This window comes from Pseudomonas sp. D1-36, from assembly GCF_051132205.1.
In the GTDB taxonomy this organism is placed as follows: domain Bacteria; phylum Pseudomonadota; class Gammaproteobacteria; order Pseudomonadales; family Pseudomonadaceae; genus Aquipseudomonas.
Window position 1 is genome coordinate 1,767,796 of record NZ_CP071674.1, and the last position, 461,373, is coordinate 2,229,168.

The 461,373-nt window shown below is 61.3% G+C and carries 385 protein-coding genes, 13 tRNA genes, 3 rRNA genes and 8 pseudogenes (2 of these 409 cut by a window edge); 217 read left to right on the forward strand and 192 right to left on the reverse strand.

Annotated features, from left to right (window positions below):
• From J3P76_RS08075 to J3P76_RS08085, 3 genes and pseudogenes are all read left to right on the forward strand, one after another.
• On the forward strand, positions 1-264 hold the 3' portion of the coding sequence (locus J3P76_RS08075; protein WP_434607054.1) for a hypothetical protein. It extends 318 nt beyond the left edge of the window; only the last 264 of its 582 coding nucleotides appear in the window; its start codon lies off the left edge, out of view; it ends in the stop codon at positions 262-264.
• Between the two features lie 44 nt (positions 265-308).
• A pseudogene (locus J3P76_RS08080) lies at positions 309-883 on the forward strand (GNAT family N-acetyltransferase).
• Between the two features lie 254 nt (positions 884-1,137).
• On the forward strand, positions 1,138-2,310 hold the full coding sequence (locus J3P76_RS08085; RefSeq protein ID WP_434559954.1) for a zinc-dependent alcohol dehydrogenase: 1,173 nt from the start codon (positions 1,138-1,140) through the stop codon (positions 2,308-2,310).
• A 143-nt stretch (positions 2,311-2,453) separates the two neighbouring features.
• Here the strand turns inward: J3P76_RS08085 and J3P76_RS08090 are convergent, their stop codons facing one another.
• The 6 genes from J3P76_RS08090 to J3P76_RS08115 are packed head-to-tail and all read right to left on the reverse strand — an operon-like array spanning position 2,454 to position 16,566.
• Positions 2,454-4,628, reverse strand: a complete 2,175-nt coding sequence (locus J3P76_RS08090) for an HlyD family efflux transporter periplasmic adaptor subunit (protein WP_434701721.1) — start codon at positions 4,626-4,628, stop codon at positions 2,454-2,456.
• Complete coding sequence (locus J3P76_RS08095) at positions 4,625-6,004, reverse strand: efflux RND transporter periplasmic adaptor subunit (protein WP_434648504.1); 1,380 nt, start codon at positions 6,002-6,004, stop codon at positions 4,625-4,627. Before J3P76_RS08095 ends, J3P76_RS08090 begins: the two co-directional genes overlap by 4 nt.
• Positions 6,001-6,762 (reverse strand): efflux RND transporter periplasmic adaptor subunit, encoded by a 762-nt coding sequence (locus tag J3P76_RS08100; RefSeq protein ID WP_434607044.1) that lies wholly within the window; start codon positions 6,760-6,762, stop codon positions 6,001-6,003. The genes J3P76_RS08095 and J3P76_RS08100 overlap by 4 nt, the downstream gene beginning before the upstream one ends.
• A complete protein-coding gene (locus J3P76_RS08105) occupies positions 6,759-8,657 on the reverse strand; it encodes a TolC family protein (protein WP_434607042.1) in 1,899 nt (632 codons plus the stop codon). The genes J3P76_RS08100 and J3P76_RS08105 overlap by 4 nt, the downstream gene beginning before the upstream one ends.
• Before the next feature lie 39 nt (positions 8,658-8,696).
• A complete protein-coding gene (locus tag J3P76_RS08110; protein WP_434701722.1) occupies positions 8,697-16,295 on the reverse strand; it encodes an Ig-like domain-containing protein in 7,599 nt (2,532 codons plus the stop codon).
• A 46-nt stretch (positions 16,296-16,341) separates the two neighbouring features.
• Entirely contained in the window at positions 16,342-16,566 is a 225-nt protein-coding gene (locus J3P76_RS08115; RefSeq protein ID WP_434559942.1) for a hypothetical protein, read from the reverse strand.
• Positions 16,567-16,806: 240 nt separating this feature from the next.
• On the opposite strand from J3P76_RS08115, the gene J3P76_RS08120 reads away from it, so the two are divergent.
• The 6 genes from J3P76_RS08120 to J3P76_RS08145 all read left to right on the forward strand — a co-directional run bounded on the left by J3P76_RS08120 (position 16,807) and on the right by J3P76_RS08145 (position 21,965).
• Positions 16,807-18,996, forward strand: a complete 2,190-nt coding sequence (locus J3P76_RS08120) for a response regulator (protein ID WP_434701723.1) — start codon at positions 16,807-16,809, stop codon at positions 18,994-18,996.
• 655 nt (positions 18,997-19,651) lie between these two features.
• Positions 19,652-20,074, forward strand: coding sequence for a glycine zipper domain-containing protein (locus tag J3P76_RS08125; protein ID WP_434701724.1), 423 nt, complete (start codon positions 19,652-19,654; stop codon positions 20,072-20,074).
• A 119-nt stretch (positions 20,075-20,193) separates the two neighbouring features.
• Positions 20,194-20,367, forward strand: coding sequence for a hypothetical protein (locus tag J3P76_RS08130; protein ID WP_434559938.1), 174 nt, complete (start codon positions 20,194-20,196; stop codon positions 20,365-20,367).
• A 42-nt stretch (positions 20,368-20,409) separates the two neighbouring features.
• Positions 20,410-20,613 carry a hypothetical protein gene (locus J3P76_RS08135; RefSeq protein WP_420767238.1) on the forward strand — a complete coding sequence of 68 codons (204 nt, stop codon included), beginning with the start codon at positions 20,410-20,412 and terminating at the stop codon, positions 20,611-20,613.
• Positions 20,614-20,698: 85 nt separating this feature from the next.
• The gene (locus tag J3P76_RS08140) at positions 20,699-21,070 is read left to right on the forward strand and encodes a hypothetical protein (protein ID WP_434559936.1); all 372 of its coding nucleotides are present in this window, start codon (positions 20,699-20,701) and stop codon (positions 21,068-21,070) included.
• Between the two features lie 199 nt (positions 21,071-21,269).
• A complete protein-coding gene (locus tag J3P76_RS08145) occupies positions 21,270-21,965 on the forward strand; it encodes an HAD-IA family hydrolase (RefSeq protein WP_420767240.1) in 696 nt (231 codons plus the stop codon).
• A 40-nt stretch (positions 21,966-22,005) separates the two neighbouring features.
• On the opposite strand, the gene J3P76_RS08150 is transcribed toward J3P76_RS08145, so the two are convergent.
• Complete coding sequence (locus J3P76_RS08150; protein WP_420767241.1) at positions 22,006-22,752, reverse strand: 3-oxoacyl-ACP reductase family protein; 747 nt, start codon at positions 22,750-22,752, stop codon at positions 22,006-22,008.
• A 125-nt stretch (positions 22,753-22,877) separates the two neighbouring features.
• On the opposite strand from J3P76_RS08150, the gene J3P76_RS08155 reads away from it, so the two are divergent.
• Positions 22,878-23,801, forward strand: coding sequence for a LysR family transcriptional regulator (locus tag J3P76_RS08155; RefSeq protein WP_434559934.1), 924 nt, complete (start codon positions 22,878-22,880; stop codon positions 23,799-23,801).
• A 125-nt stretch (positions 23,802-23,926) separates the two neighbouring features.
• Here the strand turns inward: J3P76_RS08155 and J3P76_RS08160 are convergent, their stop codons facing one another.
• From J3P76_RS08160 to J3P76_RS08170, 3 genes are all read right to left on the reverse strand, one after another.
• Positions 23,927-24,655, reverse strand: a complete 729-nt coding sequence (locus tag J3P76_RS08160; RefSeq protein ID WP_420767243.1) for an aspartate/glutamate racemase family protein — start codon at positions 24,653-24,655, stop codon at positions 23,927-23,929.
• Between the two features lie 58 nt (positions 24,656-24,713).
• Positions 24,714-26,243 carry an NCS1 family nucleobase:cation symporter-1 gene (locus J3P76_RS08165; protein WP_434701726.1) on the reverse strand — a complete coding sequence of 510 codons (1,530 nt, stop codon included), beginning with the start codon at positions 26,241-26,243 and terminating at the stop codon, positions 24,714-24,716.
• Between the two features lie 452 nt (positions 26,244-26,695).
• Positions 26,696-27,439 carry a phosphoadenylyl-sulfate reductase gene (locus tag J3P76_RS08170; RefSeq protein ID WP_420767244.1) on the reverse strand — a complete coding sequence of 248 codons (744 nt, stop codon included), beginning with the start codon at positions 27,437-27,439 and terminating at the stop codon, positions 26,696-26,698.
• 172 nt (positions 27,440-27,611) lie between these two features.
• Between J3P76_RS08170 and thrH the strand changes: the two genes are divergently transcribed.
• Positions 27,612-28,229 carry a bifunctional phosphoserine phosphatase/homoserine phosphotransferase ThrH gene (gene thrH / locus J3P76_RS08175; protein ID WP_434559930.1) on the forward strand — a complete coding sequence of 206 codons (618 nt, stop codon included), beginning with the start codon at positions 27,612-27,614 and terminating at the stop codon, positions 28,227-28,229.
• A 103-nt stretch (positions 28,230-28,332) separates the two neighbouring features.
• Here thrH and pabB read toward each other — a convergent pair whose 3' ends face one another.
• The 4 genes from pabB to J3P76_RS08195 all read right to left on the reverse strand — a co-directional run bounded on the left by pabB (position 28,333) and on the right by J3P76_RS08195 (position 33,014).
• Entirely contained in the window at positions 28,333-29,676 is a 1,344-nt protein-coding gene (pabB, locus tag J3P76_RS08180; protein WP_434701727.1) for an aminodeoxychorismate synthase component I, read from the reverse strand.
• A gap of 277 nt (positions 29,677-29,953) precedes the next feature.
• Positions 29,954-30,940 (reverse strand): alpha-L-glutamate ligase-like protein, encoded by a 987-nt coding sequence (locus tag J3P76_RS08185; RefSeq protein ID WP_039593716.1) that lies wholly within the window; start codon positions 30,938-30,940, stop codon positions 29,954-29,956.
• Positions 30,940-32,472: an inactive transglutaminase family protein gene (locus J3P76_RS08190; protein ID WP_420767247.1), complete on the reverse strand. Its 1,533-nt coding sequence runs from the start codon at positions 32,470-32,472 to the stop codon at positions 30,940-30,942. Before J3P76_RS08190 ends, J3P76_RS08185 begins: the two co-directional genes overlap by 1 nt.
• 5 nt (positions 32,473-32,477) lie before the next feature.
• Entirely contained in the window at positions 32,478-33,014 is a 537-nt protein-coding gene (locus J3P76_RS08195) for an ATP-dependent zinc protease family protein (RefSeq protein ID WP_434701728.1), read from the reverse strand.
• A 277-nt stretch (positions 33,015-33,291) separates the two neighbouring features.
• Here J3P76_RS08195 and J3P76_RS08200 point away from each other — a divergent pair, with 277 nt between their 5' ends.
• The 5 genes from J3P76_RS08200 (at position 33,292) to prpF (ending at position 40,094) form a co-directional block, all read left to right on the forward strand.
• On the forward strand, positions 33,292-34,005 hold the full coding sequence (locus J3P76_RS08200) for a GntR family transcriptional regulator (protein WP_420767249.1): 714 nt from the start codon (positions 33,292-33,294) through the stop codon (positions 34,003-34,005).
• Positions 34,002-34,886 carry a methylisocitrate lyase gene (gene prpB / locus J3P76_RS08205; RefSeq protein WP_030137801.1) on the forward strand — a complete coding sequence of 295 codons (885 nt, stop codon included), beginning with the start codon at positions 34,002-34,004 and terminating at the stop codon, positions 34,884-34,886. Before J3P76_RS08200 ends, prpB begins: the two co-directional genes overlap by 4 nt.
• 40 nt (positions 34,887-34,926) lie before the next feature.
• Entirely contained in the window at positions 34,927-36,054 is a 1,128-nt protein-coding gene (gene prpC, locus J3P76_RS08210) for a bifunctional 2-methylcitrate synthase/citrate synthase (RefSeq protein ID WP_434676067.1), read from the forward strand.
• Positions 36,055-36,258: 204 nt separating this feature from the next.
• Positions 36,259-38,850, forward strand: coding sequence for a Fe/S-dependent 2-methylisocitrate dehydratase AcnD (gene acnD, locus J3P76_RS08215; protein ID WP_434559922.1), 2,592 nt, complete (start codon positions 36,259-36,261; stop codon positions 38,848-38,850).
• A gap of 53 nt (positions 38,851-38,903) precedes the next feature.
• The gene (prpF, locus tag J3P76_RS08220; RefSeq protein ID WP_434559920.1) at positions 38,904-40,094 is read left to right on the forward strand and encodes a 2-methylaconitate cis-trans isomerase PrpF; all 1,191 of its coding nucleotides are present in this window, start codon (positions 38,904-38,906) and stop codon (positions 40,092-40,094) included.
• Between the two features lie 129 nt (positions 40,095-40,223).
• Here the strand turns inward: prpF and J3P76_RS08225 are convergent, their stop codons facing one another.
• The 9 genes and pseudogenes from J3P76_RS08225 to soxR form a co-directional block, all read right to left on the reverse strand.
• The gene (locus J3P76_RS08225; protein ID WP_434676069.1) at positions 40,224-41,117 is read right to left on the reverse strand and encodes a metal ABC transporter substrate-binding protein; all 894 of its coding nucleotides are present in this window, start codon (positions 41,115-41,117) and stop codon (positions 40,224-40,226) included.
• Positions 41,118-42,017, reverse strand: coding sequence for a metal ABC transporter permease (locus J3P76_RS08230; RefSeq protein WP_434607003.1), 900 nt, complete (start codon positions 42,015-42,017; stop codon positions 41,118-41,120).
• Positions 42,017-42,769 (reverse strand): metal ABC transporter ATP-binding protein, encoded by a 753-nt coding sequence (locus J3P76_RS08235; RefSeq protein ID WP_434701729.1) that lies wholly within the window; start codon positions 42,767-42,769, stop codon positions 42,017-42,019. The genes J3P76_RS08230 and J3P76_RS08235 overlap by 1 nt, the downstream gene beginning before the upstream one ends.
• A complete protein-coding gene (locus J3P76_RS08240; RefSeq protein WP_434606998.1) occupies positions 42,766-43,695 on the reverse strand; it encodes a metal ABC transporter substrate-binding protein in 930 nt (309 codons plus the stop codon). The genes J3P76_RS08235 and J3P76_RS08240 overlap by 4 nt, the downstream gene beginning before the upstream one ends.
• A 35-nt stretch (positions 43,696-43,730) precedes the next feature.
• Positions 43,731-44,306, reverse strand: a complete 576-nt coding sequence (locus J3P76_RS08245; RefSeq protein WP_434701730.1) for a DUF6162 family protein — start codon at positions 44,304-44,306, stop codon at positions 43,731-43,733.
• Positions 44,303-44,629 (reverse strand): hypothetical protein, encoded by a 327-nt coding sequence (locus J3P76_RS08250; protein ID WP_420767257.1) that lies wholly within the window; start codon positions 44,627-44,629, stop codon positions 44,303-44,305. The genes J3P76_RS08245 and J3P76_RS08250 overlap by 4 nt, the downstream gene beginning before the upstream one ends.
• Positions 44,626-45,168, reverse strand: a complete 543-nt coding sequence (locus J3P76_RS08255) for a thiamine pyrophosphate-binding protein (protein WP_434701732.1) — start codon at positions 45,166-45,168, stop codon at positions 44,626-44,628. Before J3P76_RS08255 ends, J3P76_RS08250 begins: the two co-directional genes overlap by 4 nt.
• Positions 45,165-46,379, reverse strand: a complete 1,215-nt coding sequence (locus J3P76_RS08260; RefSeq protein WP_434701733.1) for a PepSY-associated TM helix domain-containing protein — start codon at positions 46,377-46,379, stop codon at positions 45,165-45,167. Before J3P76_RS08260 ends, J3P76_RS08255 begins: the two co-directional genes overlap by 4 nt.
• A 222-nt stretch (positions 46,380-46,601) precedes the next feature.
• Positions 46,602-46,969: pseudogene (soxR, locus tag J3P76_RS08265) on the reverse strand (redox-sensitive transcriptional activator SoxR); the annotation flags it as partial.
• A 252-nt stretch (positions 46,970-47,221) separates the two neighbouring features.
• Here soxR and J3P76_RS08270 point away from each other — a divergent pair.
• The 4 genes from J3P76_RS08270 (at position 47,222) to J3P76_RS08285 (ending at position 51,388) form a co-directional block, all read left to right on the forward strand.
• Complete coding sequence (locus J3P76_RS08270; RefSeq protein ID WP_420767260.1) at positions 47,222-47,488, forward strand: hypothetical protein; 267 nt, start codon at positions 47,222-47,224, stop codon at positions 47,486-47,488.
• Positions 47,489-47,586: 98 nt separating this feature from the next.
• Positions 47,587-48,207 carry a LysE family translocator gene (locus tag J3P76_RS08275; protein WP_434606991.1) on the forward strand — a complete coding sequence of 207 codons (621 nt, stop codon included), beginning with the start codon at positions 47,587-47,589 and terminating at the stop codon, positions 48,205-48,207.
• Between the two features lie 155 nt (positions 48,208-48,362).
• A complete protein-coding gene (locus tag J3P76_RS08280) occupies positions 48,363-49,529 on the forward strand; it encodes a cysteine desulfurase family protein (RefSeq protein WP_420767262.1) in 1,167 nt (388 codons plus the stop codon).
• A 50-nt stretch (positions 49,530-49,579) separates the two neighbouring features.
• On the forward strand, positions 49,580-51,388 hold the full coding sequence (locus tag J3P76_RS08285; RefSeq protein ID WP_434627748.1) for an aminopeptidase P family protein: 1,809 nt from the start codon (positions 49,580-49,582) through the stop codon (positions 51,386-51,388).
• A gap of 10 nt (positions 51,389-51,398) precedes the next feature.
• Here J3P76_RS08285 and J3P76_RS08290 read toward each other — a convergent pair whose 3' ends face one another.
• Positions 51,399-51,989, reverse strand: a complete 591-nt coding sequence (locus J3P76_RS08290; protein WP_420767264.1) for a 2-hydroxychromene-2-carboxylate isomerase — start codon at positions 51,987-51,989, stop codon at positions 51,399-51,401.
• 31 nt (positions 51,990-52,020) lie between these two features.
• Complete coding sequence (locus J3P76_RS08295) at positions 52,021-52,749, reverse strand: SDR family oxidoreductase (RefSeq protein ID WP_420767265.1); 729 nt, start codon at positions 52,747-52,749, stop codon at positions 52,021-52,023.
• A gap of 89 nt (positions 52,750-52,838) precedes the next feature.
• Between J3P76_RS08295 and J3P76_RS08300 the strand changes: the two genes are divergently transcribed.
• Positions 52,839-53,408 (forward strand): TetR/AcrR family transcriptional regulator, encoded by a 570-nt coding sequence (locus J3P76_RS08300; RefSeq protein WP_434606987.1) that lies wholly within the window; start codon positions 52,839-52,841, stop codon positions 53,406-53,408.
• Positions 53,409-53,416: 8 nt separating this feature from the next.
• On the opposite strand, the gene J3P76_RS08305 is transcribed toward J3P76_RS08300, so the two are convergent.
• Positions 53,417-53,698, reverse strand: a complete 282-nt coding sequence (locus J3P76_RS08305) for a hypothetical protein (RefSeq protein ID WP_420767267.1) — start codon at positions 53,696-53,698, stop codon at positions 53,417-53,419.
• 165 nt (positions 53,699-53,863) lie between these two features.
• Positions 53,864-54,751, reverse strand: a complete 888-nt coding sequence (gene rhtA, locus J3P76_RS08310) for a threonine/homoserine exporter RhtA (protein WP_420767268.1) — start codon at positions 54,749-54,751, stop codon at positions 53,864-53,866.
• A 682-nt stretch (positions 54,752-55,433) separates the two neighbouring features.
• Between rhtA and J3P76_RS08315 the strand changes: the two genes are divergently transcribed.
• From J3P76_RS08315 to rrf, 5 genes are all read left to right on the forward strand, one after another.
• Positions 55,434-56,972: ribosomal RNA gene (locus J3P76_RS08315) — 16S ribosomal RNA — on the forward strand.
• 65 nt (positions 56,973-57,037) lie between these two features.
• Positions 57,038-57,114, forward strand: a tRNA-Ile gene (locus J3P76_RS08320).
• A 27-nt stretch (positions 57,115-57,141) separates the two neighbouring features.
• Positions 57,142-57,217: transfer RNA gene (locus J3P76_RS08325), tRNA-Ala, on the forward strand.
• A gap of 250 nt (positions 57,218-57,467) precedes the next feature.
• Positions 57,468-60,359: ribosomal RNA gene (locus J3P76_RS08330) — 23S ribosomal RNA — on the forward strand.
• Positions 60,360-60,513: 154 nt separating this feature from the next.
• A 5S ribosomal RNA gene (rrf, locus tag J3P76_RS08335) occupies positions 60,514-60,629 on the forward strand.
• Together the 16S, 23S and 5S rRNA genes with 2 tRNA genes alongside form the textbook arrangement of a ribosomal RNA operon.
• Before the next feature lie 98 nt (positions 60,630-60,727).
• On the opposite strand, the gene J3P76_RS08340 is transcribed toward rrf, so the two are convergent.
• Complete coding sequence (locus J3P76_RS08340) at positions 60,728-61,129, reverse strand: lysozyme inhibitor LprI family protein (protein ID WP_434606983.1); 402 nt, start codon at positions 61,127-61,129, stop codon at positions 60,728-60,730.
• 120 nt (positions 61,130-61,249) lie between these two features.
• On the opposite strand from J3P76_RS08340, the gene J3P76_RS08345 reads away from it, so the two are divergent.
• Positions 61,250-61,708 (forward strand): SRPBCC family protein, encoded by a 459-nt coding sequence (locus J3P76_RS08345; RefSeq protein ID WP_434559904.1) that lies wholly within the window; start codon positions 61,250-61,252, stop codon positions 61,706-61,708.
• A gap of 302 nt (positions 61,709-62,010) precedes the next feature.
• On the opposite strand, the gene J3P76_RS08350 is transcribed toward J3P76_RS08345, so the two are convergent.
• Positions 62,011-62,958: an AraC family transcriptional regulator N-terminal domain-containing protein gene (locus J3P76_RS08350; protein ID WP_434606980.1), complete on the reverse strand. Its 948-nt coding sequence runs from the start codon at positions 62,956-62,958 to the stop codon at positions 62,011-62,013.
• A gap of 198 nt (positions 62,959-63,156) precedes the next feature.
• Between J3P76_RS08350 and J3P76_RS08355 the strand changes: the two genes are divergently transcribed.
• Positions 63,157-63,894, forward strand: coding sequence for an SDR family oxidoreductase (locus tag J3P76_RS08355; protein ID WP_434606977.1), 738 nt, complete (start codon positions 63,157-63,159; stop codon positions 63,892-63,894).
• Between the two features lie 62 nt (positions 63,895-63,956).
• Here the strand turns inward: J3P76_RS08355 and inhA are convergent, their stop codons facing one another.
• Positions 63,957-64,643, reverse strand: a complete 687-nt coding sequence (gene inhA / locus J3P76_RS08360) for an isonitrile hydratase (RefSeq protein ID WP_434606975.1) — start codon at positions 64,641-64,643, stop codon at positions 63,957-63,959.
• A 99-nt stretch (positions 64,644-64,742) separates the two neighbouring features.
• Between inhA and J3P76_RS08365 the strand changes: the two genes are divergently transcribed.
• The gene (locus J3P76_RS08365; protein WP_420767862.1) at positions 64,743-65,729 is read left to right on the forward strand and encodes a GlxA family transcriptional regulator; all 987 of its coding nucleotides are present in this window, start codon (positions 64,743-64,745) and stop codon (positions 65,727-65,729) included.
• Here the strand turns inward: J3P76_RS08365 and J3P76_RS08370 are convergent.
• The 4 genes from J3P76_RS08370 to J3P76_RS08385 form a co-directional block, all read right to left on the reverse strand.
• A complete protein-coding gene (locus J3P76_RS08370; protein ID WP_434606971.1) occupies positions 65,698-66,600 on the reverse strand; it encodes an alpha/beta fold hydrolase in 903 nt (300 codons plus the stop codon). The genes J3P76_RS08365 and J3P76_RS08370 overlap by 32 nt on opposite strands.
• 28 nt (positions 66,601-66,628) lie before the next feature.
• Positions 66,629-67,006 carry a hypothetical protein gene (locus tag J3P76_RS08375; RefSeq protein ID WP_434559896.1) on the reverse strand — a complete coding sequence of 126 codons (378 nt, stop codon included), beginning with the start codon at positions 67,004-67,006 and terminating at the stop codon, positions 66,629-66,631.
• A 275-nt stretch (positions 67,007-67,281) separates the two neighbouring features.
• Positions 67,282-69,105, reverse strand: a complete 1,824-nt coding sequence (locus tag J3P76_RS08380; protein WP_434559894.1) for a glycoside hydrolase family 15 protein — start codon at positions 69,103-69,105, stop codon at positions 67,282-67,284.
• Positions 69,098-69,898: an SDR family oxidoreductase gene (locus J3P76_RS08385; protein ID WP_434606968.1), complete on the reverse strand. Its 801-nt coding sequence runs from the start codon at positions 69,896-69,898 to the stop codon at positions 69,098-69,100. Before J3P76_RS08385 ends, J3P76_RS08380 begins: the two co-directional genes overlap by 8 nt.
• 157 nt (positions 69,899-70,055) lie before the next feature.
• Between J3P76_RS08385 and J3P76_RS08390 the strand changes: the two genes are divergently transcribed.
• On the forward strand, positions 70,056-71,228 hold the full coding sequence (locus J3P76_RS08390; RefSeq protein ID WP_434606966.1) for an MFS transporter: 1,173 nt from the start codon (positions 70,056-70,058) through the stop codon (positions 71,226-71,228).
• A gap of 50 nt (positions 71,229-71,278) precedes the next feature.
• On the opposite strand, the gene J3P76_RS08395 is transcribed toward J3P76_RS08390, so the two are convergent.
• The gene (locus J3P76_RS08395) at positions 71,279-72,412 is read right to left on the reverse strand and encodes a cupin-like domain-containing protein (RefSeq protein ID WP_434627742.1); all 1,134 of its coding nucleotides are present in this window, start codon (positions 72,410-72,412) and stop codon (positions 71,279-71,281) included.
• 82 nt (positions 72,413-72,494) lie between these two features.
• Positions 72,495-73,265: a trans-aconitate 2-methyltransferase gene (gene tam / locus J3P76_RS08400; protein ID WP_434606962.1), complete on the reverse strand. Its 771-nt coding sequence runs from the start codon at positions 73,263-73,265 to the stop codon at positions 72,495-72,497.
• 131 nt (positions 73,266-73,396) lie between these two features.
• On the opposite strand from tam, the gene J3P76_RS08405 reads away from it, so the two are divergent.
• The 6 genes from J3P76_RS08405 to J3P76_RS08430 all read left to right on the forward strand — a co-directional run bounded on the left by J3P76_RS08405 (position 73,397) and on the right by J3P76_RS08430 (position 107,648).
• Positions 73,397-74,131, forward strand: coding sequence for a thioesterase II family protein (locus J3P76_RS08405; protein WP_434701734.1), 735 nt, complete (start codon positions 73,397-73,399; stop codon positions 74,129-74,131).
• Positions 74,132-74,395: 264 nt separating this feature from the next.
• Positions 74,396-87,169: a non-ribosomal peptide synthase/polyketide synthase gene (locus J3P76_RS08410; RefSeq protein WP_434701735.1), complete on the forward strand. Its 12,774-nt coding sequence runs from the start codon at positions 74,396-74,398 to the stop codon at positions 87,167-87,169.
• Entirely contained in the window at positions 87,169-100,731 is a 13,563-nt protein-coding gene (locus tag J3P76_RS08415) for a non-ribosomal peptide synthase/polyketide synthase (RefSeq protein ID WP_434701736.1), read from the forward strand. Before J3P76_RS08410 ends, J3P76_RS08415 begins: the two co-directional genes overlap by 1 nt.
• Entirely contained in the window at positions 100,728-103,940 is a 3,213-nt protein-coding gene (locus tag J3P76_RS08420; RefSeq protein WP_434701737.1) for a non-ribosomal peptide synthetase, read from the forward strand. Before J3P76_RS08415 ends, J3P76_RS08420 begins: the two co-directional genes overlap by 4 nt.
• Before the next feature lie 355 nt (positions 103,941-104,295).
• Positions 104,296-106,767: a TonB-dependent siderophore receptor gene (locus tag J3P76_RS08425; RefSeq protein WP_434701738.1), complete on the forward strand. Its 2,472-nt coding sequence runs from the start codon at positions 104,296-104,298 to the stop codon at positions 106,765-106,767.
• 509 nt (positions 106,768-107,276) lie between these two features.
• On the forward strand, positions 107,277-107,648 hold the full coding sequence (locus J3P76_RS08430; protein ID WP_434606950.1) for a DUF6124 family protein: 372 nt from the start codon (positions 107,277-107,279) through the stop codon (positions 107,646-107,648).
• A gap of 141 nt (positions 107,649-107,789) precedes the next feature.
• Here the strand turns inward: J3P76_RS08430 and J3P76_RS08435 are convergent, their stop codons facing one another.
• The 5 genes from J3P76_RS08435 to pvdM all read right to left on the reverse strand — a co-directional run bounded on the left by J3P76_RS08435 (position 107,790) and on the right by pvdM (position 117,437).
• Positions 107,790-111,920 (reverse strand): amino acid adenylation domain-containing protein, encoded by a 4,131-nt coding sequence (locus J3P76_RS08435; protein ID WP_434701740.1) that lies wholly within the window; start codon positions 111,918-111,920, stop codon positions 107,790-107,792.
• Positions 111,921-111,959: 39 nt separating this feature from the next.
• Complete coding sequence (locus J3P76_RS08440) at positions 111,960-113,618, reverse strand: cyclic peptide export ABC transporter (protein WP_434701741.1); 1,659 nt, start codon at positions 113,616-113,618, stop codon at positions 111,960-111,962.
• 275 nt (positions 113,619-113,893) lie between these two features.
• Positions 113,894-114,769: a formylglycine-generating enzyme family protein gene (locus J3P76_RS08445; protein WP_434701742.1), complete on the reverse strand. Its 876-nt coding sequence runs from the start codon at positions 114,767-114,769 to the stop codon at positions 113,894-113,896.
• Positions 114,770-114,789: 20 nt separating this feature from the next.
• On the reverse strand, positions 114,790-116,070 hold the full coding sequence (gene pvdN / locus J3P76_RS08450) for a pyoverdine-tailoring periplasmic protein PvdN (protein WP_434701744.1): 1,281 nt from the start codon (positions 116,068-116,070) through the stop codon (positions 114,790-114,792).
• Positions 116,067-117,437, reverse strand: a complete 1,371-nt coding sequence (pvdM, locus tag J3P76_RS08455) for a pyoverdine-tailoring dipeptidase-like protein PvdM (protein WP_434701745.1) — start codon at positions 117,435-117,437, stop codon at positions 116,067-116,069. The genes pvdN and pvdM overlap by 4 nt, the downstream gene beginning before the upstream one ends.
• A gap of 258 nt (positions 117,438-117,695) precedes the next feature.
• Between pvdM and pvdP the strand changes: the two genes are divergently transcribed.
• Positions 117,696-119,312, forward strand: a complete 1,617-nt coding sequence (pvdP, locus tag J3P76_RS08460) for a pyoverdine maturation tyrosinase PvdP (RefSeq protein ID WP_434701746.1) — start codon at positions 117,696-117,698, stop codon at positions 119,310-119,312.
• A gap of 92 nt (positions 119,313-119,404) precedes the next feature.
• Here pvdP and J3P76_RS08465 read toward each other — a convergent pair whose 3' ends face one another.
• The 3 genes from J3P76_RS08465 to J3P76_RS08475 are packed head-to-tail and all read right to left on the reverse strand — an operon-like array spanning position 119,405 to position 123,926.
• Complete coding sequence (locus J3P76_RS08465) at positions 119,405-120,805, reverse strand: efflux transporter outer membrane subunit (protein ID WP_434701747.1); 1,401 nt, start codon at positions 120,803-120,805, stop codon at positions 119,405-119,407.
• A 10-nt stretch (positions 120,806-120,815) separates the two neighbouring features.
• The gene (locus J3P76_RS08470; RefSeq protein ID WP_434648422.1) at positions 120,816-122,777 is read right to left on the reverse strand and encodes a MacB family efflux pump subunit; all 1,962 of its coding nucleotides are present in this window, start codon (positions 122,775-122,777) and stop codon (positions 120,816-120,818) included.
• Positions 122,778-123,926: an efflux RND transporter periplasmic adaptor subunit gene (locus J3P76_RS08475; RefSeq protein WP_434676093.1), complete on the reverse strand. Its 1,149-nt coding sequence runs from the start codon at positions 123,924-123,926 to the stop codon at positions 122,778-122,780. It lies immediately after the preceding gene.
• 435 nt (positions 123,927-124,361) lie between these two features.
• On the opposite strand from J3P76_RS08475, the gene J3P76_RS08480 reads away from it, so the two are divergent.
• The 10 genes from J3P76_RS08480 (at position 124,362) to J3P76_RS08525 (ending at position 135,951) form a co-directional block, all read left to right on the forward strand.
• Positions 124,362-124,844, forward strand: coding sequence for a sigma-70 family RNA polymerase sigma factor (locus tag J3P76_RS08480; RefSeq protein WP_420767837.1), 483 nt, complete (start codon positions 124,362-124,364; stop codon positions 124,842-124,844).
• A 145-nt stretch (positions 124,845-124,989) separates the two neighbouring features.
• A complete protein-coding gene (locus J3P76_RS08485; RefSeq protein WP_434676095.1) occupies positions 124,990-126,324 on the forward strand; it encodes a lysine N(6)-hydroxylase/L-ornithine N(5)-oxygenase family protein in 1,335 nt (444 codons plus the stop codon).
• Positions 126,325-126,511: 187 nt separating this feature from the next.
• Entirely contained in the window at positions 126,512-129,784 is a 3,273-nt protein-coding gene (locus J3P76_RS08490) for a transporter substrate-binding domain-containing protein (RefSeq protein ID WP_434701749.1), read from the forward strand.
• 154 nt (positions 129,785-129,938) lie between these two features.
• Positions 129,939-130,361, forward strand: a complete 423-nt coding sequence (locus J3P76_RS08495; protein ID WP_434559854.1) for a response regulator — start codon at positions 129,939-129,941, stop codon at positions 130,359-130,361.
• A 113-nt stretch (positions 130,362-130,474) separates the two neighbouring features.
• Positions 130,475-131,089 carry a response regulator gene (locus tag J3P76_RS08500; RefSeq protein WP_420767833.1) on the forward strand — a complete coding sequence of 205 codons (615 nt, stop codon included), beginning with the start codon at positions 130,475-130,477 and terminating at the stop codon, positions 131,087-131,089.
• 144 nt (positions 131,090-131,233) lie between these two features.
• Positions 131,234-132,100 (forward strand): pirin family protein, encoded by an 867-nt coding sequence (locus J3P76_RS08505; protein ID WP_434676097.1) that lies wholly within the window; start codon positions 131,234-131,236, stop codon positions 132,098-132,100.
• A gap of 93 nt (positions 132,101-132,193) precedes the next feature.
• Positions 132,194-133,636 (forward strand): mechanosensitive ion channel domain-containing protein, encoded by a 1,443-nt coding sequence (locus J3P76_RS08510; protein WP_420767831.1) that lies wholly within the window; start codon positions 132,194-132,196, stop codon positions 133,634-133,636.
• A 123-nt stretch (positions 133,637-133,759) separates the two neighbouring features.
• A complete protein-coding gene (locus J3P76_RS08515; protein WP_434648405.1) occupies positions 133,760-134,200 on the forward strand; it encodes a carboxymuconolactone decarboxylase family protein in 441 nt (146 codons plus the stop codon).
• A 141-nt stretch (positions 134,201-134,341) separates the two neighbouring features.
• On the forward strand, positions 134,342-134,764 hold the full coding sequence (locus J3P76_RS08520; RefSeq protein WP_420767829.1) for an HPF/RaiA family ribosome-associated protein: 423 nt from the start codon (positions 134,342-134,344) through the stop codon (positions 134,762-134,764).
• An 11-nt stretch (positions 134,765-134,775) separates the two neighbouring features.
• Positions 134,776-135,951 (forward strand): hypothetical protein, encoded by a 1,176-nt coding sequence (locus tag J3P76_RS08525; protein ID WP_434701750.1) that lies wholly within the window; start codon positions 134,776-134,778, stop codon positions 135,949-135,951.
• Positions 135,952-136,154: 203 nt separating this feature from the next.
• Here the strand turns inward: J3P76_RS08525 and J3P76_RS08530 are convergent, their stop codons facing one another.
• Positions 136,155-137,306: an MFS transporter gene (locus tag J3P76_RS08530; RefSeq protein WP_420767827.1), complete on the reverse strand. Its 1,152-nt coding sequence runs from the start codon at positions 137,304-137,306 to the stop codon at positions 136,155-136,157.
• Positions 137,307-137,435: 129 nt separating this feature from the next.
• The gene (locus tag J3P76_RS08535) at positions 137,436-138,092 is read right to left on the reverse strand and encodes a carboxymuconolactone decarboxylase family protein (protein ID WP_434559843.1); all 657 of its coding nucleotides are present in this window, start codon (positions 138,090-138,092) and stop codon (positions 137,436-137,438) included.
• Positions 138,093-138,347: 255 nt separating this feature from the next.
• Between J3P76_RS08535 and J3P76_RS08540 the strand changes: the two genes are divergently transcribed.
• Positions 138,348-139,367 (forward strand): diaminopimelate epimerase, encoded by a 1,020-nt coding sequence (locus tag J3P76_RS08540; RefSeq protein WP_434701752.1) that lies wholly within the window; start codon positions 138,348-138,350, stop codon positions 139,365-139,367.
• Positions 139,368-139,912: 545 nt separating this feature from the next.
• On the opposite strand, the gene codA is transcribed toward J3P76_RS08540, so the two are convergent.
• The 5 genes from codA to J3P76_RS08565 all read right to left on the reverse strand — a co-directional run bounded on the left by codA (position 139,913) and on the right by J3P76_RS08565 (position 145,068).
• On the reverse strand, positions 139,913-141,160 hold the full coding sequence (gene codA, locus J3P76_RS08545; protein WP_434701753.1) for a cytosine deaminase: 1,248 nt from the start codon (positions 141,158-141,160) through the stop codon (positions 139,913-139,915).
• 12 nt (positions 141,161-141,172) lie between these two features.
• The gene (gene codB / locus J3P76_RS08550) at positions 141,173-142,444 is read right to left on the reverse strand and encodes a cytosine permease (RefSeq protein ID WP_434606909.1); all 1,272 of its coding nucleotides are present in this window, start codon (positions 142,442-142,444) and stop codon (positions 141,173-141,175) included.
• Between the two features lie 196 nt (positions 142,445-142,640).
• Entirely contained in the window at positions 142,641-143,471 is an 831-nt protein-coding gene (locus J3P76_RS08555) for an alpha/beta fold hydrolase (protein WP_434701754.1), read from the reverse strand.
• Positions 143,472-143,548: 77 nt separating this feature from the next.
• Positions 143,549-143,905: a 6-carboxytetrahydropterin synthase QueD gene (queD, locus tag J3P76_RS08560; RefSeq protein WP_025212792.1), complete on the reverse strand. Its 357-nt coding sequence runs from the start codon at positions 143,903-143,905 to the stop codon at positions 143,549-143,551.
• 83 nt (positions 143,906-143,988) lie between these two features.
• On the reverse strand, positions 143,989-145,068 hold the full coding sequence (locus tag J3P76_RS08565) for a patatin-like phospholipase family protein (protein ID WP_420765667.1): 1,080 nt from the start codon (positions 145,066-145,068) through the stop codon (positions 143,989-143,991).
• Positions 145,069-145,293: 225 nt separating this feature from the next.
• On the opposite strand from J3P76_RS08565, the gene J3P76_RS08570 reads away from it, so the two are divergent.
• The 7 genes from J3P76_RS08570 to J3P76_RS08600 all read left to right on the forward strand — a co-directional run bounded on the left by J3P76_RS08570 (position 145,294) and on the right by J3P76_RS08600 (position 152,763).
• The gene (locus J3P76_RS08570) at positions 145,294-145,602 is read left to right on the forward strand and encodes a PepSY domain-containing protein (RefSeq protein WP_434559833.1); all 309 of its coding nucleotides are present in this window, start codon (positions 145,294-145,296) and stop codon (positions 145,600-145,602) included.
• The gene (locus J3P76_RS08575) at positions 145,602-145,913 is read left to right on the forward strand and encodes a PepSY domain-containing protein (RefSeq protein WP_420765669.1); all 312 of its coding nucleotides are present in this window, start codon (positions 145,602-145,604) and stop codon (positions 145,911-145,913) included. The genes J3P76_RS08570 and J3P76_RS08575 overlap by 1 nt, the downstream gene beginning before the upstream one ends.
• Positions 145,913-146,581: a response regulator transcription factor gene (locus J3P76_RS08580; RefSeq protein ID WP_420765670.1), complete on the forward strand. Its 669-nt coding sequence runs from the start codon at positions 145,913-145,915 to the stop codon at positions 146,579-146,581. The genes J3P76_RS08575 and J3P76_RS08580 overlap by 1 nt, the downstream gene beginning before the upstream one ends.
• Positions 146,578-147,891: an ATP-binding protein gene (locus tag J3P76_RS08585; RefSeq protein ID WP_420765671.1), complete on the forward strand. Its 1,314-nt coding sequence runs from the start codon at positions 146,578-146,580 to the stop codon at positions 147,889-147,891. The genes J3P76_RS08580 and J3P76_RS08585 overlap by 4 nt, the downstream gene beginning before the upstream one ends.
• A 234-nt stretch (positions 147,892-148,125) precedes the next feature.
• Positions 148,126-149,442, forward strand: a complete 1,317-nt coding sequence (locus tag J3P76_RS08590) for a Na+/H+ antiporter family protein (protein WP_434611638.1) — start codon at positions 148,126-148,128, stop codon at positions 149,440-149,442.
• A gap of 199 nt (positions 149,443-149,641) precedes the next feature.
• On the forward strand, positions 149,642-151,321 hold the full coding sequence (locus J3P76_RS08595) for a methyl-accepting chemotaxis protein (RefSeq protein WP_434701755.1): 1,680 nt from the start codon (positions 149,642-149,644) through the stop codon (positions 151,319-151,321).
• A gap of 380 nt (positions 151,322-151,701) precedes the next feature.
• Positions 151,702-152,763 carry an AI-2E family transporter gene (locus tag J3P76_RS08600; RefSeq protein WP_420765672.1) on the forward strand — a complete coding sequence of 354 codons (1,062 nt, stop codon included), beginning with the start codon at positions 151,702-151,704 and terminating at the stop codon, positions 152,761-152,763.
• Here J3P76_RS08600 and J3P76_RS08605 read toward each other — a convergent pair.
• The 4 genes from J3P76_RS08605 to J3P76_RS08620 form a co-directional block, all read right to left on the reverse strand.
• Positions 152,760-152,942: a hypothetical protein gene (locus tag J3P76_RS08605; protein WP_434606899.1), complete on the reverse strand. Its 183-nt coding sequence runs from the start codon at positions 152,940-152,942 to the stop codon at positions 152,760-152,762. The genes J3P76_RS08600 and J3P76_RS08605 overlap by 4 nt on opposite strands.
• A gap of 89 nt (positions 152,943-153,031) precedes the next feature.
• Entirely contained in the window at positions 153,032-153,226 is a 195-nt protein-coding gene (locus J3P76_RS08610) for a hypothetical protein (RefSeq protein WP_420765674.1), read from the reverse strand.
• A 257-nt stretch (positions 153,227-153,483) separates the two neighbouring features.
• Positions 153,484-153,559: transfer RNA gene (locus J3P76_RS08615), tRNA-Asn, on the reverse strand.
• A gap of 221 nt (positions 153,560-153,780) precedes the next feature.
• On the reverse strand, positions 153,781-154,977 hold the full coding sequence (locus tag J3P76_RS08620; RefSeq protein WP_434606897.1) for an amino acid aminotransferase: 1,197 nt from the start codon (positions 154,975-154,977) through the stop codon (positions 153,781-153,783).
• 332 nt (positions 154,978-155,309) lie between these two features.
• Between J3P76_RS08620 and uvrB the strand changes: the two genes are divergently transcribed.
• From uvrB to J3P76_RS08675, 11 genes are all read left to right on the forward strand, one after another.
• Complete coding sequence (uvrB, locus tag J3P76_RS08625) at positions 155,310-157,325, forward strand: excinuclease ABC subunit UvrB (RefSeq protein ID WP_434606894.1); 2,016 nt, start codon at positions 155,310-155,312, stop codon at positions 157,323-157,325.
• Positions 157,326-157,568: 243 nt separating this feature from the next.
• The gene (gene gltX / locus J3P76_RS08630) at positions 157,569-159,050 is read left to right on the forward strand and encodes a glutamate--tRNA ligase (protein WP_039593947.1); all 1,482 of its coding nucleotides are present in this window, start codon (positions 157,569-157,571) and stop codon (positions 159,048-159,050) included.
• A 146-nt stretch (positions 159,051-159,196) separates the two neighbouring features.
• Positions 159,197-159,272: transfer RNA gene (locus J3P76_RS08635), tRNA-Ala, on the forward strand.
• A gap of 79 nt (positions 159,273-159,351) precedes the next feature.
• Positions 159,352-159,427 (forward strand) — tRNA-Glu (locus tag J3P76_RS08640).
• A gap of 53 nt (positions 159,428-159,480) precedes the next feature.
• Positions 159,481-159,556 (forward strand) — tRNA-Ala (locus J3P76_RS08645).
• A 75-nt stretch (positions 159,557-159,631) separates the two neighbouring features.
• Positions 159,632-159,707, forward strand: a tRNA-Glu gene (locus J3P76_RS08650).
• A gap of 179 nt (positions 159,708-159,886) precedes the next feature.
• Positions 159,887-160,426 carry a TetR/AcrR family transcriptional regulator gene (locus J3P76_RS08655; RefSeq protein ID WP_039593946.1) on the forward strand — a complete coding sequence of 180 codons (540 nt, stop codon included), beginning with the start codon at positions 159,887-159,889 and terminating at the stop codon, positions 160,424-160,426.
• Positions 160,427-160,453: 27 nt separating this feature from the next.
• A complete protein-coding gene (locus J3P76_RS08660) occupies positions 160,454-161,287 on the forward strand; it encodes an alpha/beta fold hydrolase (protein WP_434606891.1) in 834 nt (277 codons plus the stop codon).
• 45 nt (positions 161,288-161,332) lie between these two features.
• A complete protein-coding gene (locus J3P76_RS08665) occupies positions 161,333-161,782 on the forward strand; it encodes an acyl-CoA thioesterase (RefSeq protein WP_434701756.1) in 450 nt (149 codons plus the stop codon).
• A 244-nt stretch (positions 161,783-162,026) separates the two neighbouring features.
• Positions 162,027-162,986, forward strand: coding sequence for a tRNA dihydrouridine synthase (locus J3P76_RS08670; protein WP_420765680.1), 960 nt, complete (start codon positions 162,027-162,029; stop codon positions 162,984-162,986).
• A gap of 119 nt (positions 162,987-163,105) precedes the next feature.
• Complete coding sequence (locus J3P76_RS08675) at positions 163,106-163,558, forward strand: Hsp20 family protein (RefSeq protein ID WP_420765681.1); 453 nt, start codon at positions 163,106-163,108, stop codon at positions 163,556-163,558.
• A 234-nt stretch (positions 163,559-163,792) separates the two neighbouring features.
• Here J3P76_RS08675 and J3P76_RS08680 read toward each other — a convergent pair whose 3' ends face one another.
• Together J3P76_RS08680 and J3P76_RS08685 are read right to left on the reverse strand one after the other, a co-directional pair.
• Positions 163,793-167,071 (reverse strand): PAS domain S-box protein, encoded by a 3,279-nt coding sequence (locus J3P76_RS08680; protein WP_434701757.1) that lies wholly within the window; start codon positions 167,069-167,071, stop codon positions 163,793-163,795.
• A 67-nt stretch (positions 167,072-167,138) separates the two neighbouring features.
• Positions 167,139-168,029, reverse strand: coding sequence for a LysR family transcriptional regulator (locus J3P76_RS08685; protein ID WP_420765683.1), 891 nt, complete (start codon positions 168,027-168,029; stop codon positions 167,139-167,141).
• A 157-nt stretch (positions 168,030-168,186) separates the two neighbouring features.
• Between J3P76_RS08685 and leuC the strand changes: the two genes are divergently transcribed.
• From leuC to J3P76_RS08780, 19 genes are all read left to right on the forward strand, one after another.
• The gene (gene leuC / locus J3P76_RS08690) at positions 168,187-169,605 is read left to right on the forward strand and encodes a 3-isopropylmalate dehydratase large subunit (RefSeq protein ID WP_420765684.1); all 1,419 of its coding nucleotides are present in this window, start codon (positions 168,187-168,189) and stop codon (positions 169,603-169,605) included.
• Between the two features lie 11 nt (positions 169,606-169,616).
• On the forward strand, positions 169,617-170,261 hold the full coding sequence (gene leuD, locus J3P76_RS08695) for a 3-isopropylmalate dehydratase small subunit (protein ID WP_030142033.1): 645 nt from the start codon (positions 169,617-169,619) through the stop codon (positions 170,259-170,261).
• Positions 170,262-170,415: 154 nt separating this feature from the next.
• Positions 170,416-171,180 carry a class I SAM-dependent methyltransferase gene (locus J3P76_RS08700; RefSeq protein ID WP_434559821.1) on the forward strand — a complete coding sequence of 255 codons (765 nt, stop codon included), beginning with the start codon at positions 170,416-170,418 and terminating at the stop codon, positions 171,178-171,180.
• Positions 171,181-171,236: 56 nt separating this feature from the next.
• Positions 171,237-172,319, forward strand: a complete 1,083-nt coding sequence (gene leuB, locus J3P76_RS08705; protein ID WP_063320312.1) for a 3-isopropylmalate dehydrogenase — start codon at positions 171,237-171,239, stop codon at positions 172,317-172,319.
• Between the two features lie 54 nt (positions 172,320-172,373).
• On the forward strand, positions 172,374-173,486 hold the full coding sequence (asd, locus tag J3P76_RS08710) for an aspartate-semialdehyde dehydrogenase (RefSeq protein ID WP_420765686.1): 1,113 nt from the start codon (positions 172,374-172,376) through the stop codon (positions 173,484-173,486).
• Positions 173,487-173,739: 253 nt separating this feature from the next.
• Positions 173,740-174,750, forward strand: coding sequence for an aspartate-semialdehyde dehydrogenase (locus tag J3P76_RS08715; protein WP_434701758.1), 1,011 nt, complete (start codon positions 173,740-173,742; stop codon positions 174,748-174,750).
• 208 nt (positions 174,751-174,958) lie between these two features.
• Complete coding sequence (locus J3P76_RS08720; protein ID WP_434701759.1) at positions 174,959-177,520, forward strand: FimV/HubP family polar landmark protein; 2,562 nt, start codon at positions 174,959-174,961, stop codon at positions 177,518-177,520.
• 280 nt (positions 177,521-177,800) lie between these two features.
• Complete coding sequence (gene truA, locus J3P76_RS08725) at positions 177,801-178,625, forward strand: tRNA pseudouridine(38-40) synthase TruA (protein WP_434611635.1); 825 nt, start codon at positions 177,801-177,803, stop codon at positions 178,623-178,625.
• A 63-nt stretch (positions 178,626-178,688) separates the two neighbouring features.
• Positions 178,689-179,321, forward strand: a complete 633-nt coding sequence (locus J3P76_RS08730) for a phosphoribosylanthranilate isomerase (protein ID WP_420765689.1) — start codon at positions 178,689-178,691, stop codon at positions 179,319-179,321.
• A 256-nt stretch (positions 179,322-179,577) separates the two neighbouring features.
• Positions 179,578-180,498: an acetyl-CoA carboxylase, carboxyltransferase subunit beta gene (accD, locus tag J3P76_RS08735; protein ID WP_420765690.1), complete on the forward strand. Its 921-nt coding sequence runs from the start codon at positions 179,578-179,580 to the stop codon at positions 180,496-180,498.
• Positions 180,495-181,802: a bifunctional tetrahydrofolate synthase/dihydrofolate synthase gene (folC, locus tag J3P76_RS08740; RefSeq protein WP_434606876.1), complete on the forward strand. Its 1,308-nt coding sequence runs from the start codon at positions 180,495-180,497 to the stop codon at positions 181,800-181,802. The genes accD and folC overlap by 4 nt, the downstream gene beginning before the upstream one ends.
• A complete protein-coding gene (locus J3P76_RS08745) occupies positions 181,786-182,475 on the forward strand; it encodes an SPOR domain-containing protein (protein ID WP_434559811.1) in 690 nt (229 codons plus the stop codon). The genes folC and J3P76_RS08745 overlap by 17 nt, the downstream gene beginning before the upstream one ends.
• An 89-nt stretch (positions 182,476-182,564) precedes the next feature.
• Positions 182,565-183,125: a CvpA family protein gene (locus J3P76_RS08750; RefSeq protein WP_039593931.1), complete on the forward strand. Its 561-nt coding sequence runs from the start codon at positions 182,565-182,567 to the stop codon at positions 183,123-183,125.
• Between the two features lie 41 nt (positions 183,126-183,166).
• On the forward strand, positions 183,167-184,672 hold the full coding sequence (gene purF / locus J3P76_RS08755) for an amidophosphoribosyltransferase (RefSeq protein WP_305495814.1): 1,506 nt from the start codon (positions 183,167-183,169) through the stop codon (positions 184,670-184,672).
• 57 nt (positions 184,673-184,729) lie between these two features.
• Entirely contained in the window at positions 184,730-185,941 is a 1,212-nt protein-coding gene (locus J3P76_RS08760) for an O-succinylhomoserine sulfhydrylase (protein ID WP_039593929.1), read from the forward strand.
• A complete protein-coding gene (locus J3P76_RS08765; RefSeq protein ID WP_434648356.1) occupies positions 185,938-186,711 on the forward strand; it encodes an SDR family oxidoreductase in 774 nt (257 codons plus the stop codon). Before J3P76_RS08760 ends, J3P76_RS08765 begins: the two co-directional genes overlap by 4 nt.
• A 170-nt stretch (positions 186,712-186,881) precedes the next feature.
• Positions 186,882-186,957: transfer RNA gene (locus tag J3P76_RS08770), tRNA-Val, on the forward strand.
• A 58-nt stretch (positions 186,958-187,015) separates the two neighbouring features.
• Positions 187,016-187,092: transfer RNA gene (locus J3P76_RS08775), tRNA-Asp, on the forward strand.
• 89 nt (positions 187,093-187,181) lie between these two features.
• Positions 187,182-187,258 (forward strand) — tRNA-Asp (locus tag J3P76_RS08780).
• 189 nt (positions 187,259-187,447) lie between these two features.
• On the opposite strand, the gene J3P76_RS08785 is transcribed toward J3P76_RS08780, so the two are convergent.
• Positions 187,448-188,731, reverse strand: a complete 1,284-nt coding sequence (locus J3P76_RS08785) for an NAD(P)/FAD-dependent oxidoreductase (protein WP_434606868.1) — start codon at positions 188,729-188,731, stop codon at positions 187,448-187,450.
• Between the two features lie 183 nt (positions 188,732-188,914).
• Here J3P76_RS08785 and J3P76_RS08790 point away from each other — a divergent pair.
• Positions 188,915-188,991 (forward strand) — tRNA-Val (locus tag J3P76_RS08790).
• A gap of 129 nt (positions 188,992-189,120) precedes the next feature.
• Positions 189,121-189,765, forward strand: a complete 645-nt coding sequence (locus J3P76_RS08795; RefSeq protein ID WP_434701760.1) for a hypothetical protein — start codon at positions 189,121-189,123, stop codon at positions 189,763-189,765.
• A gap of 183 nt (positions 189,766-189,948) precedes the next feature.
• Here J3P76_RS08795 and J3P76_RS08800 read toward each other — a convergent pair whose 3' ends face one another.
• From J3P76_RS08800 to J3P76_RS08810, 3 genes are all read right to left on the reverse strand, one after another.
• On the reverse strand, positions 189,949-190,506 hold the full coding sequence (locus J3P76_RS08800) for a nuclear transport factor 2 family protein (RefSeq protein WP_434701761.1): 558 nt from the start codon (positions 190,504-190,506) through the stop codon (positions 189,949-189,951).
• Positions 190,507-190,647: 141 nt separating this feature from the next.
• On the reverse strand, positions 190,648-191,289 hold the full coding sequence (locus J3P76_RS08805) for a hydrolase (RefSeq protein ID WP_434559751.1): 642 nt from the start codon (positions 191,287-191,289) through the stop codon (positions 190,648-190,650).
• Between the two features lie 180 nt (positions 191,290-191,469).
• Entirely contained in the window at positions 191,470-191,880 is a 411-nt protein-coding gene (locus J3P76_RS08810; protein WP_434559749.1) for a hypothetical protein, read from the reverse strand.
• 255 nt (positions 191,881-192,135) lie between these two features.
• Between J3P76_RS08810 and J3P76_RS08815 the strand changes: the two genes are divergently transcribed.
• Both J3P76_RS08815 and J3P76_RS08820 read left to right on the forward strand, forming a co-directional pair.
• Positions 192,136-193,047 carry a LysR family transcriptional regulator gene (locus J3P76_RS08815; protein WP_434701763.1) on the forward strand — a complete coding sequence of 304 codons (912 nt, stop codon included), beginning with the start codon at positions 192,136-192,138 and terminating at the stop codon, positions 193,045-193,047.
• Between the two features lie 501 nt (positions 193,048-193,548).
• A complete protein-coding gene (locus J3P76_RS08820) occupies positions 193,549-193,773 on the forward strand; it encodes a hypothetical protein (RefSeq protein WP_434606740.1) in 225 nt (74 codons plus the stop codon).
• A gap of 7 nt (positions 193,774-193,780) precedes the next feature.
• On the opposite strand, the gene J3P76_RS08825 is transcribed toward J3P76_RS08820, so the two are convergent.
• Positions 193,781-194,755, reverse strand: coding sequence for a LysR family transcriptional regulator (locus J3P76_RS08825; RefSeq protein ID WP_434559745.1), 975 nt, complete (start codon positions 194,753-194,755; stop codon positions 193,781-193,783).
• Between the two features lie 239 nt (positions 194,756-194,994).
• Here J3P76_RS08825 and J3P76_RS08830 point away from each other — a divergent pair, with 239 nt between their 5' ends.
• The 5 genes from J3P76_RS08830 to J3P76_RS08850 all read left to right on the forward strand — a co-directional run bounded on the left by J3P76_RS08830 (position 194,995) and on the right by J3P76_RS08850 (position 199,860).
• Positions 194,995-195,657 (forward strand): 3-keto-5-aminohexanoate cleavage protein, encoded by a 663-nt coding sequence (locus J3P76_RS08830; RefSeq protein ID WP_434701765.1) that lies wholly within the window; start codon positions 194,995-194,997, stop codon positions 195,655-195,657.
• Positions 195,650-196,900 carry an MFS transporter gene (locus J3P76_RS08835; protein WP_434701766.1) on the forward strand — a complete coding sequence of 417 codons (1,251 nt, stop codon included), beginning with the start codon at positions 195,650-195,652 and terminating at the stop codon, positions 196,898-196,900. Before J3P76_RS08830 ends, J3P76_RS08835 begins: the two co-directional genes overlap by 8 nt.
• 1,024 nt (positions 196,901-197,924) lie before the next feature.
• Positions 197,925-198,530: a hypothetical protein gene (locus J3P76_RS08840; protein WP_434559737.1), complete on the forward strand. Its 606-nt coding sequence runs from the start codon at positions 197,925-197,927 to the stop codon at positions 198,528-198,530.
• Between the two features lie 796 nt (positions 198,531-199,326).
• Positions 199,327-199,557: a hypothetical protein gene (locus J3P76_RS08845; protein ID WP_420765760.1), complete on the forward strand. Its 231-nt coding sequence runs from the start codon at positions 199,327-199,329 to the stop codon at positions 199,555-199,557.
• A gap of 99 nt (positions 199,558-199,656) precedes the next feature.
• Entirely contained in the window at positions 199,657-199,860 is a 204-nt protein-coding gene (locus J3P76_RS08850) for a hypothetical protein (protein WP_434676554.1), read from the forward strand.
• Between the two features lie 124 nt (positions 199,861-199,984).
• On the opposite strand, the gene J3P76_RS08855 is transcribed toward J3P76_RS08850, so the two are convergent.
• Positions 199,985-200,869 carry a LysR substrate-binding domain-containing protein gene (locus J3P76_RS08855; RefSeq protein ID WP_434701767.1) on the reverse strand — a complete coding sequence of 295 codons (885 nt, stop codon included), beginning with the start codon at positions 200,867-200,869 and terminating at the stop codon, positions 199,985-199,987.
• Positions 200,870-200,976: 107 nt separating this feature from the next.
• Here J3P76_RS08855 and J3P76_RS08860 point away from each other — a divergent pair.
• Positions 200,977-201,393, forward strand: a pseudogene (locus tag J3P76_RS08860) (PACE efflux transporter); the annotation flags it as partial.
• 1,013 nt (positions 201,394-202,406) lie between these two features.
• On the opposite strand, the gene J3P76_RS08865 reads toward J3P76_RS08860, so the two are convergent.
• Both J3P76_RS08865 and J3P76_RS08870 read right to left on the reverse strand, forming a co-directional pair.
• The gene (locus J3P76_RS08865; RefSeq protein ID WP_434648288.1) at positions 202,407-202,931 is read right to left on the reverse strand and encodes a DUF2867 domain-containing protein; all 525 of its coding nucleotides are present in this window, start codon (positions 202,929-202,931) and stop codon (positions 202,407-202,409) included.
• Positions 202,932-202,955: 24 nt separating this feature from the next.
• Complete coding sequence (locus J3P76_RS08870) at positions 202,956-203,600, reverse strand: DJ-1/PfpI family protein (protein ID WP_434676152.1); 645 nt, start codon at positions 203,598-203,600, stop codon at positions 202,956-202,958.
• Positions 203,601-203,726: 126 nt separating this feature from the next.
• Here J3P76_RS08870 and J3P76_RS08875 point away from each other — a divergent pair, with 126 nt between their 5' ends.
• The 3 genes and pseudogenes from J3P76_RS08875 to J3P76_RS08885 form a co-directional block, all read left to right on the forward strand.
• Complete coding sequence (locus tag J3P76_RS08875) at positions 203,727-204,287, forward strand: TetR/AcrR family transcriptional regulator (protein ID WP_434559731.1); 561 nt, start codon at positions 203,727-203,729, stop codon at positions 204,285-204,287.
• Positions 204,288-204,678: 391 nt separating this feature from the next.
• On the forward strand, positions 204,679-205,290 hold the full coding sequence (locus J3P76_RS08880; RefSeq protein WP_434559729.1) for a hypothetical protein: 612 nt from the start codon (positions 204,679-204,681) through the stop codon (positions 205,288-205,290).
• A 43-nt stretch (positions 205,291-205,333) separates the two neighbouring features.
• Positions 205,334-205,462, forward strand: a pseudogene (locus J3P76_RS08885) (chlorhexidine efflux transporter); the annotation flags it as partial.
• Positions 205,463-205,537: 75 nt separating this feature from the next.
• Here the strand turns inward: J3P76_RS08885 and J3P76_RS08890 are convergent.
• Complete coding sequence (locus tag J3P76_RS08890) at positions 205,538-205,714, reverse strand: DUF3606 domain-containing protein (RefSeq protein ID WP_434559727.1); 177 nt, start codon at positions 205,712-205,714, stop codon at positions 205,538-205,540.
• Between the two features lie 161 nt (positions 205,715-205,875).
• The gene (locus tag J3P76_RS08895; protein WP_420765766.1) at positions 205,876-206,304 is read right to left on the reverse strand and encodes a DUF2628 domain-containing protein; all 429 of its coding nucleotides are present in this window, start codon (positions 206,302-206,304) and stop codon (positions 205,876-205,878) included.
• 305 nt (positions 206,305-206,609) lie between these two features.
• On the opposite strand from J3P76_RS08895, the gene J3P76_RS08900 reads away from it, so the two are divergent.
• A complete protein-coding gene (locus tag J3P76_RS08900) occupies positions 206,610-207,320 on the forward strand; it encodes an AzlC family ABC transporter permease (protein ID WP_420765767.1) in 711 nt (236 codons plus the stop codon).
• Complete coding sequence (locus J3P76_RS08905; protein WP_186707518.1) at positions 207,317-207,625, forward strand: AzlD family protein; 309 nt, start codon at positions 207,317-207,319, stop codon at positions 207,623-207,625. The genes J3P76_RS08900 and J3P76_RS08905 overlap by 4 nt, the downstream gene beginning before the upstream one ends.
• Before the next feature lie 48 nt (positions 207,626-207,673).
• Here the strand turns inward: J3P76_RS08905 and J3P76_RS08910 are convergent, their stop codons facing one another.
• Together J3P76_RS08910 and J3P76_RS08915 are read right to left on the reverse strand one after the other, a co-directional pair.
• Positions 207,674-207,880 (reverse strand): hypothetical protein, encoded by a 207-nt coding sequence (locus tag J3P76_RS08910; RefSeq protein WP_420765768.1) that lies wholly within the window; start codon positions 207,878-207,880, stop codon positions 207,674-207,676.
• Positions 207,881-208,130: 250 nt separating this feature from the next.
• Positions 208,131-209,324, reverse strand: coding sequence for an MFS transporter (locus tag J3P76_RS08915; RefSeq protein ID WP_434606719.1), 1,194 nt, complete (start codon positions 209,322-209,324; stop codon positions 208,131-208,133).
• Between the two features lie 129 nt (positions 209,325-209,453).
• On the opposite strand from J3P76_RS08915, the gene J3P76_RS08920 reads away from it, so the two are divergent.
• Positions 209,454-209,942: an anti-virulence regulator CigR family protein gene (locus J3P76_RS08920; protein WP_434606717.1), complete on the forward strand. Its 489-nt coding sequence runs from the start codon at positions 209,454-209,456 to the stop codon at positions 209,940-209,942.
• A 16-nt stretch (positions 209,943-209,958) separates the two neighbouring features.
• On the opposite strand, the pseudogene J3P76_RS08925 reads toward J3P76_RS08920, so the two are convergent.
• Both J3P76_RS08925 and J3P76_RS08930 read right to left on the reverse strand, forming a co-directional pair.
• A pseudogene (locus J3P76_RS08925) lies at positions 209,959-210,090 on the reverse strand (metal ABC transporter ATP-binding protein); the annotation flags it as partial.
• Positions 210,091-210,130: 40 nt separating this feature from the next.
• A complete protein-coding gene (locus J3P76_RS08930; protein WP_434648274.1) occupies positions 210,131-211,981 on the reverse strand; it encodes a sigma-54-dependent Fis family transcriptional regulator in 1,851 nt (616 codons plus the stop codon).
• Between the two features lie 360 nt (positions 211,982-212,341).
• Here J3P76_RS08930 and J3P76_RS08935 point away from each other — a divergent pair, with 360 nt between their 5' ends.
• Genes J3P76_RS08935 through J3P76_RS08960 form a run of 6 tightly spaced genes read left to right on the forward strand, consistent with a single transcriptional unit; the run spans position 212,342 to position 218,287 of the window.
• Positions 212,342-213,436 (forward strand): ABC transporter ATP-binding protein, encoded by a 1,095-nt coding sequence (locus J3P76_RS08935; RefSeq protein WP_420765772.1) that lies wholly within the window; start codon positions 212,342-212,344, stop codon positions 213,434-213,436.
• On the forward strand, positions 213,436-214,545 hold the full coding sequence (locus J3P76_RS08940; RefSeq protein ID WP_420765773.1) for an ABC transporter ATP-binding protein: 1,110 nt from the start codon (positions 213,436-213,438) through the stop codon (positions 214,543-214,545). Before J3P76_RS08935 ends, J3P76_RS08940 begins: the two co-directional genes overlap by 1 nt.
• A complete protein-coding gene (locus tag J3P76_RS08945; protein WP_420765774.1) occupies positions 214,542-215,408 on the forward strand; it encodes a carbohydrate ABC transporter permease in 867 nt (288 codons plus the stop codon). The genes J3P76_RS08940 and J3P76_RS08945 overlap by 4 nt, the downstream gene beginning before the upstream one ends.
• Positions 215,409-215,418: 10 nt before the next feature.
• Positions 215,419-216,219: a carbohydrate ABC transporter permease gene (locus J3P76_RS08950; RefSeq protein WP_420765775.1), complete on the forward strand. Its 801-nt coding sequence runs from the start codon at positions 215,419-215,421 to the stop codon at positions 216,217-216,219.
• A gap of 10 nt (positions 216,220-216,229) precedes the next feature.
• Positions 216,230-216,502: a DUF2160 domain-containing protein gene (locus tag J3P76_RS08955; RefSeq protein WP_030142071.1), complete on the forward strand. Its 273-nt coding sequence runs from the start codon at positions 216,230-216,232 to the stop codon at positions 216,500-216,502.
• Between the two features lie 42 nt (positions 216,503-216,544).
• Positions 216,545-218,287 (forward strand): ABC transporter substrate-binding protein, encoded by a 1,743-nt coding sequence (locus J3P76_RS08960; protein ID WP_420765776.1) that lies wholly within the window; start codon positions 216,545-216,547, stop codon positions 218,285-218,287.
• Between the two features lie 90 nt (positions 218,288-218,377).
• On the opposite strand, the gene J3P76_RS08965 is transcribed toward J3P76_RS08960, so the two are convergent.
• Positions 218,378-219,316 carry an alpha/beta hydrolase gene (locus tag J3P76_RS08965; protein ID WP_434559717.1) on the reverse strand — a complete coding sequence of 313 codons (939 nt, stop codon included), beginning with the start codon at positions 219,314-219,316 and terminating at the stop codon, positions 218,378-218,380.
• 186 nt (positions 219,317-219,502) lie between these two features.
• Here J3P76_RS08965 and J3P76_RS08970 point away from each other — a divergent pair, with 186 nt between their 5' ends.
• The gene (locus J3P76_RS08970) at positions 219,503-219,730 is read left to right on the forward strand and encodes a hypothetical protein (RefSeq protein WP_420765782.1); all 228 of its coding nucleotides are present in this window, start codon (positions 219,503-219,505) and stop codon (positions 219,728-219,730) included.
• Positions 219,731-219,824: 94 nt separating this feature from the next.
• Complete coding sequence (locus J3P76_RS08975) at positions 219,825-220,367, forward strand: hypothetical protein (RefSeq protein WP_434606710.1); 543 nt, start codon at positions 219,825-219,827, stop codon at positions 220,365-220,367.
• A 49-nt stretch (positions 220,368-220,416) separates the two neighbouring features.
• On the opposite strand, the gene J3P76_RS08980 is transcribed toward J3P76_RS08975, so the two are convergent.
• From J3P76_RS08980 to J3P76_RS09055, 16 genes and pseudogenes are all read right to left on the reverse strand, one after another.
• Positions 220,417-221,211 (reverse strand): ChbG/HpnK family deacetylase, encoded by a 795-nt coding sequence (locus J3P76_RS08980; RefSeq protein ID WP_434606708.1) that lies wholly within the window; start codon positions 221,209-221,211, stop codon positions 220,417-220,419.
• Positions 221,183-222,358 (reverse strand): GNAT family N-acetyltransferase, encoded by a 1,176-nt coding sequence (locus J3P76_RS08985; RefSeq protein ID WP_434701768.1) that lies wholly within the window; start codon positions 222,356-222,358, stop codon positions 221,183-221,185. Before J3P76_RS08985 ends, J3P76_RS08980 begins: the two co-directional genes overlap by 29 nt.
• A gap of 5 nt (positions 222,359-222,363) precedes the next feature.
• A complete protein-coding gene (locus tag J3P76_RS08990; RefSeq protein ID WP_420765786.1) occupies positions 222,364-223,053 on the reverse strand; it encodes an N-acetyltransferase in 690 nt (229 codons plus the stop codon).
• Entirely contained in the window at positions 223,050-224,945 is a 1,896-nt protein-coding gene (locus tag J3P76_RS08995) for a hypothetical protein (protein ID WP_434606702.1), read from the reverse strand. Before J3P76_RS08995 ends, J3P76_RS08990 begins: the two co-directional genes overlap by 4 nt.
• Before the next feature lie 227 nt (positions 224,946-225,172).
• Positions 225,173-226,477 carry a lipopolysaccharide biosynthesis protein gene (locus J3P76_RS09000; RefSeq protein WP_434606699.1) on the reverse strand — a complete coding sequence of 435 codons (1,305 nt, stop codon included), beginning with the start codon at positions 226,475-226,477 and terminating at the stop codon, positions 225,173-225,175.
• Positions 226,474-227,478, reverse strand: a complete 1,005-nt coding sequence (locus J3P76_RS09005) for a polysaccharide deacetylase family protein (RefSeq protein WP_420765788.1) — start codon at positions 227,476-227,478, stop codon at positions 226,474-226,476. Before J3P76_RS09005 ends, J3P76_RS09000 begins: the two co-directional genes overlap by 4 nt.
• A gap of 12 nt (positions 227,479-227,490) precedes the next feature.
• A pseudogene (locus J3P76_RS09010) lies at positions 227,491-228,625 on the reverse strand (glycosyltransferase family 2 protein).
• Positions 228,618-229,577 carry a glycosyltransferase gene (locus J3P76_RS09015; RefSeq protein ID WP_420765790.1) on the reverse strand — a complete coding sequence of 320 codons (960 nt, stop codon included), beginning with the start codon at positions 229,575-229,577 and terminating at the stop codon, positions 228,618-228,620. The pseudogene J3P76_RS09010 and the gene J3P76_RS09015 overlap by 8 nt, the downstream one beginning before the upstream one ends.
• The gene (locus J3P76_RS09020) at positions 229,574-230,944 is read right to left on the reverse strand and encodes an O-antigen ligase family protein (RefSeq protein WP_434606692.1); all 1,371 of its coding nucleotides are present in this window, start codon (positions 230,942-230,944) and stop codon (positions 229,574-229,576) included. The genes J3P76_RS09015 and J3P76_RS09020 overlap by 4 nt, the downstream gene beginning before the upstream one ends.
• Positions 230,941-232,044, reverse strand: coding sequence for a glycosyltransferase family 4 protein (locus J3P76_RS09025; protein WP_420765792.1), 1,104 nt, complete (start codon positions 232,042-232,044; stop codon positions 230,941-230,943). Before J3P76_RS09025 ends, J3P76_RS09020 begins: the two co-directional genes overlap by 4 nt.
• Positions 232,041-233,633, reverse strand: coding sequence for a GumC family protein (locus J3P76_RS09030; protein ID WP_434606689.1), 1,593 nt, complete (start codon positions 233,631-233,633; stop codon positions 232,041-232,043). The genes J3P76_RS09025 and J3P76_RS09030 overlap by 4 nt, the downstream gene beginning before the upstream one ends.
• Positions 233,634-233,649: 16 nt before the next feature.
• Positions 233,650-234,672 (reverse strand): polysaccharide biosynthesis/export family protein, encoded by a 1,023-nt coding sequence (locus J3P76_RS09035; protein ID WP_420765794.1) that lies wholly within the window; start codon positions 234,670-234,672, stop codon positions 233,650-233,652.
• Between the two features lie 20 nt (positions 234,673-234,692).
• Positions 234,693-235,337, reverse strand: a complete 645-nt coding sequence (locus tag J3P76_RS09040; protein WP_420765795.1) for a CpsD/CapB family tyrosine-protein kinase — start codon at positions 235,335-235,337, stop codon at positions 234,693-234,695.
• Positions 235,338-236,084, reverse strand: a complete 747-nt coding sequence (locus tag J3P76_RS09045; protein WP_434559703.1) for a sugar transferase — start codon at positions 236,082-236,084, stop codon at positions 235,338-235,340.
• A complete protein-coding gene (locus tag J3P76_RS09050; protein ID WP_434606682.1) occupies positions 236,081-237,139 on the reverse strand; it encodes an NAD-dependent epimerase in 1,059 nt (352 codons plus the stop codon). The genes J3P76_RS09045 and J3P76_RS09050 overlap by 4 nt, the downstream gene beginning before the upstream one ends.
• The gene (locus J3P76_RS09055; RefSeq protein WP_434559699.1) at positions 237,136-238,494 is read right to left on the reverse strand and encodes a UDP-glucose dehydrogenase family protein; all 1,359 of its coding nucleotides are present in this window, start codon (positions 238,492-238,494) and stop codon (positions 237,136-237,138) included. The genes J3P76_RS09050 and J3P76_RS09055 overlap by 4 nt, the downstream gene beginning before the upstream one ends.
• A 376-nt stretch (positions 238,495-238,870) precedes the next feature.
• Between J3P76_RS09055 and J3P76_RS09060 the strand changes: the two genes are divergently transcribed.
• Entirely contained in the window at positions 238,871-240,568 is a 1,698-nt protein-coding gene (locus tag J3P76_RS09060; protein WP_434606679.1) for a sulfatase-like hydrolase/transferase, read from the forward strand.
• A gap of 8 nt (positions 240,569-240,576) precedes the next feature.
• Here J3P76_RS09060 and J3P76_RS09065 read toward each other — a convergent pair whose 3' ends face one another.
• Positions 240,577-242,496 (reverse strand): acyltransferase family protein, encoded by a 1,920-nt coding sequence (locus J3P76_RS09065; RefSeq protein WP_434627663.1) that lies wholly within the window; start codon positions 242,494-242,496, stop codon positions 240,577-240,579.
• Positions 242,497-242,744: 248 nt separating this feature from the next.
• On the opposite strand from J3P76_RS09065, the gene J3P76_RS09070 reads away from it, so the two are divergent.
• The 5 genes from J3P76_RS09070 (at position 242,745) to J3P76_RS09090 (ending at position 247,450) form a co-directional block, all read left to right on the forward strand.
• Positions 242,745-243,413 carry an ABC transporter ATP-binding protein gene (locus J3P76_RS09070; RefSeq protein ID WP_420765801.1) on the forward strand — a complete coding sequence of 223 codons (669 nt, stop codon included), beginning with the start codon at positions 242,745-242,747 and terminating at the stop codon, positions 243,411-243,413.
• A complete protein-coding gene (locus tag J3P76_RS09075) occupies positions 243,413-245,881 on the forward strand; it encodes an FtsX-like permease family protein (protein WP_434702024.1) in 2,469 nt (822 codons plus the stop codon). Before J3P76_RS09070 ends, J3P76_RS09075 begins: the two co-directional genes overlap by 1 nt.
• On the forward strand, positions 245,871-246,941 hold the full coding sequence (locus tag J3P76_RS09080) for a lipocalin-like domain-containing protein (protein ID WP_434606673.1): 1,071 nt from the start codon (positions 245,871-245,873) through the stop codon (positions 246,939-246,941). The genes J3P76_RS09075 and J3P76_RS09080 overlap by 11 nt, the downstream gene beginning before the upstream one ends.
• Positions 246,942-247,003: 62 nt before the next feature.
• Positions 247,004-247,246, forward strand: a complete 243-nt coding sequence (locus J3P76_RS09085) for a hypothetical protein (protein WP_420765803.1) — start codon at positions 247,004-247,006, stop codon at positions 247,244-247,246.
• A gap of 30 nt (positions 247,247-247,276) precedes the next feature.
• On the forward strand, positions 247,277-247,450 hold the full coding sequence (locus J3P76_RS09090) for a hypothetical protein (protein WP_420765804.1): 174 nt from the start codon (positions 247,277-247,279) through the stop codon (positions 247,448-247,450).
• 168 nt (positions 247,451-247,618) lie between these two features.
• On the opposite strand, the gene J3P76_RS09095 is transcribed toward J3P76_RS09090, so the two are convergent.
• The 6 genes from J3P76_RS09095 to xthA form a co-directional block, all read right to left on the reverse strand.
• Positions 247,619-248,137 (reverse strand): Hcp family type VI secretion system effector, encoded by a 519-nt coding sequence (locus J3P76_RS09095; RefSeq protein WP_420765805.1) that lies wholly within the window; start codon positions 248,135-248,137, stop codon positions 247,619-247,621.
• A gap of 95 nt (positions 248,138-248,232) precedes the next feature.
• Entirely contained in the window at positions 248,233-248,403 is a 171-nt protein-coding gene (locus tag J3P76_RS09100; protein ID WP_434606668.1) for a hypothetical protein, read from the reverse strand.
• Positions 248,404-248,413: 10 nt separating this feature from the next.
• Positions 248,414-249,808, reverse strand: a complete 1,395-nt coding sequence (gene hglS, locus J3P76_RS09105) for a 2-oxoadipate dioxygenase/decarboxylase HglS (protein ID WP_434701769.1) — start codon at positions 249,806-249,808, stop codon at positions 248,414-248,416.
• Positions 249,809-249,945: 137 nt separating this feature from the next.
• Positions 249,946-250,875 carry an alpha/beta fold hydrolase gene (locus J3P76_RS09110; RefSeq protein ID WP_420765808.1) on the reverse strand — a complete coding sequence of 310 codons (930 nt, stop codon included), beginning with the start codon at positions 250,873-250,875 and terminating at the stop codon, positions 249,946-249,948.
• 380 nt (positions 250,876-251,255) lie between these two features.
• Positions 251,256-252,590, reverse strand: coding sequence for a substrate-binding domain-containing protein (locus J3P76_RS09115; RefSeq protein ID WP_420765809.1), 1,335 nt, complete (start codon positions 252,588-252,590; stop codon positions 251,256-251,258).
• A gap of 224 nt (positions 252,591-252,814) precedes the next feature.
• Complete coding sequence (xthA, locus tag J3P76_RS09120; protein WP_434559689.1) at positions 252,815-253,627, reverse strand: exodeoxyribonuclease III; 813 nt, start codon at positions 253,625-253,627, stop codon at positions 252,815-252,817.
• A 175-nt stretch (positions 253,628-253,802) separates the two neighbouring features.
• On the opposite strand from xthA, the gene J3P76_RS09125 reads away from it, so the two are divergent.
• The 7 genes from J3P76_RS09125 (at position 253,803) to J3P76_RS09155 (ending at position 265,081) form a co-directional block, all read left to right on the forward strand.
• Positions 253,803-254,447 (forward strand): GNAT family N-acetyltransferase, encoded by a 645-nt coding sequence (locus tag J3P76_RS09125; RefSeq protein ID WP_420765811.1) that lies wholly within the window; start codon positions 253,803-253,805, stop codon positions 254,445-254,447.
• Between the two features lie 65 nt (positions 254,448-254,512).
• Positions 254,513-256,240, forward strand: coding sequence for an autotransporter assembly complex protein TamA (locus J3P76_RS09130; protein ID WP_434701770.1), 1,728 nt, complete (start codon positions 254,513-254,515; stop codon positions 256,238-256,240).
• Positions 256,237-259,923 (forward strand): translocation/assembly module TamB domain-containing protein, encoded by a 3,687-nt coding sequence (locus tag J3P76_RS09135; RefSeq protein WP_434701771.1) that lies wholly within the window; start codon positions 256,237-256,239, stop codon positions 259,921-259,923. Before J3P76_RS09130 ends, J3P76_RS09135 begins: the two co-directional genes overlap by 4 nt.
• Before the next feature lie 232 nt (positions 259,924-260,155).
• The gene (locus J3P76_RS09140) at positions 260,156-260,629 is read left to right on the forward strand and encodes a MarR family winged helix-turn-helix transcriptional regulator (RefSeq protein ID WP_434648223.1); all 474 of its coding nucleotides are present in this window, start codon (positions 260,156-260,158) and stop codon (positions 260,627-260,629) included.
• Positions 260,626-262,095, forward strand: a complete 1,470-nt coding sequence (locus J3P76_RS09145) for an efflux transporter outer membrane subunit (RefSeq protein ID WP_434701772.1) — start codon at positions 260,626-260,628, stop codon at positions 262,093-262,095. The genes J3P76_RS09140 and J3P76_RS09145 overlap by 4 nt, the downstream gene beginning before the upstream one ends.
• A gap of 15 nt (positions 262,096-262,110) precedes the next feature.
• On the forward strand, positions 262,111-263,307 hold the full coding sequence (locus tag J3P76_RS09150; protein ID WP_434606653.1) for an efflux RND transporter periplasmic adaptor subunit: 1,197 nt from the start codon (positions 262,111-262,113) through the stop codon (positions 263,305-263,307).
• 244 nt (positions 263,308-263,551) lie between these two features.
• Positions 263,552-265,081: a DHA2 family efflux MFS transporter permease subunit gene (locus J3P76_RS09155; RefSeq protein WP_434676171.1), complete on the forward strand. Its 1,530-nt coding sequence runs from the start codon at positions 263,552-263,554 to the stop codon at positions 265,079-265,081.
• A 116-nt stretch (positions 265,082-265,197) separates the two neighbouring features.
• Here J3P76_RS09155 and J3P76_RS09160 read toward each other — a convergent pair whose 3' ends face one another.
• Together J3P76_RS09160 and J3P76_RS09165 are read right to left on the reverse strand one after the other, a co-directional pair.
• On the reverse strand, positions 265,198-265,965 hold the full coding sequence (locus tag J3P76_RS09160; RefSeq protein ID WP_434606648.1) for a UDP-2,3-diacylglucosamine diphosphatase: 768 nt from the start codon (positions 265,963-265,965) through the stop codon (positions 265,198-265,200).
• On the reverse strand, positions 265,962-266,465 hold the full coding sequence (locus tag J3P76_RS09165; RefSeq protein WP_420765819.1) for a peptidylprolyl isomerase: 504 nt from the start codon (positions 266,463-266,465) through the stop codon (positions 265,962-265,964). The genes J3P76_RS09160 and J3P76_RS09165 overlap by 4 nt, the downstream gene beginning before the upstream one ends.
• Before the next feature lie 248 nt (positions 266,466-266,713).
• Here J3P76_RS09165 and J3P76_RS09170 point away from each other — a divergent pair, with 248 nt between their 5' ends.
• From J3P76_RS09170 to J3P76_RS09180, 3 genes and pseudogenes are all read left to right on the forward strand, one after another.
• A complete protein-coding gene (locus tag J3P76_RS09170) occupies positions 266,714-268,411 on the forward strand; it encodes a glutamine--tRNA ligase/YqeY domain fusion protein (protein WP_434606646.1) in 1,698 nt (565 codons plus the stop codon).
• Positions 268,412-268,432: 21 nt separating this feature from the next.
• The gene (cysS, locus tag J3P76_RS09175) at positions 268,433-269,815 is read left to right on the forward strand and encodes a cysteine--tRNA ligase (RefSeq protein WP_434701773.1); all 1,383 of its coding nucleotides are present in this window, start codon (positions 268,433-268,435) and stop codon (positions 269,813-269,815) included.
• Between the two features lie 216 nt (positions 269,816-270,031).
• Positions 270,032-270,118 (forward strand): annotated as a pseudogene (locus J3P76_RS09180) (DUF2214 family protein); the annotation flags it as partial.
• A 194-nt stretch (positions 270,119-270,312) separates the two neighbouring features.
• Here J3P76_RS09180 and csrA read toward each other — a convergent pair.
• Positions 270,313-270,507 (reverse strand): carbon storage regulator CsrA, encoded by a 195-nt coding sequence (gene csrA, locus J3P76_RS09185; RefSeq protein ID WP_003179932.1) that lies wholly within the window; start codon positions 270,505-270,507, stop codon positions 270,313-270,315.
• 247 nt (positions 270,508-270,754) lie between these two features.
• On the opposite strand from csrA, the gene J3P76_RS09190 reads away from it, so the two are divergent.
• Positions 270,755-271,117, forward strand: a complete 363-nt coding sequence (locus J3P76_RS09190) for an SPOR domain-containing protein (RefSeq protein ID WP_420765822.1) — start codon at positions 270,755-270,757, stop codon at positions 271,115-271,117.
• Between the two features lie 132 nt (positions 271,118-271,249).
• On the opposite strand, the gene J3P76_RS09195 is transcribed toward J3P76_RS09190, so the two are convergent.
• From J3P76_RS09195 to J3P76_RS09205, 3 genes are all read right to left on the reverse strand, one after another.
• Entirely contained in the window at positions 271,250-271,939 is a 690-nt protein-coding gene (locus tag J3P76_RS09195; protein ID WP_434606640.1) for an endonuclease, read from the reverse strand.
• A 5-nt stretch (positions 271,940-271,944) separates the two neighbouring features.
• Complete coding sequence (locus tag J3P76_RS09200; protein ID WP_434606637.1) at positions 271,945-272,244, reverse strand: DUF1654 domain-containing protein; 300 nt, start codon at positions 272,242-272,244, stop codon at positions 271,945-271,947.
• 155 nt (positions 272,245-272,399) lie between these two features.
• On the reverse strand, positions 272,400-273,488 hold the full coding sequence (locus J3P76_RS09205) for an asparaginase (protein ID WP_420765825.1): 1,089 nt from the start codon (positions 273,486-273,488) through the stop codon (positions 272,400-272,402).
• Positions 273,489-273,802: 314 nt separating this feature from the next.
• Between J3P76_RS09205 and J3P76_RS09210 the strand changes: the two genes are divergently transcribed.
• The 8 genes from J3P76_RS09210 to J3P76_RS09245 all read left to right on the forward strand — a co-directional run bounded on the left by J3P76_RS09210 (position 273,803) and on the right by J3P76_RS09245 (position 281,346).
• The gene (locus J3P76_RS09210; RefSeq protein WP_420765826.1) at positions 273,803-274,249 is read left to right on the forward strand and encodes a hypothetical protein; all 447 of its coding nucleotides are present in this window, start codon (positions 273,803-273,805) and stop codon (positions 274,247-274,249) included.
• A 134-nt stretch (positions 274,250-274,383) separates the two neighbouring features.
• Entirely contained in the window at positions 274,384-275,343 is a 960-nt protein-coding gene (locus J3P76_RS09215) for a sugar ABC transporter substrate-binding protein (protein WP_420765827.1), read from the forward strand.
• 55 nt (positions 275,344-275,398) lie between these two features.
• Positions 275,399-276,952, forward strand: coding sequence for a sugar ABC transporter ATP-binding protein (locus J3P76_RS09220; protein ID WP_434559673.1), 1,554 nt, complete (start codon positions 275,399-275,401; stop codon positions 276,950-276,952).
• Positions 276,949-277,926, forward strand: coding sequence for an ABC transporter permease (locus J3P76_RS09225; RefSeq protein WP_434701774.1), 978 nt, complete (start codon positions 276,949-276,951; stop codon positions 277,924-277,926). The genes J3P76_RS09220 and J3P76_RS09225 overlap by 4 nt, the downstream gene beginning before the upstream one ends.
• A gap of 3 nt (positions 277,927-277,929) precedes the next feature.
• Positions 277,930-278,949: a LacI family DNA-binding transcriptional regulator gene (locus tag J3P76_RS09230; protein ID WP_420765829.1), complete on the forward strand. Its 1,020-nt coding sequence runs from the start codon at positions 277,930-277,932 to the stop codon at positions 278,947-278,949.
• Between the two features lie 23 nt (positions 278,950-278,972).
• The gene (gene rbsK, locus J3P76_RS09235) at positions 278,973-279,887 is read left to right on the forward strand and encodes a ribokinase (protein WP_434606631.1); all 915 of its coding nucleotides are present in this window, start codon (positions 278,973-278,975) and stop codon (positions 279,885-279,887) included.
• Positions 279,884-280,288 carry a D-ribose pyranase gene (rbsD, locus tag J3P76_RS09240; protein WP_434606628.1) on the forward strand — a complete coding sequence of 135 codons (405 nt, stop codon included), beginning with the start codon at positions 279,884-279,886 and terminating at the stop codon, positions 280,286-280,288. Before rbsK ends, rbsD begins: the two co-directional genes overlap by 4 nt.
• Positions 280,289-280,317: 29 nt before the next feature.
• The gene (locus J3P76_RS09245) at positions 280,318-281,346 is read left to right on the forward strand and encodes a nucleoside hydrolase (protein ID WP_434606625.1); all 1,029 of its coding nucleotides are present in this window, start codon (positions 280,318-280,320) and stop codon (positions 281,344-281,346) included.
• A gap of 42 nt (positions 281,347-281,388) precedes the next feature.
• On the opposite strand, the gene J3P76_RS09250 is transcribed toward J3P76_RS09245, so the two are convergent.
• On the reverse strand, positions 281,389-281,586 hold the full coding sequence (locus J3P76_RS09250; protein WP_434559665.1) for a hypothetical protein: 198 nt from the start codon (positions 281,584-281,586) through the stop codon (positions 281,389-281,391).
• A 131-nt stretch (positions 281,587-281,717) separates the two neighbouring features.
• On the opposite strand from J3P76_RS09250, the gene J3P76_RS09255 reads away from it, so the two are divergent.
• Together J3P76_RS09255 and J3P76_RS09260 are read left to right on the forward strand one after the other, a co-directional pair.
• Complete coding sequence (locus J3P76_RS09255) at positions 281,718-282,023, forward strand: hypothetical protein (protein WP_420765834.1); 306 nt, start codon at positions 281,718-281,720, stop codon at positions 282,021-282,023.
• A 163-nt stretch (positions 282,024-282,186) separates the two neighbouring features.
• Positions 282,187-282,501, forward strand: coding sequence for an I78 family peptidase inhibitor (locus J3P76_RS09260; protein WP_434606621.1), 315 nt, complete (start codon positions 282,187-282,189; stop codon positions 282,499-282,501).
• Between the two features lie 65 nt (positions 282,502-282,566).
• On the opposite strand, the gene J3P76_RS09265 is transcribed toward J3P76_RS09260, so the two are convergent.
• Positions 282,567-282,779, reverse strand: a complete 213-nt coding sequence (locus tag J3P76_RS09265) for a cold-shock protein (RefSeq protein WP_003179963.1) — start codon at positions 282,777-282,779, stop codon at positions 282,567-282,569.
• Positions 282,780-283,068: 289 nt separating this feature from the next.
• Positions 283,069-283,371 (reverse strand): hypothetical protein, encoded by a 303-nt coding sequence (locus tag J3P76_RS09270; RefSeq protein ID WP_420765836.1) that lies wholly within the window; start codon positions 283,369-283,371, stop codon positions 283,069-283,071.
• A 373-nt stretch (positions 283,372-283,744) separates the two neighbouring features.
• On the opposite strand from J3P76_RS09270, the gene thrS reads away from it, so the two are divergent.
• The 9 genes from thrS to J3P76_RS09315 all read left to right on the forward strand — a co-directional run bounded on the left by thrS (position 283,745) and on the right by J3P76_RS09315 (position 291,201).
• Complete coding sequence (thrS, locus tag J3P76_RS09275; protein ID WP_420765837.1) at positions 283,745-285,667, forward strand: threonine--tRNA ligase; 1,923 nt, start codon at positions 283,745-283,747, stop codon at positions 285,665-285,667.
• The gene (gene infC / locus J3P76_RS09280; RefSeq protein ID WP_169432615.1) at positions 285,667-286,218 is read left to right on the forward strand and encodes a translation initiation factor IF-3; all 552 of its coding nucleotides are present in this window, start codon (positions 285,667-285,669) and stop codon (positions 286,216-286,218) included. Before thrS ends, infC begins: the two co-directional genes overlap by 1 nt.
• A 60-nt stretch (positions 286,219-286,278) precedes the next feature.
• A complete protein-coding gene (rpmI, locus tag J3P76_RS09285) occupies positions 286,279-286,473 on the forward strand; it encodes a 50S ribosomal protein L35 (RefSeq protein ID WP_002553160.1) in 195 nt (64 codons plus the stop codon).
• Positions 286,474-286,503: 30 nt separating this feature from the next.
• On the forward strand, positions 286,504-286,860 hold the full coding sequence (gene rplT, locus J3P76_RS09290) for a 50S ribosomal protein L20 (RefSeq protein WP_039592831.1): 357 nt from the start codon (positions 286,504-286,506) through the stop codon (positions 286,858-286,860).
• 109 nt (positions 286,861-286,969) lie between these two features.
• The gene (pheS, locus tag J3P76_RS09295) at positions 286,970-287,986 is read left to right on the forward strand and encodes a phenylalanine--tRNA ligase subunit alpha (protein WP_434676172.1); all 1,017 of its coding nucleotides are present in this window, start codon (positions 286,970-286,972) and stop codon (positions 287,984-287,986) included.
• Positions 287,987-288,012: 26 nt separating this feature from the next.
• Positions 288,013-290,391: a phenylalanine--tRNA ligase subunit beta gene (gene pheT / locus J3P76_RS09300; protein ID WP_434701775.1), complete on the forward strand. Its 2,379-nt coding sequence runs from the start codon at positions 288,013-288,015 to the stop codon at positions 290,389-290,391.
• Between the two features lie 3 nt (positions 290,392-290,394).
• Positions 290,395-290,697, forward strand: a complete 303-nt coding sequence (gene ihfA, locus J3P76_RS09305) for an integration host factor subunit alpha (protein ID WP_002553164.1) — start codon at positions 290,395-290,397, stop codon at positions 290,695-290,697.
• Positions 290,678-291,034: a MerR family transcriptional regulator gene (locus J3P76_RS09310; RefSeq protein WP_003179985.1), complete on the forward strand. Its 357-nt coding sequence runs from the start codon at positions 290,678-290,680 to the stop codon at positions 291,032-291,034. The genes ihfA and J3P76_RS09310 overlap by 20 nt, the downstream gene beginning before the upstream one ends.
• A gap of 90 nt (positions 291,035-291,124) precedes the next feature.
• Positions 291,125-291,201, forward strand: a tRNA-Pro gene (locus J3P76_RS09315).
• A gap of 109 nt (positions 291,202-291,310) precedes the next feature.
• Here J3P76_RS09315 and J3P76_RS09320 read toward each other — a convergent pair.
• On the reverse strand, positions 291,311-292,186 hold the full coding sequence (locus J3P76_RS09320) for a LysR family transcriptional regulator (protein WP_420765839.1): 876 nt from the start codon (positions 292,184-292,186) through the stop codon (positions 291,311-291,313).
• A gap of 99 nt (positions 292,187-292,285) precedes the next feature.
• Here J3P76_RS09320 and J3P76_RS09325 point away from each other — a divergent pair, with 99 nt between their 5' ends.
• Together J3P76_RS09325 and dctA are read left to right on the forward strand one after the other, a co-directional pair.
• Positions 292,286-293,455, forward strand: a complete 1,170-nt coding sequence (locus J3P76_RS09325) for a mandelate racemase/muconate lactonizing enzyme family protein (protein WP_434606611.1) — start codon at positions 292,286-292,288, stop codon at positions 293,453-293,455.
• A gap of 100 nt (positions 293,456-293,555) precedes the next feature.
• Complete coding sequence (gene dctA, locus J3P76_RS09330; protein WP_434559639.1) at positions 293,556-294,863, forward strand: C4-dicarboxylate transporter DctA; 1,308 nt, start codon at positions 293,556-293,558, stop codon at positions 294,861-294,863.
• Between the two features lie 81 nt (positions 294,864-294,944).
• Here the strand turns inward: dctA and J3P76_RS09335 are convergent, their stop codons facing one another.
• The 5 genes from J3P76_RS09335 to J3P76_RS09355 form a co-directional block, all read right to left on the reverse strand.
• Positions 294,945-295,706 (reverse strand): SDR family oxidoreductase, encoded by a 762-nt coding sequence (locus J3P76_RS09335; protein ID WP_434606608.1) that lies wholly within the window; start codon positions 295,704-295,706, stop codon positions 294,945-294,947.
• Positions 295,707-295,735: 29 nt separating this feature from the next.
• Positions 295,736-296,563, reverse strand: a complete 828-nt coding sequence (locus J3P76_RS09340; protein WP_434606606.1) for an EamA family transporter — start codon at positions 296,561-296,563, stop codon at positions 295,736-295,738.
• Positions 296,564-296,639: 76 nt separating this feature from the next.
• Positions 296,640-297,545, reverse strand: a complete 906-nt coding sequence (gene gcvA, locus J3P76_RS09345; RefSeq protein ID WP_420765844.1) for a transcriptional regulator GcvA — start codon at positions 297,543-297,545, stop codon at positions 296,640-296,642.
• A 130-nt stretch (positions 297,546-297,675) separates the two neighbouring features.
• On the reverse strand, positions 297,676-298,284 hold the full coding sequence (locus J3P76_RS09350) for a LysE family translocator (RefSeq protein WP_420765845.1): 609 nt from the start codon (positions 298,282-298,284) through the stop codon (positions 297,676-297,678).
• Positions 298,285-298,420: 136 nt separating this feature from the next.
• On the reverse strand, positions 298,421-299,203 hold the full coding sequence (locus J3P76_RS09355) for an SDR family NAD(P)-dependent oxidoreductase (RefSeq protein ID WP_434606603.1): 783 nt from the start codon (positions 299,201-299,203) through the stop codon (positions 298,421-298,423).
• Positions 299,204-299,404: 201 nt separating this feature from the next.
• On the opposite strand from J3P76_RS09355, the gene J3P76_RS09360 reads away from it, so the two are divergent.
• Positions 299,405-299,974, forward strand: coding sequence for a TetR family transcriptional regulator (locus J3P76_RS09360; protein WP_434606601.1), 570 nt, complete (start codon positions 299,405-299,407; stop codon positions 299,972-299,974).
• A 225-nt stretch (positions 299,975-300,199) separates the two neighbouring features.
• Here J3P76_RS09360 and J3P76_RS09365 read toward each other — a convergent pair whose 3' ends face one another.
• Entirely contained in the window at positions 300,200-300,463 is a 264-nt protein-coding gene (locus tag J3P76_RS09365; RefSeq protein WP_420765848.1) for a hypothetical protein, read from the reverse strand.
• A 458-nt stretch (positions 300,464-300,921) separates the two neighbouring features.
• Here J3P76_RS09365 and J3P76_RS09370 point away from each other — a divergent pair, with 458 nt between their 5' ends.
• Positions 300,922-301,623, forward strand: coding sequence for a TetR/AcrR family transcriptional regulator (locus tag J3P76_RS09370; RefSeq protein WP_434606598.1), 702 nt, complete (start codon positions 300,922-300,924; stop codon positions 301,621-301,623).
• Positions 301,620-302,405 carry a pyrroline-5-carboxylate reductase family protein gene (locus J3P76_RS09375; RefSeq protein ID WP_434606595.1) on the forward strand — a complete coding sequence of 262 codons (786 nt, stop codon included), beginning with the start codon at positions 301,620-301,622 and terminating at the stop codon, positions 302,403-302,405. Before J3P76_RS09370 ends, J3P76_RS09375 begins: the two co-directional genes overlap by 4 nt.
• A gap of 93 nt (positions 302,406-302,498) precedes the next feature.
• Here the strand turns inward: J3P76_RS09375 and J3P76_RS09380 are convergent, their stop codons facing one another.
• The gene (locus J3P76_RS09380; RefSeq protein ID WP_434606592.1) at positions 302,499-304,535 is read right to left on the reverse strand and encodes an FAD-dependent oxidoreductase; all 2,037 of its coding nucleotides are present in this window, start codon (positions 304,533-304,535) and stop codon (positions 302,499-302,501) included.
• Between the two features lie 481 nt (positions 304,536-305,016).
• Between J3P76_RS09380 and J3P76_RS09385 the strand changes: the two genes are divergently transcribed.
• Together J3P76_RS09385 and J3P76_RS09390 are read left to right on the forward strand one after the other, a co-directional pair.
• Positions 305,017-305,916 (forward strand): glycine betaine ABC transporter substrate-binding protein, encoded by a 900-nt coding sequence (locus tag J3P76_RS09385; protein WP_434701776.1) that lies wholly within the window; start codon positions 305,017-305,019, stop codon positions 305,914-305,916.
• A gap of 239 nt (positions 305,917-306,155) precedes the next feature.
• Positions 306,156-306,962: a DMT family transporter gene (locus J3P76_RS09390; RefSeq protein WP_434606587.1), complete on the forward strand. Its 807-nt coding sequence runs from the start codon at positions 306,156-306,158 to the stop codon at positions 306,960-306,962.
• Between the two features lie 138 nt (positions 306,963-307,100).
• Here J3P76_RS09390 and J3P76_RS09395 read toward each other — a convergent pair whose 3' ends face one another.
• Together J3P76_RS09395 and J3P76_RS09400 are read right to left on the reverse strand one after the other, a co-directional pair.
• A complete protein-coding gene (locus J3P76_RS09395; protein WP_420765927.1) occupies positions 307,101-307,955 on the reverse strand; it encodes a methyl-accepting chemotaxis protein in 855 nt (284 codons plus the stop codon).
• 54 nt (positions 307,956-308,009) lie between these two features.
• A pseudogene (locus J3P76_RS09400) lies at positions 308,010-309,044 on the reverse strand (cache domain-containing protein); the annotation flags it as partial.
• Positions 309,045-309,311: 267 nt separating this feature from the next.
• Between J3P76_RS09400 and J3P76_RS09405 the strand changes: the two are divergent.
• Positions 309,312-310,355, forward strand: a complete 1,044-nt coding sequence (locus J3P76_RS09405; protein WP_434606585.1) for a GlxA family transcriptional regulator — start codon at positions 309,312-309,314, stop codon at positions 310,353-310,355.
• A gap of 6 nt (positions 310,356-310,361) precedes the next feature.
• Here the strand turns inward: J3P76_RS09405 and J3P76_RS09410 are convergent, their stop codons facing one another.
• The 3 genes from J3P76_RS09410 to J3P76_RS09420 form a co-directional block, all read right to left on the reverse strand.
• On the reverse strand, positions 310,362-310,568 hold the full coding sequence (locus tag J3P76_RS09410; RefSeq protein WP_434606582.1) for a hypothetical protein: 207 nt from the start codon (positions 310,566-310,568) through the stop codon (positions 310,362-310,364).
• Positions 310,569-310,745: 177 nt separating this feature from the next.
• Complete coding sequence (locus J3P76_RS09415; RefSeq protein ID WP_434606580.1) at positions 310,746-311,147, reverse strand: hypothetical protein; 402 nt, start codon at positions 311,145-311,147, stop codon at positions 310,746-310,748.
• A gap of 138 nt (positions 311,148-311,285) precedes the next feature.
• Positions 311,286-312,491, reverse strand: coding sequence for a YbfB/YjiJ family MFS transporter (locus tag J3P76_RS09420; RefSeq protein WP_434606577.1), 1,206 nt, complete (start codon positions 312,489-312,491; stop codon positions 311,286-311,288).
• Between the two features lie 111 nt (positions 312,492-312,602).
• On the opposite strand from J3P76_RS09420, the gene J3P76_RS09425 reads away from it, so the two are divergent.
• Positions 312,603-313,478, forward strand: coding sequence for a LysR family transcriptional regulator (locus J3P76_RS09425; RefSeq protein WP_434606575.1), 876 nt, complete (start codon positions 312,603-312,605; stop codon positions 313,476-313,478).
• Between the two features lie 65 nt (positions 313,479-313,543).
• Here J3P76_RS09425 and J3P76_RS09430 read toward each other — a convergent pair whose 3' ends face one another.
• Positions 313,544-314,266: a pirin family protein gene (locus J3P76_RS09430; protein ID WP_434559615.1), complete on the reverse strand. Its 723-nt coding sequence runs from the start codon at positions 314,264-314,266 to the stop codon at positions 313,544-313,546.
• A gap of 235 nt (positions 314,267-314,501) precedes the next feature.
• Between J3P76_RS09430 and J3P76_RS09435 the strand changes: the two genes are divergently transcribed.
• Both J3P76_RS09435 and J3P76_RS09440 read left to right on the forward strand, forming a co-directional pair.
• Entirely contained in the window at positions 314,502-315,452 is a 951-nt protein-coding gene (locus tag J3P76_RS09435) for a GlxA family transcriptional regulator (protein ID WP_434606571.1), read from the forward strand.
• Positions 315,453-315,635: 183 nt separating this feature from the next.
• On the forward strand, positions 315,636-317,120 hold the full coding sequence (locus J3P76_RS09440) for an ATP-binding protein (RefSeq protein WP_434701777.1): 1,485 nt from the start codon (positions 315,636-315,638) through the stop codon (positions 317,118-317,120).
• Here the strand turns inward: J3P76_RS09440 and J3P76_RS09445 are convergent.
• Positions 317,067-319,877 (reverse strand): ATP-binding protein, encoded by a 2,811-nt coding sequence (locus J3P76_RS09445; protein WP_434701778.1) that lies wholly within the window; start codon positions 319,875-319,877, stop codon positions 317,067-317,069. The two genes, J3P76_RS09440 and J3P76_RS09445, sit on opposite strands and share 54 nt — an antisense overlap.
• A gap of 245 nt (positions 319,878-320,122) precedes the next feature.
• Here J3P76_RS09445 and J3P76_RS09450 point away from each other — a divergent pair, with 245 nt between their 5' ends.
• The 7 genes from J3P76_RS09450 (at position 320,123) to J3P76_RS09480 (ending at position 326,914) form a co-directional block, all read left to right on the forward strand.
• Positions 320,123-320,944: an alpha/beta fold hydrolase gene (locus J3P76_RS09450; RefSeq protein ID WP_434701779.1), complete on the forward strand. Its 822-nt coding sequence runs from the start codon at positions 320,123-320,125 to the stop codon at positions 320,942-320,944.
• A 129-nt stretch (positions 320,945-321,073) separates the two neighbouring features.
• Entirely contained in the window at positions 321,074-322,021 is a 948-nt protein-coding gene (locus tag J3P76_RS09455) for a LysR family transcriptional regulator (protein ID WP_434559605.1), read from the forward strand.
• Positions 322,018-322,431, forward strand: coding sequence for a DoxX family protein (locus J3P76_RS09460; protein WP_434648160.1), 414 nt, complete (start codon positions 322,018-322,020; stop codon positions 322,429-322,431). Before J3P76_RS09455 ends, J3P76_RS09460 begins: the two co-directional genes overlap by 4 nt.
• Positions 322,424-323,062, forward strand: coding sequence for an antibiotic biosynthesis monooxygenase (locus J3P76_RS09465; RefSeq protein ID WP_434606563.1), 639 nt, complete (start codon positions 322,424-322,426; stop codon positions 323,060-323,062). The genes J3P76_RS09460 and J3P76_RS09465 overlap by 8 nt, the downstream gene beginning before the upstream one ends.
• Before the next feature lie 118 nt (positions 323,063-323,180).
• Positions 323,181-325,019, forward strand: coding sequence for an amidohydrolase (locus tag J3P76_RS09470; protein ID WP_434564125.1), 1,839 nt, complete (start codon positions 323,181-323,183; stop codon positions 325,017-325,019).
• 148 nt (positions 325,020-325,167) lie between these two features.
• Positions 325,168-325,797, forward strand: a complete 630-nt coding sequence (ycaC, locus tag J3P76_RS09475) for an isochorismate family cysteine hydrolase YcaC (RefSeq protein WP_014337664.1) — start codon at positions 325,168-325,170, stop codon at positions 325,795-325,797.
• 238 nt (positions 325,798-326,035) lie between these two features.
• On the forward strand, positions 326,036-326,914 hold the full coding sequence (locus tag J3P76_RS09480; RefSeq protein ID WP_434701780.1) for a LysR family transcriptional regulator: 879 nt from the start codon (positions 326,036-326,038) through the stop codon (positions 326,912-326,914).
• A gap of 51 nt (positions 326,915-326,965) precedes the next feature.
• Here J3P76_RS09480 and J3P76_RS09485 read toward each other — a convergent pair whose 3' ends face one another.
• The 24 genes from J3P76_RS09485 to J3P76_RS09600 all read right to left on the reverse strand — a co-directional run bounded on the left by J3P76_RS09485 (position 326,966) and on the right by J3P76_RS09600 (position 355,291).
• Positions 326,966-327,442: a hemerythrin domain-containing protein gene (locus J3P76_RS09485; protein ID WP_420765859.1), complete on the reverse strand. Its 477-nt coding sequence runs from the start codon at positions 327,440-327,442 to the stop codon at positions 326,966-326,968.
• A gap of 202 nt (positions 327,443-327,644) precedes the next feature.
• A complete protein-coding gene (locus J3P76_RS09490) occupies positions 327,645-328,754 on the reverse strand; it encodes an NAD(P)/FAD-dependent oxidoreductase (protein WP_434701781.1) in 1,110 nt (369 codons plus the stop codon).
• 254 nt (positions 328,755-329,008) lie between these two features.
• Positions 329,009-330,472: an NADH-quinone oxidoreductase subunit NuoN gene (gene nuoN, locus J3P76_RS09495; RefSeq protein ID WP_186609337.1), complete on the reverse strand. Its 1,464-nt coding sequence runs from the start codon at positions 330,470-330,472 to the stop codon at positions 329,009-329,011.
• A 7-nt stretch (positions 330,473-330,479) separates the two neighbouring features.
• Positions 330,480-332,012 (reverse strand): NADH-quinone oxidoreductase subunit M, encoded by a 1,533-nt coding sequence (gene nuoM / locus J3P76_RS09500; RefSeq protein ID WP_434559597.1) that lies wholly within the window; start codon positions 332,010-332,012, stop codon positions 330,480-330,482.
• Between the two features lie 39 nt (positions 332,013-332,051).
• Positions 332,052-333,905, reverse strand: coding sequence for an NADH-quinone oxidoreductase subunit L (gene nuoL, locus J3P76_RS09505; protein ID WP_434701782.1), 1,854 nt, complete (start codon positions 333,903-333,905; stop codon positions 332,052-332,054).
• Positions 333,902-334,210 carry an NADH-quinone oxidoreductase subunit NuoK gene (gene nuoK, locus J3P76_RS09510; protein WP_003180046.1) on the reverse strand — a complete coding sequence of 103 codons (309 nt, stop codon included), beginning with the start codon at positions 334,208-334,210 and terminating at the stop codon, positions 333,902-333,904. The genes nuoL and nuoK overlap by 4 nt, the downstream gene beginning before the upstream one ends.
• Before the next feature lie 4 nt (positions 334,211-334,214).
• The gene (gene nuoJ / locus J3P76_RS09515) at positions 334,215-334,715 is read right to left on the reverse strand and encodes an NADH-quinone oxidoreductase subunit J (RefSeq protein ID WP_186609331.1); all 501 of its coding nucleotides are present in this window, start codon (positions 334,713-334,715) and stop codon (positions 334,215-334,217) included.
• A gap of 9 nt (positions 334,716-334,724) precedes the next feature.
• On the reverse strand, positions 334,725-335,273 hold the full coding sequence (nuoI, locus tag J3P76_RS09520; RefSeq protein ID WP_215005602.1) for an NADH-quinone oxidoreductase subunit NuoI: 549 nt from the start codon (positions 335,271-335,273) through the stop codon (positions 334,725-334,727).
• Positions 335,274-335,284: 11 nt separating this feature from the next.
• The gene (gene nuoH / locus J3P76_RS09525) at positions 335,285-336,292 is read right to left on the reverse strand and encodes an NADH-quinone oxidoreductase subunit NuoH (protein WP_434701783.1); all 1,008 of its coding nucleotides are present in this window, start codon (positions 336,290-336,292) and stop codon (positions 335,285-335,287) included.
• Positions 336,289-339,003, reverse strand: coding sequence for an NADH-quinone oxidoreductase subunit NuoG (gene nuoG / locus J3P76_RS09530; protein ID WP_434676256.1), 2,715 nt, complete (start codon positions 339,001-339,003; stop codon positions 336,289-336,291). The genes nuoH and nuoG overlap by 4 nt, the downstream gene beginning before the upstream one ends.
• A 142-nt stretch (positions 339,004-339,145) precedes the next feature.
• Positions 339,146-340,504 carry an NADH-quinone oxidoreductase subunit NuoF gene (gene nuoF, locus J3P76_RS09535; RefSeq protein WP_420765866.1) on the reverse strand — a complete coding sequence of 453 codons (1,359 nt, stop codon included), beginning with the start codon at positions 340,502-340,504 and terminating at the stop codon, positions 339,146-339,148.
• Positions 340,501-340,998: an NADH-quinone oxidoreductase subunit NuoE gene (gene nuoE / locus J3P76_RS09540; protein WP_092196990.1), complete on the reverse strand. Its 498-nt coding sequence runs from the start codon at positions 340,996-340,998 to the stop codon at positions 340,501-340,503. The genes nuoF and nuoE overlap by 4 nt, the downstream gene beginning before the upstream one ends.
• A gap of 2 nt (positions 340,999-341,000) precedes the next feature.
• Positions 341,001-342,782 carry an NADH-quinone oxidoreductase subunit C/D gene (nuoC, locus tag J3P76_RS09545; protein WP_434559593.1) on the reverse strand — a complete coding sequence of 594 codons (1,782 nt, stop codon included), beginning with the start codon at positions 342,780-342,782 and terminating at the stop codon, positions 341,001-341,003.
• 72 nt (positions 342,783-342,854) lie between these two features.
• Complete coding sequence (locus J3P76_RS09550; RefSeq protein WP_039592874.1) at positions 342,855-343,529, reverse strand: NuoB/complex I 20 kDa subunit family protein; 675 nt, start codon at positions 343,527-343,529, stop codon at positions 342,855-342,857.
• 10 nt (positions 343,530-343,539) lie between these two features.
• Positions 343,540-343,953 (reverse strand): NADH-quinone oxidoreductase subunit A, encoded by a 414-nt coding sequence (locus J3P76_RS09555; RefSeq protein ID WP_030141323.1) that lies wholly within the window; start codon positions 343,951-343,953, stop codon positions 343,540-343,542.
• Between the two features lie 662 nt (positions 343,954-344,615).
• Positions 344,616-345,941 carry an isocitrate lyase gene (gene aceA / locus J3P76_RS09560; RefSeq protein ID WP_018925513.1) on the reverse strand — a complete coding sequence of 442 codons (1,326 nt, stop codon included), beginning with the start codon at positions 345,939-345,941 and terminating at the stop codon, positions 344,616-344,618.
• 456 nt (positions 345,942-346,397) lie between these two features.
• Positions 346,398-347,159 (reverse strand): secretin N-terminal domain-containing protein, encoded by a 762-nt coding sequence (locus J3P76_RS09565; protein ID WP_434559591.1) that lies wholly within the window; start codon positions 347,157-347,159, stop codon positions 346,398-346,400.
• Between the two features lie 293 nt (positions 347,160-347,452).
• The gene (locus tag J3P76_RS09570) at positions 347,453-347,878 is read right to left on the reverse strand and encodes a GNAT family N-acetyltransferase (protein ID WP_420765869.1); all 426 of its coding nucleotides are present in this window, start codon (positions 347,876-347,878) and stop codon (positions 347,453-347,455) included.
• Entirely contained in the window at positions 347,871-349,037 is a 1,167-nt protein-coding gene (locus J3P76_RS09575) for a JmjC domain-containing protein (RefSeq protein ID WP_434701784.1), read from the reverse strand. Before J3P76_RS09575 ends, J3P76_RS09570 begins: the two co-directional genes overlap by 8 nt.
• A gap of 84 nt (positions 349,038-349,121) precedes the next feature.
• Complete coding sequence (gene purB, locus J3P76_RS09580; RefSeq protein ID WP_434606550.1) at positions 349,122-350,492, reverse strand: adenylosuccinate lyase; 1,371 nt, start codon at positions 350,490-350,492, stop codon at positions 349,122-349,124.
• A 124-nt stretch (positions 350,493-350,616) separates the two neighbouring features.
• On the reverse strand, positions 350,617-351,240 hold the full coding sequence (gene hflD / locus J3P76_RS09585; protein WP_039592880.1) for a high frequency lysogenization protein HflD: 624 nt from the start codon (positions 351,238-351,240) through the stop codon (positions 350,617-350,619).
• Positions 351,237-352,361 (reverse strand): tRNA 2-thiouridine(34) synthase MnmA, encoded by a 1,125-nt coding sequence (gene mnmA, locus J3P76_RS09590; protein ID WP_434606547.1) that lies wholly within the window; start codon positions 352,359-352,361, stop codon positions 351,237-351,239. Before mnmA ends, hflD begins: the two co-directional genes overlap by 4 nt.
• A gap of 59 nt (positions 352,362-352,420) precedes the next feature.
• Positions 352,421-352,867: an NUDIX hydrolase gene (locus J3P76_RS09595; protein ID WP_434606544.1), complete on the reverse strand. Its 447-nt coding sequence runs from the start codon at positions 352,865-352,867 to the stop codon at positions 352,421-352,423.
• Positions 352,868-353,065: 198 nt separating this feature from the next.
• Positions 353,066-355,291: an NADP-dependent isocitrate dehydrogenase gene (locus tag J3P76_RS09600; protein ID WP_434648122.1), complete on the reverse strand. Its 2,226-nt coding sequence runs from the start codon at positions 355,289-355,291 to the stop codon at positions 353,066-353,068.
• Between the two features lie 480 nt (positions 355,292-355,771).
• Between J3P76_RS09600 and icd the strand changes: the two genes are divergently transcribed.
• Positions 355,772-357,028: an NADP-dependent isocitrate dehydrogenase gene (gene icd / locus J3P76_RS09605; RefSeq protein WP_030141334.1), complete on the forward strand. Its 1,257-nt coding sequence runs from the start codon at positions 355,772-355,774 to the stop codon at positions 357,026-357,028.
• 73 nt (positions 357,029-357,101) lie between these two features.
• Here icd and cspD read toward each other — a convergent pair whose 3' ends face one another.
• The gene (cspD, locus tag J3P76_RS09610) at positions 357,102-357,416 is read right to left on the reverse strand and encodes a cold shock domain-containing protein CspD (protein ID WP_434676257.1); all 315 of its coding nucleotides are present in this window, start codon (positions 357,414-357,416) and stop codon (positions 357,102-357,104) included.
• Positions 357,417-357,643: 227 nt separating this feature from the next.
• Here cspD and clpS point away from each other — a divergent pair, with 227 nt between their 5' ends.
• Both clpS and clpA read left to right on the forward strand, forming a co-directional pair.
• Positions 357,644-358,006, forward strand: coding sequence for an ATP-dependent Clp protease adapter ClpS (clpS, locus tag J3P76_RS09615; RefSeq protein WP_030141336.1), 363 nt, complete (start codon positions 357,644-357,646; stop codon positions 358,004-358,006).
• Between the two features lie 29 nt (positions 358,007-358,035).
• Positions 358,036-360,306 carry an ATP-dependent Clp protease ATP-binding subunit ClpA gene (clpA, locus tag J3P76_RS09620; protein ID WP_305495539.1) on the forward strand — a complete coding sequence of 757 codons (2,271 nt, stop codon included), beginning with the start codon at positions 358,036-358,038 and terminating at the stop codon, positions 360,304-360,306.
• 237 nt (positions 360,307-360,543) lie between these two features.
• On the opposite strand, the gene infA is transcribed toward clpA, so the two are convergent.
• From infA to trxB, 4 genes are all read right to left on the reverse strand, one after another.
• On the reverse strand, positions 360,544-360,762 hold the full coding sequence (gene infA, locus J3P76_RS09625; RefSeq protein ID WP_002553999.1) for a translation initiation factor IF-1: 219 nt from the start codon (positions 360,760-360,762) through the stop codon (positions 360,544-360,546).
• A gap of 157 nt (positions 360,763-360,919) precedes the next feature.
• Positions 360,920-361,627 (reverse strand): arginyltransferase, encoded by a 708-nt coding sequence (locus J3P76_RS09630; protein ID WP_420765876.1) that lies wholly within the window; start codon positions 361,625-361,627, stop codon positions 360,920-360,922.
• Between the two features lie 56 nt (positions 361,628-361,683).
• Positions 361,684-362,364, reverse strand: a complete 681-nt coding sequence (gene aat / locus J3P76_RS09635; protein ID WP_434701785.1) for a leucyl/phenylalanyl-tRNA--protein transferase — start codon at positions 362,362-362,364, stop codon at positions 361,684-361,686.
• A 69-nt stretch (positions 362,365-362,433) separates the two neighbouring features.
• On the reverse strand, positions 362,434-363,393 hold the full coding sequence (gene trxB, locus J3P76_RS09640; protein WP_434559583.1) for a thioredoxin-disulfide reductase: 960 nt from the start codon (positions 363,391-363,393) through the stop codon (positions 362,434-362,436).
• Positions 363,394-363,712: 319 nt separating this feature from the next.
• Between trxB and J3P76_RS09645 the strand changes: the two genes are divergently transcribed.
• The 6 genes from J3P76_RS09645 (at position 363,713) to cysG (ending at position 371,358) form a co-directional block, all read left to right on the forward strand.
• A complete protein-coding gene (locus J3P76_RS09645) occupies positions 363,713-366,121 on the forward strand; it encodes a DNA translocase FtsK (protein WP_420765879.1) in 2,409 nt (802 codons plus the stop codon).
• Positions 366,122-366,179: 58 nt separating this feature from the next.
• Entirely contained in the window at positions 366,180-366,803 is a 624-nt protein-coding gene (lolA, locus tag J3P76_RS09650; protein ID WP_420765880.1) for an outer membrane lipoprotein chaperone LolA, read from the forward strand.
• Between the two features lie 167 nt (positions 366,804-366,970).
• Positions 366,971-368,296, forward strand: coding sequence for a replication-associated recombination protein A (locus tag J3P76_RS09655; protein WP_434606534.1), 1,326 nt, complete (start codon positions 366,971-366,973; stop codon positions 368,294-368,296).
• Positions 368,293-368,667, forward strand: coding sequence for a fluoride efflux transporter CrcB (gene crcB, locus J3P76_RS09660; protein WP_207961507.1), 375 nt, complete (start codon positions 368,293-368,295; stop codon positions 368,665-368,667). The genes J3P76_RS09655 and crcB overlap by 4 nt, the downstream gene beginning before the upstream one ends.
• A gap of 15 nt (positions 368,668-368,682) precedes the next feature.
• Positions 368,683-369,963, forward strand: coding sequence for a serine--tRNA ligase (gene serS, locus J3P76_RS09665; protein ID WP_434606532.1), 1,281 nt, complete (start codon positions 368,683-368,685; stop codon positions 369,961-369,963).
• Complete coding sequence (cysG, locus tag J3P76_RS09670; RefSeq protein WP_434559577.1) at positions 369,964-371,358, forward strand: siroheme synthase CysG; 1,395 nt, start codon at positions 369,964-369,966, stop codon at positions 371,356-371,358.
• A 138-nt stretch (positions 371,359-371,496) separates the two neighbouring features.
• Here the strand turns inward: cysG and J3P76_RS09675 are convergent, their stop codons facing one another.
• From J3P76_RS09675 to J3P76_RS09705, 7 genes are all read right to left on the reverse strand, one after another.
• The gene (locus tag J3P76_RS09675; RefSeq protein WP_434701786.1) at positions 371,497-372,483 is read right to left on the reverse strand and encodes a glutathione S-transferase family protein; all 987 of its coding nucleotides are present in this window, start codon (positions 372,481-372,483) and stop codon (positions 371,497-371,499) included.
• Positions 372,484-372,571: 88 nt separating this feature from the next.
• The gene (locus J3P76_RS09680; protein ID WP_434648112.1) at positions 372,572-373,573 is read right to left on the reverse strand and encodes a glycosyl transferase family protein; all 1,002 of its coding nucleotides are present in this window, start codon (positions 373,571-373,573) and stop codon (positions 372,572-372,574) included.
• Entirely contained in the window at positions 373,570-373,905 is a 336-nt protein-coding gene (locus J3P76_RS09685) for a TusE/DsrC/DsvC family sulfur relay protein (protein WP_434559571.1), read from the reverse strand. Before J3P76_RS09685 ends, J3P76_RS09680 begins: the two co-directional genes overlap by 4 nt.
• Positions 373,902-374,195 (reverse strand): sulfurtransferase complex subunit TusB, encoded by a 294-nt coding sequence (gene tusB / locus J3P76_RS09690; RefSeq protein WP_434559569.1) that lies wholly within the window; start codon positions 374,193-374,195, stop codon positions 373,902-373,904. Before tusB ends, J3P76_RS09685 begins: the two co-directional genes overlap by 4 nt.
• Positions 374,195-374,557, reverse strand: coding sequence for a sulfurtransferase complex subunit TusC (gene tusC, locus J3P76_RS09695; protein WP_434611624.1), 363 nt, complete (start codon positions 374,555-374,557; stop codon positions 374,195-374,197). The genes tusB and tusC overlap by 1 nt, the downstream gene beginning before the upstream one ends.
• Positions 374,557-374,949, reverse strand: a complete 393-nt coding sequence (gene tusD / locus J3P76_RS09700; protein ID WP_420765889.1) for a sulfurtransferase complex subunit TusD — start codon at positions 374,947-374,949, stop codon at positions 374,557-374,559. The genes tusC and tusD overlap by 1 nt, the downstream gene beginning before the upstream one ends.
• A gap of 98 nt (positions 374,950-375,047) precedes the next feature.
• Positions 375,048-375,377: a DUF6388 family protein gene (locus tag J3P76_RS09705; protein ID WP_434606523.1), complete on the reverse strand. Its 330-nt coding sequence runs from the start codon at positions 375,375-375,377 to the stop codon at positions 375,048-375,050.
• A 130-nt stretch (positions 375,378-375,507) separates the two neighbouring features.
• On the opposite strand from J3P76_RS09705, the gene J3P76_RS09710 reads away from it, so the two are divergent.
• Positions 375,508-375,858, forward strand: a complete 351-nt coding sequence (locus J3P76_RS09710; protein WP_420765891.1) for a hypothetical protein — start codon at positions 375,508-375,510, stop codon at positions 375,856-375,858.
• 55 nt (positions 375,859-375,913) lie between these two features.
• Here J3P76_RS09710 and J3P76_RS09715 read toward each other — a convergent pair whose 3' ends face one another.
• Positions 375,914-376,345: a GNAT family N-acetyltransferase gene (locus J3P76_RS09715; RefSeq protein WP_434559565.1), complete on the reverse strand. Its 432-nt coding sequence runs from the start codon at positions 376,343-376,345 to the stop codon at positions 375,914-375,916.
• A 129-nt stretch (positions 376,346-376,474) separates the two neighbouring features.
• On the opposite strand from J3P76_RS09715, the gene ggt reads away from it, so the two are divergent.
• The 3 genes from ggt to J3P76_RS09730 all read left to right on the forward strand — a co-directional run bounded on the left by ggt (position 376,475) and on the right by J3P76_RS09730 (position 380,165).
• Complete coding sequence (gene ggt, locus J3P76_RS09720) at positions 376,475-378,202, forward strand: gamma-glutamyltransferase (protein ID WP_434701787.1); 1,728 nt, start codon at positions 376,475-376,477, stop codon at positions 378,200-378,202.
• 69 nt (positions 378,203-378,271) lie between these two features.
• Complete coding sequence (locus J3P76_RS09725) at positions 378,272-379,492, forward strand: helix-turn-helix domain-containing protein (RefSeq protein ID WP_434606519.1); 1,221 nt, start codon at positions 378,272-378,274, stop codon at positions 379,490-379,492.
• Positions 379,493-379,526: 34 nt separating this feature from the next.
• A complete protein-coding gene (locus J3P76_RS09730) occupies positions 379,527-380,165 on the forward strand; it encodes a Vgb family protein (RefSeq protein WP_434606517.1) in 639 nt (212 codons plus the stop codon).
• 100 nt (positions 380,166-380,265) lie between these two features.
• Here the strand turns inward: J3P76_RS09730 and J3P76_RS09735 are convergent, their stop codons facing one another.
• Positions 380,266-381,228 (reverse strand): EamA family transporter, encoded by a 963-nt coding sequence (locus J3P76_RS09735; RefSeq protein ID WP_420765896.1) that lies wholly within the window; start codon positions 381,226-381,228, stop codon positions 380,266-380,268.
• Positions 381,229-381,514: 286 nt separating this feature from the next.
• On the opposite strand from J3P76_RS09735, the gene J3P76_RS09740 reads away from it, so the two are divergent.
• Positions 381,515-382,603, forward strand: coding sequence for an SMP-30/gluconolactonase/LRE family protein (locus tag J3P76_RS09740; protein WP_420765897.1), 1,089 nt, complete (start codon positions 381,515-381,517; stop codon positions 382,601-382,603).
• A gap of 134 nt (positions 382,604-382,737) precedes the next feature.
• Here the strand turns inward: J3P76_RS09740 and J3P76_RS09745 are convergent, their stop codons facing one another.
• Entirely contained in the window at positions 382,738-383,178 is a 441-nt protein-coding gene (locus J3P76_RS09745; protein WP_434701788.1) for a hotdog fold domain-containing protein, read from the reverse strand.
• Between the two features lie 162 nt (positions 383,179-383,340).
• Here J3P76_RS09745 and J3P76_RS09750 point away from each other — a divergent pair, with 162 nt between their 5' ends.
• Positions 383,341-383,958: a TetR/AcrR family transcriptional regulator gene (locus tag J3P76_RS09750; RefSeq protein ID WP_434701789.1), complete on the forward strand. Its 618-nt coding sequence runs from the start codon at positions 383,341-383,343 to the stop codon at positions 383,956-383,958.
• Between the two features lie 4 nt (positions 383,959-383,962).
• On the opposite strand, the gene J3P76_RS09755 is transcribed toward J3P76_RS09750, so the two are convergent.
• From J3P76_RS09755 to J3P76_RS09770, 4 genes are all read right to left on the reverse strand, one after another.
• Positions 383,963-384,346 carry a DUF1850 domain-containing protein gene (locus J3P76_RS09755; RefSeq protein WP_434606512.1) on the reverse strand — a complete coding sequence of 128 codons (384 nt, stop codon included), beginning with the start codon at positions 384,344-384,346 and terminating at the stop codon, positions 383,963-383,965.
• Positions 384,343-386,370, reverse strand: coding sequence for a TRAP transporter permease (locus J3P76_RS09760; protein WP_434606510.1), 2,028 nt, complete (start codon positions 386,368-386,370; stop codon positions 384,343-384,345). Before J3P76_RS09760 ends, J3P76_RS09755 begins: the two co-directional genes overlap by 4 nt.
• Before the next feature lie 78 nt (positions 386,371-386,448).
• Positions 386,449-387,402, reverse strand: a complete 954-nt coding sequence (locus J3P76_RS09765) for a TAXI family TRAP transporter solute-binding subunit (protein WP_434606508.1) — start codon at positions 387,400-387,402, stop codon at positions 386,449-386,451.
• 95 nt (positions 387,403-387,497) lie between these two features.
• Positions 387,498-388,508: a LacI family DNA-binding transcriptional regulator gene (locus J3P76_RS09770; RefSeq protein ID WP_434606506.1), complete on the reverse strand. Its 1,011-nt coding sequence runs from the start codon at positions 388,506-388,508 to the stop codon at positions 387,498-387,500.
• 174 nt (positions 388,509-388,682) lie between these two features.
• Here J3P76_RS09770 and J3P76_RS09775 point away from each other — a divergent pair, with 174 nt between their 5' ends.
• The 3 genes from J3P76_RS09775 (at position 388,683) to J3P76_RS09785 (ending at position 392,417) form a co-directional block, all read left to right on the forward strand.
• Positions 388,683-389,858 carry a Gfo/Idh/MocA family protein gene (locus J3P76_RS09775; protein ID WP_434606504.1) on the forward strand — a complete coding sequence of 392 codons (1,176 nt, stop codon included), beginning with the start codon at positions 388,683-388,685 and terminating at the stop codon, positions 389,856-389,858.
• A complete protein-coding gene (locus J3P76_RS09780; RefSeq protein WP_434606501.1) occupies positions 389,855-390,934 on the forward strand; it encodes a sugar phosphate isomerase/epimerase family protein in 1,080 nt (359 codons plus the stop codon). The genes J3P76_RS09775 and J3P76_RS09780 overlap by 4 nt, the downstream gene beginning before the upstream one ends.
• A 250-nt stretch (positions 390,935-391,184) precedes the next feature.
• Positions 391,185-392,417, forward strand: a complete 1,233-nt coding sequence (locus J3P76_RS09785) for a nucleoside permease (protein ID WP_434606498.1) — start codon at positions 391,185-391,187, stop codon at positions 392,415-392,417.
• An 18-nt stretch (positions 392,418-392,435) separates the two neighbouring features.
• Here J3P76_RS09785 and J3P76_RS09790 read toward each other — a convergent pair whose 3' ends face one another.
• Positions 392,436-393,092, reverse strand: a complete 657-nt coding sequence (locus tag J3P76_RS09790) for a polysaccharide lyase family 7 protein (protein WP_420765906.1) — start codon at positions 393,090-393,092, stop codon at positions 392,436-392,438.
• 248 nt (positions 393,093-393,340) lie between these two features.
• Between J3P76_RS09790 and J3P76_RS09795 the strand changes: the two genes are divergently transcribed.
• Entirely contained in the window at positions 393,341-393,676 is a 336-nt protein-coding gene (locus tag J3P76_RS09795; RefSeq protein WP_420765907.1) for a hypothetical protein, read from the forward strand.
• An 85-nt stretch (positions 393,677-393,761) separates the two neighbouring features.
• Here J3P76_RS09795 and J3P76_RS09800 read toward each other — a convergent pair whose 3' ends face one another.
• The 4 genes from J3P76_RS09800 to J3P76_RS09815 all read right to left on the reverse strand — a co-directional run bounded on the left by J3P76_RS09800 (position 393,762) and on the right by J3P76_RS09815 (position 397,677).
• Complete coding sequence (locus tag J3P76_RS09800; RefSeq protein ID WP_434559547.1) at positions 393,762-395,525, reverse strand: L-lactate permease; 1,764 nt, start codon at positions 395,523-395,525, stop codon at positions 393,762-393,764.
• 219 nt (positions 395,526-395,744) lie between these two features.
• Positions 395,745-396,080 carry a DUF6124 family protein gene (locus tag J3P76_RS09805; protein ID WP_434559545.1) on the reverse strand — a complete coding sequence of 112 codons (336 nt, stop codon included), beginning with the start codon at positions 396,078-396,080 and terminating at the stop codon, positions 395,745-395,747.
• 418 nt (positions 396,081-396,498) lie between these two features.
• On the reverse strand, positions 396,499-396,879 hold the full coding sequence (locus J3P76_RS09810; protein WP_420765910.1) for a RidA family protein: 381 nt from the start codon (positions 396,877-396,879) through the stop codon (positions 396,499-396,501).
• Between the two features lie 114 nt (positions 396,880-396,993).
• Entirely contained in the window at positions 396,994-397,677 is a 684-nt protein-coding gene (locus J3P76_RS09815; protein ID WP_434701790.1) for an SOS response-associated peptidase family protein, read from the reverse strand.
• A gap of 295 nt (positions 397,678-397,972) precedes the next feature.
• Here J3P76_RS09815 and J3P76_RS09820 point away from each other — a divergent pair, with 295 nt between their 5' ends.
• The 3 genes from J3P76_RS09820 to J3P76_RS09830 all read left to right on the forward strand — a co-directional run bounded on the left by J3P76_RS09820 (position 397,973) and on the right by J3P76_RS09830 (position 400,212).
• Complete coding sequence (locus J3P76_RS09820; protein WP_434676266.1) at positions 397,973-399,148, forward strand: hypothetical protein; 1,176 nt, start codon at positions 397,973-397,975, stop codon at positions 399,146-399,148.
• Positions 399,145-399,870, forward strand: coding sequence for a ferritin-like domain-containing protein (locus J3P76_RS09825; RefSeq protein WP_420765913.1), 726 nt, complete (start codon positions 399,145-399,147; stop codon positions 399,868-399,870). Before J3P76_RS09820 ends, J3P76_RS09825 begins: the two co-directional genes overlap by 4 nt.
• Before the next feature lie 75 nt (positions 399,871-399,945).
• The gene (locus J3P76_RS09830; RefSeq protein ID WP_420765914.1) at positions 399,946-400,212 is read left to right on the forward strand and encodes a hypothetical protein; all 267 of its coding nucleotides are present in this window, start codon (positions 399,946-399,948) and stop codon (positions 400,210-400,212) included.
• A 204-nt stretch (positions 400,213-400,416) separates the two neighbouring features.
• On the opposite strand, the gene galE is transcribed toward J3P76_RS09830, so the two are convergent.
• The gene (gene galE, locus J3P76_RS09835) at positions 400,417-401,463 is read right to left on the reverse strand and encodes a UDP-glucose 4-epimerase GalE (protein WP_420765915.1); all 1,047 of its coding nucleotides are present in this window, start codon (positions 401,461-401,463) and stop codon (positions 400,417-400,419) included.
• A 330-nt stretch (positions 401,464-401,793) separates the two neighbouring features.
• Between galE and J3P76_RS09840 the strand changes: the two genes are divergently transcribed.
• From J3P76_RS09840 to J3P76_RS09855, 4 genes are all read left to right on the forward strand, one after another.
• On the forward strand, positions 401,794-402,948 hold the full coding sequence (locus J3P76_RS09840) for a glycosyltransferase family 1 protein (protein WP_434559537.1): 1,155 nt from the start codon (positions 401,794-401,796) through the stop codon (positions 402,946-402,948).
• The gene (gene glf / locus J3P76_RS09845) at positions 402,936-404,117 is read left to right on the forward strand and encodes a UDP-galactopyranose mutase (protein ID WP_434676269.1); all 1,182 of its coding nucleotides are present in this window, start codon (positions 402,936-402,938) and stop codon (positions 404,115-404,117) included. Before J3P76_RS09840 ends, glf begins: the two co-directional genes overlap by 13 nt.
• A 63-nt stretch (positions 404,118-404,180) precedes the next feature.
• Positions 404,181-405,290: a beta-glucosidase gene (locus tag J3P76_RS09850; RefSeq protein WP_434702025.1), complete on the forward strand. Its 1,110-nt coding sequence runs from the start codon at positions 404,181-404,183 to the stop codon at positions 405,288-405,290.
• Entirely contained in the window at positions 405,287-407,053 is a 1,767-nt protein-coding gene (locus J3P76_RS09855) for an ABC transporter ATP-binding protein (protein ID WP_434559533.1), read from the forward strand. The genes J3P76_RS09850 and J3P76_RS09855 overlap by 4 nt, the downstream gene beginning before the upstream one ends.
• A 589-nt stretch (positions 407,054-407,642) precedes the next feature.
• On the opposite strand, the gene J3P76_RS09860 is transcribed toward J3P76_RS09855, so the two are convergent.
• The 3 genes from J3P76_RS09860 to J3P76_RS09870 form a co-directional block, all read right to left on the reverse strand.
• Positions 407,643-408,479 (reverse strand): IS3 family transposase, encoded by an 837-nt coding sequence (locus J3P76_RS09860; protein ID WP_434611567.1) that lies wholly within the window; start codon positions 408,477-408,479, stop codon positions 407,643-407,645.
• The gene (locus J3P76_RS09865) at positions 408,476-408,778 is read right to left on the reverse strand and encodes a transposase (RefSeq protein ID WP_014717988.1); all 303 of its coding nucleotides are present in this window, start codon (positions 408,776-408,778) and stop codon (positions 408,476-408,478) included. Before J3P76_RS09865 ends, J3P76_RS09860 begins: the two co-directional genes overlap by 4 nt.
• Before the next feature lie 500 nt (positions 408,779-409,278).
• A complete protein-coding gene (locus J3P76_RS09870; RefSeq protein ID WP_434606485.1) occupies positions 409,279-410,181 on the reverse strand; it encodes a LysR family transcriptional regulator in 903 nt (300 codons plus the stop codon).
• Positions 410,182-410,281: 100 nt separating this feature from the next.
• Between J3P76_RS09870 and J3P76_RS09875 the strand changes: the two genes are divergently transcribed.
• Both J3P76_RS09875 and J3P76_RS09880 read left to right on the forward strand, forming a co-directional pair.
• Positions 410,282-411,145, forward strand: a complete 864-nt coding sequence (locus J3P76_RS09875; protein WP_434606483.1) for an aldo/keto reductase family oxidoreductase — start codon at positions 410,282-410,284, stop codon at positions 411,143-411,145.
• Positions 411,146-411,245: 100 nt separating this feature from the next.
• A complete protein-coding gene (locus tag J3P76_RS09880; protein WP_434701791.1) occupies positions 411,246-412,511 on the forward strand; it encodes a cytochrome P450 in 1,266 nt (421 codons plus the stop codon).
• On the opposite strand, the gene J3P76_RS09885 is transcribed toward J3P76_RS09880, so the two are convergent.
• Positions 412,481-413,266 carry an MBL fold metallo-hydrolase gene (locus J3P76_RS09885; RefSeq protein WP_434701792.1) on the reverse strand — a complete coding sequence of 262 codons (786 nt, stop codon included), beginning with the start codon at positions 413,264-413,266 and terminating at the stop codon, positions 412,481-412,483. The two genes, J3P76_RS09880 and J3P76_RS09885, sit on opposite strands and share 31 nt — an antisense overlap.
• Before the next feature lie 92 nt (positions 413,267-413,358).
• On the opposite strand from J3P76_RS09885, the gene J3P76_RS09890 reads away from it, so the two are divergent.
• On the forward strand, positions 413,359-414,327 hold the full coding sequence (locus J3P76_RS09890; protein WP_434606477.1) for a GlxA family transcriptional regulator: 969 nt from the start codon (positions 413,359-413,361) through the stop codon (positions 414,325-414,327).
• A gap of 12 nt (positions 414,328-414,339) precedes the next feature.
• On the opposite strand, the gene kefC is transcribed toward J3P76_RS09890, so the two are convergent.
• The 4 genes from kefC to J3P76_RS09910 all read right to left on the reverse strand — a co-directional run bounded on the left by kefC (position 414,340) and on the right by J3P76_RS09910 (position 418,845).
• A complete protein-coding gene (kefC, locus tag J3P76_RS09895; RefSeq protein ID WP_434559519.1) occupies positions 414,340-416,166 on the reverse strand; it encodes a glutathione-regulated potassium-efflux system protein KefC in 1,827 nt (608 codons plus the stop codon).
• 1 nt (position 416,167) lies between these two features.
• A complete protein-coding gene (gene kefF, locus J3P76_RS09900) occupies positions 416,168-416,689 on the reverse strand; it encodes a glutathione-regulated potassium-efflux system oxidoreductase KefF (protein WP_434559517.1) in 522 nt (173 codons plus the stop codon).
• 102 nt (positions 416,690-416,791) lie between these two features.
• Positions 416,792-418,138 carry a sensor histidine kinase gene (locus J3P76_RS09905; protein ID WP_434701793.1) on the reverse strand — a complete coding sequence of 449 codons (1,347 nt, stop codon included), beginning with the start codon at positions 418,136-418,138 and terminating at the stop codon, positions 416,792-416,794.
• Positions 418,135-418,845, reverse strand: coding sequence for a response regulator (locus J3P76_RS09910; RefSeq protein WP_434701794.1), 711 nt, complete (start codon positions 418,843-418,845; stop codon positions 418,135-418,137). Before J3P76_RS09910 ends, J3P76_RS09905 begins: the two co-directional genes overlap by 4 nt.
• 340 nt (positions 418,846-419,185) lie before the next feature.
• On the opposite strand from J3P76_RS09910, the gene J3P76_RS09915 reads away from it, so the two are divergent.
• The 4 genes from J3P76_RS09915 (at position 419,186) to J3P76_RS09930 (ending at position 422,198) form a co-directional block, all read left to right on the forward strand.
• Positions 419,186-419,971, forward strand: coding sequence for an MlaA family lipoprotein (locus J3P76_RS09915; protein WP_434648063.1), 786 nt, complete (start codon positions 419,186-419,188; stop codon positions 419,969-419,971).
• The gene (locus J3P76_RS09920; RefSeq protein WP_434559513.1) at positions 419,964-420,203 is read left to right on the forward strand and encodes a hypothetical protein; all 240 of its coding nucleotides are present in this window, start codon (positions 419,964-419,966) and stop codon (positions 420,201-420,203) included. Before J3P76_RS09915 ends, J3P76_RS09920 begins: the two co-directional genes overlap by 8 nt.
• Before the next feature lie 146 nt (positions 420,204-420,349).
• Positions 420,350-421,651: an Nramp family divalent metal transporter gene (locus J3P76_RS09925; RefSeq protein ID WP_420763534.1), complete on the forward strand. Its 1,302-nt coding sequence runs from the start codon at positions 420,350-420,352 to the stop codon at positions 421,649-421,651.
• 67 nt (positions 421,652-421,718) lie between these two features.
• Positions 421,719-422,198 (forward strand): VOC family protein, encoded by a 480-nt coding sequence (locus tag J3P76_RS09930; protein ID WP_420763535.1) that lies wholly within the window; start codon positions 421,719-421,721, stop codon positions 422,196-422,198.
• On the opposite strand, the gene J3P76_RS09935 is transcribed toward J3P76_RS09930, so the two are convergent.
• A complete protein-coding gene (locus J3P76_RS09935; protein WP_434606465.1) occupies positions 422,199-422,600 on the reverse strand; it encodes a RidA family protein in 402 nt (133 codons plus the stop codon). It abuts the gene before it with no gap.
• Between the two features lie 133 nt (positions 422,601-422,733).
• On the opposite strand from J3P76_RS09935, the gene J3P76_RS09940 reads away from it, so the two are divergent.
• The gene (locus J3P76_RS09940) at positions 422,734-423,660 is read left to right on the forward strand and encodes a LysR substrate-binding domain-containing protein (RefSeq protein ID WP_434606463.1); all 927 of its coding nucleotides are present in this window, start codon (positions 422,734-422,736) and stop codon (positions 423,658-423,660) included.
• A gap of 30 nt (positions 423,661-423,690) precedes the next feature.
• A complete protein-coding gene (locus J3P76_RS09945; RefSeq protein WP_434648052.1) occupies positions 423,691-424,083 on the forward strand; it encodes a GFA family protein in 393 nt (130 codons plus the stop codon).
• A gap of 4 nt (positions 424,084-424,087) precedes the next feature.
• Here the strand turns inward: J3P76_RS09945 and J3P76_RS09950 are convergent, their stop codons facing one another.
• Both J3P76_RS09950 and J3P76_RS09955 read right to left on the reverse strand, forming a co-directional pair.
• Positions 424,088-425,533: an aldehyde dehydrogenase family protein gene (locus J3P76_RS09950; protein ID WP_434606458.1), complete on the reverse strand. Its 1,446-nt coding sequence runs from the start codon at positions 425,531-425,533 to the stop codon at positions 424,088-424,090.
• A 180-nt stretch (positions 425,534-425,713) separates the two neighbouring features.
• Entirely contained in the window at positions 425,714-426,160 is a 447-nt protein-coding gene (locus J3P76_RS09955) for a thioredoxin family protein (RefSeq protein ID WP_434701795.1), read from the reverse strand.
• A gap of 350 nt (positions 426,161-426,510) precedes the next feature.
• On the opposite strand from J3P76_RS09955, the gene J3P76_RS09960 reads away from it, so the two are divergent.
• The 8 genes from J3P76_RS09960 (at position 426,511) to J3P76_RS09995 (ending at position 433,193) form a co-directional block, all read left to right on the forward strand.
• Positions 426,511-427,359 (forward strand): transporter substrate-binding domain-containing protein, encoded by an 849-nt coding sequence (locus J3P76_RS09960; protein ID WP_420763542.1) that lies wholly within the window; start codon positions 426,511-426,513, stop codon positions 427,357-427,359.
• A gap of 54 nt (positions 427,360-427,413) precedes the next feature.
• Complete coding sequence (locus tag J3P76_RS09965) at positions 427,414-428,076, forward strand: amino acid ABC transporter permease (protein WP_030141394.1); 663 nt, start codon at positions 427,414-427,416, stop codon at positions 428,074-428,076.
• A gap of 9 nt (positions 428,077-428,085) precedes the next feature.
• On the forward strand, positions 428,086-428,748 hold the full coding sequence (locus J3P76_RS09970; protein ID WP_434701796.1) for an amino acid ABC transporter permease: 663 nt from the start codon (positions 428,086-428,088) through the stop codon (positions 428,746-428,748).
• Complete coding sequence (locus J3P76_RS09975; protein ID WP_434559499.1) at positions 428,745-429,533, forward strand: amino acid ABC transporter ATP-binding protein; 789 nt, start codon at positions 428,745-428,747, stop codon at positions 429,531-429,533. Before J3P76_RS09970 ends, J3P76_RS09975 begins: the two co-directional genes overlap by 4 nt.
• Positions 429,534-429,559: 26 nt before the next feature.
• Positions 429,560-429,949, forward strand: a complete 390-nt coding sequence (locus J3P76_RS09980) for a RidA family protein (protein WP_264427496.1) — start codon at positions 429,560-429,562, stop codon at positions 429,947-429,949.
• 164 nt (positions 429,950-430,113) lie between these two features.
• Entirely contained in the window at positions 430,114-430,878 is a 765-nt protein-coding gene (locus tag J3P76_RS09985) for an IclR family transcriptional regulator (protein ID WP_434701797.1), read from the forward strand.
• Between the two features lie 29 nt (positions 430,879-430,907).
• Positions 430,908-432,125, forward strand: coding sequence for an amino acid deaminase (locus tag J3P76_RS09990; protein WP_434701798.1), 1,218 nt, complete (start codon positions 430,908-430,910; stop codon positions 432,123-432,125).
• A gap of 153 nt (positions 432,126-432,278) precedes the next feature.
• Entirely contained in the window at positions 432,279-433,193 is a 915-nt protein-coding gene (locus J3P76_RS09995) for a sugar kinase (RefSeq protein WP_434701799.1), read from the forward strand.
• A 122-nt stretch (positions 433,194-433,315) separates the two neighbouring features.
• On the opposite strand, the gene J3P76_RS10000 is transcribed toward J3P76_RS09995, so the two are convergent.
• Positions 433,316-433,591 carry a peptidylprolyl isomerase gene (locus J3P76_RS10000; protein WP_019690952.1) on the reverse strand — a complete coding sequence of 92 codons (276 nt, stop codon included), beginning with the start codon at positions 433,589-433,591 and terminating at the stop codon, positions 433,316-433,318.
• Positions 433,592-433,639: 48 nt separating this feature from the next.
• The gene (locus tag J3P76_RS10005; protein ID WP_434559493.1) at positions 433,640-436,177 is read right to left on the reverse strand and encodes a PAS domain S-box protein; all 2,538 of its coding nucleotides are present in this window, start codon (positions 436,175-436,177) and stop codon (positions 433,640-433,642) included.
• A 133-nt stretch (positions 436,178-436,310) separates the two neighbouring features.
• On the opposite strand from J3P76_RS10005, the gene J3P76_RS10010 reads away from it, so the two are divergent.
• Positions 436,311-437,429: a PilT/PilU family type 4a pilus ATPase gene (locus J3P76_RS10010; protein ID WP_420763549.1), complete on the forward strand. Its 1,119-nt coding sequence runs from the start codon at positions 436,311-436,313 to the stop codon at positions 437,427-437,429.
• A 131-nt stretch (positions 437,430-437,560) separates the two neighbouring features.
• On the opposite strand, the gene J3P76_RS10015 is transcribed toward J3P76_RS10010, so the two are convergent.
• The 10 genes from J3P76_RS10015 to J3P76_RS10060 form a co-directional block, all read right to left on the reverse strand.
• On the reverse strand, positions 437,561-439,516 hold the full coding sequence (locus tag J3P76_RS10015; RefSeq protein WP_434701800.1) for an acetoacetate--CoA ligase: 1,956 nt from the start codon (positions 439,514-439,516) through the stop codon (positions 437,561-437,563).
• A 161-nt stretch (positions 439,517-439,677) separates the two neighbouring features.
• Positions 439,678-440,454, reverse strand: a complete 777-nt coding sequence (gene hbdH / locus J3P76_RS10020; protein WP_420763551.1) for a 3-hydroxybutyrate dehydrogenase — start codon at positions 440,452-440,454, stop codon at positions 439,678-439,680.
• A 7-nt stretch (positions 440,455-440,461) separates the two neighbouring features.
• On the reverse strand, positions 440,462-441,853 hold the full coding sequence (locus J3P76_RS10025) for a GntP family permease (RefSeq protein ID WP_420763552.1): 1,392 nt from the start codon (positions 441,851-441,853) through the stop codon (positions 440,462-440,464).
• A gap of 302 nt (positions 441,854-442,155) precedes the next feature.
• A complete protein-coding gene (locus J3P76_RS10030) occupies positions 442,156-443,571 on the reverse strand; it encodes a sigma-54 interaction domain-containing protein (protein WP_434701801.1) in 1,416 nt (471 codons plus the stop codon).
• Positions 443,572-443,715: 144 nt separating this feature from the next.
• Positions 443,716-445,296, reverse strand: coding sequence for an ABC transporter ATP-binding protein (locus tag J3P76_RS10035; RefSeq protein ID WP_434559489.1), 1,581 nt, complete (start codon positions 445,294-445,296; stop codon positions 443,716-443,718).
• A gap of 13 nt (positions 445,297-445,309) precedes the next feature.
• Positions 445,310-446,332, reverse strand: a complete 1,023-nt coding sequence (locus J3P76_RS10040) for an ABC transporter permease (RefSeq protein ID WP_434559487.1) — start codon at positions 446,330-446,332, stop codon at positions 445,310-445,312.
• Positions 446,332-447,390, reverse strand: a complete 1,059-nt coding sequence (locus J3P76_RS10045) for a microcin C ABC transporter permease YejB (RefSeq protein WP_434701802.1) — start codon at positions 447,388-447,390, stop codon at positions 446,332-446,334. Before J3P76_RS10045 ends, J3P76_RS10040 begins: the two co-directional genes overlap by 1 nt.
• Entirely contained in the window at positions 447,390-449,258 is a 1,869-nt protein-coding gene (locus J3P76_RS10050; protein WP_434701803.1) for an extracellular solute-binding protein, read from the reverse strand. Before J3P76_RS10050 ends, J3P76_RS10045 begins: the two co-directional genes overlap by 1 nt.
• Before the next feature lie 129 nt (positions 449,259-449,387).
• Positions 449,388-449,669: a peptidylprolyl isomerase gene (locus J3P76_RS10055; RefSeq protein WP_042610373.1), complete on the reverse strand. Its 282-nt coding sequence runs from the start codon at positions 449,667-449,669 to the stop codon at positions 449,388-449,390.
• A 73-nt stretch (positions 449,670-449,742) separates the two neighbouring features.
• Positions 449,743-450,627: an esterase/lipase family protein gene (locus tag J3P76_RS10060; protein WP_434559481.1), complete on the reverse strand. Its 885-nt coding sequence runs from the start codon at positions 450,625-450,627 to the stop codon at positions 449,743-449,745.
• 324 nt (positions 450,628-450,951) lie between these two features.
• On the opposite strand from J3P76_RS10060, the gene J3P76_RS10065 reads away from it, so the two are divergent.
• Positions 450,952-452,004: a hypothetical protein gene (locus J3P76_RS10065; protein ID WP_434701804.1), complete on the forward strand. Its 1,053-nt coding sequence runs from the start codon at positions 450,952-450,954 to the stop codon at positions 452,002-452,004.
• A 73-nt stretch (positions 452,005-452,077) separates the two neighbouring features.
• On the opposite strand, the gene J3P76_RS10070 is transcribed toward J3P76_RS10065, so the two are convergent.
• On the reverse strand, positions 452,078-453,148 hold the full coding sequence (locus tag J3P76_RS10070) for a 3-deoxy-7-phosphoheptulonate synthase (RefSeq protein ID WP_434701805.1): 1,071 nt from the start codon (positions 453,146-453,148) through the stop codon (positions 452,078-452,080).
• Between the two features lie 570 nt (positions 453,149-453,718).
• Here J3P76_RS10070 and J3P76_RS10075 point away from each other — a divergent pair.
• The 9 genes from J3P76_RS10075 to J3P76_RS10115 all read left to right on the forward strand — a co-directional run.
• The gene (locus J3P76_RS10075) at positions 453,719-453,871 is read left to right on the forward strand and encodes a hypothetical protein (RefSeq protein ID WP_434606423.1); all 153 of its coding nucleotides are present in this window, start codon (positions 453,719-453,721) and stop codon (positions 453,869-453,871) included.
• 10 nt (positions 453,872-453,881) lie between these two features.
• Entirely contained in the window at positions 453,882-454,310 is a 429-nt protein-coding gene (locus J3P76_RS10080) for a GNAT family N-acetyltransferase (protein WP_434559475.1), read from the forward strand.
• Between the two features lie 129 nt (positions 454,311-454,439).
• The gene (gene gacA, locus J3P76_RS10085; RefSeq protein WP_003200277.1) at positions 454,440-455,081 is read left to right on the forward strand and encodes a response regulator transcription factor GacA; all 642 of its coding nucleotides are present in this window, start codon (positions 454,440-454,442) and stop codon (positions 455,079-455,081) included.
• Between the two features lie 2 nt (positions 455,082-455,083).
• The gene (gene uvrC, locus J3P76_RS10090) at positions 455,084-456,907 is read left to right on the forward strand and encodes an excinuclease ABC subunit UvrC (protein ID WP_420763562.1); all 1,824 of its coding nucleotides are present in this window, start codon (positions 455,084-455,086) and stop codon (positions 456,905-456,907) included.
• A 32-nt stretch (positions 456,908-456,939) separates the two neighbouring features.
• Positions 456,940-457,500, forward strand: coding sequence for a CDP-diacylglycerol--glycerol-3-phosphate 3-phosphatidyltransferase (pgsA, locus tag J3P76_RS10095; protein ID WP_030141409.1), 561 nt, complete (start codon positions 456,940-456,942; stop codon positions 457,498-457,500).
• A gap of 62 nt (positions 457,501-457,562) precedes the next feature.
• Positions 457,563-457,638: transfer RNA gene (locus tag J3P76_RS10100), tRNA-Gly, on the forward strand.
• A gap of 222 nt (positions 457,639-457,860) precedes the next feature.
• Entirely contained in the window at positions 457,861-459,702 is a 1,842-nt protein-coding gene (locus tag J3P76_RS10105; RefSeq protein ID WP_434701806.1) for a tyrosine-type recombinase/integrase, read from the forward strand.
• Between the two features lie 541 nt (positions 459,703-460,243).
• Positions 460,244-461,287: a hypothetical protein gene (locus J3P76_RS10110; protein WP_434701807.1), complete on the forward strand. Its 1,044-nt coding sequence runs from the start codon at positions 460,244-460,246 to the stop codon at positions 461,285-461,287.
• Between the two features lie 7 nt (positions 461,288-461,294).
• On the forward strand, positions 461,295-461,373 hold the 5' portion of the coding sequence (locus J3P76_RS10115; protein WP_434701808.1) for a hypothetical protein. Its footprint extends 1,094 nt past the window's final position; 79 of the gene's 1,173 nt are visible here — the first part of the coding sequence; it begins with the start codon at positions 461,295-461,297; its stop codon lies off the right edge, out of view.

A 461,373-nucleotide genomic window follows, 5' to 3' on the forward strand; every position in this document is an offset into this window, starting at 1 on the left:
CCAGACGACGACAAGCATTCATCTTCCACGGTCATGACTGAGCTGTTGATACCGGCCGGGCAGCCCATCGCTTTTCATTACATCGGCGATCGATGCTACAACATGTTCAGCTTTGTCCCTAAGGCAGGGGAGGATTACCAACTGGACGCCGCGGGCCGTTTTGAATGTGAAGTGAGGCTCAAGCAACTGCCCGCGGCGACGACGCAACTGCCCCCTTCATTCTTGAAGGACAGCAAATTGTGCAGGGTTACGGATAACCTGTAGCGGGGGGCGGGCACGCCATAACATCTGAAAAAGGAGTTTTCATCATGAGCCCCATTCCCACGCTCCAAACCCGCCGTCTTATCCTTACCCCCTGGCGCTGTCGGACGCACCGGCAATTCAACGGCTATTTCCGCATTGGGAAGTGGTCCGCTACCTCGACAGTCGTGTGCCCTGGCCCTACCCGGATGACGGCGCGCTGACCTACGTGCGCGATCAGGCGCTCCCCGCTGTTGCCGCCGGACGCGAGTGGCACTGGATGATTCGCTTGGCCGAAGATCCCACTCAGCGTATCGGCAGCATCAGCCTGTACGACCAGCCCGGCAACAACCGCAGTTTCTGGTTGGCGCCGCAATGGCAGGGAAAAGGCTACATGCGCGAGGCTTGCGCGGCGATCAACATCTATTGGTTCGAAACGCTGGAGCGTCCGGTCATGCAAGTGCCGAAGGCGGTGGGTAACCTGGCTTCTCGCAGGATTTCGGAGCGTGAAGGCATGCGGATGGTCGGGACGCAGCAGGGCGACTTTGTCTTTGGGGCGTCGCTCAAGGAGGTTTGGGAGATGACGCGTGAGGAGTGGTTTGGGGAAAAGCTGTGTCAAGGATACCCAGTCGTACCTGAATGAACCCGGATTTTTGGGCGCGGTCTTTCTTATCGGGCCGGTGGAGGCAAGTTTTTCGGGGGCAATGAGTCTGGGGTGAGCGGAGGGAAGAGCCGCTTGATAACCCGAGCGACGGCGCAACCGTCTATCGCGTTTTACCGATGTGTGCAGACATGCTTTGAACTTGTCGCGTTTTCCTCCGACCGAAAACATCAGTAGGTGCGCATAACGAGAATGTTCATGGCTGGCGCACCGACCTGTTCAGGAGGTGTACCAAGATGAAAGCGTTACGCTGGCATGGAAAAAAAGATATCCGCTGTGATGATCATCTGCCCGACCCCACCATAGAAGACCCACGTGACGCCATTATCAAGGTCACCTCGTGCGCCATCTGCGGCTCGGACCTGCACTTGTACGATGGCTTCATGCCCGGCATGAAGCATGGCGACATCATGGGCCATGAGTTCATGGGTGAAGTAGTGGAAGTGGGTTCGGCCAACAAGAAACTGAAAATTGGCGATCGCGTGGTGGTGCCCTTTACGATTTGCTGTGGTGAATGCGATCAATGCCGTCGGGGTAACTTCTCGGTCTGCGAGCGCAGCAACCGCAACAAGGACCTGGCCGACAAGGCCTTCGGCCACACCACTGCCGGGCTGTTCGGTTATACCCATCTGACTGGCGGCTATCCTGGCGGCCAGGCCGAGTACGTGCGGGTGCCTTATGCGGACTTTACCCCGGTGGTGATTCCGGACGGCCTGACCGATGAGCAAGTGCTGTTTCTAGGGGATATATTCCCCACCGGTTGGCAGGCGGCCGTGCAATGCGATATCCAGCCCACCGACACCGTGGCCATCTGGGGCGCCGGTCCGGTAGGACAGTTCACGGTGCGCAGCGCGGTGATCCTGGGAGCCAAGCAGGTGGTGTGCATCGACAACGTGCCCGAGCGCCTGGCCATGGCCAAGGCCGGGGGCGCCATCACCATCAACTTCGATGACGAAAGTGTGCTGGACCGCTTGGCCGAGCTGACGGGCGGCAAGGGCCCAGAGAAATGCATCGACGCGGTAGGCATGGAATCCCACGCGACCCGTTCGTTCGATTCCATCTACGATCGGGTCAAGCAAGCGGTGATGCTGGAGTCAGACCGCCCCCACGTGCTGCGGGAGATGATGTATGTGTGCCGCCCCGCCGGCACGTTGTCCATCCCCGGTGTGTATGGCGGCTTGATCGACAAGATCCCGTTCGGCGCGGCCATGAACAAGGGCCTGACTTTCAAGATGGGGCAGACCCACGTGAACCGCTGGACCGACGACCTGCTCCGGCGCATCCAGGAGGGGCAGATCGATCCAAGCTTCGTCATCACTCATACCGTGAGCCTTCAAGACGGCCCGCAAATGTACAACACCTTCCGGGACAAAAAAGACGGCTGCGTGAAGGTGGTGCTCAAGCCTTGAGCCGACGATGCACCCGTGGCGAGGGAGCTCGCTCCCGCTTGAGTGCGAAGCGCTCACAGAAAAGGGGCCGCTGCTCCCAAGGCGTCGGAGCGGCCCAGCGGGAGCAAGCTCCCTCGCCACGGGGGAGCAGGTGAAAGCCCCCATCAGAACCCGCTTTCCCTGATCAGAATCGACAACGCATCGGTGAACAGCTCTGCAACCGGGCTGATGCGGGCCCCCTCGATGGACACGTTGCCCAGGCGCATCATCATCTGGGCGGGAGGGGCGTCCAAACGTATTCTCACCCGGTAAAGGGCATCACGGATCTGCAGGTTCCGGTCCTGTTTTGCGGAGACGGCGATGGGACCGCCGTAGGTCGTGCTCAGCATGAGATGCGGGACGTTCTGGGTGCGTGAATCGTCAATGCCGATCACTTCTCCCTCAAGCGTCGTGCCGCTGCCTCCCTGTGCATAAAAGCGCGCGCGAGCGCCAACGGCCACGCGCGAGAGGTCTTGCTGGCGAACGAATGCTTCCACCGTCCAGCTATCGGGGCTGACCAAGACGCCCAGCGGCTGATTGGGCTTGACCCAGACGCCGGGCTGCACGGCGGGGTCGATGTCGATGAGCACTCCGGCCATCGGGGCGCGCAATGTCAGGCGTTGCAACTCGGCCGCTTGGGCGGCGGACTCGGCTTGCTGACGGTTGAGCTGGCTGGCAATCGAGGCATATTTTTCGGCCCCATCGGCAGTTCCGGGGAGTCCGGCGAGTTGCGCGCGCAAGGCGAGGGTCGCTTTGTGAGACCGTTCGGCCTTGTCGCGTATGACCGGGGAATCCAGAACGACCAAGGTTGAACCGGCTTCGATCGGTTGCCCGGCGAGAGGCATTTCCACCAGCCGGGACGGCAAGGGACTATAGAGCGTGTATTGAACCTCTGCATGCAGCCAGGCGGGCGCCTGCACCTGGGTGCTCCACGGCAAGGCGGCCAATAGCATCAGCGCGCCTGGCCCGAGCAAAAGCAGACGACCTCGCCGCGTGGGGATCTCCTTGCGACGATCCCACCAGACCTTGAGTTCACGCTGGATAGGCATGACGACGAACCATGCAATTTCGACTAGGAACAACAAGATACCCAGCGCCTTGAAAAACAGGTAATACACGGCGACGGCGATGCCGAGAAACACTACCAGGCGATAGATACGGGTGACGATGGCAAAGGCAATGAGAAAACCACGCAGGCGCGGCGCTACGACTTCCGGATCGGGTTCGTCCCAGGACAACAGGCGACGGCGCATCCAGGCTTGCGCCAAGGCACCCGAGCGCTCGTGGAGGTTGGGCAGGTCGAGCCAGTCCGACAGCAAAAAATACCCATCAAAGCGCATGAAGGGGCTGGCATTGAGGGCCAATGAAATCATCCAACTGGTGGTCGCCAGGAAGAACAGCCCGCTCTTGAGCATTGGGTTTTCGCACAAGGCCCAACCTAGCGTCGAAACTCCGGCAACCAGCAGCTCCACGAGAATGCCGGCACCGGCGATGTGAAAGCGTTGACGGCGGTCGGCGAGCTTCCAGGATTCGCTGGTATCGGTGTAGAGCACCGGCCATAGCACCAGGAACGCCACGCCCATGTGCGCGACGCGCACGCCGTAGCGCGTAGCCGTATAGGCATGGCCGAGCTCGTGAAGGCACTTGGTAATCGCCAGGGCTACCAGATAACCGACCAGGCCTTGCGGTGACAGGCTTTGCTGGAAGCTGGCAACGAACACATCCCATTGCTGTTCGACGAAGAACAGGCCCAGCACGATGGCGAGGGCGATGCACACCAGAAAGGTCCGGCTGAACAGTGGCGCGACCCAGGGCAGGGTTTTTTCTAACAGGCGCTGCGGACGCCAGAGCGGCACGCGCATGAACAGGTAATTGTGAAGCAACCATTGCCAACCGGTGTGCTTGCCTTGCCGGGCCATCTCTTCCAGGCGTCGGGTACCGGTGACGTCACTGACATGCAATAACTGATGGCGGCTCAGAAACGCCAACAAGGCCGCCAGTTCCGCTCGGCTGACGTTCAGGGGCGTTTCGGCCGCGAGCGCCTCGAGCAAGCGGGTCGGGCTACCCAGGGACCAACGTGACAGGATCTCGAACTCCAGCCAGCCGATGTTGAAGAACCGGTTACCGACCGGGTCCTGGATCATCCAGGCTGGCGAGCCATCACGTTGCGAGGCCGCGGGAATCAGGCGCAAGTCTTCGCGCACCGCGGGCAGGTGTTCGGGAAGATGTACGTCTGGGTCTTGCAATGTCGATCCGGCCGATGAGCCCGACAGTAGAGTCGCCAGGTCCAGTTCGCTCACAGCCCGCTCCATTCACGCAGGGCGGCCAACGGACGGCGCATGACGTAATAGATCAGCGGTACCGATTCGCCATACAGCTTGGCGGTGCCCTTGAGGCCGATCCGCGCCAACTGGCTGGCATCACCCTGGAACTGCCCCCGAATGCGATACGAGGGAATGTTGTCTGGCGAAAGCGTGGCCTGGTAGCTGGTCTGGATCAGGCTGGCGGTCAAGGGCGATAGCGGCGCAACGTGCAGGAACAGACGAATTTCAGAACCGGTATCGAGGTTGATGGCATTGGCCACCGGGAGCCAGACCAGCACCCCCGCATCTTGCGGGTCGGCCAGCTGGATGATGCGCTCGCCAGTGACCACCGGCTTGCCGATCCAATCATTGGTGTCGCCAAATATCGCGATGCCGTCGCGTGGCGCTCGGACCACATTGCGCTCAAGCATTTCGTCGAGCCAAGCGACCTCGGCCTGTTTCTCCTGGACTTGCCCATTGAGCGCGGCCAGCTCGCCCTTGCTCTGTGCGCTTTCAAAGGCTTTTTGCGCGGCGAGCAGCGCTTCGGACCGGGCGACTTCCAGCGCTTGCCGGGCAACGGCGCGGCGATTGCGCAGGGTCGTGTCGTCGAGGCTGAACAGCGGTTGATCCTTTTGCACCATCTGGTTGGGCTGCACCAGGAACTCGTGCACCACGCCATCTTGCGGGGAGGCGATGGCCATCGCGTTATGGGCTTCGATCTCGGCCGGTGCCAGGGCGCTCAGTCGGACCGGCACCAGGCACGCCAGGGCCATGGCCGTCCCCAACGCCAATAAACGCCACGGGCGCTGTCGCCAGACTTGCCAGCGGGCGCCGAGCGTGGGGCGTTTGTTGGTCAGCGCCGCGAGGCAGTAGGCATAGGTTTGCCCCAGTCTGGCGAGCAGGGCCTGGGTATGTTCGTCCGGCTCGGTATCGCAGGCAAGCAGCAACATGCCACGACGTGAATGATCGCGAGGCGGTAGCGGTACGCACAGCAGATGCATCGGCATCCATTCGGTCCAGCCCTCGGCGAAGCTTTCGGGAAGGTCCCGGGCTCGCAACAGATGCAAGACGGTGGCTGGTGTCGATTCGGCCGATAACGCGGGCTGCGTCCAGAGATGCTGGGCCAGCCTCTTGAGCCAGACGGTAAACGGTGTCTCTTCAGGCAGCACCGCCAAGCTGGAAACGTTGCTCAGCGAGGGCTTGCCCAGCACATCGCTGACAAATACATAGCCTTGGCGATAACGCAAAAGTTGCCACGTTTCGTTGACCATCACAAAACCCAGCTCGGCGGTACTGCGCGCTTCTTGTGCGCGCTGCTCAAGATGCAGCAGCACCGCGACCGGGTTGGGCGCTGTATTGGCTTGGGCGTTCATTGCGGCGCTTCGAACAGCGCAGTGCCACTCATGCCGGCGAGCAGATCGACGGGCCGGCCTTCGATCACCCCTTCAAGCTCGATGGTCTGGCTGACGGCGTCGACCTGGCCGTTGATGGCGCTGACTTTGGCGGGATAACGTTTGCCGGTCTCACCCAAATCAACCTGGAAGGGCAGGTCGGGCTTGAGCCAGACCAACCATTTGGAAGGTACATTCACACGTACCTTCAATGGCCCTTTGCTGATGATGTCGAGCAGTGGTTGGCCCAGGTTGACGCCCTGAAAGGCTTTGACCTGGACCTTGACCACGCGCCCGTCGAACGGTGCGAGCACATTGCATTGTTGTTGCTGGGCCCGGTACTGGGCCACCTGGGCAGCGGCTTTCTCTGCGGCACTGGCGGCCAGCGAAACTTCCACCTCGCCGGCGGACTGCAACCCTTGCAAGCGCAACTTGGCGTCATGGGTTTCACGGGCGGAGCTCAGGTCGGCCTGGGCCATCTTCAGGCGAGCGACCTGTTCGTCGCAGTCGAAACTGACGAGCACGTCACCCTTGCTGAACGTCGATCCCAGCGACGCGTTGACCGCGCGTACCCGCCCCACCAGCTGGCTCGCCAGGGTGGTTTCCTGGTCGGCCACCAGCAGCACGCGTACGCCGGCATCGGTTTCGCTTTGTGCCCATGCCGGTTGCGCTGACACGACCAGGCCGAGCAACGAACCGCCGATCACAGAAAGAGAAACACAACGTGATCGGATCTTCATTTCGAGGCCACCTGCGTTGGGCCCGATTTCAACCACGCGCGCAAATTCGGCACTTCAGCGACCGTGGCGGCTTCGCAGAATGCGTTCAAGGAATCTCTGTCTGGCTGGGCGCGCAATGTGCTCTGGTAGTGACTGGTGCCTGCCACGCTTCCGTCGGCACGGCGCAGGCTGACGCTCCATTCACCGCGACGGATACCGTCCTGAACGTTGGCGATACGCAGTTGCATGATCAGCGTAGGCCCGGGCTGGTTGTTTTCGGCAAGCACGAACTGGTTGCGTTTCAATGCTTGGCGAGCCACTTCGAGCATGTCATTGGCTGCCCGAGCATCGCCTGAGTATTCCAGGCGTACCGCCAGCGGTTGCTGCGAAGGCAACTCTCCGATCGCCGTCGTGAACGCCTGGCGTTCTGAACGGCTCAGGCTTTCCTGCAGTTGTTGCGAGAGTTGCTGCAAGTCGCTGGCGTCGCGCACGTCTTCGGGTAGCACGTCCAGGCCCAGGGAGTTGTAGATGCGCCCGAAAGCGGTCTGCGCCGTGGCGTAGGCCGAGTATCGCTGGAACTGTGCGAGCAGGGCGCGGGTTTCGGTGCGAATGACTTCAAGCTCGGAATCGGTGCGGGACGACACCGAAGCGCGGGCGAACTTGGCCATGCGTTGATCGACCTGGCTCGACTGGTCGGCCAGGTCGTAATCGACCAAGGCGAGCTTGTAGCGCTCCACCGAGATGCGCACTTGTGTCAGCACGGCCATCGAGAGCGCAAGGCGGCGCGCGTTGTCGGTTTTTTCCTGGGAGGCGCTGGCTTTTTGCGTGGCCGGGATGGCCGCCAGCTTGAACAGGTTGGCGCTGACCTGTACGCCGCTGTCGACCCAGTTGCTGTTATAGAGATATTTGTTGGAGTCGTACTGATCGTTGATGTTGATTCCAAGGCTGGGCAGCAGTGCCAGCAATTGGCGTCGCGCTTCGTCCGCCGAAATGCGCTTGCGATAGTCTTCCTCACGCAGCTCAGGACGCGCCTGTAAGGCGATTTCCTCAAGTTTGGCCATGTCGACCGGGACGCCAGGCAGCGAGGGCTCGCTTTCTTCAGCCAGCGTGAATTGGGTGCCCGGTGGAATGCTCATCAGCGCGGCCAATTCGCGTTTGGCGAATTCCAGATCCTGGCGGCGAGCGTTGAGCAAAGTGGTCGCGTCCAGCAGGGCGCTTTGGTAAGCCAACGCCTGTGCCGGCGGTAGCAGACCCTGTACCTCGGCCTCCCGTGATTTGCCCAGCGCCAGGCGTACACGGTTCAGCAGCTCGTCGGCCTGGCTTTCAAGACGCTGGGCGCCCAGGGCGCGCCAGTAGGAGGTGCGCAAGTCCTGCAGAACCGTTTGCATCACGCGTCGGCGTCGCTCCTCGGCGATCAGGTATTGGTCGGCACTCTGCTTGGCGCGGTAGTAGCTGACGCCAAAGTCCAGCAGGTTCCAGGAAAACTCAGCGTTGGCCAGTGTCCGGTTACGCTCGACGGAGGAGGAGGGGATCAACGAAACCGTGTTGGTTTCAATGCCGACGCTCGTACCACCCGACTCGTTGTTGCGCGACGTGTAGCCAGCCGAGACCAGCATCTTGGGAAGCATGTCGTAACGTGAAACGTCATGCAGGCCCGCCGCCAGAGCCGATTCCATCAACTTCAGGCGATAGTCGAGGTTGTATTTGAGCGAGCGTGCCAGCGCGTCGGCGAAGGTCAATGGCCCCTTGATCGGTTCCTGGTCGGCGTAAAGCTGGAGCTGGTCACCGGCCACTCGTTGGTGAATTTCATCTTGTTGCAACGGTTTCGGCGCAACGGAGCAGCCCGCCAGGCCGATAACCATGGCCGCGACCCAGCCTGCGCCCAGTACTGAACGATTTTTTTCCATCAAAGACATGTGATTACCGTTTTTATAAGGAAAGTAGAGGACGTTGGGTCAACCTTTGCGCTGGGGCGCCGGTAGCCGTTCGACTTGAGTGGACGAATGAGGCTGGCGCTGTTTGGCGGCCTGGCTGATTTGGTCACTGAAGGAAACGGCCGCCTTGGGCTGATCAGACGGCGGGCTGGGCTTGACTTCTCTTGCTGAAGGCTCTTCAGCCACAGGCTGCAAGGCATCGAAATCGCCGAACAAGCTATGGCCACCGGTGAAATACAGGCTGTCCTTGAATTTGAGCGAACCTTCCTGGTAATCGACGGTTTTTTGCGAATCCTGTACCGCCAGCGTGACGTGCAGGTTAGGAACGAAACCGAGGCCGATCCCGATCGACTCCGAACGTATTTCGCCGCTGTAGGCTTCGGCATAGCCGGAGCGCAGCGGGTCGAGTCGTTCATCGGCCTGGATTTGCGAATCCATCACCGGAAGCGTGACGAACAAGCCCGGCACCATGTCGCGCCGTACGCTCAACGAATCAAGCTGCCAATCCGGGTATTCATGACGCAGAACGTCGCCGGTGGGCGCGTTCCGATCCGTCGAGACATCGGACGTGGGCGGCAGCGGCAATGTCGAGGAGTCCATGCGCAGCCTCAATTGCGCCGTTGCGAAGCCGCCATGGTCGTCGGTGATCCGATAATCGATGGTCGGCACCGCGCCGAGATAATTGGCGTTCGGTGTAAATACGAAGCGGCCATCGAGGTCGAGCCTAATCGTGCCGACGCCTGGGATTGCCACGCTGTCGCCGGCCGCGAAGGTGCCGGTCACGCCATCCACGGTGAAGTCGACCACATGAATCGCATCGTTCTCGGGGTCGCTGTCGTTGCCGAGCACGCTGCCCCTGATCGGGTCTCCTTGGGGCGCGCTATGAACGCCGTCGTTGACGGCCACGGGCGGCTCATTGATATGGATGCGCACTTGGGCGGTGTCGCTGCCACCCACGCCATCGCTGATCACGTAGGTGATCGTGACATCGCCCGTGACGCCGGGTGCCGGGGTGAAATCCAGGGTTCCGTCTGGGTTGATCGTAACGCTGCCGTCAGCGCTCTGGGCGTGGGTGACGGTGAGCGGATGGCCGCTCGGATCGGTGTCGTTGGCCAACACCGGTATGGATTGGATGGGCGTGTCGCGGTCTGTGAGCAACACCCCGTCATCGTTGGCGACAGGCGTGGAATTGACCCGGATGGTCAGGTCGGCATTGTCGGTACCGCCCGCGCCGTCGGTGATGCTGTAGGTCACCACCGGCACATCGCCGTGGAAGGTCGCAACCGGCGTGAAGAGGTAACTGCCGTCGGCGTTGAGCGTCAGGGTGCCGACACCGGTAATGGTTGCGGTATCGCCAGGATTGAAAGTGCCCGCAACCCCCGCGACGGTAAACCCGGCGACGCTCAGCGGATGACCTTCCGGATCACTGTCGTTGGGCAGGACGTTGCCGCTGGCCGACGTGCCCTGCTGGACGGTTTGCAGCCCATCGTCTACCGCCACTGGCGGCGCGTTGACCCGAATCGTCAGGTCGGCGCTGTCGGTACCGCCCACGCCGTCGGTGATGCTGTAGGTCACCACCGGTACATCGCCGTGGTAGGTGGGGATCGGCGTGAAGAGGTAGCTGCCGTCGGCGTTGAGCGTCAGGGTGCCGACACCGGCAATGGTTGCGGTATCGCCAGGATTGAAACTGCCGACTACCCCCGCCACGGTGAACCCGCCGACACTCAGGGGGTTGCCGTCCGGGTCGCTGTCATTGGGCAGGACATTGCCGCTGGCCGGATCGCCTTGCTGGACGGTTTGCAGACCATCGTCCACCGCAACCGGTGGCGCGTTGACCCGGATGGTGAGGTCGGCGGTGTCGGCGCCGCCCGTGCCATCGGTGATGCTGTAGGTCACCACCGGCACATCGCCGTGGAAGGATGGCGCTGGTGTAAACAAGTAGCTGCCGTTGGCATTGAGGGTCAGGGTGCCGACGCCGGCAATGGTGGCGGTATCGCCAGGATTGAACGTGCCGACGACCCCCGCGACGGTGAACCCGGTGACACTCAAAGGGTTGCCGTCCGGGTCGCTGTCATTGGGCAGGACATTGCCGCTGGCCGGATCGCCTTGCTGGACGGTTTGCAGGCCATCGTCCACGGCCACCGGCGCGGTGTTGAGGTGGATGGTGATGGTTTGCGTCGCGATTTTCCGCCCTTCGGCGCCTTGGTCCTGGCCGCTGCCGGCAGTGCCGCTGTCGGTGGTGTTCGGGTTCTGGTCGTTGAGCACGAAGTCGACGGCTACGTCGGCGCTGGCCGATGTCGAGGCGTTGGTGTTGCTGTAGGTGACGGCGCCCATCACTTTGCCGACCACTGAGCCGTCGGCATCGGCGTTGAAGGTGACTTGCAGCGTGCCCGAGGCATTGCTGATGCTACCCACGACAACCCCGTCGACGAGCAGGTCGCTGCCGTTGACCTGAACACCGACCGCATCGTCCCCCGCATCGCTGTCGAAAAGACCAAAGACATCATCGGCATTGCCGCCGCCCTGACGGTTGATGGTCAGCGTCGCGCCCTGCCATTTGTCAGCACTCACATCCAGTTCGAGGTCGCTGACGGCCACATTGCCATCGCCATCCAGACGAACGGGGTTGCCGCCCTTGGTTACGGTTTGCGAGCTGTCGAGGCCCGAGGCCAAAGGCGCATCGTTGACCGGTAGCACGGTTACATTGATCGTGCGGGTGGTGATCAGCGCGGCGGTGGTGCCGTCGGCGTAGTCGAAATCGCCCGGGTTCTGGTTGGCATCGTCGGTGTCGCCGGTCAACGCTCCAGGACGCTGCCCGGTGCTGCCGCCATCGTTGACGGAAACCGTCACCGTGAAGTTGCCCGTGTAGTCGCTGCCTGCCGGCGCGCCCGTGGCCGTCGGGTAAGTAATCGTCAGGGCCTGAAGGCGAGCGTTGACTTCGGCTTGGGTGGCCCCGCTGATCGTCACCGTATCGCTGCCCACACCGCTGATCGAACCACCACTGCCGCCCACGCCGGAAATCACCCCCTGGCTGACGTGTACGGTGGCCGAGAACGTATTGGCACCGTTGGCGTCCGGGTCACTGATGGTGAACCCACCCACGCTGCCGGTCAGGTTGAGGGTCGCCGAGCCTTCCCTGACGGTGACGTCGCTGGCGGTAACCTGGGTCGGGTCGTTGAGGCTGGAAACAAACAACGTCCGCGTGTTGCTGCCCATATTGAGCGTGAGCGAGCCAGGCAACGCCGCGTAGGGATCGATAACGGTGGCGGGGACCACGGCGGTCGAAGCACCGGACGGATTCAAGCCGCCGTTGGCCAGACCACTGGCATCCAGCACGCCGGTGGCAACGTCGCGAATGCGGTCGTCGGCAATCACCTGCACCCTGTAGCTGGTGTCGGTGTTGGCAAGGGTGCCGCTGAGGGTAACCTGCAAACCCGCGAGGTAAGCATTGACGTTGGCCAGGCTGCCGCGGATGACCAGTGCACTGTCGGTGCCGGAATGGGTGTCATCGATTTCGAAGCTGGTGTGATCTTCCGTGGGCGAGCTGGTGGAGCCGAGAATGATGTCGGTGTAGCTCGCTTGGCTCAGCGGCACGCCATTGGCATCGGTCAGGCGCACGGTCACCTGAGTGAAGTCCTGTTCCGGCGAAGCGCTCTCGCCTGGCGGTGCGCTGATGCCCCCACCGTCGTTGTAGTCTCGATCCGAGACCGAGAACCCCGGCACGGCCACCGCTGCGCCGCTTTGGCCTATCGCCAGGCTACCGCTGCCTGCGGTTACGGTAGGGGCGTCGTTGGTCGCTTGCAGGGTGATTGCCAGTTCGCTGGTCTGGGCGGGCGACGCAACGCTGCCACTGCCCACGTCACCACCGATGGCGGCGGTGCCTTCGTTCAATTGCACGCTGAGCGTAACGTCGCCAGCAGCGGCACCGTTGTAGTCGTGGTTGGCGTGGGGTGCGCTGGTGTAGGTCAAGCCAGTGCCGGCGGCGTTGAGCAGCGACTGGATATCGTCGGCACGCCCGATCAGGGTCACGCTGTTGCTGTTGTCGCCACTGATGTTCACCGTCCGTCCTGACGGTAGGGTGATGGTGGTCTGCGTACCCGCGCCGCCAATCCCCAATATGCCTTGGCCCGATGGCACGCTGACCGTCACGGAGACCGGAACGTCGAGGGCCGTGGACTCGGTATCGACCACCGAGATGCCGGTGACGGCGGTCGAGCGATCTTCGTTGATCAGTTGGGACGCCGGGATGCCCACGCTGGGCAGGCTGTTGATTGTCGACACGCGGACCAACACGCTGGCCTGTGCCAGGTTGAGGTCGGTGCCGGTGACGCTGTCGGTGTATCCATCGAATTCGACGGCGGAGATCGGCTGCCCGTTGCCGCCGGGGGTGGCCGCCTGGTTTTCGCTGCCGCCATTGGCCCCCGTCGTCAGGTTGCCGCCGGCGTCACGCAGCCGATCATCGACCACGACCTGGATACGGTATTGATGGTCCTCGTTGCTGGGGTCGTTGACGCTGGCGGTCAGGGTCGCCAGCGCCGCGTTGACTTCGGCCCGGGTGCCGCGAAGGACCAGGTAATCGCCATTGCCGTCTTTATCGGCGTCTCGGGTAGCGCCGCCGCCCAGGCCGACGGAGAGGGTGACGCCCGCATACTCGCCCGCCGTGAAAGCGGTGCCGTCGGTCTGGGTCAGCCGCACGATGACTTGCACCGAATCCTGCGTGCCGACGCCGCTCAAGTCATCGAGATCGCCCACCGTGAAGCCGCCCACCGGATTGTTGCCAGCGACGGTGCTGTCGATATTGACCGGGTTGTTGGGGGCAGACACCGTTGGCTTGTCGTTGGTCGGCAGAATTTCGATGTTGTAGGTCGATGCCGTGGCGGTGACGCCCTGGGCGAATGAGCCACTGTCGTTGGCGCTGAAATCACCGTCACTGACGATGTAGGAAAATGAGTCGTTGCTGGTTTCACTGCCGTCATGTTGATAAGTGACGCGATTGGCGTCCAGGTCGGCTTGGGTGAAGACCGAGCCGAGCCCGAGGACGCCGCCGTTGAGCATCAACCTGCCATGCTCCGGAATAGCGGTGAGCCGGTATTGGCGCTGTAGGCTGGAGTTATCGTCATCGCCGTACACAAGGTGCGCGCCGCCCACCGAGCCATTTATCGTCCCGGATCCATCGGCATTGGCATAACCCGATGCACCGCCGATCACTGCCGATTCCCCTTCGTGGATGGCGCCCGCTTCACCGGCGACCAGTTGGGATTTGGAATTGAACGCGGGCGCATCGTTGACCGGTGATATGGTGATCGGCACCACCAAAGCCGAGCCGGTGCTGGATTGGTTGGTACCCGCTCCGACGGCCACGCCCTGGTCGTCAACGGGCACGACGGAAAAACTGTCAGTAAAGTTTTCGCTGCCGTCATGGACATACTTCAGGTCGCCCGCGGCCAATTGTGCCGAGGTCACGGTCTGATTCAACGTCACGGTCACGCCGCCAAGCGTCAGGTGACCGAATTGTGGCAGCGCACTGATCTGCAAGATGACGTCGTTGCTCGTGGCGTACTGGGTGCCGCCGCTGGCATCGGCTTGTCTGTCGGTATCGGCGACCACGATGTTGCCGTTGGTAATGGTGACGGTGCCGCCTTCGGCCGTGAATACCCGATCGTCATTGGTGGCGGTCGGTGTGTCGTTTTTCGGCACGATACTGAGGCTGAAATTTTCGGTCGCGGTGGTCAGCGTCCCGTCGGAAACCGAGAATTGGAAGTTGTCGACAAAGTGTTCGTCGCCGCTGTGCTGGAACGTAACGCGTCCAGCGTCCACGTCGGCCTGGGTGAAGGTGCCGAACGCACCGATCGCCACACCGTCGAGCAGCAATGTGCCGCTGCCCGGCGTGACCAGCACCCGGTACGTCAAACCGTCGGCGGGGGTGAAGTCATCCGTGGCGTTGAGGTCGGCGGTCGTCAGCGTGTAGCTGGCGGCTTCGTCGATCGTCGCGGTTTTGTCGCCGCCGCTGACGGGCGCCTGGTTAGGCGCGGGGTCGGCCGGCAGTGCCCCCGGCAACGTCGATGGCTCGGCCGGCACGTGGACGTTGAACGTCTTGACCGTCAACGAGCTGTTGGCCGCGTCGGTGTCGTAGATACCGCCATCGCGCGCGCTTGGATACAGGCGTACGCCGCCGTCCTTGACGGTAAAGCTCATGCTGTCGGTTCGCGCCGTGCCGGTATAGGCCCGAACGTGATAGACCACGTTGCCTGCGTTGATGTCGGCCTGGGTAAAGCTCGATCCCACCACCAGCAACCCACCGTTGAGCGTGAAATAACCGACGTTTCTGTCGGGCACGGCGGTGAGCGTATACCTGAGGCTGGAATCGAAGGAGTCGTTGTCGGTGACCTGCAGCATGGCGTTGGTGACGACGCGAATCGTTTCCCCAGGATTCAGGTTCTGGTCGATGCTGTGATCCAGGACCGGATCGTCGTTGTTGGGCAGGATGGTGAGATCGACGGTCAACGTCGACGTCTTGGGCACACCGGTGCCGCCGCCATCATCGGTGACATTGAGCAAGAAGCTATCGGTGGCGCCGGCCCCGCTGGCTTCGCTGCCGTCGTGGCTGTAGGTGAGCTTGGAGAGGTCCAGGATGACGAAGCTGCTGTCGGTGATCACCACGCCGTCATAGCGCAACGTACCGTGGGTCGGCAGGGAGTTGAGCGTATAGATGAAGTCGACACCCGGGGATTGATCGGGATCGCCGATCTGGATCGTGCCACGGGGCGTGCCGATCGGGCTGACCAGATTGCCGTTGTCGGTCAGGTTGACGCTTTGCTCGCCCTCGATGATCGTGATGGTGCCGCTCGATGTCGGCGCCTGGTTCACCGGATTGACGTGAACCTGCACGTTGTGGTCGTGAACGACGCCGCCGGCGCCGTCATCGATGGTAATGGTGAAACTGTCGGTGAGGCCCGCGGGATTGATGACCTGGTCGCCATTGTGGCGATAGCTGAGGTTGGCGATCTGGTCGATGGAAAAACTCGACCCTACCCCTAGCTCCTTACCGTTGAGCAACAAGGTGCCATTGCTCGCCAGGGAGGTGAGCTTGATGATGACCTGTTGCTGCACGTTATCGACGTCGGTCATGCCCAGGTTGCTTTGGGTGAAGCCCTTGCCGTCGGGGGAGCTGGTGGCCGGCGAGAAATTCGCCGTCCCGCCTTCGTCCACCTGCAACGCCGGGCCACTGCCGGAAATCGTCGGTGCGTCATTGACCGGGGTCAGGTTGATGTCGATGGTTTTGCTGGTGGTATTGCTGCCGTCGTTGCTGGTCAACGTAAACGAGGCAGCACCATTGAAGTTGCTGTCGCCCCGGAACGACATGCCGTTCAAGGCGGCGTTGATGTCTGCCAGCGAGCCGCTGAAACTGATGCTGGCGCCGCCATTGCCGGTCAAGCCGGTGAGGCCATTGGTACTGGCCAGGTTCAGCGTGCCATGGCTGGCATTCAAGGTGACGTGTTGTGTTGCGCTATCGGTGTCGCTGACGCTGATGCCGCTAATCGCGACGGAAGCATCTTCGGCGCCGCTACGTGCCACGACCGCAGTATCGGCGATGACCGCCGCCGCGCCGTCGAATAGCATTCGTTGTTCAAGGGCGAAAAACCTGTTGCGTGATACTGGAGATACATCACTTCTGGGTTTGGTGTTCTTCACCGTTTCGCCCCTGATTTTTTTTCTTATCTATATGTCCTTCGCCTGTTTCGTCGGACACCTGCGTTATCGCAGTCTCGTCCGCTTGCGCCTTCGTCTCCATATCTCGGGCGGGTATGGCAAATACCAAGTGCGCCTGTTTTATCGGCGCCTGCAAGCCGATCTTTAGCCCCATGATCCACATCTTTTCGAGTCGCTGCATCGCCTTGATCCGACGATGCGTACTGGTCGCCAGAGGAGGCGAAAGCCCGCCACTTTCGTTGGTTTGTAGGACGTTGCTGTAGCCTTTCGGTCGAGAATCGTCATTTGTTGGGTAATTGCAGCCCGACACATCCCACAATCCAATCGCACTTTCCTACCCCGCGCGGGATAATACGGCCCTGCCTGGGGTCACAAGCTTTTCCCCTCGCTGGGTATTGGCGTGCCAGAAGGATCGAACGCAATGACAGATTGGCTCCAGAGCTATGGAGAAATGGCTGAAAGGGTGCGCCGTCACGATTGGAACGACACCTCCCTCGGACCCTTCGAAAAATGGCCAGATGTGCTCAAGACCACCGTGGCGCTGAGCTTTGCGTCCCATTTTCCCCAAGCAATCGTTTGGGGCCCCGAGCTGGTCATGCTGTACAACGATGCGTTCTTGCCCATCCTCGGTAGCAAACCCGAAGCATTGGGCCGTCCGTTCGATCAGGTTTGGCAGGAAGCCTGGAGCGATATCGGGCCGATCGTGGGCGCGGCCTTCGAGGGACAAGCGACCTATATCGAGAATTTTCCGTTGGTCATCGAACGTGGCGGTGGCCCCGAGAAAGCTTTTTTCACGTTCTGCTACAGCCCCATCCGGGATCAGTTCGGCAAGGTCGTGGGTATGCTGGACACGGTCACCGAGACGACTTCCACGGTGCTCATGACCCAACGCCTGGCGGTGCTCGATGCCATTGGCAGTGCCGTGGCCAATGCCACGGATCCGCAGGCGATCATGGCGACCACCGCGCGCATTCTCGCGGCGCACCTCAACCTGTCCAACTGCGCCTATGCCGATATGGATGAGGACGAGGATGGCTTCACGATTCGTGGCGATTGGGCGAAGGCTGGTTCGCCCAGCATTATCGGGCATTACCGTCTGCTGGATTTCGGCCGGTTGGCGGTCACCAATCTGCGGGCCGGCAAGCCATTGGTGATCAACGACAACCTGACGGAGCTGGCGCCTGAGGAAGCGGCTGCGTTCCAGTCGATAGGCATCGCGGCCACCATTTGCGTCCCGCTGATCAAGGATGGTCGCTTGACTGCGCTGATGGCGATCCATGACAAAACACCGAGAACCTGGACGTCGAACGACCTGACGTTGCTGATGGAGGTCACCGAGCGCTGCTGGGCCCACATCGAACGCGCCCGTGCGGACGCTGCGGTGCGTGAAGGCCTGGCGGCACTGGCCGAACTGAACGCGACCCTGGAACAACGGGTCGAGGAGCGCACGACGCGGCTGCAACAGACCGAAGCGGCGCTTCGCCAGTCGCAAAAGCTCGAAGCCATCGGCCAGCTCACCGGTGGTGTGGCCCATGACTTCAACAACCTGCTGACCATCATCCGGTCCTCGGTCGACTTCCTGCGCATGCCCAACCTGTCCGACGAGCGCCGGCAGCGCTACATGGTCGCGGTTTCCGAAACGGTGGAGCGGGCTTCGAAGCTGACCAGCCAGTTACTCGCGTTTGCACGGCGACAGCCGTTGAAGCCGGAAATCATCGACGTGGGCAAGCAAGTCCAAAGCCTGGGGGACATGCTGGAAACGGTCACGGGGGCGCGCATCCACGTCAAGGTCCAATTGTGTGAACAGCCTTGCTACATTCGCGCGGATCTGAGCCAGTTCGAGACGGCGCTGATCAACATGGCCTTGAACGCCCGGGATGCCATGAACGGCCAGGGGACGTTGTGGTTGAGGCTCGATTGTGGGCACAGCATGCCGCCGATCCGAGGCCATGCCGGGGCAGGGCAGGCCTTCGCCGCCATCGCCCTGGAGGACACCGGGACGGGAATCGACCCGCAAATACTCGAGCATATTTTCGAACCGTTCTTCACCACCAAGGAAGTGGGCAAGGGCACGGGGCTGGGGTTGTCCCAGGTATTTGGTTTCGCCAAGCAGTCGGGAGGCAACGTCGATGTTTCCACCGTCGTCGGTAAGGGCACCGTCTTTACGCTGTATCTCCCGGAAGTCGAACCAGAAGGAGTCCAGGCGCCCAAACGCGAGGAAACCACGCCTATGGTGCTGGAGAAGGGCCGGCGTCGGGTATTGATCGTGGAAGACAACTTGGAAGTGGGGCGTTTCGCCAACCAGATCCTGCAAGACCTGGGATACGAAACGGCCTGGGCGACCAATGCCGAGCAGGCGTTGGAGATGATTGGCCAGGATGCGACGAGGTTCGACGCCGTATTCTCCGATGTCGTCATGCCCGGCATCAGCGGAATCGCCCTGGCGAGGGAATTGCACAAGCGTCGCCCGGAGCTGCCGGTGGTGTTGACGTCTGGTTACAGCGAGGAGCTGGCTCGAAGCGGGCATGAAGGTTTCGAGTTTCTGTCCAAGCCTTATTCGGCTGATCAGGTTTCCAGGGTTCTGAGCCGCACCATACTGGGCGCGGAGTGAGTGTTTCCTTTTTGAAACAGTGGGTTCCGTTCGTCGGTCAGGGCGGGTTGCGGACAGGCAGTCTGTTGATGACCCGCTAGTCTCACTGACGTGAAGGTCGATATTTATAGGCAATCGTTGTTGCCGGTATCGGCTTCGTCGAAAGGGGAAATGCGATGGGAGCACAGTACAGCGAGGAAAATGGCGCCGCGTATCCGGTCAACGAAGGTCTACAGTGTGGTCAGTCGGCCTATCGATCGGATTTCGGCGACGAGCCGATCAAGTCCATCAAGACGAGAGTATCCAAGGTACAGCGAGGGGAAAAAGCCAAATTCCTGCCCCGAATCCCCGTCAGGAAATAATCGTCAGCGCAGCCCCGTCATCGAATGGGGCTTTTTTCACCCGTTCGTTTCGTAAAAACGGGACGTTTCCTGAAATTTTTCATTTTTTTCCTACAGAGATTTGCTTTCACGTTTCTTTCACAGTCGGTCGCGTAGTCTCAGCTCATCCGTTAGAAAGCAGTACCTGCCCGTTTCCCCAGCGGGCTTTTTTTTGCCTGTCATAAAACTACCCCCTTGCTTGTGGTCCAACCGCCATGGCTGTCGCGGTTTGGCGTACACTCGCGCCCGCGCGCGCCGGCCTTTTCCCCCGATGCGGCATTCTTGAGGTTTTTATCATGCGTTTGACTTTGTCCACCTTGGCGCTTGGGCTTGTGCTCGCTCAGGGCGCGATGGCCGCTGGCGACGGTACTGCTGCGGTCGGCGGTGGTCTGGGCGGTGTGTTGGGTAATGTGGTTGGCCAACAGATGGGCGGCAGCACTGGCGCCGCGATTGGCGCGGGTGTCGGCGGTGCGGCCGGTAGTGCGGTGGGCGCGCGCAAGGGCAGCCGTACGGAAGCAGCCATCGGTGGTGGCCTGGGTTCGGCGGGTGGCTCGATCGTTGGCAACCGCTTGGGCGGATCGACCGGATCCACCATCGGCGCGGGCATTGGTGGGGCGGCAGGCGGTGCGCTGGGCAGTAACCTGTCCAACGATAATGATGGACACTTGGGCGGCAAGAAGCACAAGCACAAGCACAAGCACAAGAAAAAGCATCGCTGAGCGATCCACGCATTGAAAATACCGGCCCAGCGCCGGTTTTTTCTTATGGGCATTTACCCGGAACGATTAGCTTTCTATCGCCTCGAATTCATACATTCACGTGTGATTGGAGGTGTGCCATGACGCCGGAAACTGAAGGCAAGGAAGAAAAGGGCCCGTCGGGTGTTCCCTTCATCAACGATCCGGGCGTCAACGATCCGGGTAACGAAGACCCTGGTTCCCTGATGGATGATGCTCAGGTTCCCTTGATCGACGATGAAGATGCCGAGGTTGAGGATGAGTCCTACAAATAAGTCCGTCTTGCTTGCGCTTACTGAAAATACCAGGAGGTTGCCATGACTGCTGATACGCCCGTACCGGACGACGAGACGCCGGAATATCCGCTGCGTTCACCCACCGACCCGCTAAGCCGCGACCAGCGACCCCCTGATGACGACGACACTGGAGTCGAGCAGGTGCCAAGCGATGATCAGGATGTCGAGGCGACGCCGGACGATCCGGACATTGCCGGTGACGACGCTTCGGGCACGCCCAGCTGATCGTCATCCGCCCGTCGATTTCGCGGCACCATCGGCGCGCCAGGGTTGCCTGACATGAAGTAATCATCTGAAAAGGAGATTGACCATGATGAAGTCAAACCTGACGGCTCTGGCATTCGCCGGAGTCCTCTGCGCCAGTTCACTGGCGGCTTTCGCCCAATCGTCGGACAACGCGCCCGTGGACAAGGGAGGCATGCCGCCTTCGACGCAGATGGATGCGGGATCCACCACCGACACCACCGGCAACGCCCTGCCACCCGGCTCCGTGGGTGGAGGCAACGGTGGTGATGCCAGCGGCAGCAGCACCAGCCCGGGAACCGGTAGCGGTTCCACCAGCGGCGGCAGCACGATGGGCGGCGGTTCCGGCTCAAGCAGTGGGACCGGCAGCAGCAGCGGTAGCGGCGGTAGCTCAAGCGGCGGCGGGTCGGGCTCCGGCTCAGGTGGTTCCGGCAGCTGACGCACGTTCCCGTCGATCATCCCAACTGTTCGTGACGGGGGGTTGCAGTTGCCAATCCCCCGTCACCGTCCTACTAAAATTTCCCATTGCCTGTATCGAGCGCGCCTCGTTATTCTGCTGAATCCTTTAAGGCGAATACGTTGCGCCGGGCGCACCTGAGCCATCCCTGAAATGCTGAGTTGATAACGGATCAGATGCGATGAATGCACCGCTGAAAAAGTTTGGCCCGATCAAGGCCGTGATTTTCGACATGGATGGCTTGCTGCTGGACACCGAAGGCATCTATACCGAAGTCACGTCCATCATTGCCGAGCGCTACGGGCGCACGTTCGACTGGAGCGTCAAGCAGAACATCATCGGGCGTGGCGCCACGGACCTGGCCAACTACGTTGTCCAGGCGCTGGAGTTGCCAATCACCCCCCAAGAATTCCTGACCATTCGCGAACCCTTGATGCGCGAGCGTTTTCCTCATGCCATGGGGATGCCTGGCGCTGAGGAGCTGGTGCGGCATTTGAAGGCTCACCACATCCCGATTGCGGTAGGGACGAGCTCGGCTCGCCCATCGTTCGAGCTGAAAACCACCCTGCATCGGGACTGGTTCGCGTTGTTCGACTGCATCGTGACCGCAGATGATCCGGAAGTGGGTGCGGCCAAGCCCGCTCCGGATATCTTCCTCACCGCGGCCCGACGCCTGGGCGTCGATCCTCGCGATTGCCTGGTCTTCGAGGATTCCCCGTTCGGCGTCACGGCGGCGAAAGCGGCGGGCATGACCGCCATCGCTATTCCGGATTCGGCCATGGCCGACGAAAAGTACGCCCACGCCGATGCGATCATCCGATCACTCAAACTGTTCCAGCCAAGCCTGTGCGGTTTGCCGGAACTGGAATGGGCTTGATGCGAAAGGGCTGCTGTGCAGCCCTGCGGGTTGCCTCGGATCAGGCGCCGAAACCGCCGTCGATGGTCAGGCTGGCCCCGGTGATATAGGCAGCTTCCGGGCCCGCGAGGTAGGCAACGAAGCTGGCGATTTCTTCCGACGTGCCGTAACGGCCAACCGCCATGAGGTCTATCAGGCTGGAGGCGAAGTCGCTGTCGGCCGGGTTCATGTCAGTGTCCACCGGGCCGGGCTGCACGTTGTTGACGGTGATGCCCCGTGGGCCTAGGTCACGGGCCAGGCCTTTGGTCAGGCCTACCAGCGCGGATTTACTCATGGCGTACGTGGCGCCTCCAGCGAAGGGCATGCGATCGGCGTTGGTGCTGCCGATGTTGATGACCCGGCCACCTTCGCCCATGTGCCGCGCGGCGGCCTGGGTGGCGACGAACACACTGCGCACGTTGACGGCCAGGGTCTGGTCGAAATCTTCCAGCTTGAACTCATCCAGCGGCGCCATTGCCAGCACGCCGGCATTGTTGACGAGGATATCCAGGCGGCCAAAAGCCTCGACGGTGGCGGCGACGGCGTTGCGCACGGCGTCGGCGTCGGCGCTGTCAGCCTTGATGGCCAGGGCCTTGCCGCCCGCTGCGGTGATGCTGTTCTGCAGTTCTTCGGATTTTGCGCCAGAGCTGACGTAGGTAAAGGCGACTGCCGCGCCTTCCGCAGCCAGGCGCTTGACGATGGCGGCGCCGATGCCACGGGAACCGCCCTGGACCAATGCGACTTTGCCGTTCAGTGCTTGGGTATTCATGATGTTCTCCATAAGGTGCCGGGGCGAGGTGCCGCGGTGATGGGGCGAGTATCAAGACTAGGCTATCGGCTGGGTAGACCTTCGTTGATATAGTCTGTGTAAACCCAAAGTTGGTAGTGGGCGCCATGGAGAGTTTCAGCAGTATCGAATGTTTTGTTCGCAGCGCCGAAGTCGGCAGCTTTGCCGAGGCGGCACGACGTTTGGGCGTGACCCCGGCAGCGGTGGGTAAAAGCGTCGCCAAGTTGGAGGCGCGGATGGGGGTGCGCCTGTTCCAGCGCAGCACCCGCAGCTTGAGGCTGACCGAAGCCGGCCAGTTGTTTCTAGGAGAAGTTGGCAGCAGTTTCAACACCATCCAGAATGCCGTCGCCAACCTGGCCAGCGCCGGCGGACAACCGGCGGGAACGCTGAAAGTGAGCATGGGCACGGCGTTCGGGCGGTTGTATGTCGTGCCGTTGTTGGGGGAATTGCTGCGCAGGTACCCGGCGATCAGTCCGGATTGGCATTTCGATAACCGGCAGGTGGACTTGATCGGCCAGGGCTTCGACGCGGCTATCGGCGGCGGTTTTGAGTTGCCTCAGGGCGTCGTTGCTCGAAAATTGGCCGTGGCCCACCGGGTGCTGGTTGCGTCAGGCGATTATTTGCAGAAATATCCAGAGATCATCGAGCCCGGGGATCTGGCGCACCATCGAGGCATTCTTATTCGCTCGCCCCAAACCGGGCGTGTCCGTTCATGGCAATTGACCAGCCGCGACCAACAACATAGCCCGCTCATGCTTAAACCCGGCATGACAATGAGTGATTCAGAGGCCGATTGCGCCGCCGCGGCTCAGGGGTTGGGCATCGGTCTGGTCAGCATGCCAGTAGCTCTTCCCTTCCTCGACAGCGGCGCCGTGCAACGGGTCCTGCCGGACTGGTACGTCGATGATGGCAACATTTCCATCTATTACGCTGAGCATAAACTGTTGCCAGGCAAGACTCGGGCGTTCGTGGACTTCATCATTGAGCAGTTTGGCGAACAGGGGTTGGCTCGGCGGTTTAGCGCGGTCTGATTTGGACGTTGACCGAAGTTGGCTCTAATCGCGAGCAAGTTCGCTCCCACAGGATTTCGCAATAACACAGTTTGTGTGGCCGCTGGAATCCATGTGGGAGCGCGCCACGGGCTAGTGCCGCACACTCACCGCCCAAACCGCCCCGGCCAGCCGATGATGTTCTTCGGCCGAGGTGTCGCGTAGGTGCGCACCTTAGAGGTGGACAACCCCAGCCGCACCAGCGATTCGGCAATCGTCACGGCCGCGGTCACCCCGTCGACCACCGGCACGCCGGTGCGCTGGCGGATCTGCTCATCGAGCCCGGCCATGCCGCCGCAGCCCAGGCAGATCACTTCCGCCTTGTCCTGCCTGACCGCCAGTTCGGCCTGCTGCACGATCGCTTCCACCGCCCGTTGCGGGTCCTCTTCAAGCTCCAATACCGCAAGGCCGCTGGCCCGCACCGAGGCGCAGCGATCGAACAGGCCGGAGAGTTTGAGACGATCTTCGATCAGCGGCACTGTGCGGTCGAGCGTCGTGACGACCGAGTAAGCGTGGCCCAGGAACATGGCGGTGCTGGCGCCAGCGTCGGTGATGTCCACCACCGGCACGTCGAGCAACTCCTGCAAGCCCTCGCGACCATGCTCGCCGTAGCCGGCCTGGATTACCGCATCGAAGGGTTGGTCATAGGACATCACCCGGTCCATGACGGCGATGGCCGCCAGGTAGCTCTCGAAGTTGCCTTCGATGGAATCGGCACCGAAATGCGGCGTGAGCCCGATGATCTCGGTACCCGGCGCGGCGACGGCCTGGGCTTGTCGGGCAATGGCCTGGGTGATGGAATCGGTGGTGTTGACGTTGACCACTAGAATTCGCATGAGCTATTCCTTTTGAACGAAAACAGGAGGCCCGTACCTGACGAGCCATTTCCATGGATTAATGGCTGACGTTATCCACAGCGATGGATTCGCCGCTTACGTCCTCGTAGTGCGGCTCGCGCTTGGCGATGATCAGGTACAACAACCCTGCAATCGAAGCGCCAATCAGCCAGGAAAATGGTGAAATGCTGTCAAAGCCGGGCACCAGCGCCAGGACAATCGCGATCAGTGCCGCTGCAATGAACGCCGCCACCGCCCGCAGGTTGACCCCGTTGCTGTAGAAATACGCACCATTTGGGTCCTCGCTGTACAGTTGCGGCACGTTGATGCGGCCTTTTCGCAGCAGCCAGTAGTCGACCATGATCACGCCATACAGCGGCCCGAGCAGGGCGCCGAGGCCGGACAGGAAATACACGATCACCAGCGGGCTGTTATAGAGATTCCACGGCAGGATCAGCACGGCAATGGCGGCGCTGATCAACCCCGCGCGGCGGAAGGTCAGGTACTTGGGCGCCAGGTTGCTGAGCACGAACGCCGGGGCGACGAAGTTGGCCATGATGTTCACCGCCACGGTGACGATCAAAAAGGCCAGGCAGCCAAGCACCAGGAAGAACGTATTGGGAATCGAGGCGATGACCTGGGTCGGGCTTTCGATGATCTGGCCGTTGATCTGGAACTGCGCACCGCACAACAGGATGGTAATGGCGGCAAACACCAGAATGTTCACCGGCAAGCCCCAGAAGTTTCCTACGACGATGGTTCGGCGGCACGGCGACGAGCGGGCGAAATCGCAGAAATTCAAAATGAGCGTGCCATAGATCGCCAGCCACAGCGCTCCGCCCGCCAATATGTTGCGCCACATCTCGCCTCCGGTCAGGGGCTCGCGGATCGACCAGGCAATGGTTGCGTCGGCCTGCAGATACATCCAACCGGCAAGTGCCGCGACCGTCACCAGAATTACCGGCCCGGCGAAGCCTTCGTAGCGCCGGACCATCTCCATGCCGTAGGCCAGGATCACCAGTTGCACGAACCAGATGGCCACGAAGCACACCCAACCCAGGCTCGACAGCCCGAGGATGGAGTTCTGGTCGTACTCGGCGAAGCCAGGGTGGACCGCGGTCAACAACACGCGAAATACCACTGAAGCCAGGTACGTCTGAATACCAAACCAGGCGATGGCGATAACGGCCCTGATCAGCGCAGGAATCTGCGCGCCGTGGATACCGAAACTGATCCGGCTGATGACGGGAAAAGGTACTCCAGTTTTCTGCCCCATGTAGCCGGACAGGTTCATGAAGCCATACACCAGTGCCGCGCCGATCCCCAGGGACAGCAGGATCTGCCAGCCGCCCAGGCCCAGGGCATAAAGGCCGATGGCGAATGAATAGTTGGCGATGTTGTGTACGTCGTTGGTCCACAGGGCAAAGATGCTGTAGCGACCCCAGCGCCGGCCTTCGACCTTGGTTGGTGCTAAATCCTTGTTATGCAATCTGGGGCTCAAGGCGAGAGGAGCTGCTGCTCGTTCTTCGAGCGCAGTGGTTGGGGAGGGCAGATCCAGCGCGATGTTATTAGAAAGACTTGTACGCATTCCGGCAGGCTCCAGAGTCTCGGGCCACGGTGACTGTGCATGAGCGCGAGGCTCGGCAGATCTTCGTCGCGGCGGCGAGCATCATTGGTTACGGGGCATCTGCAGCCTGTACGGGATAGGGCGCTTCAGGCTTGCGGATCGAAAAGTGTGTGTATTTTGTTTTGTATTTGTATACAAAACACTGGTCGTCTTAAGCCAGATATATGCCACTTTAGGATCTAACGAATAGGTCGTTGATTTCGGTTTGTTATGGATTGCAAGTAACCGCCTGAAATGTCGAAGGTAAAATTTGACCGTTCGAACAGGTATTTATTTTCAACGCTAGCGTCAAGCGGGGGGAGGCAGCAGGTAGGGTTTTAGAGTCGGTGTAACTTTTAGGGGCATTCAAGCGGGGCATGCACACAAAAATGGCACCTGAAGTGACATTTTTGTGTACAGAAAATGAGGAAGGGCTAAACAGTCTTGGATTTGGCGATGATATTGCCGGCGTGCAGCCCGCATTCTTTCTGCGTGGCTTCCTCCCACCACCAGCGGCCCTCGCGCTCATGTTGGTTCGGCAGGACGGGGCGGGTGCATGGCTCGCAGCCGATGCTGATAAAACCGCGTTCGTGCAGGCTGTTATAAGGCAGCTCGAGCATGCGGATATAACCCCAGACTTCCTCGCTGGTCATCTGCGACAGCGGGTTGAACTTATACAGCGTGCGCTCGGGCGTAGAGAATGCCGTGTCGATTTCCAGCACCGCCACCTGGCTGCGGGTGCCAGGGCTCTGATCGCGGCGCTGGCCGGTGGCCCAGGCGCGCACGTCGGTCAGTTTACGCCGCAACGGCTCGATCTTGCGGATGCCGCAGCATTCGCCATGGCCGTCCTTATAGAAACTGAACAGGCCTTTTTGCTTAACGAAAGGGTCCAGTTTCGTATGGTCGGGCGAGATCAATTCGATGTCGATCTTGTAGTGGTCGCGGACCTGGTCGATGAAACGATAGGTTTCCGGGTGCAGGCGGCCGGTGTCGAGGCTGAACACCTTGACGTTCTTGTTCAGTTTCCAGGCCATGTCCACCAGCACCACGTCTTCGGCGCCGCTGAAGGATATCCACAGGTCATCGCCGAATTCGGCGAAGGCCAGCTTGAGGATGTCTTGGGGGGACTTATTGGCATAGGTCGTGGCGAGTTCCACGACGTCAAACGATGGGCTCATCAGGGCGGTTTCCTACAGGTCGGTGGCGCTGGGCGCTCTATATGGGGCTGATGGTAACAAAAGCAACGGGGGCTGGCGCGCTCCTGTGCGTTGCGCGGGCTTCGTCGAATGGCTAGAGTCGGCAAGCCTTTTGTTCGCTCAACCGATAAACATCAAAAAATGGGAGTGTCTTGTGGAAATTGCCTGTCTCGACCTGGAAGGTGTGCTGGTCCCGGAGATCTGGATCGCCTTCGCTGAAAAAACCGGGATTGAATCCCTCAGGGCAACCACTCGGGACATTCCCGACTACGACGTGCTGATGAAGCAACGGTTGCGCATCCTTGACGAGCATGGTCTCAAGCTCTCCGATATCCAGGAAGTCATCGCCACCCTCCAGCCGCTGGACGGCGCCATCGAATTCGTCGATTGGCTGCGGGAGCGGTTCCAGGTGGTGATTCTTTCCGACACCTTTTACGAGTTCTCCCAACCGCTGATGCGTCAGCTGGGTTTCCCGACGCTGCTCTGCCATCGTTTGATCACCGACGACGGCGGGCGAGTGACTGGCTATCAGCTGCGTCAGAAAGATCCCAAGCGTCAGTCGGTCCTTGCCTTCAAGAGCCTTTACTATCGGGTGATCGCGGCGGGAGATTCCTACAATGACACCACTATGCTGGGCGAAGCCGACGCTGGGATTCTGTTCCATGCGCCTGAAAACGTCATCCGCGAGTTTCCGCAATTCCCGGCGGTGCATACGTTTGCCGAGTTGAAGCAGGAATTCATCAAGGCTTCGAACCGCCCCCTCGGCCTGTAACACTTCTCAATGTGGGAGCGAGCCTGCTCGCGAAGCGGTTTGTCAGTCAACATCAATGCTGGCTGAACCACCGCCTTCGCGAGCAGGCTCGCTCCCACAGGGTTCACAGGTTCTGCAAGGTTTCCAGCAGGACCTTCACCTTGGTCATCGACTCCTGATATTCCGCCTGCCAATCTGAATCCGCGACAATCCCACCACCGCCCCAGCAACACACCTGTCCATCCTTGACCAACAAACTGCGGATGGCGATCGAGCTGTCCATTTCCCCGCGCACATCCAGATACAGCAGCGAGCCGCAATACAACCCGCGTCGGGTCGGTTCGAGTTCGTCGATGATCTGCATGGCGCGGATTTTCGGCGCGCCGGTGATCGAGCCGCCGGGAAAGCTACCAGCGATCAGGTCCAAGGCGTCCTTGTCATCCGCCAGTTCGCCGGTCACGCTGCTGACCAGGTGATGCACGTTCGGATAACTTTCCAGGCTGAACAGCTCCGGCACTCGCACCGAGCCGATGCGGCACGTGCGGCCCAGGTCATTGCGCAGCAGGTCGACAATCATCAGGTTTTCCGCTCGGTCCTTGGGGCTGGCCAGCAGTTCGGCGGCGTGGGCCGTGTCTTCCTCGGGCGTTGTGCCGCGGGGTCGGGTGCCCTTGATCGGGCGGGTTTCGACGTGGCCTTCGCTGACCTTGACGAAACGCTCCGGCGACAGGCTCAGTACCGCGCCGCCCTCCGGCAGGCTCTGGAAACCGGAAAAAGGCGTCGGGCAGGCCGCCCGCAGCGCCTGGTAAGCGGGCCACGCATCGCCCTGGCACCGGGCGCGAAAGCGCTGGGCAAAGTTGACCTGATAACAATCGCCGGCCTGGATATACGCCTGGATACGTTCGAATGCCTGCTTATAGGCTTCAGCGCTGAGGTCGGGCGCCATCGGGCCCTCAAGACTGAACGCCTTGGCAGGCGCCGCGAGCGGCTGGCTGAACAGTTCAATCAAACGTCGGCGTTCACTTTCGCCGCAATGGGGATGGAAAACCAGTTGGCTGGTAGCGGCCTGGTGATCGGTAATCAATGCCCAGTCGTACAGGCCGAAACGTGCGTCGGGCAGTTGCAGGTCATCGTGTGCATGGGACGGCAGTGCTTCGAGGTGTCGGCCGAAGTCGTAGCTCAAGTAGCCAATCAGGCCGCCAGCGAAGGGCAATTGCACCGTGCCAGGTAGCTCTGCGTGGCCCAGCTGCGTTAGATGCATCCGAAGACGCTGTAGGAAATGGCCACCGCTTTCATCCGGCACCACCGCCAGTTGTTCCAGCGGCCAGGCACTGAGCAGGTCATAACGCCCCCGCTCGGCGCTCGGCCGGCCGCTGTCGAGCAGCACGCTTCCCGGGGCATGGCGGATCGCCGCGAAATAATCGGCGGGGTTGGCGCGGTAGGGCAGCGGGTGTACGAAGCAGGTTGGCATGGGCGGGGTGGGTCGGCCGTTCAGGCGGGGTGGCGATTGTAATCCCCTGTAGGAATTGCTCCTAGAGGGATGTCGGTATTGAACAGGTCTGAAGCTTCAATGAGACCCGTGGCGAGGGAGCTTGCTCCCGCTGGGCTGCGAAGCGGCCCCCTGGGCAGTTGAGCGCGATCATTCTGATACACCGAGGTGCTGGGCTTTGGGGTTGCTGCGCAACCCAGCGGGAGCAAGCTCCCTCGCCACAGGGTTCAACCTTCAGCTTCGGTTTTCATCCTCAGCTTCACCCCTCTACCGGCGGAATGTGCCCAAACAATTCCTGGGCAAACGCCACGCGCTCTTCCACGGTTTCGATCACGCCTCGGGCCTTGAGCTCTTCCAGGCGTGCTTCCACGGCATGGGTGCGCAGGGTCAGCCCGCAGTCGTTGGCAATCTGGATGTTCAGCCCGGGGCGGGCGTTCAGTTCGAGGATCAACGGCCCTTTTTCCTGGTCCAGCACCATGTCTACGCCGATGTAGCCCAGCCCGCACAGTTCATAGCAACCGGCGGCCAGTTTCATGAAGCCGTCCCAGTAGGGCAACTGCACGCCATCCACCGCGTTGGTGGTGTCGGGGTGCTTGGTGATGATGTTGTTCAGCCAGGTGCCGCGCAGGGTGAGGCCGGTGGCGAGGTCGACGCCGACGCCGATGGCGCCCTGGTGCAGGTTGGCCTTGCCGCCGGACTGACGGGTCGGCAAGCGCAGCATGGCCATCACCGGGTAGCCCATCAACACGATGATGCGGATGTCCGGCACGCCTTCGTAGCTGATGCTCTTGAAGATCTGGTCCGGCGTCACGCGGTACTCGATCAGCGCCCGGTCACGGTGCCCACCCAAGGAATACAGGCCGGTGAGGATGCTCGAGACGTGGTGCTCGATTTCCTCGTGGCTGATGATCTTGCCGGACACGGTGCGGTAGCGGCCTTCGAAGCGATCGGCGATGACGATGATGCCATCGCCGCCGGCGCCCTGGGCCGGCTTGATCACGAAGTCGGTGCGCCCGCCGATGATCTCGTCGAGCTTGTCGATTTCCTTCTCGGTGGAGATCACCCCGTACAGCTCCGGCACATGAATGCCGGCGGCGATAGCCCGTTCCTTGGTGATGATCTTGTCATCGACGATGGGGTACAGGCTGCGCTTGTTGTACTTGAGCACGTAGTCGGCGTTACGCCGGTTGATGCCCATGATGCCCCGGGCTTCCAGGGCTTTCCAGGTCTTCCAGAGGCCGAACATCAGGAGTCAGCCTTGACGAAGGCCTTGAACCGAACCAGCTCGGTCAGGCGATAGCCGCGATAGCGACCCATGGCCAGCATGAAGCCCACCAGGATCAGCAGGATCGCCGGGAAGGTGAACACGAAGTACACCAGCTCAGGAACACTCATGATCAGGTGCGCCAGCGACGCGGCGAACAAGGTGCCGATGGCGACTTTCATCGCGTGGCCGGCGCCGCGTTCTTCCCAAGTGATGGACAGGCGTTCGATGGTCATGGTCAGGATCACCATCGGGAACAGCGCCACTGACAAGCCGCGTTCCAGGCCCAACTTATGGCTGAACAGGCTGATGGCGGCGATCAGCACCACCACGAACGTCAGCACCACGGAGAGCCTCGGCAGCATTTGCAGCTTGAGGTGCTCCAGGTACGAACGCAGCGACAGGCCCAGCGTGGTGATCACCGTGAACAGTATGATGCCGAAACCCAGTTGGGTTTCGCGGAAGGCGAGGGCGATCAGCACCGGGGTGAAGGTCCCCAGGGTTTGCAGGCCGATCAGGTTGCGCAGCACCAGGATCACCAGCACGCCAATCGGGATCATCACCATGATCATGAAGGTTTGCTGGGTCTGCAGCGGCAGGCCGTACAGGGAATATTCGAGGAAGTTGGCGTCGGTGTTCTCATCCGTCAGCTTGGCCAGGCGAATGGCGTTCATTTCGCTGTTGTTCATGCTGAAGGTGACGGTCGCTTTCTTGCCGCCATCGACGGTGATCAGGTTCTCATCGCCGGTCCACCACAGCAAACGGTCGGTGGGCAGGCCTTGCTCGCCGGTATCCGGGTTGAAATACAGCCAATCGGTGCCGTTGAAACTGCGCAGCCACAGCTCGGGTGTCTGCGGTTGGTCAGCCACCAGCCGGATGGTGTGGACCTTTTCCACCGGCACGTGGGCAATGGACAGCACCAATTCAACGATGCGTGCCTTGTTGGCCGACGAAGGATCACCGGCCAGCAACAGCTTGACGTTGTCGTCATTGAGGTTGTTGACCCGCTTGATCGCTTCGCTGATGAAGGTCTCGACGTCGGCCGAATGCTGGCGGATCGGCGCGAGCAGTGCTTCGGCGGCGAGTTTTTCCGGCCCTTCGACGGCAATGCTGTCGCGGAAGGTCGGGCCCTTGACCTTGGTTTTCTCGGCGCTGTAGCGCTTGGTCAGCACCAAGCGGTAATAGAGGGTCTGGTTGCCCTTGGCGCGACGGGCCGACCACGTCACCTTGCGGTTGCCGTCGACCCGGTTCACCGCCACGCCGTAATTATTGGAAATGAAGCTCTCGTTGAGGCTCACATAGTCGCGGCTCAAGGGGGGCACGAACATCTGGATCTTCACCGGATCCTTGGCGTTGGGCACGAACTCGACCTTGGCATCGATATTCCAGAGGTCATCGGTGGCGTCTTCGGTCACCGGGATGCCGAGCACGAAAATCTGATAGGCCGTTACCGACAGGCCCAGCACCACTAGGATGGCGATCAGCATTTTCAAATGGAGGGTAAGGGAGCGCATTGGAATTACTCTGCGGTGTGAGCGGCATTGGCGCAGGCGGGTTTGCCGGCTGCGTATTTGAGACTGGGGTCGACCAGCGCGTCGAAGCGTTTAAGCGCCTCGGAGCCGATCAGCAACGGGTATTGAAAGGCGCTGCGGTCGGTCAGGTTCACTTCGATGCTGCGCAGGACCGAGCCCATGCAGATGTCCAGTTCGATGACCGGCCGGGCCGTGTACTTCTTGCCTTCTTCGGGGTCGTAGTCACCGGCGCGGCGCTTGATCTTGCTGACCCGGGCCAGCGGGCGTTCGATGGGGTGCGAATGGGCGGCGTCGATCGCCAGGTAAAAGCGCACCCAGGATTCGCCGTTGCGCTTGAAGCGCTTGATGTCGCGGGCACTGAGCGAGGCCGTCTTGGCACCGGTGTCCAGCTTGGCGGCAACCTCCAGGTCAATGCCCTGCAGCGCCGCATATTCGTTGAGGCCGTACACGGTTTTTTCCCCCGCCGCGGCGAGCCCCGGCAGGCACATGAAGCAAAAGGCAGCGGATAAGGGCTTGAGTGTCATAAATCCTGGTGCGCAGCGTTCCGTTTTCGGTTCAGGCCCTGGCATTACTGCACAAGCTCCCTAGGTGCCTTCTCTATATAGAAGAGTGGCAAATGCGGCGGCATTCTAGCACGGTGGTTTTCTGACGCCACCGCTGGCCGGGGGCTACGATACTTCGAAGCGGCAAGTTATGTCAGCACGCGTTATTAGACGATTGTCGACAATATGGTTTTTTGCTTTGACGTTTGAGGGTTATACGTTTAGTTTTTGCCGTATTGATTTTAAAGGTGTCGACAATATGCTCGATCAGCTCGAAACGCCGGTCCTCGTCCAAGACGATGTCGAGACCTTGTCCGAGAACGTTTTTCGACGCATCCAGGCTGCCATCGTCAAGGGCGAGATCGCCCCGGGCAGCAAGATCTCCGAGCCCGAACTGGCCCGTACCTACGGCATCAGCCGTGGGCCGCTGCGCGAGGCGATCCATCGCCTCGAAGGCCAGCGCCTGCTGGTGCGCATCCCCCATGTCGGGGCACGAGTGGTCTCGCTGAGCCATGCCGAGCTGCTGGAGCTCTATGAAATTCGCGAGTCCCTGGAGGGCATGGCCTGTCGCCTCGCGGCGCAGCGCATGACCCTGGAGGAAATCGACGAACTGCGCCGGGTCCTGGAAACCCACGAGCGCGATGCGGCGTTCCAGGCCGGTGTCGGCTATTACCAGCAGGAAGGCGACTTCGACTTCCACTATCGGATTATCCAGGGCAGCGGCAATCGCACCCTGACGCAGATGCTCTGCGGCGAGTTGTACCAACTGGTGCGCATGTACCGCATCCAGTTCTCCACCACGCCCAACCGTCCGCGCCAGGCTTTTGCCGAGCACCATCGGATTCTCGATGCCATCGCCGACCGTGACGGCGAACTGGCTGAATTATTGATGCGCCGGCACATCGGCGCGTCCAAACGCAACATTGCGCGTCATTTCCAGGACAGCGCCGCCACTGAACGAGGTGAGTCATGAGCAACAGCACTCCAGGCCAGCGATTCCGCGATGCGGTCGCCAGCGAGCATCCGCTGCAAGTGGTCGGCACGATCAACGCCAACCACGCGCTGCTGGCCAAGCGCGCCGGTTTCAAGGCGATCTACCTATCGGGTGGCGGCGTGGCAGCCGGCTCTCTCGGCGTGCCGGACCTGGGCATCACCGGTCTGGATGACGTGCTGACCGACGTGCGCCGCATCACCGATGTTTGCGACTTGCCGTTGCTGGTGGACGTGGACACCGGTTTCGGTTCCTCGGCGTTCAACGTGGCGCGCACGGTCAAGTCGATGATCAAGTTTGGCGCGGCGGCGATTCATATCGAGGACCAGGTCGGCGCCAAGCGCTGCGGCCATCGCCCGAACAAGGAAATCGTCTCGCAGCAGGAAATGGTCGACCGCATCAAGGCCGCCGTCGATGCCCGCACCGATGACAGCTTCGTGATCATGGCCCGTACCGACGCTCTGGCGGTGGAAGGCTTGGAATCGGCCCTGGACCGCGCCGCCGCATGCATCGAGGCCGGCGCCGACATGATTTTCCCCGAAGCCATCACCGAACTTGAAATGTACAAGCTGTTCGCCAGCCGCGTGAAAGCGCCGATCCTGGCCAACATCACCGAATTCGGCGCGACCCCGCTCTACACCACCGAACAACTCGCCGGGGCCGACGTGTCCCTGGTGCTCTACCCGCTGTCGGCCTTCCGGGCCATGAACAAGGCGGCCGAAAACGTCTACACCGCCATCCGTCGCGACGGCACGCAACAGAATGTCATCGACACCATGCAGACCCGCATGGAGCTTTACGATCGCATCGACTACCACACCTTCGAGCAGAAGCTCGATGCGCTGTTCGCGGCGAAGAAGTAAGGCGCGACTCCCTACAAATTCAAGAAAATGGAGACAGAACATGGCCGAAGCAAAAGTACTCAGTGGCGCCGGGCTCCGTGGCCAGGTAGCTGGGCAAACTGCCCTATCCACCGTAGGCCAGTCGGGCGCCGGGCTGACCTATCGCGGCTACGACGTCCGCGACCTGGCGGCGGATGCGCAATTTGAAGAAGTGGCCTACCTGCTGCTGTACGGCGAGCTGCCGACCCAGGCACAGCTGGACGCCTACACCGGTAAATTGCGCCAATTGCGCGACTTGCCCCAAGCCTTGAAAGAAGTGCTGGAGCGCATTCCCGCCGACGCCCACCCGATGGACGTGATGCGCACCGGTTGCTCGTTTCTCGGCAACCTTGAGCCCGAGCACGATTTCTCCCAACAGCACGACAAGACCGACCGCCTGCTCGCGGCGTTCCCGGCGATCATGTGCTACTGGTATCGCTTCAGCCACGAAGGTCAGCGCATCGAATGCGTAACTGACGAAGTGTCCATTGGCGGCCACTTCCTGCATCTATTGCACGGTAAGAAGCCGAGCGAGCTGCACGTCAAGGTGATGAACGTGTCGCTGATTCTCTACGCCGAGCACGAATTCAACGCCTCGACCTTCACCGCCCGCGTCTGCGCCTCCACGCTGTCGGACCTGTTCTCTTGCATCACGGCCGCCATCGGCTCGTTGCGCGGCCCGTTGCATGGCGGCGCCAACGAGGCGGCGATGGAAATGATCGAGCGCTTCAGCTCACCCCAGGATGCCATCGAAGGCACCCTCGGCATGCTGGCGCGCAAGGACAAGATCATGGGCTTCGGCCACGCGATCTATAAGGACAACGACCCGCGCAACGAGGTCATCAAGGGTTGGTCGAAAAAACTTGCCGATGAAGTGGGCGACACGGTGCTGTTCCCGGTTTCCGAAGCCATCGACAAGACCATGTGGGAGCAGAAGAAACTGTTTCCCAACGCCGATTTCTACCATGCCTCGGCGTACCACTTCATGGGCATCCCGACCAAGCTGTTCACGCCGATCTTCGTCTGCTCGCGCCTGACCGGCTGGGCCGCCCACGTGTTCGAACAACGCGCCAACAACCGCATCATCCGACCGAGCGCCGAATACACCGGCGTCGAACAGCGCAAGTTCGTGCCAATCGAACAACGCTGAGCTGGAGGGCTAGCCGCAGGAACTGGGGAACTGGATAAACCCACAACCCTGTGGGAGCGAGCCTGCTCGCGATGGCGTCGGGTCAGCAGCATCAATGTTGGCTGACACACCGCAATCGCGAGCAGGCTCGCCCCCACAAGGGAACATGTTCACTTCAGTAGCTGCGCCAACCCTTCTGAAACCACCGTGACCCGAGTCCTGACGATGAACACAGAATTTCGCAAACCGCTGCCTGGCACTTCGCTGGATTATTTCGATGTTCGCGCGGCCGTGGAGGCCATCCGCCCCGGCGCCTACGATGGCTTGCCGTACACCTCTCGCGTATTGGCGGAGAATCTCGTGCGCCGCTGCGACCCGGCCACGCTGCGTGAATCGCTGCTGCAACTGATCGAGCGCAAGCGCGACCTGGACTTCCCATGGTTTCCGGCGCGGGTGGTGTGCCATGACATTCTCGGCCAGACCGCCCTGGTGGACTTGGCCGGTTTGCGCGACGCCATTGCCCAGCAGGGCGGCGACCCGGCGCAAGTCAACCCGGTGGTGCCGACCCAGCTGATTGTTGACCACTCCCTGGCGGTCGAGAGCGCCGGTTTCGATCCCCAGGCCTTCGCCAAGAACCGCGCCATCGAAGACCGCCGCAACGAAGACCGCTTTCACTTCATCAACTGGACCAAGAAAGCTTTCAAGAACGTCGATGTGATTCCGCCGGGCAACGGGATCATGCACCAGATCAACCTGGAGAAAATGTCGCCGGTGATCCAGCAGCGGGACGGCGTGGCCTTCCCGGACACGTGCGTCGGCACCGACAGCCACACGCCCCACGTCGATGCACTGGGCGTGATTGCCATCGGCGTTGGTGGCTTGGAAGCAGAAAGCGTCATGCTTGGCCGCGCCTCGTGGATGCGCTTGCCGGAAATTGTCGGCGTCGAGCTGACCGGCAAGCTGCAACCGGGCATCACCGCCACCGACATGGTGCTGGCGCTGACTGAATTCCTGCGTAAACAAAAAGTCGTGGGCGCATGGCTGGAGTTTTACGGCGAAGGCGCCAGCGCGCTGACCTTGGGCGACCGGGCGACCATCTCCAACATGGCCCCTGAGTACGGCGCCACGGCGGCAATGTTCCATATCGATCAGCAGACGATCGACTACCTGAAGCTCACTGGGCGCGAAGACCAGCAAGTGCAGCTGGTCGAACACTACGCCAAGACCATTGGCCTGTGGGCAGACAGCCTCAAGGGCGCGCAATACGAGCGTGGCCTGACGTTCGATCTTTCTTCGGTCGTGCGCAACATGGCCGGCCCGAGCAACCCCCACGCCCGTGTCGCGGTGTCGGATCTGGCCGCCAAAGGCATCTCCGGCCAGTGGGACGACGTGCCTGGGCAAATGCCCGACGGCGCGGTGATCATCGCCGCGATCACCAGTTGCACCAACACCAGCAACCCGCGCAACGTGATCGCCGCAGGCCTGCTGGCGCGCAACGCCAACCGCCTGGGCCTGGCCCGCAAGCCGTGGGTCAAGTCATCCCTGGCACCGGGCTCTAAAACCGTGGCGCTGTACCTGGATGAAGCCGGCCTTACGCCCGAGCTCGAGAAGCTGGGCTTCGGCGTGGTGGCGTTTGCCTGCACCACCTGCAACGGCATGTCCGGCGCGTTGGACCCGGTGATCCAACAGGAAATCATCGACCGCGACCTGTACGCCACCGCCGTGCTGTCGGGCAACCGCAACTTCGACGGGCGTATCCACCCGTACGCCAAGCAGGCGTTTTTGGCCTCGCCGCCGCTGGTGGTTGCTTATGCCATCGCCGGGACCATTCGCTTCGACATCGAGAAGGATGTGCTGGGCGTGGTGGACGGTCGCGAAATCCGCCTCAAGGACATCTGGCCAAGCGACGAAGAAATCGAAGCCGTGGTCAAGGCGGCGGTGAAGCCGGAGCAGTTCCGCCAGGTCTACATCCCGATGTTCGCCATCCAGGAAGACACCGGCCCGAAAGTCACGCCGCTGTACGACTGGCGCCCGCAAAGCACCTACATCCGTCGCCCGCCTTATTGGGAAGGTGCATTGGCCGGTGCGCGGCCGCTGCAGGGCATGCGCCCGCTGGCGGTGCTGCCGGACAACATCACCACCGATCACCTGTCGCCATCCAACGCCATCATGTTGGACAGCGCCGCCGGTGAGTACCTGGCAAAAATGGGCCTGCCGGAAGAGGACTTCAACTCTTACGCGACCCACCGCGGCGACCACCTGACCGCGCAGCGCGCGACCTTCGCCAACCCGAAACTGTTCAACGAAATGGTCGTTGAAAACGGCAAGGTCAAGCAGGGCTCCCTGGCCCGGGTCGAGCCGGAAGGCAAGGTCATGCGCATGTGGGAAGCCATCGAGACCTACATGGAACGCAAGCAGCCGTTGATCATCGTCGCTGGCGCCGACTACGGCCAGGGATCGTCGCGGGACTGGGCGGCCAAGGGGGTGCGTCTGGCCGGTGTCGAGGCGATCGTTGCCGAAGGCTTCGAGCGCATCCATCGCACCAATCTGGTGGGCATGGGCGTGTTGCCGCTGGAGTTCAAGCCCGGTACAGATCGCAAGACCCTGGGCATCGACGGCAGCGAAATATACGACGTGATCGGCGAGCGCACCCCGCGCGCGACGTTGACGTTGGTCATCACCCGCAAGAACGGCGAGCGCGTCGAAGTGCCGGTGACCTGCCGCCTCGATACCGCCGAGGAAGTGTCGATCTACGAAGCCGGGGGCGTGTTGCAGCGCTTTGCCCAGGACTTCCTCGAGTCGGCGGTGGCCGTTTAAATCGCCTGGGTGGCCGGTTTTTCCGGCCGCCCGTTTTTAAGGAGTTGGAGCACATGGCTCACTCGCCTCAAATCAAGATCCCCGCGACCTACATGCGTGGCGGCACCAGCAAAGGCGTGTTCTTCAGCCTGCCAGACCTGCCCGAAGCCGCCCGAGTCCCTGGCCCGGTCCGGGATGCCCTGTTGCTGCGGGTGATCGGCAGCCCCGACCCGTACGAAAAACAGATCGATGGCATGGGCGGCGCGACGTCCAGCACCAGCAAGACGGTAATCCTGTCCAAGAGCACCCGGGCCGACCACGATGTCGACTATCTGTTCGGCCAGGTGTCCATCGACAAGCCTTTCGTGGACTGGAGCGGCAACTGCGGCAACCTGTCGGCGGCGGTGGGGTCGTTTGCCATCAGCAGTGGCTTGGTGGAGCCGGCCCGGATTCCGCAAAACGGTGTGGCCGTGGTGCGGATCTGGCAGGCCAACATCGGCAAGACCATCATCGCCCATGTGCCGATCACCGACGGCGCGGTGCAGGAAACCGGCGACTTCGAACTCGACGGCGTGACCTTTCCGGCGGCTGAAGTACAGCTGGAGTTCATGGACCCGGCTGCCGAGGAGGAGGGCGGTGGCGGCTCGATGTTCCCGACCGGGAACTTGGTGGACGACTTGGAAGTGCCCGGTGTTGGTACCTTGAAGGCGACGCTGATCAACGCAGGCATCCCGACGATTTTCATCAATGCCCGGGATATCGGGTACACCGGTACTGAATTGCAGGGCGCCATCAACGGCGATCCGAAGGCGCTGGCGATGTTCGAAACCATCCGCGCCCACGGTGCCTTGCGCATGGGGTTGATCAAGCATCTGGACGAAGCGGCTCAGCGCCAGCACACCCCCAAAGTCGCGTTTGTCGCGCCGCCAGCGGATTACCTTTCGTCCAGCGGGAAAGCCGTGGCGGCGGGCGACGTCGATTTGCTAGTGCGGGCGTTGTCCATGGGCAAGCTGCACCACGCCATGATGGGCACCGCCGCCGTCGCCATCGGCACCGCCGCCGCGATTTCCGGCACCCTGGTGAATCTGGCCGCCGGCGGTATCGAGCGCAACGCCGTGCGTTTCGGCCACCCGTCCGGCACCTTGCGTGTCGGCGCCGAGGCCAGCCAGGTCGACGGCGAATGGACTGTGAAAAAAGCCATCATGAGCCGCAGCGCGCGGGTATTGATGGAAGGGTTCGTGCGGGTGCCCGGGGATGTTTTTTAACGGGTTCCTTCAGACATAACCCAAGACCTGTGGGAGCGAGCCTGCTCGCGATGAGGCCGGCACATCCAGCATCTATGTTGGTTGACACACCGCTTCTCGCGAGCAGGCTCGCTCCCATCGTGGCTGTGGTTAGCCTCCCATCAATGCCGTGACGACCACCCCCACATTAGTTTCCAACTCCGCCACCGGGTCGGCGCCATCGGTGCTCAGTACCAGCAACTGACTGCCGCCCTCGGTAATGGCCGCTTTCACAGCTTCCGACGGCTGGCGATGATGCAGCACCAGCGCCACGTCATTGTCTTTCAACGTTGTGATCAATTGCTTCAAGGCCTCGGGCGTCCACTCGGCGTCGGGCCGGGCGTCAGTACTGATGCCATCCAGATTCAACCCGCTGATCAAGTAACCAAAATGCTCACTCAGGCTGACTACGCTCAGGTTATCGGCACTGGCGAGACGTTTTTCGCTGTCGGCGCTGAGCTTGAGCAGGCGTTGCTTGAGGGCCGCCAGGTTGGCGTCGATTTTCGCTTTGTCGTTTGGGGCCAGGCGCACCAGGTCGGCGGCGATCACGTCGGCCATCCGCCCCAGGTTGGGGCTGGCCATCCATGGCTGGCTCGCCAAACCGTCAGCCATCCCCGGTTGCACGGCGATACCGGGCAGGGCGCCGTCCACCGGGCGGGCCGCGTCGACTTCGACGATGCGGATGTTGCTGCGTCGGGCCATGGGGTACAGCGGATCGTCCGGCCATAACGAGCGCAGGCCGATCACGGCATCGGCATCACTGGCCAGTTTGCCCAGGGCCGGCGCGCCACGGCCGCTGAAATAGGCATTCTGGCGGGTGCCAGGCAGATTGGCGGGCGCGGCCCGCTCCAGGCTGACCTCGGTGCCCTTGAGCAAGGCCTCGCCCAACCCGTAGGTGACCGGCAACGACGCCAGCAGACGGACCTTTTCGGCGGCGAATGATGAAGTGACGGCCACGCCGCACAACGCGACGGCCAGGGTCAGTTGTCGCAATGAAAAAACCATTTATCCAAGATTCCCTTTGAGGCTGGGGACGATGCCACGGGCGATGGCGCTCAGGGCGAAGGCGATGCCGGCCACCAGAATGATCGCGGCACCGGACGGGATCGGCAGGTCGAAGACGATCGGCGCGAGAATCCCGCACAACGTGCTGACGGTGGCGATCAGTACCGAACACCAGAAGAAGCCTTTCAACGATTGGCTGAGCAGGCGCGCGGCAGCCGCCGGGATCACCAGCAGCGCCCCCACCAGAATGGCGCCAATGACTTTCACCGCCGCCACGGTAATCAATGTCACCAAGATCACGAACAGGTAGTCCAGGGCCTTGACCGCCACCCCGCGCACCGCCGCCAGTTGCGGATTGAAGCTGGCGAGCATGATGCGGTTGTACAGTGGCAACGCCAGCGCCATCACCAGTGAACCGACCACCGCCAGCACCAGCAAGTCGTTGCCGTTGACCGTCAGCACGGAACCGAACAGCACGTTCTCCAAGATGTGTACGTTGATCTTGCCCGCCAGGATCAACAGCAGGCTTGCACCCAGGGCCAGGGACACCGAAAGGAAGACGCCAATCAGGGTGTCCGGCGACAGGCCGGTTCGGTTGCGCAGGTAATTGAGCAGGATGCCGAACAGCAGGCAATAGCCGAACAGGCTTCCGTATGGCCCGGTGTAGGGTTCGCCGAGCAGGATGCCGACGGCCACGCCAGTCAGCGCCGCATGGCCCACGGCTTCGGAAAAAAACGCGAAGCGCTTGACCACCACCAGCGTACCGAGGCCGCCAAGCACCGGGCCGATCAACAACCCGGCCAACAATGCGTTGACCACAAACCCATAGGCCAGCGCTTCGGGCAGATAGCCGGACGAGGCCCAGCCCTGGACCATCAAGCGAAAGGCTTCGTAACTCATCAGGCCGCGCTCCCGTTGGTGCGTGGATGGGTGGAAAACAGCGTGAGCAGTCGCTCCGGGGTCAGGGTCTGGCGTGGCGGGCCGTCGAACAGTACCCGGCGATTGAGGCCCGTGACCCGGTCGGCCAGCCGCCCGACGGCGTCCAGGTCATGCTCGATCCACAGCACGGTGATCCCGGCCTGGCGCCAGTCCTGCAGCAACCGCTCGAACACCTGGATGCCGGCCTCGTCGAGGGCTGACATCGGTTCGTCCAGGACCAGCAGTTGCGGTGAAGGGATCAAGCCCTGGGCGAGCAATACCCGCTGGCGCTCACCGCCGGACAGCGCGCCCATCCGGCGCTTGCGCTTATCCTGCATGCCGACCCGCTCCAGGGCCTGGCCGATGGCACCGGTGTAATGCTTGCTCAAGCCGAGAAAGGCCGGGCGCCGTTGACACATCGCGGCCATGAAATCGTCCACCGTCATGGGCAGGCCACGATCGAACTCAAGGGCCTGGGGCACATAGCCGATGACGCCGGGCTCACCTGGCCACTGCAAGCTCAGGCGCCCCTTGTGCGGCATTTGTCCGAGCAGGGTCTTGATCAGGGAACTCTTACCGCCGCCGTTGGGGCCGACCAGGGCATGGACGCTGCCAGGTTGTATCAGCAAGCCCACGTTGTCGAGAATCGTGGTGCGCCCCAGCTCGAGGCTGATGTCGATGAACTCGATCAGCGGGCCGGCCTTTGGCTGGATAAGGGTTTGCTGCACGGTCATGCGCCGGACTCCTGGATCGCCCGGACCACGGTGTCGAGGTTGCCGGTCATCTCCTTTTCGTATTTCTCGGCGCTGTATTCACCGTAGGAAATGTGCGAAAGCGGGTACAGCTTTACGCCTGATTCACGTTGAATGGTGTCGACGTAGGTGGAGGGAAAATCCATCTCCGAAAAGATCACTTTCACATCCAGTTCGCGCAACTGATCGATGGTCTTTTTCAACTGGCTGGGGCTCGGCTCGATACCGTGGGCCGGCTCGACCACGGCGGTCACTTCCAGGCCGAATTCGCGCAGCAGGTAATCGTAGGCGGCATGTACAGTCGCGACCCGCAACTCGGCGTTCGGCGCCTGGGTCAGCTTGGCCAGGGCGTCCGCACGCATCTGCCGCAGGCGCTTGCCGTAGGCGCGAGCGTTTTGCGTGTAGGTCTTGGCGTTATCGGGGTCGAGCTTGCCCAGCTCCCGGGCGATGTTGTTGACCTGGGCAATGGACGCGCTGATGGACAGGAACGTATGCGGGTTGACGACTTTGCCCGCGCCCCTGGCGGCAGTGCCGGTGGCGGCCAGCAAGGGCACGTTTTCGTTGGCTTCGATGACCTTCACGTCTGGTGTTTCGCTGGCGGCGATCATGCGGTCGGCAAAATCGTCATGGCCGACGCCGTTGAGCACGATCACATCCAGACCGCTGATGCGCTTGATGTCTTCGGCCCTGGGTTCATAGGCGTGGGGATTGAATCCGGCCGGGATCAACGGCACCACTTCGGCCTTGTCACCGACGATGTTCGCCACGTAACTGTAGTAAGGGTGCAAGGTGATGCCGATGCGCAGGCGCTTGGACGTTTCGGCGCTGGCCATCGGGGCGAGCAGGCAGGCCAGCAGGCCAAGCAACAGCAGGCACAGGAACGGGCGGCGTGGAGAGGCGATAGACATGGGCAAGCGGTCTTCTCTTGGATGAGGGCGAGGGGTCAATGCCGGTGCTGGCGGGTCACGCCGGCATCGAATTGCGCGACGATCTGTTGCCAGCCGGATGCGGACAAAGCAGCGTCGTCCAACACGGCAGGGGCGGTCGCAGGATTGCTGCGGTTGAGCCAGATGTCCGGGGGCGCGTCGGATGTTTCGCTGATGCGCATCAGAAAGGAGCCTGCGATTGACGGGGTAGCACTCGCGCCAAAGTAGGCTTTTTCACCCAGGAGTTGCCAGGCGTGGCCGCCGCGGGTGACAGAACTGGCATCTTGGGCGAACGGGGCAAAACCTTCGTCCGCCAACGCTTGCGGGCCGGGAAGGGCTAGCTCGCTTTCGCGCAGAATGCGGATCTCGTCCAGCGTGACCCGCAGGTCGGCATAGATGCCTTGCTCGGCGGCGCTGAGGTCGCGACGGGCATCCAACTGGTTGCTTTGCACGTGAGTGACGTCCTGGGTTTCGCCATGCCAGGCCACCACCGACCCGGCTCCCAATACGATGATCAGGCACAGCAGCAAGACATAAAGGGTTTCGTGGCCCGCGCCAGCGGGGCGAACGACGTGGTGGGTAGGTGTGCTCATGGGGCCTCGATGTCGGCTTGGTCGATTTCCACGACGTGCCCGGGGCCGGCGTCGAAGAGTACGTAGAACTCGGCGTCCGGTTTCTTGAAGGTCAGCGTTGAGTCGGCGCCGAGCTTGCCGGGAACGAGGATGGTTTCGTCATAGCCAATCACGTCCAGCGTCACTCCGGGTGCACCGCTGCCGTCGGAAAAACCGCCGGTGCATTGGATCTGCTCGGCGTCGATGGCCTTGCACTCGCACATCGGGTTATGGGCCAGTGCGCTGGTGCTCAAGCTTGCGCAAAGGAGCAATGCCATGCTGTTGAGGAAGGCGCGGAGGGTCATGGTCGGGCTCCTTGGGTTTTCAGCCAGGCAACGGTGGCCGGGGAGGCCTGGTTCAGTGGAATCGAGGCCTGGTGCATCGAACCGTCCCAACCCTCGAGGGTTATCCACAGTTCGGCATCGGGCTGGGTCTTCGGCGGGACTGGCAACAACGCGCCCATGCGATAGGGCGAGCCAAAGAAAATCACCCCGGCGGCCCGCAGGCTGCGGGGCTTGCCAATGCGCAGATAGGTGGCTTTCACCTGGCTGATGCAGCGTTGGCACAGCGCGGCATTGAAGTGCTTCATGGGGCCGGCGGGACCCTGGGTACGAGGGGCTTCGTTGCGAAATTCCGCCAGGCGCAAGCTCCACGGCCCGATCTGGATCTCACCGACTTCCCGCTCGCCGAGCCCGCCGTCGCCACGGAACAACGCAGCTTCCGAGAAATACTTGGGCATGAAGCCCAGGGGAATCAGCAGCAACAGCACATTGAGATGGAAACGCCATTTATGCCAGAACCGGCCCAGGCGAGAGGGTGGCAGGGTTGTGGTGGACGGATTCACAGGCTGCCCTCCGGCGAGTCACGGTGGAGGGAGGGTTGCAATGGGGGGGCGATCCGGGCGGGCCGGGCAGGTTTCTGGCTGCGCTTGACGGCGTTGGCAGTGGCCAGGGCGGTGCGTTTGGTCCAGATCAGCAACCCACTGAGGACCATCATGCTCAGGATCAGCCCGAAGAAAAACCAGATGAGCTTGATCCAGAGGCCGCCGAAGTCCCCAGTGTGCAATGGCCGCATGGATTCGGTGACGAACTCCAGGGGCGTGCGGTCCGCCAACAATCGCGTGGCGTCCACCTCGCCGCTGTAGGGATTGATGGTCGCGGTCTGGAACATCAATGGATACCAGCCGCGCCCGCCGATTTCGACGTGGCTGTAGGCATTGCCGGGTAGGCTGACAAAACTCGCGTCCAACCCCGGGATTTGCTGCCGGGCGATCTCGATGGCTCGGTCCAGGTTCAATCGTGGTGGAGCAATACCATCGGCTGACAGTGGAACGCTTTCACGAGCCACGACCGGGACGACCGGCGCGCTGGAGATCGAGATGCCGTTGTCGGCCAGTGTGGCTTCGATCAGGAACCAGGTGCCGGTCACGGAAATGACCGCGATGAACCAGATCGACCAGATACCGCTGAGCCGATGGAAATCGCCCCAGAAAATCCGCGCGCCGTGACGGATACGCAAGGTCGGGCGCAGGAAACCTTTCCAGAAGCGTTTGTAGACGACAAGCCCGGTAACCAGTGATGCCAGCATCGGCAGGCCGAGGAGAGACACCAGGTACCAGCCCCAGCTGTAGCCGTTGGTGAACGGCACCAGCCACCATCCATGCATGGCGCGGGTAAAAGCCCTGAAATTGAACGCCGGGGCCGATCCCTGGATGACGCCGCTGTAGGGATTGACGTAGACGGTGTCCGGGCGGCCGTCGGGGTAGGTGACTTTGGCTTCAAGGGCAAAATGCGACTCATCCGGACGCACGATACTTTGCACTTGTGTCAGCGGCTGGGCTTGCTTGATGGCGGCCATGACCTGGTCATAGCTGAGCAACGGGGCGTCATCGCTGGGCTTGCTGGCGCGCATCTCAGGATTGACCAGCCAGACGATCTCCTGGCTGACCACCGCCAGAGTGCCGGTGACGCAGACGATCAGGACAAAAAACCAGATGGGCAACGCCAACCAGCTATGAACGAGAAACCAGAGTTTGGAGCGGGACTTCTTCGACATGATTGAACGTCTTGATTCGATGGAAGGTTCCGTGTCGCGGGCTTCGCAACGGCCTGAACCCTGGAAAAGCAGGCCGTGGCTTTTGCCGACGCGGCCTGCTGCATCTAATTAAGACGAACGAGACACTCAAATCCTGAAGAGTAAGTTGAAAGAAAATGTTTCGCGTTAGCGATAAGCGTGGTTTGGTGTTTGGGTGGCGAGCCATCAAGCTCCCGAACGATCACACACACAACCGATGCAGCCGTCAGTCGGTCGCGCAGAGCGATCAGTTGATTGATGCGCTCATCCAGATTCCGGCTCCACTGCGCCGACAAGGTCTGCCAGTCGGCTGCTGTCGGGGCGCGATCCGCCGGCAGATTCTTCAGCGCCTCGCCAATCTCCGCCAAGGGAATGGCCGGGCGTTGGGCGACTTTGATCAGCGCCACCCGCCTTAGCACTTCCCGAGGGTAGCGACGTTGATTGCCCTGGTTGCGGGTGCTTTTGATCAGCCCCTTGGACTCATAGAAGTGCAGCGCCGTGACCGCTACGCCGCTGCGAGCGGCGACGTGGCCAACGGTGGGCTCCTTGTGGAGGTTTATAGGAATCGTCATTTCAGATGGCGAGGGGAATTTCTGGTGGCTGGTTCACAAGCATCGGGCCAAAGCGGTGACGTTCGGCTCATTTCAGGTACTGCGCATTATCGAGCGCAGCCTGGACGGCGCTCTGCATTGCCCCTGGGTCAGCCAAGCGCAACGAGAGATACGAGAGGGCGATACCCACTATCGAAACCGTTGATTTTTGCCGTTCCATGCTGGCGGGTAGCCTTTGTTCATCGCCCCACTACAGAACATTGGACGCCCGCCATGAACCGTATCCTTGCTGTCTTGCTACTGTTGGCCGTCACCGTATTGAGCGGTTGCGCCTCGTCGTCTCCGGAGCTGCGTCCTTACACAGCTGAGGAAACTCGTGAGCTGGCGCTCGAAGCGCTGAATCGCCGAGGCCTTTCTTTTGAGGAATATCACGCGAAGAAAGCCGAATTGCTGGGACCGTCGCAGAAAAATACCGGTTTCGACGAGCGTGGCGAAATGAATGCCGAACGGACCGTTCAACTGCCTGGCCGACCAAGCTGAAGGACTGTACCGCTCGAAGTTTTGCCTAACTGTCCATGGGCGCGTGCCGGGACGTGGGGTAGGGTCATCATTTGACTGCCCCAACGGATTGACCTGCCATGACGCTCTCGCTTGACCTGCTGCTGGGCTTCGCCCTGTTTGCCCTGGTGACCTCGATCACACCAGGCCCCAACAACACCATGTTGCTGGCCTCGGGTGTCAATTTCGGTTTCAGCCGTACGATCCCTCACATGCTGGGCATCACCTGCGGCTTTTTTTCCCTGGTGCTGGCGGTGGGCCTTGGCCTGGGCGCGGTGTTCCAGACTTATCCATTGCTGTACACCGTGCTGCGCTACATAGGCGCGGCGTATCTCATGTACCTGGCATGGAAAATCGCCCATTCCAGCCCGGTCTCGGACAGCTCAACGGGCAACAACAAGCCGATCGGTTACTGGGGCGCGGCGGCGTTCCAATGGGTCAACCCCAAGGCCTGGATCATGGCCATCGGTGCAATCAGCACCTATACACCGCTGCAAGGCTACTTTTTCAATGTGGTAGTGATCGCGGCGGTGTTTGCCTTGATCAATCTGCCAAGCGTCAGCCTTTGGGTCGTTTGTGGCAGCCTGTTGCGAAACCTGTTGCGTGATCGTCGATGGTTGCGCCTGTTCAACTGGGGCATGGCGCTGCTGTTGGTCGCGTCGCTGTATCCGTTGTTGCTCGAAAGCATGAGTGAGGGCTGAGCTTCGGCGCGATGCCTGCTAAGCTCGCTGTTCCAGGAGCGTTCCTACGCACTTATAAATGAAGTCCGACTTCTTTAAAGGTCTTGATCAGGTAATGCTTGTCTCGAATCCAACGAGGGCACCCTGGTCTTGGAACCGGCTCTGCGAGTTTCCTTATGAATAAGCGTCCTTTGTATTTCGATTACGCCGCCACCACGCCGGTGGATGAGCGGGTTATCCAGGTCATGATCCAATGCCTGGGCTTCGACGGTAACTTTGGCAACCCAGCCTCCAGCTCCCATGCGTTCGGCCAGGAGGCACGACAAACCGTGGAGCAGGCACGCCAGCAGGTGGCCCGGTTGGTTGGCGCTCGAGCCGATCAAATCATCTGGACCTCCGGTGCCACCGAATCCAATAACCTGGCCTTGAAGGGCGTGGCGCAGGCGCGCGGTGCCGGTGGTGGGCATGTCATTACCAGCCTGATCGAACACAAGGCGGTTCTCGATACGGTCAGGCAACTAGAGGAAAGTGGCGTCGAGGTGACTTGGCTGGCGCCAGACGCTGATGGCCTGATCACTGCACGCGCGGTTCGCGAGGCCCTGCGCGAAGACACGTTCCTCGTGTCGCTGATGCTGGTGAACAATGAGTTGGGGACCGTCAACGACGCCGTTGCCATCGGTGAGATCGTTCGCGAGCACGGCGCGCTGTTCCACATGGACGCCGCCCAAGGGGCGGGAAAGGTGGGCATCGACCTGGCCCGGTGGCCGGTGGACCTGATGTCCTTTTCCGCGCATAAGATCTACGGACCCAAGGGTATCGGCGCGCTATACGTTGGCGACCGTGCGCGGCCTCGGGTATCGGCACAGATTCATGGCGGAGGCCACGAAGGTGGTTTGCGCTCCGGCACCCTGGCGACCCATCAGATTGCAGCCATGGGCGCTGCGTTCGAGCTGGCGGCGCAGTCGTTCGACCAGGAGCTTGCCCAGATCGCCCGGTTGCGCAATCGTTTGCTCGAGCCGCTATTGGCATTACCCGGTGTATGTATCAATGGCAGTGCGAGCTGCCGTATTCCCCACACGTTGAGCCTGACGTTCAATGAAGGTGAATTCAACTCGGCGACATTGGGTGCGTCGATTGCATTTTCGGCTACTTCGGCCTGCAATTCAGCGCAGAACAGCCCATCCCATGTCCTGCTGGCCCTGGGGCATGATGCACGTGCGGCCGGGCGGACTATCCGCTTGAGCCTGGGGCGTTTCACTAGCGAACAGGATATTGATGAGGCGGTGCGGGTTATCAAGGAAGCCTGCGCTGCTGCGCCGGCGTTTTGGGCGACGACCCCTTGAACCGACCGACCTTTTGCAACGAACAATAAAATCGATTAGCAGGAGTAATAATGAGTACCGAGCCTTTGACCCCAGGAGAGGTGCCCCAGCGCCTGGCCCGAATTCGCCAGTTGATGAGCGAGGAGGGCGTTCATGCGCTGCTGGTCCCGTCGGCCGATCCGCATCTGTCCGAATACCTGCCAGGCTATTGGCAAGGGCGTCAGTGGTTGTCCGGCTTCCATGGATCGGTCGGCACCTTGATCGTGACGGGGGAATTCGCCGGGGTCTGGGCCGACAGTCGATACTGGGAACAGGCCACGAAGGAACTGGAGGGCAGTGGGATCGAGTTGGTCAAGCTCATGCCAGGTCAGCCCGGCCCATTGGACTGGCTGGGTGAACAAACACCCGAGGGTGGTGTTGTGGCGGTCGACGGTGCAGTCATGGCCGTTGCGTCGGCCCGCACGCTGAGCAGTAAGCTTGAATCGCGCGGCGCGCGGTTGCGTACCGACGTCGACCTGCTGCATAAGATCTGGACCGATCGTCCAGCCCTTCCGGATCAGCCCGTCTACGCCCACCTGCCACCCCAAGCCACGGTGAGTCGTGTAGAGAAGCTTGCCAAACTGCGCGAATCCCTCAAGGAACGCGGTGCCGATTGGCATTTCATTGCGACCCTGGATGACATTGCCTGGCTGTTCAATTTGCGTGGCGCGGATGTGTCGTTCAACCCGGTGTTTGTCTCCTTCGCGTTGATTGGCCAACAACAGGCGACGTTGTTCGTAGCCTTGGACAAAGTCGGTGCGCCATTGCGTGCCACTCTTGAACAGGATGGCGTGACGCTGCGCGATTACAGCGAAGCCGCGGCCGCGCTGCGTGAAGTGCCAAGCGGTGCGAGCCTGCAGATCGATCCGGCGCGGGTCACGGTCGGCTTGCTGGATAACCTGGACAGTGGCGTCAAGCTGGTCGAAGGTCTCAACCCCACGACCCTGGCCAAATCCCGCAAAACCTCGGCGGATGCCGAGCATATCCGCCAGGCAATGGAACAGGACGGTGCGGCGCTCTGCGAATTCTTCGCCTGGCTGGAAAGCGCCTGGGGCCGCGAGCGCATCACCGAGCTGACTATCGATGAACATCTGACCGCGGCACGCAAACGCCGGCCGGATTTCGTCTCCCTGAGCTTCAATACCATCGCTGCCTTTAATGCCAATGGCGCAATGCCCCACTACCACGCCACGGAAGAAGCGCACGCCGTTATCGAAGGCGATGGCCTGTTGTTGATCGATTCGGGTGGCCAGTATCTCGGCGGTACCACGGACATCACACGCATGGTACCGGTCGGAACGCCAACGCCGGAGCAGAAGCGTGATTGCACCCGAGTCCTCAAAGGTGTGATCGCGTTATCGCGGGCCAAATTTCCCCAGGGTATCCTATCGCCTTTGCTCGATGCCATCGCCCGCGCGCCAATCTGGGCCGAGCAGGTGGATTACGGTCATGGGACTGGCCATGGCGTCGGTTATTTCCTGAACGTGCACGAGGGGCCACAAGTCATTGCCTATCAAGCCGCTGCCGCGCCACAAACCGCGATGCAGCCGGGTATGATCACGTCCATCGAACCGGGCACTTATCGCCCGGGTCGCTGGGGTGTGCGCATCGAGAACCTGGTCCTCAACCGCGAGGCAGGCAGTAGCGAGTTCGGTGAGTTCCTGTCCTTCGAAACCCTGACGCTGTGCCCGATCGATACCCGTTGCCTTGAGCCAGCGTTGCTGACCCAGGATGAAAGGGACTGGTTCAACGCCTACCACGCCGAGGTTCAGCGTCGGTTGAGCCCATTGCTGCAAGGCGATGCGCTGCAATGGTTGAACACCCGGACAGCGGCGATCTGATGCAAAAAGGTCAGGCTAGGGCTTCACGGACGAAGTCCAGCCGATCCTGGCCGAAGAACAGCTCGTTGCCTACAAACATGCTCGGCGCGCCAAACACGCCTCTGCGGATCGCTTCTTCGGTGGAGTTTTTGAGCTGGTCCTTGACCTGTTGATCAGAGGTCAAGGCCAGTACATACCCAGGATCAAAACCGCCGTCTTCCAGAACCGCCGCAACTGTCGCTGGATCGTTGAGATTTCGGGCGTCAATCCAAAGCGCGCGGAACAGGCAATCGATAAAGGTCTCGAATCGGTCTGGGTGGCGCAATTGCATCCCGGTTACGGCGCGCATCAACAGCAACGTGTTGATTGGGAAATAGGGGTTGAGCTTGAACTCAACGCCATAACGGGTAGCAAAGCGATTCAGATCCTTGAACAGATAAGGCCCTTTGGCCGGTACGGTAACAGGCGATGCGTTGCCGGTTGCCTTGAAGACACCCCCCAGCAACATCGGGCGGTAGATCAGCTCACTATCCGCTTGTGCGCAAAGCGCAGGTAACTGCGTGTAGGCCAAGTAGGTGGTGGGGCTGCCAAGATCGAAGAAAAACTCTACGGATTTGCTCATGGGCTGCTCTTTTTTGTTATGAGGTGGAGGCTTACCAGCGTTCGCTCCAGGGACGCAGATCCAGCTCGAATGTCCAGGCATCGCGGGGCTGGGTATGCAAGTACCAGTAATTTTCAGCAATGTGTTCCGGATCGAGAATGCCGTCTTCGTCCTTGGTGGCATATTTTTCCGGGAAGTTGTCGCGAATGAAGGCCGTGTCGATGGCGCCGTCCACTATTACGTGAGCGACATGGACGTTCATCGGGCCCAGTTCGCGCGCCATGCTTTGCGCCAACGCTCGCACGCCATGCTTGGCCCCGGCAAACGCGGCGAACCCTGACGCTCCGCGCAATCCGGCCGTGGCTCCGGTAAACAGGATTGTCCCGCGCTGGCGCTTGACCATGCGCTTGGCCACTTCCCGAGCATTGAGAAAGCCGGAGAAGCAAGCCATTTCCCAGATCTTGAAATACTTGCGCGCCGTCTCCTCCAGAATGCTGCAGGGCACATTAGCGCCAATGTTGAATATGAAAGCTTCGATCGGTCCGATCTGTACTTCAATTTGCTCGATCAGCCCGATGACTTCATCTTCGTTGCGCGCATCGCAGGCGAAACCGTGAGCATCACCTCCCTCGTCCCGAATGCTGTTAACTAACGGCTCAAGCTTGTCGGCACTTCGACGCGTGACGCAGGCAACGAAACCCTCCCGGGCGAAACGCCTGGCTATTGCCCCGCCGGTGGCATCGCCAGCACCCACAACCAGTACGACCTTCTTGTTATTCATAGTCCGTCCCATTGCTAAACGATCGTTAACTAAACGGACGTTATGTTAAGATCCGGCCAACGTCAAGGTGTGCATTCAGAGGCAGGACGATGCGTTATTCAGCCAACCACAAGATGGAAACTCGCGAAAAACTGCTCGCCAGCAGCGCTATCTCCGCTAAGAAATCCGGATTTGCAACGGTGGGCGTTGATGGCCTGATGAAGGCGATCGGGTTGAGCGGCGGCGCGTTCTATAGCCATTTCTCATCCAAGGATGAGCTTTTCAGGGCGATTGTCGAACGAGAGCTGGCCCACAGCCTGGACCGCTTGAGTGGCGATGGGATCATGGACTCAACGAAACTGGAGCGTTGCCTCAAGCAGTACTTGAGCATGAGCCATGTGGAGCAACCGGAGGTGGGGTGTGCCTTGCCCGTGTTGGGGGCAGAGATCGCGCGCTCGGATATTCAGGTACGGGAGGCGGCACAGACTTGGATCTGCCGGTTGCATGAAGGCTGGGCGCGGATAATGGGAAGTGACAGCCTGGCATGGGCGGTCCTGTCACAATGTGTCGGGGCATTGTTGGTGGCACGCATGTTGGCATCGCCTGAGATTCAGCGCGATGTCCTCAAATCCAGCCGTGAGGAAATCAGTCGTCGAATCGCCGAGCGACCCTTTGACTGATCCGCTGATTATTTGCAGATGACGATCATGCTGCGGCTGGTATACCCGGCGGGGTTGAGCCCGAAGGGATAGTCACCCGGTTCCTCGACGGCATCACCGGATTTGGCGATCACCTTGTAGTTCTTGGGGGCGCATGAATTGGCCGCCGTGGCGGCGCATTGGTCCCAGGATGAAGTCAGACCGGAGCAATTGATGTGAAGGCCCTTTTTACCGCGTTTCATTTCGGTTTTCGATGTCGCCGCGCAGCCCGCAACTGCCAGCACGGCGATTAAGATCAAGATTCGTTTCATTCCCGTCCTTATGCCGTCGTGGATCTTGTGTCTACGTACGGCTGTGTTCGCTTTCGCTTGAAGCGTTCATGACGTCCTGTATAAAAAAATCCATGCCTGGCATTAGGTTACGGGGCTAAACATGGCCTAAATGTGCGGTAAATACCAGAGCTATATAAAAACTGCTCAATCTGCTGCGATGGCGGGCTTTGCGGTATCGCCCATCGTCAGTGTCGCGCCGACTGATGCAAGGACGATGCAGGTGATGGCGGCCCACTGCGCCAGCGACAGGTATTCCTGAAGGAAGATAAATCCCGACAAGGCGCCGATCGCGGGCTCGACGCTCATTAGCGTGCCGAACGTGCGGGCTGGAATCCGGGTCAGGGAAATCATCTCCAGGGTATAAGGCAGGGCTGTGGACAGGATGGCGACCCCGATGGCGACCGGAATCAGACTCGGCGTCAGCAGCGCGGCACCGGCGTGCACAATACCAATAGGGGCGACAAACAGAGCCGCTATCATGACTCCCAATGCTGCGGTCTGAACGCCATTGTCCGCGCCGGCCTTCTGGCCAAACAGAATGTATAGCGCCCAACACACGCCTGCGCCCAGGGCGTAACCGGCACCTACCAAGTCGATGCCGGTGTCAGCTGCCCCGGTAGGTATCAATAGCAGCAATCCGATCACTGCCAAGGCGATCCAAAGGAAATCGATCGCCCGACGCGAGGCGTAGATTGCAACCGCCAGCGGGCCGGTGAATTCCAGTGCCACGGCAATGCCCAGCGGAACGCTACGAAGAGACATATAGAAGAGGAAGTTCATGCCGCCGAGCGCCATCCCGTAGACCATCACCGTGCGCAGGGATTGAGCGGTGAGCTTGGCGCGCCAAGGGCGTAGCAATAACAACATGATGATGCTGGCGAAGATAAGGCGCAGGGTCGTGGTTCCTTGCGCGCCCACTACCGGGAACATGCTTTTGGCAAGAGCCGCGCCAGACTGGATCGAGGCCATCGCGATTATTAGCAAGGCAACCGGGAATAAAGAAGAAACCAGGTTGCGATTGGCTGGAGTCATTACGGGGTGTCATCCAATAAAAGGGCAAGAGAAACGGGTTTGAGCAATATAGTGCGCATTTCAAGCGGCGCAGTCTATATATCAGGCGGGTTTGGACCCGTTCAGCCGGAAAGATAAAGAAAGGAAAAAATAACGGTTGACGGCAAATTCTGGATGTCTATAATTCGCCCCACTTCCGGCGCAGTCGAAACGGAAAACTCCTTGAGTTTCAATGAGTTAGCCAGGTTTCGGTAAGTGCTTCGCTTCAGTTCATCGAAGCACGGAAGGAGTGGGTAGGCCGGTTTGTTGGGCGCTATCGACGGTTCGATCTTCTCGGTCGAAAGCGGTAAAAAAGAGGTGTTGACAGCAGCGAGTAACGCTGTAGAATTCGCCTCCCGCTAACGAGAGATCGAAAGCGCAAGTGGTTGAAGTTGTTAAGGATTTCCAAGCGAAACTTTGAAAACTTCTTAAAATAACCGCTTGACAGATACACGGGGCGCTGTAGAATGCGCGCCTCGGTTGAGACGAAAGGCTCAACCCACCGCTCTTTAACAACTGAATCAAGCAATTCGTGTGGGTGCTTGTGGAGTCAGACTGCTAGTCAACAGATTATCAGCATCACAAGTTACTCCGCGAGAAATCAAAGATGTAACCAACGATTGCTGAGCCAAGTTTAGGGTTTTCTCAAAACCCAAAGATGTTTGAACTGAAGAGTTTGATCATGGCTCAGATTGAACGCTGGCGGCAGGCCTAACACATGCAAGTCGAGCGGCAGCACGGGTACTTGTACCTGGTGGCGAGCGGCGGACGGGTGAGTAATGCCTAGGAATCTGCCTGGTAGTGGGGGATAACGCTCGGAAACGGACGCTAATACCGCATACGTCCTACGGGAGAAAGCAGGGGACCTTCGGGCCTTGCGCTATCAGATGAGCCTAGGTCGGATTAGCTAGTTGGTGAGGTAATGGCTCACCAAGGCGACGATCCGTAACTGGTCTGAGAGGATGATCAGTCACACTGGAACTGAGACACGGTCCAGACTCCTACGGGAGGCAGCAGTGGGGAATATTGGACAATGGGCGAAAGCCTGATCCAGCCATGCCGCGTGTGTGAAGAAGGTCTTCGGATTGTAAAGCACTTTAAGTTGGGAGGAAGGGCATTAACCTAATACGTTAGTGTTTTGACGTTACCGACAGAATAAGCACCGGCTAACTCTGTGCCAGCAGCCGCGGTAATACAGAGGGTGCAAGCGTTAATCGGAATTACTGGGCGTAAAGCGCGCGTAGGTGGTTCGTTAAGTTGGATGTGAAATCCCCGGGCTCAACCTGGGAACTGCATTCAAAACTGTCGAGCTAGAGTATGGTAGAGGGTGGTGGAATTTCCTGTGTAGCGGTGAAATGCGTAGATATAGGAAGGAACACCAGTGGCGAAGGCGACCACCTGGACTGATACTGACACTGAGGTGCGAAAGCGTGGGGAGCAAACAGGATTAGATACCCTGGTAGTCCACGCCGTAAACGATGTCAACTAGCCGTTGGGAGCCTTGAGCTCTTAGTGGCGCAGCTAACGCATTAAGTTGACCGCCTGGGGAGTACGGCCGCAAGGTTAAAACTCAAATGAATTGACGGGGGCCCGCACAAGCGGTGGAGCATGTGGTTTAATTCGAAGCAACGCGAAGAACCTTACCAGGCCTTGACATCCAATGAACTTTCCAGAGATGGATTGGTGCCTTCGGGAGCATTGAGACAGGTGCTGCATGGCTGTCGTCAGCTCGTGTCGTGAGATGTTGGGTTAAGTCCCGTAACGAGCGCAACCCTTGTCCTTAGTTACCAGCACGTTATGGTGGGCACTCTAAGGAGACTGCCGGTGACAAACCGGAGGAAGGTGGGGATGACGTCAAGTCATCATGGCCCTTACGGCCTGGGCTACACACGTGCTACAATGGTCGGTACAGAGGGTTGCCAAGCCGCGAGGTGGAGCTAATCCCACAAAACCGATCGTAGTCCGGATCGCAGTCTGCAACTCGACTGCGTGAAGTCGGAATCGCTAGTAATCGCGAATCAGAATGTCGCGGTGAATACGTTCCCGGGCCTTGTACACACCGCCCGTCACACCATGGGAGTGGGTTGCACCAGAAGTAGCTAGTCTAACCTTCGGGAGGACGGTTACCACGGTGTGATTCATGACTGGGGTGAAGTCGTAACAAGGTAGCCGTAGGGGAACCTGCGGCTGGATCACCTCCTTAATCGACGACAGCAGCGGCTCCATGAGCTCCCACACGAATTGCTTGATTCATTGAAGAAGACGATTGGGTCTGTAGCTCAGTTGGTTAGAGCGCACCCCTGATAAGGGTGAGGTCGGCAGTTCGAATCTGCCCAGACCCACCAATTTCATGGTGTACCCTGTAGCGATACGGGGCCATAGCTCAGCTGGGAGAGCGCCTGCCTTGCACGCAGGAGGTCAGCGGTTCGATCCCGCTTGGCTCCACCATTACAGATTGGTTCCAACGTTTAAAGCTTAGAAATGAGCATTCCATCCGCGGGATGATGAATGTTGATTTCTAGTCTTTTGATTAGATCGTTCTTTAAAAATTTGGGTATGTGATAGAAAGATAGACTGAACGTTACTTTCACTGGTAACGGATCAGGCTAAGGTAAAATTTGTGATTGGCTCTTAGAGCCAGATCGAATTTTCGGCGAATGTCGTCTTCACAGTATAACCAGATTGCTTGGGGTTATATGGTCAAGTGAAGAAGCGCATACGGTGGATGCCTTGGCAGTCAGAGGCGATGAAAGACGTGGTAGCCTGCGAAAAGCTTCGGGGAGTCGGCAAACAGACTGTGATCCGGAGATGTCTGAATGGGGGAACCCAGCCATCATAAGATGGTTATCTTGTACTGAATACATAGGTGCAAGAAGCGAACCAGGGGAACTGAAACATCTAAGTACCCTGAGGAAAAGAAATCAACCGAGATTCCCTTAGTAGTGGCGAGCGAACGGGGACTAGCCCTTAAGCTTCTTTGATTTTAGCGGAACGCTCTGGAAAGTGCGGCCATAGTGGGTGATAGCCCTGTACGCGAAAGGATCTTAGAAGTGAAATCGAGTAGGACGGAGCACGAGAAACTTTGTCTGAATATGGGGGGACCATCCTCCAAGGCTAAATACTACTGACTGACCGATAGTGAACTAGTACCGTGAGGGAAAGGCGAAAAGAACCCCGGAGAGGGGAGTGAAATAGATCCTGAAACCGTATGCGTACAAGCAGTGGGAGCCCACTTTGTTGGGTGACTGCGTACCTTTTGTATAATGGGTCAGCGACTTATTTTCAGTGGCGAGCTTAACCGAATAGGGGAGGCGTAGCGAAAGCGAGTCTTAATAGGGCGTCTAGTCGCTGGGAATAGACCCGAAACCGGGCGATCTATCCATGGGCAGGTTGAAGGTTAGGTAACACTGACTGGAGGACCGAACCGACTACCGTTGAAAAGTTAGCGGATGACCTGTGGATCGGAGTGAAAGGCTAATCAAGCTCGGAGATAGCTGGTTCTCCTCGAAAGCTATTTAGGTAGCGCCTCATGTATCACTGTAGGGGGTAGAGCACTGTTTCGGCTAGGGGGTCATCCCGACTTACCAAACCGATGCAAACTCCGAATACCTACAAGTGCCGAGCATGGGAGACACACGGCGGGTGCTAACGTCCGTCGTGAAAAGGGAAACAACCCAGACCGTCAGCTAAGGTCCCAAAGTTATGGTTAAGTGGGAAACGATGTGGGAAGGCTTAGACAGCTAGGAGGTTGGCTTAGAAGCAGCCACCCTTTAAAGAAAGCGTAATAGCTCACTAGTCGAGTCGGCCTGCGCGGAAGATGTAACGGGGCTCAAACCATACACCGAAGCTACGGGTATCACGTAAGTGATGCGGTAGAGGAGCGTTCTGTAAGCCTGTGAAGGTGAGTTGAGAAGCTTGCTGGAGGTATCAGAAGTGCGAATGCTGACATGAGTAACGACAATGGGTGTGAAAAACACCCACGCCGAAAGACCAAGGTTTCCTGCGCAACGTTAATCGACGCAGGGTTAGTCGGTCCCTAAGGCGAGGCTGAAAAGCGTAGTCGATGGAAAACAGGTTAATATTCCTGTACTTCTGGTTATTGCGATGGAGGGACGGAGAAGGCTAGGCCAGCTTGGCGTTGGTTGTCCAAGTTTAAGGTGGTAGGCTGAGATCTTAGGTAAATCCGGGATCTCAAGGCCGAGAGCTGATGACGAGTTACCCTTTGGGTGACGAAGTGGTTGATGCCATGCTTCCAAGAAAAGCTTCTAAGCTTCAGGTAACCAGGAACCGTACCCCAAACCGACACAGGTGGTTGGGTAGAGAATACCAAGGCGCTTGAGAGAACTCGGGTGAAGGAACTAGGCAAAATGGCACCGTAACTTCGGGAGAAGGTGCGCCGGTGAGGGTGAAGCACTTGCTGCGTAAGCCCACGCCGGTCGAAGATACCAGGCCGCTGCGACTGTTTATTAAAAACACAGCACTCTGCAAACACGAAAGTGGACGTATAGGGTGTGACGCCTGCCCGGTGCCGGAAGGTTAATTGATGGGGTTAGCTAACGCGAAGCTCTTGATCGAAGCCCCGGTAAACGGCGGCCGTAACTATAACGGTCCTAAGGTAGCGAAATTCCTTGTCGGGTAAGTTCCGACCTGCACGAATGGCGTAACGATGGCGGCGCTGTCTCCACCCGAGACTCAGTGAAATTGAAATCGCTGTGAAGATGCAGTGTATCCGCGGCTAGACGGAAAGACCCCGTGAACCTTTACTATAGCTTTGCACTGGACTTTGAATTTGCTTGTGTAGGATAGGTGGGAGGCTTTGAAGCGTGGACGCCAGTCTGCGTGGAGCCATCCTTGAAATACCACCCTGGCAACTTTGAGGTTCTAACTCAGGTCCGTTATCCGGATCGAGGACAGTGTATGGTGGGTAGTTTGACTGGGGCGGTCTCCTCCTAAAGAGTAACGGAGGAGTACGAAGGTGCGCTCAGACCGGTCGGAAATCGGTCGTAGAGTATAAAGGCAAAAGCGCGCTTGACTGCGAGACAGACACGTCGAGCAGGTACGAAAGTAGGTCTTAGTGATCCGGTGGTTCTGTATGGAAGGGCCATCGCTCAACGGATAAAAGGTACTCCGGGGATAACAGGCTGATACCGCCCAAGAGTTCATATCGACGGCGGTGTTTGGCACCTCGATGTCGGCTCATCACATCCTGGGGCTGAAGCCGGTCCCAAGGGTATGGCTGTTCGCCATTTAAAGTGGTACGCGAGCTGGGTTTAGAACGTCGTGAGACAGTTCGGTCCCTATCTGCCGTGGACGTTTGAGATTTGAGAGGGGCTGCTCCTAGTACGAGAGGACCGGAGTGGACGAACCTCTGGTGTTCCGGTTGTCACGCCAGTGGCATTGCCGGGTAGCTATGTTCGGAAAAGATAACCGCTGAAAGCATCTAAGCGGGAAACTTGCCTCAAGATGAGATCTCACTGGAGCCTTGAGCTCCCTGAAGGGCCGTCGAAGACTACGACGTTGATAGGCAGGGTGTGTAAGCGCTGTGAGGCGTTGAGCTAACCTGTACTAATTGCCCGTGAGGCTTGACCATATAACACCCAAGCAATTTGTAGACTCGAAAGAGGCCAGATTGCGGTGTTGTGAAGACGAAACGAACCGAAAGTTCGAGATACTCACAAGCAACACGCTATCACATACCCATTTGCTGGAACGTGACCGTAAGGCACGCGCTGGCTACCGAATTTCTTGACGACCATAGAGCATTGGAACCACCTGATCCCATCCCGAACTCAGAAGTGAAACGATGCATCGCCGATGGTAGTGTGGGGTTTCCCCATGTGAGAGTAGGTCATCGTCAAGATTAAATTCCGAAACCCCTATCTGCTGATGCAGGTAGGGGTTTTGTTTTTGCGCTTGGATTAAAACCGGATGGCTTGTCATCCCTCTCATTGTCCTCAATCAAGCTTCAGGCACCGGACAGCTCAGGTCCCCTTCTTTGCAGCTGAGATAGGTGTTGAACGCGTCAATCCGCGCCTTGGTCAGCGTCGTGATGCACTCATTGTGGATCATGGGATGGACGCTTCCGCCTTCGACACCGGACGCCGAAAAGCTACATTCAGCGTCACGGAAGTCAATCCAGGCGCGCTGTGCCTTGACCAACAATTGTTTGGCCGCAGCGTTATCCTTCAGGCGCGCTGTGATTTTTTGGTACAAGCGGTTCAACTCTTTATCGGCGGCCCTGTTTTCCTGGGTTGCGCACTGGTTCAACTCGCCCTGGGTCGTGGCGTTTGCGCAATCATCAGCTTGGACGGGGCTGACGAACAGCAGCGGAATAAGGGGCAGCAGCAAGCGTTTGGACATTATCAATCTCTCCTTGACGGGTAAAACTGCCGGAGGGAGTGTACCCAAACAATGCGCTGACACAACTTTCCGGTTGGCCTCGTGGTCTTACAAGCCTAGTGTTGAACAAGGAGGTGACCCATGCATTTACCTGACCGTATCGAAAGAAAGATCTTATTGAAGGCGCCCCGTTCGCAGGTTTGGCGCGCACTGGCCGATGCTGAGACCTTCGGCCAATGGTTTGGTGTGAATCTCGACGGGAAACGGTTTGTCGCCGGAGAGCGCACCCAAGGGCAGATTACTTATCCGGGCTACGAACACCTCGTTTGGGATGTGATGGTGGAGCGTGTCGAGCCCGAGCGGGTGTTTTCGTTTCGCTGGCATCCCTACGCTATCGAGCCACAGACGGATTACTCCCAAGAGTCCGAGACTCAGGTGGAGTTCGAACTCGAAGACTTTAAGGGGGGGACGTTGTTGAAAGTGGTGGAGTCGGGATTCAACGGTATTCCTGAAGCGCGTCGACTCAAGGCCTTTCGAATGGATAGTCGGGGTTGGGATGAGCAAATGGCCAACATCGAGGAATTCCTGAGCAAGGCATGATATGGCTTCGGAGCCTTTATCGATCCGATGCCCGATTGACTAAGGGTTTTCGGAAGGGAGGGTATAGCGAATGTCTTACACGGCTTGGTAGTTATATCCTCTATTTCACTTTGGATCCGACGCGTAATCTTTGCTCATCCACTGAAGCACAGGGAGTGCTCAGGATCAGGGATGATCGACCTTGCAAGGATAGCTATCGACAGGGAGTCGTAATGGTCTTGGAAAAACCCGCTTAGGCGGGTTTTTTTTCGTCTGCGAGAAAGATATTCCATAAGGCCTGGCGTCGGGTTTTGCATGCCGGATCAGGCGCTGCTGGCCTGTAATGCCATCGCCCGCAGACGAGCGATGTCCTTGCTCGGCGAGGCGCCGAATAGGCGGCTGTATTCCCGACTGAATTGAGAAGGGCTTTCATAGCCCATCTTGTAGCCAATTGACGAAACGTCGCAGTTCTCGGCCAACAACAATCGTCGGGCTTCCTGCAGGCGCAGCTGTTTCTGATATTGCAGCGGGCTCATGGCGGTCACGGCTTTGAAGCGGTGATGCAGCGCCGAAGGGCTGAGATTGATCATTTGCGCCAGACTCTCAATGCTCAATGGCTCGGCGTAATGGCTATTGAGCCACTCGATGGCCCGGCTGATGCGGTGGGTCTGGGTGTCAGGAATTGCGATTTCATGCAGGCGCCGGCCTTGGGCACCGCGCAACAGTCGATAGAAAATCTCCTGCTGGGCCAAGGGCGCAAGTGTCGCGATGTCGTCCGGACTGTCGAGCAGCCGCAGCAAACGCAGCATAGCGTCGAGCAGGGGTTCGTCAATTCGGTCCAGGAATAATCCGCGGTCAGTTCTTTCAGCCGGCAAACCGATGGGGTTGGCATCGGCAATCAGCCGACAGATCTGGGCCGGCTCAATGTCCAGGCGAATGCACAGGTACGGTTGCTCTGGACTGGCCACGATCACTTGGCCGGCCAGCGGCAGCGTCACCGAGACCACCAGGTAATTGAGAGGGTCGTAGACATAGCGCTCGTGGGCCAGCGTGACTTCTTTGCGACCCTGCACAATCACACAGAGCCCCGGCTTGTGCACGACGTGCAGGGCTTCTGTGGGTTGGTCGCAGCGGATCAGGTGCAACGCTTCAATAGCCGTGGCGTGGACACCAAATTCCGGTGCGAAGCGCTTCATCAGGTTCGCCAGTTCGGCGCGACGCACGTCTATGCGGTTATCAGGCGTGATGGTGATGGACGTGGATACCGACATGCCGATCAATCTCCCTGGCCAATTGAATGGATCGCGCTAGTAAAGCCGATTGAAACTGCGACGACCAGAGGCGCTATCGTTACAGGATCGTGCAAATGCGCAGGAGAATCCGGCTAACCGAAGCGCAGAACGAATCCCTAATCTGGACCTGTCAAAACGCTCCACCGGGAGCCAACACATCCAGACGAGGGATTCATCATGTCCGATATTCAAAACAAAGTCGTGGTCATTACTGGCGCCAGCAGCGGGATTGGTGAGGCGGCGGCACGCTTGCTGGCTGCCCGGGGGGCTTGCGTCGTATTGGGCGCCCGGCGCGAGGAACGTTTGCAGGCAGTCGTGCAGGAGCTTGAGGCCGCCGGCCAACGGGCTGCTTGCAAAGCCGTGGATGTGAGCCGTCGCGATGACGTGCAGAGCCTGATCGATTTCGCCGTCGAAAAATTCGGCCGACTCGATGTGATCGTCAATAACGCCGGGGTCATGCCCCTCTCCAAACTCGAGGCATTGAAAGTCGATGAGTGGGATCGCATGATCGACGTCAACATCCGCGGGGTGCTCCACGGTATCGCTGCCGGCCTGCCACTGATGCAGCGTCAGCGCAGCGGCCAATTCATCAACATTGCTTCCATCGGTGCCTACGCAGTCAGCCCGACTGCCGCGGTGTACTGCGCCACGAAGTATGCCGTGCGGGCGATTTCCGAAGGCTTGCGTCAAGAAGTCGGTGGGGATGTTCGCGTGACCGTGATTTCCCCCGGTGTCACCGAGTCGGAGTTGGCCGAAAGCATTTCCGATGAAGGCGGACGCGCCGAGATGCGTGAGTTCCGTCGGATCGCCATACCCGCCGAGGCCATCGCCCGGGCGATTTCCTACGCCATCGAACAACCGGCGGACGTCGATGTCAGCGAACTGGTGGTGCGGCCGACGGCAAGCCCTTACTGAGGCGAATCGATCCAGCATCGGCTCCAGCCAGGTAACGCTCGCTTACCTGGCTCAACCTCCCGCTACACCTTTTCCAACCGCGCCGCAGCCCGGTGAGTGATCTGCGAACGTACCCGCAAAGACTCTGCCGAACGCCGGTTGGCTTCTTCCAATACTTTCGTCGGCGCCGTGTCCGGACACCCTGAGGCGAACGGCGGTGCGGGAGCGTATTCGAGTTGCAGCTGGACCAGTTCCGCGGTGTCTCGATCGAACAGCTCCGCCGCCAAGGTCAGGGCAAAATCGATGCCTGCCGTGATGCCGCCCCCGGTGAGCAGGTTACCGTCTCGTACTACGCGGTCCTTGACCGGCGTCGCGCCCAGGGGCTGCAACAAACTGTGGAAGGCCCAGTGGGTGGTGGCGCGCTTGCCACGCAACAATCCCGCCGCACCAAGCACCAGCGAACCTGTGCACACCGAGGTGACATATTTGGCATGGGCCGCCTGACGTTTGATGAAGGACAGGGTCTGCTCGTCTTCCATCAGTGGACCGACGCCACTGCCGCCGGGGACGCAGATCACGTCGAGCCTCGGGCAGTCCTCAAATGTGGTGGTCGGCAGCAAGACCAGCCCGGTGCTGGAATTGACGGGCGCCAGGTCTTTCCAGATCAGGTGCACTTTTACATCCGGCAACGAGGCCAGTACATCGTAAGGGCCGGTGAGGTCCAGTTGCTGGACCTGAGGGAACAACAGAAAACCGATCTGCAACGTCATGTGGCTTGCTCCTTTGGATGATGGCCGAGGGGTAGACGGTTTTACTGTAGGCTCGTAGGATCTGGCGTATTCGCCAATAAGCCCACGAATCACGCCAATATGCCAAATACACCGAAATCCATTCATGTGCTGGCCTTCGCCAATGTGCAGGTGCTCGATGTCACCGGCCCCCTGCAAGTATTTGCATCGGCCAACGATCTTGTTCGTGGGCAGGGTCTGCCGGCGCCGTACGCGCCGACCGTGGTCGCTGCCGGTGGCGGGGCAGTGATGTCGTCGGCGGGGTTGGCGCTGATGGCCGAGCCGCTCCCCAACGACGTCAGCGACACCTTGTTGATCGCGGGCGGTTGGGGCGTGTACGAAGCCGCCGAGGATCCAGCCCTGGTGGCCTGGGTCAAACATCAAGGGATGCGCTCGCGACGGGTCGCGTCAGTGTGTACCGGAGCGTTCCTGTTGGCGGCCAGTGGCTGGCTGGACGGACGACGGGTGGCGACTCACTGGACCCGCTGTGAACAGTTGGCCCAGCAACATCCGCAACTGCGGGTCGAACCCAATCCGATTTTCATCAAGGATGGTCCTGTCTGGACGTCGGCCGGGGTCACGGCCGGAATTGACCTGGCATTGGCGTTGGTCGAAGAGGACTTGGGCCGGGCGATGGCCTTGGAGGTGGCTCGGCATCTGGTGGTTTTCCTCAAGCGCCCCGGCGGGCAATCGCAGTTCAGCGCCACCCTGGCGCTACAAAAGCAGGGCGGTCGCTTCGACAAATTGCACGCCTGGATCGCCGAGAACCTGACGCGGGACCTGGGCCTGTCGAGCCTGGCTGCCGAGGCGGGCATGAGTGAGCGAAGTTTTGTCCGCCATTACCGCGCCGAGACCGGCCAGACCCCGGCCCGCGCCGTGGAACTGATCCGCGTGGAGACCGCTCGCCGTCTGCTTGCCGACAGTGCGGTGCCGGTCAAGCGCGTCGCCCTGCAATGTGGCTTCGGCAGCGAAGAAACCCTGCGCCGCAGCTTTTTGCGAGCCGTGGGCGTGACACCCCAGGCTTATCGGGAGCGGTTCAGTGCCCAAGCAGATCAAGCAACGCCTTGACCGTGGCCTCGGGTGCTTCCTGAGGAATGTTGTGGCCGACGCCGGGCAGTACGCGGCGTTCATAGAACCCGCTGAAGTGGCCTGTATCTTCATCGTCCTCCGTCGCAGGCCCCACACCGTCATCGCCGCCGCACAGGGAAATACTTGGCACGCTGATGACAGGTTGCTCTGTCAGTTTTTCCTCCATCCACTCGAGCGTCGGATCCCCCGACGCGTACATGAAACGATGGCGATAGGAGTGGATCGTCACTTCGACGAAGTCCGGATTGTCGAATGACGGTGCGCTAAGAGCGTACAGCTCGGCGCCGCGTTTCCAGGTTGGCGACCAGAGGCGCCAGAGCAATCGGCACAATTCACGCCGATTCTGCGTCAGGCCTTCGACGCCCCGGGCGGTGTGGAAGTAATACTGGTACCACAGACGGTATTCATCTTCGGGGCTCAGCGGCTGGGTTGAATGGGGAATGTCCTGCAGATTGTAGCCATCGCCCGTTACCAGGCAACGGGCGCGCTCGGGCCACAAGGCAGCGACGATGCACGCGGCGCGGCCACCCCAGTCATAGCCGCACAGCGCGGCTCGGGGAATGTCGAGCGCGTCCATCAGGTCCAGCAGGTCCTGGGCCAGTGCCGCCTGTTGGCCGGAGCGGGCGATGGCGGGATTGTTGAACCGGGTCGGGCCATAGCCGCGCAGGTAGGGCACGATGACCCGATAGCCGCGTTGGGCCAGGACCGGGGCCACCTCGTCGAAGGCGCGCGGGTCGTAGGGGAAACCGTGGAGCAGGATGATTGGCTCGCCGCTGGCGGGTCCATGTTCTTCATAGGCGATGCGCAGCAGTGGCGTCACCGCGAAATTGACCTTGGGCGCAGTTGTCATATCTGCCTCCGGCATCGCTCGATTGTTGTCAGGCGGGCTCCTGGTTCACGTATTTGGCCCGCTCCGGTGTGAACGTCACGATCATGTTCGTGCTGGAGCAGGTCAGGGTTCGTTCCTGGGCCAGGTCGATGTCCAGGTCCTCCCCGCGCAGGCCCTGCCATTGGGCCAGGTACTTGAGACAACCGAATTTGGCGGTTTTCTTCAGACTGCGGCTGACCCCGCCTTTCCAGCCCAGCACCGGCAGTTCACCGTCCCGGCAGCGTTGAGCCAGTTCCGGAAACCTCGCCGCCCGGTCGCGGCCGATTTCCCAGCATTTGATCAAGCCTTTGTCGTGGTCGTCCCAGAGTTCTCCCCGGGTCAGCCCTGTTCGGGGCTCGGTGGTAATGGAGCGTTTGATGTGCGTCATGTCAGGTCCTTGAATCGGGTTTTATCGGGCAGCTCCGCTGCACCCGTGAGTGCATCGATCTTAGGAGAGGGTTGGAGGACTGGCAACCTGCAGCCAGCGAAATGCGTTCAGCTTTGTTGGAATCCAACGTGGCGAGGGAGCTTGCTCCCGCTGGGACGGTCCGACGCTTCGGGCGAAGCGACCCCAAATTTCCGAACTGAAAAGCGGCGTGTGCTACGCAGCCGAGCGGGAGCAAGCTCCCTCGCCACGGAATCGTCATTGGTCATAACCGCAGCTCACGGCTGCCAATGATTTTTCTCCCCGCTCAACTTGCGATCCAAAAAGCTCGCCGCGCTGATCAGCGCCAAATGGCTCAAGGCCTGGGGCAGGTTGCCGAGATGATAACCGTGGCTGTCGAACTCCTCGGCATACAGGCCCAGCGGATTGGCGTAGCGCAGCAGCTGTTCGAATTCCAGTTGGGCTTTTTCCACCCGGCCGGCGCGGGCCAGGCATTCGACGTACCAGAATGAGCAGGCCACGAACGAACCTTCGGTGCCGCTGAGGCCATCGATGGGGTTGTCGTCGGTGCGGTAGCGATAGACCATGCCGTCTCGCACCAGGTCTTTTTCGATGGCGTCCAGCGTCGACAACCAGCGCGGGTCGCGGGCGCTGACGAAGCGCACCAGCGGCATCAGCAGCATCGAGCCGTCCAGGGCGGTGCTGCCCAGGCACTGGACGAAGTGCTGATGTTCGTCGCTCCAGAAGTTCGTCCAGATGTCTTCGTAGATGGCCTGGCGGGTCTCATCCCAACGGGCGAACGGGGCGGGCAGGGAGCGTTTACTCGCCAGGCGGATGGCGCGGTCCACGGCCACCCAACACATCAAGCGCGAGTGCAGGAAATGTTGCTTGTCACCGCGCATTTCCCAGATGCCGACATCCGCGTCCCGCCAGATCGTGCATACCTGATCCACCACATCGACGGTGTGTTTCCAGCCCTGGTGGGAGATGGCTTCGCCGTATTTGTTGACCAGGTACACCGCGTCCATCAGCTCGCCGAAGATGTCCAGCTGCACCTGCTGGTAGGCCAGGTTGCCGATACGCACCGGCTGCGCGTTGCCGTAGCCGCTCAGGTGCGTCAGTTCGGTTTCGGGCAATTCAAGCCGACCGTCCAGGCCATAGAGGATGTTGAGTTTGGTCGGTTGGTCGCGACAATCGCTGACTCGGCCACGCAGCCAGCGCATGTAAGCGTTGGCTTCGTCGACAAAGCCCAGGCGCATGAAGGCGTAGACGGTGAACGAGGCGTCGCGGATCCAGGTGTAGCGATAATCCCAGTTGCGCTCGCCGCCACGTGATTCCGGCAGGCCGAAGGTGGCGGCGGCGAGGATGGCGCCCTGTTTGCGCGATGTCAGGAGTTTCAGCGCCAGGGCGGAACGGTTGACCATTTCCCGCCAGCGGCCGCGGTAGTTCGATTGGCTGATCCAGCCGCGCCAGAACGCCAGGGTTCGTTCCAGGCAAAGGGCACTGGTATCGTCCACCAGCCGAGGGTCGTCGATGCTGCCCAGCAGGAACTCAGCGGTCTGGCCTTGCTCCAGGGTGAACTCCGTCACTGCCGCCTGGCCGTCCAGCGTCAGGGGCTGGTCGGCGCACAGGCGCAGGCTCGGTTGTTGCGGTGCCTCGAAAATGACGTGATCGCCCTCCTGGCGCGCCGTTGTCGCGGCGCGGGAATAATCATGGCGCACCGCGCAACGCATGCGAAACGTCGCGCTGCCGACGGTCATGCGCACCCGACGCATCAGCACCGGCAGGTCATCCTCGCTGTCGCCGATGGGCAGCAAATCGGTGATTTCCACCACCACGCCGTCGCTCAGCCAGCGGGTCTGCAGGACGTTGGTGTCGGGCAGGTAGATCTGCTGGCGACGGGCGTCCGGCAAGATCGGCGCGAGTTGAAAGATGCCGGCCTCGGGAGTGTCCAACAGCGAGCAGAAGATCGACGGGCTGTCGAATTCCGGCCAGCAGAAAAAATCCACGCTGCCTCGATCGTTGACCAGCGCGGCGGTGCGCATGTCGCCAATGATGCCGTGGTTCTCGATGGGGCTTTGCGGCTCGTCATGATCAACCATTGCCGCGGAACCCCGGATAGAGGCTCATTCCACCGTCGATGAACAGCGTGGTGCCCACGACATAATCGGACAAGTCCGATGCCAGCCAGACCACCGCATTGGCGACATCCTCCACATCGCCGACCCGACCGTAGGGGATGAGCTCGAGGATTTTGTCCTCATTGTCGCCTGCCATGGCCTCCCGATTGATGGCCGTGCGGATGGCGCCAGGGGCGATGCTGTTGATGCGGATGCGCTGGTGGCTGGTTTCCTGGGCCAGGGTCTGCATGAGCTGGTCGATGCCGCCCTTGGATGCCGCATAGTTGACATGACCGGCCCAGGGGATGCGCTGGTGCACCGAGCTCATGTGGATAATCTTGCCGGCGGCCCGGGACACGCCCTGGCGAATGCCCTGGCGGTTGAAGATTCGCAGGGCGGCGCGGGCGCAGAGGAATTGGCCGGTGAGATTGACGTTGATGACGGTGTTCCAGTCGTCCAGGGTCAGGTCCACGGCGGCGGCGTCCTTTTGCAGGCCGGAGTTGGCGACCAGGATGTCCAGCGTGCCGAAGGCGTCGAGGGTCTGGGCGAACAAGCGTTCGACATCCTGCTCCTTCGATACATCGGCGCCGAGGGCGATGGCGCGGCCGCCGCTGTCGTTGATCTCGCGGGCCAGGTCTTCGGCCGGGCCTGCACTGGAATGGTAGTTGAGCACCACGGCGGCACCGGCCGCCGCCAATGCCCGGGCGGAGCCGGCGCCGATGCCAGAGCTGGCGCCAGTGACCAGGGCAACTTGTCGGGCGAGGGAAATCTGCATGGGTAGCACCTTGAACTGAGGGCCTTACTTGCTGACTGGCGCCAGGTGCCGAGAGTTCATTTGCAGGAAACAGTCTTCACATTTCACCCACAGTTTTACGCTTTGCCCGTCCCGGTCGTTTATGGCAAGTTGCAGGCCCTTGTTGAGACCGTGTCCCATGGCAAACCCCTATCGTGAATTATTCACTGCCCCTGGCAGCCGCGGCTTCGTGCTGGCGGGGATGATCGCGCGCATGCCGATATCCATGACCGGCATCGGCGTGATCACCATGCTTTCGCAGCTCAAGGGCGGCTATGGTCTGGCCGGCGCGGTGGCGGCGACGTTTGCCTTGGCGACCGCGTTCTGCGCGCCTCAGGTGTCGCGGCTGGTGGACCGTTTCGGCCAGGGACGGGTCTTGCCGGCGGCGGCGTTGCTGGGGGGCGGGGCGCTGTTGATGCTACTGCTGTGTACGCGATTGCAGGCGCCCCATTGGACGCTGTTCCTGTTCGCTGCCCTGGCCGGTTGCATGCCCAGTATGTCGGCGATGGTCCGAGCGCGCTGGACCGAGGTGTATCGCGGCCAGCCGCAACTGCGCACCGCTTATGCGCTGGAGTCGGTGCTCGACGAGGTCTGTTTTATTGTTGGGCCGCCGCTGTCGGTGGGGTTGTGCGTGGTGGCGTTCCCGGAAGCGGGGCCCCTGGCCTCGGTGCTGCTGCTGGCGATCGGCGTGACCGCGTTTGTGCTGCAACGTGGGACCGAGCCGCCGGTGCATCCGCACCAGGCCCATCATCAGGGCTCGATCATTGGTTCAGGGGATGTGCTTTTGCTGCTGTTGTTGATGGTCGCCATGGGCGTCATTGTCGGGGTGGTGGACGTGGTCAGTGTCGCGTTCGCCCAGCAGCAGGGGCAACCGGCGGCGGCGAGCATCGTGCTGTCGGTCTACGCCATTGGCTCGTGCCTGGCCGGGCTGGCGTTCGGCGCGCTGCGCTCCAAGCTGCCTCTGCCGCGGTTGTTCCTGTATGGCGGCGTGGCGACCGCGGTCACCACGCTGCCGCTGTTGTTGGCGAGCAATATCCTCGGATTGTCCCTGGCGGTGTTCGTTGCCGGTTTATTTTTCGCGCCGACGCTGATCGTCGCCATGGCCTTGGTGGAGCGCATCGTGCCGCCAGCCCGGCTGACCGAAGGCCTGACCTGGCTGGTGACTGGCCTGAGCATCGGCGTGGCGATCGGCGCGGCCGGTTCGGGGTGGCTGGTGGATACGTTCGGCGCGCGCAGTGGGTTCTGGCTGGCGATAGCGGCCGGGGCGGTGGTGCTGGGGGCGGCGGTGCAAAGTTATCGCCAGCAGAGGTAAGCGACAGGTTTGCCGTACACATTCCCTCGCCACGAGTGCAACCTCGACCGCTACCAACCCCGTCCCGAATTCACCCAGAAATTGACTGACAGCGATGTGGACACCGATTCCACTTGATGAAACCAGCCTTCCGGCAAGAACAGCAGGTCACCGGCCTCCAGTGTGGCCCGCAGGAACGTCACGTCCCGGGCGCTGGGGAAACGTGCATAGTCCGGCGCGTCGGGATTGAAGTCGCAGCCGTCCAGCCCGCCTTGGGGCGCGGTCGACCAGGTGCCCAGGGCTTCGCGGTGGTGGGGCGCGGCGAGGGTGAAGGTTTTCTGGCCCCAGACCTGGGCGAACAGGTTATCGGTGTCGTCGCGGTGCAGTGGGGTGAGGGTGCCCTTGGGACCGATCCAGATACGTGGCGGGATGAACAGCGAAGCGTCGAAGTAAGGCGGGTATTTGATCAACTCCATCAACTGCGCCGGCAGAATGTTGTTGCCCATGTACGCCGGCGGCTCGCCGTTGGCGGCCGTGGTCACCGGGTTGTCGAGGGAGGCGATGAAATCGGCCATGGAGGTGGAGCGAAAATCCCGCTCCGTTGAGAAGGTTTTCTTGATGTAGTCGCCGTGGCGGGTGATGCCTTGCAGCTCGGCAAAATGCACCAGGGTTTCTTCCCGGCTGAGCTTGAACAAGGGCCAGTCCTGCAGCGCATCGCTGATGACCACCGGGATGCCATGGGGCAGATAGCGCGCCTTGAATTCCTGGACTGACAACCCGCTGCACGGCCGACGTTCCACGCTGTGTTGGGTTGGCAGGCTGGCGGTGAGCTTTTCGCTGAAGCGCGAAGGAGTGGGATAGCGCTTGTTCATGTCGACCTTTTCCACCGGGCGGCTGCCATGGCGCGCCTGGTCGATGATCTGTGGCAGCAACGTCGCCAGGCCCATGTTGCCGCCGATCTTCAAACGACCGCTGGCGAACAGTTCCTCGACATTGGCCAGGCCGGCCATGATCCCGAGGAAGTCCTTTTCCGCCACTTCGATGGTGACGTCGGGGCTGGCGTGGCGCCCGGCCTGGGTGCGGCTGGTGGCCTTGACCTCGGACCAGTACGCCTGGTGCGGGCCGAACACGAACTGGAAGACGCCTTCGATACCAACGGCGCCGGCATTGGCGAACAGCTTGCCCAGGATGGTTTGCAGGTCCACGGCGGTCACTCTTGCGGGTTTTCGGTCTAGCAGGTAACGAGGGCCGTGACCGAAAATTTAGCCTGTGCCCCCAATCGCCGCCCTAGCGTGTCGCGACGATGAAGACCCGTGGAAACGGTAGCAGGACCGAACCATCGTCCAGGGTCGGGTAGGCCTGTTCGACAGCCTTGAGGTATTGCGTCAGGTATTGCTCGCGTTGCGCCTCGTCCAACGGTTCGAGAAACGGGCGCAAGCCGCTGCCCTTGAACCATTCCACGATGCCCGAAGCGCCACCGGCCAGTGGATGATGATAGGTGGTGCGCCACACATCGACCCGGCTGCAATGGGGCTTGAGGATCGAATAATAGGTGCTGGCGTCCTCCACCTCGGTCCGAGAATCAGCGGCCCCGGCCAGTTGGCTGGCCCAGGGGCCGTTGGCCGCAATCTCCCGCATCAAGCGGTGGGACGGCTGATGCAGGGTGTCGGGCATCTGGATCGCCAGGCTGCCACCTGGTGCGAGTTTGTCCACCAGTGACGGCAGTAGGGTGGCGTGGTCCGGCAGCCATTGCAGCACAGCGTTGGCGAAGATCACCTCGAAGGGGCCGCTTTCATTCCAGAGGCCGATGTCTGCCGTATCGAATGTCACGTCGGGCAAGCGCTTGCGGGCGGCTTCGACCATGTCGGCGGAACTGTCCAGGCCACGCACCGTCGCGCCGGGGAAGTGGTCCGCCAACAGTTCGGTGGAGTTTCCGGGGCCGCAGCCCAGATCGATCACCTGGCGCGCCTGTACCGGCGGGATCGCCGCCAGCAGATCGCGGGACGGGCGGGTGCGTTCCTGTTCGAAAGCGACATATTGTTGGGCGGACCAGCTCATTGTGTTCTCCTTGGGCAGACCAGAACCATGGGGTTTGCAGTATAAGACGCATCCAGGGGAGAGGCCGGCGACTAATTTTTTACGGCCCGGCCTCGTTATCCTTTTGACTCGAACGATCGGAGAAAACCGCAGTGACCCAACTGACCCTGCTGTGCCTGCCTTATTCCGGCGCCAGCGCAATGGTGTACAGCCGGTGGCGGCGCAAATTGCCGCAATGGCTGCACGTGCAACCAGTGGAGTTGCCGGGACGCGGGGCGCGCTTCGACGAGCCGCTGCACACCGAGATGGGCCCGTTGGCGATGCAACTGGCGCGGGAGCTTTACCCGACGCTCCAGGCGCCGTACGCCTTGTTCGGTCACAGCCTGGGTGCGCTGTTGGCCTGTGAAATCGCCCATGCCCTGCGTGAACTCGGCTGCCCGGAACCGGTGGCGCTGTTTGCATCCGGCACCGCCGCGCCGACGATGCGGGCCGACTACGATCGCGATTTTGCCACGGCAAAGACCGACGCTGAGTTGATCGAGCAACTGCGCACCCTCAACGGCACGAGCGAGGAGATCCTGGCCAATGAAGAACTGATGGCCCTGACCCTGCCGATCCTGCGGGCCGATTTTTTGCTGTGCGGACGTTTTCAGCCGCGGCAGCGACCGTTGCTCAAATGCCCGGTGCACGTGCTCGGCGGCACCGCCGACAAGGCCACCACGGCGCAACTGATGGGCTGGCGTCAGGAAACCACGGGCAGCTTTTCGGTGGACATGCTGGCCGGCGGGCATTTCTTCATCCACGAGCACGAGGCCAAGGTGCTGCGGCTGATCAAGGATCAGTTGAGCGTGCATCATCGGCGGCATGGGTTGGCGATCAGCGCATAACCCGTTAAAGACCCGCTTTCGTGACCTAGGGAGCTTGCTCCCGCTGGGCGGCCGGGCCGCCTCAAAAAGAATGGCGCATTAACCCAGGCAGACCGCATCAGCCGGTTTACGACTGCTGCGCAGCCGAGCGGGAGCAAGCTCCCTCGCCACGGTTTTCTTCCTTCCTGACACTTGTTCCCAATCGCTAATTTTTCCGGTTTGCATTCGTTTCATAGGGACGACATGCCTCTGTGCCTTGTGCCCACTGATTCCGGATACCCAGAAATGAATGCTGAAAACGCCTTGAAACTTGCTCGCCGGTTTATCGGGTTGCCTTTGGACAAGCGCCAGATGTTCCTGGCGGCGCTGGACAAGGAGGGCGTGGATTTCAGCAGCTTTCCCATTCCCCAGGGCGTCGAAGCCGAGGATCGCCAGGCCCTGTCCTATGCCCAGCAGCGCATGTGGTTTCTCTGGCAGTTGGATCCCGACAGCGGCGCCTACAACCTGCCCGGGGCGGTGCGGCTCAAGGGCGCGTTGAGTCTGTCGTCGCTGGAGCAGGCTTTTGCCAGTTTGGTGGCGCGTCATGAAACCCTGCGCACGGTGTTCCGGCGCCAGGCCGACGACAGCCTCTTGCAAGTGGCGACCGATGCGCCGCTGCTGATCGAGCATCAGGACCTCAGCGGCTTGCCGGCAGGCAATCGCGAGCAAGCGGTGCGCCAGGCTGCGCAAGCACAATCGATGCGGCCCTTCGACCTGTCCAGCGGCCCCTTGCTGCGGGTCGAGTTGCTCAAGATCGATGCGCAGGAGCACGTACTGCTGTTGACCCTGCACCACATCGTCTCCGATGGCTGGTCGATGAACGTGCTGATCGAAGAGTTCATCCGCTGCTACGACGCCCACGAAGCCGGCGTGCCGCCGCAACTGGCCGATTTGCCGATCCAGTACAGCGACTACGCGCTGTGGCAGCGCCGTTGGCTGGAGGCCGGTGAGCAGGGCCGACAACTGGCGTACTGGCAGGCCCAGCTGGGTGATGAGCATCCGGTGCTGGAATTGCCCACCGACCATTCGCGCCCGGCCATGCCAAGCTATCGCGGCAGCCGTTATGAATTCGCCATCGAGCCGGGGTTGGCGGAGCAACTGCGCAGCACGGCCCAGCAGCAGGGCGTCACGCTGTTCATGCTGCTGCTCGGCGCGTTCAACGTGCTGTTGCATCGCTACAGCGGCCAGTCCGACATCCGCGTGGGCGTGCCGATTGCCAACCGCAACCGCGACGAAATCGAAGGCCTGATCGGTTTCTTCGTCAACACCCAGGTGCTGCGCACCGAATTGGATGGCCAGATCCGGGTCGACGAGTTGCTGCGCCGGGTCAAGGAGACCGCGCTCGGTGCCCAGGCCCACCAGGACCTGCCTTTCGAGCGCCTGGTCGAGGCATTGAAATTGGAGCGCAGCCTCAGCCATACGCCGCTGTTCCAGGTGATGTACAACCATCAGCCCCAAGTGGCGGATGTCACCACGATCCGAACGGCGTCCGGGCTGGAACTGGACATGATCGAGTGGCAGACCCGCACCACCCAATTCGACTTGACCCTGGACACTTACGAAAAAGCAGGCACGTTGCGCGCCGCGCTGACTTATTCCGAGGACCTGTTCGAGGCGCCGACCGTCGCGCGCATGGCGCGGCATTGGCTGCGATTGCTCGCGGCGATGATTGCCGATCCGTCCCGGCGTGTCGGGGAGCTGGCGCTGCTTGATGCCGACGAGCACGCCACTCTGGTTTATGACTGGAACGCCACGGCCCAACGCTACCCGACCGAACTGTGCATGCATCAGTTGATCGAAGCCCAGGTGGCGCGCACTCCGCACGCTCAGGCGCTGATGTTTGGCGACCAGAGCCTGACCTATGCCCAGCTCGATGCCCGCACCAACCGTCTGGCCCATCTGCTGCGCGGACGCGGTGTACGAGCGGACAGCTTGGTGGGCATCTGCATCGAGCGTTCGGTTGAGATGGTGCTTGGCCTGCTGGCGATCCACAAGGCCGGCGGCGCCTACGTGCCGCTGGATCCGGAATATCCGCAGGATCGCCTGGCCTACATGATCGAGGACAGCGGCATCGGCTTGCTGCTGACCCAGCGCGCGCTGTCGGCGGAGCTGCTGACCGAGGGGATCGAGGTCATCGCGCTCGACCAACCGGACGGTTGGCTCGACGGTTACAGCGACAGTCGACCCGACGTCGCGGTCGACCCGCTGAACTTGGCTTACGTGATCTACACCTCTGGTTCCACCGGCAAACCCAAGGGCGCGGGCAACAGCCATGCGGCACTGGTCAATCGCTTGTGCTGGATGCAACAGGCGTATCGCCTGGATGGCAGCGACGCGGTGTTGCAGAAAACCCCGTTCAGTTTCGACGTGTCGGTGTGGGAGTTCTTCTGGCCGCTGATGACCGGAGCACGCTTGGTGATTGCCGCGCCCGGTGCCCATCGTGATCCGCGGCAACTGATCGATAGCATCAACCGTCATCGCATCAGCACGCTGCACTTCGTGCCGTCGATGCTGCAGGCCTTCATCCATGAACCTGGCGTGGAATCCTGCGAAAGCTTGAAGCGTATCGTCTGCAGTGGTGAAGCCTTGCCGCTGGATGCGCAGCAGCAGGTCTTCGCCAAACTACCGGACGCAGCGCTCTACAACCTGTACGGCCCGACCGAAGCGGCCATCGACGTGACCCATTGGACTTGCGTAGATGAGGGCGCCGATTGCGTACCGATCGGCCAGCCCATCGCCAACCTGCGTACCCATGTGCTCGACGCCGATCTGTCGCCGGTTCCGTGGGGCGTGGCGGGCGAGTTGTACCTGGGCGGGGCGGGGCTGGCGCGCAGTTATCACCAGCGTCCGACGCTGACCGCCGAGCGTTTCGTGCCGTGCCCGTTCCATGACGGCGCGCGCCTGTACCGCACCGGCGACCGCGTGCGCCAGCGCGCCGACGGTGTGATCGAATACCTTGGCCGTCTCGATCATCAGGTCAAGCTGCGCGGCCTGCGCATCGAACTGGGGGAAATCGAAGCCCGTCTCCTGCAACATCCACTGGTGCGCGAGGCCGTGGTACTGGTGCAGGACGGCAAGCATCTGGTGGGCTACCTGGTGCTGGAAAACGGCGACCCGCACGAGCAGTGGCAACAGGACCTCAAGGCCTGGCTGCTCGTCGGCCTGCCGGAATACATGGTGCCGACCTACCTGATGCCATTGGCCGGCCTGCCCGTGACCGCCAACGGTAAGCTCGATCGCAAGGCCTTGCCACAACCCGACGCCGCGCCCCGGCAAACATTCATCGCCCCGCAAGATGCACTGCAAACCGTCTTGGCTGAAATCTGGCAGAGCGTGCTTGGCGTTGAGCGCGTCGGTCTCGAAGACAACTTCTTCGAACTGGGCGGCGATTCGATCATTTCCATCCAAGTGGTGAGCCGCGCACGACAGGTTGGTGTGCATATTCATCCCCGCGACCTGTTCCAGTACCAGACCGTGCGCAGCCTGGCGCTGGTCGCCCGCCACGACAACCACAGCGCCCTGGACCAAGGTCCGGTCACTGGCGATGCCATGCTCGGGCCGATCCAGCAGCAGTTTTTCGCCCAGGCGATGCAGGCCCGCGAACACTGGAACCAATCGCTGTTGCTGACCCCACGCGAACCGATGAATGCACAATGGCTCGACGCGGCGCTGACCTGCGTCATCAACCACCACGACGCCTTGCGCCTGCGCTTCGTCGAAGACGCCGACGGTTGGCGGCAGAGCCATGCCGCGTTTTTGCAAAGCGCCGACCTGTGGCAACGCGATGCCCGATCCATCGAGCACCTGAATGCGCTGTGCGACGAGGCGCAGCGCAGCCTGGACCTGCAAGACGGGCCACTGGTGCGCGCCATGCTGGTGAACCTGGCCGACGGCAGCCAGCGCCTGGCGCTGGTTATCCATCACTTGGTGGTGGACGGCGTGTCATGGCGCGTGCTGCTGGAAGATTTGCAGCAGGCCTACGAGCAACTGGCGGCCGGTGGCGGCGTTACGTTGCCGGCCAAGACCAGCGCCTTCCAGAGTTGGACGGCGCGTCTGAGGGCCGAAGCATCGCGCTTCGATGACCAGTCGGCCTATTGGAAAAACCAGCACGAGGCCGCGTGGGACCTGCCATGCGAACGCCCGCAGGGCAGCTTGCAAAACATCCACGGCGAGAAAATCCAATGGCGCCTGGAGGCCGAACTGACCCGGCAACTGCTGCAACAGGCGCCCGCTGCCTATCGCACCCAGGTCAACGACCTGCTACTCACCGCGCTGACTCGCACCATCAGCCGTTGGAGCGGGCAGCCAAGCACATTGATCGAGCTCGAAGGTCATGGCCGCGAAGACCTTTTCGATGACATCGACCTGACCCGCACGGTGGGTTGGCTGACCAGTCTGTTCCCGGTCAAGCTGACAGCCACCGAGGACATCGGCGGCTCGATCAAGACCATCAAGGAGCAACTGCGCAGCGTCCCGGACAAGGGCCTGGGCTACGGCGTGCTGCGTCATCTGGCAGCGACGTCGGTGCAAGCTCAATGGACGGATCTGGCGCCTGCGCGCATCACTTTCAATTACCTCGGCCAGTTCGACCGCCAGTTCGATGAGGCGGCGCTGTTCCTGCCGTCCGGCGAAGGCAGTGGCGTCGCCCAGGACCCGACGGCACCGCTGGCCAACTGGCTGACGGTGGAAGGGCAGGTGCATGGCGGCGAGCTGGCGATGAGCTGGGGCTTCAGCCGTGACATGTTCGACAGCACGACCGTGCAGCAACTGGCCGATCAATACGCCGTCGAGCTCAAGGCGCTGATCGACCATTGCGTCAACCTGGCGGAACCGCAAGCCACGCCGTCGGACTTTCCGCTGGCGCGGATCACCCAATCGCAACTCGATCATCTGCCAGTGGCGGCCGGTCAGTTGGATGATGTCTATCCGCTGTCGCCGATGCAGCAGGGCTTGTTGTTCCACACGTTGTACGAGCAGGCGGCTGGCGAATACGTCAATCAATTGCGGGTGGACGTGCAAGGCCTGGATGCCGAGCGCTTCCGTGCGGCGTGGCAGGCCACTGTCGCGGCGCAGGATATTTTGCGCAGCGGCTTCGTCTGGGAAGGTGAATGGCCGCAACCGCTGCAGATCGTTCACAAGCAGGTGCAGTTGCCGTTCACGGTGCTGGACTGGCGCGAGCATGCCGACCCGGCCCACGCCCTCGCCGCGTTAGCCGAGGCCGAGCGTGCCCAAGGTTTCGACTTGAGCCAGGCGCCGCTGTTGCGCCTGGTGCTGGTGCAGACCGGAGCGGCGCAATGGCATTTGATCTACACCCATCACCACATCCTGATGGATGGCTGGAGCAACTCGCAGTTGCTCGGCGAGGTGATGCAGCGCTACAACGGCCGCGCCCCGGCCAGCACTGTTGGGCGTTATCGCGACTACATCGCTTGGCTGCAACGCCAGGACGGCCAGCTCAGCCAGGATTTCTGGAGCGCACAGCTGGCCCCGTTGCAAGAGCCGACCCGACTCGCCCGCGCGGCCTCGGACAGCGGCGAGAGCGGTCACGGCGATCATTTCCTGATCCTCGACATGCCGCGCACCCAGGCACTGGAGTCGTTTGCCCGCCAGCAGAAAATCACCCTAAACACGCTGGTGCAAGCGGCTTGGCTGCTGTTGCTGCAACGCTATACCGGGCACCCGACCGTGACGTTTGGCGCGACGGTTGCCGGTCGCCCGGCGGATCTGCCGGGGATCGAGCAGCAGGTCGGCCTGTTCATCAACACCTTGCCGGTCATCGGCAGCCCGCGTCCGGACCAGACGGTCGGCCAGTGGCTGCAAACGGTGCAGGACCAGAACCTGAGCCTGCGGGAGTTCGAGCACACGTCGCTGGCGGACATCCAGCGTTGGGCCGGGCAGGGCGGCGAGGCGCTGTTCGACAACCTCTTGGTATTCGAAAACTATCCGATTGCCCAGGCTTTGCAGCAAGGCACTGCCAGCGATGTCACATTCGGCGACGTTGCCAACCGTGAGCAGACGCATTACGCCCTGAGCGTGGCGGTTACCCTCGGCGAACAATTGGCGCTGCACTTCAGTTACGAGCGTCGGCAGTTCGCCGACGAGATGATTGATCACATCGGCACTCATCTGCTGCATCTGCTTGAGCAATTCAGCCAGGACGCCGGACGCAATCTGGGTGAAATCGCCCTGGCCAGCGGTGCCGAACATGCGCGCCAACGTGCCGACAACCACCCGCAGCCGTACCCGGTAAACATCCCCGTGCACCAGCGCATCGCCGCGCTGGCCGCCGAGGGCCCGCAACGCACGGCGGTGATTTTCAACGACCGACACGTCAGCTACGGCGAGATCGATCGGCGCGCGAACCAACTGGCCCACACCTTGATCAGCCGCGGCGTCGGCCCGGAAACCCGAGTCGGCGTGGCCCTGCCGCGCAGCGAAGAGGTGATCGTCACGCTGTTGGCGGTGCTCAAGGCCGGCGCTGCCTACGTGCCGTTGGACGTGAGCTATCCCCGCGAACGCCTGGCTTATTTGATGAAGGACGCCGGGTTGGCGCTGCTGGTCAGCGATTCCTCGGTATCGGCCCAGTTGCCCGTGGATGAGTCGTTGCCGTTGCTGGAGCTGGACCGTATCGATCTGCGCGAACTGCCGACCAGCGCGCCCGACGTCCAACTCGACCCGCACAACCTGGCCTACGTGATCTACACCTCCGGTTCCACTGGCAACCCCAAGGGTGTCAGCGTGGCCCACGGTCCGCTGGCGATGCACTGCCAGGCCATTGGCGAGCGTTATGAAATGCGCGACAGCGATTGCGAATTCCATTTCATGTCGTTCGCGTTCGACGGCGCCCACGAGCGCTGGCTCACCAGCCTGACCCACGGTGCGTCGCTGCTGATTCGCGACGACAGCCTTTGGACCCCGGAGCAAACCTACAACGCCATGCACGAGCACGGTGTGACGGTGGTGGCGTTCCCGCCGGTGTACCTGCAACAACTGGCCGAGCACGCCGAGCGTGAAGGCAACCCGCCGAAGGTGCGCATCTATTGCTTCGGCGGCGACGCGGTGCCCAACGCCAGTTTCGAGCGGGTCAAGCGCGCCTTGCGTCCTGAGTACATCATCAACGGTTACGGTCCGACCGAAACGGTGGTCACGCCGCTGATCTGGAAGGCCGGTCGCGAGGCGTGTTGTGGCGCTGCCTACGCGCCCATCGGCAGCCGCATCGGCGACCGCAGTGCCTACGTGCTCGATGCCGACCTTAACCTGTTGCCCCAAGGCATGGCCGGTGAGCTGTATCTGGGCGGCACGGGATTGGCTCGCGGTTACCTGAACCGACCGGGGCTGACCGCCGAGCGTTTTGTCGCCGACCCGTTCAGCGCCGGCGGCTTGCTGTATCGCACCGGAGACCTGGTGCGCCAGCGCGCCGACGGCACTTTCGATTACCTGGACCGCATCGACAACCAAGTGAAGATCCGTGGTTTCCGCATCGAACTCGGTGAAATCGAAGCCAGTCTGCAAGCCCTCGATGGCGTGCGCGAAGCGGTGGTCGTGGCCCAGGAAGGCACCGCCGGCAGCGGCAAGCGTCTGGTCGCCTATGTGGTGGCGGCAGAACCTGCCCGTGAAGACTTCGCCGAGCACTTGCGTGAGCAGCTCAAGGCGACGTTGCCGGCGCACATGATTCCGGCCTATCTGCTGCTGCTCGAATGCCTGCCGCTGACCCCCAACGGCAAGCTCGACCGCAAGAACCTGCCCAAGCCCGACGCCAGCCAATCGCAACACGCCTACCTGGCGCCGCGCACTGCGCTGGAACAGCAACTGGCGGCGATCTGGCAGGACGTGCTCAAGCTTGAACGCGTGGGCCTGCGGGATAATTTCTTCGAACTGGGCGGCGATTCCATCGTCTCGATCCAGTTGGTCAGCCGCGCCCGCCAGGCCGGTATGCACTTCACGCCCAAGGACCTGTTCCAGCACCAGACCCTGGAAACACTCGCCACCGTGGTTCGCCAGGGTGAAGCCGCCCAAGTCATCGATCAGGGTCCGGTGACCGGTGAACTGGCGCTGTTGCCGGTGCAGCGGGTGTTCTTCGAACAGGCGATACCGCAGCGTCATCACTGGAACCAGGCGGTGATGCTCAAGGCGACCGAACGCCTGGATGCATCGGTTTTGAACCAGGCTTTGAATGCGTTGTTAGAGCATCATGATGGCCTGCGCTTGAGCTTCACCGAGCAGGCCGAAGGCTGGAGGGCGGTTTACCGTCTCGCCGACATTCAATGCCAAGACCTGCTCTGGACTGTGGACGCACCTGATGCGCAGGCCTTGCAAGGCATCGCCAATGAGGCCCAACGCAGCCTGGACCTGCAAGATGGGCCGTTGCTGCGGGCAGTCCTGGCGACGCTGGGCGATGGTACCCAGCGGTTGTTGCTGGCGGTGCACCACTTGGTGATCGACGGCGTGTCGTGGCGAATCCTGTTCGAGGACCTGCAAACCGCCTATCGTCAGTTGTCCAGCGGTGCGGCGCTGCGACTGCCGCTGAAGACCACCTCCGCGCAGGCCTGGGCCGAGCGCCTGCAAGCGCATGCCGGCAGCAACCGGCTGGCGCAGGAACTGGCGTTCTGGCAAGCCCAGCTCGAAGACGTCGATGCCTCGTTGCCGATGGATAACCCGGCGGGCGGCCAGCAGAACCGCCTGGCCGTGACGGTGCGCACACGACTCGACGCCACGCTGACCCGGCAACTGCTGCAAGACGCGCCCAAGGCTTATCGCACCCAGGTCAACGACCTGCTGCTCACCGCGCTGGCGCGGGTGATGGTGCGCTGGACCGGCAGCGACAGTGCGCTGATCCAGCTTGAAGGCCATGGCCGCGAAGCCTTGTTCGACGACGTCGATCTGACTCGCACCGTCGGCTGGTTCACCAGCCTGTACCCGGCGCGGCTCACGCCTCGGGCGGACTTGGGCGATTGCCTCAAGCAGATCAAGGAACAACTGCGGGCGATGCCCGACAAGGGCCTCGGTTTCGGCGCCCTGGCCCATCTGGCGGATGACGCGACGCGGGCGATCCTGGCCGGGCTGCCGACGCCCAGCCTGACCTTCAACTACCTGGGCCAGTTCGACGCCAGCTTCAACGAAGCCGACGGCGCTTTGTTCGTGCTGGCCGACGAAGCCGCCGGCGATGAGCTGGACGCCGAAGCACCGCTGTCCAATGCGCTGGCCTTGAACGGCCAGGTGTTCGGCGGCGAACTGGACCTGGGCTGGACCTTCAGCCGCGAGCAGTTCAACGAGTCCACCATCCAGGCGCTGGCCGACGATTATGGGATGGAACTGCAGCGGCTGATCGAGCATTGCTGCCGGGGCGAGCACAGCGGCGTGACGCCGTCGGACTTCCCGCTGGCGAGCCTGAACCAGCAGCAACTGGACGGACTGGCGCTGCCTCCAGCGCAGATCGTCGACCTGTATCCGTTGTCACCGATGCAACAAGGCATGCTGTTCCATGGTGTGTATGGCGACGCGAGCGGCGACTACATCAACCAACTGCGCCTGGACGTCGAAGGGCTGGACCCGGAACGCTTCCGCCAGGCCTGGCAAGCGGCGGTGGATGCCCATGACATCCTGCGCACGCGGTTTGTCTGGCAGGGTGATTTGCCGGCGCCGGTGCAAGTGGTCAGCAAGTACCTGCAACTGCCTTACAACGTGCAGGATCTGCGCGGTGAGTTATCGCCTGACCAGACCCTGCGGGCCCTGGCCGATGCCGAACGCCAGCAACTTCACTTGAGTGCGCCGGCCCTGATGCGGCTGATGATCGTGCGTCTCGACGAGCAGCGTTATCACCTGATCTACAGCCACCATCACATCCTCATGGACGGCTGGAGCAACTCGCAGTTGCTTGGCGAAGTGCTGCAACGCTACAGCGGGCAATCCGTTGCCGTATCGGGCGGTCGTTATCGGGACTACATCGCCTGGCTGCAACGCCAGGACGCGGCGCTCAGCGAAGCGTTCTGGAAACCTTTGCTGCAACGCCTGGAGGCGCCGACGCGGCTGGCCGACTCGGTGGCCAAACCAACGGACGCTGGGGTTGGTTATGGCGATCATGTGCAGGTGCTGGACGAAGCGCTGACCCGCCGCCTGGAAGCCTTCGCGCGTGCCTCGAAAGTCACGGTGAACACGCTTGTGCAGGCGGCGTGGTTGCTGCTGTTGCAGCGCTACACCGGTCGAGAAACGGTTGCCTTCGGTGCGACGGTGGCCGGTCGCCCAGCGGACCTGCCTGGCATCGAGCAGCAGATCGGTTTGTTCATCAACACCTTGCCGGTGATCGCCAGCCCTCGGGCCGAGCAGTCTTTGGACAGCTGGCTGCAAGCGGTGCAAGCGCAGAACCTCGCCTTGCGCGAGTTCGAGCACACCGCGTTGCTGGACATCCAGCGCTGGGCCGGGCAGGGCGGCGACGCGTTGTTCGACAGTTTGTTGGTGTTCGAGAACTACCCGATCGCCGAGGCCCTGGAGCAGGGCGCACCGGACGGTTTGCGCTTTGGTTCGCCGATCACTCAGGAGCAGACCAACTATCCGTTGACGCTGTTGGTGGGGCTGGAGCGGCAGTTGTCGGTGCATATGAGTTATCAGCGGGCGAGTTTCTCGGCGGTTACCGTGGAGCGGTTGGCGGGGCATTTGGCTCAGTTGCTCGGACAGATGACGGCTAATGGCGAGCGCCCGTTGGGTGAGCTGTCGATGCTGGAATTCGATGAACACCAGCGCCTGATCCATGACTGGAATCCGGTGGATGCGCCGTTCGAGCAAGACCTATGCATCCATCAATTGATTGCCCGCCAAGCGGAAAACACCCCGGACGCCTTGGCGGTGACGTTCAATGATATTCGCCTGAGCTACAGCGAACTCGACGGCCGCGCCAATCGTCTGGCCCATAAACTGATCGAGCTGGGCGTCGGCCCGGAAGTGCGCGTGGGCGTGGCGATGCCGCGCTCCGAGCAACTGCTGATCGCCTTGCTGGCGGTGCTCAAGGCTGGCGGCGCGTATGTGCCGCTTGACCCGGATTACCCGGCCGAGCGCGTGGCCTACATGCTCGACGACAGTCGGGCGAAGGTGCTGTTGACCGAGCAGGCTGTGGCTTTGACGTTGACCGTTCCGGCTGGAACCGAAGTGCTGATGCTGGATCGGGTTGAATTGACCTCATATCCCTTAAAAACACCGGACACAGCGGTCACACCAGACAACCTCGCCTACGTCATCTACACCTCCGGTTCCACCGGCAAACCTAAAGGCGTGGCCATCGCCCACCGCAACGTTCTGGCGCTGATCGACTGGTCGAAAACCGTCTACAGCCGCGACGACATCCAAGGCGTGCTGGCCTCGACCTCGGTGTGTTTCGACCTGTCGGTGTGGGAGCTGTTCGTGACCCTGGCCAACGGCGGTTCGCTGATCATCGCTCGCAATGCCCTGGAACTGCCGCACCTGCCGGCCCGCGACCAGGTGCGCCTGATCAACACCGTACCCTCGGCCATCGCGGCGTTGCAGCGCAGTGGGGATATCCCGCAGAGCGTGCGCATCATCAACCTGGCCGGTGAGCCGCTGAAGCAAAGCCTGGTGGATGCCCTCTACCCCACACCCCTAACCTGTGGGAGCGAGCCTGCTCGCGAAAGCGGTGGGTCAGGCAACCCGATGCAAACTGACAGGACGCCTTCGCGAGCAGGCTCGCTCCCACAAGGGGGGGAGCATGTCCATGGCATCATCAACCTGGCCGGTGAACCGCTGAAGCAGAGCCTGGTGGATGCCCTCTACCCCACACCCCTAACCTGTGGGAGCGAGCCTGCTCGCGAAAGCGGTGGGTCAGGCAATCCGATGCAAACTGACAGGACGCCTTCGCGAGCAGGCTCGCTCCCACAAGGGGGGGAGCATGTCCATGGCATCATCAACCTGGCCGGTGAGCCGCTGAAGCAAAGCCTGGTGGATGCCCTCTACCCCACACCCCTAACCTGTGGGAGCGAGCCTGCTCGCGAAAGCGGTGGGTCAGGCAATCCGATGCAAACTGACAGGACGCCTTCGCGAGCAGGCTCGCTCCCACAGGGGATTGAGCATGTCTATGACCTTTATGGCCCATCGGAAGACACGACTTACTCAACCTGGACCCGCCGCACCCAGGGCGGCACGGCCAATATCGGTCGCCCACTCAAGCACACCGCCAGCTACCTGTTGGACGCCAACCTGCAACCGGTCCCCCAAGGCGTGTCCGCTGAGCTGTACCTGAGTGGCGCGGGCATCACCCGGGGTTACCTTGGCCGCGCGGCGATGACCGCCGAAAAATACGTGCCCAACCCGTTCTCCACCACCGGCGAACGCCTCTACCGCACCGGCGACCTGTGCCGTTATCGCGACAACGGCGTGCTCGAATACCAGGGCCGCATCGACCATCAGGTGAAGATCCGCGGCTTCCGTATCGAGCAGGGGGAAATCGAGGCGCGACTGCTGCAACAGCCCGAGGTCAAGGAGGTGGCGGTGCTGGCCCAGGAAGGGCCGGGCGGGCAGCAGTTGGTGGCCTATGTGGTGGCTTCGGCGGATGCCGACACCCTGCGCGATCCACTCAAAGCCCGCCTCAAGGAACATCTGCCCGACTACATGATCCCGGCGCACTGGCTGTTCCTCGATCACCTGCCGTTGACCCCCAACGGCAAACTCGACCGCAAGGCGTTGCCGGGCATCGAGGCCCGGCGATCGCAAAACGCATACCAAGCACCGATCAGCAAACTGGAACAGCAAGTCGCGGCGATCTGGGCCCAGGTGCTCACCGTCGAGCGCGTGGGCCTGAACGATCACTTCTTCGAGTTGGGCGGCCACTCGCTGCTGGCGGTCACCGCCGTCTCGCGCATGACCCTCGAACTGGGGTTGAGCCTGACCCCGCAACTGCTGTTCCAGCACCCCGTCCTGCAGGATTTCGTCGCCCGACTCGACAGCACGAACGGGCCAATCAATGAAGAGAAACTGAACAAGCTGGACGCCCTGCTTGATGAAATGGAGGAAGTCTGATGGACAAGAGTGTTGCTTTGAGGGTCGCCAAGCGCTTTATCACTCTGCCGCTGGACAAACGCAGGCTGTACCTTGAGAAGATGCTGGAAGAGGGCGTCTCGCCGGCCAACCTGCCGATCCCCGAGGTGCGTTCCGGGTTCGAGCATATCCCGCTGTCCTACGCCCAGGAGCGTCAGTGGTTCCTCTGGCAAATGGAGCCGCACAGTTCGGCCTATCACATCCCCAGCGCCCTGCGCCTCAAAGGTCGATTGGACGTGCCGGCGCTGGAACGCAGCTTCAACGCTTTGGTCGAGCGCCACGAAAGCTTGCGCACCACGTTCAGCGAGCACGGCGAGCAAGCCGTTCAGGTTATCCACCGGCAGATGCCCCTGAGCATCGCTGTCGAGGCGCTGCCTGCTGGTTCACCGATCAGCGAGGACGCGCGCATCAAGGCATACGTCGAAGGCGAAACCGCGCGTCCGTTCGATTTGCGCCAGGGGCCGTTGCTGCGGGTTTCGCTGTTGAAAGTCGCCGAGGACGACCACGTGCTGGTGCTGATCCAGCATCACATCATTGCCGATGGCTGGTCGATGCGCGTGTTGGTAGACGAACTGGTGCGCTGTTACGCCGCCGACACAGACGGCCAGCCGCTTGTATTGCCGGAGCTGCCGGTGCAATACGCCGACTACGCCATCTGGCAGCGCCATTGGCTGGAAGCCGGCGAGCGTGAGCGCCAGTTGGCCTATTGGGTGCAGACCCTGGGCGACGAGCAACCGGTGCTGGAGCTGCCGTTCGATCATCCGCGTCCCCCGGTGCAAAGCCTTCGTGGCGCGCGGCTGGATTTGACACTGGCGCCGGAGCTGGCTGCCTCGCTGAAACAACTGGCCCAGCGAGAAGGCGCCAGCCTGTTCATGGTTTTGCTCGCCTCGTTCCAGGCGTTGCTGCACCGCTACAGCGGCCAGCCGCAGATCCGCGTCGGCGTGCCGACGGCGAACCGCAACCGGGTCGAGACCGAAGGGCTGATCGGCTTTTTCGTCAATACCCAGGTGCTTAACGCCCACGTCGATGGGCAGCAGCCATTCGACGGCTTGCTCGCCCAGGTCAAGCAAGCGGCCATGGCGGCCCAGGCCCATCAGGATTTGCCTTTCGAGCAACTGATCGAGGCGTTGCAACCAGAGCGCAGCCTCAGCCACAGCCCGATCTTCCAGGTGATGTTCAACCACCAGAACGCCGATGCTAAGGGTCGCCGGCAGACGCACCTGCCGCAACTGCGCGTCGAGGACCTGACGTGGGAAGGGCGCACCGCCCAGTTCGACTTGACCCTCGGTACCTACGAAACCGAGCAGGGCATCGTTGCGGAGCTGACCTACGCCACCGACCTCTTCGAACCGCAGACCATCGAGCGCCTGGCCGCGCATTGGCAAAACCTGCTGCAAGGCATTGTCGATGCACCCCGCCAGCGGGTCGGCGAACTGCCGCTGCTCGACCCGGCGCAACAGCGATTCACGCAACAGCAATGGCTGCGCGTCGCCGACCACGGCGCCGGAGCCGTGTGCGTGCACCAGCGCATCGCTGAACAGGCGCAGCAGAACCCCGACGCACTGGCACTGACCGTGGACGGACCATCCCTGAGCTACCGGCAATTGGACGCCCGCGCCAATCAACTGGCCCACCGCTTGATTGATCTGGGCGTGTCCCCTGGCGAGCTGGTGGGCATCGCGGTGGAGCGCAGCATTGAGATGATTGTCGGCCTGCTGGCGATCCTCAAGGCCGGCGGCGCCTACGTACCGCTGGACCCGGCGTATCCCGAGGATCGCCTGGCCTACATGATCGAAGACAGCGGCATCGGGTTGCTGCTGACCCAGGCCCGTTTGCAGGCGCGATTGCCGATCCCGTCGACGCTCCGGACCCTGCTGCTCGATCAGCGGGACGCCGCGCTGCAAGAGGCTCCGAAAACCTGCCCGGCCGTATCGCCGACCGGCGAGCACCTGGCCTACGTCATCTACACCTCCGGCTCCACCGGCAAGCCCAAGGGCGTGATGGTGCGCCATGGTGCGCTGAGCAATTTCATCACCAGCATGATCGCCCAGCCGGGGCTCGCGGCCAGCGATCGCATGTTGTCGCTGACGACCTTCTCCTTCGATATTTTCGGCCTGGAAATCTACGGGCCGCTCTGCGGCGGGGCCAGCATCGTCCTGACCGGGCAGAACGTGCATCAGGATCCGCAAGCGGTGCTGGCGCTGGTCGAGCATCACGACATCAGCGTGCTGCAAGCCACGCCGTCGAGCTGGCGCATGCTGCTCGACCATGAGCGGGCATCGGTGCTCGCCGGCCGGACATTCCTGTGCGGCGGCGAAGCCTTGCCCCAGGAACTGGCGCAGCGACTGCTGGCGCTTTCGCCAAAGCTCTGGAACCTCTATGGCCCTACCGAAACCACCATCTGGTCGGCCGCGCATCCATTGAGCCCCGAGCGCGACCGGCCGTTCCTTGGCCAGCCGCTGGACAATACCGCGCTGTACATCGTCGGCGGCGACCTGACCCTCAATCCGCCCGGCGCGCCGGGTGAGCTGCTGATCGGCGGCGCCGGCCTTGCCCGTGGTTATTTCCAGCGCCCGGGGCTGACCGCCGAACGCTTCGTACCGGACCCGTTTTCCACCGCCGGCGAACGGCTGTACCGCACCGGCGACCTGACCCGCTATCGCCCCGAAGGCGTGGTCGAATACCTCGGCCGCATCGACCATCAGGTGAAGATCCGCGGCCTGCGCATCGAACTCGGGGAAATCGAAGCCGCGCTGCTGGCCCAGGACAGCGTGCGCGAAACCGTGGTGGTCGCCCACGAGGGCCCGACCGGTGCGCAACTGGTGGGCTACGTCGTGCCTGCCAGCGGCGCGGTGCCGGAGCCCGATGCGCCGTTGCGCGTCGCGCTCAAGGCAGCCCTCAAGGCGCAGTTGCCGGACTACATGGTCCCGGCGCACCTGTTGTTCCTGGCCCGATTGCCACTGACACCCAATGGCAAGATCGATCGCAAGGCCTTGCCGGCGCCCGACGCCAGCGATCTGCAACAGGCCTACGTGGCGCCTCGCAGTGAGGTCGAGCAACAAGTCGCGGCGATCTGGCAGGACGTGCTCAAGCTTGAGCGCGCGGGCCTGGAGGACAACTTCTTCGAATTGGGCGGGCATTCGCTGCTAGTGACCCAAGTGGTCTCGCGAATCCGTCGGGTGCTGGGCATCGAGGTGCCGCTGCGCAGCCTGTTCGAACACAGCACCTTGCAGGCGTTTGTCGCAGCCTTCGAGGCCACGCCAGGCGAACAGGCCCCGGCAATGGTGCCGGTGCCTCGCGATGCGCCACTGCCGCTGTCGTTTGCCCAGGAACGCCAATGGTTCCTGTGGAAAATGGACCCGGACAGCGCCGCCTACAACATCCCCACGGCCCTGCGGATGCGCGGCACGCTGGACAAGGATGCGCTGCGCGAGAGTTTCGCCGCGCTGGTGGCGCGTCACGAAAGTTTGCGCACCGTATTCGCCGAAGAGGATGGCCGCACCTGCCAAGTCATTCGCGAACAGGGTGAGGTCGACTTCGTCGAGCAGCGCCTGGAAGAGGATGAGATCCAGGCCTTTGTCGAACAGCAGACACAGCGCCCCTTCGATCTGTTGACTGATTCATTGCTGCGCGTGGCACTGCTGGAGGTGGATGAGCAGGATCACATCCTGGTGCTGACGCTGCATCACATCGTCTCCGATGGCTGGTCCTTGCAGGTGATGGTCGATGACCTGATGAGCCTGTATTCGGCGTTCGTCCAAGGCCAGCAAGCGCATCTGCCGCCATTGGCGATGCAATACGCCGACTACGCCGTCTGGCAGCGGCAGTGGATGGCGGCCGGTGAGCGGGATCGCCAATTGGCCTATTGGTCCGGGCAACTGGGCGGTGAGCAACCGCTGTTGGAACTGCCCACCGACCGTCCGCGCCCGGCGCAGCAAAGCCTGCGCGGCGCACGCCTGCCGATCAGGCTGGACGCTGCCTTGAGCGCGAACCTCAAGGCCCTGGCCCGACGGGAAAACGTCACGCTGTTCGTGCTGTTGCTCGGCTCTTTCCAGGCGCTGCTGCACCGCTACAGCGGCCAGGCCGACATCCGCGTCGGCGTGCCGATCGCCAACCGTCAACGACTGGAAACCGAGCGACTGATTGGTTTCTTCGTCAACACTCAGGTCCTGCGCAGCGAGTTTCACAATGGGCTGACCGGCGCCGCTCTGTTGCAGCAGCTCAAGCAGACGGCCCTGGCCGCGCAGATGCACCAGGACATGCCTTTCGAGCAACTGGTGGATGCTTTGCAGCCGCAGCGCAACCTCAGCCACAGCCCGTTGTTCCAGGCGATGTTCAACCACCGCAACGAAACCGATTCGGCGTTCGCCAATGCCTTGCCGGACCTTTGCGTCGAGCCCCTGGGCTGGACGCAGCGTACCGCGCAGTTCGACCTGAGCCTGGACACGGTCGAGGGCCCGCAGGGCTTGCACGCGGCCCTGACCTATGCGACGGATCTGTTCGAGCCGGCGACCATCGAGCGCATGGCCCGGCATTGGCTCAACCTGTTGCACGAGCTGGTGCAAGACCTGCATCGCCCGGTGGTGCAGTGGGCGCTGTTGGATGAGGACGAGCGCCGGCACATGCTCAGCGACTGGAACGCGACGGCGCAGCATTACCCGCTCGACCGCAGCGTGCAAAGCCTGATCGAGGAGCAAGTGCGCCGGACCCCGGACGCGCCTGCGCTGGTCTTCGGCGAGCAGCGCCTGAGCTACCGTGAACTCAACGCCCGGGCCAACCGTTTGGCCCATCGGTTGATCGACCAGGGCGTCGGCCCCGACGTGCTGGTGGGCATCGCCGTGGAGCGTTCCGTGGAGATGGTGCTGGGGCTGTTGGCGATCCTCAAGGCCGGCGGCGCCTACGTGCCCCTGGACCCCGAATATCCGCGCGATCGCCTGGCCTACATGTTCGAAGACAGCGGCATCGGCTTGCTGCTGACCCAGCAACACCTGCTGGATGCCTTGCCGATCCCGGACGGGCTGCGCAGCCTGGTGCTGGACTCGCCCGATGACGGCTTGTACGCCAGCCGCGACGGCAATCCCGATATCGAAGTCCATGGCGAAAACCTGGCCTACGTCATCTACACCTCTGGTTCCACCGGCAAGCCCAAGGGCGCAGGCAATCGCCATAGTGCCCTGGTCAACCGGCTGTGCTGGATGCAACAGGCCTATGGCCTCGATGCCTCGGACAGCGTGCTGCAAAAGACACCGTTCAGTTTCGACGTGTCGGTGTGGGAGTTTTTCTGGCCGCTGCTGACCGGTTCGACGCTGGTGGTGGCCGCGCCGGGCGCCCACCGTGACCCGGCGCAGTTGATCGACTTGATCACGGCCCATGGCATCACCACGCTGCACTTCGTGCCGTCAATGCTCCAGGCGTTTATGCAGGACCCGCGCGTGGCCGAATGCAGCGGTTTGAAGCGGATCGTCTGCAGCGGCGAAGCGCTGCCGGTGGATGCCCAGCAGCAGGTGTTCGCCAAATTGCCGAACGCCAACCTGTACAACCTCTACGGCCCGACCGAGGCGGCCATCGACGTCACTCACTGGACCTGTGTCGAGGAGGGCCGCGACAGCGTGCCCATCGGCCAACCGATCGCCAACCTCGGCACCTACATTCTCGACGATGAATTGTCGCCGGTTCCGGTGGGGGTGACCGGCGAGTTGTATCTGGCGGGCGAAGGGCTGGCGCGGGGTTACCACCGACGCGCGGCGTTGACCGCCGAGCGCTTCGTCACCGGGCCGTTCGGCCATGGTCAGCGCTTGTATCGGACCGGCGATCTGGCGCGCTATCGCCCCGACGGCGTGATCGAATACGCCGGGCGGATCGACCATCAAGTGAAGATCCGTGGCCTGCGCATCGAGTTGGGTGAAATCGAAGCGCGCCTGGCCGAACACGATGCCGTGCGCGAAACCGTGGTCCTGGCCCAGGACGGCACGCTGCTGGTGGCTTATCTGGTGCCGGCGCGCGCCGAGCTGCTCGCCGCCGATGGCGCCGTTCGCCAGGCGCTGCAAGCACGCCTCAGGGAACATCTGAGCCAATCCTTGCCCGACTACATGGTGCCGCAACACTGGGTGTGGCTGGAAAAAATGCCGGTCAGCCCCAACGGCAAGCTCGAGCGCAAGGCACTGCCCAAGGCCGAGCCGAGCGCCCATCCCCAGGCCTACATCGCAGCCATGACGGCGCAGCAGCAGACGCTGGTCGATATCTGGCAAAGCGTGCTTGGACGCGAGCGCGTGGGTGTGACCGACAATTTCTTCGAACTGGGCGGCGATTCGATCATCTCCATTCAGGTGGTGAGCCGGGCCCGGCAGGCCGGCCTTCATTTGAGCCCCAAGGACCTGTTCCTGCACCAGACCATCCAGGGTTTGGCCGGCGTGGCGACAACGGGAGACGGCGGGCCGGTCATCGACCAGGGCCCGGTGACAGGCGAGGCGCTGCTGCTGCCGTTCCAGCAGTTGTTTTTCGAGCAGGCCATGGCCGAGCCCCATCACTGGAACCAGTCGGTACTGCTCAAAGGCGTGCGGCCGGTGCACGCCGGGCATCTGGAGCAGGCGTTGCAGGCCGTGGTCGAACATCACGATGCGTTGCGCCTGGCCTTCACCCATGAGGATGGCGCCTGGATCGCTCGCCATAACACCCTGGCCGATCAACGTGCGTTGTGGCAACGCTCGCCGCTGTTGTGGGCCGCCGAGGTTCCCGACGCGCCGGCCCTCGAACGCCTGGCCGAACACGCTCAGCGCAGTCTTGAACTGGGCAGTGGCGCGCTGCTGCGCGGTGTCCTGGCGACCCTGGCCGATGGCAGCCAACGGTTGTTATTGGTGATTCATCACCTGGTGGTGGACGGCGTGTCCTGGCGGGTGCTGCTGGAAGATTTGCAACAGGCATACGACCAATTGCAGGCCGGCCAGATGCCGACGTTACCGGCCAAGACCACGTCTGCACAGACTTGGGCGCAACGGTTGCAGGCCCATGCCAGCAGTGCGGCGTTGCAAGGCCAAGTCGCTTACTGGCAGGCGCAACTGGACGGCGCTCGCCCCGACCTGCCTTGCGACTACCCCCACGGTGATTTGCGTAGGTGTCATGGGACGCAAGTCCAGACGCGGCTGGACAAAGCACTGACACGACGATTGTTGCAGCAAGCCCCCGCGGCCTATCGCACCCAGGTCAACGACCTGCTATTGACGGCGCTGGCCCGGGTGATCGGCCGCTGGACTTCCCAGGCGTCGACCTTGATCCAGTTGGAAGGCCATGGCCGCGAAGCCCTCTTCGATGATGTGGACCTGAGCCGCAGCGTGGGTTGGCTCACCAGCCTGTTCCCGGTGCGTCTGACCCCGACGGCGACCGCCGAAGGCTCGATCAAGGCGATCAAGGAGCAACTGCGGGCGATCCCCGACAAAGGGCTTGGCTTCGGCGTGCTGCGTTATCTGGGCGATGAACCGACGCGTCGTGCCCTCGCGGCACTGCCGGTGCCGCGCATCACCTTCAATTACTTGGGGCAGTTCGACAGCGGCTTCAACGAAGCGGCCAATGGGCTGTTTGTCCCGGCCAGCGAATCGGCGGGCGCGGCGCAAAGTCCGTTGGCACCGCTGGATAATTGGTTGACTCTCAATGGCAGCGTCTATGCCGGTGAGTTGAGCATCGATTGGAGCTTCAGCACGCAGATGTTCGACGAAGCGACGATCCAGGCGCTGGCAGAGGATTACGCTCGGGAATTGCGGGCGCTGATCGACCACTGTTGCCAGACCGAACGCCACGGCTTCACGCCGTCGGACTTCCCCCTCGCCGGGCTGAACCAGGCGCAATTGGACGCGTTGCCGCTGGTGGCGCGAGAGGTGGAGGACCTTTATCCGCTATCGCCGATGCAGCAGGGCATGCTGTTTCACACGCTGTACGAGCAACAGGCCGGCCACTACATCAACCAGATGCGCGTGGAGGTCCAAGGGCTGGACGTCGAACGCTTCCGCCTGGCCTGGCAGGCGGCCACGGATACCCATGACGTGCTGCGCAGCGGGTTTGTCTGGGACGGCGATTTCAAACATGCATTGCAGGTGGTGTACAAGCGCGTCGACGTTGTGTTGCAGCTTGAGGACGGGCGCGCAAATGCTGACCTGGCTCACTGTCTGGAAAACCTCGCAACGGCCCAGCGCCAACAAGGGTTTGCCCTGGACGCGGCGCCGTTGTTGCGGTTGGTGGTCGTGCGCGTGGCGGACGATCGTTATCACCTGATCTACACCTGCCATCACATCCTCATGGACGGCTGGAGCAACTCGCAGTTGCTCGGCGAAGTGCTGCAACGCTACAGCGGGCAGTCCGTTGCCGTATCGGGCGGTCGTTATCGGGACTACATCGCCTGGCTGCAATGCCAGGACGCGGCGGTCAGCGAAGCGTTCTGGAAACCTTTGCTGCAACGCCTGGAGGCGCCGACGCGGCTGGCTGACGCGGTGGCCAAACCCACGGACGCTGGTGTTGGTTATGGCGATCATGTGCAGGTGCTGGACGAAGCCCTGACCCGTCGCCTGGAAGCCTTCGCGCGTGCCTCGAAAGTCACGGTGAACACGCTTGTGCAGGCGGCGTGGTTGCTGCTGTTGCAGCGCTACACCGGTCGGGAAACGGTTGCCTTCGGTGCGACGGTGGCCGGTCGTCCGGCGGACCTGCCTGGCATCGAGCAGCAGATCGGTTTGTTCATCAACACCTTGCCGGTGATCGCCAGCCCTCGGGCCGAGCAGTCTTTGGACAGCTGGCTGCAAGCGGTGCAAGCGCAGAACCTCGCCTTGCGCGAGTTCGAGCACACCGCGTTGCTGGACATCCAGCGCTGGGCCGGGCAGGGCGGCGACGCGTTGTTCGACAGTTTGCTGGTGTTCGAGAACTACCCGATCGCCGAGGCCCTGGAGCAGGGCGCACCGGACGGTTTGCGTTTTGGTTCGCCGATCACTCAGGAGCAGACCAACTATCCGTTGACGCTGTTGGTGGGGCTGGAGCGGCAGTTGTCGGTGCATATGAGTTATCAGCGGGCGAGTTTCTCGGCGGTTACCGTGGAGCGGTTGGCGGGGCATTTGGCTCAGTTGCTCGGACAGATGACGGCTAATGGCGAGCGCCCGTTGGGTGAGCTGTCGATGCTGGAATTCGATGAACACCAGCGCCTGATCCATGACTGGAATCCGGTGGATGCGCCGTTCGAGCAAGACCTATGCATCCATCAATTGATTGCCCGCCAAGCGGAAAACACCCCGGACGCCTTGGCGGTGACGTTCAATGATATTCGCCTGAGCTACAGCGAACTCGACGGCCGCGCCAATCGTCTGGCCCATAAACTGATCGAGCTGGGCGTCGGCCCGGAAGTGCGCGTGGGCGTGGCGATGCCGCGCTCCGAGCAACTGCTGATCGCCTTGCTGGCGGTGCTCAAGGCTGGCGGCGCGTATGTGCCGCTTGACCCGGATTACCCGGCCGAACGCGTGGCCTACATGCTCGACGACAGTCGGGCGAAGGTGCTGTTGACCGAGCAGGCTGTGGCTTTGACGGCGCCGACTGGAACCCGAGTATTGATCCTCGATCAACTCGACCTTTCACGTTATCCATTGAGCGCACCGGTTACTCACGTTTCAGCGGACAACCTCGCCTACGTCATCTACACCTCCGGCTCCACCGGCAAACCTAAAGGCGTGGCCATCGCCCACCGCAACGTTCTGGCGCTGATCGACTGGTCGAAAACCGTCTACAGCCGCGACGACATCCAAGGCGTGCTGGCCTCGACCTCGGTGTGTTTCGACCTGTCGGTGTGGGAGCTGTTCGTGACCCTCGCCAACGGCGGTTCGCTGATCATCGCTCGCAATGCCCTGGAACTGCCGCACCTGCCGGCCCGCGACCAGGTGCGCCTGATCAACACCGTACCCTCGGCCATCGCGGCGTTGCAGCGCAGTGGGGATATCCCGCAGAGCGTGCGCATCATCAACCTGGCCGGTGAGCCGCTGAAGCAAAGCCTGGTGGATGCCCTCTACCCAACACCCCTAACCTGTGGGAGCGAGCCTGCTCGCGAAAGCGGTGGGTCAGGCAATCCGATGCAAACTGACAGGACGCCTTCGCGAGCAGGCTCGCTCCCACAGGGGATTGAGCATGTCTATGACCTTTATGGCCCATCGGAAGACACCACCTATTCAACCTGGACCCGCCGCACCCAAGGCGGCACGGCCAATATCGGTCGCCCACTCAAGCACACCGCCAGCTACCTGTTCGACGCCAACCTGCAACCGGTCCCTCAGGGCGTGTCGGCTGAGCTGTACCTGAGCGGCGCGGGCATCACCCGGGGTTACCTTGGCCGCGCGGCGATGACCGCCGAAAAATACGTGCCCAACCCGTTCTCCACCACCGGCGAACGCCTGTACCGCACCGGCGACCTCTGCCGTTACCGCGCCGACGGCGTGCTCGAATACCAAGGCCGCATCGACCATCAGGTGAAGATCCGCGGGTTCCGTATCGAGCTGGGGGAAATCGAGGCACGACTGCTGCAACAGCCCGAGGTCAAGGAGGTGGCGGTGCTGGCCCAGGAAGGGCCGGGCGGGCAGCAACTCGTCGCCTACGTGGTGGCCTCGCTGGACGCCGACACCCTGCGCGATCCACTCAAAGCCCGCCTCAAGGAACATCTGCCCGACTACATGATCCCGGCGCACTGGCTGTTCCTCGATCACCTGCCGTTGACCCCCAACGGCAAACTCGACCGCAGGGCGTTGCCGGCTGTGGAAACCGGGGCGATGCAAAACGGTTACGCGCCACCCGCAAGCGAACTGGAGCAACAGATCGCCGACGTCTGGCGCGAAGTCCTGGAAGTGGACCAGGTCGGTCGCAACGATCATTTCTTCGAGCGCGGCGGTCACTCATTGCTGGCGACCCAGGCCATCTCTCGGCTGCGCAAACTCACGGGCTATCCGCTGAGCTTGCGTGATCTGTTCGATCATCCACGCCTCAGCGCATTGGCGGCGCTGATGAGCGGGACCGGTGATGCAAGCGTGCGCGCCGGCGACTCCAGCAAGGTCCGGCTCAAGGCCCACGGGCCAAGGCAATCGGCTCCGCTGTCGCTGGTGCAACGGCGGTTGTGGATCGCCGAGCAGCTGTCCGGTGGCACTTCGGCGTATGGCATGCCCATGGCCCTGCGCTTGTGCGGCGAGTTATCGGTCGAACGCCTGATGAGCAGTTTTGCCGAAGTGACGCGCCGTCACGCCGTACTGCGCACCGCGTACGTCCAGGACGACGAAGGCGATCCGCTGGCGCTGATTGCCGACGAAGTCCGGTTGGATTTCCCGCTGGTCGATCTCTGCGATCTATCGCCCGGTGCCCAGCTGGAACAGGTGGCCCAGGCGACGCTGGATAATGCTCGCACGCCGATCGACTTGGAGCAGGCGCCGCTGCTGCGTGGGCGAATCCTGCGCCTGAACCCCACCGAACACGTGTTGTTGTACGCCATGCACCACATCATTTCCGATGGCTGGTCGATGGGGCTGTTGATCAACGAACTGGTGCAGATCTACGAAGCCGCTTCGCGCCATGAACCGATGCCGCTGGCGCCGCTGGAGGTCCAATACCATGACTTCGCCCTCTGGCAACAGGCGTTGGAAGAGCAAGGCGTTCTGGCGCGCCAGGCCGACTATTGGAAGCAACGGCTCGATGGCTACAACGGGCGTCTCGACCTGCCGCTGGACAACCCTCGTGGGCAGACCTCGTCGTATGAGGGCGATGCGTTGCAGTTCGAACTGTCTGCCGACCTCAGCGCGGCATTGCGGCGGCTATCGAGCGAAGCCGGCGTCACGCTGTACAGCACGCTGCTGGCCTCGTTCCAACTGTTGTTGCATCGCCTCTGCGCCGCGCAGGATCTGGTGGTGGGCGCTGACGTGGCGGGGCGCGAGCAACCGGAGCTGGAGCGCTTGATCGGCTTCTTCGTCAACGTATTGCCGCTGCGCTCGCGCTTCGATGCGGGCATGACGTTCACGCGGTTCCTGGCCCAGACCCAGGACGACTTGCTCGGCGCGCTGGAGCATCAGGACTTGCCGTTCGACCAGATCGTCGATGCCTCGGGCGTGCCTCGTCACAAAGGCATGAACCCGTTGCTCCAGGTGCTGTTCGTGATGAACAACGTGCCGGTGCGCACGCGCTCCATGGCGGGCTTGAGCGTGGAGTTCCTGCCAGCGCTGCAGAACCATTCTAAATTCGACATGGCATTGTTCGTTGACGAAGAAGAAGGGCAATTGCGCGGTAATTGGCAGTTCGCCACACGCTTGTTCGGACATGGGCGCGTCCAGTACCTGATCGGGGCCTGGACGACCCTGTTGGAACAGATCGTCGCTGATCAGGATATTCAATTGGGAGCTATCAGCATGCCAGTCGACAACGTGGCGACATCCGCCACGCCTGCCAACGTCCCGGGGCCCAAGGCCGACAAACTGGGCAAGTTCCTCAAGCGATCGGCGACACCGGCCGCGCGGCCGCGTCCGGCGCTGGTGCGTGAATCCCTGGTGGCAGCGCCACAGCGGTTCCCATTGATGCTGGAGCCCGGCGACCCGCACCTCGACGTTATCGAGTGGATCCGGCAAAACCGGCCATTGATCGAGCAGAAGCTGGCCGAACACGCTGGCATCCTCTTCCGTGGTTTCGAGCTGGACGGCATCCAGGGTTTCGAAGCGTTCGCCGAAGCGATTCAACCGGGGTTGTACGGCCAGTACGGCGATTTGCCGAAAAAGGAAGGCGGCAAGAACACCTACCGTTCCACGCCATACCCGGAACGCAAGATGATCCTGTTCCACAACGAGAGCTCCCACCAGGATCGCTGGCCGCGCAAGCAGATGTTCTATTGCGAGCAAGCGGCGCCCGTGGGCGGCGCGACCCCGGTGGTGGACTGCCGCCTGATGTACGAAAAACTGCCGGCGGACCTGCGCGAAAAATTCGAGGACAAGGGGCTGCTCTACGTACGCACCTTCACCGACAAACTCGACGTGTCGTGGCAGCACTTCTTCAAGACCGAGGATCGCCGCGAAGTGGAGGCCCGTTGCCGGGCCGGCGGCATCCAGTGGCGTTGGCTCGATAACGATGAATTGCAAACCCGTACGCCAGGGCCGGCAATCATCACGCACCCGATCACCGGGGAAAAATCTTTCTTCAACCAAGTGCAGTTGCATCACATCCATTGGCTGGAGCCGGACGTGCGCCAGGACCTGTTGTCGATGTACGGCCTGGACCGCATGCCCCGGCATGTCTACTACGGCGACGGCACACCGATCGAAGACGAGGTGATGGCGCGTATCGGTGAGTTGTACGAAGCCTGCGCGGTGCGTTTCGACTGGCGCAAAGGCGATGTGATCCTGCTGGACAACATGCTGGTGGCCCATGCCCGCGACCCGTTCGAAGGGCCACGCAAGATCGTGGTCGCCATGGGTGATATGTACGACCACGCCAGCCTGCAACGGCCCGCGACCGTCGGGCAATCCGCCCGGGGCGTATTCAGTACCGAGGAAACCGGAGCATGAACGAGGTGATGATGGACGTGCAGGACGCGGGTTTCGCCCTGGCGCCCGAGCAGCAACGGGTCCTTGAGCAATTGTCGGGCACGGTGACCACTGGCGAGGCCTTGCGTTGGGTAAGCGTGGCTATCGACGGCGACCTTGACCCGCAGCGATTGCAGGACGCTTTCGACAGGGTGGCGACGCAGCAGCCGATGCTGCTGGCGCGGTTTGTCAAGGTCGCAGGTTTCCACGGCTTGCGTCAGGTTGCCCAGGCCGGGCGCTTCCCGCTGACGATAAACGCAAGCGAACAGCCCGTTGAAGAGGTCCAGGCACAGTTCAACGAAACCCTCGGCCGGGCGTTCGTGGTCGGCGAATCGGCTGGCGTCCAGGCGGTGCTTTATCGTTTGGCGCCACGGCAATGGCAATTGCTGCTGGGCATCGCCCGCTACAGTGCCGATGCGCCATCGATGAACCTGCTGCTTGGACAGGTACGGCAAGCGTATGCGGGCCAGTGCTCGGAAGACGAAGCGCCGGGAGAGTTCGCCCAGTACCTGGAATGGCGCAGCGAAGTGGTCCTGGATGAAGATGCCGCCACCGCGCGAACCTATTGGCAGCAACATCTGCAAGGTTTGCAGGCGCAGATCGACACGCCATGGCTGGCGGCACGCCGCGCCGGCAGCGGGACCGCCGATGCCCGTGTTTCATTGGAGCTGGAACCGGTCCGGCGCGATGCTTTGCAGCGCTTGGCCGATGAGCTCGGGCAACCGTTGGAGACGTTATTGCAGGGCGCATGGTGGGTGCTGCTGGGACGCCTGAGCGGTTCCGATCAGGCACTGGTGGGCGTGCGTCACGACAGCCGCAGCGATTACGACTACTTCGCCAGCGCCATTGGCGTGTTCGAGAAGACCCTGCCGCTTTGCGTGCAGTTGCCCCCCAACGCGCCGTTCAGTGAGTGGCTGGTGCAGTTGGCGGCGGGCCTTGAGGCGCATCGCACCTGGCAGGAATATTGGGTGCCGGAACTGGCACCTTACGCGGCGTATCCGGCCTATGGCTTTGCGATCGGTCGAGCAAGTTTCGTCCACAGCGACGCCGGTTTGAAGTGGAAGGAGTCTTTGCCTGTCCGGACCGATCCGCTTGAGCTACTGCTGCAGGTTCGATTGGAGGATGCCCAGCAGCTTGCCGCGATCGACCTGCAATACGCCGACGCTCGTTATTCGAAAGCCACCGCCAGCACCGTGTTGGAACAATACGACGTGCTGCTGGCCTCTATTCTGGCGGATGCGCAAACGCCGCTGGCGCAGCTCAACCTGCTGGGCCACAGCGAGGAACAGCGCTTGCGCGCGATCAACCCGCCGATGCAAGTATTGGGCGATAACCGCTATCTGCCGCAACGCATCGCGGACCTGGCGCTACGGACGCCGGAGGCCATCGCGCTGACCGACGCCCACCAGTCCTTGAGCTACGGCCAGTTGAATGAGCAGGTCGAACGCGTGGCCCTCGGCCTCCAAGAGCAAGGCCTGGGTAAGGGCTCGATCGTCGCCCTGGCCTTGCCGCGCTCGGCGGATCTGGTGATCGCGATGCTGGCGGCATGGCGCATCGGTGCGGCCTATCTGCCGCTGGATATCCAATGGCCTCAGGCCCGTCAGGCGTTGATGTTGGAGCAGGCGGGCGCCGAAGTGGTGGTCACCGATGCGGCGCACCTGCCGGCGTGGCAGGACCCGCCATGTAACGTGCTGACGTTGGCCGGGCTGAGTCCGTCGAGCGAGCCCTTGCCGGCGCTGGCGACCAAGGGCAACGACACCGCCTATGTGTTGTTTACGTCCGGCTCCACCGGTGTGCCCAAAGGCGTGGTGATCGAACATCGGCAATTGCTCAACTACACCGCCCAGGCCAGCCAGGCGTTGGCGCTGGATCAGTGCACACATGTCGCCTTCAGCTCCACCGTGGCGGCGGACCTGGGCAACACGGCGCTGTTTGGCGCGCTGTTCAATGGCGCGACGCTGCACGTTGCCAATGACGAGCAGATGCAGGACGGCGCGTTGTTTGCCGCGTTCATGCGGCGGCAACAGATCGATTGCCTGAAAATCGTGCCATCGCACCTCGCGGCATTGCTCGACAGCGAGCAGGCGACATTGCCGCGTACCCTGGTGCTCGGCGGTGAGCCGATTGCGCCGACATTGATCGAGCGCATCGCTCGGTTTCGTAGCGATTGCCGAGTGTTCAACCACTACGGGCCGACGGAAGCCACGGTCGGGGTGATGATCCATCCGGTGTCGCTGGAGGGTGCCGCTGAGGATTGTTCGGCGCTGACCCAGGTGCTGGGCAACAATCAGGTTTATATCCTGGATGCTGATTTACGCCTGGCACCGGTGGGCGTGCCGGGTGAGTTGTACTTGGGCGGGGCGCAACTGTGCCGGGGTTATCTGAACGCCGGGGCCGATGGACAGACGTTCATCCAGAGCCCGTTCGATGCGGCGCAGCGCCTCTACCGCACGGGTGACCTGGCGCGTTATCGCCCGGACGGCGGCATTCAACTGCAGGGGCGGCGCGATCAGCAGGTCAAGGTGCGGGGCTTCCGTATCGAACTGGCGGAAATCGAAGCCCAGCTGCTGCGCCTGCCACAAGTAACCGAGGCGCTGGTGGTGCCAGCCACCTCGGCCGAGCAAGGTTTGCTGGCATTTATCGTGGCAGCGCAAGGCTTGCCTACGGATGTGCTGGACACCGTGCGCGCCGAGCTGAGCGCACGCTTGCCCGGCGTGATGGTGCCGCAGCATTGGCACCTGATCGAACGCTTTCCACGGCTGGCCAACGGTAAGATCGATCGCCAGGCGTTGCAGCACTTGGCCGTCGCGACGAGCGATGAAGAGGGCGTCGCACCCCGTGATGGACTCGAACAATTGCTCGCTGCGCGCATGGCCCAATTGCTTGGGCTCGAACGGTTGGGCATCGATCGCGACTTCTTCGCGGCCGGCGGTCACTCGCTGCTGGTGATCAAGTTGGTGGCCGGCATTCGCAAGCTGTTGCAGTGCGACATCCATCCGGGACTGGTCTTCGATCATCCGACCGTGGCGTCGCTGGCGACGGCCTTGCGGGCGGAGGAGAACAGCCCGGGACAACTGGAGAAAATCGCCCAGGCCCGCCTGCGCTTGGAGGCGATGAGTCCCGAAGAAAAGGCTCGACTGACCGAACAGGCTCGGCAACAGCAGGCGGCCAAAGCGGCGCAGGGTCGTTGATCTGAGAGAAACGCAGTGCAGAGGGTCCCTGGCGGCGTTCCCACGCGAAAGCCTGGGAACGATGCTCAACCAACAAAAGGCCGACGCCAGCACGCGTCGGCCTTTTTTGTAACTTTCGTGCAAATGATAAATAAACTCATTCCGGTTTTTCCAAGGTGCTTCGTCTTACTAAGGAATGCGGGCGAATCGGCTCGGGCAAGGCAGCCCAGGCGCCGGTTGTGTCCAGAAAACATGTCGCTGTCGTACAGCCGGATGACCGTGCCCGGGGAGGGGTCGGTCAGCAGGTAATCCGCGCTGGCGAACGGCAGGCCCTTCGGCCCCATGGACTTTTCACTTCTATCAATAAGAGAGCACGATGTCGGCAATTCATGAGTTGAAACCGCTGTTCAAGGCACTTGTCATGTCCCGCGGCCTGCGTTCGCGGCGGGTGTTGACGGGCTTGGGTCTGGTCTGTGTGTTGCCGTTGAGCACCCAGGTGATGGCCGAAGACGTCAGTGTCAACATCCCAGCGCAACCGCTGCCGCAGGCGCTGCAAGCGTTCGGCCAGCAAACCAACCAACAAATGATCTACAACGTCGACGAGTTGGCCGGCCTGAAAAGCAACCGGGTCAGCGGCAAGATGAGCCCGCAGGCGGCCATCACCGAGTTGCTCAAGGGCACCGGCGTGCGCTACAGCCTCGAGGGCAACACCCTGATATTGGTGAAGGGCTCCCCCGCGGGCCTGGAACTGGGCGCAACGACCATCAACGCCGAACAGTTGGCTGCAACGACCGAAGGCAGCAACTCGTACACCAGCAACGCCGTAACGATCGGCAAGGGCACCCACACCCTCAAGGAAATTCCCCAGTCGGTTACCGTGATGACGCGCAAGCAGATGGATGACCAGAACCTGGTCAACCTCAAGGACGCTGTCAACCAGACCACCGGCATCGTTGGCCTCCAGGGCGTGGGGCAGGGCATGATCCTGTCGTCGCGCGGTTTCCAGATCGACGATTGGCAGTACGACGGTGTGCCGATCCCGCGTAATACCTACTCGCTGGGCAACTGGGCGACCCAGGACCTGATTTTCTACGACCGCCTGGAGATCCTTCGTGGCGCGTCCGGCTTGCTGCAAGGTACCGGCAGCCCCGGCGGCGCTGTCAACCTGGTGCGCAAGCGTGGCCAGAGCACACCGACCGTGACCCTGAGGGGCAAGGCCGGTTCCTGGGACCACTACGGCTTGCAGCTGGACGCTGGCGGTCCGCTGAACGACGCTGGCAACATCCGCGGCCGTATAGTTGCCGACGAAGACCAGAGCAACTCATTCATCGACCACGCGTGGACCAAAACCCACTCGCTGTACGGCTCGTTGGACATCGACTTGAGCGAAGACACCACCTTGGGCTTGGCGGTCAGCCAATCCAATGGCGAATCGCGCGGCAACATCCGTGGTCTGCCGCGCTACGCCGATGGCTCGATGCCGGACGTGTCGCGCTCCACCTACACCGGCGCGCGCTGGAACCGTTCGGAAATCGATGTCACCACCTACTATGCCGATCTGGAGCATCGCTTCAATGAGGATTGGGCGTTCAAGGTGGGGGGCGTGTATATGACCGAGGATAACCAGGCGAAGAACCAGCGCGTCCAAAGAGTCGGTGGTCTCTTGCCCGATGGCAGTGGCGTGCAATATGCCGACTTCCTGACCGACTTCCAGTCTACCAAGGCCGGTCTCGACATGAACCTGACCGGCAAGTTCGAAGCCTTGTCGATGGAACAGGAGGTCATGCTGGGTGGCAACTTCTCCCAATTGGAGACGGATGATAAATATGCCCGTACCTTCAACAGCACCAGCGACTCGATCTTCGACCTTGACAATGACCGCCCGGACATCAGCTACGACAGTTTGATCGCTGCGGGTGGCATGGGCGTCCTCAGCAAGTACGACGTGCGCCAGAAAGGCATATACGGCACCTGGCGCGTCAAGCCGGTGGATGACCTGACACTGATCCTGGGTTCCCGGGTCAGCTGGTACGACTTCAGTTACAAGTCGAAAAATGAACTCGCAGCCGGAATTACACGCAACACGCCAAGCTACTCAACCGAAACCGGCGTGGTCACGCCCTATGCCGGTGTCGTCTATGACCTGAGCCGTGAGTGGGCGGTTTACGCCAGCTATACCGACGTGTTCCAACCGCAGACCAACGTCGATCCCAGTGGTTCGGTACTCAAGCCCATTGTTGGCAAAAACTACGAAGTCGGCCTCAAGGGCGAGTTGATGGATGGACGGGTCAATACCTCCTTGGCTGTGTTCCGCTACGACCACGAAAACCGCGCCGTCAACATCCCTAGCTGCACTGGGGTGAACTGCTCTTCTGCCTCCGGGAAAGTGCGCAGCCAAGGCATCGAGGCCGAAATCAGCGGTGAAGTGGTAGAAAACTTGCAGTTGTTCGCGGGCTACACCTATAACACCACCAAGTACCTGGAAGACACGGGCGGTATCGACAGTAAGGAAGGCAAGGTTTTCAGCACCTGGACGCCAAAACACATGTTGCGCGTGTGGGGCAACTACCAGTTCACCGGCGATTGGAGCCGTGTCAGCACCGGCCTGGGCTTCACCACCCAAAGCCACACGCTGGTTTACGACTATGACCGTGAAATCCCGGGCTACACCGTATGGAACGCCCGTGTCGGCTACAAGTTGACGTCTGAGATCGATCTGGCGGTCAACGCCAACAACCTGTTCGACAAGACCTACATAACGCCGGCTTACAACCAACTCAATGGCAACAACAACTTTGGCGATCCGCGTAATTTGATGTTCACAGTGAAGTACACGCCGCAGTTCTGATTGCCTGCAAAGAAAAAAAACCGACCCACTTACGCGGGTCGGTTTTTTTATGGGATTAATTTCGCTGAAAACGCAAACCCCGTGGCGAGGGAGCTTGCTCCCGCTGGGTTGCGAAGCGACCCCAGAGTTCCTGAACTGAAAAACGGCGTCTGCTGCGCAGCCGAGCGGGAGCAAGCTCCCTCGCCACAGGAACCTGTGTCCTACAAAAAATGTGGCGAGCCGGACATTTCTGACGAGTCGTGTCGGTTGGTGGTTCGGAAGCGATGGGGATAGGCTTTGTCCGTCGCTGCAAAATCAGCGACCGGGTTTGGTCACCTGTCCGAAGTCAGGCGCACATGCGCAACTCAGCATCTCGGCGCTTTTGCCGTTATGCTTTGCGGCGGGCTGTGCGCGGGGCACTCTCGAGTGCGCCGGGTGCCTGACTTCCCGGTTGACCAACCTGCGTATAGCCCACCACCCTCGTTTGGTCACGAGGTGGTTAAGCTCACTATCAAGTCAGGAGTTTCAAGATGGTCAAGAACACCCCCAACCCTCCAAAAAAAGCCAAAGATCTCTCCGCCTACACCAGCCTCGACTCAGCAGAGCGTCGCGAAGCGGCGGATCGAGCACTAGACATCCACTTATCGCCCAACAAGCCAGCCAAGCCCGACACCCAGGACGGCCAGATCTTTACCGTGGTCAAAGGGCTCAACACCGAATCCATACTGACCACCCTCAGCGAGACCCTGGCTTGCGCTAATGCCATGGCCAACGACCTGGCCTTCGACCTGGAAGGCTCGCGGCGGCATGTGGCGTTGGGGCTCCAGCAATTGATCGAGCTAGGAACGCTACTGGCCAATCGGGCACTGGATGACATCGAGCTGCCCCAGCCTCCACGCTAGCCGCAGCACCGCAGCCCCCCGTGGCGAGGGAGCTTGCTCCCGCTGGGCCGCGAAGCGACCCCAGAGTTCCTGAACTGAAAAGCGGCGTCTGCTGCGCAGCCGAGCGGGAGCAAGCTCCCTCGCCACAGGGTCATTTTTTGCTCAAGAAAGCTTCTCTACCGTACTGGCCAGAAAAACCTCGACCAGCTCCCCAAGCAACCCCTCATCAAAAATCATGCTGCGATGACCCAGCGGAGACTGCACCGAACACCGCAACGTCCCCGTCAAGCTATGCTCTCGAACCAGTGCCTCGCAAAAGGCCAGCTCTTGCGGGGTTTTCTCCGCCTGTGTCCACCAGCAGCTCGGTCGAACCCTCACAGGCTTGAAAGTAAATCCCGCAAATGCCTCCAGCAACCGATCATGCACCGAGAACGCCTGGGCATTCATGACCTCTTCCTTGACGCTCTGCACGATCGACAACAGGTCGCCTCGCTCAGGCTCGATCTGTCCGGCTGCCCACTCATGGAACGCCTTGACCGAACTGTCCGGTCGCTCCCGTCGATAAGCCGCCGTGCGCTCCGTCAGCGAAGGAAACAGCAAGTCGAAGTATTCAATTGCTTCAAGTAGATCCTGGGAGGCCGCATCGTCTTTTTCGTAACCCGCCAGATGCCGATGGCGCGGCAGCTCTGAGGGATACAGGTGTTCTGGAATCGTGCTGTCCACCAACCCGAGGAAATCAACCGTGTGCCCCTGGCTTTCCAGCACCGCCGCGATGTCGAAGGCGATCGCCCCGCCGAGGGACCAGCCCATCAAGTAATACGGACCTTCAGGTTGGGCCCTGACGATTTCCTTGCTGTAGTCGGCAATCATCTCCTGCCAGGCCTCGGGGCGTGCATGGGGTTCGCTGAAGCCGCGGTGCATGATGCCGACAGTGCGCGCCCGGTTTTGCAGTTTGCGCGCCAGCGGTTGGTAGCAGAACACGATGCCGCCGCTGGGGTGCAGGCAAAACAGCTGCGGTGCGCTGGCGGGCGCGTTATTCAGGGCAACGAGGCATTGCGTCTGTTCACGGTGTTTCTGTGAGATGAACAGGGCCAACTCGGCGATGGTCGGGTTGGCCAGCAACTCTTGAAGACGCACGGTGATGTTCAGGTTCGCCTTGAGCTTGGCGATCAGCTCGATCGCCAGGATCGAATGCCCGCCCAGTTCAAAGAAACTGTCGCTGATACCCACGCGCTCGGCTTTGAGGGACTGCTGCCAGAGTTGCGCCAACGCTTGCTCCATCTGCGTGCGGGGCGCCACGTGGTTCGAATGCCGAAGCGTGGCGTCGGGTTCGGGCAAGGCCTTGCGGTCGAGCTTGCCGTTGGCGTTGAGCGGCAGATGATCGATGAACAACAGATGGCTGGGCGCCATGTAATCCGGCAGATGCGCCTTGAGCGCGATCAGCAGGCTATCGCGCAGTTCGGCCGTGGCCGGTTGTGTCGGGATGACGTAGGCGATCAGTTGCAGGCCGCCCGGGCCGTCGTGGGTCAGCACCACGCCCTCGCGCACGCCCGGCAATACTTGCAGGCGCGCCTGGATCTCGCCCAGTTCAATGCGGAAGCCGCGGATCTTGACCTGGTGATCCAGGCGCCCGATGTATTCAATACTGCCGTCGCTGAGGTAGCGGGCCAGATCCCCGGTGCGGTACAGGCGTCCACCTGGCGAGGGGTCGAACGGGTCGGGAATGAAACGGCTGGCGGTGAGGTCGGCACGCTGGTGATAACCACGGGCCAGTCCGGCGCGCCCAATATACAGCTCACCGCTGCACCCCCTCGGCACCGGGTTCAGGTGCGCATCGAGCAGATACCAGGACAGGTCGACGATGGGCTCGCCGATGGGGCTCGCGGCCTCGCCGTGCAAGTCCGCCATCGACAGTGGTCGCCAGGTGACATGAACGGTGGTTTCGGTGATGCCATACATGTTGATCAATTGTGGCGCCTGATCGCCGAAACGTTCGAACCAAGGGCGCAGACTGTGCACATCAACTGCTTCGCCGCCGAAAATCACCTGCCGCAACCGGTGGCTGAGGGGCTGTCCAGGCTCACATGCAACTCGCAGCAACGACTTGAACGCCGAAGGCGTCTGGTTGAGCACCGTGACTTTTTCCTGGCAGAGCAGGGCGTAAAAATCCTCAGGCGACCGGCTCACGGCGTGGGACACGATGACCAGCCGCCCCCCGTGCAGCAGCGCGCCAAAAATCTCCCACACGGAAAAATCGAAGGCATAGGAATGAAACAGGCACCATACGTCCCGGTGGTCGAAACCGAACCACTGTTCAGTGGCCTGGAACAGGCGGTTGACGTTGTGGTGCGCGAGCAGCGCGCCTTTGGGCTTGCCGGTCGAACCGGAGGTGTAGATCACGTACGCCAGGTTGTCCGGATCCATTGGCACATCGGGATTGTGCTCAGGCCAGGCGTTGTCGGCATCGCTCGTATCCAACAGCAGGCAGTCGATGTCGGCCGGCAACGCCAGCGATTCAAGCAGATGGGCCTGAGTCAGGATCTGCCTGACGCCGCTGTCCTGGATCATGTAGGTCAGTCGGTCGGCCGGGTAGGCCGGGTCCAGCGGCACGTAGGCGCCACCGGCCTTGAGAATCGCCAGCAGGCCGATGATCATTTGCGGTGTCCGCTCGACGGCGATGCCCACCAGCACATCGGGGCCGACGCCTTGCTCGATCAATCGATGGGCCAATCGGTTAGCGTGGCGGTTAAGCTCGGCATAGCTCATTTGCTGCCCGTCGAACGTTAGCGCTATCGCCTCACCTGTGTTGGCGGCATGGGTTTCGATCATGCGATGCAGGCATTCTTCGCTATGCAGCCGGGTGGGTTGGCGGTTCCAGTCGTCCAGGGTCAGCCGCCGTTCTTCGGCGCTCAATAATTGCAATTCGCCGAGGGCGCGTTCGGGCGTCTCGATCAGCCCCCGCAACAGGTTCTGCCAATGCTCGGCCATGCGCTCGATGGTGTCCGCGCGGTACAGGTCACGGCTGTACTCGAACGTCGCGAGTATCTGCTGCTGTGAATAGTCGACATCCAGTGACACATCGAACTTGGCCTGGCCTTCACCGGTGTCGAGGAACTCCAGCGTCAGTAGATCCAGGCTTGGCAGCGATGCCGTCTGTGACCCGGTGCGCCAGTTGAACAGGACCTTGAACAACGGGTTGGCGCCCAATTGATCCTGGATCAGTTCGAGCGGGTAATCGGCATGCTCCAGCGCGGCGAGGGATTGGCCGCGCAGCGCTCGTAGGTAATCCAATGCGCTGCGGCTCGAGTCGATCCGCGCCCGGTACACCTGGCTGCTGACGAAAAATCCCACCAACGCCTGGCTTTCATGGCTGTTGCGATTGGCGTTGGGGACACCGACGGCAAAATCGTCCTGGCGGCTGTAGCGGGCCAGCAGCAATTGCCACGCACCCAGCGCCACCACGAACGGCGTGAGCCCCTGGCGTTGGCAAAAAGCGTCCAGTGCTCGCGCCAACGACGGCGCCAGCGATACGTGCACGCGACCGGCCCTGTGTTGTTGGCTTGTGTTGCGTGGAAAGTCCTGGGGCAACTCCAGGGTGGGCAAGTCGCGGCCCAGGTACTCGCTCCAGTATTCGCCACTGCGCAGGCGGGCAGCGCTTTGCAGATAGTCGCCGCGCTGGTGGATCGCGTAATCGGCGTATTGCATCGGTAACGGTGGCAGCGCAGACGGATCACCCAGCACCGCCCGGCCGTACGCCTGGGTCATGTCCTGCATGAGGATGGTATTGGACCACGCATCGGAAACGATGTGATGCATGTTGAGCAGCAGCACATGTTCGGTACGGCTCAATCTCAGCAACGTGGCCCGTATCAGCGGCGCCTGGGTGAGATCGAACGGTTGCCGGGCGTGTTGCTCGATGCGCTGCGAAAGTGCCGGCTGGTCGAGCCCGGCAAGGTCTTCGCGATGCAGGGTCAGGCAGGCGCTGCGCTCGATTACCTGAGTGGCGGCGCCGTCGATTTCAATGAACGCGGTGCGCAGGATGTCGTGTCGGTCAATGACGCGGTTCAGGGCGTCTTCCAAGGCATCGGCGTTCAGTTCGCCGCTCAGGCGCAAGGCCCGTGGCAGGTTGTAGGCCGAACGGGTCGGGTCCCGCTGCTGCTCCAGCCACAAGCGTTGCTGGGCGAAAGACAGGGGCGCGCGATCCAGCCTGCCGCGGCTGGCCAGGGCGTGCCTGTCATCGGCGACCTCATCGAGCAACAGCGCCAACAGATCATCATCTAGCAGTTCGTTCATGGTGTTCTCGCGGTAAAACAGCATTGGCGTCGGGCAGGCTCAGGCAAAGGCTGCCGGGACCTTCTCACTCACCACCCGGCCGGCCTGCATTCGCACCAGTTGATCGGCGATGTCGAAGTAACGATCGTCGTGGGAAATGACGATGATGGTTTTGCCCAGGGCCTTCAGCTCCGGCAGCAGTTCGGTGTAGAACACGCGCCGGAACACCGGGTCCTGGTCGGCGGCCCATTCGTCGAAGACCAGCACGGGACGTTCTTCCAGCCAGGCATTGAGCAGGGCCAGGCGCTTGCGCTGCCCGGTGGAAAGATCGGTGGTGCTGAAAGCGCCGTCGCGAATGCTGACTTTATGGGCGATCTCCAGGCGATCCAGGTAGCGGTTGGCATCCCCGGGTACGTTTTGATCGCCCTGCACCAGTTCATCGAACAAGTAATAGTCGGCGAAGATGGTGGTGAAAAGCTGGCGATAATCGTCACGTCGCGCCGCCGATACCGGCTCGCCATCCAGGAGAATTTCGCCGCCCTGGGGCGCATAAAGGCCCAGCAGCAATTTGATCAGCGTGGTCTTGCCGCCGCCGTTCTCACCGACGATAAACACAATGTCGCCCTGGGCGATGGTCAGGTTGACCGGTCCAAGGGCGAAGGGCTGGGTGCCGTCGACCGCGGGGAAGGCATAATGCACGTCACGCAATTCGAGCCGCTGAATTGTCGGCTTGGGGGCGCTTTTGTCGTTGAGCAGCAGGTGCGGTTCCGGCGAGGAAAACTGCTCGGCCAATTCGGCAATGCGCTTGAAGGCGATGTTGGCGCGGCTGATCACCGGCAACGTCATCACCAGGTATTCCAACGGCCCCTTCATGTACAGCAACACCAGCACGAAACCGCTGAGCACCGCTTTGTCGGTGCCCAGCCACAGCGATTGCAGGGCCAGGACCAAGCCGATGACCACGAAAAAAAGCATCGAGCCGAAGGTCTTGGCGACCACGAAGGTATTGACCGCGCGGATGTTGGTGTCGCAGATCTGCTCGGCGGTGGCTTCGATGCGCTGGCTGAACATGCGCTGGCGGCGCGGGCGGTGGATGCGCAGCTCCTTGGCGCCCGCGGCGATGGCGCTGTAGTGCTTTTGCAGGGCGTCTTCGGCCTCGCGGGCGGCTTCGAAACCACGAATGCCACGAGCGCGCGCCACGTACTGGATGACCGTGCCGATCACCAGCGCCACCAACAGCAGCGCAAACATCGGCAACGACAGGTAGGCCAGGTAGCCCAGGCAACCGAGGGTGACGGTAAAGGCAATCGCCAGCGGTGCGAAGGAAAACGCGAAGTTGCTGACCATGTTGACGTCGTGGGTCAGGATCGGGATCAGCCGATGACTGCGGAACCGCTCGATCTGCTCGATGGGCGCCAGCAGGACTTTCTGGCCGAGAGATTTGCGCAGGCTGGCGATGATGTTCTGGCCGACGTGGTTGGTGCCGATGTCCGACAGGATCGAGGTCAGCAGCGCTGCCACGCACAGGCCGGCGAAGGTCGCCAACACTTGGGGGGTGGGCCCCGCATCGGCGTTCAAGGCGCCGTTGATGGTTGCCAGCAGGGCCGTGATGCTCAAGCCACCCAGCATGCCCAGGAGAATGGAGCCTGCGACAATCAGCCGGAAGGGTTTGAGCAGAATGAACAGCTCAGTGATCACCCCGCGTTTTGGTTGGCTCATGAGGTTTCCCTGCTAGATGAAAAAAGGCAAAGGCCACCGCGGGCTTTCACCGCAAGGGCTGGAGGACAGCGGCACGCCGGTCGGGGCGCGCCCACCTATGGAACGATTGGAGGGGAAGGGGATTTAACCAGAGTCTCCTGACACACATTATTGTGGCGAGGGAGCTTGCTCCCGCTCGGTTGCGCAGCGACCGCAAAATCTAGGGGCCGCTTCGCAGCCCAGCGGGAGCAAGCTCCCTCGCCACAAAAAGCGGATCTTCAGATGGTCCGGTTGAGCTACATATCCCGGGCGACCCGAAACCCCAGCCAGTCACCGCGGGCATCGGAAAACACCGCATTGCGATTGCCCGAACGGGAAAACACCGGGGCTTCGCCCCAGTCATTGCCGCGGATGCGTCGTACCTTGCAGTTGCCAATCAGCGCGGCGCTGCCGTCGCTCGGCGCATCGGTGTAGTTTTCGTTGAAACAATCGGCGGTCCATTCGTAGACGTTACCGTGCATGTCGTACACGCCAAAGGCGTTGGGCGCGAAGCTGCCGGCCGGCGCTGTGAAGTTGAAGCCGTCGGCGGCGCCATAGGTATTGGCGTGCTGGGCGATGCTGTAGTCCTTGCCTTTATCGAACGGGAAGGGGAACGGGCCGGTGCTGCCACCACGTGCGGCGTATTCGCGCAGGGATTCACTGACCAATCGGTACGGCTTACCGGTCTTCTTCGAAAGCCACGCCACGTAGGCAGTAGCCTCTTGGAGGTTCATGCACACCGCCGGGTGCCGGTCGGTGTATTGCTTGCGCGGGTCGCTGCCCTGGTAGTCCGGCACGCCGGCCCGGCACGCGCGGCCGGGGCGCTTGTCGCCGTCGGGCATCACGTAGCCGGTATCGCGCAGGTAGGCGAACCATTCACCCTTGAGCACCTGGAAACGGCTGATCGCAACGGGCCTGGCGAACGTCACCGGGTGCAGCGGGCCTTCGTCGGGCTCGCGGCCCACTTCGTCTTCCGGGGTGCCCATCTGGAAGGTGCCGGTGGGCAGCACGACCATTTCCGGGCAGTCCTTGCAGTCGCGAAACACCTGGCCCGGTTGCGAGGCCTGGGCATCGGAGGGCAGCAGGGCGGCGAGGGCCAACGCCGGGAGTGTCTTCAATAAAAAGCGGTTCATCGATTGCTCTCGATCAGTCATCAGAGTGTTTTGCCCAACAGCGCCAGGAAGCGATCAATCTCGGCTTCGGTGTTGAGCAGCCCCGGCGCGGTGCGGATCACCGGTCCGGCATCGCGGTGCACGGCATCGGCGACCACGCGGTTTTGCATCAGGTAGGCGGCGATCTCGTCGCTCTTGCGATCCTTGACCCGGAAGAAGGTGAAGCCGGCGGACAGTTCTGGGCTCAGCGGCGTCACCAGCTCGATCTGCGGCAACGCGAGCAAGTGTTTTTTCAGGTAAGTGTTGAGCGCGTGGATACGCGCCTGCACCTGGGCCTTGCCCAGTTGCAGGTGCAGCTTGAACGCTTCGTCCGCCGCCCAGCGATGCTCGAAGGCGTGGTAGCCGCCCGGGGTCATGGTGGTGGAAAACGCCGTGGCTTCGGAGAAGGTCGGGATGATCGGCGTGACGTACCTGACCTCTTCGCTGCGGCTGCACACCACGCCGGTGCCCCGTGGGCCGAACATCCACTTGTGGGTGCCGGCGATGAAAAAGTCGCAATTCATCGCCGGGAAACTCAAATCCTCGACGCCGAAACCGTGCACGCCGTCCACCACGTACACGATGCGCTGTTCATCGCTGCGGCCCTGGTTGTGCTTGTCCACCAGGGCGCCGATCTTGCCGATGGGCAGCTTGACGCCGCTGCCTGAGTGCACCCAGGTCATGCCCAGCACGCGGGTTTCGGGACGGATGTTGCGGTCGATGGCCGTGAGGATTTGCGCCTCGCTGACGCCATGGGCGTTCTCGAACAGCTTGATCTTGCGCACCCGTGTTCCGTCCCGTTGCTTGCGCAGATCGAGAATGGTGTGGGTGGCGTAGTGTTCGTGGGCGGTGGTGAGGATTTCCTGGTCGGGCCGGACATGGACCCCGCCGTAAATCATCGACAGGCCTTCGGTGGTGCTGCCGGTGAGGGCGATCTGCTTCGGGTTCGCTTGCAGGTAGCGACCGGCCCAGGTCCGCACGTTTTCCTCGCGAGCTTCGGTGACGCCCAAGTCCCAGTCCATCAACAGCCCGGGGTTCTTATCCAGGGCGGCGCGGTGCCGCTCGATGGCCTCGCGCACCGGGCGCGGGTGGGTGGTGACCAGGAAATTGGAGAAGTGCAGGTAGTTCGGGTCCTGGTTGAACAGCGAGCGCAGCTGCGCCCATTTGTCCCGGGACAGCGGCGGCGGAGAGTCGGCCGCGGCACTCGAAGGCAGGTTTGCGGCCAATGGCAGGCCGGCGGCGATAATACCGGCGTGCTTGAGGAAGGCGCGGCGCTCGATCATGGCTGAGGGGCCTTCTGCGCCGAGGCGATGGCAGGGCGGGCGGCTTTCTGCACCTGATCCCAGACCCGCAGGAAATTGCCGCCCCACAGCTTGGCGATGTCGGCTTCGGAGTAACCGCGGGTCAGCAGTTCGGCGGTGACGTTGCGGATGTCGCTGACGTTCTGCCAGCCTTTCACGCCGCCACCTTCGTTGAAGTCCGAACTGATGCCGACGTGGTCGATGCCGATCTTGCGCACGGCATAGTCGATGGCATCGCCCAAATCCTTGAGGCTGGCCTTGGGTTCCTCTTCGAGAATGCCGTAGAGCTGGCCGGCGTATTCGCCGAACTTCTGTTCCGGCCACGCGGCGATGATCGGGTCGCCCGGCATCAGCGCCATCGCCAGGTTGGGCAGTGGCGGCAGGTCGAAGCGTTCGCGCAGGACGTTGAGTCTGTCCTGGGTCTTTTGCGTCAGTGGGCGCAGGTATTGGGAAAAACCAACGATCTGCACGACGCCGCCGCTGGCCTTGATCAGCTGCATTTCCTTGTCGCTGAGGTTACGCGGGATGTCCACCATCGCCCGTGGCGCGGAGTGGGACGCCACCAGCGGCGTGCGGCTCAGTTGCGCGACTTGCTCCAAAGCCTGGGTCGACATCTGCGACACATCGATGATCACGCCCAGGTCGTTCAGTCGTGTCACTGCTTGCTTGCCGATGTCCGATAGCCCGCCAAGGGCGTCGGGCGAGTCGTTGAAGAACGGCAGCGGGCGCGAGGAGTCGGCCCAGTCGTTGTTGCCGATGTAGCTGAAGCCGAACATGCGCATGCCCCGCGCCGTCCACAGGTCCAGCAGGTTCAGGTCGTGGCCCAGGGGATACGCGTTGAGCATGCTGATGAAAATCGCGAACTTGCCTTCGCCATGCAGGCGCCGGAAATCGTCCGGGGTGTAGGCGATGGCGACCTGGTTGGGGAAGTCCCGGACCATGCCGGTGATGATCCTGTAGCGCACCTCTTGCTGGTTGCGCGCTTCCTCGACGAACCCGGCGGTGGGCTTGTGTGGCGCGTTGGGCCCGTTCCACAGTTCGGGCCAGCCGAAGATCGTCAGCGCGGCGCCGGAGAGGCGGCCGCGATTGGCTTTCACCAGGTCGAACTGGCCCTCGCCGTCCTTGTCCGCTTCGTTGCCGGCGGTGCCGAAATCCAGCGGCACGGTGATGTGGCTGTCGAAGGACAGCAGGCGTTCGTGCAGCTCGCGCGCTTCTTTCATCACCTTGACCGAGTAGCCGGGGTTGTCCCGCCACCAATGGTCCCAGGCCGCGACGCCAGCCCCGACGACCAGCGCCAGGGCCAGGGGCACGCCGGTGAAAAGAGCCTTTTTCGAACGTGGTATTGTCATTGCCGATCTCAGTCTGGTTCGCCTTGGAAGGACAGGCGCGGGGGCCTTTGCTATCTGGGGGGAACGAGTGATCGGGCGGGAAATTTAGGTGTTCTCAAGGGCCTCTTCGCGAGCAGGCTCGCTCCCACAGAGGATCGCGTTCCCATGTGGGAGCGAGCCTGCTCGCGAAGGCGGCCTCATGGCTGCCTATAAATTTGTCGCCCCAGCCATCGTTCTAGCTTGGATAAAGCCCACCCCAGGGCGAACACAGGTAAGGCAATGACGATTTCTCGACGATGGTTCATGGCAGGCCTGGCGCTGACCGGTGCCGCCGTGCCTGCGGTGTATTACGGGCATCGCGAACTGACCCGGCCGGACCCGACCATCACACCCGGCGAAGCTTCCTTCGATGTGGCGGACGTCGCCGGACAGCGGCGGGCGAACACGTTGCGGGGAATCTGGACGATCCGTTTCAGCGGGCGCGATGCCGGCCTCGACGGCTTGCCGGGCGACAATCTGGAGATGTTTCTCGACATCGCCCACAAGGGCCGTGGCCTGGTGGGTTACCTCGACACCGCCGAACGGCTGCGCGGTGGAGATGAGCCGCGTTATCGGGTGCTGGGCGACCTGGCCGGCAGCGACCCGAAGCAATTGAGCTGGCGATTGATCGGTGCCGGGCATGGCACGCCAGACTACGAATTCATCATGACCCTGGACGAAGTCTGGGCCGGTTTCGGCAACGCCGGCACGGCCACCCTCAGCGGCCGGGTGTTGCGGTTGGATCGCCCGTTGGCGTTGCCGGAGCTCGACAATCAGTTCGTCGCCGTCAAACAGCGGTTCCCCGAAGCCCGGGAACGTACGCCGCTGAGCCTGAAGTTGCTGGACTGGCTGGTGTCGCCCGAGCACCGGCTGTTCCATCAACTCTGGCATGCCACGCGAGACAAATGGCACACCCTCGACGAAGACAAGCGCGACGCCCTGCGTGGCATCGGCTGGCAACCCGGGCCGCGGGACAACGAACGTGATGCTCGCGGGCCGCGCAAAGATCGCAACGGCTCGGGCGTGGATTTCTTCTTCATGCATCGGCATATGCTCGGCACGGCGCGTTCTTTCCAGCCGTTGCCGTCATGGCCACGTTTTCCATTGCCGCAACCTGAGTTGGAGCGTGATCGCCTGGGCTTTGCCCGGTATTTCGACAACGTCGACGGGACGGCACTGCCACCAACGTGGCTCGCCCGTGGTGACGAGCAATACGCCCAATGGGTCAGCGACATCAAGACCGCCGAGACCTATCACAGCAATTTCCAGGTCTGGGAATCCCGTTACCGCGACCCACGCTATTTATCCAAACTGACCCTGGGCCAGTTCGGTTCGGAAGTGGAATTGGGGCTGCATGACTGGCTGCATATGCGCTGGGCCTCGGTGCCGCGAGATCCGTCAAACGGCCATCCGGTGCCATTCGCCCGTGATCAGGCCGACTTCGCCCAACGCTGGTTCGAACCGGAAAACGACTTTTTAGGCGATCCGTTTTCCTCCCATGTAAACCCGGTGTTCTGGGCTTTTCACGGCTGGATCGACGATCGCCTCGAAGACTGGTTTTGCGCCCACGAACGCTTTCATCCGGGAGAAGTGAGCCGGCTCGAAGTCAACGGCGTGCCCTGGTTCGCCCCGGGCCGCTGGGTCGAAATCGCCGACCCCTGGCTCGGCCCGGACACCCATGGCTGCAGCACCACGCCGGGGCTGCAGGTCGGGCGCTCGGTGGAGATGGATCCGGAAACCATGAAGTTGGCGTTGCGTATTACGTTTGGCAGTGATGACGACAAGCTGGCTCAACTGTTTCGCCGCGTACCGCAGAGGCCTTGGTATGCGCGCAATCTCAAGGCCAAGGTGGTGTGAGCCCAGGCTCGAACCGACCGAACCTGGGGCCGTGTGCAATGACTGCTTTTGTGGCGAGGGAGCAAGCTCCCTCGCCACGATAGTGCTCCTCTTCAGATCTGCTTCACCCGCCAACCCCCACCCAACGCCTTGTACAACGCCACGCTCGCCTGCACCCGCGCCAGTCGCAATTGCACGTTCATGTCCTGGGCGGCGAAGAGGGTACGTTGGGTTTCCAGTACCGTGAGTAAATCTTCAGCGCCGGCCTGGTAGCGGCGTTGGGCAATGTCGAAGGCAGTCTGGGCCTGGTGCAGTTCTTCGCTTTGCCATTGCCGTTGGCGGTCCAGGCCGTGGATGCCGTTCAGGGCTTTTTCGACGTCGGCGAAGCCGTTGATGATGGCGGCGCGGTAGGCCTCCAGCAGTTCTTCCTGGCGCGCGGTAGCCCGGGCTCGCTCAGCCTTCAGGCGACCATTGTTGAAGATTGGCGCGGCCAGCCCGGCGCCGAGGTTGTAGACGTTGTTGCGCAGCAACTGGTCGGCGATGTCGGCGCCGGTGGCCAGGCTCAGGCCGAGGGTGGCGGAGGGCAGCATGGCGGCGCGGGCGACAGTGATGTCGGCCTGGGCGGCGGCAAGGCGCGCTTCGGCGGCGGCGATGTCGGGACGGCGCAGCAAGAGGTCGCTGGGCACGCCGGCATCGATGGCGGGCCAGCGCAATGCGTCGAATGGTTCATCGTCGAGTTGCAGCGATTGCACCGGTTCGCCCAACAATGCCGCGAGGGTGATCAACGCCTCGCGGGCCTGTTGCTGCACTTGCGGCAGGCGGCGTTCCTGGGCCGCCACCAGGCTCTTCTGTTGAGACAGTTCCAGGGCCGTGGCGCTGCCCGCGTCGTAGCGAGTCTGCACCAGGTCCAGCACATTGCGGGCGTTGCCCAGGTTCAATTTGGCGATGCGCTGTTGCTCGCGCAGGGACAACGCCTGGGTGTAGCTGTTGGCGACGCCGCTGAGCAGGGTCAGCTCCACGGTCGCGCGGTCGGATTGGCTGGCCGACAGCGTGCTCAGCGCACTGTCCCGGGCCGCCCGTTTACCGCCCCAGAAATCCAGCTCATAAGTGGCGCTGAGGTTGGCGTCGTAGTAATCGATGGTGCGGTTGTCCCGATCCACGTCTAGCTGGCTATAGCCCTGGCCCCGCAGCAATTCCTGGCGATTGCCGTTGAGCCCGGCGGTGATTTGCGGCAGCAACGGCGCGCCGGCGATCACCGCGCTGGCCTGGGCCTGGCGAACCCGAGCCATCGCGGCGGCCAGGTCGTGGCTGTCCCGACGCGCCTGTTCGATCAAGCGGTTCAATGACGGGCTGCCGAACTGCGTCCACCATTGTTGGTTATCCGCTCGGACACCGGGCGTATCGAGGCTCTGCCAGGCTGCGGGCGGTTGGATGCCGCTGTCCGGTGCCGACACCGGCGTGGCGCAGGCCACCAGCATCAGGCTGGCGGCCAGGAGAGTCAGGTGCGCTTTCATAAGGAGGGGTTCATTCACTGGTGAGGGCCGCGACCGGGTCGAGGCGGGCGGCCTTGCGGGCGGGCATGAAACCGAAGACGACGCCGGTGACCAGGGCGCAGCCGAAGGCGCCGAACACCGCCAGCCATTCGAAGGCCACGGCGATCTTGCCCAGCAGCAGGCCGCCGCCCACCAGCAGGGCCAGGCCGATACCGGCCAGCCCGCCGACCACCGAGAGCATCACCGCTTCGGTGAGAAACTGGCGCAGGATGTCCCGCTGGCGGGCGCCGGTGGCCATGCGGATGCCGATCTCCCGGGTCCGTTCGCGCACGGTCATGAGCATGATGTTCATCACGCCAATGCCACCCACCAACAGCGAAATCGCCGCAATGGCCCCAAGCATCAAAGACAGCGTGCCTTGGGTGCGAGCTTCGGCCTGGATCATCGCGGCGTTGTTGGTCAGCTCGAAATCCCGCTTGCCGTCGTGCAGGCGCGACAGGGTACGGGAGACCGCCTGCTCGGCCTCCTTGACCTTGCCCGCATCCCGGGCGGCGATCACCACGTACTCGGGATGACGGGTGCCGAACAGCCGAACGCTGGCGGCGGAATAAGGGATGGCGATGCGATTGTCGGCATCCGAATCCCCGGAGCTGGCGCCTTTTTCCGCGAGTACGCCGACCACCTGGAACGGCACGTTCTCGATCAGGATGTAACGGCCGATGGGGTCGGCGACGTCCTTGAGCAGTTTTTGCCGGACCTTGTGGCCGATCACCGCCACTGCCGCGGCGCCTCGTTCATCGGCGTCGCTAAAGTAGGCGCCCTCGGCCACTGGCCAATTGAAGATGATCGGGAAGTGGGTGTCGTTGCCGCCCACGTAGCTGGTGTGGTCGAGGTTGCCGAACCGCACGCTGGCGTTCTTGCCGTTGACCGGCATGATGCGTTGCACTTCGGGCAGGGCAGCGAGGGCGGCAATGTCCTGTTCGCTGATGATGCCCTTGGCGGCCCGCGGGTTGGGGGCCGTGCCGTTGAGGTAGATGATGTTCGAGCCGAAGGCGCCCATCTGGGCCATGACCTGGCGCTTGCTGCCTTCGCCCACGGCCAGCATGACCACCACCGAGGCCACGCCGATGACGATGCCGAGTAGGGTCAGGGCGGTGCGAAAGCGATTGATCCACATCACCCGCCACGCGGCCTGCACCGCGTCCACCAGCTCGCCTTTCCAGGCGCCGTTGTGTTCGCTGCCGGCACTCAGGCGTTGGCGCAGGTCCACGGCGTGCAAGGCGTTCGGATTGGCCTGCGGTGCGGCCGTAGCGGTGTCGCTGATGATCAAACCGTCGCGGATCTCGATGATGCGTTTGGCCCGGGCCGCCACTTCACGGTCGTGGGTGATCAGGATCACCACGTGCCCCTGGCTCGCCAGTTCGTCGAGCAACGCCATCACCTCAATCCCGCTCTGGCTGTCGAGGGCGCCGGTGGGCTCGTCGGCGAGGATGATGTGGCCGCCGTTCATCAAGGCCCGGGCAATCGACACTCGTTGCTGCTGCCCGCCGGAGAGTTGATGGGGGCGGTTGCCGGTGCGGCTGGCCAGGCCGAGGCGGTCGAGCAGGGCGCTGGCCCGGGCGTGGCGCTCGGCGGCGGAGGTGCCGGCATAGATTGCGGGCATCTCGACGTTTTCCTGGGCGGTGCCGGAAGCAATCAAATGGTAGCCCTGGAACACGAAGCCAAATGCTTCGCGCCGCAGCCAGGCCAGTTCGTCGCTGCCCAGGCCGGCGACGTCTTCGCCGGCGAAGCGGTACTCGCCACTGGTAGGACGGTCGAGGCAGCCGAGGATGTTCATCAAGGTCGATTTGCCGGAGCCGGACGCCCCGACAATCGCCAGGAACTCACCGGCATGAATGGACAGGTCGATGCCGCGCAGCACTTCCACCCGGGGGCTGTCGCCGCCGCCATAGGCCTTGCGAATGTCCCGCAGTTCGATCAGGGGCGTGTCCACTCAGCCTCCGCTTGCGCTGGATGGGCCGATCAGCACGCGCTCGCCTTCGCTCAAGCCGTCGAGGACCTGGGTGCGCAGGCGATCGCTGACGCCCGTACGGACGGTGCGCGGCTGGACATCACCATTGTCGGCGAGCACGCGTACCTGGTCGGCCTCTTGCAAGGCGGCGATGGGCACGGTCAGCACGTCCTTGGCCTGGGCGGCGACAAAAAACACTTGTGCGGTCATGTCGGCCATCAAGGCGCGGTCGGCGTTGTCCACGTCGAGTAGCACGGTATAGAGCACCACCCGCTCGCTGCCGCTGCGGCCGCCAGTGGGGCTGCCGCCCTGGCTGGCTTCCAATGGGCGCGGCGGCACGGGAAGGATCTGGCGAACGGTGCTGCTCCAGCGGCGACTGCCGCCGGCCAGGGTGGTGAAATACGCGGTCATGCCCGGCTTGACGTGGCCGATGTCGGCTTCCGAGACTTCGGCCCAGACCGTCATCGGCGACAACCGGGCGATGCGCAGGATCAACGGCGTCTGCTGCTGGGCGTTGAGGGTCTGACCTTCCCGGGCGCCGACCGCGACCACGGTGCCGCCCATGGGCGCATAAATGCGCGTATAGCCCAGTTCCGCCTCGTCGCTACGCAGGCTGGCCTGGGCCTGGCGGATCTGGGCCTGAAACATGTCGATGCGCGCCTGGGTCGCGCGCACCTCGGCCTGGGCAGTCTGCACATCTTCTTCGCGGGTGGCGCCGCCGGCCTTGAGCTGTTGCTGGCGACGGAATTTCTGCTGCGCCAGGTCGTGCTGGGCGCGCTGTTCCTGAAGCTGGGCCTTGAGGTTCTCGATGGAAAATCGCCCGGCGTCGAGCCTGGCTTTTTGCGTGGAGGGGTCGATTTCCACCAGTAGCTGGCCTTCAGTCACTTCGTCGCCGGCTTCGACGTGGATCTTCTGGATCTGCCCGGACGCCTGGGCGCCGACGTCCACGTAGCGCCGGGGCTGCAAGGTGCCCAGGGCCGTTACGCTGTTTTCGATGTCGCCACGGGTGACCGGGACGGTGTCGAGCGGCGCGCGGTCCGGCACAACCACTTGCCACGCAGCGAAAGCCACGGCCGGAAGCAGGGCGAAGGTGAGAAGCCAGGCGCGTCGGGTAGGGCGGGGACGTTTCATGCAGGGTTCCGGCCGGTGATATCGGGCCCATCGCACGGAAGGCCGGGACGGGTGGCTGTTCTGGTAAACGAGCGTTGTGGGCGGGAATTTAACGAGGGTAACCCATGGTAGCGCTTGAACGGCACCCACCCCGTGGCGAGGGAGCTTGCTCCCGCTGGGCCGCGAAGCGGCCCCAAAACCTGAGTTCTCTCCTGAAATGTGTCGCCTGCCCTGGGCCTGCTGCTCAGGCCAGCGGGAGCAAGCTCCCTCGCCACAAATGCAGGTTCCGATGCCCGATGACCTGAACGATTGAGCCCTGATACAAACCAAAGCTTTAAATCTATATGAGAATTACTATAAATTACGCAATTGAATCTGCCACTATCGTGCCATGTCCGTTTCAGGCATGCCGGGGTGGCACAGGGATAGCTGTCGCAGTCATTGCGCACGGGAGTCATGTTGGAAAACTACTATCGCGAACTGGTGTGTTTCCTGAACGCCAGGCTAGGCAACCGCCAGGCGGCCGAAGACGTGGTGCATGACGCTTATGTGCGGGTGCTGGAGCGCGCCAGCGATACGCCCATCGAGCAACCCCGTGCGTTCCTTTATCGCACCGCATTGAACCTGGTGATCGACGGGCATCGGCGCAACACCTTGCGCCAGGTCGAGTCCCTCGATGTCCTGGACAGTGAAGAACGCTTCTTCACGCCATCGCCCCACACCAGCCTCGACCATGGCCAGCGCCTGGACATGCTGCAACGCGCCCTGGCCGAGCTGCCACCGATGTGCCGCGAGAGCTTTCTGCTGCGCAAGCTCGAAGGCCTGTCCCACCCGCAAATCGCCGAGCGCCTGGGCATTTCCAGGGCGTTGGTGGAGAAACACATCGTCAACGCCATGAAGCATTGCCGCGTTCGTGTGCGGCAGTGGGACGCGACCTGATTCGTCCCTCGCCGGTCGCACGGCGGTAAATTTTTTTTCATTGTCCTCGTTCCACTCAACAGACGACTCGCCGGCGCTTGAAATGCCGGCCGGTTCCCCAGGCTTTCCGCGCCCTGTTGAGGGACTTTTCCAGAGGACACTGGACATGACACAGGCAATTGCATCGCCCATCGTTCACGACTTGATCGGCATTGGCTTCGGCCCTTCGAACCTGGCGCTGGCCATCGCGCTACAGGAACGAGGGCCGGTCCAGGGTGAACTGGACGTGCTGTTCCTCGACAAACAGGCCGATTATCGTTGGCACGGCAACACCCTGGTGACCCAGAGCGAACTGCAGATTTCCTTCCTCAAGGACCTGGTGACCCTGCGCAATCCCACCAGCCCGTACTCGTTCGTCAACTACCTCAAGCACCACGGCCGCCTGGTGGATTTCATCAACCTTGGCACCTTCTATCCGTGCCGCATGGAGTTCAACGACTACCTGCGCTGGGTGGCCGGGCACTTCACCGAGCAGAGCCGCTATGGCGAAGAAGTGCTGCGCATCGAGCCGGTGCTGCATGACCAGCAGGTCGAAGCACTGCGGGTGATTTCCCGCGGTGCCCAGGGCGAAGAGCTGGTGCGCGCCACGCGCTCTTTGGTGGTCAGTGCCGGTGGCACGCCGCGCATCCCCGATGCGTTCAAGTCGTTCCAGAACGACGCCCGGGTATTTCATCATTCGCAGTACCTGGCGCGCATGGCGAACCAGGCCTGCGTGAGCGGTCAGCCGATGAAGGTCGCCATCATCGGCGGCGGACAGAGCGCGGCGGAGGCTTTCATCGACCTCAACGACAGCTTCCCGTCGGTGCAGGTCGACATGATTCTGCGGGGCTCGGCCCTCAAGCCGGCGGATGACAGCCCGTTCGTCAACGAAGTGTTCTCGCCGGAGTTCACCGACCTGGTGTTCCAGCAACCCCACAGCGAGCGCGAGCGCCTGGTCAACGAGTACCACAACACCAACTATTCGGTGGTGGACATCGATTTGATCGAACGCATCTACGGGATTTTTTACCGCCAGAAAGTCTCTGGCATCGCCCGTCATGCGTTCCGCACCCTCACCACCATTGAGAAAGCCACGGCCACCGACGCGGGCGTGGAGCTGGCGGTGCGCAACAACGCCACCGGCGAGCTGACGGTACGCTGCTATGACGCGGTGGTGCTCGCCACCGGCTACGAACGCCAGATGCATCGCACCTTGCTAGAGCCGCTGGCGCAATACCTGGGGGATTTCGAGGTGGATCGCAACTACAAGCTGATCACCGATGAGCGCTGCAAGGCCGCGATCTATATGCAGGGCTTCTGCCAGGCCAGCCATGGCCTGAGCGACACATTGCTTTCGATCCTGCCGGTGCGCGCCGATGAGATCGCCGGCTCGCTCTATGAGCACGCAAGGCATCGTGGCCAGGGGCATTCGGTACGTGACCTGAAGCTGGCCACGGCTTAAGTCTCACCGAGCTTGCACATTCCTCAGGAAATTCTTGAGAAACTTCCTACACTCATCTTACGTCCCTCTCGGTAGCCCCGGGAGGAACGTAAACGGTTCGCTGTTCCCTCGCATTGGCAGTCCGAACCGATCAGCCGGTCGCTGAAGTAGCGTTCCGGGCCGATTTCGCCAAGCGAAACCTGATCGAATGATGCTGTTGCTGCGCACGGGCCTGGCGGCGATATGGCTGGGTCTATCCTGTATGGCGCCACAGGTGGGCGCTAAACCCGAGTCGCTGCAGGTGCTCGGACGATCCACTGTGAGCGATTATTCGGTGAGCCTGGACGAAGCCGACTGGGCCTGGCTGCGGCGCAAGGGCACGTTGCTGCTGGGCACCTCGGCACCGGATTATCCGCCGTTCAGCATCACCGGCAATGGCAACGATTACGAAGGCTTGACCGCTGACTACGCCCGGTTGATGGGGCAGTTGTTGCACGTCGAGGTGCGGGTGCAGCGGTACGCCTCGCGGGATGCATCGCTCCAGGCCCTGCGCAGCGGGGAAATCGATGTGCTTGGCACCGCCAATGGCTTCGAGGCCAGCGATCCGGGGCTGGCGATGTCCCAGGCCTATGCCGATGACATTCCTACGCTGGTGGCCAGGGTCGATGCCGGCGAGGAACTGCCCGCGGACCTGGCGGGCAAACGGGTGGCGATGCTGTATCACTACTTGCCCCCGGACAAGGTCGAGGCTTTTTATCCCGACGCCACTTTGCAGTTGTTTCCCTCGACCTTGAGCGCCATCGGCGCCGTGGCGTTCGGCCAGGCCGACGTCTACCTGGGGGATTCGATCAGCGCCCACTACCTGATCAGCAAGAACTACCTGAACAATGTCCAGCTGGTGGATCTTTCCCGCATGGAAGTGCAACCGTTCGCCTTCGCGGTCAGTCGTGGCAACAAGCAGCTGTTGCGCATCGTCAATGCCGCGTTACAGGCCATCCCCATCGGCGAACGCATGGGCATCCTGCGGCGTTGGAATGCCGGCGGGGCAAGCGTGCCGGGCCAGCAGGCGTTGCATTTCAGTGTGAATGAACAGCGCTGGCTCGATGCCCATCCGCGAATCAAGGTGGCTGTCAGCGAAAATTTCCTGCCGTTGACGTTTTTCGATGAGCACGGCCAACTCCGCGGCATCGGAGCCGATGTGCTGGCCAGGATCAGCTTGCGCACCGGCCTGAAATTCGACATCCAGCATGGCGATTCGGTGGATGACCTGGTCGGCAGGATCACCAGCGGCAAGGCCGACGTTCTGGCAACCGCGATCCCCAGCGCGGAACTCGAAGATGAGTTGCGCTTTACCCGTCCGTACCTGACGAACCCCTTCGTGCTGGTGGTGCCGGTCAAGGCGAATGACTCGCTGACGATGGATCGGATGGCCGGCAAACGACTGGCACTGGTGCGCGGGAACATGCTGCGCGAATACCTGCTGGAGCAGTTTCCCACGGTGCAGTTGGTGCCGGTGCAGAACCTGGCCGAGGCCATGTCCATGGTCGCCACAGGCGCGGCGGACGGCGCGATCAGTTCGCTGATCAGCGCTCGCTACATGATCTCTCGCCAGTACCGCGAGAAGCTGCAAGTCACCAGCACCGTCGGCACGGTGCCCGCCCGCGTCGCGCTGGCGACCAGTCATGACGCAGCGCAGCTCTATTCGATCCTGGACAAGGCGCTGCTGAGTATTTCCCCCGAGGAAATGGATGAGCTGACCAACCGTTGGCGCAGTGAAGTGGTAATCGATGACAGCTATTGGCTGCGTCATCGCACCGCGATTGTCCAGGGTTTCGCCATCGCCGCCTTGCTGTTGCTGCTGGCATTGGGCTGGGTTGTTTACCTGCGGCGCCTGCTCGAGCAATTGCGCGTGGCCAAGGCCAGCGCCGATGATGCCAACCGGGCCAAGACCACGTTCCTGGCGACCATGAGCCACGAAATCCGCACGCCGATGAACGCCGTGATCGGCATGCTGGAAATGGCGCTGAAAAAAGCCGAGCAAGGCGTCATGGACCGGGCCGCCCTTGAAGTCGCGTCGAGCGCCGCCCAAGGCTTGTTGGATTTGATCGGCGACATTCTCGACATCGCCCGCATCGAATCGGGGCGGCTGTCGCTGACACCTGAGCGCGCCAACCTGCGCACGATGGTCGAGGCCGTGGCGAGGATGTTCGAGGGCCTGGCCCGGCAAAAACAATTGAACCTGCGACTGGATGTGGACGCGGCGAGCAATCAGGACGTATTGATCGACCCGATGCGCTTCAAGCAGGTGCTCTCGAACTTGCTGAGCAATGCGATCAAGTTCACCGAGCAGGGCCACGTGCGCCTGGTGCTGCGAGCCGAACCGGGAAAGGGAGGGCAGCGCCTGGCCATCCGTCTGCGGGTCGAAGACACCGGCCGCGGAATTTCAGTCCACGACCAGCAACGCTTGTTCAGCCCCTTCGCTCAAGTCGGCGACAGCACCCAGGCGGCGCGCAGCGGTTCGGGGTTGGGGCTGGTCATCAGCCGCACCTTATGCGGCATGATGGGCGGCACATTGCTGCTCGATAGCGTGCCGGGACAGGGTACGCAGGTCGAGATCCGCCTGGAGTTGCCATTGCTTGAAACGGTGGGCGAAGCGCCGGTGGCGCAGACCGAGCCTGTGATGCCCGCACGGCCGTTGAACATCCTGGTGGTCGATGATTACCCGGCCAACCGGTTGTTGCTGGTCCAGCAAATAAACTACCTGGGCCACCGGCTGCGGGAGGCCGAAGACGGTGCCGAGGGGTTGCGGGCGTGGCGCGCCGGGCAGTTCGACGCAGTCATCACCGATTGCAACATGCCGCAGATGAGCGGTTATGAATTGGCCCGCGCCATTCGCGACGACGAGCGGGACCGAGGCCTGGCGCCGACCACGATTCTCGGCTTCACGGCCAATGCCCAGCCCGAGGAAAAGGCCCGTTGCCTTGCGGCGGGAATGGACGATTGTCTGTTCAAACCCATCGGCTTGAACCAATTGAACGCGCGTCTGGCATCGGTTGTGCCCAACGGTGCGGTGGAACCGCGTGTTGCTGACGCAGACTTCGACCTGACCAGCCTGGAACAACTGACCGGCGGCGACTGGGTTTCCACCCAGGGCCTGTTGCTGGAACTGATCGACAGCAATGGACAGGACAAGGCGCGGTTGCAGACATTGTTTTCGCGCCATGACGTGCCCGGGCTGTCCGATCTGGCGCATCGGATCAAGGGCGGGGCCAGGTTGATCCAGGCACAGCGCTTGATTGCCGCTTGCGAAATACTGGAAAACGCCTGCCGCGCGGGCGAAACGTCATCGCTCGCTGCTGCGGCGGATGAGTTGCACGAGGCGATGGAGCACCTGACTGGGCGGCTCCAGGCTTACATGACAAGCAAGCCCGTTGCGCAAGGCAACGCCGGCGCCATCGACCCTACGCGCGACCGGCATTGATAGAAAACGCACACTGCCGCAGGTCGACAGGCGATTTTTCTTCCTGTTTTTGAGATTTGTCCTACAGCGTGCCTAAAGACCTTCCTCTAGCCTGACGCGACTTAACGTTCCCGAGCCGGTTCGTACCTGCCGCGTTGCCATTGGAATGCCTGCCATGCCAAATAAAGCTCTACGCATCATGATTGCCGATCCTGAGCATTATCATCGACTGCAACTAGAACGCCTGTTTAATCACCAAGGCTATTTCCGCATCGCTCCGGTGAGCGACGTGCATGAACTCCTGACGTTGGTGGACTGCGGCTGTGAGCCGTTCGACCTGGTCATCGTCAATGCCAGCGTGGCGGATGACGCCTTGGACCTGCCCGGATTCTTCCTCGACAACCCTCTGGTTCGTCATGCTTTGATCTACAACGCCCAGCAGGGCACCCCGGCGACTCGCCAGCCTTTTCTCCAGGTAAGCAACGCCCGACTGCCCGATGCGATTTCCGTGCAGCGCTTGATGAAAAGCGTCGATCCAGCGGCCAACGAGCCGGTTCCGTCCTGGGCTCGCACCGTCGAACAGCGTCACGGAACCTGACGGCACCGTTAGTCCGCACTGTCAGATCTTACAGGTGGCTGGGTCAGCCATTTGTGTCACCGTCGATGCGGTCATGGCGTCGGCGCCGTTTGCATTGTCCCCGGGGAGTTGCCTTGAAAAACGTATTGATTGTGGACGATCACCCCGTCATCCGGGGGGCGCTGCGGCTTGTATGCCAGAACGAGGGATTCAGCCAGGTCACTGATGTCAGCGGCGTGGCCGATGCGCGGGCATGTATCAAGCAGGATATCCCGGACGTGGTGATCCTGGACCTGGTCATGAATGGTTTCGATGGCCTGGACCTGCTTGTCTGGATCACCGGCCAATTTCCCGGTTGCGCTGTGCTGGTGTTCACCTCCCAGGATGCCCAGCATTTCTGCAACCGCTGCATTTCTGCCGGGGCCAGGGGGTTCGTGACCAAGAAAAGTGACCTGAAGGAGCTGATAAAGGCCATCCACGCCTTGAAGTCCGGCTATTCCTATTTTCCGCAGATGTCCGTCAGGCTGGACTTTCAACAACGTTCCGAGCAGAAAGCACTCGAGAGTCTTTCCACCCGGGAGCTATCCATCCTGCGGATGCTGGCGATGGGCATGCGTGGCAAGGACATCGCCGAGACTTTGTTCCTCAGCCCGAAGACAGTCAGCACCTACAAGACCCGTTTGCTGGAAAAGCTCGGCTTGAGTTCCCTGGTGGGCCTGTCGGAATTTGCCAAGCGCAATCAGCTTTGAGCGTCAGAACCGAGTTCGCCCTTGCAGTGTCGATCGTCGTTCCGTAGGTAGAACGCTAAGGCCGGTTTTTGCAGTCTGGTGCGTTATTGGTATGGGTTTTAAGCTGTGTCCATCAAATCTCAACCTTTGATTTGGAGACGCAGCTTGAAAAAGATCATAGGCCTCTATACCAGTCCAAGGCCGCATTGGGTTGGCGACGGCTTCCCGGTCCGTACGCTGTTTTCCTACGACAACCTGGGCAAGCACATCAGCCCGTTCCTGCTGCTGGACCACGCCGGCCCCAGCGAATTCACGCCCACCACCGAGCGCCGTGGCGTCGGCCAGCATCCTCATCGTGGTTTCGAAACCGTGACCATCGTCTACCAGGGCGAACTGGAGCACCGCGACTCTACCGGCAGTGGAGGCAAGATCGGCCCCGGCGACGTGCAGTGGATGACCGCTGCCTCAGGAATCATCCATGAGGAATTTCACTCCGAAGCGTTCGCCCGGCAGGGTGGCTTCATGGAGATGGTCCAGTTATGGGTCAACCTGCCAGCCAAGGAAAAGATGGCGCCGGCCGGCTACCAGACCCTTCTCAAGCAGGACATTCCGAACATCACGCTAGAAGACGCGGCCGGCAGCGTGCGGGTAATCGCCGGGCGCTTCGAGGGGCACCAAGGCCCGGCGAAAACCTTTACACCCATCGACGTCTGGGATATCCGACTGAACGCCGGGAAAGAGCTGACCCTGGACCTGCATGACGGCCACAGCAGCGCGTTGGTCGTGCTGCGAGGTTCGATCCAGGCCAACGGCCGCGAACGGGTCGAAGCCGGGCAACTGGCACTGTTTGATCGGGTAGGCGACCAGTTGAGGGTGCAAGCCAACAACGACGCGGTACTGCTGTTGCTCAGTGGCGAGCCGATCGATGAGCCCATCGTCGGCCATGGTCCGTTCGTGATGAATAGTGAGCAGGAAATCCACCGGGCCTTCGAGGATTTCCATTCCGGGCGCTTCGGCCGGATGGATGGCTAGTCAAGCAGCAACGCGAATCCATTTTGGGGGTGATCTCTACAGCCGCTTGAATCTGTGCCAATCTTCGCCAATCGCCTTCCTGGAGCTGTCCCGATGCTCGCCCCGATCACCGACCATCCGCTGCTGTGTGCCCTGGCATTGCTCGTGCTCGATTTGCTGGCGTGGCGGCTGGTCAGTGCCGAACGGACCTACTGGAAAATCGGCGTGCGGCTGGCGATTTTCATGTTGTTCAGCATGCTGCTGTTCAACGAAGGCCTCAACCCCATGCAGACCGCACAGTGGGTCGACGACGTACCTCGGCACCTGGCGGCGACCGGCCTGCAGATTGCGTGGTGGTTGTTCGCCGCGCGAACCCTGACGGTGATGATCGGCGCGGTCATGATGCAACGGGTCGGCCATACGGGACGGCTGTTGCAGGATCTACTGGGGGCGGTGATTTTCCTGGTCGCTGTCATCGCGGCGCTGGCTTATGTGTTGGATCTGCCGGTCAAGGGCGTGCTCGCGACGTCCGGCGCAATGGCGATCATCGTCGGCCTGGCCTTGCAGAGCACCCTCAGCGATGTGTTTTCCGGCATCGTGCTCAACACCACCAAGCCCTATCAAGTCGATGACTGGATTTCCATCGACGGCACCGAGGGCCGGGTCACCGACATCGACTGGCGGGCCACGCGATTGCAGACCTCCCAGGGCAGCATGGCGGTGATTCCCAACTCCTTGGCGGCGAAAGCCAAGATCGTCAACTTCAGCCGTCCCAGCGACATGCATGGCTTGTCCATCAGCCTCCAGATCAGCCCGCATGCGCGCCCACAAAAAGTGATCGAAGCGCTGGAGCGGGCAATGATCGGCTGCCGGGCGCTGCTCGCCAGCCCGGCGCCCAGCGTCACGCTCAAGAGCGCCGGCAGCGCCGGAGCGGAATACGAGATCAGCGGTTTTGTGGCCTCGATGGGGCAAAAACGCGAAGTCCGCAACCAACTGTTCGATCTGGCGTTCCGGCATCTGCATGCATCGGGCGTGAGCCTGCTGTCTACTGGCGAAAGCGCGGCGGCCGTGGCGGTGTCGCGTCCTCGGGCATTGCTGGAAAGCTCCAGCATCTTTTCCACGCTGCGCCCGGACGAGAAAGACACGTTCAGCCAGAACATGACCCTGCAGACGTTCCGCGCCGGCGACGTGATCCTGGCGGCCGGAGAGGTCAGCGACCACCTGTTCATCATCGAGTCCGGCGTGGTCAGCGCGAGCCTCATGCGTAATGGCCAGCCCATCGAGGGCGGGCGCATGGGGCCGGGTGAAGTCATCGGCGAAGCCGGGGTCGTCGCCGAGCAAGCGGCGTTGGCGAGTTTCACCGCGAAGACGTTCTGCACCCTGTATCGCATCGAGAACAGTTACCTCAAACCCTGTCTCGAGGCCCGTCGTGACATCGGCGACGCCATGAAAAACCTGTTGGACGTACGCATCCACCTGGCTCAGAACCTGACCCGTGACATACCCAAGCCGGTCGCCAAGAAGCGCTTTCTGCAATGGTTGCGCAGCCGGGCCTGACCTATCTCCACCGGCAGGCAACGACGCTTCATTGGTCACTCGAACTTCCCCACAATTGGCTATTTGTCCTGCGCCAGTGCAGGGCTAACGTAGCGCCACACCCAATTGTTCAGGAGTTCCCCCATGCAACCGCGTATCGATTTTTATGCCGCTTCCCCTGATGCCTACAAAGCCATGCTGGCCCTGGAGAACGCGGTCTCCAGATTGGGCCTTGAAAAGTCCCTGATCGAGCTGGTGAAGCTGCGCGCTTCGCAAATCAATGGCTGCGCGTTCTGCATCGATATGCACACCGCCGATGCGCGCAAGGACGGCGAGACCGAGCGGCGCCTGTATGCCGTGACCGCCTGGCGCGAGGCGCCGTTTTTCACCGGCCGTGAACGCGCCGCGCTGGCTTGGACCGAAGCCCTGACGCGCCTGAGCGAGACCCATGCGCCCGACGCCGACTACGAGCTGCTGAACGAGCACTTTACGCCCAAGGAAATGGTCGACCTGACCGTGGCGATCAACGCCATCAACGGTTGGAACCGCTTGGCGGTGGGCTTCCGAAAAATGCCGGAGGTCTGAAAAGCGAGGTAATACCGGCTCCCACAAAGGGTAATCAACAGCCTCTCAGGCTCCAGTCATCCCGCGCCGGGAACTTCGCCCGTTTGATCTTCTTCTACCTACAACAGGCGGCGTCAGCCGTCTTTTGCAAAGGAGTCGATCATGCAAGTTCAAGTCAACAGCAACCATATTGAAGGCAGTGCCCGTTTGCAGGAATGGGTTGGCAGTACGGTGGTGGACGCGTTGCAGCGTTTCGAAGATCAGTTGGCCCGCGTCGAGATTCACGTCAGTGATGAAAATGCCCAGAAGGGCGGTGCCGCTGACAAGCGTTGCCAGATCGAGGCACGCGTACAGGGCCATTCATCATTGTCGGTCAGTCACAAGGCCGAGAGCCTGGAGCTGGCCGTGGAGGGCGCTGCCGAGAAAATGCTGCACGCGCTCGATCATCAGATCGGCAAGCTCAACCCCGCCGTCGAATCGATGGGCCGCGTGACCGCACCCGTCGATGAGGCGCCGCCGGAGATGGTGGACGCCATGCTGGAGGAGGACTTCCTCGAAAACCAAGAGGCTCGTGGTAAAGAATAAAGGAGACGATCATGACCGCTCATCAACCCTTCAGCCGGCAGGTGCTGGCCGAGCTCCTGGCGTTCGACGAACAGCCGAGCCTTTCGTTGTACATGCCCACCCATCGCACATTCCCCGAGCGTAGCCAGGACCCGATCCGCTACAAGAACCTGGTGCGTGACCTGCAAACCCAACTTGAACAACAGCACCCTGGCATGGACTGCGCGCCGTTGCTGGCTCCGTTCCTGGCCTTGGTGGAGGACCAGGGTTTCTGGAATTCCAACCGCGACGGCATCGCGGTGTTCGGTGCCCGTGACTATTTCAAAGTCGTTTCGGTGAGCCAGCGCTTGCCGGAATGCGCGTTCGCCAACAGCCATCCTTATCTCAAGCCGTTGTTGCGCCTGGTGCAGTCCACCGAGCGTTACCAGGCGTTGTGCCTGACCCGCAACGAGATCTGGTTGTATGAAGGTTCCAGCGAGCAGTTGGAAAAAATCGAGCTGGCCGATCCGGTCCCGCGCAACCAGAACGAGGCGTTGGGCGATGAGCTGACGTCGGGTGACCAGCAGGGCTTCCCCAATGGTTTCAGCCGCAGCGGCGAGCGTGGCGATGCGATGATGCATGAGTCCGCCGGTGGCGGTAAGCAGGACGAAATCAACCTGGATCGCGAACGGTTTTTCCGCGCGGTGGACAAAGCTATCCTGCAACATCACTCGCAGCCTTCGGGCCTGCCGATGATCCTGGTGGCCTTGCCGGAAAACCAGGCAGTGTTCCGTGCCGTCAGTCATAACCAGCACCTGCTGACGCAGGGTATCGAGGGCGATCCTTCGCGGTTGAGCGTCGAAGAGTTGCGGGTCCAATGCGCCAAGCTCATGGCCCACAGTCACGCCGACCAAGTGGTCGATAGCCTGAATCGCTATGGCGTCGCGGTCGGCCAGGGACGCGCCCTGGACAAGCTGGCCGACATCGCCAAGGCCGCTTGGGAGGGCCGTGTCGCGATGTTGCTGGTGGAGGCGGAGCGCCAGGTTCCCGGCCAGCTGGACCCGGACAAAGGCCGGTTGATCATCGACGAGACGGGCGATGAACAGGCTCCGGATGTGCTGGACGAACTGATCCTCGCGGTGACGCGTCAAGGCGGTGAAGTGGTCGTGGTGCCGCCCGAGCATGTCATGCCGACCGACACCGGGGCGGCCGCGGTGTGCCGGTTCTGACCGATACGTGAAGTAAGCCGAGCCCTGTGAGAGCTTGGTCGCGATGGCAGATTGTCAGTCATCCCTGGATGTCGACTGACCCGACGCCATCGCGAGCAGGCTCGTTCGAATGCGAAGCCTCTGGCACAGCGCATTCACCGGTTTACGACTGCTTCGCAGCCGAGCGGGAGCAAGCTCCCTCGCCACGGGGACATCTCAGGGCTTCAGACTTTCAACACCTTACCGCTAAACGCCACCGCCACCAGCGATAGCGCAATCAAGCCGAACGCGATGCCCAGGCTGCTGCCATGGGCGACGAAGCCGATCAATGCCGGGCCTGCGAGAATGCCGGCATAACCGATGGTGGTAATAGCCGGCACGGCGATGGCTTCGGGCATCAGCGTCTGTTTACCAACGGCCGTGTACAGCACCGGCACGATGTTGGAACACCCGGCACCGACCAATGCATAACCCAGCAGCGCGGCTTGCCACAGGGGCGCGACGGTCGCCATCAGAAATCCCGCGGCGGCCATCGTTGCGCCGTAAATGATCACCCGCTTGGCCCCCAGTCGATGCACCACCGAATCGCCCGTCAGCCGGCCAATGGTCATGGTCAAGGCAAACGCGGCGTAACCCAGCCCGGCATAGGCGCTATCCACTGCGCGTTCGGCGGTCAGGAACACGGCGCTCCAATCCAGCACCGCGCCTTCGGCCAGGAACACGATAAAGCACAGGATGCCGATAAACAGCACCACGCCGTGGGGAATGGCAAACGCCGGCCCAGCACTTTCACTGCCATAGGGCAGCAGGTGCGGCGCTGCCTTGAACAGCGCCACCAACAGCACGCCATTGACGACAAGCGTCGCCGCCAGCGGCGAAAGTCCCAGGCCGAGCAGGGCGCTCACACCGGCGGCGCCAATGATCCCGCCGAGGCTGAACATGCCGTGGAAACCCGACATCATGGTCTTGCCGCTGGCGCGCTCGACTATGACCGCTTGCAGGTTCACCGTCGAGTCCACGGTGCCGAGCCCGGCGCCAAACAGGAACAACGCCGCCACCAGCCACGGCAAGGAACTCATGGTCGCCAGCAATGGCAGCGCCAGGCAGACCAGAAGCGTGCCGCCACTGAGTACTCGACGGCAACCGAACCGTGTCGCCAGCGCGCCGGAAATCGGCATCGCCAGGATCGATCCGACTCCAAGGCATAGCAGCAGCAACCCGAGGGTGCCTTCGTCGAGGTTCGCCCGCACCTTGGCATAAGGCACCAGCGGTGCCCACGCGGCGATGCCGATTCCGGCGATGAGGTAGGCGACACGGGTGGACATCTGCTCCAGGCGCCCTGGAACAAAGGTAGGTGGAGGGGTGATAGCGGTCATGAATCGTCCTTGGCGTTCGTGCGGTGCGGTCAAGCGGGCAGGGAGGCGCCTATGCTTGCATATCCACTGACCGCACCGCGACCCCAACGTGCCAAGGCACTGGAGGTGTCCTGTCGGAACCCGCGCGAGTCATCGCGCCTGATACAACCTGAGGCTGATCACATGGTCAGCCTCCACCTCGAAATACACCAGGGCGGTGGGGAAGTCGGATTCTGCATCGAAGCATTCGACGACCACATTCCGGGCCGACGTTCCATGAACCGACAAGCGTAGGGCTTTGCGCAGCAACCGCTTGATCTGAGGTTGGACCGGGATGGGCGGACGGCCCTTGCGCACCCGCTCGCAAAAGTCCAGCGTCACTTCCCGGGGCGTGGGTGGCGGTGGCGAGGCGAGGCCCGCTTCTGCAAACAACCGATTGAGCTGATCGGCCGCGGAGACGGCTCGCGGAAAACCCGCGAACGCCGAGGCCTGTACCACCAGTTCAATCATCTCTCCCGGCGCCAACCCTGATGCGAGCCCGGTTTTCAAATGCACGCTAAGGGGAGGACCGACCATTCCGGCCGCCACGATGGCGGCCAGCGTTGCGCCTTCTCGCAGGCGCGGGTCGAGGCCGGGACGACTCTGCAAATGACCGTACACCACACCGACGGCGAGTTCGCCAAGCGCCGGAGCAGTGTGGAACAACGCGTCGAGGCGCGCGCCGCCGTCGGGTACCAGTTCGATGAAGTGTTTTCGGCCTTCGCTGTAGAGCTCTGCCATGGGCGTTGAGGTGCGCTTGTCTTTCATGATGAGTCCTTGTCCGGGCGTGACTTGCCTACGTTACGAGCTAGCCAGCCAAGTCGCACCTGTCGGACCTTACAGGTGACGCCCCGGTGTTTTGCGTGTACCAAACCGGCGTTGCAGCATTTCCATCGGCAGATCCGATTGGCGCTGGAGGATGTGCAGAACCGATGACAGGGTTATTGATGCTATATCCGTGTGTGCTCGGTCGGTGGATTGGCCTAGAGTAGCGACTTCCTCAGGCTTATTCCGGACCGACGCATGGCACAGTTCTACGACGCACGCGGCAATGTTTATGGAGTCGTTTCCCCGCAGCAAATCCGTGCCGAGGGGATCGATCTTCCGCCGTCTGCCGTCCAGGCAGCGCGAACGCGCCAAGCCTGGAGTTGTGCCGCGGTGCAGGCTTTTTGCGCATGGGCGCCGGGCGAAGCGCCGCCGGATGCCAAGGCCCATCGCAGTGATGGCCTGCTGATTGGCCCGTTCCAGGACGAGCCGCCATTCGATGTGTTGATCGTTAATACCGATGGAACGCTGGCCGAGCGCAGTGGCAATGGCTTGACGATTTTTTCCCTGGCCCTGCAAGAGCGAGGTCTGCTGCCGGAGGACATGGACTTTTTGCTAAGGGTCCATCACGACAAACCCGAAGGTGTCTCACCGCTGCAAACGACGGTTCGCGCCGCCGAGTTCGAAGGCGTGCAAGGGTTCTGGCTGGATCTGGGCAAACCGCTGTTCGGACCCCGTGCCGTCGCTGCCCAAGGGGTGGACAAAGTGACGTCCGGCCGGTGCGAAACAAGCCGGGTGCCTGCGCTTCATGCGTTGGATCCGGCGTGGGGCAATAGCCAGTTCGTGCGCATCGGCAACCCCCACTGCGTGACGTTGGTCGATGACGTGGAGGCATTGCCGAATCTTTCACAGATGCGCGCGCCGATGCTGTCGCAGAGCCTGACCGCCATTGCCTATGCCACCCCCGGCGGGGCGGGCGATCCTTGTCCGGCGGGGATCAATCTGCAATGGGCGTGGCGCGCGGGCGAAGGGCAAGTCGCGGCGCGGGTGTTCGAGCGGGGCGAAGGCCCTACCGCGTCATCAGGCACCAGCGCCAGCGCCGTGGCCAGTGCCGCCTGGCGGTTGGGGTGGGTGAGGGCGGGGGTGGTGAGGGTGGTGATGCCCGGCGGTACGGCGCCGATCCTGCTGGAGGAAGAGGCAGGCGGGCTGGTGCGGGTCAGGTTGTTTGGCGCGGCGCGGCCGATGACGTCTTCGCGAGCAAGCTCGCTCCCACAGTAGATCTCCAGCGGGCGCAGATTTCAGGTATCACACCAATCCACTGTGGGAGCGAGCCTGCTCGCGATGGCGTCAGCTCAGTCACATAGACATCAACTGACAGGCCCCAATCGCGAGCAGGCTCGCTTCCACAGTAGATCCCCAGCGGGCGCAGATTTCAGGTATCACACCAATCCCCTGTGGGAACGAGCCTGCTCGCGATGGCGTCAGCTCAGCCGCATAGATATCAACCGACAGCCCCCTATCGCGAGCAAGCTCGCTCCCACAGTAGATCTCCAGCGGGCGCAGATTTCAGGTATCACACCAATCCCCTGTGGGAGCGAGCCTGCTCGCGATGGCGTCAGCTCAGCCGCATAGATATCAACCGACAGCCCCCTATCGCGAGCAAGCTCGCTCCCACAGTAGATCTCCAGCGGGCGCAGATTTCAGGTATCACACCAATCCCCTGTGGGAGCGAGCCTGCTCGCGATGGCGTCAGCTCAGTCACATAGACATCAACTGACAGACCCCTATAGCGAGCAAGCTCGCTTCCACAGGTATAGGGGATTTCAGCTCAGCTGCGGCCCGAACTCTACCACCGGCATCTGCCGCTTCATCAGCACTTCGCCCTTGCGAATCGAGTAAAGCGGCAGGCCCTGGCTGCGGATCACTTCGTAGTCGCTGTCGGCCGAAAGGACCAGCAGGTTCGCCGGACGCCCAGGCTCCAGCCCGTAGCGCTCGCCCAGGGCCATGGCCTTGGCACTGTTGTCGGTGACCAGGTCCAGGGCGCTTTGCAGGTTGCGATAGCCGAGCATATGGCAGATGTGTAGCCCGGCTTCGAGCACGCGCAAGATGTTGCCATTGCCCAGCGGGTACCATGGATCGACGATCGAATCCTGGCCGAAACAAACATTCATTCCGGCTTCGAGCAGTTCATTGACCCGGGTGACGCCGCGACGCTTGGGGAAGTTGTCGAAGCGTCCTTGCAAATGGATGCTTTCAGTCGGGCACGATACGAAGCTGATTCCAGAGTGGCCGAGCAGGCGGAACAGCTTGGCGCAGTAAGCGTTGTCGTAGGAGCCCATCGCCGTGGTATGGCTGGCGGTCACCCGCGCGCCCATGTCGCGACTGCGCGCTTCTTCGGCGAGCACTTCGAGGAAGCGCGAGTGTGGGTCGTCGGTTTCATCACAATGCACGTCCACCAGGCAGCCGGTGCGCTCGGCCAGGTCCATCAGGAACTTCACCGAACTGACACCCTGGTCGCGGGTGTATTCGAAATGCGGAATGCCCCCCACCACGTCGGCGCCCATGCGGATCGCTTCTTCCATCAGCTCGCGGCCGTTGCGGTAGGACTCGATGCCCTCCTGGGGGAACGCGACGATTTGCATGTCGACCAGATGGCGGCTTTCCTCGCGCACTTCGAGCATTGCCTTGAGCGCCGTGAGCGCCGGATCGGTCACGTCGACGTGGGTGCGCACGTGTTGGATGCCATGGGCGGCCAGGGCCTGGAGAGTCTTCTTGGCGCGGGTCTTGGTGTCTTCTTGGGTGATGGTGGCCTTGCGTTCGCCCCAGCATTCGATGCCCTCGAACAGCGTGCCGCTCATGTTCCAGCGCGGTTCACCGGCGGTCAGTGTGGCGTCCAGGTGTATGTGCGGCTCGACGAAAGGCGGCACCACCAGGTTGCCTCCGGCATCAATGTCTTCGGGGCCCAGGCTGGGGGCTTCGGTCTGGCGGGCGATGCTGGCGATCAGGCCGTTTTCCAGGTGCAATTCATGCAAGCCTTCGCGGTTGCGCAGGCGGGCGTTGATGATGTGCATCAGGCGAATCCTTTAGAGGTCTTGTAGGGGCGCGTCAGCGGTGCGAGTGCCTGTTACGCCGATCAATAGCACATACGTTAGCGCGCCGGTGGCGATTCCTACCAGCGGTGCGATCCATGGCGAATTGAACGCCGCAACGGTGCCGACGGCATAGGCACCCAGCCCAGGCCAATTGAACGCAGGCAGTTGCGCCTGCGCCAAGCGAGGATAGCGCCCACGCCAGCGGAAGAAGAAGTCGGCCATGATGACCCCGCCAATCGGTGGAATCACGGTGCCGAGCAGGATCAGGTAAGGCACCAGCAAATCGTACATGCCCAGCAACGCCAACAGGGTGCCGATCGCGGCGCCGACCAGCGTGACCGCCCTGCGTCGGCGAGTGCGCAGCAGGTTGCAACCGGCCACGGCGAAGTTGTAGATGGTGTTGTCCTGGGTGCTCCAGATATTGAGCAGCAGCATTGCCATCGCGGCCATGGCGAAGCCCTGCAACAACAGGACTTCGACGACGTCGGGCTGCTGGTAGACGATGGCACCGTATGCGCCGATCAACACCATCAGGCCATTGCCCAGGAAAAAGCCGATCAGGCTCGCCAGCACCGCGACCTTCGCCGAGCGGGAAAAACGTGTCCAGTTGGTCGCCTGCGTGGCGCCGCTGACGAACGTGCCGAAAACCAGGGTGATTGCCGTAGACCAATCCAGATTACCCGTTGGCACAACCGCCAGCAGGCCATCGAGGCCGCCGACCTTCTGCGTCGCGACCCACATCGAGAGCATCAGCAACAACAGCATGGCCGGTACGGCGATGTACGACAGGATCTCCAGCCCGCGATAGCCGATATAAGCCGTGGCGCAGAATCCCAGGCCGAACAGCACCATCAGCCCCAGCACCGTGCCCTGGCCCAACTCGAAGTACTTGCCCAGCACCACCGCAGCGGTGGCCGTGCCCCAGGCGTACCAACCGATCTGGGTAAAGCCCAGGATCAGATCGCTGAGCTTGCTGCCTACTTCGCCAAAACAGAGGCGGCCCATCAACACTGAATTGAGCCCGCTCTTGAACGCGATGTAACCCAGGCCCGCGGCATAAAGGCCCAGCAACAGATTGCCGATGACGATGACGCCGAGCATGTCCGCGAAACCGAACGCCACGCCCAGCTTGCCACCGGCAAACATGGTGGCGGTGAAAAACGTAAAGCCCAGCAGCACCATGGCCGTGGAAGCCAGGCCCTTGCGTGCGCTCAACGGGACTTCACTCAAGGGGTAGTCATTACCGGGATCGTTCTGGGTCATGTGGCGGGTCCTTGCGGAGAGAGAAAAAGCGCAAGCGTGCAGCGGCCGTGCCAAGCGAGCGATCGCCGGTTATTTATAGACAATCCCGTTGGGTTGGGTGGGTTTCGAGGAACAAAAGTGGTGCAGGGATGGTTCACGTTGGAACACGGAGGGGCCGTGTGGGAGCGAGCTTGCTCGCTCCCACACCGTAAAGATTTCAGGTAGGGGAAAGCGGCCTTAAGAACCGCAACACCGCCGCGACGATGGCTTCCGGCGCATCCTCCTGAACCAGATGTCCAGCGTTCGGCACGGCCTGAAACAGCGCCCCCGGAATCATCTTGTGCAGCGCGCGGCCACGCTCGATGGGGATCCACTGGTCATCTTCACCCCACAATATCTGGGTCGGGCAGCGTACGCTGGGGTACAGCCCTTCGACCTCACGGGTGTAGCGCTCGTCCATCTGCGCAATCTGCCGGTAGAAGGCCGCCTGGCCCGGATCGCCAAGCCACGGCTTCACGTAGGGCGCCAGTTCTGCGTCGCAGATGTCTCGTTTCATCGCGCCGCGGACATAGGTCGGCACGATGGCGCGCTGGATGTAATCGGGCAGGCCGCTGAACGCCGCTTCATGCTGGCGCACATGCTGGACGAAAGGCGAACCCCAGGGCGACAGGGCCACCGGGTCGATCAGGGTCAGGCTTCGGTAATCCTTGCCATCGAGCAGATGTGTACGCAGCGCGGTGGCGCCGCCAAAGTCATGGGCCACTACGTCTGGACGCTCCAGGTTCCAGTGTTCCAGCAATTGGGCAAGCAGTGTGTTCTGCACGCCCAGGGACACGTCGGCGTCCGGTTGCGCAGATTGGCCATAACCCAGCAGGTCGAAGTAATGCACTTTGTGCGTGGCGAAGAAGAGCGGGGCGATGCGGTGCCACACATGGGAAGAAAAGGGCGTGCCGTGGACAAACACCAGCGGCGGGCCGTCGCCGTGGATGGCGTAGCGGACGGGGTGTCCGTTGAACTGGTAGACCTGATCCAGCGGCCAGTGAGTCATGATCGTATCCTCTCGGCATGTTTAAGCCAGAGAGCATAGACACAAAAGCTGCAGCTCCCTCGCCACAGCAGGTTTGGTTACTCCCCGTGATAGATGCAGCCGCTGGTGCAGGTCTCGTGGATGCGAATGGCGCTGAGTTCCGGCAGCAGCGGCTTCAACTCATTCCAGATCCACTTGGCCAGGACTTCGCTGGTCGGGTTTTCCAGGCCAGGAATGTCGTTGAGGTAGTTGTGGTCCAGGCGCTCGTAGAGCGGCTTGAAGATCGCCTTGATTTCCGAGAAGTCGCGAATCCATCCAGTGTGCGGGTCGATGTCACCGCTGAGGTGGATAGCCACCTTGAACGAGTGACCGTGAAGACGGCCGCACTTGTGGCCTTCGGGTACGTGGGGCAGGCGGTGGGCGGATTCGAAGGTGAATTCTTTGAAGATTTCCACAGGTTCAGGCTCTTTAAGGTAGCGGTCGCGAGGCAGGCGGCGGAGTTTATCAGGTTGATCCGTGTGATGCGCGAGCATGCTGACTAAAGGGTCAGCAAACGCTCGCCCCATCCACCGTTGGCCGTCAGTTCAAGGAACTCATCGCCGAGCCGGCGGCTTTCGTCCATCGCCGTGCGCCAGTATTTACGGCGGCTCGGGTCATCGCCCATGAAGCGCTTGAAGTCGTTGCGATCCGGCAGTTTGCCGTAGGGCAGGCGAGCCAGGTATTCGCGCGATGGCGCGAGCAACAGCACGTTCTGGAGGCGTTCGGCGTTGCCCCTGCGCCATGGCAGGCCCTTGTCGAACCAGCCGGGAATGACCCGATCGGTGAAGTGTGGATAAAGGACTATGTCGTCGCCGCTGTAGGGCAGGTCGAGGTGATAGTCCAGCAGACCGCCGTCGCGGTAGGTGCCGGCGCCGGCGCCGGGGAGGTCGCGCACGCCTTCCATTACCATCGGGATCGAGCCCGACGCCAGCAACGCCTGGCGCAGGTTATCGGCGGCCAGCGGCACGAAGCGCGACGGGAAGTCTGTCAGCGGATTCAGCGGAGGCGCCAACCGAGGATCGTGTACGATCAGCCGCTCAAAATGCCGCGACAAGCGTGCGCGGCCTCGCAAGTTGTCGGCAATCACCGATGACAAGCCCAGGCCCAGCCGGCCACGGTGGTCCAGTGCCAGCAAGCCGTGGCTCTTGACCACCATGATATTGAGCCGGTAGAGCGGGTTGTCGAGGATCGTCAGGTCCCGGCCTTCCAGCAGGTCGTCGAGCATGCGCTGGGAGCTTTGGCTGACGCCGGCCATGGTCACGCCTTTGGCGAAGCTCTGTTCGTTATACAAAGTGCCCAGGCGCCGGATACCCTCGGCGGCGTTCGGCAGACAGGCGCTGGCAAAGCGCCAGGAGCCAACCGAAGCCCCGATCAGCGACCGCTCTCGCGGCGCGGCGGGGAGCCATTCGCCGAACAGGGCCAGGTCCAATCCCTGGATGCCCAAGGCTTTCGGGCCACCGGCGGCACCCGGCAGGATGCCAACATCGGCGGCCTTGAGGCCCGCCTCGCGGATACGCTTGAAGGCGCGGGAGCCGGCCTTGACGGTGAGGGCTGGGAATTTGATATGGATGGCGGTCATACCGATCTCTGATACTGGCAAGCGATGAATTATAACGACACAAAACCCCGTAGGAACGAGCTTGCTCACGATAGCGTCAGCCCAGTTGCATCGATGGCAACGCAAAAACCGCTGTTGCCAGCAAGCTCGCTCTCAATTGATGTGTGTCCAATGATGGCAATTCAGTTTCAGTTAAGTTCATCCCGATAAAGTTTCCCGGTGAAGATTATAAGAAGGAGATAATCCGTGAACCGCCTGACTGCCTTTATTCTCGTGACGCTCATGGCCTTTGGCGCTGGCCTGGCTCAAGCACGAGATCTCCATCGCCATGAGATCAAAAAGCTGGTGGACGCTGGTACCATCCTGCCTTTTGACAAGCTCAACGAAGCGGCCCTGGCCGAACACCCTGACGGCACCGTGATTGATTCAGAGCTGGAAGATGAATACGGCAAGTACCGTTACAAGGTGGACCTGCGCGATGCGGATGGCATCGAATGGGAACTGGAACTCGACGCCGTCAGCGGCAAGGTGCTCAAGAATCATCAGGATACGTAATGAAGCTTAGTTTACGCGCCCGCAGCCGCTGGGCGCTGGCGCTGCTGGCGTTCTGTTCACTCGCCATGGCCCGGGACCTGGACCAGGACGAGGCCCTGCAACTGCGCCAACAGGGCGTGATCCTGCCGCTGGAGCAATTGCTCCAACAAGCGCTGGACCGCCATCCTGGCGCCAAGTTGCTGGAGGCCGAGCTGGAGGAAAAGCACGGCGTCTATATTTATGAGGTCGAGCTGCTGGATACCGACGGCGTAGTGCGCGAACTGGACCTGGAGGCCGCTACCGGCCGTTTACTCAAAGATAAGGAAGACTGATGCGCCTGCTCCTGGTGGAAGACCACGTTCCCCTGGCCGATGAGCTGATGGCCGGGCTTGCGCGGCAGGGTTATGCGGTGGATTGGCTGGCCGATGGTCGTGATGCGATCTACCAGGGCAGCAGCGAGCCCTACGACCTGATCATTCTGGACCTGGGCCTGCCGGGCGTTCCTGGGCTTGAGGTGCTGACGCAATGGCGAGCCGGTGGCCTGGCCACGCCGGTGTTGATCCTCACCGCCCGCGGCTCCTGGGCCGAGCGCATCGAAGGGCTCAAGGCCGGGGCCGATGATTACCTGACCAAGCCCTTTCACCCCGAAGAACTGCACTTGCGCATCCAGGCGCTGCTGCGTCGTTCCCACGGCCAGGCCAATCAACCGACGCTCCAGGCGGCCGGGTTGCACCTGGATGAAGGGCGCCAGTGCGTGATTCGTGACGGAGCGGAGATCCAGCTGACCGCCGCCGAGTTCCGCTTGTTGCGCTATTTCATGTTGCACCCCGAGCAAATCCTCTCCAAGAGTCATCTCGCCGAGCACCTGTATGACGGAGAAACCGAGCGCGATTCCAATGTGCTGGAAGTCCATGTCAACCACTTGCGGCGCAAGCTGGGGCGCAACGTGATCGAAACCCGTCGCGGCCAGGGATACCTGTTCGGCGGGCAGACGCAGTGAGATCCATCCAACGGCGCCTGAGCCTTGGGCTGATCGGTGTGATGGTCGTGGTCGGCCTCGTCCTGGCGCAGACCAGCCTGTGGCTGTTCGAACTGGGCTTGCAGCGTTATCTGGAAGCGGGGCTGCGTAACGACAGCGAGAACCTGTTGGTGGCTTTGGTCCGTGGCCCGCAAGGTTTGCAGTTGGACGAGCGGCGCTTGTCACCGGCGTATCTGCGGCCGTTTTCCGGGCACTATTTCCGCATCGATTTCGCCAACGAGCATTGGCGCTCCCGCTCCCTGTGGGACCAGGAACTGCCCCGGCTCGACCATCCGGGCCTGCACAGCAATCTGCAACTGGGCCCCGAAGGCCAGAGGCTGCTGGTACTGCGCACCGACTATCGGCGCTTGGGCCAGGCAATTTCCATCAGCGTGGCCCAGGACTACACGCCCGTGCGGGACAGCTTCCTGAGGATGCAGCAGGTCGGCTTGGGGCTCGGCCTGGCCGGGTTGCTGCTGATCCTGTTACTCCAGCGCCTCACGGTACATCGCGCGTTGCGTCCGTTGGAAAAGGCTCGGGAGCAGATTGCCCAGTTGCAGCGCGGGCAGCGCTCGCAGCTCGATGAGCAAGTGCCCAGGGAGCTGGAGCCACTGGTGGCGCAGATCAACCATCTGCTGGCCCACACCGAAGACAGCCTCAAGCGCTCACGCAACGCCCTGGGCAACCTGGGCCATGCCTTGAAGACCCCGCTGGCGGTGCTGCAAAGCCTGGCGTCGAACGAAAAGCTCGACCCTTATCCGGAACTGCGCAAGTTGCTGCTCGAACAACTGGAGCAGGTTCGCCAGCGCTTGAACCGCGAACTCAATCGCGCCCGGTTGTCCGGTGATGCGTTGCCCGGGGCGCACCTGGACTGCGACGCCGAACTGCCGGGATTGCTGGCGACGCTGAACATGATCCATGGCGAGCATCTGCATCTGGCCTACGTCGGGCCGCCCGGCTTGCACCTGCCTTGGGATCGTGAAGACCTGCTGGAACTGCTGGGCAACCTGCTGGACAACGCGTGCAAATGGGCCGACGCCGAAGTGCGCCTGAGCGTGAGCGAGACGGTCGAGGGCTTCAGCCTGGTGGTGGAAGACGATGGGCCGGGCATCCCCGCGGAGCGCCGCGACCAGGTATTCAGCCGAGGCACGCGGTTGGATGAGCAAACCGACGGCCACGGCCTGGGGCTGGGCATCGTGCGCGACATCGTCGACACCTGGGGCGGGACGCTGGCGCTGGGTGACAGCGAGTGGGGCGGCTTGAAGGTCGTGATCGACTTGCCCAAGCGCTGAAACACGCTAATGGTGCCGCTGAGCCCTGGGGGAGCGAGCTTGCTCGCGATAGCGTCAGTTCAGCCAAATGAATATCAACTGACCCACCGCCATCGCGAGCAAGCTCGCTCCCACACTGGATCGGCAGTGAATGCGAAACCCGCCGCATGACCCTTGCAGCTTGCCGCCGCTTCCTGCAAAGTCGCGACCTTTTTGTCCGGTGGCTTTCCATCGCTGTGCTTTGAGGTAACGATGATAAATGCAGTAATTGCGGCGGTTGGCGTCATGCTGGTGCTCAGCCTGTCCCGCGTGCATGTGGTGATCGCGCTGATCGTCGGCGCATTGGTGGGCGGCCTGACGGGCGGCCTGGGGATCGAGGCGACGCTCAAGGCGTTCAATGCAGGCCTGGGCGGCGGCGCTACGGTGGCGTTGTCCTACGCATTGCTGGGTGCTTTCGCCGTGGCGATCGCCAAGTCCGGCATGGCTCACGCCTTGGCCGACAAAGCCCTGGCCATGGTCGACCGCCAGGACGCCGCCGGCGGCACGGGCGTCAAGTGGGTGCTGATCGGCCTGCTGGGTACCGTCGCGGTCGCTTCACAGAATATCCTGCCGATCCACATCGCCTTCATCCCGCTGCTGGTGCCGCCACTTTTATATGTACTGACCAAGTTGCAGATGGACCGCCGGTTGATCGCCTGCGTCATGACCTTCGGCCTGATCACGCCCTATATGTTCCTGCCGGTGGGCTTCGGCAATATTTTCCTTAACGAGATCCTGTTGGCCAACGTCGCGAGAAGTGGCGTGGACGTCAGCGGCATCAACATCACCCACGCCATGGGCATCCCGGCGCTGGGCATGGTGTTTGGCCTGGCGCTGTCGTTTATCACCTATCGCAAGAAACGCGTCTATGACCTGAAGAAAATCGCTCGCGCCGAGCAGGTGGCGGTGCGCTATAACCCGCTCAGCCTGTGGGTGGCGGGGTTGGCGATCGCGGCGGCCTTTGCCATCCAGCTGCTGCTCGACTCGATGATCATCGGCGCCCTGGCCGGCTTCCTGATCTTTTCTGTCTCGGGTGTGGTGCGTTGGCGCGAGACCGATGACCTGTTCACCGAAGGCATGAAGATGATGGCGATGATCGGCTTCATAATGATCGCCGCGTCGGGGTTCGCCGAGGTGATGAAGGCCACCGGTGAAGTCCAGAGCCTGGTTGAAACCTCGGCGGCCTGGATCGGCCACAACAAGGGCGTCGGCGCATTGCTGATGTTGCTGGTGGGATTGTTGGTGACCATGGGCATCGGCTCGTCGTTCTCCACGGTGCCGATCCTGGCGACTATCTTTGTGCCGCTGTGCCTGCAACTGGGTTTCAGCCCGCTGGCGATCGTCTGCATCGTCGGCACCGCCGGCGCCTTGGGCGATGCCGGCTCGCCTGCCTCGGACTCGACGCTGGGCCCGACCTCCGGCCTGAACATCGACGGCCAGCATCACCACATCTGGGACACCGTGGTTCCGACCTTCATCCATTACAACCTGCCGTTGCTGGTGTTTGGTTGGGTGGCGGCGATGGTGTTGTAGGCCAAGACCGCGTTGCGTTCATCGCGAGCAGGCTCGCTCCCACATTGGATCGCATTTTCCTGTGGAAGCGAGCTTGCTCGCGATGGGGCCCTTGAATTCAGCGACCCTGCCAACTGACTGTTCACCTTGTCCTACAGTTTTGCCGTGGGCTGCCGTTAACCCAGCTAACCACACCATAAAACCTACAAGAGTGAACAGCATGCGCCTGAGCTTGAAGGCTAAAGTCCTGTCCCTGGCAATACTGCCGGTATTGCTGTCCGCCGTGATCATCAGCCTGACCACTGCGTTCATCTTGAAGGAACAGGCCAGCAAAGAAGTCCAGCAAACCCGCGAGCGCCTGCTCAGCGAGGCCAAGGCCACCCTACAGAATTATGTCGCGGTCGGGCTGACGGCCATCAAGCCGCTCTACGATGCCGCCGCGCCCGGCGATAACGAGGCGCGTGCCCAGGCGATCAAGTTGCTGTCCAATATCAGCTACGGCAAGGACGGCTATTTCTTCGGCTACGACTCCGAGACCATTCGTCTGTTCAAGGCCAACAGCCCTGATGGTGTGGGCAAGAGTTTCAAGGACAACCGCGATCCGAACGGTGTCTACGTCAACCGTGACCTGGTGAAAGTCGCCAAGGACGGCACGCATTACCTCGAATACAGCTCGCCGCTGCCGGGCAGCAAAGACCTGGTGCCGAAGCTCGGCTACACCGAATACTTGTCCAAGTGGGACCTGGCGGTGGGCAGCTCGGTGAATCTGGATGGCATCGAAGGTCAGGTGGCGTTGGTGGAAGCCAAGGTCCACGATCGGCTGCAAGGCGTGATCCTCAGCATCGTCGGGATTGCCGCCGTGGTGTTGCTGGTGATCGCGGTGGTGGGCCTGGTGCTCGCCAACACCATCCTGCGTCCGTTGCACCTGATGAAGGACAACCTCGACGACATCGCGGCGGGAGAAGGCGACCTGACCCGGCGCCTGGCGATTACCAGCCAGGATGAACTGGGCCAACTGGCCGGTTCGTTCAACCGTTTCGTCGACAAGATCCACGGCCTGGTGCGGCAGATCACCGACATGACCTCGCAGCTGACCGGGCTGGTGACGCAAGTCTCCGAGCAAGCCCAGCGTTCAGAGCAGGCCATGGAACGCCAGCGCCACGAAACCGACCAGGTCGCCACCGCGATCAACGAGATGTCCTCCGCCGCCCAGGAAGTCGCCCGCAGTGCCCAGGGCGCCGCCATCGCGGCCCAGCAGACCGACGAAGAAGGCCAGTCGGCCAAGCGCGTGGTGGCCGGCAGTATCCAGCAGATCCATGCGTTGGTGAACGATATCCGCAGCAGCGGCGTGTCCTTGGACAGTCTGCAACAGGACGTGGCCTCGATCGTCAGTGTCCTGGGAGTGATTCGTTCGATCGCCGAGCAGACAAACCTGCTGGCCCTTAACGCCGCCATCGAGGCCGCGCGGGCCGGCGAAGCGGGACGCGGTTTTGCGGTGGTCGCCGATGAAGTCCGTGCCCTGGCCAGCCGGACCCAGCAAAGCACCCAGGAAATTCAAGGGATGATCGACCGGTTGCAGTCCGGCACCCATGCGGCGGTGGAAGCGATGCGCCGTTCCAGTGAGGCCGGCGACGGCACGTCGGAACGGGCCAATGAGGCCGGCGCTTCACTGGACACCATGGCGCAGCTGATCGGCACCATCAACTCGATGAACGCCCAGATCGCCAGTGCCGCGGAAGAACAGACCGCGGTAGCCGAAGAAATCAACCGCAGCGTTCACCAGATCGCCGTGGCCGTGGACAGCGTTGCCGACGAAACCCAACTCGGCGCCCAGACCTCCCGCAGCCTGGCCGACCTGGGCCAGCGCCTGGGCAAGCTGGTGGGGCAGTTCCGGATCTGATCCGGGCAGCAGGAGCTGCCGAAGGCTGCGATCTTTCGCTTTCGATCCAGATGTGCCGCCTGGCTTGCCAGGCCCTATCGGAAGCGGAGGATCGCAGCCTTCGGCAGTTTCTGTCGGTCATCCTGTGGGAGCGAGCAAGCGCGCTCCCACAGTTGTTCTTCGCCGCCTGCATTGCCGGATCAGTGCCTGGGCTATGGCTCGCGCACCCTGTATCAACACGCCGAACGGCACATCCACCGCAATGTCGGGTCGAAAAGCGGCGGGGTAGGCCACGTCCGGCCAGGCGGTATTGATTTGTGTTCATGGCGCGCAGCAGACGCGACGGCACTCCGGCGAGTCCTGGCGGACTAATGTGTATCTGCCAAGGACATGGAAAGCAAATGAACCGCAAGAACCTCCAAAACAAATCGCAGATGTTGCTGCTGATCCTGGTCAGCATCGCCTTCGTCTGGATCCTGCTGCCGTTCTACGGAGCGGTGTTCTGGGCCGTCATCCTGGGCATCGTCTTCGCGCCGCTGCAGCGGCGGCTGCAATTGAAACTCAACTGGCCGCGCAACCTCACGACGCTGCTGACCCTGACCAGTTGCATGCTGATCGCTGTCTTGCCGGTCATCGTCATCAGCACCTTGCTGGTCCAGGAAGGCGCGGCACTCTACAAGAGCCTGGAAAGTGGCGAGCTGGACGTTGCCGATTACCTGGCCCGCTTCAAGGAAGCATTGCCCCCGTACTTCCAGCACCTGCTGGACCGTTTTGGCCTGGGCAACCTGAGCGGGTTGCGGGACAAGATCGTCAAGAGCGCGATGCAGGGCAGCGAATTCTTCGCCACCCAGGCGTTCAGTTTCGGCCAGGGGACGTTCCAATTCCTGGTGAGCTTTTTCGTGATGCTCTACCTGCTGTTCTTTTTCCTGCGCGACGGTCCGGAACTGGTGCGCAAGGTTCGCTTTGCCGTGCCATTGGCGGAGCACCAGAAGCGCCGCCTGCAGTTGAAATTCAACCGGGTGGTGCGGGCGACGGTGAAAGGCAACCTGTTGGTAGCGATTACCCAGGGCGCACTGGGCGGCTTGATCTTTTGGGTGCTTGGCATTCCGACAGTGCTGCCCTGGGCGGTGCTGATGGCGTTCCTGTCGCTGCTGCCAGCCGTGGGAGCGGGCATCGTCTGGGCGCCGGTGGCGGTGTATTTCCTGCTGTCGGGGGCGATCTGGCAGGGCGTCGTGCTGACCCTGTTCGGTGTATTCGTGATCGGCCTGGTGGATAACTTCCTGCGACCGATCCTGGTGGGCAAGGACACCAAGATGCCCGACTACATGGTCCTGGTCTCGACACTGGGCGGGCTGGCGGTGTTTGGCCTGAACGGCTTCGTCATCGGCCCGTTGATCGCGGCACTGTTCCTGTCGTGCTGGGCGTTGTTCGTCGAAAATACGCCTCGGGTGCAATTGCCTTAGGCGCGCAGCAGATAGGGACCGATGCGTTGCGACATGGCCTGGGCAGCGGGCAGTGAAGTCAGCGGACCGCTGATGGTCACGCCGTCCTGCACCAGATACCAGCAAGCCAGCAGGCCTCGTTCCCTGAGCGGGGCGGGGACGGCGCTGCCAATGACAGACATGATTTGAACCTTGGGCATGGGAAACCTCCATCAATCGATGGGGCTACCTTACGTCTCATGAAGGATGGGGAAAAATCAACGGCTTCAATAGTAGGAATCGATGCCGCTCAATCGACCACCAGGTCCAGCATGTGCACCACTTCCTGCTCGTTGAGCAGGCCCTTGCGGACCAGGCTCTCCGCGAGCAGCGAGAGGAACTTGGCGCTGCGGTGGCCTTCCAGGTGCTTGAGCTCGGTCAGTGCGTTGTACACCTTGCTCGAGGTGCACAGTCCCACGATGCGGTGAGGGTTTTGTGTTGGCATGGCTTCGTCCTTGTTGTTATGAAGCTGCAATGGCGGACCGGGACAGTTTGCGGCACGGCCATGACGCTCAGGTGACAGCTTGGGATTGGGAAAAACAAAGCAGGATTCAGACCATGATGCCGCATTGGCGCCAAATTATTGTTCTGGTAGCGACCTCAGACAGGCGCTCTACGGCTATCAGCGGGCTCTGACCGCCGAAAGGCGCCCATAAAAAAGCCCCTGAATCTTTCGATTCAAGGGCTTTGATTTTTGCTGTCTGGCTCCACGACCTGGACTCGAACCAGGGACCCAGTGATTAACAGTCACTTGCTCTACCAACTGAGCTATCGCGGAATGATGCGTATGTTACTGATTGGAAAAGAGAAGTCAAGCTTGGGTTGATGATTGGGCGGGATTTTCGTGGTTGAGGTGTTCAGGTAGCAAATGTTACTGCTCCACACATTACCGGCCGGACGCTGACCATTGTGGCGAGGGGATAAATGTCTGGCCACAGAGGACACCCAAAAAAAACGGGAAGCTCGATGGCTTCCCGCTTTTCATCCAGCGCCGGGGTGTCAGATCACCTGGACGATGGCCTTGGTTACCGCATCGATGTTGTTCTGGTTCAGCGCGGCCACGCAGATGCGGCCGGTGTCCAGGGCATAGATGCCGAACTCGTTGCGCAGGCGCGTCACTTGTTCAACGGTCAGGCCGGAGTAGGAGAACATCCCCCTCTGGCGTGCGACGAAGCTGAAGTCGTGGTGCGGCGCGGCCTTGGCCAGCATGTCCACCATCTGGTCGCGCATGCCGCGGATGCGCAGGCGCATCTCGGCCAGTTCTTCTTCCCACTGGGCCCGCAACTCAGGGCTGTTGAGCACGGCGGCGACGATGCTGGCGCCGTGGGTTGGCGGGTTGGAGTAGTTGGTGCGGATCACGCGCTTGACCTGGGACAGGACGCGGGCACTTTCTTCCTTCGACTCGCTGACGATCGACAAGGCGCCGACGCGCTCGCCATACAGCGAGAACGACTTGGAGAACGAACTGGAGGCGAAGAAGGTCAGGCCCGACTCGGCGAACAGGCGCACCGCCGCGGCGTCTTCATCAATACCCTTGCCAAAGCCCTGGTAGGCCATGTCCAGGAACGGCACGTGGTTCTTGGCCTTGACCACGGCCAGCACGTTTTTCCAGTCCTCGGGGCTCAGGTCCACGCCGGTCGGGTTGTGGCAGCAGGCGTGCAGCACAACGATCGAGCGGTCGGGCAGGGCGTTGAGGTCTTCCAGCAGGCCGCTGCGGTTCACGTCGTGGGTGGCGGCGTCGTAGTAGCGATAGTTCTGTACTGGGAAACCGGCGGTTTCGAACAGGGCGCGGTGGTTTTCCCAGCTTGGGTCGCTAATGGCCACGACCGCGTCTGGCAGCAGTTGCTTGAGGAAGTCGGCGCCGATCTTCAGTGCGCCAGTGCCGCCCACGGCCTGGGTGGTGATGACGCGGCCCGAAGCGATCAGCGGGGAGTCCTTGCCGAACAGCAGGGTCTGGACCGCCTGGTCATAGGCGGCGATGCCGTCGATCGGCAGGTAGCCACGGGACACGTGCTGAGCCACGCGAATTGTCTCGGCTTCAACCACGGCGCGCAGCAATGGAATGCGCCCTTCCTCGTTGCAGTAAACACCTACGCCCAGGTTGACCTTGTTGGTACGGGTGTCGGCGTTGAAAGCTTCGTTGAGGCCCAGGATGGGGTCGCGTGGTGCCAATTCGACAGCGGAAAACAGGCTCATTAGTGCGCGGCTCTGAATGGAGAGTGAGGGGACGTGTCGCGCTCCAGCCGGATGCACTAGAGCGGTGCACAAACGGGGAGCTAGTATAGAGGCCATCACCGGGCAGGGCGACAGGCTAATCGGTCTTTACCGTAAGTATTTTCGTTTTTTTTCGACCGTTAGTCCCTTCGCCGCGTCAAAGTCTGCAAGGCGTGTAGGACGCTCGTCTTGAAAGCGAAGGCATTCACCTCCACATTGTGTGAATTCCAGCTTTTTCATCGGCCGACGTCAGTCAATTCGGTCTTCCTCGTTCCCGTCGGCTGGCCGACAGGAGTGAACCCAGGGGTTATGTTATGTCTGAATTCCAGCTAGTCACCCGCTTCCAGCCCGCCGGCGATCAGCCGGAAGCCATCCGCCTGATGGTCGAAGGCATTGAGGCCGGGCTGGCGCACCAGACGTTGCTGGGTGTGACCGGCTCGGGCAAGACTTTCAGCATCGCCAACGTGATCGCCCAGGTGCAGCGCCCGACGCTGGTGCTGGCGCCGAACAAGACGCTGGCGGCGCAGTTGTACGGCGAGTTCAAGGCATTTTTTCCGAACAACGCGGTGGAATACTTCGTTTCCTACTACGACTACTACCAGCCCGAAGCGTATGTGCCGTCGTCGGACACCTTCATCGAAAAGGACGCCTCGATCAACGACCACATCGAGCAGATGCGGCTGTCGGCGACCAAGGCGTTGCTCGAGCGCAAGGACGCGATCATCGTCACCACGGTGTCGTGCATCTATGGCTTGGGCAGCCCGGAAACGTACTTGAAGATGGTGCTGCACGTGGATCGGGGCGATAAGCTCGACCAGCGCGCCTTGCTCCGGCGCCTGGCGGATTTGCAGTACACCCGCAACGACATGGATTTTGCCCGGGCGACGTTCCGCGTGCGGGGTGATGTGATCGACATCTACCCGGCAGAGTCGGACCTGGAAGCGATCCGCATCGAGCTGTTCGACGACGAAGTGGAAAGCATCTCGGCCTTCGATCCGCTGACCGGCGAAGTGATCCGCAAGATGCCGCGCTTCACCTTCTATCCCAAGAGCCACTACGTAACGCCACGGGAAACCTTGCTGGGCGCCATCGAGGGGATCAAGGCCGAGCTGCAAGAACGCCTGGAATACCTGCGTTCGAACAACAAGCTGGTGGAGGCCCAACGCCTGGAGCAGCGGACCCGCTTCGACCTGGAAATGATCCTGGAATTGGGTTACTGCAACGGCATCGAGAACTACTCGCGCTACCTCTCGGGCCGTCCGGCGGGCGCACCGCCACCCACTTTGTACGACTACCTGCCGCCTGACGCCCTGCTGGTGATCGACGAGTCCCACGTCAGCGTGCCGCAAGTTGGCGCCATGTACAAAGGCGACCGTTCGCGCAAGGAAACCCTGGTGGAATATGGTTTCCGCCTGCCCTCGGCCCTGGATAACCGGCCGATGCGTTTCGACGAATGGGAAAGCGTCAGCCCGCAGACGATTTTCGTCTCGGCCACTCCTGGCAATTACGAGGCCGAGCATGCCGGTCGCGTGGTCGAGCAAGTGGTGCGGCCGACGGGGCTGGTGGACCCGCAGGTCGAGGTGCGCCCGGCACTGACCCAGGTCGATGATTTGCTGTCGGAAATCACGAAACGCGTGGCCTTGGAAGAGCGGGTGCTGGTCACCACGCTCACCAAGCGCATGGCCGAAGACCTCACCGATTACCTGGCAGACCATGGCGTGCGGGTGCGTTACCTGCACTCGGACATCGACACGGTGGAGCGGGTCGAGATCATCCGCGACCTGCGCCTGGGCACTTTCGATGTGTTGGTGGGCATCAACCTGCTGCGCGAGGGTCTGGACATGCCGGAGGTGTCGCTGGTGGCGATCCTCGACGCTGACAAGGAAGGTTTCCTGCGCTCCGAGCGCTCGTTGATCCAGACCATCGGTCGCGCGGCGCGAAACCTCAACGGCCGTGCGATTTTGTACGCCGATCGCATCACCGGGTCCATGGAGCGGGCCATTGGCGAGACCGAGCGCCGCCGCGACAAGCAGATCGCCTTCAACCTGGCCAATGGCATTACGCCTAAAGGCGTGTTCAAGGACGTCGCCGATATCATGGAAGGCGCCACGGTGCCTGGCTCGCGCAGCAAGAAACGCAAGGGCATGGCCAAAGCCGCCGAGGAAAGCGCCCGCTACGAAGCCGAACTGCGCTCGCCGAGCGAAATCACCAAGCGTATCCGGCAATTGGAAGAGAAGATGTACCAACTGGCCCGTGACCTGGAGTTCGAGGCCGCGGCGCAGTTGCGCGATGAGATAGGCAAGTTGCGCGAGCGGTTGCTGACTGTCTGACTCTTGCAGTGGCTTCGAAGGCCTCATCGTCGGAACGCCGCCCGGAGCAGGCTCGCTCCCACAGTGGACCGCATCCAGTCCAGACAACTCGGTTTCCTGTGGGAGCGAGCCTGCTCGCGATGAGGGCGACTCGGTCTGGCAGGCTTTACTCAAATCGGCCTCTCACTGGAGCCCGCCCACCATCGCCTGTTACCATTCGCCCCCTGTTTGATCTTCGCTTTTATCTTCTTTCCGAGACATGCCATGACCACCGTCCGTACCCGCATCGCGCCTTCGCCCACTGGCGATCCCCATGTCGGCACCGCTTACATCGCCTTGTTCAACTATTGCTTTGCCAAGCAGCACGGTGGTGAGTTCATCCTGCGGATCGAGGACACCGATCAGTTGCGCTCGACCCGCGAGTCGGAACAGCAGATTTTCGACGCCCTTCGCTGGCTCGGCATCGACTGGAGCGAAGGCCCGGATGTTGGCGGCCCGCATGGCCCGTATCGCCAGAGCGAGCGCGGCGAGATCTACAAGCAGTACTGTCAGCAACTGGTGGACATGGGGCACGCATTCCCTTGTTTCTGCACCGCCGAAGAGCTCGACCAGATGCGCGCCGAGCAGATCGCCCGTGGCGAAACCCCGCGCTATGACGGTCGCGCGCTGCTGCTGTCCAAGGAAGAAGTCGCCCGTCGCCTGGCCGCTGGCGAGCCCCATGTGATCCGCATGAAGGTGCCGACCGAGGGCGTCTGCGTGGTGCCGGACATGCTGCGTGGCGATGTCGAGATCCCATGGGACCGCATGGACATGCAAGTGCTGATGAAGACCGACGGCCTGCCGACGTACTTCCTGGCCAACGTGGTCGACGACCACCTGATGGGCATCACCCACGTCCTGCGCGGTGAGGAGTGGCTGCCGTCGGCGCCGAAACTGATCCTGCTTTACGAGTACTTCGGCTGGGAGCAACCGCAGTTGTGCTACATGCCGCTGCTACGCAATCCGGACAAGAGCAAGCTGTCCAAGCGCAAGAACCCGACCTCGGTGACCTTCTACGAGCGCATGGGCTTCATGCCCGAGGCGATGCTCAACTACCTGGGGCGCATGGGCTGGTCGATGCCCGACGAGCGCGAGAAGTTCTCGCTGCAGGAAATGGTCGAACACTTCGACCTCTCGCGTGTTTCCCTGGGCGGGCCGATCTTCGACGTCGAGAAATTGTCCTGGCTCAACGGCCAATGGCTGCGTGACCTGCCTGTGGAAGAGTTCGCCGCGCGCGTGCAGAAGTGGGCGTTCAACCCTGAATACATGATGAAGATTGCCCCGCACGTGCAGGGCAGGGTCGAGACGTTCAGCCAGATCGCGCCATTGGCCGGGTTCTTCTTTGCCGGTGGCGTGACCCCCGATGCGAAGCTGTTCGAATCCAAGAAGCTTTCGGGCGACCAGGTGCGGCAGTTGATGCAATTGATCCTCTGGAAGCTCGAAAGCCTGCGCCAGTGGGAAAAGGACAGCATCACCGCGACGATTCAGGCAGTGGTCGAATCCCTGGAGTTGAAACTGCGCGACGCAATGCCGCTGATGTTTGCCGCCATTACTGGCCAGGCGAGCTCGGTGTCGGTGCTCGATGCCATGGAAATCCTCGGGCCGGACCTGACCCGTTTCCGCCTGCGCCAGGCCATCGATCTGCTCGGTGGCGTGTCCAAGAAGGAGAACAAGGAGTGGGAAAAGCTGCTGGGCGCGATCGCTTAAGCGGCTGATGGAGGAGGGCATGCCCCGGTTTTCCGGGGTTTGTCGGTAAGTGATTGTTATCCCGGCAAAAAATTTTCAAATTCTTTGAAAATAAATTTGACAGCCCTCCGATACGCCCTTAAGATTCGCCCCGTCCTCAGCGATGAGGGGCTATAGCTCAGCTGGGAGAGCGCTTGCATGGCATGCAAGAGGTCGACGGTTCGATCCCGTCTAGCTCCACCAATTTACACTTCAAGGCCTGGCCACACCGGCCTTGAAGCGATCAACTCTCAGCGTTGATCAGTTGTATAGAAGGGTTTGCGTCCCCTTCGTCTAGTGGCCTAGGACACCGCCCTTTCACGGCGGTAACAGGGGTTCGAGTCCCCTAGGGGACGCCAGTTTTACAGAAGCGATGTTGCAAGATGTCGCTCCGCCGCGAGGCGAAAAATCCGGGGCTATAGCTCAGCTGGGAGAGCGCTTGCATGGCATGCAAGAGGTCGACGGTTCGATCCCGTCTAGCTCCACCAATTTCAGGTTCAAGGTCTGGCCACTCCGGCCTTGAATCGATCAGCTCTCAGCGCTGATCAAGTAAGAAGGTTTGTGTCCCCTTCGTCTAGTGGCCTAGGACACCGCCCTTTCACGGCGGTAACAGGGGTTCGAGTCCCCTAGGGGACGCCACGATTACCCGCTCTGCGGGATTTTATAAGGGTCATTCAATTCTTGAATGGCCCTTTTGTTTGCCTGGCGTTCAGCCAATTTCCTATTCTCCTGAAAATACTTCTGACCGGCGGTCAACATTTCGCTTGCGAAAATTTATTATGGGAATAATATTTCAATCGTAATATTCGGAGGCAGCGATGAGCGATAAAAAAGCACAGACCCGCGAACGCATTCTCAAGGCCGCCAGCGATGCGCTGATCCAGCGCGGGCCGGCCGAGCCGAGCGTGGGCGAGGTGATGGGGGCGGCCGGGCTGACGGTGGGTGGTTTCTACGCTCATTTCGAAAGCAAGGACGCCTTGATGCTGGAGGCGTTCAAGCAGTTGCTGAACCGCCGCCGTGGTTTGATCGCCGACATGGATGCCGAGCTGACGGGTGAAGAACGGCGCGCCTTGGTCGCGGCCTTCTACTTGTCGCGCAAGCACCGCGATTCAACCGAGCAGGCGTGTCCGATTCCGGCATCGGTCGGGGAGCTCGGGCGGCTGCCGGATGCATTTCGTGAGGTGCTCAATGAGCATATCGAGCTGATGGTCGCGCAATTGGCCGCCAGCCCCGAAGACGCGGACAAAGCCCTGGCTGACATTGCCTTGATGGTCGGCGGCCTGGCGCTGGCACGGGCATTGGGCCCGGGTGAGTTATCGGATCGTTTGCTGCGCGCCGCCAAGTCGGCGGTGCGCTGAGCTAAGGCGCAAGCCCTGGAGATGAGCATGGACAGGTTGAGCTGGATTCGTGGCGTCAATGGCACCCTTGGTTGGATAGCACCGCGCCTGGTGGCGAAGAAAATGCGCAGGGTCTTCATGAGTCCACGCAACCTGCCACCGAGGGCCTGGGAGTTGCCATTGCTTGCCTCGTCCGAGCGCATTACCTTGCGCTTCGGCCTGTCTGCCTTGCGCTGGGGCAAAGGCCCGGCGGTCCTGCTGATGCATGGCTGGGAAGGACGGCCGACGCAGTTCGCTGCCTTGATAACCGCGCTGGTGGATGCTGGTTATACCGTGGTGGCGCTGGACGGACCGGCCCATGGTCGCTCGCCGGGCCACGAAGCCAACGTCCTGTTGTTTGCCCGGGCGATGCTCGAAGCCGCAGCTGAGTTGCCACCGCTGCAAGCGGTGATCGGACACTCCATGGGTGGCGCCAGTGCCATGCTGGCGGTGCAGTTGGGCTTGCGGACCGAGACGCTGGTCAGCATCGCCGCGCCTGCGCGGATCCTCGGCGTGCTGCGTGGGTTCGCCCGGATGATGGGAATGCCCGCCAGGGCCCGCTCGGCGTTCATTCGCCAGGTGGAGCAGGATGTGGGCATGCAGGCTTCGAAGATGGATGTTGCGCAATACCAGCTGGATATTCCAGGGTTGATTGTCCATGCCGAGGACGATACGTCGGTTTCGGTCAGGGAATCGCAACTGATCCATGAAGCCTGGTTCGACAGTCGCTTGCTGCGGTTGTCCGAGGGTGGACACCAGCGAGTCCTGGCCGATCCCCGTGTCATTGATGGCGTGTTATCACTGCTGGCGGGGCGCAGCCTGCAAGCGCGGCAATCGGCTTGAGCTTCCGTTACACTGCCCCGATCCAAATTCGACCGGGAGAGGGGCATGGGCTGGGATCGGGCAACGCCGTTCATTATTGATCTTCAGGTCAATCCAGAAGATATCGATGGGCTAGGCCACGCCAACAACGCGGTGTACGTCACCTGGCTGGAGCGTTGCGCGTGGCGGCATTCCCAGCGCCTGGGCCTGGATCTGGTGGAATACCGGCGACTGGATCGGGCCATGGCGGTGGTGCGGCATGAAATCGATTATCTGGCGGCCGCCTACGAGGGCGACGAATTGCAGTTGGGGACCTGGATCGTCGACTGGGACCAGCGCCTGAAAATGACCCGGCATTTCCAGCTGGTCCGTCCCAGTGATAACACCACATTGCTGCGGGCCCAGACCACTTTCGTCTGCATCGAACTGTCTACCGGCCGGCCCAAGCGCATGCCGCCGGAGTTCATCGAAGGTTATGGCGTGGCGCTGAATTCATCTGGCCTCTTTTTAGACTGACCCACCGCCATCGCGAGCAGGCTCGCTCCCACAGGGTTTGGTGGTGGATTCCGGTTTTGTGGGCGCCTTGGAGTCGGTGTGGGAGCGAGCTTGCTCGCGATGGCGGCGGCACATCCAGCATCTTCCCAAGCTGATACACCGCCATCGCGAGCAGGCTCGCTCCCACAGTGATTCGTGGTGGATTCCGATTTTGTGAAGGAAATCCGCTAAACTGCTGCACGTTTTTTCGTTGAGTGTGTTTCCCATGCAAATTGCCTTGGCGCCCATGGAGGGGTTGGTCGACAACATCCTGCGGGACGTCCTGACCCGTGTTGGCGGCATCGATTGGTGCGTCACCGAGTTCATTCGCGTCAACGACCGTCTGCTCACGCCGGCCTATTTCCATAAGCTTGCCCCTGAACTGTTGACCGGTGCCCAAACAGCGGCGGGTGTGCCCCTGCGTGTGCAGTTGCTCGGTTCCGACCCGGTATGCCTGGCGGAAAACGCGGCGCTGGCCTGCGAGCTGGGCTCCGAGGTGATCGATTTGAATTTCGGGTGCCCGGCCAAGACAGTGAACAAGTCACGGGGCGGGGCGGTGTTGCTCAAGGAGCCAGAGCTGCTCAACGAAATCGTGGAACATGTCCGTCGTGCGGTGCCCAAGCACATTCCGGTTACGGCGAAGATGCGCCTGGGTTTCGACAGCCCGGACGGCGCGCTGGTCTGCGCCACGGCGCTGGCCGAGGGCGGCGCGGCGCACATCGTCGTGCATGCGCGGACCAAGGTCGACGGCTATAAGCCACCGGCCCACTGGGAGTGGATTCCCCGCGTCCAGGAAGTGGTCAAGGTGCCGGTGTTCGCCAACGGCGATATCTGGTGCGTCGATGACTGGCGTCGGTGCCGGGAAATCAGCGGTGTCGAAGACATCATGCTCGGCCGTGGACTGGTCTCCCGTCCCGACCTGGCGCGGCAGATCGCCGCCGCCCGGGCGGGTGAAGAGGTTATCGAGATGTCTTGGGCCGACCTGCAACCGATGCTCCAGGATTTCTGGGTACAGGTGGTGGAGCAATTGACCCCTCGCCAGGCGCCGGGTCGCTTGAAGCAATGGCTGGCCATGCTGACCCGCAATTACCCCGAAGCCGTGGAGTTGTTCGGCGCGCTACGGCGGGAAACGGAACTGGATGCGGTGGGCCATTTATTGGGTGTGCAGCGCACCGAAGCGGCCTGAAAAAAATCTCAGGAAAAGCTCTTGAAAAGTTTTTGGCGGACCCTAGATAGGGGGTACGCGATGCCGAATTCGGGTCGCGGAGACAAAAAACCTTGCTGAACTTTCAGGAGATTTGAATCATGAGTACTGCATTTTCGCTGGCCCCTCTGTTCCGTTCCTCGGTGGGCTTCGACCGTTTCAACGACCTGTTCGAAACCGCACTGCGCAACGAACCGGGCAGCAGTTATCCACCTTACAACGTGGAAAAACACGGCGATGACGAATACCGCATCGTAGTCGCCGCTGCCGGGTTCCGGGAAGAAGACCTGGACCTGCAAGTGGAAAAAGGTGTGCTGACCATCAGCGGCGGCAAGCGCGAGGCCAGCAACGACAGCGTGACCTACCTGCACCAAGGCATCGCCCAGCGGGCGTTCAAGCTGTCCTTCCGGTTGGCGGATCATATCGAGATCAAGGCCGCCGGCCTGAGCAACGGTCTGTTGAGCATCGACCTGTTGCGCGTGGTACCGGAAGAGGCGAAAGCCAAGCGCATCCCGATCAACGGTGCGCAGCAAAAACCCGCGCTGGAGAATTGATCCATCGCAATTGAAGAAGGGCGCCGAATGGCGCCCTTCTTCATTTTTGAGATCGGTGGAAGATTAATCGTGGCGAGGGGATTTATCCCCGCTGGGCTGCGAAGCAGCCCTTAAAGCCGTCGCCTCGGCGTGTCAGGCTAAACAGCGTCGTCTGTTCTTTTTTGGGGCTGCTTCGCAACCCAGCGGGGATAAATCCCCTCGCCACAAAAGCCCGTCTTGTATTGCGGTTCAAAATTAGGGCAACAACCGCTCAAACGCCTCCAGCGGCAACGGCCGGCTGTGCAGGTAACCCTGGTACAAATGACAATCGAGCCCCTGCAGGAACTGCAATTGTTCCAGCGTTTCCACCCCTTCGGCGATCATTTCCAGGTTCAGGCTACGGGCCATGGCCACGATGGCGCGGATGATTTCGGCGTCGTTGGGGTCGCTGGTGGCGTCCCGCACGAAGGATTGATCGATTTTCAACGTGTCGACCGGTAGGCGTTTGAGGTACGTCAGCGACGAGTATCCCGTGCCGAAATCATCCATGGCGAAGCTCACGCCCAGTTTCTTGAGGCGACGCATCTTGCCGATGGTGTCGTCCAGGTTCTGGATTACGATGCCTTCGGTGATTTCCAGCTTGAGCACGCAATAGGGCAGGCCGTGACGGGAGAGGCTGCTTTCGATGCGTTCGACGAAATCACTCTGGCGAAACTGCCGTGGGCTGATGTTGACGCACAATTTGAAGCGCTGCGGATCGACCTTGCCCTTGGCGATCAACTGCTTGAAGCCGTTGCAGGCTTCATCGAGGATCCAGGTCCCGACCTCCAGGATCAAGCCGCTGTCTTCCAGTACCTTGATGAACTCGTTGGGCGACTGCGCACCCAGGTCCGGATGATGCCAACGGACCAGGGCTTCGGCGCCGATGATGCGATTGTCCCGGGCATCGATCTGGGGCTGGAAATGCAAACTGAACTCGTTGCGAGCCAGGGCCTGACGCAAGTCGGTTTCCATGCGCAATCGCTCGCTCGCGGCTTTTTGCATGGTGGCGTGGAACATCTGCGACGTGTTGCGCCCCGAGTCCTTGGCGCGGTAGAGGGCAATGTCGGCGCGCTTGAGCAGGTCGGTCGGGGTGGATCCGTGGTCCGGAATCAGCGCCATGCCAATGCTGGGGGTGACTTGAAGCCGTTGGCCGTCCAGGAACATCGGCTCCGAGAGCAGGTCACGCAGGGTGTCGGCCAGGTTCTGTACCTGTTTGCTGACCGCGGCCCGTGTGCCTTCGAGGCCGCTGAGCAGTACCACGAACTCGTCGCCACCCAGCCGCGCCACGGTGTCTTCGAGGCGCACGCTGGCTTCGAGGCGTGCGGTGATGATCTTAAGCACCGTATCGCCCACCGGATGGCCGAGGGAGTCATTGATGTGCTTGAAGTGGTCCAGGTCGAGGAACAGCAGGGCTCCGCGAAGGTTGTGGCGCTTGAGCAAGGCGATCTGCTGGCTCAAGCGGTCCATCAACAACGCCCGGTTGGGCAGGTTGGTGAGTGGGTCGTGATAGGCCAGGTGGCGGATCTGCGCTTCGGCGTTGCGCAGCAGGCTGACGTCCCGGGCTGTCAGCAGCAGACAGGCGGTCTCGTTGAGCGTGATGGGTTCCACCGACACTTCCACCGTGAGGATTTCCCCACGCTTGTTGCGCCCGAGCATTTCCTGATGCACGACCCGGCCCTTGAGCTGTAGCTCTGCCAGCAGCGCCGTGCGTTGTTTTTCCTCGGCCCAGATGCCGACTTCGTACACTGTGTGGCCGACCACTTCGTCGGCGCGATAGCCAGTGAGGCGGCAGAAACCGTCGTTGACCTCAAGGTAGCGGCCGCTTTCGCATTCAGTGATGGTGATGGCGTCAGGGCTGGAGTGGAAAGCCTTGGCGAATTTTTCCTCGCTGGCCTTGAGCGCCGCCTCGGAACGCTGCTGCTGGGTGATGTCCCGCAGGGTGGTGACGATGCAGGGCTGGTTGCCGACGTGGATCTGCCGGCTGGAAATAACGCAGGTCAGCGGCTGGCCGTTCTTGTGGTGGACGACGATGGCGACATTGCTCAGCGATTGCTCGCGGATCACCCGTTCGATGCGTTGCAGGCTGCTGCCGGACGCGTCCCACAGACCAATCTCGTCGGCGCTGCGGCCGATGACGTCGCTGGCCGCCCAGCCGAAGGTCTGGGTGAAGCTGGAGTTGATTTCCAGGAATCTACCATCGTCCTGGTGGGTCACGCAGATCGGGTCGGGGCTGACCTGGAACAGTGTGGCGAATTTTTCTTCCGATGCCGCCAGGCTCTGTTCGCGCTCCACCTGATCGGTGATGTCGAGCAAAGTGCCGGCCATGCGCAAGGGGCTGCCGTCGTCGTCGCGGTAGAGGCGGGCGCGGCTCTCCAGATAGCGTGAGCTGCCGTCCGGCAGCTGCACGCGATAGGTCAATTGATAGTTGCCCGCCGGGCCTTCGCGCAGGCTGCGGTAGGCGTTGCGCATGTTGTTGCGTTCTTCGGTGGGTACGCCCTCGAAAAACGCGTCGAACGATTCATGAAAGGCTTTGGGCTCCAGGCCATGGAGCTGCGCGGCCCGGGCCGAACCGTAGAGCATGCCGCTGGGAATGTGCCAGTCCCAGGTGCCCAGTTGCGCCGAGTCGAGGGCCAGGTCCAGGCGTTCCTGGCTGTCCTTGAGGGCCTGTTCGGCGAGTTTGCGCTCGGTGGTATCGAGGAACGTGCTCAGCAGGTACGGTTGGCCTTCGAGTTCGACTTTCTGCGCGCTAAGGATGCCGTTGTGGACCTGGCCGTTACTGGCCCGGAACTCCACTTCCATGCTCACCAGTTCGCCTTTGGCCTTGGTCGCCTCCACCAGCTTCGTCCGTTGCCTGGGGTCGACCCACAGGCCCAGTTCCAGAGTGGTGCGGCCAATCACATCGTGAACCGGCCAGCCGAACAGGCTTTCGAAATACTGGTTGGCTTCGCTGATCAGGCCGTCCTCCTGGCGGGTCAGCAAGACCATGTTCGGGCAAAGATGAAAAAGCGTGGCGAAGCGTTTTTCCGAGCTGCGCAGCGCCTGTTCCCGTTCGCGCTGGTGGGTGATCTCGCGAATGACCCCGATCATGCGTGGACGGCCATGTTTGTCGGGCAATACGCTGCCGCTGATTTCCAGCCAATGCAGGCTGCCGTCGGGCCAGACGATTCGGTGGTGCATGGCCTGCTCGAGCGGTGCGCCGGCCACCGCCGCGTGAAACGCGCGCATGGCCCGGGCCCGGTCCTCGGGCAGCAACAGATCGAGGTAGTCCACGTCGGCGGGTAACGGTTGGCGCGGATCGAAGCCGAACAGTGCCTGGGTGCCTCGGGACCAACTGATCTGCCCGGTATCGATGTCCCACGACCAAGCCCCCAGCCGCGCTCCGTTCAGGGCGGCCAGCAGCTGTGGCGCGCTGTCCCAGCTTTGCTCGGACCGCTTCGGGTCGAGCGCCTGGATACGCGGCAGGGGCGGAAGATGGTCGGCGGGTTTGGGCATTCTCTAGCGGGCCTTGGGCGGGTGGGTGTGATGCACAGGCGTAGTGGCCCTATAGGAGTAGCACAACTTATGCCCTTGTCCCTGGCAGATCGATTTGTGCGTCCAGTAGAGCCATGAAAGCCCGTGCTGCATTCGACAGCGTCCGTTCGGTGTGCACGATATAGCCTAGCTGGCGACTGAGCTGTATGCCCGGCAAAGGAATGCGCGCCACCTGTTCGTCGAGCATGGTGCGCGGCAGGACGCTCCAGGCCAGGCCGATGGAGACCATCATCTTTATGGTTTCCAGATAATTCGTGCTCATGGCGATGTTCGGTGTCAGGCCTTGGGCTTCGAACAGTCGCTGGACGATGTGATGGGTGAAGGTATTGCCGCCAGGGAACACCGCCGGATGCAAGGCGATGTCCGCCAGGCTCACTGCGCCGTTTTCCAGCAGCGCGTGTTCCGGCGCTACGACGAAATCCAGCGGGTCGTCCCACACCGGCTTGGCCCTTACCAGTGCGTGGGGCTCGGGGGCGAGGGTGATGACGGCGAGTTCCGCGCGACCGTGAAGGATTTCCTCGTAGGCCACTTCCGAATCAAGGAACTGAATATCCAATGCCACCTGTGGGTAGCGTCGGGTGAATTCCCTTAATAAGGAGGGCAGGCGATGCAAGCCGATGTGGTGACTGGTGGCGAGGGTCAGCCGCCCGGTCACTTCGCCGGTCAGATTGGTCAGGGCGCGGCGGGTGTCGTCGAGCACGTTGAGAATCTGATAGGCCCGGGGCAGCAGCGCCCGGCCGGCTTCGGTCAGGCCAATTTCACGGCCCAGCCGGTCGAAGAGGCGCACATTGAGCTGTTGTTCCAGCCCGGCAATACGCTTGCTGATAGCGGGCTGGGTGAGGTGCAGGCGCTCGCCGGCTCCGGAGAAACTGCCGGTCTCGGCGATGGCAATAAAGGCGTTGAGGTTGGCTAAGTCCATGGCCGTACCGGTCGAATTCCTGTTGGTTATGCAAAGCATGAAAAATATGAATTTGAGTTATTTAATGTAGCCTCATAACATCAGCCTCACAAGCCAAGGGGTCATTTACTCACTCAAGACCCGGGGCATAGAAACAAGCTGATGAGGAAACCGTGTGATGGCCGGCAAAACGCTCTACGACAAGCTCTGGGATTCGCATTTGGTCAAGCAGCGCGACGATGGCTCGGCGCTGATCTACATCGATCGTCACATCATCCATGAAGTGACTTCGCCGCAAGCCTTCGAAGGCCTGCGCCTGGCTGGGCGCAAGCCTTGGCGCATCGATGCCAACATCGCCACCCCGGACCACAACGTACCGACCACCCCGGAGCGCAAGGGCGGCATCGAAGCCATTGCCGACCAGGTCTCGCGCCTTCAAGTCCAGACCCTCGACGACAACTGTGATGAATACGGCATCGTTGAATTCAAGATGAACGACGTGCGCCAGGGCATCGTCCATGTCATCGGCCCGGAGCAAGGCGCGACCTTGCCCGGCATGACCGTGGTCTGCGGTGACTCCCATACCTCGACCCACGGCGCATTCGGCGCCTTGGCCCACGGCATCGGCACTTCCGAGGTCGAGCACGTGCTCGCCACCCAGTGCCTGGTCGCCAAGAAAATGAAAAACATGCTGGTGCGCGTCGAGGGCAAGTTGCCGTTCGGCGTGACCGCCAAGGACATCGTCCTGGCCGTGATCGGCAAGATCGGTACCGCTGGCGGTAACGGCCATGCCATCGAGTTCGCTGGCAGCGCGATCCGCGACTTGTCCGTCGAGGGCCGCATGACCATCTGCAACATGTCCATCGAAGCCGGCGCGCGCGTCGGGTTGGTGGCCGCCGATGAAAAAACCGTCGAATACGTCAAGGGCCGTCCGTTCTCGCCAAAAGGCGCGGAGTGGGACATGGCGGTCGAAGCCTGGAAAGACCTGGTCTCTGACCCGGACGCCAAATTCGACACCGTGGTCGAGCTCGATGCGACGCAGATCAAGCCGCAAGTCAGCTGGGGCACTTCGCCGGAAATGGTCCTGGCCGTGGACCAGAACGTGCCGGATCCGGCCAAGGAAACGGACCTGGTCAAGCGCGACTCCATTGTCCGTGCCTTGAAGTACATGGGCTTGAGCGCCAACCAGGCGATCACCGACATTCAGCTCGACCGTGTTTTCATCGGCTCCTGCACCAACTCGCGGATTGAGGACCTGCGTGCCGCGGCGGTCATCGCCAAGGGCCGCAAGGTCGCCTCGACCATCAAACAGGCCATCGTGGTGCCGGGCTCGGGCCTGGTGAAGGCCCAGGCCGAAGCGGAAGGGCTGGACAAGATTTTCCTCGAAGCCGGTTTCGAATGGCGTGAGCCGGGTTGCTCGATGTGCCTGGCAATGAACCCGGACCGCCTGGAGTCGGGCGAGCATTGCGCCTCGACGTCCAACCGAAATTTCGAAGGCCGTCAGGGTGCCGGTGGTCGTACGCACCTGGTTAGCCCGGCGATGGCCGCTGCGGCAGCTGTCAACGGCCGTTTCGTCGACGTCCGCGAATTGATCTGAAGGAGCGCAGCATGAAAGCTTTTACCCAGCACACCGGTCTTGTCGCGCCTTTGGATCGTGCCAATGTCGACACCGACCAGATCATCCCCAAGCAATTCTTGAAATCCATCAAGCGCACCGGCTTCGGCCCGAACCTGTTCGACGAATGGCGCTACCTGGATGTCGGCCAGCCGTACCAGGACAACTCCAAGCGTCCGCTGAACAAGGACTTCGTGCTCAACGCCGAGCGCTACCAAGGCGCCAGCGTGTTGCTGGCCCGTGAGAACTTCGGCTGCGGCTCGAGCCGCGAGCACGCGCCGTGGGCCCTGGAAGAGTACGGTTTCCGCAGCATCATCGCGCCGAGTTACGCGGACATTTTCTTCAACAACAGCTTCAAGAACGGCCTGCTGCCGATCATCCTCAGCGATGCCGAAGTGGACGAGCTGTTCCAGCAGGTCGAGGCCAATCCTGGTTATCAATTGCAGATCGACCTGGCCGCGCAGACGGTGACCCGCCCCGACGGCAAGGTGCTGGGTTTCGAGATCGATGCGTTTCGCAAGCATTGCCTGCTCAATGGCCTGGATGACATCGGCCTGACCTTGCAGGACGGCGAGGCAATTGCCGCGTTCGAGGCCAAGCATCGGGCGAGCCAGCCTTGGTTGTTTCGCGATGCTTGATTGACCTGAGATAGATGTAGTCAGTGCCGCCGTCTTCGCGAGCAGGCTCGCTCCCACAGGGATTGTGGACGCTGCAAGTCCAGTGTGGGAGCGAGCCTGCTCGCGAAGACGGCGGCACTGACACCACAAGGCTATACCCAAAAAGGAAGTCCCCATGACCAGCACCGCCCACAGCCAAGTCGTCCAAAAGCAATTCGGTGAACAGGCCTCGGCCTACCTGAGCAGTGCCGTGCACGCCCAGGGCACCGAGTTCGCCCTGCTACAGGCCGAGCTGGCCGGTCGTGGCGATGCCCGTGTGCTGGACCTGGGTTGCGGCGCCGGCCATGTGAGTTTCCACGTGGCGCCGCTGGCCGGTGAGGTGGTGGCGTACGATCTGTCCCAGCAGATGCTCGACGTGGTGACGGCGGCGGCTGCCGAGCGTGGCCTGGGCAATATCAGCACGGTTCGTGGCGCCGCCGAGCGGTTGCCGTTCGCCGACGCTGAGTTCGACTTCGTGTTCAGCCGCTATTCGGCGCATCATTGGAGCGACCTCGGCCTGGCATTGCGGGAAGTGCGCCGGGTGCTCAAGCCGGGCGGGGTGGTAGCGTTCATCGATATCCTGTCGCCTGGCACGCCGTTACTGGACACCTACCTGCAAAGCATCGAAGTGCTGCGCGACACCAGCCATGTGCGCGACTATTCGGCCGCCGAATGGTTGCGCCAGGTCAGCGAAGCGGGGCTGCACACTCGCAGCACGTCGCGCCAGCGCCTGCGCCTGGAGTACCAGTCCTGGGTCGAGCGCATGCGCACCCCCGAGGTGATGCGTGCGGCGATTCTTGAGCTGCAGCGTTCGATGGGCGACGAAGTGCGTGAATATTTTCAGATTGAGGCCGATGGTTCGTTCAGTACAGATGTGCTGGTGCTGTGGGCCGAGCGATAGGATTTTTACCGGTCGGCCCCAGGGGTTGTGCCGAAAACCGAACAAACGAGGAAAGCATGAGCAAACAGATTCTGATTCTCCCAGGTGACGGCATCGGCCCGGAAATCATGGCCGAGGCGGTCAAGGTCCTGGAGTTGGCGAACGACAAGTACGGCCTGGGCTTCGAACTCAGCCACGACGTCATCGGTGGCGCGGCCATCGACAAGCACGGCGTACCCCTGGCCGATGAAACCCTGGACCGTGCCCGTGCCGCCGATGCCGTGCTGCTGGGCGCCGTGGGCGGCCCGAAATGGGACAAGATCGAACGCGACATCCGCCCGGAGCGCGGCCTTCTGAAGATTCGTGCGCAACTGGGTCTGTTTGGCAACCTGCGTCCGGCGATCCTTTATCCGCAACTGGCTGACGCGTCGAGCCTGAAGCCGGAAATCGTCTCGGGCCTGGACATCCTCATCGTCCGCGAACTGACCGGCGGTATCTACTTCGGCGCCCCGCGCGGCACCCGTGAGCTGGAGAATGGCGAGCGCCAGGCCTACGACACCCTGCCATACAGCGAAAGCGAAATCCGCCGTATCGCCCGGGTCGGCTTCGACATGGCCCGCGTGCGGGGCAAGAAACTGTGCTCGGTGGACAAGGCCAACGTGCTGGCTTCCAGCCAACTGTGGCGCGAAGTGGTCGAGCAGGTGGCCAAGGATTACCCGGACATCGAACTGAGCCACATGTACGTCGACAACGCGGCGATGCAACTGGTGCGTGCGCCGAAGCAGTTCGACGTGATCGTCACCGACAACATGTTCGGCGACATTCTGTCCGACGAAGCGTCAATGCTCACCGGTTCCATCGGCATGCTGCCGTCGGCCTCCCTGGACGCCAACAACAAGGGCATGTACGAGCCGTGCCACGGTTCGGCGCCGGACATCGCCGGGCAGGGCATTGCCAACCCGTTGGCGACCATCCTGTCGGTGTCGATGATGCTGCGCTACAGCTTCAACTTGAACGATGCCGCCGACGCGATCGAAAAAGCCGTCAGCGTGGTCCTGGACCAAGGCTTGCGCACCGGTGATATCTGGTCGCAAGGCTGTACCAAAGTCGGTACGCAGCAAATGGGCGATGCAGTAGTCGCCGCGCTGCGGAATCTGTAATCTTTCGGGCCCACCGCCTCGACGGTGGCCCACTTTTGTATAGGTGTAGTTGCGATGAAACGTGTAGGTCTGATCGGTTGGCGCGGCATGGTCGGTTCCGTGCTCATGCAGCGAATGCTGGAAGAGCAGGATTTCGATCTCATTGAGCCGGTGTTCTTCACCACTTCCAACGTGGGTGGCCAGGGCCCGTCCGTGGGCAAGGACACCGGTGCGCTCAAGGATGCCTACAGCATCGACGAGCTCAAGACCCTCGACGTGATTTTGACCTGCCAGGGCGGCGACTACACCAGCGAAGTCTTCCCGAAACTGCGTGAAGCCGGCTGGCAGGGTTACTGGATCGATGCCGCTTCCAGCCTGCGCATGCAGGACGACGCGGTGATCATCCTCGACCCGGTCAACCGCAAGGTCATCGACCAGCAGCTGGATGCGGGCACCAAGAACTACATCGGCGGCAACTGCACCGTCAGCCTGATGCTGATGGGTCTGGGCGGCCTGTTCGAAGCGGGCCTGGTGGAGTGGATGAGCGCCATGACCTATCAGGCAGCCTCCGGTGGCGGCGCCCAGCACATGCGCGAGCTGATCAAGCAAATGGGCGTGACTCACGGCGCCGTGGCTGACGAGCTGGCGAACCCGGCCAGTGCCATCCTGGACATCGACCGCAAGGTCGCCGAAGCGATGCGCAGCGATGCCTACCCGACCGAGAATTTCGGCGTGCCGCTGGCCGGCAGCCTGATCCCTTGGATCGACAAGGAACTGCCGAACGGCCAGAGCCGTGAAGAATGGAAGGCCCAGGCCGAGACCAACAAGATCCTGGGCCGCTTCAAGAGCCCGATCCCGGTGGACGGCATCTGCGTGCGCATCGGCGCCATGCGTTGCCACAGCCAGGCGCTGACCATCAAGCTGAACAAAGACGTGCCGATCGCCGACATCGAAGGCTTGATCAGCCAGCACAACCCGTGGGTCAAGCTGGTGCCGAACAACCGTGAAACCAGCATGCAGGAGCTGAGCCCGACCAAGGTCAACGGCACCCTGAACGTGCCAGTGGGCCGCTTGCGCAAACTGAACATGGGCTCGCAGTTCGTCGGTGCCTTCACCGTTGGCGACCAACTGTTGTGGGGCGCGGCCGAACCGCTGCGCCGCATGCTGCGGATTTTGCTCGAGCGTTGATCGATTGTCGCTGTGAAAGAACCCGCGCCTTGTAAGAGGTGCGGGTTTTTTATTGGGGCAGTTTTTGGGTGTCTGGACCGGCCCCTTCACGAGCAGGCTCGCTTCCACAGGTTTTGTGTTCACTGAAGATCCGATGTGGGAGCGAGCCTGCTCGCGAAGGGGCCGGCACAGTCACCACAAACTTCCCGCCAATTGCCTGCCCACCCACCACCCGGTAAAGTGCCGCTCCCCACGTTTTACCTGAGGTAGACCCATGAGCCAGTCCTTTGATATTGCCGTGATCGGCGCCACCGGTACTGTCGGCGAAACCCTCGTCCAGATCCTTGAAGAGCGCGACTTCCCGATCGGCAACCTGCACCTGTTGGCCAGCAGCGAGTCAGCGGGCAGCTCGGTGATGTTCCGGAGTAAAAACGTGCGGGTGCGCGAGGTCGATGAGTTCGATTTCAGCAAAGTCCAACTGGCGTTTTTCGCGGCGGGGCCGGCGGTCACTCTGAGCTTCGCTCCGCGCGCCACGGCGGCCGGCTGCGCGCTGATCGACCTGTCCGGTGCGCTGCCGGCCGAACAGGCGCCGCAGATCGTACCGGAGGCCAACCCGCACCTGCTGGCGAACCTGTCCAGGCCCGTGCAGGTCAGCAGCCCCAGCCCCTCGGCGACGGTCCTGGCCGTTGCCTTGGCACCGTTGCGCCAATGCCTGGATATCCAGCGCGTGAGCCTGACTGCCAGCCTCGCCGTATCGGCCCAAGGCCGCGTTGCGGTCACTGAACTGGCGCGCCAGACGGCGGAATTGCTCAACGCCCGTCCGCTCGAACCGACGTTCTTCGACCGGCAGATGGCGTTCAACCTGTTGGCCCAGGTGGGTAGTCCCGATGCGCAGGGCCATACCCCACTGGAAAAGCGACTGGTGAGTGAGCTGCGCCAAGTGCTGGAGCAACCTTTGTTAAAGATTTCCGCGACTTGCATTCAAGCCCCGGTGTTTTTTGGCGATAGCTTTAGCGTGACCGTGGAGTCTGCCGGTCCCGTCGACCTGGCGAAGGTCAACGCCGCCCTGGAAGCGGTCCCCGGCATCGAGCTGGTGGAGGTGGGTGATTATCCGACGCCGGTGGGTGATGCGGTGGGGCAGGATGTGGTCTATATCGGTCGCGTGCGCGGCGGCATCGATGATCCGTCGGAGCTGAATATGTGGCTGACGTCGGATAACGTGCGCAAGGGCGCGGCGCTCAACGCGGTGCAGGTGGCTGAGTTGTTGATAAAAGACCTGCTGTAAAAGATACTTGGCAACAATTTGTCGAATGGTTCTAGCTGGGCGCTATGCTTGGCCAGAGTGCTGAAGGCGAACCTCCCTCCCGGGGACTGCCTCGGGCATGAGTGAAACGATCGCGCGCACCGTCGCTTGGGGCTGCGCGCAATGCCTTACGGCAGCGGCATCAACACCTTCTCGCTGGCCGAGGAATGTTCAAACAAAGGAAGAGGCTATGGTTCAAGTTCGCAAACTGGTGTTAGCAATAGCGGCCGCCTCGGCGCTGTCCTCCGGTATGGCGCAAGCGCTCGGGCTGGGGGAATTGACCCTCAAGTCGCCGCCGAACCAGCCTCTGGTGGCCGAGATCGAACTGCTCGATGTCCAGCAACTGACCGCCGCCGAGGTGGTGCCGAGCCTGGCCCCACCTGAAGAATTCGCCAAGGCGGGCATTGACCGCCAAGCTTTTCTCAATGAATTGAGCTTCACACCGGTGATCAACGCCAACGGCAAGAGTGTCCTGCGGGTGACTTCCAGCCGGCCGCTGACCGAACCGATGGTCAAATTCCTCGTGCAGGTGATGTGGCCCAACGGCCGCTTGCTGCGCGACTACAGCGTACTGCTCGATCCGTCTAAGTTCTCGCCGCAGGCCGCCGACGCCGCTCGGGCGAAGCCGTCCCAGGTGGTGTCTTCGCCGGTCACCGGGGCTACCAAGCCGTCCCAATACACCACGACGCCGCGCGATACCCTATGGGAAATCGCCGCCAAGGTGCGCAACGGTGGTTCGGTGCAGCAAACGATGCTGGCGATCCAGGCGTTGAACCCGAACGCATTCATCGACGGCAACATCAACCTGCTCAAGACCGGCCAGGTGTTGCGCCTGCCCGATCCGGTGCAAAGCACGGCATTGCCGCAGCCCCAGGCCATCGCCGAAGTGGCCGCTCAAAACGCCGCCTGGCGCCAGGGGCGTCGGAGCGGGGCGGGTAACGGACGCCAGCAGGTGGACGCCACCCGGCGTGGCGGTGGCGATAACGCACCGGCCCAGGGCGCGGCTCGCGATAACCTGAGCCTGGTTTCCGCCGAGTCGGCGAAAGCGGGTGCCAAAGGCAAAGGCGCAGCCGGTGATGCCCAGGCCCTGAGTAACCAACTTGCCGTGACTCAGGAAAGCCTCGATTCGGCTCGTCGCGACAATGAAGAACTGAAGAGCCGCATGGCCGATCTTCAGAGCCAGCTGGACAAACTGCAGCGCCTGATCGAGCTGAAGAACAATCAACTGGCGAAAATGCAGGCCGAAGGCGTCGCGGTCCCGCCCACTGGCGAAGCCACCCCGGCGATGTCGGCGGAACTGACCCCCGCGCCAGCGGCACAAGCACCGTCCGCCGCCCCGGCACCCCAGGCCACCCCGGAAGCGACCCCGCCGGTTGAACCGGCGCCGGCCGCAGCCGACGAGAAAAAATACAACGACCTGCTGACCAATCCGATCCTGCTGGGCCTGATTGGCGGCGGTGCGTTGCTCCTCTTGCTGCTGCTCCTGCTGCTCGCTCGCCGCCGCAAGGCCCAGCAGGAAGCCGAGAAACATTTGCGCATGGCCCGAGCCCTCGAGGAGGAGGCCGACTTCTCCCCGGAGCTCGATCTGCCCCCGAGCAGCTTCGAGGGCATTGAAGTACCACCACCCAGCGTAAAGCTCGAACCCAAGCCAGCCCCTAGGCCTGCCCCGGTGGTTGCGCCCGTGGTCGTCACGCCCCCCATAGCCGCACCGCTGGTAGCGCCGGCCGCGGAGCGTTCGGACGACGTGCTGCCCCAGGCTCAGTCGCACATCGATCGTGGTCGCTTGAATCAGGCCGCCGACCTGCTTGAGCAAGGCATCAAGGCCGAGCCCCAGCGCAGCGACCTGCGCTTGAAGCTGATGGAAGTCTACGGCCAGCAGGGCGACCGCGACGCCTTTGTCGCCCAGGAGCGGCAGTTGGTCGCCAATGGCGACAATTACGCCCAGGTCGAACAGCTCAAGAGCCGTTTCCCGGCCATGGCGGTCGCCGCCGGTGCAGGCCTGGCTGCGGCAGCCGTCGCCGCTGAGTTGGATGCCCAGTACGTCAAGGAGCTGTTGGAAGACAAATCGCCGACCGACGACGAGCTCGACAGCGCTTTTGATCTGAGCCTGGAGGACATGGACACCGCTCCGGTCGCGCCAGCCCCCGAGCCGCTTGCCGAACTGGATGCGTTTCCGCAAGACGATGACCTGAGTTTTGAATCGGTGCTCAAGCAACAGACCGAGGCCAACGAAAGCCTCGACGATCTGTCGGAGTTCGATTTGGACCTGGGCGTGGATTCTCCGGCACCCGCCTTGGCGGATGAAGACTTCCTGCTGGACCTGGACGACGATCTCAAGGGGTTGGATATTCCAGCGGCCGAAACGCCCGCGTTGGATGACACGCCGGCCGACGATCTTGAACTGCCGGCGGATTTCGATCTGTCCCTGGCCGACGAGATGGACGCCCACGATCAGCCTAAGGATGCCTTCGAGTCCGAGCTGGACGATGTCAACGCCGAGCTGGATCGCCTGTCCGACAGCATAGGCCAGCCAACCTTCACTGCTGAAGACGCCTTGGCGACTGCCGACGACGAGCCGGACTTCGATTTCCTCAGCGGCACCGACGAAGTGGCAACCAAGCTCGATCTGGCCCAGGCCTACATCGACATGGGCGACAATGACGGCGCCCGGGATATCCTCGGCGAAGTGCTCAGTGAAGGCGATGCCACGCAGAAGAGCGAAGCGAAGGAGATGCTGTCGCGCCTGGCGTGAGTCAGCGGTTAAACAAAAACGGCAGCCGGTGAGGCTGCCGTTTTTATTTGCAGGTTTTGTAGCGTCTGGGCTGGCGGCATCGCGAGCAGGCTCGCTCCCACAGGTGTTGTGGTCGCTGGAAACCCCTGTGGGAGCGAGCCTGCTCGCGATGGCGCCAGGCCATTCACCGCAGGACCGCCGGTTACACTGGCATCCCACCGCACCCGCTTTATAATGCCCGCCTTTGCGTACCTCAGCAGGCTGTAATTCCTTGGCAAACATAGACAACCCGGCCGCCGAAATGGCGGCCGACGGCTTTTTCCGAATCGCCTTGGGCGTTGAATACAAAGGCTCGCGCTATCGCGGCTGGCAGCGTCAGGCCTCCGGCGTATTAACGGTGCAGGAAACCCTTGAAGACGCGCTGTCCAAAGTCGCCGATTCGCCCGTGTCGCTGCATTGCGCCGGACGAACCGACGCCGGCGTGCATGCCTGCGGCCAGGTGGTGCATTTTGACACCCAAGTCGAGCGCTCGATGAAGGCTTGGGTGATGGGGGCCAATATCAACCTGCCGCACGATGTCAGCGTCAGTTGGGCAAAGGCGATGCCCGCGCATTTTCATGCGCGCTTCAAGGCCATCGCCCGGCGCTATCGCTACGTGATCTACAACGATCAGATCCGCCCAGCGCACCTGAATGAAGAAATCACCTGGAACCACCGTCCGCTGGATGTCGAGCGTATGGCCGAGGCCGCGAAATACCTGGTCGGCGTCCATGATTTCAGCGCTTTTCGCGCGGGGCAGTGCCAGGCCAAGTCGCCGATCAAGGAACTGCATCACCTGCGCGTAACCCGTCACGGCAAGATGATCGTGCTTGATATCCGCGCCAGCGCCTTTCTGCACCACATGGTGCGCAACATCGCCGGTGTGCTGATGACCATCGGCGCGGGTGAGCGGCCGGTGGAATGGGTCAAGGAAGTGCTCGAAAGCCGCATTCGCCGCTCGGGAGGCGTGACCGCGCACCCGTTTGGCCTGTACCTGGTCCAGGTTGAATATCACGACGAATTCGAGTTGCCTGAGCGTTACATCGGGCCACATTTCCTCACGGGGTTCTCGGAACTCGACGGCTGACGCCCTCCGCTGCATTTGTTACCATCCGGGACTTCCACGGATTTGCCTGAGGTTTTATCCACCATGTCGGTCGTTCGCAGCAAGATATGCGGAATCACCCGAGTCGAAGACGCCTTGGCGGCGGTCGACGCCGGTGCGGACGCCATCGGGCTCGTGTTCTACGCCAAGAGCCCGCGGGCGGTGACGGTGCAGCAGGCACGAGCGATCATTCAGGCGCTGCCACCCTTCGTCACGCCGGTCGGCCTGTTCGTCAATGCGAGTCGTTGCGAGCTGGGCGAAATCCTCGATGCGGTGCCGCTGGCCTTCCTGCAGTTCCATGGCGACGAGACACCCGCCGATTGCGAGGGTTGGCATCGACCGTACATCAAGGCGTTGCGGGTCAAGGCCGGCGACGACATCGCCGCCAGTTGCAAAGCCTTTTCCGGGGCCAGCGGTATCTTGCTGGACACCTACGTGGAGGGCGTTCCGGGAGGGACCGGTGAAGCGTTCGACTGGACGTTGGTGCCGCAGGGCCTGGACAAGCCGATCATCCTTGCCGGCGGCCTGACGGCGGACAACGTGGCTGACGCCATCGCCCAGGTTCGACCCTACGCGGTGGACGTCAGTGGCGGGGTGGAGCAGGCCAGGGGCATCAAGGACCCGGCGAAGATCCGGGCGTTCATGGCGGCTGTGCGCAGCAGCCAGTCGTCAATGTGACGGCTGGCAGACTGCCGCCGTCCATACCTGCACTGTTCAAAGCAGGCAGGCGCCGCCTACGGGTGGGCCGATAGCGTAGTGGCAATCGCAGTGCAGCGGTTGCCGGGATGGCGGGGGATGGTTGGGCTGGGCGCAGGTCATGTTTCGCACTGACCGCGACGATCCTCGTTCCTCGCCGCACAATGAATTTGAGCTCAAGGGCATACGCGGGGCCGCGAACCAGAGCGTTCGGGCCGCCGGTACTGGAGAAAGAAGCATGAGCAACTGGTTGGTAGACAAACTGATCCCTTCGATCATGCGTTCCGAGGTGAAGAAAAGCTCGGTGCCTGAAGGTCTGTGGCACAAATGTCCATCCTGCGAAGCGGTGCTGTACCGTCCCGAGCTGGAAAAGACCCTGGACGTTTGCCCCAAGTGCAACCACCACATGCGCATCGGCGCGCGTGCCCGTATCGATATCTTCCTGGACGCCGAAGGCCGTGTTGAGCTGGGTGCCGACCTGGAGCCCGTGGACCGCCTTAAATTCCGCGACGGCAAGAAATACAAGGATCGCCTGACCGCTGCCCAGAAGCAGACCGGTGAAAAAGACGCCCTGGTTTCCATGAGCGGCACCCTGTTGGGCATGCCGGTGGTGGTGTCGGCCTTTGAGTTCTCGTTCATGGGCGGTTCCATGGGCGCCATCGTCGGCGAGCGCTTCGTTCGCGCCGCCAACTACGCTCTGGAAAACCGGTGCCCGATGATCTGCTTCGCCGCCTCCGGTGGCGCGCGGATGCAGGAGGCCCTGATCTCGCTGATGCAAATGGCCAAGACCTCCGCGGTACTGGCGCGCTTGCGTGAAGAAGGCATTCCGTTCATCTCGGTGCTGACCGATCCGGTCTACGGCGGTGTGTCCGCCAGTCTGGCGATGCTGGGCGACGTCATCGTCGGCGAGCCGAAAGCCCTGATCGGCTTCGCCGGTCCGCGTGTGATCGAGCAGACTGTGCGTGAAAAGCTGCCGGAAGGTTTCCAGCGCAGCGAATTCCTGCTGGAACATGGCGCGATCGACATGATCATTCACCGCCAGGAGCTGCGTCCACGCCTGGGTAATCTGCTGGCGCAACTGATGGGCCTGCCGACGCCGACCTTCGTCGCCACGCCAATCGAGCCGATCGTGGTTCCGCCGGCGCCTGCTGGCCTATGACCGAACGTACCCTGGGCGACTGGCTTGCCTACCTCGAGCAGTTGCATCCATCGGCCATCGACATGGGGCTGGAGCGCTCGCAAGCGGTAGCGTCCCGCATGGGACTGGCCAAGCCGGCGCCTCGGGTCATCACGGTTACCGGCACCAACGGCAAGGGGTCGACCTGCGCCTTTCTGGCCTCGCTGCTGCGGGCCCAGGGATTAAGTGTCGGCGTCTACAGTTCGCCGCACCTGCTGCGCTACAACGAGCGGGTGCAGGTCAACGGTGTCGAAGCTTCCGACGCCGATCTGTGTGAAGCCTTCGCGGCGGTGGAAGCCGGGCGGGGCGAGACTTCCCTGACCTATTTCGAGATGGGCACGCTCGCGGCGTTCTGGCTGTTCGCCCGTGCCGGCCTGGATGCGGTCGTGCTGGAAGTCGGCCTGGGTGGTCGCCTGGATACCGTCAATCTCGTGGACGCGGACATCGCGCTGGTCACCAGTATTGGCGTGGATCACGCCGATTACCTGGGCGATACCCGCGAGTCCGTGGCTTTCGAGAAGGCCGGCATTTTTCGCCAGGGCGCGCCGGCACTCTGCGGCGATCTCGATCCGCCGCAGCCGTTGCTGGATAAAGTGCGCGAGCTGGGCTGCCCGTTCTTCCTGCGTGGGCGGGACTTCGACCTGGCCATGACGGAGCGGCACTGGCAATGGCGTGGCAGCGATGCTCGGGGCAACCCGGTCGAGCTGCGTGACCTGCCGCAGCTGGACTTGCCAATGGAGAACGCCGCGCTGGCACTGCAGGCCTACCTGCTGCTCGGGCTGCCGTGGGACACCGGACGGATTATCCAGGCACTGCAGGCGACTCGCGTTGTCGGTCGTCTTGATCGCCGCTCGATCGATTGGCAAGGCAAGCGCCTCGACGTGCTCTTGGATGTCGGTCACAACCCCCACGCGGCGCAGTACCTGGCTGAACGCCTGGCGCGTCGACCCGTGGCGGGCAAGCGGCTGGCGGTGTTTGGCCTGCTGTCGGACAAGGACCTGGATGGCGTTGTCGATGCGTTGGATGCTAGTGTCCAGCACTGGGCCGTGACGCCACTGGATTCGCCGCGTTCGCGTCCGGCCAGCGAGTTGCAGGCGGTGTTGCAGCATCGTGGCGCTTCGGTGGAAGCTTATGGCAGCGTGGCCGACGCGCTGGAAGGGCAGTGCGCCCTGGCGACGGCAGACGACGAGATTCTGTTGTTCGGATCATTTTATTGCGTTGCCGAGGCCCTTCAATGGTTGGCCCGGCGCTCCACGGAGGAAGCTGCAGATGGCATTGCTGGATAAGGCTTACAAGCAGCGCATGGTCGGGGCCCTGGTGTTGGTGGCCCTGGCGGTGATTTTCCTGCCGATGCTGTTTTCCCGGCAGGACGAGCAGCGCCAGGTCACGGTTGATGCGCCGGCCGCGCCCCAAGCGCCTGCGGTGCCACCCGTGCAAGTCGAGCCCGTGCCAGTGCCCGAGCCGCAGGCACTGCCCCAGGAGCCGGTGCCGAGCGACGCGGAATTGGCTGAACAATCCGCCGCGCCTACCGCGCCGGTCGGGTCCACGCCGACAGCGCCCGCATCTGCCGCTGCCGCGCCTGCCCCGGCGGCACCCGCCAAGCCTGCTGTAGCGCCAACGCCCATCCCGGCGACGCCGGCGATCAAACCGGCGCCAAGCCAGCCGATCACCGCTGCCCCCAAGCCAGACACCACCCAGAGCCGCGTCGATGCCAACGGCCTGTCGGTGAGCTGGTCGGTGCAACTGGCCAGCCTGACCAGTCGCGAGAGCGCGGAAAAACTGCAGAAAAGCCTGCGCAGCCAGGGCTACAACGCCTACATCCGTTCCGCCGATGGCAAGAATCGGGTCTTTGTCGGTCCGTTGATCGAGCGTGCCGAGGCCGACCGCCTGCGCGACTTGCTCAATCGCCAGCAGAACCTCAAGGGTTTTGTGGTTCGCTTCCAGCCAGAGCGCGGTTGACAGCCATTTAGCCGATTTGAATCACGCAGCTTACCGACAGCCCTGCGCTCTGCTAAAATGCGCCGCCTTATCCGTCTGTAGGCTGCACCGTGCCATTTACCTGGGTTGACTGGGCGATCGTTGCGATCGTCGCCATCTCCGCATTGATCAGTCTGAGTCGCGGCTTCGTCAAGGAAGCGCTCTCGCTGCTGACCTGGATCATCGCGGGAGTCGTGGCCTGGATGTTTGGTGGCTCGCTGTCCCAGTACCTCGCCGGATACATCGAAACACCCTCGGCCCGCGTGATCGCGGGCTGTGCCATCTTGTTTATCGCCACCTTGCTGGTGGGCGCAATGATCAATTATCTGATCGGCGAACTGATTCGCGTCACCGGGCTTTCCGGGACGGACCGGTTCCTGGGCATGGCTTTCGGCGCGGCGCGTGGCGCCTTGCTGGTGGTCGTGGCCGTCGGGCTGTTGAGCCTGGGGCCGGTACAGCAGGATACGTGGTGGCAGGAGTCCCGGCTCGTGCCACAATTTCTATTGGTCGCAGACTGGTCCAAGAACCTGATCCTGGGTTGGAGCAGTCAGTGGCTTGCCAGCGGTATCAGCGTACCCGCTGAAATACCGTTCAAGGAACAGCTCTTGCCGATGGCCAAAACGCCGCAGTGAGTGTTGTTCAGTTCAGATCCATTAAGTAGGGGTTGCGTCGCATGTGTGGCATCGTCGGTATCGTCGGTAAGTCGAACGTCAATCAGGCGCTGTATGACGCGCTAACCGTGCTCCAGCACCGCGGCCAGGACGCTGCCGGTATCGTGACCAGCCATGACGGCCGGTTATTCCTGCGCAAGGACAATGGCCTGGTGCGCGACGTGTTCCATCAGCGTCACATGCAGCGCCTCGTCGGGCATATGGGCATCGGCCATGTGCGTTACCCGACAGCGGGTAGCTCGACTTCGGCCGAAGCCCAGCCGTTCTATGTCAACTCGCCGTACGGCATCACGTTGGCGCACAACGGCAACCTGACCAATGTCGAGCAACTGGCCAAGGAGATCTACGAATCTGACTTGCGCCACGTCAACACCAGTTCCGACTCGGAAGTGATGCTCAACGTCTTCGCTCACGAGCTGGCCCAGCGCGGCAAGCTGCAGCCGACCGAAGAAGACGTGTTCGCCGCCGTGACCGACGTGCACAACCGTTGCGTGGGTGGCTACTCGGTGGTGGCGATGATCACCGGCTACGGCATCGTCGGTTTCCGCGACCCGCACGGTATTCGTCCGATCGTGTTCGGCCAGCGTCACACCGACGAAGGCGTCGAGTACATGATCGCCTCCGAGAGCGTGTCCCTGGACGTGCTTGGTTTCACCCTGATTCGCGACCTGGCCCCGGGCGAAGCGGTCTACATCACTGAAGACGGCAAGTTGTTCACCCGCCAGTGCGCGACCAACCCGAGCCTGACGCCGTGTATCTTCGAGCACGTCTACCTGGCCCGTCCGGACTCGATCATTGACGGTATCTCGGTCTACAAGGCGCGCCTGCGCATGGGCGAGAAGCTCGCCGACAAGATCCTGCGCGAGCGTCCGGACCATGACATCGACGTGGTCATCCCGATCCCGGACACCAGCCGCACCGCGGCCCTGGAGCTGGCGAACCACTTGGGCGTGAAGTTCCGCGAAGGCTTCGTGAAGAACCGCTACATTGGCCGCACCTTCATCATGCCGGGTCAGGCTGCACGGAAAAAATCCGTACGCCAGAAGCTCAACGCCATTGAACTGGAATTCCGCGGCAAGAACGTGATGCTGGTGGACGATTCCATCGTGCGCGGTACCACCTGCAAGCAGATCATCCAGATGGCCCGCGAAGCCGGCGCCAAGAATGTCTACTTCTGCTCGGCGGCCCCGGCCGTGCGCTACCCGAACGTCTACGGCATCGATATGCCGAGTGCCCATGAGCTGATCGCTCATAACCGCACGACCCAGGAAGTGGCCGACCTGATCGGCGCCGACTGGCTGATCTACCAGGACTTGCCGGACCTCATCGAAGCGGTGGGTGGCGGCAAGATCAAGATCGAGCAGTTCGATTGTGCGGTATTCGACGGCAAGTACGTCACCGGCGACATCGACGAGGCCTACCTGAATCGGATCGAGAACGCGCGTAACGATGCGTCAAAGGCCAAGACGCAGGCGGTCAGCGCGATCATCGATCTGTACAACAACTGAGTCACGAACCGGCCCCGAGGGGCCGGTTTGCGTTTAACCGATTACAGGAGTGGCAGCATGAGTCAGGATTGGGATGCCGGTCGGCTGGACAGCGACCTTGAAGGCGTAGCGTTCGATACCCTGGCGGTTCGCGCGGGCCAGCACCGGACACCGGAAGCCGAACATGGCGATCCGATGTTCTTCACCTCCAGCTACGTGTTCCGCACGGCCGCCGATGCCGCGGCGCGCTTTGCCGGGGAAGTGCCGGGCAACGTCTACTCGCGTTACACCAACCCGACCGTGCGGGCTTTCGAGGAGCGTATCGCCGCCCTGGAAGGCGCCGAGCAGGCCGTGGCAACTGCCACCGGTATGGCCGCGATCATGGCGGTGGTGATGAGCCTGTGCAGCGCCGGCGATCATGTGCTGGTGTCGCGCAGCGTCTTCGGCTCGACCATCAGCCTGTTCGAAAAGTACTTCAAGCGTTTCGGCGTGGAAGTCGATTACGTGCCCCTGGCGGACCTGTCCGGTTGGGATGCCGCGATCAAGGCCAATACCAAGCTGCTTTTCGTCGAGTCGCCGTCCAATCCGCTGGCTGAGCTGGTGGACATCGCCGCGCTGGCGGAAATTGCCCATGCCAAGGGCGCCATGCTGGTGGTCGACAACTGCTTCTGCACACCGGCGCTGCAACAGCCGCTCAAGCTGGGCGCGGACGTGGTGGTGCATTCGGCCACCAAGTTCATCGACGGCCAAGGTCGTTGCATGGGCGGTGTCGTTGCTGGTCGTGGCGAGCAAATGAAAGAGGTCGTGGGCTTCTTGCGCACCGCTGGGCCGACCCTCAGCCCGTTCAATGCCTGGATCTTCCTCAAAGGCCTGGAAACCCTCGGCCTACGGATGAAGGCTCATTGCGCCAATGCCCAGGCCCTGGCCGAGTGGCTGGAGCAGCAGGACGGTATCGAGAAAGTGCATTACGCCGGCCTCAAGAGCCATCCGCAACACGAACTGGCCTTGCGTCAGCAGCGCGGTTTCGGCGCGGTGGTGAGCTTCGAGGTCAAGGGCGGCAAGGAGGGCGCCTGGCGTTTCATTGACGCGACCCGGTTGATCTCCATCACTGCCAACCTCGGTGACAGCAAAACCACCATTACCCACCCGAGCACCACCTCCCACGGTCGCCTGTCGCCCCAGGAGCGTGAATCGGCGGGTATCCGTGACAGCCTGATCCGCGTGGCGGTCGGCCTGGAAGACGTGGCGGACCTGCAAGCCGACCTGGCCCGCGGGTTGGCGGCCTTGTGATCGAGCTGGCTACGCCGCCGAGCGGTACTCATGGCCGGGTAGCCCTGGTGACGGGCGCCGCGCGGGGTATCGGCCTTGGGATTGCCGCCTGGCTGATCTGTGAAGGTTGGCAGGTGGTTCTCACCGACCTGGACCGCGAGCGCGGTTCCAAGGTGGCGAAAACTTTGGGTGACAATGCCTGGTTCATCGCCATGGATGTGTCGGACGAGGCCCAGGTTGCCACCGCTATCGCTGAAGTGCTCGGCCAGTTCGGGCGGCTCGACGCGCTGGTGTGCAACGCCGCCATCGCCGACCCGCACAACATCACCCTGGAAAGCCTGGACCTGGCGCATTGGAACCGGGTCTTGGCGGTGAACCTGGGTGGGCCGATGCTGCTGGCCAAGCACTGCGCACCTTACCTGCGTGCCCACAACGGGGCCATCGTCAACCTGGCCTCGACCCGCGCCGCGCAGTCGGAACCGGACACCGAGGCCTATGCGGCCAGCAAAGGAGGCTTGCTGGCCCTGACTCATGCCCTGGCGATCAGTCTAGGGCCGGAGATTCGGGTCAACGCCGTCAGCCCTGGTTGGATCGACGCGCGAGACCCATCGCAACGTCGAGCGCAGCCGCTCACCGATGCCGATCACGCCCAGCATCCGGCGGGCAGGGTGGGTACGGTGGAGGACGTGGCGGCGATGGTGGCATGGCTGCTTTCGCGCAACGCCGGTTTTGTCACGGGGCAGGAGTTCGTGGTGGATGGCGGCATGACCAAGAAAATGATTTATGAGTAAGGAGCAGCTGCAAGCGGCAAGTTTCAAGCTGCAAGCAGCGTGGTGCGGGTCCGGTGCTTTTTACTTGTAGCTTGGCACTTGTCGCTTGAAACTGTTTCTGAAAAAAATCCAACCCTGCTATTGACTTAGCTTCGGTACCTGCGTAAATTTCGCGGCCTCAACGCAGCAAAGGGTGATTAGCTCAGCCGGGAGAGCGTCTGCCTTACAAGCAGAATGTCGGCGGTTCGATCCCGTCATCACCCACCATGTTTCTTGAGAGTCTTGCGAAAGCAAGATGGAAGCTGTCAAAAGCATCCACCGACGCGCAGCGGTAGTTCAGTCGGTTAGAATACCGGCCTGTCACGCCGGGGGTCGCGGGTTCGAGTCCCGTCCGCTGCGCCATATTTTCCGAAGCAGGTTCGCCTGGTTCGAGATCCAAGCCCGCGGGTTTGGATCAGACGAGTTTAATGGACGCAAGTCCACAGCGATACGCAGCGGTAGTTCAGTCGGTTAGAATACCGGCCTGTCACGCCGGGGGTCGCGGGTTCGAGTCCCGTCCGCTGCGCCATATCTGCTTCGAGGCCCACTGAACGCCTTGAAGCTAAGAAGAAAGCTGAAGAGCTTCTTCCAATCGATAGCAAAGACCCTGGTCGAAAGACCGGGGTTTTTTGTGTCTGGCTGAACAGTATTGGGCCTACAACCGTGGCGAGGGAGCTTGCTCCCCCTGGGCTGCAAAGCAGCCCTTGTGTCGGCCGCTTCAGAACCCCAACCGATCCCGCAACCCGTAATACCAAGCCCCCATCGCTGCAAACGGGGTGCGCAGCAATTGACCGCCGGGGAAGGGGTAGTGCGGCAGGTCCGCAAACGCGTCGAAACGCTCTGCTTGCCCTCGCAATGCCTCTGCCAGTACCTTGCCCGCCAAATGCGTATACGTCACGCCATGACCACTGCAGCCTTGGGAATAATAAATGTTATCCCCCAGCCGCCCGACTTGCGGAAGACGCGACAGAGTCAGTAGGAAATTTCCGGTCCAGGCGTAATCGATCTTCACATCCTTGAGCTGCGGGAACGCTTTGAGCATCTTCGGCCGAATGATCGCTTCAATGTTGGCCGGATCCCTTGCGCCATACACCACGCCACCACCGAAAATCAGGCGCTTGTCACCCGTCAGCCGGTAGTAGTCGAGCAGGTAGTTGCAATCTTCGACGCAGTAATCCTGAGGCAGCAGGCGATGGGCCAACTCGTCCCCCAGCGGCTCAGTGGCGATCACCTGCGTACCGCAAGGCATCGACTTGGCCGCCAACTCCGGCACCAGATTGCCCAGGTAAGCATTGCCCGCCACGATAATGAATTTGGCCCTGACCTTGCCCTGCGGCGTATGCACGACCGGACTGGCACCGCGCTCGATGCGCACCGCCGGCGACTGCTCGTAGATCACACCACCCAGTGACTCCACCGCCGCCGCTTCGCCCAGCGCCAGATTGAGCGGGTGGATATGCCCGCCGCTCATATCCAACATGCCGCCGACATACTCCTCGCAAGCCACCACCTCGCGAATACGCCGCTGATCCAGCAACTCCAGCTGTGTATGACCGAAACGCTCCCATAAACGCTTCTGCGACTCCAGGTGCCCCATCTGTTTAGTGGTGAGGGCCGCGAATACACCGCCTTCCTTCAGATCGCACTGGATCTGATACTTAGCCACCCGCTCACGGATGATCCGCCCACCCTCGAACGCCATGTTGCCGAGCAACTGCGCTTGCTGTGGACCGACGCTGCGCTCGATCACATCGATGTCGCGGCTGTAGCTGTTGACGATCTGCCCACCGTTGCGACCCGAAGCGCCGAAGCCGACCTTCGCCGCCTCGACGATCGTCACTTTAAAACCGTGCTCCAGCAGAAACAGCGCGGAAGACAACCCCGTGTATCCCGCACCGATCACGCAGACATCGGTTTCGACATCATCCTGCAGGGCAGGGCGCGACGGCGTCGCATTGGCCGATGCGGCGTAATAGGACGCTGGGTAGGATGTGTTCGCCATTCTGGAACCTCTGTTTTATATTTTTTACGAATGCAGCGATCCTACCCGAGATAAAAATCCGCCGCCAGCCACCACAAAATCCTTGTCGCTTCGGCGCAATTAAATATTTTGCATATTCATAGGCTTAGGTGAAAAAAAGGTGTTGACACCCCTTTGGAATTCCGTAGAATGCCGCCTCACAGCAGGCACGTAGCTCAGTTGGTTAGAGCACCACCTTGACATGGTGGGGGTCGTTGGTTCGAGTCCAATCGCGCCTACCAAACAAAATCCGCTCTGCTGGGCGGTCTAGAAGGGCTCACCGAAAGGTGGGCCCTTTTTTGTTGCCGCTCTTTACGGCTGGGTTTGTTCCCTTTCCAATCAGCGAACTTCGAATACATAGGGATATGGTCATGCGAGTTGTCACTCTCGTAACGCTTTTTGGTGTCGTACTTGCGGGTTGTTCTGGAATTCCTTCAGTTCCATACGAAGAGCCTGCTCAATCCGAGGCAATTGCGCGTGTTCGTGTCATCACCAACTCCGATGTGTACGGCGATAGCATCGTTGGCAGTTGTGCTCCTGCTACACGGCACAAGATGGCTCAGGCCGGACGTTTCGGGCGTGACGGGACGGCGAACATCAACTATCCGCAGTACCCTCTTAATTCGGCAAGCATTGGCATGCCGAAACGAGTTTCGCCTACTCTTGCCCAGTACATCCCTGCCATTCGGATGGGCGAAGGGGCATACAAAGAGGTCGTAGCCGAGTATCGCGTCAGGGCTGACCTTCCATTTCAACTTGCGACCCTGGGCGCGACCATAGGTGGCAATGGCAGCACTTACTGGTCCTGCGGTGGCCAGGCACTCGTTTATAAGCTGGAGCCAGGGAAGGATTACGAGGCTTTGGTTGGGGTGGGCACCAGGCCAAACAAAGATGGCGAGCAAGCGCTTCTCTGCGTGTTAGCGGTTCTCGAAGTTACCACTTTGCCTGGAACCTCAATTGTGATTCCCCGAAAGTTGGAGCCTGCAGCGCCTCCGCAGGTGGTTTGCAAAAACTGACGAGCTCAGCCGGCTGCCGAAATCCCCCTAGGAAAAAAGACGAAAAAGGGGACAGATTTACTTTCGCTGCGCTGTGAGTTCCGTCAAATGGATTCGCTTGGTTGGATCAGGAGCCGGCTAGAAGATAAACTCGGCCCATGTCCCGCTTTTCCTATCAAATGGTTTTCGCGTGCTCGCGGATGATTAATCTGCCTTCACCGTAAAAGGGGCTGAATCCGCTGATGTCTTTACCATCCACGAACCCGACTGTCTGAACGAACTCGCCGATGCATAGGTATCTTCCATAAACTGGAAATAAATCATCTTGCCGTCACGTACCTTGGCATGGATGGAAAACGGCGATGTGAATACGTGTCCCACTGCCACGGATCGGTAGGTGAACTTGCCGAAAACCGCAACATCCTCACCGGATGCCATTTTAGTGCTGATGATGAAGTCTTCAATCTTCCAATAATCCGATACCTGCATGAATAAGGAACTAAAGGCTTTCGGGCCCTTGTTAGTTCCGGTCCAGGGCATGATTTTTTTTAATTCTGGATTGTCGAAGTTGAGAGAAACGTAAGTTGCGTCCGGAGCTGCCAGCTTCGCTGCAGCGGCTTCAACCTTATCGGGCGCGGTATTGGCCAGAAATTCCATGACTACCGATAGCGCAGCAGCAGCCTTCGCTTCGCTAGTGGACGGTGCCGCCACAGCGTTAGCAGTCGAAGCGTCAGGTGACAAATTGGTCTCAGACATGGTCATGTGCATTCTCCGTTTTTAACTATTGTTTGCAGTACGTTGGGGGGACGGGGCGATGGAGGACTGGCTCTTGGATTTCCTCGACACAGGGTAGCGGCGGCTGCTCGAGCCGCCGCTACTGTCCACCCGAAGGTGAGGCCGGTCTTAGTTGGCGCCTTTTGCGACGGGTTTCTCCGGGTTGAACCCGTCATAACTTTGGAAAACTTCCATGAAGCCCGGGACGGTTTCCTTACGAGCCCAATCGCGCTGGAACTCGCAGTACAACTGGACGCGGCTGGTCATCTTGCCGCCGGCTTGCTCAATACGACGGAGCCCAGCCTCGTGGGCCGCCACCGAGGTACCGCCCACTGCGTCCACGGGGACATATACTTCGTAGCCTTCCAGAAGCGCATCAAGCGCAGGGAACGCCAAGCACACCTCTGTCCACAGCGCGGTCACGATAAGTTTGCGACGCCCGAGCGCTTTAACAGCCTGTTTGAATTCGACATCTTCCCAAGCATTCACGGTGGTGCGGTCGTAGATCGGAAGGTGACCGAGGACGTCCTGCAATTGCTCAATCGGTGGTTTGTTGAGGCCGGACGAGACATTCACCGTCGTATGAACGACTGGAACGCCATAACTCACCGCCGCTTTTGCAAGGCTGGTGATGTTAAAGACCAATTCCTCGCGCGGCATCGAGCGGATGGAGGAGACCTGAATCGGCTGATAATCAATGATCAGAAGTGCTGAGTTCTGAGGCGTGATGAGATGGTCGGTATGTGGATTACGCATCGTTTCGCTTGTCATGGATAGCTATCCTTGTTGGGTGAAATGGAAGATCAGCTCATGCCTGTTTTCTTTAGGCGAAGCCGGTCCAAACTCGACATACATATGTCGAATGCCTTGGAGTGCTTTAGCTTTTTTAAGGGGCGGGTCGCGGTTTGGATCCGTGCGGCTCAGGGTGTAGCGATCAGGTAAAGCGAGGCTTTATGCGGGGCGCATCGGGCGGTATAGCCCCAGGCTCGACAGTGCGAGCCCCAGAACCCAGAACAGTGGGCCCGACAGGCCGGGCCACATCGAAACATAGCCGGGAAAGAGCATGTAAAAGATGAAACCGAGATCGACCACGCTGATGACCAAGAGGTTGATCCACCACCCGCGAACGTCGTTACGCCAGTTCAAGACGACTGCGACGATGAGCGCGATAATTGAAAGCCAGAAGAGATTCCAGGCGTCCTGCAGCACGCGCCCCCGAGGCATGCCTTCAGCCATGGATTGGCCGAGCTGATAGATGGACCAAGCGGCATTGACGTGTAGCAGAGCCCAGATGATGTACGCCAAAGCGCCCGCTTGGGCGAGTCGAGAAGTGGTGTTCGCGGCGACGTTCGGATGTGGCATGAGAGTCCTAGGAATATGGCGCTAGCAGTGGACGTAACGGTCTGACCGAGGGCAAACAACGAAGCCCCCTGAATCGTGAATTGCCGACGTGCCTTGCGACGGCAGAAATCGAACTGCGGCAAAAGTACGCCAGTTCCAGTTCTCGAAAAACTACCAATCCAAGGATTGACTGTTCTCGTTTGGAGCACAATCGGGAAATATTCAATAAACGGGCTGTCAGTTGATTCCTGATGCTGCGGCACGCACAATCCGCCAATGGCTGACCGATTCGAAGATATGCGGGCGTTTGTTGCTGTCGTCTCAGCCGGCGGGTTTGCTGCGGGCGCGGAACGCCTCGGCATCGTCAAGTCGGCGGTGAGTCGCCGAGTTCGGGACCTCGAGGACAGGCTTGGGGCGCGGCTATTTGACCGGACGACGCGCCGTGTCCAGCTCACGGAAGCGGGCCGTGATTTTCATGATCGCGCCGTCGAGTTGCTTGCGGGGCTTGAAGAGGCCGAGGAAGCCGCTTCGAGCGCAAGCAAGGCGTTGAGGGGGCGTATCCGTATCGCCGCTCCGGTCTCATTCACAGCGCACTGCCTGGCACCGGCAATAGGCCAGTTTCTGAACCGCCATCCCGCAGTCTCGGTCTCCATCGACACCGATGATCGAACGGTCGATCTGATACGCAACGGCTTCGATCTCGCGATCCGCATCGCGCGGCTTCCAGACTCATCTCTCGTGGCTCGGCGGCTCGTTACCATCCGGCACGTGTGCGTCGCCAGTCCGGCACTTCTAGAGCGCCTCGGGACACCGCAAAGTCCCGTTGAATTGTCGCGCTTTCCGGGCGTGACTTATTCTAATGTCGAGGACGCTCACTATTGGAAATTCACCGGCAACGTCGTGCCATCAGTGACCAGCCGGCTCGACTTCGCCAACGGCGATGCCATTCGCGAAGCGGCCATCGCAGGGCTTGGCGTAGCGGTACTTCCAACCTTCATCGCCCATGACGCGGTACGGCGCGGAGCGCTTTCTATTGTGCTCGCGCAATATATGCGACCACCAATCGCAATGTATGCGGTGCATCCGTCAATGCGTAATCAAACCGCGCGAGCGCGGGCATTCATCGACTTTCTTGTCGATACGTTTGGCGGTGAGCCATTCTGGGATCGGGATCTGCTTGACAGTTAGGTTTGGAGAAAAGGGGACACAGAAAAAGGCAGAAAGGGGACGACAGAAAAGACTACAGATTTATTTTAGCTTCGCTGCATTACGAGTCGCTATTAATCGATTAGCTTGGATCAACGGCTGCACGGCTAGAAAATAAATCCGACCCCTTTTGTCGGGGTGGGCACCAGGCCAAACAAAGAGGCGAGCAAGCGCTTCTCTGCGTGTTAGCGGTTCTCGAAGTTACCACTTTGCCTGGTACTTCAATTGTGATCCCCCGAAAGTTAGAGCCTGCAGCGCCTCCGCAGGTGGTTTGCAAAAACTGATGAGCTCAGCCGGCTGCCGAATCCCCCAGAACGGCTCACCGCCAAACGTATCGACAAGAAAATCGATGAATGCCGGCGCTCGCGCGGTTGAGATCAATGCTGGAGTCTTTAATCTAATTAGGCTGAGGTTTAGCACTGGCAAGTCGACGAGAGACGCTGAGGGTTCTTGGATGGGCGAGCATAATTTCTCGAGTCAGGTTTGACCTATGAACTCGTTTTTGGCACCTCTGATGGCGCTCGCCCTGGTGGGCCGGCAGCTGAAGCTACCAAAGAGCCGCTTCAGGCTCAAAACGGCTCTTCAGGGACGGTAGCTTTTGCCTGGGCAATCATTTCGCATATAGGCTTGGTGCTGACACAGCTAATGACCTGTGGATCAGCTTTTCGTTTTTATGGCGCGATGATTGATCTTATAAATGGCGTGTAGGAATTGGTTAGCTTAGTGAAGTGTACGAGGTGCCGGGGCTCGCTACGGTAAATCTGGAATCATTTGTCATGCTACTTAGATTGTCCCATAAGATCTCAGCATTCGCGCCAAGCTTTTCTTTGCGACGATAAATATTAATTTCTAACGCTATATCAAAATCGGCAGTGCCCGCCCGAACCAAATCTTTCCTTTCCAGATCGTTCCGAACGATCTCCAAAGGAAGCCATGCAACGCCTAATCCGGTTATCGCCATAGAACGAAGACCATCGGCCAGAGAGCTATCATGAATTTTACGAAGTGCTGGTAAGTTTGGAGCGACTTTTAACATTTTTTCAAGCGCCCAACTTAAAGAGCAATCCTGGCGGTAATGAAGATATGAGATTTCACCTCTAGGTGAACCAATGCTATTTAGAGGTTCTCCTAGCAAATTAGGTGCGCTCACAGGAACTAGCCACTCGCGGCCAATTTTCAAGCATTCGAGTTCCCCTAGTGGTAATGTTTTATTAAGATGTTCGTTAATGCCATTATGTTTGTCATCAAAAGCGACGACAAAATCCACTGAGCGATTGGTTAGTTGCTTGAAACATTCAGGAAGATTGGCGAAGTCTATGGAAAAACGAGTGGCCTCTAACTGCTTGCTCGCCCTCGGCAACCAAGCCGGAAAAAACGCTCTCGACATGATATGTGGCGCAACAATAGAAATTTGCCGCCTGAACTTCTCTTGGGTACGGATAACCGAGTTTCTCGTTTTTTCTAACAGCTCTACAATTTCGACAGCAGCGATATGGAACTCGGCACCCGCATCGGTAAGCTCTAGCTGGTGACGTGCACGATCAAACAACGAAGCACCTAACCATTCCTCTAAAGCGGTGATCCTACGGCTCAAGCCAGAGGTTGTTACATTGCAATGTATCGAGGCTTGGGAAAAGCTTCGAACGCGGGCCAGCACAATAAAATCCTTTAAGGTCCGAAAATCCGTCATGTTGCTGATCTCGCAATTTTTTGGTGGTCGTATCATGACATGCGCAACCCAGGGTCTGAAAGTCAAAAAAAACCCTCTGGCATGAGGTTTTATCAAAAAACCTTGCTTAATCCGCAACGTGCGAAAGTGGCAAACTGATAAAACGTCAAGGCCCAGCCGACGCCGATACTGACAAGGTACTAGTCAGCCTACCGGCACAGTCGATTAGAGGGTATCTGGCCATTTGACAGGGAAGTAATATGAATAATCCACAGAACACTCTTATCTTAGGGTGCGCATCCACGGGCGCAAAATTTACGCCTCGCAACCATTATCTTACTGGGGATCAGCTTCTCGACTCTATTTGTACAGGCATGACTATTAAGGGAGGCCAAGACGCCATCGTTAACGAAGCAATCGAACTTTATGATCTCGGGTGCCGTTACTATCACTATCATGCTCGAAACCCGATCACGCAGGAGCAAACCACCGATAATGATATCTATCAGGCGGTGAGCCGAAATGTACAGCGCTCCTGCAAAGACATTCTATTGAGCTTCGGGGCTAGTCGCAACGGTAAAGAGGTTCAAGAAAACATCAGGGCTTTTGGGGAATGGGAACGGGTTAGCCAATGTGCTTTGCCTTTACATTTCGGCGGAGCTCATTTCGTCACCATCCAAGCCGCGATAGAACTGCAGATCATATGTGAGTTGGAAAAGAAAACGCAAAAACTCGACTTTGAATATATGTACAGCTCTGCTTTTCTTGACGATATAAAAAAATACGTGCCGTCTGCCCGTGTTGTACAGGCGACCATGGGAACAAACTCCACGAGTAAGGGGGCTGACTACGGTAGTACTTCACAGCACAACGTCAAAGGCCTCTCGGCGTACCAGAAAATGCCGGAGCTTTTCAATGACTGATGTAAACGGTGTGCACCCAAAAGCCAGTTATCGCTGGGTTATTCTTCTGATCGCCACGGTGGCCCAAGCGAGCGCCTGTTTCTTTGTACAAGGTATCGGTGCTATTGCTATTTTCATCCAGCAGGATTGGAACCTGTCCACGATGCAAATAGGATTATTGGTCTCAGCTGCACAGTTAGTTCCCATTCTCGGCTTGCTAGTTGCTGGGGAGTTGTTGGACAGATTTGAAGAGCGCAAAGTTGTAGGTGTGGGAACTTTAATCGTTGCGGTTGCACTTTGCGCATCAACGCTTGCTAGCAGTTACCTGTCATTGCTTATGTTTTTGATTGTGGTCGGTGCTGGCTACAGCACCGCGCAACCAGGCGGCAGCAAATCCGTTTCTAGCTGGTTTCCAAAAAGCCAGTTAGGATTTGCTATGGGTATCCGCCAGGCTGGCTTGCCTTTGGGTGGTGCGCTTTCAGCGGCGATACTCCCCTACATTGCCACCCATTGGGGGTGGCAGTACTCCTTTTTAGCGGGGGGACTTGTTGCGCTGTTTGGAACTCTGACTTTTTTAAGTTTTTATCGGTCTGCCAATGCTAACAAGCCCCCGCCGGTGAAAGCTGAAGGAAAGCAATTAAAAGCAGTTTTGGCTTCGAGATTATCCATGCTAAACGATCCTGCGATGAAGAATATTATGTTCTCGGGGGTTAGCCTTATTTCGGTCCAGTATGGGATTTTGATATTCACCGCACTTTATCTTTATGATTTGCTCGATTTGAGCATCACTGCCGCTGCCACATTGCTGTTGATTGCCCAGGGAGCGGGCATAGCGGGGCGTATCATCTTGGCTGCATGGAGTGATCGCTGTAGATCGGGCCGCTATTTCCCTGTGTTGATCTGTATGCTCGCAGTTATTTTTGGCTTGATCATTCTCGCTTGGGCTCCTATGCGTTCTTTCTGGATGTTGAGCGTATTAGTCGGCTGGCTCGGATTCTTCGGTTTTGGCTGGTATGGTCCTTGGGTAGCCTACGTTGCTGATTCTGCACCACCGGATAAGACTGGATTCGCATTAGGTTTAGCCATGGCGATAAATCAAGTTGCGATTGTCATAATGCCACCCGCATTGGGTTTCCTGAAGGACTTGTCTCATAGTTATCTGCCAGGGTGGAGCGTATTAATAATCATGACTCTAACCGCACTGGTTTGCACAGCCTGGAGCACATTTGGCCTCTCGAAATCACCGTCGCTGAGTAATAAGTAGCCGTTGGCTTTTTGAACCATTGCTAGGAAAGGGTCGAGCTTGAATACTCTCAAATATCTAAGTCATTCAGAGCTTTATGCATTAGCAGAACGCTCCCATTCCGTTCGTGACGTCTGCATTTGCACGAAAAAGGCACTGGTAGGGTGGGAAAGTCCTCTGATTTCCCTGCCGGAGACGTTATTAGTCGATATTGGTACGCTCATGTATGACGTCGAGGAAGAAATGACACTCATTGAGTATCATCCGAGCAATACTAATTACTGGTCGTTGGATGCTCCGATTGCACCGCTCTACTTTCCCTACAATCTATGCAAGATTTCTGAGTGCTCTATTTGCGGTCGCTGTTTCTTACGCTACACCGAGAGGGGGGCCTACCATATCGAGAACAGGATTCGTAGCCTGGACCCCTCCTTAATCATTAGTGCTCCTCTACCTCAGGTAGTTGAGGCTTCTTCATCATCTATGACATGAGCCTTGATGGCGCGAATGGCCGCCATGTAACCGCTGGTTCCGATGCCGACCTGACCCCAATATCCACATTCATAGCGATATCCCAGCTTCCAGCACCGTTCTTTGCCAAGCCGATCATCATCAGTCCAAGCCACTCCAGCGACTGGGCCACTTGCAAGCCACCGACATCCAACGGACGCAGGCCGAGGCTCGTGAGAAGGGCTGAAACGAGCGCCTTGGGGTTCGCATCGTCCGTCGCGATAAACGCGTCCAGACGTTCATTCTTCGCAAGGACGTGGCCGGACAGGGTATTGAACGCCTTGACGACATGTGAGTTGGCCGGGGATCATCCGCGACATCGTCTTCACTGGGAAAAAGACCTACGGCCAATTCCTAAAATCGGAGGAGGGAATCTGCTCAACATCGTCATGTGGAGCGCCAAGCACTATTCGCAATCGTACGTGCGCCCGGGCTCCAGGCTTTTTGAACAGTTGAGCCTAAATCCCGTACAGGCGATCGAAGAGGTGAAGACGCTATTGCGTAGGGGTGGATGTATTTTTCCGGCGACTAACGAATGAGCAGACGGCAAATAGCCATATTCCGCAGGATAGTGATCCCCGCCGCTTGGGTGTCCGGGCTTACGACGATAGGACTCTTGTGGGGCATGATACGGTTTTCGCCCGATAAGCTTACAGTCGAAGGCCGTCAGCTCTTGCTGGCTTCTTTTTCTATTTTTTTCCTCGCCACAGGGTATCTGATACGGCGCAAGAGACGAGCAAAAGCACTTGTAGCATCCATCAATTTAAAAGAAGGCTTGAGCCTGGACGATACTCAGCTGCTCGGCTATCCCAGCCCCCTGTTTTTCGTCTTTGACGTCTCTAACAAAAAACTCGCTCAATGCCAAAGCACCGCCGGCGATTATCAAATTCGAGACTTCATGTGGGTGACGGGCTGGCATTTTGAGTGGCAACGGATCGACAGCAGGGTGACAGGCGGAGTCCTTCAAATAGTCGATGGGGCAGGCATGAGCGTTCCAGCCGACGAAATTCGGCGCAGATACATAAAGTTCTCGCTAATCCTGACGGTTGCCGATACGAGTCATCCTCTCTTGCGTTTTCCAATGAACCGGAGCGCAGCTGAAGGGTGGTGTAGCCGGTGTAATGTATTTTTCACGTGCTGAATACGGGAACGTGGGCCGATTTATTTAGCTGCGCTGAAGCCGTTTTTGGCTAGTTCAAGGAAGAGTATGAATACGCCCCAGCGGAAACAGGCTCCCTCGCCACGGGGATGGGTTGTTCTTGGCGGATACTGAGCCCGGTCAAGGCATCATAGAGCGTTTATTAGGACAGCAGGCAGGGCTGCGGCGTAATGCCGCTTGCCTCAACAGTCTCCTATATCGAGCCTTCCCCTTTTCCGAACGACCTCTTCCAGGATGCGGGCCCAAGGCATGCCGCTTGACGAGCAACAGAAAGAAGTTGAGCGGAGGTGTCCTGGCCTGATCGCTCATCCACTCGTCGCAGACATAGCACTTCCTGCCCAAGCAAGCCCTCTCAAATGTATGCGCAGAACTGCGCCGCAGACAGGAGAGAGATTATGGTGATTGACAATAACGGTCCGGAAGCGCCATACCCAGGGCCAAGTGAGGAAGCGCCTGACACAGGCAAAGGACATGGATCTGGTCTCGATCAGGCTGAGTCTGAGCCAAAGCAGGGCACTGGCGAGAGGCCAGAGGATTGGAATCCGCCGCCTGGGAACCCCGGATCCGACCAGGATGCCCAGACGAATCGTGGCAACGGCGGTGCGAAGTAAGCTACAGCGGATGCTGATGATTCCATGGAACCCGGCCACGGAGCCGGGTTTTTATCATCTGACGGGTGGACGATTGATTTGGCGTAGTCACTGAGCGAAGGTCAGCCAGTTGAAACTTCCGCCGTTACGAGACGATCTCCTAAACATCATTGAACAGGAGATCAGTCATGAAGTGCTATCTGTGCGCGATGGAAGCGAAGCGGTCCGAAGCGGATCAAAGTGGAGAGCTTGTCGACTGCGGTGACTGCGGCACCTACAAAATTTCAAGTCTTGTGCTCAAAGAGTTGGAGAACAAGAAGTTCGATTATTCTAAAATGCGCGATGACCTTCACCGTCAGCGGCAGTTTAATGCTACTTCTGTCGCCGAGATCAACACAGAGACGGCCATCTGGGCTTGAGTGGCGCGCTCTTCGATGCTTATGCGCGCTTTCGGCTAGCAGGTGGTATAGGCCGCAACGCTAAAGGCCTCGAACCACCCTGAAAGAAGCGTCCATGACATGCCAAAGAAACAGCCAGATAACAAAACGACAGCAAGCGCTGCCGAAATCGAGCGATCTATCCAGGCGCTCAACAAGATGGCTGAGCGCCTGTGGGGAGATGGCCGGGAAGCTGAAGCACAGGCGCTGTTAAAGGCTCTGGATGCGTTAAACCTCGCCCTTGATCGTATAAGAATCGGGGAAAGCCGTAGAGTGCTCCATTGAAGGCCTGATGTGATGCCGGGCTACTTTGTTTTATCGTCAGGCGTGAGTCGCTCGTTCAAGCACCTCGTCCGCCCATTGGTTCAGGCTTTACCCGCCAATAGCTCCTTTCTTCGTGCGTTCCGACTCAATCAACATCCTGCCCCAACACCCACTCACTGAAAGCCCTCACCTCAACCTGCCGCTCCCGCCCCGGTACGCACACCACCGTATATCGCGCACCCGCCAAGCGAATCTCAGGCTGATAACCAACCAGTTGCCCGCGTGCAACCGCTTCCGCAACCAGCACATTACTGGCAAGCACCAGCCCATGCCCGGCGACCGCTGCCTGCAGAGCGTGCTGTTCCTCGTCATAGCGGCGCAGGCGCGCGTTTTGCAGCCAACCCAGGGTGCCGGACTTGGCGCACCATGCAGCCCAGTCCACCGTGACGTTTGTGCTGCTCAGCCAGGGGACGTCAATCAGTTCGATGGGCGAGCCCGCTGCGGGTGGTTGCCAGTCGGGGTGGCAATACGCGCCGAAATATTCTTCCAGTAGAGGTTGCTCGAGCAGTTGAGGATCCGAGGTGAAGAGGGCGCGGATCGCCAGGTCGATGCTGGCGTCACGTCGCAGGTCGATCACGTCGTTGCTGCTGTGCAGCCTGAGGTCGATCTCAGGATGTCTTCGATGAAAATCTCCGAGCCGAGGTATCAGCCACAGGCTGGCGAACGCTGGCGTTGTGCTCACCACCAGCGATTGTGCGGTACATGATGGCGATAGCGTTTGCAGGCCATGTTGGATATCGAGCAGCGCGCGGTGCATGTAGGGCTGGAGGCGTTCGCCGTCCGCGCTCAGCCGCACATTTTGACTGGAACGCTCGAACAGTCGCACGCCGAGAAACGCTTCAAGGCTTTTGACCTGATGGGAGATCGCCGCCGGGCTGACGTTCAGTTCCTGGGCCGCCGCCTTGAAGCTGCCCAGCCGTGCGGCGGATTCGAAGCCGCGCAAGGCGGTAAGGGGTAGTTTGGCGAACATGGGCGGGGAAGTTACTCAGGTTGAGCGAGGCTCAATTTAGCTCAATTGTGGGCCGGCGCTCAACTTGCCAGGCTGTGGTTCCCGTCCGCCATTCGTGGAGACAATCGATGCAAGGCGCCTCTCGCAAAATTCTTCAGGCCGTGCTCTATGAGGCCGGTGGTGTGCTTTTTGTCGCGCCATCCCTCGCGCTTATCTATGAGCAGGGAATGGGCTATTCAACCCTGCTGTCCTTGGTGATTTCCGCCGTTGCGCTGGGCTGGAACATGCTTTTCAACGGCCTGTTCGAATGGTGGGAGCGTCGTCAACCCAACCGCCATCGCAACTGGCGGCGCCGACTGCTTCATTCCCTTGGGTTCGAGGGCGGCTTGACCCTGATTCTGACGCCGGTAATTGGAGCCTGGTTGGGTATCGGCCTGTGGTTGGCGCTGGTGACGAATCTTGGATTATTTGTGTTTTTCTTTTTTTATTCGCTGGGTTTTCAGTTGATATTTGATCGAGTGTTCGATGTGCCACTTTCGGCGCAGTCAGATCAGGGATCTACGGCGCAGTCCGCTCAGCACATGGCCGGAACACCCCAGCACTGTCGCGCATCTACCGAAAAACGCACAATCGGAGTGCTCGGCAGTGGATGTGTACAGGATCGAGTTCGAGAACGACCGTTGGACACTTTATAAATCCCATGGCTACAAACCGATCCGCCAAGCGGACAGCCAAGGCGAGTTGATCGATCATGTTCTTGCCTTGACGCAGGGAGAGGGTGTCGTGGTTCGGTTCATTGCAGACGGCGGTATACGCGAGGTGAGATTGGGGGATGTGCAGGGGGACGAACCGCGTTCTGATTGAAGTGCCAGCGCCATGGTCTGCCCAACCCCATATCAATGAGCGAGAGGGCACACCAATGGCCGACGAGGAAGGGAAAAGGGGACGGTTTTTTTTGCCGCTGCTGTAAAACTTCGATGTAGGAGATTTCTGAAAATGTCCTCAAGCGCGCTAATCAGGCCCACCCTGGCGACCCGCAACACACAGCGTCTGATCGATCAAGTCGGATAGTGGTTATTCGAGTCGAAATCCATCCTGAATTGCGGGCTGATATCGAGTTGGCACTCGCAGCCCATCCTTTTGCACTAAGACCGGATAATTAAAGTTTTTACCGTCTGCATGGTTAGCAAAGGTCAGACACTTCCCAGTTACATGGGGTGTGATCAGCCATATCACGAGCCGGCAGCGGCTCGATCCGGCCAACTTCGCCATATTCATATCGCTCTACCACCCCAAAAGTTCAGGGCTTCCGATCGGCAAGCCTAAAGAAAATGCGACATAAAGCGGCCGCAGTTGGATGCCGCTTTAGTCTACGTACAGGGCGAGCTTTACGAAGACCGATACATGATCCTGGCATTCGCGCCGTATGAATCCCCTTTGCCAATTTCTTAGCTCAAAACCCTGGTCTGTTCCTAGTCTTTCGCCGTCCCTTTTTGGGGGCGGCTTCGCCACTCAGCGGGAGCAAGCTCCCTCGCCACGGGGTTTGTGGTGTCGCGGCTCAGGCAGCCAAAGGCCAACCAATGCGCGCTGCGCGGCGCAGGCTCGCCTTAACAACCAAGCGATGAAATGGCGCAATCACGAAGATATAGGCCCGGCCCAGACGGTTGTGACACTGGACCACGGTTGAGAAAACCAGTTGGCGACTACCTTCCTGCTCTACCTCTCCAGAGCACAGGATCGATATCCGGAAGTCGAGGTGCTTGTCGTCCTCTCCCAGCACGATTTCAGTCTGGTCGGTGCTGTAGACCTTGAAGATTTGAATACGATGAGCAAGTGTTGCCAAATGCCTGGCTGTCTTGAGCCTAAAACAGGCAACGACAGTGTCTCGGACTTTCATGAGCCATCCGATCCAGGATGGCTGGTGGGAAAGGATGAATCGAGCGAGCACCTCTGGATCGCTGGATGTGCCCGCAGGGAGGCGAATCGCAAAAGCGTCCGCCAGGTTCGTCGACTTGTAAAGGTGGGTGACGCCGGACCTCGAGGGGACGGGCACGGACATAATGAGCTCAAATTCTCGGGGCATCGGAGATCTCTTCCTGAGTGCTAACTACCAATTAGATGACATGCCTTGTCGCGTTTCTTGTTGGGAGGCGGCCACTTCTCCTTGTCGGATACTGAGCCCGATCAGCGCATCATACAGCGCCTGCTGCCCGGCGGGCAGGACAGGGAGCAACGTCGCGCGGCGCTTGTCGGCATCGAACCAGGACTCAACCAACCATCCCACCAGATAGAGCGCCGAAAGGCATCCGCCAGCGGTTGCGACGTTGCCCTGGCATACAAGAGGCTGGTCCACGGGCTCAAGTCCCAGGGCTTGCAAGCCCGATCGTGCATCCGGGTGTGTCGTTGCTCGGCCGCTGAGCAGCCCAAGCCGTTGGAGAATGAAAGCGCCGGCGCAGATGGAGCCGATTCGCTGGCGTTTCGGGTCAAGTTCAAACGACGGTAGGAAATCCGGGGAGGCCAGTGCGGCGGGTATTCCTTCCTTGCCGCTGGCGAACAATACCGCGTCGGCATTATTGGCCTCGGAAAGCGGACCGTGCACCGAAACAGGCAGGCCATGCGCCGATCGTACGACAGGGCTGGAACCCAATATTCGGACGTGCCAGTCCTCGGTGTTGCGGCCTAAGATGTCCCACATCAGGAATAGGTCGATATCGGTGAATTGGTCGAAAGCAACCAGGACGATTTTCTTCAAGGCGAGCTCCATGAAAAGTGCTGGCGTGCAAAACGCAACGGCCATCTTTGCTGGTGTTCGCAGGGTATCTATCGGTTGCGCGCCATACACAGTCTGTATGGTGCTAAATAGGGAGTGAAATAACGAATGGAAAAACTAACGCGTCACCATTGGATCGCGGCAGGTTTCGAGGCCCTCGATCAGACAGGGCATATTGGCGTGTCAGCCGAGAGTCTATCGCGCCGTTTGAATGTGACCCGCGGATCGTTCTATCACCATTTCCGCAATCGCGATGATTTTGTCCGCACCTTGCTGGCCGCTTGGGAAGAAGACTACACGGAGCGCATGCTCGCTTTTGCGGCCCAGGGTCGTAGCGCGGGCGAAATCTTGAAACGCTATTTGAATATTGCCGCTGAGAAACAACCTGGGCGGGAAGTCTCCATCCGAGCCTGGTCGCTGCACGATCCGTTGGTGGCCGAGTTTCAGCAGCGTGTAGACACACGACGATTGGACTTCGCGATACGGACGTGTCGTCGCTTGGCCCATAGGCCAGGCGAAGCAGAAGTGATGGGGCAGGTGGCCCACCTGTGCCTGATTGGGGGGCAACAGGCGGGGCTGCGGCGTGATGCCGCTCGTTTCAACCGTTTCGTGCATCGAGCTTTTTCACTTTTCGAAGGGGCTCTCCCACCGTGGCGATCCAGGTCGTGAGAAGCATAAACAAGGGACGTCCGTGATCTGATAGCGTCGTGTAAAAGGGCCATGAATGGGCCGTTTGAATGGGCAAACCATGTGTTCCGATGTCTATTCGGAATGAGGACCGTTAATGCCGTACAACTACACGAATTGCCGCTACCTGGTCTTTGGGATCCCAGCTCCAATCCGATGTACCTCCGGGCCCTCTCGATACTCAGCATGACGATCTCGATGAATGCTGAAGCGACGTTATCAAATGCATGGGGAGAACATTTGATCGTTCTTGCGGTTTCTGCTTTCTACGCCAGCGCGTATGAAAAAAGCCTTCAATAGCGGCGGTCGCTGTCTATTTCCGATAATCTTTCACGCCGGAACCCGGATCACCCACGCAACTCAAGGAAGAGACATGAACAGGACGCTCTGTACCGCACTGAGTCTTTCGATTATTGCGTCATCTGCCGGGTGCGCCTCACAAGCTGTAAAGGAACCGTTTAAAGCGCCCCAGATTTACGGTTATACCTTGGGTCAGCCGCTTTCCAGCGATGAGTTCAAGGCGCTTTCCGCTACCGGAGGCGAGTCGCTCACGGGCTCCAAGATTTACAAGCGCGTCGATGAGCAAGGCGATACCTACGAGGTCTTCCTCGATCATCAGATTCGCCCAGATCTCATTACGAAGGCGAGTCGTGCTTTTGTCAGTCAGCCTGAATGTGAGGCTGAATTTGAGGTGCAGGTCGCCCAGTTGAAGCAGCTCCTTGCCAGTCACGAAGACCGTACGCCAGTGACGGGTGATCGTTATGTCAGCTTGAGCACCACGCCATGCAATGTTGACCGGTATGATCAATCCCAAACCTATCGTTATGCCCTGATCGTGTCCGTGGACACCGTCGCCGCTCCCTCGAAACGAAGCCTGGGCGATAAGATCCACGATGCCTACGGGGCCGTCGGGATGACTGTGTTCGTCATCGCCCTGTTGCCGTTTGCGCTGGTTGCTTTGGCCGTTGATAAGGCCACCGATTGAGTTTCGTTCGGTCTCGGTTTTCTGTAGGAGAGGTAGTCCGGAGTGGGAGCGCCGCCAACCCAGCCGCCATCGCAACTGGCAGCGGCGGTTGCTGCATTTCCTTGGATTTGAAGGCGGCTTGACGCTGATCCTCACGCCGGTGATTGGCGCATGGTTGGGCATCAGCCTGTGGTTTAAAGTGACTCGTGTTAACCAGACTCAATATGTAGCCAACGCATGCCCTACGGAGCACCGTAGGGCCAATGCATCATTTTTTAAGTTGTTCGCGAACATCGGCCACCATCGGCCCAGCAGCCTTCACCGCTGCCTTGAGTACTTCTTCAGTCACGTCGAACTCATTCGCCCAGTACTTCAACTCCCAAGCTTCGGTAATGTTGATGCGGTTCCTGTCCTGCGGCCCGCGGTTGCTCAGGTCATCTGCCATTGTCGAGTTCCCTATGTAAGGCCTGGTATCGCCAGGCGACATGGGGTAGACAATTGGGAGGCGCTATCTGCGCAATAAAATTGCCCAAATTTCCACGACTCGGAAACAAAGAGCCCGCACACTCATAACGAGGTGCGGGCTCTTGAGACCCAAGCCTGCATTCAGAGACGCATGCCTTTGAACGGGTTCCAGCCTTGCTCGCCTTTCACTTCCTTGAGGTAGTACGCGTAGTTGGTCATCAGCGCATACATCATCGACATGGCGATGCTCAGACCCGTGCTCAACGGCCGCGGAAATTCCATCCCAATGATGGCGAAAATGACGCTCAAGGCGATGTTGATCGCCAGGAAAATACCCAGCAGGGCCAGGTTCTTCTTCCAGAGGCCCAGGACGAACAGGTAGATAGGGCCGAAGAAAAATGCGATCACGTTTGCATTGATCAGTATTTTTTTCTTGAAGCCAGGCAGCGCCTTGAAGGCTTCCTTGTAGCGCGGGTCGCTTGGCGCACCGTAGGTGTTAAAGAAGTCGAAGCGTTCCTGCCACTTGGTGCTGTATTTACCAGTGCTTTGTACTTGTTCAGTCGTGCTCATTTTCAAGGTTCCTGTTTTCCATAATTAATTTTTCTTTCTTCCAAGAAATCCTGTGCTCTGGTTTAGAACATTGGCTGCTTTGGTCTATTTGTCGAAAACGCACGTGAATCTTTCAGAGGCGCCCATTTTGCCGCTTTAAGGCTGGAGGTGTGGAACATTCCGCACTGGCCGCTTGTGCGGTCGCCTGGTCTGTGACGGGCTTCACTCTATTGATTTGCTGGATTGCCCGCTAAAAAGTTCTCGGCATACAGAATCAGCCTCATACTCCCAGTTTTACGCCGTGGAAAACCAGAAGAGGCGATGTTTTGTCGAACGATCAATCCCATCTGTATGAGCTGACGCTGAAGCAAGTCTACGACGGTTTCAAGCAACTGATCCCCATCTCTCTTTTTGTCGTCGTGTTCGGTGTTGCTTTCGGCCTGGCGGCTGCACAAACGGGCCTGAGTGACACGTCAGCCGTGCTCATGAGCACGCTGGTTTTTGCCGGCGCTTCTCAATTTGCCGCGCTGGATCTGTGGGGCCAGCAAGTGCCGGTCGTTCCGCTGATGATCACTGTTTTCGCCATCAACGCCCGGCATTTGTTGATGGGCGCGACGCTTTATCCGTGGTTACGGGAGCTACCCGTTGCCAAACGATACGGTGTCATGTTGGTTGTTTCGGACGCCAACTGGGCCATGGCGATGCAGGCGTTCAACCGGGGCAAGCCGGGACTGGGGATTTTATTCGGTGGCGGCATTGCACTCTGGATCACTTGGATCCTGGGAAGTTGGCTGGGACTTCATTTTGGCAGCGTCATCGAGAACCCGGTCAGTTTCGGGCTCGATATGGTGATGGGCTGTTTCTTGTTGGCGATGGTCGTGGGTGGGAAGAAGAACCTGCGCATGTTCATCATCTGGACCGTGGCGGCATGCTCATCGCTATTGGCCTACTGGTATTTGCCGGCTAACAGCCATGTCGTGGTGGGTGCTCTGGCGGGGGGCGTTCTGGGCGCAGTGTGGATGGAGAAACAACAATGAACATTGAAACGGCGGGTTATGGCACCTTGCTTGTCATCTTGATCATGGCCGCAGTAACCTTGGCCACTCGGTGGGGCGGTGTTTTCGTGATGTCGTTCGTGCCGATCAACTATCGGGTGCAGCAGTTCATCACGGCCATGTCCGGCTCGGTGTTGGTGGCCGTGCTGGCTCCGCTGGCGGTTAAAGGTGACAACGGCGCACGCCTGGCTTTGCTGGCCACCGCAATCGTCATGCTGACGCTGAAAAAACCGCTGCCGGCAATTGCGGCCGGCATACTTGCAGCGGCTTTAGCCAGACAGTTTTGAACGGCCGAGTCGCCCGCTTACAAACGGGCGACGGCGCCCTGTCAACAGTCAAAAACTCAGCGCAGCCGCCTCCCCGAACGAGTGATCCTGTATACCCGTCATGAAGTGCAGCGACATCTCCTGTGGCGCCTCGATGGGCGGAATTTCAAAACTTCCCACCACCTGTCCCTGAAGCGCACTCAACCGCATCGACTCCTCTTCCTTTAACTTTGCCATTCTCGCGTGGTTCGCTGCGATTTCGTTGAGAGTTGACACGGTACATCTCCGTTTGCTGACCAAGCATTGATAAATGTGCTGCCGCGTCAGAATCATGTCGTTCTTGGCTGCTGAGACAGGCCAGTGCAAACCCTGAGCCAGACATGGCCGCCTGTAGATTCCAACATTTAACAGGTGACGAATGGTGGGTAGACGCGCATCGACGCTGGCAACGATGCAACCATGCCTCAAGAATAAGTCACTGATAATACAAGCCGAGGCTCCGGCGGGGTTAATCTGAATCGGTGCGCTAGACGCTTGTCCCCTGTGCTGATTGCCTGTTCATCACGACCACACCGACGCCGATCAGGCTGGTGACCACCGCCAGCAGCACAATCACCTCCTGCGTCCCAACCGGTGCCGCCAACACCGCGACGAGCAAGCCCGCGAACGGTTGCGACAGGTTGTTGAGCAGCGTAATCACGCCGACGGTCTTGCCAAAGTCCTGTGGGGGAATGACCTGCTGACGGATGCTGCGCATGTACACGTTGAACATCTTGTCGAAACCGACGATCAGCAGGAAACCGACGACGTAGCCCCAGATGTTCGGGCTGAGCGCGGTGATGAAAGCGCCGAGGGCAATCAGCGTGTAGGAGAGGGCGCCGAGAAGTTTCAAAGGCAAGGTGACCCGGGCCAGGAGAAACAGGATGACTATGGTGGTCACGGCACCGGCCGCCTGCAGCCCGGCGTAATCATCTTTTCCGGCGCCATAGTGGCCGATGACCATGGCCGCCGACGTGGCGAGGGTGACGCCGATGATCAGGTTGACGCCCACCGCCAGGCTGATGACTTTTTTCAGTTCCGCCAAGTTGCGGATGTGACCCAGGGCAATGCGCAACGGGTTCAACCAGAGGTCGTGGTGTTGCTCGAAGGACTCAAGGGTGACCGAGCTGGTGCGTTGCCAGTACAACATGGCCAGGTCTGCCAGCAGGAACAGTCCGGCGATCGCCAGCAGCACCCAGTGCCACGCCCACACTTCAAGCAGCAGCGCTGCGACCAGCGGGCCCAGTACCAAGCCGGTCTGGTCGGCGATTTGCGAATAGGACAGCGTCTTGGTGTAGGTGTAGTGCTTGAAGATGTAAGGCATGACCACTTCGCGGGCCATGATGCCTTGGGTAGTCAACACGCCACAGAGGGCCGACAGGGCCACGATCCAATAGACACCGCCAAAGACGCCATAGAGCAAGACTGCGACGCCGCAGGCTGCGGCGCGATAGACCTGGCTGATGTGCAGGATGCGAATCGGCGGAAACTTGTCGCACAGCGCGCCGCAGATCGGGAACGCCAGGTAGCGTGGCAAGGATTCGACAAAGAACGCCAGGCCCGCCCAGGAGACGCTGTTGGTGGTCTGGAAGACAATCAGCGGGACGATGAACAGCAAGATCTGATCGGCCAACCGCGAGAGGAACATCGAGACGAAAAAAGCCAGGTAATCCTTGCGCATGAAGCTCCTTGATTGCGGTGTTCAGGGGTTGTCCGGTCCAGGCAAGCGACGCGCAGCGTGATATGGAACTAATATCACCGTCAGTCTCTATATCTTTACAGGGGATGTCCCTTCTTCGAGAGAACTGCCATGTTCAAATCGCGCTCGTTGATTGCCGCAGTGACCTGTTTCGCCCTGGCGGCCAGCCCTGGCATTGTTGTCGCGGACCCGGGAAACGGCAAGGGAAACGCTCAATTTGATCAAGGTCCCGGTCAAGGGCAAGGAGGCAAGGGCGGGCAAGGCAACAAGGGGCGGCAAGGGAATCCTGGGAACAAGGGCAACCAAGGTGGTGGCGATTGGCATAACGGCCCCAGCATCGATCGTGGCGGCATCCTGGGTGTGATTGGCGGTTATCGCGATTATTGGAGCCCCGGCCCGGCATTGCCGCCGGGCATTCAGAAAAACCTGGCCCGAGGCAAGCCGTTGCCCCCCGGCATTGCGAAGAAGCTCGATGGCCGGCTGTTGGGACGCTTGCCGCACTATGACGGTTATGAATGGCAGCAGGTCGGCTCGGACCTGATCCTGGTGGCGATTGCCACTGGCATCATTTATGAAGTGCTCAACGGTGCGTTCGACTGAGCCGGTGCTTCCAGTTAGGAAATGAAACCTGTGGGAGCGAGCCTGCTCGCGAAAGCGGTGTGTCATTCAGCATTGAGGTTGGCTGACCCGACGCCTTCGCGAGCAGGCTCGCTTCCACATTTTTTCCAGGTGTTCTCGGGTAGCGCATTTCCCCCTGCGGGAGTGAGCTTGCTCCCACAGGATTTGTATCAGCTTTCCAGCTGCCGCAGGCGTTTGTACAAGGTATTGCGGCTGACTCCCAGCCGTCTCGCCAGATGCGAAATATTCCCGCCCACGGCCTGCAACTGGCGGTTCAAGTCTTCAGCATCGTTGAGGTCCACCGTAAGTGGTTCGGGCGTTTCCACCGGCTCCATGTCCAGGTCGACAAAAAAATCGTCGGGCAGGTGCTCTGGGCGGATCGGTTGTTCCTCGGCCATCGCCAAGGCGACTTGCAGCACGCTGCTGACTTGCCGCAGGTTGCCGGGCCAAGGATGCCGCTCGAATAAATCCGTCACTTCACGGCTCAGGCCGGCCCATTGGGTCGGTTCGCGGTGATGTTCCCAAAGGCGTTTGAACAGCGCCTGCTTGTCGCTGCGTTCGCGCAGGGGCGGCAGTTCGAGGGTCAGGCCGCCGATGCGGTAGTACAGGTCCTCACGAAAACGCCCCAGTTGCACCTGTTCACGCAACGAACGGTTGGTGGCGGAGATGATGCGAATGTCCACCGGGAACAGCTCGGCGCTGCCCACCGGTTGCACGCAACGTTCCTGCAGGACCCGCAACAGCCTGGCCTGGGTCGGCAGGGGCATGTCACCGATCTCGTCGAGGAACAACGTGCCGCGATCCGCTTTGCGGATCAGGCCGATGCTGCCTTTTTGATTGGCGCCGGTGAAGGCGCCTTTTTCATACCCGAACAGTTCCGATTCCACCAGCTCCGCTGGAATGGCCGCGCAGTTGACCGCAATGAACGGCTGTTGGCAGCGCGAGCTGGCCTGGTGCAGAGCCTTGACGAACACTTCCTTGCCGACACCGGTTTCGCCGTGGATCAGCAGCGGAATATCTTTTTCCAGCAAACGCTCGGCCTGCCGCACGGCTTTTTCCACGCGGCTGTCGCCGAAGTGCAGCGAGTTGAGGCTGATGCCGGTATTGGCCGGTGCTGGCGTGGGCGAGGGCGCCGGTTCGGCGAAGATGCGCGGCTTGACCGAAACCTGTTTCGGTCGCCTGAGCACACACTGGAACCGATTGCGTCCGGAGGCCTGCAAGGCGAACGGCAGGCCGTCGGGCTGGTTCAGCAATTCCATCAGCGAGACCTTGAACAGGCTTTCAATGCTCACCCGCGACAGGCTTAGGCCCAACAGGTTGTCGGCGCGGCGGTTGGCCGAGAGCACTTGGCCGCTTTCATCGAAGATCAGCAGCCCGGCCCATTGGCTGTCGAGGTTGTTCAGGCCGGTGTTGAACGTCAGCTGGAAATGTTCACCGCGAAACAGGTTGAGGATCAGCCGATTTTCCACGGTCTGGCTCATCATCTTGACCATGCCCAGGGTATGGGAGGGCGGCAGGTAGCTGTCGCTGGAGACGTCCAGCACGGCGATGACCTTGCGCTCGGCATCGAAGATCGGGGCGGCGGAGCCGGTCATGAACCGGTTGGCCTTGAGGAAGTGTTCATCGTGTTCAATGTGAACGGCCTGCTCGCAAGCCAATGCTGTGCCGATAGCGTTGGTCCCGGTGCAGCGCTCCATCCAGCTCGCCCCGGCGCTGAAGCCATGGGCCAGTTTCGGTTCGATGAAGCGCTGGGTGCCCCAGGACGTCAGGACCTGTCCTTGATTATCGGCCAGCATGATCAGGCAATTGGAGTTGCTCAGGATGTTCTCGTAGTACGGCAGCACTTCCTGGTGAGTGGTCTGCACCAGTGAATGCTGGCTCTCCAACAACTGGGCAATACCTTCGGCCGGCAGTTGGTCGAACGCGGGCACGCTCTGGTGGTTCAGGCCAAAGGCACGGCAACGGGACCAGGAAGCCTGGATGATGGCCTCGTGGGACAAGGCAGGAGCAGGTGCGGCCATGGGGCACTCTCGCAGGTGCTGTTTTTATTGTTGTGGCAAGTCTCGCACAGAGTCCTTGTGCTGGGGCAGGCCCAAAACACCACATAGGTGTTCGGCCCTTGTGGGAGCGAGCAAGCTCGCTCCCACAAGGGCATGGCAGGCTAGCCGAAAGCGTTCATTGAGTGTTGTTCAAAATTGTTCATTGTCAACCGACTGGTTGTTCAGTTGTTCATTCATGGTTGTTCACTTGTGTTCATCAGTGAACGTCTTTTTTCAGTGGATCAAACGAAATACCAGCTTTATCAGTGATTTATGATTTCTGGCACGGCTTTCGCTTTCTTACTTGGGTCGCTTGACTCCAAATAATAAAAAGGCCGAGCCATGTCATTAAAGCTTGAGCACATCTGTCGCACCGTCGAAGGCCAGACCTGGATCGACGATGCCAATCTGAATTTCGAACCCGGATCCTTCAACGTTTTGCTGGGCCGCACGCTGTCCGGCAAGACCAGCCTCATGCGCTTGATGGCCGGGCTGGACAAGCCCGACAGCGGCCGCATCCTGATGAACGGCGTTGACGTCACCCAGCGCCCGGTGCGGTTGCGCAACGTGTCGATGGTCTACCAGCAGTTCATCAATTACCCGACCATGACCGTTTTCGAAAATATCGCCTCGCCGTTGCGCCAGGCAGGCGTGGCCGAGGAGATCATCCAGGGCAAGGTCCTGGAAACCGCGAAAATGCTGCGGATCGAGAAATTCCTCAAGCGCCATCCTCTGGAATTGTCCGGAGGCCAGCAGCAGCGCACGGCCATGGCGCGGGCCCTGGTCAAGGACGCCGAGTTGATCCTGTTCGACGAGCCGCTGGTGAACCTGGACTACAAGTTGCGCGAAGAGCTGCGCCAGGAAATGCGCGAGCTGTTCGAGGCCCGTCATACCATCGCCGTCTACGCCACCACCGAGCCTAACGAAGCGCTGGCCTTGGGCGGCACCACCACCATTCTTCACGAAGGCCGGGTGATCCAGAGCGGCAAGTCTTCTTCGGTCTATCACCAGCCACAAACCGTGCTGGCCGCCGAACTGTTTTCCGAACCACCGATCAACCTCATGCCGGGGCGTATCGCCGGCAATGAGGTCAGCTTCGCCAATTTCGTGCATTTCCCGCTGAACGTCGACCTGCGCCCGGTGGGCGAGGGCGAGTTCCGTTTCGGCGTGCGCCCCAGCCATATTTCCCTGGTGCCGAGCAACGACGATGACCTTGAACTGGCGGTGACCGTCGAGGTGGCCGAGATCAGCGGCTCGGAGACATTCCTGCACGTGCGCAACGAACATTTCCTGCTGGTGCTGCATTTGCCGGGGGTGCATGAATACGACGTGGACGCGCCGATCCGCATCTACATTCCGACCCACAAACTGTTTGTCTTCGACGCCGAGGGCAAGCTGGTCCAAGCCCCGGGTCAGCGTATTGCGAGGGTTGCCTGATGGCCGAAATTCGTTTGCAGAACCTCGCCCACAGCTACACCAGCACCCCGGCGAGCCCCGAGGACTACGCGATCCGCGAGATGAACCACATCTGGGAGCAGGGCGGTGCCTATGCGCTGCTCGGGCCTTCGGGCTGCGGCAAGTCCACCTTGCTCAACATCATTTCCGGCTTGCTCAGCCCTTCCGAAGGGCAAGTGATGTTCGACAGCAAAGTCGTCAACGAACTGTCCCCGGAGCGGCGCAACATCGCCCAGGTGTTCCAGTTCCCGGTGGTCTACGACACCATGACGGTGTTCGACAACCTGGCATTCCCGCTGCGCAACCAGGGCATGGCCGAGGCGCGGATCCACACCAAGGTGCAGGAAATCGCCGAGGTCCTGGACCTGCAGAATCTACTGGATAAAAAGGCCCGCAACCTCACCGCCGACGAGAAACAGAAAGTCTCCATGGGCCGTGGGTTGGTGCGCGACGATGTGTCGGCGATTCTGTTCGACGAGCCGTTGACGGTGATCGACCCGCACCTGAAATGGAAACTTCGGCGCAAGCTCAAGCAGATCCACGAGCAGTTCAACATCACTATGGTCTACGTCACCCACGATCAGTTGGAGGCCTCGACGTTTGCCGACAAGATCGCCGTAATGTACGGCGGGCAGATCGTGCAGTTCGGCACACCCCGGGACTTGTTCGAGCGCCCGAGCCACACCTTCGTCGGCTACTTCATCGGCAGCCCGGGAATGAACCTGATAGAGGTCACGGCGCAGCCCGGTGGCGTTGGCTTCGGGTCGACCCATTTGCCCCTGTCGCAAACCTTGCAACGGCGTGTCGCCGAAGCCGAGGGCAAAAGCCTGAAGGTCGGCATCCGTCCGGAGTTCGTCCACGTTTGGGATGGCCCTTACGACGACGCGATGCGCGCTGACGTGGTCCACGTCGAAGACCTGGGCACCTACAAGATCCTGACCCTCAACCTCGATGGCGCTCCGCTGAAAGTGCGCCTGGCCGAAGACAAGCCGGTGCCGGAAGGCACGGCGTACATCAGTTTTCCGGGCCAATGGCTGATGGTCTATGCCGATGAATATTTGCTTGAACCGGTGGGCGAGGTGCAGCCATGAACAAGGTGCAGAACAACAAGGCCTGGTGGCTGGTGTTGCCGGTGTTCCTGCTGGTGGCCTTCAGTGCCGTGATCCCGATGATGACCGTGGTCAACTATTCGGTGCAGGACATCTTCGACCAGTCCAGCCGATATTTCGTCGGCGCCGACTGGTACAAGCAGGTGCTGCTCGATCCACGGCTGCACGATTCGCTGTTGCGCCAGTTCATCTACTCGGCGTGCGTGCTGCTGATTGAAATTCCCCTGGGTATCGCCATTGCCCTGACCATGCCGACCAAAGGCAAGTGGTCGTCCCTGGTGCTGATCATCCTGGCGATTCCGCTGCTGATTCCGTGGAACGTGGTCGGCACCATCTGGCAGATTTTCGGCCGCGCCGACATCGGCTTGCTGGGCTCCACGCTCAATGGGCTGGGCATTAACTATAACTACGCGGCCAACACCATGGATGCCTGGGTCACCGTGTTGGTGATGGACGTCTGGCACTGGACGTCGCTGGTGGCGCTGCTGTGCTATTCGGGGCTACGGGCAATTCCCGACGTCTATTATCAGGCGGCACGGATCGACCGGGCGTCCAACTGGGCGGTGTTCCGGCACATCCAGCTGCCGAAGATGAAAAGCGTGCTGCTGATCGCCGTGATGCTGCGCTTCATGGACAGCTTCATGATCTACACCGAGCCGTTCGTCCTCACCGGCGGCGGGCCGGGCAACGCTACCACGTTCCTCAGCCAGACCCTGACGCAGATGGCCATCGGTCAATTCGACCTGGGCCCGGCGGCGGCGTTTTCCCTGGTGTACTTCCTGATCATTCTGTTGGTGTCCTGGCTGTTCTATACCGCCATGACGCACGCCGACGCCAACCGTTGAGGCCCGCAAAATGAGCAAGAGAAAGCTGATTCCACTGCTGATCTACATCCTGTTCCTGCTGGTGCCCATCTACTGGCTGCTGAACATGTCGTTCAAGAGCAACACCGAGATCCTCGGCGGCCTGTCCCTGTGGCCGCAGGATTTCACCTTCCAGAACTACAAGGTGATCTTCACCGATCCGAGCTGGTACACCGGTTACCTCAACTCGCTGTACTACGTGAGCCTGAACACGGTGATTTCCCTGGGCGTTGCGTTGCCGGCGGCCTATGCGTTTTCCCGCTATCGGTTCCTGGGGGACAAGCACCTGTTCTTCTGGCTGCTGACCAACCGCATGGCGCCACCGGCGGTGTTCCTGTTGCCGTTCTTCCAGCTGTATTCGTCCATCGGCCTGTTCGACACCCACATCGCCGTTGCCCTGGCTCACTGCTTGTTCAACGTGCCGCTGGCGGTGTGGATCCTCGAAGGGTTCATGTCCGGGGTGCCAAAAGAAATTGACGAGACCGCCTACATTGACGGCTACAGTTTCCCCAAGTTCTTCGTCAAGATCTTCATCCCGTTGATCGGCTCCGGCATCGGTGTCACGGCGTTTTTCTGCTTCATGTTTTCCTGGGTCGAACTGTTGCTCGCGCGCACGCTCACCTCGGTCAATGCCAAGCCGATCGCGGCGGTCATGACGCGCACGGTGTCGGCGTCGGGTATCGACTGGGGCGTGCTGGCGGCGGCGGGGGTGTTGACCATCCTGCCGGGCATGCTGGTGATCTGGTTCGTTCGCAACCACGTGGCCAAGGGCTTTGCCCTGGGCCGGGTCTGAGGAGTCGATGATGGAATGGATGAACTGGACCGTCCCGACGGCGGCGTTTTTTGGTGTCATCGCCTTGTTGTTGATAGGCATGACCACTTGGGAACTGCGTTCGCCGAGTATCCCTCGGCGTGGTTTCCTGCCGATTGCCACCACCCGTGGTGATCGGTTGTTTATCGGTCTTCTCGGTAGCGCCTACCTGCATCTGCTGGTGATCGGCGCCACTGACTGGAGCATCTGGATAGCGTTCGCGTTGTCTTTGGTGTGGCTGTTGGCAGTGATGCGGTGGGGCTAGTCGCTCGACGATCAGGCTCTTAAACCCAAACAGGAGGTCTCTATGTTCGATAAAAACAATAAGCTGCGACATAGCGTTTCATTGGCAGCCGCGCTGGCACTCAGCGGGCTGAGCGCTACGGCCTGGGCCGACGCCTATGAAGACGCCGCTAAAAAATGGATCGGCAGTGAATTCAAGCCGTCGACGCTGACAGCCGAGCAGCAGCTCGAAGAGTTGAAGTGGTTCATCAAGGCGGCCGAGCCGTTTCGCGGGATGAAAATCAACGTGGTGTCGGAAACCATCGCCACCCACGAGTATGAATCCAAGGTGCTGGCCAAGGCCTTCAACGAAATCACCGGGATCCAGCTGACCCACGACCTGCTGCAGGAAGGCGACGTGGTGGAGAAGCTGCAGACCCAGATGCAGTCGGACAAGAATATCTATGACGGCTGGGTCAACGACTCGGACCTGATCGGTACGCACTTTCGCTACGGCAAGACCGAGTCGATCACCGACCTGATGGCCAACGAAGGCAAGAATTTCACTTCGCCAACCTTGGACCTGAAGGACTTCATCGGCATTTCCTTCACCACCGCGCCGGACGGCAAGGTCTATCAACTGCCGGACCAGCAGTTCGCCAACCTGTACTGGTTCCGCGCCGACTGGTTCGAGCGTGCGGACCTGAAGGCCAAGTTCAAGGAAAAGTACGGCTACGAGCTGGGTGTGCCAGTGAACTGGTCGGCTTATGAAGACATCGCCAAGTTCTTCTCCGAGGACGTCAAGGAGATCGACGGCAAGCGCGTCTACGGCCACATGGACTACGGCAAGAAAGACCCGTCCCTGGGCTGGCGCTTCACCGATGCCTGGTTCTCCATGGCCGGCGGCGGCGACAAGGGCCTGCCCAACGGTTTGCCAGTGGACGAGTGGGGTATCCGCGTCGAGGACTGCCATCCAGTGGGCTCCAGCGTGACCCGTGGCGGGGACACCAACGGCCCCGCGGCCGTGTTCGCCACCACCAAGTACGTGGACTGGATGAAGAAGTACGCGCCACCGGAAGCGGCGGGCATGACCTTCTCCGAATCCGGCCCGGTGCCGTCCCAGGGCAACATCGCCCAGCAGATTTTCTGGTACACCGCTTTCACCGCCGACATGACCAAGCCGGGTCTGCCGGTGGTGAACGCCGACGGCACGCCGAAATGGCGCATGGCGCCTTCGCCACGCGGTCCGTATTGGGAAGAGGGCATGAAGCTGGGCTATCAGGACGTGGGTTCCTGGACGTTCATGAAGTCCACGCCTGAGAAACAGCGCCTCGCGGCCTGGCTCTACGCACAGTTCGTAACCTCCAAGACCGTGTCGCTGAAAAAGACGATCGTTGGCCTGACGCCGATTCGCGAATCGGACATCAACTCCCAAGCGATGACCGACCTGGCGCCGAAGCTCGGTGGCCTGGTGGAGTTCTACCGCAGCCCGGCCCGCGTGCAATGGTCGCCGACCGGGACCAACGTGCCGGACTACCCACGCCTGGCGCAGTTGTGGTGGAGCCACATCGCCGAAGCGGCCAGCGGCGAGAAAACTCCGCAACAAGCCCTCGATGGCTTGGCCAAGGACCAGGACGCCATCATGACGCGTCTGGAACGCTCCAAGGCTCAAGCCACCTGCGCACCTAAGATGAACCCTGAGCGCGACGCGCAATACTGGTTCGATCAGCCGGGCGCACCGAAGCCGAAACTGGCGAACGAGAAGCCTAAAGGTGAAACCGTGAGCTACACCGAGCTGCTGAAATCGTGGGAAGCGGCGCGTAAATAACGTTGCACGGCAATGAAAAAACGGCACCGAAAGGTGCCGTTTTTTTTCGCGAGTTTGAACTCAAAACCAATCCCCCGTGGGATTTGCGCATCAACCCGCCTTGGCGGCGCTTGCTTGAGCGTGTTTGGCCACCGGTGTTGGCTGGGGTTTCATCAACGCATCCAGCGCTTGGCGATACGTGCGGCCCGCCAGGCTCATGCTGTTGTTGTGCGTGGCTCCTGGCACCAACAGCAAACGCTTGGGTTCACGGGCGGCGTTGAACAACTGCTCGCTGAAACGCGGCGGTACGTAGCGGTCGGCGGCACCGTGGACAATCAGCAGCGGCATGTTGATCTGGCCGATCTTGTCGATGGAATCGAACTTCTGCGACAGCAACCAGCGCACCGGCAAGGATGTGTCCGCCATCGCAGTGGCGACATCACCCAACGACGTAAACGTGGATTCGATCACCAGGCCCCTGGCCGGTACGGCGCTGCCACTGCTCGCGGCTTTCTGAGCCAGATCCGCAGCGAGATCAACCGCGACGGCACCGCCCAGTGAATGACCGTAGATCAGCCGCAAGGCCGGGTCCGGTTGCAGCGTTTCGAGGCGCTCCCAGGCGATTCGCGCGTCCTCGTAGACACTGGATTCCGATGGCAGGTCGCCCTGGCTTTTGCCGAAGCCACGGTAATCGATCGCCAGCACCGAATAGCCCAAGGCCCTCAGCTGCTGGATGCGAAACAACTGGCCCGTCAGGTTCCAGCGCACGCCGTGCAGGTACAGGATGGCCGGCGCGTCCTTGCGTTCGGCCGGCCACCACCAGCCGTGAATGTTTTCCCCGGCCCTGAGCTGCTTGGGCTTGAGATCGAATTCCTGCACACCGCTGGGAAGGCCACTGAACCAGCTCGCCGTCCCCGGCTCGATGCGAAACACCAGCTCGCGCTCCTTGTGTTGCAACACTGCACAGCCCACCGGCAGACCGGCCACTATCGCGACCATGAACGACCAGGCCAGCCAGCGCTGTTTGAGACGAGAGAATAAAGAAGGCATCGATGCGATTCGCTACGGGTAACAGAAGTTGCCTTTTAGCAGATTCGCGCAGGGGCGCGCAGGAGTTTCGGACAACTTGCCACTGGATGCCTCGCTCTGTCTTGGGAGGGCGAGTGCAAGCCGATCGAACTCTCGCCGTTTCGTCCCACTCGAAACTCAATATCCATCCTTACCGAGGACGACGCCATGACGAACGAACATTCCAAAGGACAAACCCAAGCCGACAATCATGCACCCGCCAAGGATGCCACCGGCGCCCCGGTGCCAGTGGTGGAGCGCGACGTTCACCACCCCGATCCGGCGACCGACAAGGTGGATAAGACCATCACGCCCAAGTCGATCAAAAGCCACGAGCAGGATGCCGAAAAACTGCAGGACGAGGTGGCTCAAGTGGAGAAAAAGCTCGACCGCTAGGCAAGCCTGTCATTCGTCCGGAGGGCGCTTTGCGCAACTGGAAATTACTCCACCCGTGTGCCTTACTGCCTGTTCCTTAGGGGAGGGCGACGGGATGCGACGTAGAAGCGCACAGTATTGGCTTTGGGTGAACAGTCGGCTGCCGGGCCGCAACCATGAAGAAATCCTCGACGACGGCACCCATGTCGAGGTCCAGGCGAGGATCAATCACCAGTCCGTCACGCAGGTCTTCGTCTGTGTCTATCGTCCGAACGGCGCCGTTTGGGTCGAACAATTCCATGACCGGAGCATGCGCGAGCCGCTGTGCCAGGCGTTGGAGTGGGGCTTGGGCCGGGCGCGGGAAATCGTCGCCGGTACGGCAGGTTTCAAGGCACCGCACAAGATCCAGACGACCCTGGGCCCCTTGATCAAGGACGAATGCGCTTTGGCCCTGCGGCGCATGGACATGAGCGATGAAGAACGACTCCGGCTCAAGGCTCGGGATGCATGGGCTGAATACGTCAACGCCAAGCAAGCGATGCTCGCATTGATGCGTTCGGCCCGGGTCGACGCCGACGTATGGGAGGAGCAAAAACGTCGACTGCGCGAAGCCATCGATCGCCGCGCCTCGCTGGCGCGGGCAAGCCTGCACCACTGACACACGCCCCTCCGTGGCGAGGGAGCAAACTCCCTCGCCACGTGCCCCTTCAGTGCACATCCCCAAATTCAACCAGCGCCAACCTGCGGCCATTCCCGCCATACCCGACCTTTGGCACCCCCGCCAGGCGCCGCTGAAGCACTTGGGTCAATGAATTGCCAGGCGCCAGGCTGGCATCGCCAAAATCCCCGTCCAGTTCCAGTGGATGGACAATCACTTCCAGCGAGCCATGGACCGGCGGTGCGGCGTGGTGCAGGTCCGCCGGGGTGCAGACGTAATCGGCGGTTGCGCCGCAGAGCTGGCGCAGACGATGGTTGAGCAGCGTCTTGAAGATGCGCTTGGGCACGCTCAGGTTGGGGCCGAGGTTGCGTGCTAGGCGCATAGGCACGCCTTGTCGCGCTGCGAAGCGTGCCACCAGTTCTCCGACGGGCCAGATGTTATGCACGTGTTGATGCGAGTCCAGGTGGCTGGGGCGCAGGCCGCGGTCCAGGCAATGCTGCCATTGCGCCTGAAGTTCTGCTTGCACTGCTGCCAGATCGGCCGCTCCCAAGTGCAGGCAGTAGCGTGACAGGTTGAGGTCGAATTCGCCGTTGGCATTGCAAAACCTCCGTCGCGCCCTGATTGCCTGGCTTAGTGGCGGTCCGTAGCTGAGATTGAAATGCAACCCGATGCGTCCTTCAAGCAACGGGTGCCGGGACAGTTCACAGGCCTGGTCGAAGGCCGGCATGTTGGCCATGGCGGTGGCGGAGCTGATGACGCCTGCTTCGAACGCCCGCAGGATCAGTTCGTTTTCACTGAGGCTGAGTCCGAAATCGTCAGCGTTGATGATCACTTGGCGAGGCATGTGTGTTTTCCTGGCGCTTGGAAGAGGACGAGGCCGTCGTCGCGGTCGGTCTGGCCCGGCGCTTGCCTAGCCAAGGCTTCAGGCTTTTCCATAGCCGCAAGGCGAATCCCATGAGCAGGCCATCGGGCTGCCAGGAATAGAAACTCCAACGCCAATGTTCCAGTTGTCCGGTCATGCGTTCGTGCAGTTGATGGCTCGAATTTTCCAGGCTGACCCGTGAAGCGTCGATCCACCGCCAGTTGTCGTCCAGCCCCCAGCGAATCCATTCCTCGAGTAATACGCGGCCGCTGCCCAGGTCGGCGTGCTGTGGCAGGAACGCCAGGTTGTAGTCATATAGTCGCCCTTGATCCAACAGGCCCAGGCGATAGCTGATGCATTCGCCGTTCAGCTCCAGCGTCACCACCCGCACCAGGCCTTGGGCGGCGAGGGCGGTGAAGGCATGGTTCATCCATTGCCGACGCCTGGGGGCGGCGAAGATGCCGACGCCTTCCTCGCCTTTCCAGCTGGCGGCCTCCACCTCGGCAAGGGTCCGCAGCAGCGGCCCCATGCCGATGGCGTCCGGCGTGATGCGGCGAATCTGTGCACCACACGCGGCGATTCGCTTGCGCGCCCGGCGCAACTTGTAGCGTGGGTCGCCGGAAATTTCCTGGTGATCGCTGGCACTGATCAAGTGCACCGGAACCCGGCAACTGAGCCGCCGCTCCCCGGTGGAGCTCATCGCCATCCATGCACTGAGCACGCTTTGCTCGCCCACCGGCTCGACCACTTCGTTCAATTGCAGCAGCGCATGCGGTAAATACTGGCGGATCTGCGTCAGCGCCTGGCCCATGCCGTCGGCGTCCAGGCGCGCCAGTAAGGCGATACGGTCGGCCAAGGGGTAACCCAGGTGATGCAAGACCCGGAACCGCAGGCCGCCGACACGCTCCTGTCCGCTGATCAATGGCAGGCACAGCAGCAGGTCCTGGTCCTGCCAGCCCAGCAGAACATGCAACTGCTGGTCGGGCAACAGCGCGAACTCCGATGCTTGCAGCCAGGCCAAGGTGTTGAACGGCGTTGCGTCGGTCACCTGTGCGCGCAGCTGTTCAAAAGCCGTTACAGGGAAATCCGCCGCGCTCAGAGAGCCATACCATTGGAACCGGATCGCCATGAGCATCAAGCCGTCGCAGTCGATGCAACCGGCCGAGCCGGTTTACGGAAGGCGTCCAGTACCGAGCCGGTGTAGAACGTATCGCGGAAAAACCGAAAGCGTCCAAACAGGCAGTACACATGGGTGATCTGCCCACGCTCCACGAACTCCATGCGTATATGCATCTTGATCGCCGGGGTGTTTTCCAGGTCGCAGACATCGACCATCTTGTTGCAACCCTGGTCAGCCATGACTTTCCAAACGTCGGCCTGGACATCCGCCGAAAGCTGCGAACCCCAGTAGGCACGGGTCATCTCGCCACCGAACTGAAAGTATTCACCGGGCTTGACCGGAAACCAGCAGCGATAGAAATGGCGATCGAAATAGTCTCGCGTGCTCGCCCAGGCAAACCCCACGGTGTTGCCCTTGTCATCCAGGTACATGAACCCTGTATAGCCTTCGGCTGCCAACTCGCGCATGGTTTCGACACGGTCGCCGAAATGCGTGGCGAAGGCATCGGCATTGCTAACGGTGATGAACTCGCGGCGCACCGGTGGGTAGGGCCGCAGGTTATGCGGTTTGAGCGGGATCCTTACATCGTGTTCGAGCCATACCAGTCGCGAATGGAAGAACACGAAGCGGCGTACCAGCAGTTTGATAACCGAGCGCAAGCCTTTTTTCTGAATGCGGTCGCGCAATTTTTGCAGAGCTTTCATGGTGCCTCCTGACGGGTGGCGGGTTGAGGAAAAACAGAGGCCGTCCAGCTCAGGGCGAAGACGGTTTCACCTGGCAAAAGGAAACCGAGTTGGCCGGCTTTGCATTCGAATGGAACGTTGCGGCTGATGTTGTCCGGGCCGAAATAAACCAGGGCAGCGCCGGGCTGCGGACAGGTCATGCCGTCGAGGCTGACTTGATGGGCCCGGACGCTTTTGTTCACGCCAAGCAGGCTGCGCTCCAGGCCGTTGGCCATGGCCAGTGCATCGACCTCAAACGCATCGTTGTCCATGCGCAGCACCTGGCCGAGCCAATGCTGTTGGATGAATTGCTGGACCAACCCCACCGGCTTGAGCTCGAAGCGTTGGTTGTCCAGTATCCGCACCATGCCCTTGGGGTACTCCGGTTCGTCGGCGGACATGAACCAGTTGAGCATGTCCAGCCAGCCGTCGGCCGAGGCGTTGATGGCCACCGACGTCCACCACAGGGCGGCGTAATGGGTTTCCTGGTCGTAAGGGCTGAGGCTTGATCCGCTGGACATATTGGTCTGGTCCAGCAGCAAGGCTTTGCGCGGCCGGCCCTGGTTGTCCAATCCCACCAGGTTGGCGGCCCGACGAACACTGTTGCGATAGACGCGGGTCGCCAGCAGGTCGCGGATCATCCATTCATGCCAGGCCAGGGCGTCGATCTGGGCGCTCGATGTTTCCAGCAGCCGTCGTGCCCAGTCGATGCCACGTTTGTCTGCGGCGTTCTCGGCCAATGGACCGTTGGTGAACCGCGAACTGGCCGGTATGGCGATGCGGACGCCGGCGCGGCTGTTGGCAGGGTTGGCGCGGACCTGGGCGGACAGGCTTTGGAACACCTGCTGGAAACTGTCGAAGTCGGGATAGTTGAGGTTCGGCTCATCGGCAAAGCTGAGATAGTGGATGCCTTTGCCGCCCAGGGCGCGGGTCGATTCGAGCCAGGCTTGCAGGCCGTTGCCGCTGGTCCGGTCGGCTTGCAGATCGGCCCTGCGCTGGCTGCCAGCGAGCAGAGTGATGTCTTGGGTGATGCCAAAGCGATCCTGGTACAGACGTCGAAACGCGTCCTCATGATCGGCCTTGGCCGCCGTGACATCGACGAGGCTGTAATAGCTGGCCGCCCGGGGGTTGAGCGCATCGAGCACGGCGTAGCTGGAGGGCGGAGGCAGTACGTAGGGCAGGGACATCCCCAGCTTTGGAGTCGTGCCGAGTACATCGGCGTGAAGCGTCAGGTGGGTTCGCCCCGGATCCTGGCGCAGCGGCTGCAGTTGCGCCGGGTCCTGGGCGAACAGGTTGGCGGTGCCGTCCAGCCAGAACGCCGCCTTGCCGTTGCCTTGCAGATGCAGGCGCCAGACCTGGTCCGCGTCCGCCACCGGCAGGGCCACTGTGTCGAATTGCCAATAGGCCCGGTAGGGCTTGAGGTTCAGTTGCACCTGCTTGCCATCGGCAACGCGCCGGGCTTGCAGCGCACGCACGCCGCCGTGGAATTTGCCGGCCAGCACAGCCTGTTCACCGGCTGCGACTTTGAAATAAAGCTCATCACCATCGTGTGTTTCCGAGCTGAAGTGCACTTTGGCCGGGGCGAACAGCGCGCGGGTGCGGGCATCGTGTTCGACCGTATAGCGCCGGAAACTGTAGCCGGGGATCTCCAACCGATAGCTGGCCGCCCCGGGCAACAGCGGCCATTGCTGCTCGCCGCGCACTTGGGCAGCCTTGACCAGGCGCTCACCCACTAACCGGCCTTGGCCGTTGAGCAGATACAGGTGTTCGGTATTGGCCTCGGCCTGCCAGGCCGGAACCCAGCGGACGGTCACTTGGTCCGGGCGATCGGTTTGCAGATACAGGCTGCCGTCGCGGATGTTGGTCCAGTGCATGGACGCGCCATGGGCCGAGGTGGCCAATACCAGAAGACATAGACCCGCGGCCATTTTCCTCTGTGGGAGCCAGCCTTCTCGCGAAGAGGCGGTTAGCTTCATCATCACAGCAAGCTGACCCACCGCCATCGCGAGCAAGCTCGCTCCCACAGGGGAACTCGGCTGGACGCAACCGGCGCCTGTGGGAGCGAGCTTGCTCGCGATGGCGGTCTGGCGGGCGACGATATTCACGCGGATTTCCCCAACAACATCTGGCGCATCGGCAGCAAATCGCTGGGCAGGATGATCAGTGTCTGCCACAGCGCCACACCGCTGAGACGGCAGTACATCGTCAGCAGCGCCAGGGTCACGCCCAGGTAAGCGATCGAGGAAGCGGCGGCAGCGCCGACGATGCCGTAGCGCGGGATCAGGATCAGGTTCAGGGCCAGATTCAGCAGCGCGCCCACGCCCATCAGCAGTGAAACGGTGCCGGGACGGTTCTTGCCCAGCAGGTCCAGGCGCAAGATGCTGGCGTAGCACAGGCCGAACAATCCCGGCAGCAACGCCAACAGCGCCGGGTACGCCGGTTGATAGGCGGTGCCGAACAGGGTGATGATCAGCCATTCGCCAATCAGCGCCATGCCCAGGCAGGCACCAAGCATCACCGTAGCAGTCAGGCGCAAGGCCAGCGGGGTCAGGCGCTGCATGTCGGTGTCTTGCTGGAGCAGGCGTTTCATCAGCGGCGTGGTGACCGCTTCGGGCACGATCAGCAGCAGTTCGGCCGCGGCGCTGGCCATGGCGTAGTGACCCAGCGCCGTGCTGCCCAGCAATGCGCCAATGAACAAAAAATCCGAGCGCAGCATCACTTGTTGGAACAACAGGTCCGGATGACTACGGGCGCCATAACGCAACAGTTCGTTCTGGCCGGTGCGATCCCAGCGCAGGGTGACCACATGATCGCGCCGCAACCACATCCAGCCGGCCAGCACCACCAGGCTCAGGCCCGCCAGCCAACTGATCAGCGCCGCCTCCAGCGCCGTGTCTTGCCACATCCAGAACAGCGCTACAAACAGCAGCAACGGCGCCAGGGATTCCATCAGTCGCAGCGCATTGAACGCGCCTACGCCGCCGGAAGCATTGTGCAATGTCAGCAGGCCGCTCTTGAGCACCGTCAGGGGGACGGCCAGCAACAGCAGCCAAGCCAGCAATCCCAGCTGCGCGGTGATGTCCAGCTCAGCGCCGAACTCACGCGCCAGCGCCACCACCAACAGTGTCAGCAACCCGGCCAGCAGACACCCGAAAACCAACACCTGGCAAAGCAACAGACCCATGGAGCGCTGCTGCGCCGCCTGGTAACCCACCGCGGAATTGAGGCCTCCACTGGTGGCGGCGCTGATCAAGTCGGGCAGGGTGCTGAGCAGCGCGAACAGTCCGCGTTCGCTGGGCCCCAGGATTCGTGCCAGCAACACATTGCGCAACAGCCGCAGGCCGATCATCGCCAGGCGCGTGCCCATGCTTAGCGCCAAATGCTTGAGATAGTGTGCACGGCTCATGGACGGGCTCCTCGGCGAATGCGCCAGGCGAGCAATTCAGGGTGATGGGCGTTGCGCTGGCTGACGCCGAAACGCGGCAGGTTCAACGGGTCGCCGTCGTGGCGATACAGCCCGGCCTCGGTGCCCAGGGCGAACGGAAAACCGTGGGCCGCCACCTGCTCGCGCACGCGCACATCATTGTCACCGTTGGGGTAGCAATACACCGGCAGCGGCTGGGCGCAGCCATTTTCCAGCGCGGTCCAACTGCGGGTCAGTTCTTCATGCAGGCGCTGATCGTCCAGCCCGGTCAGAATCGCGTGGCTGGCGCCATGGGGGCCGAAACGAATCAGCCCGGAATCTTCGAGCATACGCACCTGGGGCCAATCCAGCGCCTGGGGTTGCGAGCCTTGCGGGCAGGCTTCGGTGAGATCGCTCAACGTGCTTGGTTCGAGCGTCTTGAGGCTTTGCAGGTAATGCAGCAGCGCCAGGCTGCGGCGCTCGTCGTCGATGTCGTCGAGCAGCACCGGCAATGGCCGGCCGACGTGCTGCAAGTGCTCGATCAGCGAATGCCGCGCCACTTGCCCGTGGCTGCCCCACAGGGTTTCGCCGATGCTTTCCCACCAGAAATGCTGGCGACTGCCGACAAAATCGGTGGACAGGAAAATACTCGCCGGCACCTGGTACTGACGCAGCAGGGGAAAGGCGTTCATGGCGTTGTCACGCCAGCCATCATCGAACGTCAGGGCCACCCGAGGACGGTCCGGAACGCTTTCCGGGTCGGCCAGCAGCAAGGTCATCAAGGGCACGCATTCAAAATGCCGTTGCAACCAGATCAACAGGTGTTCGAACGCTTCGGGCCCCACGCACAGTTCATTGCGGTGGGGCAGCTCGGCGGCGCGGTCGTTGTTCAATACCCGGTGCAACATCAGGATGACGCCGGCGCCACGCAATGGATGGCGACCCATGGACGTGTTCAGGTACAGCCAGCCGCCGGTGCGCTTGAAAACATGTTTGATCGACATCGGCCACACTCCTTAGCGGTTTTGGTCGGGGTTCCATTGGCTGTAGCGCTGGCCTCGCAGGAATTGCCAGAGCCCGATGCTCATGCCGACCAGTGTTACCAGCACGAACGCGGCCAACCGAAATGGCCGAGGCAAGCGGTGGCCTGCGTCGAGCAAGCCGATCAGCGCTGTGGCATAACCGAGCAGTTGCGCCACCAGCGTCAGGCGATAGAACGGATGGTCATTCCACAGCCAGGCGTTGCTCAGCAGCAACGGCAACAGCAGCACCGGCGCCAGGCGGCGGATCAATTTGTGGCTGATCAGGCCAATGGCGTAGAGCCCATGGCGCAGCGGGTTGAGCAGCTCCCGGCGCTGGGCCAGGCTCTGCAATCCGCCGACAGTGACGCGCTGACGACGACGAAACTGCTTGTCGGCTTCGTCCACGCCCTGGTCGGTCACCCGCGCTTTGGGTGCATAAACAATGGATTTGCCGGCTGCCGGCGCGCAGGTGCTTAGGAAAAAATCATCGTTGACCTGGGCCGGAATCGGCTGGAACAAAGCCCTGCGCAAGGCCAGCAAGGCGCCGTCGGCCGAGACCATGCAGCCGGTGCGCTTCCACCCGGCGCAGCCACCCTTCGTAGTGCCGATACAGACTGTCGCCGAGGCTCAGGCCCTTGCCGGGCACGGGGATGACCATGTGCCCGGCACAGGCGCCGACTTCAGGATCGCCCAGCGGCGCCAGCAGGTGGCCGAGGGTGTCGTGGGCCCATTGGTTGTCGGCATCGGTGAACACCAGGATCTCGCCGTAGCTATGGGCCACGCCGGTATTGAGGGCGGCGGCCTTGCCCTGGCGTGGCAGGTCGAGCACGGTGATGCGTGAGTCGCCGATTTTGCGCGCACAGGCCACCGTCTCGTCGGTGGAACCGTCGCTGGCCAGGATGATTTGCAGCGAGCGTGCCGGATAATCCTGGGCCAACAGCGTGCGCAATTTCGCTTCGATGTGCCGTGCCTCGTTGTGGGCGGCGATGACAATGCTGACGTCCATCGGCAGGGGCTTGCCATAGCGCCGTAGCGGAAACAACGGTGTCAACAAGGTCAACAGCACGGGGTAGCCGAGGTAGGCGTACACCGGCAGCAACAGGCAAGACCAATAGATGAATTCAGCCACGGGCGGGTCTCCTGACGTTCCATTGAAAAAGATTGAGCAGCAACGCGGCACCGGTCAGGTGCAGGCGCACCCCGTGCAAGGCCCACAGTTGCAACGCCAGGCGCGGGTCGCGCTGGCTCTGGCGCAGGCTGAGAAACAAGGCCGGCAATGTGCTGATGAACAGTAGCGTCAACCCCAGGCGCACCTGGCCCTGGAGCAGGGCGGTGAGCGCCAGCAGATCCAGGCCCCAGGCGCCAACGGACAAGGCGGGAAAGCGCAGCAAGCGCAGGCTCGGCCCATGGCTGCGCAGCAACTGCCAATGGCTGCCCTGGCGCCACAGCTCCTTGCTCATCCATTCGCGCCAGCTGCCTTCGTAACCCCAATGCAGGGCCAGGCTTTCGTTCACCAGCAACAACTGCGCACCGGCTTGGCGCAAGCGCAGGGAAAAATCCTTGTCTTCACCGGTACGCAGGGTCTCGTCGAAGCCGCCGACCTGTTCGAACCAACGGCGGCGCATCAACAGATTGGCGCTGGGCAGCCACTGCACTCGATGCAGCGGACGGGCGCCCGGACGTTGGCTGCGGCGTTGCCAGGCCTGGGCGAACCAAGGCGCGTGTCGGGGCGTGTCCAGGTCCAGTCCCAACACATCGCCCTGACGGCCCTCCATTTCGACGAGCAGCTTCAGCCAGTCGGCGGGCATTTCCATGTCTGCGTCGATGAATGCCAGCCACTCACCGCTGGCAACCGCCGCGCCACGGTTGCGCAGGGCGCCGATGTGAACGCCGGGCACAATCAGCACCCGGGCGCCCAGTTCGTTGGCGATGCGCGGCCCATGATCGTCCGAGCCGTTGTCGACCACGATCAGTTCGCATTCCAGTTGCGCCTGGCGAGCAGCTTGCTGCGCGGCCAGCAGGGTGCGGCCGATGTGGCGGGCCTCGTTGAACATCGGGATGACGATACTGACGCGGCTCATGGGCGGGCCTCCCGTGGCGCGGATTGTTCGGCGTCGTAGCGCAACACACTCGTCAAGGCGAGCATGATCCACAGCAACTTGTGGTTCGGCGCGCTGAGAAACATCAGGAACAAGGCCAGCGCCAGGAAACTCATCCCCAAATGTGTGAGCAGGTCGGCCTGTGCCCAGTCCCGACGCTGGAGCCAGAGTTGGCGCGCGCGCACCAGGTTGTAGAGGCCAAGACCGATCATGCCGACAAACATCAACCCGCCCGGTACGCCGATCTCGCTGAATATTTCCAGGTAGGTGTTGTGAGCGCGACGGTACAGGTCGCCCAGTTTGCGGTTGGCCGAGAAGGCCTTGGCATAACCGGTCGGCGCGTAGTGCAGGGGAAACGTCCCGGGCCCTGAACCGAGGATGGGGTTCTCGCGGATCATCTGGCTGCCCACCAGGATGTAGGAGGCGCGGCGGCCAAGGGATTCATCCTTGTGAGCGCTGGCGCCGGCGCTGAGGATGCTCAACGATTGGATGCGTGCCACGTAGCCGGCGGGCATCACCGCGATCGCCAGGGGAATTATCAGGGCCAGCCCGAGCATGGCGAAGCCCAGGTGCCGTGGACGAATCCGCGGTAGCTGCGCGCGGTAGTGGTACAAGCCGATCATCAGGCTGAGCAGCAACACCACCAGCCCGGAACGCGATTCGGTCTTGGTCATGCCGCCCAGCAGCAGGATGAAACCGCCGCCCCAGAACAGCCGGTGCAACAGGTTCGGGCTGCGCAGTACCAGCAACAAGGCCAGCGGTATGGTGAACGCGATCAGCAGCGCAAAGGAGTTCGGGTCCTCCAGCAGTCCGGACGCGCGGCCCTGGTCCTGGTATTTGGCCGAGAACATCGCGAGTACGCACGTGGTGGACACGCTCACGGTCATCAAGCGGGCAAACAGGTCCAGGTTCAGCTCGCGTCCGATCAACAAGGTGATCACGAACAGAATCAGCCCTACCGTCAGTTCCCGCAGATGGGTCTGGGACAGGTCCATGTTTTCCGACAGCAGCAGGCTCAGGCCATACAGCGCCATGAAGCCGACCAGCGGCTTCCAGATATTGCTGCGCAGGCGCGTCGCCGGAATCTGGTGCAGGGCCAGTTGCAGTGCCAGGATCAGAATCAGCGCCAGGCCAAAGAACTTGCTGCCCGACAATCCGTTTTCCTTGAACAGCCCTTCGAATGGCACCAGCGCGGCGATGCCCAGCAGGCCCCAGCCGGGCTTGCGGTACAGCACGGCGACGCCGACCAGGCCGAACACCGCGCCGGGCGCCAGGAACGGATAAGGACTGGCCAGCAATGCCAGGCAGACCAGCCCCAGCAAACTGATGATCGAGAGCGGGACGATCATGGTCGAGCCTCCCGTGCCGTGCGGATATAAAGTTGCGACCAGCGTTCGGCCAGCGTGCGCAGGTCGTAGCGGTCGCGTTGGGTGCGCCGGGCGTTGTCGGCGAGGATCCGCGCCAGGGGCGGTTCGCTGAACAGCGTTTCGATCTGGCGGGCCAATTCGTCGCTGTCGGCCGGCGTGGCCAGCAGGCCGTTGTGGCGGTCCTGCAGGATGTCGGGAATGCCGCCGACGCCAAACGCCACCACCGGCACCCCGGCTTGCATGGCTTCGAGCAGGATCATCGGCGTGCCTTCGGTGCGTGAGCTGATCACCAAAGCGTCGAGGCGGCTCCACCAATCATTCATGTCGGTTTGATAACCGGGCAACTCGATGCGCGTCGGCAACCCCGCGTCGGCGATGCGCTTGAGCAGCGGCTGGCGTTCCGGACCGTCGCCGAGCATGACCGCATGCAGCGAACCATGGCGCTGGCAGAGCGGGATCATCGCGTCGAGGAACAGGTCAGGGCCTTTCTCGCTGCTCAAGCGACCCACGTACCCGACCCGCCAGCGCTGCCTGTCGTCACGATGGGGCAGCGGTGTCGTGACGGCCGGCAAACCGTTGGGAATGACGTCGAGCTTGTCCGCCTTGACGCTGGCCTTGCGGTGCAATGCCGCGATGCTTTCGGCGACGCAGACCACGCGCTTGACCGGCGCGGTGCGGCACAGTTGCAGGCTCAACCAGGTGTAGAAACGCTGCTTGGTGCTGCGCGGCGTGAAGCCGTGCTGGGTAATCACCAGGGGCAGGCGCAACAGCGTGGCCGCGGCCCAGCCGAACAGCAAGCCTTTGAAGTTGTGGGTGTTGATCAGCGGCCGGTCCGCGCGACGTTGCCGCAGATGCTGCAACAATTCGCCCAAGCTGGCGCAGTGTCGGCAATCCACCCCGGCCTGGCGAAACCGCGTGATCAAGGTCGGCGGCGCCGCCAGGAACAGCACTTGGTGCTGCCCCGGTGTCGCCAGGCAATGATCGAGCAGCATCCGCTCGGCCCCATAGAAGCCGCCGCTGTCGAGCAGATGAATGATCGACAGGGGGCTGCTGCGGTGGGACGGGCCGAACGGCGCGTTCAATTTTTCACCCAATGGACAAGGCTTGGCAGGCTCCAGTTGCGGTGCGGATTGACCTGTTCGGGCGACTGCTCATTGATCACCAGCAAGACCGGCAGGTCCAGTTGCTGGCTGATTTGCGCAGGATGCTTGAAGCGATGGTCGAAGAACTCACGCACGTAGACCAGAGCGATCGCCAGCAGCAGGCCGCAGAACAAGCCGAACGGGATAATCAGCATCGGCTTGGGGAATACCGCGGCGGTGGGTTCGAACGGGGGGCTCAGGACACGGGCGTTGGACAGGTCATTGTCCAGCGAGCGCGCGGAACTGGCTTCGGCGAACCGTTGGGCATAGGTGGAGAACGCCGCGTGGAGTGCGTTGATCTCGGTGTCCATCTGCCGCAGCTTGCTCTGGGTTTCCTGTAACTGGTGGATGCGTTCCTTGAAGGCCGCGATGCGCTCGACCTTCTGGTTGATCACCGAGCTGACGACGGCCAGGTCGGTGGTGCGTTCCTGGATGCGGTTGTTCACCACTTTGAGGAACTGCTGGCGTGTGCGCATGATCTGTTCGCGGGCCAGCAGCATCGGTTCGCTGCTGGGCTGGAAGATCGCCAGGTCGTTCATGTAGCGGCTGACCTGGCTGGTCAGCTGTTCACCCAGTTGCCTGATTTCCCGGTCCTCGAAGGCGATGTTGTCCACGGTCGTGGTGAAGGTGAACGGGAACGTGTAGTCGTTGAACCGCGAGCTGTTCGCCGCTGCCAGGCTGGTCTTGAGGTAATCGAGCCAGCGTTGGCTTTGCAGCAGGCGATCCTGGTACAGGTTCAGGGCCTGTTCTTCGGTATTGATGGCGTTCAGGCGAAACGTGATTTCTTCCTTGGGATCGGAGGAACCGACGCCTTCGAGCAGGCCGAGCCGGGTGCCTTCCAGACCGTCGAGGCGCGTCTGGTATTGGACTTTTTTCTGCTCGTAGAAGGTCTGGGGCAATTCGATCGATTGCAGGTCCTGGCGGCCGGTGAGGTAGTTTTCCAGCAGCTGCGCGACGAACCGGGTGCCCTGGGCGGGATCGCCGAAGCTGTAGATGATGGAGATGACGTTCGAGCCGGGCAGGGTCTCGATTTTCAGGTTCGCGATGGCCTCGTCGGTGAGGGTATCGAGCATCGTGTCGCGTACCGGATCGACTTCCAGCCCGAGGCCGTCGCGAAGCGGATTGATGACGTATTCACGCAGTGGCTGGGTGATGTAGCGCTTGAGCGGTTCGCTCACCCATTTATTGAGGGCCCCTGGGCTCGGGGTGTATTCACCCTGGTCGCGCAGGGTCTTGATGGTTTCGCGAATCAACGCCGGTGAGCGCAGGATGTTGCTCTCGGTTTCCATGTCCGCCAGGGACGGCGGAATGAAAGTCGCGTTTTCCTGGTTCAACGAGGTAGTGGCGTCGCCTTGGGAGAGTTTTTTCGACTGGACGATCACTTGGGCGGTGATGTCGAAACTCTGCTTGAGCATCAACGGCAACACCAGAGCGATCACGGCGAAAACCAGGAAGATGCGCTTCACCCACTGCTTGTTGGCGAAGAAGATCCTGAAAAACTCGTGCAGATAATTTTCCTTGGGGTTCATGTCGGTCACCTGAGTCTCAGTTGTCGCTGCCTTTGTTGTCGACGCGGTAGCCGAAGCTCAACCCCGTGCCCTGGAACAGCACCACATCGGCCAATTGCCTGGCCAGTTCACCGGCACTTGCAAGCTTGGTCTTGGGCACGAACAGCATGTCTTCCGGTTGCAGATAGGCGATCTGCGACGCGTCGCCGCTCAAGGCTTTCTCCACGTCGTAGTGGCGGGCTTCGACCTGATTGCCGTTGCGGCGCATGATCACCACGGAGTCGAGCCGGGCCTTGACGTTCGTGCCCCTGGCCAGTGTCAGGGCCTCGAGTACCGAGATCGGCCGGCGGATCGGGTAGGAGCCGGGCTGGGCCACTTCGCCGAGGACATAGATTTCGTTGCCGGCGGTGGACTTGAGCAGCACGTCCACCGTCATGTGGCCGGGCAGTTGGGCGTAGCGCTCGTTGAGGAAAGTCTCCAGCTGGCTGACGGTCATGCCTTGCAAAGGCACGGCGCCAATTTCCGGGAAGCTGGCGTAGCCATCCCTGCCCACGGTGATTTCCCGGCTCATGCCCGTGCCAGGGTGAGTCAGGGTGTTGCGCAGCTTCGTCTCGCCGGAGAGCGGGCTCGTCACCAGTACGGTCAATTGGTTGCGATTGGGCTGGAACAACATCTTCTGGTCATAGGCGCGCTGCACCGCCAGGCGCGCCTCGTCGGTGGTCAGGCCGCCGACTTTCACCGAGGTGTTGGCGCCCGGCAGTTCGATACTGCCGTCGGGCATCACCTGTTGCGTGCCGTTGAGCTGGCTGGCGGCGGTGAAGTTCAGGGCAACCTGGTCGCCAGGCTGCACGCGATAAGCCTGGGAAGAGGTGGTGCCGATGTGGAATATCACGTCCAGCACATCCTGGGGCCGCAAGGTCTGCTCGACCTTGGGCATGTCGGTGGCCTGGGCATTGGCCGGCGCCGCGGTGAGGATCTGCACCGGCATCGAGCGGGTATCGGTGTTGCTGGAGCAACCGGCAAGCGGCAGCAACAGCAGGACAAGCATTCTAGCGTTCATCTCGTCATCCTTTTGCAGGCTTACAGGTTGTTGTAGAGCCATTTGGGCATGTAGTACTTGCGGCGGTTGAACACGCTGCCGACCACTTTCGCGCCGGCCTGGGCCAACCTTTGTCGGGTGGCCTGGGCCACTTCCCAGCGGGTGTCTTCGCCGCGCACCACCAGCACCACGCCGTCCACCTGGGTGCTGATCACCAGCGTGTCGGTGGCCGAATACACCGCGTCGGCGTCGATCACCACGAAGCGGTACTGCGCCGCCAGTTGCCGGAACAGCGGGCGCAATCGCTCGGGGCTCAGGCGTTCGGCGTTGTGGCCGAGGCGGCCGTGGGGCAGCACGTCGAAGGGCAGGCTCGACACCTGTACTACGCAGTCCTGCAACAACGGTGGGGACAGGCTGTTGAACAACAGGTCGCTGAAGCCGCGCTCTTTTTGCAGCGAGAGCTGCTGGCTGAGGTTGCGCGGCGACTGGCTGGCGTCCACCAGCAACACCCGGCCATTGCTCATCTGCGCCAGCTGGGCGGACAGCGCCATGGCGCTGGTGCTCGTGCCGGTGCCGGTGTTGGCCGCTGTCATGAGAAGGATCCGCAGATCCGGGTCGAGCACGGTCGAGGTCAGGTTGGTCTCGCTCGGGCTGGCTATGGTCAGGATATTCGTCGAACCGTCCATTTAACTCGCTCCGTGGCCGCTGAACACTTTGAAGGGGGTAATCATCAGGATCTTCAGATCCAACAGCAGGCTCTGCTCGGCGATGTAGCTGAGGTCCAGTTCCACGCGCTGGTCGAAGTCGATATTGCTGCGCCCGGAGATCTGCCACAGGCCGGTCAGGCCGGGGTAGATGCTCAGGCGCACCAAATGGTTGTCCTTGTAGCGATAGGCGTTGAACGAGGTGGGCCGCGGGCCTACCAGGCGCATGTCGCCGGTCACTACATTGATCAGGTTCGGCAGTTCATCGAGGCTGCTGCGTCGCAGGAACCTGCCGATCGGGGTAATGCGCGGGTCGTTGTCGATCTTGAAGTCGATGGCGTCGGCGCCGTGCTTGTTGAGGTGGCGCAGCGACTCTTTCAGGGCCTCGGCATCGACGACCATGGTGCGAAACTTGTACATGCCGAACACGCGCCCGCGATAACCGGTGCGTTTCTGCACGAAAAAAACCGGGCCAGGGCTGGAAAACTTGATCAGCAATGCCAGACCCAGCAGCAACGGGGTGAGCAGTACCAGGATCGCCAGCGCGCCGAGGCAAGCCACGACCCGATTGGTCCGCGAAACCGTCCAGGGCCGACCACCGTCCCGACCGGTGAGCCAGCCACGGCCCTGGCGGTGGATGGCGGCATCCAGGCGTCGGCGATGCTCGGGGTCGACACGTTTGTCGCGTCCGGAGGTGCTGATCGGAATGTCTTGTTCATGTCGGGTCATAGACTCCTCCGCTGAGGTACGGCCGCAAGCGGCGTGTGATCGATGGGTTGCGCGTAGTAATCGAGGAACCAGTCGACGAAGCGACCCAGGCCGTCATCCAGTGCAATGCACGGTTGGAAACCGGTGGCCCGGGCCAGGTCGCTGGCATCGGCGCAGGTGTTGAGCACGTCCCCCGGTTGCAGGGGCAGCAGCTCGATCCGGGCGGTGCGGCCCAGATGTTTTTCCAGCAGCGCCACGTAGGTTCGCAACGCCACCGGGTGCTGTCCGCCGATGTTGTAGATGCGCCATGGCGCCAGGCTGGTGGCCGGGTCCGGTTGCTCGCGATCCCAGTGGGGCGTTGGCTGCGGCGCACGTTCGATCAACCGGGCGATGCTCTCGACGATGTCGTCGATGTAGGTGAAGTCGCGTTCGTGCTCACCATGGTTGAACAGCCGCAACACTTGGTTTTGCGCGATGGCCGTGGCGAACTGGATCGGCGACATGTCTGGCCGACCCCACGGGCCGTACACGGTAAAAAAGCGCAGGCCGGTGCACGGGATGCCGAACAGATGGCTGTAGCTGTGGGCCATCGATTCGTTGGCCTTCTTTGTTGCCGCATACAACGACAGCGGATGATCAACGCCGTCCCGTACCGAATAGGGCGTGCGCTGGTTGGCGCCGTACACCGAACTGGAAGAGGCGTAGATCAGGTGCTTGACCGGATGACGGCGGCAACTTTCGAGAATGTTCAGAAACCCGGCGAGGTTGCTGTCGACATAGGCGCGGGGATTGTCCAGCGAATAGCGCACGCCGGCCTGGGCGGCGAGGTGGATCACCACCTCCGGGCGATGGCTCTGGAACAGTCCGTCGATCGCCGAGGCGTCGGTCAGGTCGATACGCGCCAAGGGAAATGCGCCGACCTGGTCACGCACCCACGCCACGCGGTCGTGCTTGAGCTGCGGGTCGTAGTAATCGTTGAAGTTGTCCAGCCCGTACACGTGATGGCCATCGCGCATCAACCGCAAGACGCAGTGGGCTCCGATGAATCCGGCGGCGCCGGTCACCAGGACGTTCACGCTTGTGGCCCCGGGGCGCTGGGCACGGTGTGGCGCAAGCCGATGCCACGGTACAGCAGCCCGGCGGCAGCCAGGTGCTCGGGGTTGTAGAGGTTGCGGCCATCGATGATGACCCGGGCGCGCAGCTTGCTCGCCAGCAGGTCGAAATCCACCACGCGAAAATTCTTCCACTCAGTGCAAATCACCAGGGCATCGGTGTCCTCAAGCGTGTCATCGCGGGTGGCGCACAGGTTCAGGTCTTTGCGATAACCGTACAGGCGCCGGCATTCGGACATGGCTTCCGGGTCGTAGGCCTGCACGCGCGCGCCTTCGCGCCAGAGGGCTTCCATCAGGTAGCGGCTCGGGGCTTCGCGCATGTCGTCGGTGTTGGGCTTGAAGGCCAGGCCCCAGATGGCAATCGACTTGCCGGCCAAGCCGTCCGGAAATTGCTGCGCCAGCTTCTCGAAAAGGATGTGCCGCTGGCTGTCGTTCACATCGGTGACGCTGCGCAGCAGGCGCAGCGGCATGCCGCTCTGTTCGGCCGTGTGCAGCAGGGCGCGCAGGTCCTTGGGGAAGCACGAGCCGCCGAAGCCGCAGCCCGGATAGATGAAGTGATAGCCGATGCGTGGGTCCGAGCCGATGCCTTTGCGCACGGCTTCGATGTCGGCGCCCAGGCGTTCGGTGAGGTTGGCCAGTTCGTTCATGAAACTGATGCGGGTGGCGAGCATGGCGTTGGCGGCGTACTTGGTCAGCTCCGCGCTGCGGTTGTCCATGAACATCAGTTTTTCGTGGTTGCGGCAGAACGGCGCGTAGAGCTCGCCCATCTGATCCCGCGCCAGTTGATCGCTGGCGCCGATGATGATGCGGTCCGGGCGCATGCAATCGGCGAGAGCGCTGCCTTCCTTGAGGAACTCCGGGTTGGATACCACACGCACATTCAACTGTTTAAGGCCCCGACGAGCCAGCGCCTGGCGGGCGCACTCGGCGACTTTATCGGCTGTTCCGACCGGTACGGTCGACTTGATGATCAGGGTGCGGTCACTGTCCATGAAGTCGGCGATCTGGCGGGTCACCGCCAGCACATGGCTCAGGTCCGCCGAGCCGTCTTCGTCGGCTGGCGTGCCGACGGCAATAAAAATCAACTCGCCATGGTTGACCGCATCGCTGGCCTGGCAACTGAACAAAAGCCGGCCGGCCTTGATGTTGTCTTCCAGCAATACGGACAGCCCAGGCTCACTGATGGGCGGTACGGCTTGTTGCAGTTGACGGATCTTGTTCGGGTCGATATCGACGCACAGGACGCGGTGCCCGACGTCGGCCAATGCCGCTGCCTGAATCAGCCCCACATACCCCGTGCCAAATACGCTCACGTCCATTCTAGGCGCGCCTCTCAAACCGGTTGATGTAACTCGGATGAAACTGTTTAGAGGGTATAGCGCAGCTTCAAAAAAACGTGTCAGCAAAATGACAGTTGTCAGTGTTGGCAAATCTCGACGGATTAGGGCTTTTTGATATCAAGTCATTGACTGACTTGGAAAAGTGCCATTTTTAAAGGGCTCTGGAGACGTTTAAGTAACCGATGAACGGTATATATCCATAGATTTTTATGTTTTTGATGCGTCAAAGGTGTCACTTTTGAGGTAACTTTTTTTTGACGCTGCGACCGATCAGTCTCTTTCTTGCGCTTTGAAATCCCGCTGCTAGTGTGCAGAAAACGAACCTTCCATCCGCCGCGCCACCGCCGAGAAAAACATGACCCGATACCTCAAGGAACTGCTGCTGTTGCTGTACCTTTTCAGGGGGCATGACTATTACCTGGAGCGTCTCGCTGCGCTGGGTCTTGGTTCTGCAACGGTGCTGTTCGGTGCGATGTTCCTTGTGCTGGTGCTTGCGTTGTGGATGAGCGCCTACATCCGCCAGACGTTGGTGCGGCATCTGTTTGCCTTGACACTGTTTGCCTCGGCGGTGTTCTTCGAGGTGTATACCCGGGTCACCGACAGTTACCTGACCTACAGCCAGTTCGTGTCGCTGGTGTATTCGGGCGGCTTTATCCAGGAGGCGGCTTATCAGTATCGAGAGGTGATTCTCAGCGCGATGGCGGGCGGCCTGTTGCTGCTGTTGGGCATCGGGCTGAAGCCTCGGCGGCGTTTACCATTGCCCGGTTATGTACCGGTCGCCGCGCCGTTGCTCGGGGTATTGCTGCTCAGTGGTGTGCTGTTCGCAAGGGCGGGCGAGGGCGCCCGTGGTCTACCTGTGATGTATACGCCGCTGGCCTATCTGAACCTGTTTGCCTACGAGGCGCTGCACGACACCGTCGGCGTCCGCGAGCCGGTCAGCTTGGCTCGCCGTTCTCCTGCGATCGAGCACGATATCGTGTTGATCATCGACGAAAGCATCGGTGGCAACTATCTCGATATCAACACCCCGTTCGGTGTGAACAGCGGCCTCAAGACCCCGCCGCCTGGGGTGGACATCTTCAATTACGGTTATGCCGCTTCCATCGCCAATTGCAGCGCCGACACCAATATCACCCTGCGTTATGGCGGTACGCGGGCTGATTACGTGCGTATCAACAGCACGCAGCCGTCAATCTGGCAGTACGCCCATGTCGCGGGCTTGCATACCGTCTATATCGATGCCCAGCGCACCGGCGGCAACTTGCAGAACCTGATGACCGAACAGGAAAAACAAGACATCGACCAATTCATCCAATTCGACCAGGTCCGTGTGCTGGACCGCGACATGGCAGCCGCGGCGCAGTTGATCGAGCTCTTGGGCAATGACCGGGCCGAACTGGTGGTGGTGAATAAAGTAGGGGCGCATTTTCCGGTCCACGACAAATACCCCGACGAATTCATGAAACACCGTCCGGCCTTGCCCCGGGGGCGGTTTCAGGACGTGGCCGACACCGGCCAGCGCGACGGCTTCAACGGCCAGCAATATGACTGGTTGCTGTATCGCAATGCGTACCAGAACACGCTCCTATGGAACGTCGGCGAGTTCTTCCGGCGCCTGTTGCGTCAAGGCAACCTTCAGAATGCGGTGCTGATCTATACCTCCGATCATGGCCAGGATCTGCACGAGCGTGGCAATCCCGGGCTCAATACGCATTGCGGCGGCGACCCGGTGGAGGAGGAGGGGCTGGTGCCTTTGGTGGTCATCCAGGGCAGTCAGCTGCGCACCTTGGACTGGCGCGGCGCCTGGGCGCAAAACAAGGATCGTTCCAGCCACTACAACATCTTTGCGACGCTGCTTGAGTTGATGGGCTACGACCCGGCGGCGGTCGTGGCGCGCTATGGAAAACCCCTGAGCCAACCCACCGAGGACGACTTCACGTTCAACTACCGCTTCAACGCGCGGCTGGGTGCCAAGCCAGCCTGGAAGCACATCGATCTGGGCAACATCGTCATACCGGAACCGGCCCAGACCGAGATGGCGGCGGGGCATTGAGCGAGCGCCTATCGGGTGGTAGCAATCGGCGTGGTTGGCGCTGGGTCGTACAGCAGCGTGAAGCCCAGGTCGCGGAGCGCGCGGCCAATGAAACGCGAGCCGACATCGTTCAAGTGCGCGTCATCCCGGTAGAGCAGTTGTCCGTCGATGATCGGGCTGCACAGGCCGGCCGGGCAAATCACCTGGTTGGGATCGATGAAGCGCACCTGAGGCAGCCTGGCGCGTATCTGCGTCCAATAGGGCGCCGCGGCGTCCAGCCGCGTTGAACACTGCCGAAGAGGAGCGAACATCAAGCGGCGCACCGGGCACGTCGCGGCGTTGTCGATTGGCTGATTGCTGAGAACGACGATGACTTGGCCGGTCCGGTCCGCCACTTGCCGGATGCTTGCCTCGATGACGGCTCCTGCTGCCGGGTCCCGGGGCCAGGCGCCGGCGAGCACCACGTAGGGATACCGGTTCCGCTCGATCAACTGCAACACCTGCTCATTGCGCGCCACGCAGCGTGCCCCGTAACCCGCCGACATCTCGGCGGCGTGGCCGAAGATGGGCGGGCACTTGTCGAGGGTGTAATCCATCAAGGCGATGCCGTTGGGTTCGGCCAGGACATCGACCATGCCGGTGAAATGGTTGGCGAAAGAGTCTCCGACCATCACGCCGTCGATCTGCGCCTTGCGTGCCCCGAGGTGGCACGCCGGATCGGGCGCGGCGTTGTAGCGCGCATTGGGCATGTGGCAGCGCTCACGCAGTTTGTTCGGTTCGGTCAGGCTCATCGCTTCAAGGATTGACACCTGCGGTACGAAACGCTGTGGGAACCCCTGCCATTGCACGCTCAGTACAGCCAGCACGGCCAGCCCCAACGCTGGAACCATGAACCGACGGCCAAATGCGCGGGTGAACGGCAACAGCGCCCCGGTTCGTCGAAAGGGGACTTCGACAAAATGCCAGGAACACCAGGCCAGTAGCGTCGCCACTGCCATCAGGCCCAGCCCCAGCGGGAGCGTGATGTTGATATCCAGATATCTCAGGTACGCAATCAAGGGCCAATGCCAGAGGTAAAGCGAGTAGGAAATCAGACCAACAAATACCATCGGCCGGTTGGTCAGCCAGCGCGAGCGTGTTCCGCCGCTGCCAGCGAGGATCAACAGCGCCGCCCCCAGGCAAGGTATAAGCGCATTGAGGCCGGGAAAGGTTGTTTCCGGACTCAGTGCAAACAATGAATAGGCAATCGATCCGGCTCCCGCCAGCGCCCAGATCCGGCCCACCCCGTCACTGAACGTACGTGGCTGCGCGAGATAAATCGCCAACGTCGCCCCCAGCAGCAGTTCGAAAAAACGTGTGGGCAGCAGATAGTAGGAGGCAGAGGGAACGAGGGTCGTGGCGTACTGCGAAACGCCAACCGTCACGACAACGCCGATGCACACCAGCGGCAGCAAGTAGCGGGGTGCCCATCGACACAGCATCAGCATCAGCAGCGGCCAGAGCAGGTAGAACTGTTCTTCGATGCCCAGTGACCAGGTATGCAGAAGTGGGGCTTCGCTGGCGTCCGCCGCGAAATAATTTCCGTACTTCATCCAGATATAGATATTCGAAACACCGAGCAGGGAGGACAGCGCGCTGATGTTCAGTCGGGTCAGGTCGACCGGAGACAGGACGAAGATCCCGGCAATCACGCTCGCCACCACCACCGTCGTCAGCGCCGGTACGATGCGGTTGATGCGCCGCTGATAAAAACGCTTCATGGAGAAGGTGTTCTGTTGGATCTCGCTGAACACCTGGGACGTGATGAGGAACCCCGAGATGACGAAAAAAATGTCCACCCCGACGAAGCCGCCTGGTAAGAGGCTGGCGTTGAGGTGATGGATAAACACGGCGATCACCGCAACAGCGCGAAGACCATCGATATCGGGGCGATATTGGGTGTGAGGCATGGCGGCGATCGTCCGTGAAAGGAGGAATCCTTAATGCGTCATGTTAATGACGATTGCGCCGACAGCCTTTAACGGCGCGCGTTAGTTATTGATCAATAGCAGAAAGTTGACGAAGCGCAAGATTATCCGGCGCGTCAGGCAGGGGTGGCGACCAGTGGTAACGGAAACTGCCGATGACGTCGGCCAATGGCCGTGGCCCTCGATTCCGCTATCCTGAGAGCCAATGGTTTTACCCAATGAGCCTTTCAATGCTTGAAGTTCGAGAAGTATTCAAAAGCTACCCAACCCCCCAAGGTCTTTTGCCGGTGTTGCAAGGCATCGACCTGACCTTGCCCCCCGGCAGCAGCTTGGCGCTGATGGGCGAATCGGGCAGTGGCAAGAGCACCTTGTTGCACCTGGTTGCCGGCCTGGACAAGGTCGATCGCGGCAGTATTCGCAGCGGCGGGTATCGGCTCGACGGCATGAGTGAACATGAGTTGGCGAACTGGCGGCGCACGGAAATCGGCCTGGTGTTCCAGCAGTTCAACCTGATCAGCAGCTTGCCGGTGGAAGACAACCTGGCGTTCCAGGCGCGCCTGTGTGGGCGTTTCGACGCGGCCTGGCAAACGCATCTGGTGCAGCGGCTCGGGCTGTCGCAACTGCTGCGGCGTTATCCCGAGCAGCTTTCCGGCGGGCAGCAACAACGGGTCGCCCTGGGCAGGGCGCTGGCGTCACGTCCGCCGTTACTGTTGGCCGACGAACCCACTGGCAATCTGGACGAAGCCACCAGCGACGAAGTGCTGAAGCTGTTGCTGGAATTGCTCGACGGCAGCCCGACCAGCCTGTTGATGGTCACCCATAGCCAGCGGGTGGCGGCGCGCCTGGCCCATCGGGTGGTATTGCAGGGCGGGCGCCTGGCAGAGGCGACCCAGGGGTGATGATCGTTCGCCAGACCCTCAAGGCGCTGCTCAGCCATTGGCGCCGGCACCCGGTGCAGTTTTTCAGTGTATTGACCGGACTTTGGCTCGCCACCAGCCTGCTGACCGGTGTGCAGGCGTTGAACAGTCAGGCCCGCGACAGCTACGCCCGGGCCAGTCAGTTGATCGGCGGCGAACCCCAGGCCAGCTTGAGCGCCCCCGGCGGTGGCACGTTCGCGCAGCAATGGTTCATCGACCTGCGCCGCCAGGGCTGGCCGGTGTCGCCGGTGTTGCAGGCGCGAGTGACGCTCCAGGGGCACGAAGACCAACGCCTGCAACTGATGGGGATCGACCCGGTGTCGCTGCCGCCGGGTTCGGCTTTGGCGGGGCAGGGGCGGGAGATTGCCGAGGTGGTGGAATTTTTCACAGGTGCCGGCCACACCTGGATTGCACCGCAGACATTGCAGGCCCTGGGGTTGAAGGAAGGCGACCGCCCCCGCACCGTTGACGGCCAGGCCCTGCCACCCTTGCACGTGCAGCCGGACATGGCCCCGGGCGTGCTGCTGATGGACATCGGTTTTGCTCAAGCGCTACTTCGGATGCCGGACCAGCTTTCACGATTGGTACTGCCCAGCACCTACACCGCCGCCTTGCCCGAGGCCTTCAACGGGCTGTTGCAATTCAAGCGCGCCGAGGACGAAAACAACCTGTCGCGCCTGACCGAAAGCTTCCACTTGAATCTCGACGCACTGGGGTTTTTGTCCTTCGTGGTGGGCCTGTTCATCGTCCATGCCGCCATTGGCCTAGCCCTGGAGCAACGCCGCGGCCTGCTGCGGACCCTGCGGGCCTGCGGCGTCAGCGCGCGGGTGCTGATCACCAGCCTGGCGTTGGAACTGGGCGCACTGGCCCTGCTGGGCGGGATCGCCGGCGTGCTCAGTGGTTATTGGCTGGCCAGCCTGTTGTTGCCTGATGTAGCGGCGAGCCTGCGAGGTTTGTACGGCGCCGAAGTCCCCGGACAACTGAACCTCAGTCCCTGGTGGTGGCTGGGCGGTATCGGCCTGGGCCTGCTCGGCGCTGTACTGGCCGGCGCCCAGAGCCTGTTGCGCGCCGCTCGCCTACCGTTGTTGGCCCTGGCCAATCCCCAGGCCTGGCACCAGGCCCATGCGCGTTGGTTGCGGCGCCAAGGTGGGGTGGCGCTGTTGGCGGCGCTGGTCGCCGCGTTGGCGCTTGCCTGGGGCGACAGCCTGGCGAGCGGTTTTGTCCTGATGGCCGCATTGTTGCTGGGCGCGGCGTTGGCCTTGCCGGTGTTGCTCAACGCCGTATTGAACCGACTGCTGCGCCGCAGCCGTTCGGTGCTCGGCCAATGGTTCCTCGCCGATTGCCGTCAACAACTGCCGACGTTGAGCCTGGCGCTGATGGCGCTGCTACTGGCGTTGGCGGCGAACATCGGCGCTGGCAGCATGACGTCGGGGTTTCGCCAGACGTTCAGTGACTGGCTCGAGCAGCGACTGACCGCCGAGCTGTACATCAACCCGCAAACGCCGGCCCAGGCGGCCGAACTGCACGACTGGCTCAACCAGCAACCCACGATCACCGCCGTGTTGCCCAACTGGCAGGTGTCGATGCCGTTGCAAGGTTGGCCGACGGACATCTACGGCATCATCGATCACTCGTCCTATCGCCAGCACTGGCCGTTGCTGGAGTCCGCCGGTGACCAAGCCTGGCAGCAACTGGCAACAGCCGACACGCTGATGCTCAGCGAACAACTGGCTCGGCGCCTGAAGGTGCGGATCGGCGACCGCTTGAACTTGCCGACCCCGCAAGGGCCCTGGACCCCAAGGGTTGTCGGGATTTATGCCGACTACGGCAACCCCAAGGGCCATGTGCTCATCAACGCCGAACATTTACGGGCGCATTGGCCGCAGCTCGCACCCAATCGCTTCAATCTGCGTATCGAGCCGTCGGCCATCCCCCCGATGTTGGCGGCGTTGCAAGACCGCTTCAACCTGGATGACAACCGCATTGTCGATCAGGCTCGACTCAAGGGCTGGTCTACCCAAGTGTTCGAACGCACCTTTGCCGCCACGGCGGCGCTTAACAGCTTGACCCTGGCGGTGGCTGGCGTTGCGCTGTTCATCAGCCTGCTGACCCAGAGCCAGAGTCGCCTCAGTCAGTTGGCGCCGTTATGGGCATTGGGAATCACGCGGCGGCAATTGATGCTGCTCAACCTCGGGCAGACCTGGCTGCTGGCGTTGCTGACGCTGCTGCTGGCCCTGCCGCTGGGCATTGCCCTGGCCTGGTGCCTGGACGCGGTCATCAATGTCCAGGCCTTTGGTTGGCGCCTGCCATTGCGCATCTTTCCGATGCAGTTGGCGCAGCTGCTGGGCCTGGCGATGTTCGCCACGCTGCTGGCATCGGCCTGGCCGCTCTATGCGTTGTACCGCACGCGGCCGGCGGACCTGCTGAGGACTTTCGCCCATGAGGATTAGAATCGGCCTGGTGTTGCTGGCGCTGCTCGGCGGTTGTGACAACACAACGCCTCCGGACAAGGGCTTTGCAGGGCTGGGTACCGAGGCTGTCGCCTTTACGCCGGTGGTACCTGGGCGCGTGTTCAGCTTTCCAGCCGATCATGGTGCGCATGAAGGCTTTCGCATCGAGTGGTGGTACGTCACCGCCAATCTCAAGGACGTCGAGGGGCGGGATTTCGGTGTGCAGTGGACGCTGTTCCGCAGCGCCCTGGATGCCGCGCCTCCGGCCAGCGGTTGGCGCAACCAGACGATCTGGCTCGGCCATGCCGCCGTCACGTCCGCCACCGTCCATCACGCCGCCGAGCGCTACGCCCGGGGTGGAGTGGGGCAGGCCGGGGTGCGTACCACGCCCTTCGAGGCCTGGATCGACGACTGGCGATTCGGTACTCAAGCCGCTGGCCCGGACCCGCTCGCAGACATGCAGTTGCAGGCGCGCGGGCCGCGCTTCAGCTACGACCTGCGGCTGACGTCGAGCCGTCCACTGGTGCTGCAGGGCAACCAAGGCTTCAGTCAGAAATCCGAGCAAGGCCAGGCCTCGTACTATTACAGCCAACCGTTTTTTCGAGCCGGAGGTCACTTGGAAATCGATGGCCAGCGCTATCAGGTCAGTGGCCCGGCCTGGCTCGACCGGGAATGGAGCAGCCAGCCCTTGACGGAAAACCAGACCGGGTGGGACTGGTTTTCCTTGCACTTGGACAAAGGCGAGCACGTGATGCTCTACCGCATGCGCCACAAGGACGGTGAGCCGTACCTCACCGGCACCTGGATTGACGCCCAAGGCCAGGCGACGACACTGGCCGCCAGCCAAATCAGCCTCACACCGCTGGACACCGCCGAAGTTGCGGGAAGGCCCATGCCAGTGAGCTGGTCAATCAGGATTCCCGGCAAGCAATTCGATATCACCACGCGAGCCCTGAACCCCAATGCCTGGATGAACCTTCGCATCCCGTATTGGGAGGGGCCGGTGCAACTGAGCGGCAGTCATGGTGGCACCGGTTATCTGGAAATGACGGGGTATTGATTCGTCGGAACTCCCTGCGTTCATCGCCCCTCATACCTATGAATGCCTCGCGGGAGTCCGTCATGAGCGATGACATCAAACAACCGTCGCTGGCCAACTGGCAGCGGCTATTCGACGACAAGGCCTATTGGCAGGAGTCGCCTGATGCTCATTTCACCGAGCTGATGCGGCTCGCCGACGACCTGTTCGGCCTGGGAGAGATTGACCTGGACCGGTGGCAAGATTTGAAAACCAAGGCTGAGGAGCTCCACCAACGCTCGCCAGATGCCAACGTTGCCGAGGAAATGGCAGACCCCGACGCTTGATACCTTTCAAGCCAACCCAAGGAGTTCGTGATGAAGTCCAGCCATGATCAAACCCAGCAGAACCCCGACGCCCCGGCCTTGCCCGGTGAAGTGGAGCGTGACAACGACGCTTTGCGGCCCAACGACCCGGCCAAGCGCGAACAGCAGCAGGGCAACCCCGATGCGCAGGAAACCGACGCGCAGAAAACAGCAAGGCGCAAATAACGCTGCCGGGAGCAGGCTGCCTTGCCGTCCTCATGAAGAATAATTTAAGCCTGGCTCACGCACATCCCTCGCAAGCTCCACTATCATTGTTTGCGTTCGCCCAGTGCCAGGCTCTTTACCAGTGCATGGAATGCCGAGGCCGTCGCACTGGGCGAACACCCGTGAGGCTTAGCTTGTGACTGGGGTGCGCCAGTCATCGGAGCCCGAAGTGCCGCTCACCTCGTGGGTCCAGGTGATCTTGCGGTAGGTGAAGTGGACGTCCTCCAGATGGGTGAAGTGGCTGTTGCCAGGGTCCTGGCAATTAAGCATGTAGTCGTTCATATCAACGATGATCGCGTCTTCCAGAGTGGTGGTGTAGTAGTGTTCCTGGGTGCCCGCGGCCGAGGTGCGATACCACTGGATTTCGACTTTCGTCAGCCGTTCGCCGCTGGTCAGGGCTGCCTGGAGCAGCGGCGAGGCCTTGTCGAACACCTTGGTGATGACCAAGGGTTTGTGTATGCGCTGGCCGGTTGGCTGCCCGGACTGAGGGTCGCGGGGGATAGTCACCTGGTGCTGGAAACCCTGCACCATGATCTGGTCTTCATGACCTTCCTGATAGGTATTGCCCACCGAGTCGGCGGTGAACGCTCCGGCGGTGATCAGACCTTGTTTGGTGCCTTCGATGGACATGTAAGCGGGGGTAGCCAATGGATGCTCTCCTTCCTGGATAACGGGATGCCGGGGCGGGAATCGTCCCGAGGCGGCTGACCGTTATCAAGAGCTATGCCATCTTTATAAAATGTTTAAAAATCAATCAGTTGTAGGTTTTCTGCGATTGGGTATAGCGGCAAAGTCGCGAAATTCACGCAGAAGGTTGCACCGCGCTCCACGTTCCATTGCCCACGCAGCGCAGGGCGCCTGCCTCGGGCAACGAACAGCAACGACAGGGCATGGCCGATGAGCTGTTGTGCCATTTCCTGCTCTTTATTCGTGGCTCGCTTGCTGAGCGCCCAACGCCAACAGGCATTCCTCGAGGGAGCGCTTTTGTATCTCGGCGTACAACCCCAACTCATCGATGGCCGGCCGTCCCAGTGCAGTTTCGAACGCTTGTCGATTGGATTGCCCTGCGTAGTGACTCTGGGCGGCGTCGCCAAGGTTCGACTGGAATATCCCGGCGGCGCTGACCGGCAGGAAATCTTCGTAGACCAGCGGTTCGGCGCGCAGATAGCCCTGTTCCAACAGGCGTTCCAGCGAGACATTCGGTTCCATCGCGCCTTTGGCGGCAAGCCCCGCCGGCGTCACGAAATAGCGGAAGTAAGCCAGCGCCTGTCGGCGCAATGATTGGTGATCATCGGGAAACTGAGCAAAGTGTTCGGCCATCAGCGCGTTGTAGCGTTCGGCATTGGCTTCATTGGGAAATCCGCCCAAGGCATCCCGCGCAGCATTCAACAGTTGGTCGTAGAGCGCCCGTCCTTTTGGCGTAAGAGCCGCGCCACGTTGTTCGATTTCCCCGAAACGGGCGCTGTGGCTGCCCTGGGATTGGGGTTGGTCAGTGAACGCGACGGGTTCATCGAGCGCCTTGAAGCTGGTCTGGCGCAGCAGGATCGGGCACCGGCGACGCGGTGGCCCCTCGACCACCGCTTTGGGCGTGATGCCATGCAGCGGCATCTGGGCCTGGACGACGTCTATGTCCAGAGTCCGCGGTGTGAGGTGGTTGATGTGCGGCCCCTTGAACGCCACGACATCGGCGATCAGGCGATGCTGGGCGCTGAGTTGTCGGTATTGATCGGCGGTAACGGTGGCGCTGTGGTGCCAGCGAAAAGTCTCCAGCGCTTGCAGGACAAAATCGTCAGCCTGGGGTTGCGTCAGGCCGCCCTGGCGTTCGGCCAGATCGATCAGTTCAAGGGCGCCCGGGGTGAAGATTTTCCGTCTGGCCAGCACCGACTCGGCAAAGGTCCGCAGTTCGCTGTTTTCGATCAATTCCAGGCGCAACAGCGACGTAAATACTCGGAACGGGCTTATTTGCAGCGACTTTTCATGAACGGCGCGGAAGGCCGTTGAGTGCACTGGCACCCCAGCCGGCGTCAGGTCGTAGTAACCCACCGGCTGCATGCCCATGACCGCGAACAGCCGGCCCAGCATCGCCAGTTCCGGGGCGGTGCCGACGCGGATCGCGCCATGGCGTTCCATGTCCAGGCGTTGAAGTTCGCCGGTGCTGCTCAGGTGCTCGGCCAGTGATGGGTCGTTGGCCAGTGCCTGGGCGTTGGTTTGCTCCACGAGGTTCATCAATGCCCCATACAACGGGACCTCGTCGCGGTACATGTCGGACATCGCCTTGGAGAAGCGTTGGCGGATCAAGTCGGGGCTGACGAAGCTCATCGTAAGGATTCCTGGCGAGGGCTGTGGGAAAGTTGGACGAAAGATCGCAGCCTTCGCCAGTGCCGGCAAACGAAGAATCTTCAGGACTTCATTCTGCCAAGGACTGATGGGTGGCTCATTTCAGTCCTGCATCTTCCTCACTGCCCTAATCCCTCAAGAAAGTCCCGATACAGCGCCGCGGTCTTGCCGGGTTTTTCAACCATGGGCATGTGCCCTACGCCTTCCCAGATTTCCACTCGCAGGTCGGCGATGCCCTTGCTCCACACCGGCACACTGCTGACGTCGATCAGCCGGTCCTTGCGTCCCCAAAGCAGTAATGACGGTGCGCGGATATCGTCCAGGCGAGGCTCCATCGCCGGGCTGGCGCGCAAGTCGACGAAAATTTCCGCCAATTCCTCCCGGCGCTGCTCGTAACGCTGGGCCAACGCCGCGAGTACAACGCTGGGCAGCCACGGCGGGGATGCCATGGTCATGGCGTAGAAGGGCGCAAAATCATCCCGGGAGTGGACCAGAAACGGGTTGTGGCCGGCGGCCAGGTGACGCTCCATGTCGCTGGGCTCGGGAGCAGTGACGCCGGCCGGGTCGATCAGCGCGAGGGTCAGCACTCGTTCAGGCGAAGTCGCCGCCAGCCACGCCGCAAGGTGGCCGCCCATGGAGTTGCCGATGACGTGGACCTTGTCCAGGCCGCAGGCATCGAGCAGTTCGATGACTCGCCGGGCCTGGGTCGGGATGTCGTAGCCGCCGCCGGCCTTGAAGCCGGTTTCGCCATGGCCGGCCAAGTCGGGTATGACCACCCGGTACTGGTTGACGAAGTGCCGGGCGAAGCGCAGCCACAGGTTCTTGTCGGCGCTATAGCCATGCAACATCAGGATGCTGCCGGAGGCTTCGTAAGGCCCGCCTTGCCAGGTCGACACGGTCATTTCGCTGATGGGCACGGTGATTTTGTGCAGCCGATAAAGGCGCGCTTCCAAGGCCATACCCAGGTCGTACAACACATGTCCGATGCCTGGATACGTCAGCCAGCTCCAGACGATGAACACGGCGAGGACCACCCACAACACCAGCATGTCTTTACCTCCATGGGTCATGGTGGATTCGACCCGCCTCCTGAGTCGGCGGCGTCATTACGTAAGTGAAGCTCAAACCTGGGGATACCGCGACGACGGGGCGGGTTTGCTGAAACACGCGATGTCGGCCAGCGAATCTCCTTTTTCATGTATAGCCAAGATTCATGGAGAACGTTGAAAGCGTCAGTGGTCGAGTCGGCCGGCGGTAGCGCACTGGCTTTTGCGGCAAGGGAGCTTGCTCCCGCTGGGCTGCGCAGCGGCCCCAAAAGGGGCTGGCGTGGTGATCAGGAACACCACGTCGGCCGTTCAACGACTGCTGCGCAGCCGAACGGGAGCAAGCTCCTCGCCACAAAACCGAGTTCGCTTTTTGATTGTGGCGTTTAATATACCCAAACCTCCACCCGCCGATTCCGGACCCTTCCTTCGTCTTCGCTGTTGGCCGCCACCGGCATCAACGCGCCGAATCCGCGTACCTCGCGCAAGGTCACGCCGTATTTGACCAGTTCGCGCCGCACCGCCATGGCCCGAAGCCTTGACAGCAGGTCGGCTCGCGCCGGGTCGTCCTTGAGATCGCCGAAACCTACCAGGGTCACGCGCCGGTCGGCCTTGCCGTGCTGCTTGATGTAATCGAGTACGCGGCCCAGGTCTTGTTGGGCCTTGTTGTCCAGGCTGGCACTGCCTTCTTCGAAACGAAAATTCACCGTCAAGCGCTGGGCATGGCGGCTCAGGGCCTGATAACCCTCTGGCATCAGCGCGTTGGGGGTGACGGACATCGCTTGTACGGTCTGTGCAATGAACCCGTTCGCTGCAACGATGGCCTGGCCCTGTTCGCTTTGGGTGAAATCGACCAGAGCCTCGGCCCAGGGATTGCTTTGCAGAGGGGGTAGGTAAAAGAACAATCGTCGGGACAGGGGATAGTCCTCGGTGGCAATCAGGTTGTTCAGCGGCAACATCGGCTGGGAATCGCCGTCGACAATTGCCAGGGGCTTGGCCTGCCTTACGTAGGGCAAGCCGATAAAACCGATACCCTGCGGGTCCTGGCTGACAGCGTCCGACAACTGCTCACTGGATTCGAAGCGCCGAGCTGTAGGATCCAGCTTTTTCCCTTGTCGGTTGAGTACCAGTTCCTTGAAGGTATCGTAGGTCCCGGACTGCTCGTCCCGCGCATACAGGTGGATTGCCCCGCCGACACTGCCCACGGCTTCCCAGGTTTTCGCCTCGCCACTGAAAATGCGCGCCAGTTGCCGGGTGTCGAGCTGTCGCAACGGGTTTTGTGGATGAAGAATGATCGCCAGGCCGTCGATGGCGATGACTTGCTCGGCGGTAGGACTTTTCAGGTCTCCAAGGGCCGCCAGGTCGTGCAGTTCGCTGTCCTTGACCGGCCGGGAAGAGGCGGCCAGGTCGGCGTTGGCTTGCTTGAGGGCGGTGAATCCGGTGCTGGAGCCGTGGGCGGCGATCTCGACTGAGACTCGCTGGCCTTCGGCGGTTTGTCCGACGATGCGTTGCTCGTTGTCGCGGCCGGTAATTTCAGTGCTGACCTTGAGCAATCCCTGGTCTTCCATCAGGCCTCGGACCAGGGCCGGCCCCAACGCCGCGCCAATGGTGTTGGAGCCCTGCAGGCGCAGGGCGGGGCCGTGTTCAGGAATGGGCAAACGGCCGGCCCATGCCACGCACGGCAGCCAGAGGCCCAGGAAAAACACAACGCACAGCCGCATGCCGGCCACCTTCTGACCTTGGGAAATGCCGGAAGATTAAGTCAGTCGGGTTACTGAAAGATGACAGCGGTGCGACGCCGGCCAATAACCGGCGCAGCAACTGTGGCAGCGAGCCTGCTCGCGATGACGGCAGCACAGTCAGTATTGATGTGGCAGATAAACCGCTATCGCGAGCAAGCTCGCTTCCACAGGGCAGCCTTTGGAGGGAATCCGAAGGCTGGGATTCAGTTCAATTCCAACCAGATCGGCGCATGGTCCGACGGCTTTTCCATGCCCCGCAGTTCATAGTCCACGCCGGCGTCCTTGACCCGTGGCAGCAAGCCCTGGGACGCCAGGATCAGGTCGATGCGCAGGCCGCGCTTGGGTTCGTCTTCGAAACCACGGCTGCGATAGTCAAACCAACTGAAGCGGTCGGTGACGTCCGGGTTCAAGTGGCGGAAGCTGTCCACCAGGCCCCAGTTCTTCAGGCGAGCCATCCATTCGCGCTCTTCCGGCAGGAAGCTGCATTTGCCGGTCTTCAACCAGCGCTTCATGTTGTCCGGGCCGATGCCGATGTCGCAATCCTCGGGGGAAATGTTCACGTCGCCCATCACCACGACCGGTTGGTCGTTGCTGAAGCGGGCTTCCAGCAGTTGTTGCAAGTCGCTGTAGAAGCGCTCCTTGGCTGGGAACTTGGTGGGGTGATCGCGGCTTTCACCTTGTGGGAAATAGCCGTTCATGATGGTCACCGGCACACCGTTGGCATCGGCAAACGTGCCCCAGATGAAGCGCCGCTGGGCGTCTTCGTCGTCGGTCTCGAAGCCTTTGTGCAAGCTCAGCGGAGGCTGGCGAGAGAGCAGGGCGACACCGTAATGGCCTTTTTGCCCGTGGTAGTGCACGTGATAACCGAGGGCTTGCACCTCGGCCAGTGGGAACTGTTCATCGTGGACCTTGGTTTCCTGCAACCCGATCACGTCCGGCTGGTGCTTGTCGATCAGTGCCGCCAACTGATGGGGACGGGCTCGCAGGCCGTTGATGTTGAAGGAGACGATCTTCATGGTCGGCTGTCCTGGCAAAACTGCGATGCTAGCTGACATGTGGGAGCGGAGCCAGCGTGGCAGTAGGAGAAATGCACTGCTAATGTCCTTGGCATGTAGGAACGATCGCAACCCTGCCGGGTTCGTAGTCAATAAGAGCAGGGCCTCACCGAGCCCGCCCAGGAGACGCAACGCCATGCCTGAAACCGCCACTGCTGATATCCACATGCTCGACAGCGGTTATTCCCGCGAAGCGCGTTCATTGCTGTATCAGGCTTATCGCCACGAGCCGACCTTCAGCTACCTGTTCGAGTCCGAGCGTCCCGGTTACGAGCAGCGGGTGCGGGCGACCGTGCGAGAGCTGGTCAAACAGCATTTCTTCCAGGATCTGCCGGCGATCGGTCTGTTGGTGGACGATCGCTTGATCGGCATCGCGCTGATTGCCCCACCGCAGCGCCGCCTGGGCATTACCGAAAGCTGGGCCTGGCGCCTGCGCATGGTCTTGAGCACCGGATTTCGCTGTACCCGGCGGTACTTGGAGTACCACGCCGCGGTGCTGGCCTGCCTGCCGTCGGAGGCGGTGCACGTATTGCCGTTGTTGGGGGTTCATCCGCAATTCCAGGGCAAACACTACGGTGAGCAGTTACTCGAAGCAGTGCATAACTGGTGCGCCGTGGACGAGCATTCCCAAGGCGTGGTGCTGGACACGGGAAATTCCCGTTACCTCGAATTTTATAAACGCCAGGGTTACGAGGAAATTGGCGAAGTCGCCGTAGGACCGATCCGCGAGCATGTGTTCTTTCATGCGAACCCGCAGGTTCTGCGGAGCGCGACGGCTTAATCAGACGAACTTTTGGGAGTCGTCTGGCTCTATCAGGCTCCCAACCTCGTGATAGCATCCGCGCCATGAACTTCCCAGGACGAATGACCGGTGGCGCGCTCTTGCTGTCTCTCAGCTGCGTGGCGCTGGCACAAAGTGAATTGGATGTGCGGGTCAAACCGTCCAATGATGAACTCAAGGCCAACATAGAAGGCTACATCGGTGGTGTGGGCGACCGTGATGAAGAAGCGTTGCTGCGCTTCAGTCGCGGCGCCGAAGAGCAGGCGCGCAAAGCGGCCCAGGCGCTGGGCTACTACCAGCCGCAGATCGACAGCGAGGTCAAGGCGGGGAAGGCGCCGCGCCTGATCCTGACCATCGACCCCGGCGAGCCGGTGCACTTGCGTCATGTCACGATCCGCATCGACGGCCCAGCGTCATCGCTCGAGGGGTTTCGCGTGCCCGGCGGCGCGGGCCTCAAGCCAGGCGCTGTGCTCAATCACGGTCGATATGAAGACGCCAAGCGGACGATCCAGAACCAGGCCTCGCGCTATGGTTTTTTCAGCGGACGCTTCGTCAGCCAGACGTTGCGCGTGGATCCGCAGGCCGGTATCGCCGATATCGAGCTGATCTACGACAGCGGCCAGCGCTACGCCCTGGGGCCGGTCAGTTTCGAAGGCGACACGCCCTTCGACGAAGACCTGCTGCAACGCATGGTGCCGTTCAAGGCGGGCGCGCCCTACGACTCCGAGCTCATTGCCGAACTCAACCAGGCTTTGCAATCGAGCGGCTATTTCGAAGGTGTTCGCGTCGATGCAGCACCCACCGCGGCCACCGACAACGTGATCCCGGTAGCGGTCAAACTCGATACTCGCAAGCCGCGCACCATGGGCCTGGGCCTGGGTTTCTCCACTGACGTCGGGCCACGGGCCAAGGCCAACTGGACGCGTCACTGGGTCAACCCGCAGGGGCACAGCTACGGCTGGGAAGCGGAAGTCTCGGCGCCCCGGCAGAACGTCGGCCTCTGGTATGACGTGCCGCTGGACCCGCCGCTGACCGACAAGCTGCGCTACGCCGGCGGCTATCAATATGAAGAACTGGCCGGCACCGACACCCTCAGCAAACTGCTGACCGTCGGGCCGGAATGGCACAGCAAGTTGCCCAGCGGCTGGCAGCGGGTGGTGTCGCTCAAATGGCAGCGCGAGGAGTACCGTCTCGGTGACGATTCGGGCCTGAGCACGTTGCTGATGCCGGGTGTGAGCTATTCGTACCTGCGCAGCGATAACCGTATCGACCCGCACAATGGCTATCGGCTGCAATTTGACACCAAGGTCGCCAAGGAGGGGTTGGGGTCGGACAATAACCTTTTGTACGGCACCGCCATGGTCAAGGGCCTGACCACCGTGTTCGACAAGCATCGCCTGCTGGCGCGCGCCCAGATTGGCGGCAGCGCCACCAATGGCTACAAATCGATTCCGCCGTCCCTACGGTTCTTTGCCGGCGGCGACCAGAGCGTGCGCGGCTACGACTACCAGAGCCTGTCGCCGGAGAACTCCGAGGGCGACCGTATCGGCGGCCGCTACATGATGGCCGGCAGCCTCGAGTATCAGTATTCAGTCGCGGAAAAATGGCGGGTCGCAACCTTTGTTGATCAGGGCAACTCTTTCAACAGTCTCGAGCTGCCGAGCCTGAAGACCGGCGTCGGCGTCGGCGTGCGCTGGGTGTCGCCGGTCGGCCCGATCCGCCTCGACCTGGCCCACGCGCTGGACGACGACGGCGGCATTCGATTGCACTTTTCCATGGGGCCAGAGTTGTGAATCGCGGTTTGAAGATAACGTTGCTGGCCCTCGGCGGGTTGCTGGCGACGCTCGTGCTCGTGTCGAGCATCGTGTTGGGCACGGCGTTCGGAAGCCGCTGGGCACTCGGCCTGGTGCCGGGCCTGACCGTGGAGAGTTTCCAGGGGCGGTTGGGCGGGCAATGGAGTGCCGACCGGGTGCTGTGGCAGCAGGACGCCAGCCGGGTGGAGCTTCATCAGCCGATCTTCGCCTGGTCGCCGTCGTGCCTGCTGCGCATGACCCTGTACATCGATCAGCTCAAGGCCGACAACGTTGCGGTGCAACTGCCGGCATCTGCCGACGAGCCGAGCAGCGGTCCGATCAGCCTGCCGGACCTGGACTTGCCCCTGGCGATCGAACTGGGCGACGTCCAGGTGGGCAGCCTGTCGTTCAACGGCAGCGAGCAACTCAAGGGCCTGCAACTGGCGGCGCACTGGACCGCCGAGGGTTTGCAGATCGACTCGGTGCAACTGCAACGCGACGAACTGAGCCTGAAACTCTCCGGCCTGTTGCAGCCGCATGGTGATTGGCCGCTGAGTGCCGCGGGCCAGCTGACGTTGCCGGCACCGGGTGCGACGCCTTGGGCGCTGGATCTGAAAGTCGATGGCGAGTTGCTCAAGACCCTAAATCTGGCCGCCGACAGCAGCGGCTATCTGCAAGGCCGCCTGACCGGCGAGCTGCAACCCCTGGCGGATAACCTGCCGGCCAAGGTGCGCATCACTGCCGATGGCTTCAAGGCCAGCGCCGATTTACCGGACACGCTGCTGCTCGACCAGGTGGAATTGACCGGCGAAGGCGACCTGAAAAAGGGTTACCAGTTGCATGGCAAGGCGAGCCTTCGCGCCGAAAAAAAACCGGTGGCGTTGCTGTTGCAGGGCAAGGTGGACGCCAACGGTGCGCAGATCGCCGGCCTTGATCTTGACGCCGGCGACCAGCAAAGCCTCAAGCTCACCGGGCGGTTGGATTGGCGCGAGGGCCTGAACGCCGAAGCGGAAGTGGCTTGGCTGGATTTCCCCTGGCATCGCCTCTATCCGCTGATCGAAGAACCGCAAGTCACGCTGCGCAGTTTCAATGGCGAGGTCTCGTACACCGATGGCCAATACCTCGGCAACTTCCAGGCGGCGTTGGACGGTCCGGCCGGGGCGTTCAGCGTCGACAGCCCGTTCAGCGGCGACCTGACGCAAATCCACCTGCCGCAGCTCAAGGTCGCCGCCGGGGAGGGCAAGGCCGAGGGGCACTTGAGCCTGCAATTTGCCGACGGCATCGCTTGGGATACGGCGCTGCAATTGTCGGCCATCAACCCGGCGTATTGGCTTGGCGAGCTTCCCGGCACGCTGGCCGGGCCGTTGCGCAGTAAAGGCGCGATGAAAAACGACCGCCTCGAACTCGACGCGGACCTGGACCTCAAGGGCAAGCTGCGCGGCCAACCGGCGCTGTTCCAGGCCAAGGCCAACGGTGCAGGCGAGCAATGGAACCTCGGCGCCCTGGACATTCGTCTGGGCGACAATCGCATCAACGGCACCGCAAGCCTGCAACAGAAGCTCAGCGGTCAGATCGACATCAAACTGTCACGGCTGGCCCAACTCTGGCCGCAATTGCGTGGCCAAGTCTCCGGACGCGTCGACCTGGCCGGAACGCTCAAGGCGCCCCTAGGCAAGCTCGGTGTGCAAGGCACGCAGTTGGCTTTTCAGGACAACCGCCTGCAAAGCCTGAACCTGGACGCGACGCTCGACAGTGCGCAGCGGGGCAAGGTCGACCTGAAGGCAAGCGGCATCCGGGCCGGCGAAACATCGCTGGGCGTGTTGACGGTCAGCGGACAGGGCGACATCAAGCAACAGAGGCTCAATCTCGACCTGCAAGGGCCTCAGTTGGAAACCAACTTGGCTCTTGATGGTTCGCTCGACCAAGGCAACTGGCGCGGACGCCTTGCCAAGGGAGATGTACAAGTCGGCGGGCAAACCTGGCGCTTGCAGGCGCCGGCCAAATTGGAGCGCCTGGCCAACGGCACGCTGAACTTCGGTGCTCACTGTTGGCGATCCGGCCCGGCCAGCCTCTGCGGCGAGGATCAGCGCCTGATGCCGGAGCCGAAGCTGCGTTATCACCTCAAGCAATTCCCCATCGAAAGCCTGGCCCAGTGGATGCCCAAGGACTTCGGCTGGCAGGGCCGGCTCAATGCCGACCTGCAATTGGACTTGCCGGCCAGCGGCCCAAACGGTCGAGTGTTGGTGGATGCCAGCGGCGGTACGTTACGGATTCGAGACGAAGAGCAGGGCAAGGGGCAATGGTTGGATTTCCCCTATCAGACCCTGACGCTCAACAGCCGCCTGACGCCCACGCGCATCGATACGGACGTCAATTTCGTCGGCGAGAGGCTGGGTGAACTGACGCTTCAGGCGCGAATCAATCCGTTGCCGGCCAGCAAACCGTTGAGCGGCACCTTCCGGCTGAGCGGTCTGGACCTGTCGGTAGCCCGGCCGTTCGTGCCGATGGTGGAAACCCTGACCGGTCGTTTGAACGGCAGCGGCACGCTGTCCGGTGGCTTGCTCGCGCCCCAGGTCAACGGCAACCTCGTGCTCAGTGACGGCGAAGTGTCCGGCCCGGAGCTGCCGGTCAGCCTCGAAGCCCTGCAAATGCGAGCGATGATCGCTGGCGAAACCGTACGGCTCGATGGTGATTGGAAAAGTGGCAAGAGCGGGCAAGGCCGACTGACGGGGAACATCAGCTGGGGCGAGGCCCTGACCCTGGACCTGGCGCTCAAGGGCTCGCAACTGCCGGTCGCCGTCGAGCCTTACGCGGTGCTGGATGTCGCGCCAGACCTGAACATCACGATGCAAGGGGAGCGGCTTTCGATTGCGGGCAAGGTCCTGGTGCCCAAGGGCGAGATCACCATACGCGAGCTGCCGCCGTCTACGGTCAAGGTTTCGGATGACACGGTGATCGTCGGCCACCAGACTGAAGAGGGCGAGGTGCCGATGGCCATGGCGATGGACATCGACGTGATCGTCGGCCAGGAAAAACTCGCCTTCTCAGGTTTCGGCCTGACGGCCAATGTGCAAGGGCAGGTCCACATCGGCGACAACATGGACACACGCGGCGAGCTGTGGCTCAACGACGGCAAATACCGAGCCTATGGGCAACGGCTGACGGTGCGTCGGGCGCGATTGTTGTTCGCCGGGCCGATTGACCAGCCGTACCTGGACATCGAGGCGATCCGCCAGACCGACGATGTGATCGCCGGCATCCGCCTGAGCGGCAGCGCCGAACAGCCAGCCACGCAGATTTTCTCGGAGCCGGCCATGAGCCAGGAGCAGGCGTTGTCCTACCTGGTGCTGGGCCGGCCGTTGAGCACCACGGGGGAGGACAACAACATGCTCGCCCAGGCAGCGCTGGGCCTGGGCTTGATGGGCAGCTCCGGAGTGACCACCAGCCTGGCCAACAATCTGGGGATCGAAGATTTCCAGCTCGACACCCAAGGCAGTGGCAACGACACCAGCGTGGTCGCCAGCGGCAACCTGTCGGAAAAACTCAGCCTGCGCTATGGCGTGGGTGTGTTCGAACCGGCCAATACCATCGCGTTGCGCTACAAGCTGAGCAAAAAGGTCTACCTCGAAGCCGCGAGCGGCGTCGCCAGTTCGCTGGATATCTTTTACAAGCGCGATTTCTGATCCCCTTTTTACATTCCCGATGCCCAATGTGGGAGCGAGCCTGCTCGCGATAGCGCAATGACATTCAGCATCTTCGATGACTGACACACCGCTATCGCGAGCAGGCTCGCTCCACGAAATTTTCTGCGTCTGTTTGTTTATGCGTAGCTAACTAACTATTTGTTTGACATTTGCTGCCTAGGCAGTAACATCTCGTCATACATTCACTGCCTAGGCAGCAAAAGGTGGTCAGATGAAGCATTTCACCCCAGACGAATTCCACAATTGCCATCTCGGCATGCTGCTCGGCCGTGCCGCGATGCTCAAGGATCGGATCATCGACACGCACATGGAGCCCGTCGGCATCACTGCCGCGCAGTTCAAGGTGCTGATCATCATGGCCCAGCACGGCATCGACACGCCGGTGGAGCTGTGTCGTTACCTGTCGCTGGACAGCGGCTCGATGACACGAATGCTCGACCGCCTGGAGCAGAAGGGCTTTCTGGTTCGCCAACGCTCGGCCCAGGACCGACGGCAGGTCCGCCTGGTGTTGACCGAGGCCGGCCAAGCGCTGGCTGACCGCCTGCCATTCATCGGGGCCGACGCCATGAATCAACTGGCCGGTGCCATCAGCCGCGAGGAGCTGCAAACCCTCGAGAACATCCTCAAGAAAATACTGCTCGCCGCCGGTGATCCCTTCACCGTCCTGCGATTGGGGGAAAAATGAAGCGTCAAACCTTGCGTACCGGCCTGAGCCTGGTGCTATTGGCCATGAGCCTGGCCGGTTGTGCCAGCTACAGTGGCCTGAATACCGAAGGTGTCAGCCTCGAGGCCAAAAGCCTCCAGGCAGGACAATCGCTGACTGGCGTCACGTTGTCGCCGGCCTCGTGGCCCAAAAGCGATTGGTGGAAGAGCCTCGGCGATCCGCAACTCGATAGCCTGATCCGCGAAGCGCTGCGTGACAGCCCTGACATGCAGATCGCCAGCGCCCGTGTTCACCAGGCCAGCGCCGCTGCTTACGCCGCCAATGCCGCGCGTCTGCCGTCCCTGGACGCCAGCGGCAGCGTGAGCCGTTCGCGCCTGGCTCGCGACCAGGACCCGCAAGGGCAGGGCGGCGCCTACAGCACCTTGCGTTCGCTGAGCGTGGATTTCAACTACGACTTCGATTTGTGGGGTGGCCAGCGCGCTGCCTGGGAAGCTGCCCTCGGCCAGGCCCGCGCCGCCGAGATTGACCGCCAGGCCGCACAGCTGACCCTGGCCGCTGACGTGGCCCGGGCCTACAGCGACTTGGGCCAGGCCCATATCATTTATGACCTGGCCAACGAAGATCTCAAGCGCACGCGTCAAATGCTCGACCTGGGCAAGCGCCGACTCAGCGCCGGAATCGACAGCGAATATCAGTTCCAACAGACCGAAAGCCTGGAGGCCAGCGCCGATGCCACATTGATCGACGCGGAGAAGCGTTTGCAAAGCGCCAAGATCGCCTTGGCGGTGCTGCTGGGCAAAGGGCCGGATCGTGGCAACGAAATCGCCCGGCCCCACGTGTTGCAGGCCAGCGCGGTCGCCTTGCCGTCGAACCTGCCGGCCGAGTTGCTGGGCCGTCGTCCGGACCTGGTCGCCGCGCGGTGGCGGGTGGAGGCGGCTAGCAAGAACATTGAGGCCGGCAAGACGAACTTCTACCCCAACCTCAACCTGAGCGCGGCGGCCGGGGTGCAATCGTTGCTGGGTGACGCGATGTTTGGTTCAGCGAGTCGCTTCTTCAACGTGGCGCCGACGGTGTCGCTGCCGATTTTCGACGGTGGACGTTTGCGGGCGGACCTGGACGCCCGGGACGCCGACTACGACCTGGCGGTGGCGCAATACAACAAGAGCCTGGTCGCGGCACTTGGCGATGTCAGCGACACCATCAATCAGTTGCGTGACATCGGCCGGCAGATCGGCACCCAGCAGCACGCCGTGGATATCGCACAGAACTCCTATGACACCGTGGTCCAGCGCTACGGCTCGGGCATCGGCAATTACCTGGACGTGTTGAGCATCGAGCAGCAGTTACTCCAGGCCCAGCGCCAACTGGCAACGCTCAATGCCGAGCAGATTGATTTGTCGATCCAACTGATGCAGGCCCTGGGCGGCGGCTTCGACACCCAAACCGTGGCTTCGGCCGCACCGGCCGCCACCGCGCCGGCTCACTGATTCGAGGTATTTGTCATGGCAACTGCCGAAACAACGCAACAAACGTCACAGGACACCGGCAACCCACGCAAACGCAAGGTCATGCTGCTCGCCCTGGCCGTGATCGTCATTCTCGGTGGCCTGGGCGTCTGGGCCTGGCACGAACTGTATGGGCGCTGGAGCGAAAGCACCGACGATGCCTACGTCAACGGCAACGTCGTGGAAATCACCCCGCAGGTCACCGGGACCGTGATAAGCATCGGCGCCGATGACGGCGACCTGGTGCGCGAAGGCCAGGTGCTGGTGCAGTTCGACCCGAACGATGCCGAAGTTGCGCTGCAAAGTGCCCAGGCCAACCTGGCCCGTACCGTGCGCCAGGTGCGCGGCTTGTACAGCAATGTCGATGGCATGAAGGCGCAAGTCCATGCGCAAGAAGCCGAAGTGCAGAAGGCCCAGGAGAACTACAACCGACGCAAGAACCTGGCGGCGGGCGGGGCGATTTCCCAGGAAGAACTGTCCCATGCCCGGGATGACCTGACCTCGGCGCAGAACGCCCTGGCCAATGCCCGGCAGCAGCTCAAGACCACCAGCGCCTTGGTGGATGACACCGTGGTGTCGTCCCATCCCGACGTGCAAGCGGCCGCCGCGCAACTGCGCCAGGCGTACTTGACCAATGCTCGCAGCACCTTGATCGCGCCAGTGACCGGTTACGTCGCCAAACGCACCGTTCAGCTCGGCCAACGGGTGCAACCGGGCACCGCGTTGATGGCCGTGATCCCGCTGGACCAGTTGTGGATCGACGCCAACTTCAAGGAAACCCAACTGCGCGACATGCGCATCGGCCAACCGGTGGACATCGAGACCGATCTGTATGGCAGCGATGTGAAGTACAGCGGCACGGTCGACAGCCTGGGCGCCGGGACCGGCAGCGCATTCGCCTTGCTGCCGGCACAGAACGCCACCGGCAACTGGATCAAGATCGTCCAGCGGGTGCCGGTGCGCATTCATATCAATGCCCAAGAGTTGGCCAAGCATCCGCTGCGGGTGGGGCTGTCGACCCAGGTCGACGTCAACCTGCATGACCAGAGCGGGCCGGTTCTGGCCCAGCAGCCACCGCAAAAAGCCACGTTCAGCACCCAGGTCTACGACCGCCAGCTGGCCGACGCCGACGCGATGATCACGCGCCTGATTCATGAAAACAGCGCGGCGGCGGGCAAGACCGCGCAGCGCTGAAGCAGCGCCGCCAACCCTGTGGCGAGGGAGCTTGCTCCCGCTCGGCTGCGAAGCAGTCGTAAACCGGTGGGAGCGGTGTGTCTGATGTTGCGTGCTCGACAGGTTTTGGGGCCGCTCCGCGGCCCAGCGGGAGCAAGCTCCCTCGCCACGTGTCTGTCAAAGGCCTTAAGTGACAGTGACAGCATCACGGTCCTGGCGGGTTTTTGCTTCGATTTCACCACCACCGCTTCATAGGATTCTCGCAATGAGCAATAACGCGTCCTTCACGCCGCCCAGCCTGTTGCTCAGCACCATCGGGTTGTCGCTGGCGACGTTCATGCAGGTGCTCGACACCACCATCGCCAACGTCGCCTTGCCGACCATTTCCGGCAACCTGGGCGTGAGCTCGGAGCAGGGCACTTGGGTGATCACTTCGTTCGCGGTGAGCAACGCCATCGCGCTGCCATTGACCGGCTGGTTGAGCCGGCGGTTTGGCGAGGTGAAGCTGTTTCTGTGGGCAACGATGTTGTTCGTCCTGGCCTCGTTCCTGTGCGGAATCTCGACATCGATGCCCGAGCTGATCGGCTTTCGTGTGCTTCAAGGGCTGGTGGCCGGGCCGTTGTATCCGATGACCCAGACCTTGCTGATCGCCGTGTACCCACCGGCCAGGCGTGGCATGGCCCTGGCGTTGCTGGCGATGGTCACGGTGGTGGCGCCGATCGCCGGGCCGATCCTCGGCGGCTGGATCACCGACAGCTATAGCTGGCCTTGGATTTTCTTCATCAACGTGCCCATCGGCATCTTCGCGGTGATGGTCGTGCGCCAGCAGCTCAAGGCGCGGCCGGTGGTCACCAGCCGCCAGCCGATGGACTATGTCGGCTTGATCACGTTGATCATTGGTGTCGGCGCGTTGCAGGTGATTCTCGACAAGGGCAATGACCTGGATTGGTTCGAGTCGAACTTCATCATCATTGGCGCACTGATTTCGGTGATCGCCCTCGCGGTGTTCGTGATCTGGGAAATGACTGACGGCCACCCGGTGGTCAACCTGCGGCTGTTCGCCTATCGCAACTTTCGCATCGGCACCATTGTGCTGGTGGGCGGTTACGCCGGTTTCTTCGGCATCAACCTGATCCTGCCGCAATGGCTGCAGACCCAGATGGGCTATACGGCCACATGGGCCGGCCTGGCTGTAGCGCCGATCGGTATCCTGCCGGTGTTGATGTCGCCCTTCGTCGGCAAATACGCCCACAAGTTCGACCTGCGCCTGTTGGCCGGGCTGGCCTTCCTGGCGATTGGCCTGAGTTGCTTCATGCGCGCCGGGTTCACCAACGAAGTGGATTTCCAGCACATCGCCCTGGTGCAGTTGTTCATGGGCATCGGCGTAGCGCTGTTTTTCATGCCGACCTTGAGCATCCTCATGTCCGACCTGCCGCCTCACCAGATCGCCGATGGCGCGGGGCTGGCGACGTTTCTGCGGACCCTGGGCGGCAGCTTCGCCGCATCCTTGACCACATGGATCTGGATCCGTCGGGCCGACCAACACCACGCGTACCTGAGCGAAAGCATCAGCACCTTCGAGCCGGCCACGCGCGAGACGATCAACCAGCTCGGCGGGGCGAGCACGCCGGTCTATGCCCAGCTCGACCAGATCCTCACCAGCCAGGCGTACATGCTCTCCACCGTGGATTACTTCACGTTGCTGGGCTGGGCATTCATGGGGTTGATCCTGTTGGTGTGGCTGGCGAAACCGCCGTTCACGGCGAAGGCGGGGCCTGCCGCCAGCGGTCATTGATGGCGGGCGCAGTCCAACCTGTGGGAGCGAGCCTGCTCGCGAATGCGGATTATCAGTCAGTGATGTTTTGACTGACACACCGCTTTCGCGAGCAGGCTCGCTCCCACAAGGGGGATTTATGTGTGGCTGGGGATTGCGTCGGGTGCCGGCAGTTGTGGCGGCGGGGCAAACCCGAACGGCGCCAACGCAAACCCTTGTTCATCTACCTGCAACGCCCACCCTTGCTTGTCCCAATCCCCCAGCACGATGCGTCTCGCTGCGTGTTCGCCCAGTTGCAGCTTATGGATGGCGGGGCGGTGGGTGTGGCCGTGGACCAGGGTCTTCACGCCGTACTGCTGCATGATCAGCGGAATCTCTTCGGGCGTGACGTCGACGATGTCGTTGGCTTTCATCCGCGTCTGCGTGCGGCTTTCGCTGCGTAGTTTGCGCGCCAGTTTCTGGCGGCTGCCCAGTGGCAGGTGGCGCAGGATGAACAGCGTGACCGGGTTGCGCAGCCAACGGCGCAGCTTCATGTAGCCGATATCCCGCGTGCAGAGGCTGTCGCCGTGCATCAGCAATACAGGTTCACCGTTGAACTGCACGACGCTCGGATCCTTGAGCAAGGTGCAGCCAGCCGCTTTGCAGAACGCCTGCCCGAGCATGAAGTCGCGATTGCCGTGCATGAGGAAAATGGCCGTGCCGCTGTCGCTCAATTCGCGCAGGGCCTGGCAGATGGAACGCTGGAACGGCGTCATGGCATCGTCGCCGATCCAGGCTTCGAAGAAGTCGCCCAGGATGTACAACGCTTGCGCCGCACGGGCGCGTGTGGCGAGCAGATCCAGAAACGCCCGGGTGATGTCCGGGCGCTCCTCTTCCAGATGCAAGTCTGAAATCAGCAATATCACTCAATGATCTCGGCTTTCTCGATGATCACGTCTTCTGCCGGGACGTCCTGATGGCCGGCCTTGGAGGTGGTGGACACGCCTTTGATCTTGTCGACCACATCGGTGCCGGCGGTGACTTTACCGAATACCGCATAGCCCCAGCCCTGGACGTTCTTGCCGCTGTGGTTCAGGAAACTGTTGTCGGCCACGTTGATGAAGAACTGCGCGGAGGCCGAATGCGGCTCCATGGTGCGGGCCATGGCGACGGTGTATTTGTCGTTGGAAAGACCGTTGTCGGCTTCGTTCTGGATGCTTGGGCGCTTGTCTTTCTTTTCCTTCATGCCCGGTTCGAAACCACCGCCCTGGATCATGAAGTTGCCGATGACACGGTGGAAAACGGTGTTTTCGTAGTGGCCGGCCTTGACGTATTCAACGAAGTTGGCAACGGTGATCGGTGCCTTTTCGGCGTTCAGTTCCAGGACGATGTCGCCATGGTTGGTGGTCAGTTTGACTTGGGTCATGATTACTACTCTTCAAGGAATTCGTGGGTTTGGGGGGCGCGGGCGCCCGCAACCGGTCTGGCCGCAATCGCCAGGTTGGGCAGTTTAGCGTGCCATGCACGAATTTCGAGGCTGTTTTTCATCGGGTCATCGATTAAATTCAATCGTTTGCCGGCTCGGCCTGTCAGGTGCTTGACAGCATCGGCTATGATACGGGCTTTGATTTATCAGGCCGCACCCGGCCGCGCACTTGTATGTTCAAGGATCCTATGAGCAAGCCCACTGTCGACCCTACCTCGAATTCCAAGACCGGCCCGGCCGTGCCGGTCAACTTCCTGCGCCCGATCATCCAGGCGGACCTGGATTCGGGTAAGCATACGCAGATCGTCACCCGCTTCCCGCCGGAGCCCAACGGCTACCTGCACATCGGTCACGCCAAATCCATCTGCGTGAACTTCGGCCTCGCCGAGGAGTTCGGTGGCGTCACGCACTTGCGTTTCGATGACACCAACCCGGCCAAGGAAGACCAGGAATACATCGACGCGATCAAGAGCGACGTCAAGTGGCTGGGTTTCGAATGGGCGGGCGAAGTGCGCTATGCCTCGCAATATTTCGACCAGTTGCATGACTGGGCGGTCGAGCTGATCAAGTCCGGCAACGCCTACGTGTGCGACCTGACCCCGGAGCAGGCCAAGGAATACCGTGGCAGCCTGACCGAACCGGGTAAGAACAGCCCGTTCCGCGACCGCAGAGTGGAAGAGAACCTGGACTTGTTCGCCCGCATGCGCGCCGGTGAGTTCCCGGACGGCGCCCGCGTGCTGCGCGCCAAGATCGACATGGCCTCGCCGAACATGAACCTGCGCGACCCGATCATGTACCGCATCCGTCATGCCCATCACCACCAGACGGGCGACAAATGGTGCATCTATCCGAACTATGACTTCACCCACGGCCAGTCGGACGCCATCGAAGGCATCACGCACTCGATCTGCACGCTGGAATTCGAAAGCCACCGTCCGCTGTACGAATGGTTCCTGGAGCACCTGCCGGTGCCGGCCAACCCGCGCCAGTACGAATTCAGCCGCCTGAACCTGAACTACACCATCACCAGCAAGCGCAAGCTCAAGCAACTGGTGGACGAAAAGCACGTCAACGGTTGGGATGACCCACGCATGTCGACGTTGTCGGGCTTCCGCCGTCGTGGCTACACGCCGAAGTCGATCCGCAATTTCTGCGAGATGATCGGCACCAACCGTTCCGACGGCGTGGTGGACTTCGGCATGCTGGAATTCAGCATCCGTGACGACCTCGACCACAGCGCGCCGCGCGCCATGTGCGTGTTGCGTCCGCTGAAAGTCGTCATCACCAATTACCCGGAAGGCCAGGTCGAGAACCTCGAACTGCCGTGCCACCCGAAGGAAGACATGGGCGTACGCGTCCTGCCGTTCGCCCGGGAAATCTACATCGACCGTGAAGACTTCATGGAAGAGCCGCCCAAAGGCTACAAGCGCCTGGAACCTGCCGGCGAAGTGCGCCTGCGTGGCAGCTACGTGATCCGCGCCGACGAGGCCATCAAGGACGCCGACGGCAATATCGTCGAGCTGCGTTGCTCCTATGATCCCGACACCCTGGGCAAGAACCCGGAAGGTCGCAAGGTCAAGGGCGTGATCCACTGGGTGCCGGCCGCCGCGAGCGTCGAGTGCGAAGTGCGCCTGTACGATCGCCTGTTCCGTTCGCCGAACCCGGAGAAGGCCGAAGACAGCGCCAGCTTCCTGGACAACATCAACCCTGACTCCTTGCAAGTACTCACTGGTTGTCGTGCCGAGCCTTCGCTGGGCAACGCACAGCCGGAAGACCGTTTCCAGTTCGAGCGCGAAGGTTACTTCTGCGCGGATATCAAGGACTCGAAACCCGGTGCTCCGGTGTTCAACCGTACCGTGACCTTGCGCGACTCCTGGGGTCAGTGATCAAGTCTTAAGGGAAACCCTGTGCTTACGATCTACAACACGCTCACCAAGAGCAAAGAAGTCTTCAAGCCGCTGGATGGCAACAAGGTGCGGATGTACGTCTGCGGCATGACCGTGTACGACTATTGCCACCTGGGTCATGGCCGCAGCATGGTCGCCTTTGACCTGGTGACCCGCTGGTTGCGTTTCAGCGGCTACGACCTGACCTACGTGCGCAACATCACCGACATCGACGACAAGATCATCAATCGCGCCAACGAGAATGGTGAAGCGTTCGATGCGCTGACCGAGCGCATGATCAAGGCCATGCACGAGGACGAGGCGCGCCTCAACATCCAGAAGCCGGACCTGGAGCCCCGTGCCACCGATCACATCCCGGGCATGCTGGCGATGATCCAGACCTTGATCGACAAGGGCTATGCCTACGCACCGGGAAATGGCGACGTGTACTACCGCGTCGCCAAGTTCATGGGCTACGGCAAACTGTCGCGCAAGAAGATCGAAGATTTGCGCATCGGCGCACGCATCGAAGTCGACGAGTCGAAGGAAGACCCGCTGGACTTCGTGCTGTGGAAAGGCGCCAAGCCGGGCGAGCCGAGCTGGGAGTCGCCGTGGGGCGCCGGGCGTCCGGGCTGGCACATCGAATGCTCGGTTATGTCCACCTGCTGCCTGGGCGAGACTTTCGACATTCATGGCGGCGGCAGCGACCTGGAATTTCCGCACCACGAAAACGAAATCGCCCAGAGTGAAGCGGCCACCGGCAAGACCTACGCCAATGCCTGGATGCATTGCGGCATGATTCGCATCAATGGCGAGAAGATGTCCAAATCCTTGAACAACTTCTTCACCATCCGCGACGTGCTCGATAAGTACCATCCGGAAGTCGTGCGTTACCTGCTGGTGTCGAGCCACTACCGCAGCGCCATCAACTATTCGGAAGATAACCTCAAGGATGCCAAGGGTGCCCTGGAGCGTTTCTACCATGCGTTGAAAGGCCTGCCGAGCGTGCCACCTGCCGGTGGTGAAGCGTTCGTGGCACGGTTTACCGAAGTGATGAACGATGACTTCGGCACGCCGGAAGCGTGCGCGGTGCTGTTCGAGATGGTGCGTGAGATCAACCGCCTGCGCGAGAGCGATCTCGATGCGGCGGCCGGCTTGGCGGCGCGCTTGAAGGAACTGGCCAGTGTTCTGGGTGTGTTGCAGCTCGAAGCCGATGACTTCCTGCAGGCCGGTGCCGAAGGCCGCGTCGACGCTGCCGAGGTCGACGCGCTGATTCAAGCACGGCTCGCGGCGCGGGCCAACAAGGACTGGGCCGAATCCGACCGCATCCGCGACCAGCTCACTGCCATGGGCGTGGTGCTGGAAGACGGGAAGGGCGGGACGACCTGGCGTTTGGCGGACTAACATCTCTTAGAACGCGCAATACCCACTGTGGGAGCGAGCAAGCTCGCTCCCACAGTTTTTTGCATTTCAATTGGTTCTGACCGATCGCTCGACATCCCTGACGGGAGCCTTCCCATGCTTTTCCGTTGATCTGTCGCGGCCACCCATCTGCTGGCGTTTGCCTTCGAGTTCTGGGCGGTGCTGACCTTCGGCATGGCGCTGCGGCGCTGGCAGGTGGCGCGGATCAGCCACCTGCAAGCGTTGCTGCTGATCGTGATGGTCGTGGCGGCCACGGGCATGACCCGTGGCGTGCGCTTGGGCTGACCGGCGCTAGCGCCTGCTTCATCGCCATTAAAACGAAACGTCTGACAGCCATGGTGTGGGGCATGCCAGTAGTATCGGTTCCGGGTTGATTGGATTTACAAGGCGGGATTGGACAGGGTGCGGCTCGGTCGGCATGCATCTTTAGCCAGCCATTGCGGCGATGCAAACGGGCTGGCTGCGGACTGCGGCAGGGCTCAGGGCGTTTGCGGTTTGTCAGGGGCAGTGAGGCCGGCCTGGATGCGCTGATAAATTTCTTCGCGATGCACCGCAACGTTTTTCGGGGCGTTGATGCCGATCCGGACCTGTTGGCCGCTAACGCCCAGAATGGTGATCGTGATGTCGTCACCAATGTTTATGCTTTCACCGACTTTGCGGGTGAGTATCAGCATGGTGTTCTCCTTGATTGCTTTATAGGGCACCTGATTCAGACAGTGCAGATGTCGGTACTGCTTATAGATTAGTGCTAAGTGTCACAATGTGGGTGCCTCTTTCTGACGTGCAGATGCTGCATTAATTCCCAGGGTGCGACTATACAGAGACGTTGGAGAGGATTCTCGTGTTTTGCGCACTGTTTAGGGCGTTTCCGGCGAAACTGGATGCTAAAATCCTCGCTTCATGTCTTGCGGGGGAATCGTTGTGCGTAAATTGGCTTGGGTAATTGCGGTACTGGCGCTGGCGGGATGTGGGGAAGGGCGCGACGTCGAAGCACCCAAGCCGAAGCCGGCGGCGACCTCCACGCCGGCAGTCGCGGCGCCGCAGTGGGCTGTCGAGGTGCGAGGCCAGACGCCCCAGGCGGTCAGCGACCTGACGGGCTGGCTGATCGAGCACAGCTTCATGTCCAGTGTCGTCAGGGAAAATGGCAAGGATCGGGTCCTGGTCGGGCCGTTGGGTTCCGAGGCTGAAGCTCAGGCGAAACAGGAGCAGATCAATGCTGCGCTGGTACGAGCCAAGAAGCGCAACATCGAGACCTTGGTCGTGGACTTTCCGCCAGCACGATAATCAGACAAAACCAAACCTGTGGGAGCGAGCTTGCTCGCGATAGAGCCATTGCCAGTCAGCGTCAATGTTGCGGGTCCACCGCTGTCGCGAGCTCGCTCCCACAGTTGAGCTGTGCCGTTCGTATAGGCCAGGTCAGCCGCAGGCCTTCAGGTCCACCGGTCCGACGAATTCGTTTCCACGCCCCATCACGCATGCCACGCTCTGGTTGCGCTGGCGCTCCCACGCTTGCACCGGGTAGGTCTTGTCCCAGGCTTCGTACAGGCGCCGGTCCTGTTTGGAGAGCCGCAGGCCATATTGTTTGCTCATGTAGAAATAGGTCCTGGCGATCATCCCGCGGATGGAAGGGCGGGGCATGACTTTTTTGGCCTTGAAGTCCACCTGGGTCAGGCACGAGCCGTATTGGCCCTTCTGCACCGGCAACCAGCCGAAGCTGAAGTTGCTGCGATCGCCATTGACCTCGCCAATGCTGGGCACCAGGTTGTGAAGGTCGGCCTCGGCCCGTTGGTAGACCGGGTCGTAGCGAGTGCAGTTCTTGCGCCCACCTTGTTGCCAGCATTGACGCTGATGGCCGATATGCCAGGCCGGAACGATATGTTCCCACTCGATGCGGGCGGCGCGACTGGCATTTTTGCGGGGTACATAACCGCAGGCGGCGAGGTTCACGCGGTTGCCGGTGTATTTGCAGCCGCAGTAGAACTCGGTGGATTGGGGGGCATAGAGCTTCCAGGCGACTTTCTTGGCTTCGTTGAAGGTACGGGGCGCTCCAGCCTGTGCGCCCATGGCAACGAAGACGAGCAATAAAACCAGACAGCGGAAATTCATCAAGCTCAATCTTCCTTCGGCACAACCCAGAAAACCTGCACGCCGCCATCGTCGCGATAGGCGAGGGTGACGTTGTCGTTCTCGTCGATTTCTGCCAGCAGGCGTTCCCATTCCTCCACCGGCTCATCGGGCAGGCGAAAGATCAGAGCGGCCTTGGCATTTTGTGCGGTGGGCGCGTTGATGATCTTCGAGACCCGTAGACCGAGTCGTGCATAGGAGTCTAAGGGGGTAGTTGCAGCGGAGGGCATGGCCACAGGATTATCCTTATTAAGCTGTACGTGCATACAGTATTTAACCGTAGGCATTTACGCAACTGCTTAAATTTCAAGAAAATCGTCTGACAGCGCTTTTTTCATTTTGATGTAGGACGAAGGTGATTTTTTACCGGACCTGGTAATGGGCCCGTGGGGCGGACGATGAAAAAAGCGGTGCCCGACCGGGCTCGGTCGGGCGGGGGAAATCAATATTCCCAGAAAATTCGCTGCAACTCCTTGCTGTCTTGGGTCTTGGTCAGGGCAACCATTGCCAGGATACGGGCCTTTTGAGGATTCAAGTCGTGGGCTACGACCCAGTCGTATTTGTCGTCAGGCTGTTCGGCGTTTCGCAGTACGAAACCACCTGCGTTGGCGTGTGACGAACGAATGATCTGCACGCCTTCCTTGCGCAAGGCCTGCAACGACGGAACGACTCGCGAAGACACCGAACCGTTGCCGGTGCCGGCGTGGATGATCGCCTTGGCGCCGGATTGGGCCAGGGCCTTGTACGCGGTGTCGCTGACGTTGCCGTAGGAGTAGGCAATTTCCACGTCCGGCAGGCTCTTGATGGTCTTGATGTCGAACTCCGAACCGGAGGTGTGGCGCTTGGCCGGCAGGCGGAACCAGTAGGATTTGCCTTCCACTACCATGCCCAACGGGCCCCACGGGCTTTTGAATGCTTCGGTCTTGATGTTGATCATCTTGCTCACATCACGGCCCGACTGGATTTCATCGTTCATGGTCACCAGTACGCCCTTACCGCGCGCTTCCTTGCTGCTGGCGACCGCCACGGCGTTGTAGAGATTGAGCATGCCATCGGCAGACATTGCGGTGCCGGGCCGCATCGAGCCGACGACAATGATCGGTTTGTCGGTTTTCTCGACAAGATTCAGGAAATAAGCGGTCTCCTCCAGCGTGTCGGTGCCGTGGGTGATGACGATGCCGTCGACATCCTCGCTGTCGGCCAGCTCGGCGACACGGCGTCCCAGTTGCAAAAGGTTTTCGTTGGTGATGCTCTCCGATGCGATCTGCATCACCTGTTCGCCGCGCACGTTGGCCAACCGGCTGAGCTCCGGTACGCCGGCGATCAGTTGTTCGATACCAACCTTGGCTGCCTGGTAGGTGGCGCTGTTGGCGGAGCTCGCGCCGGCGCCGGCGATGGTGCCGCCCGTGGCGAGGATGACGACGTTGGAAAGCTTTTGCTCAACCGGGTTTTCTTTCGCCTGAAGGGCGCTGGGCAGGAGCAGCAAGAGGGCCAAAGCGCCCGGAACAAGAGTCTTTAAGGCAGATGTCATTATTTTTCTCTCTAGTCATGAGGATTCATCTAGATGCTCCGGCAGACCTGAATGCCGAGAGCACTCCTCTCAGAGCACGATCCGTACCACTGCTGCGCAAGCGTGGGTCTACCTTCTAACGCCTTGAAAATCAAAACGATGTGTATTTGAGAAGATGCCCCTTCGGTGGATGCATGGCCGGATTTCCGAACATCAAGCTGTTTGCTGTTCGGTTAACCGGAGCAGAACGGTCTGAAGGAAGGTTGGGTTGTGAGGCTAAAGAAAACGCGCCAATGGACGATCTACCTTGTAGGAATTCATTCATGGAGCGAGACATGAGCTTTTCAATCGGCTTTCCAAATGCCGCCGCCGTCACCATCGGCGGTAAATCCGCAGCGACGTTGAATGCCTTGAGCGAGGCAACCGCCGATGCTGCCGACCAAGCCCTTGGCGAAACGCAAGCGCCCGGTAAGGTGCGCGCGAACCTGCATACCGACGCCGAGAGCAAGACCGAAAAAAGCGACAGCACCCAAAGCATCGCCATGAAAGTCCTGCTCAAGCGCATGCAAGAGCTACAGCAGCAACTGCGTGAGCAACAGCAGCAGCTCGCCGCTGCGCAGGCGCGTCCTTATTCCACGCCTGAAGCCAAGACTGCCGCGGTCATGGCCATCCAGGGACAGATCGCCGATACCACCGGTGCGCTGCAGGAAGTCACGGGCAGCTTGATCAAGGAATTGGCGAAGGATTCCAGTTCTGGGACGTTGGTCAACACCACGGCTTGATCCACAATGTTCCGGATAAAACCGGAGCGTTGACAAAACGCCGATGCTTTACCATAGTTCATTCCACGCAAACGTTTGCGCAGTCGTCGTATGACGATTTTTGCTCACAATAATCATAAAATCGGAGTGAACCCATGAAGCTGCCATTCGCTGGTCGCCTGCTCGCCGTTGCCATGCTCGCGACCGCATCCGCTGCGCTGCCTTTCTCCTCGGCGCTCGCCCAGACTCCCGAAAAACCCAAGGTTGCCCTGGTCATGAAATCCCTGGCCAACGAATTCTTCCTGACGATGGAGGATGGCGCCAAGGCTTATCAGAAAGAACACTCCGCCGACTTCGACCTGATCTCCAACGGGATCAAGGATGAAACCGACACCGCCAACCAGATCCGCATCGTCGAGCAGATGATCGTGTCCAAGGTCGACGCGCTGATCATCGCGCCTGCCGATTCCAAGGCCATGGTTCCGGTGATCAAGAAAGCCGTCGATGCCGGCATCACTGTGATCAACATCGACAATCAACTCGATCCAGCGGTGGTCAAGAGCAAGAACATCACCGTGCCTTTCGTAGGCCCTGACAACCGCAAGGGCGCTCGCCTGGTGGGTGAATACCTGGCCAAGGAGCTCAAGGCTGGTGACGAGGTGGGTATCATCGAAGGCGTGTCGACCACCACCAACGCCCAGGCGCGCACCGCGGGCTTCAAGGATGCGATGGAGGCCGCGCAGATCAAGGTCGTTTCCCTGCAATCGGGCGATTGGGAGATCAACAAGGGCAACCAGGTTGCCTCGTCGATGCTCAGCGAATACCCGAACATCAAGGCGCTGCTGGCCGGCAACGACAGCATGGCGGTAGGTGCGGTCTCGGCCGTGCGCGCGGCTGGCAAGGCGGGCAAGGTGCAAGTGGTCGGCTACGACAATATCAACGCCATCAAGCCGATGCTCAAGGACGGCCGTGTCCTGGCCACAGCCGACCAGTTCGCTGCCAAGCAGGCTGTGTTCGGCATCGAGACCGCATTGAAAATGCTCAAGGGCGAAAAAGTCGACAGCGGCGCCAACGGCGTTATCGAAACTCCGGTCGAGCTGGTGACCAAGCAGTAATCCTGGCGACACAACGGCGCTCGCCCGTCCGGGCGGGCGCATTGGAGAGTTTGTTATGTCCGTTCGCGACCCGAACGCTGTCCTGTGCGTCAGCGGTATCGGCAAGACCTATGCCCAGCCGGTACTGAGCGATATCAACCTGACGTTGATGCGCGGTGAAGTGCTGGCGTTGACCGGTGAAAATGGCGCCGGCAAAAGTACCTTGTCCAAGATCATCGGTGGGCTGGTCACGCCGACGACGGGGCAGATGCAGTTCCACGGGCAGGATTACCGTCCCGGCAGCCGGACCCAGGCGGAAGAGCTGGGCGTGCGCATGGTGATGCAGGAACTCAACCTGCTGCCGACTCTTTCCGTGGCCGAGAACCTGTTCCTCGACAACCTGCCCAGCCACGGCGGCTGGATCAGTCGCAAGCAATTACGCAAAGCGGCGATCGACGCCATGGCCCAGGTGGGGCTCGATGCAATCGATCCCGACACGCTGGTCGGTGAACTGGGCATCGGTCATCAGCAGATGGTCGAGATCGCCCGCAACCTGATCGGCGATTGCCATGTGCTGATTCTCGATGAGCCGACCGCGATGCTAACGGCCCGCGAAGTCGAAATGCTCTTCGAGCAGATCACCCGCTTGCAGGCCCGCGGCGTCTCGATCATTTATATCTCCCATCGCCTTGAGGAACTGGCGCGGGTGGCCCAGCGCATTGCGGTGCTGCGCGACGGCAACCTGGTCTGCGTCGAGCCGATGGCCAACTACAACAGTGAGCAGTTGGTGACGCTGATGGTCGGTCGGGAGCTGGGCGAGCATATCGACCTGGGCCCGCGCCAGATCGGCGCCCCCGCGCTGACCGTGAAGGGCCTGACCCGTTCCGACAAGGTCCGCGATGTGTCGTTCGAAGTTCGCAGCGGTGAAATCTTCGGTATTTCCGGGCTGATCGGGGCAGGGCGCACAGAGCTGTTGCGGTTGATCTTCGGCGCGGATGTAGCCGACAGCGGTACGGTGGCACTGGGCTCGCCAGCCAATGTGGTCAGCATCCGTTCCCCGGCCGATGCGGTGGCCCACGGCATTGCCTTGATCACCGAGGATCGCAAGGGCGAGGGCTTGCTGTTGAGCCAATCCATCGCCGCCAACATCGCGCTGGGCAACATGCCGGAGATATCCAGTGCCGGCCTGGTCAATGGCAGCGCGGAGCAGGCCTTGGCGCAGCGGCAGATCGACGCCATGCGCATCCGCAGTTCCAGCCCGACGCAGCTGGTGTCCGAATTGTCTGGCGGCAACCAACAGAAAGTGGTGATCGGCCGTTGGCTCGAACGCGATTGCTCAGTACTGCTGTTCGACGAGCCGACCCGTGGCATCGACGTCGGCGCCAAGTTCGATATTTATGCGTTGCTGGGTGAACTGACTCGCCAGGGCAAGGCGCTGGTCGTGGTCTCCAGTGACCTGCGGGAACTGATGTTGATTTGTGACCGGATCGGTGTGCTTTCCGCCGGGCGCCTGATCGACACATTCGAGCGCGACAGCTGGACCCAGGATGACTTGCTTGCCGCCGCGTTCGCCGGCTACCAGAAACGTGATGCGCTGCTCAACGAAGCGGCGCCTAGGGATCTCTCATGAAAACCGCACCTGCCGTCGGCAAATCCAATGGCAACTTTTATGGTCTGGGCACTTACCTGGGCCTGGCTGGCGCCTTGCTCGCCATGGTCGCGCTGTTCTCGGTCCTGAGCAGCCACTTTCTTTCCTACGACACCTTCAGCACCCTCGCCAATCAGATCCCCGATCTCATGGTGCTGGCGGTCGGCATGACCTTTATCCTGATCATCGGCGGCATCGATTTATCGGTGGGCTCGGTGCTGGCGTTGGCGGCTTCGACAGTCAGCGTGGCGGTGCTGGGCTGGGGCTGGAGCGTCTGGCCATCGGCCTTGCTTGGCATGGCCGTGGCGGCATTGGCGGGCACGGTCACCGGTTCGATTACCGTGGCATGGCGTATCCCGTCGTTTATCGTTTCGCTGGGTGTGCTGGAAATGGCCAGGGGCCTGGCGTACCAGATGACCGGCTCGCGGACCGCCTATATCGGCGACTCCTTCGCCTGGCTGTCCAATCCGATTGGCTTCGGTATTTCGCCTTCGTTCATCATCGCCTTACTGGTGATCTTTGTTGCCCAAGCGGTGTTGACCCGCACGGTGTTCGGGCGCTACCTGATTGGCATCGGCACCAATGAAGAAGCCGTGCGCTTGGCCGGCATCAACCCCAAGCCCTACAAGATCCTGGTGTTCAGCCTGATGGGCTTGTTGGCCGGTGTTGCGGCGCTGTTCCAGATTTCTCGCCTGGAAGCGGCGGACCCCAACGCAGGCTCGGGGCTCGAGCTGCAAGTCATCGCCGCCGTGGTCATCGGCGGCACCAGCCTGATGGGCGGGCGCGGCTCGGTCATCAGCACCTTTTTCGGCGTGCTGATCATTTCGGTGCTGGCGGCAGGCCTGGCCCAGATCGGCGCGACCGAGCCGACCAAACGCATCATCACCGGCGCGGTGATCGTGATTGCAGTGGTGCTCGATACGTACCGCAGCCAGCGCGCCAGTCGGCGGGCTTGAACCATGGCGACGATCAAGGATGTGGCGGCGCTTGCCGGGATTTCCTACACGACCGTGTCCCATGTGGTGAACAAGACGCGGCCGGTCAGTGACGAGGTGCGGCGCAAGGTCGAGGCCGCCATCGAACGGTTGGACTATGTGCCCAGCGCCGTGGCGCGCTCGCTCAAGGCCAAGACCACGGCCACCATTGGCCTGCTGGTGCCCAACAGCCTCAACCCGTACTTTGCCGAACTGGCTCGGGGGATCGAGGATTACTGCGAGCGCAATGGCTACTGCGTGATCCTATGCAATTCCGACGACAATCCGGACAAGCAGCGCAGTTATCTGCGGGTGCTGCTGGAAAAACGTATCGACGGATTGATCGTGGCGTCGGCCGGGGGCGATGTCGGCCTGGCCGAGGGCCTGACCAACGTGCGTACGCCCATGGTGATCGTTGACCGTGGCCTGGATGGCGTCGATGCGGACCTGGTCCGTATCGACCATGAATATGGCGCGTACCTGGCCACCCGGCATCTGCTGGACCTGGGCCATCGCGACATTGCCTTCATTGGCGGGCCGGCGGACACCAGCGTGGCACAGATGCGCCTGGCGGGTTATTGCCGTGCGCTGAAGGAGGCGGGGATCGAGCTGCCCGTCGAGCGCATGCTCGAGAGCGATTTCACCAGCATCGGCGGTTACCGTGCGGCGGCCCAATTGCTTGGGCAACGGCCGCCCAGCGCGATTTTCGCGGCCAACGACATGATCGGCATCGGTGCATTGCGCGCCGCCGCCGAACGCAATGTGCGCGTGCCCAGTGAGCTGTCGATCATCGGTTTCGACGATATTCAGATGAGCCGTTATGTCTACCCGGCGCTGACCACTGTGGGGCAGTCGATCCTGGACCTGGGCGAGATGGCGGCCGAGGTGTTGCTGCGGCGCATCGCAACGCCGGGGCTTGCCACTGACCAGCGGATCGTGACGCCCAGCATTGTCTTGCGAGAATCGACTGCACCGGTGCCCGGTACATTCGCCCAATACCGCTGAACCGAATTGATGAGTAATGATGTATGCCAGCAAAAGTAGTGGTGATAGGCAGCCTGAACATGGACCTGGTGACGCGTGCGCCGCGTCTGCCTCGTGGTGGGGAAACCCTGATTGGCGAGTCGTTTTCCACCATCCCGGGGGGCAAGGGCGCCAACCAGGCGGTGGCCGCCGCGCGCCTGGGTGCGCAAGTGTCCATGGTCGGTTGCGTCGGCAATGACGCCTATGGACAGCAGTTGCGTGGCGCGCTGCTCGCCGAGGGCATCGATTGCCAGGCGGTCAGCGTGGTGGAGGGCTCCAGTGGCGTTGCGCTGATCGTGGTCGATGACAACAGCCAGAACGCGATCGTCATCGTTGCCGGCGCCAATGGTGAGCTGACGCCCGGCGTCCTCGATAGTTTTGATGCGGTGCTGCAAGGCGCCGATGTCATTATCTGCCAACTGGAAGTGCCGGACGCCACCGTAGGGCATGCGCTCAAGCGCGGCCATGAGCTTGGCAAGATCGTCATTCTCAATCCGGCGCCGGCCTCCCATGCCCTGCCGGGCGACTGGTACGCCTACGTCGACTACCTGATCCCTAACGAAAGCGAAGCGATGGTCCTCAGTGGCCTGGCCGTGGATTCCCTGGAGACCGCCGAAGCCGCCGCGACGCAGTTGCTCGCGGCGGGTGCCGGCAAAGTCATCGTAACGCTGGGTGCCCAAGGGTTGCTGTTCGCCAACGGAGCGAGCTTCGAACACTTCCCCGCGCCGCGGGTCAAGGCGGTTGACACAACCGCGGCAGGCGATACGTTCGTCGGCGGTTTCGCGGCGGCCCTGGCGAACAGTAAGGACGAAGTCGAGGCCATTCGTTTCGGGCAGGTCGCCGCTGCGCTGTCGGTCACTCGCGCGGGCGCGCAGCCCTCTATTCCTGCATTGTCGGAAGTTCAGGCGTTCGAATCATGAAAAAGACTCCTTTGTTGAACATCGCCCTGTCACGCCTGGTCGCTTCCCTTGGGCATGGCGACAAGGTGGTGATTGGTGATGCCGGGCTGCCGGTGCCGCCACACGTCGAACTGATCGACCTTGCGTTGACCCATGGCGTCCCCGATTTTGTCAGTACCTTGAACGTGCTGCTCAGCGAGATGCAGGTCGAAAGCCATGTATTGGCGCAGGAAATTATCGACAAGCAACCGTCAGCCCTGGCGACGTTGGAGGCGCTGCACGCCGAAGGCGCCTTAGGCGCGCGGGCGTTGGTCAGCCATGAGCAGTTCAAGGTGCTTACTCGCGAGGCGAGGGCGGTCATTCGCACCGGAGAATGCTCACCGTACTGCAACGTGGTGCTGATCGCGGGCGTCACGTTCTAGATATTCACAACCTGCACAAGGAGTGCGCCATGCACCGCTATGCTCAAAAAATGCATCAACTGTTGCGGAGTCTGCTGCTTTTGTCATTCATCACGGCTACAAGCGCCCAGGCGGCAGAGAAGATCGACTTGATCATCGACACCGATCCGGGCGCCGATGATGTGGTTGCGCTGTTGTTCGCGCTGGCATCCCCCGAGGAGTTGCACGTTCGCGCGTTGACCACCGTGGCGGGGAACGTGCGCCTGGACAAGACTTCCCGCAATGCGCGCCTGGCCCGTGAGTGGGCGGGTGGCGAAGAGGTGCCGGTCTATGCCGGCGCGCCGAAACCGTTGATGCGCACGCCCATCTACGCGGAAAACATCCACGGCAAGGAGGGTTTGTCGGGTGTCACGGTGCACGAGCCGAAGAAAGGCTTGGCCGAGGGCAATGCCGTCAATTACCTGATCGACACGCTTAAGGCGGCCAAGCCCCACAGCATCACCATTGCCATGCTCGGCCCGCAGACGAACCTGGCCTTGGCGCTGGTCCAGGAGCCCGGGATCGTTCAGGGGATCAAGGAGGTGGTGATCATGGGTGGCGCGCACTTCAACGGCGGCAATATCACGCCGGTGGCCGAATTTAATTTATATGCCGATCCTCAGGCGGCGGAGATCGTCGCCAAAAGCGGTGTGAAGCTGACCTACCTGCCCTTGGACGTGACTCACAAGATCCTTACCAGCGAGACACGCCTGAAGCAGATCGCTGCGCTGAACAACAACGCGAGCAAGTTGGTCGGCGATATTCTCAACGAATACGTCAAGGGCGACATGGAGCACTACGGCATGACGGGCGGGCCGGTGCACGATGCAACCGTGGTCGCCTACCTTCTCAAGCCGCAGCTGTTTAGCGGGCGTGCGGTCAACCTTGTGGTGGACAGCCGTGAAGGGCCGACTTTCGGCCAGACCGTCGTCGATTGGTACGACGGCCTGAAAGCGCCAAAAAATGCTTTTTGGGTGAAGGACGGCGATGCCCAGGGGTTCTTCGATCTGCTGACCGAGCGATTGGCGCGGCTCAAGTAACGCATCTCAAGGCAACCCCGCAGGCGTCTGCCTGCGGGAACCTTATGCAGTTGTCTCAATGATGCTCGGATAGCGCTCGAACGCTTGCTTGACGAAGTTTTGCGCGGCCTGCGTCCCGAGTTCTTTCACCAGCAACTCGATGCTGAGGATCGCCAGTTCTTCCGGGCTGCCTGGGCTGTACGAGCTGTGGCCCTGCGCCCATTTTGCATTGATGGTGGCTTCGATGCTGACGGTGCTCATGTCGGGGGCTCGCAGGTTGGGAAATCTGTAGGCTGAGTTAAGCATTTTTGGAGTGGGTTTGGCAGTGCGACTTAGGCATCAGGCGAGCACTGTGCGACACTCGGTTTTTTATTTTTCCCGGGGGCTCCTACGTGCAGATCGATTTGAAGGATCCTGAGGCGTTCACCCTCGAGGCCGTGCGTGATTTGCTCGCGTCCGCCAGTGATGACGAACATACCCAGTTGCGTGTGACCAAGGCTGGCATTGCCTATCTTTCCTCGGGTGTCGTAGGCGGTGCCGACATCGCAGGTTTGTTGTTTCGGCTTGAAACCTGGGCGAAGGGTTCGGGGTATGTCGGAAACGTTGCGGCGAGCGATGAGGTCTGGGTGATGCAAATCTACAATGCATTGAAAGACAACTGGCCGAACCCGCCCTTCGATTACATCGACATCTACTGAGCGCCATTCATATTCAGTCACGATTGAGCGGTGAACAGCTGGGCAGGGCTCAGGCAAACTGCCGTTTTTCCAGATGAGGGCACCATGATGGCCTTGGCGTTGAAACCAAGTTTCGTTTGGGTTGTCGCACGCTCTCTGCTATTTCACTGAAAAAGGAGGCTTCATGCCTTGGAAGCTCGCGTCACTGAGTACTTTGCTGGCCGCTGCGCTCTTGAGCGGTTGCAGCAGCACCTCTGAATCGACCCCTGATCCCGTGACGGCCGAAACCGGGCATAGTCGCTGCGAGGCGAAGGCTGCCGAGTTCGCGATTGGCAAGCAGGCCTCGCCCCAGTTGCTGGAGCAGGCGCGGAGCCGTTCCGGCGCGCAAAACGCCCGTATTCTCAAGCCCAACGACATGGTGACGCTTGAGTACCGCTCCGATCGCTTGAACCTCAATACCGATGCCAAGCTGGTGGTCAACCGGGTCAATTGCGGCTGATTGGTTTTAAGCTGACCATAAAAAACCCCGTCACATGGACGGGGTTTTTTTAGCGCGCCGGGAAATTACTCTGGGCGAACTTGTGCAGCTTGCATACCCTTTTGGCCTTTCTCAGCCACGAAGGAAACAGTCTGGCCTTCTTTCAGGCTTTTGAAACCGTCGCTTTCGATAGCTTTGAAGTGTACGAATAGGTCGTCACCGCCACCTTGAGGAGTGATGAAGCCGAAGCCTTTTTCATCGTTGAACCATTTAACGGTGCCGGTTTGGCGATTAGACATGGTGTATCTCCAAGAAACATATATTTTCAGTGTACTGTGCTGCTCAGGCCAACTGGGCACACCCGGGTATCATAGTCGAAATGTTCGATTTGGGAGCCCCCCGGACGAGCTGTTTGCCAATCAGTCGTGTTTTCTTTACCGTCTGAACGGGCTGGAAGCCCCGGTTTCAAAGGCTTTCAGCCGAACGTAAAGACGATAAAAAAAGCTGAAAAACCTGCAAAAATCGTAGGAAAAAGCGCTTATTCAAGCCTTTTTACCCCTGTCGGGCGCCTTCCTGATGCCCAAACCGTCATTTTTTCGCAGGCGGATTCGCCTTGCATTTGGCGATCTGGCCGAGGGCTTTCTGTTGCAGTTCAGGGGTGGCCTTGTTGTCCATCAGAGCCTGGATATCACTGGCCGGATAGGATTTGATGGCGTCGGCGCCACAGGCGCAGTGTGACTTGGCCGCTGCCGCGCCGATCTGTGGCGTTGCCGCCTGGGTGCACTGGGCCATGTATTTTTCGCGCTCGCCCTTTGGCCAGTCGGCATGGGCGGCAATCGGGAGCAGCAGGGCGAGGGGGGCGACTACTGCGAATAACGTATTCAGACGCATGCTGAGATGCTCCTTTCGGGTCGATGTCTTGGTATCTGAGGGGTTGCGGGCGCTTCAGTTCAGCACTTTGGCATAAAAGCCCCGCTTTTACGTTCGCTCCAACGCGAGCGCGGCGATGACCGTTCATCTGTGTTAGCATGCCGGGCTCGGGTATTTTCAGGCTCCGGATGACGACAAGTCCCGGCGGCGGCAAATGTTCGACTAACCCTGATTTGAATCCCAGTCACTCTGGTTCGGTTTTCCCGGTTGGCCGCAAGGCTCCTGCCGCTGTAAGGCAGGCGTTCGTCATTGAATGGCCTGGACTGGATCTTGTACTGGCTCATCCCAACCCACGTGACCTTTGGTAGGGGTCACCACTAGGAGAGGAGGCGCCATGCCAACTATTACTCTTCCCGACGGCAGTCAACGTTCATTCGACCACCCGGTTTCCGTAGCCGAGGTCGCCGCATCCATTGGCGCGGGCCTGGCCAAGGCCACCCTGGCCGGCAAGGTAAACGGCAAACTGGTCGACGCCAGCGATGTCATCGACAGCGATGCCACGCTGCAAATCATCACGCCCAAGGATGAAGAGGGGCTGGAGATCATTCGTCACTCCTGCGCGCACCTGGTCGGTCATGCGGTCAAGCAGCTGTACCCGAGCGCGAAGATGGTCATCGGGCCGGTCATCGACGAAGGCTTCTATTACGACATCGCCTTCGAGCGTCCTTTTACCCCGGACGACATGGCCGCGATCGAGCAGCGCATGCAGCAGCTGATCGAGAAAGATTACGACGTCATCAAGAAAGTCACCCCGCGCGCCGAAGTCATCGAAGTCTTCAAGGCCCGTGGCGAGGACTACAAGCTGCGTCTGGTGGAAGACATGCCGGACGAGCAGGCCATGGGCCTGTACTACCACGAAGAATACGTCGACATGTGCCGCGGCCCGCACGTGCCGAACACGCGTTTCCTGAAATCCTTCAAGCTGACCAAGCTGTCCGGCGCCTACTGGCGTGGCGACGCGAAGAACGAACAGTTGCAGCGCGTCTACGGCACGGCCTGGGCGGACAAGAAGCAGCTGGCGGCCTACATCCAGCGTATCGAAGAGGCTGAGAAGCGCGATCACCGCAAGATCGGCAAGCGCCTGGGCCTATTCCATACCCAGGAAGAATCCCCGGGCATGGTGTTCTGGCACCCGAACGGCTGGACTCTGTACCAGGTGCTAGAACAGTACATGCGCCAGGTCCAGCGTGAGAACGGCTACCTCGAAATCAAGACGCCGCAAGTGGTCGACCGCAGCCTCTGGGAGAAATCCGGGCATTGGGCCAACTACGCCGACAACATGTTCACCACCCAGTCGGAAAACCGCGACTACGCCATCAAGCCAATGAACTGCCCGTGCCACGTGCAGGTATTCAACCAGGGCCTGAAGAGCTATCGCGAGCTGCCGATGCGCCTGGCCGAGTTCGGTGCTTGCCACCGTAACGAGCCATCGGGTGCGCTGCACGGCATCATGCGCGTGCGGGCATTCACTCAGGACGACGCGCACATTTTCTGCACTGAAGAGCAGATGCAGGCTGAATCCGCCGCGTTCATCAAGCTGACCATGGACGTCTACCGGGACTTCGGCTTCACCGAAGTTGAAATGAAGCTGTCCACTCGTCCGGAAAAACGCGTCGGTTCCGACGAACTGTGGGATCGCGCCGAGGCCGCCCTGGCCGCCGCCCTCGACAGCGCGGGGCTTGCGTACGAGCTGCAGCCGGGCGAGGGCGCATTCTACGGTCCGAAGATTGAATTCTCGTTGAAAGATTGCCTTGGCCGCGTCTGGCAATGTGGTACCTTGCAGCTCGATTTCAACCTGCCGATCCGTCTGGGCGCTGAATATGTGTCCGAAGACAACAGCCGCAAGCACCCGGTCATGCTTCACCGCGCGATCCTCGGTTCCTTCGAGCGTTTCGTCGGGATCCTGATCGAGCATTACGAGGGTGCGTTCCCCGCGTGGCTGGCGCCGACCCAGGCAGTGATCATGAATATCACTGATAAACAGGCAGATTTTGCCGCCGAAGTCGAAAAAACTCTCAATCAAAGCGGATTTCGTGCCAAGTCCGACTTGAGAAATGAAAAGATCGGCTTTAAAATCCGCGAGCATACTTTGCTCAAGGTTCCCTTTCTCTTGGTTATTGGAGATCGGGAGGTCGAGATGCAGACTGTCGCTGTGCGTACTCGTGAAGGTGCTGACCTGGGCTCGATGCCCGTCGCCGAATTCGCCGAGTTTCTCGCGCAAGCGGTTTCCCGGCGTGGTCGCCCAGATTCGGAGTAATTATTATTAAGCGTGAAATGAGACAAGATAAACGAGCTGCACCGAAAGCCCCGATCAACGAGAATATCTCGGCACGCGAGGTTCGGTTAATTGGCGCTGATGGCGAGCAGATTGGCATCGTCTCGATTGATGAAGCGCTTCGTATTGCTGAAGAAGCCAAGCTTGATCTGGTGGAAATTTCCGCGGACGCAGTCCCACCCGTTTGCCGGGTGATGGACTACGGCAAGTCGATCTTCGAAAAGAAGAAGCAGATTGCCGCGGCGAAGAAAAACCAGAAGCAGATTCAGGTAAAAGAAATTAAGTTTCGTCCAGGGACGGAGGAAGGGGATTACCAGGTAAAACTGCGCAACCTGGTACGTTTCCTGAGTGACGGGGACAGGGCCAAGGTATCCTTGCGATTCCGCGGCCGTGAGATGGCCCACCAGGAGCTGGGGATGGAACTCCTCAAGCGGGTTGAACAAGACCTGCTCGAGTACGGTTCGGTCGAACAGCATCCTAAGATGGAAGGACGCCAGCTGATCATGGTCATCGCCCCGAAAAAGAAGAAGTAATCACCAGGGCACGGCAGGCCTTGCGATTATGTTTATCAACTGAATGCGGAGTATCCGAACATGCCAAAGATGAAAACTAAAAGTGGTGCTGCTAAGCGGTTTCTGAAAACTGCTAACGGCATCAAGCACAAGCACGCTTTCAAGAGCCACATCCTGACCAAAATGTCGACCAAGCGTAAGCGTCAACTGCGCGGTAGCAGCTTGCTGCATCCGTCTGACGTGGCAAAAGTCGAGCGCATGCTGCGCCTTCGTTAATTTTTGGATCAAGAATAGAGGAAGTAACTCATGGCTCGTGTAAAGCGTGGCGTCATTGCCCGTAAGCGTCACAAGAAAATTATGAAACTTGCTAAAGGCTACTACGGTGCGCGTTCCCGCGTATTCCGTGTTGCCAAGCAAGCCGTAATCAAGGCAGGCCAATACGCCTACCGTGACCGTCGTCAGAAAAAACGTCAGTTCCGCGCTCTGTGGATCGCTCGTATCAACGCTGGTGCTCGTACCTACGGTCTGTCCTACAGCCGTTTCATCGCCGGCCTGAAAAAAGCGTCCATCGAGATCGACCGTAAGGTTCTGGCTGATCTGGCAGTGAACGAAAAAGCGGCGTTTGCTGCGATTGTCGAGAAAGCTAAAGCCACCTTGGCTTAAGTACCCCCGGCAGTCACCGGGGCTCACCTCTGTGGGCCCGGGTGCCAAACGTCATAAATAGGGGAAGAGCCTTAAAGCTCTTCCCCTATTTTGTATCTGGAGTCTGTACATGGAAAACCTGGACGCGCTGGTCGCTCAAGCACTAGAGGCTGTGCAAAGCGCTGAAGATATCAATGCCCTGGAGCAAATCCGGGTTCACTACCTTGGCAAGAAAGGCGAGTTGACTCAGGTGATGAAGACCCTGGGGAACCTGCCGGCCGAAGAGCGTCCGCAGGTTGGTGCGCTGATCAACGTCGCCAAGGAACGTGTCACAGAAGTCCTCAATGCGCGCAAGGCGCTGTTCGAGGAGGCGGACCTGGCGGCCAAGCTCGCGGCCGAATCCATCGACGTGACCCTGCCTGGCCGTGGCCAGACTTCCGGTGGCCTGCATCCGGTGACCCGGACCCTGGAACGCATCGAGCAGTTCTTCACCCGCATCGGCTATGGCATTGCCGAGGGTCCTGAGGTCGAAGACGACTACCACAACTTCGAGGCGCTCAACATCCCAGGCCACCACCCGGCCCGGTCGATGCATGACACCTTCTATTTCAATGCGAACATGTTGTTGCGCACCCATACCTCTCCGGTACAGGTCCGCACCATGGAATCGCAGCAGCCGCCGATCCGCATCGTCTGCCCAGGCCGTGTGTACCGTAGCGACTCCGATATCACCCATTCGCCGATGTTCCATCAGGTCGAAGGCCTGCTGGTGGATCGCGACATCAATTTCGCTGACCTGAAAGGGACTATCGAAGAGTTCCTGCGGGTGTTCTTCGAAAAAGAACTGGCCGTGCGCTTCCGCCCTTCCTATTTCCCGTTCACTGAGCCATCGGCCGAAGTCGACATGGAGTGCGTGATGTGCAGCGGCAAGGGCTGCCGCGTCTGCAAGCAGACGGGCTGGCTGGAAGTCATGGGCTGCGGCATGGTTCACCCGAACGTGCTGCGCATGTCCGGGATCGATCCGGAAGGATTCTCGGGCTTTGCCTTCGGCATGGGCGTGGAACGCTTGGCCATGCTGCGTTACGGCGTGAACGACTTGCGTCTGTTCTTCGACAACGACTTGCGGTTCCTCGCGCAATTTCGCTAGTCGTAACGAACCTTTAGGAGAGCAGGATGAAATTCAGTGAACAATGGCTGCGCGGCTGGGTTAGCCCGCAGGTAAGCCAGGACGAGCTGGTTGCTCGCCTGTCGATGGCCGGTCTTGAGGTCGATAGCGTGACGCCGGCCGCCGGCGCATTCAGTGGCGTGGTGGTGGGGGAGGTGCTGAGCACCGAACAACACCCTGACGCGGACAAGCTGCGGGTTTGCCAGGTCAGCAGTGGCGGGGAAACGTTCCAGGTCGTGTGCGGTGCACCAAACGTGCGTCCCGGCCTGAAGATCCCGTTTGCCATGATCGGCGCAGAACTGCCGGGTGACTTCAAGATCAAGAAAGCCAAGCTGCGCGGTGTCGAGTCCAACGGCATGTTGTGCTCCCAAGCCGAATTGCAGGTTGGCGAAGGCAACGACGGCCTGATGGAGTTGCCGGCGGATGCGCCGGTCGGCAAGGATTTTCGTGAATACCTGGGCCTGGACGATGCGAGCATCGAAGTCGACCTGACGCCGAACCGTGGCGACTGCCTGTCAGTGGCTGGCCTGGCCCGTGAAGTCGGCGCGTTGTACGCCACCCCGGTCACTCGCCCGGTGGTTGCGAGTGTCCCGGCCGTGCATGACGAAGTCCGTCCGATCGAAGTCTTGGCGCCGAGCGCATGCCCGCGTTACCTGGGCCGCGTGATCCGCAATGTCGACCTGTCCAAGCCGACCCCGCTGTGGATGGTCGAGCGCCTGCGACGCTCCGACGTGCGCAGCATCGACGCGGCTGTCGACATTACCAACTATGTAATGCTTGAGCTGGGTCAGCCGCTGCACGCATTCGATCTCGCCGAAATCAACGGCGGCATCCGCGTGCGCATGGCTGAAGAAGGTGAAAAGCTGGTGCTGCTCGATGGCCAGGAAGTGGCCTTGCGCAGCGATACGCTGGTGATTGCCGACCATACCCGCGCCCTGGCGATTGCAGGCGTGATGGGCGGCGAGCACAGTGGCGTCTCCGCCACCACCCGTGATGTATTCCTTGAAAGCGCCTTCTTCGACCAGATCGCCGTCGCCGGCAAGGCTCGTTCCTACGGCCTGCACACTGACGCCTCGCACCGCTATGAGCGTGGCGTGGATTGGCAACTGGCCCGTGAAGCCATGGAGCGCGCCACTGGCCTGCTGCTGGAAATCACCGGTGGCGAAGCCGGCCCGATCATCGAAACCGTCAGCGAACAGCACCTGCCGAATATCGCGCCGGTGACGCTGCGTGCCCAACGCATCACCCAGATGCTAGGCATGGAAATGGCCCCGGCCGAAGTCGAGCGTCTGCTCAACGCCTTGGGCCTGACCGTCCGGGCCGAGGGGGAAGGGCAGTGGCAGGTCGAAGTGCCAAGCCATCGCTTCGATATTAGCCTGGAAGTCGATCTGATCGAAGAGCTGGCCCGCTTGTACGGCTACAATCGCCTGCCGGTCCGCTATCCCCAGGCTCGCCTGGCCCCGCAAGCCAAGGCAGAGGCCCGCAGTGACCTGCCGGAGCTGCGTCGCCTGCTGGTGGCTCGTGGGTATCAGGAAGCGATCACCTACAGTTTCATCGATCCGCGTCAGTTCGAATTGTTCAGCCCAGGTGTTGAGCCACTGCTGTTGGCCAACCCGATCTCCAATGACATGGCCGCGATGCGCTCGTCCCTGTGGCCGGGCCTGATCAAGTCGCTCCAGCACAACCTGAATCGCCAGCAGGACCGCGTACGCCTGTTCGAAAGCGGCCTGCGTTTTGTCGGTCAGTTGGACGGCCTGAAGCAAGAGCCAATGCTGGCCGGTGTCGTTTGCGGCAGCCGCCTGCCGGAAGGCTGGGCCCAAGGTCGTGATGGCGTGGATTTCTTCGACGTCAAGGCCGACGTGGAAGCGGTGCTGGGCTTTGCTGGTGCGCTCGGCGCGTTCACCTTCGTGCCTGGCAAGCATCCGGCGTTGCACCCGGGTCAGACCGCGCGCATCGAGCGAGACGGTCGTGAAGTCGGTTATGTCGGCGCGATCCACCCTGAGTTGTCGAAGACGCTGGGTCTTGATCGCCCAATCTTCGTTTTCGAGCTGGTCCTGGCTGAAGTCGCCCAAGGAAAAATGCCGAAATTCCAGGAGTTATCGCGCTTTCCTGAAGTGCGTCGCGACCTTGCCTTGATAGCCGATGTCGGCGTTGCATCCAGTGCCGTACTGGCAGTAATCCGTGAAAATGCAGGCGAATGGCTGACGGACCTCAGGCTATTTGACGTGTATCAAGGTAAAGGCATTGATCCGCATAGAAAAAGCCTTGCAGTCGGCTTGACCTGGCAGCATCCATCGCGCACTCTTAATGACGATGAGGTGAATACCGCAACGCAGAATATCCTCACCTCGCTCGAACACAGGTTGAACGCCACGTTAAGGAAGTGACGTATGGGGGCTCTGACGAAAGCTGAGATGGCGGAACGTCTGTATGAGGAGTTGGGCCTGAATAAACGGGAGGCCAAAGAATTGGTCGAACTGTTTTTCGAAGAAATCAGGCACGCTCTCGAAGACAACGAGCAGGTCAAATTGTCCGGATTCGGCAATTTCGACCTTCGGGACAAACGCCAGCGGCCTGGCCGCAATCCGAAAACGGGAGAAGAAATCCCGATCACGGCTCGCCGTGTGGTCACCTTTCGTCCAGGGCAGAAGTTGAAGGCCCGAGTTGAGGCTTATGCTGGAACCAAGTCATAACGACGAACTACCCGTCATCCCGGGCAAACGCTACTTCACCATTGGTGAAGTCAGCGAGCTGTGTGCGGTTAAACCGCACGTGCTGCGCTATTGGGAGCAGGAGTTTCCTCAACTCAACCCGGTCAAGCGCCGCGGAAACCGACGGTATTATCAGCGCCAGGACGTGCTGATGATCCGGCAGATCCGCGCGCTGCTGTACGACCAGGGGTTCACCATCGGCGGAGCGCGCCTGCGCCTCTCCGGTGACGAGGCCAAGGACGATACAACCCAGTACAAACAGATGATCCGCCAGATGATCGCCGAGCTCGAAGATGTACTGGTGGTGCTCAAGAAATAAATTTCTGCTTTTAAATACTTCCAGTTTTCAAAAGCTTGCGATATATTCCTGAGCGTTCCGTTGAGAAGCGGAACAAGATTCACGCCTAGTCGGGGCGTAGCGCAGTCCGGTAGCGCACTAGCATGGGGTGCTAGGGGTCGAGTGTTCGAATCACTCCGTCCCGACCATACAATCCAAAAGGGTTGCGAGATTTAATCTCGCGACCCTTTTTTTATGGTTGTTCCCAACCCCTCAATACAACGGCTTCAGATTAATCTCAAGCCATGCGTGATAAGCCTAGACGCCCACCCTGGACCAGAACTCTTCTGCGGATTGGCTGAGTGGCGCCGTCGGGCGGGTCAGGTGAATTTCCAGTGGGATATCCCAACTCTCGTCCAATGCCCTGACTAAGCGCCCGTCCAGGATCTCCTGCTCGGTGAGGCTTTTGGGTAGCCATGCGACTCCTTTGCTTTCCAGCGCCATCGACATCAGCACCGCCGCGAGGTGGCTGCTGAAGAGGGGCTTGAGGTGGAGGTAGTCTTCCTTGCCCTGCAATCGATGAGCAACGATGCGCCCCAATCCTGATTCATGGGTGTAGGCGAGGTAGGGCAGTGCCGCTGGGGAGGTACCAAAGTTGGCAGAAGCACTCGCCAGGGGAACCAGGACGTCTTCGCCAACTTTCTTACCCGTGAACTGGTCAGGCGCCAGCAACGGAGGAACGTCGGGATGGCGGTGACAGAGCAGAAACTGAACCTGTCCGTGTATCAGCATTTGCTCACAGACGGCCATGCTACCTGAATGCAACTGCACGGCCTCGATGGGGGCGCCGTGTTCTGCGCCGCGGAGCCATCTTGGGAAAAAGGTAAACGACAGGGAATGGGTTGCAGCGAACTGCAATGATCTGGCGGCCATTCCCGCCACTTCCTGAGCCTCGTTGCGCATTCGGTACAAGCGCCGCGCGGCTTCCTGGGCGCTCGGCAATATCTGCCTCCCCGCTTCGGTCAGCGTCGCGCCATGAGGCGTGCGGATGAACAGCTGTACGCCCATCCAATTTTCCAACGAGCGCACTCTGCGACTGAACGCTGGCTGAGTGACGTGCCGCGCTTCAGCCGCCCGAACGAAGCTCCCATATTCCGCGAGTGCTGAAAGGTCTTCGAGCCAAACGAGTTCCAAGGGCCATGCCTCCTGTGCATAGGGTGCGGCATTAATAGCATTGGGCGGGAAAGATCGCAAAGCCTAACGTGGGGCTACAAACAACAAGAGGAACCCCTCATGCGCATCGTCGATATTCGTGAAAAAACCGTTTCCATTGCGTCCCCAATCGCCAACGCCTACATCGACTTCTCCAAAATGACCTGCTCGGTCGTCGCTGTGGTCACGGATGTGATTCGCGATGGCAAACCCGTGATCGGATACGGTTTCAACTCCAATGGCCGCTACGGCCAGGGTGCCCTGATGCGTGATCGTTTCCTGGCGCGTGTCACCGAAGCTGAGCCCGACACCCTTGTCGATCATGAAAACAACAACCTGGATCCGTTCGCGATCTGGAAGACCCTGATGACTAACGAGAAGCCAGGCGGACACGGAGAGCGCTCCGTCGCAGTTGGCACCATCGACATGGCCGTATGGGATGCCGTCGCCAAGATTGAAGGCAAACCGCTCTATCGTCTGCTGGCTGACCGCTACCGCAATGGCGTGGCGGATGACAAGGTCTGGGTCTATGCAGCGGGTGGCTACTACTACCCTGGCAAGGACCAGACAAAGCTCAAGGCGGAAATGCAGAGCTATCTGGATCGTGGCTACGATGTGGTCAAGATGAAGATCGGTGCGGTGCCACTGGACGAAGACATCCGTCGCATCGAAGCGGTACTTGAAGTGGTGGGGGACGGTCGTCGATTGGCGGTCGACGCCAATGGTCGCTTCGATCTTCAGACGGGAATCGCTTACGCGGAAGCCATCAAAAAGTACAACCTCTTCTGGTACGAAGAGGTCGGTGATCCGCTTGACTACGCATTGCAGGCTGAGCTGGCCAATCACTATGAATTGCCCATGGCCACCGGTGAAAACCTGTTCTCCCACCAGGATGCTCGCAACTTGTTGCGCCACGGTGGCATGCGGCCCGATCGCGACTTCCTCCAATTCGACTGCGCACTGTCTTATGGCCTCGTGGAATACCTGCGCACCCTTGAAGTCATGGAAGAGCTGGGCTGGTCTTCCCGTCGCGTAGTGCCCCATGGCGGTCACCAGATGTCCCTGAACATCGCAGCCGGCCTGCACCTGGGCGGTAACGAATCATACCCAGACGTGTTCCAGCCATTCGGTGGGTTCGCCGATGGGATCAAGGTGGAAAACGGCTACGTCGGTCTGCCGGATATTCCGGGTGTGGGATTCGAAGCCAAATCTGCCTTGTATGCAGTCATGCGTGAGCTGGGCGAAGGCTGATCACCCTCAAGCTGCGGCCTGCAGGAGCAGGCCGCAGAACCAGGCGCCACCCACCGGCGCCAGCCCACAGCCCATCACAAAAATAAAATGAGGTGCTTCCGTGGAAAATTCCAAGTCCCGCTGGTATAGCCAGCTGTACGTGCAAGTGCTGATCGGTATCGTGATTGGCGCAGCAATCGGTTACTTCGTTCCTGATATCGGAGCCAAGCTCCAACCCTTTGCCGATGGCTTCATCAAACTGATAAAGATGCTATTGGCACCCATTATTTTCGGCACTGTCGTGGTCGGCATAGCGAAGATGGGCAACATCAAGGAAGTCGGTCGGATCGGTGTGAAGGCATTGATCTACTTCGAAATCCTGTCCACCATTGCTCTGGTTGTCGGTCTTATCGTCGTCAACATCGTGAAGCCTGGCGTGGGTATGAACATCAATGCCAGCGCGCTTGATGCAAGTGCTATTGGCAAATACAGCCAAGTTGCGAATGAACAGGGCGGCACCGTTGAGTTCTTCCTCAATATCATCCCGCAGACTTTCATTGGTGCGTTCTCCAATGGCGTCATGCTTCAGGTCATCCTGCTTTCGGTATTGATGGGAGTTGCCCTGGTTCAAATGGGCGAAACCAGCAAGCCGTTGATCAATACCATTGACCTGTTCTTGCAAGGCCTCTTCAAAATAGTTGCGATGGTCATGCGCTTGGCGCCGATTGGTGCTGGGGCCGGTATGGCATTCACTATCGGCAAATACGGAATTGGGACCTTGTTCTCACTCGGACAACTGCTTGTCGCGCTCTATGTCACGACGTTGATATTCATCGTGGTCGTGCTGGGTACGGTGGCGAGATGGTCGGGCATGCCGCTGCTGCAATTTCTGCGTTATTTCAAGGATGAAATCCTCATCACGCTGGGCACCTGTTCAACCGAGGCTGTGTTGCCGCGAATGATGGTGAAGCTTGAAAAGCTTGGCTGCAAAAAATCAGTAGTGGGGATGGTGCTGCCTACGGGGTATACCTTCAACGCTGACGGCACTTGTATCTATCTCACCATGGCCGCCATTTTTATTGCCCAAGCCACCAATACGCCGCTGACTTTCGTGGACCAAATGATCCTGCTTGGTGTGTTCCTGCTGACGTCCAAAGGCTCGGCTGGCGTGGCGGGCGCTGGGTTTGTGACATTGGCGGCAACGCTCACGACCATCCACTCCATCCCGTTGGTAGGCCTCGTTTTGCTCTTGGGGATTGACCGGTTCCTGAACGAAGCGCGGGCTGTGACCAACCTCATTGGCAACGGCATCGGCACCATCGCCATTGCCAAGTGGGACAACTCTTTCGACGTCGAGGCCTGCGAGCGTGAAATCGCCGCAATGAAGCAAGACAAGGCTGCGAGAAAGGCATTGTTGGCGCAAAAATAATCGATAAGGCCTCCGGTCATTCCGCTTCAGCGGCATGACCGGCTCTGGCCTCCAGGCTTCGTTCCAATGAGGCCATCCACGTCATTTGCCCCCCGTCACATCAAGAAATGTCCCGGTCACAAACGACGCCTCCGCGCTGGCCAGCCATAGAATGGCCCGCGCCACTTCCTCCGGCTGACCGCCACGCCCCATGGGGATGGAATCCTTGACCCGATCGACCCGTCCCGGCTCGCCGCCGCTGGCATGCATTTCGGTGTAGATATGCCCGGGGCGGATGCAGTTGACGCGTATGCCTTCTCGGGCCACCTCTTTGGCGAACCCGATGGTGAACGTCTCCAATGCTCCCTTTGATGCCGCATAGTCGACGTATTCATTGGGGCTGCCGAGGCGCGCCGATGCCGAGGAGATATTGATCACGACTCCGCCGGGGCCGTTGTGCCGGTGGGACATGCGTTTCACTGCCTGCTGGGCGCAGAGAATCGGGCCGATGGAATTGACTGCAAAGATGCGCTGCATGCGCTCGAAGCCGAGGTCCTCCAGGCGTGACTGAGCCGACAGTACCCCAGCGTTATTGACCAGGACGTCGATGCGTCCGAACGAGCGGTCGATGGCTGCGAATAGATCGGCTACCTGCTTGGGGTCCGAGCTGTCGGCGCGCATGGCCAGCGCGCGCCGTCCCAATGCCTCCACATCCGCCACCACGGTCAGTGCCGCGGTCTCGTTGGCGATATAGCTGATGGCGACGTCGTAGCCTTGTGCGGCGGCCAGCCGAGCGGTGGCGGCACCCACGCCGCGGCTTCCACCGGTTATCAGGATCAAGGGCGCCTGCGGGATGTCAGCCATTGGGAATATTCTCCTGGGCAGTTGATGGGTCAGCCGATGATGAAGGTGCCGCTGGCGATCACGGTGCACGCCAAGACCCGGCGGGCGGTGAGCGTCTCGCCAAGAAACAGGTAGCCGATCAATACCGCGAACAACACGCTGGTCTCGCGCAATGCCGATACCGCGCCCAGAGGCGCTTCGTTCATGGCGTAGATGACAATTGCATAGGCGATCAGCGAGACCAGCCCGCCGACCGACGCGGCGAGTATCCCGGGCCGGACGGAGAATAAGCTGCGGGCGTCGCGCAGGCCGATGTACACGAGAGGCGTCAGCACACCCCACGCGGCGCACATCCACACCGTGTAGGCGAGCGGCGCGCCGGAAAGCCTGGCGCCCATGCCGTCGATGACGCTATAGGCTGCGATGAAGCAACCCGTTCCCAGCGCATAAGGCAGGCTGGGAACCGACAGGCTGCGTCCACGGAAGGCCAGGGAAATGATGCCGCCGGACACCAGGCCGATACCGAGCAGCTCACCGGGGGTAATGTTTTCTCCGGCAAAGATCGCCGCCCCCAGGGTGATCAACGCCGGTGACGATCCGCGGGAAATCGGATAGATCTGCCCCAAGTCGCCGACCCGGTAGCTGCGCACCAGAAACAGGTTGTAGCCCACGTGCAGCAACGCCGAAAGCAACCCATAGCCCCAGCTGGCCGGCGCCGGTGGCACCATGAATATCGCGGCGATGGCACAGACGATGGCGATGACGATACACATGACCGTCATTGACCAGAGTCGATCGGCGCCGCCACGCAGCAAGGCATTCCAGCTGGCATGCAGGAGCGCGGCGAACAGGACCAGCAGGACGATATGGGTAGGCATGGTCGCCATTCTAGGCAGCGCGACGGCCGGGCGACAGAGAAGTCTCCTCATTGGTTCATGAGCAAAATCTCATGTATCAGTCGTAGACGTGTTGAACCTTCAACGCCTCGCTGGCCAGCCATTGGCGGAAGCTGACGATGTGCGGTTGCGATTCGATGCCCTTGGGACAGACAAAATAATAGGCAAGCGGTGACGCAAACGGCACATCGAACAGCCGCACCAGGCGGCCGTCGCTGATTTCGGTTTCAACGTGGCCGCTACGCACCAAGGCAACACCTTGGCCGAGCAACGCGGCCTCCACTGTCATGTTGGTGTCGCCGAACCTGACGCTCTCCTTGAGCGGCGACAATTCCAACCCAACCTTCTGAAACCAGTCCTCCCATTTTGGTACCAGCTCGGCGCCGTCACGGGTCAGCAGCGGGTAATGCAGCAGTTCGGCGGGGCTATGTGGCATGCCCAAGCGCTGCAGCAGATCGGGGCTCGCCACCGGAAACACCTGCTCGCCGAACAGGAACTCCGAATACAGGCCGGGATAGTTGCCTTTGCCAAGCCGGATCGCAACATCGGCTTGGGCGTTGGAGAAATGGATGATCTTATCGGTGGTGTCCAGCGCGACCAACAGTTCCGGATAATGGCGGGAAAGCCCCGGCAAGCGCGGCAGCAGCCATTTCAGCGCGAAGGAATACGTGGTGCTGACTTCGAGCCTGACCCTGCCTTTCTGCTCGCGCAGATCGCCCAGGGTCGCTTCCAGGCTCATGAAAAATTCCCGCACGATGGGCGCCAGCGTAGCCCCCGCTGCCGTGAGGGTCAGTGACTTGCCACGCTCGAACAACTGCAACCCCCAAAGCGCCTCCAGGTGCTTGAGCTGGTGACTGACTGCGCTCTGCGTCACGTGCAGCTCCTGCGCGGCCGCGGTGAACGTGGGGTGTCGGGTTGCGACTTCAAAGGCACGCAATGTGGCGGTCGGCGGCAGGTCTCTCATGTATAGGTATCCCGGCGATTCGGCGCAAAAGCAAATCATGAACATTAGCTCATGATATAGCCAGGCCTGGAGTCGGGGGCGCTTTCTACGCGATGGTCCGATGGGTAGGCAATGATTGCGGTTTAGGTATTCAGCTATGAATGGGCAAGCTCACCCCAAAAGCCACAAAAAAGCCACCGCAGACTTTGTTGAACCGGCGCCCGGTTCGAGCCAGCCAAGGCCTGACCCGGTGAGCTGCGCTGGCGACAAAGTATTCAACGATGAATTCGACCACGGCGTAAGTCAGCGCAATGGTGAGTGTCTGCGCAATGATATTGCGGTGCGGATCAAGGAAGGGCGGGATGAACGCGGTGAACAGCAGCAGCGCCTTGGGATTGGAGATGGCCGATACCAAGCCTTGGCGGAACAGCGACCACCGTCGAAAGCCTTCGTTACTCGTCGCGTCGAGACTGACGGGCGGGGATCGCCACAGACCGAAGCCCAACCAGATCAGGTAGAGCCCGCCAACGATCTTCAGTGCCGTGAACCAAGTGGCGGATGCCTGGATCAGCGCACCCAGCCCCAATGCGCAAAGCGAAAGCACGACTGAAAAGCCGAGTACGCCGCCTGCGATAGTGAACAACGTCTTGCGGGTTCCATGGATTGCCCCATGGGTAAGCGCCAACAACGCATTGGGGCCTGGCGCTACCGCAATGCCGCAGCAGGTGAGCAGATAGAGCAACCAAGTCTCAAATGGCATGATCCAGTCCAGGTGTGGTGATCCCGAGCACATCCTGCGGGTGAACAGCGATCATGGAAAGCGCTTAATCCACTTCACCGCCATTTGGCTAACCAATAGAGGGAACCGCGGCGGCGCAGCGGTGACCTTGGAACCGTCAGGCCTTGTACCGCTCAGCCACCGCCGATTGCTTGATCTGCCCCAGCAACCCTTGGCGCGCGGCCTGCAACGCATCCCAGCGAGCGCCGTCCTGCAGTGGCGGAATGGTCACCGGTTCGCGACGATCGAAGCCGATCAGCGCCGCGTCGACCAGATCGTCCACTTCCATGATTTCACTCAGCGTATTGACGTCGATGCCCGCGCGTTCCCAGATTTCGGTCCGGGTAGCCGCCGGCAGGACGGCTTGGACGTAGACGCCCTTGGGGTTGAGTTCGAGGCTGAGCCCCTGGGAGAGGAACAACACGAATGCCTTGGTCGCGCCATATACCGACATGCCGAATTCCGGCGCCAAGCCGACCACCGAGCCAATATTGATGATCGCGCCGTCGCCGGCCTTTGCCAGGCGTGGAGCGACGGCGCTGGCGAGCCGTACCAACGCGGTGGTGTTGAGCGAAACCAGGTGCGCGACGCTGTCGGTGGTCTGTTCGATAAAACTGCCGGATTGGGCCGCGCCCGCGTTGTTGATCAGGATGCCGATACGGTCGTCATCTCGCAGGCGCGCTTCGACCCGGTTCAAGTCAGCGGATTGGGTGAGGTCGGCCTGGAGCACATCGACGGTAATATGGTGTTCGTTGCGCAGCTCGGTTGCCAATGCTTCCAGCCGGGCGTTGTCACGGGCCACCAGCACGAGATCGTGGCCGCGTTGGGCAAAGCGCTTGGCATAGACAGCGCCGATACCGGTGGAAGCGCCAGTGATGAGGACGGTTTTGCGAGTGGTCATGGTGTCGGTCTCTTCAGGGATTAAGACGTGCGATCAACGGCGGGGTTTTTCGCCGCCGTTGGCGGTCCACATCGAGCTTAGGGGGGCGTGTGGGTTGGTTGTTAGGATGATGACCGAAATCTAAGATGTCAATGAATTTGATTATGGTCGGCATCTATGTATGATGCGAGGCATGATTCGAGCGGTACGAGGTGATGAAAAATGAGAGTGACTAAGGCTCAGGCACAGGCAAACCGGCAACATATCGTCGAGACGGCGTCTGTTCTGTTTCGTGAACGTGGCTTTGACGGCATCGGTGTGGCGGACCTGATGGCCGCCGCCGGCTTCACTCACGGTGGTTTCTACAAGCATTTCGGTTCGAAAGCCGACCTGATGGCGGAAGCCGCCGCAGACAGTCTTTCGCGCTCATTGACCAGCGCAAGCAAACTGGATGTCGCGGGTTTTTTCGCCATGTATGTCTCGCGCGAGCACCGCGATGCGCGGGGCAACGGCTGCACGATGGCGGCATTGTGCGGCGACGCGGCGCGTCAGGACGATGAGGTGAAAACCACGTTTGCCACTGGATTGGAGGGCACCCTGGCTGCACTGGAGGAAAAGCTCGGGGCGACAGAAGAAGGGGGCCGGGCAGCGATGATCAACCTGTTCGCCCAGGCCGTCGGCGCAGTCATGCTGTCGCGGGCCTGTCCGGATGATGCTCCGTTGGCGGATGAGATACTGCAAGTCTGCCGTGATCGGATCCTGGCGTTATTGCCCGCGTCCGAACCCGTGTAAAGCCAGCGGTAGCGCAATGCGCTACCGCTGGCCGGATCAGAAAATGAACTTGAACAAGGCTATGACCACGATCAGGCCGATCAGGAAAATGATCCCAACGGTACCACCAAGAAATTTCAACATAGGAACGCTCTCATCGGATGGGCTTAGTTTTCTAGACCCTTGGCGAGCGCGCGCGGTTCGTTAAATTTTCGCAATGAATCGATGCTATGAGGGGCAGGGCTGTCAGTGCACCGCGAGGGACCTCGGGATGGAAACGTGTTCGAATTTCGAAACGGTCTTGATCCAGTAGCGCCGGTATTCGGTCTTGTCCGGTGCCAGTGGTTTATGGCTTGACCAAGGGTGTTCCGCCTTCAGACTGGCTCGATAAGCTTCCCATTCCTTCTGCTCGGCCACTTCCCGGGCCTTGGTTCGGTCATCGAACCAACCCAGGACGTACGCATCGCTCTGGTCCGTACCGCTCGCTATCAGCAGATATATGTCTGTCATTACCGGTTCCCGCCGCCATCCAGCTACCCAGTCGCTGGGCTCTTGTCATGGGTATCGGCCGCAGGCCCGGTTTTTTAAGCAGATTGATAAAAAACGGGTCGAGGCGCCACCGATCAAACATCCTTCGTTTGGGCCAGATGTGTCATCAGCCGTTCGCGAAAACGCCTGACACTTTGCCGCTCAGACGTCCGGCCCAACGGGCCCAGGAGGCAGAGCTTGGCATCAGTGCGTAAGAGGGTTGGGGTGGGACGGACCAGGTTGCTCGTCTGCAAGTGATCGCCGAGCAACCGCGACCGGGCCAGGGCGACACTTTGGGCGACCCATGACTTGCTCTCATTGGTCCTTTCGCGACCTCGGGGAGAGGAGGGAACGGCTCGTCAATCAAATGTACTTAGGTGTACATTTAGCGGTCATCCGAGTACATTCGCGTTACGTATGTTCAATAAGGTGGATGCAAGATGCCCCAGGTGGGAAAGGCGCGTGGCAAGGCCCAGGACGCAGGTTGGCGAGGGTCGCCCGAAGGGTGGCTGGAAGCGGCCTATGAGGCTTTGAAGGAGTCCGGCATCGATGCGGTCCGGGTCATGCCGTTGGCCAAACGCCTAGGTTTGTCACGCACCAGCTTCTATTGGTTTTTCGAGGATCGCGAACAGTTGCTGGCGGCCTTGCTGTCGCGCTGGCGCGAAACCAACACCGGGGGTTTGATCCGGCAAAGCGAAAGCTACGCCGAGAGCATCTCCGAGGCGATCCTGAATGTTTTTGAATGTTGGCTCAATCCGCGATTGTTCGATTCTCAGTTTGAATTTGCGGTGCGCAGTTGGGCGCTCCAGTCCGCAGACGTCGCGCAACAGGTCGCCATTGTCGACGAGCAACGTATGGGCGCCCTGGCAAGCATGTTCAAGCGCTTCGGCTACGACAGCCAGGGGGCCGACGCACGGGCTCGGACGATTTATCTGACGCAGATCGGCTACATCACCATGAACACCAGCGAGCTGATCACCGTGCGCTTCCAGCGCATCCCGCATTACGTGAGCATTTTCACCGGCAAGGTGCCCAAGCAGCGTGAGCTGGATCGGTTTTATGGCAAATTCGGCTATGCCGAAAAAGAGTCAGGGGTGTTCGTGCCGCTGATGGAAACCTTTGAAGAAACGGCTGAAAAATGAATGAAGTGACGCTGGGAATCGTCGGCGGAACGGGGTGGTTGGGCGCGGCGATTGCCAAGGCCGTGTTGGCGAAGGCCTGGTTGCCGGCGGGTAATCTGATTATTTCCAATCGCTCAGGTGCCCATCCATTGGCGAAGCAAGGCGTTTGCCTGGTCACCGATAACCAGGCACTGGCGGATCGCAGCGACGTCATCATCATCGCAGTAAGACCCGAGCAATTCGCCAGCCTGACCCTCGACGCATCGGGCAAGACGGTGATCTCATTGATGGCCGGGATCACGGCGCAGGCAATCGCCGCACGGACCTTGGCCTCAAGAGTCGTGCGGGCGATGCCCAACGCGGCGGTGGAAATCGGGCAGTCCTTTACGCCTTGGTATTGCGCTGGCGCGGTGGAACCGATGACGAAGACCCTCATTCAGCAGTTGTTCGAATGCGTGGGCACTGCCGCAGAGGTCCAGCAGGAAGACTTTATCGATTATCTCTCCGCGCTTTCGGGCACCGGCCCGGCCTTTCCTGCCTTGTTGATGACAGCGTTGGCGAGTCAGGCGATGGCAGCCGGTATCCCCGGCGAGATTGCGCAGCTTGCCGCAAGCAATGTCGTGATCAACAGCAGCCAGTTGCTGGCCACCCGCGACGCCCAGCAAATGATCGATACTCTGGTTGCCTACCGCGGCGTGACAGCCGCCGCGTTGCAATCAATGACCCAGGGGCATTTCGAGGCGCAGGTGGGAAGGGCATTGCAAGCGGGCGCCGCCGTGGCGCGCAAAGGGCTTCAAACCTGACCCCAAGAGTCCCGCGTCCGCAAAACCCTTGTGGGAGCAAGCTCGCTCCCACTTCAGTTTTCAGCAATTGAAAAGATCATGTTGGGCACGACTTCAGATGTCCTTGACCAGCCGCAGCGCATCATAGATGGCCGCGTGGGTATTACGCGCCGACACGGCGTCGCCGATCCGGAACAACTGGAAGCGGCCCTCGGGGTTGGTCACGATGTTCTGGGGGTTCCCTGCGATCAGGTTGTGCTGTTCGACCGCGCCGTTGTTGCTCGAATATGGGCGCAGTTCGAAGTACAGATCGTCCAGCGGCAGGGTGCCATGGTTGACCACCACCTGATCGACCACGCGCTGCTTGTGCACCTGGCCGTAATCGCTACCGAAGTGGGCAACCAGCTGCCCGTCGCGTTGCTCCACCGAGTCGACCCGATACGTGACCGTGAACGTGACGTTCAGGTCTTGCAGGCTGCGCATGTACGGCACCAGGTTCATCGCCATCACCTCCGGCGAAAACGACCGGTCCGGCGTGACGATCTCCAGTTTCGCGCCGCTGTTGGCGATGACCTCGGCGGCCTGGAGCGCCGCGTGGTCGCCGGCGTCATCGAAGATCAGCACGTTCTGGCCAGGCTTGACATCGCCGCAGATGATGTCCCAGGTCGACACCACCAGCTCATTGCCTAGCTTGAGCACCTCGGTATGGGGCAAGCCGCCTGTGGCAACGATCACCACATCCGGTTCTTCGGCCAGGACCGTCTCGGCTTCGGCCCAGGTGTTGAAGTGGAACCTTACGCCCAGCCGTTCGCACTGCGTCATGCGCCAATCGATGATGCTGATCATCTCGCGCCGCCGTTCGCTTTGCGCGGTCAAGCGGATCTGCCCCCCGGGCTGATCCGCCACTTCGAACACCGTGACGTCATGGCCGCGTTCGCCGGCCACCCGTGCTGCTTCCAAGCCCGCCGGGCCGGTGCCGATCACCACCACCTTGCGCTTGACCGATGCCTTGGGAATCTCATGGGGCATGGTGGTTTCGCGGCCGGTGGCGGCGTTGTGGATGCAGTACGCCGCGCCGCCCTGATAGATACGGTCCAGGCAGTAGTTGGCGCCAACGCAAGGACGGATCTCTTCTTCACGTTTTTCGATGATCTTGCGCACGATGTGCGGGTCGGTCATGTGGGCGCGGGTCATGCCGATCATGTCCACCTTGCCAGAGGCGATGGCGTGTCGCGCCGTGGCGACGTCCGGAATCTTGGCCGCATGGAACGTCGGGAAACCGGTTGCCGAGCGGATCTCCCCGGCAAAATCCAGGTGCGGCGAGTTGCGCATGCCCTGGATCGGTATCACGTCGGTGAGGCCCGCATCGGTATCGATATGACCGCGCACGACGTTTAGGAAATCCACCAGGCCGCTGTCCTTGAGCATGTGGGAAATCTGGATGCCGTCGCTGAAACCAAAACCGCCGGGAAGATCCTCGTCGCCGGTGTAGCGCACACCAAGGAGGAAGTCCTCGCCGCAACGCTGGCGGATACCGCGCAACACATCGAAGGTAAAGCGCATTCGGTTTTCCAGGGAACCGCCGTAGGGCCCATCAAGCTCATTGGTCAGTGGCGACCAGAATTGATCCATGAGGTGCCCGTAGGCCTGCAACTCCAGGCCATCAAGTCCCGCGGCTTTCATGCGCTCGGCGGCATCGACGTAATCCTTGATGATGCGGTCGATGTCCCAGTCTTCCAGCTTTTTCGGAAACGCCCGGTGGGACGCTTCGCGGCGATGGGACGGCGAGACAACCGGCAGCCAGTCGGCCTTGTCCCAGCGCGTGCGGCGTCCCAGGTGGGTGAGCTGGATCATCACCGCCGCGCCGTGTTCGTGGCACTCATCGGTCAGGTCTTTCATCCATTTGACCACTTCGTCCTTGTACGCCAGCACGTTGTTGAATACCGGCGGGCTATCCCGAGAAACGGCAGCGGAGCCGGCAGTCATGGTCAGCGCCACGCCGGCCTTCGCCCGCTCGACATGATAGGCACGGTACAGATCCTTCGGCATGCCATCGACGGGATACGCGGGCTCATGCGAGGTGGTCATGATCCGATTCTTGAGCGTCAGATGCTTGATTTTGTAGGGCTGCAGCAGAGGATCGCTGGACATGGTGTTGCTCCGGGAACAGAACATCAGGCTGGGTTTTGACATAACGGTATGTTGAATGTTCAGTTGTGTCAACGAGTGGGACACATGTGTACATTTTTCTTGCGTGGCAGGAAAACCAGGATTACCATCCAGTCGAAACAGGGGGATTCGGCACGTGCGGCCGCTCGCCTGCATCAGCGTGGTGGCGCGATGGGTGCCTCCCACGCAGCGGTGGATTCAGGGTTTGCCCCCAACGGTCTGGAGGCTGGGCGGATTACCTGCTGAGGGGGAATTTGTTCGAGGCTTTGCCGGCACGCGAGAAAGCGCTGTGAATGAGCCGGTCATTGCGGTTGGAAACGCCAAAGGGCGGAGGAGGGCCGAAAACACAAGTCCCTGTATTTTGATAACTAGAACTTACCGGATGGCCGCTTGCGGTCGTGATGGAAAATGAATGCTTCTGCTGCCCTGCCAATAACTATTAATACAGTCTGCGGAGATGCACATGATGACGTTATCCAGTAAAAATTTTATCGGCTGGTTTGCAGGCCTTGCATTTGCCTGCGGCAGTCTGATCGCTCAGGCCGATGAACCCGCGCCCATCCGCATCGGCTGGGTGAACTGGTCGGATACGGAGATCGCGGTGAAACTGGCGAACACCGCGTTGCAGGATCACCTCAAGCAACCGGTCAAGTTGGTGCTGGCCGATATCGGCATCCAGTTCCAGGCCCTGGCCAACGGCAATATCGACCTGATCCCGATGGTCTGGCTGCCCAGTACCCACAAGTCGTTCTATGACAAGTACAAGGACAGGCTCGAAGACCTCGGCGTGCTGTACGAAGGCCGGATCGGCATGGCGGTGCCCACCTCCATTCCAACCAGCGAGATCGCCAGCGTCGAAGACCTCAACAAGCCTGAAGTGCGGGAGAAACTCGGCGGCAAGATCCTCACTTCGGAAGTGGGCAATGGTCAGTACAAGCTGACGGAAAAAGCCATCGAGCAATACAAGCTCGACGGCTACAAGATGGTCGCTTCTTCAGAGTCCGGGATGCTGAGTGAATTGGATCGCAACCTCAAGCGTGACAAATGGTCACTGATCAACGCCTGGAGCCCGCACTGGATGTTCGCCAAATGGCCGCTGCGCTACCTGGATGATCCGAAGCAGATTTTCGGTGGCGCTGAGCAGATCCACGCCTTCGCACGCAAAGGTTTCAGCGCGGAGCACCCTGATGTGGCCCGATTCTTCGCCAACTTCAAGATTCCGAAAGCGGACCTTGAGAAGTTGATGGCGGACGCCCGTGACAGCTCGGCGGACAAGGTGGTGGCAGAGTATTACGCAGCCAACAAACCGCGTTTCGAAGCGATGTTTGGCAGCCAGACGGCGTCCGCGACACCAGCCCAGTGATGGCCGTTGCTGTCCGATAGCTGTTGCAGTCCGGTGCCCTTGGTCGAGAGCCAAGGGCGCTGCTGGATGAGTCCTTGTTCTATTCAGAGGCTGAGCGATGACGGTCACGACATGGGATATCAAACTTGATGAAGAACCGCCCGTCAGGTTGAAGTCGGCCTCGACCGAGGCTGGTGCGCGCGGTGCATGATCATGACGCCCCGCGACCGCGCTTAGGTATCGTCCTTTGCCTTCTGTCCATGCTGATCTTTGCAGCTCAGGATGGGGTCACCAAAGTGCTGGTCAAGGAGCTCCCGATCGCACAATTGGTGATGGTGCGTTATTGGGTGTTCCTGGCTTTTGCTGTCGGTTATAGCGCCTATCAGGGCAGCCTATGGACCGCGTGCCGAAGCCGCCATCCCTACCAGCAGATCATTCGTGCGCTCATTGGCGTGGGTGAGAGCGCCTTGTTCGGATTGGGGCTGCGCTATCTGGGACTCGCTGAAATGCATGCCCTGTACGCGGTATTCCCCTTGATGACACTGGCGTTGGCGGGGGCGTTTCTAGGGGAGTTCATTGGCGTGCGTCGATGGGTTGCCGCCGCCATTGGCTTCACGGGGACGCTGGTTATCCTTCGTCCCGGCTCCAGTGTTTTCGAACTGGCGGCGCTGATTCCGCTGTTGTCTGCCTTGGGTTTTGCGATTTTCAGCGTGCTGACCCGACGAATCAGCCGGGGGGACTCGTTCGCGACGAACATGCTTCACATGGGTTTTTTCGGCGCGATAGCAATCACCTTGTTGGGTCTACCAGGTTGGGTAGCACCGAACCCGGCGCAATGGGGCCTGATAGGTGTGCTCTCCATGACCGGTGTGGTGGCCCAGCTGTTATTGCTTCAGGCGCTGAAGGTTGCAACGGCAGCCACACTTCAACCGTTCAATTATTCTCTTCTGGTGTTCGCTACGCTGATTGGCCTATTGGTATTCGGCGAGCTGCCCGACACATGGACAGTCGTAGGGGCCTGTCTGGTAATTGCCGGCGGGATGTATGCGATCAAGGCAAAAGGGTAGTGATTCCATCAAACCCATAATCCTGTGGGAGCGAGCCTGCTCGCGAAGAGGTCGGCACGTTCAGCTCCTTCGCTGATTGTGACGACGCTTTCGCGAGCAGGCTTCCCACATTTGATCTTCAGTGGACTTAAGCCCAGTTTAGAACTTGAAGCGTCCCACCAAGCCCTTGAGCTGTCCGGAGATATCCGTCAAACGCCCCGAACCGGTTTGTGCGGTGTGAGCAAACTCTTCAACCAGCTGCGCATCGGAGTGGATCTGCGCGATGTGCCGGTTGATGTCTTCGGCCACTTGGTGCTGTTGTTCCGCGGCGGTGGCGATCTGCGTGTTCTGGTCGCGGATCGAGTCCACCGAGGTGCGGATCTTGTCGAAACTGTCGCGGGCCTGCTGGATGCGCTCGACGCTGGTTTGCGACACGTGCAGGCTGTTCTGCATCTGTTGCGTCACTTCCTGGGTGCGCCGGGCGAGGTTGCCGAGCAAGCTGTCGATCTCGCCGGTGGAGTCAGCGGTGCGCCGCGCCAGGGCGCGTACTTCGTCGGCCACCACGGCAAAGCCGCGGCCTTGGTCGCCGGCACGTGCGGCTTCAATCGCCGCGTTGAGGGCCAGCAGGTTGGTCTGTTCGGCGATCGAGCGAATGGTGTCCAGGATCGTGTTGATGTTCTTGCTGTCCTGTTCCAGCGCCTGCATGGTCTGGGTCGACTGCTGCAATTCTTCACTGAGCCTCAACACGCTGCCCGTGGCTTCGCCGATGTGGTGCTGGCCGTCGTGTACATCCCGATAACCGGTGTCCGCGCTGACGGCGGCCTGGCTGCACGAGCGGGCCACTTCGTTGGCGGTGGCGACCATTTCGTTGAACGCGGTGCTCACCAGCTCCACGGCCTGGCGCTGGCGCCCGGCGGCTTCGTTCATGTTCTGTGCGACGTCGCGGGTGTCCGCCGCTGCGGTTTGCAGGTCGGAGGAGGCGCTGCCGATGCGTTGAACCAGTTGCGCTATCATGCCCAGGAACTGGTTGAACCAGCTTGCCAGGGTGGCGGTTTCATCCTTGCCCTGTACAGCGAGTTGGCGGGTGAGGTCGCCTTCACCTTCAGCGATTTCCTGCAGGCCGTTGGCAACGCCGCGGATCGGCCGGACGATAACGCTGGCGAAGCTGGCGCCGACGATCGCGAAGACCACGGCCAGCGCGGCGGCGATGATAGCGATCAACCAGGTCAGGCTCGCGGCTTCGGCCATCACCTCGTCACGCTTGATCAGGCCGATGAACCGCCAGCCCAGGCTTTTAGAGGTGACGATGTTGGCCATGTACGGCACGCCGTCGATCTCGATCTGGGTAGCGCCATCGCTGCTCTTGGCCAATGCTGCGTAGTTGGGACCGAGGTCGGCCAAGGGTTTGAAGTTGTGCTTGGCGTCGGCGGGGTCCACCAAGACGTTGCCGCTGCCTTCCACCAGCATCAGGTAGCCACTGTCGCCCAGCTTGATGTTCTTCACCAGTTCGGTCAGTTGCTTGAGCGACACGTCCAGGCCCACCACGCCAACCAGCTTGCCGCTGGCATCGGCGACGGTGTGCACGATGCCGATCAGCGACACGTCGTCGGGGGCCCAGTAATAGGCATCGGTCTTCACGGTGGTGCCCGGCGCGGCAACGGCAGCCTTGTACCAGGGGCGCTGGCGCGGGTCGTAGTTGGAGATTTTCGGATCATCCGGCCAACTGGCGTAGCCACCGTCCGCCAGGCCCAGGGATAGGTAGGCGGTGGTCGGGTGGCTCTTGGCGAACCGATCGAAGATATCCAGCAGTTGTTTGTTGTTCTCGGTAAGAGGAATTTGCGCAGCATCAGCGCCGGAGTAGTTCTTCAGGTCCTTGGCCGCGACGATCCGCGGGTCCTTGGCGAAGAATTCAACGTTCTGCATGATGCCGTCGAAGAACTGCTTCATGCCGTTGTCGATCTGGCGGATTTCGCGGCTGCTGCTGTCCAGGAAGTTGGCTTGTGCCGCATCGCGCAGGTTCATCACCACGAGCACCGCCACCAGGATAACCGGGAGGCAGGCAATGGTTGCGAACGCCCAGGTCAGCTTCTGTTTGATATTCATGACTTCTCCCGCGGGTATTTATCGGTATTGGAACGGCGGAAACATTAGCGGTGAGCATTGCGAACTCTGGAACGGAAAGCGCCCATGCCTACATCCACGCTATCGACCAAGGTCGTATTCCCTTGAGAGCACCATTTGTCGGACGTCGTTAATGCCGATGGTTATGTCGCGGGAACGCAAGCCGTTGCTGCGGTTAACCCGCAAGATGGCATGCTCCGGGCTTTGCGCCGGCTCCCCACCAGATCGCCTTCCTGCATCCGAGGCCCCATGCCAAGCGCATTCGAAAGCGTACTCAAGAACAAGAACATGGCTTATCGGCCCCAAGGGACTGCGTCGGTCAGCCAGGCGCCGGTGCGCGTCGCGTTTGTGCTGATGGACAACTTCTCGATGATGTCCTTCACCGGAGCGGTGGACGCACTGGTCACCGCCAACCTGATGAACGACACGCCACTGTATGAAGTGCTGACGGTAGGCGCTTCGGGCGGGCAGGTGACGAGCGACCTGGGAATCGTCATCTCAACCGATCTTGAGCTGGCGCAGTTGCCGGACAACCTGGACGTGCTGATTGTCGCCGGCGGCTTTCGCGTGAAGCTTGCGGGTACGCCATTACTGCGGCGCAAGCTGCGCGCCAATGCGGCTTGCGGAGCGTGGTTGGGCGGGTTGTGGAATGGCGTGTTTTTCGTAGCCGAGGCGAACCTGCTCGACGGTTTCGAATGCGCGGTCCACCCGGAAAGTCGCGCAACGATGGCTGAGATGTTCCCTGGCGTGAAAGTGTCCAGTCGCGCTTATGTCGTGGACCGTGAGCGGGTCAGTTGCGCGGGCGCCAACAGTTCGCTGCGCATGATGCTCCAACTGATCCGCCGCACGGGCGGGGAGACGCTGGTGGGAGCCATCGAAGAGATCCTTCGCTGCGATGAGTCAGGGGATGACGCCTCGGATCTGCCGCCAATCTTCGTCGAGACGGACCCGACGCTGCCGGAAAGCCTCAAGCTGGCGCTGGAACTGATGTGGCAGAACGTCGAGGAGCCGTTGACGATCGATGAGCTGGCGGCGTGCGTCAAGGTTTCCAAACGCCAGCTGGAACGGCGGTTCTGCCGGTTTCTCGGCGCGACCCCGACGCGTTATTACCTGGAGCTGCGCCTGACCCGTGCACGCCAGCTGATCCAACAGACCAACCGCTCCGTCACCGAGATCGCCGTCGCGACGGGTTTCGTCAGCTCACCGCATTTCCAACGACGCTTCCGGGATTTTTTCGGCGTACCGCCTGGCAGCTATCGCTCGACGTTTGGACGCAAGCAGATATCGCCGTGAGCCTTGTCAGGCGGTACGCATTTTCTGAACGAAGTACAAGGCGATACAACCCGTGGCGCACAGCCAGATAATCGAGCCGCAGGCGGCCGTTATCAGGGAGAAGTCAGAGTCGAGCTCGACCATCCCCGGCACGGCGTAGGCGAACCAAAGCGAGGAGATGAGGACATAGGCCAGGGACGACATCAGGAGTTCGAAGATCTTTCTTGCGTGCATTGCAATTCCCCGCCCGTCGTGAAAGACGGGTGTTCAAGCTATCGGTCAGGTTGGCTTTTTTTCTGTCTGGGCAGAAATAAAAGAGTCTTAAGGCGGCGGATGGCGAGCGGTTGCGAGCCTCGTCGATCAACTGCGCAGACATTCCATGTCAGAAAGCTTCCAGGAAACGGCTTTGGTTCAGCCCTGGTCGTCCAGCAGATTTTCGGTTGGCACTTCTTCCATTTGCGAGGCGGTCAGGGTAGTGCCTTTGCAGAGCACCTTGCCCACTTCGTCAGCGATCGAGCCCTCGACGATGCGGCCCTGCATCTGGTCGAAATCAGCCTTTTCCAATCCCTCGACGCTGTTATACATGCCCATGTGACGGACATTGCGACTGGCGCAATCAAGTTCAAGCTTTGTGTAATTGGTGAAATAGGCACCGGTTCTTTTTACCGTGGCCTGTACAGCCGAACCACTTTCAACGAACGAGACGATGGCGTATTCGGCATTCGAATCATCGTAGCTGTACTGAATTTTATGTACGTCCGCTGCGGCTGGGTAAGCGGTCAGGACGGCGACCAGTGAAACAATCCTTTTCATTTCTTTCTTCCGTGATTGGCCTGCAACAAAGAATGATGGCCAAGTGAGATCATTCTGCTTGGCTTGTCGGCCCGAGTCAACATTGCAAGATGATGACAAAGTTGACCGTTGGTCGGGCGGCGACGATCGTGCGGAACTTTAATCTTTTGATACATAACTCGCAATGGAAGGAACATAGTCCACCAGCAACGCGACGACAATTGCGCCTGCGGAAATCAAAAACAGCAGCCCATGATGCCCGCCGCTGGCGTTGAACAGCGCCGAATACGCAAAACCCGCCACCGCCTGAAATGTGGCGAATGAAACGGTCGCCCGGCTCCAGGCGACTTGCTGGCCATGATGGTTCGGTACCAGTTCATGCACCCGGGCCAGGGCCAGCGGCACGATACCCGGTGGGAACGAACCGATGACCACAGCCAGCAGCGCCAACGCCAGGAATGAATGGGCGGTCGCCAGCAAGACAAGGGCAGTCGCCTGCACGGCCAGCACCCATCGGATGCTTTTGCGCGCGCCCAGGTGGTCCGCCAGGAAGCCATAGGTCACCGGGCCGATAATCGCCCCCAAGCCGTACATCACCCATACCAGCGCACCGACACGGGCGCCGGCCTCAAGGCCGCGGGCGACATAGTCCACCAAAAACACCATCGCCGGGACCAACCCCGCCGCCATGAATGCGTACTGTGCAAACAATTGATGGACGGCGCGGGGCATGGGTGCTTTTTGCGTGTCATGTTTCACGCTCACGGCTGCCTGGGGCAGATCCTGCGGCCAGCCGAACCAGCTCAGCCCGGTCAGGACCAGTGACAGCACGCCGAGCCCGAGCCAGGTGGCTTCGAGGCCCAGGCTCAACAGCGGCGGCACAAGGGTTCCGGAGCCGGCGATGCCCAGCCCGATGCCCAGGAAAATCGCGCCACTGGCCAGCCCCCTGCGGGCGGCAGGTACATGGGGCAGCACGGTGGCCGCCACCAGCACCATGATCGCGCCGCCGGCGATGCCCGACAGCAATCGCCAAGCGAAATACCAAGCCACGGACACAGGAAAGGCACAGGCAAAAAACGCCGCCGTCACGGCCAGCATCATCAGTCGCAAGGCGTTTTTATGGGACAGTCGACGGGCCATCGGCCGGCCGAGCAGGGCGCCGATCAGGTATCCGACAAGGTTGGCGGCCCCGAGGTAGACCACGTCGCCGGGGCTGAACCAATGCGCTTGGATCAGCGGCGGAATCAAGGGGGTATAGGCGAAGCGCGCCAGGCCAATGCTGACGAGGCTGGCACAGAGGCCAGCGAAAATCGGTAGCCAGATGCCCGTGGAAGATGAAGCGAGCGCCGCGGATGATGTACGCATGGTAGCGATCCCATAGAAGGTTTATGGCGCCCAGCATATCGGCTATCGTTGTTGCGTTTATGCAGCGATTACGCGGCGCAGCGATGCAATTATGCATCGATAGGAGGACGGATGAATTGGGACGATGCGCGGGTATTCCTGGCGGTGTGTCGGGAGTCGACCCTGCGAGGCGCGGCGCGTGTGCTGGGGGTGGACCAGGCGACCGTGGGCCGGCGTATCGCCGCGTTGGAGAAATCCCTGAGCGCCGCGCTGTTTCTGCGCACACCCGACGGTTATGCCCTGACGTCAATGGGCGAGGCCGCGCTCAGGTCCGTGGAAAAAATGGAGCAGTCGGCCCTGGAACTGGAGCGTCGGATACAAGGACTGGACGATCGACTGGTGGGCAACGTGCGCGTCGCCACGACTGATTCATTGGCGATCGACTTCCTGATCCCGGCCATTGCCCGCCTGCACCAACGTCACCCGGACGTGCGCGTGCAGTTGGACGCCTCCACGCAGATCATCAGCCTGGTCAAGCGCGAAGCGGACGTTGCCGTGCGCAACACCCGGCCAGAAAACCCTGACCTGATCGCACGGCGGATCGCGCGCTGGCCGGTGGGGTTGTTCGCGGCGCGCGAGTATGTCGATGTCCATGGGGAGCCGACGCCGGGCAGCGCGTTCGAGGGCCATGACCTAGTTGTCTACCAGCCGTATTTGCAGGCGCAAAAAGATTTTACCCTGGTCGCCGAGCCGGTCAGTCGCGGGCGGATCGTTGCCAGCCTGAGTTCGAGCCTGTTGGTGCGTCGCTCGATTGCGGCGGGTATCGGAGTGGGGGAAATCCCGGTGTACATGGGCGAACGCGACGGGTTGGTGCGCCTATGGCCTGAGCGCACGCGACCGCTGCCGTACGAGGTCTGGCTGGTGACCCATGCGGACTTGCGCCACACGGCGCGGGTGCGGGCGGTGATCGATGAGATTGTCGCGGCGTTTTCCCAGGAAAACGAATAACGCTGGATAAGAGAACCTGTGGGAGCGAGCAAGCTCGCTCCCACAGGATGTCCCGCACACTGGCCTCACGGCATTTGCGGCAGTTCCTGCGGCCGCAGGTCAAATACCAGCACTTCGGCATCCTGGCCATTGCCCAGCGTCAGTACCTGTTCCTGGCGCACCCGCACGCCATCGCCTTCGTGCAACGGCACGCCATTGAGCTCTACGCTGCCCCGGGCCACGTGGACATAGGCATAACGATCGGCAGCCAACGTCAGCGTGGCGCTTTCCTGGCCGTCGAACAGCCCGGCATAAACCCGCGCGTCCTGGCGAACGTGGAGCGATCCCTGGGCCCCGTCCGGCGAAATGATCAATTGCAGGCGACCACGTTTTTGCTCGGTACTGAAATGTTCCTGCTGATAACGCGGCGTGGCGCCCACCACGTTGGGCACGATCCAGATCTGCAGGAAATGCACCGGCTCGTCGGCGCTGTGATTGAATTCACTGTGCGCTACGCCACTGCCAGCACTCATCAATTGCACATCACCGGGGCGAATGACCGAACCTGTGCCCAAGGTGTCCTTGTGCTCCAGCGCCCCTTCGAGCACGTAGGAGAAAATCTCCATGTCGCGGTGTGGGTGCTGGCCGAAACCTTTGGCGGCGGCGACCCGGTCGTCGTTGATCACCAGCAGGTCGGAAAAACCCTGTTGATTGAGGTCGCGGTAGCTGGCGAACGAAAAGGTGTGGAACGACGTCAGCCAGCCGTGACGGGCGATACCGCGATCAGAAGCTTTGCGTAGGGTCAGCATGGAAATTCTCCTGGTTCAGTGGGCGGTGGCCGTGGCCGTTCGCCGGGTTCAGAAGAAGGTTAATGGTTATCGTATTGTTCAATAAGCAGGTGAATAGGGAAATACTGTCCGTTATGAGTGGACAATCTCGCAGCGGGCGCTTCGCTTGGTCATAATGCCAACCGATGATCCTTGTGCAGGCGAACAAGCTCGCTCCCACAGGGTCCGGCATGTTCTTCTCGATTGGCGTCTTCCCATGAAAACCGTAGCAATGGTGCTGTTCCCCGATTTCCTGCTGCTCGACATGGCCGGGCCGCTTGAAGTGTTTTCCATCGCCAACCGTTTTCTTGCACCCGACCAGCACTATCAGTTGCTGACCCTGGGCACCGAGCGAGGCCCGTTGCGGGCGTCCAACGGTGTGACTGTCCATGCCGATATCCATATCGACCAGGCCTGGGCCGCCTACGACGTACTGCTCGTGCCGGGTGGTCCCGGTGCCTATAACGACCGGCACCCGGGCTTGCACACATGGTTGCGGGCGGCGGCGCCAAGGGCCACCTGCTATGGCTCGATTTGTACCGGCGCGTTTGTGCTCGGCGAAGCGGGGTTGCTCGATGGACACCGGGTTACCACCCACTGGCACTACACCGAGCGCTTGATCCAGCGTTTTCCCAAGGCATTGATCGAGACCGACAAAATCTTCTTGCGCGACCGACGGCTGATCACCTCCGGCGGTGTCACGGCCGGCATCGACATGGCCTTGGCCATCGTCGCCCAGGACCACGGCCGCAAAGTCGCGCTGGACGTCGCCAAAGTGCTGCTGGTGCTGATGAAGCGCCAGGGCGGGCAAGCGCAGTTCAGCCCGCTGGTGGCGACCGTGGCGGCCCAGGAGTCGGCGGTCACGCGGGTGCAGAACCACGTGATGGAGCATCTGGAGGAGCCCTTCACCGTGGAACGCATGGCGGCGGTCGCGGCCATGAGCACCCGGCATTTTGCCCGGCTGTTTGTCCGCGAAGTGAAGATGACGCCCATGGAATTCCTTCAAGGGGCGCGCATCGATCGGGCGCGTCAGTTGCTCGAATCCACCGACTTGCCGCTCAAGACCGTGGCGTTTCGCAGTGGCTTTGGCAGCGTGCGGCACATGCGTCAGCTGTTCAGCGAAAAGCTTGGCCTGACGCCGATCCAGTACCGCCAGCAGTTCAGTTGAGCCTCGGGTGTCCGTCCAGGGCACCGTGATGTCCGTGATGGGGCCTGTGCCAGCATTGTTATCGGGCGCAGGACTGCCAAGATTACCGCGAACCCTCTGGAAAGGATGCGCGAGAGCCAGGGCAGACGCGTGCGGCGCTTCGCAACGACATGCCTGGACCGGTCATCTGGCGCTGGATCGCTCATGAACAGTTTCGTCAAACCCTGCACCGGGCCAACGGTGTGCTTTGGCCCGTTCGTCTTTCACCGACAGCAGCGGCTGGTCTCTCGCGAAGGTCAACCTCTGGCATTGGGCGGTCGCGCCCTCGACATCCTGCAGATACTGGTCGCGCACGCCGGCGCTTTCGTCAGCAAGCAAGCGCTGATCGACCAGGTCTGGCCCGACAGCGTGGTCGAAGACATCAATCTGCGGGTGCACATCGCCGCGCTGCGACGGGCCTTCGGCGAGACGCGCGAAGGCAATCGCTACATCCTCAATCATCCTCGCCAGGGCTACTGTTTTGCGGTGCCCCTGACCCTGGAATCCGTGGGCGAGTCATCGAGCGCGGAGCCCTCCGAACGGCACAATCTGCCCGCCCGGCTGAGCCCGGTGATCGGTCGCGACAAAATCCTGGGCCGGCTGTTGGTGGAAGTGCCGCGCCAATCCCTCACCACCGTCACCGGCCCGGGTGGCATCGGCAAGACCACCGTGGCGTTGCGGGTGGCGGAACTGTTGCTGGAGCACTTTGCCGATGGCGCCTGGTTTATCGACCTGGCCGGCATCGGCGACCCGGCGCAGGTTGCGCTGCGGATTAAGCATGCCCTGGGCCTGGCGGACGGTTGCTTGGCCCAGCAGCTGCAAGCCCGTCGGATACTGCTGGTGCTCGACGGTTGTGAACAACTGATCGATACCTGCCGGGAATTGGCCTTGACGTTGCGCGCAGGGGCGCCTGGCGTATCACTGTTGGTGAGCAGTCGGGAAATCCTCAACCTGGCCGACGAAAATGTCGTGCAACTGTCCGGTCTGGGGATGGCGTCGGCCGATGAGTCCGATTATGTACTGGGGTGCCCGGCGGTGCAGTTGCTGGTCGAGCGAGTCGGCGCCCGCCAGCAGGGTTTCCAGCCGGGAGAACGCGACCTGGCGGCCCTTGCGCAGATCTGCCGGCGCCTCGACGGGTTGCCGCTTGCCCTGGAACTGGCAGCGGCCCAAGTCGATGTGCTGGGCGTGGCCGGGGTCCTGGAGCAGTTGGACCATGGTCTGTCGCTGCTGAGCCACGGACGTCGAACCGCCGTGCCTCGCCACCGTAGCCTGGAAGCTGCCCTGGATTGGAGCTTCGAGCGCTTGAGCCACGATGAGCGAACGGTGTTCCAACGCCTGGCGGTGTTCGAAGAACGGTTCAGCCTCAAGACCGCCCTGGCGGTGATCAGCTGCCCTGAAGTGGAAGCGGGACGATTGCCCTGGTTGTTGTCGCGGTTGGTCATCCAATCATTGGTGATGGTTGAGCAACGCGCCGAAGGGACGCGTTTCCATCTGCTGCGCACCACCCGCGCCTATGCTTTGGAGAAACTGCGTCACAGTGGGCAGTGGCCGCTTTGGCATCGGCGTTACGCACTGCAACAGGCGTGGCAAACCCGGTCAAGACCCGAGGTGCCCATCCAGCGTACGCAGCAGCGCGTCGGCTTGCTTTAGGTCGGGCGTGTCGAAGCCCTCATTGAAACGCCGATAGACGGGGCGCAGCAGATCCGCGGCGGCCTCATCCTGGCCACGCCGTTGCCACAGCCGCGCCAGGGAAAAGGCGCTGCGCAATTCCCACGCCAGCGCGCCTTGCTGCCGGGCGACGGCCAGGGCGGCGAGCAGTTGCTCTTCGGCTTGTTTTTCGGCCGATGGGTCATCCTGCGCCAACAGGGCTTCGGCGCTGGCTCGCAGGATCTCGGCGCAGCACCAGCCTGCGGCGCCGCTATGGGCGCGTTCGATCTGACCCGGTCCCACGGCATCCGCCCGCAGCGTCACGACGATGTCCTGCATCAAGCCGCTCTTGGTCGGGCAGGCCTCCAGGGACGCTCCATCGAACGCGTTCTCGTACTGGCAGGCCCACTCATGGAACAACATCACCGAATGCTTCCGGGCCTGGTGTTTCAACATACCGAGCCGTTCCCGTGCGATTGAATGTTCGCCGGTGTAATGGGCGATCAAGCAACCGCTGATCACCAGCGTGTAACAAATCGAAAGACCGTGATTGATCTGCAGGGCAATCTGCAGCGCGAGATTGGCGGTGCGCCGGGCTTTATCGGCGAACCCTTGCAGCCAGAGGATGCGCGCCAGGATTGTCAGCGCCGCCACGCTCTGTTCGTACTGCACGCCAAAACCGTGGGTGAAGCGGCCCAGGTGGCCGTTCTGGGCCAGGCGCTGGATGACCTGTTCGGCATCGCGCCGCGCCGCGCCCTGGTCGCCAATGAAATGCAACGCCAGCACCCGCAGGCGCTGGGTGCTCAGGGACAGCACCGGGTCGCCCGGGGGGCCCAGCCGGTCGAAGTCCTGGCATTGTTCCAGCGCCTGTTGGTAGCGGCCGCAACTGAGGTTGACGGCCATGTGGCCGGACACGGCCCGCAGCTCACCGGCCAGGTCGTGGCACTGCCGGGCCAGGCGCCGGGCCGTGACGAACGCCTCGACCGTGGCCGGCGTGCCGCCCTCGGTGTGGTAGTTGAGACTGGCGTGGGCCAGTTCCAGCGCAAGGGTCAACCTGGGGCATGGCGAGGCGGTGCCGTGCAGCAGGGCCCGGGCTTTGCTCACGTAAAGGCCATGTTCCTTGAGCAGCGACAGCTCCTGCCAGAGGGGCAGGCTACGGGCCGTCAAGCGGATCGCCACGGCGTGGGAGCCGTGGGCAGCCAGCCCCCGGTCCAACGCCGCACGGATGTCGTCTCGGTAGGACGCGTAGCGCGCGATCCAAAGCTGCGTCGGGGTGGTTTCCCAATCTTTTTCAGCCTGTTCCATCAACGTCAGGCAACGTTCGGCGTGTCGCGCCTGGCTCGCGGCCAGTTCGCCTGTCTCCAGCAGTTTTTCCAACGCGTAGCTGCGCGTGGTGTCCAGCAGGCGGTAGCGCACCTCGTCGTCACCGATCTCCACGTTGAGCAGCGACTTGGCGACCAACTGGCTGACCGATACCAGCACCTGGTCGGGCGCGACATGCTGGCCGACGATGACGGCCGCCGCCGAGGCGAGGTTGAAACTGCCCATGAACACCGCCAGGCGCCGCAGGCAGGTCTGCTCGCAGGCAGTGAGCAGCGCGAAGCTCCAGTCCAGCGTGGCGCGCAGGGTCTGCTGTCGCGGTGCGCTGGCGCGCTTGTCATGGTCGAGCAGTGCGACGCTGTCTCGCAGTTGCCGGCACAACTGCTCCAGCCCAAAGTGCCCGACCTGGGCAGCGGCCAGTTCGATGGCCAGGGGAATGCCGTCCAGGCGCTGGCAGATGTCGACGATCAGCGGCACCTCATGGTCGGTCAGCTCGAAGTCGTCCTGGCTGGCCATCGCACGTTCAGCAAACAGTTGCAGCGCTGGATATTCCAGGGCCGGATAACCTTCGATGACCATCCCCCGGGGTGGGATCGCCAGTGAATCGAGGCGCTGCACATGTTCGCCTTCGGCGCGCAGGCCTTCGCGGCTGGTGGCCAGAATATGCAAGTGCGGTGCGGCGCGCAGCAGCGTCTCGCAGAGCAGGGCCACGGCGTCGACCAGATGTTCGCAAGTATCGATCACCAGCAGCAGATGCCGTTCCTTCAGGGGCCGGACGACGGCTTCCAAGGGCTCGCCGTCTTGTGGCGACAGCTCCAACAGGGCGCAGAGGTTGGGCGCGATCATGGAAGGGTCATTGAGCGAGCCGAGGTCCAGCAGATACGTGCCGTCGCGGTAATGGCCGATCAGCCGCTCGGCGACCCGCAACGCGACGGTGGTCTTGCCGATGCCGCCGCTGCCGACCAGGGTGATGAAGCGTTTTCGCGGCAACTGGGCGACCAGGCTTTCCACCAGCCCCTGGCGCCCGATCACCCGGGTTCGGCGCGGCGGCAGGTTGCGCGCCAGGGCAGGGTGGGGGATACGTGCCAGTGGCTCGGGCGACTCGAAAGTCACCGGCGCGACGAAGCTGTAGCCGCGCTGCGCCACGGTGACGATGTAGCGCTGGCCTGCCTGTCCATCGCCCAACGCCTTGCGCAGCGCCGCCACGTGAACCCGAAGGTTGGTGTCTTCCACCACGCTCTTGGGCCAGACACGGGCGATCAGTTGCTGCTTGCTCACCACTTGGCCTGCGTGTTCGAGCAACACCAATAGAATCTCCACCGCGCGCCGACCCAGGCGCAACGGCTGCCCGCCCTCCAGCACCAGGCGCTGGCGGGGATGAACCCGGTAAGGGCCGAAATGCAGCGTCTTTTCGACGGGCAGGCTGAGGTACTGGCTCATGGCGCGCTCATTGTTCTGTTCCCTGGAGATGGCTGTACCTGAGCATATTCGTCAGGTTTGGTGACAAGCGCAACGGTGAACAGCCTTATCCAGAGCCATCGACAGATACAAATCCCCCCTACAAAAGCAATCTTCATTGGGGCTTTTAACACCACCGTCCCGAAAAAATTAACAACGTTTAACTCACGCATATACACCCCCTGACCGGACCATGGAGCAATCCACCCACCTCAAGGAGTCATGTCATGAGCGCATTCATCACCCGCGACGGCACAGAGATCTACTACAAGGATTGGGGTACTGGTCAACCGGTGGTCTTCAGTCACGGCTGGCCGTTGAACTCCGACAGTTGGGAGGCGCAGATGATGTTCCTGGCGTCCAATGGCTACCGGGTGATTGCCCACGACCGTCGCGGTCATGGGCGTTCCAGCCAGCCGTGGGACGGCAATGACATGGACACTTACGCCGACGACCTGGCGGAGCTGATCGAACGCCTGGACCTGAAGAACGCCGTGTTGCTCGGCTTCTCCACCGGCGGTGGCGAAGTGGCCCGCTACATCGGCCGTCACGGCGCCGCCCGCGTCGCCAAGCTTGGCCTGATCTCGGCTGTCACGCCGCTGATGCTCAGGACCGCGGCCAACCCCGGTGGCTTGCCTGTCGAAGTCTTCGACGGTTTCCGCCAGGCCTCCCTGGCCGACCGTTCTCAGCTATACAAGGATGTAGCCAGCGCGTTTTTCGGCGCCAACCGTCCGGGCGCCAAGGTCTCCCAAGGCATGATCGACTGGTTCTGGATGCAAGGCATGCTCGCCGGCCACAAGAACACCTACGACTGCATCAAGGCGTTCTCGGAGACCGATCTTTCCGACGACCTGCGCAACATCGACGTGCCGACCCTGGTGGTCCATGGCGATGACGACCAGGTCGTGCCGATCGAAACCGCCGGCATCGCGGCCGCCAAATTGCTCAAGAACTCGCAGCTGCTGGTTTACCCAGGCGCGCCCCATGGCCTGACCGATACCCATAAGGACCGCTTGAACGCGGACCTGTTGGCGTTCATCCAGGGCTGACGCAAGCAAGCTAAGACCTGTGGGAGCGAGCCTGCTCGCGAAGGCGGTGGCTCAGCTTGCATCGATATTTGCCGTGCCGGCCTCTTCGCGAGCAGGCTCGCTCCCACAGTTAAAACAGGAACAACACCCATGAACCGCAATGATCTACGCCGTCTCGACATGAACCTGCTGGTGATCTTCGAGGCGCTGATGTTCGAGAAGAACCTGACCCGCGTTGCCGAAAAACTGTTCATGGGCCAGCCGGCGGTGAGCGCGGCGCTTGGGCGGCTGCGGGATCTGTTCGATGACCCGCTGCTGATCCGTCATGGCCGGGGCATGGAACCGACGCCTCGGGCCCTGGCGATCCTGCAGGAATTGCAGCCGGCCATGGACACGATTTCCGGTGCGGTCAGCCGGGCCAAGGCGTTCGACCCGTCCACCAGTTGCGATGTGTTTCGCATCGGTCTGTCCGACGATGCCGAATTCGGCCTGTTTCCACCCTTGCTGAGCCAACTGCGCGAGGAAGCACCGGGCATCATCGTGGTGGTGCGCCGGGCCAATTTCCTGCTGATGTCGTCGCTGCTGGCCAGCGGTGAGATCAGCGTCGGCGTCAGCTACACCACCGATCTCCCTGCTAACGCCAAGCGCAAGAAACTGCGGGACATTCCTTGCAAGGTCTTGCGTGGCGACAAGCGCCCGGGTCCGTTGACCCTGGACGAATATTGCTCGCGGCCCCATGCGATGGTTTCGTTCTCCGGCGACCTGAGCGGCAACATCGACCTGGACCTGGCCCGCATCGGCCGGGCGCGCAAGGTCGTGCTGGCGGTGCCGCAATTCAGCGGGCTGCGCGCCTTGCTGGCCGGCACCGAGCTGATCGCCACCGTGCCGGACTATGCCGCCTGCGCACTGGTGGAAGGGTGCGCGTTACGCGCCGAAGATCCGCCGTTCGAAATCAATGCCGCCGAGTTGTCGATGGTCTGGAGCGGCGTGCATGACAACGACCCCGCCGAGCGCTGGCTGCGCTCGCGCATTGCGGCCCACATGTCCCAACCGCTGCCGGCCGCCGCTTCGACGGACCCGGCCGGAGCCCACCGATGAATACCACTGACGAAAGCCGCTTGCAGGACCTTGGCCTGCTGTTGCTGCGCCTGAGCGGCGCGCTGTTCCTGTTATGGGTGCATGGCTTGCCGAAATTGCTGAATTACAGCGCCGAGCTGACCCGCATCGAAGACCCGTTCCACCTCGGCGCGGCGACCACGCTGGTCTTGGCGATTTTTGCCGAGGTGCTGTGTCCCTTGCTGATCATGGCCGGCGTGCTGGTGCGGTTGGCGTGCCTGCCCATCCTGTTCCTGCTGGCCGTGGCGCTGCTGGTCGTGCATCCGCAGTGGAGCCTGGAAGAAGGCCAGTTCGGCTGGTTGCTGTTGATCATATTTACCAGCGTGTTCATTGCCGGCCCTGGACGTTTGGCGATGAACGCGCGCTTTGCTGGAGTGCTGCGTCATGCCTGAGTCCCAAACCCTCGGATCCACCGCGAGCCCGGCGGTACCCGGTTTCGATGAAATCGTCACCCTGGTGGTCAAGCACCGGATCAAAGCCGGGCAGAACGATGCCTATGAGGCCTGGTTGCGGCGCATCGTCACCGTGGCCGGCCAGTGGCCGGGCCATTTGGGCGTCGACGTTGTGCGGGGCAAGCAGGACGGACTGTCGTTGTTTACCTGCGTGCTGCGTTTTCGCTCCACCGAGGCCATGCAACGCTGGCTGGATTCCTCCGAGCGTCGTGAATTGGTGGCCGAGGCAGCGCCACTCTTGGCCGACGGCGACAAGATCGAGGTCGGTTCCCATAAGGAATTCTGGTTCGCCCCGCTGGCCGATGCCGCCACGCCGCCACCGCGCTGGAAGCAATCGGTGGTGACGCTGCTGGTCATCCTGCCGCACACCTTGCTGGTGCCGTTGCTCTGGGGCCCGCTGCTGCAGCTCAACGCATTTCTGTCCAACTACGTGGTCGCCACGTTCCTCATCACCGTGACCATCGTGCTCTCGGTGGTGTACGTGTGCATGCCGTTGGCGACCCGGTTGTTCGCGCCCTGGTTGGAATCCTCCAAAACCCACGAACACCTGGAGCCCGGCCATGGCCAATAACGACGACCCAACCGATCCACTGCGCCGCCAATTGCTTGCCGCCGGATCCTTGCTCAGCGCCGCCGCCGCTTTCTGGCCGCGCCTGTCCCTTGCTTCTTCCCATTCACAAGGAAACCCGATGAACGCCGATCTGATTCTGTTCAATGGCCAATTCCACACCGTCGACCGTGAGAAGCCTCGCGCCAGCGCGGTTGCCATCAGCCAGGGCCGCTTCGTCGCCGTGGGCACCGACGCCGAGGCCATGGCCCTGCGTGGCAGCGGCACCCAGGTCATCGACCTCAAGGGCCGCACCGTCATCCCCGGCCTCAACGATTCGCACCTGCACCTGATCCGTGGTGGCTTGAACTACAACCTGGAGCTGCGCTGGGAAGGTGTGCCCTCGTTGGCCGATGCCTTGCGCATGCTCAAGGACCAGGCTGATCGCACGCCGACCCCGCAATGGGTCCGCGTGGTGGGCGGCTGGAACGAATTCCAGTTCGCCGAAAAACGCATGCCGACCCTGGAAGAACTCAACCAGGCCGCTCCCGATACGCCCGTGTTCGTGTTGCACCTCTACGATCGTGCCTTGCTCAACCGCGCCGCGCTGCGCGTGGCCGGCTACACCCGTGACACGCCGAACCCACCGGGTGGCGAAATCGTGCGTGACAGCAGGGGGGAACCCACCGGCATGCTGGTGGCGCGCCCCAACGCGATGATCCTTTACTCGACGCTGGCGAAAGGGCCGAAACTGCCGCTGGAGTACCAAGTCAACTCCACGCGGCAGTTCATGCGCGAGCTCAATCGCCTGGGCCTGACCAGCGCCATCGACGCCGGCGGCGGCTACCAGAACTACCCGGACGACTACGAAGTCATCGAGCAGTTGGCCCGCGAGCAACAGTTGACGGTGCGCATCGCCTACAACCTGTTCACCCAGAAGCCCAAGGAAGAACTCACCGACTTCAAGAACTGGACCGGCAGCGTCAAGCTGCACCAGGGCGATGACTTTTTGCGGCACAACGGCGCCGGCGAAATGCTGGTGTTCTCTGCGGCAGACTTCGAAGACTTCCTCGAACCGCGCCCAGACCTGCCGCCGGGCATGGAACAGGACCTGGAGCCAGTGGTGCGTCACCTGGTGGAACAGCGCTGGCCATTCCGCCTGCACGCGACCTACGACGAATCCATCAGCCGCATGCTCGACGTGTTCGAGAAGGTCAACCGCGACATTCCGTTCAACGGCCTGCCGTGGTTCTTCGACCACGCCGAGACCATCACGCCGAAAAACATCGAACGCGTGCGGGCGCTGGGCGGCGGTATCGCAATCCAGGACCGCATGGCTTTCCAGGGTGAATATTTTGTCGATCGCTACGGCGCCAAAGCCGCCGAAGCCACACCGCCGATCAAGCGGATGCTCGCCGAAGGCGTGCCGGTGGGCGCTGGCACCGACGCCACTCGCGTCTCCAGCTACAACCCGTGGACCTCGTTGTACTGGATGGTCAGCGGCCGCACCGTCGGCGGCCTGTCATTGCATGAAGAAGGGTTGCCGCGCCTGACCGCGCTGGAGCTGTTTACCCACGGCAGTGCCTGGTTCTCGTCGGAGCAGGGCAAGAAAGGCCAGATCAAGGTCGGCCAACTGGCGGACCTGGCGGCCCTGAGCGCGGATTTCTTCAGCGTCGAGGAAGAAGCCATCAAGTGGATCGAATCGGTGCTGACGGTGGTGGACGGCAAGGTGGTCTACGGGGCTGGCGATTTCGAGAAACTTGGCCCAGCGAGCGTCCCGGTGTTGCCGGACTGGTCGCCGGTGGTCAAGGTCCCGGGCCACTGGCGCCCGACATCGCCCTTGCAGGCGCAAGTCCACCAGTGCAGCGGTCCTTGCACGGTGCATTCCCATAGCCACGAGCGGGCGCGCCTGTCGAACGTCCCGGTCAGCGACTTCCAGGGTTTCTGGGGCGCGTTTGGCTGTTCCTGTTTTGCCTTTTGACTAACACACCGATTCTCCCCTTGTGGGAGCGAGCCTGCTCGCGAAGGCGTCGGCACATCCGACATCGCCGCCAGCTGACACACCGTCATCGCGAGCAGGCTCGCTCCCACATTGGTTTTCAATACATCCATCCCAAAGGAGTCACCCCATGAGCAACGTTCCCGCCTACAACCGTCTGAACAAAGACGACGCGGTCGTCCTGCTGGTCGATCACCAGACCGGTCTGATTTCCCTGGTCCAGGACTTCTCGCCCAACGAGTTCAAGAACAACGTGTTGGCCTTGGCCGACCTGGCGAAGTTCTTTGAACTGCCGACCATCCTGACCACCAGCTTCGAACAAGGCCCCAACGGCCCGATCGTGCCGGAACTCAAGGAAATGTTCCCGGACGCGCCGTACATCCCCCGTCCAGGTCAGATCAATGCCTGGGACAACGAAGACTTCGTCAAGGCGATCAAGGCCACCGGCCGCAAGCAACTGATCATCGCCGGCGTGGTCACGGATGTCTGCGTGGCGTTCCCCACCCTGTCGGCGCTGGCCGAAGGCTTCGACGTGTTTGTCGTCACCGACGCTTCGGGTACCTTCAACGAAACCGTGCAACAAGCCGCCTGGGTACGCATGACTGCTGCTGGCGCGCAGATGATGAACTGGTTCTCGGTGGCCTGTGAGCTGCACCGCGACTGGCGCAACGACATCGAAGGCCTGGGCAACCTGCTGTCCCAGCGCATTCCGAACTACCGCAACCTGATGAACAGCTACTCGGCACTGACGGCCAAGTAAGCTGTCCATGCTTGACGACGCCCGCTTTTGCGGGCGTTTTTGTGCCCGGCATCAGAGCCTTGCAGCTGACCCACCGCCATCGCGAGCAAGCTCGCTCCCACAGGTTTTGTGACGACTCGAACATTGTGGGAGCGAGCTTGCTCGCGATGGCGGCGGCACATTCAACAGCTAGGCAATCAGACTCACCAAGACCACAATGCCCAACTCATCCCCCTGACTGTCCACCCACGGAATGACAATGAACCCCTTCGAAGAGATGCGCATCTTTGCCCAGGTCATGGAGTCGGGCAGTTTCACCGCCGCAGCGGACAAGCTCGGGCTGTCCAAGCAATTCGTCAGCCGCAAGCTCATGGAGCTGGAGCAACGCCTGGGGGTGCGCCTGCTCAATCGCTCGACCCGTCGGCTGGATGTCACGCCGCTCGGCCAGCGCTACCACGAAGCGGCGTTGCGCCTGCTCAGCGAAGTCGAGCAAGTGGAGCAGGGCATCAGCGGCCAGACCAGCGAGCCGCGTGGGACCATCCGGCTCAGCGCGCCGTTGTCATTCGCCGTGGCGCACCTGGGCAGCCTGCTGCCGCTGTTCTTGCAACGCTACCGGGATGTCAGCGTCGAGGTGGACCTGAGCGACCGCTCGGTTGACCTTTTGGGGGAAGGCTATGACCTGGCACTGAGGATCGGCGTGCTGGAGGATTCAACGCTGATCGCCCGGCGCATCGCGAGCATCGAACGCGTGTACTGCGCCAGCCCGGCTTATCTGTCAGACAAAGGCACACCCATACGACCCGAAGACCTGCGCAATCACGACTGTTTGCCTTATGGACACAGCCGTCAGGTGCAGTGGCGTTTCGAGGGGCATGGCAAACCGCTGGTCCTGGAAGTGGTGGGACGGATGCGGGCCAATAACGGCGACCTGCTCAGGGACGCGGCAATTGCCGGGATGGGGATCACGTATCTGCCAACCTTCATCGTCGGCGATGCGCTAAAGGATGGTCGCCTGGTCAAGGTGCTGGAGGGGTTCGAAACCGAGCCGTTGACGCTGTCGGCGGTCTATCCGCAACACCGTCAGGCTTCGCGACCGGTGCAGGCGCTGGTGGAATTCTTGCGCGAGCAGACGATATGAAGGCCGCGACGCTTCAACCCGATCGGTGACTGAAGCGTTCGCGGCCATGGATCAAGCGGCGAGGTTGGCGCTGCTCAGTTCTTTCTTGTACTGCGCTTTCATGGTTTCCATCTGCTCGCCCAAGGCGTCCAGCTTAGCCTTGCCCAGCACCTTCTTGGCTTGAGGGAACATTTCTTTCTCTTCTTCCTCGATGTGGTGCTCCAGCAGCTCTTTCACCACTTTGACGCGGCCCGCGAATTCAGGCTGGGAAGGGTCGGTGGCTTTCAGGTCGGGCAGCACCAGCGAATCGACGGTGCGGTGCTCTTCCTTGGCTTCGTAATACATCTCGGCTTCTTCCTTGCCGCCTTCCTGCTTGAAGGCCGGGTACAGGATTTCTTCTTCCAGGCGGGTGTGGATGGTGACTTCCATTTCCAGCTTCGCCAGTAGCTCGGTGCGTTTCTTGACCGCGCGATCAGTGGACTCACTCAATTGAGTGAGAATGGCTTTGACGCGTTCATGGTCGGCTTTCAACAGGTCGATGGCGTTCATGTGCTGCTCCTCGGTCATTCACGGATGCGGGCCGGCTTCGAGCGCCGACGCCACGTAACATGACAGGTGCATCCGTCGTGCCAGCCGAGCCGCTTTATTAATCACTTAAAAATCAGTGGCTTATATTTTTTGCCAGTTTCGCTATCGTGCAGGCTGCAAGAGTCACCATCAAAACGCGTTGCACTTTGCGCTGCCAAGGCCGTCAGGGGTTGTCGATCGATTGCCTGACCCGTTCCGCCAGTGCCAGGCAGGACGTCAGCCCCGGGGATTCGATACCGAACAGGTTGATCAGCCCCGGCACCTTGTGCTCGGTTTCAGCGCTGATAAGAAAGTCCCGGGCCGGTTCCCCCGGGGCGGAGATTTTCGGGCGAATGCCGCTGTAGGCGGGTTGCAGGCTCCGGTCGGGCAAGCCCGGCCAGTAGTTTCGAATGGCCTGGTAGAACGCTTCGGCCCGGGCCGGATCCACTCGGTAGTCTTCTGCTTCGACCCATTCGGTGTCAGGACCGAAACGCGCCTGGCCCGCCAGATCGAGCGTCATATGAATGCCCAGGCCAGCGGCTTCTGGCGCCGGATAAACCAAATGGCGGAATGGTGCCCGCCCGGCCAGTTGGAAGTAGTTGCCTTTGCACAGGTAACCATCGGGAATCCACTGCCGGGCCAGCCCCTCGATCCGGCGGGCGAGGGCAGGGGCCTGGAGGCCGGCGGCATTGATCAGGCGGCGGCACGACAACGTCATCTGCGCCGTGCCGCCCAATGTCAGGCTGAAGCCTCCGTCGAGGATGTTCGCCTCCAATAAGGGCGTGCGGAACACGACGTCGGCACCGGCCGCCTCGGCGTCGCCTTGCAACGCCAGCATCAACCCATGGGCGTCGACAATACCGGTGGAGGGCGAATACAACGCGCCGATACAGGACAGCTCCGGCTCCAGCGCCTGTGCCTGCCTTTTATCGAGCAGACGCAGGTCATCCACCCCGTTGACCAGGCCGCGCGCCAGAAGCTTTTCAAGCTCGGCCAGTTGTGCCTGATCCTTCGCCACGATCAGTTTGCCGAGCCGGCGAGTCTGGACGCCGTGGCTGGCGCAGTAGTCATACAGCCGTCGCCGGCCTTCGACACACAGCTGCGCCTTGAGGCTGCCGGGCGGGTAATACAGCCCGGCATGGATCACTTCCGAATTGCGCGAGCTGATACCCGCGCCGATGGCATCGCCTGCTTCGATCACCAGCACTTCATGCCCGGCCTGCGCCATCTCCCGCGCCACGGCCAGGCCGACGACGCCTGCGCCGACGACCATGCAATCTATATCCACATTCAACGCTGGATCTCCTTCAAAGGCACGATAGCGCTTGAGCATAGTCCCTTCTGCGGGAGTGCAGCTGTGACAGAGAGCTTGCTCCCGCTGGGCTGCGCCGGTAGACGCTGTGTAGGAGCGGTGTAGGAGCCAGCTCCTACAGAATCGAGCGGGAGCAAGCTCCCCCGCCACGGTTCTCGCAAATTCAAACTTGCATCCCAAAAAAAATGCCCGCATCTCACGATACGGGCATTTTGTCATCGATGACGCTTCAGCTATCAGCCGGTCAGACCAGCCTGCTGAACCAGGGTCAGCAACGGCTGCGGGTACACACCCAGGAAGAACGCCAATACGGCGATGGCCAGCAGCATGACGCCGCCTGCCTTTTGTTCCCAGTGCAACTCGGCATCGTGGCGACGCAGGTTCGGTTCCATCAGGTACAGGGTGACCATGACGCGCAGGTAGTAGAACACGCCGATGGCACTGCCCAGCACCAGGGAGCCGACCAGCCACCATTGGTGAGCCTCGACGCCGGTGGCAATGATGTAGAACTTGCCGATGAAGCCGGCGGTCAGCGGGATGCCGGCCAGGGACAGCATCATCACGGTCAGCACGGCGGTCAGGTACGGACGGCGCCAGAACAGGCCACGGTATTCGTACAGGGCATCGGCGTCGCGGCCGTTGTACGGCGAGGACATCAGAGTGATCACGCCGAAAGCGCCGAGGCTGGTGATCACGTAGGTGACCAGGTATACGCCGATGGCTTCCACGGCCAGGCCCTTGCTGGCGATCAGAGCGATCAGCAGGTAGCCGAAGTGGGCGATGGACGAGTAACCCAGCAGACGCTTGAGGTTGCTCTGAGTCAGCGCCAGCAGGTTACCGAACAGGATCGACGCGATGGCGATGATGGTCAGCACGTTACTCAACACGCCGCTGCTGGCCACTGGCGAGATCTGGAACAGACGCACCATGACCGCGAACACCGCCACCTTCGATGCGGTGGCGAGGAACGCCGCCACGGGCGCCGGGGCGCCTTCGTAGACGTCCGGGGTCCAGAGGTGGAACGGAACCAGCGACAGCTTGAACGCCAGGCCGATCAGCATCATGCCCAGGCCCAGTTGAGCGATCGGGCTAGGCAGGCCGGTGGCCGCCAGGGCCTGGCCGATACCGACGAAGCTCAGGGTGCCGGCTTCAGCGTAAAGCAGGGCCATGCCGAACAACAGGAACGCGGAACCGGCGGCCGACAACACCATGTACTTGATGCCGGCTTCCAGGGAGCGCTTGTTGAAGAAGGCGTAGGCCACCAGGCCATAAACCGGCACCGACAGCAGTTCCAGGCCGATGAACAGGCTCGCCAGGTGCTGTGCGCTGACCAGGACCAGGCCACCGGCGGCGGCCATCAGGATCAGCAGGTACAGTTCTTCGCGGTTGCCCGGGTAACCCGAACCCCCATCACCCAGATAGGCGTGGGCGAGGGTGACGCAGGCGAGGGTGGCGACCAGGATCAGCGCCATATACAGGCAGGCGAAGCTGTCGATCTGTATCAGTGGCGTGACCGCCAGGGGCGCGACTTTCAGGGCCGGCAGGATCGACAGCAGGGCCAGGTTCAGCCCCGCCACCGACAGCAGGAAGGTTTGTGCGTGATTGCGGCGCCAGGCGATCGCCAGCATCACCACGATGATCGTGGCGCTGGTGATCAACAGCGGCGCAAGCGCGATAAAGTGTTGAATCGTGAATTCCATAGCGCTCTTACCGGGCCGAAGCGAGTTGAGAGAAGGCGGTGCCGAGCCACTGCTGCACGCCATGCATCGTGGCGGCGGAAGTGTCGAGGAATGGCTGCGGATAGACGCCGAGGTAAACCAGCAGCACCGCAAGGCCAAGCACCATGATCAGTTCGCGACCGTCCATGCCGCGCAGCACTTCATCGGACTTGGCCGGACCGAAGTAGGCGCGGTGGATCATGATCAGCGAGTAGACCGAACCGAACACCAGGCCGGACGTGGCAATCGCGGTGATCCATGGCGCGCTGACGAACGAGCCGATCAGGATCAGGAACTCGCCGACGAAGTTGCCGGTGCCTGGCAGGCCCAGGGAAGCGGCTGCGAAGAACAGGCTGATGGCCGGCAGGTAGGCGATGCGCGACCAGATGCCGCCCATTTCACGCATGTCTCGGGTATGCAGGCGCTCGTACAACTGGCCGCTGAGGATAAACAGCGCCGCAGCCGACAGGCCGTGGGCCAGCATCTGGATCACCGCGCCTTGCAGGGCCAACTGGCTGCCGGAGTAGATCCCGATAAGCACGAAGCCCATGTGCGAAACGCTGGAGAACGCGATCAGGCGCTTGATGTCGGTCTGGGCGAAGGCCAGGAACGCACCGTAGAAAATACCGATCAGGCCAAGGGTCATGGCGATCGGCGCAAACTCGGCCGAGGCGTTCGGGAAAAGCGGCAAGGCAAAGCGCAGCAGGCCGTAGGCCGCTGTCTTCAACAAGATACCGGCCAGGTCCACGGAACCGGCGGTCGGCGCCTGGGCGTGGGCGTCGGGCAGCCAGGAGTGGAACGGCACCACCGGCAGCTTCACCGCGAAGGCGATGAAGAAGCCCAGCATCAGCACGTACTCGGTGGTGCGCGACAGCTCTACTTTCAACAGGTCGGCGTAGTTGAAGGTAATCACGCCGGTGTTGTTGAAGTTCACCAGGACCAGGCCAAGGATCGCCACCAACATGATCAGGCCGGAAGCCTGGGTGAAGATGAAGAACTTGGTCGCTGCGTAGATCCGGGTCTTCTTGCCGTCCGAAGAACTGTGACCCCAGAGCGCGATGAGGAAATACATCGGCACCAGCATCATTTCCCAGAAGAAGAAGAACATGAACAGGTCCAGCGCCAGGAACACGCCGACGACACCGCCCAGGATCCACATCAGGTTCAGGTGGAAGAAACCGACGTGACGCTGGATCTCTTTCCAGGAGCAGAGCACCGAGAGAATACCCAGCAAGCCGGTCAGCAGGATCATCAGCAGCGACAGACCGTCGAGGGCCAGGTGCACGCTGATGCCGAAGCGCTCGATCCAGGCGTGCTTGAATTCAAGTGCCCAGGTCGGATCGGCGCCAGGGGCCGGTGCGAATGAATAGTCGCCGGTCGCCCACAGCCAGAGGCCGAGCGCGAGTTCCAGGGACATGGTCAGCAGCGCAATCCAGCGCGGGAGGGTAGAGCTGGAACGCTCCGCCATCCAGCACAGCAGGCCGCCGATGAAGGGGATCAGGATTAGCCAGGGCAGAATCATGACGGGCTCGTTTCCTTTCGCAAGTTCGCAAGGTTCATATCAGACCGCTACCAGCACGATGGCGCCGATAACCAGCACGGCGCCAGCCGCCATGGAAGCCGCATACCAACGCAGTTGACCGGTCTCGGTACGGCTCAGGGCAGTGTGGCCACCCTTTGCCATGCGCGGGATCAGGCCAATGGTCTGGTCGAGCGGGTCTTTGCGCAGAATGTGGCTGATCGCAAGGTATGGCTTGACGAACAGTTTGTCGTAGATCCAATCGAAGCCCCAGGCGGCGAACCACCAGGCCGAGAGGAAACGCCCGATGCCGCTGTTGGCGATGGCCGTGACGAAGCGACGCTTGCCGAGGAACAGCAGGGCAGCCAGCAGGATACCCGCCAGGGCGATGGCGCCCGAGGCAATCTCAAGGCTGTGCTTGGCTTCGCCGCCGGCATGGCCGACGCTTTGCGGCAGCACATCGGCCAGCGGTGGGGTGATCATGGCGCCGACGAAGGTGGACAGCACGATCAGCACCGACAGCGGCAGCCAGTGGGCAATGCCGTGGCCGGCGTGGGCTTCGGTCTTGGCTTCACCGTGGAATGCGATGAAGATCAGGCGGAAGGTGTACAGCGAGGTCATGAACGCACCCACCAGGCCGGCATAAAGCAGACCCTGGTTACCGCTGGCGAACGCTTCCCAGAGGATCTCGTCCTTGGAGTAGAAGCCGGCGGTGACCAATGGCAGGGCCGCCAGGGCCGCGCCACCGACGATGAAGCTGGCATAGGCCAACGGCAGTTTCTTCCACAGGCCGCCCATCTTGAAGATGTTCTGCTCGTGGTGGCAGGCAACGATCACCGCACCGGAGGCAAGGAACAGCAGGGCCTTGAAGAAGGCGTGGGTCATCAGGTGGAAGATCGCGCCTTCCCAGGCACCGACGCCCAGGGCCAGGAACATGTAGCCGATCTGGCTCATGGTCGAGTAGGCGAGGATGCGCTTGATGTCGGTCTGTACCAGCGCGGCAAAACCGGCCAGCACCAGGGTCACGCCGCCAACCAGGCCGACCAGGTGCAGGATGTCCGGCGCCAGGGCGAACAGGCCGTGGGTACGGGCGATCAGGTAGACACCGGCGGTGACCATGGTCGCCGCGTGGATCAGTGCCGAAACCGGCGTCGGGCCCGCCATCGCGTCCGCCAACCAGGTCTGCAGCGGCAGTTGCGCGGATTTGCCGACAGCGCCGCCCAGCAGCATCAGGGTCGCCAGGACGATCCAGAAGTCGCCGGCCTTGAAGTGCTCGGGCGCCTTGACCAGCAATTCCTGGATATTCAGCGTGCCCAGCTGCTGGAACAGGATGAACAGGCCGATGGCCATGAACACGTCGCCGATGCGGGTCACGATGAAGGCCTTGAGCGCGGCGTTACCGTTGTTGCGGTTGCCGTAGTAGAAACCGATCAACAGGTACGAGCACAGGCCCACGCCTTCCCAGCCGAAGTACAGGAACAACAGGTTATCGCCGAGCACCAGGAACAGCATGCTGGCGATGAACAGGTTGGTGTAGGCGAAGAAGCGCGAGTAACCGGCTTCACCGCGCATGTACCACGAGGCGAACAGGTGGATCAGGAAACCCACGCCGACCACCACGCCGAGCATGGTCACCGACAGGCCGTCCAGGTAAAGGGCGAAGTTCGGCGTGAAGCCTTCCACCGCCATCCACTGCCACAGCACCTGCACGTACGCGCCACCTTCCGGCGGGGCGACGTTGAATTGCCAGATCACATACGCGGTAACGATGGCAGACAGGCCGATGGAGCCCACGCCAACCAGCGCCGAAAGGTTTTCCGACCAGCGTCCACGGGAGAACGACAGCAGCAGGAAACCGATGAGGGGAAATATGAAAGTCAGGAAAAGAAGGTTCATCCGCGCATCTCGCTGGCAGCGTCAATATCGAGAGTGTGGAAGCGGCGATACAGCTGCAACAGGATCGCCAGGCCAATACTGGCCTCGGCGGCTGCCAGGCTGATCACCAGGATGAACATGATCTGTCCATCCGGTTGCGCCCAGCGAGCGCCCGCAACGATGAAGGCCAGGGCGGAGGCATTCATCATCACCTCCAGGCTCATCAGCACGAACAGAATGTTGCGGCGGACCATCAGGCCGACCAGACCGAGACAGAACAGGATGCCGGCAACCGCCAGACCATGCTCGAGAGGGATAGCAGGCATGTGATTACTCCTTCGCCTCATTACGGCCCAAATGGAACGCCGTGACGACTGCGGCAAGCAGCAGCATCGAGGCGAGTTCGACCACCAGCAGATACGGGCCGAACAGGCTGATGCCCACGGCCTTGGCGTCTACGGTGGTGTGGCCGATGGCCTGGCCGCTCTGGTGGGCGAACAGCACATACAGCAGTTCTCCCAGCAGCAGGGCGGCGAGAATCACCGGCCCCGCCCAGATGCCAGGCTTGAGCCAGGCGCGTTCCTGTTGGATCGCCGCCGGGCCGAGGTTGAGCATCATCACCACGAACACGAACAGCACCATGATGGCGCCGGCGTAAGCGATCACTTCCAAGGCACCGGCGAACGGCGCGCCGAGGGCGAAGAAGGTCATGGCCACGGCGATCAGCGAAATGATCAGGTAGAGCAGGGCGTGCACGGGGTTGGTGTTGGTGACCACACGAAGCGTGGACACCACCGCGATACCCGATGCGAAATAGAAAGCGAATTCCATCTTTCTTCCTTAAGGCAGCAAGCTCTTCACGTTGATCGGTTCGGCTTCGTTCTGCGCGGCGCCTTTCGGCTTGCCGGCAATGGCCATACCTGCAACACGATAGAAGTTGTAATCAGGGTTTTTACCGGGACCGGAAATCAGCAGGTCTTCTTTCTCGTACACCAGGTCCTGACGCTTGAAGTCAGCCATTTCGAAATCCGGCGTGAGCTGGATCGCGGTGGTCGGGCACGCTTCCTCGCACAAACCGCAGAAGATGCAGCGCGAGAAGTTGATGCGGAAAAAGTCCGGGTACCAGCGACCGTCTTCGGTCTCGGCTTTCTGCAGCGAGATGCAGCCTACCGGGCACGCCACGGCGCACAGGTTGCAGGCCACGCAGCGCTCTTCGCCGTCAGGGTCGCGGGTCAGGACGATGCGCCCGCGATAACGCGGCGCCAGGTAGACCTGTTCTTCCGGGTATTGCAGGGTGTCGCGCTTGCGAAAGCCATGGCCGAAGATCATGACCAGGCTTCGCAGTTGGGTACCGGTACCCTTAACGATGTCGCCAATATATTTGAACATGGGTCAAATCCTCACTGAACCGCAGCCGCGGGCGCGTTCATCAAAACGATCGCAGCGGTCACCAGCATGTTGATCAGGGTCAGCGGCAGGCAGAATTTCCAGCTGAAATCCATCACCTGGTCGTAGCGTGGGCGCGGGATCGAGGCGCGCAACAGAACGAACAGCATGATGAAAAACGCGGTCTTCAGGGCGAACCAGACGAAGGGCAGTTGCGGCAGGATGCCGAACGGACCGTGCCAGCCACCGAAGAACAGCGTCACCAGCAGTGCCGAGATCAGGATGATGCCGATGTACTCGCCAACGAAGAACATGCCCCATTTCATGCCGGCATATTCAATGTGGTAACCGTCGGCCAGTTCCTGTTCCGCTTCCGGCTGGTCGAAGGGGTGACGGTGAGTCACGGCCACGCCAGCGATGAAGAAGGTACAGAAGCCGAAGAACTGCGGAATGATGAACCACAGGTTCTGGGCCTGGTACTCGACGATGTCGCGCATGTTGAACGAGCCGGCCTGAATCACGATGCCCATCAGCGACAGGCCCATGAACACTTCATAGGACACGGTCTGGGCCGAGGCCCGCAGGCTGCCGAGCAGGGCGAACTTGTTGTTACTCGACCAACCGGCGAACAACACCGCGTACACCGACAGGCCGGCCATGGCGAAGAAGAACAGCAGGCCGATGTTCAGGTCCGCCACGCCCCAGGTCGGGGTGATCGGGATGACCGCGAAGGCGATCAGCAAGGCGCTCATGGCCACGACCGGTGCCAGGGTGAAGATCACCTTGTCGGCGAACGGTGGCGTCCAGTCTTCCTTGAAGAACATCTTCACCATGTCGGCGGCGATCTGGAACATGCCGAACGGGCCGACGCGGTTCGGACCGTAGCGGTCCTGCCACCAGCCCAGCAGGCGACGTTCGACGAAGCTCAGCAACGCGCCGCAGACCACCACGGCCAGCAAGACCACGATGGCCTTGAGGACCGTCAGGATCACGGCGATCACTTCAGGGGTGAACCAGCTCATTGCGCTGCCTCCTGCAGACCGTCGACGGTTTTGCCGAAAATCGCCGGTGGAATACCCGCCAGGCCAGCCGGCAGGGCCACCAGGCCGGCGCCCAGTTCTTCATTGATGCGCAGCGGCAGACGCAAGGTCTGGCCAGCCACGTTCAGGCTCAGCAGGGCACCGTCGTTGACGCCCAGGCGATCGGCTTCGGACTTGGCCAGCGACACGTAGGCGGCCGGGATGCGCTCCTGCACCGGCTCGGCCTTGGAAGAGTTCTCTTCGCTGCCGAACAGGTGATGGAACGGCACGACCTGCCAGGTGCCCGGTGCCGGGTTGAAGGCACGTGGGACGCTGGCGAACCAGCCCAGGCCATCGCCCTGGGTTTCGATCAGGCGAGTGCCCGGATCACCGGCACGCAGGTGGCCGCCGACTTCGTCCTGGAACTTGTTCCAGGCCTGCGGCGAGTTCCAGCCCGGCGACCAGGCGAACGGCACTTGCGAGCGCGGTTCGGCGGAGCCCGAGTAACCTTCCATGGAGAAGGCGAACGCGGTGTCCTTGTCCTGCGGAGTACGCGGTTCGTGGACGCTGATATTGGCGCGCATCGCGGTGCGACCGGAGTAGCGCAGCGGTTCGCGAGCCAGTTTCAGGCCCTTGATGCGGAACGCGGCGGACGGCGCGGCGTCGACCACACCGGCCAGTTGCGCAGTGCTCGAGGCAACGGCGGCCGTGACGTGGTCCAGTTGCGTCCAGTCGATCGGCTGGTTCAGCAGGGTGGCGCGCAGGGCGTGCAGCCAGCGCCAGCCTTCGTGGACCAGAATGCTGGCGTCCAGGTATTGCGGGTCGAAAACCTGGAAGAAGCGCTGGGCGCGGCCTTCCTGGCTGACCAGCGTACCGTCGCCTTCGGCGAAGCTTGCCGCCGGCAGCACCAGGTCGGCGCGGTCGGTGGTGGCGGTTTTCTGATGGTCGGCGACGATCAAGACCTTGGCGGCGCTCAGGGCGGCATCGACCTTGGCATTGTCGGTGCGGGTGAACAGGTCGTTCTCCAGCACGACGATGGCGTCGGCGTTGCCGTCGATCACCGCTTGCAGCGCCGCGTCGACCGATTCGCCACCAAGCATGGCCAGGCCGAGGCTGTTGGCCTCAGGTACAACCAGGCTGATGGAGCCATTTTTTTCGCGTAGCTTCAGTGCCTTGGCGATGTTGGCCGCGGCTTGGATCAGCGCCTTGGAACCCAGGGAGGTGCCGGCGATGATCAGCGGACGCTTGGCGGCCAGCAGGGCGTCGGCGATGCGTTGGGCGAGGGCGGCTGCTTCACTGTCCAGGCCGTCGACGGCCGGGGCGCTGGCATCCAGGGCGTGGGCCACGGCAAAACCGATGCGCGCCAGATCGTCCGGAGCGGCGTGGACGCATTCTTCGGCCACGTCGTCGAGCTTGGTTTCAGCGAGGCTGGCGATGAACAGCGGGTTCAGCGCGTGCTGGCCGATGTTCTTCACGGCGGCGTCGAGCCATGGCTGGACGCGCATGGCGTCGGCCATGTCCTCGGCCTTGCCCTTGACCGACTGGCGCAGGGCGAGGGCCATGCGGGCGGCGGTCTGGGTCAGGTCTTCGCCGAGGACGAACACTGCGTCGTGGTCTTCGATGTCGCGCATCGTCGGCACGGGCAGTGGGCTGTCCTTGAGCACTTGCAGCACCAGGCGGATGCGTTCCAGCTCGCCGGCCTCGATGCCACTGTAGAAGTGCTCGGCGCCGACCAGCTCACGCAGGGCGTAGTTGCTTTCCAGGCTGGCGCGAGGCGAACCGATGCCGACGATGTTGCGTCCGCGCAGCAGCTCGGCGGCCTTGTCCAGGGCTTCGTCCAGGCTCAGCTTGGCGCCGTTTGCGAGCAGCGGCTGGCGCGGGCGATCCTTGCGGTTGACGTAGCCATAGCCGAAACGGCCACGGTCGCACAGGAAGTACTGGTTCACCGAACCGTTGTAGCGGTTTTCGATGCGGCGCAGTTCGCCGTAACGCTCGCCCGGGCTGATGTTGCAACCGCTGGAGCAGCCGTGGCAGATGCTTGGCGCGAACTGCATGTCCCACTTGCGGTTGTAGCGCTCGGAGTGGGTCTTGTCGGTGAACACACCGGTCGGGCAGACCTCGGTGAGGTTGCCGGAGAATTCACTTTCCAGGGTGCCGTCTTCAACGCGACCGAAGTAGACGTTGTCGTGGGCGCCGAATACGCCCAGGTCGGTGCCGCCGGCGTAGTCCTTGTAGAAACGCACGCAACGGTAGCAGGCGATGCAGCGGTTCATCTCGTGGGAAATGAACGGGCCGAGATCCTGGTTCTGGTGGGTACGCTTGGTGAAGCGATAACGGCGCTCGTTGTGGCCGGTCATCACGGTCATGTCTTGCAGGTGGCAATGGCCGCCTTCCTCACAGACCGGGCAGTCGTGAGGGTGGTTGGTCATCAACCATTCGACGACGCTGGCGCGAAACACTTTCGCTTCTTCGTCGTCGATGGAGATCCAGCTGCCGTCGGTGGCGGGGGTCATGCAAGACATGACGATCCGACCACGCTTGTCGTTCTCGTCGGTGTACTGCTTGACCGCGCACTGGCGGCAGGCGCCAACGCTGCCAAGGGCGGGGTGCCAGCAGAAATAAGGAATGTCGAGGCCCAGCGACAGACATGCCTGTAACAGGTTGTCTGCGCCATCGACTTCGAGCTCTTTGCCGTCTACGTGGATAGTGGCCATGGTTCAAAGTTCTTCGTTGGCCCGGTGTCAGCGGGCGTGGCTAATGGAATCTTGTCGTTCGTCCGAATCCAAACAGCCTCGGTAAAGAGGCGTCATCGAACGAAAGGCGAAGGGCACGGACCCTTCGCCTTTTTAAGCGTCGTTACGCGCCGACCATGGTCGGCGAGACCACCTGATTGAGATCGTCCGCGCGGGTTGGCGCGATGCCGGCCTCGAATTCAGGGCGGAAGTATTTGATGGCGCTGCCCAACGGCTCCACGGCACCCGGTGCGTGAGCACAGAAGGTCTTGCCTGGGCCGAGGAAACCCACCAGGCCCAGCAGGGTCTCGATGTCGCCGGGTTGGCCTTGGCCTTTCTCGATGGCCATCAAGAGCTTGACGCTCCAGGGCAGGCCGTCGCGGCAAGGGGTGCAGAAACCGCAGGATTCGCGCGAGAAAAACTGCTCCATGTTGCGCAGAAGCGAAACCATGTTGACGCTGTCGTCCACCGCCATCGCCAGGCCGGTACCCATCCGGGTGCCCACCTTGGCGATGCCACCGGCATACATTTGTGCGTCCAGGTGTTCCGGCAACAGGAAACCGGTGCCGGCGCCGCCGGGCTGCCAGCACTTGAGCTTGTAGCCGTCGCGCATGCCACCGGCGTAGTCTTCGAACAGCTCGCGCGCGGTGACGCCGAACGGCAGTTCCCACAGGCCAGGGTTCTTGACCTTGCCGGAGAAGCCCATGAGCTTGGTGCCCATGTCTTCACTGCCGTCACGGGCCAGGGATTTGTACCAGTCGACGCCGTCGGCGATGATCGCCGGAACGTTGCACAGGGTCTCGACGTTGTTCACGCAGGTCGGCTTGCCCCACACGCCGACGGCGGCGGGGAAGGGCGGCTTGGAGCGTGGGTTGGCGCGGCGGCCTTCCAGGGAGTTGATCAGCGCGGTTTCTTCACCGCAGATGTAACGCCCGGCGCCGGTGTGGACGAACAGCTCGAAATCGAAGCCTGAGCCCAGGATGTTCTTGCCCAGCAGGCCAGCGGCCTTGGCTTCTTCCACGGCACGGTTCAGGTGCTTGGCGGCGGTGGTGTATTCGCCACGCAGGAAGATGTAGCCACGGTAGGTCTTCAGCGCGCGGGCACTGATCAGCATGCCTTCGATCAGCAGATGGGGCAGTTGCTCCATCAGCATGCGGTCTTTCCAGGTGTTGGGTTCCATCTCGTCCGCGTTGCACAGCAGGTAGCGGATGTTGATGGACTCGTCCTTTGGCATCAGGCCCCATTTCACGCCGGTGGGGAAGCCCGCGCCGCCACGGCCCTTGAGGCCGGCGTCCTTCACGGTCTGGACGATGTCATCGGCGGCCATGTCGGCGAATGCCTTGCGCGCGGCGGCATAGCCGTTCTTCGCCTGGTATTCGTCCAGCCATACCGCTTCGCCGTCGTCACGCAGACGCCACGTCAGGGGATGGGTTTCGGCCGAACGCTGGATGCGGTTGGCGGGCCCGAAGGAAGTCAGGGTCATACGTAGCCCTCCAGCAGTTTGGCGACGCCGTCCGGCTTGACGTCACCAAAGGTGTCGTCATCGATCATCAGCGCCGGTGCCTTGTCGCAGTTGCCCAGGCAGCACACGGGCAGCAGGGTGAAGCGGCCGTCGGCGGTGGTCTGGCCCAGGCCGATGCCCAGCTTGCTCTGGAGCTCGCCGACCACCGATTCGTGGCCGCCGATGTAGCAGACCATGCTGTCGCAGACGCGAATGATGTGGCGGCCTACGGGCTGGCGGAAAATCTGGCTGTAGAAGGTAGCGACGCCTTCGACGTCGCTGGCCGGGATGCCGAGGATCTCGCCGATGGCGTAGAGCGCGCCGTCAGGCACCCAGCCACGTTCCTTCTGGACGATCTTCAAGGCTTCGATCGACGCCGCGCGCGGGTCTTCGTAGTGATGCAGCTCGTGCTCGATGGCCGAGCGCTCGGTTTCGCTCAGGGCGAAACGGTCAGTCTGGATAAGCGTGCTGTTCATGCTTAGCGGTCCACGTCGGCCATAACGAAATCGATACTACCCAGGTACGCGATCAAGTCCGCGACCATGCTGCCTTTGATCACCGAAGGGATCTGCTGCAGGTGCGGGTAGCTTGGGGTGCGAATCCGGGTGCGGTAGCTCATGGTGCCGCCGTCGCTCGTCAGGTAATAACTGTTGATGCCCTTGGTCGCTTCGATCATCTGGAAGGATTCGTTGGCCGGCATGACCGGGCCCCACGAAACTTGCAGGAAGTGGGTGATCAGGGTCTCGATGTGTTGCAGCGTGCGTTCTTTCGGTGGCGGCGTGGTCAGCGGGTGGTCCGCCTTGTACGGGCCTTCCGGCATGTTGCGCATGCACTGCTCGATGATCTTGACGCTCTGGCGCATTTCCTCGACGCGAACCATGCAGCGGTCATAGGCGTCACCGTGAGTCGCCAGCGGGACTTCGAACTCGAAGTTCTCGTAGCCGGAATACGGGCGCGCCTTGCGCAGGTCGAAGTCCAGGCCGGTGGCGCGCAGGTTCGGGCCGGTAACGCCCCATTCCAGCGCTTCCTTGGTGTTGTAGGCGGCCACGCCTTCGGTTCGGCCGCGCAGGATGCTGTTCTTCAGGGCGGCCTTGGTGTATTCGTCCAGGCGCTTGGGCATCCACTCGACGAAATCCTTGACCAGCTTTTCCCAGCCGCGCGGCAGGTCGTGGGCCACGCCGCCGATGCGGTACCAGGCCGGGTGCAGGCGGAAACCGGTGACGGCTTCGATCACGGTGTAGGCTTTCTGGCGGTCGGTGAACGTGAAGAACACCGGCGTCATCGCGCCCACGTCCTGGATGTAGGTGCCCAGGAACAGCAGGTGGCTGGTGATACGGAAGAACTCGGCCATCATGATGCGAATCACGTTGACACGGTCCGGCACCGTGATGCCCGCCAGTTTTTCCACCGACAGGACGTACGGCAGGTTGTTCATTACCCCGCCAAGGTAGTCGATGCGATCGGTGTAGGGGATGTAGCTGTGCCAGGACTGGCGCTCACCCATTTTCTCGGCGCCACGGTGGTGGTAGCCGATGTCCGGAACGCAATCGACGATCTCTTCGCCGTCCAGCTGCAGGATGATGCGGAACGCACCGTGGGCCGAGGGGTGGTTCGGGCCCAGGTTGAGGAACATGTAGTCCTCGTTGGCACCGGAACGCTTCATCCCCCAGTCTTCAGGCTTGAAGCGCGCGGACTCTTCTTCGAGTTGCTGCTTGGCCAGGGTCAGGCTGTACGGGTCGAACTCCGTGGCACGGGCCGGGAAGTCCTTGCGCAGCGGGTGACCTTCCCAGGTCGGCGGCATCATGATGCGCGTCAGGTGCGGGTGGCCGGGGAAATCGATGCCGAACATGTCCCAGACTTCACGCTCGTACCAGTTGGCGTTCGGCCAGATGCCGGTCACGGTCGGCACGCTGAGGTCGCTTTCGGACAAGGCGACCTTGATCATTACGTCACTATTACGCTCCACCGACAACAGGTGGTAGAACACGGTGAAATCGGCACCAGGCAAGCCCTGGCGCTTGGTGCGCAGACGCTCGTCCACGCCATGCAGGTCATAGAGCATGACGTACGGCTTGGGCAGGTTGCGCAGGAAGGTCAGGACTTCGATCAGCTTGGCGCGGGCAACCCAAAGCACCGGCATGCCGGTGCGGGTCGACTGGAGCGTGAACGCCTCTGCGCCAAAACGGTTGTTCAGTTCGACGACCACATCCTGGTCGTCTGCCTTGTAAGGCGGGATGTACAGAGCACTGCCTGTAGTCATGGTTATTTATCGCTTTCGGTCAACGTAAAGAATGAAGCCAGGTTCTCGTTTCTTCTACAGAGCAGAGCTGGATCAGACTTCGTCGGGGCTGCGCAGATTCGTGACTGCGATTCGCTGTTCGCGGCGCTGTTCCTTTTGCGACGGCATGTCGGCGCGATAGACGCCTTGATCACCGACGACCCAGGACAGTGGGCGACGCTCCTGGCCGATGGATTCCTGCAGCAGCATCAAGCCTTGCAGGAACGCTTCGGGGCGGGGCGGGCAGCCGGGCACGTAGACATCCACGGGGAGGAATTTGTCGACCCCCTGGACCACGGAGTAAATGTCATACATGCCGCCGGAGTTGGCACAGGCGCCCATGGAAATGACCCACTTGGGTTCCAGCATCTGTTCGTACAGGCGCTGAATGATGGGGGCCATTTTCAGGAACGGCGTACCGGCGATAACCATGAAATCCGCCTGGCGCGGCGATGCCCGGATCACCTCGGCGCCAAAGCGCGCGATGTCGTGGGGCGCCGTGAAGGCGGTGGTCATTTCCACGTAGCAGCACGAAAGGCCGAAGTTGTACGGCCAAAGGGAGTTCTTGCGACCCCAGTTGACCGTGCTGTTCAGCACGTCTTCGAGCTTGCCCATGAAGATGTTCTTGTGGACTTGATCTTCTAACGGATCGGCGACGGTTTCCCGCTTGCCGATCGGATACTGCTCGTTAGGAGCATCGGGGTCGATCCTGGTGAGATTGTATTGCATTGCCAAAGCCTCATTGTTTCAGCTTCGCTTGCCGCTTACGCCGAGCTTCCGGAGCCCAATCAAGAGCTCCCACCCGGTAAAGGTAGACAAGACCTGCCAACAGAATTGCTATGAAAACGAGAGCTTCGACGAATCCGGTCCAGCCGCTTTCGCGGACGGACACAGACCAGGCAAAGAGAAAAAGGGCTTCGATATCGAAGATCACGAAGAGCATCGCGACCAGATAGAATTTGGCTGAGAGCCGCAAGCGGGCGCCACCGGTAGGCAGCATGCCGGACTCGAACGGTTCATTCTTGCTGCGGCCCCAGGCTTTTGACCCGAGCAGGCTCGACACGCCGAGCATGAAGGCACACAGGCCGACGACGCCCAGAAGGAAAATGGCAAAGCCCCAATTGTGGGCCATGAGTCCTGTCGCTTCGGGCATGCTGGAAATCCTTAACAGAGAGCAAAGGTCTCTGAGCTTCAAAAAGAAATAACGCAGTGACGATATGTCGCAGCAATCAATCGCGGTGATTTTATGGCTAAACACCGGGCAAGTAAAATTCCAATGGCGAAATTATTTATTGGAATAAGGACATAGTACGTCTCCACGGCCCCGCAGCCCCGGCCCCATGGGGATTGGCTGTTGATACCTCAAAAGAATTTCATTTCATATGTAACAATGAAAGCGCCTTCAAATGATAATTATTACTGTTTGGCTGCGCGGCACCGCAGGTAGTCGATGCAACAACTGAGAACTTGTCTTATATAGCCGTGATGGCAGTTGTCAGCGCTGGCCGTTTTACTCTTTTTCTGACTGCCCGATACTGCGTTCGATCAATTTTTTTGCTTTTCCTGTGGGGCGCTTCCTTAAGGCTTGTCTGGATTCCTGTGGCGAGGGAGCTTGCTCCCGCTTGAGTGCGAAGCGCTCACAAAAAGGCTGCTGCGCAGCCAGCGGGAGCAAGCTCCCTCGCCACAAAATCCTTTCATGTGAAGACATTGCTGCCAAAGCATAGGCAAAAAAAAGCCCCGAACCAGTCGGGGCTTCAGATCGTCGGCTTTGCGGTTAGCTTTTATTCGGTCCGCAAGGGCCGTTTACGCGATAGATCAGTGGAACTGCTCTTCTTCGGTCGACCCGGTCAGCGCGGTCACGGACGAGGTGCCGCCCTGGATCACGGTGGTCATGTCGTCGAAGTAGCCGGTGCCGACTTCCTGCTGGTGGGCCACAAAGGTGTAGCCTTTGGCGGCGTCAGCGAATTCCTGCTCTTGCAGCTTCACGTAGGCGGTCATGTCGTTGCGGGCGTAGTCGTGCGCCAGGTTGAACATGCTGTGCCACATGTTGTGAATGCCGGCCAGGGTGATGAACTGGTGCTTGTAGCCCATGGCGGACAGTTCGCGCTGGAACTTGGCGATGGTCGCGTCGTCCAGGTTCTTCTTCCAGTTGAAGGAAGGCGAGCAGTTGTACGACAGCAGTTGGTCCGGGTATTCCTTCTTGATCGCTTCGGCGAAGCGACGGGCTTCGTCCAGGTCCGGCTTGGCGGTTTCGCACCAGATCAGGTCGGCGTACGGGGCGTAGGCCAGGCCGCGGGCGATGGCCTGGTCGAGGCCAGCGCGTACTTTGTAAAAGCCTTCCTGGGTACGGGTGCCGGTGACGAACGGCTGGTCGTACGGGTCGCAATCCGAGGTCAGCAGGTCAGCGGCGTTGGCGTCGGTACGGGCCAGGATGATGGTCGGTACGCCAGCAACGTCGGCCGCCAGGCGAGCGGCGGTCAGCTTCTGTACGGCTTCCTGGGTAGGAACCAGTACCTTGCCGCCCATGTGGCCGCATTTCTTCACCGAGGCCAATTGGTCTTCGAAGTGAACGCCGGCGGCACCTGCCTCGATCATGCTCTTCATCAGTTCGTAGGCGTTCAGTACGCCGCCGAAACCGGCTTCGGCATCAGCCACGATAGGTGCGAAGTAGTCGATGTAGCCTTCGTCGCCCGGGTTCTTGCCGGCTTTCCACTGGATCTGGTCGGCGCGACGGAACGAGTTGTTGATGCGCTTGACCACGGTTGGAACCGAGTCCACTGGGTACAGCGACTGGTCAGGGTACATGGATTCGGCGGAGTTGTTGTCCGCGGCCACTTGCCAGCCCGACAGGTAGATCGCCTGGATACCGGCCTTGACTTGCTGCACAGCCTGGCCGCCAGTCAGGGCGCCCATGCAGTTGACGAAGTCTTTCTCGGGGCGGAAGGAAGGCTTGGCGCCCTGAGTGACCAGGTTCCACAGCTTCTCGGCGCCCATTTTCGCAAAGGTGTGTTCAGGTTGAACCGAACCACGCAGACGGACGACGTCAGCAGCGGAATAATTGCGCTTCACGCCTTTCCAGCGCGGGTTTTCAGCCCAGTCTTTTTCAAGGGCTGCAATTTGCTGTTCGCGTGTCAGTGCCATGGAGATAAACCTCGTCGCATAGGTCTGGGGTGGAAAATTCCTGCTCCTGCCGACCAGGGGTTGGCGTACAAGTCGGTTCAGGCGGGGAGGCGACGGGATGAACGATGGGCTCGAGGGGAAAGTGAGCAGGTAGAGGCGAACTGCGGGCGCATTCGGGCGTCGTGGGCCTTTATACGAACTCAGAGTGATGCCGGGTTACCTAGTTACGCTTCCGTCCCTCGGGACAACTTCGTTCCAGTCGCAACCTCGTCAAACACACCTTGTGGGCGGTACAGACACGAATCGGCTCGCAGGGTGGTTGCAAGCATCGACCCGAAGGCCCTTGCCAGGGCCCCTGATTAGCGGGAGCGAGGCCATCATGCCTTCGGTTTTTTGGCTCGTCAAACGTTTTGTAGTGCTTTTTTTCAAGCACTACATCTTTGGTCTAATACGACTCATCAGTCAGTTTTTGGTGCTTCAGTTCAGGGTGTCGACCTTCACCCGCAGAATCATGTCATCCCGGCCTTGGGTCGAGTAGCTGCGGGTCAGGCCTTGTTTGTCGGCTTGAGTCTGGCGGTTCACCCCAGCGAGGGTGATCCATTCGCCGAGGCGCCCGCTGACGGTTGTGTCGGTGCTTTGCACGTTCACTACATCTGGACGTTCCTGGCTCATGCGGTCACGGTTGGTGCTGATACTCAGGTGAACGGTCTCGCCAGTGACACTGGCGGTGACATAAAAACCTTGGGTGACGTTGCGGTATTCGGTCTGGCTTTGCATGCGACCGTAGCCGTCGGTCTGGTTGCTGGTGAATGGCACGCTCTGACCGACCTGGATGAGCGCCGGCTGGCCTTCGCTGGCCTGGATCTGCTGCACGCCGCCCTCACGGCTGGCGGTGCTGCGGTTGATGATGCGCGTCTGGCTGGGCGCGGCGCCGTTGATCGAGTAGCCCTGGTCGCCTTGCAGGTTGTTCTCGTTGGTGTCGACGGTGATCAGCAAGCGCTTGGGAGCGGTGTCCAGTTGCGCCAGGAATTGCCGGAGTTCTTCGATCTTGCCCGGTTCGGCATTCACGATCAGTTGGTTGCCGTAGGCGCTGACCTGGCCATCCTTGCCGAGGAAATTCTGTGCCACCGGCAGTAGATCCGCGCTGGTGCGGTAGTTCAGCGGTACGATTTCGGTTGCGGCCATGACTGACAGGCTGCAGCCGAGCAGCAGGGTGGTCAGCAAGGTGCGTAGGGACATGTCCATTTCTCCGCGAGACAAAGGCTAGATATTGCCAGTTTGTCGGCCCCGGGTGGGGCAAGTTGAATGGTAGACGGCAAAACGCCCCGGCATCGGTGGATGGCGGGGCGTTTTGTGATGCTGATAATGTACTTGTGGCGAGGGGATTTATCCCCGCTGGGCTGCGAAGCAACCCCAATCAAGCTAATTTCGTCAACCTGACACACCGCAGTGACTGATTTGAAGGTTGCTGCGCAACCCAGCGGGGATAAATCCCCTCGCCACAGGGTATTGTGTTGCTGCTTCCAGCGGTTTCAGGCCGAGCGCCGCACCATGTCCACATGGGGAATGCCGGCCTCGAGGAATTCCTCGCTGACCACCGCAAACCCCAGTCGCTCATAGAACGGCGTGGCATGGACCTGGGCGCTGAGCATCTGCTGTTGCAATCCGCGTCTCTCGGCCTCGGCGATCACTGCATGCATCAACGCATCGCCGACCTTCAGACCGCGCCAGTCCTTGAGGACCGATACGCGACCGATATGGCCGTCAGTCAGCAGGCGCGCGGTACCGATGGGGAAGTCGCCTTCGAAGGCCAGGAAATGCACGGCGTCCTGGTCATCCGAATCCCACTCCAACTCTGGGGGTACGGATTGCTCGGCAATGAACACCGTTTCACGAATGCGCCGGATCTCGGCGTTATCCTTTTGCCAGTCTGCGACACGAACGTGAATTTTATTCATCGGCGAACCCCAGGCTGCCTTGTTTGACCAATTCGTGGATAAGGCCGCGGCCTTCTTCATCGTCCAGCCATGGGCCGAGGTTTTCGATGTGCAGCGCGTCGGCGGCGCAGATCATCTTCAGCAGGTCCCGCAGCTTGCCCGGCAGATAACGGCTCTGGCCGCTGGCGAACAGCACCAGGTCGTCATCGACTTCCGACCAGGCCAGGCGCGCGCTCGGGTTGCGGATGATCACGGCACCCTGTTCCAGGCCGGCCAGCAAGTCGTCTTCTTCCAATTCCGGGCCCACCACCAGTTCCGGGTAGCGGGGTTCGGTCATGAACTGGCCGAACCAGGTCAGCAGCAAACGCTCATCGCTCATGTGCTCGGCCAGAAGGCCTTTGAGGCGGTCCAGGGCGTCGTGCTGGATCTGGTGCGGGTCCGCGACGGGGCGTGCGTCGGCGTCGGTGTAACGCTCTTCGTCCGGCAAGAACTGGCTGAGGAAGTCGGTGAAATGGGTGAGCACTTCGGCCGCGCTCGGCGCTCGGAAGCCGACCGAGTAGGTCATGCAGTCATCCACGGCGACACCGCAGTGGGCCAGGCGCGGTGGCAAGTAGAGCATGTCGCCGGGTTCCAGGGTCCACTCGTCGGTGGCCTCGAAATCGGCGAGGATGCGCAGGTCCGCATGGGGCAGCAGCGGGCTTTCGGAGTCGCACATCTGGCCGATCTTCCAGTTGCGCTTGCCATGGCCTTGCAACAGGAAAACGTCGTAGTTGTCGAAGTGCGGACCGACACCGCCACCCGGGGCGGCGAAGCTGATCATCACGTCGTCGATGCGCCAGCTCGGCAGGAAGCGGAAATGCTCCAGCAGCTCGCTGACTTCGGGGACGAACTGGTCGACCGCCTGCACCAGCAGCGTCCACTCGCGCTCCGGCAGCTTGCTGAATTCATCTTCGGCGAACGGGCCGCGACGCAACTCCCAGGGACGCTCGCCGTGCTCGATCACCAGGCGCGATTCAACCTCTTCTTCCAGCGCAAGGCCGGCCAGTTCGTCGGCATCGATCGGGCTTTCGAAGTCAGGAATCGCCTGGCGGATCAGCAGGGGTTTCTTCTGCCAGTAATCGCGCAGGAACTCCCGTGCCGTGATGCCGCCCAGAAGTTGCAGTGGAATGTCAGGATTCATGTGTAACCTATTGAAAAAATATACTTTTCAGACGCGAATAAAAACGCCCGGCGCGGCCGGGCGTCTCAAAGGTAAAGCGATGTGTCAGATGCGCTTGGCTTGTGCCGCCGCGTTGCCGATGTAGCTGGCCGGGGTCAGCTTTTTCAGCTCGGCCTTGGCTTCGGCAGGCATGTCCAGGCCATCGATGAAAGTCTGCAGCGCTTCAGGGCTGATGCCCTTGCCACGGGTCAGCTCTTTGAGCTTCTCGTACGGGTTTTCGATGTTGTAGCGACGCATCACGGTCTGGATCGGCTCGGCCAGGACTTCCCAGCAGGCGTCCAGGTCGGCGGCGATCTTATGCTCGTTCAGTTCCAGCTTGCCGATGCCCTTGAGGCTGGCCTCGTAGGCGATGACGCTATGGGCAAAACCCACGCCTAGGTTGCGCAGCACGGTGGAGTCGGTCAGGTCGCGCTGCCAGCGGGAAATCGGCAGCTTGCTCGCCAGGTGCTGGAACAGCGCGTTGGCGATGCCCAGGTTGCCTTCGGAGTTTTCGAAATCGATCGGGTTGACCTTGTGCGGCATGGTCGAGGAACCGATCTCGCCGGCGATGGTGCGCTGCTTGAAGTAACCCAGGGAGATGTAGCCCCAGATATCGCGGTCGAAGTCGATCAGGATGGTGTTGAAGCGTGCGATCGCATCGAACAGCTCGGCGATGTAGTCGTGCGGTTCGATCTGGGTGGTGTACGGGTTGAAGCTCAGACCCAGTTCGTCTTCGATGAAGGCGCGGGCGTTGGCTTCCCAGTCGATGTCCGGGTAGGCCGAAAGGTGGGCGTTGTAGTTGCCCACGGCGCCGTTGATCTTGCCCAGCAGGGGCACGGCGGCTACCTGGGTGATCTGGCGCTCCAGGCGGTAGACGACGTTTGCCAACTCCTTGCCCAGGGTGGTCGGCGAAGCCGGTTGACCGTGGGTGCGCGACAGCATCGGCACGTCGGCGAAGCGGATCGCCAGCTCGCGAATGGCCTGGGCGATCTGGCGCATCAGAGGCAGCAGCACATCGTCACGGCCTTCGCGCAGCATCAGGGCGTGGGACAGGTTGTTGATGTCCTCGCTGGTGCAGGCGAAGTGGATGAACTCACTGACGTTGGCCAGTTCCGGCAGCTTGGCCGCCTGCTCCTTGAGCAGGTACTCGATGGCCTTGACGTCGTGGTTGGTGGTGCGCTCGATCTCTTTGACGCGCTCAGCGTGCTCCAGGGCGAAATTGTCGGCCAGAGCGTTCAGCACTGCGTTGGCTTCGGCGGAAAAGGCCGGAACTTCACCAATGCCAGGGTGGGCGGCCAGGCGCTGGAGCCAGCGCACTTCAACCAGGACACGGGCACGGATCAGGCCGTACTCGCTGAAAATAGGGCGCAGGGCCTGGGTTTTGCCGGCGTAGCGGCCGTCTACAGGGGAAACCGCAGTGAGCGAAGAGAGCTGCATGGGGTGTTCTCGGACAGTCGGGCAACGAAATGGGGCGCGTATCATACATGAAAATCAGCGCCGGTCCGTCGCCAACTGACCGGCGTGTTACGCGTAAAGAGGTACAAAAGCAGGTCGAGGCGACTTATTCGTTGCGCATCAACGGGTAAAGCTCTTTCAATAATTTGCGTCGGCTGATCACCAGTTGCCAACGATGGCCGCCCAGCTGCCGCCACAGCCGTGCCGAGCGGATCCCGGCGAGCAGCAGGGCGCGGATCTTCGAGGCGTTGCTCGGTTGCTGCAGGTTGCGCATGTCGCCATGCACCTGGATGCGCTGGCGCAGCGTGCTCAAGGTGTCCTGGTACAGCGCGCCGCATGCGGCGATCACGTTTTCGTGGGACGGGCCGAAATGCTCGACCTGGGATTGGATCTGCGGCAAACGATTGCCGATGGTTTCCAGCAGGTCGTCACGCTTGGCCAACTGGCGCTCCAGGCCCAGCATCGACAGGGCGTAGCGCAGCGGTTCGCGTTGCAGGGCGCTGGGGTCGCGCTCCAGGGCGCCGATCAAGGCGCGGTAGCCTTCGCGCAGGTTCAAGTCGTCGCCACCGTAGACCTCCAGGGTGTCCTTGGGGTCGCGTACCAGCAGGCTGCCGAGCATGCAGCCCAGGCCGGCCTCGGTGGCCTGGCCGGTCTTGGCGATCCGGTCCACCAGCACGGCGGCCAGGAAGACGCCGCCCAGCGCCGTCAGTTGTTCCTGGATTGGCGTCATGCCTTGCTGCTCCATGGCTCGGCGACTTCGATCACGCCGCCGCCCAGGCAGATTTCGCCGTCGTAGAACACCACCGACTGGCCGGGCGTGACCGCGCGCTGCGGGTCATCGAAGGTGGCGCGGTAGCCTGTCTCGGTTTTTTCCAAGGTGCAGGCCTGGTCGCTCTGGCGATAGCGAACCTTGGCCGTCAGGCGGCGCGGTTCGCTGAGGTCGATCGGGTTGACCCAATAGATGTCCGAGGCGAGCAGGGCGCCGGAGAACAGCCACGGGTGGTCGTTACCCTGGCCAACGATCAGCTCGTTGTGCTCCAGGTCCTTGACCAGCACGTACCACGGCTCTTCGCCGGCGTCCTTCAACCCGCCGATGCCCAGGCCTTGGCGCTGGCCGATGGTGTGGTACATCAGGCCATGGTGGCGGCCGATGACCTCGCCTTCGGTCGTCTTGATCTCGCCCGGCTGCGCCGGCAGGTATTGCTTGAGGAAGTCGCTGAAACGGCGCTCGCCAATGAAGCAGATCCCGGTGGAGTCCTTTTTCTTGGCGGTGGCGAGTTGGTGCTTCTCGGCGATCGCGCGTACTTCGGGCTTTTCCAGCTCGCCAACCGGGAACAAGGTCTTGGCGATCTGCTCGCCGCCAACGGCATGCAGGAAGTAGCTCTGGTCCTTGTTCGGATCCAGGCCCTTGAGCAGTTCGGTACGGCCGTCGATGTCGCGGCGGCGCACGTAGTGGCCAGTAGCGATCAGGTCGGCGCCGAGCATCATGGCGTAGTCGAGGAACGCCTTGAACTTGATTTCGCGGTTGCAGAGGATGTCCGGGTTCGGTGTGCGACCGGCCTTGTATTCGGCCAGGAAATGCTCGAACACGTTGTCCCAGTACTCGGCGGCGAAATTCGCGGTGTGCAGCTTGATGCCGATCTTGTCGCACACGGCCTGGGCGTCCGCCAGATCGTCCATGGCGGTGCAGTATTCGGTTCCGTCGTCTTCTTCCCAGTTCTTCATGAACAGGCCTTCCACCTCATAACCCTGCTCGATCAGCAGAAGGGCGGAAACGGAAGAGTCCACGCCACCGGACATGCCGACGATGACGCGTTGCTTTGGGGTGTTCGAAGAGGCTGGATCACGCATAGGAATTCAATGAGTGTCTTGAAAAAGGACGCGATTCTATCAGGCCCGGGCGCGCAAGGCTAAAGAGAAGGGCGGATAAGCTCCAGGCTATGGCGATGGCCGGCCAGGTAATCGTCGATGCAACGGATGATGAGCTCGCTGCGCCAGCGGTCGCGCTGCTCGAGCAGTTCGTCGCGGGTCAGCCATTTGGCGCCTAGGATGCCATCGTCCAGTTGATACTCGGGGTGGAGTTTCAGGGCCTTGGCGGCGAAGCAGACCCGCTGGTAGGTCACGCCGTTGCTGGGGGCGGTGTACAGATAGATGCCTGTTACGCTGGTGGGCTCTACGTCCCAGCCGGTTTCTTCCAGGGTTTCGCGCACGGCGGCCTCGATCAGTGTTTCGTTCGGATCCAGGTGGCCGGCGGGCTGGTTGAGCACGGCGCGCCCGCCCTTGGATTCCTCGACCATCAAGAAGCGGCCGTTGTCTTCAACAATGGTGGCGACGGTGATGTGGGGGTTCCAGTCCATGGGGGCCTCGTTTGTTAGATGAAGTACAGATCACTGTGGGAGCGAGCCTGCTCGCGAAAGCGGTGTATGGCTCAGTATCAATGTTGAATGGTATATCGCTTTCGCGAGCAGGCTCGCTCCCACAGGGGATTGTTTTCAGGGAAGGTAGAAACACAAACCCCGGCACAAGGCCGGGGTTTGTGGTGCTTGCTTACAACCTTACACCAGCGCAGCAATCGCCGCGTTGAAGGTGGCGCTTGGGCGCATGGCCTTGCTGGTCAGCTCGGGGTTGGCGAAGTAGTAGCCGCCGATGTCCACGGGCTTGCCTTGCACGGCATTGAGTTCGGCAACGATTTTTTCTTCGTTGTCGGTCAAGGTCTTCGCCAGGGTGGTGAATTGCGCCTTGAGGGCTGCGTCGTCATCCTGAGCGGCCAGTGCCTGGGCCCAGAACAGGGTCAGGTAGAAGTGGCTGCCGCGGTTGTCGATGCCGCCGACCTTGCGCGAAGGCGACTTGTTGCGGTCCAGGAACTCACCAGTCGCCTGGTCGAGGGTCTTGGCCAGCACCAGCGCCTTGGGGTTGTTGTAGGTCGCGCCCAGGTGTTCCAGGGATGCGGCCAGGGCGAGGAACTCGCCCAGGGAATCCCAGCGCAGGAAGTTTTCTTCCAGCAGTTGCTGCACGTGCTTGGGTGCCGAGCCGCCGGCGCCGGTTTCGAACAGGCCACCGCCGTTCATCAGCGGCACGATCGACAGCATCTTGGCGCTGGTGCCCAGTTCCATGATCGGGAACAGGTCAGTCAGGTAGTCGCGCAGTACGTTGCCGGTCACCGAAATGGTGTCCTTGCCTTCGCGGGTGCGAGCCAGGGTGAACTTCATCGCGTCGACAGGCGACATGATGCGGATGTCCAGACCGCTGGTGTCGTGGTCCTTCAGGTAGGCCTGGACCTTCTCGATCATCACACCGTCGTGGGCGCGCATCGGGTCGAGCCAGAAGATCGCCGGGGTGGCGCTGGCGCGGGCACGGTTGACGGCCAGCTTGACCCAATCCTGGATCGGCGCGTCCTTGGTCTGGCACATGCGGAAGATATCGCCAGCCTCGACGGTCTGCTCCAGCAGGGTTTGACCGTTGTTGTCCGAAACACGAACCACACCGTCAGCCTTGATCTGGAAGGTCTTGTCGTGGGAGCCATACTCTTCGGCTTTCTTGGCCATCAGGCCAACGTTCGGCACGCTGCCCATGGTGGTTGGGTCGAAGGCGCCGTGTTGCTTGCAATCTTCGATCACCGCTTGGTAGATGGTGGCGTAGCAGCGATCCGGGATCACAGCCTTGGTGTCGTGCAGTTGGCCGTCGGTGCCCCACATCTTGCCGGAGTCACGGATCATGGCCGGCATCGAGGCGTCGACGATGACGTCGCTCGGTACGTGCAGGTTGGTGATGCCCTTGTCGGAGTTGACCATCGCCAGCGCCGGACGAACGGCGTAGACCGCCTGGATGTCGGCTTCGATCTGGGCTTGCTGCTCGGCCGGCAGGGCCTTGATGCGCGCGTACAGGTCGCCGATGCCGTTGTTCAGGTTGAAGCCGATCTGCTCCAGCACCTCGGCGTGCTTGGCCAGCGCGTCCTTATAGTACTCGGCGACGATCTGACCGAACATGATCGGGTCGGAGACCTTCATCATGGTCGCCTTCAGATGGACCGACAGCAGGACGCCTTTTTGCTTGGCGTCTTCGATTTCAGCGGCGATGAAGTTGCGCAGGGCGTTTTTGCTCATCACGGCGCAATCGAGGATCTCACCGGCTTGTACGGTGGTTTTTTCCTTGAGGACGGTGGCAGTGCCGTCCTTGGCGATCAGCTCGATCTTCACGGTGCCCGCGGCGTCGATCAGGGCGGCTTTTTCGCTGCCATAGAAATCGCCGGCGCTCATGTGAGCGACGTGGGATTTGGAGTCGGCAGCCCAGGCGCCCATTTTATGCGGGTGCTTGCGAGCATAATTCTTGACCGACAGCGGCGCGCGGCGGTCGGAGTTGCCTTCGCGCAGGACCGGGTTCACGGCGCTGCCCTTGACCTTGTCGTAACGGGCACGAGCGTCTTTCTCGGCGTCGGTGGTCACGGTTTCCGGGTAGTCCGGCAGTGCGTAGCCCTGGGCCTGCAATTCCTTGATCGCGGCCTGCAGTTGCGGCACCGAGGCGCTGATGTTCGGCAGCTTGATGATGTTGGCTTCAGGCGTGACGGCCAGGTCGCCCAATTCGGCGAGGTGGTCGGCTACGGCTTTGTCACCCAGTTGCTCGGGGAAGCTGGCCAGGATGCGTCCTGCGAGGGAGATATCGCGGGTCTCCACGGCGATATCGGCCGAAGCGGTGAAGGCTTCGACGATCGGCAGCAGCGAATAGGTGGCGAGGGCAGGCGCTTCGTCGGTGAAGGTATAGATGATCTTCGAGCGGGTGGGCATATTCGGATTAACTCTCTTCTTTGCTAAAGCATGCGCAGAAACTCGAGGGGCGCCGGGTAAGCGCGTTCGTTCAAAGTCATCCGTGAGCCGAATGTCGAGGTTTCTTCGCGGTGATGTTGGGTGCATCAGTCGAGCGTCAAGCGGTCGGGCCGCGGTAACGGTCCGGCTTTAAAGTGGCGGAAAGTCTCGTGATAGAGCCGTCAGCCGTCGTGACCCTGTGGTCAGCGGCGGCATTATACATAGGTAGCTGGCGATCTGCCGACGGTTCATAGACTTCCGTACACGTCCATTGGTCTAAACGTCGCAGGCCGGGGAGTTGGACTATGCTCGAATTTGGCGCTTTTCCCTTGGTTTTCAGGCTTGTACGCGGCGAACTTGATTAAATTGCCGGGGATGGGCCGAACGTAGGGTTTGCGTGCCGATACAACTGGGGTACGCTCGAACGCAGCCAGATGTTCAATCCAAGCAATGGAGTTCAGCATGGGGTATCAAAAGATTCAGGTTCCGGCCGTCGGTGACAAAATCACCGTCAATGCAGACCATTCTCTTAATGTTCCCGACAATCCGATCATCCCTTTCATTGAAGGCGACGGCATTGGCGTTGATATCAGTCCGGTCATGATCAAGGTGGTGGACGCTGCGGTCGAAAAGGCCTACGGCGGCAAGCGCAAGATTTCCTGGATGGAAGTTTATGCGGGCGAAAAAGCGACCCAGGTCTACGACCAGGACACCTGGCTACCCCAGGAAACCCTGGACGCGGTCAAGGATTACGTGGTTTCCATCAAGGGCCCGCTGACCACGCCGGTCGGTGGCGGTATCCGCTCGCTGAACGTTGCATTGCGCCAGCAGCTCGATCTGTATGTCTGCCTTCGCCCGGTGCGCTGGTTTGAAGGCGTCCCGAGTCCGGTCAAGAAACCGGGCGATGTGGACATGACCATCTTCCGCGAGAACTCCGAGGACATCTACGCCGGTATCGAGTGGAAGGCCGGTTCGGCCGAAGCCACCAAGGTGATCAAGTTCCTCAAAGAGGAAATGGGCGTCACCAAGATCCGTTTCGACGAAGATTGCGGCATCGGCGTCAAGCCGGTCTCCAAGCAGGGCACCAAGCGCCTGGCACGCAAGGCCTTGCAATATGTCGTCGACAATGACCGCGATTCGCTGACTATCGTGCACAAAGGCAACATCATGAAGTTCACCGAAGGTGCCTTCAAGGAATGGGCCTACGAGGTGGCGGCCGAAGAGTTCGGCGCGACCCTGCTCGACGGCGGCCCATGGATGCAGTTCAAGAATCCGAAGACCGGCAAGAATGTCGTGGTCAAGGACGCCATCGCCGACGCCATGCTCCAGCAGATCCTGCTGCGCCCGGCCGAATACGACGTGATCGCGACCCTGAACCTCAACGGCGACTACCTCTCCGATGCCCTGGCGGCTGAAGTGGGCGGTATCGGTATCGCGCCGGGCGCCAACCTGTCCGACACCGTGGCAATGTTCGAGGCCACCCACGGCACCGCGCCTAAATATGCGGGCAAGGACCAGGTCAACCCGGGGTCGTTGATCCTCTCGGCGGAAATGATGCTGCGCCACATGGGGTGGACCGAGGCGGCCGACCTGATCATCAAGGGCACCAACGGCGCGATTTCGGCCAAGACCGTGACCTATGACTTCGAACGCCTGATGGACGGTGCCAAGCTGGTGTCGTCTTCCGGTTTCGGCGATGCGCTGATTTCCCATATGTAAGCGAAGCCTGAACACAAAAATGCCCGGTTCGAGTGATCGAACCCGGGCATTTTTTATGGGTTGGGGCCGGGCTCTAGTGGTCTTCGGTTACCCGCGGCTTGAGGCGGACCTTGATCGGTTCTGGCTTTACGCTGGCCTCGGTGCTGTTGGGGTCGACGTCCACGGCAACCGGGCAAATCTCAACGGCATGTGTACCCTTTGGCCCTTGTATCATGCAGAACGTCACCGGCTGACCTGCCTTCAGGGTTTTATAACCTTCCATCTGGATTACAGAGTAGTGAGCGAAGAGGTCTTCGTCCTTCCCGTCTTGGATAATAAAACCATAGCCCTTGGCATTGTTGAACCACTTGACCTTTCCCTTGACTCGCATACTGGTGGTACCTGACATACCATTTTCCCTCTGCAACACACCCCTGCAACGGAGTATCATCCTGATCATCCGCTGTCGATCAAATAAGAAATCGGATTGACTTTGCGGACCTTTTTAACCCACGGTGGGCTCTATTGGTTGTAACACCGATTCACCGTTAGTCAAGGTGATCGGGCGGTAGCGGTTGAAATCGCTCGCAAGCGGCCCCATCACTGTATTTGCCAACTAAACGAACCTTTCTTTCCATGCATGCAATCAGCCAGATTCGACTAACATTCAATCAGGATCGCCCGGATCAACATGATGACGATTCAGCGGGCATTGCTGTTCAGGAATCAAAGCCCGCTTTACAGGCTCCACCGATGTACAAGGTGGTTTTGTTCAACGATGACTACACACCGATGGATTTCGTCGTCGAAGTGCTCGAGGTGTTTTTTAACCTGAATCGCGAGCTGGCGACCAAGGTCATGCTGGCCGTTCATACAGAGGGACGGGCAGTATGTGGTGTGTTTACCCGCGACATTGCGGAGACCAAGGCCATGCAGGTCAACCAGTACGCCCGGGAAAGCCAGCATCCGCTACTCTGTGAAATCGAGAAGGACGGTTAACGCCGACCACTTGGGTATGAGGTGAAGCCATGTTAAACCGCGAGCTCGAAGTCACCCTCAATCTTGCCTTCAAGGAGGCTCGTTCGAAGCGTCATGAATTCATGACCGTCGAGCACCTGCTGTTGGCCCTATTGGATAACGAGGCTGCCGCCACCGTTTTGCGTGCCTGCGGCGCGAACCTCGACAAACTCAAGCATGACCTGCAGGAGTTCATCGACTCCACCACGCCACTGATCCCCGTCCACGACGAGGATCGCGAAACCCAGCCAACCCTGGGATTCCAGCGTGTGCTGCAGCGTGCTGTCTTTCATGTGCAGAGCTCGGGCAAGCGCGAAGTCACCGGCGCCAACGTGCTGGTTGCCATTTTCAGCGAGCAGGAAAGCCAAGCGGTGTTCCTGCTCAAGCAACAGAGCGTTGCGCGTATCGATGTCGTCAACTACATCGCCCATGGCATCTCGAAAGTGCCGGGGCATGGCGATCATTCCGAAGGTGAGCAGGACATGCAGGATGACGAGGGCGGCGAGTCTTCTTCATCAGGCAATCCGCTGGACGCGTATGCCAGCAATCTGAACGAACTGGCTCGCCAGGGCCGTATCGACCCGCTGGTCGGGCGCGAGGCGGAAGTCGAGCGCGTTGCGCAGATCCTGGCCCGGCGCCGCAAGAACAACCCATTGCTCGTAGGCGAAGCGGGCGTGGGCAAGACCGCGATCGCTGAAGGCCTGGCCAAGCGCATCGTCGATAACCAGGTGCCAGACCTGCTGGCCAACAGCGTGGTGTATTCCCTCGACCTGGGTGCCTTGCTGGCCGGTACCAAATACCGGGGCGATTTCGAGAAGCGCTTCAAGGCGTTGCTCGGCGAACTGAAAAAACGTCCGCAGGCGATCCTGTTCATCGACGAAATCCACACCATTATCGGTGCCGGGGCGGCGTCGGGCGGGGTCATGGATGCGTCCAACCTGCTCAAGCCGCTGCTGTCCTCGGGCGATATCCGTTGCATCGGCTCGACCACGTTCCAGGAATTCCGTGGGATTTTCGAGAAGGACCGTGCGTTGGCCCGGCGTTTCCAGAAGGTCGACGTGTCGGAGCCTTCGGTGGAAGACACCATCGGTATCCTGCGTGGCCTGAAAGGGCGTTTCGAGTTGCATCACAGCATCGAATACAGTGACGAGGCATTGCGCGCTGCCGCCGAACTGGCGTCGCGCTACATCAACGATCGGCACATGCCGGACAAGGCCATCGATGTCATCGACGAGGCGGGCGCCTATCAGCGGCTGCAACCGGTGGAGAATCGAGTCAAGCGCATCGACGTGCCGCAAGTCGAGGACATCGTCGCGAAAATCGCGCGGATTCCGCCAAAACACGTCACCAGCTCCGACAAGGAATTGCTGCGTAACCTGGAGCGTGACCTGAAGCTGACGGTGTTCGGCCAGGATGCGGCCATCGACTCGCTGTCGACCGCGATCAAACTGTCCCGCGCGGGACTCAAGTCGCCGGACAAGCCGGTCGGTTCATTCCTGTTCGCCGGGCCTACCGGTGTCGGCAAGACCGAGGCGGCGCGGCAGTTGGCCAAGGCGCTGGGGATCGAGTTGGTGCGCTTCGACATGTCCGAGTACATGGAGCGTCATACCGTATCGCGTCTGATCGGTGCGCCTCCAGGCTATGTCGGTTTCGACCAGGGTGGTCTCTTGACCGAGGCAATCACCAAGCAGCCTCACTGCGTGCTGTTGCTCGATGAGATCGAGAAGGCGCATCCGGAAGTCTTCAACCTGCTGCTGCAGGTCATGGACCACGGTACGCTGACCGATAACAACGGGCGCAAGGCGGATTTCCGCAACGTGATCATCATCATGACCACGAACGCCGGTGCCGAAACCGCCGCGCGCGCTTCGATCGGTTTCACCCATCAGGACCACTCGTCCGATGCGATGGAAGTGATCAAGAAGAGCTTCACGCCTGAATTCCGCAACCGCCTGGACACCATTATCCAGTTTGGTCGCCTCAGTCATGAGGTCATCAAAAGCGTGGTGGACAAGTTCCTTACCGAACTCCAGGCGCAGCTCGAAGACAAGCGTGTGCTGTTGGAGGTCACCGATGCGGCGCGCAGCTGGCTCGCGGAAGGTGGTTACGATGTGACGATGGGCGCAAGGCCAATGGCTCGCTTGATTCAGGACAAGATCAAGCGTCCGCTGGCCGAGGAGATCCTGTTTGGCGAACTGGCCGAGCATGGCGGTGTGGTTCACATCGACATCAAGGACGGCGAGCTGACCTTCGACTTCGAAACCACGGCCGAGATGGCTTGATCGTTAGCTGCAGCAAAATAAAAAGGCGCCGAAAGGCGCCTTTTTGCTGTCCAGCCCAAATCCTTGTGGGAGCGAGCTTGCTCGCGATGGCGGAGGATCGGTCAACATCAATACCGACTGTGACGACGCTATCGCGAGCAGGCTCGCTTCCACAGGATCTGTGTGATGTGGATGGTTGGAGCAAAACCCAGGCAAACAAAAACGCCCGACATGAGCCGGGCGTTTTGTATTGACTTGTTAGCGAGCGCGGTAAGTGATGCGCCCTTTGCTCAAGTCATAGGGCGTCAGCTCGACGCGCACTTTGTCACCGGTAAGAATACGAATGTAGTTCTTGCGCATCTTGCCGGAGATATGCGCGGTTACGACGTGCCCATTTTCCAACTCCACACGAAACATGGTGTTGGGCAGGGTGTCGACGACAGTGCCTTCCATTTCGAAGCTGTCTTCTTTCGACATGCAGTAAAGCCCTCGGTATCCAGTGAATGGCCCGGTGCAACTGCGCCAGGCAAAAGCGGCGTGCATTGTGCCCGAAAAAGGGGGGGCAAGCCAAGGGGTTCTTAGGAGTAACTCAATGAATGCGGCGCATGGATAAGGCGCAAACTACGAGCGGCCCCTAGTTCAGGACAACCCACCGCTGGTTGATCAACAATTCAATGGGCCGATATTGGGTCTTGTAGTTCATTTTTTTGCAGTTCTTGATCCAGTAGCCCAGGTACACCGCTTCCAGGCCCAGGCGCCGACATTCGTTGATCTGCCAAAGGATCGCGAACCGTCCCAGGCTGCGCTTTTCCTCGTTGGGCTCATAAAAGGTGTAGACCGCCGACAGGCCGTTGGGCAGCAGGTCGGTGACGGCGATGGCCACCAGCCGCCCGTCGAGGCGGAACTCATAGAAACGCGAGAACGGCAGGTCGCGCACCAGGAAGGTCGAGAATTGGTCCCGGCTGGGCGGGTACATGTCGCCATCGGCGTGGCGCTGTTCGATGTAGCGCTGGTACAGGTCGAAATATTCTTCGCTGAACTGCGGTTTGGCCGGGCGCACCTGCAAATCGGCGTTGCGCTTGAAAATACGCTTCTGCTGCCGGTTCGGGGTAAAGCGGGCCACGGGAATGCGCGCCGGCACGCACGCATTGCAATGCTGGCAATGGGGCCGGTAGAGGTGATCGCCGCTGCGACGAAACCCCATCTCCGACAGGTCTGCATAGACATGCACATCCATGGGCTGGCTGGGATCGAGGAACAGGGTCGTGGCCTGCTCCTCTGGCAGGTAGCTGCAAGAGTGAGGTTGAGTGGCATAAAACTTCAAGCGCGCCAACTCGGTCATGATCAACCCTCGGGATAAACTTCAATTCAAGTGTAAGCCAGGAGCGCGAATATCGCTCAGCAAACCCAGGTGGCATGGTTGGGGTGGTCCAGATGGGCCTTCAAGTAAGCCGCGAACTCGGTTCGCGGAATCGGCCGCGCGCCCAGGCTATGCAAGTGCTCGGTGGGCATCTGGCAGTCGATCAGGACGAAACCCGCCTCCTTGAGGTGTTGGACCAGGGTTGCGAAGCCGAATTTCGACGCATTGTCGGCGCGACTGAACATGGACTCGCCAAAAAACAACTGACCCATTGCCAAGCCATACAGGCCGCCGACCAGCGTGCCTTGATCCCAAACTTCCACGGAATGGGCGAAGCCGCGTCGGTGAAGTTCCAGATAGGCGGTCTGCATGGCGTCGGTGATCCAGGTGCCATCGGCATAATCCCGGGGCGCGGCGCAAGCCTGGATGACTCCGGCGAAATCCCGGTCGAACGTCACTTCATAGCGCTGCTTGCGCAATAGCTTGCCCAGGCTGCGCGATACATGCAGCTCGTCGGGAAACAGCACCGTGCGCGGGTCCGGCGACCACCACAGGATCGGCTGGCCTTCGGAGAACCATGGAAAGCAGCCGTGGCGATAGGCCTGGATCAAGCGGTCGGCGGACAGGTCCCCGCCGGCGGCGAGCAGGCCGTTGGGGTCGCGCATGGCTTTTTCCAGTGGCGGAAAATCGAAAGTGTTGCGTTGTAACCAAGTCAGCATCGTTGTCCGGGCTTGCAGAAGGGGAGGGCGGGGCTCCAGATCAGCCAGAGCCCGCCTAGAGGTTAACCGTCAAACGGCCGGGATGTCATCGAGATACTTCTCTGCGTCCAGGGCGGCCATGCAGCCGGCGCCGGCCGAAGTAATGGCCTGGCGATAGACATGATCGGCCACATCGCCAGCGGCAAACACGCCTTCGATGTCGGTGGCCGTGGCATTGCCGTCGCTGCCGCCGCGCACGATCAGGTAACCATCGCGCATCGTCAGTTGGCCCTGGAACAGGTCGGTATTGGGTTTGTGCCCGATGGCGATGAAGACGCCGGCCAGCGACAACGTGCTGGTTTCACCGGTCTCGCTGTGCCGCAGGCGCGCGCCGGTCACGCCGCTGGCATCGCCCAGGACCTCGTCCAGGTTCTGGTTCCAGTGCAAACGGATATTGCCATTGGCGGCTTTCTCGAAGAGTTTGTCTTGCAAGATCTTTTCGGAGCGCAACTTGTCCCGCCGGTGAATCAAATGCACCTCCTTGGCGATATTCGACAGGTACAGGGCTTCTTCCACGGCGGTGTTGCCGCCACCGACCACCGCCACCACCTGGTTTCGGTAGAAAAAACCATCGCAGGTCGCGCAGGCTGAAACACCTTTGCCAGCGAAGGTTTCCTCCGACGGCAGGCCGAGGTACTGGGCTGAGGCGCCGGTGGCGATGATCAGTGCGTCGCAGGTGTAGGTGCCGCTGTCACCGATCAATTCGAACGGACGTTGTTGCAACTTGGCGGTGTGAATATGGTCGTAGACGATCTGCGTGTCGAAGCGCTCGGCGTGCCGTTGCATGCGCTCCATCAGCACCGGGCCGGTCAGGCCTTCGACGTCGCCGGGCCAGTTATCGACTTCGACCGTGGTGGTGAGCTGGCCACCGGCCTGTATGCCGGTGATGACAACGGGTTTGAGGTTGGCACGGGCCGCATAGACAGCAGCGCTGTACCCTGCAGGGCCGGAACCGAGAATAATCAGGCGTGAATGCTTCGCTTCGCTCATAAAAACACCTCATAAGCCTTTGTCACAAAAGAGAATGCATGCTCAAATTGGCGCCCAAGACCCCCTGATCATGGCTATGCTGTCGCCAAGCGCGCGGGCAATGCCTTGGGCATGACAAACCCGTACAATGCTTGGGTTTTGAACGCAGGATGAGCGAAAGATCAAATCTTCAGCGACTCCTGTGGTTTTCCGGACGCATGCCACAGTGGTAAAAGTAGTACCGGTTGGGCACATTCACTTTTTTTACCTGCTCGTCATGGGCAGTTTTTCATAGTCATTCAACAGATGGACGCGCCTTGGGCGCAGGAAAAGAAGCGTTTTGAAGAAATCCACCGCAGCACCCAAGACAGTCGTTCCGCTCTGGCGCCAACAATTGCACTACCGGCTCAAGGAAGGTGCGTTGATCGCCATCGGTGCCTTGTGCCTGTTCCTGATGATGGCCTTGCTGACCTACGGCAAGGACGATCCGGGCTGGAGCCACAACAGCAAGATCGAAGACGTGCAGAATTTCGGCGGTCCGGCCGGTTCCTACAGCGCCGACATCCTGTTCATGGTGCTGGGCTATTTCGCCTATATCTTCCCGCTGCTGCTGGCGATCAAGACGTACCAGATATTCCGCCAGCGCCATGAGCCCTGGCAGTGGAGCGGCTGGCTGTTCTCCTGGCGCCTGATCGGCCTGGTCTTCCTGGTGCTGTCGGGAGCCGCGCTGGCCCATATTCATTTCCACGCCCCCACTGGCCTGCCCGCAGGGGCGGGTGGCGCACTGGGTGAAAGCCTCGGCGACCTGGCCCGCAATGCCCTGAACATCCAGGGCAGCACGCTGCTGTTCATCGCCTTGTTCCTGTTTGGCCTGACGGTATTCACCGACCTGTCGTGGTTCAAGGTGATGGACGTCACCGGCAAGATCACCCTTGACCTCATTGAATTGATCCAGGGCGCGCTGAACCGTTGGTGGGCGGCGCGCAACGAACGCAAGCAACTGGTGGCGCAACTGCGTGAAGTCGACGACCGCGTCCATGACGTTGTGGCGCCGACGGTGACTGACAAACGCGAGCAGGCCAAGGTCAAGGAGCGCCTGATCGAACGTGAGCAGGCCCTGAGCAAGCACATGTCCGAGCGCGAAAAGCAGGTGCCGCCGGTCATCACCATGGCCCCGGCCAAGCCGCCGGAGCAAAGCAAGCGCGTGCAGAAAGAGAAACAGGCACCGCTGTTCGTCGACAGCGCGGTGGAAGGCACCTTGCCGCCGATCTCGATCCTCGACCCGGCCGAGAAGAAACAGCTCAACTATTCCCCCGAGTCCTTGGCGGCCGTCGGGCATTTGCTCGAAATCAAGCTCAAGGAGTTCGGTGTGGAGGTCTCGGTGGATTCGATCCACCCGGGCCCGGTCATCACCCGTTACGAAATCCAGCCGGCCGCCGGCGTGAAGGTCAGCCGTATCGCCAACCTGGCGAAGGACCTGGCGCGCTCGCTCGCCGTGACCAGCGTGCGGGTGGTGGAGGTGATTCCCGGCAAGACCACCGTGGGCATCGAGATTCCCAACGAAGACCGGCAGATTGTGCGCTTCTCCGAAGTACTGTCGACGCCGGAATATGACAACCACAAGTCGCCGGTCACCTTGGCCTTGGGTCACGACATCGGCGGCAAGCCGGTCATCACCGACCTGGCGAAAATGCCCCACCTGCTGGTGGCCGGTACCACCGGCTCCGGTAAGTCGGTGGGCGTGAACGCGATGATCCTTTCGATCCTGTTCAAGTCCGGCCCGGAAGACGCCAAGCTGATCATGATCGACCCGAAGATGCTCGAATTGTCGATCTACGAAGGCATCCCGCACCTGCTGTGCCCGGTGGTCACCGACATGAAGGACGCGGCCAACGCCTTGCGCTGGAGCGTTGCCGAGATGGAGCGCCGCTACAAGCTGATGGCGAAGATGGGCGTGCGCAACCTGTCGGGCTTCAACGCCAAGGTCAAGGAAGCCGAGGAAGCCGGTACACCGCTGAGCGACCCGCTGTATCACCGCGAAAGCATCCACGACGAAGCGCCGCTGCTGCATAAGCTGCCGACCATCGTCGTGGTGGTGGACGAATTCGCCGACATGATGATGATCGTCGGCAAGAAGGTCGAAGAACTGATCGCCCGTATCGCCCAGAAGGCCCGTGCGGCCGGTATCCACCTGATCCTCGCTACGCAGCGACCGTCGGTGGACGTGATCACGGGCCTGATCAAGGCCAACATCCCGACCCGCATGGCGTTCCAGGTGTCGAGCAAGATCGACTCGCGGACCATCATCGACCAGGGCGGCGCCGAGCAACTGCTGGGTCACGGTGACATGCTCTACATGCCGCCCGGCACGAGCCTGCCGATCCGTGTCCACGGCGCGTTCGTCTCCGACGATGAAGTACACCGCGTGGTGGAAGCCTGGAAATTGCGCGGCGCGCCTGAATACAACGACGACATCCTCAACGGTGTCGAAGAAGCAGGCAGCGGTTTTGAAGGCAGCAGCGGTGGAGGCGGTGATGATGACGCAGAGACCGACGCGCTTTATGACGAAGCGGTGCAGTTCGTGCTCGAAAGCCGCCGTGCCTCGATTTCCGCCGTGCAGCGCAAGCTGAAGATCGGCTACAACCGCGCCGCTCGCATGATCGAGGCCATGGAAATGGCTGGGGTCGTGACGGCCATGAACACCAACGGTTCGCGCGAAGTGCTCGCGCCTGGCCCGATGCGCGACTGATTACCCGGGCGACGTGACGATGCGTCGCTCGAACCCCCACGAATTCATGAGGACTCCCATGCGCCTGATTCGCATGTTGCTGTTGCCCGTACTGGCCTTGTCTACTTTTTCGGCCCACGCCGGCGAAAAGGACGTGGCCCGCCTGACCCAGTTGCTGGGCGGCTCCCAGACCCTGACTGCGCGTTTTTCCCAGTTGACCCTCGACGGCAGTGGCACCCAGCTGCAGGAAACCGCCGGTGAAATGGCCCTTCAGCGTCCTGGCCTGTTCTATTGGCACACCGATGCTCCCGCCGAACAACTGATGGTTTCAGACGGCAAGAAAGTCTCGCTGTGGGACCCGGACCTGGAGCAGGTGACCATCAAGACTCTTGACCAGCGCCTGACCCAGACGCCAGCGTTGCTGCTGTCCGGTGACATCTCGGAGATCAGCCAGAGCTTCGACATTACCTCCAAGGAAGCCGGCGGGGTGATCGACTTCACCCTCAAGCCCAAGACCAAGGACAGCCTGTTCGACAGCCTGCGCCTGTCGTTCCGCAACGGCCTTGTTAACGACATGCAGCTGATCGACAGCGTTGGCCAGCGCACCAACATCCTGTTCACCGGGGTCAAGGCCAATACGCCGATCGCCGCGTCCAAGTTCAAGTTCGACATCCCCAAGGGTGCGGATGTGATCCAGGAATAACCCAATGGCCCCTGTGGGAGCGAGCCTGCTCGCGATGGCGGCGGATCAGTTGGAATTGATGTGACTGACCCACCGCTATCGCGAGCAGGCTCGCTCCCACAATGGATTGTGGTGTTCAATCAACTAACTGATCGGCAACAGGACCCTGCGGAGGTTTTGTAGTAATCATGGACCTGTTTCGAAGCGCCCCGATTGCCCAGCCATTGGCCGCCCGCTTGCGCGCGACCAACCTGGATGAGTATGTCGGTCAGGAACACGTGCTCGCTCGCGGTAAGCCTCTGCGCGAAGCCTTGGAGCAGGGTGCCTTGCACTCGATGATTTTCTGGGGGCCGCCGGGCGTGGGCAAGACCACCCTGGCGCGGCTGCTGGCGGAGGTTTCTGACGCGCATTTCGAAACGGTCTCGGCGGTGCTGGCCGGGGTCAAGGAGATCCGCCAGGCTGTGGAAATCGCCAAGCAACAGGCCGGCCAGTACGGCAAGCGCACCATCCTGTTCGTCGACGAAGTACACCGGTTCAACAAATCCCAGCAGGACGCTTTCCTGCCCTATGTGGAAGACGGCACGCTGATATTCATCGGCGCCACCACCGAAAATCCTTCGTTCGAACTCAACAACGCCTTGCTGTCGCGGGCGCGGGTCTATGTGCTCAAGAGCCTCGATGAAACCGCGATGCGCAAGCTGGTGCATCGCGCGCTGACCGAAGAGCGGGGCTTGGGCAAGCGCCAGCTCAGCCTCAGCGATGAAGGTTTCCAGATACTCTTCAGCGCCGCCGACGGCGATGGTCGACGGCTGCTCAACCTGCTGGAAAACGCCTCGGACCTGGCCGAAGACAACAGCGAGATCGGAGTCGAGCTGCTGCAAAGCCTGCTGGGCGATACCCGCCGACGTTTCGACAAGGGCGGCGAGGCGTTCTACGACCAGATCTCGGCGCTGCACAAGTCCATCCGCGGTTCCAACCCCGATGCCGCGTTGTATTGGTTTGCGCGGATGATCGACGGTGGTTGCGATCCGCTGTACCTGGCTCGGCGGGTGGTGCGCATGGCCAGCGAGGACATCGGCAACGCCGACCCTCGGGCCCTGAGCCTGTGCCTGGCGGCCTGGGACGTGCAGGAGCGCCTCGGCAGCCCGGAGGGCGAGCTCGCCGTGGCCCAGGCCATCACTTACCTGGCCTGCGCACCGAAGAGCAACGCCGTGTACATAGGCTTCAAGGCCGCGATGCGCAGCGCCACCGAACACGGCTCCCTCGAAGTACCGCTGCACCTGCGCAACGCACCGACCAAGCTCATGAAACAGTTAGGTTATGGCGATGAATACCGCTATGCCCACGATGAGCCCGACGCTTATGCCGCCGGCGAAGACTATTTTCCCGAAGAACTCGAACCCCAGCGCTTCTACCAGCCCGCACCTCGAGGCCTTGAGTTGAAGATTGGCGAAAAGCTCAACCATTTGGCCCAGCTGGACCGATTGAGTCCACGACAGCGGAGAAAACCGTGATCCCCTTGATTCTCGCAGTCTCCGCTGGGGGCGTTGCCGGTACGTTGTTGCGTTTCGCCACGGGTAACTGGATCAGTGCAAATTGGCCGCGGCACTTCTATACCGCGACGCTGGCCGTTAATATCGTGGGCTGTCTGCTGATCGGCGTTCTTTACGGCCTGTTTTTGATTCGTCCCGAGGTGCCCATCGAGGTGCGCGCGGGGTTGATGGTCGGCTTTCTTGGCGGCCTGACGACTTTTTCATCTTTTTCACTGGATACGGTGCGCCTGCTGGAAAGCGGGCAGGTGCCGCTGGCCCTGGGCTATGCGGCCATCAGCGTGTTCGGCGGGCTGCTCGCCACCTGGGCCGGCCTGTCCTTGACCAAACTTTGATAACGAGAGACCGACATGCTCGATTCCAAACTGTTACGTAGCAACCTTCAGGACGTAGCGGACCGCCTGGCTTCCCGTGGCTTTGCCCTGGACGTCGCGCGCATCGAAGCGCTGGAAGAACAGCGCAAGACCGTCCAGACCCGCACCGAGGCCCTGCAGGCAGAACGTAACGCGCGCTCCAAGTCCATCGGCCAGGCCAAGCAGCGTGGCGAAGACATCGCGCCGCTGATGGCCGATGTCGAGCGCATGGCGGGCGAGTTGAGCGTCGGCAAGGTCGAGCTGGACGCGATCCAGACCGAGTTGGATTCGATCCTGTTGGGCATTCCGAACCTGCCTCACGAGTCGGTGCCGGTCGGTGAAGACGAAGACGGCAACGTCGAAGTACGCCGCTGGGGCACGCCGAAAACCTTCGATTTCCCCGTGCAGGACCACGTGGCCCTGGGCGAGAAATTCGGCTGGCTCGACTTCGAAACCGCCGCCAAATTGTCGGGCGCGCGTTTTGCCCTGTTGCGCGGGCCGATTGCCCGTCTGCATCGGGCGCTGGCGCAGTTCATGATCAATCTGCACGTCACCGAGCACGGCTACGAAGAGGCCTACACGCCGTACCTGGTCCAGGCCCCGGCCCTGCAAGGCACCGGCCAGTTGCCAAAGTTCGAGGAAGACCTGTTCAAGATCGGTCGCGACGGCGAAGCCGACCTGTACCTGATCCCCACTGCCGAAGTGTCGCTGACCAACATCGTCGCGGGCGAAATCGTCGATGCCAAGCAACTGCCGATCAAGTTCGTTGCCCATACGCCGTGCTTCCGCAGCGAAGCCGGCGCGTCGGGCCGTGATACCCGCGGCATGATTCGCCAGCACCAATTCGACAAGGTCGAAATGGTGCAGATCGTCGAGCCGTCCAAATCCATGGAAGCCCTGGAAAGCCTGACCGCCAACGCCGAAAAGGTTCTGCAACTGCTGGAGTTGCCGTATCGCACCCTGGCGCTGTGCACCGGCGACATGGGTTTCAGCGCGGTCAAGACCTATGACTTGGAAGTCTGGATCCCGAGCCAGGACAAGTACCGCGAGATTTCGTCGTGCTCCAACTGTGGCGACTTCCAGGCCCGCCGCATGCAGGCGCGTTTCCGCAACCCGGAAACCGGCAAGCCGGAACTGGTCCACACCCTCAACGGCTCCGGCCTGGCGGTGGGTCGTACGCTGGTGGCGGTGCTTGAGAACTACCAGCAGGCCGACGGCTCGATCCGTGTGCCCGAGGTGCTGAAACCGTACATGGGCGGCATCGAGGTCATCGGCTAAATGGACTATTTGCCACTGTTCCACAACCTGCGCGGCAGCCGCGTGCTGGTGGTTGGCGGCGGGGAGATTGCCTTGCGCAAGTCTCGCCTGCTGGCCGATGCCGGCGCATTGTTGCGGGTGGTCGCACCCGATATCGAACCGCAGTTGCGGGAACTGGTCGGTGGCAGCGGCGGCGAATGTGTCCTGCGGGGCTACGTGGAAGCGGACCTGGACGGCTGTGGCCTGGTCATCGCCGCCACGGATGACGAACCGCTCAATGCCCAGGTCTCGGCGGACGCCCACAAGCGCTGCGTGCCGGTCAACGTGGTGGACGCGCCGGCGCTGTGCAGCGTGATTTTCCCGGCGATCGTCGATCGCTCGCCCCTGGTGATCGCGGTGTCCAGCGGCGGCGACGCGCCGGTGCTGGCGCGGCTGATCCGCGCCAAGCTGGAAACCTGGATTCCGTCGACCTACGGGCAGTTGGCCGGTTTGGCGGCGCGCTTTCGCAATCAGGTCAAAGGCTTGTTTCCCGATGTCCAGCAACGGCGGGCCTTCTGGGAAGAAGTGTTCCAAGGCCCCATCGCCGACCGCCAATTGGCCGGGCAGGGCGCCGAAGCCGAGCGGCTGTTGCGGGAAAAGATCGACGGCCAGGCGCCGAATGCGCCGGGTGAGGTCTATCTGGTGGGCGCCGGGCCGGGTGATCCCGACCTGCTGACGTTCCGCGCCCTGCGCCTGATGCAACAGGCGGACGTGGTGCTGTACGACCGTCTGGTGGCGCCGGCCATCCTCGAACTGTGCCGCCGCGACGCCGAACGGGTCTACGTCGGCAAGCGCCGCTCCGAGCACGCCGTGCCCCAGGACCAGATCAACCAGCAACTGGTGGACCTGGCCCGGCAAGGTAAACGTGTGGTGCGGTTGAAGGGCGGCGATCCTTTTATCTTCGGTCGTGGTGGCGAAGAGATCGAAGAGCTGGCGGCCCATGGCATCCCGTTCCAGGTGGTCCCGGGCATCACTGCCGCCAGTGGCTGCGCGGCCTACGCCGGGATTCCGCTGACCCATCGCGATTATGCCCAGTCGGTGCGCTTCATTACCGGTCATCTAAAGGACGGCACCAGCGACTTGCCATGGGCCGATCTTGTCTCGCCAGCACAGACGCTGGTGTTCTACATGGGCTTGGTGGGGCTGCCGGTGATTTGCAACGAGCTGATCAAGCACGGTCGCGCGGCGGACACGCCGGCGGCGTTGATCCAGCAAGGCACGACTTCAAACCAGCGCGTTTTCACCGGCACGTTGGCGGACTTGCCACGGCTGGTGGCGGAGCATGAAGTCCATGCGCCGACGTTGGTGATTGTTGGCGAAGTGGTGCAGTTACGCGAGAAGCTGGCTTGGTTTGAAGGGGCTCAGGGGCAGGTTTGAAGACCGCGTCGCCTCCTTCGCGAGCAGGCTCGCTCCCACAGGGGGCTGTGTGCAACCACAGATTGTGGTTCAACACGAATCCAAATGTGGGAGCGAGCCTGCTCGCGATTGGCCTTCAGAGGCAATAAAGATTGCGGATCAGCTTTCAGCCCGAAGCCAAATCCCTTTCCCGCTCAACCTCTCTCGATCGTGGGCCACCGTAAAATCCTGCTCCGGCCCCTTGGGCACGATCCCATTCGGGTTGATGGTCTTGTGGCTGCCGTAGTAGTGCCGCTGGATATGGGTGAAGTCCACGGTCTCGGCAACGCCCGGCCACTGATACAGCTCGCGCAGCCAGTTCGACAGGTTCGGGTAATCGGCGATGCGGCGTAGGTTGCATTTGAAGTGGCCGAAATACACCGCGTCGAAACGAATCATCGTAGTGAACAAGCGGATATCCGCTTCGGTCAGGTATTCACCCGCCAGGTAGCGACGGGTTTTCAGCAAGGCTTCCACTCGGTCCAGTTCGGCAAACAGTTGATCGAAGGCTTCTTCATAAGCGGCCTGGGTCGTCGCGAACCCCGCACGGTATACCCCGTTGTTCACCGCTGGGTAGATGCGCTCGTTCAACCCATCGATCTCGTGGCGCAGGTGCTCGGGATACAGGTCCAGGTCGTTGCCGGTCAGGCCATCGAACGCGCTGTTGAACATGCGGATGATTTCCGCCGATTCGTTGTTGACGATGCGCCGTTGCTTTTTGTCCCACAAGGCCGGAACGGTCACGCGACCGGTGTAGTCCGGCGTGTCGGCGGTGTAGCGCTGGTGCAGGAAGCTCAGGTTATCCAGGTTGTCGCCGGTCGAGCCGTGGGCCTTGTCGAACGTCCAGCCGTTTTCCAGCATCAGATAGCTGACCACTGAAACGTCGATCAGCGCTTCCAGGCCCTTGAGCTTGCGAAAGATCAGCGTGCGGTGCGCCCAGGGGCAGGCCAGGGATACATACAAGTGGTAGCGCCCGGCCTCGGCGGGGAAACTGCTTTTGCCGTCGGCGGTGATCCAGTCGCGGCGTTGCGCCTGCTCACGCTGGAAACTGCCGTCCTTGCTTTCATACCACTGGTCCTGCCAGCGACCCTCGACCAACAAACCCATCTGAACGTCCTCTCTCAATAATCATTGGAGACGAGTCTATTCCGATAGGTTCGAACTAATAGCGCAAAGGTTGGGCGTCGATGATCGACTAAATCGATCTATCGCGCGCATCCCAATACTGCCGGGCCTTGTCGAACGCTGCTTCTCGGGTCAGGCCCAAGCCGCGCAAGGCCAGGGCCATGGTGGCGATCAGCGCCAGCTGCGGATAACTGTCCTCGAGGTCACCGCGCCATACCGCTTTCAAATGCTCGGGGTCGAGGCGCTCCGGCTTGACGTGGCGCTGTTCGGACAGTCGCGGCCATTCTTCATCCCAACTGGCGCCGCCGGTGGTGCCGTACAAATGGCTGTCGGCGTCGGGGTTGATCTCGATCTCACCGCCGTCGCCCTTGATCACGATGCTGGTGTCGCCCAGCAGTCCGCTGGCCTCGCGATGCACGGCCTGGTAGCCGGGATGGAAGATGCTTTGCAGGCCGCAACGCGCACCCAACGGGTTGAGAATGCGCGCCAGGGAATGAATCGGCGAGCGCAAGCCCAGCGTGTTGCGCAGGTCGATCATGCGCTGCATTTGCGGCGCCCAGTCCACCAGCGGCATGAAGGCCAGGCCGCCGTTGTCCAGCGCCGCGCCGACCTGCTGCCAGTCGCGGCACAAGGGGATGACCAGCAAATCCAGCAGCTGTTCCGTGTAGAGCCGGCCCGCCGTGTGGGCGCCGCCGCCGTGCATGAAGATTCGCACACCGTTTTGCCCGAGGCATTTGGCGGCCAACAGATACCAGGGCAGATGACGCTTCTTTCCGGCGTAGGTTGGCCAGTCGAGGTCTACCGCCATGGCCGGGATAACCAGGCGCTGACGCAGGGCGTCGGTAAACCCGGCCATTTCCTCAGCGCTTTCTTCCTTGTGCCGCAACAGCATGAGGAACGCGCCCAGTTGGGTTTCTTCGACCCGCTCATCCAGCACCATGCCCATGGCCTCCCGCGCTTCGTCACGGGTGAGGTTACGGGCGCCGCGCTTGCCCTTGCCAAGGATGCGCACGAACTGGGCGAACGGGTGTTCGGCAGGGGTTTGGAGGGTCAATGCTGGAAAGTCGGTCATAGGCAATTCGTCGGTTTGGGCAGGCCCGCCAGCTTGGCGGCGAGTTTGGCGGGAGTGCCTTTGAACAATCGGTTCAGGTGCAGGCTGTTGCCTTTATCCGCTCCCAGTTTCAGCGCGGTGTACTTGATCAGCGGGCGGGTGGCCGGAGACAACTGGAACTCAGCGTAGAACGCGCGCAGCAGTTCGAGGATTTCCCAGTGTTCGGGGCTCAGCTCGATGTCTTCGGCGGTGGCCAGGGCCGTGGCCACGTCGGCGGACCACTCGTTGAGATCAGCCAGGTAGCCATCCTTGTCCAGCGCAATGCTGCGCTCGCCCACGTTCAGGGTCTTCATAGCCAGCTGTTGACCTTGTCGTGCTGGATCGAGAGCTCGACGAAGGCCGCATAATCGATGGCCTCGGCCCAGTCCGGAATGGGCAGGGCGCGGGCCTGTGCATCTTCGGCCAGGATGAACACCTTGGCGCCGCCGGCACGCAGCGTGTCGAACGGCACGGTACCGGTTCGCAGCGCATACGTTGCGTCGCCGCACAGCAGCAGCGCGTCTTGGCTTCCCAGGATCCGCAGGCAACTGGCGAGGCGGCTGTCGCCGAAAGGGGAATGAGACAACACATGCAAAGTCGACATCAGAGGGTAATCACCTGGTCGTAACGGTCAATGAGCGCGGCGATGTCCGCGGCGCCCAGCGCTTTGAGGTCGTCCAGCGCCAGGGCATCGACGGCGAGACCGCGCTGTGCGGCGCTGTCGGCGCAGACGAACAGGTCTTCGACGCCAAACATCGGCAACGCCTGCAAGTTGGCGCTCAAGTCTTTTTGCCGGACAGCCTTGGCATCCTGACCGGCGGCGAGCTGGAACACGCCGTCATCGAGAAACAGCAGACCGATGGGCAGGTCGAAGGCGCCGCCGGCCAACACGATGTCCAGCGCTTCCCGGGCACCGGGGCCGGACCAGGGGGCCTGGCGGCTGATGAGCAACAAAGACCTGGCCATCATGTGCCTCCAAAACAGATCAAGCGGTCGGCGTCCTGGATCGCATCGTGCAACTGGCCCAGCCCGGACAACGCCCACGGCGCTTGGACACTGGCCGCCGAACGCTGGTAACGCTGGGCTTCTTCCTCGTTAAGCACGCCACGGCGCAACGCCGCCGCAATGCACACCACGCCGTCGAGCTGGTGCTCGCTGACGAAGGCGCGCCATTGCTGGGGCAGGTCTTGCTCGTCCTGGGGCGTGACGACGCTGTTGGCGGCGTTGTAGACGCCGTCCTGGTAGAAAAACAGCCGCACGATCTCATGCCCACCGGCCAAAGCTGCCTGGGCAAACAGCAAGGCGCGGCGCGAGGAGGGCGCGTGGGCGGCGGAAAACAGCGCGATGGCGAACTTCATGACAGACCCGATCAGCGAAACTGCGGCCATGATAATGCTTTATGGGCGGTGGGGCGATTCTCAGAGCATGCGTGAGCACCTGGCCCAAAGCCTCAACCTCAGGGCTCGAGGCCATACAGCTCGCAATACTCCGGCCATTCCATTCCTGCCATCTCCGCCACTTCCTTGTGAACTTCCATGCGTTGGGCCTGGTAGTCCTCGGCTGAATCGGTCGTCAGCAGCAGCGTCAGTTCCCAGGCGAACAATCCGGCGCTCTCGGCCTCGGCTTCGAAGGCTTCATGCAACCGCTCGGCGCGGTACTGCGCGGCGGTTTCGCCCTTGGCCTGGGCCAGCAGCGGGTTGAGGTTGTCCAGTTCGTCGCGCAGCTCGGGGCGTTGCTCGAGAAAAATCTGCAGGGCTCGTTCGTGTTGCTGTTCGGTTGTCGCCATGGTCGCTCCTGGGTCAATGATCTGACAGGTTGCGTGAATAGATAGCCGTTGTCGCGCAAATTTCAATCATGGCGCACGGCAACGAGGGGCGCAGTGCTACAGTCGGTTTTTTTCCAGAAGAGTGAATGCAATGCGAATGCTGATGGTGGCCGTGGCCGCAACCCTGCTGGCCGGCTGCGCGGGTTCGGCGATGGAGCAGGCCCGGACCCAAGCCCCCTACAAGACCCTGTCCTCGGACAAGCCGGAACAGAACGTCGCCCAATGCGTGAAGTTTGCCTGGGAAGACGAAGCGGCGTTCGGGGTCGATGCCGGCGCCTATCTGCAGCCCGGCAAGCAAGGCGGCTCGACGGTGTACACCCGATCGGCCGAGTCGTTTGTGGATCTGCAAGCCAGCGCCACGGGCACGGCGCTGAATTATTACGCCAAGCATGATGATTTTGTCGCCAAGCGCCGGTTGGCGGCGTTGGCGACGTGTCTCTAAGCCGATAAACCGAGGTGTTTGCCTTCGCGAGCAGGCTCGCTCCCATAGGTTGAGCTTAATTCTCGAGATCCAGGCGCTTCTGGAAAAAGTAGCGCCGGTGACCCGGCGGATAGTCATCGATCTGGCCGCACTGGGTGAAACCCTGTCTGCGATAGAAATCCGGAGCCTGGAAGTCGAAGGTGTCGAGCCAGATGCCCACGCAATCCTTTTCCCTGGCCAGTTGTTCGGCCATGCGCATCAATTCCGAGCCCGTGCCCTGGCCGCGCGCCTGTTCGGGCACCACCAGTAATTCGATATAGAGCCAACGAAAAAATACCCGGCCATACAGGCCGCCGACGATTTCATCGTGCTCGTCGCGCACCAGCCAGGCGACCGCTTCCGGTGCGCTTCCACCGGTCTGGGCGGTGTTATAGGCGCGTAGCGGCGCGAGGATGGCCTGGCGTTCTTCATCGGTTGGAGCGTCCGTGCGTTCGATTCGCAGCGTCATCGGCGATGTCCTTGTGCGGGGATGATCAAGCACGCGAGCCTACAGGAAACGAGCATATTGTTTAAACCGAGCCATACTCCTGTGTGCTTTTGAAGCGATCCCGACCCTAAAACAAGAAGAGACCGACTCATGAAGTTCCAATCCCTGGCCCGGACCCTCGTCGCCACCTCGCTTTCCCTTTACTGTCTGACTGCCCACGCCGCGTCCCAGGCCCCGGTTGCCGCCGAGAACGGCATGGTGGTGACGGCCCAACACCTGGCGACCCATGTCGGCGTCGATGTGCTCAAGAACGGTGGCAATGCCGTTGATGCGGCAGTGGCGGTGGGCTACGCCCTGGCGGTGGTTTATCCCGCGGCGGGTAACCTGGGGGGTGGCGGTTTCATGACCTTGCAGATGGCCGACGGCCGCAAGACCTTCCTGGATTTCCGTGAAAAAGCCCCCCTGGCCGCCACGGCCGACATGTACCTGGACAAGGCAGGCAACGTCATCCCCGAGCTCAGCACGCGCGGCCATTTGGCAGTAGGCGTACCCGGCACCGTGTCTGGCATGGAACTGGCGCTGAAGAAATACGGCAGCAAACCCCGGGCGGAATTGATCGCGCCGGCGATCAAGTTCGCCGAGGACGGTTTTGTCCTGGAACAGGGCGACGTGGATCTGCTGGAAACCGCCACGGATGTCTTCAAGAAAGATGCGCGCGATTCCGGCGCAATCTTCCTGCACAACGGCGAGCCGATGCAGGTCGGCCAGAAGCTGGTGCAGAAAGACCTCGCCAGGACCCTGCGGGAGATTTCCGACAAGGGTGCCGACGGCTTCTATAAAGGCTGGGTCGCCGATGCGCTGGTGACGTCCAGCCAGGCCAACAAAGGCATCATCACCCAGGCCGACCTGGACAAGTACAAGACCCGTGAACTGGCGCCGGTCGAGTGCGACTATCGCGGCTATCACATCATTTCCGCGCCGCCACCCAGTTCAGGTGGCGTGGTGCTTTGCCAGATCATGAACATCCTCGATGGCTATCCGATGAAAGACCTGGGTTTCCATTCGGCCCAAGGCATGCACTACCAGATCGAAGCCATGCGTCACGCCTATGTCGACCGCAACAGCTACCTGGGCGACCCGGACTTCGTGCAGAACCCCATCGATCATCTGCTGGACAAGAATTACGCCGCGAAACTGCGCGCCGCCATCGAGCCGCAGAAAGCCGGCGACTCCCAGAAGATCAAGCCCGGCGTGGCGCCCCACGAGGGCAGCAACACCACCCATTATTCGATCGTCGATCAATGGGGCAACGCCGTCTCCGTCACTTACACCCTCAACGACTGGTTCGGTGCCGGCGTGATGGCGAGCAAGACCGGGGTGATCCTCAACGATGAAATGGATGACTTCACCTCCAAGGTCGGCGTGCCCAACATGTACGGCCTGGTGCAGGGCGAGGCCAATGCCATCGCGCCGGGCAAGGCGCCGCTGTCGTCCATGAGCCCGACCATCGTCACCAAGGACGGCAAGACCGTGATGGTTGTCGGCACGCCGGGCGGCAGCCGCATCATCACGGCGACTTTGCTGACCATCCTCAACGTGATCGACTACGGCATGAACTTGCAGGAAGCCGTCGACGCGCCGCGCTTCCATCAACAGTGGATGCCGGAGGAGACCAACCTGGAAACCTTCGCGGCGAGCCCCGATACCCTCAAGTTGCTGGAAAGCTGGGGCCATAAGTTTGCTGGGCCGCAGGACTCCAACCACATCGCCGCGATCCTCGTGGGCGCGCCGTCGTTGGGTGGCAAGCCGGTGGGCAAGAACCGTTTCTACGGCGCCAACGACCCGCGTCGCAACACGGGGTTGTCGTTGGGCTATTGACCGTTCAACGAGGGATCAGGCTGCGCGGGTCAGTGGAAGAGAGCGCCCTTGCCATGAAGGTCATTGACCGTGGATGAAGCGATTGGCGCGGCGGCGCGCGCATTGGCGGCTGGTGATCCCGTGGCGGCGCTCAATCGTGTCGCCCTGCGCAATGATGCCCCGGCCCTCGCGCTCCGCGGCATCGCCATGGCGCAGTTGGGGGACCTGGAAAAAGCCAGAAGCCTGTTGCGCCGGGCAGGTACGGCCTTCGGATCCACGGACGCCGTGGCACGGGCGCGCTGTGTCGTGGCCGAAGGTGAAATCGCCTTGGCCTCTCGTGACCTGTCCTGGCCGCCGAAACGCCTCGACGCCGCCCGTACGGTGCTCGAAGCTCACGGCGATCGGGCCAACGCCGGTCATGCACGGATCATCGAGATCCGCCGCCTGTTGCTGATCGGTCGACTCGACGAGGCGCAACTCAAGCTCATCGACCTGGAGCCCGCCGGTCTGCCGTTGGCGTCCTGGGCGGTGTGCCAGTTGGTGGCTGCGGGAATTGCCATGCGGCGGCTACAAGCGCAAACCGCCCGTGAGGCTTTGGAACGGGCCGGGCAAGCCGCGCAACAAACAGGGATCAGCGCGTTGAACGGCGAAATCGACAACGCCTGGCGGATGCTGAGTACGCCCGCAGCCCGGCTGATCGCTCGAGGCGAAGAGCGTTTGCTGGTGCTGGAGGAGGTGCAATCGCTGCTGGCCGGCCCGGCGCTGGTTGTAGATGCCTGCCGGTTCGGTATCCGCTGCGCGGGCGTCCAGGTCGTGCTTGTACGGCGGCCGGTGCTGTTTGCCCTGGCCCGTGGGTTGGCCCAGGCCTGGCCCGGCGATGCGTCGAGGGAAGCGCTCATGACCCAAGCCTTTGGTTTGAAATTGACGGACGAGACCCATCGCGCCCGGTTGCGGGTTGAAATGGGACGGTTGCGAGAGGCGCTGCGCCCAATGGCTGGCGTAGTCGCAACCCGGCGCGGTTTCAGGTTGTCGCCACACCATGCTCACGAAGTCGTGATCCTGGCGCGGGTCGTTGAGGAACCCCACGGGGCGGTGCTGGCATTGTTGGCGGACGGTGAAGCCTGGTCCAGTTCGGCCCTGGCGCTGGCCTTGGGCACCAGCCAGCGCAGCGTGCAAAGAGCCTTGGAAAACCTGGCTGCTTGCGGCAAGGCGCAGTCGTTCGGTCGCGCACGGGCCCGGCGCTGGACAGTACCGTCAATGCCCGGATTCGCGACCATATTGTTACTCACTGCACTGCCGTTCGATGGTTAGGATGCAAGCACACCCACCGATGAGGCGATGTGAGATGAAACGTTCAGAGGCACAAATCCTGCGTGAATACGGCCCGTTCCCTGGCGTTGATTGCGTCCACGGCGTGAGCCATGACGGCGAGCGCGTCTGGCTCGCCTCGGGCGAAAAGCTTCACGCCTTCGATCCCGCCAGTGGCCAAACCGTGCAAACCCTCGACGTCCCGGCGAACGCCGGCACCGCGTTCGATGGCCAGCATCTGTTCCAGATCGCCGGCGACAGCATCCGCAAGATCGATCCGCGCACTGGCCAGGTACTGGCGACGATTCCGGCGCCCAACAGTGGCGATGACTCCGGGCTGGCCTGGGCCGAAGGTTCGCTCTGGGTCGGTCAGTACAAGGCGCGCAAGATCCTGCAGATCGATCCGGCCGACGGCAGGATTGTGCGTACGATCGAATCCAACCGTTTCGTCACGGGCGTGACTTGGGTCGATGGCGAGCTGTGGCATGGCACCTGGGAAAACGACGATAGCGAATTGCGGCGTATCGATCCGCAAACGGCGCAAGTACTGGAAAGCGTGACGATGCCGCCGGGGACCGGCGTGTCGGGGCTGGAGTCCGACGGCGCGGACCGATTTTTCTGCGGCGGGGGTGGCAGCGGCAAGGTAAGGGCGGTGCGTCGGCCGGCTCGAGATTGAACGACCGCCCCCCCGTGGCGAGAGAGCTTGCTCCCGCTGGACCGCGCAGCGGGCCCAAACTCTTTGGGCCTGCTACGCACTAGAGCGCCAGTCAATCAGTTCAATCGTGTGCAGCCACCGGCGCCTTGACCCGCTCGGCCTTGCGCCAGGTCAGCAATACGATGCCGGTCACCACGATCGCGCCGCCCAGGATCTGCCCCGGGTTGAGCATCTGGTCCAGCACCAGCCAGCCGATCAACAGTGTCGCCAGCGGCTCGATGTTCATCACCGGGGCGTTGCGCGGCATGTCCAGGCGTGGCACGCACATGAACAAAACGATGAACCCCGTCCCATAAAGCACCACCAGGGTGGCGAGCGCGAACCAACCGGTGCTGCTGGCGGGCAGGTCGAGGCCGCCGGGCAGGGCGCCGGTCAGGCCGGCGAGGTTGACGCTGCTGAACACAATGAAAATCGTCAGCAGGCTGCGCACCGATCCGCGCACCTGGGACAACTTGTGATCGGTGATCCACAACGCACAAGCGAAGACGCACGCGGCGCAGAAGGCCAGGCCAACCCCCAACAGCCACTGCGGGCCGACGTCTGCCTGGGAGGCCAACCGCGTCGGCACTTCCAGCACGAACACCAGACCCACCAGGATCATGCCCATCAGTGCCGCCGTCCGGGCGGTGGGGCGCGGGCCGCCTAGGGCCCAAGTCAACAGGGCCAGGAGGATCGGGAACACGTTGCCCACCAATAGCGCCAGCGCCACCGGAACCCGGGCCACGGCGGAATACAGGCATAGGCTCTGGGCGCCGATCAGCACGCCCAGCAGCAACTGCCAGCGCCAGGCGCCGGCGGGCAAGCGAAGGCTTTGCCGTTGCCACAACACCATCGCCGCCAGTACCAGCAACGTTCCGCCCGAGCGCAGCAGGATCGCCAGCAGCACGCCGGCGCCATCATCGAACGCCGCCCGCGCGGCGACATGGTTGCCGGCAAAGGCGCACCCCATGCAAAGCAGGACAAGCACGGCGATATGGCGGGGAAAGGGAACAGGGGTATTGGATGCGGCGGTGGAGCGGGTCATGGCAGGACATCTCAAAGGGGAGTGAATTAAGCCCTTCAAAGGGCTTTTTGATTTTGTTGTCGTACAACCTGGGTCGGATTTTTACCCCATATGGCAGAAGCGAACAAGCCTGGCGCAAACCCTGATTCGGTGCAGATCAGTAATACCGGCGTGTTCAAGGCGATTTCGCATCGTAGAGGATCAGGCCGCAAGTCCCATGATGTCACCGTGTTTTACACCTTGTACGATGTCCTATCAGAGAGTAAAACAATCTTCCCCGTCCAATAATAATTAACGGAGACGTACGATGGATGCTTCGCAACCTGCAACCGCCGATCAGGGGCGCCGGATTTTCCTGAAAAAATCCCTTGTGGTCTCGGCCGCCGCCGCGACGCTGGGAAATCTTCCCGGGCTCGCCCAGGCCGCGCCTTTGAGCCAGCGCTATCCAGACCCTCTGATCAATATCCTCGACCCCAGCTTCATGGACTTGCGCATCTTCAATGCCAGCGTCGAGAAGCTCGCCGATGGCTTGCGCTGGGCGGAAGGGCCGGTGTGGATCGGTGACGGTCGTTACCTGCTGGTCAGTGACATCCCCAACAACCGCATCGTGCGTTGGGACGAAGTCACCGGAGGTTTGTCGGTGTACCGCGAGAACTCGAACTTCTCCAATGGCATGTGCCGTGATCGCCAAGGACGGTTGCTGGTCTGTGAGGGCTCGACCACGTCCACCGAAGGGCGGCGTATCACCCGTACCGAACACAACGGCACCATCACCGTGCTGGCCGACAGTTTCGACGGCAAGCCATTGAATTCGCCGAATGACATCGTCTGCAAGCGGGATGGCTCGATCTGGTTCACCGATCCGCCGTTCCAGACCGGCAATAACTATGAGGGGCATAAAGTCACCCCGGCGCAGCCCCACGCGGTGTACCGGATCGACGGCGCGACCGGCAAGCTCAGCCGGGTGATCGACGATTTGGCGGGGCCGAATGGCTTGTGCTTTTCCCCGGATGAAAAAATCCTTTATGTGGTCGAAGGGCGGGCCAAGCCGAACCGTCTGGTCTGGGCGATCACGGTCAAGGACGACGGCACCCTGGGCGAGCGACGCAAGCATATCGAAGGGCTCGACTATGCGGCCATCGACGGCATCAAGTGCGACGAGAGCGGTAACCTCTGGTGCGGTTGGGGCGGGAATGGCGACCCCAAGGCCGACCTGGAGAAACTCGACGGCGTGCGGGTATTCAATCCCGAGGGCAAGGCCATCGGGCACATTTCGTTGCCGGAACGCTGCCCCAACGTCTGCTTTGGCGGGCGAGAGGGCAACCGGCTGTTCATGGCCGGCAGCCACTCGCTGTACTCGCTGTTCGTGAACACCCGAGGAGCCACCTTCGCCTGACCCTCAGGCACCACCAATGACTGGCTGGGGGCTTGAGTTGCCATTGCGATTGCTGCGCAATCGAGCGGGAGCAAGCTCCCTCGCCACGAACATCTAGCTTTCATCGATAAAGGGCGTCCCCGACGCCCCCGATTTCAACCCAACTTCACGTTCATGGTGATCTGCGCCGTGAATACTTTCTTGCCCTGCGCATCATGAATGTCCACCGGCACGACCTTGTCGCCTTCGGTCTGCCAGTCCACCTCGTCGCCGTTCGCGACCGCCGTCACGTCGCTCTTGGCCTTGGCCAGGTATTGCACGGTCATGCCTTTGGGAATCCACCGGGCGCCGTCGGGGATGGAAACGTTGGTCATCATGCCAGCGGCGAGCTCGGCGGCGTTGCACATGGCGATGGCGTGGACGGTGCCCAGATGATTGGTGATTTCCTTGCGAAACGGCACCTGCACGGTCGCCGCGCCCTGGCGCAACTCTGTGACCAGCGGGTTGATAGTGGAAAAGTACGGTGCCATCTGACAGGCCATTTTGCTGAAAGCATCCGGACCTGTGCTGTTGAACATACCGAGAACCTGATTCATGTGAAGCCTCGCTGACAAGTGGGGTTACGGAATAGTGTTCTAATACAGAATAATATTCTGTAACGGAACGGTATTCTGTCGGCGGCGAATCTGTCAAGCTGTGCCAACTTCTTCACGGGCAGCCAGTGCCCGGTCCCATCCAAAAAACCGGTTATGCCAAGCATGGAAACAGCAGATCTACTCGAACGCGCCTTCCCCGGCAGAAGGGCTGAACTCAAGCGCGATATCTTTCGTAAGGCCCTGGCGCTGTTCAACGAGCAGGGCATCGAGGCGACCACTATTGAAATGATCCGCACCGAATGCCAGACCAGCGTCGGTGCCATCTACCATCATTTCGGCAACAAGGAAGGCTTGGTGGCGGCGCTGTTCTTCACCGCCCTGGACGATCAGGCGCGTTTGCGCGAGCAATATCTGTCCGAAGCAACCACCGCCGAGCAGGGCGTGCAGGCGTTGATCTATAGCTACGTCGATTGGGTGGACAGCCAACCCGAATGGGCGCGTTTCCAGTATCACGCGCGCTTTGCGGTGACCAAGGGACCGTTCAAGGACGAACTCGCCAGCCGCAACACCTCACGTAACGGTCAGCTTTGGCAGTGGTTGAGCGCGGCAGAGCAGGGCGAGGCGCTCAAGCGCTATCCCGCCGAGTTGATGTTTTCGTTGATCATCGGCGCGTCTGAAAGTTATTGCCGGGCATGGCTGGCGGGGCGGGTGCCCTCCAGCCCGAAGGCTCACCGGGCGCTACTGGCGCAAGCGGCGTGGCGCTCAATCAGCGGCGACTGATTGATCACAGCGGGCAGCTCCATAATTCCACGGCTGGTCTTTGCGCGTCGGGCGGCCCCAGCCAATGGGCCATCGGCTGGCAATGGCCGTCATCGCACAGCTGATAATCCCCGGCCTGGGGGGTACGGCCGAGCCTCAACGGTTGCAGGGGCGGCAGCGAGCGATGGTATCGCCAGCTGCCGTTCTCCAAGCGTGCGCCTTCGGGAATTTCCATCCCAGCGCCGTTGCCCTTGACCCTGGCCTCACCCAGGATCAGGCCCTGTTCGCTGACCCGGTAATCCTCCTCCCAACGGATCTTCTCGATGGTGTGGTTCCAGGCCAACGTAAACTCGCTGAGTTCAAGTTGTGCCCAGACCACGCCGGACAAGCCCAGGCACAAGCCAATCACGCCAAGGCTCGCCCGACACGCCGGGCGCGCCAGAGGTGTTGCCCGATCAACAGCGCACCCAGGGCGAAGCCGATTTCATCGGTCAGCGGCAGGGCAACCACCAGCAATGCACCGGCGGCGAAGCACATCAGACGCTCCCAAATGGGCATTTTCTGTTGCATGTAACCGGTAGACGCCATGCCCCATAGGCCGATTGCCAGCAACGTCTTGACCAGCATGTAGGCAGTCATCCACAGGTTGTCGCCCTGGAGCATCAGCGCCGGGTTGTACACCGTCATGAACGGAATGACGAAGCCTGCCAGGGCGATGCGCACCGCCCAGAAGCTGATTTTCAGCCCGCTTTCCCGGGCAATGGGCGCGGCGGCGAAGCAGGCCAGGGCCACGGGCGGGGTCAGGTCGGCGAGGATGCCGAAATAGAACACGAACATGTGCGACACGATCAGCGGCACGCCCAATTCCAGGAGCGCGGGCGCTGCAATCGAACTGGTGATGATGTAGTTCGGAATGGTCGGGATGCCCATGCCCAGCACCAGGCAAGTGAGCATGGTCAGCAGCAGCGACAGGAACAGGTTGTCCTTGCCGATCGCCAGGATGTAACCGGCGAAGGTGGACGCCACGCCTGTCAGCGACACCACCGCGATGATGGTGCCGACCAAGGCGCAGGCGATCCCCACCGGAACGGCGTGCCGAGCGCCGTCCACCAATGCGTGCAGGCAGATGATCAGGGTTTCCCGAGTGCCTTTCATGAACCAGCAAGCCACCACCAGCACGCCGATCACGGCGAACACGATGCCGATGCCCATCCGGAAGAATCCGACGCACAGAATGCCCAGCGCGACCCAGAAGGCGCAGCGCAAGGCGTAGCTCGAGACTTTGAGGATGATCGCCGAGCCGAGAATCACGATGGCCGTCAGTGCCAGCCCGACCATGCCGGAAAACAACGGCGTGCGTCCGGAAAACAGCAGGTACACCAGCACCCCCAGCGGGATCAGCAGGAACCAGCTTTCCTTGACCGCGCCCCAGGCGCTCGGGCATTGATCCTTGGGCAGGCCCTTGAGGTCGGAGCGCTTGGCTTCCAGGTGAACCATCCAGAACACCGAGCCGAAATACAGGCACGCCGGGATCAACGCGGCCTTGGCGATTTCCACGAACGGCACGTTGATGGTCTCGGCCATGATGAACGCCACCGCGCCCATCACCGGCGGCATGATCTGGCTGCCCATGCTCGACGTCGCTTCCACGCCGCCGGCGAACGCCGCCTTGTAGCCAAAGCGTTTCATCAGCGGAATGGTGAACTGCCCGGTCGTCACCACGTTGGCGATTCCCGAGCCGGTGATGGTGCCCATGAGCGCCGATGACACCACCGACACCTTCGCCGGACCGCCAAGCTTGTGACCGAACAGGCCCATGGCGAAATCGGTGAACAGCTTGATCATGCCGGCCTTTTCCAGGAAGGCGCCAAACAGGATGAACAGGAAAATGTAGGTGGCCGATACGTAGGTCGGCGTGCCGTAGAGCCCTTCGGTGCCGAAGGACAGTTGGTTGACGAGCTGATCGACGCCGTAGCCGCGATGGGCCAGGTCGCCTGGCAGGTGTTCGCCGAACAGGCCATAGGCCAGGAACAGGCCGCAGATGATCGGCAGCGCGATGCCCATCACTCGCCGCGCCGCCTCGAACACCAGCACGATCAGGACGACGCCGACGACCATGTCGGCAGTCGTCAGGTCGCCGGAGCGCTGGATCAGGTCGGCCTCGAACACCCATTGATAGAGCGCCGTGGCCATCCCCGCCAGCCCCAACGCCCAGGCCAGGGGTTGCCATGGCCTTTGCTTGCCGTGGGCCGGGTAGCTCAGAAACACCACCCACAGCAGAAAGCCCACATGCACCGCCCGCAACACAATGCTGGAAACCGGTGAAAAAGCTGCCGTGATGATTTGAAAGATGGAAAACAGCAACGCCACGTAGAACAGCGTCTTGGGCCAGTCCCGCGGGTCCGTGGCGATGCCGTGCTGGTCTTCACTCATGAGATGCCTGCCTGTTGTCGACTTGCGGATGCGAAACGCAATGCTGCAACGGCGCCGAGCGCCGTTGCAGTCCAGGGGCTATAGCGCGCCCACTTCCTTGTAGTAGCGCTCGGCACCAGGGTGCAGGGCGATGGGCAGGTTTTTCGCGGCGTTCTTCAGCGAGATGTCCTTGGCCGCTGAATGGGAGGTGCTCAGGCGGGTGAGGTTGTCGAACATCAGCTTGGTCATTTGGTAGGCCACCTCATCCGGGACATCCTTGTGTGTCACCAGGATATTGGTGATGGCCACGGTGGGCACGGCCTCAGCCTGGCCGTCGTAGGTGTTGGCGGGGATCATCGCGCTCTGGTAGGCCGGGTTGCCGATTTTTTCCACCACGTCGGTGGGAATCGACACGTAGTTCAGCTTCATCGTTGACGCCAGGTCACGAATCGCCGCCATGCCCAGGCCAGAGGATTGCAGGGTGGCGTCCAGTTGGCGGTTCTTGATCAGGTCGACCGACTCGGCGAAGGGCAGGTATTGGACCTTCATGTCGTCGTAGGTCAGGCCGGCCGCCTTGAAGATCGCCCGGGCGTTGAGTTCGGTGCCGGATTTAGCCGCGCCCACGGAGACGGTTTTGCCCTTGAGGTCTGCCAGGGTCTTGATCCCCGATTCCTCGCTGGCAACGATCTGGATGTAATTGGGGTAGGCGCCCGCAATCGCTCGCAGTTTGGTGAGCGGTGCCTTGAAGCCGGCATCCTCCACGCCGTTTTTCGCATCGGCGACCGAGTCGCCCAAGGCCAGCGCCAGCTCCCCGCGCCCGGCTTGCAGCAGGTTGAGGTTCTCCACCGACGCCTTGGTGGCCTGGACCGACGTTTTGGAGCCCTCGATGCCGCTGCTGTAGATCTGTGAAAGCCCGACCCCGATCGGGTAATACACTCCGCTGGTGCCCCCGGTCAGGATGTTGATGAACACCGGTGGAGCCGCATGAGCGGCGGTGGTGACCGCCAAGGCTGCGGCGGCGGCCAGGAAGGTGAAGCGCTTGTTGACTCGCATTGGGAACTCTCCGTCTTGTTATGGCTTTATGCAGAGTCCCCCCACTGTAGTCGAAACGTGCTTGATGGCGAATAGGCAGTTAACGGTATGTCGGATTAAACAGGGTGGCTGCCTGGGGCCGCGCTGCTGCCGCGCACGGTCAGCTCGAACGGTAGGCGCACGTGTCGCTGGGTGATGGGCTTGTTCTCGATCAAGGCGATCAACATGTCCACCGCTTTCTGGCCGAAGGTTTCGGCCGGTTGGGAGATGGTCGTCAACGGCGGGTCGCAATACGCGGCAAACGGAATGTCGTCAAAACCCACCAGGGAAATATCCTCGGGCACCCGCAACCCCGTCTGCTTGATGCGCTTGAGCGCGCCGATGGCCATTTCGTCGTTCTCGCAGAACAGCGCGCTGGGGCGTTCGGCCAAGGCGAGCATTGTCCCGGCTCCTTCGTAGCCGGCCTTGAGAGTGAAATCCCCGTGGCAGATCAGTTCAGGTGCAAGGGCGATACCGGCGTTGCGCAGGGCGTCCTGGTAACCGGCCACACGGTCCAGGGTCAGAGGGCTGCTGCGCGGGCCTTTGATGATGCCGATGCGCCGGTGGCCAAGCCCGATCAGGTGCTCGGTCATGGCGCGCGCCGCGCTGCGGTTATCCAGGCTGATGGTCGGGTAGGGCGCGTCCTTCACCACTTCGCAGGCGTTGACCAGCGGTAGCGCGTCGGTGCCGGGAGGCAGGGAGACGAAAGGGTCGCCGGCGCGCAATTGGATCACGCCGTCGGCCTGATGGGCGTAGACCAGGGCAGCGAATTCCTGCTCGATGGCTTCGCGGCCCTGGGTGTCGCACAGCAGCAGCCGATAACCGGCCGCTTGCGCCGCTTGTTGGGCGCCGCTGATGACGCGGGCGAAAAAAGTGTTGGCGATTTTCGGCACCAGGATCACCAGGTTGCCGGTACGTCGGGAGCGAAACTGCACCGCCATCAGGTTCGGTCGATAACCGGCTTGCAGCACGGCTGCGTTGACCTTGTCCCGCGTCTGGGGCAGCACCCGCTCCGGGGACTTGAGTGCTCTGGACACGGTTGCCACCGACACGCCGGCCAGCCGGGCCACTTCACGAATATTGGACAAATTCACCTCGATTCGGCGCCTTGAAAACAGGCATGACCGCGAGCTTACCGCAGGTTCGATAGCTGACAAACGCTCATCGGCGATGCAAGGGGTTTGACACGGGGCAAAACCGAGCCTAGATTCCCGTCATGATGTAACCGGTTACATCAACGATCCGGACAGAAGAGAGTCGCGATGAATCCTGTAGCACCCAAAATAAGAATGGGCTTCGTTGGCGGTGGGGAGGGTGCGTTCATCGGCCAGGCCCATCGCCAGGCGGCGGGCCTGGACGGCGGTTTCGAGCTGGTGTGCGGCGCGTTCAGCCGCGACCCTCACAACAATCGACAGACCGGTGCGGCCCTGGGGCTCGCCGCGTCCCGTTGTTACCACGACTGGCAGCAGATGCTCGACGCTGAAGCGTTGCTGCCGCTGGACCAACGCATGGAATTGCTGGTGATCGTCACGCCCAATCACCTCCATGCACCGATTGCCAGCCAGGCGTTGAAAGCCGGTTTCCACGTGTTCAGCGAGAAACCCGCCGCGCTGAACCTCAAGCAGTTATTGGCCCTCAAGGACGTGTTGCAAGGCAGTCGTTGCCTCTACGGCCTGGCCCACACCTACCTGGGTTATCCGATGGTCTGGCAGGCCCGTGAAATGGTTCGCTCAGGCCTGATCGGCAAGGTGCGCAAAGTATTCGTCGAGTACCCCCAAGGCTGGCTCAGCCAGGACGTCGCCGCCCAAGGCAACAAGCAGGCCGAGTGGCGCGATGATCCGGCCCAGTCCGGGTTGGGCGGTTGCATCGGCGACATTGGCACCCATGCTTTTTCCCTGGCGGAGTTCGTCGCGGACCAACCCATCCAGCAACTCTGCGCCACCCTGGGCACCCATGTTCCGGGGCGGCAGTTGGACGATGACGCAGCAATGCTCTTCAAGATGAAGGACGGCGCCACCGGCGTGTTGCTGGCCAGCCAGGTCTGCACCGGCGAAGAAAACCCGCTGAAGATCCGCGTCTATGGCGACAAGGGCGCGCTGCAATGGCGCCAGGAAGAGCCGTCGAGCCTGATCCACCGCGCCTTCGACCAACCGCTGCGCATTCTGCGCGGGGGTGTCGGCCAGCCTTGGCTGTGCGAGGCGGCGACTCAGCGCATGCGTCTGCCGGCGGGGCATCCGGAGGGTTATCTGGAGGCGATGGCCAATCTGTACGGCGATTTTGCCCGGGCCATTCGGGCGCGGGTGGAAGGCCCGGACGTTCCTGGCGTACCCGGCATCGAGACCGGTTTGCGCGGCATGGCGTTTATCGAGGCGGCCCTCATCAATCACCGGGGCGACACAAAGTGGACCGCGCTGGAAACCGGAGAGTCGCAGCTGTGAATACACACGACCAAACACCAGGCGGCCTGCGCGGGCCGGCGATCTTCCTGGCGCAGTTCATGTCCGATGAAGCGCCGTTCGATACCCTGGCGGACATCGCCCGGTGGGCCGCCTCGCAAGGCTACAAGGCCATCCAATTGCCGACCCTGGGCACGCGTTACATCGACCTGGCCCGGGCCGCCGAGAGCCAGGATTATTGCGATGAACTCACGACCACCTGCGCGGCGGCCGGCGTCGAGATCAGCGAGTTGTCGACGCACCTGCAAGGGCAACTGGTGGCGGTGCATCCGGCATTCGACGCGCTGTTCGATGACTTCGCCCCGGCCCACCTGCGCGGCCAGCCCCAGGCGCGCACCGAGTGGGCCATCGAGCAATTGAAACTGGCGGCTCGCGCCAGCCAGCGCCTGGGCCTCAAGGCCCACGCGACGTTTTCCGGAGCTTTGTTGTGGCCCTACATATACCCGTGGCCGCAGCGGCCCACAGGACTGGTCGAGCAAGGTTTCGCCGAACTGGCCCGGCGCTGGCTGCCGATCCTCGACTGCTTCGACGCGGCCGGCGTGGACCTGTGCTACGAGATCCACCCTGGCGAAGACCTGCATGACGGCGCCTCGTTCGAGCGCTTCCTGCAAGCCGTCGATCATCACCCACGGGCCGCCATTCTCTACGACCCCAGCCACCTGCTGCTGCAACAGATGGACTACCTGGGCTTTATCGACCGCTACCACGGGCGCATCCGGATGTTCCACGTCAAGGACGCCGAATTCCGCCCTGACGCCCGCTCCGGTGTCTATGGCGGCTACCAGGGCTGGGTGGACCGCCCCGGCCGGTTCCGTTCCCTGGGCGATGGGCAGATCGACTTCAAGGCGATTTTCAGCAAGCTGACCCAATACGGCTTCGACGGCTGGGCGGTTCTGGAATGGGAATGCTGCCTGAAGGATTCGCAACAGGGGGCGGCCGAAGGCGCGGCGTTTATCCAGCGGCACATGATCACCAGGACGGCCAAGGCGTTCGATGATTTTGCCGGGGTCACGGCGGATGAGGCATCCAATCGGCGGTTGTTGGGGTTGTCTGGGTAACGGCTGATCGCAGAAGCCTTGTGGCGAGGGAGCTTGCTCCCGCTGGGTGGCGAAGCCGCCCCAAATACAATGTTCCAGGCAGACCGCGTTGCCTGGTTTTACGACTGCTGCGCCCGAAGCATTGGACCGGCCGAGCGGGAGCAAGCTCCCTCGCCACAAAAGCAGGCACAAAAGCAGGCCACAAAAAGCAGGCGGCAACAGCAGCGCACGACTTTGTTTCAACAAAAACAACAACAAGACGGTGACGGTCATGACGACGATGTACGCACGCCTCAGTACGATGATGTTCCTGCAATTCTTTATCTGGGGTGGCTGGTTCGTCACCCTCGGCACGTTCCTGTCCAACACCCTGGGCGCCAGCGGCGAGCAGGTCGGCAGGGCCTTCGCCACCCAGTCCTGGGGCGCGATCATCGCGCCGTTCGTGATCGGCCTGATCGCCGATCGCTACTTCAACGCCGAGCGCATCCTGGCGGTGTTGCACCTGGTGGGCGCGGTCTTGTTGTACCGGTTGTATTCGGCGGAGGATTTCAGCGCGTTCTACCCGTTCGTGCTGGCTTATATGGTGATCTACATGCCGACGTTGGCCCTGGTCAATTCCGTGGCCTTCCGGCAGATGCGCGACCCCGCGCTGGAATTCTCGCGGATTCGAGTCTGGGGCACCCTCGGTTGGATCCTCGCCTGCGTGGTGATCAGCTATGCGTTCGCCTGGGATTCACGCGAGTCGATCTCAGCGGGCGGCCTGCGCAATACTTTCCTGATGGCCGCGGTCGCTTCGCTGGTCCTCGGGCTCTACAGCTTCACGCTGCCCGCCACGGCACCGCTCAAGGAGCAGGCGAGCACCAGCGGCATCAAGCAGTCCCTGGGGCTCGATGCGTTGGGCCTGCTCAAGGATCGCAGCTACCTGGTGTTCTTCATCGCCTCGATCCTGATCTGCATTCCCTTGGCGTTTTATTACCAGAACGCCAACCCGTTCCTGGCCGAAACCGGGATGACCAACCCGACGGCGAAAATGGCCATCGGGCAAGTCTCCGAGGTGCTGTTCATGTTGCTGTTGCCGCTGTTCATCCAGCGCTTCGGCATCAAGTTGGCGTTGCTGGTGGGCATGCTGGCGTGGGCGTTGCGCTACGTGTTGTTTGCCTATGGCGATAACGGTGAGCTGGCATTCATGCTGTTCATCGGCATCGCCCTGCACGGCATCTGCTACGACTTCTTCTTTGTCTCGGGGCAGATCTACACCGACGCCAAGGCGCCCAAACACCTGCGCAGCTCGGCCCAGGGCTTGATTACCCTGGCGACCTATGGCGTGGGGATGTTGATCGGTTTCTGGGTGGCGGGGCAGGTGACCGATCACTTTGTCGTGGCAGGCGGGCACGATTGGAAAAGCATCTGGCTGTTCCCGGCCGGTTTTGCGCTGGTGGTATTCGTGTGTTTCCTGCTGACCTTCAGTGGTCGGCAAGGGGTCGTGGCACCGTCCGAGGCATGAGCAAGGGCAGAACGTCAGTCACTTGTGACTGACGCTCAGCTTGGTGTACGTCACTTTCCCGCCTTCGTTGGAGTAACCCTTGTTGTCCAGCGTGTAGACGCCGGCCTTGAAATAGAAGTCGTAGCCGTACCAGGACTTGTCGAGCTTCACCTTTTTGCCACTGTTGCCGATCAGCACCGAGAGCTGGCCTTGCTTGTCCATCTGCAGCGTGTAGGAGAAGGACTTGTTCAACGGAACCTTGGGCACGGTGTAGATCACCGGGCTTTTCTTGTCCTTGGGCTTGACCCGGTATTCCACGTCAATGTTGCCGGTGCCCTTTGCATAGCGGTAAACCAGTTTCAACAACGGCGTCGGCGCATTCTTGGCGTGAATCTGCGCCACCACTACACGGCCTTCCGAAGGCACCTGGTTGACCGTCAATTCACCCTTGAGGGTGTTGACGCCACTGTTGTAGCGCCAGTTGCGGTGTTTCCCGTCCCGGCTGGTTTCCCGCAGTTCTGAGCGCGGGTAATCGCTGTTACCGGTATGAGAGCCGGTGACGGGGGCCCAGAAGACAATCCTCTGGCCGTTATTGTCGAAATACTTGTTTTTCAAACTCGGCATGGCTTTGGTCGCCACGACCTGCGCGGGCGTTTGCACCGGCAGGGTGACGCTCCAGACCGTCACGTCAATCATGATGAAACCCTCCAACGGGACCGGCCGCTATCTGGCGGCCGTCAAGACAAAAAACAGCCTTCCGTGGCGTAGTCTTGATGTTATCGACGAGGGCGTGTTTCGCTGGAGGCGTACCTGACGGATGGCTCTGTGATAAGCCCCTCAGGCCGAAAAACCGGGCAGGTTATCCTGTGTCATTTTGTTGCTGATCGGGTAGAGTACGCGCCGCCCGAGAGATGGATCCCGGGCGTTTTCCCATGGAGCGTCAAATGAACCACCTCAGCAAAGTTGTCGCCTGCGCACTGTTTGGCCTGGTCCTGGCGGGTTGCACCGGCACCCCGATGAAGACCCAGCAATACGACAGCAGCCAATACACCGTCGTCGGTCACAGTGAAGCCAAGGCCACCGGCCTGCTGCTGTTCGGCGTGATCCCGATTCGCCAGAACAACCGTTTCGTGCGCGCCCAGAACGCAGCGATCCAGGCCAAGGGCGGCGACGCCATGATCAACACCCAAGTCCAGGAAAACTGGTTCTGGGCCTGGGTCCTGACCGGTTACACCACTTCGGTTTCCGGTGATGTGGTCAAGCTGAAGAACGTTCAGTAAACCCAAGCGTTAAAGGTAGGCGAGCTTACCTGTGGCGAGGGGATGAATCCCCTCGCCACAATAGCCCCCGATCATGCCTCCTCTTTCAGCGTCCTCCCACCACCATGTGACTGAACGGCGCCACATACGCCTGCAATGTCACCAATCCGCCCACCAGAATCGCCAGTACCACCGAGTGGAAAAACACGTAGCGCAGGATTTCTCCTTCGTGGCCGTACCACCGTGTCGCGGTGGAAGCGACCACGATCGACTGGGCGTCGACCATCTTGCCCATCACCCCGCCTGAACTGTTCGCGGCAGCCATCAGCACCGGGCTGATCCCCAGCTGTTCCGCCGTGACCCGCTGCAGACCGCCGAACAGCACGTTGGAAGCGGTGTCCGAACCGGTCAGCGCCACGCCAAGCCAGCCCAGTAGGGTGCCGAACATCGGATAGAAGATGCCCGTCGCGGCGAACGCCAGGCCCATGGTGGCGTCCAGGCCCGAATAACGCGTGAGGAAACCCAACGCCAGCATCGCCACGATGGTGATCAGCGAATAGCGCACCACCCAGAGCGTTCGCAGGTATTGGCGCACCAGTTGCGGGATGGAATAACCCATCAGCAAGCCTCCCACGATTGCCGCCAGGAAGATGCCACTGCCGGTGGCGGTGAACCAGTTGAACTTGTAGACCGCTTCCTCGGTTTTAGGCTGGGGCACTACGGGCGGGACTTTTTCGATCTGTTGGTGGATGGTGCCGAAGGTCAACAGCGGCGAGAAGATCGGATTCGCCTCGCGCATCGGCTTGCCTTGGGGGTCGAGCCTGGCCGATTGCGTCTGCGGGTCGATGGCCGGGCGGGTGTCGAAAATGTTCTTGAAGCCCTGGGTGCCCCAGGCGAATACGAACACCGTGAGGATGATCCACGGCATCCAGGCGCGCAGCACGGCGGGTCGAGCGTCATTGGAAAACGCGGCGCTGGCCACTGGTGTTTGTTGTTCGCTGGCGTCAATCTTCGAGTCGTCGTGCCGGCCGGTCAGCGCCGCCGAGGTGTGAATCGTGGCCGGTTTCCAGATTTTGAGAAAACCGGCCAGGCAGGCCATGGATATCAGCGCGGCAATCACGTCCACCAACATCGGCCCGTGGTAGTTCGACACCAGAAACTGCGGAATAGCGAAGCTGACACCGGCCACCAGGATTGCGGGCCATACTTCAAGCATCTTGCGCCAGCCGGCGAACGCCCAGATCAGCCAGAACGGTACGATCACCGAGAAGAACGGCAATTGTCGGCCGACCATCATCGACAGCTCCATCTCATCCAGGCCGGTGACCTTGGCCAGTGTAATGATTGGGGTGCCCAGCGCGCCGAAGGCCACGGGAGCGGTGTTGGCGATCAATGCCAAGCCCGAAGCGGCCAGCGGCGAAAAGCCCAGCCCGATCAGGATCGCCCCGGTTACCGCCACCGGCGTGCCAAAACCCGCCGCGCCTTCGAAAAACGCGCCGAAACAAAAGGCGATCAACAGCAACTGCAAGCGGCGGTCATCGGTGATGCGCGCCAGGGAATCCTGCAGGACCTTGAACGAACCGTTCTCGGTGGTCAGTCGGTGCAGGAAGATAATGTTGAGCACGATCCAGCCGATGGGCAGCAGCCCGTTGGCCGCGCCATAAAGCGCCGCTGAACCGGCCATGTCGGCGGGCATGCCGAAGGCGAAAATCGCGATGAGCAACGCCGAGGCCAGGGCATACAGCGCCGCCAGGTGTGCCTTGACGTGAAAGAACGCCAGGGACGCCAGCATCACCACCACCGGGACCGCCGCCAGGAACGTCGACAGCACCGCATTACCGAAGGGATCGTAGACTTGTTGCCAGACCATGTTCCACCTCTGCTTTTTATTGTTGGAAGCGCAGGCCCCGGGGGGATTGGCAGAGAAGTATAGGCGGGGATCGGGGGACGGGATTGGAACCTGTTGGCCCCGCCTACCCATTGTGGGAGCGAGCTTGCTCGCGATGGCGGTGGGTCAGTTGGAAGTAATGCTGACTGTGCCACCGCCATCGCGAGCGGGCTCGCTCCCACAGGGTTTCGGGGGAGGGGGCTATCGCGCTTCGACGTTTTCCAGCGCGCGGTTGGCGAGCATCGCGCCCAGTTCGATCAACTGCAGGATGCCCAGGGCAACGTGTCGTCGCGAGCCGTCCAGGTCGAACGCCAGGTCGTTGATCATGGCATCGGCCGAGGCGAGGGTTTCGCTGAGGTTGGCGAGCAGGGCTTCGGTGTCGATGCCTTCATTCACGGTGAACAGCCGGCCTGGGTCAGTTTTCGATTGGCTGGACTTGGGCTTGAGGTAGAAGTCGAGGGCGCGGTCGGCGGCTTCGTCTAAGTCTTTCGAGTCGGCTGGATCGGTGTCGGGAGGGTTGGGGGTTACTTTGAACATAGTGAAGTTCTCATGTGGAATTTAGAGAAGCTTTCGCCCTCGCTACCAAACGAAGGGTGGCGGCCATACGAAGGTTGGTAGACCGGTCCACATGAACACCGGCGCGCCCGAAGACGCCCTACGCATGGCCACCATTGATACAGATGCGCAAGGGCACCTCAAAAGTGAAGCTGTGCGTCATGTAGAAGCCGGGCTACCAAACCCGATCGCTGATGTTCAGCGACCGAGCAACAGTAAAGCCCGGCCCCAAGGCGCACAAGCCGGCGGATTCTGGCGTAGTTGTAGGTAAGGGCGCAAGGCGACGTAGCCCGAACCCGAAGGATCCTACAATCGAATAAACACAGCCCTCTGTAGGCTGAAAAGATGGGTTAACACAGAACCCGCCACAAAAGCACCTCGCTTGTTTGAGGTCTGCCGCTCAGCCCTTCGCCGCCATCGCCGTCACTTCCACCCGCATCCCTTCAACCGCCAACGCCGCCACGCCGACAGCCGCGCGCACGGGCCAGGGCTTGGCAAAAAAGCGTTTGTAGACTTCGTTGAAGGCCGCGCGGTCGGCCATGTCGGTGAGGTAGATGGTCAGGTGCAACACGCGGTCCATGGAACTGCCGGCGCGTTCCAACGCGGTCTTGAGTGCCTGCAACGTGCATTCGCTCTGCGCCGTGATATCGCCCAGTTCCAGGCTGCCGTCGGCGCGGGTGGGGATTTGCGTGGAAACCAGCAGGCCGCCGAAGCCGGCGACGTCGGATGAGATGGAGTCCGTGTCCGGGTCGGGAGTGAACGTGATGTCTGGGTTCGCCATGGAAGTCTCTTGCTCGTAAAAGAAAAAAGGCCAGTCACTTCAAAGCGACTGGCCCGCCAGTTTAGCGCCGATTATCGAGCTGTCAGCGATTTCCGCAACTGGGTCGGATAACGGTCACCGGCGACCCTGGACCATCCGCTTGGCGGTCAGCACGTGCTCCAGTTGCGGTTCGTCGACGGCCACGTGTGCGGCCATGTGTCGTGCCTGTTCCCAATCCAGGTCAGGGCGCAACCACTGGAGGGCGTTTTCGCCAGTGAAGGCCAGCAGTCGCTGCTGTTGATTGGCTATGTCGCCATAAGTCACCAAGGCCAGCCCGTCGCAACCGTTGGGCGTTTCACTGGCCTGGGCCAGGGCGGCGAGAAAGATGGGCGACGACTGCCGCGAAGTCGTATAGCTCAGGCGGTTGGCCTGGGCGGGCGCGATGGTGTCCGAGGCGGCTTCATACCAGCCGTCCACCGCTACCAGGACGCGGCCGTCGCGCTTGATCCGGTCAAACACTTTGGAGCGCATCACCAGGTGCAAGGGCAGGTGGGTCAAGGGCGGCATCGTGCCCATCGACCAGACGGGCGACCACCCCCAGCGCACCTTGATGCTTTCCAGGCGCCCGCCACGGTTGCGGATGGCGCTGACCTGCATGTTCGGCTTGATCACGCTTTGTCGGTCATGAAGCGCGGGAGCCGTCGCGGCGTGAAGGCTGTCGGCGGACAAGCTTGATTGGTTGGCGCCGAAGGGCTCGCGCTGGGCAAAGAACGCCAGGGAATCCTTGGAAGAAACAGGCTGAACGAAACATTCACACATCGCGAAAACTCCAGGCAGATTTGTACGACACCCCCCGCCGTGAAAGCCCTCGGACCGCTTCGTTTGCGGTGGGCTGCGGCGGTGTTATGTACCTCCGAGCCGGCGCGCCAGCCCTTGGTTCGAAAATCCTTGTCGCGACCTGATGAGCGGAAAATCAAGCGGCATTTCATCCACTTATGCGACCGCTCATCGTCTGCGTGGAGAGCTGCGCATTTCTCCAGGGTCGTTCGTTTTGTGCCCCAGCGCCGTTGCTTCGACGGTGCTTCGCGTGGCCTCTGATGAAGGAGATCGACCCATGACCAAAATCGATAATCTGCTGGATAACAAAGGGACGCCCCTCGACAAGCAGACCTTTACCTGGCGTGAGCTGGCCGGCAAACCGATCAGCAAACTGGACGACGATGCGTTCACCCGTGTGCGGGTGATATTGATGAACGGCGTCGAGTCCGACGCCCTGCGCCTCAAGCATTTCGGTGCGCGTTTCCACAAGGAGCTGCAGCTGCCCCTGGCTCAGGTCAGGCGTGCCGAACACCATCAGATGACGGCCATCAACTGGTTGCTGTCGGCGGATCATTCCCCCCTGGAAACCACCGTGGCCTACGAACAGGTCGCCATCGAAGTCACCGCCGCGGTGGCCCAGAACGAGCCGGATCCTTACCAGGCGCAGACATACCGCTTCGGTTTGCTGGAAGATTTCGACCACCTCTACCGTTACGCCGCGATGCTTGATCGCCTGGAAGGCAAGGACGCCAATAACATCCTGCAAGGCTACACGGACATCGTGCCCGGCCGGCCCACCAGCGAGCACCACCGCGCCCCCGGCGATGACCTTCGAGACAACTACCAGAAGGACAGCGCCGCACTGATCACCAAAATCCATGCCGCGCTGATTACCGGCGCGGAATACCAGACCCACGATTACTACATGAACATCGGCCCGCTGTTCGCTGACCCGGTGGCACGGGCGTTGTACGCCGAGATTGCCTCGGTGGAGGAACAGCACGTCACCCAGTACGGCTCGCTGCAGGACCCCAGCGAATCCTTCATGGAGAAGTGGCTGGTGCATGAGGCGATGGAGGTCTACACCTACGCCAGTTGCGCCGAGCAGGAAGAAAACCCGCGCATCAAAGCGATGTGGGAACGCTTCCTCGACTACGAACTGGGCCACTTGAACCTGGCCTGCGAGTTGTTCAAGAAGCACGAACGGCGCGATCCCGCCGAAATCCTGGCCGGTCCGCTGCCACGCATGATCGCCTTCAAGAGCCAGCGCGATTTTGTCCGCGAGACGTTGTCCCGGGAAGTCGACCTGCGCGCCCATGGCATCGACTACGTGCCCAAGGAGCGCGAAGCCCATGCGTCCCTCGACTACCGCGCCCAGCTCAACAGCGAAGGCGTGCCCGCCAACATCGCCTCGGCCGGCTACACCTTCAAGCCCGGCTCCGAACTCAACCCAGTGGGAGAACAGCAATGAGCGAACGCCAAGTCACCATCGGCATGAATCGTACCGGCACCCAGATGTCTCCCGAGGACACGGCTCGCCAACTGGAAGCCACCCGACTGTTCCCGGCGGACGTGCCTGGCGACATCAGCGACTACACCGCCGAACGCGAGCGCGCCATTCGCGAGGCCGACCTGATAGGCTCGGTGCCGGCGCCAGGCTCGGTCAAAGGCATGGTCAAGACCGCGTTGGACAAGACCATCGGCAAGGCGCCGGAAGTGTTGCTGGACAAGCTCGGCGAACGCCTGGCCTTCGAGCGCACCGGCGTGAGGCTGTATGAGGCGATGGTCGCCAAGGCCACGTCCGCGCCCGGTGCCGACCCAGCATTGGTGGAAACCTTGCGTCAGATCCAGGCCGAGGAACTGGAGCACATGAACATTGTGCGCGAAGCCATCGAAACCCTCGGCGGCGACCCGACGGCCATGACGCCTTGCGCGGACGTGGCGGGCGTCAAGGCCATGGGCGTGCTGCAAGTATTGACTGACCCACGCACAACCGTCTCGCAATCGATGAGCGCGATCCTGACCATCGAACTGGAAGACAACGCGGCTTGGGAACTGCTGATCGAGCTGGCGCACAAGGGTGGTCATCCGCTGATCGCCAAGCGCTTCGGCCATGCGCTGGAACAGGAGGAAACGCACTTGGCCACGGTGCGCAACTTCATCAAGCAAGACCTGCTTGCGCAAGTGAGCTGAGCTTGCTTGTAACTGGCTCCACCCTGGTTGACCCGGGGTGGGCCGCTGGTTCGAACTTCAAAAGGACAACCGCCCGTGAGTGAAACCGACCTTGAGATGGAATTGAAAGCCTGGCGGCTTTTGCTCGAAGACGACGCGTATCGCCTGGACTTTCCCGAGGATTATCGCGACACGCTGATTCGGCGCGCCGATGAATTGGTGTTGCATCAATTTATCAGCCTGGAGGACTGGCAACTGCTCAAAGATGCGGCCGATCAGGCGTATCAGCAGACCGTGGAGATGCTTTCGAGGAACCAGCGCGATTGTTTGAATGTGAAGGGGATGCGGTTGCCTGGTGGCTGAATGCGAGGGCCTCGTCGCGAGCAGGCTCGCTCCCACACTCGTCCTTCAGCAGCAGCGCAACCGACGTCAACACTGCCCCCTGTGGGAGCGAGCCTGCTCGCGATGAGGCCGGTACATCCAGCATATACCTTCACTGAAACCCCGCCATCGTCGGATCGCCGCACGGAGCAGGCTCGCTCCCACATTGGATCTCCCCATTTGGATTCATCCCTGTTCAACACTCGGCCAGACCACCTCCTTGCGCTCGGCCCGAGGGAAGTTCAGGCACTGCCAGCGCCAGGCATCCTCCAGCATCCGCTCAAGCCCATGACGGGCGCTCCAGCCCAGTTGTTCGGCGGCCTTGCCAGGGTCGGCCCAGCACCGGGCGATATCGCCCGGGCGACGCGCCTCAAAGGCCAGCGGCACCGTCTCACCGGTCACGCGCTCGAACGCGCTGACCACCTCCAGCACCGAATAACCACGCCCAGTGCCCAGGTTCCAGATGTGTACACCGGTCTGCCCACGCAGAAACTCCAGCGCCCGCAGATGTCCCTCGGCCAGGTCTACCACATGGACATAATCCCTGATCCCCGTGCCGTCCGGCGTCGGGTAGTCGGAACCGAATATCCGCAGCACCTCCCGCTCACCGTTGGCTACCTGCAACAGGTACGGCAAAAGGTTGTTGGGCGTCTGCGTCGGCGTCTCTCCCAGTAGGCCGGAGCAATGGGCGCCGATGGGATTGAAATAGCGCAGCAGGCCGATGGACCAACGAGAGTCCGAATTCGCGGTGCAACGCATGACATGCTCGGCCATCAGCTTCGACTGGCCATAAGGGTTGGTCGGCTGTCCCGTTGGGCAGGTCTCGGCGATGGGCATCTGTGGGCAATCGCCATAGACCGTCGCCGATGAACTGAACACCAGGTTGAACACCCCGGCTTCGGCCATGGCCTGGCACAGCGTCACGCTGCCACTGACGTTGGTATCGAAATATCGCAGCGGCTCGCGCACGCTTTCGCCCACGGCCTTGAGCCCGGCGCAGTGAACGACGGCTTCGATGGGGTATTCCTTGAACACGTTATCCAGCGCCCGTCGGTTGCGCACGTCGGCATAGACAAAACCGGGCTCGCGTCCCGTCACGTCCGCAATGCGCTGCAGTGTCCCCCGGGAGCTGTTGCAGAGATTGTCCAGGATCAGCACCCCGTTGCCCTGGTTCATCAACTCGACCGCCACATGGGCACCTATGTAGCCCGCACCACCTGTTACCAGAATCATCACTCAATCCCTCTCGGTTGTCCCTGTCCTGATGTCTCATGGGCGAGACACTCGGCGTTGATCGGCGGTCTCGCTTCGGCAGTGGTGCGCGTGGGAGACATCAGCCTGTTCTGTTGAGTGTGGTGGTGTGCGTCAGGAGTTCAGAGCAGTTGACTGATCGGTGCGTGCAGTTTGTCGGCTGGCTTCAACAAGTTTTGGAACGGCTTTGGAACCGGTTTTCTCCAACGTCCACAAGGCCAAGCGCGAGGGGAGTCTTCAGGTCTTGTTTGCCAGGCGGCCAGCGCCAGATTCCGGTGGGCCCAGCATCGATCTCTAGAAAAGGAACGTCACATGAATCAACAAGAACAACTTCACCCCAAGCAGAGCGCCGCTTCCACCACGAGCCTGCGACCCACGCTGTTGTGCCTGTCACATTTGCGCTGGGGTTTCGTCTACCAACGGCCCCAGCACGTGATGTCGCGATTGGCCAGGGACTACGACGTTCTGTTCTTCGAGGAGCCGATTTTCGAAGGGCGGCAGACCGCGCACCTGGAACACTATGGGGTGGCCGAGGGCGTGACGGTGCTGGTGCCCAGGCTTCCGGAAGGGCTGGATGAAGCTCAGGTGATCGATGCCCAGCGCGAGCTGCTGGACGCCTGGCTGGCGCAACACTGGCCGAGTGAGCTGATGCTCTGGTACCTCACGCCCATGAGCCAGGTCTTCACCGATCACCTGGAGGCTAACGTGGTGATTTTCGATTGCATGGACGAGCTCTCGGCCTTCAAGTTCGCCCCGCCCGCGCTGGTGGAAATGGAGCGGCGGTTGATGGCAAAGGCCAACGTGGTGTTCACCGGCGGCTACAGCCTGTGGGAGGCCAAACGCCAGCACCATGACAACGTCCACGCCATGCCCAGCAGCGTTGATGTAGCGCACTTTGCCGCGGCCCGACAGCCGATTCCGGACCCGGCGGACCAGGCCGCGATTGCTCATCCGCGGCTGGGGTTCTTCGGGGTCATCGACGAGCGTTTCGATATCGACCTGGTGAGGGAACTGGCTACCCAACGCCCCGAGTGGCAGATCGTGCTGATCGGGCCAGTGGTCAAGATCGATCCGGCTACATTGCCGCGCTCGCCTAATATTCATTATCTGGGCGCCAAGCAATATGAGGAGTTGCCCGCTTACCTGGCGGGTTGGGACGTAGCGTTGATGCCGTTCGCCCTGAACGAATCCACGCGCTTCATCAGCCCCACCAAGACGCCCGAATACCTGGCGGGCGGTTGCCCGGTGGTATCCACGCCGATCCGTGATGTCGTCAACGGCTACGGCGGCAGTGGCGTCGTTGCCATTGCTGATTCACCCCAGGCATTCATCGAGGCGATCCAGGCCGCGCTGGACCTGCGCACCCAGCCAGGCGTGATTGCGCAGTACGCCGATAAAGCCCTGGACGGCATGTCCTGGGACAAGACGTGCGCAATGATGAAGGAGCAGATCGAATGCCAACGATAACCCTCGAGACCCTGGACAACTCACTCGATGCCACGCCGTACGACTACCTGATCGTCGGCGCCGGTTTTGCCGGCAGCGTACTGGCCGAGCGACTGGCCGATGGGTTGGGCAAGCGCGTCCTGCTGATCGATCGTCGCGATCACATTGGCGGCAACGCCTACGACCATCTGGATGAGGCGGGGGTGCTGGTCCATCGCTACGGCCCGCATATCTTCCACACCAACGCCCAGCGCATTATCGATTACCTGTCGCGGTTCACCGAATGGCGGCCCTATGAACATCGGGTCCTGGCCCAGGTCGACGGCCACCAGGTGCCGATTCCGATCAACCTGACCACCCTCAACACGCTGTTCGGCTTGTCCATGGATGAAGCCCAGGCCGAGGCGTTCCTGGCGCAGCGGGCGGAGCCGGTCGAGACGATCCGTACCTCCGAGGACGTGGTCATCAACCAGATCGGTCAGGAGTTGTACGAGAAATTCTTTCGCGGCTACACCCGCAAACAATGGGGCCTGGACCCTTCGCAGCTGGACAAATCGGTAACCTCGCGAGTGCCGACACGCACCAACACGGACGATCGGTATTTCACCGACCAGTTCCAGATGATGCCCTTGCACGGCTACACGCGAATGTTCGAGCGCATGCTCGACCATCCGAACATCGATGTGCTGCTGTCCACCGATTTCAGGGCTGTGCGCCAGCGCATTCCACATCGCGAACTGGTCTATTGCGGGCCCATCGATGAGTACTTCGACCACTGCTTCGGTCGGCTGCCGTACCGCTCGTTGCGTTTCCAGCACGAAACCATGGATCAGGAGCAGTTTCAGCCGGTGGCGGTGGTCAATTACCCGGACGAGGCCGTGCCCTACACGCGTATCACCGAGTACAAGCACCTCACCGGCCAGCAACACCCGCGCACCAGCGTGACCTACGAATTTCCCTGCTCCGACGGTGACCCGTACTACCCGGTTCCGCGTCCGGAGAATGCCGAGTTGTACAAGCGGTACAAGGCGTTGGCCGATGAAACGCCGGGGGTGACTTTTCTCGGGCGGCTGGGCACCTACAAGTACTACAACATGGATCAGGTGGTAGGGCAGGCGCTCGCGTTGTACCAGCGTATCGCCGAGCAAGAGGGTGTTCAGGCGAAGGCCCACGAGGTCGAGCCAGGTTGATGCCTGGCTCCGCCTTTGCGTACAGGAGACCGCAACGTGCAGGACAGGATCTTCAGCAGTTTCATGATGGCCGGCTACGAGTGCTCCACCCAGCGCCGCGCCGATGGGCGCCGATTGGACATGCTCGCGGCGACTCGCCACGACCGCTGGGCAGGCGAGGATTATCGCCAGCTCGCCAGGTTGGGCATCCGTTGCGCCAGGGATGGCCTGCGCTGGCATCTGATCGAGCGGCAACCGGGCCGTTACGACTGGAGCAGCTTCCTGCCGATGCTGCGCGCCGCCCGGCGTTGCGATGTGCAAGTGGTATGGGACTTGTGTCATTACGGCTATCCCGACGACCTGGACATCTGGCGCCCCGCTTTCGTGGAGCGGTTTGCCCGCTTCTGCGCCGCCGTGGCGCGGTTGATGCGCGAGGAGGGGATCGAGGTCCCGTTCTACTCGCCGATCAACGAGATTTCTTTCTGGAGCTGGGCCGGCGGCGACGTCGGTTATTTCAACCCAGGCGCGCAGCGTCGGGGTACTGAACTCAAGCATCAGTTGGTGCGCGCAAGCATCGCGGCCATCGAAGCGATTCGAGAGGTCACGCCCGGTACGCGGTTCGTCCAGTGCGATCCACTGATCAACGTACTGTCCTCGACTCGGCGAGCCGAGGACATCGAGGCCGCCGAGGCGTATCGACAATCCCAGTTCGAGGCCTGGGACCTGCTGACCGGCAGAAGCTGGCCGGGGCTGGGCGGACGAGAGGAGTACCTGGATATCGTCGGGGTGAACTTCTATCCCCATAACCAGTGGTTCCTCCATGGCAATCGGATCGAGCCGGGCAGCCCCGAATATCGCCCGTTGGTGGGCATGCTCAGCGAGGTCCACCAGCGCTACCGCAGGCCGATGCTACTGTCGGAAACCGGTGCCGAAGACACCGCCCGTGTTCCGTGGTTGAACTACATCGGCGAGCAACTGGCGCTGGCCATCGAGCGGAAAATTCCGATGGAGGGAATGTGTTGGTATCCGTTTCTCGATTACCCGGGCTGGGACGATGACCGCTACTGTCCCACCGGTGTGTTCGGTTATGCCGACAATGAGGGAAGCCGCGCGTCCTTCCATCCACTGCTGGTGGCGATCACCGCGTTGCAGGCGCGCTTCGCCTCACCCGTGGCGACGGCACAAGTGCCATGAACAGCCAGCAACCCCATGGGCTGCCGTTGCCCAATACGGCGATCGCTTTTCTCTGGCGCTACGTCACCCTCAGGCCGTGGCATTTCGCGACCTTGTTTTTGCTGATTATCGGCGCCGCGAGCTGCGCCGTGGCGGTGCAGTTCGGTATGAAGCTGTTGGTGGACGCGATGGCCCAGGGCAGGGAGGCCGCCGGGCATGTGTGGCTGCCGTTCACGGTGTTCATTGCCTTGATCGTGATTGAAAACGTGTTCTGGCGCTCCGGTGGTTACCTGGGTTGTCGGACGGTGGTCGCCAGTTGCGCGGATCTGCGCATCGACCTGTTCAATCACCTGACGGGCCATCCAATGCGCTATTTCTCCCAGCATTTTGCCGGGGCCCTGGCCAATCGGATTTCCTCGGCGGGCGCCGCGGCTGGGTCCATCTACGGTGGGCTGGCCTGGAAAATCATCCCGCCTTGCGTCGATTTCATCGGGGCCGTGGTGGTGTTGTTCACCGTGCGACTTTCCATGGGCATCGCGTTGATTGGCGCCGTGGTCGTGGTGGCAACCTTGATCACAGTGATGGGCCTGCGAGGCCGCAGTCGCCACATCGACTTCGCGTCCCAGGCCGCGCGCGTCGGCGGCGAGCTGGTGGACCAGGTTTCCAACGTCTGGACGATCAAGGCTTTCTCCGCCCGGCATCGGGAACGGCGTCGACTGGAGCAAGCGATAGGTGTCGAGGCCAAGGCTCAACGCCGCAGTTGGATCTACCTTGAAAAAGCCCGAGTCCTGCATGACATTTGCCTGTCGATCATGGCCGGCGGCATGCTCGGCTGGTCGATCCTGTTGTGGCAGGACGGGCAGATCACCCCGGGCGATGTGGTGATGGTCAGTGCATTGTCGTTTCGCATCCTGCACGGCTCGCGGGACCTGGCCCTGGCTTTGGTGGATACTTCGCAGCAAATGGGCGTGATCGCCGAGACCCTGCGCATCATCGTCCAGCCGCACGCCCTCAGCGACACCCCGGCAGAACTGGCGCCGGGGCGCGGCAACATTCGCTTTATCGACGTCAGCTACAGCTACGCCGACGGTCGGGGTGCGATCAAGCACCTGTTCCTCGATATTCCCGCCGGACAGAAAGTCGGCATTGTCGGCCCTTCGGGGGCGGGCAAGTCGACGCTGGTCAGTCTGGTCCAGCGCCTTGACGATGTGCGCAGCGGGGTGATCCTGATCGATGACCGAGACGTGCGCTCGGTCAGCCAGGACAGCCTGCGCAGACAGATCGCCGTGGTGCCCCAGGAACCGGCGCTGTTCAATCGCACCATCTACGAGAACATCGCCTATGGTCAGCCCGATGCCACCGAGGAACAGGTGATCGACGCGGCCCGCCATGCCTATTGCGAAGAGTTCATCCGTGGCCTGCCGGACGGGTTCAATACCCTGGTGGGTGAGCGCGGCGTGATGCTGTCGGGCGGTCAGCGCCAGCGCCTGGGGTTAGCGCGGGCGTTCCTGAAAAACGCGCCGATCCTGATCCTCGATGAAGCCACCTCGGCCCTGGACACGGAATCGGAAGCCAAGGTGCAAATGGCCCTGGACGACCTGATGCGCGGCCGCACCGTACTGGCAGTGGCCCATCGGTTGTCGACGGTAGCAAGGTTCGATCGGATCCTGGTGCTGCAGGCCGGAAGAATCGTCCAGGACGGCGCGCCCGATGAACTGCGCCAACGCGCAGGGCCGTTCCAAACGCTGTGGCAGGCCCAGGGGATGGAGTTGGGCAAGCGCTAGCGCCTCAAATGTGCCACCGCAGGGCAGTGTTGCTTGTTGAATTTAGCCACACCGCAGGACCTATTGTGGGAGCGAGCTTGCTCGCGATAGCGGTGGTTCAGCTTGCAGAGATGTTGGATGTGCCACCGCCATCGCGAGCAGGCTCGCTCCCACAGGGGGGTAGTGTTGTTTGTTGAATTTGGCCACACCGCAGGGCTTTTTGTGGGAGCGAGCCCTGCTCGCGATAGCGGTGGTTCAGCTTGCAGAGATGTTGGATGTGCGGCCGCCATCGCGAGCAAGCTCGCTCCCACAGGGGGGCAGTGTTGTTTGTTGAATTTGGCCACACCGCAGAACCTATTGTGGGAGCGAGCCCTGCTCGCGATAGCGGTGGTTCAGCTTGCAGAGATGTTGGATGTGCCGCCGCCATCGCGAGCAAGCTCGCTCCCACAGGGGGCAGTGTTGTTTGTTGAATTTGGCCACACCGCAGGACCTATTGTGGGAGCGAGCCCTGCTCGCGATAGCGGTGGTTCAGCTTGCAGAGATGTTGGATGTGCCACCGCCATCGCGAGCAAGCTGAACTGGTCAAGTAATCTTGGACACCGATTAAGGTTCACGCCGCCAACCTTTCCTTCGCGACCGGCGACCGGTAGTCGTTGTAGCTGTGAGGCCTGCTGATGTTGTAGCGCGAGACATAGCGCTGCACGTCTGCCCGGGCCTCATGTTCCAGTTTGTAGCCCGTTTCAGGAACCCACTCTGATTTCAAACTACCAAAGAAACGCTCCATGGGGGCGTTGTCCCAGCACTCGCCTTTACGGCTCATACTTTGCCTAAACCCGTGTTTCACAAGCTCGTTTCGGAATTTATGACTGGTGTACTGACAACCTTGGTCTGAATGAAACAACACATCCTGGGGGTGGCCGCGTAGCTCAACCGCCATGCGTAGCGCTTCGCAGGTCAGGTTGGCATCAGAAATCATCGAGAACGACCAACCCACGATCCTCCGAGCGTACAGATCCAGAACGGCGGCGAAGTACATCCACCGCTTGCCGACCTTGATGTAAGTCACGTCGCCACACCACACCTGGTTAACCGCCGTTACATCAAATTTTCGCTTGAGCACGTGCGGCGCCACCAATGCCTCAACGCCCGGCGACTTGTACTTATGGCGCCTGCGCTGACGACTAGCGATGCCAGCTTCGCGCATCAAACTGCGAGCCATATAACGTCCGATACGATGCCCTTTGGCTTTTAGCTCCTTGGACAAAGTACGTGCGCCGGCCGACTCTCTGGACGCCCTGTGGTGCCTGACCAGCGCGGCTTTGAGCTTGTCCCGTTCAGGATTTGCTCTGCCTTGGCGCTGGCGCCAGGCGTAGAAACTACTGCGGTTGATCCCAAACGCCCGGCAACACCTTTTAACGCCGTATTGCTCGTCCAGCTCATCGATCAGCGTGAATGATCTTTGGCGTCCAAAAGCAGGAGAGCACTGGCCTTTTTTAGGATTTCAATGTCCAGGTCTTTCTCCCTGAGTAGGGCTTTGAGCCTCTGGATTTCTCGCTGATCAGCAGTAATCGCCTTGGCCCCTACCGGGGTCGAACCCAGGCGTTCTTTTTGCACTTGATCGACCCAGCGGCGCAGAGCAGTGGGGCCGATATCTAGGCTGGCACAGACCTCGGTAACCGGCTGGCCTTCATCCAGCACCATGCTGGCAGCCTTGAGCTTGAACTCACTCGAATAAGATTTACGCATATCCAAACACCTCAGATTTGGGCGCTATCATAGCGCCCGATTGAAGTGTCCAAAATCATTAGGCCAGTTCAAGCTCGCTCCCACAGGGGGCAGTGTTGTTTGTTGAATTTGGCCACACCGCAGGACCTATTGTGGGAGCGAGCCCTGCTCGCGATAGCGGTGGTTCAGCTTGCAGAGATGTTGGATGTGCCACCGCCATCGCGAGCAGGCTCGCTCCCACAGGGGGGCAGTGTTGTTTATTGGATGCGGGCACGGCGCAGGGCTTTTTGTGGGAGCGAGCCCTGCTCGCGATAGCGGTGGTTCAGCTTGCAGAGATGTTGGATGTGCCGCCGCCATCGCGAGCAGGCTCGCTCCCACAGGGGGGCAGTGTTGTTTGTTGAATTTGGCCACACCGCAGGACCTATTGTGGGAGCGAGCCCTGCTCGCGATAGCGGTGGTTCAGCTTGTGGAGATGTTGGATGTACTGCGGCCATCGCGAGCAGGCTCGTTCCCAAAGCGGATTAGTCGCGGTTCTGATTGACAAAGTCCACGAACGCCCGCAGCGGCGAGGGTAGGTAGCGGCGGCCGGGGTAGTAGAGGAACGGCCCGGTGAAATGCTGCCACCAGGGTTCGAGTACCGGTTCGAGCAGGCCGCTGTCCAGGTGTGGCCGCAGCCAGTCCTCGAACAAATGAACGATGCCCATCCCATCCACCGCCGCCTGCACCGCCAGGTCCATGGCGCCGCCGATGCGCACGATCAACGGGCCGTTCGGCTCGACGCTGATGGTTTCCCCGTCCCGTTCGTACTCCCAGAGCGGTAGGGCCCCGCTGGGAAACTTGCCGGCCAGGCAGGCGTGCCGCAGCAGGTCCCGCGGGTGCTCGGGTCGGCCACGGGCGTCGAGGTATGCCGGTGAGGCGGCGGTGGCGAAGCGCTGCAAGCGTGGGCCGATGGGAATGGCGATCATGTCCTGCTCAAGGCGTTCGTCGTAGCGAATGCCGGCGTCACACCCGGCCGCGAGCATGTCGACGAAACTTTCCTCGGTGACCACTTCGAGGCGGATGTCAGGGTAGCTTTTGAGGAACGGCGCGATGATCGCAGGCAGCACCAGCCGGGCGGCGCTGACCGGTACGTTCAGCCTGAGGGTGCCCGAGGGACGATCACGAAAATCGTTGACCACGTCCAGCGCGGATTCCACCTCGCCCAAGGCCGGCACGATGCGTTCCATCAGGCGCGCGCCGGCCTCGGTCGGCACCACGCTACGGGTGGTGCGGTTGAGCAGGCGCACGCCGAGCCGGCTTTCGATGCGTCGCACGGCATCGCTGAGGCTGGAGGCGGATTTGCCGCTGATCCGCGCGCCTTCACGAAACCCGCCCGCGTTCACCACCGCCACGAAGGACAGCAAGTCCTGGATATTTGTCGCCATTGTTCTCTCCACCGTACAGCCCGTTCGGATTGCACCTGATTATCAGCGGAGTGGTCAACGCCTATAGTCGGCCCAGGCACATTTAATCAAGGGGTACGAGATGAGCAGGGCAGACACCGCAGGGACTTTTCAACTGGGTGATCGTACGGTCAAGCGCATGGGCTACGGCGCGATGCAACTGGCAGGCCCCCAGGTTTTCGGGCCATCCAAGGATCCGGCGGCGGCCATCGCCGTGCTGCGCGAAGCGGTGGCGGCGGGCGTCAACCATATCGACACCGCTGACTTCTACGGGCCCCATGTCACCAACCGGCTGATCCGTGAAGCGCTCCATCCTTACGCCGACGAGCTGGTCATCGTGACCAAGGTTGGCGCCGTCCGGGGTACGGATGCGTCATGGAACCCGGCCCACAGCCCGGCCGAGCTGACTCGCGCTGTCCATGACAACCTGCGCAACCTTGGCGTGGATGTGTTGGAGGTGGTCAACCTGCGCGCCTGGGGCAATTTGCATTCGCCAGCCGATGACGACATCGAGGAACAGTTCTCGACGCTGGCCGAGTTGCAGCATCAGGGCCTGATCCGCCATCTGGGCTTGAGCAACGTCACCGCGTCCCAGGTCAAGCAGGCCCAGGGCATTGCGAAGGTGGTCTGCGTGCAGAATCACTACAACCTGACCCATCGCGTCGACGAACAACTGATTGTAGAGCTGGGCAAGCAAGGCATCGCCTACGTGCCGTTCTTCCCACTGGGTGGGTTTACGCCGCTGCAATCGCAAACCCTGTCGGATGTCGCCGCGCGCCTGGACGCTTCACCGCTGGGCGTCGCGTTGGCCTGGCTGCTGCAACGTGCGCCGAATATGTTGCTGATTCCCGGTACGTCATCCGTGGCGCACCTGCAGGAAAACCTCTCGGCAAGTGAGCTGCGAATTCCCGCGCAGATGCTGGCCGAGCTTGACGCCATGCTGTAGCGACAGGCGCCGCGCGGCGGTGTGCCTGGTGCCTGAAAAATCGAACAGGCTCCGGCCGGACGATGTCCCAGATTTATCGTCGTCAGGCAAGGATTTCGTCATGGCAGACCCTGGTATTCCCGGCCATCGCTGGGCTGATTCGACATGGGCTTTTTTACGCGAGGGCTACCCGTTCATTCGCAAGCGGTGCGCCGCCTATGGCAGCCCGGTTTTCCAGACCCGGCTGCTGGGTCGGCGCACGCTTTGCCTCAGCGGGCTGGAGGCGGCGGAGCTGTTCTACGACGCGCGGCGCTTTGTCCGAACGCCCACGTCCACGCCTGCGCCGCTGCGCAATATTCTGCTGGGGGCCGGTGGGGTCCAGGGGCTCGACGGAGCCCCTCATGCGCGACGCAAGCAATTGTTCCTCGAACTGCTGGACAAGGAAAACGTCCAGCGTTTGACCCAGGTTTATGAAGCTCGCTTGAGCGAGGCCACGGCAAGACTTCCAGTGGGCGAGGCGTTCGAATGCCTGCCTTGGATCGAGGCCCAGTTGTGTCGGTCGGTCTGCGAATGGGCCGGCGTTGCGACGATGAGCGACCAACAAATGCACCGGCTGACCCGGCGGTTGGCCTCGCTGATCGACGGCAGCGGTCGCCTGGATTGGCGCATGCCGGCCGCGTGGTGGCGGCGCAAGGCCTGCGAAGCCGAGGCCGCGCGCTGGATCGAAAACTGCCGGCGAGGCGCCCACCCTGCGTTGCCGGAGTCCCCCCTGCACAAGCTTGCCCAGCATCGCGATGAGCAAGGGCAATTGTTGGCGCCACGGGTAGCGGCCGTCGAATTGCTCAACATTCTGCGCCCGGTGGTCGCGGTGGGGCGCTTCCTGTTGTTCGGGCTGATCGAGCTGGAGCGACAGCCGCGATGGCGCACCTCCATCGCCCGCAACGAAGGCGCGGCGTGGGCCTTCGCCGAGGAAACGCGGCGCTTCTACGCGTTCTTTCCGATGGTGGCCGCGTTCGTGCGCGAGAGCTTCGAATGGCGCGGCTATCGTTTCGACACAGGCACCCGGGTGCTGCTGGACCTTTTCGGCAGCAACCGCGATGCGGCGCATTGGAAGGCGCCGGACAGTTTTTCGCCCGAACGTTTCGGCCAATGCCCGATGAAAACGTCGGTCATCAGCCAGGGCGGCGGCGAGTACACCTACCACCGTTGTCCTGGCGAGCCGTTGACCTTGTCGTTGATGCAGGCAACGTTTGAATATTTGTGCCGGCACCTACAATGGCGTTTGGACGTGAAGGCCGTCGATTTCCAACGCCTGCCCATGTTGCCCCGAGAGGCCGTGCCGATGACCGTGACGGGTCATTGGGGGGACGAAAAGACCAGTGCCTGACCGTCGTCCGGGATGAGCAGCCGTTCCGCAACCCCCGCCCGCTCGGCGGCAGCGCGCAGTGCCTCTCGCGTCGTCGGGCAATGGCTGATGGCTTCCAGGTGATTGGCCACCACGGTCCCACGAGACAGACGGGTGAATTCCAGGGTTTCTTCCATGCCCATGATGATGTCGTCGCCGATATCGAAACGTGCCCCGCCTGCCGGGACCACGCTGACCTGCGGCTTATGGCGCAATACGAAATCGCACACCGTGGGGGTGAGCACGGTGTCGCCGGTGAGGTAGACGCTGGGCTCGTCGGGCAACTCGATCAGGTAGCCGACGCCGTGCTCCATCAGCTTGCCCACCAGGCCCCGTCCGTGGGTGCATTTGACGGACCGAATGCTGCCACCCAGGAACGCGCCGGGTTGCTCGTGATCGTTGGCGAGCGGTTGGACGTTCAAGCCTCGCCTGGCGAGGTACCCGGCGTCGCGGGGCGTGCAGATGACCGGGATCTGGCGTTCTCGCAGCCAGTGTTTCGCCGCCCGATCGAGATGATCGAAGTGGCCTTTCTGGCAGTGCGTGATCAGACAATGAGTCACGGTTTCAAGAGCGCTTGCCGTGGACGCCGGCAGCTCCACCAGCGGATTGCGCTGGGTCGCGCCGAACAGGCGAAGCGGCGGCAGGGCGCCTTTGCCGGCCAGCATGGGGTCGACGAGCACGCGGTACGGGCCGAACTCAAGGATGATCGTGGCGTTGCGGATCTGTTGGATTTTCATGGAGCGTTCCTTGTTGGGCGAGCGTTCCATGGTGCCGATCCCGGGCGATGGGCATAATGGCTGGATCTGACATCCTTGATTCAATTTGAGCCATGCCGAAAAAACTCCGCGTCGGTTTGTTGCTGTTTCCCGGTTGCATGCCTGCCGGCCTGTTTGCCTTTGCTGATTTGCTGCACGCGGCCAACCGCCGCAGTGGTCGGGTGCTGTTCGAGGCGACCTATGTCGCGCTGCAAGCCGGCCCGGTGACCTGCGCCCATGGCATCGGTCTTCAGGCTGAGAAGTCGTTGGGCGAGGCCGACCTGGATGCGCTCATGGTGCCTGGTTTCTGGGCCGAATCGGCCGAACAGGTCAAGGGTGTGCTTGCCGGCCAGGCTCCGCTGTTGAAAGCGCTGTCAAACCGCCCCCGGCGCTTGCAACTCTGGGCCTACTGCACCGGGGTCTGTCTGCTGGCCGCCTGTGGCCGATTGGACGGGCAGGGCGCGACAGTCACCTGGTGGTTGGCGCAGTCGATGCAGGAGCAGTACGGCAACGTGCGCTGGCAGAGCGAACAGAACTGCGTGTTCAACGAGCGAACCGCCACCGCGTCGGGGGTGAACGGTTACCTGCCCATCGCCGAGCACCTGATCGAACGTAACGTCAGTCACGATGCACTGCGCGATATTACCCGGCTGATGGTGTTGCCGCGCCCGGCCGTCCCTCACGTGGCGTTTCAGGGGATTGCGCTGATACAGCAGCCCGACGGATTGCTGCGCCGGTTGCATGGCTTGATCGAGCAGATGCCGGCGGAGCAGATCACGGTCAAGGCGCTGGCGAGTCGGCTTGCCATGTCCGAGCGCACGCTGGCGCGCAAGGTTGGCGACGCAACCGGCCAGACCGTCGCCGCGTATGCCCGGTGCATCAAGTTGAATCAGGTGGGCGAACGCCTGACATTGACGTCGCTGCCCCTGGCCAGCATCGGCGCCGAGCTGGGTTTCAGCAGCAGCTCCAACCTGCAGCGGATGTTCAAGGCGCTGACAGGGCTGACGCCGGTGCAGTACCGGCGCCAGTTCGGGCGGGTGTGAAGCTGGGGCGCGTCAGCTGCGCGCCTGCTCCTTCTCGTTTCGGTGATGGTCCGGCCAGCTGTCGACCGGGTGCGCGCGGTCCTCGTTGAACATTTCCGTGAGCAGCGCATTGGCGCGGCGGTAGGCGTCGTGCCGGAACTTGAGGTCGTCTTCCGGCTGGGCGACGATTTCTTCTAGCATCTGCAGGTTGAGACGACGGAACTGGTCGGCGCGTTCGCGCGCCTCGTATGCGCCGACACCCATCTGCACCAGCGCGCGTCGACCCAATGACAGCGCGCTTTCAAAGGTCTCCCGCTCGGCGCTTTCCACGCCCAACTGCCGCAGGGTGATCAGGTGCGCCATGTCCCGCGCCCGCACGATCAGTTTCAATCCGGGGAAGTGTTCCTGGGCCATTCGGGTCAGCGTCAGGTTGTCCTGCTGATCGTCTATCGCATTGATCAGCACCATCGCCTGGGCCGCGCCGGCGGCGTGGAGCAGATCGAGGCGCGTGGCGTCGCCGTAGAACACTTTTACGCCAAACTTGCGCAGCGTCTCGATGTTGTCGGGGTCATGGTCGAGAACCACCACCTCAACGCCGCAGGACATCAGCAAGCGACCGGCGATCTGCCCGAAACGACCGAAGCCGGCAATGATCACCCTTGGATTCTGCTGGTCGACGAGATCGGATTGCTGGTTGTCCTTTTTGGTGGCCGATTCCACGCGGTCCAGCAGCAGGATCAGCAAGGGCGTCAGGCACATGGACAGGGCGACCGCCAGCGTCAGGCTTTTGCCCCACTGGTCGGTGAGGATGCCGGCCAACGTTGCAGCGCCGAACACCACGAACGCGAATTCACTGCCCTGGCCGAGCAGCACCGCTTGCCAGGAGCGCTGGCCGGCGGGCACGTTCAGGAAGCGGCTGACGGTCTTGATCACCAGCAGTTTGATCAGGATGAAACCCAGGGTCAGGGTGATGACCTTCAGCGGTGCGTTGATCAGCGTGCCGAAATCGATCGACATGCCCACGCCGATAAAGAACAGCCCCAGCAGCAGGCCCTTGAACGGCTCGATGTCGCTTTCCAGGGCGTGGCGGTATTCGGAGCTTGCCAACAGCACGCCGGCGAGGAACGCGCCCATGGCCATCGACAGGCCGGCCTCTTCGAGAAGAAAGCCGAAACCGAACACCAGAAAGAGCGCCACCGCACTGAAAATCTCCCGCAGGCCCGAGCGCGCGGCGAAGCGCAGCAGCGGTCGCGTTACGTAGCGCCCCAGCAGCACGACGACGCTGATGGCGGCGACAATTTTGACGATCGACAGCGCCAAGGCCATGCCTGACGGGGTTTGGCCGTGGGCCGACAACAACGGGATCATGGCGACCAGGGGAATGGCCGCGATGTCCTGGAACAACAGCACCGCAAAGCTGCTGCGCCCGACGGCGGTGGCGGTCAGGTTGCGTTCGCTCATCGCCTGCATGGCGATGGCGGTTGAGGACAGGCTCAACGTCAGGCCGACCAGCAGCGCCGCCGTCCAATTCAGCCCCAGGGCCGCGCAGAACGCGGCGATTGCACCGCCGCAGGCCAGCATCTGCAGGGCGCCGCCGCCGAACACCATCCTGCGCAGCGCCCACAACCGCTTGGGGTCGAGCTCTAGACCAATGATGAACAGCATCAGGACGACGCCGATTTCGGCGAACTCCAAAATAGCTTTTACATCGGTGATGAGCTTGAGGCCCCACGGGCCGATCACGCAACCGGCCAGCAGGTAACCCAGCACCGGGCCCAGGCCGAAGCGCACGGCAATCGGCACGATCAGCGTCGCCGAGGCCAGGTAGATAAGCATCTCGATCAGGCTGTGCGTCTGCATTTCAATCTTCCTTCCAAGCGGCCAGGCGTGCGCCGTAGTGTTCGATTTGTGCCCGTTGAGTGTCGGACTCGGCGGCGTAGGCGCCGTGCACGGCGACCGGCTCGAGCCAGCGCATGTGGCAATAGAGCGCCGTGGCATGGAGCGGCTGGGCCAGCGCGGAAAAGTCCGGGTACGCGCCGATCTGGAAATGCTCCCGTTCGCCACCCGTGCTCACGGCCCACAACAGGCGCTTACCGTTGAGGGCCGTGGCGCCTTTGCCATAGGCCCAGCCATGGGTGAACACTTTATCGATCCACAATTTCAAGAGAGGCGGCATGCCGTACCAGTACATCGGGTGCTGGAGGACAATCAGGTCAGCCTGCTCGGCAGCGCGCTGTTCGGCCTCGACGTCGATGTTGAAGTCTGGGTAAAGCTCGTAGAGAGACCGTATGACCACATCTGGGTTGTCGGACGCGCGCTTGAGCATCTGTTGGTTGACCCGCGATTGGTCGGGGTAGGGATGGGCGTAAACGATCAGGATCATCGGGGCGGTTCCGCGCGACAGGGCCAGGTCAAAAGGCCGGACATCCTACCGAGTAAGGCACGTGTTGTTTAGGACATTGTTCGCCGCAATGCCGTGCCGAGGTCAATTGAGCGGCAGCGAGACCCTGACCTCGAGGCCACCGTCCCTGCGGTTCCTGAGCATCAGCGTTCCGCCATGCTCCAGTACCGTCGCCCGTGCCGCCGACAGGCCCAGGCCGACGCCGCCGGTGGTCTTATTGCGCGAGCCTTCGATGCGAAAGAACGGCGCGAACACTTGCTCCTGATATTGGAGCGCGATGCCCGGCCCGCGATCGACGATGCGGATCTCGACGCAGTCGGCGAAGGACTTCAACCGCACGCCCGGTTCGCTGCCGTATTTCGCCGCGTTGTCGATCAGGTTGCTCAGCGCGCGCTTGATCCCGATGGGCCGGCCGACATACACGAACCGCTGGGCGCCTTCGAAGGACACTTCGGTGCCAGCGTCCCGGAAATCGTCGACGACGGTGTGCAGCAGTTCCGCCAGGTCGAACGCCGTGGCGTGTTCCAGGCGCGCTTCGTCGCGGAAGAATTCCAAGGCGGCGTTGACCATCGCCTGCATCTCGTCGACGTCCCGGAACAACCTCGATTGCTGTTCGGGGTCCTCTATGAATTCGCCGCGCAGGCGCATGCGGGTCAGGGGGGCTCGCAAGTCGTGGGAGATGGCGGCGAGCATCTGCGTGCGGTCCTGGACGAAGTGCTTGAGCTGGGCCTGCATGGCGTTGAACGCCAGGATCGCCTGGCGGATTTCGAAGGGACCTACGACCGGGATCGGCGGTGCCCGGAAGTCCACGCCAAAGCGTCGGGCGCCCTCGGCAAAGCGCTCCAGCGGTGTGGCGAGGTGTCGCGTGGCGATCAGGGCGACGATCAGTGTCGACAGCATGATCAGTGCGATGATGATCAGGTTGCGGGCCCATTCTCCCAGGCCCCAGCTGCGCGAGGTCACAGAGACGGTTACCCAGGAGCGATCGGACAGTTCGATGATTACGGCGTAGCGCCTGGCGGGGTCATCGGCTGGCCAGTCTCCTGGTTCGTAGGCGTCGATCCGTGCGTCGGGCCTGCCCAACTGCCGATGCAGGGATGCCGAGCCTTCGCTGAACTCCGGGTCGTCGATCACCGGTAGCCGCGCATCTTCATAGCGCCGCAGCCACTGGACGCTGAACGCCTCGTCACTGGCCGCCACGGCAATGTCGGGTCGTTGTGCGGGCTTGACCGAATCAATGATGCGGGTAATCGCAGCGGCCTTTTCCATCAGGCCGGTTTCCATCAGGGGAGGGCGCGCCCAGGCGCCGGCCAACAGGCTGAACAGCTCGTTGAGCGCCAGCAACGTCAGCATCGCCACCATTGTGGTCAGCGCGATCCAGCGTGCCACGGTGTCCCGTGGTCGATGGACCTTCGTGGGCCCGGTGGTCATCGCTTCACCACGTGGGGACTGAACAGGTAGCCACTGTTGCGAACGGTGCGGATCATCGACGGACCGGTGACGTCGTTTTCCAATTTGCGCCGCAAACGGCTGACCTGGACATCGATGCTTCGGTCAAACGCATCGAAGGTCTCGCCACGGGCCAGGTCGAGCAGTTGCTGGCGGGTGAGCACCCGGCGTGGATGTTCGGCGAAGACCAGCAGTAATTCGAATTCCCCGGTAGACAGCGGAATCATGACCTTGTCGGGCGAGCGCAATTCGCGACGGGTGACGTCCAGTTGCCAACCTTCGAACTCCAGGGTCGGCCGGGCGAGGTCGCTCGGGCTGCCCCTGGCTTCGCCGGTGCGCCGCAGGACGGCGCGCACCCGGGCCAGCAATTCTCGGGCATCGAAGGGCTTGGTGAGGTAGTCGTCGGCGCCCATTTCCAGGCCGACGACACGGTCGCTCAATTCGCCCATGGCGGTGAGCATGATGATCCCGACCCGGTGCTCGTTGCGCAGGCGCTGGCACAGCACCAGCCCATTGTCGCCCGGCAACATCACGTCGAGGATGATCAGGTCTGGCTGCCGGCGCTCCACCGCTTGCCACAGGGCGTTGCCGTCGGCGGCGACTTCGACGCTATAGCCATGTTGCTCAAGGAATTTGCGCAGCAGGGCGAGGACTTCGAGGTCATCGTCCACCAGTAACAAGTGGCTCACGGTGGTCACGTCGGGCAATGAATACGGGGTGCAATACTAGGGTCAATCCGGGCCTGCGTCATTTATTTCAATCCGGAAACAAAGCTGCCGGCGGGCAATATTCCGGAAATCTGCGGGCAAGAAAACGGCGGCAGGATGGGGTCGATGTCGGTCTCTCCAAATAGTCAGTTCCACCCAGAACCCGTGGCGAGGGAGCTTGCTCCCGCTGGGTCGCGAAGCGGCCCCAAAACAGCGGTGAGCGCTTCGCACTAAGGCGCGAGCAAGCGCCCTCGCCACGGGTTTGGTGTTTGGCTTTTAACCGGCATAGGCACCCCTCCATTCCTCCCCGAGATAGCCCCGCATGTCGATCCTCAAACCCGCGCCGCTGTTTGTCCGATCCACCGTCATCGTCGCGCTGGCGGTACTCGCCAGCGGCTGCAGCAGTACGCCAACCGCCAAGCCGGGCAGTTGCGAAAGTGTTCCCTATGCGGTGCACGATCCGGCCGAACCGGTGAACCGCGGCATCTTCGCCTTCAACCGTACCGTGGACGATTACGCCCTGGCCCCCGTCGCCCGTGGGTATCGCAAACTGCCGGACATGTTCCAGGCTGGCGTACACAACTTCGTCGCCAACTTCGGTGAGCCCAAGGTGTTCATCAACGATTTGCTGCAAGGCAATGGACAGCGTTCGGTCACGACTCTTGGGCGCTTCGTCATCAACACCACCGTGGGCATCGTCGGGCTGATCGACGTGTCGGGCAAGATGGGCATCGCGCGTCATGAATCGGATTTCGGCCAGACGTTTGGCGTCTGGAATATCGCCCCCGGACCGATCGTGGAATTGCCGCTGCTGGGCACTGCCAACCTGAGGGACGCGACCGGCAAGGTGGTGAGCTTCGTCGTGGACCCTTTCGGCGACAACAGCGATACCGTCCAGACCCTGGGTACGATCAAGACCGTGGGCGGCGTCGTCGATGGACGCGCGCAGGCGCTGCCGCTCACCGACCAGTTGCAGGCGCGACCGGACTATTACGTGGCGCTGCGCGACGCCATCGCGCAACGACGTGCTGATTTCGTCGCGGATGGCAAACTGGGCGCCGTCCAGGACGAGCCGCAATGCCCGGAACGCGGTGGCGCCGATGAATAGCCAGGCGCTGGTCCTGCATCGGCGGGTGAAGACCATTGACCAAGGCTCGCTGCATTGCCGCGAGCTCGAACTGCGGCTTGCCGAGGACGGCCAGCACGTACTGCTCAGCCGCTACGTCGAATGGTACGACCCGCAGCAACCGGGCCTGTGTGCAGCCCAGCACTATCGGGTGCCGTTGGCGAGCATGATTCGTTGGATGATCAACAATGGCGAGCGGGGCAGCGGGCCGTGACGATGGGCGATCTCCCCGGCGTGTAACCATGTCGGGGAGTTGAAACATTTTTACATACTTCCGGCTTAATTATGGTTGTACGATGTCGTACGAAATATGGTCGACTGTTTCCGTTCCTCACAAAAAAAATAACGGAGATTCCATCCATGTCGAGCATTCCCTCCGCAGAAGGCCAGGCCGTGGCCCCCGCGCAGAGCCGCTTCGTACGCCTCTTGAAGCTACTTGGCCCCGGTATCATCGCGGTACTGTCATGGCTGGGCGCTGGCGATCTCATCACATCTTCCGTGGCCGGCGCGAACTACGGCTACGCAATGATGTGGGTGCTGGCGGTGTCCTTGCTGCTCCGATACCTGATCGTCAACATCATTGCCCGCTTCCAGCTGTGCAATAACCAGGGCATGACCATCCTGCAGGGTTACGCCCAGCTCAATCCGTTTTTCGCCTGGTTCATGCTGGTGTATGCGCTGCTCATGGGGCACCTGATGAACGCCTACATGATCAAGGGCGCCGGCGAGGCCTTGGCGATGCTGCTCAAGACCGACTACCCGCTGCTGTGTTCGGTGGCGGTGGTGTTGGCGGTGTGGATGCTCGTCGGGCGCAATATCTACTCGATGATCGAGGGCGTGATGAAAGTGTTGCTGGCGATCATGACCCTGGCGTTCCTCGCCTTGGCGGTCATGTCCGGCCCGGATGTCGCCGGGATCGTCAAAGGCACCATCGGCTTCAGCATTCCACCCGATGAAGGCGTGCACGGTGCGCTGCTGGTGGCGGTGTCGGTGATTGGCGCGGTGGCGGGTTCCATCGCCAACTTCGTCCACCCTTATGTCATGCGCCAGAAAGGCTGGGTTGGCCCTGAGCACAAGCGCATCCAGCGCAACGACCTGTTGTTTGCGGTGTTTGTCGGGATCGTCATCAACCTGGCGATCTGGATCGTCGGCGCCGAGATCCTGCGGCCTAATGGCATCGAGGTGAAAACCCTGGGCGACCTGGGCAAGGCCCTGGAAATGTTCTTCGGCTCGATCGGTTGGTATGTGTTCTTCGTCGGTGTGTTCGCCACGCTGTTCGCGAGCATTTCCGGCAAGACCACGGCATTCCCGATGCTGATCACCGATGCCTTCCAGCACGTGCGTCCTGAGCGTCGCGAGCGCTATGGCAAGGAGTTCCACCGCGACCCGATGCACAAGTGGTTCATGCTGTTCATCCTCGTCACGCCGCTGATCTGGTCGCTGCCGGGCATGCCAGACTTCGTGACCCTGACCATCGGTGTCAACGCGCTGAACATCGTCGGCCTGCCAGTGATCTCCCTGGGCCTGCTGATCATGTCCAACCAGAAGTCGCTGCTGGGCAAGGAATACCGCAACAACCTGTTCGAGAACATCGCGCTGGTGTTCGCGACCGGCCTGGCGTTGTGGGTGGCGTTCCAACTGGGCGTCGATCTGTTTGCCTGAGCCCTGGGCATTCATCTCTGGAAGGGGCTGCTAGACTTCATGGTCCAGTCCCTTTCGGAGAATCCCAATGAACAACAAGAACAGGATTTGCCTCTGGTACGACGGCACCGCGCAGGACGCAGCTGAGTTCTACGCAAGCACGTTTCCCGACAGCGCGGTGAACGCGATCCACCATGCGCCGGGCGATTATCCGGCGGGCGAGCAGGGCGATGTCATCACGGTGGATTTCACGGTGATCGGCATTCCCTGCATCGGCTTGAATGGCGGCGCGATGTTCAAGCACAACGAAGCCTTCTCCTTCCAGGTCGCAACCGATGACCAGGCCGAGACGGATCGCCTCTGGAACGCGATCATCGACAACGGCGGCCAGGCGAGCGCTTGCGGCTGGTGCAAGGACAAGTGGGGTGTGTCGTGGCAGATCAGCCCCCGGGTTCTGGTCGAGGCGATCACCAGCGCCGACAAAGCCGCCGCCAAGCGCGCCTTCGAAGCCATGATGAACATGACCAAGATCGACATCGCGGCGATCGAGGCGGCGGTGAAGGGGTAGTCAGCTTGCGGTTCCGGGCAACCTGGCAATCACCTTGATCTCGAACTGGAAACCATACAGCCATGTCACACCCACCGCTGTCAGCGTTGGGTGCGGCGCGTGGCCCCAGAATTCGGGCACCACGCTCCAGACCCGTTCGAATATCGATTCGGGATCAACCATGAAGACCGTGACGTCGATCACGTCGTCAAAGCTGCAATCGGCGGCGGCGAGTATGGCCGCAAGATTGGTGAAGGCGCGGCGCACCTGGTCTTCCAGCACGGGCTCGGGCGAGCCGTCCTCGCGGCTGCCGACCTGTCCGGATACGAACAGCAAACCATTGGAGCGAATCGCCGGCGAATAGCGGTTGCGCTCGTAAAGCGCCTGGCGTCCGGGCGGGAAAACAACGTCTCGGGTGGTCATGGGAATCTCTCCATCAATGGCCGAAAGCGGCCGGAACTCAACGATGAAGTCACTCTAGGGGCTTGTGCCCGGGCGATAAACGAGCAACCTTGGCGATCACTGTTTGTAGAAACCAAACAATCCGAGGCAGGAAATGAACCGTTTCGATGCGATGCAGGCGTTCGTGCGTGTGGTGGAGTCGGGCAGTTTCACCAAGGCCGCCGAGACGCTGCACATGAGCAAGACCACCGTGACCCAGCTGGTGCAACAGCTCGAAGCGCGGCTGCGAGTCAAGTTGCTCAACCGCACGACACGCAAGGTCAACGTCACGGCGGACGGCGCGGCCTTCTATGAGCGTGCGATTCGCCTGTTGGCGGACCTGGACGACGCCGAGACCAGCTTGTCCGGCGCCCAGGCCCTGCCGCGCGGGCGGCTGCGGGTGGATGTGCCGAGCCCGCTGGCGGCGCTGATCCTGATACCGGCGCTGCCGGAGTTCTACGAGCGTTACCCCGACATCCAGATCGACATGGGCGTCAGCGACCGCATCGTTGACATAATCGACGAAAACGTCGATTGCGTGGTTCGCGGCGGCGAACTGAAGGACCAATCGCTGATCGCCCGACGCGTCGGCGACCTGGCCCTTGGGGTCTTCGCCGCGCCAAGCTACCTGGCGCGTCTGGGTACCCCGGTCCATCCGCGTGAGCTGGAGGATTCCCAACATCGCGTCGTCGGTTTCCTGTGGGCACGCACCGGCAAGGCCTTGCCCTATGCCATGCACCGACAGGACGAGCACCTGCGCATCAAGGGGCGTTACGCCCTGGCGATCGACGATGGCAACGCCTACCTGGCCGCCGGCCTGGCGGGGCTGGGGGTGCTCTGGTTGCCCATCTATATGTCGCGGACTCACCAGGCGCAGGGGACGTTGGTCCCGTTGTTCGAAGATTGGCGCCTGGAGTCGATGCCGATGTACGTGGCCTACCCGCCGAACCGGCACATCAGTGCCAAGCTGCGGGTGTTCATTGACTGGGTGATGGAGCTGATGGCGCAGCATGCGCCTATCCTTGATCGGCAGGCGTCATGACATTTTTCTCGATCGCAGAGGATAACAGCGATGGAACGATTCACCGGCGGTTGCCTGTGCGGCAACGTTCGTCTTGAAGCGTCTGGCCGTCCATACCGGGTCGGCCTTTGCCACTGCCTGGATTGCCGCAAGCATCACGGTGCACTGTTTTTTGCGGCGGCGGTGTTCCCCGAGGACGCCGTCACCGTCACGGGCGAGCCCCGGGATTATGCCGGGCGCTTCTTCTGCCCCAATTGCGGCTCGTCGCTGTTCGCCCGCAGCGGCGACGAGATCGAAGTGCACCTCGGCACGCTCGATACTCCCGACCAACTGACGCCCACCTACGAATGCTGGACCGTGCGCCGCGAGTCCTGGCTGCCGGCGTTCCCGCTGGCGCGGCGGTATCAGCATGATCGCGGGGGCAGCGGGCGGACAGAGGAGTAGGCGGTTACTCGAACCCGACAATCGCCTTGATCTCCAGATACTCCTCGAACCCATGGACCCCATATTCGCGCCCGTTGCCCGAGCGCTTGTAACCGCCGAACGGGGCCATGGGGTTCCAGGTCGGATAGTTCAGCAGCACTTGCCCGGCACGGATGCGCTTGGCCACGGCGCGTACCTGGTCAAGGTCGCGGCCCTGAACGTGCGCGCCCAGCCCGTAGACGGTGTCGTTGGCGATGGCGACGGCTTCGTCCAGCGTGTCGTACGGGATGATGCACAGCACCGGGCCGAAGATTTCTTCCTGGGCGATGCGCATGCCGTTGTCGACTTGCGAGAACACGGTTGGCCGGGTGTAGAAGCCTTTGGTGAAACCGTCGACGCGTCCCGGCCCACCGCAAATCAGCTTGGCCCCTTCCTCCAGGCCCGCTTCGATCATCGCCTGCACGCGCTTGAACTGGGCCTGGTTGGCAATCGGGCCGAGCACGGTGTCTTCCGACCGTGGGTCACCGACGATGATGGCATTGGCCGTGGCGGCCGCCAGTGCCTCGACTTCCGCCAGGCGGTTCCTGGGTACGATCATCCGCGTCGGCGCGCTGCAGGACTGGCCGACATTGCGCAACGCCGACATCACGCCGGGCGGCACGGCCTTGGCGAAGTCGGCGTCGGGCAGAAACACGTTTGGCGACTTGCCGCCCAGCTCTTGGGTGACCCGCTTGACCGTGGGGGCGGCGGCTTGGGCCACCAGGGCGCCGGCGCGATTGGAGCCGGTGATGGAAATCATGTCGATGTCGGGGTGCGCCGCCATGGCCGCGCCGACCTCGGCACCGCCGCCGTTGACCAGGTTGAACACGCCTGCCGGCAGGCCGGCGTCATGCACCAGTTCGGCGAACAGCAGGGCGCTCAAAGGCGACAGTTCGCTGGGCTTGAGCACCACGGTGCAACCGGCGGCGATCGCCGGGGCGACCTTGGCGGTGATCTGATAGAGCGGCCAGTTCCACGGCGTGATCAAACCGCAGACGCCGATGGGTTCGCGCACGATGGCGGTGCCGTTCTCGATTTTCTGAAATGCATAAGTGGACAGCACATCGCGCGCCACACGAACGTGTTCGGCCGCCAGCGGCACTTGCATGGATCGGGCGAAACCGATTGCCGCGCCCATTTCCAGGCACAGCACCTGGGCCAGCGCTTCCTTGCGTTCGAGCATCAGTTCATGGATCTTCCCGAGGATTCGGGCGCGATCCGCCACTGCGGTCGCGGCCCAGCCGGGCATCGCCGCCTTTGCCGCCGCGACGGCGCGGTCAACGTCGTCGGATGATCCTTGGGCAACCTCGGCGAGCACCTCTTCGGTGGCCGGATTGACGACTGCCAGCGTCGTCCCCCGGGTCGGCGATTGCCAATGACCGTCGATGTAGAACTGCCCGGTATTTTGCGGAATATATGAGGGTTTGGTCATCCATCAGGCTCCCATAGAGCGGTGATGACACTGCCGGCAGCAGGTCGTGGTTGCATGCCGATAAACTACCAAAGCGGCCCTGGCGGGTTGTGCCGTTGTTTGGCTCGGCAAAGAACAATCTGCTGAATATGCCGGGCTGACTTTGCAAAAACGTAGCGAAGGCGCTTCGCAGGCCCGACGCTACCGAGGCGTCGCCCGCAGCCGCAAAAGTGCCGGGGCCCGGCGGGCGGTGCACAGTGTTTTGAGTTGCTGGCGCAACCAGCGCAAATCGTGCCGCCGTGGCGTCGGCAAGCGCCTGGGTCTGGTCCGGCCGACGAGCTCGGTAAAGGTCTGGACGAATGAGGCCGGGTCACCGATGCCCTTGAGCTTGCGCTGTAGTTTTCCGTCTTTATAGAACAGCACGGTGGGCGTGCCGGTGACTTCCGGGTGCCGAGGCGATTGATCGGTGCTCAGTTTGTAGATCACGGCCCGATTCTCGAAGGTCTCGGCAACCTTGCAGAACAGCAGGTCGGCCATGCCGCAGGCGTAGCAGTGCGGATGGCCGAAATAAAAGACCACCGGGCGCCAGGTCTTGAGCGCCGTGCGGTAGTCCTTTTGAGTGCTGACGTGAGTGATGAGCGAGCTCATGGCGGCTTCCCTGTGTCGAGACGTGCCCAGGACCATAAGCAACACGTTCCGGCGACGCTACTGTCAGAGTTGACAGGTGGCGGCCCCGTTTCGGTGCGATGGGTGTATTGCGCCCCCGATAGGCTTCGTAATGGGGCCTTGTTACCCAGGGGCCGTAGCCATCGGTAGCAGCCGCGAGCGGGTCATGGTTGCGCCGCCCGATCCGCTGGATTTCTATCTTCCTGATTTCATTGACGTTCCATTTTTCACTCCACCGCATCGAAAGGCTGTGGCACACTTTCTGCTGTCTATTCCGTTGTTACATACCACATTCCGGTATAGCGGAATAAACTCACCCTGGAGTGCTTGCCATGCAACGCCGACCTTCCTTGTTCAAAGCGTGTGTTTTTCTCTTCGCGGCCACGACGGCCGCCATGGGTGTCGCCCAGGCGGCCGACAGCAAGCTGGACAGCGTGCTGCAACGCGGAAAATTGATCGTGGGCACGGGCAGCACCAATGCGCCGTGGCACTTCCAAGGAGCGGATGGCAAGTTGCAGGGGTTTGATATCGACATCGCGCGGATGGTCGCCAAGGGGCTGTTCAATGACCCGGAAAAAGTCGAGTTCGTGGTGCAATCATCCGATGCGCGGATTCCCAACCTGCTGACCGACAAGGTCGACATGAGCTGCCAGTTCATCACCGTCACCGCCAGCCGCGCCCAGCAAGTGGCGTTTACGCTGCCGTACTACCGCGAAGGGGTGGGCCTGCTGTTGCCGGCCAACAGCAAGTACAAGGAAATCGAGGACCTCAAGGCCGCCGATGACGACGTCACCGTGGCGGTGCTGCAAAACGTCTACGCCGAAGAACTGGTCCACCAGGCGCTGCCCAAGGCCAAGGTCGACCAATACGACAGCGTCGACCTGATGTACCAGGCGGTGAACTCCGGCCGCGCCGATGCCGCCGCCACCGACCAATCCTCGGTCAAGTACCTGATGGTGCAGAACCCCGGTCGCTACCGCAGCCCGGCCTACGCCTGGAGCCCGCAAACCTACGCCTGCGCGGTCAAGCGCGGCGACCAGGACTGGCTGAACTTCGTCAACACCACCCTGCACGAGGCCATGACCGGTGTGGAATTCCCCACCTATGCGGCGTCGTTCAAGCAGTGGTTCGGCGTTGAGTTGCCGTCTCCGGCGATCGGTTTCCCTGTTGAATTCAAATGACCCTGTGAGCCCGGGGCGCCCCTCGCGGGCGCACCGTCGAAGGTACTGCCGACCATGAATTATCAGTTGAATTTTGCCGCCGTCTGGCGCGATTTCGACACCTTGCTGGCGGGGCTTGGCCTGGGGCTTTCCCTCGCGCTGGTGTCGATCGCCATCGGTTGCGTGATCGGCCTGGCGATGGCGTTTGCGCTGCTCAGCAAGCATCGCTTGTTGCGGGTGTTGGCCTCGGTGTACGTCACCGTGATCCGCAACACGCCGATCCTGGTGCTGATCCTGTTGATCTACTTCGCCTTGCCGAGCCTGGGCATTCGCCTGGACAAGCTGCCGTCGTTCGTTATCACGCTCTCGCTGTACGCCGGGGCCTACCTGACCGAAGTGTTTCGCGGCGGGCTGTTGAGTATTCATAAGGGCCAGCGCGAAGCGGGGTTGGCGATCGGCCTGGGCGAGTGGCAGGTCAAGGCCTACGTCACCGTGCCGGTGATGCTGCGCAACGTGTTGCCGGCCCTGTCGAACAACTTCATTTCGCTGTTCAAGGACACCTCCCTGGCGGCGGCGATTGCCGTGCCGGAGCTGACCTATTACGCCCGCAAGATCAACGTGGAGAGCTACCGGGTGATCGAAACCTGGCTGGTGACCACGGCCCTGTATGTCGCGGCCTGTTACCTCATTGCCATGCTGCTGCGTTATTTCGAGCAGCGCCTGGCGATCCGCCGTTAGGAGTTTCCCATGTACGAATCCCCCAGTTGGTTGCACGAGTTGTGGGTCGCCCGAGACACTTTGTGGAGTGGCTTCCTGGCCAGCGTGCAATGCTCGGCGCTGGCGATTGTGTTGGGCACATTGATCGGTCTCTTCGCCGGGTTGGCGCTGACATACGGGCGGGTCTGGATGCGCGCGCCGTTTCGGTTCTATGTCGACTTGATCCGCGGTACGCCGGTGTTCGTGCTGGTGCTGGCTTGCTTCTACATGGCGCCGGCCCTGGGCTGGCAGATTGGTGCGTTCCAGGCCGGTGTGCTGGGCCTGACGCTGTTCTGCGGCTCTCACGTGGCCGAGATCGTGCGCGGCGCCCTGCAGGCGTTGCCCCGTGGGCAGATGGAAGCGAGCCAGGCCATTGGCCTGACATTCCAGCAGGCGCTGGGCTACGTGCTGTTGCCCCAGGCGTTGCGGCAGATCCTGCCGACCTGGGTCAATTCCTCCACCGAGATCGTCAAGGCCTCGACCCTGCTGTCGGTGATCGGTGTGGCCGAGTTGCTGCTCAGCACCCAGCAGATCATCGCCCGGACGTTCATGACCCTGGAGTTCTACCTGTTCGCCGGTTTTCTCTTTTTCATCATCAATTACGCCATCGAGTTGCTCGGGCGGCACATTGAAAAGCGGGTGGCCTTGCCATGACTGATATTTCCCTCTCCAACGCCCAACCGTTGCTGGACATTCGTGGCCTGCGCAAACAATACGGCCCGCTGGAAGTGCTCAAGGGCGTTGACCTGAGCATGCAGCGCGGCAACGTGGTCACGCTGATCGGCTCCAGTGGTTCGGGCAAGACCACGCTGCTGCGTTGCGTCAACATGCTGGAAGAATTCCAGGGCGGCCGGATCATGCTCGACGGCGAGTCCATCGGCTATGACGAGGTGGACGGCAAGCGTGTGCGCCACCCCGAGAAAGTCATCGCCCGGCACCGGGCCATGACCGGCATGGCCTTCCAGCAATTCAACCTGTTCCCGCATCTGACCGCGTTGCAGAACGTCACCCTGGGCCTGCTCAAGGTGAAAAAACTGCCCAAGGACGAAGCCGTGGCCCTGGCCGAAAAATGGCTGGAGCGGGTCGGCCTGCTGGAACGGCGCGATCACTTCCCCGGTCAGTTGTCCGGCGGTCAGCAGCAGCGCGTGGCGATTGCCCGGGCGATTGCGATGAACCCGAGCCTGATGCTGTTCGACGAAGTGACCTCGGCCCTGGATCCGGAACTGGTCGGCGAAGTATTGAACGTGATCAAGGGCCTTGCCGAAGACGGCATGACCATGCTGCTGGTGACCCACGAGATGCGCTTTGCCTTCGAAGTTTCGGACAAGATCGTCTTCATGAACCAGGGCCGCATCGAAGAGCAGGGGCCGCCGAAGCAATTGTTCGAGCGACCGCAATCGCCGCGCCTGGCGGAATTCCTCAAGAACACCCGTTTTTAACTTCCATTCAACAAGGAGATAAATCCATGAGCATTACCCGTTACGGCACCGGCAGCACCGCAGGCGGCGGCCAGCCACGGCCCTTCGCCCGCGCCGTGGAGGCCGATGGCTGGCTGCACGTGTCCGGCCAGGTGCCGGCAGTGAACGGCGAAATCATCGTTGGCGGTATCGTCGAGCAGACCCACCAGACCATGAAGAACCTGATCGCCATTCTCCAAGAGGCCGGTTATGGCCTGGAAGATGTGGTTCGCTGCGGTGTCTGGCTGGAAGACCCGCGGGATTTCTGGAGCTTCAACAAGGTGTTCGGTGAGTATTTCAGCCCGGAACACGCCCCGGCGCGGGCGTGTGTGCAGGCGAGCATGATGGTCGATTGCAAGGTCGAGATCGACTGTGTGGCCTACAAGAAAAAGGCCTGACCACGATCTTCTGGCGAATTCACTTCTGTGGCGAGGGAGCTTGCTCCCGCTGGCCTGCGCAGCAGGCCCATTCTTTACGACCGCTGCGCAGCCGAGCGGGAGCAAGCTCCCTCGCCACAATAAAGATACATGCGATTATGGGTGAAATTTCAGGAACCAAAGACATGACCGAAGACACCATCAAACGCCGGGCCCGGGGATTGGATCGGGCGTTCGATATCCTCGATTTCCTCAAGGAGATCGGCCAGCCGTTGCGCCCGAACGACATCGCCAGCGGCATCGGCAGCCCCAAGTCCACGGTCTATGAGCTGGTGGCGTCGCTGCTGGAGCGTCGCATCCTCGAGCCGGTGGGCAAGGATGGCCATGTCTACCTGGGGCGCCAGTTGTACTTTCTCGGCCAGGCGCATTTGCGGCATTTCGACCTGAGCCGCGAAGCCGACCAGGCCTTGCAGGACATCGTCCGGCAGACCCGGGAAACCGCGCAGATGTGTCTGCTCAACGGGCGCAAATACACGGTCGCGCTGATGAAGGAGGGCGAGCGGCACTTTCGCATCTCTTCGGACATCGGTGAAAACGCGCCGATCCCCTGGACGGCCTCCGGTCGCCTGTTGCTGGCGCATCTGAGCGACCAGCAGATCATCGACCTGATCGACCCCAATGACTTCATCCTGCCGGACGGCGAACGCCTGCCGCTGGAGCGGTTTCTAGGAGAGATCCGCCAGGCCGGCATCGATGGATTTTTCTCCTTCGATAGCGTTGCCGACACCTTCACCCACTGCTTCGCCGCACCGGTCAAAGACCCCAACGGCGTGGCCATCGCGACCCTGTGCATCGTCGCCCCGAGGGCTGACGCCAAGAACAATTACGCCGACTACCGCCGGGTGCTGATCGAAAGCGCCAACCACCTGGCCCGTCGCATCAACGAATAGACAGCCTTGGCTGTGTGAGGAGTTCGAACATGTCTTCTGCCATTACTAACGCGGCCGTCGAGAAGGGCGCCGCGCCCATCGGCGCTCATTTGCTGCGGGACGTGAGCCTGCCGGCGCTGGTGCTGCATCGCGAGGCCCTGGAGCACAACATCCGATGGATGCAGAAATTTGTCAGTGACAGCGGTGCGCAGCTGGCGCCCCACGGCAAGACCAGCATGACCCCGGCGTTGTTTCGTCGCCAGATCGAAGCCGGCGCCTGGGGCCTGACTTTGGCCACGGCGGTGCAGACCCGTGCCGCCTACGCCAATGGCGTACGGCGCGTGCTGATGGCCAATCAATTGGTCGGCAAGCCCAACATGGCATTGATCGCCGATCTGCTGGCCGACCCGGCGTTCGAATTCCATTGCATGGTCGATCATCCGGACAACGTCGCCCAGCTCGGCGCTTATTTCGCTTCTCGCGGCGTGCGGCTGAACGTGATGATCGAATACGGCGTCGTCGGCGGTCGTTGCGGTTGCCGTACAGAAGCCCAGGTGCTGGCCCTGGCCGAGGCCATCGGAGCGCAACCGGCACTGGCATTGACCGGCATCGAAGGCTATGAAGGGGTCATCCACGGTGATCATGCCGTCAGCGGCATCCGCGCATTCGCCGCTTCCCTGGTGGGGCTGGCCATGCAGTTGCAGGACAGCGGCGCGTTTGCCATCGACAAACCCATCATCACCGCCTCGGGGTCGGCCTGGTACGACTTGATCGCTGAATCTTTCGAAGCCCGCAACGCCCAGGGCCGTTTCCTCAGCGTGCTGCGCCCCGGCAGTTACGTGGCCCACGACCATGGCATCTATAAGGAGGCCCAGTGCTGCGTACTGGAGCGGCGCAGCGATTTGCACGAAGGCTTGCGTCCGGCCCTGGAAGTCTGGGCCCACGTGCAGTCGATGCCGGAGCCGGGCTTCGCGGTGATCGCCCTGGGCAAGCGCGACGTGGCCTACGACGCCGGGCTGCCGGTGCCGCTCAAGCGCTACAAGGCGGATTCTGATTCGGTGGCAGGCGACGATGTCAGCGCCTGCAAGGTGACGGCGGTGATGGACCAGCATGCGTTCATGACCGTGGCGCCGGGGGTCGAGCTGCGGGTCGGGGACATCATTGCGTTCGGGACCTCCCACCCGTGCCTGACATTCGACAAGTGGCGGGTGGGGTGCCTGGTGGATGAGGGGTTGCGGGTGGTTGAGAGCATGGAAACCTGTTTCTAGGGCTTGAGACCGAGTCGCGGCTATCGCGAGCAGGCTCGCTCCCACATTGGATTTGTTGTGAATACAAAACCAGTATTCATCCACGATCCCTGTGGGAGCGAGCTTGCTCGCGATAGCGGTCCGCAATACACCACCGAACCATCAGGACCATCCATGAGCAACACTAAACCCCGCATCGCCCTGATCGGCGAATGCATGATTGAACTGCAACACCGCGCCGACGGCAGCCTGCGGCAAAGCTTCGGCGGCGACACGCTGAACACTGCGGTGTATCTGTCCCGTGCGTTGGGCGACAAAGGCTCGGTGGATTACGTCACCGCCCTGGGCGACGACTCTTTCAGCGATGCCATGTGCCAAAGCTGGGCTTCGGAAAACATCGGGTTGGAAAGGGTCCAGCGTTTGCCCGGTCGTCTGCCGGGCCTGTATTGCATCCAGACCGATGCGGCGGGCGAGCGGCGTTTCCTGTACTGGCGCAATGAGGCTGCCGTGCGGGATTGCTTCACCACGCCGGCCGCCGTGCCGATCCTGGAAGCGTTGCCCGGATACGACGTGCTGTATTTCAGCGGCATCACCCTGGCGGTGATTGGCGAGCAGGGCCGGCGCAAACTCATCGAGACCCTGATCGAGGCACGGCGCCGGGGCGCGCAGGTGGTGTTCGACAACAATTACCGGCCACGGCTCTGGGCCTCGGTCGAGGCGGCCCGGGCGGCCTATCGCAGCGTATTGCCCTATGTGGAGCTGGCGTTGCTGACCGTGGATGACGAACAAGCACTGTTCGGCCATGCCGACAGTGACGCAGTGTTCATCGCCTATGAGCAACTGGGGACACCGGAAGTGGTACTCAAGCGCGGCGCCGAGGCGTGCCTGATTCGTTGTGATGGCCGGTCTTATGACGTGCCGGCCCAACGGGTAGAGCGCGTGGTGGATACGACAGCGGCGGGGGACTCGTTCAGCGCCGCCTACCTGGCGAGTCGCTTGCTGGGGGGCAGCCCGGCGGAGGCGGCCGAGGCCGGGCATTTGCTGGCGAGCCGGGTGATCCAGGTGCCGGGGGCATTGATACCAAAGTAGCGGGATGACACAGAACCTGTGGGAGCGAGCCTGCTCGCGAAAGCGTTGGGTCAGCTTGCACAAATGTTGACTGGACCGCCGCCTTCGCGAGCAGGCTCGCTCCCACAGGGGCCAGCAACGCTTCAATCCCGGTAAAACACCTGCACCAGGTGATAGCCAAACTTGCTCTTGATCGGCCCATGCACCACCCGCAGTGGTTTCTTGAAGATCACCGCGTCGATGGCGCCGACCATTTGCCCGGGCCGCACTTCACCCAGGTCGCCGCCGCGCTTGCCGGAGGGGCAGGTGGAGTATTTCTTTGCCAACACGTCGAACGCTTCGCCCTTGGCGATGCGTTGTTTGAGCTGTTCGGCTTCTTCGGCGGTTTTCACCAGGATATGGCGGGCTTGGGCTTTCATTGCGGCACAGACCTGAAGGGGGCGAAAGGGCGGCGATTATGCCTCAAGTCAGTGGTCATGGTTGATCATCGTCCGAATCTTGTTGGCCAACAGGTCCAGGGTAAACGGCTTGGCGACCATGTCCATGCCCTGATCCAGGAAACCTTGGCGTTCGGCGGCTTTCTGCGCATAGCCGGTCATGAACAGCACCTTCAAGCCGGGCCGGTGCTGACGGGCGATTTCCGCCAGCTGGCGGCCGTTCATGCCCGGCAGACCGACGTCGGTCACCAGCAGATCGATGCGTTGCTCGGATTCGAGCAATACCAGCGCCCGCTTGGCGTCCTCGGCTTCGAGGGCGGTGTAGCCCAGGGTGGCGAGCAGGTCGAGCACCAGCATGCGCACCGCCGGTTCGTCCTCCACCAGCAACACCGTTTCGCCGGCGATGGCGGGCGGAGCGTCGGTGGTAGTCGGTGCCGTTGCCTGTTCCGCCGGCGCGACGTGCAGGCGCGGCAGGTACAACTGCACGCGCGTACCTTGGCCCGGGACACTGTCCAGGCTCAGGTGACCGCCAGATTGCTGGGCGAAACCATAAATCATCGACAGCCCCAGGCCGGTGCCCTGGCCGATGGGCTTGGTAGTGAAAAACGGATCGAAGGCCTTTGCCAACACGGCGGGGGTCATGCCGCTGCCGTTGTCGCGCACGGCGATCATCACGTAATCGCCGGCCTTCACCGGCTCCAGCGTGCTGATGTCGCTGCCGTCGAGGTAGACGTTGGCGGTCTCGATGTTCAACTCGCCGCCATCGGGCATCGCGTCCCGGGCGTTGATGACCAGGTTGAGCAAGGCGTTTTCCAATTGGCTGGCATCGGTGCTGACCGGCCACAACTCGCCGGCCAGTTGCAGTCGCAGCACAATGTGATCGCCGGTGGTGCGGCTCAGCAGGTCTTCAAGCGAGCGAACCAGCGTATTGGCATCCAGAGGCTTGCGGTCCAGTGACTGGCGTCGGGAAAAAGCCAGCAGGCGGTGGGTCAGGGCGGCGGCGCGGTTGGCCGATGAAATCGCAGCTTCGGTAAAACGGCCGATCTCGGCGGCACGACCGGAGGCGATGTAGCGCTGCATCAAGTCGAGGCTGCCGAGGATGCCAGTGAGCATGTTGTTGAAGTCATGGGCGATGCCGCCGGTGAGTTGGCCCACGGCTTCCATCTTCTGCGCATGGCGCAGGGCTTCTTCGGCGCGTTCGCGTTCGAACATCTCGCTTTGCAGTCGATGGTTGGCCTCGGCTAGCTGCTGGGTGCGGGCGATCACCCTTTCTTCCAGCGTTTCGTTGAGGTGGCGCAGGGCTTCCTCGGTTTTCTTGCGCTCGGTTTCGTCGATGACAAAAATGTAAAAACCGTTCACCGATCCGTCGGCGCCACGGCGTGGCAGGTAGTTGATCAACGCATGGCGCGGCCGGCCGTCGCGGTGGGGCGACTCTACGGTGAAACTGCACGGCTTGCCCACCAGGGCGCCGGCGATCTGTTCGGCTCGGGCGGCGTAGGCCTCGTCGCCGATGACCTCACGGATGGTCTTGCCGTAGAGCTCTTGCGGCGTCAGCCCGTACCAATTCAGATAGGCACTGTTGTTCAGCCGGAAACGCTCCTCGCGGTCGACGTAGCCGATCAGCACCGGCATGGCGTTGATGATCAGTTGCAGCTCGGTCTGGCTCTGGCGCAAGGCATGTTCGGTGCGCTTGCGTTCGGTCAGGTCCAGCGCCGCGCCGAGAAAGCGCTTGGGCCGGCCATGGCGATCCTTGTAGCAACGTCCACGCACGAACACCCAGCGCAGCTCGCCGTGGGGCTGCTGCAGCCGATACTCCTCGGCGTACTCGGTGCCATGGGTGATGCAGTGCTTGATGCTGCGCGCAACCATCGCCCGATCTTCCGGGTGGACGCCCTCGAGATAGGCGCTGATGGGCAATTGCCGTGACAGGGCCGGGTCGACGCCATGGAGGAGGGCAAAATGCGCATCGGCGATGAAGCGATCCTCGCCGATGTCCCAGTCCCAGGTGCCCAACGCATCGGTGGCCGCCAAGGCCAGTTGCAAGCGTTCTTCGCTTTCCTGCTGGGCCTTGAGGCTGGCCTCGGAGCGCCGTTCGAATTCCTGAGCCAGGCGTCGCCGCTCGCCCGTCTCGATGGCAGTGATCAGTATTCCGGCGACGCTGGCGTTTTCGTCATGGATCGGGCTGTAGGTCAGGTCCAGCCAGACATCGCAGAGGCGGCCGCCAAATGGCATGCGCCAACGTTGATCGCGGCAGGTGCGCACCCGGCCCTGCAACACGCTGCGATAAACCCCTTCGGTTTCGCTGCGAAGTTCGGGCCAGGCCGTGTGGGTTGGCTGGCCAAACGCCCTGGGGTGCTTGTCGCCGACCAATCGCGCATAGGCGTCGTTGTACAGATGGATCAACTGCGGCCCCCACAGCACGGCCATCGGCATGGGCGAATGGACCACGATGTCCACGGCGGTGCGCAGGCTCGGGGGCCAGGTTTCTTGGGCGCCCAGCGGGCTGGAAGTCCAGTCCAGACGGGCGATCAACTGCTGTGTGTCGCTGCTGGCAGGTACTGCATTCATCACGGGAATCCCTGGATGTCATGTCGATGCTGCGGCTTCTACTATCCTCTGAAGAAGGTAAGCGCGGGTTGATCTGAAGTTTTTCTGGCTCGGGTCAGCGTGTCCATTGAAGTTCGCGGAAGTTTTTATAGTCATGGAAATTGATCCTTTACTGCGAGTCCTGGCAAGCCAGGACGGCTCCGACCTCTACATGTCCACCGGCGCGCCGCCCTGCGCGCGTTTCGAAGGTGTGCTCAAGCCGCTGAGCAACCAGGCGTTCAAGGTTGGCGACATCGCTGGGCTTGCCGAGTCATTGATGGACGCCGAACAGCGCCTTGAGTTCGATCGGGAATTGGAAATGAACCTGGCGATCTCCCTGGCCGGTGTCGGACGGTTTCGCGTCAACATCTTCAAACAGCGCAATGACGTGTCCATGGTCATACGCAACGTCAAGCTGGATATCCCGCGTTTCGAAGACCTGAAGCTGCCCAAGGTGCTGCTCGAAACCATCATGCACAAACAAGGGCTCATGCTGTTCGTCGGCGCCACGGGCTCGGGCAAATCCACATCACTGGCGGCGCTGATCGACTACCGCAACCGCAACAGCAGCGGCCATATCATCACCATCGAGGACCCGGTGGAATATATTCACCGGCACAAGAAATCCATCGTCAACCAGCGAGAAGTCGGTGTGGATACCCGCAGCTTCCACGCCGCTCTCAAGAACACCCTGCGCCAGGCGCCGGACGTAGTGCTGATCGGCGAAATACGCGACCGCGAGACCATGGAACACGCCTTGGCCTTCGCCGACACCGGCCATCTGGTGATTTCCACCCTGCATGCCCACAACGCCAACCAGGCCCTGGATCGGGTGGTCAATTTCTTCCCGGAAGAACGCCGGCCGCAACTGCTGCAGGATCTGGGCAACAACCTCAAGGCGTTTGTCTCCCAGCGGCTGGTGCGCACCCGCACCGGCCAGCGGCGGGCGGCCGTGGAGGTGATGCTCGGCTCGCCCACGGTGGCCGACCTGATCCGTCGCAACGAGTTGGGCGAGCTCAAAGGCATCATGGAAAAATCCGAGGAACTGGGGATGCAAACGTTCGACCAGGCGCTGTTCAACCTGGTGGTGGAAGGGGCGATCGATGAAGAAGAGGCGTTGAAAAACGCCGACTCTGCGAACAATCTGCGCTTGCGGCTCAAGCTCCATGCCGAATCGGGAGCGGCGCCACCGGCTGAGCCGTCGGCGGGCGGGGAATGGGGGCTCATGGACTGATCGGTTGGTAGTGCCCGCGTTATCGTTCATCGCGAGCAGGCTCTCTCCCACAAGGGATTTGGGTGCAAACAGTCCCCTGTGGGAGCGAGCTTGCTCGCGATGAGGCCCTCAAGCCCAGCAAAACATTCAGATCAGGTCGCAAGCTCCACCCGCCCACGAAACTGCTCCAGCGCCTCGGGATTGGCCAGTGCATCGGTGTTCTTTACCGCCTCGCCATGCACCACGTTGCGCACCGCCAGTTCCACCACCTTGCCGCTGATGGTGCGTGGGATATCGTTGACCGCGAGAATTTTCGCCGGCACATGGCGCGGTGTGGTGTTGGCGCGGATGACCTGGCGGATCTTCCGCTCCAAGGCGTCGTCCAGCACCAAGCCCTCTCGCAGGCGCACAAACAGCACCACCCGCACATCACCCTGCCATTGCTGGCCGATGGCGACGCTGTCCAGGACTTCCTCGACTTTTTCCACCTGCCGATAGATTTCCGCCGTGCCGATGCGCACGCCACCGGGGTTGAGCACCGCGTCGGAGCGGCCGTGGATCAGCAGGCCGCCGTGGGGCAGCTCTTCGGCGTAGTCCCCCTGGGCCCACACGCCCGGGAACTGGCTGAAATAGGAGGCGCGAAGTTTCTCCCGCTGGGGATCATTCCACAGCCCGATGGGCATCGCCGGGAAATGCCGGGTGCAGACCAGTTCGCCTTTTTCGCCAACCACCGCTTCGCCGGCTTCGTTCCATACCTGCACGGCCATGCCCAGGCTCTTGCCTTGCATCTCGCCGCGGCGCACAGGGGCCAGCGGATTGCCGTTGACGAAGCACGACACGATGTCAGTGCCGCCGGACATCGAGGCCAGGCAAACATCGGCCTTGAAGTCGCGGTAGACATAATCGTAACTGTGGGGCGCCAAGGCTGATCCCGTGGACAGGATCGTCCTCAGGCTACCCAGGTCGTGGGTCTGGCGTGGCTTGATGCCTTGGCTTTCCAGGGCGGCCAGGTATTTGGGGCTGGTGCCGAATACGCTGATGCCTTGTCGGTCGATCAGGTCGAGCAGGCGTTCCGGGCTGGGGTGGAACGGCGACCCTTCATAGAGCACAACCGCGCTGCCCACGGCCAGCGCCGACACCAGCCAATTCCACATCATCCAGCCGCAGGTGGTGTAGTAGAACAGCCGGTCTTCGGGGCCCAGGTCGACGTGCAGGCCATGTTCCTTGAGATGTTGCAGCAGCACGCCACCGGTGCCGTGGACGATGCACTTCGGCACCCCGGTGGTGCCGCTGGAATAGAGAATGTACAGCGGGTGATCGAACGGCACGGGGTTGAACACCGGCTCGCCGCCGCATTGGTAGAAACCGTCCCACAGGGCCACGCGGGCCGGGGTCTTGAAATCTTCGACGCGGGCGTCGGGCTGGGCGTAGGGCAGTACGATCAATTGTTGCAGCGACGGTAGCCGTTCGAGGATTTCGTTGACCTTGGGCCGCTGGTCGATGGTTTTCCCGGCGTAGCGATAACCGGCGCAGGTGATCAGGACCTTGGGTTCTATCTGACCGAACCGGTCGATGACGCCCTGGGTGCCGAAATCCGGCGATGAACATGACCAGATGGCGCCCAGGCTGGTGGTGGCGAGCATGCACACCAGCGTCTGCCAGGTGTTGGGCATGCAAGCGGCGACCCGATCGCCCTGGGTCACGCCAGCGCCTTGCAGGCTTTTTTGCAGGCCGGCGACATGGGCGGCGAGATCGGCCCAGGTCAGCGTTTCTTCGCCGCCGTTTTCATCGAGTGCGACCACTGCCACGGCGCTGTCGCGGCGACGCAGCAAGTGTTCGGCGAAATTCAGCGTCGCCCCTGGGAACCAGCGGGCACTGGGCATCTGCGGGCCTTCGTCGAGCACCGCGCCAGGCGCTTGATGGAAGCGGATCTCGAAAAAGTCGACGATGGCCTGCCAGAAGGCTTCGCGGTGGTCGGTGCTCCAGGCATGCAGGGTTGGGTAGTCGTTGAGTTGCAGCGAGTGCCGTTCGTTGACGAACCGGCGAAAGGCGTCCATTCGCGACTGGGCGATGCGTTCGGGGCTGGGGTGCCAAAGGATGTCGGACATGGTTTGCCTCTTGTTTTGGGGCTTACAAATAGTTCAGCACAAGGCGCCGGATGTGGCGAGGGAGCTTGCTCCCGCTGGCCTGCGAAGCGGGCCCAAGAGGCGCCTGCTGCGCAGCCGAGCGGGAGCAAGCCCCCTCGCCACAAAAGCTCGACGGCGCGGCGTTATTGAGCCAACCACCCACCATCAATATTCCACGCCGCGCCCCGCACCTGGCTGCCCGCTTCACTGCACAGGAACAGCACCAGCTCACCCAACTGCGGCGGGGTCACGAACTCCAGGGACGGTTGCTTCTCGGCCAGCAGATCATGCTGGGCCTGTTGCGGGTCCACACCCGTGGCGATGCGGTCGTCGATCTGCTTCTGCACTAGCGGCGTCAGGACCCAGCCCGGGCAGATGGCGTTGCACGTGACGTTGCTGGCGGCAGTCTCCAGGCCCACTACCTTGGTCAACCCGATCACCCCGTGCTTGGCCGCGACGTACGCCGCCTTGCCCACCGAACCGACCTGGCCATGCACCGAGGCAATGTTGACGATCCGTCCCCAGCCCTTGGCGCGCATGCCCGGAAGGCTCAGGCGGGTGGCGTGGAACACCGAGGACAGGTTGATCGCAATGATCGAATCCCAGCGCTCCACCGGGAAATCCTCCACGGCCGCCACGTGCTGGATGCCGGCATTGTTCACCAGGATGTCGACGCCGCCGAATTCGCGCTCGGCGTAGGCGAGCATGTCGGCGATCTGCGCGGGGTCGCTGACGTCGGCCGGATGATGGCCGACCTTGACGCCGTGTCGAGCGACTTCGGCGACCACCGCCGAAGCATCGCCAAAGCCGTTGAGGATCAGGTTGGCGCCGGCCTTGGCCAGGCTCAGGGCGATGCCCAGGCCGATGCCGCTGGTGGAGCCGGTGACCAGGGCCGTCTTGCCGGAAAGGGTGGTTGTCATGGGAACCTCACACAATGCCAGTGGCGTAGAACACACCGATCACGAAGAACACCGCGAGGGTCTTGATCAGCGTAATACAGAAAATGTCTTTGTAGGCTTCACGGTGGGTCAGGCCCGTGACCGCCAGCAAGGTGATGACCGCGCCGTTGTGGGGCAGGGTGTCCATGCCGCCGCTGGCCATGGCCGCTACCCGGTGCAGCACTTCCAGTGGAATGTTGGCGGCGTTGGCGGCGCTGATGAAGGTTTGCGACATCGCCGCAAGGGCGATGCTCATGCCACCCGACGCGGACCCGGTGATGCCCGCCAGCAGCGTCACGGTCACGGCTTCGTTGACCAGCGGATTGGGGATGTTCTTGAGCCAGTCGGCGAGCACCAGGAAGCCCGGCAGGGAGGCGATCACCGCACCGAAACCGTATTCCGACGCGGTGTTCATGGCCGCGAGCAACGCACCACCCACCGCGCTCTTGCTGCCTTCGGCCAGCTTGCTGCGAATGGCTCGGAAGCCGAACAACAGCACCATGACGATGCCCACCAGCAAGGCCGCTTGCACGGCCCAGATCGCCGTGAGCTTGGCGATGTCGCTGGTCACCGGCGCCGCCATGCCCGGCAGGGCCAGGCTATGGGTCTTGCCGTACCACTGTGGGATCCACTGGGTGAACAGCAGGTTCATGACCCCTACCGCCAGCAATGGCGAAACGGCGATCCAGGGGTTGGGCAGCTTGATGTCTTCGGCGGTTTCCGGCTCGTTGCGCAGCTCGGTACCGTAGCCTTCGCCCGTGCGCTGGGCCTTGTTGCGTTGGCGCTGCAAGAACAGCATGCCGAAGCTGAACACGAATATCGTACCGATCACGCCCAGCCACGGCGCTGCCCAGGCAGTGGTATTGAAGAAGGTGCTGGGGATGATGTTCTGGATCTGTGGCGTGCCGGGCAGGGCGTCCATCGTGAACGAAAAAGCGCCGAGGGCGATGGTGGCCGGGATCAGCCGCTTGGGAATGTTGCTCTGGCGGAACATCTCGGCCGCGAACGGATAAACCGCAAAGACCACGACGAACAGCGACACGCCGCCATAGGTGAGCAGCGCGCACACCAGCACGATCACCAGCATGGCCTGGCGCGTGCCCAGCAGGCGAATCGCCGCCGCGACGATGGAGCGGGAAAACCCCGACAGCTCGATCAGCTTGCCGAACACGGCGCCGAGCAGGAACACCGGGAAGTAGAGTTTGATGAAGCCGACCATCTTGTCCATGAACACCCCGGTGAAGGCTGGGGCAACGGCGGACGGATCGGTGAGCAACACCGCGCCGAGGGCGGCGATGGGGGCAAAAAGAATGACGCTGTAGCCACGGTAGGCGGCAACCATCAGCAGCGTGAGGGCTGCCAAGGCAATGATCACACTCATGGTGTGTCTCCTGGATTGTTATTTTTGTGGGTGATGCGGTGGGGAGGGCTATAGCGAGTTTTGTGCCAGTTAGGTAACTTGCTGAAATATAAGGAATTTATTGAGGCGGGCGACGTGAGCTTGGGAAGCGCGTCTCTGTTTTGAGATTTTTGTTGGGATTACTGGCCTCATCGCGAGCAGGCTCGCTCCTACAGGTAAACGAGGATGGCAGGGAGAACGCCAGTTCCTGTGGGATCGAGCCTGCTCGCGATGAGCGCGAAGCGCTCCAAACCATATGTCCAAATATGGAGAATTGAGTCTCTCTATTGAGACTCAACAATCCCCAGAGCCACCATTTTCTTGTAAAGCGTCGACCGCCCCAGTCCCAACCGCTCGGCTGCCTCAATCACCCGCCCACCGCATTGCGCGAGGGTGGTCTCGATCAAATGTCGATCGAATCGGGCCCGGGCCTGGCTGAAGGTTTCCTGGGGCAACGGCTCGAGGCTCGGACTCGCCGCGCGTACCACCGGCGTGAAAGTACCGATGGCGGCACGAATGTCGGCGGCGGTGAGCATCAGGTCGTCGCTGAGCAGCGCGGCCCGTTCCAGCACGTTGCGCAACTCCCGGATGTTGCCCGGCCAGGCGTGCTGGCCCAGCAGGTCGAGGGCGTCGGGATTCAGTTCGTGCTGGCTGCGCAATTCTTCGAGGATCGCCTCGCTCAGGGCCGGCAGGTCATCCAGGCGTTCGCGCAGCGGCGGGACCTGGATGGGCAGCACATTGAGGCGGTAATACAGATCCGCCCGGAATTCGCCACGCTGGATCGCCGCCTCCAGGTTGGTGGAGGTCGCGGCAATCACCCGAACATCGCTTTGCAGTACTTCATTGGAGCCGACCGGTTCGTATTCCTTTTCCTGCAACACGCGCAGCAGTTTGCTTTGCAAGGGCAGCGGCATATCGCCGATTTCGTCGAGGAACAATGTGCCGCCCTGGGCGATTTGCAGCTTGCCGGCGCGGCCCTTGCGGTCGGCACCGGTGAAGGCGCCTGGCGCGGTGCCGAAGAATTCGGCTTCCAGCAAGGATTCGGGGATGGCGGCGCTGTTGATGCTGACAAACGCCTTGTGCGCACGCGGCGAAGCACCGTGAATCGCCTGGGCCAGAAGCTCCTTGCCGGTGCCGGTTTCGCCGAGGAGCAATACCGGGGAGTCGGTGCTGGCGCTGCGTCGGGCACGGCGCTTGACCTCGAGTCCCGCAGCGCTGGTGCCGATGAAATGGGCAAAGTTGTACTTGGTCTGCCGTGCCCGCAACAGCGAGCGGGTAGAGGCCAGTTCTTCCTGCATGCTCAGGTAGCGTTTGAGCATCGGCGACAGGCTGCGCAACTCGTCGAACAGGGCAAAACCGATGGCGCCGATCACCGCGCCGGCACTGTCATGGATCGGCAGGCGCATCACCACCAGCGGTTCCTTGGGCGTGTCCTGCATGTCCAGCAGGATCGGCCGCCCGGTACGCACCACCTCTCGCAACAAGCTGCCCGGAATGACGCTTTCGCAAGCCCGGCCGATGGCCTCTTGCGCCGAATTCAGGCCGAAGCGACGAGCGTAGCGCTCGTTCATCCAGACGATGTTTGCATCGCGGTCGACGATCACCGTGCCTTCGCTGGACTGCTCGATGATTTCGAACAACGAGCGGATCGCCAGCGTACGCACGCGCTTGTAATCCTTGAGGCTTTCGGTGGAGTTCATGATCGGATCCGGGTTGTGTGTTGCTTGTCAGGCCCCCATCGCGAGCAAGCTCGCCCCCACATTTGGCCTTCAGTGCAACACCGGCCAATGTGGGAGCGAGCTTGCTCGCGATGGGCGCGACACGAAGCTACGCCATGCGCCGCATTATGCCCACTCTGGATGCGCCGCCGCCAACAACTCCTTGGTATACGGGTGCTGGGGTGAATCGAACACATCATGGCTGGGGCCTTGCTCGACCACCTTGCCGTCCTTGATCACGATCATGTCGTGGGCCAGGGCGCGGACCACCGCCAGGTCGTGACTGATGAACAGGTAGGTCAGGCCGTATTTTTCCTGGAGCTGGCGGAGCAGGGCGACCACCTGCTTTTGCACGGTGCGGTCGAGGGCGGACGTAGGTTCGTCAAGCAGGATCAGGGCGGGCTTGAGCACCAATGCCCGGGCAATGGCGATGCGTTGGCGCTGCCCACCGGAAAACTCGTGGGGGTAGCGATGCCGGCTCTGCGGGTCGAGGCCGACCTCCTTGAGCGCCTGGATCACCTGGGCTTCGCATTGCTCGGCACTGGACCGGCTGTGGACCTCCAGGCCTTCACTGATGATCTGTTGCACTGACATTCGCGGGCTGAGGCTGCCGAACGGGTCCTGGAAGACGATCTGCATCTGCTTGCGCCATGGCCGAAGCTCTTTATGCGACAGATGATCAAGCGCCTGGCCCTGGAAGCGAATGCTGCCTTCGGACTCTATCAGCCGCAGGATGGCCTGGCCGAGGGTGGATTTGCCGGAACCGGATTCGCCGACGATGCCCAGGGTCTTGCCACGCTGGATATTCAGGCTGATGCCGTCCACGGCTTGCAGGTACTGCTTGCGCCGGAACAATCCGCCACCGAGGGGAAAGCTGACGCGCAGTTCCTGCACTTGCAGGACGTCTTCGCGTTCGTCCCGGGGCAGCGCTTCGCCTTCCGGTTCGGCGTTCAGCAATTCGCAGCTATAAGGGTGGCGGGGGGTGCTGAACAAGGTTTCACAGGGTGCCTGCTCGACAATCTCCCCGGCCTTCATCACGCACACCCGCTGCGCGATGCTGCGCACCAGGTTGAGGTCGTGGCTGATCAGCAGCAGGGACATGCCCAGGCGCTGCTGCAACGATTTGAGCAGCAGCAGGATCTTGCGCTGCACCGTTACGTCCAGGGCGGTGGTCGGTTCGTCGGCGATAAGAAGCTCCGGCTCGCAGGCCAGGGCCATGGCGATCATGACGCGCTGGCGCTGGCCGCCCGATAGCTGGTGCGGATAGGCCTTGAGTCGTTCGGCGGGTTTCTGGATGCCGACCAGGGCCAGCAATTCCAGGATGCGCTGGCGCGCGGCCTTGCCGCCCAGGCCGCGATGCAGCATCAGTGTTTCGCCGATCTGCTTTTCGACGCTGTGCAGCGGATTCAGCGAAGTCATCGGCTCCTGGAAGATCATTGCGATCCGATTGCCGCGCAGTTCCCGTAGCGTCTTGGCCTCGGCACCCACCAGTTCTTCGCCGCGATAGCAAATGCTGCCGGTGGTGCGCGTGCCGGTTTCCGGCAGCAGTTGCAGGATGGAATGGGCCGTCACCGACTTGCCGGAGCCCGACTCGCCCACCAGCGCCAGGCATTCGCCTTGGCGGATGTCCAGGCACAGGTTGCGCACCACCGTCTGGCCGTTGAAGGCCACGCTCAGGTCACGGATTTCGATCAGGTTTTCGCTCATCTAAAGGTTCCGCTCATGACCGAGGGTCGAACGCGTCTCGCAACGCTTCGCCGATAAACACCAACAGAGAAAGAATCAGCGCCAAAGTAAAAAACGCCGTCAGCCCCAGCCACGGCGCTTGCAGGTTCTGCTTGCCCTGCGCGATCAGCTCACCCAGGGATGCGCTGCCGGCCGGCATGCCGAATCCCAGGAAATCCAGCGCTGTCAGGGTGGAGATCGCCCCGGTGAGAATGAACGGCAGGTAGCTCAGGGTGGCGTTCATGGCATTGGGCAGTATGTGCCGCACGATGACCTTGCGGTCGGTCAGGCCCAGCGCCCGCGCGGCTTTCACGTATTCGAGGTTGCGCCCGCGCAGGAATTCGGCACGCACCACGTCCACCAGCGCGAGCCAGGAGAACAGCGCCATGATACCCAGCAGCCACCAGAAATTAGGCTCGACGAAACCCGACAGGATGATCAGCAGGTAAAGCACCGGCAAACCGGACCAGACTTCCAGCAGGCGTTGCCCCAGCAGGTCCACCCAGCCGCCGTAGTAACCTTGCAGGGCACCGGCGGCGATGCCGATCAGCGCGCTGATGGCGGTCAGCGCCAGGGCGAACAGGATCGACACCCGCGCGCCGAATATGACCCGCGCCATCACGTCCCGTGCCTGGTCGTCGGTGCCCAGCCAGTTCACCCTCGACGGCGGGCTTGGGGCCGGCCGCTCAAGGTCATAGTTGGGCGTGTCGTCGCTGAAAGGAATAGGCGGAAACAGCAGCCAGCCGTTGCCCTGGTGAATCAGGTCCTGCACATAGCTGCTGCGATAGTCAGCCTGGAACGGCAATTGACCGCCGAACTGCTGTTCGGTGTAGCGCTTGAACACCGGGAAATACAACGAGCCTTGGTAGCTCACCACCAAGGGCTTGTCATTGGCGATCAATTCCCCACCCAGGGTCAAGACGAAAAGCCCGATGAACAGCCACAGCGACCACCAGCCGCGACGGTTTTTCCTGAAACGTTCGAAACGCCGCCGCCCCAGGGGCGATAACTTGAACATCAGGCGTTCCTCGCGGCGAAGTCGATGCGCGGGTCCACCAAGGTGTAGCAAAGATCGCCTATGAGTTTGATCAGCAGGCCGAACAACGTGAAGATAAACAGCGAGCCGAACACCACTGGATAGTCCCGGGACACGGCGGCCTCATAGCTCATGCGTCCGAGGCCGTCGAGGGAGAAGATCACCTCGATCAGCAAAGAACCGGCGAAGAACACGCTGATGAACGCCTGGGGAATGCCCGACACCACCAGCAGCATCGCATTGCGAAACACGTGTCCATACAGCACGCGTCGTTCACTCATCCCCTTGGCTCGCGCCGTGACCACGTATTGGCGGGTGATTTCGTTGAGGAACGAGTTCTTGGTCAGGATCGTCAGGGTAGCGAAGCCGCCGATGACCAACGACGTGACGGGCAGCACCAGGTGCCAGAAATAGTCGGCGACCTTGCCCAGCGTCGAAAGGGACTCGAAGTTGTCCGAGACGAGCCCGCGCACCGGGAGGCAATTGAGCGAGGTGCCGCCAGCGAAGATCACGATCAGGAACATCGCGAACAGGAACGCCGGCATGGCGTAGCCGATAATGATTGCGGTGCTGCTCCAGACATCGAATGCCGAACCGTTGTGTACCGCCTTGCGAATCCCCAGGGGAATCGACACGAGGTAGGTGATCAGCGTCGCCCAGAGCCCGAGGGAGATGGTCACCGGCATTTTCTCCAGAATCAGGTCGGTGACCGTGGCACCGCGGAAGAAGCTTTTGCCGAAGTCCAGGCGGGCGTAGCTGGTGAGCATCAGCCACAAGCGTTCGTGGGCGGGCTTGTCGAAGCCGTACTGTTTTTCGATGTCCTTGATCAATTGCGGATCCAGGCCTCGGCTGGCGCGGGAGCTACCGGTCATGGCATTGCCCGAGCTGCCGACGCTGGCGCCGCCAATGCCCTGCAGGTGAGCGATCGCCTGCTCCACCGGCCCGCCTGGCGCGGCCTGGACGATCACGAAGTTCACCAGCAGGATGATCACCAGCGTGGGAATGATCAGCAGCAAGCGCCGCGCAATGTAAGCCCACATCAGTGATGCCCTCCAGGCGAGCCACGCTTGATGCGTTCGGCGGTCATCTGTTCGTTGGTCAGTGGCGTGGTGCTGACTTCCCACCAGCTCTCGATGGCTTCGTCATTGCTCGCCTGGACTTTCGGCATGCCGAAGCGATTCCACCAGACCGTCGAGCTGCCTGGCGGGTAATAGTTGGGAATCCAGTAGTAGTTCCATTGCAGCACCCGGTCCAGCGCATGGGCATGGCGGAGCATGTCGTCCTGGGTGCTGGCTTTGACCAGGCCATCGATGAGGGCGTCCACGGCAGGATTCTGCAAGGCCATGTAGTTGTTGGCTCCCGGGTCGTTGGCCGCCGCCGAGCCGAAATAATTGTAAAGCTCCGTGCCCGGCGAAGTGCTGACTGGGTAGCCGGTAATGATCATGTCGTAGTCGCGGCTCATCAGGCGATTGACGTACTGGGACGAGTCGATGCGCCGGATGTGCATGTCGACGCCGATCTGTGCGAGGGTGCGCTTGTAAGGCAACAACAGGCGGTCTATTCCGTTTTGCGTGACCAGGAACGTGAAGCTCAGTGGCTCGCCTTCGGCATTGACCAGGCGGTCGCCTTCAGGTTTCCAGCCGGCCTGTTCCAATAGCGCCAGGGCCTGCAATTGCTTGTCGCGGATGACCCCGCTGCCGTCGGTCTTCGGCGCTTGGAACACCTGGGTGAACACCTCTAGCGGTACTTTGCCGCGCAGCGGTTCGAGAATCGCCAGTTCCCCCGCGTCGGGGAGCTCCCGGGCGGCGAGGTCGGTGTTGGAAAAAAAGCTCTGCTGGCGCACGTAGAGGTTGCGCATCATCTGGCGATTGCTCCACTCGAAGTCCCAGAGCATGGCCAGCGCCTGGCGTACGCGGCGGTCCCGGAATTGTGGCCGTTGCAGATTGAACACAAAACCCTGGGCCGGCTGGGGCGCCTCGGTGGCAAGGTGGGCTTTTTGCAGCCGACCGTCGCGCAGGGCCGGGCTGTCGTAGCCGATGGAAAAGCCCGTGGCGGAGAACTCGCGGTTGTAATCGTAGGCGCCGCCACGCAAGACCTGCCGGGCCACGTCGGTGTCGCCGAAGTATTCGATACTGAAGTGGTCGAAGTTGTAGAGCCCGCGGCTGACCGGCAGGTCTTTGCCCCACCAGTCGGCGTTGCGCTCGAAGGTGATGCTGCGGCCCGAGTCGACCTTGCTCACCCTGTACGGTCCGCTGCCCAGAGGCGCCTCGTAACCGCCGCCGTTGGCGAAGTCGCGACTCTTCCACCAGTGCTCGGGAAAAACCGGCAGGGTGGCGATGTCCAGGGGCAGGGTGCGGCTTTCGTTATTCTTGAAGTCGAAGCGAACGGTTCGTTCCGATTCCACCTCGACATCTTTGACGGCGGCGAACTGCGTGCGATAGCGCAGGCTGCCCTGGGTCATCAGCAGGTCGAAGCTGTAGCGCACGTCTTGCGCGGTGATGGGCTTGCCATCGGCGAAACGCGCCTTGGGATTGAGGTAGAAGCGCAGGGACAGGCCATCTTCGGCGCGTTCCATTTTTTCGGCGACAAGGCCGTAGACGGTATAGGGTTCGTCCAGGGAGCGTTGGGCCAGCGGCGAATAGAGCATGCCGTCGACCTGGCTGACGCCGATGCCTTTGTCGATATAAGGCAGCACATGGTCGAAATGGCCGATCTCCACGGCCGAGCGGCGCATCGTCCCGCCCTTGGGGGCCTGGGGATTGGCGTAGGCAAAATGGGCGAAGCCTTCGGCGTACTTGGCCGGTTCGCCATAAACGGTCAGGGCATGTTGGGGGGCGGCATTCACGCCTGCGGCGCCAGTCAGCAGGACCACGGCAGTGAACAGCCAGGAGGGAAAAGCCAGTCGCATTGTCAGCCTTAAAGCCGGGTGATCGATGAGTGCGATTTGTACGCGAGGGACGCGCTGATCGCCAGCCCTTCGCATGGCTCAAGCATGACAGCCCGCCCTAAGGCGGACCGTCGTGTCGATAAACCGAAATCAGTCCTGGCGGCTGGTTACTTCCAGCAGGTGATAGCCGAACTGGGTCTTGACCGGGCCTTGAACCACATTGATCGGAGCGCTGAATACCACGGTGTCGAATTCCTTGACCATCTGGCCCGGGCCGAACGAGCCCAGGTCGCCGCCCTGACGGCTGGATGGGCATGTGGAGTTGGTTTTGGCGACTTCAGCGAAATCAGCGCCAGCTTCAATCTGGGCCTTGAGTTCGTTGCACTTGTCTTCGCTGGAAACCAGGATGTGGCGGGCAGTGGCTTTGGCCATGGAGGTATTTCCTTTCAGTGTCGTAAAGCGCCCAGCCTACCGGAATCAGTCCGCGGTTGTTGCCAAAATTGCGTCAGAGTCCGACGATCCGCAAGCGTTCTGCATGTTTCACGTAGAGCTCCATCGGGTCGTTTCCCTTGCGCCAGCCTCCGTCAGCGCCCTGGTTGAGGGTGTCCAAGTGATCCATTGGGTAGTCGGAGCGGATCACCTTGCCCAGGTGGGAGCTGAAGCGTCCGACGATGCCATCGTTCTGTCCCGCCTCGGTGGTGAAATATTCGGAAAAAGCGCGGCAGAAGTCATGCAACGGATCGGGCGCGCTATTGCCGGCTTGTTTCACGGTTTCCTGCACCGTGCCACTCCAAGAGTAATACCGCACGCCGTTAACCAATTGCGGCCCGTTGCCGCCCCAATGTCGGGGCAAGCCTTGCGGATACCTGTCATTGAATGCGCCTACGCCTTCGGTAGTCAGCGCCGCCAGCGCTGCAATAGCGTTTTGCGGAAGCTGTGCCTGGCCACTGAGCAGTGAAATGAAATCGGCGAAAAGCGTGGCGACCCGGTTCGCCACGTGTTCCGGCAAACGACCAGGCGTGAGGGCCTTGCGCAGGAAATCAGCGAGTTCCGACCCTTGGTTGGGGCCGCTGACGGAGGTGACCGAGGCGACACTGCCGGGCGCCAGGGCGGCGGCATAACGAGCGGCCAACGCGCCTTGCCCGTGGCCGATAAGGTTGACCTTCGCGGCCCCGGTTCCTTCGAGAACCCGGTCCATCTGAGCCAGCAACTGTTCGCCGCGCGCTTCGTTGGAGTGGGTGGCCGACACGTACGGGACGAATACTCGGGCGCCGGCATTGCACAACGCCTGTCTGACGTCGTGAAAAAGTTCGAGCGGGCCGACCCTGTCGAACCCGAACAAACCATGTACCAAAAGGATGGGAAAGCGGGTGGTTGCATTCCGTTGCATGTTCGTACCTTTTTCGAAGAGGTTCATGTTGAGTTTGCGGCACCACTCTAATCCAGGCCGTTAGTGAGCGGTGTAGGACCAAACCGTTACTAGCTGTGGAAACAGGAATAGAAAGCGCGAGAAATTTTCCTCAAAAGCCAGGCGGCTCCTGCGGTTTCGGACGCTTCCGATAACCGATTGCCCTTCAAGCCACATCTCAAGGAGCGAGAGACCACGCAACTTGTCGCCTCGTCTGGCTGCGCGTCCCGGGCCGGAGAGTTCTAATGGTTTCATCCGGTGTCGCTATGGAAGCGGTGCCCCTTTCCAAGGGACTGGAGCCTGGAAATGACCATTGAATCAACTGTACGAAAAAGCCGGCCTCCATCGCGAAAGCTGCCCGCGCCTTTGCTGGCGAGGGCCCGCGAAGGCATCGTCGACCCTGCCTGGAGCAAGGCCGTCATCACCGTCAAGCCGTACCCGCTCATGTCCTGTGGCGACGAGCTGATGTTGTATTGGCGCGGGCTCAATAACGAAGGCGAGCAGTACCACCATCAAATTCGCCGGTTCGTCACGGAGCGGCAGGTCGGGCGCGAGCTTGTCTTTGTTGTACGCGAACCGCATATCGCCGAACTCGACGGCGGCTCGCTGGAAATTTCGTACCGGGTCATTGGCAAGCAGTTGCCGACCGAATTGGCCTCACAGGCCCTTCAGTTGCAAATTGGCGACGTGGCGCCGCTGCTGCTGCCACCCATCGCCAATGATGCGGTGGGTGGGCACCTTGATCCGGGGCGGGTGCCTGAAGGCACGACGATGACCGTGCGGCCTTATTCGCGAATGGCGGCCGGTGATCGACTGATCCTTCTGGCCAGCCGCGATTCCAAGCCATTGTGGCGGGATGTGCTGGACATAGAGGCTCATGCAGTGGGAGAAAAAGTATCGTTCTGGATCGATCATGGAGACATCGCTTCCCATATCGGGCACTCGTTGACCGTGGCTTATGTCGTCAGGCGCGGACATTCGATACGTCGAGCCGAGCCGCTGTCCGTCTGGATCGGTCCTCTGGTACGCCCAGCGCTGGTCGCGCCGAGGGTATTGGAGTTGATGGAGGGTGAGCTGGATGTCGACGGGCTCCATGGCGCAGCGACGGTGGTGATCGACGGCGTAGGGCTGGAGGCGGGCGAACGGGTCTGGTTGCAATGCGACGGCAGCTACTCGGATGCCCAGGAGCGGGAAATCACCGAGGCCACGGCCGGCCAGCCAGTTGTCTTCACGGTGCCGATTGCCTATTGGCAGGAGCAGGGCGGCCAATCGGTCCGCCTGTTCTATCAGGTTGAGCGTCTGGATGATGTAAGCCAGCGCTCGCCGGAGATCACCATTGAAGTTCGCGCCAGGCCGTAACGAAGGATCCGCAATGAAAAAAACCGTGGCGAGGGAGCCAGCTCCCGCGCCACGGCATGAACGGGTCCGAAACTCAGACGCCCAATCGCAACCTGCGATGAGCCTGGCGCAGCAACTGCTCGGTGGACTCCCAGCCAAGGCATCCATCGGTCACCGACACGCCGTAGCGCATCGCCGGCCCCAACGGTTGGCAGCCTTCGAAGAGGTGGCTTTCGAGCATCATGCCGATCAGGGCCTTGTTGCCTTGCAAGCGCTGTTGTAGCACGTCCTCGAACGCATGGGGCTGGCGCAGCGGATCCTTGCCACTGTTGGCGTGGCTGCAATCAACCAGGATGCGGGCCGGGATGTTGAGGCGGGCGAGGTCGGCGTGAATCTGCGCCACGCTTTGGCAATCGTAGTTCGGGCCGCGGTGGCCGCCGCGCAGGACCAGGTGCGTATCAGGGTTGCCTTGGGTCTGGATGATCGCCGGATGCCCTTGGCTGTCGACGCCGAAATGTCGATGGGGGTGCGCCGCGGAGCGCATGGCATCGCAGGCGATGCCAACCCCGCCGTCGGTGCCGTTCTTGAAACCGACCGGCATGCCCAGACCGCTGGCCATTTCCCGGTGAATCTGCGATTCAGTGGTGCGCGCGCCAATGGCGACCCAGCTAAGCAGGTCGTCGAAGTAACCGGCGGCCATCGGCTGCAACAGCTCGGTGGCCACGGGCAGGCCGAGTCGGAGCATCTCACGCATCAACTCCCGCGACAGCTCGAGGCCGGTGGCCATGTCGTCGCTGCCATCGAGATGGGGGTCGTAGGCCAGGCCTTTCCAGCCCACGGTGGTGCGGGGCTTTTCCACGTAGGCGCGCATCACCAACAGCATGCTGTCGCTGACTTCCCGGGCAAGGCGAGCCAGGTTGGCGGCGTATTCGAGCGCGGATTTCGGGTCGTGGATGGAGCATGGGCCAACGATGACCAGCAGGCGGGAATCTTCGCCGTCGAGGATGGCGCGGATGGCCTGGCGATGGGCGCCAACTTGTTGGCTCAATATGCTGTCTAGCGGCAGTTGTTGCTTGAGTTGCAACGCGCTTGGCAGGCGCAGGGTCAGGGTTTCATTGGCAGGGCTGAGCGTGGACAGCGGCAAAGCGGAGACGGACGAATTCATGATCTGGCTTCCTGGGCGAGCAGCGGGTTCGTTCCCGCGCCGGCCCTAGTTGGGTGTTCGACAATTGGCCGTAATGGCCCGCAACGTTGGCATGCCACCGATAGGTGACCGATCGGAGGCGGCAGGCTGTCCCGAGCGGTGGCTGGTAAATCGCCAGGCGGAAAAACTGTCGTAACGGTAATAAGTGGCGTAGTTCATGGTTCGATCCTCAACTGGTGTGATGCTGCGTATGTCTGGGGCCTGAAAAACAAAACCCCCGGTCGGGAGGCCGACCGGGGGTTTGGAAAACTCTGGAAGGCGACCCGTTTAAAATGGGCGCCGGTTGGGTATCAGGCGCGCCAGTGGCTAAACCAATACCCAAAATAAAAGCTTACCGAAGTTGGCACGTCGTTCGCCCAGGCAGCCACAACCGAGCGCGAGGCACTGGTAGGTTGAAGCGGTGAAAGGGCGCTGGACATGGTGTGTCTCCGATGAATGATCTGGAGCTTACAAGAGCGCGGGGCGGCCGTTCAATAAGAAAATGCTATGGCCTTTTAATAACAACCCCATCGCTTGAATCCGACGGGCTTTATGACAAACTCCAGCGTTGTGCCAATTTCAATCACCGAAGTCGACAATGACCCGGATGGCACGCTAATGGCAGCGGCCCCAGGCGTGGAAGAGCTGTTGGTCATCGCTCGCCGCGACGACGGTCGTTGGGCGGGTGAGCCCGTGGCATTGTGACGAGGTTTCAATGAGTTTTGTATGGCGCCCGGCTGAAGTCGGTGACGTTGAATTCGCACGTCAATTGACTTGCAGCAATATGCTTCCCTATTACCTTCGCCATGATTTGCTGTGGCAGGACGAAGCGTTCGATCTGGCCTGGGTCATCCGCCAGAACTGGATTCTTCAGCGCAATGAACAGGCGCTGGGTTTCGTCAGTCTCAGTCGTGATGCTCGCGCCTTGTACATTCGGGAGTTGCAGATCGATGAGGCGTTTCGTCGGCAGGGTGCCGGAACCTGGGCGATCGGACAGGTCTGGACGATGGTGGCAAATGAGCATCGACCGGCGTTGCGGCTCACCGTTTTCAAGGACAACCCGGCCCGCGCGCTCTATGAACGCATGGGGCTGCGGGTGGTCGGTGAGGATGAGTGTTTCCTGAGGATGCAGCGAGACGCCTAGGCTTGAGGCGTCGAATATTGGATCTGAAGACTTGTTGTAACTTTTATCTGCCCGTTTGCGCTAGGTCTGCCGAGTGCTTTTTGCTAAGGTGTGGGCAACCCATACAAGACCAAATCGTGAGGTGTCTGCTTGATTAGGGTGTTAGTGGTCGACGACCATGATCTCGTCCGTACGGGCATAACACGAATGCTGGCTGACATCGATGGCCTGCAGGTGGTTGGCCAGGCCGAATCCGGGGAAGAATCCCTGATCAAGGCGCGTGAATTGAAACCCGACGTGGTGCTGATGGACGTCAAGATGCCGGGCATCGGTGGTCTTGAAGCCACGCGAAAACTGTTGCGTAGCCATCCGGACATCAAGGTCGTCGCGGTGACCGTCTGTGAAGAAGACCCGTTTCCCACCCGGCTGCTTCAAGCTGGGGCGGCGGGCTATCTCACCAAGGGCGCTGGCTTGAACGAGATGGTCCAGGCCATCCGCCTGGTATTTGCCGGACAACGCTACATCAGCCCGCAAATCGCCCAGCAATTGGCGATCAAGTCTTTCCAGCCGACCAACGATTCGCCCTTCGATGCGCTGTCCGAGCGAGAGATCCAGATTGCGCTGATGATCGTCGGCTGCCAGAAGGTCCAGATTATTTCCGACAAATTGTGCCTGTCGCCCAAAACCGTCAATACCTACCGTTACCGTATCTTCGAAAAGCTTTCGATCAGCAGTGACGTCGAGTTGACGCTGCTGGCGGTGCGTCATGGCATGGTCGACGCCAGCGCCTGATAATGACCGAACAGTTTGATCCAAGTGCTTTCCTGTCCACGTGCAGCGGCCGCCCCGGCGTGTACCGCATGTTCGACAGCGACGCGCGCCTGCTTTATGTCGGTAAGGCCAAAAACCTCAAGAAGCGCCTGGCCAGCTACTTCCGCAAGACTGGCCTGGCACCGAAGACGGCCGCGCTGGTGGGTCGCATCGCGCAGATCGAAACCACCATCACCGCCAATGAAACCGAGGCGTTGCTGCTTGAGCAGACGCTGATCAAAGAATGGCGGCCGCCGTACAACATTCTGCTGCGCGACGACAAATCCTATCCGTACGTGTTTCTGTCCGACGGGGCGTTTCCGCGCCTGAGCATTCATCGCGGAGCCAAGAAGGCCAAGGGCCGATATTTCGGTCCTTACCCCAGTGCCGGGGCGATCCGTGAAAGCCTGAGCCTGTTGCAGAAAACCTTTTTCGTACGCCAATGCGAAGACAGCTACTACAAGAACCGCACCCGGCCCTGCCTGCAACACCAGATCAAACGCTGCAAGGCGCCCTGTGTCGGCCTGGTGGAGCCCGAGGTCTACGCCGAAGACGTGCGTCACTCGGTCATGTTCCTGGAGGGGCGTAGCAATGCGCTGACCGATGAGCTGTCGGCCGCCATGGAAGAGGCCTCGATCAATCTCGAATTCGAACGCGCCGCTGAGCTTCGCGACCAGATCGGGCTGCTGCGCCGGGTTCAGGACCAGCAAAGCATGGAAGGCGGCAGCGGCGACGTCGATATCGTGGCCGCGTTCATCAACCCGGGCGGCGCCTGTGTGCACTTGATCAACGTGCGGGGCGGCCGGGTTTTGGGCAGCAAGAACTTCTTCCCCCAGGTAGGGATCGAGGAAGACGTCTCCGAAGTCATGGCCGCTTTCCTGGGTCAGTACTACATCAGCAGTCCGGAACGCGACTTGCCCAGCGAGTTGATCGTCAACGTGGTTCATGAGGACTTTCCGGCCTTGATCGAAGCCATCGAAAAGCTTCGCGGTCGCGAACTAACCATCAGCCACCGTGTGCGTGGCACCCGTGCGCGCTGGCAGCAACTGGCCGTGACCAACGCCGAACAGGCCCTTGGCGCACGCTTGGCCAACCGCCAGCACGTCGCGGCGCGGTTCGATGCCCTGGCCGATGTCCTCCACCTGGACGAGCCGCCGCAACGGCTGGAGTGTTATGACATCAGCCACTCCAGCGGCGAGGCAACGGTAGCCTCCTGCGTGGTTTTCGGCCCGGAAGGTCCGATCAAGTCCGATTACCGTCGCTACAACATCGAAGGCGTTACCCCTGGCGATGACTATGCCGCCATGCATCAGGCATTGATGCGGCGTTTCAGCAAGATAAAGGACGGGGAGGGCAAGTTGCCGGACATCCTTCTGGTAGACGGCGGCAAGGGCCAGTTGTCCATGGCCCGGGACGTCCTCAACGAGCTGGCCGTTCCTGACCTGATCCTGCTCGGCGTGGCCAAAGGCGCGACGCGAAAGGCCGGTTTCGAGACGTTGTACCTGAACGACGCGGCCCACGAGTTCACGTTGAAAGGGGATTCGCCGGCGCTGCACCTGATCCAGCAGATCCGCGACGAAGCCCACCGTTTCGCTATCACCGGCCACCGTGCCCGCCGAGGCAAGACCCGCCGCACCTCCACGCTGGAAGGCGTTGCAGGGGTCGGGCCGACGCGCCGGCGCGATCTATTGAAACATTTTGGTGGATTGCAGGAACTGTCTCGTGCCAGCATCGAGGAGATAGCCAAAGCACCCGGTATCAGTAAAAAGCTCGCAGAGTCGATTTATGCAAACCTGCATAGCGAGTAGAATGCCCGTCAACCTCGTAGCCAGTTGTGCCGATGAATATCCCAAACCTGATTACCGTTCTACGCGTCCTGCTCATCCCGATCTTCATATTGCTGTTCTATTTGCCGTACCACTGGAGCTACGTGGCCTCCGCCTCGGTCTTTGCCTTCGCCGCCGCGACGGACTGGCTCGACGGCTACCTGGCTCGCCGCCTGGAGCAGAGCACGCCGTTCGGCGCGTTCCTCGACCCAGTGGCCGACAAACTGATGGTCGCGGTGGCCCTGGTGCTGCTGGTGCAGGAACACGGCAATCTCTGGCTGACCCTGCCGGCGGCGGTGATCATCGGCCGGGAAATTGTCGTCTCGGCGCTGCGTGAGTGGATGGCCGAGCTGGGCGCCCGCGCCCAGGTAGCCGTGTCGAACCTCGGAAAATGGAAAACCGCCGCGCAGATGCTGGCCCTGGTGATTCTGCTGGCCAACCCCTCGGATTTCAGTTTCTGGGTGCTGTTGGGTTATGCCTTGCTGCTGGTGTCCGCTGGGCTGACGCTATGGTCGATGGTCCAATACCTGCGCGCCGCCTGGCCGCACCTGCGGACTGACGTTGATCCGAAATAAACTTTTTTGAATCAAAGGGTTGACGGCGTGTTTGGATTCTATAGAATGCGCCACACCAAGACGCGGGAATAGCTCAGTTGGTAGAGCACGACCTTGCCAAGGTCGGGGTCGCGAGTTCGAGTCTCGTTTCCCGCTCCAAATATTGCGCTGCAGAGTTCCACTGAATTCTGTAAGTGATTGAAATCAGGGCCTTCAGGCCCTTTTTTCGTTCCAGCGGGAACCACTGAAATCCAGCACTATCCGGTGCGTTTAAGTCCAGAATTGAGTCCAGGATTCTGACGAGCACCGAATCGGTTTAATGCTGGAGCAGATTGTGTAGCGAGATGAGCATTTGGCCCTGACTCTGTTCAGGAGCTCGCTATGGCACTCTCAGAAATGACAGTTCGGCATGCCCGAATCACCGGTAATGACTACACCCTCGGCGACAGTGATGGTCTCACGCTCAATGTGACGGCCAGAGGCGGAAAAGTCTGGCTCTTCCGTTATTACTGGGCAGGCAAGCAGAAGCGCATGTCCCTCGGTAGTTACCCCCAAATTGGGCTTAAAGAAGCCCGTACCCGTCGTGATTCAGCACGTACCTTGGTTGCCCAGGGCATCAATCCCTATGAGCATCGCAAACAACAGCGGCTTGCTGTTCATGCTGCGAAGGAGCACACCTTCGAGGCCGTGTTCAATCAGTGGGTGGAGTTCCGCAGGCTGAGCCTGAAGGAAGGGCGTCAAAGCACGCTCTCGCAGATATTGAGGATCTTCAATAAAGACGTCTTGCCCACCCTGGGCGGGCGGTCCATCTACGAGATCAATCGTCACGATCTGCTGGATTTACTGAGCAGGATCGAACAGCGCAAGGCCTTAACGACAGCTGAAAAATGCCGGACTTGGTTCAACCAACTGTTCCGCTATGCGCTGGTGAAGATCGAGGGGTTGGAACACAACCCGGCTTCAGACCTCGATGTGGTCGCACTTCCCAAGCCTTCCGTGACGCACAATCCGTTTCTCCGCATGGACGAGCTGCTGGCATTGATGGCTGCTCTTCGAAAATACGGTGGCGCCAACCAAACTCGGCTTGGCCTTCGGTTGTTGCTGCTGACCGGTGTCCGCACGGGCGAGCTGCGGTTGGCGACGCCCGACCAGTTCGATCTGGCGAAGCGTTTGTGGGTCATACCGGCGGAGGTGGTGAAGCAGCTCCAGTTAGCGATGCGGAAGCCAGGTAAGCAGACCCAAAATGTACCGCCGTACATTGTCCCGCTGTCGGTTCAGGCGCTGGAGATCGTGCGTCACTTGCTGGACCAGGTTGTCCCCGCACAGCGCTACTTGTTTGCGCATCGAAGTGACCTGAGCAAGCGTATCAGCGAGAACACGCTGAATGGCGCGTTGCGTCGGATGGGGTATGCCGATCAACTCACCGGTCATGGCATGAGGGCGACGATCTCGACGGCGTTGAACGAGATCGGGTATCCAAAGGTTTGGGTGGATGCTCAGCTTTCTCATGCTGATCCGGACAAGGTGAGCGCGGCCTACAATCACGCGGAATACGTTGAACAGCGCCGGACCATGATGCAGGACTGGGCGAATCGTCTGGACCTTTGGGGGCAGGGCCAGCTGAAAGCGGCAAGCTCTCCGCTTACCATCCGATTGGAGGGGGCTACTTCGCTGCCGTCACTTGAAAACGTGAGCGCAAATTCCATTCAGTTCAACGGCAACTTTCCAGTGGCAACGGTCTCGGTGCCCAAGGCTTCGGTTAACGACGAGCCGGCTCTTGTCGTGTCGCATCAGTCGCCTGTCGTACCTCTTTCGGTGTCGACTGAAAAACCGCAAAAATCCCACGTGTCTGACATCCAGCGCGAACGTGCCGAGATGCTGGCCACCTATGAGGCTTCGAGTAATTTGCCGCTGCTGGTCTTCGCCAAATTGGCAGGCAAATCCCGAGATCAGATCAATCGCGACATCAAGGCTCGCCGTCTGCTGTCGCTGAGCCTGGGGAATCGCGGTCAGCGTATTCCCGATTGGCAGCTTGATCCACTGCGGCACAAGTTGGTGCTTGCTGCGTTAGCGCGGTTTCCGGATGTCGATGCGTGGAGGCTTTATGGCGCCCTTTGTAAGCCTCATGAGCGATTAAAAGGTCGCGCGCCAATCGATGTGCTTACTACGGAGAATTTCGATGTGACCGCACAAATCGTTTGCAGTGCGCTGGGTTCAAGCTGAGGTGCTGTCTTTGGGCTGTGATAACGGATGTCGCTGCTTGCTTGGGTCCATCTAGCTCGGGCTGCCGTAAATGCGTGAATTTCACGCGTTGCCTGAGGTGCGGCGAAAATGTTCGGCAAGAGGCTTCTATTGCGCAGGAAGACACCCTTTGGCAATATCTCGCTCCCGCCCGCTCTTGTCAGCTCTCCATCCCTCTCATTTGGGGGCTGCGTCTTGGGGATGGCGGGTAACCACCCGGCCTCGTGCCGGGTTTTTTTTCGCTCAGCCTGCCGAGCGAATGTGATCCTCAATCCGCAATCCTGATTTCACTGGGGCCAGGTTTCCGTTTTTAACTGGATTGGAAGTCCCTTCCGGGGGCTCCTCTCCACCGCAACACGTGATGCGCGGGTAATCACCCATCAACTGGTGGCCGGGCACGATTTTTTACGGTACTTTGTGCTGGCATGAGGCCATATTTGCAGCAGGACGCACCTCCACGGCTAGGGCCAATATCTCCTTGCCGGTACCGTTCCTGCGCATTCATTTCGTGACAGGAACGACCATGTCAGGCGGCGAAACCGAAAAAATTGCGAGGCTCGCGGAGCTCGTTTCCAGCGACATCTTCAACTTCTTCCGCTGGAAGAAAGAGGGGCCTGCCAACCTCAACTTCGCCTGTGTGAAGAAGGAAACACACGCGCCCTTGAAGAAGTCTGAGCACACGCACCCGACTGACGTGGTGTTCAAGTACGCAGATCCTTATCTGAACAAAGCCATCTACCTTCATACCGATTTGAAAAGCTATGCGGTTGGCTCCATCACGCTGGACTCGATCAAGATGGCCCTGAAGTCCCTGGGCAAGACCATCGACTGTGCCCGTGCTTCGCTGGAATGGCAGACTCGCTACCATTTGGCCAAGCGTGAGAAGTATGAAATTCGTGGGATGCTATTCGTCTATAACCACGATGACGAATACGATAAGAATTTCTACGATCACTTCAAGGATTACAAAGGTGAGAATCTGCATATCAAAAATTCTCAGCAGGTTCATATCGTCGAACCTTCATTAATCAATTACCTGAAGACGCTGCAGCTCGATGTAAACACCCTCAGAGCAGAAGGGACATTCCCGAAGGAAAATTACACCTTCTATTACCCTGACCTCGTCTTGCACAAGGCTAGTGGTGAGTACTGGGATCGTGCGGCAACCGCAGAGCTCATCGCTTCGCCGTATATGATCATTCACCACAAAGAGGTGATGTCGTACTGCGAGAAAGCCAAAGACGTGACTGAAACGTATAGCGAAGGCTATCTGATCTATTATCGCCGCGATGGTAGCACCGAGATCGAGTTCAGGTACCTATTTGACGCGCTATCCAGGTTCCAGATCCTCAACGCCAACAAGGACTTGAAAATCCGAATCAGAGTTGCCACTCGCCACCATCACAGCAGCATCCTCAGCAACTTCAATGCTGCCATCAACAGCTATGTGACCGAGTGGGGCGAAGACGAAAACCGCAAACGGAAACTGCAGGCGATCGAACTGGAGATCGTGAATCACGCGATTCCGAACTATAAGCCCGAAGCGATCGGATGGGAGCGAGACTGACATGAGAATGGGTAGTTTGTACTTTGCATCCGACAAAGCGATCTACGATGCGCTAACGCAGCGAAGCCTGACGAGCGCTGAGCTCA

What these genes read in the sequence shown, in the direction of transcription:
- J3P76_RS08085 (WP_434559954.1), top strand. Translation starts at nt 1,138, where the DNA reads ATGAAAGCGTTACGCTGGCATGGAAAAAAAGATATCCGCTGTGATGAT.
- J3P76_RS08095 (WP_434648504.1), bottom strand. Translation starts at nt 6,004, where the DNA reads ATGAACGCCCAAGCCAATACAGCGCCCAACCCGGTCGCGGTGCTGCTG.
- J3P76_RS08100 (WP_434607044.1), bottom strand. Translation starts at nt 6,762, where the DNA reads ATGAAGATCCGATCACGTTGTGTTTCTCTTTCTGTGATCGGCGGTTCG.
- J3P76_RS08105 (WP_434607042.1), bottom strand. Translation starts at nt 8,657, where the DNA reads ATGTCTTTGATGGAAAAAAATCGTTCAGTACTGGGCGCAGGCTGGGTC.
- J3P76_RS08110 (WP_434701722.1), bottom strand. Translation starts at nt 16,295, where the DNA reads ATGCTATTCGACGGCGCGGCGGCGGTCATCGCCGATACTGCGGTCGTG.
- J3P76_RS08115 (WP_434559942.1), bottom strand. Translation starts at nt 16,566, where the DNA reads ATGCAGCGACTCGAAAAGATGTGGATCATGGGGCTAAAGATCGGCTTG.
- J3P76_RS08120 (WP_434701723.1), top strand. Translation starts at nt 16,807, where the DNA reads ATGACAGATTGGCTCCAGAGCTATGGAGAAATGGCTGAAAGGGTGCGC.
- J3P76_RS08125 (WP_434701724.1), top strand. Translation starts at nt 19,652, where the DNA reads ATGCGTTTGACTTTGTCCACCTTGGCGCTTGGGCTTGTGCTCGCTCAG.
- J3P76_RS08130 (WP_434559938.1), top strand. Translation starts at nt 20,194, where the DNA reads ATGACGCCGGAAACTGAAGGCAAGGAAGAAAAGGGCCCGTCGGGTGTT.
- J3P76_RS08135 (WP_420767238.1), top strand. Translation starts at nt 20,410, where the DNA reads ATGACTGCTGATACGCCCGTACCGGACGACGAGACGCCGGAATATCCG.
- J3P76_RS08140 (WP_434559936.1), top strand. Translation starts at nt 20,699, where the DNA reads ATGATGAAGTCAAACCTGACGGCTCTGGCATTCGCCGGAGTCCTCTGC.
- J3P76_RS08145 (WP_420767240.1), top strand. Translation starts at nt 21,270, where the DNA reads ATGAATGCACCGCTGAAAAAGTTTGGCCCGATCAAGGCCGTGATTTTC.
- J3P76_RS08150 (WP_420767241.1), bottom strand. Translation starts at nt 22,752, where the DNA reads ATGAATACCCAAGCACTGAACGGCAAAGTCGCATTGGTCCAGGGCGGT.
- J3P76_RS08155 (WP_434559934.1), top strand. Translation starts at nt 22,878, where the DNA reads ATGGAGAGTTTCAGCAGTATCGAATGTTTTGTTCGCAGCGCCGAAGTC.
- J3P76_RS08160 (WP_420767243.1), bottom strand. Translation starts at nt 24,655, where the DNA reads ATGCGAATTCTAGTGGTCAACGTCAACACCACCGATTCCATCACCCAG.
- J3P76_RS08165 (WP_434701726.1), bottom strand. Translation starts at nt 26,243, where the DNA reads ATGCGTACAAGTCTTTCTAATAACATCGCGCTGGATCTGCCCTCCCCA.
- J3P76_RS08170 (WP_420767244.1), bottom strand. Translation starts at nt 27,439, where the DNA reads ATGAGCCCATCGTTTGACGTCGTGGAACTCGCCACGACCTATGCCAAT.
- pabB (WP_434701727.1), bottom strand. Translation starts at nt 29,676, where the DNA reads ATGCCAACCTGCTTCGTACACCCGCTGCCCTACCGCGCCAACCCCGCC.
- J3P76_RS08185 (WP_039593716.1), bottom strand. Translation starts at nt 30,940, where the DNA reads ATGTTCGGCCTCTGGAAGACCTGGAAAGCCCTGGAAGCCCGGGGCATC.
- J3P76_RS08190 (WP_420767247.1), bottom strand. Translation starts at nt 32,472, where the DNA reads ATGCGCTCCCTTACCCTCCATTTGAAAATGCTGATCGCCATCCTAGTG.
- J3P76_RS08195 (WP_434701728.1), bottom strand. Translation starts at nt 33,014, where the DNA reads ATGACACTCAAGCCCTTATCCGCTGCCTTTTGCTTCATGTGCCTGCCG.
- J3P76_RS08200 (WP_420767249.1), top strand. Translation starts at nt 33,292, where the DNA reads ATGCTCGATCAGCTCGAAACGCCGGTCCTCGTCCAAGACGATGTCGAG.
- prpB (WP_030137801.1), top strand. Translation starts at nt 34,002, where the DNA reads ATGAGCAACAGCACTCCAGGCCAGCGATTCCGCGATGCGGTCGCCAGC.
- prpC (WP_434676067.1), top strand. Translation starts at nt 34,927, where the DNA reads ATGGCCGAAGCAAAAGTACTCAGTGGCGCCGGGCTCCGTGGCCAGGTA.
- acnD (WP_434559922.1), top strand. Translation starts at nt 36,259, where the DNA reads ATGAACACAGAATTTCGCAAACCGCTGCCTGGCACTTCGCTGGATTAT.
- prpF (WP_434559920.1), top strand. Translation starts at nt 38,904, where the DNA reads ATGGCTCACTCGCCTCAAATCAAGATCCCCGCGACCTACATGCGTGGC.
- J3P76_RS08225 (WP_434676069.1), bottom strand. Translation starts at nt 41,117, where the DNA reads ATGGTTTTTTCATTGCGACAACTGACCCTGGCCGTCGCGTTGTGCGGC.
- J3P76_RS08230 (WP_434607003.1), bottom strand. Translation starts at nt 42,017, where the DNA reads ATGAGTTACGAAGCCTTTCGCTTGATGGTCCAGGGCTGGGCCTCGTCC.
- J3P76_RS08235 (WP_434701729.1), bottom strand. Translation starts at nt 42,769, where the DNA reads ATGACCGTGCAGCAAACCCTTATCCAGCCAAAGGCCGGCCCGCTGATC.
- J3P76_RS08240 (WP_434606998.1), bottom strand. Translation starts at nt 43,695, where the DNA reads ATGTCTATCGCCTCTCCACGCCGCCCGTTCCTGTGCCTGCTGTTGCTT.
- J3P76_RS08245 (WP_434701730.1), bottom strand. Translation starts at nt 44,306, where the DNA reads ATGAGCACACCTACCCACCACGTCGTTCGCCCCGCTGGCGCGGGCCAC.
- J3P76_RS08250 (WP_420767257.1), bottom strand. Translation starts at nt 44,629, where the DNA reads ATGACCCTCCGCGCCTTCCTCAACAGCATGGCATTGCTCCTTTGCGCA.
- J3P76_RS08260 (WP_434701733.1), bottom strand. Translation starts at nt 46,379, where the DNA reads ATGTCGAAGAAGTCCCGCTCCAAACTCTGGTTTCTCGTTCATAGCTGG.
- J3P76_RS08270 (WP_420767260.1), top strand. Translation starts at nt 47,222, where the DNA reads ATGAACCGTATCCTTGCTGTCTTGCTACTGTTGGCCGTCACCGTATTG.
- J3P76_RS08275 (WP_434606991.1), top strand. Translation starts at nt 47,587, where the DNA reads ATGACGCTCTCGCTTGACCTGCTGCTGGGCTTCGCCCTGTTTGCCCTG.
- J3P76_RS08280 (WP_420767262.1), top strand. Translation starts at nt 48,363, where the DNA reads ATGAATAAGCGTCCTTTGTATTTCGATTACGCCGCCACCACGCCGGTG.
- J3P76_RS08285 (WP_434627748.1), top strand. Translation starts at nt 49,580, where the DNA reads ATGAGTACCGAGCCTTTGACCCCAGGAGAGGTGCCCCAGCGCCTGGCC.
- J3P76_RS08290 (WP_420767264.1), bottom strand. Translation starts at nt 51,989, where the DNA reads ATGAGCAAATCCGTAGAGTTTTTCTTCGATCTTGGCAGCCCCACCACC.
- J3P76_RS08295 (WP_420767265.1), bottom strand. Translation starts at nt 52,749, where the DNA reads ATGAATAACAAGAAGGTCGTACTGGTTGTGGGTGCTGGCGATGCCACC.
- J3P76_RS08300 (WP_434606987.1), top strand. Translation starts at nt 52,839, where the DNA reads ATGCGTTATTCAGCCAACCACAAGATGGAAACTCGCGAAAAACTGCTC.
- J3P76_RS08305 (WP_420767267.1), bottom strand. Translation starts at nt 53,698, where the DNA reads ATGAAACGAATCTTGATCTTAATCGCCGTGCTGGCAGTTGCGGGCTGC.
- rhtA (WP_420767268.1), bottom strand. Translation starts at nt 54,751, where the DNA reads ATGACTCCAGCCAATCGCAACCTGGTTTCTTCTTTATTCCCGGTTGCC.
- J3P76_RS08340 (WP_434606983.1), bottom strand. Translation starts at nt 61,129, where the DNA reads ATGTCCAAACGCTTGCTGCTGCCCCTTATTCCGCTGCTGTTCGTCAGC.
- J3P76_RS08345 (WP_434559904.1), top strand. Translation starts at nt 61,250, where the DNA reads ATGCATTTACCTGACCGTATCGAAAGAAAGATCTTATTGAAGGCGCCC.
- J3P76_RS08350 (WP_434606980.1), bottom strand. Translation starts at nt 62,958, where the DNA reads ATGTCGGTATCCACGTCCATCACCATCACGCCTGATAACCGCATAGAC.
- J3P76_RS08355 (WP_434606977.1), top strand. Translation starts at nt 63,157, where the DNA reads ATGTCCGATATTCAAAACAAAGTCGTGGTCATTACTGGCGCCAGCAGC.
- inhA (WP_434606975.1), bottom strand. Translation starts at nt 64,643, where the DNA reads ATGACGTTGCAGATCGGTTTTCTGTTGTTCCCTCAGGTCCAGCAACTG.
- J3P76_RS08365 (WP_420767862.1), top strand. Translation starts at nt 64,743, where the DNA reads ATGCCAAATACACCGAAATCCATTCATGTGCTGGCCTTCGCCAATGTG.
- J3P76_RS08370 (WP_434606971.1), bottom strand. Translation starts at nt 66,600, where the DNA reads ATGACAACTGCGCCCAAGGTCAATTTCGCGGTGACGCCACTGCTGCGC.
- J3P76_RS08375 (WP_434559896.1), bottom strand. Translation starts at nt 67,006, where the DNA reads ATGACGCACATCAAACGCTCCATTACCACCGAGCCCCGAACAGGGCTG.
- J3P76_RS08380 (WP_434559894.1), bottom strand. Translation starts at nt 69,105, where the DNA reads ATGGTTGATCATGACGAGCCGCAAAGCCCCATCGAGAACCACGGCATC.
- J3P76_RS08385 (WP_434606968.1), bottom strand. Translation starts at nt 69,898, where the DNA reads ATGCAGATTTCCCTCGCCCGACAAGTTGCCCTGGTCACTGGCGCCAGC.
- J3P76_RS08390 (WP_434606966.1), top strand. Translation starts at nt 70,056, where the DNA reads ATGGCAAACCCCTATCGTGAATTATTCACTGCCCCTGGCAGCCGCGGC.
- tam (WP_434606962.1), bottom strand. Translation starts at nt 73,265, where the DNA reads ATGAGCTGGTCCGCCCAACAATATGTCGCTTTCGAACAGGAACGCACC.
- J3P76_RS08410 (WP_434701735.1), top strand. Translation starts at nt 74,396, where the DNA reads ATGAATGCTGAAAACGCCTTGAAACTTGCTCGCCGGTTTATCGGGTTG.
- J3P76_RS08415 (WP_434701736.1), top strand. Translation starts at nt 87,169, where the DNA reads ATGGACAAGAGTGTTGCTTTGAGGGTCGCCAAGCGCTTTATCACTCTG.
- J3P76_RS08420 (WP_434701737.1), top strand. Translation starts at nt 100,728, where the DNA reads ATGAACGAGGTGATGATGGACGTGCAGGACGCGGGTTTCGCCCTGGCG.
- J3P76_RS08425 (WP_434701738.1), top strand. Translation starts at nt 104,296, where the DNA reads ATGTCGGCAATTCATGAGTTGAAACCGCTGTTCAAGGCACTTGTCATG.
- J3P76_RS08430 (WP_434606950.1), top strand. Translation starts at nt 107,277, where the DNA reads ATGGTCAAGAACACCCCCAACCCTCCAAAAAAAGCCAAAGATCTCTCC.
- J3P76_RS08435 (WP_434701740.1), bottom strand. Translation starts at nt 111,920, where the DNA reads ATGAACGAACTGCTAGATGATGATCTGTTGGCGCTGTTGCTCGATGAG.
- J3P76_RS08440 (WP_434701741.1), bottom strand. Translation starts at nt 113,618, where the DNA reads ATGAGCCAACCAAAACGCGGGGTGATCACTGAGCTGTTCATTCTGCTC.
- J3P76_RS08445 (WP_434701742.1), bottom strand. Translation starts at nt 114,769, where the DNA reads ATGAACCGCTTTTTATTGAAGACACTCCCGGCGTTGGCCCTCGCCGCC.
- pvdN (WP_434701744.1), bottom strand. Translation starts at nt 116,070, where the DNA reads ATGATCGAGCGCCGCGCCTTCCTCAAGCACGCCGGTATTATCGCCGCC.
- pvdM (WP_434701745.1), bottom strand. Translation starts at nt 117,437, where the DNA reads ATGACAATACCACGTTCGAAAAAGGCTCTTTTCACCGGCGTGCCCCTG.
- pvdP (WP_434701746.1), top strand. Translation starts at nt 117,696, where the DNA reads ATGACGATTTCTCGACGATGGTTCATGGCAGGCCTGGCGCTGACCGGT.
- J3P76_RS08465 (WP_434701747.1), bottom strand. Translation starts at nt 120,805, where the DNA reads ATGAAAGCGCACCTGACTCTCCTGGCCGCCAGCCTGATGCTGGTGGCC.
- J3P76_RS08475 (WP_434676093.1), bottom strand. Translation starts at nt 123,926, where the DNA reads ATGAAACGTCCCCGCCCTACCCGACGCGCCTGGCTTCTCACCTTCGCC.
- J3P76_RS08480 (WP_420767837.1), top strand. Translation starts at nt 124,362, where the DNA reads ATGTTGGAAAACTACTATCGCGAACTGGTGTGTTTCCTGAACGCCAGG.
- J3P76_RS08485 (WP_434676095.1), top strand. Translation starts at nt 124,990, where the DNA reads ATGACACAGGCAATTGCATCGCCCATCGTTCACGACTTGATCGGCATT.
- J3P76_RS08490 (WP_434701749.1), top strand. Translation starts at nt 126,512, where the DNA reads ATGATGCTGTTGCTGCGCACGGGCCTGGCGGCGATATGGCTGGGTCTA.
- J3P76_RS08495 (WP_434559854.1), top strand. Translation starts at nt 129,939, where the DNA reads ATGCCAAATAAAGCTCTACGCATCATGATTGCCGATCCTGAGCATTAT.
- J3P76_RS08510 (WP_420767831.1), top strand. Translation starts at nt 132,194, where the DNA reads ATGCTCGCCCCGATCACCGACCATCCGCTGCTGTGTGCCCTGGCATTG.
- J3P76_RS08515 (WP_434648405.1), top strand. Translation starts at nt 133,760, where the DNA reads ATGCAACCGCGTATCGATTTTTATGCCGCTTCCCCTGATGCCTACAAA.
- J3P76_RS08520 (WP_420767829.1), top strand. Translation starts at nt 134,342, where the DNA reads ATGCAAGTTCAAGTCAACAGCAACCATATTGAAGGCAGTGCCCGTTTG.
- J3P76_RS08525 (WP_434701750.1), top strand. Translation starts at nt 134,776, where the DNA reads ATGACCGCTCATCAACCCTTCAGCCGGCAGGTGCTGGCCGAGCTCCTG.
- J3P76_RS08530 (WP_420767827.1), bottom strand. Translation starts at nt 137,306, where the DNA reads ATGACCGCTATCACCCCTCCACCTACCTTTGTTCCAGGGCGCCTGGAG.
- J3P76_RS08535 (WP_434559843.1), bottom strand. Translation starts at nt 138,092, where the DNA reads ATGAAAGACAAGCGCACCTCAACGCCCATGGCAGAGCTCTACAGCGAA.
- J3P76_RS08540 (WP_434701752.1), top strand. Translation starts at nt 138,348, where the DNA reads ATGGCACAGTTCTACGACGCACGCGGCAATGTTTATGGAGTCGTTTCC.
- codA (WP_434701753.1), bottom strand. Translation starts at nt 141,160, where the DNA reads ATGCACATCATCAACGCCCGCCTGCGCAACCGCGAAGGCTTGCATGAA.
- codB (WP_434606909.1), bottom strand. Translation starts at nt 142,444, where the DNA reads ATGACCCAGAACGATCCCGGTAATGACTACCCCTTGAGTGAAGTCCCG.
- J3P76_RS08555 (WP_434701754.1), bottom strand. Translation starts at nt 143,471, where the DNA reads ATGACTCACTGGCCGCTGGATCAGGTCTACCAGTTCAACGGACACCCC.
- J3P76_RS08565 (WP_420765667.1), bottom strand. Translation starts at nt 145,068, where the DNA reads ATGACCGCCATCCATATCAAATTCCCAGCCCTCACCGTCAAGGCCGGC.
- J3P76_RS08575 (WP_420765669.1), top strand. Translation starts at nt 145,602, where the DNA reads ATGAAGCTTAGTTTACGCGCCCGCAGCCGCTGGGCGCTGGCGCTGCTG.
- J3P76_RS08580 (WP_420765670.1), top strand. Translation starts at nt 145,913, where the DNA reads ATGCGCCTGCTCCTGGTGGAAGACCACGTTCCCCTGGCCGATGAGCTG.
- J3P76_RS08595 (WP_434701755.1), top strand. Translation starts at nt 149,642, where the DNA reads ATGCGCCTGAGCTTGAAGGCTAAAGTCCTGTCCCTGGCAATACTGCCG.
- J3P76_RS08600 (WP_420765672.1), top strand. Translation starts at nt 151,702, where the DNA reads ATGAACCGCAAGAACCTCCAAAACAAATCGCAGATGTTGCTGCTGATC.
- J3P76_RS08605 (WP_434606899.1), bottom strand. Translation starts at nt 152,942, where the DNA reads ATGCCCAAGGTTCAAATCATGTCTGTCATTGGCAGCGCCGTCCCCGCC.
- J3P76_RS08610 (WP_420765674.1), bottom strand. Translation starts at nt 153,226, where the DNA reads ATGCCAACACAAAACCCTCACCGCATCGTGGGACTGTGCACCTCGAGC.
- J3P76_RS08620 (WP_434606897.1), bottom strand. Translation starts at nt 154,977, where the DNA reads ATGAGCCTGTTTTCCGCTGTCGAATTGGCACCACGCGACCCCATCCTG.
- uvrB (WP_434606894.1), top strand. Translation starts at nt 155,310, where the DNA reads ATGTCTGAATTCCAGCTAGTCACCCGCTTCCAGCCCGCCGGCGATCAG.
- gltX (WP_039593947.1), top strand. Translation starts at nt 157,569, where the DNA reads ATGACCACCGTCCGTACCCGCATCGCGCCTTCGCCCACTGGCGATCCC.
- J3P76_RS08655 (WP_039593946.1), top strand. Translation starts at nt 159,887, where the DNA reads ATGAGCGATAAAAAAGCACAGACCCGCGAACGCATTCTCAAGGCCGCC.
- J3P76_RS08660 (WP_434606891.1), top strand. Translation starts at nt 160,454, where the DNA reads ATGGACAGGTTGAGCTGGATTCGTGGCGTCAATGGCACCCTTGGTTGG.
- J3P76_RS08665 (WP_434701756.1), top strand. Translation starts at nt 161,333, where the DNA reads ATGGGCTGGGATCGGGCAACGCCGTTCATTATTGATCTTCAGGTCAAT.
- J3P76_RS08670 (WP_420765680.1), top strand. Translation starts at nt 162,027, where the DNA reads ATGCAAATTGCCTTGGCGCCCATGGAGGGGTTGGTCGACAACATCCTG.
- J3P76_RS08675 (WP_420765681.1), top strand. Translation starts at nt 163,106, where the DNA reads ATGAGTACTGCATTTTCGCTGGCCCCTCTGTTCCGTTCCTCGGTGGGC.
- J3P76_RS08680 (WP_434701757.1), bottom strand. Translation starts at nt 167,071, where the DNA reads ATGCCCAAACCCGCCGACCATCTTCCGCCCCTGCCGCGTATCCAGGCG.
- J3P76_RS08685 (WP_420765683.1), bottom strand. Translation starts at nt 168,029, where the DNA reads ATGGACTTAGCCAACCTCAACGCCTTTATTGCCATCGCCGAGACCGGC.
- leuC (WP_420765684.1), top strand. Translation starts at nt 168,187, where the DNA reads ATGGCCGGCAAAACGCTCTACGACAAGCTCTGGGATTCGCATTTGGTC.
- leuD (WP_030142033.1), top strand. Translation starts at nt 169,617, where the DNA reads ATGAAAGCTTTTACCCAGCACACCGGTCTTGTCGCGCCTTTGGATCGT.
- J3P76_RS08700 (WP_434559821.1), top strand. Translation starts at nt 170,416, where the DNA reads ATGACCAGCACCGCCCACAGCCAAGTCGTCCAAAAGCAATTCGGTGAA.
- leuB (WP_063320312.1), top strand. Translation starts at nt 171,237, where the DNA reads ATGAGCAAACAGATTCTGATTCTCCCAGGTGACGGCATCGGCCCGGAA.
- asd (WP_420765686.1), top strand. Translation starts at nt 172,374, where the DNA reads ATGAAACGTGTAGGTCTGATCGGTTGGCGCGGCATGGTCGGTTCCGTG.
- J3P76_RS08715 (WP_434701758.1), top strand. Translation starts at nt 173,740, where the DNA reads ATGAGCCAGTCCTTTGATATTGCCGTGATCGGCGCCACCGGTACTGTC.
- J3P76_RS08720 (WP_434701759.1), top strand. Translation starts at nt 174,959, where the DNA reads ATGGTTCAAGTTCGCAAACTGGTGTTAGCAATAGCGGCCGCCTCGGCG.
- truA (WP_434611635.1), top strand. Translation starts at nt 177,801, where the DNA reads ATGGCGGCCGACGGCTTTTTCCGAATCGCCTTGGGCGTTGAATACAAA.
- J3P76_RS08730 (WP_420765689.1), top strand. Translation starts at nt 178,689, where the DNA reads ATGTCGGTCGTTCGCAGCAAGATATGCGGAATCACCCGAGTCGAAGAC.
- accD (WP_420765690.1), top strand. Translation starts at nt 179,578, where the DNA reads ATGAGCAACTGGTTGGTAGACAAACTGATCCCTTCGATCATGCGTTCC.
- folC (WP_434606876.1), top strand. Translation starts at nt 180,495, where the DNA reads ATGACCGAACGTACCCTGGGCGACTGGCTTGCCTACCTCGAGCAGTTG.
- J3P76_RS08745 (WP_434559811.1), top strand. Translation starts at nt 181,786, where the DNA reads ATGGCATTGCTGGATAAGGCTTACAAGCAGCGCATGGTCGGGGCCCTG.
- purF (WP_305495814.1), top strand. Translation starts at nt 183,167, where the DNA reads ATGTGTGGCATCGTCGGTATCGTCGGTAAGTCGAACGTCAATCAGGCG.
- J3P76_RS08760 (WP_039593929.1), top strand. Translation starts at nt 184,730, where the DNA reads ATGAGTCAGGATTGGGATGCCGGTCGGCTGGACAGCGACCTTGAAGGC.
- J3P76_RS08785 (WP_434606868.1), bottom strand. Translation starts at nt 188,731, where the DNA reads ATGGCGAACACATCCTACCCAGCGTCCTATTACGCCGCATCGGCCAAT.
- J3P76_RS08795 (WP_434701760.1), top strand. Translation starts at nt 189,121, where the DNA reads ATGCGAGTTGTCACTCTCGTAACGCTTTTTGGTGTCGTACTTGCGGGT.
- J3P76_RS08800 (WP_434701761.1), bottom strand. Translation starts at nt 190,506, where the DNA reads ATGACCATGTCTGAGACCAATTTGTCACCTGACGCTTCGACTGCTAAC.
- J3P76_RS08805 (WP_434559751.1), bottom strand. Translation starts at nt 191,289, where the DNA reads ATGACAAGCGAAACGATGCGTAATCCACATACCGACCATCTCATCACG.
- J3P76_RS08810 (WP_434559749.1), bottom strand. Translation starts at nt 191,880, where the DNA reads ATGCCACATCCGAACGTCGCCGCGAACACCACTTCTCGACTCGCCCAA.
- J3P76_RS08815 (WP_434701763.1), top strand. Translation starts at nt 192,136, where the DNA reads ATGGCTGACCGATTCGAAGATATGCGGGCGTTTGTTGCTGTCGTCTCA.
- J3P76_RS08825 (WP_434559745.1), bottom strand. Translation starts at nt 194,755, where the DNA reads ATGACGGATTTTCGGACCTTAAAGGATTTTATTGTGCTGGCCCGCGTT.
- J3P76_RS08830 (WP_434701765.1), top strand. Translation starts at nt 194,995, where the DNA reads ATGAATAATCCACAGAACACTCTTATCTTAGGGTGCGCATCCACGGGC.
- J3P76_RS08835 (WP_434701766.1), top strand. Translation starts at nt 195,650, where the DNA reads ATGACTGATGTAAACGGTGTGCACCCAAAAGCCAGTTATCGCTGGGTT.
- J3P76_RS08840 (WP_434559737.1), top strand. Translation starts at nt 197,925, where the DNA reads ATGAGCAGACGGCAAATAGCCATATTCCGCAGGATAGTGATCCCCGCC.
- J3P76_RS08845 (WP_420765760.1), top strand. Translation starts at nt 199,327, where the DNA reads ATGAAGTGCTATCTGTGCGCGATGGAAGCGAAGCGGTCCGAAGCGGAT.
- J3P76_RS08850 (WP_434676554.1), top strand. Translation starts at nt 199,657, where the DNA reads ATGCCAAAGAAACAGCCAGATAACAAAACGACAGCAAGCGCTGCCGAA.
- J3P76_RS08855 (WP_434701767.1), bottom strand. Translation starts at nt 200,869, where the DNA reads ATGTTCGCCAAACTACCCCTTACCGCCTTGCGCGGCTTCGAATCCGCC.
- J3P76_RS08865 (WP_434648288.1), bottom strand. Translation starts at nt 202,931, where the DNA reads ATGCCCCGAGAATTTGAGCTCATTATGTCCGTGCCCGTCCCCTCGAGG.
- J3P76_RS08875 (WP_434559731.1), top strand. Translation starts at nt 203,727, where the DNA reads ATGGAAAAACTAACGCGTCACCATTGGATCGCGGCAGGTTTCGAGGCC.
- J3P76_RS08880 (WP_434559729.1), top strand. Translation starts at nt 204,679, where the DNA reads ATGAACAGGACGCTCTGTACCGCACTGAGTCTTTCGATTATTGCGTCA.
- J3P76_RS08890 (WP_434559727.1), bottom strand. Translation starts at nt 205,714, where the DNA reads ATGGCAGATGACCTGAGCAACCGCGGGCCGCAGGACAGGAACCGCATC.
- J3P76_RS08895 (WP_420765766.1), bottom strand. Translation starts at nt 206,304, where the DNA reads ATGAGCACGACTGAACAAGTACAAAGCACTGGTAAATACAGCACCAAG.
- J3P76_RS08905 (WP_186707518.1), top strand. Translation starts at nt 207,317, where the DNA reads ATGAACATTGAAACGGCGGGTTATGGCACCTTGCTTGTCATCTTGATC.
- J3P76_RS08915 (WP_434606719.1), bottom strand. Translation starts at nt 209,324, where the DNA reads ATGCGCAAGGATTACCTGGCTTTTTTCGTCTCGATGTTCCTCTCGCGG.
- J3P76_RS08920 (WP_434606717.1), top strand. Translation starts at nt 209,454, where the DNA reads ATGTTCAAATCGCGCTCGTTGATTGCCGCAGTGACCTGTTTCGCCCTG.
- J3P76_RS08930 (WP_434648274.1), bottom strand. Translation starts at nt 211,981, where the DNA reads ATGGCCGCACCTGCTCCTGCCTTGTCCCACGAGGCCATCATCCAGGCT.
- J3P76_RS08935 (WP_420765772.1), top strand. Translation starts at nt 212,342, where the DNA reads ATGTCATTAAAGCTTGAGCACATCTGTCGCACCGTCGAAGGCCAGACC.
- J3P76_RS08940 (WP_420765773.1), top strand. Translation starts at nt 213,436, where the DNA reads ATGGCCGAAATTCGTTTGCAGAACCTCGCCCACAGCTACACCAGCACC.
- J3P76_RS08945 (WP_420765774.1), top strand. Translation starts at nt 214,542, where the DNA reads ATGAACAAGGTGCAGAACAACAAGGCCTGGTGGCTGGTGTTGCCGGTG.
- J3P76_RS08950 (WP_420765775.1), top strand. Translation starts at nt 215,419, where the DNA reads ATGAGCAAGAGAAAGCTGATTCCACTGCTGATCTACATCCTGTTCCTG.
- J3P76_RS08955 (WP_030142071.1), top strand. Translation starts at nt 216,230, where the DNA reads ATGGAATGGATGAACTGGACCGTCCCGACGGCGGCGTTTTTTGGTGTC.
- J3P76_RS08960 (WP_420765776.1), top strand. Translation starts at nt 216,545, where the DNA reads ATGTTCGATAAAAACAATAAGCTGCGACATAGCGTTTCATTGGCAGCC.
- J3P76_RS08965 (WP_434559717.1), bottom strand. Translation starts at nt 219,316, where the DNA reads ATGCCTTCTTTATTCTCTCGTCTCAAACAGCGCTGGCTGGCCTGGTCG.
- J3P76_RS08970 (WP_420765782.1), top strand. Translation starts at nt 219,503, where the DNA reads ATGACGAACGAACATTCCAAAGGACAAACCCAAGCCGACAATCATGCA.
- J3P76_RS08975 (WP_434606710.1), top strand. Translation starts at nt 219,825, where the DNA reads ATGCGACGTAGAAGCGCACAGTATTGGCTTTGGGTGAACAGTCGGCTG.
- J3P76_RS08980 (WP_434606708.1), bottom strand. Translation starts at nt 221,211, where the DNA reads ATGCCTCGCCAAGTGATCATCAACGCTGACGATTTCGGACTCAGCCTC.
- J3P76_RS08985 (WP_434701768.1), bottom strand. Translation starts at nt 222,358, where the DNA reads ATGGCGATCCGGTTCCAATGGTATGGCTCTCTGAGCGCGGCGGATTTC.
- J3P76_RS08990 (WP_420765786.1), bottom strand. Translation starts at nt 223,053, where the DNA reads ATGAAAGCTCTGCAAAAATTGCGCGACCGCATTCAGAAAAAAGGCTTG.
- J3P76_RS08995 (WP_434606702.1), bottom strand. Translation starts at nt 224,945, where the DNA reads ATGCACTGGACCAACATCCGCGACGGCAGCCTGTATCTGCAAACCGAT.
- J3P76_RS09000 (WP_434606699.1), bottom strand. Translation starts at nt 226,477, where the DNA reads ATGAGCCGTGCACACTATCTCAAGCATTTGGCGCTAAGCATGGGCACG.
- J3P76_RS09005 (WP_420765788.1), bottom strand. Translation starts at nt 227,478, where the DNA reads ATGTCGATCAAACATGTTTTCAAGCGCACCGGCGGCTGGCTGTACCTG.
- J3P76_RS09015 (WP_420765790.1), bottom strand. Translation starts at nt 229,577, where the DNA reads ATGAGCCGCGTCAGTATCGTCATCCCGATGTTCAACGAGGCCCGCCAC.
- J3P76_RS09020 (WP_434606692.1), bottom strand. Translation starts at nt 230,944, where the DNA reads ATGATCGTCCCGCTCTCGATCATCAGTTTGCTGGGGCTGGTCTGCCTG.
- J3P76_RS09030 (WP_434606689.1), bottom strand. Translation starts at nt 233,633, where the DNA reads ATGAACCCCAAGGAAAATTATCTGCACGAGTTTTTCAGGATCTTCTTC.
- J3P76_RS09035 (WP_420765794.1), bottom strand. Translation starts at nt 234,672, where the DNA reads ATGAACGCTAGAATGCTTGTCCTGCTGTTGCTGCCGCTTGCCGGTTGC.
- J3P76_RS09040 (WP_420765795.1), bottom strand. Translation starts at nt 235,337, where the DNA reads ATGGACGGTTCGACGAATATCCTGACCATAGCCAGCCCGAGCGAGACC.
- J3P76_RS09045 (WP_434559703.1), bottom strand. Translation starts at nt 236,084, where the DNA reads ATGACCCGACATGAACAAGACATTCCGATCAGCACCTCCGGACGCGAC.
- J3P76_RS09055 (WP_434559699.1), bottom strand. Translation starts at nt 238,494, where the DNA reads ATGGACGTGAGCGTATTTGGCACGGGGTATGTGGGGCTGATTCAGGCA.
- J3P76_RS09060 (WP_434606679.1), top strand. Translation starts at nt 238,871, where the DNA reads ATGACCCGATACCTCAAGGAACTGCTGCTGTTGCTGTACCTTTTCAGG.
- J3P76_RS09065 (WP_434627663.1), bottom strand. Translation starts at nt 242,496, where the DNA reads ATGCCTCACACCCAATATCGCCCCGATATCGATGGTCTTCGCGCTGTT.
- J3P76_RS09070 (WP_420765801.1), top strand. Translation starts at nt 242,745, where the DNA reads ATGCTTGAAGTTCGAGAAGTATTCAAAAGCTACCCAACCCCCCAAGGT.
- J3P76_RS09075 (WP_434702024.1), top strand. Translation starts at nt 243,413, where the DNA reads ATGATCGTTCGCCAGACCCTCAAGGCGCTGCTCAGCCATTGGCGCCGG.
- J3P76_RS09080 (WP_434606673.1), top strand. Translation starts at nt 245,871, where the DNA reads ATGAGGATTAGAATCGGCCTGGTGTTGCTGGCGCTGCTCGGCGGTTGT.
- J3P76_RS09085 (WP_420765803.1), top strand. Translation starts at nt 247,004, where the DNA reads ATGAGCGATGACATCAAACAACCGTCGCTGGCCAACTGGCAGCGGCTA.
- J3P76_RS09090 (WP_420765804.1), top strand. Translation starts at nt 247,277, where the DNA reads ATGAAGTCCAGCCATGATCAAACCCAGCAGAACCCCGACGCCCCGGCC.
- J3P76_RS09100 (WP_434606668.1), bottom strand. Translation starts at nt 248,403, where the DNA reads ATGGCACAACAGCTCATCGGCCATGCCCTGTCGTTGCTGTTCGTTGCC.
- hglS (WP_434701769.1), bottom strand. Translation starts at nt 249,808, where the DNA reads ATGAGCTTCGTCAGCCCCGACTTGATCCGCCAACGCTTCTCCAAGGCG.
- J3P76_RS09110 (WP_420765808.1), bottom strand. Translation starts at nt 250,875, where the DNA reads ATGCTGGTGTTGTGGGTGGTCCTCGCCGTGTTCATCGTCTGGAGCTGG.
- J3P76_RS09115 (WP_420765809.1), bottom strand. Translation starts at nt 252,590, where the DNA reads ATGCGGCTGTGCGTTGTGTTTTTCCTGGGCCTCTGGCTGCCGTGCGTG.
- xthA (WP_434559689.1), bottom strand. Translation starts at nt 253,627, where the DNA reads ATGAAGATCGTCTCCTTCAACATCAACGGCCTGCGAGCCCGTCCCCAT.
- J3P76_RS09125 (WP_420765811.1), top strand. Translation starts at nt 253,803, where the DNA reads ATGCCTGAAACCGCCACTGCTGATATCCACATGCTCGACAGCGGTTAT.
- J3P76_RS09130 (WP_434701770.1), top strand. Translation starts at nt 254,513, where the DNA reads ATGAACTTCCCAGGACGAATGACCGGTGGCGCGCTCTTGCTGTCTCTC.
- J3P76_RS09140 (WP_434648223.1), top strand. Translation starts at nt 260,156, where the DNA reads ATGAAGCATTTCACCCCAGACGAATTCCACAATTGCCATCTCGGCATG.
- J3P76_RS09145 (WP_434701772.1), top strand. Translation starts at nt 260,626, where the DNA reads ATGAAGCGTCAAACCTTGCGTACCGGCCTGAGCCTGGTGCTATTGGCC.
- J3P76_RS09150 (WP_434606653.1), top strand. Translation starts at nt 262,111, where the DNA reads ATGGCAACTGCCGAAACAACGCAACAAACGTCACAGGACACCGGCAAC.
- J3P76_RS09155 (WP_434676171.1), top strand. Translation starts at nt 263,552, where the DNA reads ATGAGCAATAACGCGTCCTTCACGCCGCCCAGCCTGTTGCTCAGCACC.
- J3P76_RS09165 (WP_420765819.1), bottom strand. Translation starts at nt 266,465, where the DNA reads ATGACCCAAGTCAAACTGACCACCAACCATGGCGACATCGTCCTGGAA.
- J3P76_RS09170 (WP_434606646.1), top strand. Translation starts at nt 266,714, where the DNA reads ATGAGCAAGCCCACTGTCGACCCTACCTCGAATTCCAAGACCGGCCCG.
- csrA (WP_003179932.1), bottom strand. Translation starts at nt 270,507, where the DNA reads ATGCTGATACTCACCCGCAAAGTCGGTGAAAGCATAAACATTGGTGAC.
- J3P76_RS09195 (WP_434606640.1), bottom strand. Translation starts at nt 271,939, where the DNA reads ATGAATTTCCGCTGTCTGGTTTTATTGCTCGTCTTCGTTGCCATGGGC.
- J3P76_RS09200 (WP_434606637.1), bottom strand. Translation starts at nt 272,244, where the DNA reads ATGCCTACGGTTAAATACTGTATGCACGTACAGCTTAATAAGGATAAT.
- J3P76_RS09205 (WP_420765825.1), bottom strand. Translation starts at nt 273,488, where the DNA reads ATGACATCTGCCTTAAAGACTCTTGTTCCGGGCGCTTTGGCCCTCTTG.
- J3P76_RS09210 (WP_420765826.1), top strand. Translation starts at nt 273,803, where the DNA reads ATGAGCTTTTCAATCGGCTTTCCAAATGCCGCCGCCGTCACCATCGGC.
- J3P76_RS09215 (WP_420765827.1), top strand. Translation starts at nt 274,384, where the DNA reads ATGAAGCTGCCATTCGCTGGTCGCCTGCTCGCCGTTGCCATGCTCGCG.
- J3P76_RS09220 (WP_434559673.1), top strand. Translation starts at nt 275,399, where the DNA reads ATGTCCGTTCGCGACCCGAACGCTGTCCTGTGCGTCAGCGGTATCGGC.
- J3P76_RS09225 (WP_434701774.1), top strand. Translation starts at nt 276,949, where the DNA reads ATGAAAACCGCACCTGCCGTCGGCAAATCCAATGGCAACTTTTATGGT.
- J3P76_RS09230 (WP_420765829.1), top strand. Translation starts at nt 277,930, where the DNA reads ATGGCGACGATCAAGGATGTGGCGGCGCTTGCCGGGATTTCCTACACG.
- rbsK (WP_434606631.1), top strand. Translation starts at nt 278,973, where the DNA reads ATGCCAGCAAAAGTAGTGGTGATAGGCAGCCTGAACATGGACCTGGTG.
- rbsD (WP_434606628.1), top strand. Translation starts at nt 279,884, where the DNA reads ATGAAAAAGACTCCTTTGTTGAACATCGCCCTGTCACGCCTGGTCGCT.
- J3P76_RS09245 (WP_434606625.1), top strand. Translation starts at nt 280,318, where the DNA reads ATGCACCGCTATGCTCAAAAAATGCATCAACTGTTGCGGAGTCTGCTG.
- J3P76_RS09250 (WP_434559665.1), bottom strand. Translation starts at nt 281,586, where the DNA reads ATGAGCACCGTCAGCATCGAAGCCACCATCAATGCAAAATGGGCGCAG.
- J3P76_RS09260 (WP_434606621.1), top strand. Translation starts at nt 282,187, where the DNA reads ATGCCTTGGAAGCTCGCGTCACTGAGTACTTTGCTGGCCGCTGCGCTC.
- J3P76_RS09265 (WP_003179963.1), bottom strand. Translation starts at nt 282,779, where the DNA reads ATGTCTAATCGCCAAACCGGCACCGTTAAATGGTTCAACGATGAAAAA.
- J3P76_RS09270 (WP_420765836.1), bottom strand. Translation starts at nt 283,371, where the DNA reads ATGCGTCTGAATACGTTATTCGCAGTAGTCGCCCCCCTCGCCCTGCTG.
- thrS (WP_420765837.1), top strand. Translation starts at nt 283,745, where the DNA reads ATGCCAACTATTACTCTTCCCGACGGCAGTCAACGTTCATTCGACCAC.
- rpmI (WP_002553160.1), top strand. Translation starts at nt 286,279, where the DNA reads ATGCCAAAGATGAAAACTAAAAGTGGTGCTGCTAAGCGGTTTCTGAAA.
- rplT (WP_039592831.1), top strand. Translation starts at nt 286,504, where the DNA reads ATGGCTCGTGTAAAGCGTGGCGTCATTGCCCGTAAGCGTCACAAGAAA.
- pheS (WP_434676172.1), top strand. Translation starts at nt 286,970, where the DNA reads ATGGAAAACCTGGACGCGCTGGTCGCTCAAGCACTAGAGGCTGTGCAA.
- pheT (WP_434701775.1), top strand. Translation starts at nt 288,013, where the DNA reads ATGAAATTCAGTGAACAATGGCTGCGCGGCTGGGTTAGCCCGCAGGTA.
- ihfA (WP_002553164.1), top strand. Translation starts at nt 290,395, where the DNA reads ATGGGGGCTCTGACGAAAGCTGAGATGGCGGAACGTCTGTATGAGGAG.
- J3P76_RS09310 (WP_003179985.1), top strand. Translation starts at nt 290,678, where the DNA reads ATGCTGGAACCAAGTCATAACGACGAACTACCCGTCATCCCGGGCAAA.
- J3P76_RS09325 (WP_434606611.1), top strand. Translation starts at nt 292,286, where the DNA reads ATGCGCATCGTCGATATTCGTGAAAAAACCGTTTCCATTGCGTCCCCA.
- J3P76_RS09335 (WP_434606608.1), bottom strand. Translation starts at nt 295,706, where the DNA reads ATGGCTGACATCCCGCAGGCGCCCTTGATCCTGATAACCGGTGGAAGC.
- J3P76_RS09340 (WP_434606606.1), bottom strand. Translation starts at nt 296,563, where the DNA reads ATGCCTACCCATATCGTCCTGCTGGTCCTGTTCGCCGCGCTCCTGCAT.
- gcvA (WP_420765844.1), bottom strand. Translation starts at nt 297,545, where the DNA reads ATGAGAGACCTGCCGCCGACCGCCACATTGCGTGCCTTTGAAGTCGCA.
- J3P76_RS09350 (WP_420765845.1), bottom strand. Translation starts at nt 298,284, where the DNA reads ATGCCATTTGAGACTTGGTTGCTCTATCTGCTCACCTGCTGCGGCATT.
- J3P76_RS09355 (WP_434606603.1), bottom strand. Translation starts at nt 299,203, where the DNA reads ATGACCACTCGCAAAACCGTCCTCATCACTGGCGCTTCCACCGGTATC.
- J3P76_RS09360 (WP_434606601.1), top strand. Translation starts at nt 299,405, where the DNA reads ATGAGAGTGACTAAGGCTCAGGCACAGGCAAACCGGCAACATATCGTC.
- J3P76_RS09365 (WP_420765848.1), bottom strand. Translation starts at nt 300,463, where the DNA reads ATGACAGACATATATCTGCTGATAGCGAGCGGTACGGACCAGAGCGAT.
- J3P76_RS09370 (WP_434606598.1), top strand. Translation starts at nt 300,922, where the DNA reads ATGCCCCAGGTGGGAAAGGCGCGTGGCAAGGCCCAGGACGCAGGTTGG.
- J3P76_RS09375 (WP_434606595.1), top strand. Translation starts at nt 301,620, where the DNA reads ATGAATGAAGTGACGCTGGGAATCGTCGGCGGAACGGGGTGGTTGGGC.
- J3P76_RS09380 (WP_434606592.1), bottom strand. Translation starts at nt 304,535, where the DNA reads ATGTCCAGCGATCCTCTGCTGCAGCCCTACAAAATCAAGCATCTGACG.
- J3P76_RS09385 (WP_434701776.1), top strand. Translation starts at nt 305,017, where the DNA reads ATGATGACGTTATCCAGTAAAAATTTTATCGGCTGGTTTGCAGGCCTT.
- J3P76_RS09390 (WP_434606587.1), top strand. Translation starts at nt 306,156, where the DNA reads ATGCTGATCTTTGCAGCTCAGGATGGGGTCACCAAAGTGCTGGTCAAG.
- J3P76_RS09395 (WP_420765927.1), bottom strand. Translation starts at nt 307,955, where the DNA reads ATGATAGCGCAACTGGTTCAACGCATCGGCAGCGCCTCCTCCGACCTG.
- J3P76_RS09405 (WP_434606585.1), top strand. Translation starts at nt 309,312, where the DNA reads ATGCCAAGCGCATTCGAAAGCGTACTCAAGAACAAGAACATGGCTTAT.
- J3P76_RS09410 (WP_434606582.1), bottom strand. Translation starts at nt 310,568, where the DNA reads ATGCACGCAAGAAAGATCTTCGAACTCCTGATGTCGTCCCTGGCCTAT.
- J3P76_RS09415 (WP_434606580.1), bottom strand. Translation starts at nt 311,147, where the DNA reads ATGAAAAGGATTGTTTCACTGGTCGCCGTCCTGACCGCTTACCCAGCC.
- J3P76_RS09420 (WP_434606577.1), bottom strand. Translation starts at nt 312,491, where the DNA reads ATGCGTACATCATCCGCGGCGCTCGCTTCATCTTCCACGGGCATCTGG.
- J3P76_RS09425 (WP_434606575.1), top strand. Translation starts at nt 312,603, where the DNA reads ATGAATTGGGACGATGCGCGGGTATTCCTGGCGGTGTGTCGGGAGTCG.
- J3P76_RS09430 (WP_434559615.1), bottom strand. Translation starts at nt 314,266, where the DNA reads ATGCTGACCCTACGCAAAGCTTCTGATCGCGGTATCGCCCGTCACGGC.
- J3P76_RS09435 (WP_434606571.1), top strand. Translation starts at nt 314,502, where the DNA reads ATGAAAACCGTAGCAATGGTGCTGTTCCCCGATTTCCTGCTGCTCGAC.
- J3P76_RS09440 (WP_434701777.1), top strand. Translation starts at nt 315,636, where the DNA reads ATGAACAGTTTCGTCAAACCCTGCACCGGGCCAACGGTGTGCTTTGGC.
- J3P76_RS09445 (WP_434701778.1), bottom strand. Translation starts at nt 319,877, where the DNA reads ATGAGCCAGTACCTCAGCCTGCCCGTCGAAAAGACGCTGCATTTCGGC.
- J3P76_RS09450 (WP_434701779.1), top strand. Translation starts at nt 320,123, where the DNA reads ATGAGCGCATTCATCACCCGCGACGGCACAGAGATCTACTACAAGGAT.
- J3P76_RS09455 (WP_434559605.1), top strand. Translation starts at nt 321,074, where the DNA reads ATGAACCGCAATGATCTACGCCGTCTCGACATGAACCTGCTGGTGATC.
- J3P76_RS09460 (WP_434648160.1), top strand. Translation starts at nt 322,018, where the DNA reads ATGAATACCACTGACGAAAGCCGCTTGCAGGACCTTGGCCTGCTGTTG.
- J3P76_RS09465 (WP_434606563.1), top strand. Translation starts at nt 322,424, where the DNA reads ATGCCTGAGTCCCAAACCCTCGGATCCACCGCGAGCCCGGCGGTACCC.
- J3P76_RS09470 (WP_434564125.1), top strand. Translation starts at nt 323,181, where the DNA reads ATGAACGCCGATCTGATTCTGTTCAATGGCCAATTCCACACCGTCGAC.
- ycaC (WP_014337664.1), top strand. Translation starts at nt 325,168, where the DNA reads ATGAGCAACGTTCCCGCCTACAACCGTCTGAACAAAGACGACGCGGTC.
- J3P76_RS09480 (WP_434701780.1), top strand. Translation starts at nt 326,036, where the DNA reads ATGAACCCCTTCGAAGAGATGCGCATCTTTGCCCAGGTCATGGAGTCG.
- J3P76_RS09485 (WP_420765859.1), bottom strand. Translation starts at nt 327,442, where the DNA reads ATGAACGCCATCGACCTGTTGAAAGCCGACCATGAACGCGTCAAAGCC.
- nuoN (WP_186609337.1), bottom strand. Translation starts at nt 330,472, where the DNA reads ATGGAATTCACGATTCAACACTTTATCGCGCTTGCGCCGCTGTTGATC.
- nuoM (WP_434559597.1), bottom strand. Translation starts at nt 332,012, where the DNA reads ATGATTCTGCCCTGGCTAATCCTGATCCCCTTCATCGGCGGCCTGCTG.
- nuoL (WP_434701782.1), bottom strand. Translation starts at nt 333,905, where the DNA reads ATGAACCTTCTTTTCCTGACTTTCATATTTCCCCTCATCGGTTTCCTG.
- nuoK (WP_003180046.1), bottom strand. Translation starts at nt 334,210, where the DNA reads ATGCCTGCTATCCCTCTCGAGCATGGTCTGGCGGTTGCCGGCATCCTG.
- nuoJ (WP_186609331.1), bottom strand. Translation starts at nt 334,715, where the DNA reads ATGGAATTCGCTTTCTATTTCGCATCGGGTATCGCGGTGGTGTCCACG.
- nuoI (WP_215005602.1), bottom strand. Translation starts at nt 335,273, where the DNA reads ATGTTCAAATATATTGGCGACATCGTTAAGGGTACCGGTACCCAACTG.
- nuoH (WP_434701783.1), bottom strand. Translation starts at nt 336,292, where the DNA reads ATGAGCTGGTTCACCCCTGAAGTGATCGCCGTGATCCTGACGGTCCTC.
- nuoG (WP_434676256.1), bottom strand. Translation starts at nt 339,003, where the DNA reads ATGGCCACTATCCACGTAGACGGCAAAGAGCTCGAAGTCGATGGCGCA.
- nuoF (WP_420765866.1), bottom strand. Translation starts at nt 340,504, where the DNA reads ATGACCCTGACTTCCTTCGGGCCCGCCAACCGCATCCAGCGTTCGGCC.
- nuoE (WP_092196990.1), bottom strand. Translation starts at nt 340,998, where the DNA reads ATGAACAGCACGCTTATCCAGACTGACCGTTTCGCCCTGAGCGAAACC.
- nuoC (WP_434559593.1), bottom strand. Translation starts at nt 342,782, where the DNA reads ATGACTACAGGCAGTGCTCTGTACATCCCGCCTTACAAGGCAGACGAC.
- J3P76_RS09550 (WP_039592874.1), bottom strand. Translation starts at nt 343,529, where the DNA reads ATGCAATACAATCTCACCAGGATCGACCCCGATGCTCCTAACGAGCAG.
- J3P76_RS09555 (WP_030141323.1), bottom strand. Translation starts at nt 343,953, where the DNA reads ATGCCCGAAGCGACAGGACTCATGGCCCACAATTGGGGCTTTGCCATT.
- aceA (WP_018925513.1), bottom strand. Translation starts at nt 345,941, where the DNA reads ATGGCACTGACACGCGAACAGCAAATTGCAGCCCTTGAAAAAGACTGG.
- J3P76_RS09565 (WP_434559591.1), bottom strand. Translation starts at nt 347,159, where the DNA reads ATGTCCCTACGCACCTTGCTGACCACCCTGCTGCTCGGCTGCAGCCTG.
- J3P76_RS09570 (WP_420765869.1), bottom strand. Translation starts at nt 347,878, where the DNA reads ATGAATAAAATTCACGTTCGTGTCGCAGACTGGCAAAAGGATAACGCC.
- J3P76_RS09575 (WP_434701784.1), bottom strand. Translation starts at nt 349,037, where the DNA reads ATGAATCCTGACATTCCACTGCAACTTCTGGGCGGCATCACGGCACGG.
- purB (WP_434606550.1), bottom strand. Translation starts at nt 350,492, where the DNA reads ATGCAGCTCTCTTCGCTCACTGCGGTTTCCCCTGTAGACGGCCGCTAC.
- hflD (WP_039592880.1), bottom strand. Translation starts at nt 351,240, where the DNA reads ATGACGCCAATCCAGGAACAACTGACGGCGCTGGGCGGCGTCTTCCTG.
- mnmA (WP_434606547.1), bottom strand. Translation starts at nt 352,361, where the DNA reads ATGCGTGATCCAGCCTCTTCGAACACCCCAAAGCAACGCGTCATCGTC.
- J3P76_RS09595 (WP_434606544.1), bottom strand. Translation starts at nt 352,867, where the DNA reads ATGGACTGGAACCCCCACATCACCGTCGCCACCATTGTTGAAGACAAC.
- J3P76_RS09600 (WP_434648122.1), bottom strand. Translation starts at nt 355,291, where the DNA reads ATGCCCACCCGCTCGAAGATCATCTATACCTTCACCGACGAAGCGCCT.
- icd (WP_030141334.1), top strand. Translation starts at nt 355,772, where the DNA reads ATGGGGTATCAAAAGATTCAGGTTCCGGCCGTCGGTGACAAAATCACC.
- cspD (WP_434676257.1), bottom strand. Translation starts at nt 357,416, where the DNA reads ATGTCAGGTACCACCAGTATGCGAGTCAAGGGAAAGGTCAAGTGGTTC.
- clpS (WP_030141336.1), top strand. Translation starts at nt 357,644, where the DNA reads ATGCATGCAATCAGCCAGATTCGACTAACATTCAATCAGGATCGCCCG.
- clpA (WP_305495539.1), top strand. Translation starts at nt 358,036, where the DNA reads ATGTTAAACCGCGAGCTCGAAGTCACCCTCAATCTTGCCTTCAAGGAG.
- infA (WP_002553999.1), bottom strand. Translation starts at nt 360,762, where the DNA reads ATGTCGAAAGAAGACAGCTTCGAAATGGAAGGCACTGTCGTCGACACC.
- J3P76_RS09630 (WP_420765876.1), bottom strand. Translation starts at nt 361,627, where the DNA reads ATGACCGAGTTGGCGCGCTTGAAGTTTTATGCCACTCAACCTCACTCT.
- aat (WP_434701785.1), bottom strand. Translation starts at nt 362,364, where the DNA reads ATGCTGACTTGGTTACAACGCAACACTTTCGATTTTCCGCCACTGGAA.
- trxB (WP_434559583.1), bottom strand. Translation starts at nt 363,393, where the DNA reads ATGAGCGAAGCGAAGCATTCACGCCTGATTATTCTCGGTTCCGGCCCT.
- lolA (WP_420765880.1), top strand. Translation starts at nt 366,180, where the DNA reads ATGCGCCTGATTCGCATGTTGCTGTTGCCCGTACTGGCCTTGTCTACT.
- J3P76_RS09655 (WP_434606534.1), top strand. Translation starts at nt 366,971, where the DNA reads ATGGACCTGTTTCGAAGCGCCCCGATTGCCCAGCCATTGGCCGCCCGC.
- serS (WP_434606532.1), top strand. Translation starts at nt 368,683, where the DNA reads ATGCTCGATTCCAAACTGTTACGTAGCAACCTTCAGGACGTAGCGGAC.
- cysG (WP_434559577.1), top strand. Translation starts at nt 369,964, where the DNA reads ATGGACTATTTGCCACTGTTCCACAACCTGCGCGGCAGCCGCGTGCTG.
- J3P76_RS09675 (WP_434701786.1), bottom strand. Translation starts at nt 372,483, where the DNA reads ATGGGTTTGTTGGTCGAGGGTCGCTGGCAGGACCAGTGGTATGAAAGC.
- J3P76_RS09680 (WP_434648112.1), bottom strand. Translation starts at nt 373,573, where the DNA reads ATGACCGACTTTCCAGCATTGACCCTCCAAACCCCTGCCGAACACCCG.
- J3P76_RS09685 (WP_434559571.1), bottom strand. Translation starts at nt 373,905, where the DNA reads ATGAAGACCCTGAACGTGGGCGAGCGCAGCATTGCGCTGGACAAGGAT.
- tusB (WP_434559569.1), bottom strand. Translation starts at nt 374,195, where the DNA reads ATGTCGACTTTGCATGTGTTGTCTCATTCCCCTTTCGGCGACAGCCGC.
- tusC (WP_434611624.1), bottom strand. Translation starts at nt 374,557, where the DNA reads ATGGCCAGGTCTTTGTTGCTCATCAGCCGCCAGGCCCCCTGGTCCGGC.
- tusD (WP_420765889.1), bottom strand. Translation starts at nt 374,949, where the DNA reads ATGAAGTTCGCCATCGCGCTGTTTTCCGCCGCCCACGCGCCCTCCTCG.
- J3P76_RS09705 (WP_434606523.1), bottom strand. Translation starts at nt 375,377, where the DNA reads ATGGCGACAACCGAACAGCAACACGAACGAGCCCTGCAGATTTTTCTC.
- J3P76_RS09710 (WP_420765891.1), top strand. Translation starts at nt 375,508, where the DNA reads ATGCGAATGCTGATGGTGGCCGTGGCCGCAACCCTGCTGGCCGGCTGC.
- J3P76_RS09715 (WP_434559565.1), bottom strand. Translation starts at nt 376,345, where the DNA reads ATGACGCTGCGAATCGAACGCACGGACGCTCCAACCGATGAAGAACGC.
- ggt (WP_434701787.1), top strand. Translation starts at nt 376,475, where the DNA reads ATGAAGTTCCAATCCCTGGCCCGGACCCTCGTCGCCACCTCGCTTTCC.
- J3P76_RS09730 (WP_434606517.1), top strand. Translation starts at nt 379,527, where the DNA reads ATGAAACGTTCAGAGGCACAAATCCTGCGTGAATACGGCCCGTTCCCT.
- J3P76_RS09735 (WP_420765896.1), bottom strand. Translation starts at nt 381,228, where the DNA reads ATGACCCGCTCCACCGCCGCATCCAATACCCCTGTTCCCTTTCCCCGC.
- J3P76_RS09740 (WP_420765897.1), top strand. Translation starts at nt 381,515, where the DNA reads ATGGATGCTTCGCAACCTGCAACCGCCGATCAGGGGCGCCGGATTTTC.
- J3P76_RS09745 (WP_434701788.1), bottom strand. Translation starts at nt 383,178, where the DNA reads ATGAATCAGGTTCTCGGTATGTTCAACAGCACAGGTCCGGATGCTTTC.
- J3P76_RS09750 (WP_434701789.1), top strand. Translation starts at nt 383,341, where the DNA reads ATGGAAACAGCAGATCTACTCGAACGCGCCTTCCCCGGCAGAAGGGCT.
- J3P76_RS09760 (WP_434606510.1), bottom strand. Translation starts at nt 386,370, where the DNA reads ATGAGTGAAGACCAGCACGGCATCGCCACGGACCCGCGGGACTGGCCC.
- J3P76_RS09765 (WP_434606508.1), bottom strand. Translation starts at nt 387,402, where the DNA reads ATGCGAGTCAACAAGCGCTTCACCTTCCTGGCCGCCGCCGCAGCCTTG.
- J3P76_RS09775 (WP_434606504.1), top strand. Translation starts at nt 388,683, where the DNA reads ATGAATCCTGTAGCACCCAAAATAAGAATGGGCTTCGTTGGCGGTGGG.
- J3P76_RS09785 (WP_434606498.1), top strand. Translation starts at nt 391,185, where the DNA reads ATGACGACGATGTACGCACGCCTCAGTACGATGATGTTCCTGCAATTC.
- J3P76_RS09790 (WP_420765906.1), bottom strand. Translation starts at nt 393,092, where the DNA reads ATGATTGACGTGACGGTCTGGAGCGTCACCCTGCCGGTGCAAACGCCC.
- J3P76_RS09795 (WP_420765907.1), top strand. Translation starts at nt 393,341, where the DNA reads ATGAACCACCTCAGCAAAGTTGTCGCCTGCGCACTGTTTGGCCTGGTC.
- J3P76_RS09800 (WP_434559547.1), bottom strand. Translation starts at nt 395,525, where the DNA reads ATGGTCTGGCAACAAGTCTACGATCCCTTCGGTAATGCGGTGCTGTCG.
- J3P76_RS09805 (WP_434559545.1), bottom strand. Translation starts at nt 396,080, where the DNA reads ATGTTCAAAGTAACCCCCAACCCTCCCGACACCGATCCAGCCGACTCG.
- J3P76_RS09810 (WP_420765910.1), bottom strand. Translation starts at nt 396,879, where the DNA reads ATGGCGAACCCAGACATCACGTTCACTCCCGACCCGGACACGGACTCC.
- J3P76_RS09815 (WP_434701790.1), bottom strand. Translation starts at nt 397,677, where the DNA reads ATGTGTGAATGTTTCGTTCAGCCTGTTTCTTCCAAGGATTCCCTGGCG.
- J3P76_RS09820 (WP_434676266.1), top strand. Translation starts at nt 397,973, where the DNA reads ATGACCAAAATCGATAATCTGCTGGATAACAAAGGGACGCCCCTCGAC.
- J3P76_RS09825 (WP_420765913.1), top strand. Translation starts at nt 399,145, where the DNA reads ATGAGCGAACGCCAAGTCACCATCGGCATGAATCGTACCGGCACCCAG.
- galE (WP_420765915.1), bottom strand. Translation starts at nt 401,463, where the DNA reads ATGATTCTGGTAACAGGTGGTGCGGGCTACATAGGTGCCCATGTGGCG.
- J3P76_RS09840 (WP_434559537.1), top strand. Translation starts at nt 401,794, where the DNA reads ATGAATCAACAAGAACAACTTCACCCCAAGCAGAGCGCCGCTTCCACC.
- glf (WP_434676269.1), top strand. Translation starts at nt 402,936, where the DNA reads ATGCCAACGATAACCCTCGAGACCCTGGACAACTCACTCGATGCCACG.
- J3P76_RS09850 (WP_434702025.1), top strand. Translation starts at nt 404,181, where the DNA reads ATGATGGCCGGCTACGAGTGCTCCACCCAGCGCCGCGCCGATGGGCGC.
- J3P76_RS09855 (WP_434559533.1), top strand. Translation starts at nt 405,287, where the DNA reads ATGAACAGCCAGCAACCCCATGGGCTGCCGTTGCCCAATACGGCGATC.
- J3P76_RS09865 (WP_014717988.1), bottom strand. Translation starts at nt 408,778, where the DNA reads ATGCGTAAATCTTATTCGAGTGAGTTCAAGCTCAAGGCTGCCAGCATG.
- J3P76_RS09870 (WP_434606485.1), bottom strand. Translation starts at nt 410,181, where the DNA reads ATGGCGACAAATATCCAGGACTTGCTGTCCTTCGTGGCGGTGGTGAAC.
- J3P76_RS09875 (WP_434606483.1), top strand. Translation starts at nt 410,282, where the DNA reads ATGAGCAGGGCAGACACCGCAGGGACTTTTCAACTGGGTGATCGTACG.
- J3P76_RS09880 (WP_434701791.1), top strand. Translation starts at nt 411,246, where the DNA reads ATGGCAGACCCTGGTATTCCCGGCCATCGCTGGGCTGATTCGACATGG.
- J3P76_RS09885 (WP_434701792.1), bottom strand. Translation starts at nt 413,266, where the DNA reads ATGAAAATCCAACAGATCCGCAACGCCACGATCATCCTTGAGTTCGGC.
- J3P76_RS09890 (WP_434606477.1), top strand. Translation starts at nt 413,359, where the DNA reads ATGCCGAAAAAACTCCGCGTCGGTTTGTTGCTGTTTCCCGGTTGCATG.
- kefC (WP_434559519.1), bottom strand. Translation starts at nt 416,166, where the DNA reads ATGCAGACGCACAGCCTGATCGAGATGCTTATCTACCTGGCCTCGGCG.
- kefF (WP_434559517.1), bottom strand. Translation starts at nt 416,689, where the DNA reads ATGATCCTGATCGTTTACGCCCATCCCTACCCCGACCAATCGCGGGTC.
- J3P76_RS09905 (WP_434701793.1), bottom strand. Translation starts at nt 418,138, where the DNA reads ATGACCACCGGGCCCACGAAGGTCCATCGACCACGGGACACCGTGGCA.
- J3P76_RS09915 (WP_434648063.1), top strand. Translation starts at nt 419,186, where the DNA reads ATGTCGATCCTCAAACCCGCGCCGCTGTTTGTCCGATCCACCGTCATC.
- J3P76_RS09920 (WP_434559513.1), top strand. Translation starts at nt 419,964, where the DNA reads ATGAATAGCCAGGCGCTGGTCCTGCATCGGCGGGTGAAGACCATTGAC.
- J3P76_RS09925 (WP_420763534.1), top strand. Translation starts at nt 420,350, where the DNA reads ATGTCGAGCATTCCCTCCGCAGAAGGCCAGGCCGTGGCCCCCGCGCAG.
- J3P76_RS09930 (WP_420763535.1), top strand. Translation starts at nt 421,719, where the DNA reads ATGAACAACAAGAACAGGATTTGCCTCTGGTACGACGGCACCGCGCAG.
- J3P76_RS09935 (WP_434606465.1), bottom strand. Translation starts at nt 422,600, where the DNA reads ATGACCACCCGAGACGTTGTTTTCCCGCCCGGACGCCAGGCGCTTTAC.
- J3P76_RS09940 (WP_434606463.1), top strand. Translation starts at nt 422,734, where the DNA reads ATGAACCGTTTCGATGCGATGCAGGCGTTCGTGCGTGTGGTGGAGTCG.
- J3P76_RS09945 (WP_434648052.1), top strand. Translation starts at nt 423,691, where the DNA reads ATGGAACGATTCACCGGCGGTTGCCTGTGCGGCAACGTTCGTCTTGAA.
- J3P76_RS09950 (WP_434606458.1), bottom strand. Translation starts at nt 425,533, where the DNA reads ATGACCAAACCCTCATATATTCCGCAAAATACCGGGCAGTTCTACATC.
- J3P76_RS09955 (WP_434701795.1), bottom strand. Translation starts at nt 426,160, where the DNA reads ATGAGCTCGCTCATCACTCACGTCAGCACTCAAAAGGACTACCGCACG.
- J3P76_RS09960 (WP_420763542.1), top strand. Translation starts at nt 426,511, where the DNA reads ATGCAACGCCGACCTTCCTTGTTCAAAGCGTGTGTTTTTCTCTTCGCG.
- J3P76_RS09965 (WP_030141394.1), top strand. Translation starts at nt 427,414, where the DNA reads ATGAATTATCAGTTGAATTTTGCCGCCGTCTGGCGCGATTTCGACACC.
- J3P76_RS09970 (WP_434701796.1), top strand. Translation starts at nt 428,086, where the DNA reads ATGTACGAATCCCCCAGTTGGTTGCACGAGTTGTGGGTCGCCCGAGAC.
- J3P76_RS09975 (WP_434559499.1), top strand. Translation starts at nt 428,745, where the DNA reads ATGACTGATATTTCCCTCTCCAACGCCCAACCGTTGCTGGACATTCGT.
- J3P76_RS09980 (WP_264427496.1), top strand. Translation starts at nt 429,560, where the DNA reads ATGAGCATTACCCGTTACGGCACCGGCAGCACCGCAGGCGGCGGCCAG.
- J3P76_RS09985 (WP_434701797.1), top strand. Translation starts at nt 430,114, where the DNA reads ATGACCGAAGACACCATCAAACGCCGGGCCCGGGGATTGGATCGGGCG.
- J3P76_RS09990 (WP_434701798.1), top strand. Translation starts at nt 430,908, where the DNA reads ATGTCTTCTGCCATTACTAACGCGGCCGTCGAGAAGGGCGCCGCGCCC.
- J3P76_RS09995 (WP_434701799.1), top strand. Translation starts at nt 432,279, where the DNA reads ATGAGCAACACTAAACCCCGCATCGCCCTGATCGGCGAATGCATGATT.
- J3P76_RS10000 (WP_019690952.1), bottom strand. Translation starts at nt 433,591, where the DNA reads ATGAAAGCCCAAGCCCGCCATATCCTGGTGAAAACCGCCGAAGAAGCC.
- J3P76_RS10005 (WP_434559493.1), bottom strand. Translation starts at nt 436,177, where the DNA reads ATGAATGCAGTACCTGCCAGCAGCGACACACAGCAGTTGATCGCCCGT.
- J3P76_RS10010 (WP_420763549.1), top strand. Translation starts at nt 436,311, where the DNA reads ATGGAAATTGATCCTTTACTGCGAGTCCTGGCAAGCCAGGACGGCTCC.
- J3P76_RS10015 (WP_434701800.1), bottom strand. Translation starts at nt 439,516, where the DNA reads ATGTCCGACATCCTTTGGCACCCCAGCCCCGAACGCATCGCCCAGTCG.
- hbdH (WP_420763551.1), bottom strand. Translation starts at nt 440,454, where the DNA reads ATGACAACCACCCTTTCCGGCAAGACGGCCCTGGTCACCGGCTCCACC.
- J3P76_RS10025 (WP_420763552.1), bottom strand. Translation starts at nt 441,853, where the DNA reads ATGAGTGTGATCATTGCCTTGGCAGCCCTCACGCTGCTGATGGTTGCC.
- J3P76_RS10030 (WP_434701801.1), bottom strand. Translation starts at nt 443,571, where the DNA reads ATGAACTCCACCGAAAGCCTCAAGGATTACAAGCGCGTGCGTACGCTG.
- J3P76_RS10035 (WP_434559489.1), bottom strand. Translation starts at nt 445,296, where the DNA reads ATGAGCGAAAACCTGATCGAAATCCGTGACCTGAGCGTGGCCTTCAAC.
- J3P76_RS10040 (WP_434559487.1), bottom strand. Translation starts at nt 446,332, where the DNA reads ATGTTCAAGTTATCGCCCCTGGGGCGGCGGCGTTTCGAACGTTTCAGG.
- J3P76_RS10045 (WP_434701802.1), bottom strand. Translation starts at nt 447,390, where the DNA reads ATGTGGGCTTACATTGCGCGGCGCTTGCTGCTGATCATTCCCACGCTG.
- J3P76_RS10050 (WP_434701803.1), bottom strand. Translation starts at nt 449,258, where the DNA reads ATGCGACTGGCTTTTCCCTCCTGGCTGTTCACTGCCGTGGTCCTGCTG.
- J3P76_RS10055 (WP_042610373.1), bottom strand. Translation starts at nt 449,669, where the DNA reads ATGGCCAAAGCCACTGCCCGCCACATCCTGGTTTCCAGCGAAGACAAG.
- J3P76_RS10060 (WP_434559481.1), bottom strand. Translation starts at nt 450,627, where the DNA reads ATGCAACGGAATGCAACCACCCGCTTTCCCATCCTTTTGGTACATGGT.
- J3P76_RS10065 (WP_434701804.1), top strand. Translation starts at nt 450,952, where the DNA reads ATGACCATTGAATCAACTGTACGAAAAAGCCGGCCTCCATCGCGAAAG.
- J3P76_RS10070 (WP_434701805.1), bottom strand. Translation starts at nt 453,148, where the DNA reads ATGAATTCGTCCGTCTCCGCTTTGCCGCTGTCCACGCTCAGCCCTGCC.
- J3P76_RS10075 (WP_434606423.1), top strand. Translation starts at nt 453,719, where the DNA reads ATGACAAACTCCAGCGTTGTGCCAATTTCAATCACCGAAGTCGACAAT.
- J3P76_RS10080 (WP_434559475.1), top strand. Translation starts at nt 453,882, where the DNA reads ATGAGTTTTGTATGGCGCCCGGCTGAAGTCGGTGACGTTGAATTCGCA.
- uvrC (WP_420763562.1), top strand. Translation starts at nt 455,084, where the DNA reads ATGACCGAACAGTTTGATCCAAGTGCTTTCCTGTCCACGTGCAGCGGC.
- pgsA (WP_030141409.1), top strand. Translation starts at nt 456,940, where the DNA reads ATGAATATCCCAAACCTGATTACCGTTCTACGCGTCCTGCTCATCCCG.
- J3P76_RS10105 (WP_434701806.1), top strand. Translation starts at nt 457,861, where the DNA reads ATGGCACTCTCAGAAATGACAGTTCGGCATGCCCGAATCACCGGTAAT.
- J3P76_RS10110 (WP_434701807.1), top strand. Translation starts at nt 460,244, where the DNA reads ATGTCAGGCGGCGAAACCGAAAAAATTGCGAGGCTCGCGGAGCTCGTT.